Source organism: Psychrobacillus syltrankelensis (genome assembly GCF_055454035.1).
The window spans coordinates 115,344-576,716 of record NZ_CM144227.1; the positions used below are offsets into that span (position 1 = coordinate 115,344).

A 461,373-nucleotide genomic window follows, 5' to 3' on the forward strand; every position below is an offset into this window, starting at 1 on the left:
ATTAAAATTACGTTTCGAACCAAAACCAATTATGCTGTTCAAATATTTTCCCGGCATAACCATATGCAAATATTCCTCGCGGTTGAAGGGTTCTCCTCCGTTATCATTATCGAATAGATATTGTCTAAGCTCTGGACCAGCTTTCTCTAATATATAGCGCATTCGCCCTAAAATCGGATAATTTCGCAGTATTGCATGCTGCTTCTGCTTTCGGTCGTAAAGGTAAAGAAAAATACCAGCAGTAATGGGTACGATAACAAGAAATACAATTAGTAAAGTAGAAGAAATCGAAATAGTTTCAATCCAAGACAAAGCCCTCACTCCTCTTACAAACTTTATAATTATATTACCATTACAAAGGTCCATAAGTCTTGATTATGAAAAACAGAAGGAAAATTTCTCCTTCTGCTTTTCTTAAATATGTTTAATTAAAACTTGAATGAATTGCTCTAAGCCTTCTTTATCTTGCTCGGAGAAACGCTCTTTAATAGGACTGTCTATGTCTAGAACACCAAAAAGTTCTCCATTTCTAACTATAGGAACAACGATTTCTGATTGTGATGCTGCATCGCATGCAATATGTCCTGGAAAAGCGTGTACATCAGGAACGATGACTGTTTCTTTTGTTTTTGCAGCTGTTCCACAAACCCCTTTACCAAGAGGGATTCTTACGCAAGCGGGTAATCCTTGAAATGGACCTAATACTAATTCACCGTCTTCCATTAAATAGAATCCAACCCAATTAATTCGGTCGAAATATTGATTTAATAGTGCGGATGCATTACTTAAGTTTGCGATCGCATTTTTTTCTCCAGTCAATAACGCATCTAATTGCTTCGATAACATGACGTAATTTGCTGTTAAGTCTTCAGAATAAGTTGTTTGAGTAAACATTTTTAAATCTCCATTCTCAATATATTTATTTAGTTCATAATAGAACTGATGTAAATCGCTTACTTGATGGGCATCTGAACCGAACACTAAAGGGATTTCTAATTGTTTTGCCAATAGTATGAATGAAGGAGAAGGATAGCTTTCCAAACAAAACGGTTTGGCAAGACCTGCACTATTTACGTCAAGTTGAAGATGTCGATTTTTTATTTCTTTTAATATGGCGACAATTTCCTTACTATCCTCGACTTTTTCGGATAACGCATGCTGAAATTTATGTACAAGTGTTATATGACCAATTCGTTTTGGTTTAAAGTTTCCTAAATCACTCTTTATTGAATCCATTAGTGTTTTATAATACAATTTATACACGGAGATTGGACTTCCTACTTTTTTTATAAAATCTAAATAAATCTCTTTGGAAAAGTCAATACAAGTGTAGGTATTTTGAAATTGTAAAAAGTGTACGGATAAAATAGAATCGTCCAAATATTTCCCGTAAGTATTTAGAAAAGACCTAGTCTCCTGCTCAAATCCTGAGATAAAGTCTATCTCTAACCCAGTTGAAATAATAATATCTTTTTTATATTGTTTTTTCAAATCATCTAGAGTATTTATATAAGATTCGAGCTTGTTTGTAGCCATTCCGCTATCTTGCATTGGGGTAGGATCGATAAAACTTTTAGGTAATGGTGCATGCTCTGTAAAAGTTATTTCGTGAAATCCATTTTGGATTGCTTTTTCAATATATAATTGAAAAGAATCAAGCGTTCCATGAGGACAGTAAGGTGTATGGATATGACCATCTTTTTTCAAAAAATCAACCTCCACATCTTCGAAATACAAATATTTCAAAGAATTCATTGCTTTTCTATTGTTTTATGGAACAATAACATAAAAAGCATGGTAATATATATAGTAACATTTGAATAAGAACTTTTGATCTTGGAACAGGGGGCTTACGATGAAGTATATCATCCCAGTGATTATTATACTTTTAATCATTGCAATTTTTGCGTTTATAATAAGACGAAAACATAATTCAGAAATTGAACGGTTAGAGCATGAAAAGCATCAAATACAAAACAAACCTATTTTAGAAGAGATGACAAAAGTAAAACAATTGAATATGAATGGTCAAACAGAAGAGATGTTTGAAAGATGGAGAAATACTTGGACGGAAGTAATGGATGTTTTAATGCCTAAAATCGATGTTCTATTGTTTGATTTAGAAGAAAATGTCGATAAATTTCTTTTCGTCAAAGCTTCAAAAGTTGAAAAAGAGATTCAGTCTTTAATTACTACATGTGATGAGAAAATGTCTAGTATTTTAAAGGAACTAGAAGATTTAATTGGCAGTGAAGAGAAAAATCGAATTGAGATGGAACAGTTAAAAGAGCAACATCGTGCTGCAAGAAAAACGGTACTTGCACATCAGCATTCATTTGGAGATGCAGTTCCAGCATTAGAGACGAAATTAGAGTGGTTTATTCCTCATTTTGAAGAATTTGATAAACTGACAGAGACGGGGAACTATTTAAGCGCAAGAGAGATTGTTATTTCTGTTCAAAATGATGGACAAAAGTTTTTTCGTATTTTACATGAAATACCAACAGCGCTTTCAGAAGTTCAACATAAAATTCCAGGAAGTATCCATGAATTAAGAAATGGACAAAAAGAAATGGAAGAGAGCTCATACTACTTGCAACATCTTGAAATGTCTGCAAAATTAGATGCAATTGAGGAAGAATTGACTGAGTTAAAAGCTGAAATTATTGAACTAAATGTAAGTAAAGCAATTACCAGGATAGAAGAAATAAAAGATGAAATAGAATCTTTCTATGATTTATTGGAAAAAGAAGTAATAGCTAAAAAATATGTAGATTTACATAAAGAAAAAACTGCTTATCGTTTAAAAGAAGTTACTTCAGTTACTCGTGCTATTAGTGAAGAAGCAGCATTTGTGCAACAAAGCTACCGATTACCTGAAAAGGAAGCGGAAATTCCACAAAGTTGTTTAAAAGAACTAGAGGTATTGCAGAAGAAATTTGAACTACTTTCCACTCGTGTCGAGGAAGAACAATCTGCTTATTCAAGTTTGCAAGAAGAGCTAAATGAGATATCAGAAGAAATTGATCGTTTATATGATGAGCAAGATCGATTTGCAAATCGATTAAAAAACCTAAGAATTGATGAAAATAAAGCTCGTGCTAAGCTAGATGAATTGAAAAACTTATTACATGAAACAGATCGTATGTTACAGAAAGCGAACATACCAGGTATTCCTGAAGAGATGGATGTTCGTCTAGAAGAAGCAGAAGAACATATTTATGTAGCTATGCAAAGCCTTCAAGAAGTTCCATTAAATATGCTATTGGTGGATAATTATTTATCGCAAGCTGAAGCTTGTATGGAAGAAGTGCATCAAAAAGCGAAGGAAATGCTTGAAAATGTGTTATTAACCGAAAAGATTATCCAGTATGGTAACCGTTATCGAGCAAACCATCCGAATGTTCATATGCGTTTATTAGAAGCTGAAGAGGCGTTTAGACAACTAAGATATGCAAAAGCTCTGGAGGACGCGGCTACTGCGGTAGAAGAGGTTGAGCCAGGTGCTTTAAAAAAGATTGAAGTACTTGTGAAAGAAGATACACTACGTACATAAGAAGATTGACTAAGATTTCCTCGAATGAGTAACGTTTTCAGATAATTTGGAGACATATCTATTTTAGTATTTATGTTGTGTATACAAATGTGAACCACCTCACTAAAATTGTGAAGGTGGTTTTTTTCCGAAAAGGAGTTAATGGAATATGATTTATTTTGATAACAGTTCTACAACGAAAGCACTTAAAGAAATAGTCGATACATTTGTAACGGTAAACGAACAGTATTGGGCAAATCCTTCTTCCATCCATGAGTTCGGACACCAAACAGATGAATTGTTACAATCCGCTAGAAAACAAGTTGCGGATGTATTAAAAACAGTGGATGAAAAAGTATATTTTACTTCAGGAGGGACAGAGTCGAATAATTTAGCTATATTTGGACTAGCTAATAAATACAAGCATCGTGGAAATCATGTCCTTATTTCCGCTATTGAACATCCTTCGATAATCGAAGCTGCTAAAATGCTCCAAAAACAAGGATTTATTGTAGAGTTAATCCCGGTGAATAAAGAAGGCTATATTAAGTTAGAAGAAGTGGATTCGCTTCTTCGTCACGATACAGTGTTAGTGAGTGTAATGCATGTTAATAACGAAACTGGTGCCATTCAGCCTATTAATGATATAGCTTCACTTATAAAATCAAAAAGCCGTGCAGTTTTCCATATGGATGCAGTCCAAAGCTTTGGGAAAATGGTCGTAAACTTTGAGGAACAACATGTGGATGCAATTACTATTTCGTCTCATAAAATTCATGGATTAAAAGGTTCTGGTCTTCTTGCTTTAAAAAGTACGATAGAAATTACACCTATGCTTTTTGGAGGAGGTCAAGAATCGGGAGTACGAAGTGGTACAACACCTGTACCATTAGCGGTATGTACAGCAAAAGCAATAAGAATAGCGAATTCCAATTTAAATACACATATGGAAAGTGTTGCCAAGATGACTGAAGAAGTTACTACTTTTTTAAAAAAATTTTCATCTATAAAAATCATTTCCCCGGAAATAAGAGCTCCCCATATTGTTTCTTTTTCCGTCCGAGGAGTAAAAGGGGAAGTGTTTATTAATGCATTGCAAAAAGAAGATGTAATTGTCTCCACAAGCAGTGCATGTTCATCCAAACAAACACAAACAAGCCATGTGTTAAAAGCAATGCATTTAGAAGATGATTATATCAAAGGTGTTATTCGACTAAGCTTTTCTTATATGAATACACCAGAAGAAGTTCAGCAATTTAAAAGAATATTTACAAAAGTAATGAACGTAATAAAAGGAGATTAAAACAGATGAAATGGGAAAAAATATTAGTTAGATATGGTGAATTATCAACGAAAGGTAAAAATAGAAAAGCATTTATCACACAACTTCGAAATAATATAAAGTTTTCTTTTATTGACTTGCAAAATTTTAAAATGACAGCAGAAAGAGATCGAATGTTTTTAACTTCAAAAGATGATAATGAAATACAACAACTTATTAAGAGATTACCGAAAATATTCGGTATACAATCATTTAGTCCAGTTGCATCATGTTCGCAGGAAATGGATGATATACTAGCAACTGCATTGAAAATTATTGCAAGTTTAGACAACCAAGATAAAACTTTTAGAGTTACAGTAAAAAGAACGGATAAAAGATTTCCTTTAGATACTTACGAACTACAGCGTACAGTTGCAAGTCATGTACTACAACAATTTCCTAGCTTAAAAGTAAAAATGAAAGAGTCGGAAATTGATTTGCGTATTGAGGTATTATCAGATGCTGTCTATATGATGGCTGAAGTTATTCCTGGAGCAGGCGGTATGCCCTTAGGTTCAAATGGTCGTTCCTTATTAATGCTTTCGGGAGGAATTGATAGTCCAGTAGCAGGTTATATGTTATTAAAACGTGGAGTACGTTTAGACGCAATTCATTTCCATAGTCCACCTTTTACAAGTGAACGTTCAAAAGAAAAAGTGATGGATTTAGCTAATCAGTTGAGTCATTTTGGAGCAACTGTGAGACTGCATGTCATTCCATTTACGGATATTCAGCAAAGCATTCAATCACAAATACCAGACAATGTATCAATGACAACTACAAGAAGAATGATGATGAAAATCGCAGATATTGTTAGAGAAGAAATTGGAGCGTTAGGAATTGTTACTGGAGAAAGTTTAGGACAAGTGGCAAGCCAAACACTGGAAAGCTTAACAGCTATTAATGCTGTTACAACTACACCCGTTTTTAGACCTCTAATATCTTTTGATAAACTTGAAATCATTGACATTGCACGAAAAATTGGAACATATGAAACGTCCATATTACCTTTTGAGGATTGTTGCACAATATTTACTTCATCCTGTCCAAAGACGAAGCCTAAGCTCGAAAAAGTGGAATACTATGAAAGCTTTAAAGACTTTGATGAATTAATAAATGATGCAGTAAAAAATAGAGAAGTGTATTCATTCCCAAACAAAAAAATCAATAATTTTGAAAATCTTTTATAAAAAATAACAAAATATACCTCATCCCATTGTGTATGGATTGCTCGAAAACGACCAATCTAATTCCACAAGGAGGTGAAAATCATGTCAAACAATAATAATAACTCAAATCAACTTTTAGTACCAGGGGTAAGACAAGCTATTGATCAAATGAAATATGAAATTGCTCAAGAGTTTGGAGTACAACTTGGAGCTGATGCATCATCGCGTGCCAACGGATCCGTCGGCGGAGAAATTACAAAGCGATTAGTGCAACAAGCCCAATCCCAAATGAGTGGATTCAGCAAATAAGAAAACAAAAAAAATCGGTAGCTTAGGCTGCCGATTTTTCTTTTTAAAAGAAAGTAAAAAATTTGGCGTGCTAGGAATTGAGTATAAACAGTGTTTCTAATGGGCGGACAACTATGACAAAAACGGCAACAATTTCACATCATAATATAAACGCAAGTTTCTATTAAGTGTAACTTGTCTTCTCTATTTCTAGAGGCTTTGGACGAAACATTGGCTACACTATTACCGGTGGATTTTGAGGAGTTGAAAGTGACTGCGTCACTTCCAACTCCTCATTTTTGGTCATCTTGTGGCGGATGTTTGTCCTTCGCCTTCTTGAGATATGTAAAGACACAATGCATGCATTAGGTTTGGTGAATGAGAGAATAAGTCCTTTCCTATTCTTTTAAAAGCGAACGAAGATACAATTTCGTCCTCTCAGCGCTTCTCTATCAAGGGATACTATCTATTTCTTTTTAGTGCTAAGAATATTGGAAGGATTCCGAAGTCTTTGATAATAACAATATAACCCTCCAATAATTTTTTGATTAGAGATATTATTGCCATACTATCGAAAAGAAAAAGTGAATACAAATATTTTACTAAAGGACAGTTTAATGGAAGAAGGATTCTCGATAAAAAGAGTATTTTGTTTGTTATATTGGATCTAAGAGGATAATAACGAAGTATTTACTCCATCCTAAATAAGCACATTAATTCTGTGATTAATGTGCTTATTTAGTTATAGGATGGTGGTAATTTTGAGTTTTATAAAAAAAATCTCTTGTTTGTTAGTTATTTTTTTAGTTTTTGTAAATTTGAATGGTCGTGAAACAATCGCTTCAGATGGTGAAATTACGCTAAAAGAAGCGATTAACATAGGGCTCCATCGAGCGAAAGAATGGAATGTAAACGCAACACTTACAAGAGTAAACAGTGTGGATGAAACGATGGGAGGCTCGAGAGGAGAAACAGGGAAACGTTTTAAATGGACTATGATCTTTATAGTTCCAGGTACAGAGGATTATGTACTAATTGGTATTTTAGAAAAAAAAATTATTGTGTTTGAACCGGATAAGCAATCTCCTGATCCAACAATACCGTACGATGAGATTAAGTTGGATAGCTCTGATGTTCTCCAACTAGCAAAGGATAAATACGGACTAAAACCAGGAAAAGATTGGGCAACAGGATATCATTTTACACTTGATAGTATCGATGGCATGCCCATTCTAACAGTGTTTGGAAATGATCGAGATAGCCGTTTTACTCGAATTTCATTCAATGCCCAAAACGGAGATGTGGTCAGTGCCATTCATAAAGTACCATACGGTGGTGGATTACTATCCAAACGTATGGGCACCGATAACCTAACAAAAAAAGGGATGGCAATTACGGGGATTGTCACTGGAAACAAGAACTTAGTGGTATGGGGAGACAAAAAGCCAACCCAATTCAGTACAAACAAGCAACCTTTTATTGAATGGAGCCATAACAATGGAGAATCATGGACAGAACTCCAAGTTAATAAATATGTAACACACGCGTGGTTTGATAGGAATGATCAATTATATGTAGCTACGGAAAAAGAATTATGGGCAGGTATTACATCAAAAAGTAAAGGAACGAAAATTCTATCATTAGACCACATGATTGAGAACGTAGATTATTCAATCAACAATCATATAGCTGTGCTATCAAATGGAAATGTTTATTATACAACCAATCAAGGGGAGAGTTGGGAACAAGCTATTGTTCCTAAACCATTTAATGTGATTCAAATATCGGATAATGGTGACTTGATAGTACTCACAGAAGAAAGAAATATTTTGCAAAAGACAAATGTTGGGTGGAACGAGATAACCATGCCAAATAGTAATGATAGACCTTATGATATGAAAGTGGTTAATAATAGGCTATTCATTACCACACAAAGTGGAATTTGGACCCGAAATCTTCACGAGGGAAATTGGAGAAAAATTCAAGTTGATGAAATGGTAGTTAGACTAATTAAAAAAGGGGAAAAATTATTCGGAATCACACATAGAGGTGAAGCTATTTATTCCATCAATACTAAAGATGAAAGAAAATCTGAAAAAGTGTTTGATGCTGGGGATACCATCGTTTGGGATGTGGATATCATGGGAGATACGTTATGGATTGCAACCATACCAAATTATTCGTGGGAAGAAATGTCGATTAAGCAGAGACGATAAAAATTTCAAGTGTATATCCATGAAAAAAATATGTTGTGAAACATTTTACTTAAACTAACACATGCTTTTGTGGAAGATCGTTGCGTTCCACTGAAGCTCTTTTTTTTTCTTATTCAACTACTATGAAAATAAATTTCTTCAAGAAAAGAAAAATGGCATGAAAAAGAAGAATGGCACAGATTTGTAGTAATAGATACTGAAACAAAAAAGGTATTTCTTGGAGGATATCATTATCAGCTGTATGATAATCCTTACAAATTAAAAAACTAAACCACCATAGACTTGATGGTTTTTATATTAGTTTCTTACTCAAACAGATCAATTCCTTTGATAGATTATTATGTTATTTTACATAACAACCAATAGTTCTCTTTTTTAAGATGTCAGATATAGCAACATTTTGGATTAAATTAAACTGACTATCTGTTAGTAATGAATGTCTCAGATTGAATTCACCTATCTAGTTGTTGATTTCTCCCCATTTTCCTTTCTTTCAACATTCAAAGTTTATAAGATTCAGGGGTTATATTATTTAAGTTGGTGGAGGTTGAAAAATAGATAACATCTATTGATAAAGAAGTGCTGAGCGGACGAAATTGTATCTTCGTCCGCTTTTAAAAGAATAGGAAAGTATTTTTTCTCTAATTATCCAAACCAAACGCCTCATGTCTTTTTCAAATTCTAAGAGGGCGACGGACAAACATCCGCCACAAGATTAACCGAGGATCGTGAAGTGACGTAGTCACTTCACGATCCATTACTCTAACGGTAATAGTGTAGCCAATGTTTCGCCCAAAGCACTCTGGAAACAGTAAGTACAAGATGCACTTGAGGCGAGCTTGCACTTTTATTTTAATTTCTGAAAGTTATCTTTTCGTGTAAAAATCTGACTATTTGTTTTATAATTAATTATAAGCATAAGGAGGAGTTTAGATGACTAAACATAATTTAATTGCACCAAACAACTATAACTTAGTTAGTGAATTTGAAAAATATAGTACTGATGAAAATAAGATTGCTCTTATTTGGGAGTCGGATAAGGGTGAAAATAAGACTTGTACATACAAAGAGTTAATGCTAAGGGCAAATAAAGTGGCGAATGTATTTACAAAAAAAGGTCTTCAAAAAGGCGATGTCGTATTAATTATGGTTCCTCGCCTAATAGAAGCATATGAAGTTTATATTGGTGCATTAAAAGCGGGCCTTGTTGTTATTCCAAGCTCTGAGATGCTGCGAGCAAAAGATATTGAATATCGTCTTGAGCATAGTGAAGCGAAAGCTGTCATCGCATATGAACCATTTTTGGATCAGTTTGATGGAGTTCAACATATAGATGGGAAATTATTACTAGTAATTGGTGATGGAAAAGGGAAGTGGAACTCACTTACAAATGAAATGGATCAGGAATCCGATCGGTTTCAAACTGTCGCTACACAAAAAGAGGATATGGCATTTTTATCATACACAAGTGGTACTACAGGAAACCCAAAAGGCGTAGTACATACACATGGGTGGGCTTTTGCACATTTGCGTACTTCTGGCCCAAATTGGCTTGGCATTCAAGAAGAAGATTTAGTTTGGGCAACTGCTAGTCCTGGATGGCAAAAGTGGATTTGGAGTCCTTTTCTTGCTACATTAGGGAGTGGCGCAATTGGTTATGTGTATAATGGGAAATTTGAACCGAAAACATATTTAAATAAGATTCAAGAGAAAAAAGTAAATGTGCTATGTTGCACACCAACGGAATATAGAATAATGGCTAAAACGGAAGGATTATCGGAGTATAATATGTCCTCCCTTCATAGTGCTGTATCAGCAGGGGAACCGTTAAACAGAGAAGTTATAGAAACTTTTAATAGATTGTTTAGTTTGGAAGTTAGAGATGGTTATGGTCAAACAGAGAACACGTTGCTTGTCGGCACGATGAAAGGGATGGAAACAAGATTAGGTTCAATGGGTAAACCAACACCAGGAAATAGGGTAGAAATCATTAATGAACTTGGAGAGGCTTGTGTTCCAGGTGAGGTTGGTGATATTGCAGTGCATATAGAGACACCTGCTCTTTTTAAAGAATATTTAAAGGACCCTGAAAGAACTTCTATGCAATTTAGAGGAGATTACTATATTACTGGTGACCAAGCGAAAAAGGATGAAGATGGTTATTTTTGGTTTGAAGGTAGAGGGGACGATATTATAATAAGTTCTGGATACACAATCGGACCATTCGAAGTGGAAGATGCGCTTACAAAACATCCCGCTGTCCAAGAATGTGCAGTAGTTGGAAGTCCTCATGAACTCCGTGGAGCAATTGTAAAAGCATTCGTCGTTTTACGTGATTCATCCATACAAGGTTCAGAGGAATTAGTAAAAGAACTTCAAGAGCATGTTAAATCATTGACTGCTCCCTATAAGTATCCTCGCGAAATACAATTTATCAAAGAATTACCGAAAACAACTTCTGGTAAAATAAGAAGAATTGAACTAAGAGAACAAGAAAAATTGAAAAAATAACAAATATCAAGACACGAAGAACTAAAAATGTTTTTCGTGTTTTTGTATGTTGAAAAGATTTTTTGTTTACTTTAATGAAGTAAAGGACTATAATGATGCTTGTATTTTCTGGCACAAACTAATGGGGTGAAGCTTTGCAAAAAGAAGAGAAACAGGGAATAATTATAGTAGCAATTGCTTATATATTTTGGGGTTTTATGCCGATTTATTGGAAGCTATTGGTGAATGTTTCGAGTGATGAGATACTTTCGAGTCGAGTAATATGGTCATTTATTTTTACATTTTTAGTAGTTATCTTAAGTAGAAAATTTAAAACGTTAATCAGTGATTTAAAGGAACTTTGGAAGAATAAAAAGGCTTTTTGGAGTCTAGTTCTTGCTTCGTACTTAGTAACAGGAAATTGGTTTACTTACATATACGCAGTAAATGCAGGATACATAGTACAATCGAGTTTAGGATATTACATCAACCCACTGATATCAGTACTTCTAGGAATTATATTTTTAAAAGAAAAACTATCTAGGGCACAACAACTTTCGGTAACTATTGCAGCAGCTGGAGTAATTATTCTTACAATATCTTATGGAGAGATTCCATGGATTGCTGTTACTTTAGCTTTAACATTTGCTTTTTATGGTTTGATTAAAAAAAGCCTAACGATAGATCCTTTACGAGGCCTAACATTAGAAACAATGTTTGTTCTTCCTGTAGCCCTTATTTATTTTGTTTATTTACTGATGACTGATCAAGCAGTCTTCTTCCAATCAAATGCTCAAACAATGATTTTGCTAGCATTAACAGGTGTTGCAACCGCAGTTCCACTTGTAATGTTTGCAAAAGGAACGAAAACGATGCCTCTTTATATGTCTGGCTTTATTCAATATTTTGCTCCAACAATTATGCTCCTAGTCGGCATTTTTTTATATGATGAAAAATTTAGCAAAATTGAATTTATATCATTTTCATTTATATGGATAGCATTAATTTTATTTACATTTTCTAAAATTGTGGAAGTAAGAAAACACAGGTAGCTCTCAGTCTACCTGTGTTTTATAAAAAAGATCTCTTTACTTTTTCCCAATAGCTATTATTTTTTAATTTTACTGTTTTTATAACTTGATTACTTAATGCGATAGAGACAGTCTCTACATGTTGAATACTTAATGCTTCGTTGTCGGTGCTCATAGATGGATAGTCATTCCAGTCTTTATGGAGTCTAAGTTCAAGAGTTCTACTGCCACTTAAAATGAAGGGAGAACCCAGTGTTCTATATTCATTATTATTCATGGAAGCAATTTCTGTCACTTGAATACATGGAAGTAATGGGTCTACTATAGCTCCATTAAGCGACTTATTGTAAGCGGAGCTACCAGTCGGAGTTGAAATCACGATTCCGTCTCCTCTAAATGTCTCAAACAGTTTGTGGTCAATTATTATGTCAAATACAAAAGTTTTAATAATATTTGAACGAATGGTGAACTCATTTAAGCAATAAAATTTAGGTTGATGATTGACCGATAATTCGAGCAAAGGGTACTTCCGGACTTCAATTTTATTATGCAATACTGCATCTGCCATTTCATCAATGTCCTCTATTAAAAAGTCACAATACATACTAAGCATGCCTGTGGTTGATATTCCGGCATAGAGACAATCCTGACGAAATCCCGTCTTGCGAACTGCTTGTAAAAATGATCCATCCGAACCAATGCTTACAATTATAGAGGCTTCATTATGGTGTTCAACTACTTGGAAGCCGTACTGTTTTATTACATTCGTTAAAAGATCTTTTTTTTGTAAAGTATCAATGTCATTTTTGGTAAAAAGATATATTGCGTTTTTGAGTGTCATATTCGATTTTCCCTTCAACAGAATTAGAATAGTAAACTTCAAATTATTTATTGCCTAGTTTCAATTTTATATGTATTATATTTATTTTACCATTTCATGAAACGTTTAGGCATTTTTTTCGTATGTTATGAGAGAACAAAAGGAGGAACAACAACATGAATAAGAAACGTTGGTTTGCTATATTAGGAGCATCCATTTTATTGGTCATATCAATCTTTGTAAATACAATATCCACCATGTTTTCTACAGATTGGACGTCTTTAATGGACGAATTTGCATCTATTTCAAATTCTGATTTCTATGAAACTGTATTAGAAGATGGAGATATGGATAGTCGAGTAGCAGTCTTAACAGTGGATGGTACGATTCAGGATACCGGTAGTGCATCCTCTATTTTTGGAACAGAAAGTTACAATCACCAATTCTTTTTGCAACAATTAGATCAGGTGAAACAAGACGATACGGTAAAAGCTATAGTATTACAAGTGAACTCACCTGGTGGCGGGGTAGTTGAATCTGCACAAATATATAAAAAAATTAAAGAGATTCAAGACGATACTTCAAAGCCAATCTATGTTTCTATGGGAAGTATGGCAGCATCAGGGGGTTACTATATTTCGGCACCTGCAGATAAAATATTTGTCAATAAAGAAACGATTACAGGTTCAATCGGTGTTATCATGCATAGCATCAATTATGGAAAATTAGCAGAAAAATATGGAGTAGAGTTTGTAACTATTAAATCTGGTCCTTATAAAGATATCATGAGTCCAACTAGAGAAATGACAGAAGAAGAAAGAAATATGTTACAAGTTATGTTAAATGAATCTTATGAAGATTTTGTTGATATCGTGGCGCAAGGTCGTCATATGAAAGTTGCAGAAGTGAAAAAAGTTGCAGATGGTAGAATTATGAGTGGGCGACAAGCTGTCGCAGCTGGCCTGGCAGATGACGTTGGTTATTTGGAGGATGTTATTCAAGCGATAAAGAAAGATCATAAATTAGAGGATGCTGAAGTAATTGAATACGGCTACTCACAAAGTCTGTCTTCTCTTTTTGCTCTTAAAGCACAGTCTTTCCTAGGGTTAGATATGGAATCCAAACTAATAGGTAAACTTATTGCAGACAATAGTGCACCGCGAATGATGTATTTATATGGTGATAGATAAGGAGGGTAAATGATGAGTGAAATTATACAGACGGAAGAAAATAATGTGCAACCAAATGAATTGAGAAACCAGCAAATAAGCGTACAACCTATTGAGCAATTTGAACTGAAAGCAGCTGGTTTTTGGATTCGTTTTTGGGCATATTTTTCGGATCTATTAATCTTATCCTCTATTGGAATGTTACTTATAAAGCCTATTTTTCGTTTATTTTCTTTGGAAATAAACGACCCTACTTGGTATGCTCCATTTACTTTAATAACATCGATTCTTTTTTACGCCTATTTTGTACTGATGACAAAATTTTTCAATCAAACAATAGGAAAAATGATTTTTGGCATTCGAGTTATATCGAAGGATAATGGAAACCTTACATGGAGTACAATCCTATTTAGGGAATGGATTGGCCGCATAATTTCTGTTATTCCACTTAATCTTCCTTATCTTGTTGTTGCGTTTACAGAGAAAAATCAGGCAATCCATGATATGATCGCAGATACTTTTGTAGTTCATGAAGAAGTTTACGACAAAGTGGAAAAAAATGAATACAATCGTACTGCAATAGCAAAAGAGTTGCAAGAGCAGAACACATTCTAGTAAGATGAAGATAATGAAAAAGGAGGCTACATATTATGGCACAAGTAACATTTAAAAATAATCCTATTACTTTAGTTGGTAGGGAATTGGTAGTTGGAGAGAAAGCCCCAAATTTTACAGTTTTAGCAAACGATTTATCAGCAGTAACACTTCAAGATTCAGCTGGAAAAGTTCGTCTTATTAGTGTAGTCCCTTCCCTAGATACTGGTGTTTGTTCAACACAAACAAATAAATTCAATCAAAGTGCTGCTAGTTTAGGTGAGGATGTAGTAATATTAACAATCTCAGTAGACTTACCTTTTGCTCAAAAACGTTGGTGTGGTGCTAATGCCGCAGATGCAATTCAGACATTATCGGATCATCGTGACCTTTCTTTCGGAGAAGCATACGGAGTGGTGATGAAGGAATTACGTTTATTAGCTCGCTCCATTTTTGTAGTTGATAAAAATGATGTAATTACTTATGTTGAATATGTAAGCGAAGGAACAGATCATCCAGACTACGAAAAAGCTTTAGAAGCTGTTAAAGCATTAACGAACAAATAAAACAATAAAACCCACTCTAATTGAAGAGTGGGTTTTAATTTGAGGGATAATTATGCATACAAATGTGGAGAAAATTTTTACGTTTATTGATCAAGAAAGTAGTTTTATAGAAGAACAGGAGTCTGTGACATATTTGGAAGGCGTTATTTACGCACTTGAATTATGGATAACAGAAAAAAAAGCACCAGTAGTGACAAACCCTGATAACGAGCAAATTAGAAAAGCAGTACAACTTGCTATTCTAAAAGGGATGAAAAAATCAGCACAAGTCAACCATCAAATGACGCCAGATGCAATTGGCTTATTGGTATCTTATTTTGTGAAGAAAATGATGAAAGAAAAAAAAGAGCTTGCAATTTTAGATCCAGCATTAGGAACTGGTAATTTACTCTACACAATAATGAATGCGTTATCTAGTGAAAATCATGCTTTTGGAGTCGAAATAGACGATTTATTAATTCAATTGGCAGCTCAAACAGGTGAGCTATTAAGTTGTGATATTCAATTATTTAGACAGGATGCTTTAAAACCTTTATTAATCGATCCAGTTGACATTGTTGTAAGTGATTTACCCGTAGGATATTATCCAGATGAGGAAACTGCAAGTGAATATTTTCTTCAAGGTGAAGGTGAAATGTCTTATGCGCATCATTTATTTATCGAACAATCGATGAAACATGTAAAACCTGGTGGATACTTATACTTTTTAGTTCCAGACACTATTTTTGAATCAAAACAAGCACCAAACCTTCATAAATTTTTGAAAGGTAATGGCTGGATTCAGGCAGTAATACAGTTCCCACCTAATATCTTCAAAACAAAAGGGCAAGAAAAGAGTTTACTCATACTTCAAAAGATAAGGGAAGATTTAAAAGCACCGAGGGAAGTATTGCTTGCAAAAGTACCAAATATGTCAAATAGGGAATCGATGGAGTTGTTCTTTAAAAAAATTGATATATGGCAAGAAGAAAATTCTAGATGATAGTTGATAGTTGCTCGTCCCTTCTGTGATTAGTACAATTAATGTACTAGTTTCACTTAATCAACCAAAGAACATAAACCGGTTGATTTAAAGTGAAAGGATAGAAGGGGCGTTTTTTTATGGTAAATATTTTAGCGATTAATGCCGGTAGTTCATCTTTAAAATTTCAATTGTTGAAAATGCCAGAAGAAAAGGTTATTGCAAAAGGGATAATAGATAGAATTGGTTTAAGCAATTCTATTTTTACAATGACGACGCAAAACGAACGAATACATTTAAAAGAACAAGTGGAAAATCATACACTAGCCGTAAAACTTTTGATGAATCAGTTAGTTGATAAACGAGTTATAAACTCTTTAAATGATATCCAAGGAGTAGGACATCGTGTAGTTCATGGTGGAGAAGTGTATAGTGATTCGGTGTTAATAACAGAAAAGGTTATGAAAACATTAGAAGAGCTTTCTGAACTTGCCCCATTACATAATCCTGCAAATATTACAGGTATTCGCGAGTTTACAAAAGAATTACCGAATGTTCCAGCAGTAGCTGTTTTTGATACAGCATTTCATCAAACAATGCCAGAAAGTTCGTACTTATATTCCATACCATATGATTATTATGAGAAATATGGAATTCGGAAATATGGTTTTCACGGGACTTCACATAAATATGTTGCTTACCGGGCAGCAGAGTTATTAAACCGACCAATAGAAACGACTAGATTTATATCCTGTCACCTAGGAAATGGAGCAAGTATTGCGGCTATACATCGAGGAAAATCTATTGACACATCCATGGGCTTTACACCTCTGGCTGGAGTAACGATGGGGACAAGATCCGGGAATTTAGATCCTGCTCTAATTCCATACTTAATGGAAAAAACAGAAAAAAGTGCAGAAGAAGTATTAGATATTTTAAATAAAAAATCTGGCATGCTAGGCGTTTCAGGATTTTCAAGTGATCTCCGTGAAATTGTAATAGAAGCATCCAATGGAAATGAACGAGCACAGTTAGCGCTTGATGTATTTGCAAATCGTATCCATAAATATATAGGTTCTTATGCAGCTCGGATGAATGGTGTAGATGCCATAATTTTTACTGCAGGTATTGGAGAAAATAGTGAAGTTATCCGTGAAAAAGTTTTAAGTGGTCTACAATTTATGGGTATTTATTTGGATCATGATCTAAATAAGCTAAACGGTAAAGAAATATTTATTAATTATCCTCATTCTCCGGTAAAAGTAATTGTCATCCCAACGAACGAAGAAATAATGATTGCAAGAGATACAATGAGATTAGCAGGATTATGATTGGGAAAAAGTTGTACTTTCGGATGGTAAGGTAAAGCTCTCGCCTTAGCAGAAGTAGAAGAGTTTTTTATTATGGTTAAAATTTTTTACGAAATGAAGTCACATACACTGATTCTTTTTAAAGATTGAAGTATATGGAACAAAGTGATAGGAGGTCTTGAAAGAGTTAAATACCGCGGATTTCCGTTTCAGGTGGACGCTTTCCGCGGGGTGAGCGATGAACCATCACCGCCGCTACGCGTTCGTTGTGATGTTTCATCTGTCTCACTCATCCCGCTGGAGTCGCCACCTTTCACTTCAATCCATTAAGTTAGTATTTACCTTAGAAAGAGATGCTATTGCTTTTTAAAAAGGATTAAATGTATATATTAAATTAAGTAATTATCCTATACATATTAGTTGATTGGAACGTAGCAAAAACAAGATTTTGCACCATGTAAATAAGAAATACACCCCGAAAAGTTTGGTACTTTCATTTGCTAATCCATATGTCCAGCAGAAATAGAGAAAAAATAGATAGGTTTTAAAGGTAAGGAAGGGGAGAGCTTCCGAAATTGTATCTTCGGAAGCTTATAAAAGAGTAGGGGAGCATTTTTTCTTTCGTTATCAAAACAAAAAGCATTATGGTCACACATATTCCAAGAGAGCGACGGACAAACATCCGCCACAAGATTATCGAAAAATTGGATCGTGAGGTGACGCAGTCACTTCACGATCCAATTCCCACTGTAATAGTGTAGCAAATGTTTTTCTGCGACGAGTAACCGCAGGAGCAAATGTTTCGTTCAAAGCACTCTAGAAATAGTGAAGACAAAATGCACTTAAAGGGCGCTTGCGCTTTTCTTATTCTGAGTTGTTCTATTATTATGTCAGTAGAATTGAAGGAGGTACGAGTTAGTATGAGAAATTATGGCGTATCAATAGTTTTAGAAAATGAAGAGAGTTATGAACTAGAAATTCAAGGTTCTAGTGAGGAAGATGTTTTAAGTAAATTATTTTCCCAAATATCAGGAGTAATAAAAATTAATCCATATGATGATGTTGTCGTTTTTATTAACTTTAATAAGGTATTAAAAATTCAAATTCAACCAATAGCTGAATAACAAAACACTTAATCAACTCATATGGTTATTATTAAGAATTAAAGAAATTCATTAAAAAAGTAGAGCAAGAAGTGACAGACACTTCCTGCTCCAAAATTTTCAAGGTAATAATATAACCGTTTTTTAGTACAAAGTAATTGAATATAGTGAAGACATGATCCTCTTAATTAATCTTCTTTTTCCTCAGTACGAACTACTAAGACGTCACATGAAGATGAACGTACAATGTATTCAGAGACACTTCCTATAAGGAATCGCTCTACCGCATTAAGTCCAGTTGCTCCACAAATGATTAAATCTGCTTCTATTTTTTTAGAAATATCTTTTGAAATCATTGTTTTTGGAGAACCATATTCAACAATTATGTTTACATTATTAACACCACCCGCAATTGCTTCTTTTTTATAGCCTTCTAGTAAATCTTCTGCAAATACTTGAGCTCTTTCGGCGATAGAACGATCATAAGCTTCAATTGCCGCAAATGATCTTGTATCAATAATGTTGATTAAATTTAATGTTGCATTATTTCTTGCAGCAATCGAAACCGATTTTTTATAAGCTAACTCCGCTTCCTTTGAACCATCAACCGCAACTAGAATTTGTTTGTATTTTAATGTCATTTTTAAAACCTCCTATTTCTTATTATATTTATATAATTCGAGATTTATTTCTGTATTCCTTCTATTTTTTTCTATTAAGGGGGTTATTGAGAACTTTTCTCGTAAATTTTTAAATTAATGAAGCATTTTAAATATATAAATGTTAAAATGAAGATGTTTTTATGATTCATTTCATATGGGTCATTTCTTAAAAATATATACATAAGGGGATATGGAAATGCGTATTGGTATACCAAAAGAAACGAAAAATAACGAAAATCGAGTGGCTATGACGCCTGCTGGAGTTGTTACTTTAAAGCATAATAATCATGAAGTAATTATTGAAACAGGTGCAGGACTAGGTTCAAGCTTCACCGATGAAGATTATATTGCTGCAGGTGCAACGATTGTACAAACTGCAGAAGAAGCATGGAACCAAGAGATGGTAATGAAAGTAAAAGAGCCTACTCATGAAGAATATGCGCTTATTCGTGAAGAATCTATTCTTTTCACATATTTACATTTAGCTCCAGAAGAAGCTTTAACAAAGGTGTTACTTGATAAGAAAGTGACAGCAATTGCATATGAAACGGTTCAACTTCCAAATAATTCATTGCCATTGCTAACGCCAATGAGTGAAGTTGCAGGTCGTATGGCAACACAAATAGGTGCACAATATTTAGAACAAATTCATGGAGGAAAAGGTATTCTACTTGGAGGAGTTCCTGGAGTTCCTCGTGCGAAAGTTGCAGTAGTCGGTGGAGGTATCGCTGGTACAAATGCAGCTCGCGTAGCAGTAGGTATGGGTGCAGATGTTACTATTATTGATTTAAACGCTGATCGTCTTCGTCAATTGGAAGATTTATTCGGTGGAAGTGTTCAAACACTTATTTCAAATCCTTTTAATATCGGACATGCAGTGAAGGAGGCAGATTTAGTAGTAGGTGCAGTTCTTATTCCTGGTGCTAAAGCTCCTAAACTTGTATCAGAAGAAATGATTAAATCCATGTCTCCAGGTTCAGTTGTTATTGACATTGCAATTGACCAAGGTGGTATTTTTGAAACTTCTGACCGTATTACTACTCATGACAACCCAACTTATGAAAAACATGGTGTTGTACACTATGCTGTTGCTAATATGCCTGGAGCGGTGCCTAGAACCTCTACAATGGCGCTTACAAATGCAACGGTTCCATATGCTCTACAAATTGCTAACAAAGGATATAGACAAGCTTGCTTGGATAACCTTGCACTACAAAAAGGTATTAACACATTAGCTGGTCACGTTACATTTAAAGCGGTTGCAGAAGCACAAGGTCTTCCTTATGTAGATGTTGCTACACTTTTAAATTAATTAATATATTTTGAACACCCAAAGGTTATTCATCACTTTGGGTGTTCTGTTATTTGAAAACAATAATGGAGTGTATGCAATTGGCTTATTTATTTGTTGGTTTAGCAGGAGCATTAGGAGCTTTAACAAGATTTTTAGTTGGACTTATGCTGTATTCACATTCAATTTTCCCCTTTGCAACACTAATAGTAAATCTAATAGGTTGTTATCTTCTTCCTTTTTTATCTTCATCTGTTTTTTATAAAAGTAAATTCTCACCCAATGTGCAGACAGCTATTACTACAGGTTTTCTAGGTTCTTTTACAACTTTTTCTGCATTTAGTGTAGAAACAGTGAAATTATTGCAGCAAGGGGAAATTATATTTGCTGTTTTATACGTATTGATTAGTGTAGTTGGTGGGATTGTAATGAGTAATCTAGGATGGAAACATGAGGTGACAAGATGACTGCGATTGTTGCTGTAGCCATAGGTGGATTTTTGGGAGCTATCCTCCGATTTTATTTTGCTCAAAAGTGGAATGAAAACGGGGCAAGTAAAATACCTATTGGAACACTATTCGTCAATTTAATTGGTTCTTTTCTATTAGGATTTATAGTAAGTCTTAGTTTAAATGAAATTTATTTATTACTTATAGGTACTGGATTTTTAGGGGCATTTACCACTTTTTCTACTTTAAATAAGGAACTAACAACACTTCAGAAATTTCCTCGAAAATGGATTCTATATTTCACTATTACCTATGCAGGGGGATTATGCTTAGCCTTGCTAGGGTATTCTGTTGGAAAATAAAAAAGCTCCAAATGAAGGGTAACGGGTTCGGTTAAAGGGGAGAAAATTGCAATTCACAGCCAAATTGGCAACCCTTTTAGCACATATATTGACATTAAATTAACATAAAAAATAGCAACTGATTTAGTTCAGTTGCTATTTTTTGGTTCAATAAGCTAAACTTCTTTTGACAGTAGCTTAACTTCAAACGTTTTTAAAAGTTCATTTTGAAACTATTTGTTTATTACAAGTGTTTCCCAACCATCATATTCTCCTTCGACCTAATGGCGACTACATTATGCAGGCTCCTATATGGTTTTTATTTTTACAGTCCACAGTATACATGAATCTGTGGGCTGATGATTTTAGTTGGTGGAACCTGAAAAAAATAGTTAGCATCTATTAATAAAGAAGCGCTGAGCGGACGAAATTGCATCTTCGTCCACCTTTAAAATAATAGGAGAGGATTTATTCTCTCGTTATCCAAACCTTATGTATCTTGTCTCTACCTATTTCAAGAGGGCGACGGAACAACATCTGCCACAAGATTACCGAAAAAGGCTCGTGAAGTGACGCAGTCACTTCACGAGCCAAATTCCTCCGGTAATAGAGTAGCCGATGTTTCGTCCAAAGCACTCTGGGAAAAGTAAAGACCAGATGCACATAAAGGACGCTTGCATTTTGCTTATAAAATAATTAACTCTTTCGGGAACTTTGTAAGAACCTCTACTCCATCTTCGGTAACAACAACGTCATCTTCAATACGCACACCAGTAATGTTAGGGTGGTAAATGCCTGGTTCAATTGTAAATACCATTCCAGTTTCTAGTTTCATATCATTTACACCTGTGATGGAAGGGAATTCGTGTACGGAAATTCCAAGCCCGTGCCCAAGACGATGTGTGAAATATTCACCGTATCCCGCTTCTGTAATAACATCGCGCGCAATTTTATCAAGCTCCATTGCAGTTATGCCTGGTTTCACGGCATTTACAGCGGCTTCTTCGGCACGGCGAACAGTTTCATAAACTTCACGTTTTTCAGCAGAAGGTTCTCCGAAAGCTACTGTGCGTGTTATATCAGAGCAATAACCGTTGTAAATGACACCAAGGTCAAATAATACTAGATCCCCTTTTTGGATTTTGCGATCCCCAGGGTTACCGTGTGGAGATGCCGTTTTGGGGCCACTAAGTACCATTGTGTCGAATGCCATTTGAGAAGCACCTTTTTCTTTCACCGCTAACTCAATTGCATTTAAAATTTCTAACTCTGTTTTTCCTTCTGCAATCTCTTTACATCCAACTTCAACAGCGTAGTCTGCCAGCTCAGCAGCTTTTCGCATATTGACTAGTTCATCTTCTGATTTAATCACACGTAATTCATTAATTTTCTCATCAATTCTTGAAATTTGAACAGAAGGAATTCGTTCTTGAATAGCTTCTTGACGTTCCACAGTCATATGTGATTTTTCAATCGCTAAGGAATTGACTTCACCAATTTTATTGCTAATTGTTTGAACAACAATATCCCAAGCGTTTTGCGTATCTTGATGTCCTACAATGTCACCAGTCCATCCAGCTGCCAATGCATCAGGAACTTCCATTTGTGGACAAATGATAAATGGTGTCGCTTCCTTGAAAATTAAAACACCAAGCAATCGTTCATGCGGGTTACTTCTAAATCCAGTAAAATAAAAAACATTATCTGGAGTTGTTATGAAAGCTGCATCAATATTGCTAGATTGTAAATAGTTCTGAATCTTTTCTACTTGTTTCATCGTGGCACCTCTTTTTTAATTTTATAAGTTAAGGATAACAGAATAAAGGATTTCTAGCATTAACGTTGAATGAAATAAGAGAGAGAAAAACAACTTACAAGGAGTGTATGCATAATGCAAATCAGTTATCATGGGCATTCAGTAGTAAAAATTAAAACAGGGAAATATACGATATTAATTGACCCTTTTATTTCAGGTAACGGATTGACGGATTTAAACGCCTCTAAAGAAAAACCAGATGCTATCTTATTAACGCATGGTCATAATGATCATGTTGGAGACACAATCGATATTGCAAAACAAAGTAATGCAATTGTTGTTGCTCCCTTTGAGCTCGCAGAATATCTAGCAACGCAAGGAATTAATACACATGAAATGGGTTTAGGTGGGGCTTATCAATTTGAATTTGGGAAAGTTAAATACACGCATGCTTTTCATAGCTCTTCATTTGATACCCCTGATATTGGGACTATTTATACTGGAATGCCTGGAGGAATATTGTTTACGGTAGAAGGTAAGACTATTTATCATGCAGGAGATACCGGTCTATTCGGCGACATGAAATTGATTGGTGAACGAAACAATATTGACGTTGCTTTTTTACCTATCGGTGATAATTTTACAATGGGACCTGAAGATGCTGCTTATGCGACAGAACTTTTAAAACCGCGAGTAGTAGTACCAATTCATTACAATACATTTCCGGTCATTCAACAAGACCCAATGCATTTTAAAGAATTAGTAACTACTTCCAAAGTTCAAATTCTAAATGCTGGTGGGATTGTAGAGCTGTAGCTTGCAAAGAATGTGAGATAAATGTGGTACAATAAACGTACAACAATCGTTGGGAAGTGACTACATGACAACAAAACATGAGCAAATATTAGCATATATAGAAAAGCTCCCAGTTGGAGATAAAATATCTGTTAGACAAATTGCTAAAGATCTAACTGTAAGTGAAGGAACAGCATACCGTGCGATAAAAGAAGCAGAAGCAAGAAGACTTGTTAGTACAATTGAACGTGTCGGAACAATCCGAATTGAATTAAAGAAAAAAGAACATTTTGAACGTTTAACATTTGCAGAAGTTGTCAATATAGTAGATGGACAAGTTTTAGGTGGGAAAGCGGGACTATATAAAACGCTAAATAAATTTGTTATTGGTGCTATGCAGGTGGAAGATATGATGCGTTATGTCGAACCTAGTAATTTACTTATTGTTGGAAATCGACTCCAAGTACATGAACATGGTTTGCATGCTGGAGCAGCAGTACTTGTAACGGGTGGGTTTGATGTATCCGATAAAATAAAAAAACTAGCGGATGTTTTAGAGTTACCTGTAATTTCAACAAGCTATGATACATTTACAGTTGCTACAATGATTAATCGTGCAATAGACGATCAACTCATAAAAAAAGACGTTTTGCTTATTGAAGATATATATATTCCTTTAAAGGATACGTCGTTTCTTCATACAACTGATTTTGTTAAGCGCTATCGGGAGTTGAACCAATTAACCACTCACGGTGGATTTCCGGTGGTAGATACATCCAATAAATTAGTAGGCATCGTAACAGCGAGAGACGTTATTGGTAAAGAGAGCCATGAACTGGTTGAGAAAGTGATGACTAAAAATCCTATTGCTATAACGCTGAAAACAAGTGTTGCTTCTGCAAGTCATCGGATGATTTGGGAAGGAATTGACTTGTTACCTGTTGTGAAAGACAACAATATATTAGAAGGTGTTATTAGTAGACAAGATGTACTAAAAGCATTGCAAGCTGCCTCCAGACAACCGCAAAATGGAGAGACAATAGATGATATAGTAAAACAGCAAATAAAACTAATTTCTATGGAGGAATTTATTTTTGAGTTTGTCGTTACCCCTCAAATGACAAATCATTATGGGGCTATGTCTTATGGAGCCTTTTCTATACTTTTGACTGAAACTGGATCTCAAACGTTGAAAATTCGCAAACGTGGAGAAAGCGTAGTTGAAAATATGACTATTTATTATACGAAGCCTATTCAGTTAGAAAGTATTCTTCGTGTAGGAGTTAAGGTGTTAGAGATGAGTCGGAAAGTTGCTAAAATGGATTTAGAGGTATTTAATGACAAGCAACTAGTAGGAAAAGCAATGATAACGTACCAACTGCTAGAACGATAATAAAAATGATGCAGCACTTAAGCTGCATCATTTATTTAAACTTAGTTCTTCTTCGACAAATTGTCCGTAATGCTTGAATACTTTATAATTGTAATACATAAAATAACCGCCAAGTAGGATAAATAAAGCAGAAATTACATATGTAACGGACGAAGGGAAGACAATTAAAAAGTTCAAACCAAAAAATAACAAAAATGCTCCTAAACAAACAGAAGCCTTGGCAGAAAACCATTTTTTTCGAATAGGTAGTGTAGTGCGAAACTGTTTTGTTTTAAAATAAAAATACCACACAAAAGAAACAATAATAGCTAGTATAAATATTCCATTAAGAATCATAATGAACCTCCAATAAAAAAATAAGCTTCCATCATTGTAAAGGGTAATTTGTGAAAATGCGAATAGTAAACTTGAATAAGTGGAGGAAATGAAATGAAAAGACAAATCATTGACACAATCGAAGGTTATAATAAAATAATAATTCATCGACATGTTAGGCCCGATCCAGATGCATATGGATCCCAGATTGGGTTGAAAGAGTTAATTTCGTTTAATTACCCACAAAAAAAAGTATTTGCAACAGGATTTCATGAAAATACACTAGATTTCTTAGCTTATCCTGATACTGTTACTGACGATGATTTTAAAGATGCTTTAATTATTATAACAGATACAGCAAATACGGAAAGAATAGATGATGAGAGATACAAACTCGGTAAAACGCTCATCAAAATAGATCATCATCCGAATGATGATGCTTATGGAGATCTTTTATGGGTGGATACTAACTCAAGCTCTACAAGTGAAATGATTTGTGAATTATTTGATGAAGCGAAGGAATATAAAGGTTGGAAAATGAACGCAAGTATAGCAAGATTACTTTTTGCTGGAATCGTTGGGGACACAGGTAGATTTATGTTCCAAAGTACAACATTGCAAACAATGACGTATGCTGGAGAGTTACTTTCTTATGGATTTGATCGTACGGAGCTTTTTAATGGAATGTATGAAGTAGATAGAAACTTACTCCATTTAAAAGGATATGTATATGAAAACTTTAACATGGATGAAAATGGTGTAGGATTTGTTAAACTGACATCTGAGATTTTAAAGAAATATAATGTAGCTGAATCTGAGGCATCCTTATTAGTAGGCTCACTTGCAGATGTTAGAGGAATGAAATGTTGGGTATTCTTTATTGAAGATACAAAAGAAATTAGAGTACGTCTTCGTTCAAAAGGTCCGATTATTAATGTAATAGCAAAAAAATATGGTGGCGGTGGACATCCGCTTGCTTCAGGAGCTTCTGTGAAAACATGGGAGGAAGCAGACCGTGTAATCGAAGATTTGAAAAAGTTGTAAATTGAGGTGTCGTATATGGAAACAGTATATCCACAAATTGTAACTTCAGCGGATATGCTGAAAAGTACAATTCAATTGGAACAACTTATCCAAAAATTGAAAATGAATAATGCAAAGGCAGCCGCCATTACAAACAGCAGATTGTATGGAATGTTGCCTTTTTGGCATGAATTAAGAAAACATCAAATTCACCCAGTGATTGGACTATCGATTAAGTTAAAATTAGATTCTCAACTATGCTCAATTGTAATTTATTCTAAAAATAATGAGGGGTATGAAAACCTTTTAAAAATATCAAGTAGCTTGGAAACAAGAGGACTTTCTGAACTTCCTAAAAAGTGGATTCAAGCATATAAAAATGGATTGATCGTTGTCTATAAATGTGACAATACCTTTACTGCAGATGCAGTGGTTGAATTAGTTGATATATTTGGTGCGACCAATTTATATGCTGGAATAGAGCGTCCAAATGGGAAAAAACTAGAATTAGAGAAAATGATTATACCTATTGTGGAAAGTCTTTCAATTTCCATTACTGTATTTCATATGAGTCGATACCTAGAGAAAGAACATGCTTTTGCTTTTGAAGTATTAAATGCAATGGATCAATCGGTCAAAATGTCTGATCATAATCGTCTAAAACCTTCCGATGATTCATTCCATGTACTTAGTAGAGAAGAATGGTTCGATTGGTTTTCAGATGTTCCAGAGTGGCTTGAAAACACAAACAAAATGTTAGAAAGTTGTCAGGTTTCATTTGAACAGCCCACGCAATATATGCCGAAGTACCATCTACCACATTCTGTTTCAGCAAAAGATTATTTGCGTGCTCTTTGTGAAGAAGGATTAAAATTCCGGGTGGAAAGTATTACATCTCAGTATATAGAACGTTTAAATTACGAGCTTCAAATCATCAGTCAGATGAATTATGAAGATTACTTTTTAATTGTGCAAGATTTTATGAAATTTTCGAAACAAGCAGGAATCCTAACTGGACCAGGTCGAGGATCTTCTGCAAGTTCACTCGTTGCATATTCACTCTACATAACTGACGTGGACCCTCTTAAATATGGTCTCTTATTTGAACGTTTTTTAAATCCAGAACGTATTACTTTGCCGGATATTGATATTGATTTTGCAGACTCCAAGCGGATGGAAGTAATACAATATGTAGCTGAAAAGTATGGCAAACAATATGTATCCCAAATTATTACGTTTGGCACTCTGTCAGCAAAAGCAGTTGCCCGAGAAGTGGCAAGAGTTTTTGGTTTTGAATCGTCCACACTCGAAGCAATCTCTAATTTTATTCCTTCAAAATTAGGCATTTCACTAAAAGAAGCATATGACCAATCACAAAAATTAAGAGAATTCATCGAAACGGAAGAACTACGTAAGAAATGGTTTCAAGTAGCTCTTGCGTTAGAAGGGTTACCTAGAAATGCTTCCACGCACGCTGCAGGTATCATCCTTTCACCTGTACCCCTCGTGGATGTAGTACCTATCCAAATGGGGCATGATGATATTTTTTTAACGCAATGGCCAATGAAAGAAATTGAACAGATTGGCTTGCTAAAAATGGATTTTTTAGGTTTAAGAAATTTAACCATTATCGAGCGGATTTTAAATCTAATCAACTATAAAAAAGATTCCAAAGTAACCTTAGATGCTATTCCTCTGAATGATGAGCTTACTTTCCAGCTGTTACAAAGAGGAGATACAACAGGTGTATTTCAACTAGAATCTGAAGGAATGCGAAATGCACTAAAACAAATTAAACCGACAAAATTTGAAGACATTGTAGCTGTAAATGCTTTGTATAGACCAGGACCAATGGAAAGTATTCCATTATATGCAAAAAGAAAATTAGGGCTGCAAGCTGTTACTTATGAACATCCAGTACTAGAACCTATTTTGAAAGAAACATATGGTATCATCGTCTATCAAGAGCAAATTATGCAAATCGCTTCTCAAATGGCAGGTTTTACTTTTGGGGAAGCTGACTTACTTAGAAGAGCAGTAAGTAAAAAAAATCGAGAAGTACTTCAAAAAGAAAGAATTCATTTTGTTCAAAAAGCGAAACTTCTTGGGCATACAGAAGAGGCAGCATCTTCTGTATATACATTAATCGTTCGTTTTGCAGATTATGGATTTCCTAAAAGTCATGCTGTAGCATATAGTATTATTTCGTATCAAATGGCTTTCTTAAAAGCAAACTTCCCAGTAGAGTTTTACTGTGCATTATTAAGCACCACAGCGGGCAATCAAGAAAAAATAAATAAGCTTGTAATTGAAATGAAACAAAAAGGTATTACCGTTTTACCTCCATCTATTTATAAAAGCCAACCATTTTTTTCTGTAGAGAATGGTGCTGTAAGATTTGGCTTACATGCGATTAAAGGAGTTTCTCATTCATTTACACAAAAATTGTTGCAGCAAAGAGTGAGTAAATCTAAAAACTGGAATGATATTTTTGATTTTGCTTCTGATTTAACAGCTATCCATTTTAATAGAAAAAATGTTGAACCACTTATTAAAGCTGGTGCAATGGATGAGTTTAAGGAAGAAAGGTCTACTTTACTTGCAACTTTAGATCCTGCAGTGAAATACGCTGAGCTTGTAAGTCCTACAGAAGAAAACGATTTGTTTGGTGGGGATACTACCCATTTTGGAAAATCAAAATATATAAAATCGGAACCATTACCCTTAATGATTAAGCTTCAATTCGAAAAAGAAGTACTAGGTCAATATTTTTCAGAACATCCAACAGTTTCCGTGAAGAAAAATATTCATGAAAAAATAAATAGCATATGGGATTTACAACAGTCCCAAAAAGAATGGAAAGTAAAAATAGTTGGCCTTGTTCAAGAAATAAAAAGAATTCGAACGAAAAAAGGAGAGTCCATGGCATTTGTGAATGTACAAGATGAAACTGGAAGTATATCCGTGACCTTATTTCCCGAAGAGTATGCAAAGTTCAATTTATTATTAGAAGATAATTCGATTATTATGATAGAAGGAAAATTTGAACGTCGCAATGGAAGAACTCAAATAATAACCAAATTAATATTAAATGACTTTGGGAGTCACTAACTCTATTTAAGGAATGTTCAGCCTAGAATATACATTTTAATACAGTACAGATTATAGACTTATTAAAGAGTCTTGATATGCAGTTTTTTACAGGAGTCTCGCTTATGCTTCTTCCAACAATAAAATAGCAACAACTTAAATCAATTTCATAAATAGCTATTTTGATCAATATACCGAACATTCAATCCATATAAGAATAAAATATTGTTTTGCTTAGATTGTTGTTAATTGTAGTGAATGGCGGCGGCTCCAGCGGGAAAAGCGAGAAGTCGAGACCCCGCAGGAGCGAAGCGACGAGGAGGCTCGGCCTCGCCCGCGGAACGCGTCCGCCTGTAACGGAAATCAACGTATCACCTGAAAAGGAAAAGTGAACAAATAGTAAGAAATCGTTAAAAATATTCGCATTATACGTGAGTATTTGAATTCTGAAATTGATTCATTTAATAAGAAAACTTTTTTTTTCAAATTATCTAAAGTCTCAAATGTACATTTTTGTACAGTTTTTTCTTTACGTTTTGACAATTATTTTGTATGCTATTAACTATCAGTGGTCAGACCACTTTGTAATTAATGGAAGAGTGAGGATGTATGAATCCCAAAAATAATTCTAGCAAAAGGTTTTTAGACATTGTTAAACAACTGAGAGAGCTCATTAAGGAAGAAAATGTAGCTGTTGGAGGTAAACTGCCTTCAGAAAGAGAACTAGCAGAACGTATGCAAGTTGGCCGGTCAACAGTGAGAGAAGCACTCAGAAGTTTAGAATTACTTGGTTTAATTGAAACTAGAAGAGGGGAAGGAACATTTCTTTCCGATTTTCGTAAACATCAATTAGTAGAGTTATTATCTACTTTTGTCTTGCAAGAATCTAAGTCAAAAGAAGATGTAAATAAAACAAGAGAAACATTAGAAAAAGAAGCTATCCGAACAATATGTACTTCAGAAAAATTATCAGGACAGTATATTTGGGATGCGTTCCTAAATAAATTGCAAAATGAAGAAGTAATTCGTGAGGACATCATTCGGGAAATTATTATTACATCTGATAATCGCCTTGCATTGAAAATATGGTTTTTGTTAAAACAATTTGCCGGGGAACCTTATAGTAATCCAATGGGAACAGAAGAAAAAGACACGTGGAGAGAATTACTAAGTGGCTTAAAAAATAGAGATGAACAACTTGTAATAACTCAATACAATAAATGGCTTTTGTTAATTCAGTAAGGAAACATTCATTTCCGATGCAATAATTTTTTAGTAACAGGCACCTTGCACTTTTCTAATGAACAGGGGAGATATGTAAATGATACGAGGTATTTTTAGAAATAATCATAAAAAGAAATATGTAGCAATTCCTACGGACAAAGCCAAAAACGATGTGCCGGAAGGAATTATGATGAAATGTCCTGAATGTAGAAAAAACGTATTTACAAAGGACTTAATGAAAAACTTAAAAGTATGCCCATCATGTGATCACCATATGAAAATGACGGCATTTGAGCGAATAGAAATATTCCTAGATGAGAACTCATTTGTTTCCATGGATGATCATCTTCAGACTGTTAACCCATTAAACTTTCCAAGTTACACGGAAAAAGTAAAATCAGATGTGAAGAAGACTGGTTTAAATGAGGCAGTATTAACAGGGGTTGGATCACTAGAAGGACAAAAAGTAGTGGTAGCTGTTATGGATTCACATTTTAGAATGGGTTCCATGGGCTCTGTAGTTGGGGAAAAGATTACTAGAGCGATAGAAAAAGCAACTGAACTTCAAGTACCTTTCATTATATTCACGGCAAGTGGTGGAGCGAGAATGCAGGAAGGGGTATTGTCCCTTATGCAAATGGCAAAAACATCTGTTGCCTTAAAAAGACATAGCGACAAAGGTCAATTATATATATCTATTTTGACTCATCCAACAACTGGTGGGGTCTCTGCTAGCTTTGCTTCAGTTGGGGATATAAATTTAGCAGAGCCGAAAGCGTTAATTGGATTTGCTGGTCGACGAGTTATTGAACAAACAGTTCGAGAAAAACTTCCCGAAGATTTTCAAACGGCAGAGTTTTTATTGGATCATGGTCAATTAGATGCTGTAGTCCACCGAAAAAATATGCGTGAAACAGTATCACTTCTTGTAAAAATGCATGGCCGTAAGGAGGTTACAGCATGGTAAAAACATTACCTTTTGAAGAACCGATTGTACAATTGAAAAAGAAAATTGATGAATTAAGAGAATATACTTCAAATGCAGAAGTAGATTTAACTGCTGAAATTGAGAAGTTAGAAGAACGATTGAAAAAGCTAGAACAAGATATTTATGATAATATGCAGCCATGGGATCGTGTTCAAGTTGCTCGTCATCCAAATCGTCCAACAACTAGAGACTATATTGAACTATTATTTACTGATTTCATTGAACTGCATGGCGACCGATTATACGGAGATGATGCAGCAATTATAGGTGGAATTGCGTTATTAGAAGGAAACCCTGTCACGGTAATTGGACATCAAAGAGGTATAGATACAAAAGAGAACATTAAGCGTAATTTTGGAATGCCTCACCCTGAGGGCTACAGAAAAGCACTACGTTTAATGAAACAAGCAGAAAAATTTAATCGTCCTATTATCTGTTTTATCGATACAAAAGGTGCATATCCAGGAAAAGCAGCAGAAGAACGTGGACAAAGTGAAGCTATTGCTAGAAATTTGGTAGAGATGGCAGGTTTAAAAGTGCCAGTAATTAGTGTAGTTATTGGGGAAGGTGGGAGTGGAGGTGCTCTTGGATTAGGTCTTACTAATCGAATCCAAATGCTCGAAAACTCTACTTATTCGGTTATCTCACCTGAAGGAGCTGCTTCTATTCTTTGGAAAGATTCATCACTTGCAAAACAAGCAGCTGAAGCTATGAAAATTACAGCACCGGACCTAAAAGAAATGCATATTATTGATACTGTTATTAAAGAGGTACATGGCGGTGCACATAGAAATCCTGAAGCACAAGCTACTTATATGAAAGAGGCTCTAATTAATTCACTAAAAGAGCTAAGCAAACTATCCGCGGAAGAATTAATAGAAGACCGTTATACTAAGTTTAATAATATCGGGGTTTTTAGTGAGTAAAATAAGTTTGTTTAGCTGAGTCAGATTGATAATAAAAATTTCAGTTATTCATTTTTCTTGCTTATTTTGTAGGTTTTTTGATATCATCTCAGAACAATCCCTGAAAATAAAGGGGGAAAAATGGTGCCTCTTCTAGAGGAAACATGTTTATAACCTCGCGTTTGTCAAAGAGGGCAATGTCCTTAAAAAGTGAGTGCCTGTTTTCGCCCTTGATTATTCTTATTATTTTTTTAAAAAAAGACTGTAGTCAAACTCATTTTTATTGAGTATGTCAACAGTCTGAAATGCGTCTGTTCAGACGCATTTTTTTTTGGGAGATTTCGTGTTAAGCTTGTTTTATTAAATACATAAGGTGGAGGAGATATTTTTGAAGCGTATAGGCGTTTTAACAAGTGGCGGCGATGCTCCTGGAATGAATGCAGCTATTCGGGCTGTAGTAAGAAAAGCAATCTATGAAGGTTTGGAAGTAGTAGGCATATTTCATGGCTACCAAGGGCTTATTGAAGGGCATATGGAATTACTTACACTCGGATCAGTGGGCGATATTATTCAAAGGGGTGGAACAAAGCTTTTCTCTGCACGTTCCATTGAGTTTCGAACGGAAGAAGGACAGCGTAAAGCAGTTGAACAATTAGAAGCAAATGGAATTGAAGGTTTAGTTATTATTGGAGGGGACGGTTCTTATCGTGGCTCCATGACTTTAACGAAAAATGGTTTCCCTTGTGTTGGTATTCCTGGGACAATAGATAATGATATTCCAGGTACAGATTATACACTTGGTTTTGATACTGCATTAAATACAGTGATTGAATGTATAGACAAAATTAGAGATACAGCAACTTCTCATGATCGCACATTTATTATTGAAGTAATGGGAAGAGATGCTGGTGATTTAGCGTTATGGGCAGGTCTTGCAGGAGGAGCAGAAACGATTATTATTCCAGAAGTAGAATATAATATTGAGGAAATAGTCGATAAGTTAAAGAGTGGTACGGCGCGTGGTAAAAAGCATAGTATCATTGTTGTTGCAGAAGGAGTTATGAGTGGCTCAGAATTTGCTTCTCAACTAATGAAACATGCTAATATTGATACTAGAGTTTCTGTATTAGGGCATATTCAAAGAGGTGGATCGCCAACTGGGCGTGATCGAGTTCTAGCAAGTTTATTCGGTGCAAGAGCAGTCGAAGTATTACTTGCTGGACATGGAGGACGTGCTGTTGGCATACAGAATCATCAAGTGGTAGACTATGATATGAATGAAGCATTTGAAAAGAGCGAAGTTTTTGATTCATTAATGTATCAATTATCAAAAGAGTTATCCATTTAGGAATTAACTTTTATATTGAAAGGACTTGACTATGAGAAAAACTAAAATAGTATGTACAATTGGACCCGCAAGTGAATCGGAGGAAATGCTACAAAAACTAATTGAAACTGGCATGAATGTTGCTCGGTTAAACTTTTCACACGGAAATCACGAAGAACACGCAGCAAGAATTCAAAAAATAAGAGATGTATCAAACAAGGCAGGGAAAATTGTAGGAATACTATTAGATACAAAGGGCCCTGAAATTCGCACACATAAAATGGAAAACGATGCGATAGAGTTAGAATCAGGCCAAACAATTGAAATCTCCATGACGGAAGTATTAGGAAATAATAGCCGTTTTTCCATTACTTATGAGAAATTAATCGAGGACGTGCAAGTAGGTTCAATCATATTACTGGACGACGGATTAATTGAATTAATCGTAACTAAAATTGATACGAACGAAGGGATTATAACAACGTTTGTCCAAAATGCAGGTACTTTAAAAAACAATAAAGGTGTTAATGTTCCAGGAGTATCTGTTCAGTTACCTGGTATAACGGAAAAAGATTCAAAAGATATTTTATTTGGCATTGAGCAAGGTGTAGACTTTATCGCAGCATCATTTGTTCGACGTGCAAAAGATGTCTTGGAAATTAGAGAGTTGCTTGAAAAGAATAATGGATCGCATATTCAAATTATTCCTAAAATAGAAAACCAAGAAGGCGTAGATAATATTGATGAGATTATTCAAGTATCGGATGGTCTTATGGTGGCAAGGGGAGATCTTGGAGTAGAGATACCAGCGGAAGAAGTTCCGTTAGTTCAAAAAAGTCTTATCCAAAAATGTAATGATGCAGGTAAACCGGTAATTACAGCTACCCAAATGCTAGATTCAATGCAGCGAAACCCAAGACCTACTCGTGCTGAAGCTAGTGATGTCGCGAATGCGATATTAGATGGCACAGATGCGATTATGCTATCTGGTGAAACTGCTGCTGGTTTATATCCAGTCGAAGCAGTACAAACAATGGATAAGATCGCAAAAAGAACGGAGAATGCGATAGATTATAGATCTATTGTTACGAAATTAAGTAAAGCTCGTGAAGTAAACTTAACAGATGCTATTGGCCAAGCAGTAGCTCATACTGCGATAAATTTAAAAGTTAAAGCGGTAATTGCCCCAACTGAAAGCGGACATACTGCTAAAATGATTTCTAAATTTAGACCGGGTGTTCCTATTATTGCAGTTACTTCTTCTAGTGTACCTTCTAGAAAGCTAACACTTGTTTGGGGAGTGTACCCAATTGTCGGCAAGAAGGCCCATTCGACGGATGAGGTTTTAGAAGTTGCAGTTGAAGAAAGTATTCTTCATCATTATGTAACACATGGGGACTTAGTAGTTATTACAGCAGGTGTACCAGTTGGAGAAGCAGGTACAACTAACTTGATGAAAGTTCATGTCATTGGTGATATGGTTGCTAAAGGACAAGGTATTGGCAAGCTAACCACTTTTGGAAAAGCAATTGTTGTTAATAATGCACGAGAACTGCTTGGTAAGGACACCTCTGATAGTATCATTGTGACACTTGGTACAGATCGTGAAATGATTCCTGCTATTGAAAAATGTAAAGGCCTTATTACAGAAGAAGGTGGATTAACTAGCCATGCTGCTGTAGTTGGACTTAGTTTAGGTATTCCCGTAATTGTAGGGGTTAACAATGCAACAACTTTAATTAGTAACGGACAAGAACTTACTATTGATGCTGAAAGTGGCGTGATTTACCACGGCAAGGCAAGTATAATTTAACAAAAAGGTATCCTTATTTAAAATTGCCTCACCATAATTGGTGAGGCAATTACCATATATGGAGGGTGAATATAATATATGAAATGGATTATAAGTTTATTTATTGTCGTTCCGGTTATTGAATTATATATTTTACTTTTGTCAGGTAAAACAATCGGAATAGGTTCCACGTTTCTATTAATATTAGCATCAGGAATAATTGGTGCTTACTTAGTAAAAAGACAGGGAATTAAGGCATTTAAAGAAGTTTCAGAGAGTATAAAAAATCACCAAGCACCTGGAGAGGCAGCTATCAATGGGATATGTGTATTTATTGGTTCTGTACTTGTCATTTTTCCAGGCTTTATTTCTGATATTATTGGTCTATTTCTTTTGTTTGGCCCTACTCGAAATCTATTTAAGCCATTTATTTATAAATGGATTCGTAAAAAAATGAAAAAAGGTCAAGTAATTGTTATGAAGTCTTTGTGAAATCTATCCATTTGTTTGCGATTAAATAAATAAATGGACTAAATAATATTCCAATACCTCCAAATATTAAAATGGCTGCCGCGCTTAAAAAGAATACGTGGACAGCCTTTATTTGCATAGAGGAGGACCATAACATGGATTCCACAATATGCCTTGTCAACTGAACAAATACATATAAAAGTAAGATAATGAATCCTACTGTATGCTGATTTAATAAGAAAAAATAAATACTTAGTGGGATCAATATGAGGCCAGTCCCTAAAAAAGGAATGCTATCTACTAAAGAAACTAAAAAGGCATATTTAAAGGGTTGGTGAAATCCTAATACAGTGAAACCAAGAGCAAGAAGAATAAAAGTTAAGAAAAAAAGTTTAAATTCTACCGTAATAAATTTATTCAAAACTCCTGAAGATTTCTTTAATGCTCTTTCCCAAAAAAGCCTCGTTTTTTTCGGGAAGTATACTAAAAACCAAAATCGGTTTTTTAATGATTCATGTAAGGACAAAAACAATCCCATACTAAAAAGAAAAAGTTCAAAAAAATAGGAAGGTAAGTGAGTAATATAAATTAGTAAATCATTCATTAACTTATTCACTATAGTTTGAAATTCCTCTTCGAACAATGAAAATATCGGAAGTCTTTTTAATTCGACTACTGGCAATTTTACAACATAATAATGGATAAGTGGAATTAAATCAATGAGCGTTTGAACGATAAAGAATATTAATAAAAGAAGTCCAGATAAAATAAGAATTTCTGTTAATAGAACACTAAAAAATATTGGGAATTTAAACTTTTTATGAAAGAAATTAGTGATAGGATGTAAAAAATAACCACATAACATTGCTAGTGCTAATGGATAAGCTATAAATAATATTAGTATAATAATTCCAATCGGTATCCATTGCGAGATAATTTCTTTCTTATTTATTTGCAAAGCAATCATTTTCACCCAATCTTTTCAACTATTTGGAAGATAAAACAGTATTATTTAAAAAAGTTTAAGCGTTTTCATTCACAAATTCGCTTAAATTGATTATAATGAGTTTGTAAGCAATGATAGGTACATATCATAAACAGATGTATATTTTTTCATAATTTTTACGTTTAAATATTCATTCTGAACAAGAAGGAGAGATTTATATGACAGCAACTCGTGGTTTAGAAGGAGTTGTAGCAACGCAGTCTGCCATCAGTTCTATTATTGATGACACACTTACATATGTTGGCTATGATATTGATGATTTGGCAGTTAATGCAAGCTTTGAAGAGGTAGTATTTTTACTATGGAATAAACGCCTTCCAAAAGCTGATGAATTAGAAACATTAAAACAACAACTTGCCAATAACATGGCAGTTCCTCAAGAAGTACTTAACCATTTTAAAACCTATCCAATTTCAAAAGTCCACCCTATGTCAGCACTAAGAACTGCTGTTTCTATGCTAGCATTATATGATGATGCTGCAGAAGATATGTCAGATGAGGCAAACTATCTAAAAGCAATTAAACTCCAAGCAAAGCTTTCAACCTTAGTTACAGCGTTTTCTAGAGTTCGTAAAGGACTTGATCCAGTTGCGCCAAAAACAGACCTAGGTTATGCTGCTAACTTTTTGTACATGCTAACTGGAGAACTACCAGAAGCAATTGAAATCGAAGCATTCAATAAAGCTTTAGTACTTCATGCAGATCATGAACTTAATGCATCTACATTTACAGCTCGTGTTTGTGTTGCCACACTTTCAGATATGTATTCAGGTGTAGTAGCCGCTATTGGTGCTCTAAAAGGCCCATTACATGGTGGAGCAAACGAACAAGTAATGAAAATGTTAACTGAAATCGGCTCTGTTGATAATGTAGAATCATTTATTAATGAAAAACTAGAAAACAAAGAAAAAATCATGGGCTTCGGTCATCGTGTTTATAGAAAAGGTGATCCACGAGCAAAACATTTACGTGAGATGTCTAAAAAGTTAACTGCTCTTCGTGGAGAATCAAAATGGTATGATATGTCTGTGAAAATTGAAGAAATCGTTACCGGTCAAAAGAAATTACCGCCAAACGTAGACTTCTATTCAGCGTCTGTGTATCATTCTCTAAACATTGATCATGATTTATTTACACCTATTTTTGCAGTATCTCGTGTATCTGGTTGGACAGCTCATATTTTAGAGCAATACTCAGATAACCGTTTAATTCGTCCACGTGCAGATTATATTGGACCTGGTATGCAAAAATATATTCCTGTTGAAGAAAGATAATAAGGATTTATAATAGATTAGGGCTGAAGCACCAATGTGTTTACGGCCCTATGATTATGATAGTAGGAGGAAATAAAAAATGACAAACAATAAAATTACAGTAGAAAACGGTGTACTTAATGTACCTAACACGGCTATAATTCCTTTCATTGAAGGAGACGGAACAGGTCCTGATATTTGGGCCGCTGCATCACGCGTTTTAGAATCAGCTGTTGAAAAAGCATACAACGGCGAGAAAAAAATTGAGTGGAAAGAAGTTCTTGCAGGTCAAAAAGCATTCGATCAAACTGGCGAATGGTTACCTCAAGAAACGCTTGATGTAATTCAAGAATACTTAATAGCTATTAAAGGACCACTTACTACACCAATCGGTGGTGGTATTCGTTCATTAAACGTTGCATTACGTCAAGAACTAGACCTATATACTTGCCTTCGTCCAGTTCGTTATTTCACTGGAGTACCTTCTCCAGTTAAACGTCCTGAAGATACAGATATGGTTATCTTCCGTGAAAACACAGAAGACATTTATGCTGGTATCGAGTATGCAAAAGGCACTGATAACGCTAAAAAACTAATTGAGTTTTTACAAACTGAATTTGGCGTTAAAAATATTCGCTTCCCAGAAACTTCTGGTATTGGTATCAAGCCGATATCCGAAGAAGGTACGAAACGCTTAGTCCGTGCAGCTCTTAACTATATTATTAAAGAAGGCCGTACTTCATTGACTTTAGTTCATAAAGGAAATATTATGAAGTTCACTGAAGGAGCTTTCAAAACTTGGGGTTATGAAGTTGCTGAACAAGAATTTGGTGATAAAGTATTTACTTGGAACCAATATGATTTAATTAAAGAAGAACAAGGTACAGAAGCAGCTGATAAAGCGCAATCTGATGCAATTGCAGCTGGTAAGATTTTAGTGAAAGATTCAATTGCAGACATCTTCTTACAACAAATCTTAACGCGTCCAAAAGAGTTCGATGTAGTTGCTACAATGAACTTAAATGGAGATTATATTTCTGATGCTTTGGCTGCTCAAGTTGGTGGTATTGGTATTGCTCCAGGAGCAAATATTAACTACGTAACTGGACATGCTATTTTCGAAGCTACTCACGGAACAGCTCCAAAGTATGCTGGCTTAGATAAAGTGAACCCATCTTCAGTAATCCTTTCAGGTGTATTAATGCTTGAACATCTTGGTTGGAACGAAGCAGCAAAACTAATCATGGATTCTATGGAAAAATCGATTGCTTCTAAAGTCGTTACTTATGACTTTGCTCGTCTAATGGATGGAGCTACAGAAGTGAAATGTTCTGAGTTTGCAGATGAATTAATTAAAAATATGTAAAAATTTCTACTAAAGCCCTTCGATTGTGTTTACAGTTGTGAGCAGCTGAATGTAGGTATTTAATAAAAATCATTTAATCACCACTCTACCTAGAGTGGTGATTAAATTTAATTAAGACTGTTTTATGAGAGTGTTTTACTTTTTTTACATTTGAATAAAAGGAGAGTTTCAAAATGACAATGAAACGTAAAAAAATCTCAGTAATCGGTGGCGGATTTACAGGTGCTACAACAGCATTTCTACTTGCGCAAAAAGAACTTGGAGATGTAGTGCTCGTTGACATTCCCCAGGCTGAAAACCCAACTAAAGGTAAAGCATTAGATATGGCTGAAGCTGGACCAGTTCAAGGCTTTGATGCGAATATAATTGGTACTTCAAGCTATGAAGATACAAAAGACTCAGATCTAGTAATTATTACTGCTGGTATTGCACGTAAACCTGGTATGAGCCGTGACGATTTAGTTCAAACAAACCAAAAAGTGATGAAAGCTGTAACTTCTGAGGTCGTTAAAAATTCTCCTAACACAACAATCCTTGTCCTAACTAACCCAGTTGATGCAATGACTTATACAGTTTATAAAGAATCAGGTTTACCAAAAGAACGTGTAATCGGCCAATCAGGTGTTCTTGATACAGCTCGTTTCCGTACGTTCGTAGCTAAGGAACTAAATTTATCTGTAAAGGATGTAACTGGTTTTGTTCTTGGTGGACATGGCGATGACATGGTTCCTTTAGTAAGATATTCTTACGCTGGAGGTATTCCATTAGAAACACTAATCGACTCTGCACGTTTAGCAGAAATCGTTGACCGCACTCGTAAAGGTGGAGCTGAAATAGTTAATCTACTTGGTAATGGCTCTGCTTATTATGCACCAGCCGCGTCATTAGTGGAAATGGCTGAAGCTATTCTTAAAGACCAAAAACGAGTTTTACCATCAATTGCTTACCTAGAAGGCGAATATGGTATGCAAGGCATTTATCTAGGTGTACCAACTGTATTAGGTGCAGGCGGTATCGAAAAAATCATTGAATTAGATTTAACAGAAGAAGAAAAAGCGCTATTGAACAAATCTGCTGATTCAGTTAAAGCAGTAATGAACGTTTTAGCTTAATATAAATAAAATAACCTAGCAGGATAAGACTGCTTAGTTCAATTAAGACTGTAGGCAAACTCGAAAATACGAGTTGTCTACAGTCTTTTTAAAAGATATAAAAGTATATAGATTAACGGCATGCGAAACCAGTGTTCATAGTGCTTTAAAGAATTAAATAATACCGCGGATTTCCGTTTCAGGTGGACGCGTTCCGCGGGGTGAGCGATGAGCCATCACCGCCGCTACGCGTTCGTTGTGATGGCGCATCTGTCTCACTCATCCCGCTGGAGTCGCCACCTTTCACTACAATCATTAAGTAAATAGTACCTAACAAGAAGATTTAGCTCAGCTATCGCAAAGAGGATATAATAAGTTTAAGTAAACGTAGTGATCATGCCATCTTGTAACGTTGTTGAATAAGAGATGCTATAAATGTGAATATAAAAATGTACATTTTTGATTTTATTACTTTCAACAGCAAGATATAATTAATTATTACAACTTGACATGGAGCCTCTACGGGCATGACATTGCCACCAAAAAACCAGCCATATCAAGGAATGTACATAATTAAACAATTATTTTTGTACACGCTTAAATTATCATTTGTACCTGTCATCTATCCCTTACGAAGCAATGATAACTCGCTCAAAACATACTAGTTGATTGGAGCGGAGGCGGCGACTTCTGCGGGAATAGCAGATGTTTTCTGCACCGAAAGCGAAGCGGCAGGTGCATGTGCTGAAGGCCCCGCAGGAACGCGAGAGAGGGAAGGAAGGCTAAAGACGCCTCTTCCCTGAGGCAACGCCTTCATGACCAACATCCTGTTGGCCTAGGAGACTGAAGCCATGCCCGCGAAAAGCGTCCGCAATTGCGGAAATCAGCGGTATTTCAATGGTGAAGAAATTGTACTAATAGAATTACTTATGATTCAAAATTCCTCTGAGAATATTGTAGCTAATGTTTCGTCCAAAGCACTCTGGAATTAGTGAAGACAAGATGCACCTAAAGGGCGCTTGCGCTTTTCTTGTACTTATTGTTAAGATATAAGTAGTCTACTGATTGGAGGATGAAATATTGTTATTAGGGAAAACACGCAAAATGGGTAGAAAGATTGAAGAACTCTCTATTGGCGAAAAATTAACCATTACTGAGAAAATGGAAGACAAAGACTTACTTCTATACTTAGGGTTAACGAATGATAACAATCCATTATATATTCAGCATGATTATGCATCCAAAACAGTTTATGAAAAGCCAATAGTTCCACCTATTATGTTATCTGGGGTTATTACATCCGCCATTTCAAAATATTTACCTGGGCCTGGGTCTCATATAACTAAACAAATATTAACTTTTCCAACTCCAACATATCATTATTCAGTTATTGAGTTCACTTTTGTGGTAAAAGAAATACACATAAATGTAAATTCAGTGATAATAAACATAATCGCACAAAATGAAGATGATCAAATAGTTGTAGAAGGAACTTTCCATGTTTCACCACCACTTCTTGAAGATTAATAATTGTCAGATGTGAAACTGATTTGGAATGGGGGTTTCAAATCAAATTGGAGGCCAAAAAATGAAAAGAGTCTTAGTTGTAGACGATGAGAGTTCGATTGTAACATTATTAAAATATAATCTAGAAGATGCCGGATTTGAAGTAATTACAGCAAGCGATGGACTAGAAGGTTTAAATCTTGCATTAAATAATCATCCCGATGTAATCGTGTTAGATTGGATGTTACCACATATGGACGGTATGGAAATATGTAAAGAGCTGCGCATTAAAAAAATTCAAACACCAATTATAATGCTTACTGCCAAAGACGAAGAATTTGACAAAGTTTTGGGGCTAGAATTAGGTGCAGACGACTATATGACAAAACCATTTAGTCCGCGAGAAGTAACAGCAAGAGTTAAAGCAATGATTCGTCGTTCTGGCATGTCTTCTGATTCTCAAATTCTACCTTCTAAATCTTCCGAAGAATTATATATTTTTGGGCCATTACAAGTATTTCCGGAACGTTTTGAAGTTTTATTAAACAATAACCCTATAGAATTTACACCAAAAGAATTTGAGTTACTAGTTTATTTAATTGAAAATAAAAATAGAGTATTAACTAGAGATCAGTTGTTAAGTGCAGTATGGAATTATGACTTTGCGGGTGATACTCGAATTGTTGATGTTCATATTAGTCACTTAAGAGACAAAATTGAAGAAAATAGTAGGAAACCAATATTTATTAAAACAATTCGTGGACTTGGTTATAAATTTGAGGAGCCTAAGAGTCAATGAAGAAGTTTCAATCTCGAATTTTGCGTACTTATTCTATATTAGTTGGAGTAATATTAGCTGGACTAGGCATTGTTCTTGGACAGCTTTTTCCAGTTTTTGTGGAACACTCAGTAAATAATATAATGTACTCGAAAATTGAAACAGTTTCCAACTATTTAAGCACGACTAAACTTTCAAAAGAAGAACAAAAAAATATTACTCAGATGGTGGCTTCAAACTTAGAAGAGGCTCACGTTCAAAGTGTGCAACATTCAGTATGGTTATTTTTGTTTTTTTCATTATTAGCAGCTTTTCTTTTAGCTATAATTCTTGGAGCACGTATATTTAAAAAATATGCTCAACCAATTGATCATTTAACAGAAACTGCAATGGAACTAGCTCGAGGAAACTATAGGATTAGAGCTTTTGAGGACGATTTTTCTGGTATGTCAAAGTTAAGTAATTCCATAAATATTCTTGCCCGTAATTTGCACGATATTTCTGTCATGCGTGAAACAGAAAAGGAGCGTTTAAAAACGTTAATAGAAAATATGGGTAGCGCATTAATTATGATTGATGGAAATGGAATAGTAACGATTGTAAATCGATCCTTTTTAGAGCAATTACAAATAACATTAGAAAATGTAGATGGTAAACTCTTTCGTAAAATAGGATTGCCTCAAAGCATGGAAGCATTTATTGACAAGCTTTTTTTAACTGAATCTTCGAATAGGGAACAACTACAAATTAAAAGAAACCTTCATACCTATTATATGGATGCATACGGTGCTCCTGTAATTGGGGAACATGGAAGATGGTTAGGGATAGTAGTTGTTATGCACGACATTACAGAACTAATTAAATTAGAACAAATCCGCAAAGATTTTGTTGCGAATGTTTCGCACGAATTAAAAACTCCAGTTACTTCTATAAAAGGGTTTTCGGAGACTTTACTGTTCGGAGCATATAAAAATGAAGAAACTTTGCTTTCTTTTCTAGAAATTATTCATAAAGAAAGCAATCGATTGCAAATGCTTATTAATGATTTGTTGGACTTATCAAAAGTTGAGCAAGTTGGATATGAAGTAACCTTAAACAAGGTGAAACTTAGTGAGATTCTCAATCGTGGTATAGAGATGACTACCCATTTAGTGGAAGAAAAAAACATGAAAATTGATACAAAAGTTGATGAAAATCTCTATGTTTTAGGAGATAAAAATAGGCTCATTCAAATAATGATGAATCTGCTTACAAATGCAATTACCTATTCTCCGAAAAATACAACGATACATGTTAATATATATAAAAACAAAAAGTTTGGGATTTTTCAAATTCGAGACGAAGGTATAGGGATAAGTAAATCAGAAATTAATCGGATATTTGAGCGCTTTTACCGTGTTGATCGAGCTAGAAGTAGAAATTCAGGTGGAACAGGTCTTGGACTTGCCATTGTTAAACATCTAGTGGAAGCACATCACGGATTAATAGAAGTAGAAAGTGAAGTTGGAAAAGGTACTATATTTACTGTATCTATTCCAATTGTTAAAAGTTAACGGAGGTCAATATGAACAATCAACCCTTTATCCCAATCATTATTGGGACAGATATAAATGCATACAATATGGCGATTTCATTCCATGAGGAATATAATATAAAGCCTATTTTAGTGGGGAAAGAAGAAATGTCTTTCACCAAGTGGAGTAATATTATCGAACATGTAGAGATTCACTCTAATCTTTGGGACAAGACGGCATTTGTTTCAGTACTTACACAAGTTGCAGAGAAGTACAAAAAAACTGATAAACAATTATTACTTGTAGGAACAAACGATTTCTATGTAAGACTAATCATTGAAAATGCAGAAGCATTAAATAAAATGTACGCTTTTAACTATATGTCGGAAGAATTAATGAACAATTTACTAGTAAAAGCAAACTTTTATAAATTATGTGAAGAGCATGGAATTGACACACCAAAGACATATTACTATTCATGTTTAAAAAAAGAACCCTTTACTGAAGAAGTTTTGTTTCCGCTAATTATTAAACCAAGTAACGGAGTTCAATATTATAAAAATAAATTTCCAGGACAACAAAAAGTTTACCGAGTAGAAAATCACAAAGAACTAAATGATGTTATTAATCAAGTAAATGCAAGTGGTTACACGGAGGATCTAATCATTCAAGATTATATTCCTGGGGATGACACATATATGTGGGATTCCGTTTTTTATATGAGTTCAAAAGGGAAAGCTCAGTTAAGCACCTTTGCACAAGTAGTTCTGCAGGAACACACAGTTACCGCTATTGGTAATTATACTGCTCTTATTACAAGGTATAATGAAAAAATGATGTTAAAACTTCAAGGGTTCTTGGAAGCAGTAGGTTATGTAGGTTTCGCTAACTTCGATTTAAAATTTGACGAACGTGATGGCAAGTTTAAAGTTTTTGAGGTAAATATTAGACAAGGGCGTTCAAGCTATTATACGACTGCACTTGGACATAATATGGCTCGGTATTTTGTAGACGATGTAATTTATCATAAAGAAAAAGATCTCACAATGTTAAACGAACATTATTTATTTACTGTTGTTCCTAAAATTGTCCTCAAAAAGTTTGTGGATAATAAAGAGATTCAAATGGAAGTAAGACAACTTTTAAAAGAAGGTAAGTGGGGCAATCCTCTGTTTTATAAAAAGGATAAGCATTTCACACGAAAGTTCTTTTTATTAGCAAGACAGTTTAATTATTATAAAAAGTATAAAAATAATAATTGGTAAAGGGAAATTTACATTATTTTCACATTCTATTTACAATCATTTGCTATATTGAAATAGACCCCTTTTCCAAATGATTTACCAAAAAAGCTAGCACTTTGCTAGCTTTTTTATTTTTGAAATTAAATGATAAATGATTGGTTACGCCGTAATACATACATAGAAGTGGAAAGTAAACAGGCAGCTTGCATTTTTCTTGAAGATTAAATTATATAAAATTGGACTACTGAAAATCCTGTATTCATAGTGTTTTAGTAGCACAGTTTTTTTCTTAACACTGAATTGCGCCATCTCACACAAAGTTAACTCTTTATATGGAGAAATGGTTGCTTTCACGATAAAATTGGTTGCTGTCACTGTGGAATTTGTTGCTTTCTCCATACAATTAGTTGCTCTATGACAGTTTTTAACTTTTCTTCTCATAATAATAGACAGTATCTATTTATAAAGAAATCCGGAGCGGACGAAATTGCATCTTCGTCCGCTTTTAAAAGAATAGGAAAGTATTTATTCTCTCATTAACCAAAATAAAATGCATTATGTGTCCAAAGCACCCTGGAAATAGTAAAGACAAAATGAACTTAAAGGACACTTGCGCTTTTCATATTTTTGAAACCAAATGATTGGTTACAACGTAAAAGAGATATACATAGAAAGGGGATATGAAATGAGTACAAAGAGATTGATATCTATTATTGTTATTTTATTCATCGGTATCATTTTATTATCTACTGTATTTACTTCGTGGTATACAGTGGATGAATCAGAACAAGCAATTGTTATTACATTTGGGGAAGCAAGTGATCCAATTACGGAATCAGGTTTGAAATTTAAAATGCCTTGGCCAATTCAACAAGTTAAAAAGCTTTCTAAAGAGACGTTTAGTCTACAATTTGGCTATAAGCAATCGGCAGATGGAGAAATTACTTCTTTTGATAAAGACACAAAAATGATCACTGGAGATGACAATATTGTTCTTACTGATTTAGTTGTTCAGTGGAAAATTACAAATCCAAAAGCGTATTTGTTTAACTCTGAACATCCAGAAGAATTATTACATGATGCAACATCTGCGTCTATTCGCTCGGTAATAGGGAATTCAAAAATAGATGATGCGTTAACTTCTGGAAAAGCCAAAATTGAAGCAGATACAAGTGACTTACTTTCTTCGTTAATACAAAAATATGATATAGGTATAACAGTTTTAACAGTTAAACTACAGGATGTAGAACTTCCAAATGCGGAAGTTCGCTCAGCATTTATGGCAGTTACGGATGCAGAGGAAACGAAAAACACTAAGGTAAACCAAGCAGGAAAATATGAAAACCAAAAAATGAGTGAAGCAATTGGTGAAAAAGATGCGATTATTTCAAATGCACGGGGTTTAAAAATATCCCGTATCGAACACGCTAAAGGTGATGTAGCATTATTTGATAAGCTATACGCTGAATACCAACATAATAAAGAGATTACTAGACAACGACTAATCATGGAAACACTAGATGTCGTATTACCAAACGCTCATATTTATATTATGAATGATGAAAATGGAACGATGAAATATCTCCCTATCCAAACACTGGATAATAAACAATTAATACCGCCTTCAGAGAAAAATTCTAAAACTGAGGAAGGGAATGGTAATAAATGACGGAAAATAAAAACCCTTTTTCTAATTTAGAAAAAAAATTTAAAACAGTTGAAAGTAAGCCAAAAAAAGAAAAAGCACCAATCGATTTTAAAAAGCACTTTAAATCATTTATAGCGATTTTTATTAGTTTTATCATTATAGTAATAGCAATAGCTAATGTGTATGTTGTAAAAGAAGGGGAGTACAAGGTCATTCGTCAATTTGGAGAAATAGTTGGAGAGAAAGACGATCCAGGAATTTATTTGAAAATACCATTTATCCAAAGTGTTACGACTATACCAAAGTATCAAATGAACTATAAACTCTCGGAAAAAGAAATAAATACGAAAGATAAGCGGCGGATTATTATTGACAATTATGCTGTGTGGAGAGTTGTGAACCCGAAAGAAATGATTAAAAGTGCAGGTAGTTTAGTTGGTGCTAGTTCCCGGATGGAAGAGTTCATATATTCTGTGGTTCGTTCAGAACTTGGTCAACTAGAGTATAGTGATATTATTAATGATGAAAATTCATCAAGAGGTAGTTTAAATGATCAAATTACAGCTGAAGTAAATGAACATTTGCTAAGAGATAAATATGGTATTGAAGTAGTGGATGTTCGAATCAAACGTATAGATTTACCAGAAGAAAATGAACAATCCGTTTATAATGAAATGATTTCCGAACGTCAAAAGATAGCTCAAAAGTTCTTATCTACTGGTGATGCGGATAAAAGAAGAATAGAAGCTGAAACAGACCGAAGTGTTAAAGAAATGCTAGCTACTGCACAAAAAGAAGCTTCTATGATTGAAGCGGAGGGGGAAGCAGAGGCAGCGAGGATTTATAACAACTCTTTCTCGAAAGACCCTGAGTTCTATTCACTTTACCGAACACTAGAGTCGTACAAAAAAACAATTGGAGAAGATACGATGATTATCATCCCATCAAATTCTCCATATGCAAAAATTTTATCTGGCTACTTAGAGTAGTATATGAATCGTCATTCCCCTTACTCACGTGGTAAGATATAGGGAATGACGGTTTTATTTTTCTTCATTGTTCAAAACCCTTCGGCGTACTTAAAGGGGGTTCATCGATCTAGCTCTATGGAAAAAAATGTCGCTTTTCAAATTAAAGGAGTGAACTTAATGTCAATCGAAAAAATTCTTTTATTAGATGGAAATAGTCTCGCTTATCGAGCTTTTTTTGCTCTACCTTTATTAACAAATGACCATGGTATACATACGAATGCAGTTTATGGTTTTACGCTCATGCTTCAAAAGATAATGGAGGAGGAAAATCCAACCCATATGCTAGTTGCATTTGATGCTGGTAAAACTACTTTTAGACATTCCACTTTTGGTGAATATAAAGGTGGTAGACAGAAAACTCCACCTGAACTTTCTGAACAATTTCCATATGTTCGAAAGTTAATCGATGCATATGGCATTAAAAGATATGAGTTAGATATGTATGAAGCAGATGATATAATCGGAACACTTTGTAAGCAAGCAGAAAATAGTGGGCAACAAGTAATCGTTGTTTCTGGAGACAAGGATTTAACACAACTTGCTACAGATAATACGACAGTATATATCACTAGAAAAGGTATTACTGATATTGAAAAATATACCCCATCCCATGTCCAAGAAAAATACGGTTTAACACCACTTCAAATCATTGATATGAAAGGGCTTATGGGAGATGCTTCAGATAATATTCCGGGGGTACCTGGCGTTGGTGAGAAGACGGCTATCAAATTATTAAAAGAGCATGGTTCAGTGGAAAATCTTTATCAAGCATTAGATACTGTCAGCGGGGCGAAGTTGAAAGAAAAGCTCACTGCAAATGAAGAACAAGCTAAAATGAGTAAAACACTTGCGACAATTGAAACCAATGCTCCAATTGAAGTAGCTGTTGATGATTTAAAATATATGGGACCAAATATGGATGAAGTAACTGCGATTTGGAAAGAACTTTCCTTTAAAACGCTACTTGGAAAATCAGAGTATGTTTCGGAAGAACAAACAACATCGGATGTGCAATTTGACATTGTGGAAGAAGTGGATGCAGCCATCTTAAAAGATAAAATGGCTGTTCATCTTGAAATGTATGATGAACAATACCATACGTGTGAATTACTAGGAATCGCTCTTTTTGATGGCAAACATTCGTATTTTATACCTGGATCATTAGCATTTCAATCTACTGCTTTTTGTGATTGGTTAAGTAACGAAGAAAAGACAAAGTATTTAGTGGATTCAAAAGCTACTCAAGCGGTTAGTCGTAAACATCAAGTAAATTTACAAGGTGCTGATTTCGATTTACTTCTAGCAGCTTATATCGTTAATCCTTCTATCTCATCGGATGATGTGGCTTCTATGTCGAAAGAGTTTGGTTACTATGATGTGCTGACAGACGAAAATGTGTATGGAAAAGGTGCAAAAAAAGCGACTCCTGAAATGGACAAATTAGCAGAACATGCATGCAGAAAAGCACAAGCTGTATGGAAGCTAAAACCTACATTGGAAGAAAAGTTAGAAGAAAATGAACAATACGCATTATATAAAGAGTTAGAATTACCTCTCGCATCGATTTTAGGAACTATGGAGTCAGATGGTGTGAAAGTAGATGCACAAGTATTAAAAGAAATGGGTATAGATTTAGAGCAAAAATTACGAGCTATTGAAAAAGATATTTATGCGTTAGCTGGTCAAGAATTTAATATTAATTCCCCAAAACAATTAGGCATTATTTTATTTGAAAAAATTGGTTTAACTCCTTTGAAGAAAACAAAAACGGGCTATTCAACAGCAGCAGATGTCCTTGAAAAACTGGAAAGTGAGCATGAAATTATCTCACATATACTAAATTATCGCCAACTAGGGAAGCTTAACTCAACGTATATAGAAGGTTTGATGAAAGAAATTCATGAAGATGACCAAAAAATTCATACGAGATACCAACAAGCTTTAACGTCAACTGGGAGACTAAGTTCGATTAATCCAAACTTGCAAAATATTCCTGTTCGATTGGAAGAAGGTAGAAAAATTAGAAAAGCGTTCGTTCCTTCTCATCCAGATTGGGTAATGTTCGCAGCTGATTATTCACAAATCGAACTAAGAGTCCTAGCACATATGTGCCGCGATGAAAAATTAGTAGAAGCATTTAGTATTGATATGGATATTCATACAAAAACGGCGATGGACGTATTCCATGTTGAAAAAGAAGAAGTGACATCTGATATGCGAAGAGCTGCCAAAGCGGTTAACTTTGGAATTGTTTATGGGATTAGTGACTACGGTCTATCTCAGAACTTAAATATTACTCGCAAAGAAGCAGCGATATTCATTGAAAACTATTTAAACAGTTTTCCAGGTGTAAAAGAATACATGGACGATACAGTTCGAGAAGCAAAGCAAAAAGGGTTTGTAACGACTATTCTAAATAGAAGAAGATACTTGCCTGAAATAACGAGCTCTAATTTTAATCTTCGTAGTTTTGCAGAGCGTACAGCCATGAATACACCTATCCAAGGAAGTGCAGCAGATATTATTAAAAAAGCGATGATTGATATGGCCAAACGTTTAAAAGATGAAAATATGCAAACGAAAATGTTATTGCAAGTCCATGATGAACTGATTTTCGAAGCACCTAAAGAAGAAATTGCTCTACTAGAGAAAATCGTTCCAGAAGTAATGGAAGGTGCGATTAAACTAATCGTCCCATTAAAAGTGGAGTATGCATATGGCTCTTCTTGGTATGAAACGAAGTAAGGAGTTTTTTACATGCCGGAATTACCTGAAGTAGAAGGTTTAGTTCGTTCATTAAAACCAATCGTCACAGATAAAACAATTGAATCAGTGGACGTTTCGGAAACAATAATTGCTTCTAAAGCAAATGGTAAAGAAGCGATATTAAAAGGATTAGATGTAGAAACTTTTCGAAATGCTTTAGTACAAATGACTATTAAAAGTATTGACAGAAGATCTAAATATATATATTTTAATTTAATAAAAGATGGAATTCCGTATTTACTTGTTTCTCATCTCGGTATGTCCGGTGCTTGGTTTTATGTAAGAGGATTGCATGAAATTATAGAGGATAAATTTAAGCGGCATACGCATGTTATTCTACATTTTGTTGGTGGCGACATGCTGGTTTATGCAGATATTCGTCGTTTTGGAGAGTTGCGTTTTATAAAGAGTGAAGAGGATTATCCGCCCTTGTTACTCATGGCACCTGAGCCATTCGATCAAAATGCTTTAGATCATTTTTTAGAAATGAGTATGCTTACTAAATACGAAAATAAGCCTATTAAAGAATTTATTATGGACGGTCAAGTAGTGTCGGGCTGTGGGAACATTTATGCAACAGAGGCATTATTTCGAATGCGAATTCATCCAGGAAGAAAAGTAAAAAGAATTAGTAAAGAACGTAAAATACAATTATTCAATGAAATCGTTATTGTTCTTCTAGATAGTATTGAACAAGGTGGAAGTAGTATTTCTGATTATCGTAAAATTAACGGTGATTCGGGTAATATGCAAAATAGATTACAAATGTATGGGAAAAAGAAGTGCCCTATTTGTGGAAAGCAAACAATGCAGAAAACAATTGGTGGACGAACATCTACTTATTGTGGAACATGTCAGAGGTAGTGGAGGGAACAAATGATTATTGGATTAACAGGAAGTATCGCAAGTGGGAAGAGTACCGTCTCTAAAATGCTTAAAGAGTTAGGGTATCCGATTATTGATGCTGATTTAGTAGCTCGTGTTGTTGTGGAAAAAGGCACAAAAACGCTTGAAACGATTAAAGAAATATTTGGAGAAGAAGTAATCTCTAATGACGGAACTCTGAATCGTGAAAAATTAGGTAATATTATTTTTTCCAGTCCACACGATAGAAAGCAATTGAATGATATAATGCATCCCGCTATTCGAGAAGAGATGTTACGTCAAAAAGATGCCTTATTTCAAGAAGGGTATGACACAATTGTCATGGATATCCCTCTATTGTTCGAAAGCAAACTCCAATCGTATGTAAATAAAATATTAGTCGTCACTGTAACTGAAGAGACACAACTAGAAAGATTAATGGCTCGAAATAATTATTCTTTAGAAGAAGCAAAGGCTCGAATACAATCTCAACTTCCACTTTCTATTAAAGAAAAAGGTGCAGACGCTGTCATTTATAACAACGGAACTTTAGAAAATACGAATGAACAATTAAAGAAAATACTTTCCAATTGGGAAGATGAATAATAAGGAAATAAAAAACTTTTCTGAATTCTAATTTAAGGCTACATGATTGTGAAAATGTGTTATACTATTTCAAGGTTATAAAATATAAAGTATCACATAGTTACAGGAGGATTTTTTTCATGATAGCTTCTATCGCAATAAATGGATTTGGACGTATTGGTAGAATGGTATTCCGCCAAGCAATTGTACAAGAGGACATTAATGTCGTAGCAATTAATGCAAGATACCCATTAGAAACATTAGCTCACTTAATAAAATATGATTCTACTCACGGGACTTTTGCAGGAGAAGTTACCATTGAAGATAATTCTCTTATAGTTAATGGAAAACGAGTTCAAATCGTAAACGATCGAGATCCAGCGAACTTACCTTGGAAAAAATTAAACGTTGATATCGTAATCGAATCAACTGGAAAATTTAATGACGGGGAAAAAGCAGCAGCTCACTTAGAAGCTGGAGCAAAAAAAGTAATTATTACAGCTCCTGCAAAAAATGAAGATGTAACAATTGTTATGGGTGTAAATGATCATCAATTAGATGTTACTAAACATAATATTATTTCAAACGCTAGTTGCACAACTAACTGTCTTGCTCCTGTTGCAAAAGTGTTAAATGACACATTTGGAATAGAAAATGGGCTTATGACAACCGTGCATTCGTATACAAATGATCAAAACAACTTAGATAATCCGCATAAGGACTTACGTCGTGCACGTGCTTGTGCTCAATCTATTATTCCTACTTCTACAGGAGCAGCGAAGGCACTTACAGTTGTTTTACCAGAACTTAAAGGTAAAATGCATGGAATGGCTTTGCGTGTACCAACTCCAAACGTTTCTCTAGTAGATTTAGTGGTAGATTTACAGAAAGATGTTACAGCAGAAGAAGTTAATGCAGCATTTATAAAAGCATCAGAAGGTTCGATGAAGGGTATTCTTGGTTTAACTATGGAGCCTTTAGTATCAATTGATTTCAATACAACTACTAACTCTACGACTATTGATGGTCTAACAACGATGGTAATTGGAAATCGTAAAGTTAAAGTTCTTGCTTGGTATGACAATGAGTGGGGCTATTCAGCTCGCGTACTTGATTTAACTAAAAAAGTGGCTTCAGCTCTTTAATTTATATATCCTCTTTCAACTTTTTTTGAAAGAGGATTTATTATTTGTTGCATAATTTATGAAAACAACATATAATGAGAATCGTGTACTTCACGTACACGGACTACTTAAAGGGTTAGGACCTCTTTGGACTAACTTTCCCCCGTGGTAGTCAACTTTGATTTTTAAAATTTTTATACCAAATTTTATCAAAGGGGGAAACGGACATTGGAAACAATGGGACGTCACATTATTGCAGAACTATGGGAGTGCGATTTCGACAAACTTAACGATATGCCATTTATCGAGCAAACTTTTGTTGATGCTGCTCTAAGATCTGGTGCTGAAATCAGAGAAGTTGCATTTCACAAATTTGCGCCACAAGGTGTAAGTGGAGTCGTTATTATTTCCGAATCGCATTTAACGATTCACAGCTTTCCAGAGCACGGTTATGCGAGCATTGATGTGTATACATGTGGTGATTTAGATCCATCAATTGCAGCTAACTATATTGCAGATGCTCTTAATGCTGGAACACGCGAAACGATTGAAATGCCCCGTGGAATGGGTCCACTAAGTGTACCTAAATCACGTTTGACAGTTCAAGCATAATAGACAATTAGCTAAAATGATGAGCAGAGGAAGAGATTCCTCTGCTTTTTCGATTTTATTGACGAATATTGTTATAATAAGTATACAAATTAACGTTAGGAAATAGGAGAGATTAATATGAGATGCCCATCTTGTCAGTTTAATGGCACAAAGGTTGTCGATTCACGTCCAGTAGATGACAATAAGGCCATTAGAAGAAGAAGAGAATGTGAAGATTGCGGATTCCGATTCACAACATTCGAAAAAGTCGAGGAAACGCCATTAATTGTTGTAAAAAAAGACGGTTCCCGTGAGGAATTTAGTCGTGAAAAAGTATTGCGTGGCCTCATACGTGCTTGCGAAAAAAGGCCAGTTGCGTTAGATCAGTTAGAAAACCTTGTATTTTCGATCGAAAAGGAACTTAGAAGAATGGGGAATTCGGAAGTGAAGTCAGAAGAAGTCGGAGAAAAGGTGATGGACAAACTATCAGAGTTAGATGAAGTTGCCTATGTTCGATTTGCATCTGTATATCGCCAATTTAAAGATATAAATGTTTTTATAGATGAACTAAAGGAAATATTAAAGAAAAACCCGTCTTTATAAGAAAAGCGTAAGCGCCTATGTCTGCCCCGACAGGCACGATCTTCTGCGACGAGCTGTGCGCAGGAGCAAAATGGGGAAAGTGTAGGTCTGCAAAGTTCACCAATCCTGTGGCAAAGCAGACATGACCCGCATCGTGCGGGTCATAGGAGGCAGCTCCTTGAGCCATCACTAACGCTCTTGTTTGCGACGAGCTTGCGCAGGAGCAGCTTTTTCACATTTGACCCCGAGGGACAAGGCGCTGGAGTCTGGACAGATACTAAGTAAAAAGTGTAACTTTCTTATTTTATAAGAAACAAAGGAGAGTAGGATCAATTGTCGATGTTATATAAAGAGCTCCAGCCAGCAGACATGTATATGATTCGGCTGCCATATTCTTTTTCAGATTATGATCGTCAATTATTAACTCTATTCTATCAACCATTAGTTGGGGCAGAAGGAATTAGTTTGTATTTAACATTGTGGGCGGATGGAGAACTAAAAACTAGTGAACAATGGCCGCATTATCAACTGATGAATGTGTTAGGTGTTTCTATCGGAAAGATTTTTCAAGCGCGAATTGCTTTGGAGGCAATAGGTTTACTTCGGACATGGCAAAAGACAGAAGATGATATTCGTTTTTTTTATTATGAACTTTCTGCTCCATTAGATGCAGAATCCTTTTTAAAAGATCCATTATTGTCGATGTTTTTACTTAATAAAATTGGGGAAAACGCATATAAGCAATTGAGAAATCGCTTCATTCAATTATCCAATTGGAATGAAGGATTTAAAGACGTTTCCAGAACTTTCATGGACGTCTATAAACCATCTACTAAAAATAGCCAACAAATTTCTTATGATGATGAATATGAATCCAAAAAAAGAGGAACTTCTCTTCCGTTTTATTATGAAGAATTTGATTTTTCATTATTACAAGAAGGTTTGTCGGAGCAACTAGTACCAAAATCTGCGATGACGATTGAAGCAAAAGAAGTAATAGCAAAGCTTTCATTCTTATATAATCTAAATCCAATTGAAATGCAAAAAGTTGTCATACTTGCTTTAGATGATGATCTTCATCTTACGGAAGCAAGATTAAAAAAGGCGTGCGCCGATTATTATAAACTGACTGTATCGAAAAAGGCACCGATTATCCAAAATGTAACCAAAATTAAAAAAACTATTTCTGAAAATAAAACACCGTTGACAAAAGAAGAAGAACTAATTCATTATTTAGAAACTACTTCACCTGTGTCTGTCTTAAGGGATATCGCTAAAGGGAAAGAGCCTATACTTGCTGATGTTCAATTAGCAAATCATTTAGTTTCGCACTATAATATGCCGGTTGGTGTAGTAAATGTTCTATTGCAATATGTCCTTCTTCGAACAGATATGAAATTAACGAAAAACTATGCAGAAAAAATAGCGTCTCATTGGATGCGTAAAGATGTCAAAACAGCAAAAGAAGCGATGGAGCTTGCAAGAAATGAACATGAACAATATATGAAATGGAAAAATGAAGGTTCGAAGCAGAAAACCTATACTAAAAAACCGACACGAGAAGAGAAAGTACCAGATTGGTTTTACAAAAAAGATGGCGAAACGAAGCAATCCGGGGAATCGACTAATGGAATTCAAAATATTGAAGAAGAACGAAAAAAACTTTTAGCTGAATTAGGCGTCACGGAAAGGTAGGTGCTATTATGGAGAGAATTAATGAGACATTAAAGAGAGTCATAACACCTGAATTTTCTTCCAGACTGGATGAAATGAAACAAGAAGTTTTAGAAAATCCAGATATACAAAAATTTCTTGAAGAAAATGCACTTAATATTTCGAAGCAAGTAGTGGATCGAAGCTTAAGTAAGTTATATGAATATAATTCTCAAACTCATCATTGTGAAGCTTGTCAATCACTTGAATTATGTACTAACTATATGAAAGGCTATGAACCTAGGTTAGTTTTAGACCGCAATCTAATTGATTTGGAATATGTTCGTTGTAAACGTGGAGTAATTGAAGATGAACGAAGGAAAGTAACTTCTATGATTGATAGTATTCATATGCCTAAAGAGGTTATGGAAGCAACTCTAGCTCGAGTTGACTTAGAAGATGGGAGCAGAGTTGTTGCTGTCCGAGCAGCAAAAGATTTTTTAAATGAGTGGGAGCGTACGAATGTACTTCCCGCTAAAGGTCTTTATATAAACGGAAAATTTGGTGTAGGAAAATCCTATTTACTTGGTGCATTAGCCAATGAATTAGCAGCAAGGCATATTCATTCAGTAGTCGTCTATGTTCCTGAATTTTTGCGAGAAATGAAACAGGCAATTCAAGATCAGTCGCTTGCTGAAAAAATAGAACTCGTCAAACGAGCTCCTGTTTTAATGCTCGATGATATAGGTGCTGAAACAATGTCTAGTTGGACAAGAGATGAAATACTGGGAACTATTTTGCACTACCGTATGTCTGAACAGCTTCCTACTTTTTTGACTTCCAATTTTAATTATGATGAATTAGAACATCACTTATCATTCACACAACGGGGGGAAAAAGAGGTAGTAAAAGCCGGACGTATTATGGAAAGGATACGCGCACTTACTACTCCAATTACACTTCAAGGAAAGAACTGGCGAGACAAAAAATAACAACTTGCAAATGATTTTTGAGTGGCGTATAATCGTTCACAGAAGAATAAATAAAATTAAATGCGTAGAAGAGGACAATAATCAGTTTGTACGACTTTTTAGAGAGAGAAGCCAAGGCTGGAAGCTTCTTAAGTATCGGCAATCGATTTACCACCTTGGAGCAGTAGTTGTGAGCTAATCAGCAATTACCGGTGACCGGCCCGTTAGCCGATGCAGAGCTTCGTCTATTTGTCATGTTGGATAGACAGAAGAAGGGTGGAACCACGATTTAACCTCGTCCCTTTTTAGGGATGGGGTTTTTTTATGTATTTTTACCTTATAATCAAAAGAGGAGTGTTCATAATGACAGAAGTTATCAAGTTAAAATTTCCAGACGGAGCAATTAAAGAGTTTCCTATGTCGTCAACGACAGAAGAAATTGCTCAATCTATTAGTCCTGGATTACGTAAAAAAGCACTTGCAGGTAAATTAAGTGGACAGTTAATTGACTTGAAAACTCCAATTACTAAAGATGGGGATATTGCAATTATTACTCCTGAATCCGATGAAGCGTTAGAAATATTACGTCATAGTTCAGCGCATTTACTTGCGCAAGCAGTGAAACGTCTGTTTAAAGACGTAAAACTAGGCATTGGTCCAGTTATTGAAAATGGGTTTTATTATGACATTGATTCGCCAGAGCCAATTACTGCAGATGATTTAGCGCTAATTGAAAAAGAAATGAAAAAAATTATTAATGAAAACATTGAAATTGTAAGACATGATGTATCTCGTCAAGTAGCCTTTGATAAATTTAAAGATGATGAATATAAAGTGGAACTTTTAGAGGCAATACCTGAAGGAGAACAAGTATCTATTTATGAGCAAGGAGAATTTTTCGACCTTTGCCGTGGAGTGCATGTTCCTTCAACTGGTAAATTAAAAGAATTTAAATTATTAAGTATCGCTGGTGCATATTGGCGTGGAAATAGCGACAATAAAATGCTTCAACGTATTTACGGAACTGCATTCTTTAAAAAAGAAGACCTTCAAGCACATTTAAAAATGTTAGAGGAAGCAAAAGAACGTGACCACCGTAAAATCGGGAAAGAATTAGCGTTATTCACTAATTCATTAAAAGTTGGTCAAGGTTTACCTCTATGGTTGCCAAATGGTGCGACAATTCGCCGTGTTATTGAGCGTTATATTGTTGATAAAGAGCTAAAACTTGGATATAAACATGTTTATACACCAGTGCTAGGTTCAAAAGAGCTTTATGAAACATCAGGACACTGGGATCATTATCAAGATTCTATGTTCCCACCGATGGAAATGGATAACGAAACACTAGTATTACGTCCAATGAACTGTCCACACCATATGATGATATTCAAGAACGGAATGCACTCATATCGAAATCTGCCACTTCGTATCGCAGAGCTTGGTACAATGCACCGCTATGAAATGTCAGGGGCAGTTTCAGGTTTACAACGTGTTCGTGGGATGACTTTAAATGATGCTCATTTATTTGTTCGCCCTGATCAAATTAAAGCTGAGTTCCAAAAAGTTGTAGAGTTGATTATTTCTGTTTATAAAGATTTTAATCTAGAAGATTACTCATTCCGTTTGTCATACCGTGACCCACAAAACAAAGAAAAATATTTTGATAACGATGAAATGTGGGAAAAAGCGCAAAGCATGCTAAAAGAAGCAATGGACGAGCTTGGCCTAGATTATTTTGAAGCAGAAGATGAAGCTGCATTTTACGGTCCAAAGCTTGATGTTCAAGTAAAAACTGCTATCGGTAAAGAAGAAACGTTGTCAACTGTACAGCTTGACTTCTTATTGCCTGAGCGTTTTGATTTAACTTATGTTGGTGAAGATGGGAAACCACATCGTCCAGTAGTAATTCACCGCGGAGTTGTTTCTACCATGGAACGATTTGTTGCATTCTTAATCGAAGAATACAAAGGAGCTTTTCCAACATGGTTAGCACCTGTACAAGTAGAAATTATCCCTGTATCAAATGAAGTACATTTCGAATATGCAAGACAAATAGAGGAACAATTAGTGGCTGCCGGCTTCCGTGTAGAAATGGATGACCGTGAAGAGAAACTAGGTTATAAAATTCGTGAAGCACAAATGCACAAGATTCCTTATATGCTAGTTCTTGGTGATAAAGAATTAGAAGCAGGTAATGTAAATGTTCGTAAATATGGAGAACAAAACTCTGAAAGTATTCCATTTGAAGATTTCCTAGTGCGCATTCAAGAAGAAGTACAACATTAATAAATATTGTTGACACAGAATATGTTTCATGGTATAGTTAATAAGGTTATTGAATACAAGTTTGTGGTATAAGAAGAGGCTGCCCGCTTCTCACCTGTTCGACACAGCAAGTTGTTGACTGGTAAGCACACGATCGACTGTAATATGTAGATTTCTACATGTTCTCATATCGGCGGGCAGACATACATCTTATGTCTGCTCGTTTTTTTATTTGATCGAAAACGGCGTAAGTAATTCGTTTCTACGGAATTTATGCCCAAACCATGTATTCGCGACACTATCTGGAGGTGGATTGTTATTAGCAAAGACATGTATGTGAACGACGGCATAAGAGCACGCGAAATTCGAGTTATCGATCAAAATGGCGATCAATTAGGATTGAAAACACGTAATGAAGCACTTGAAATTGCCGGCCGTGTAAATTTGGATCTTGTCCTTGTGGCTCCTCAAGCCAAGCCGCCGGTCGCTCGTATCATGGACTATGGTAAATTCAAATTTGAGCAGCAAAAGAAAGATCGTGAAGTTCGTAAAAATCAAAAGATCATCGTGATGAAAGAGGTTCGCTTGAGCCCAACAATTGATGAACATGATTTCCAAACGAAATTGAAAAACGCGATCAAGTTCCTTGAAAAAGGAGATAAAGTGAAAGCGTCTATTCGTTTTAAAGGTCGTGCCATCACTCATAAAGAGATTGGTCAACGTGTCTTAGATAGATTTGCAGAAGCTTGTACGGAAGTATCCACAATCGAGTCAAAACCGAAAATGGACGGCCGTAGCATGTTCTTGGTACTTGCACCAAAGAACGAAAAACAGTAATAGAGTACAATTGTTTAGGAGGAATTCGACATGCCGAAAATGAAAACTCACCGTGGAGCTGCAAAGCGTTTCAAAAAAACGGGTACAGGAAAATTAAAACATGACCGTGCTTTTGGAAGTCACTTATTCGCTAATAAATCTACTAAAGCTAAACGTAAACTACGTAAAACTAAAGTAGCTTCTTCAGGCGATTACAAACGTATCAAAACTTTACTTACTTACATGAAATAATTAGAAACTTAATCATTCGAAAGAATAGCAGGAGGTAATGAATCATGCCACGCGTAAAAAGCACACCAGTAACAAAGAAGCGTCGTAAAAAAGTATTAAAATTAGCTAAAGGTTATTACGGTTCAAAACATACATTATATAAAGTAGCAAACCAACAGGTTATGAAATCTTTAATGTATGCTTACCGTGACCGTCGCAACAAAAAACGTGAATTCCGTAAACTATGGATCACACGTATCAATGCGGCAGCACGTCTAAACGGACTTTCATACAGCCGTTTAATGCACGGATTAAAATTAGCTGAAATCGAAGTTAACCGTAAAATGTTAGCTGATCTAGCTGTGACTGATGCACAAGCATTTACACAATTAGCGGATGCAGCAAAAAAAGCAATTACTAAATAATAATAGATAAAAAAGCTGATAGACATTCTATCAGCTTTTTTTGTACAAGGAGAATACGATGGAAGAGATAATCCTATTATTTATATTAATCATGTCATTGATTGCTTTTTTTGTTATGGGTTATGATAAGTCTCAAGCAAAAAAACATAAACAAAGAGTTTCAGAGCGAACTTTGTGGATGCTCGCATTGTTCGGCGGAGGTATTGGGGCTTATTTTGGAATGCAATTGTTTCGACATAAAACGAAGCATACCAATTTTCGTGTTGGATTTTTAATGTTAATGATTATTTATGCATTTTTAATTTTTTGGATAGTAAAAGCGAACAATCCTATTAGTGCATAGGATTGTTCGCTTTTTTAAGAGAGAATGCTTATGAATTTTTATGCCGGGAACAGGTTGATTTCCGCTGCAGGCGGACGCTTTCCTGGGGGCAAGCATCAAGCCGCTTCCCTCGCTGCGCTCAGTCCAGGGTCTTGATTTGCTTGCTAATCCCCTAGGAGTCGCCGCCTTCCGCTTCAATCAACAGTCCAAATACTAAAGGCACTATGAATGATCGAAATTTTCTGTGATACTCCGAGCATTGTGAAGAATTTGCTTTTTTAGTTTATCTATTCTTCTTTCATTAATTGTTCAATTGGACTTTTCCAACTAATTTTTGCAGCAGGGTAATTCATTTTAATTTCATTTTGTAAAAAACGAAAATCTTCTTTTGTAAAGCCTTGGAGCTTGGCAGGATCTTTTGTCCATACGAAAATAGATACGACTTCGAATGCTTGATCAGTAGTACCTAAATATTTTTCTCCTTCAAAAATAGCACCTTTATAAGTGATGAAAAAATTTTTGCGGACATTTTTTATATCGTCATAAAAATAATATTGTTCTTTCTCATATGCTTCGTCAAGTTTTCTCTTTGGATCAAACAAATAACGGAGAATTTTGTAAAAAACATATATTATGATGATAATTATGAGCAATCGAAGTAAATGGACCATTTCTAATGTCCTCCTTGTAAAATACATAGTATCTGCTATACGATAATAGAGGTAGTTTGGTTTCAAAATAAATGAATTTTTTGGAGGAAATAATGAATTTAGAAAAACTTTTTACAATGCAACAAGCTTTAGACCAATATATTCAATCAAACAAACAAGTACAGGAAGATGTTTTTATAAAAAAAGGGTTAGCTTTACTTGTAGAGCTATCTGAATTAGCAAATGAAACAAGATGTTTTAAGTTTTGGAGTGAAAAGGGTCCATCTGAACGAAGTGTTATATTGGAAGAGTATGTGGATTCTATTCATTTCATATTGTCACTTGGTATTGAAAAGAATCTTCAGTACTTAACAGAATGGCCGTTAGAGGAAAGAGATGGTGATTTAACTATGCTATTTATATCCACTTCTAATGCAATTCATCAATTTTTATGCGAGCCAACGATGAAAACTTACAAAGAAGTGTGGATTCAATACGGTGCAATTGCAAAACGATTAGATTTTTCAAGTGAAGAGTTAGTGGAAGCATATATTAGCAAAAACGAAAAAAATTATGAACGTCAACGGTCAGGTTATTAACTTAATTTCACTGCTACATGAAATAAATTAAGCCAATAAGTACAACGTTTTCTTACCTATATGGAGAATTAAATAAATATTTTGTAAATGCTTTCATGATACTTTATAATAAAAAGCGAAGAAGATATTTAGGAGGTCGAAATAATGTCAAAACTTGATGAAACATTAACCATGTTAAAAGAGTTAACAGATGCAAAAGCAATTCCTGGAAATGAACGTGAAGCACGTGCGGTTATGGAGAAATACATAGCACCTCATGCGGATAAGATTGAATATGACAATCTAGGAAGCTTAATCGCAGAAAAAGTAGGCGATGCAAACGGTCCGAAAATCATGGTAGCTGGACATCTTGATGAAGTTGGTTTTATGATATCCAAAATTGACGACAAAGGCTTCTTAAGTTTTCAATCAGTAGGTGGCTGGTGGTCACAAGTAATGCTTGCTCAACGAGTAACAATCGTTACTAGAAAAAATGGTACAGTTACTGGAGTTATTGGCTCTAAACCTCCACATATTCTTTCACCTGAAGCACGAAAAAAACCGGTAGATATTAAAGACATGTTTATCGATATCGGTGCATCTTCTAAAGAAGAAGCAATGGAATGGGGAGTATTACCAGGAGATATGGTCGTACCTTATTTCGAATTCACAGTGATGAACAATGAAAAATTACTGCTAGCAAAAGCATGGGATAATCGCATCGGTTGTGCTATTGCGATTGATGTATTAAAAGGATTAAAGGATCAAGAACATCCGAATATTGTTTATGGAGTAGGAAATGTTCAAGAAGAAGTAGGGCTTCGTGGTGCTAAAACTTCTACAGTAAAAGTAAAACCAGATATCGGTTTTGCAGTGGATGTAGGTATTGCTGGTGATACACCTGGAATTACACCAAAAGAATCAACAAGCAAAATCGGAGCTGGACCACAAATTGTTTTATTCGATGCATCGATGGTATCGCATAAAGGATTGCGTGAATTTGTAATTGATGTTGCAGAAGAAAATAAAATTCCTTATCAATTTGAAATGATTCCTGGTGGCGGAACAGATGCAGGTTCTATGCATATTTCATTAAATGGAGTCCCAGCACTAGCAATTGGAATCGCGACTCGCTACATTCACTCACATGCAGGAATATTGCATAGAGACGATTATGAAAATACAGTAAAACTTATTGTAGAAGTAATAAAAAAATTAGACAGTGATACAGTAAATAAAATTACATTTGGTTAATAATTAAGGGTTAAAGTACAAAGGGGAAAGAACAGATGGAGAACCATTTACTCTAATTCCCCTAATATTTCCGAATAAAATTTAGATATTAACTACCTTCTGACAATTATGTTAGGAGGTTTTTTGCATGTCTAAAAAATTAGGCATATTTGATGTAAATGTAAATAATTCACTTATTCAACTATCTAACACGAATAATCAATTTCTTCCTGAGATTAAATCAAGAAATTCGAGAATGGTGATATTGAGTACGTCTATATATCGAGTGGGTATGAGGAACGTCATACATTTTCAAGTACTCATTTAAAAGACCACTGAAGAACTACTAAGAAAATATCTCACTTCTTCCACAATATTAGAATAAATAGAAGGACTTATCCAAATCACCTCGAATAGTAACAAAAAGGTGGTGAGTTATGTTGAAAAAGAAGTATGAAGTAAAATTAACTTTCTATAATGGCATTAGTTACGATTTTGAAACAAACTCAGATGTTCGGATTATTATTACTGAAGAAGAATCCGTTATAAATATAATGCAGATTAAAGAAATGAAGGTAACTGAACGAAAATAGAAGAAAACCACCATCCATTAATATTTTGGATGTGGTTGTTTTTATGTTAACCAATTTATTCAAATTATAATGAGAATCTGTTTCTAAAAATAGAGGTAAATAGAAAAATAAAGAAGGGATATAGGGATATTGGAAGAATAATAAGAGAGGGTAATGAATGGAGGATGATTTAGGCGGAATTTTAGATTCAACTGAAATTATAGAGCGAATTGAGGAGGAAATGAAATGTTTGCTAAATTCTTAAGGATAGCTTTATTAGTAATATTAGCTTTTAGTTTAAACACCATTAATTCAGATAGTGCAAATGCAGCAACGAAAGTCATGTGGGGTAAGACTGAATTAAAACTTGGACAAATAGGGAAGGTTACAATTAACTCTAGAACAGTCTTATATAAGCTTGAAAAGGATAATACTCTAACTAAGGTGCGTGACTTAAAAGCAGGAGAAGAATTCCGTGTGTATAGCTACAAGAGTATGGAAGGTGGATTATATGGAGTAGGTGGAGGAAGCTTTATTTATAAGAGTCCTGTAGTTACATATGAGACTCCATCTAAATCTAAACTAGCTTTACTAGGTGGAGACGACACAAAGATTCCAGTTGTGACATTGCCAACACTTAAGCTCACAATTCCAAAAGGAACACCAGTAGTAGCAAAAGATAAAAAAACTGTTTACAAAGAGAAATTGAATACAGTTGTTAAAACTCAATATAAGAATTATCGAGAGTATGCAGAAGCGATTTACAAGATACAACAAGAAATAGAAAAAGATGAATTCATTGGTATGCATGAACTTCGACAAGAAATACAGGAGTTGTATTATCATTATGGTATAGAAGTTGATGAGATGATATTTACATTTAACGATGGAGTAAGCCTATTAGCATTTGAACGCTCTATAGATTCATATAGTGGAAATTATCCTACCAATAGATCGGCTAGTTTTTATAACAATGAATACTATTTATACCCTGGCATTATAGGAAGTATTTTGAGTGCAGATTTAAATATGTACGATTTTGATCCACTGAAAGGCTCAAATAAATATGATGGGAGCTTTTCTGGAAGGGGTCCTGCATATCAACCAAGTGCTGAATTTAAAGATGAGACAAATAAGAATTTAGGAACATATGAGATAGGTTTTTTAACGAATCACATTAAGAATAAAACTTTGAAGATTTCTAAAAAAGACTTCCCTTGGGCAGACGCTGGTACAGGCACACTTATGATGAGTAGTTTGAATCCTTATAGCGTTGATGAAGTAAAAGAAATTCTTGATATGGAATTTGACTTATCCTATGACAGCAAGATTGCTAGATTAACAATTCATTTTAATAAACCTTCTAAAGAGAAATCTTGGATGTTCAATAATAAGTAATCGAGGGAGCCATTGTGCTCTCTTTTTTATATAGCTGGATGAAAGCATAAAAAGTAATTTATTTAGAGACAGAAAAAGAAAAAACCGTCTATTAAGACGGCTCTAATAGATATATTCAATTAATTACTTTATTTAGCAAGCTGAATCATATAAAAAGTTATAGTTAAAATACCGAAGATTAGTAACATAACAAAAGTGGCTACGTTCAACATTAAATTAATATTAGATTTATTCATTATTTAATCTCCTCCCTGAAAAATAAAAAACTCTCAAAACTATTTGGGTTAGGAGAGTTAGATATATTAATTGAAGGAGAAAAAGCAAAAATCTCAACAATCAATACACCTGTCCATAAAATACCTAACCCGAAAAAGGGGTAGAATATAATATTGGAAGGTCTACTGACTCGTGCTTCATCCTCCTGTTGACCTTACTACGAAACATCGTACGTGGTGGCATTTTCAACAGTCGTCTACACTTACAGTTGAGTTTACAGTTTCGGCATTTACCGAATTCCCTTTTAAACCATAATGGTTCCGAATAAAAATATTTCTTAAGTTTACTATATCAAACGATTAAAAATATATCAATAGAATTTAGAATAGCAACAAATATTAATTAATTTCAATAGCGATAAAACTACAATTTTATTCTATTATTGACACCTCTATAACTGTAGAAGCTGAGCTATTTAAGTATAAGGAGTTAATAATTTTACACAAATAAAAAAGTAATGTCAATATATGCTCGCATTTTTACTACTTGTAAGTTATAAATTAATTTGAAAGGGTGATAACTTGATTATTGTCCGTGAAGGCTCTTTAAGTGAGCCGCTTTCTCATACAAACAATTTGGAAGTTAAACAGAGGGTGAATGGTGCTTTTACAGCATCGTTCACCTGTTTTAATACAAAGAATGATCCTTCATATGACATGCTAAATGAAGAATCAATAGTTCACATTGAAGGATTCGATTTCAAAATAAAACGAATAGAAAAGACCGATTTCAGCAAAGTCATTACGGCAACTAATACTTTCTTTGATCTATCTGATGAAAGACAAGATGATATTTATGGTGGAACTAGAACGTTTAATGAGTTCGCCACATTTATTTTCAAAAATACAGGATGGACATTTATAAGCGATATTACAGGAAGTAGATTAATTGAAAATTTTGGGAGCGCAAATGTCATAATTCTTATTAATGGATTATGCGCAGCTTACGAATGTGAGTATCAAATTTTGAAAAATAATGTTGTTCATTTTACTTCTCAGATTGGTGGGGATTATGATGCTCAATATCGATATAAACATAATGTAGTTGGTGCAAAGCATGTGATTGACACAACTAAAGTGAAGACATCTATAGAAGGTTACGGTGCAGATGGGCTTTATGTTAAGTATGAATCTGCATTAGCGCAAAATCCTAAATTCGGTATAAAGAAAGCTGATCCTATCTATGATGACAGGTTTTCGATAAATGAGAGCCTTGTAGAATATCTAAAATCGAAATTAAATGATGTTCCTGAAGCTCTATTTGAAATGGAAACTGTTGAGTTAACAAACAAAGAACTAGGGGAACGTGTATGGCTTATTTATGAGCCAATGGACATTACATTTCAAACTCGTGTACTAGAGCAAACTCAAACGAATCGTAACGGAGAGCTTGTTACCTCTAAAGTTATTTTAGGAAATATAATGCCTAAATCAGTAGATGATTTATTCATATCTCAAAAAGTAGAAATTGATGAAAATAAAAGACAAACTCGAACAAGGTTTGAACAAACAAACGAGAAAATTCTTCTTGTAGCTGAAAGAGTTGGTGAAGCTGAAGCATCATTTTCCGTTACTGCTGATGAAATACGTAGTGAAGTAAAAGGCGAAGTCAAGAGAATTGATGGAGAAGTTGCAACACAAAAGTCTAGTATCTCTCAACTATCTGGTGAGATTGCAATGAAGGCTGAATCCTCTGTTGTTAATGCGCTTGGTACTCGTGTAAATACAGTAGAATTCAATTTAAACGCTGTTGAGGAATCAATTAGTAGCAAAGTTTCTAAAACCGACTACAACGGAAATACTATTGCTTCTTTGATTAACCAAACGGCTTCAGATGTTTCTATTAGTGCTTCTAAGATCAATTTAACTGGATTCGTTACCATTATAACTCATTAAACATTCCTGGTGCTGTTACTATCAGTGAGGGCAACGTATACGGACAATCTTATACGGTAGGACGTGGCACAGGCTCTACGTTAGTTATGACTGCTATAAACGGCTCTCACTCTATTAAATCAAGTGATGCAAATGGATTCCGAATTGAATCTAATGGAACTGTTTCATTAAAATCAGCTAACAATTTGCCTATCACATTCTTAGGATTCTCTCGTGTGGTTGGGAACTTGAGTGTGGAGCAATATGAAGGAGGCTACCCCTTTGCTTTCAACAAATCACAGTCAAAGCAAAGTAGCAATCAATGGTTCACTAGAAGTTTCATCTATTTTAGTTGGAGGGAAATCTGGTGTGCCAGCAATATTTGGTTAATAAAATAAAGAATGAGGAGGTGAGCTTACATGGCACACGCAGTCCTTGTAGCGAAATATCCAAACAGTCAATTTTGTTCATTTAGGTTCGAAAACTGTGCTCGTCCATACTATGACGGAACACAATACTTCTCACAAACACTTCTACAGGTTGGTCATCTGGTTGGCAAAACACTCCTCCTGTATCTATTAACAATGGATATTCTTCTAACTTTAATATAAGTATGACTCCTGGCTATAGTTACAGTGTTAGAACTCGAATGATGTGGAATGGAGTTTGGTACGAAGGAGAGTCTGGATTTGAACCAATTTATTTTAGTTTAGATTCTCCTGCACCTACTGGTAGCCCCTATGTTACACACTACAGTTCAAGAGGAACAACTATCAACTTACAAATAGAAAACGCATATGGAGCTACTAGCATAGGATTTACACCTTCATGTGGAGGAACTTTCACCAGTACAGTATATGGTACACCTTATATTTACTCGTTATCAGCACCTCAATATGGTACTGAGTATGAGATAGGTAAAAAAGGTTATAACTCTGGTGGAGAATCTAGTAGAACTTATATGTGGGCAACTACAGAGCCCGTAATACCAAGCATAACTAGTGGTGGGAACATTGGTGGAGCTAATACAATCACGGTTAATGTGAATCCAAATGGAAGCTGGACAACGATTGAGGTTAAGATGTGGACTGTAGGAGCAACTTCATTACTGGCAACTAGAACGCAAGGATGGAATGGTGGAGGATCTTTTTCTGTTCAATTCGGATCTATAAGTTCTTCATTAACTCCAAATGCTTCTTATATCTTCAGAGTTAGAGCTAATAAAACATCTTCTAATAGTAATTATCATCCTAATAGTGGTTGGGGTGGATGGCTAACAATTAAAAATGACATGGCTAGACCTGTTAATTGGGATTGGCACACTACAAAAACTAGTGGTCAATTATTTAATTTACCCGCAATTGAATGGAATGTATTTACTGCAAGAATAAATCAATTTAGAACATATAAAGGACTTTCAAGCTATCCGTTCACTAACGCAGTGACTGGTGGCTTATTTTATTTCTACCTTTTTAATGAAGCGAGAGCTGCAATAAATGACATGGCAACAACGGGATTAAGCACTGTAACAAGTGGCGCTACAGTTCTTGCTACCTCGTTAAATATTCTCAGAAATACATTGAATTCTGTAACATAAATAAATTACCAAAAGGAGAACGATATTAATATGAAGAACATCACAATTTATTTGAACAATGGGATGATATTTGATGCAGCAGTTGAGGATTATAATGCTGAGAAATTTTCAAGTAAGATGAATGATCCACAAGTGGCAACAGTGTCAATTGGAGATATAGTTGTAAGTAAACTAGCTATCTTTCTGATTTTACCATCTGAAGTCGTGCCAACAGTATAAGATTTTCACCGACATCAGAAAGGTGGTTTCTCAAAATTTAGTGATAGAGCTATGACGTTAAGTTGTAGCTCTATTTTTTTTGTTAATTTTTTATTCCTTTTATTGAAAATGAAATATATGAGTTAATTAATAAAATTGATTATGAAAAATTGAAATGGAAATAATGGATACTTTTAGTAGAATTGTGTAATATAATAAATCTATCTGAAATTTAAGAGGAGTTACATATCATGAAAAATATAATTGACGACATGCAAGAGATAACTATAGGACATACACATTTATTTAACAAAAATAATCCATTGTTTACTGTAGCTAGACCAAGCATAGGTAAAATAAGTTTGTTATCTGGATATGAAGCTTTGAAGATGTATTTACTAGAACAAAACCCAAATACAATAGATGTGGGGGTTAGAGAATTTCCAATAATTAAAGGTGGTGAGATTATTGGAGAACAAGATGTTTGGGTTATGGAATTAGATTATGATGTTGTGTTCATTTTAAGAAATAATAAGGTAATGAATAGAGGACAGTTCGTTAGTATTTTAAAAAGAACTGGTTTTGCGAATAGTATTTAACAGATTCATAGTTTTAGAGAGTATATGAAATAATAGAAATCATTTAAAGGAAGGTAATTTAATTATGGGAAGAAAAAGAAAACCATTTATAGAGAAGTCAAGTACTCTAATGTTTAATATACAAAATTTCAAAGCAATCGAAATGTTAAACGTTATGGGAGAAGAAATTGAAACCCCAGAACTGGTTTTTGAATATGAAACTATGGAGAAACTGAAAGTTCAAATTGCAAATCTAATTGATAAGTTCATAGAAGAGAATAAGTAAAAGAAATTATTTAAAGAAAAGGGAGAGAGAAAATGATTGATAAACAATGATAGTTTTGAGAAAACTGGTAAAGAGCTAGACCAAATTATTAGAGAAGGGTACTTTGGAGAAGAAACGCTTTCTTTATTAAGTAAGAGAGATGATATTAGTTTATCTGAATACTATTACTTAATTATAAAAGGTTTTATCGATAATTCAGAAGAAGTTGAGTTGCAAGAGGTGGGAAAATATCTAGAAAATTTCTTTTATTTATATGTAGATGGAATAAAAGTTAATGAGGAAGAAGTTGTAAGTATTCTAACCTCATTTTTTAAAGGGAGGGAGGATAACAATGAGTTTGAATTTCATACATCGTATATTGAATATGCCATGGCAAGTCAAAAATATAAACAAGTGTTTAATTCACTTAAAGTTAATCGTGTTTTGAAAACTCACGAGAAAAAAGAACTATGCAATTCATTAGTAAATGCTTATTCAAAAGGTATTGAATATATTAATAAAATTTTAATTGCCTGTATGTCGATAGCATATGTTGCAAAACAAGAAAAATACGATCAGTATTCAATCAACTCCTTAACTCTATATAAGAAGATTAAGCTATTTTCTGAAATGACTAACGGTAAATATCAAACCATTACTGACGGCATTAATAGAAAAATAAGAAACGCTGAATCTCATTTAAATATTGTATATGACACCCATAAAAATACTTATATCATGAAGGAACAGAGAGAAAAAATAATTGAAACTGAAATAAGTTTTTATGAAATGAGTATTGAACATAACAAAATAACAAGGTTAATAGTTGCTTTTGGTTTTTCTATACAGTTATATTATCTCGTTAATACAGACTACAACAAGTATAAAGAGATAACTTCACTTATCTTTAAATAAAAGGATTGTTTGATTAAGGGAGGTGGATCATGTATAGCCCAAGAAGAAGAGAAACTAGTATCGATAACGGACTAATCTATCCAGTTGTTGTTACAGTAATTAAAGTGCTCTTTTATTTAAATATTGTGGAGCTTTTAAAAAAGACAACTGAGTTCTTAACATTTAAATATTACAGGAAAAGACCTGAAGCAACACAAAGAGTAAAAATAAGACGCAATCGTAATATTGCCATTGACCTGTTTGTAATATTAAAATTTATCTTCATAGCTATTATTATTTACATGGATATTTCATCTGGTGTGGTGAAAATAGCGGTTTGGTATTTGCTGATTTCAAATCTATTTACTTATTTCTACTACCATCTTTGGTGTGATGATGTAATACTAGACAGATTTCAAACCATCCATAGAGTAAGAAGAAGATTTGTTAGTTTTTTTATATCATTTATATTTATGGTGCTTTGTTACAGTTATTTCTATTTAACTATGATTCCTGAACATTTTTCTCTAATTGACGTAGGAAGTAATAAGATAGGAGTCTCAGTTTTGAGTGCTATTGGAAATTCTTTTGCTATAGATGTTGAATATTTAAAAAACACCTCAGATATTTCCAAGTTTGTCGAGATGTCACAGACATTGAATACATTTTTATTCTTAACAGTATTACTTTCAACCTCATTACCAAAAGCAAAACAAGAATAGGAGATGCGAGATTATGGCTTATAGAAACAAAGTATATGTATGTGTTGAATATGATAGCGATAAAAATTATTACAATACATTAAAAATGTGGGATAAAAACGATAAATTCGATTTCAAATTTTTTAATGCACATGAGCTTAATACAATTATGCACTTTAGTGGAGAAGAAGCCATAAAAAGAAAACTTAGAGAGAGATTACAAAATACAAAACTAATGATCGTTTTAATAGGTGAAAGAACAAAGTATCATCATAAGTATGTTGGCTGGGAAATCAAACAGGCTCAAAAACTAGATATACCGATTATTGCTGTAAACATAAACAAGAAAAACAGAATTGATAATAATCTGTGTCCTACATCATTGAAAGGGCAAAAGGTGGTACATATACCTTTTAATGAAAAAGCATTTTTTCATGCAACGAGTAATTGGGTAAGTTACTACCATACAACCGCTAAAAAAGAAGATAAGTGCGATTATTACTACTCTGCATTTGATTAAAATTTTAGTTTGACCCCATATAACAGCGAGTCGAAAATAATACATGGATTTCAAGTGAGTAATGGGAGGTTGGAAATGCTGATATCACCTTTTAACACAAATGATGAATTGCAAGATGAATTTACTAGTAAAGATTTTTCGATAATAGAAGAATTTAAGAGTTGGATTCAAGAAGGATCTGACCCGTTAAATGTTGTGGATTGGAATGAATGCATTTCTTCAATGTATGAAGAAATATACTTAGAAAACAAAAAAGAAAACGGGTATTCAAGAGGGTTTGGCTCTAATGTAATACAGACACATTTTATTTTTTATTATTTGTATAAGTTTGTTGAAAACGAAGACAAGGCAATGCAGCATGTCAATTTAGCACTTCAATTTTATAAAAAGAATACTCTGTCGTATCAGTGGGAAAACGTTGTTTATAATGTATTCAGAGAGCTTTATGGACAATCAGCCGAATCTGATTGTGTTTTACCTAACAATAAAAGACCAGATTTAGTAGTAAATCCAACTTACCATGAATTTAAATATCATCCGAGAGGTTCAAGAATTATCAAGGCTGATAAAATAATTGACACCAAAACAAGGGTGTATAGCATTAGAAAAGAGTTATCTTATTATAAAGATCATTGCGATGAATTACAGGTTGTTTATTTAGAAGAAAGTGAAATAAAAGAACACGATAATGTTACATTTATTTCCTCAGAAGAGTTGATAGAAATGGTTTCTTTAAAGCATAACGTAGATAACATAAGAACAATCCAATCTAAAATTAAATTGGAGTATATATTAAGTGAGTTTGATAGAAGAATTGGTATAACAGAAATCGAAAAATCGAGCTGAGATGAAACATTGAATTTATATGAGCTTTTATTTATGGTGATGGGTCTCATAATTATAATTCTGTAGATAATTAAATTAGTTTTGAATAAGGCATTAATACTAAGTCATAACTTAATAGGCTTGTACATATCGGTATTTAAATTTTACTATTATTCACCACTCTCATTCACTTGAGGGTGTTTTTTTATGTCAACATATTGGGAGAAAACAGCTTGTTGGAATTAATTGACACATATTACACTTTGCCGAATAATGAATTATAAATGAAAGGGCGTGTAAGAATGAAAGAAATTATTACCGTTGATACAGAAAATCATGATTCCATAATTGACTCACTGAGTAGATTATTTAGAACAATTCGTGAGAATGTTCATTATTACATCATTATGAATCATATTAAACTTACTAAAGGTAGTTATGATGATATTGATATTGACGATTTCTATGCTTTTATTAAAGAGAATGAAAAGGACGATAATTATTCAGTTTCAACTGATTTTTATGTAACTGCATTTCATCTAGCGAAGCGTATGAAACCAATTTTGCAAAAGGAAACTTTATATAATTTACATAATTAGGTAATTAATGAGACTGATTTGAAACACTTTTTTGAAAATATTGGTATAAAATTTTATCAAGAGAATAACAAGTTATTTTGTTTATTTCAAAACAAAAAAGTAAATTGGCTTGAAGTACGTGATGATGGCACAACTCGAATGATAATCAATAGATTAGAAGGAAGTAGTATTACTGAAGTAGATAAATGTGTGAATGGCATGTTATTTGGTGGGGATATTGAAAAGGAAATGAACATTAATCATCTTACTGTTGCTCCTGAGATAGTTCAAAATATTCTATATGTTCTAAATAAAGGTGATTTTATTAAACAATTTCAAACAAAGTATTTATATAAAATCAAGTTTCGTTTAAATTTCAAAGATCTCATATTTGATGGATTTTCAAAGGTGGATAAAAAAGAAAAATTCGATACGCTAATTAAGATTTTACTTCAATATTCAAGTTATTCTATTACTGGTAATCAATCCTATAGTGACAATTATGTTATTAGGGGTAATGATGAGAACAATGTAGACGCTTCGGATATTTTGGATATGAATTATTAGAAACTTAGAATATAAGAGTGTAGCTTAATAATACGATTAAACTTGATATTAAGTGAATAAATACTGTATAGTCTTAGATAAGAAGATAGTTAAAATCTAAGTTCGGAATTTGTTCTATAACTGTAAAACGTATAAACACAGTTAAACTCTTATTTCACACAGTCTAATTTAATACTACTTACTGTAATTAGGATGCAGGTTCTATGCATATTTCATTAAATGGAGTCCCAGCACTAGCAATTGGAATCGCGACTCGCTACATTCACTCACATGCAGGAATATTGCATAGAGACGATTATGAAAATACAGTAAAACTTATTGTAGAGGTAATAAAAAAATTAGACAGTGAGACCGTAAATAAAATTACATTTGGCTAATAGTAGACGTCTAGAAAGGCTTGTAAAAGTTTTTTCTAGACGTTTTATAGTTTATTTAATTGTATAAAAATTCACTTGATTTTATGTTTATTCATGTATTATAATGGGTAATACATAAATATACGTAAAAAGGAGTTTTTATTAATGAAATTGCTTGAATGGGTTAACTTAAAGGTTGTTGATAGTTTAAAGGGAAAAGATTTATTGACACTATTAGATTACTCAAAAGAGGAAGTCACTGATTTAGTCCATTTAGCAGTTGAGTTAAAAAAGTTAACGAAAGCAGAGAAGTGTCCTCCTTTATTAGAAGGTAAAACATTAGGAATGATATTTGAAAAACATTCCACTCGAACAAGAATATCCTTTGAAGTTGGGATTAAACAACTAGGAGGAAATGGTATGTTTATGCATGCTCGTGATTTACAAATCGGTCGTGGAGAATCTGTTTATGATACAGCACATGTGTTATCTGGCTACTTAGATGGTATTATGATACGTGCAAATTCTCATGATATGGTGAAAGAACTTGCGGAACATGCTAGCATTCCAGTTATTAATGGATTAACGGATTTATTTCACCCTTGCCAAGCATTAGCGGACATTTTAACGATTTATGAGGTGAAAGGAAATACTGCAGGTTTGAAAATAGCTTATATTGGCGATGGCAATAACGTAGCACACTCATTAGTAATTGCAGCAGCATATATGGGTATGCATATAGCTATAGCAACTCCAGTTGGCTATGAAGCAGACGTAGAAATTATTCAAAAAGCACAAGTAATCGCGTTAAAAAACGGAGGCTCGTTATATGTTTCTAATGATCCGTTAGAAGCAGCAGTTAACGCAGACGTTATATATACCGATGTTTGGACCTCAATGGGTCAAGAAGAGGAGTCTGCTAAAAGATTAGGAGACTTTAAAGAATTCCAAATAAATGATGAGCTTGTGGCGAACGCTAAAAATGATTATATGTTTTTACATTGCTTACCTGCACACCGTGAAGAAGAGGTTACAACTTCTGTTATTGATGGACCGAATTCATATATTTTTCAACAAGCTGAAAACCGTTTACATGCACAAAAAGCAGTACTTGCCTCTGTGATGGCTTAATTTAATAAAAATAGCCTGCGAGGACAGGGATTGTCCAACAGTCTATTCGCGATGTCGTTCGTCAAGATGGATGGCTTCATCGCTACATAGGAAGAGTGATTCGGGAGACGCTGAATCACTCTTTATTATATTAATTAGTAAAGTAGGATCGTGCGACCCATAGTATTGTACGAGCGATGTTCAATCTGAAACCGCATCAGTGTATAGTGAAAAATAAAAGTACATAGTACTACAAGTAAATAAGGTGTTGCAAATTTACAGGGAGTGGCGCATGGTAGCCTGTTAGGGTGCAGCGAGCTCTTGTTGTGTCGGTTTCCTACTCATTTTTTATTGTATTATTTACCGGTATTTCAGATACATTAAAGAATAGTGGATAATTTTACCGCTGAATAATACCGTTGGGGGAGAGATACTTTTTGCAAATTTTTGTTTGTATAACTTTAGTTACAATCATTATAGTTTCCATTTCATCATCTATTCTTCGAAAAAAGAATTATCCCAAGTATTGGATACCTACTGTTTTATTAATAGGAATTTCATTTGTATTCGCTGTCGTAAGCTTCTTCACATTGGACGGCTGGGAATCAATGAGTTTTTTCTTTATGTTTATTAGCATTACAATAGGTTCGCTTATTGGCACAGCGATTTCAATGCTTACAAAATTCAAGACGATCTAACATAACAAAAGCAAAACGAGAAAATCGTTTTGCTTTTTTAATACACTCCTGCTCGTGGGTTTTAGACGTTTCAAATAGGTAATTTCTAAAACTCGGTAAAAAATTCGTTCTCATCACACCAATCAAGACACCTTCAATAGCCCATCACTGAATAATATACAAGTAGGGAGAAATGAAGCAAAGTATAAATAACATTAAGTTAATAATAGTTGACATTATGTTAAGTATATATTACATTATGAGTATAATAGTTAACACGTTGGAAGAAGGGTTAAACTTGCTAAAAAATCGAGTAAAAGAATTACGTGCAAGATTCAGCTATACGCAAGGAGAGTTGGGAGAGAAGGCAGGTGTTACAAGACAAACAATCGGATTTATCGAAAAGGGGGAATTTTCTCCGTCAATTACACTTTCTTTAAAGCTTGCCTATATTCTCGAATGTAAAGTGGATGAACTATTTTGGTTGGAAGGGGAGGAATGGAAATGAAAAAAGATTTACGATTGCAGTACCCGCTATGGCAAATGGCATTTGCACTGCTGTTTATGTTATTTGCAATCATTATTACTGGTGTAATATCTAATTTTGCACAGACTAATAGTTCGTTTTCCTATTCTGTGGAGTTAGATGCATTAGAAGATTTCATCATGTTTTTACTGATTCCTGTTTACATCGTGATGGTTATCATATTTGGTAAGAAAATATCTAACTATAACAAAAACAATCCAAGAAATAAATTAACTATTTGGAGTTTAAAACCACCAGAATATATGGAAGATGATGAAGGATGGCAAATGATTACAAGAAAAGCAACCCAAAAGGTATATACTTTCTTTTCATGGTCATTGCCTTTATCCGCAGTTATCCATTTAATATTACCAACATCAAAGCTATTGATCATTTTGAATCTAGTTGTTCTTTCTATGACCCAATATCTTATTTATTATGTAAATATTCGAAAACATACCGGGGAAGAGGAGGAGTAAATAAAAACCATCCGTGAAGAGTAATACTTCTTCACGGATGATTTTTATTGTGCAAATGCAGTTGCTAGTTCATTTAATACGGCATCTTTCTTAGTGTCGTCCGTATTTTTCCACCATTTTTCGAAGAAGACTCCAAGGCCAGGCAGTAAATGTTCTTCTCCTCTTTGAATCGCATCTTCTACTACAGCTCGAATTTCAGATGCATTATTTCCTTTCATATTAGCTGTTATTGCTTCTCGAATTTGAAAATCCATTTTTCATCACTCCTCGAAATTATGTTCCCCAAACTCTCGCAAGCTATACACGAATTTGTTACTATTAAATAAAAAAGGCGGTTACATATAAATGAAACGAATTGAGTCCCAACAAAATGCGCTTGTGAAGCATTGGAAAAAACTATTAAGTGTTCGCAAAGAACGTGATAAAACAGGCGAATTCATTATAGAAGGTTATCATTTAGTTGAAGAAGCGATTAAACAAAAAGAAAATGTGTTAACGATTTTAATAAGTGATACCGCTGAAATTCCAGAGAATTGGGATGTTGTTAATATAGAGATGGTTGAAATAAATGATGTCATTAAAAAAGAACTTGCAGAAACAGAACATTCACAAGGTATATTCGCACACTGTAAGCAACAAACTGTGGATGAACAAGAACAGACAAAATGGAATCGTTTATTATTAATAGATGCAGTTCAAGATCCAGGGAATATTGGCACGATGATTCGTACAGCGGATGCTGCAGGAATTGATGCAGTGATTCTTGGCAAAGGATCAGCCGATGCTTATAATTCAAAAACACTCAGATCTGCACAAGGTTCACATTTTCATATCCCTTTAGTAAAAGGAGATTTACATGCATGGGTAGATCAGTTAAAAGATCGCCATATAGCTGTTTACGGAACTGCGTTTGAAAATTCCACTCCATATAATGAGGTTAAAAAAGACGATGCGTTTGCTTTAATTGTTGGTAATGAAGGAAGTGGCATCAACCCAAAACTGCTAGAAAAAACAGATCAGAACATAATAGTGCCACTTTTAGGACAAGCGGAGTCATTAAATGTAGCTGTTGCAACTGGAATTCTACTGTATGGTCTAACCTTAAAATAAATCTTACTTGAAGAAATATTTAAAACTCCGTATAATAGAATGTAATTTGATAAATAAAAAAAGCTGTCATCGGGAAAAGTATATATGACGATTCGAAAAAAGGGATTTTACACCTAGACTGAAAGTGTAAATAGAGAATGCATATAGAAAGTTCACCCCGCTAGCTGCCACCGGGACCAGCAATTGCTGTAAAGGTGCGCCGGTGTAGAGCCGTTAATCGAATTGAGTGATTGCACGAATTTGTGCAATAATCAGGGTGGTACCGCGAAATTAGTCCTCGTCCCTTTTATAGGGGCGGGGTTTTTATTTTGACTAATTTTAATCATCCAGAAACATGCTGATTAAAATTAGACCTTTAGGCGGATGTCACAAATTTTGTAAAAGGGTTTATCGAGGCGCGCTCAATGCAAAATTTGTACCAATTACGCAAAGGCGAATTTGAATAAGGAGGATGCAAAACATGGAAGCACAACTTCAACAGTTAAAAGAAGAAGCGTTACAAAAGATTGAAGCTTCAGGGAATGTGAAAGAATTAAATGATGTACGTGTTGCTTATTTAGGGAAAAAAGGACCGATTACGGACTTATTAAAAGGAATGGGTAAACTTCCCGCAGAAGAACGCCCGAAAATGGGTGCACTCGTCAATGTCGTGCGTGAAGAGGTAACAGAAGTGTTAGAGGCTCGTATGACGTTACTTCAAGAGCAAGCAATCCAAGAACAATTAGCGAAAGAATCGATTGATGTTACTTTACCAGGTCGCCCTGTGAAAACAGGAAATCATCATCCACTTACACGTGTTGTAGAGGAGATTGAAGACTTATTCATTAGCATGGGCTATGAAATTGCGGAAGGTCCAGAAGTAGAAAAAGATTACTACAATTTCGAAGCTCTAAACTTACCAAAAGGACATCCAGCTCGTGATATGCAGGATTCTTTCTATATTTCGGAAGATATTTTACTACGGACACATACATCACCAGTTCAAGCACGAACAATGGAAGCAAAAGAAGGTAAGCCGATTAAAATTATTTGCCCAGGTAAAGTTTACCGTCGTGATAATGATGACGCGACACATTCACATCAATTTACTCAAATCGAAGGCCTTGTTATTGGTGAAGGTATTCGCATGAGTGATTTAAAAGGGACGCTTTCTGTATTTGCAAAGAAAATGTTCGGTGACGATCGTGAAATTCGTCTTCGCCCAAGCTTTTTCCCATTCACAGAGCCATCTGTTGAAATGGATATTTCTTGCTTCAAATGTGGCGGCAGTGGCTGTAACGTATGTAAGAAAACAGGTTGGATTGAAATTCTAGGTGCTGGAATGGTTCATCCAAACGTACTTGAAATGGCTGGCTATGATTCGAAAAAACTATCTGGATTTGCATTTGGTATGGGTCCAGAACGTATTGCAATGTTGAAATATGGAGTGGAAGATATTCGTCATTTCTATACGAATGATGTGCGTTTCTTATCGCAATTCCACCGATCAGAAGTGTAAGGAGGAAATGACATGTTAGTTTCTACGAAATGGTTAGCAGAATATGTGAATACACAAGGGCTTGATCCAAAAGAGTTGGGTGAAAAAATTACTCGTTCAGGTATTGAAGTTGATGCAGTAATAGATCGTACGCAAGGAATGACGAATGTAGTTGTTGGGTACGTGAAAGAAAAAGTGAAGCATCCAGAAGCAGACAAACTGAATATTTGCCAAGTGGACGTTGGGGAAGAAACAACACAAATTATTTGTGGAGCTCCAAACGTTGCAGCTGGTCAAAAAGTAATTGTTGCTCGTCCAGGAGCAGTACTTCCTGGTGGAATAAAAATCAAAAAAGCAAAACTTCGCGGAGAAGAATCGAACGGAATGATTTGCTCACTTCAAGAGTTAGGGATAGAAGGACGTCTTGTACCTAAAGCATATGCAGAAGGTATTTATGTACTTCCAGAATCAGCGACTCCTGGGGAAAGTGCACTTTCACTACTAGGATTAGAAGATACCATTCTTGAACTTGGCTTAACTCCTAACCGCTCCGATGCACTAAGTATGCTAGGTGTTGCTTATGAAGTTGGAGCTATCTTATCGGAGGATATGAAATATCCAGAAGCAACTTACAGTGAAAGCAGTGAGAAAGCATCAGATTACTTAAATTTACGAGTAGATGCAATCGAAGAAAATCCAATGTATGTAGCGAAAGTTGTGAAAAATGTAGTAGTAAAGGAATCGCCACTTTGGTTACAGCACCGTCTTATGGCTGCAGGTGTTCGTCCACATAATAACGTAGTTGATATTACGAACTATGTGTTAATGGAATACGGCCAACCACTTCATGCGTTCGATTATGATCGATTAGAAACAAAGGAAATTGTCGTTCGTCTTTCAAATGAAGGAGAAAAAATTGTAACACTTGACGATCAAGAACGTACACTTAAATCGAATCATTTAGTAATTACAAATGGTAAAGAGGCAGTTGCAATTGCTGGTGTAATGGGTGGAGCTAATTCAGAAGTTCACGATGGAACAACAACTGTTGTGATTGAGTCTGCATATTTTGCAAGTGGATCCGTTCGTCAAACTTCAAAAGATCATAACTTACGCAGTGATGCGAGTGCTCGTTTTGAAAAAGGTGTAGATCCAAACCGTGTTATTCTAGCTGCGGAGCGTGCGGCAAGTCTTCTTGCTGAGCTTGCAGGTGGAGAAGTTCTAGCTGGTTCTGTTTTAGTAGATGAGTTAGACAAAACTCCTGTTGAAGTAGTTGTATCTCCAGATTTTATTAATAATCGTTTAGGTATGAAAATTTCGTTAGAAGACATGACTTCTATTTTAACAAGATTAAAATTTGAATACCAAGCGGCAAATGGCTATCTGTATATTAAAGCACCAACTCGTCGTCAAGATATTAAAATCCCAGAAGATATTGTCGAAGAAATTGCTCGTATGTACGGGTATGACGAAATTCCAATGACGTTACCAGTCGAAGAATCCAAACCAGGTGGCTTAACGTCTTATCAAGCAAAACGTCGTCAAGTACGTGCGTATTTGGAAGGTGCAGGTCTTTATCAAGCAATTACTTATTCTTTAACGTCAAAAGATTTGTCTCAGAAATTTGCTTTAGAAACTGCTCCAGTAACTGAGTTATTAATGCCGATGAGCGAAGACCGAAGCATCCTTCGACAAAGCTTAATTCCACATTTATTGGAAGCCGTAACATACAATACTGCACGTCAAGCAGATACGGTAGCTCTTTATGAAGTTGGATCTGTTTTCTTAGGAGAAACAGAATCTGGTTTACCTCATGAACAAGAGCATCTAGCTGGGGTAATAGCAGGTAAATGGGTAGAGCATAGCTGGCAAGGAGAGAAAAAAGCAGTTGATTTCTTCGTATTAAAAGGAATCGTTGAAGGTTTAATGGGCTTACTCGGTCTTTCAAAAGAGCTTACTTTTGAAAGAACTGTAGTAGACGGATTACACCCAGGACGCACTGCTTTGATTAAACTTGCTGGAGAAGAAATTGGTCTTATCGGACAATTACACCCATCCGAGCAAAAAGCACGTGATTTGAAAGAAACGTATGTAGTGGAAATGAATTTAGCTAAAGTTTTAAATACAGAAGTGGAGGCATTATATTATGCTCCGGTTTCTAAATTCCCATCTATCACACGTGATATTGCTTTAGTAGTAGACAGTGAAAAAGCAGCTGGTGAACTACAAGCAATTATCCAATTATCAGGCGGAAGATTATTAAAAGGAGTACATCTATTCGACCTATATGAAGGAGAAAAAATGGAACCAGGTAAAAAATCGGTTGCATTCTCCCTAACATACTTCGATCCAGAACGTACACTAACAGATGAAGAAGTAGTAAATGCACATAACAAAGTACTAAAAGCACTTGCAGAACAAGCAGGAGCGGAGTTAAGAGGATAGTTTAAAGGAGCAGCACCAATTACGGTGTTGCTCCTTTTATGTCTATATTTGTGAATTTATAAAAAAGGTGAGTGGATAGAAATATTTCTGATCATATGAAATAAATGTGACCGGATAGAAAAATTTGTGACCGGATAGAAATATTTCTGACCAGATAGAAAAAAATATGACCGGATAAATATATTTCTGACCATATAAAAAATGTGACCGGATAGATAAATTTCTGACCGGATAGAAAAAAATGTGACCGGATAGATAAATTTCTGACCGGATAAAAAAATTGTGACCGGATAAATATAATTCTGACCGGATAGAAAAAATATGACCGGATAAATAAATTTCTGACCAGATAGAAAAAATTGTGACCGGATAGAAAAAAATATGACCGGATAGATAAATTTCTGACCGGATAGAAAAAATATGACCGGATAAATAAATTTCTGACCAGATAAATAAATTTCCGACCGTATAGAAAAAAATATGACCGGATAAATAAATTTCTGACCGGATAGAAAAAATATGACCGTATAAAAATATTTCTGACCGGATAGAAAAAAATATGACCGGATAGAAATATTTCTGACCGGATAGATAAATTTCTGACCGTATAGTAAAAATAAGACCGGATAAATAAATTTCTGACCAGATAGAAAAATTTGTGACCGGATAAATATATTTCCGACCGTATAGAAAAAAATATGACCGTATAAAAATATTTCTGACCGGATAGAAATATTCCTGACTGTGTATTCCTTATCGCCAAGCTGATGCTACCCATTTAATTACATTGAACTATGTTCTTCTTTTACGAATAGTCAATATGATACCAAAAAGTACACCAATAAATGACATAATAGAAATAATGAAATAAAACGAGTGTCCACCTAATTCTTTATAAATATATCCTCCCGCATAAGAGGCGATTATACTTGAAAGTCCAAAAAATAAGAGTGCGAGAACGGTTTGTCCAGTAGCACGCCATTCTTTTGGCATAATTTGATATAAGTATTGAATTGCAGCAGTATAAAAAATAGGGAATGTAAGCATCTGTAATAGTTGTACAAGTGCTAATGCTATAGGGCTTGTTACAAAAGCAGATGCAATGAAACGAATAAAATAGAAGAAAGTAGCAATTGTTATAATCTCAAGTTCTTTTCCTTTTCGAAGCCACCAAAAACTTAAAGCAAAGATTACAATTTCACTTGTAGCAGATAAGAAGAATGTAATTCCTACTAAAGAAGTATCTCCTCCAAGTGCTCTAATATGAATCCCCAAAAACGTATCGTTCATACGTGCGGGTATTGAACAAATAAACACTAGCGCTAGAAACAGGAGCATTTCTTTATTGTTTAATACTTGCTTAAAACCTGCCATTGTCACTGGTTTAGATGAGGCTTGTACTTCGGGCATAAACCAAATAACACCAAACGAAATAAGTCCCAATAAAACAAATAAAATAGATATACTGCTCATACCGAAGTAATCCATTGCGAAACCTACAATTAAAGATAAAACCGCAAAGCCGAGTGCCCCGTATGTTCGAATGGATCCATAGCTGACACGCTCCATTTCAGAAACGGTGAAATTCATGCTTTCTGTCAGTGGATCAAGTGGCATTAAGAAAAAATAAACTAACAGCGCAAAAATAACTAGCAACACAAAACTATTAACATTAAATAAGAAGTAACCAAAAAAGGATGTTAAACAAACGAGTAATAGCATTACCTTACGAATCGTTTTTGTCTTATCACTGATGAATCCCCATAATGGTTGTGCAATTAACGTCACAACGCCACCTGTCCCTACAATTAAACCTATTTCGCTTGCTGATAAACCTTGTTCTCCTAAATAAACAGGAAGAAAAGGAATAAAGATCGCAAGTAAACCAAAAAACAAAAAATTATACCCTTTTAATAATACTTTTACTTTCAAAAAAATTCTCCTTCTTTGATAAAACTGTTCCCGACTATAATTATTGAGGTTAATATCTTTGAATATTGTAACTGATTTGAATGCTAAATGGCTGTATTTTGGTAAAATAACAAAGTTTATTTTATTAATATACAATTTAGAAAAGTAAGTTTGCTATAATTTGTATAATAAATGGAGAATGCTCCATTCAGGAGGAGAATTATTGAAATTTGCAAAAGTGCCTATTGTTTATATGCTTCTAATGTTTTTGGTAGGATGTAACTCTTTAGAATCCAAAACACTACCACAACTTTATAAAGGCCAATTTGTCGATGTTAATCAAATGATTATAAAAGACGGAACTACAGGATCCCAAAAAATTATTTCAGAAAAAGTAGTAATTGATGAATTTCTTCAGAAAATTAAAGATATTCAATTCATTCCGGAAGATAACCATGAACCTAGTAAGGGATATCAATATGCTATTACTTTATTGGAAGGGGAAAAATCATTCCTGTTTACTTTGAATCAAGTTAATAATCATTATTATTATACAGAACCTGATATATACCCTATTGTAGATGGATTTTATAAAAATTTGGATATCCAGCAGGAATAGACAGGGGGATAAGCTTGTTAAAAAAGAGATATGGGGATCGTTCAGATTGGAAAAGAATTATGAAAAGAGAGTATGTTCAATCCTATGTGGAGACAGAAGATTTTACGGGAACTATATCTCGATTAAATATAGTTCAAGTTAAAGAGCCTTTATGGGTTCATTATGACGATAAAAGTATTTGTATAGTTGATAATGGATATACGTGGATGCAGCATTTCCCTGTTCGTGAAAAATATACTCTAACTACAATGTTTGATTCGAATGGCGAAATTGTGCAGTGGTATATAGATATTTGTAATGAAATAGGAATAGAAAATAATGTGCCGTGGTGGGAAGATTTATTTCTTGATATTGTTGTTTTAGCTACAGGTGAAATTATTCTGTTGGATGAGGACGAACTAGAAGAAGCATTAGAAGATGGAAGTATTGATCAAAAGATGTATGATCTGGCTTGGACTGAGGCGAATAGAATTATATTGCTTATTCGAGAACAAAAATTTCCTTTACTACATATTAACACAATTTCGGAGGAGGAATGAACATGCGTAAAGTGGAAGTAGTTTCTTATTCGGATGATTGGAAGGAAAGGTTTAGAGAGGAAGAGAAAAAACTTCAAAAGGTTTTTAGTTCGGAGATTAGAACGATACACCATATTGGAAGTACATCTGTGAATGGTTTAAGTGCAAAACCGATAATTGATATAATGGCTGTTGTTCAGGATATTAATAATATTGATGCTTTTAACGACGCAATGATTGCAATTGGATATGAACCAAAAGGGGAAAATGGGCTACCTGGACGTAGATATTTTCAAAAAGGGGGAGATAATCGGACGCATCATGTCCATATATATGAAGAGAAAAATCCTGGAATCGAACGACATCTCGCGTTTCGAGATTATTTGAAGGTGCATCCAAAAGTTGCAAAAGATTATGGAACATTAAAGGAAGCCTTAGCAAAACAGTTTCCATATGATATGGAAGGGTATATTAACGGAAAAGAACAATTAGCTTCGGAAATTGAAGTAAAAGCAATCCATTGGTATAAAAGTTTGGAAAAAGAAAGAAACTTTCACCGTGCAATTGGTGTTTACGGTATATGTGTACAAAATGGTAAGCTACTTGTAATCAATAAAAACGGTGGCCCTTACATAAATCGTTATGACCTTCCAGGAGGCAGTTTGGAAGATAGAGAAAGTTTAGTAGTTGCCATGAAAAGAGAGTTTTTAGAGGAAACTGGATTTGAGGTCAAAATTATTAAAAATATAGGCATTACCGATTTCATGCTAGCTTCGGATTGGAGAGGTTTGACAGATGTTCATCATATTGCAGTATATTATTTAGTGAAGCAAATAGGTGGAGATTTAATAGTACCGGAACAATTTGAAGGACGGGATTCCCTCGGAGCTGTATGGGTTTCGGAGGAAGAGATTTTCGCTGAAAATGCATCGCCATTAGTATTGAAAGCATTTGAATGGATAAGAACAAGGGACTTAGGTATAGAGGTAAACTACTATCCCAAGTGGAAAGTCAAAAAGGAGTAAATTGATATGTTAATAAATGATGTTACAAAATTGTTAGATATTGATTACCCCATCATTCAAGCTCCCATGGCAGGAGGAATTACTACTTCGAAATTAGTAGCAGCTGTTTCCAATAATGGTGCACTAGGAATGATTGGAGCAGGGTATTTGAATGCTGATCAATTGCGCCAGCAGATACGAGAGGTAAAGCAGTTAACACCTAATAATTTTGGTGTTAATTTATTTGTGCCGAACGAATTTGAGATAAATGAAGATAAAATAGAAATGGTGAATGAACTGTTAAATCATTATTATGAGGAATTAAATATACCTATTGAAAAAGTGAATCTTCCTAACAAGGAGAAGTCTTTTTATTCATATATGGAACAAATACAAGTCATCATAGAAGAAGAGGTACCTATATGTTCTTTTACATTTGGGGTACCAACATTAGATATATTGAAGAATTTAAAACAACACAATATTTTTTCAATTGGAACAGCTACAACTGTGGAAGAGGCGGTTACAATTGAAAGACTTGGAATGGATGCAGTTGTAGTACAAGGAAGTGAAGCTGGAGGGCATAGAGGTAACTTCATAAGTGACCACGAGGAAAGTTTAATCGGTTTGATGTCATTAGTACCACAAGTTGTGAAGAATATAAGCATACCTGTGATTGCAGCTGGCGGCGTAATGGATGGCAAAGGACTAATGGCAGCTTTATGCTTAGGTGCTAAAGCTGTTCAAATGGGCACAGCATTCTTAACCTGTGAAGAGAGTGGAGCACACCCAGTACATAAAGAAGCAATTCTTAACTCGAAGAATGATGAAACGACATTAACTCGTGCATTTTCTGGTAAATGGGCAAGAGGGATTAAAAACAAATTTTTAATGGAAATGAAAGAATACGAAGCTATTTTTCCTGATTTTCCAGTTCAAAATGTGCTAACCCAATCAATTCGGAAAGTTTCTTCTTCCCAAAACAATAAAGAATTTATGTCTCTATGGTCTGGTCAAAATTCAACACTTGCTAGAAAAGAAACTGTAGAAGTGCTTATTAAGCGGGTAGTAGAAGAAGCCAATAGAATAAAAACAACGGTTAGTATATAGAAAACTCACTGTAGACAATGTGTGTCTGCAGTGAGTTAATAATTAAAATTTTAATTGCCTATAAATTAGTGCAAGTGCAATCACACCATTCGGCTCGCATTTTCAATACTCGTTAGATAGCAGCAATATCATATTCATAATAAGGTTCCTCTTGCTCTGTATCATCAAACCACTTCATTCCTTTAAAAGTAAACCCAATCTTTTCTAAAATTTTTAAGGAGCCATTATTTTTAGGGCTTGCAGAAGCAGTAACGAGATGAATTTTCCCGTGGTTTCTAGCTATTTCCAAACATGCTCTTGCAGCTTCCGTTGCATAGCCTTTTCCCCAAGACTTTTTACTAAAATGATAGATTAATTCTACTTCATTCAATGAACTTGTCACATTAAATCCAGCTGAACCAAGAACTTCATTTGTTTCTTTTTCTATTACCGCGTATACCGATAAACTATTAACTTCGTGACATTTTCGATAACCTTTTATAACTTGCAGTAATATCTCATGGGAGGAAGCGCCATCACATAATGCCATTACTTCTTCATCACCCCAAATTTGTTTAGCGTACTCTAAATGATCATCCTCAAAAACGCATAAATACAAACGATCCGTTTCGTATACAATTTCCATACAGTACCTCCTATTTTCAATACATTAATACAGTTCTGTTATCACCTTTAAATTTTTCTACGCTGTTTTTTATCATATATATCTTCATTATTTTATCATTCATAAATTGTTCTGAATATTAATTCTATAATAATATATAAAATTTTATTTAGAATAACAGTAATGAAAACTTTATCTGCACCATAAAGTAGCTAAATTTATAAGTGGTAATAAAATTTTGCTTAATAATTATCCGTTTTTTACAATAAAGCAAAAAATATCTGCGGTTTTAAAAAATGCTACTAGATTATAAAAGATCAGAATTAAGATAATGAGATTTTAAAAATAAATAAAACTATGGATATTAAACACTTTTCACTTACTTAATAATTTATTTTTGTTTTATTTAGAATGTTGGCACGACTCTTGCATTGTAAATTGGTGTAAAACATAATTTCATCTACTTAGGAGGAACTAACAATGACAACACCAGAAATTTTATATTCCGTAAAAGCACAAAGAGGACCTGAGTTACGTTGTAAAGGATGGAGACAAGAGTCGATTCTTCGAATGTTAGAAAATAATATGGAGAATGCAGAAAAACCAGAAGAGCTTGTTATTTACGGTGGTATCGGGAAAGCCGCACGTAACTGGGAATCTTACCATGCAATTGTGAAATCATTAAAAGAATTAGAAGATGACGAAACACTTGTTGTGCAATCTGGTATGCCGGTAGCGATTTTCAAAACACATAAATATGCACCAACCGTTGTCATGGCAACGACAAACATTATGAAAGCAGATTGGCCAACATTCTATGATTTACAAGATAAAAACTTAACGATTTATGCAAACTATACTGCGGCACCTTGGGAATATATCGGTACACAAGGGGTAATCCAAGGAACATTTGAAACACTTTCTGCGATTGCTCGCCTGCACTATAACGATTCACTTGTCGGAAAAATCCTATTAACTGCAGGTGCAGGGGGAATGGGTGGTAACCAAACCCGTGCGATGACGATGCATGGTGGAGTAGCGGTTCTTGTGGATGCAGACGTTAAAATCATCAAGAGAAGAATTGAAAAAGGATTTATCGATGAACTTGCGGGTTCACTAGACGAAGCGATCGCAAAAGCGAAAGAATATGCGGCTGCAGGAAAACCACTTGGTATAGCTGTAGTAGGAAACGCGGCAGATGTATTTGAAGAAGTGCTAGAAAAAGGCTGGTTACCGGATATTTCTACTTCGATGACGCCAGGACATGACCCAATTTCGTACTTACCATCTGGTTATACAGTGGAAGAAGCAGAACATCTTCGCGATACAGACCGTACTTTATATTTGGAAAAAGGGCGCGAAACAATGATTCGTGAATTGAAAGCACTTATTAAATTCATGGATTTAGGTGTTCATTCGTTCGAGTATGGGACAAGTCACCGAAAAGAATGTATCGATGCAGGGATGGACGAAAAAGAAGCGAAGCGTCTTCCAGGTTTCGTAGCGGAATATATCCGTCCATTATTCTGTGAAGGCCGTGGACCATTCCGCTGGATTTGTTTATCTGGAGAAGCGGAAGATTTACGTAAGATAGACGATATGATTTTAGAGAAATTCAGCGACGATCATTTAGTAACACGTTGGATCAAGCTTGCGAAAAAACATATACCAATTGAAGCACTTCCTGCACGTATTTGTTATATGGGATTCGGTCAACGTAAAGCATTTGCATTAGAAGTAAACGATATGATTCGCCGCGGAGAATTAGCTGGACCAGTTGCGTTCTCTCGTGACAATCTTGACTCAGGTTCGATCGTAAATCCAACATTTGAATCCGAAAACATGAAAGACGGTAGTGATCTTATTTCTGACTGGCCGATGCTGAACGGACTATTAAACGCAGTCGGCATGTGTGACCTAATCGCAATCCAAGCGAACTATTCTATGGGGGAAGCGGTTCATACAGGCGTAACAATGGTTGCGGACGGGACAGCGGAATCGGATATGAGACTAGAAGTGGCAATGACTGTGGACTCTGGAATCGGAGTTGTTCGACATGCGCAAGCAGGCTATGAAATTGCACAAGATGTAGCGAACGGTAAAGGGAAGTTAACAGAGGAAAGTATTAAAATTCCATTATGGTGGAAACGGGAAGCAACATTTGGACCGAAAGATCTCCAAAAGGCAGAAGTGAAGGCTTAATATATAAATAGTTTAACAAAAAAACAGCACGGAATTTGATAATAAAATTCCGTGCTGTTTTTTATTTTTAAAAGATAAGAAGTTTTTCTTATACTGTAGGTTTTTCTAAATCATGCTTTTTAATATGATATTGCAGGCTTTGTCTAGTGATGCCAAGTTTTTTTGCAGCCTGCGAAACATTCCAGTCTGACTGCATTAATGTTGTTTCGATTAGTTGCTTTTCCGAACTTTTAAAGATTTTTTTCATTGGTCTTTGCATTTCATTATTTTGTTCCATTGAATCATTAGAATGCACCATAAGTATTTTTCCACGCATATAGGATGGAAGGTGCTCCACTTCAATTTTTTTAGTATTTTCAGGAACCCGAATTATTAAATTTTCTATCAAATGTTCTAACTCACGAATATTTCCAGGCCAAGAATATTGAAGTAAACATTTTTGAAGTGTATTCGAAAGATCTGGAACTGTTTTAGTTAACTTTACTTGAAATGTCTTTAAAAAGTAATCAATAAAAAAGTGTACATCTTCTTTCCGTTCTCTTAGTGGAGGAATGTAAAGACTTGTATGTGCAATTCGGTAAAATAAGTCGAGTCGCATTTTGTTTTCAGCAATTAGTTTTTCTGGTTCTTCGTTGCATGCACTAATAACGGTACACTTCACAGGCGCCACATCATTAGAACCTACTTTTCGAACTAATCGCTCTTGTAAGACACGCATTAATTTTGTTTGTAAAGTAACTGGCATTGAATTTATTTCATCTAAAAAGAGTGTTCCATCTTGAGCATATTCAAACAAGCCAATTTGGTCTGTAGCTCCTGTAAAAGCACCTTTAACAGTTCCGAACAAAGTGCTTTCAAGTAAATTTTCAGGAATTGCAGCACAGTTTATGGCAACAAAAGGTTTATCCGCTCTAGGACTATGATTATGCATACTTTGTGCGAATAATTCTTTACCAGTGCCTGTCTCTCCTACAATTAACGTATCCGCATTATGTATAGAAACATTTTGAGCTTCCTTGATAAGGTCTAAAAGTATAAGACTTTTTCCTTTTATATCATTAAACGTAAAAATTGTTCCGTTCTTTGAATGGGCTTTTTCTTCTCCTTTAATGTTTGCTTGTCTTTTTAGCTCAATTGTTTGATGAAGGCGGTCCTTCAGTTTCGATTCATTCGTACTTAATGAAAATACAGAAATAATTTTTCCGTTTTTTTGTATTGGATATGTACTGTAGTTTACATATTTAGGTATTCCATTAACGGTGGAATGCGCACGATACCTTGAGTAGATTGGCTTTCCTGTCTTAAATGTATGTCGATGCTCAGAATATTGTGGATTGTAATTATATACGGACCATAAATGTTTACCAAGTATATCTTGACTTGATAAGCCCTCCATTTTTTCTTGCGCATCATTATATAAAGTAATTTCTCCTTTAGAGTTGCTCATCATGACACCTTCATCAAGAGATTCAATTATTTTCTCTAAACAATATAATCGCTCATCTCTTAATTTAGATTCTTCCTTAATTTCTTTTAGACATAAAAAAATACATGTATGTTCCTCAGAAAATACTCTAACATCAACAGAAAACTGTTTGTCATTTATATCAAGGAGAAATGTATCATTATTGATAAAATGCTTCTTTTTGTACTCAATTAATTGAATGATGGAATCACCTATTGTCACTTTTATAGGAAGCTCCTCTTTTATGTCATACCAAAGAATTTCATGATCCTCGTTTATAGCTATTACACCATCCACAAAACTTCTAACTAATAATCCGATTGCTGAAACAGTCATAATATGATTTCTCCTTTCCATTATAAAATTATCAATAGTATAGCATAATTCAGAGTATTTAGAAGAGTCTGCATGTAAAATTTATCTGCACCCATTTAGAATGCCTAATAATCAATGTATTTTCATTTTCTAGTAGAGTTTTTAGGTAATTCACTAAATTTATCTGCGGTATTTATAAATTTTTTTGCATGTAAATGGTAAGTAGAAATTATTTAGTGATAGAAAGAAAGCTTTAAAGAGTTAGATATTACCTAAATTATTTCGGATAAATTACTTGTTTTTTATGAATTGAGAAAATTGGCACGACTCTTGCATTATAAAAAGGTGTAAAACATAATTTATTTTTTTTAGGGGGAACTAACAATGACAACACCAGAAATTTTATATTCCGTAAAAGCACAAAGAGGACCTGAGTTACGTTGTAAAGGGTGGAGACAAGAGTCGATTCTTCGAATGTTAGAAAATAATATGGAGAATGCAGAAAAACCAGAAGAGCTTGTTATTTACGGTGGTATCGGGAAAGCCGCACGTAACTGGGAATCTTACCATGCAATTGTGAAATCATTAAAAGAATTAGAAGATGACGAAACACTTGTTGTGCAATCTGGTATGCCGGTAGCGATTTTCAAAACACATAAATATGCACCAACCGTTGTCATGGCAACGACAAACATTATGAAAGCAGATTGGCCAACATTCTATGATTTACAAGATAAAAACTTAACGATTTATGCAAACTATACTGCGGCACCTTGGGAATATATCGGTACACAAGGGGTAATCCAAGGAACATTTGAAACACTTTCTGCGATTGCTCGCCTGCACTATAACGATTCACTTGTCGGAAAAATCCTATTAACTGCAGGTGCAGGGGGAATGGGTGGTAACCAAACCCGTGCGATGACGATGCATGGTGGAGTAGCGGTTCTTGTGGATGCAGACGTTAAAATCATCAAGAGAAGAATTGAAAAAGGATTTATCGATGAACTTGCGGGTTCACTAGACGAAGCGATCGCAAAAGCGAAAGAATATGCGGCTGCAGGAAAACCACTTGGTATAGCTGTAGTAGGAAACGCGGCAGATGTATTTGAAGAAGTGCTAGAAAAAGGCTGGTTACCGGATATTTCTACTTCGATGACGCCAGGACATGACCCAATTTCGTACTTACCATCTGGTTATACAGTGGAAGAAGCAGAACATCTTCGCGATACAGACCGTACTTTATATTTGGAAAAAGGGCGCGAAACAATGATTCGTGAATTGAAAGCGCTTATTAAATTCATGGATTTAGGTGTTCATTCGTTCGAGTATGGGACAAGTCACCGAAAAGAATGTATCGATGCAGGGATGGACGAAAAAGAAGCGAAGCGTCTTCCAGGTTTCGTAGCGGAATATATCCGTCCATTATTCTGTGAAGGCCGTGGACCATTCCGCTGGATTTGTTTATCTGGAGAAGCGGAAGATTTACGTAAGATAGACGATATGATTTTAGAGAAATTCAGCGACGATCATTTAGTAACACGTTGGATCAAGCTTGCGAAAAAACATATACCAATTGAAGCACTTCCTGCACGTATTTGTTATATGGGATTCGGTCAACGTAAAGCATTTGCATTAGAAGTAAACGATATGATTCGCCGCGGAGAATTAGCTGGACCAGTTGCGTTCTCTCGTGACAATCTTGACTCAGGTTCGATCGTGAATCCAACATTTGAATCCGAAAACATGAAAGACGGTAGTGATCTTATTTCTGACTGGCCGATGCTGAACGGACTATTAAACGCAGTCGGCATGTGTGATCTAATCGCAATCCAAGCGAACTATTCTATGGGGGAAGCGGTTCATACAGGCGTAACAATGGTTGCGGATGGGACAGCGGAATCGGATATGAGACTAGAAGTAGCAATGACTGTGGACTCTGGAATCGGAGTAGTTCGACATGCGCAAGCAGGCTATGAAATTGCACAAGATGTAGCGAACGGTAAAGGGAAGTTAACAGAGGAAAGTATTAAAATTCCCTTATGGTGGAAACGAGAAGCTACATTTGGACCGAAAGATCTTAAAGAAAAAGCGAAAGTATAAGGTTGTGTAAAAAAGTTAGGAATCAATATTTTTTTAGATCTTTCCTTACCTTTTCTCTAATCATAAATGTTTAATTTTCTATTCTTGACTAATGGATTTAAAAAATTGACTAAATCTAAGGGGACAATTAAATGAAGAAGAATATATTTCTAACTATTGTTATGATTTTTGCTCTAATCTTAGCAGCTTGTGGTACAAGTGATGCTAGTGCAGGAAAGGGTAATGGTTCAAGTGTAGAAAAGAAAAAACTTAAAGTAGCGACAGAGGCAAACTATGCACCATTTGTCTATTTAGATAAAGGTGAAATAACAGGTTTTGACGCGGACTTCATGAAAGCGGTTGCGAAAGAAGCAGGTTATGACATTGAGTTAGTAAATGTAGGCTGGGACCCTTTGTTTGTAGAAGTTAAAGATAAGCTATCTGACTTAGGGGTATGTGCGATTACTATTAATGATGAGCGAGAACAAACATATGATTTTTCGGTGCCATATTATTTATCAACAAACGAAATTCTAGTTCCTGAAGGTAGTGATATCGAAAGTGCTGCAGATTTAAAAAATAACAAGGTAATAGCTGTTCTTGGTGGCACTACAGGACAAGAAGCAGTTGAAAGTATTCTTGGGAAAAATAATAAAAATATTAAAAAATTCGACAATAATAATCTAGCTATTTTGGAAATGATCAGCGGTGGTGCTGATGCAGTTGTTGCTGATAATGCAGTAGTGGAAGAATATGCAAAAAACAATCCAGATAAAAAGCTAGTAGTTATAAAAGATGAAGAAGGCTTTGAGAAAGAGTTTTACGGAATTATGTTCCCAAAGGGTAGTGAACTTAAAAAGGATTTTGATGTAGCTGTTACAAAGGTATTAGAAAATGGTACGTATGCAAAAATATATGAACAGTGGTTTGGGGCAGAGCCAGACGTTGTTACACTGTTAGATCAACAGAAAAAGAAGTAAAGTGTTCAAAAATTGCGTAACTCCCAAAGAGTAGTTGCGCAATTTTGGTTCTAATGAGGGGGGACATCAATGGATTTTAGACTAGATATTATCGCAGAATATATTCCTTTTTTCCTTAAAGGTACGCTTCTCACAATTGGTTTGTCGATTGTAGGGATACTAATAGGAACTGTTCTAGGTCTATTAATTGGTTTAGGGAAAATGATGCGTAATAAAATCATCTCGTTTATATGTAATTGTTATATTATATTTTTCCGTGGAACACCATTATTCGTCCAAATATTATTAATTCACTTTGGTGTAGTTCCTATGTTAATAGGACATACAAACGGTATAGTGGCTAGTATTATTGCACTTTCCTTGATTGCTGGAGCTTATATATCCGAAATTTTCAGAGCAGGCATTCAGTCAATTGATAAAGGGCAAATGGAAGCGTCCCGGTCACTTGGTATGAATCATGTTCAATCGATGAAAGATGTTATTTTGCCACAAGCATTTAAAAGAATGATTCCCCCTCTAGGGAATGAATTCATCGTGCTTATAAAAGAATCATCACTAGCTGCAATTGTAGCAACTCCTGAGTTAATGTATTACGGTCGTGCGCTAGCGAGCCAATATTACCGTGTATGGGAGCCATATCTAACAGCTGCCCTAATTTATCTCGTGTTAACTACTTCTTTGAGTTTCTTATTAAATCGTCTTGAAAGAAGGTTGGCAACAGAATGATTAAAGTGAAAAATCTGAAAAAATCATTTGGTAATAATGAAGTTTTAAAAGATATTAGTGCATCTATTAAACCAAAGGAAGTAGTGGTGGTAATTGGACCATCAGGATCAGGGAAATCTACTTTTTTAAGATGTTTAAATTTACTTGAGACTATTACTGACGGTCATGTTTCGATAGAAGGAATCGATATTACTGACAAGAAAACAGATATAAATAAAGTAAGAACAGAGGTAGGGATGGTTTTTCAACAATTTAATTTATTTCCACATAAAACTGTAATGGAAAATATAATGCTCGCTCCAATGAGGGTAAGGAAGCTGTCAGCAGAAAAGGCTAAAGAAAGAGGTTTGGAACTTCTTCGTAAAGTGGGGCTTAAGGAGAAAGCGAATGCCTATCCGGATTCTTTATCTGGCGGACAAAAACAGCGAGTTGCTATTGCAAGAGCACTTGCAATGGAGCCTAAAATAATGCTTTTTGATGAGCCAACATCGGCATTGGATCCAGAAATGGTTGGTGAAGTACTAGAAGTGATGAAACAACTAGCTCTTGAGGGGATGACTATGGTAGTTGTAACTCATGAGATGGGTTTTGCGCGCGAAGTTGGTGATCGCGTTTTATTCATGGATGGTGGCTTTATCGTGGAAGAAAATATTCCTAAAGAACTATTTGAGAACCCGCAGCAAGAAAGAACAAAGTCCTTCTTAAGCAAGGTATTATAAAGTCAGCTAAAGCTTGGAGAAATACTTATATTGTCAAGGAGTGAAAATATGAATAATTTTCAAGAATCAGTAGAAGGACAGCAAATTACCATTTGTGAAAATCAAAAGATTTACTCATTCAGAAATTTTTTCAAATTCTTCTGCTTCAGTTCAATTGGAATATTTATGATTTTTATGCCAATTAATATAAACGACAAAAATTCCATACCATTAGACCAACTCGTCATGGCTTAAGAACAGTACTAACGCTCATATTGTTACACCACTTGCATTTTTATTTCTTTAAACTTATGGAAAAAGTTGGTTTGGTAGTGAAAGGAGTTTGTTGAATGAAAACAAAAGTTGATTTAATTATTAGCAATGCGGCTGAAGCAATAACCTGTACAGGTGAAGGCATGGCAGGAATTAACGTACTAAAGGATGTTTGGATCGCAGTTAAAGATGACAAAATCGTTGGAGTAGGTTCAAAAGAGGAAATTAGCAATAATTTTGACTTAAAAGAATCAAAAGTTATTGATGCAACTGGGAAAGTTGTTGCTCCAGGGTTTGTGGATTGTCATACACACCTTGTTTTTAATGGAACGAGAGTAGAGGAGTACGCTGCTAAATTAACTGGAAATGATCCTGAAAAACTAAAAGAGCTTGGAATAACTACAGGACCTAACCGAACAATTGAACTTACACGAGATGCTTCGGAAGAAGATTTATTCCAACAATCGAAGAAACGAATGTTATCCATGCTAAACTACGGGATTACAACAATTGAAAGTAAAAGTGGTTATGGTTTAACAACTGAAAGTGAAATTAAAATTCTAAAAGTGGGTAGAAGATTGGATAAAGAGACTCCAGTGGATGTACTTAATACTTTTTTAGGAGCTCATGGATTTCCAAAAGGAATGTCAAAAAGTGAATACCTTGATGTTATTATCAAAGAAATGATTCCACAAGTTGGTGAGCATAAACTTGCAGAGTTTTGTGACGCTTGGTGCGATGAAGGATATTACACTGCGGAGGAATCCAAGCAAATTTTAGAAACGGCTTTGCAATATGGAATGAAACCCAAATTACATGCAGACGCGTATTCATACATCGGAGGTTCTGACCTGGCAGTAGAAATGAACATGGTTTCTGTAGATCATCTAAATTACACCCCTGAGGATGTTATGGAGAAACTCGCTAAATCAGATGTAACAGGTGTTTTAATGCCAGCACTAGATTTTGCAGTTGGACATAAAAAACCATTTGATGCAAGAAAAATGCTTGATTTAGGGATGAAAATAGCTCTTGCAACTGATCTGTGCCCTGCATGCTATACAGAATCTATGCAATTTGTCATTAACCTAGCATGCAGATTATATAAATTCACAGTAGAAGAAGCAATAAAAGCAGCTACATATGGCGGAGCACAAGCGCTAAATTTAATAGATCGAGGAGTAATACAAGTTGGTAAACTAGCAGACTTACAGATTTGGGATATTCCAACTTATAAACATGTTGCATATGAACTTGGGACAAATATTGTAGAGACGGTTATTAAAGATGGAAAAGTTGTAGTAAGCAGATAAAATATTTCTAAAATAATTGGAGGTTTTGCAATGATACAAAAACAATTTGCTACCGCTGCTGAACAAGTAAATGAAGAACGTTTATTGGAATTATTTCTAGAGCTTGCAAAAATTAATGGACCAAGTTCAAAGGAACAACTAGTAGCGGATTATTTAATTAAAGCGTTAACAGAACTTGGTTTTACTCTTGAATTTGATGAAGCACATAAAAAATTTAATGGTGAAGTAGGTAATTTGATAGCATGGCGAGATGGTACGGATTCATCGATTCCTCCACTGTTCTTCTCTACACATATGGATACAGTACTTCCTACAGAAGGTCTGAAACCAGTAATAAAAGATGGTATTATTTATTCTGATGGGACAACGATTTTAGGTGCAGATGACCGTGCAGCTTTAGCCTCATATTTAGAAGCAATTAGAGCTGTTATTGAAAGTGGTATTCCACATGGTCCAATCGAATTTGTTTTAACTGTGAATGAACAACCAGGACTTGTTGGAGCAACTCATATGGACTATAGCAAAGTAAAGAGTAAGGATGGTTATATATTCGATAGTAGTGGCGATGTAGGTCAAATTATTTTAAAGGGACCATATAGTAGTAGGATTTGGTTAACGGTTGAAGGAAATGCAGCCCATATTGCATTAAATGCAGAGGAAGGGAATAGTGCTTTTCTTATTGCTTCAAAAGGATTGTTAAACATGAACCTTGGAACAATTGATGAGGAGACACTTGCCAATATTGGAATAATCGAAGGTGGAGAGTTAACATCCATTATACCTGGTACTGTTATGGTTGCAGGGGAAGTTCGTAGTTTTTCAAAAGAAAAATTAGAAAAGCAGCTGCAGCATATGGAAGACGCTATGCAAGAAGCAGCAGTGAAAAACGGCGGTAAATTGACAGTCAGAATTGAGAAAAAATATAGTGGTTTCAATATCCCTGAAGATCACATTTTAACAAAAACTGTTGAATCTGCTGCTCATAATATTAAAGTCAATCCGTATTTAACAGAAACACTTGGCGGCGCTGATACGAATGTGTTAAATGAGAACGGATTAACTTGTATTACACTAGGAAATGGTTTCCAAAATATTCATTCTTTTAGAGAATGCTTGAGCGTAGAAAACCTAATAAATACTGGACGACTTACGGCGGGATTAATTGAACAATGGTACAACAATCATAAAAAAGAGTAATTTTATATAGTTGAGTTAATTTCATAAATAGCAATTAATATAAAAAAACGAACAATAATTATTTTATTGAATGGAGCGACATGCGGCGACTCCAGCGGGATGAGTGAGACGTATGAGACATCACAAACGACGCAAAGCGGCGGTGGTGGCTCATCGCTCACCCCGCGGAAAGCGTCCGCCGATAGCGGAAATCATGAATGAAGAGTATTTTATAGATATTCTCACATTTCGCTTTAATATTGTTCGTGTTTTATGCTCTAACTTTGAATAATGAAATTGAGTCAGTTATCTGTTTAATGGAAACCAATAGTTTATAACATACAACATACAGGAGTGGACATACATGACAAATGAAAAATTAGTAGAATTAGATGGTCTTACATTAGACAGACATAAAATCGAAAGTGTTGTTTATGGATCAGCAAAAGTAGTAATTCCAGAAGCAGATTTAATCCGAGTTCGAGCTAGTCGCGAACGAATTGAAAAACAATTAAGAGATGGAAAAGTTATTTACGGAGTTAATACAGGATTTGGAAAATTAAGTGACATTGAAATAGAAAAAGAAGATATTGCTAAATTACAACTAAATTTACTTCGTGCAGATGCAGTTGGCGTAGGTGATCCACTGCCCACTCCAATAGTACGGGCAATGATGACTCTACGCGCAAATGCGCTTGCGAAAGGATTTTCAGGGATAAAGGAAGATACACTTTTATTATTAGTCGAGATGATTAATGAAGGTGTTCATCCAGTAGTTCCGAGTAAAGGGTCAGTTGGAGCTAGCGGCGATTTAGCTCCACTTTCGCATGTTGCAATCGTTTTAATAGGTGAAGGAAAAGCAGAATACAAGGGAGAGATTCTTTCAGGTGGAGAAGCTTTAAAGAGAGCTGGACTAAAACCAGTGACTTTAGAAGCAAAGGAAGGACTTGCATTAATTAATGGAACACAAGCAATGACTGGAGTTGGGGTTGTCGCTATTAATGAGGCAGAGCGTCTTGGTTTAGCGGCAGATATGGCTGCTTGTTTAACAATGGAAGCTCTTCAAGGAATAATTTCTGCATTCGATCCTGAATTATTAGCAGTTCGCCCTCATCCAGAGCTAGAATTCGTTGCTTCTCGAATGAGAAATTGGTTAGAAGGAAGTAAACGGATTACCCATCAAGGAGAAGTTCGAATGCAAGATGCATATTCGATTCGTTGTATTCCACAAGTACACGGGGCTTCTTGGCAAGCATTTAATTATGTAGACGATAGATTAAAAGTTGAAATTAATTCTGCGACAGATAACCCTGTAATATTAGAAAATGGTGAAATTATTTCTGGAGGTCATTTCCATGGTCAGCCGATTGCACTTGCTATGGATTTCTTGAAAGTAGGAGCAGCAGAATGGGCTAATATTTCGGAGCGTCGAACAGAACGACTTGTGAATCCACAGTTAAGTGGCTTATCACCATTTTTAGCGATGGATCCAGGTTTAGAATGTGGCTTGATGGTAGTTCAATATGCGGCTGCAGCACTTGTTTCGGAGAATAAAGTTTTAGCTCATCCAGCAAGTGTTGACTCTATTCCTACTTCGGCTAACCAAGAGGATCATGTAAGTATGGGGACAATTGGATCACGCCAAGCACGAGAAATTATTCATAATAGTGCTCGTGTTATAGCGATTGAACTAATCTGTGCTTCTCAAGCTATTTACTTAGAAAAAGCGGAAAATCAATTAGCTCCAGCTACAAGAAAATACTTAGAAATCGTACGAGGAATTTGTCCTCCATTAGACGGTGACCGAGCGATTTCTGACCAAATGGAAGAACTGGCACAATATATCTTAAGAGCAGACGACTTAAAATAACTCTAAGAAAAAAACCGATTCTAACTGTTTACATAAAAAGGACAGTTAGGATTGGTTTTTTTCATAAAATATAGGAGTTACCCTGAGCGCGTAATGGTGGGCAAATGCATTCTCAATAGGTATGGCAGGGATAATATTCTTGATAATTATAATGATGAATGACTACATTTGGTCAATTTATTGGATATTTGCCTGAAGTATTCACAAATCAACTTTATTAAATCTAATTACAACTAAGGGATTGCGGTAAGAAATCCGTAACCCCTTAGTTCATTGTGTTTTTAGTTTTACAGGATTGTATAACGCTGATTTGTACAACTCAAAGTTAACTCATTACATTGAGAAATGGTTGCTTTGTTCAGGATTTGGTTGCTTTCAGTGTAGAATCTGTAGCTTTCATCTTACAATTAGTCGCTCTATCACAGTTTTTAACTTTTTAGTTGAGCATTCAAGCTTAATACCAGAAATCCATTGGAATCTGAGAGAAGTGTTTAGCGGACGAAATTGTATCTTCGTCCGCCTTTAAAAGAATAGGACAGGATTTATTCTCTCATTATCCAAACCTATTCAAGAGGACGACGGACAAACATAAGCCACAAGATTACCGGAAAAAGAGTATTCCGTTAATAGTAGCTAATGATTCGTTATAGGACGCTTGCGTTTTTCTTGTTTTGAATACCTAACCCTCTTTATGATTTCCTTTTATACACTAATCTCTTTTCGTTGTCTTGCAGGAGGGATATTTAATTCCTCTCGATATTTGCTAATAGTGCGTCTTGCAATTGTTATCCCTTTTTCATCATTGAAGTGATTTGCAATTTGTTGATCAGAAAAAGGCTTACATTTGTTTTCCTTCTTTATTATATTTGCTAAGAGTAATTTAACTTCCGTCTGGGAGATTAAACTTCCATCGTTTGTTTCTAGCTTAGAAGTAAATAACTTACGAAGATCAAAAGACCCTTTAGGTGTTTGAATAACTTTATTCATAGTTGCTCTGCTAACAGTCGACTCATGCATCTCTATCTCACTTGCGACTTCTTTTAAGGTTAAGGGCTTCAGTGAACTGAACCCTTCTCGAAAAAAGCTTTCTTGTTTTTCTATTAAGACTTCAACAATTTTTAAAATGGTCAATCGTCGCTGTTCAATACTACTTAGCAACCATTTATAGTTTGCAAATTGATTGTTAATATATTTAGATGTTTCATCCTTAACATTCATCAAGTCCGAGTACTGATTGTTAAAGTGGATATCTGGTAGATAACTTTCGTTTAAATAATAAATAAGTTTCTCATCTTTAAGCTCCACAACAATGTCAGGAACTAAATACTCTACAGAAAAATCTGAAATACCAAAGGAAGGAGTTGGATTTAATGTTTGAATGAATTTATACATTTCATTTACAGTTGCTAACGAAATTTTCATACAACGAGATATGTCATTCCACTTTCTATTTGCTAATAAGTCTAAATGATTTTCAATAAGTCTTTTAGCTAATTTTTTTTCTGGATAGTTGTATGCTATTTGCAAAAGCAAACATTCCTTCATGTTTCTTGCGCCTAATCCAATAGGTCCAATCTGTTGAAGAAGATGAATCCCTCTCTCTACGATATCTTCATCAAAAGGTTCATAATTGGTTAACTGTAAAAATCCACTATCATCTAGATTGTATATAAGATATTTTACAAGTTGCTGATCTTCTTCCTTTTTGAATAGTAACTTCGCTTGTTTAACTAAGTTATGTCTCATATCAATGTCACTATTTTGTGCATAATCTATTAGTTGTTGGGAGGATCCATTTAATATATTTTTTCCATGTGATCTCTCTGCATACAAAAAATCTTGAGGTTGCTCTTCCAATTCGATCAATGGGTTTTCTAACTCTTGCTCTTTTATGTATTGATAAAGATCGAAAGTGGAGTATTGCAATAATTCAATAGCTTGTTTTAATTGAAAAGTCATTACTAAACTCTGTTCTTGTTTTTGTGTAAGTATGAGTTCCATAGTATTCCTCCTCATGTACTCTTACGTTTATATGAGAACGCTTACATTATTATGTACTTAATTATACTACAATTTTCGACATTTTTTAATATAAATATGAGAATAGTGGGAATTATTTTAATATAAAATTATGTTATATTATTCAAGAAAATTCATTGAGTTCTCTGGCTTCTACTTTTCGCTGAATAGGCGCTTGCTTCTTTCTTAAAAGATAGGGAAGTATATGTATTAATGTGTAGAGAAATCAGTGTTCAAAGTACTTTAAAGAATTAAGTAATACCGCGGAATTCCGTTTCAGGTGGACGCATTCCGCGGGTTGAGCGATGAGGAACGAAGGCTAATAGCACCACATCGTGTGGCAACGCCTTCGTGACCAACATCCTGTTGGCCACCGTCCGGAGTTGCCACCTTTCACTACAATCCATTAAGTGAGTAGTACGTAACAAGAAGATTTAGACCAGTCTATAGCAGAGAAGATAGAATTAGTTTAATGTTTCGTCCAAAGCACTCTTGCATTATAGAAGACAAAATGTACTTAAAGGACGCTTACGTTTTTCTTATAATAGAAGATGCAACTTAAATATGTTTTCATCTTGGAGTGTCTAGATTCTTTTCTTGTTTGCAATTTTAATAGCTTTTTGCGTATTGGCAAAATGCCACTTCGTAATGGATTTTAAAAATGTTTCTCCATGTTTTAAAAGAATTTTTGCAGCAATTTCATCGACTTTTGAGCTAGCTCCTTTCGGAATGGTCGTTTTTGCTATTTCGCTAAGACGGTCCATTTCTTTTAAAAATGCATATCTTGCAATAATGGAAGCAGCTGCGACAGATACATGCAACTGTTCAGCTTTGGTAGAAAACAAGACATTTTCACAGATGATTTCTTTTTCCGTTTTAATATGATTATAGTAAATGCCTCTTTCAGCAAACTGGTCTATTAATATAAATGCAGGTTTTTCCGGTTTCATTTTATTCAACACATGTTTAAGAGCTTGGTTGTGCATAAGGGCTTTTATTTTCCCTTGGGACCAACCTCGACTTTGAATGTCGTTATATTTTTCATTTTTTAAAACGAGCACACTATGAGTTAAAGTAGCCATTAAATCTGGAGCCATTTTCCGCATAACATCATCTGTTAACATTTTTGAATCTTTTACACCAAGTTCTTGTACCCATTCAATTTGTTCTGAACGAACATAACATGCTGCTACTGTTATTGGACCAAAATAATCACCAGTACCCGTTTCATCTGATCCAATGACTGAGTAAGAGGAGAAGTTTGGCGGTAAAGTGTCTCCTTTTGTCGCACTACTAATAGCCTTTTCTATCGGTGCATTGGAGATTCCTCCCCATAAGGAAACTTCACGGGAAGCACCGTTTCCTTGAAACATTACTTTACCAGATTTATATATAGTGATAGCAGTATCGTGGAGTTTTGCAGCAAATAATACTCCAGGTGCAGACCTTTCAACTTTATATTGTGCATAATGAGCTTTCACTTTTTCTATTTCTTTTGGTTGCATTACTATAACTTCGTTTGACATTCCTTCGTTCCTTTCTTCACATCACAATCTATTTCGTGTTATTATTATTAATAGGATTTTCTGGGGGAGGGAGCATCTTTGTCAGAACAACAAAAAACGAAAATATCTGTTGATATATATGGACAGAATTATAAAATGGTAGGTACCGAAACTTCTGGACATATGCGTCTTGTTGCCTCCATGGTAGATGATAAAATGAGAGAAATACATTCTCATAACGGTAAATTAGATATTGCTAAATTGGCAGTATTAACAGCAGTCAATGCAGTAAACGATTACATAAAAGTAAAAGAACAATTAGAACTTCTAGAAGAAGAATTGAAAAAGTTAAAGGACTGAAAAAATGTTAGATATTCTTATATTAATATTACTTGTCGCTGGTTTTATAACTGGCGCAAAACGAGGGTTAGTTGTACAACTCATTCACATGACTGGTTTTATCATCGCGCTCATCGTTTCTTATACTTATTATAAACCACTTGCGGAGAAATTTGTTTTATGGATTCCATTTCCTGCTATAACTACCGGCTCTAAACTTACTATTGCCGTAGAGAGTTTAGACTTAGACCAAACCTTTTATCGTATTATTGCATTTGCGCTGATTTTTATGGTCGTAAAATTTGCACTTCATTTATTAGCGTCGATGTTTGATTTTTTAAAGTATTTGCCTATACTTGGTTTTATAAGCAATATGATAGGAGCAGTTTTAGGTTTTATTGAATTTTATTTCATTATATTTGTTTTACTATACGTTTTTGCAATGTTGCCTATCGATTTTATTCAAAATTTTATATCAAAATCTAGTTTAACGTCTTGGATTCTTAATCACACGCCACTACTTTCAGAGACAGTAAAAAATTGGTGGTATATCTATATTGAAAAATAACTTCTCTCAGTAGAGGGGAGTTTTTTTTCGAATGAAAGGGGTTCTATTGATGGATAAAAAGACTATTATTCGCACATTAGAAAAAATTGCTTTATATATGGAATTACAAGGAGAAAATTCTTTTAAAGTTTCAGCGTTTCGTAGAGCTGCTCAAGTACTAGAATTAGATGCACGTAGTCTTGCTGAAATGGATAATATTCTGTCATTAAAAGGAATTGGGACTGCGACGGGTGCGGTCATAGAAGATTTAATGGATGAAGGTCATTCTTCCTTGTTAATAGAACTTCAAAACACGGTACCTAGTGGACTGCTTCCTATGTTAAAAATACCGGGACTTGGTGGAAAAAAATAGCTAAGCTTTATAAGGAACTACAAATTGACTCGATAGACGCTTTAAAAGAGGCTTGTCTGGCAAAGAAAGTACAAACTTTAGCAGGATTTGCTGCGAAGACAGAAGAGAAAATATTAGCTGAAATTGAAAGCTTCCAATCGAAGCCAGAAAGAACAGCAATTTGGCAGTTAGAACCCATCGTAGAAATGATCGAAAATAAGCTTTTAGATATCTCTATGATCGAAAAGTTTTCTGTAGCGGGTTCTTATAGAAGAGTAAAAGAAGCAAGTAAAGACATAGATTTTATTATTGCGACAGGTTCACCACAAGAAGTCCGAGAAGAGTTATTAAAGGTACTTCCAATTATAAAAGTCATTGCAGCTGGCGACACAAAAGTGTCTATTACTCTGGATGTTGAAAATGAAGTGGATGTAGATTTCCGTTTAGTAGAAGTACATCAATATGCTTCTGCTTTAAACCATTTTACAGGTTCCAAAGATCATAATATTAAAATGAGACAAATCGCAAAAGACCAAGGGAAGAAAATAAGTGAATATGGAGTGGAGTTAGAAGATGGAACCATTCAACATTTTGAGTCTGAATATGAGTTCTATAGCTATTTTGGTTTACCATTTATCCCACCTACTGTACGTGAAGACGGATCAGAATTTACCAAGCTAGATCAATTACCATCACTCGTGACATTAGATGATATAAAAGGCGATTTTCATATGCACACGACTTGGTCAGACGGAGCACATTCCATAGAAGAAATGGTAGAAGCTTGTTTGGCAAAAGGTTATTCGCATATGGTTATCACGGATCATTCTGATTACTTAAAAATAGCAAATGGTCTCTCCAAAGAGCGCTTATTACATCAGATTGAAACAATTCAAGAACTAAATGCTAAGTATACAGATATTGAAATATTTGCTGGTACGGAAATGGATATTCTACCTGATGGTTCGCTTGATTTTGATGATGAAGTTTTAAAACAGTTAGATTTTGTTATTGCTTCCATCCATTCAAGTTTTAGTCAACCGCAAGAAAAAATAATGGAGCGTTTATATAATGCTATAAAAAATCCATATGTACATATGATTGCTCATCCAACAGGAAGAATTATTGAACAACGTGAAGGGTATAATCCGGATGTACCTGAGTTAATAAAGTGGGCAAAGGAATATGGAAAAATTCTAGAGCTAAATGCCAGTCCGTATCGACTGGATTTAAAAACCGAATACTTACGTTTAGCGAAAGAAGCTTCTGTTTCAATTGCAATTAATACAGATGCCCATCATATGGACCAACTTAAATATATGGATGTTGGAATACGTTACGCACAAAAAGCTTGGCTTCACAAAGAAAGCATTGTAAATACGTGGACATTAGAGAAGTTTAAGCAATTTATTAAGAAGTAATTAGGAGGTGCCACATTGATAGCTGAAAGAGCACTGAAAACATTAGAATACTATAAAATAAGGGAAGAAGTTGCGAAGTATTGTACTTCTTCTGTCGGAAAAAATCATATAGATAAACTTGTACCATCTGTAGATTTCGTAGAAGTGACGAAACTTTTAGAAGAGATGGATGAAGGTTTAACAATTCTTCGACTAAGAGGAAATGTTCCAATGGGTGGCATTACAGATATACGACCGCATGCAAAACGAGCGCAGATTGGCGGAATGTTAAGTCCAGTTGAATTAATGGAAACAGCTAGTACAATTAGAGCAAGTAAAATCCTACGTCAGTTTCTTGAGAATGTTGCAGATTCTGAGGACGTTAAAATTCCTCATTTCCTAGAGAAAAAAGAGGCAATACCGATTCTTACCGCACTAGAACATGAAATAAATAATTGTATTGATGAAAATGGAACTGTCTTAGACAGTGCAAGTAGTACCCTACGGTCAATTCGCCAACAACTCAGAATACAGGTAGGTCGAGTCCGTGAAAAGTTAGAAAGCTATACAAGAGGTGCCAATGCATCCAAAATGCTTTCTGATTCTATTGTGACGATTCGTAATGATCGGTATGTAATTCCAGTTAAGTCCGAATACCGAAGCCATTATGGTGGAATCATCCATGATCAATCTTCTTCTGGACAAACTTTATTTATCGAACCATCCGCAGTTGTTCAACTAAATAATGATATACGTGGTCTAAAGGTAAAGGAACAAGAGGAGATTGAACGTATTTTAATTAAACTAACTGGTGAAGTAGAAGTAGTTGGGCATGAAATTTTCTTGTTAGTCGACATTTTAGGGGAAATAGATGTAATTTTAGCAAAGGCGAAGTATGGACAAGCAGAAAAATGCACAATGCCTCAAATTAATAATGATGGATATATCCGTTTAGTGAAAGCAAGACATCCGCTAATTTCAATAGAAACAGCTGTCCCAAATACGATTGAATTTGGGAAAGATATTACTGCAATCGTTATTACTGGTCCTAATACAGGTGGTAAAACGGTCACACTTAAAACAGTAGGATTGTGTACATTAATGGCACAAAGCGGAATTCCAATTCCTGCTTTAGATGGTTCCGAGGTTTCTTTATTTGAAACGGTATTTGCTGATATTGGCGACGAACAATCTATTGAGCAAAGCTTAAGTACATTCTCTTCCCATATGGTTAATATTGTAGATATTTTAAAAAAGTATGACGATAAATCATTAATCTTATTTGATGAGCTTGGAGCAGGAACAGATCCTCAAGAAGGAGCTGCTCTTGCAATCTCCATCTTGGATGCAGTTCACGGTACAGGGGCACGGGTAATGGCAACTACTCATTATCCTGAACTAAAAGCATACGGTTATAATCGTCCGGGTGTTGCGAATGCAAGTGTGGAATTTGATATCGAAACATTAAGTCCAACTTATAAGTTATTAATAGGTGTACCGGGACGTAGTAATGCTTTTGAGATCTCTGAGAGACTTGGACTACCGTCAAATATTATTGTACAAGCACAGTCATTTACAGGAACGGATAGAGGCGAAGTCAATTCGATGATTGCCTCGTTAGAAGAAAGTAGAAGACAAGCTGAGAAAGATGCAGAAGAAACTGAAGATCAGTTAGAGGAAGCGCGCCTAGTAAAAGAAGAACTAGAGCAAAAACTTGCACAATTAGACCAGAAGAAAGAACAATTAGAGCAAAAAGCAAAAGAAAAAGCGAAGAAAATAGTAGAAGATGCTAGACGTGAAGCAGATGAAATTATTCGAGAGTTACGTAAAATGCAAACGAATACACATCAATTTATAAAAGAGCATGAGCTTATAGATGTAAAAAAACGCTTGGATGAAGCATTACCGAATAATCCAGTATTGAAAAAACAAAAGAAACTGAACGAGGTCTCAAAAGAATTGAAAGCTGGAGACGAAGTAAAGGTGTTAAGCTTTGGTCAAAAAGGAACTTTACTGCAAAAGCTATCGAAATCAGAATGGTCTGTTCAAATCGGTATGTTAAAAATGAAATTAGACGAAGCAGACTTAGAATTTATAAAACCGGAAAAACAAAAACAAACAGTATCTGTAAATTCGGTTCGTGGGAGAGATTCTCATGTGAAGTTAGAACTTGATCTTCGTGGTGAGCGGTATGAGGACGCAATTATTCGGACAGAAAAGTATTTAGACGATGCTATACTTTCAAACTATCCTCGCGTATCAATTATTCATGGTAAAGGTACTGGTGTTTTAAGACAAGCGATTCAACAATACCTGAAAAATCATTCTCGCGTTAAAAACTATCGATATGGAGAAGCCGGAGAAGGTGGGCATGGGGTAACTGTTGTTGAATTAAAATAACAGTCGAGTTTTGAAACTTTTTATTTGTTAGAACGTAGAGTAAGAAAAGTTTAAAGGGGTTTTTAGCATGGTACTTTCTAGTTTTTGGTCAAACCCATTAGTAGATTCTGCTGGTTATTTTAGCGTTGTAGTTTTATGTTTAATTGTTTCCATGGTTTTGTTCGAAATTGTTACAAAATACAAAAACTGGGAAGAGATTAAAAAGGGGAATGTTGCAGTAGCAATGGCAACTGGAGGGAAAATTTTCGGTGTCTGTAATATTTTCCGCTATTCTATTGAACAACATAATTCATTATTTGAAATGATAGGTTGGGGACTTTTTGGTTTCACATTACTAATTCTTGCGTATTGGTTATTTGAATTTTTAACGCCAAGTTTTCATGTGGACAAAGAGATTGAAGAAGATAATCGTTCAGTTGGGTTTATTTCTCTTATAATTTCAGTAGGTTTGTCATTTGTCATTGGAGCAAGTATTTCTTAGGAGAGATAACAATGGAAAAATTATCGAAAGTATTAATTGCTGTAGGTATATGTTTTGTACTAGTAGGAATAGTATATTTAGTAATGAATTAAATAATAGTATTTAAAAGAATGAGTGAAATGCTCATTCTTTTTTTGAAGAAAAGTATATGGATTCTCGTCCTTAGAAGCCAGTTCATAGTACTTTTAAAAATCAAATAATACCTCGGATTTCCGTTTCAGGTGGACGCTTTCCGCGGGGTGAGCGATTAGCCTTCACCGCCCGCTACGCGTTCGTTTGTGATGGCTAATCTGTCTCCGAGGAACGAAGGCTAAGAGCGCCACATCGTGTGGCAATGCCTTCGTGACCAACAACCTGTTAGCCTCCGTCCGGAGTCGCCACCTTGCACTACAATCCATTTAGTGAGTAATACTACAGTAAGGAATGTTATTATTCTATAAAAGCTGGTAAAAGGAGTAAATGTATATATCTAATTATCCTATACATGCTAGTTGATTGGATCATAGAGAAAACAACTTTTGCACCATGCAAATTAGTAATACACTTTGCAAAGTTTGGTACTTTCATTTGCTAATCCATCTGACAAGCGGAACTAGAGAAAAAATGGATAGGTTTTAAAGGTAAGAAAGGGGAGCGCTTCCGAAATTGTATCTTCGGAAGCTTTTAAATGAATAGGGGAGCATTTTTTCTCTGATTATCCCAACGAAATGCATTATGTCCACACAAATTTCAAGAGGGCGACGGACAAACACCGCCACAAGATTACCGAAAAAAATGGCTCGTGAAGTGACGCAGCCACTTCACGAGCTAAATTACTAAGGTAATAGTGTAGCCGATGTTTCGTCTAAAGCACTCAGAAAATAGTAAGGATAAGATGAACTTAAAGGACACTTGAGTTTATGTTTTAATAAATTGAATTGTCATTCATTTTTCTTTATAATAAATAATAGGAATATTCATACTATTATAATATAAAGGGGGTTTTTAAAATGATGGAAAAACCATGGCTTTCCAATTATCCACCAGAGATACCACATACGCTCAACTATGAACATATAGCAGTTCAAGAATACTTAACTAGAGCGTATAAAAAGTTTCCTTCCAAAATTGCTATACATTTCATGGGTAAAGATGTAACTTACGAAGAACTGTATGAATCATCGTTGAAATTTGCAAATTACTTACGAACTTTAGGGGTGGAAAAAGGTGACAGGGTAGCAATTATGTTACCGAATTGTCCACAAGGAGTAATAGGTTACTACGGGGCTTTATACGCTGGAGCAATTGTTGTTCAAACAAATCCATTGTATACTGAAAGAGAAATTTCTTATCAAATGAAAGATTCGGGTGCAAAAGTAATTTTAGCATTAGATATCCTTTTTCCAAGAATCTCAAAAGTTTTAAAAGAGACAGAATTAGAGAACATTATCATCACAGGGATAAAAGATTATTTACCTTTTCCAAAAAATAAGTTATATCCTTTCATACAGAAGAAGCAATACGGATTTAGTGTGAAAGTAGAACATAGAGGAATGAATCATTTATTCCCTGAAATAATGAAAGTTGCAAAAGCTGATTCTATTAATCTAACATTTGATTTTGAAGACGATATTGCACTTCTTCAGTACACTGGTGGGACAACAGGATTTCCAAAAGGTGTCATGTTAACACATAAAAATCTAATCTCGAATGCTTCTATGTGTAATGCTTGGCTATACAAATGTAAAGAAGGGGAAGAGAGTTTATTAGGAATTCTACCATTCTTTCATGTATATGGAATGACTACTGTATTAATCTTATCTGTAATGTTAGGAAATAGAATGATATTACTACCTAAGTTTGATGTAGAAACTGCCCTAAAAACGATTGATAAACAAAAACCGACTTTGTTTCCAGGTGCTCCAACTATTTATATTGCAATCTTGAACCATCCAGATGTTCAAAAGTACGATTTATCTTCAATAGTTGCTTGTCTAAGTGGTTCAGCTGCATTACCATTAGAAGTGCAAGAAAAGTTTGAGAAAGTAACTGGTGGTAAATTAGTAGAAGGTTATGGATTAACAGAGACCTCGCCCGTCACTCATTCAAACTTAATCTATAGTAATGAAAGGGTCAAAGGGTCTGTCGGAATACCATGGCCAGATACCGACTCTGCAATTTTTGGAATTGATTCTACCGTCCCATTACCTCCTTTAGAAATAGGAGAAATTGCAGTAAAAGGACCACAAGTAATGAAAGGCTATTGGAACAGACCAGAAGAAACCGAAATGACTATGCGAGACGGATGGTTGCTAACAGGCGATTTGGGGTATATGGATGAAAACGGTTACTTCTTTGTGGTTGATCGTAAAAAAGATATGATTATTGCTGGAGGATATAATATTTATCCTAGAGATGTAGAAGAAGTTCTATATGAACATCCAGCCGTTCAAGAATGTGTAGTTGCAGGAGTTCCAGATCCATATCGTGGTGAAATCGTAAAAGCTTATGTTGTCATAAAAGAAGGGGCAACCATTACAGAAGAAGAATTAAACATATTTTGTCGAGAAAATCTAGCAGCTTTTAAGGTCCCTCGAATCTATGAATTTAGAACAGAACTACCAAAAACAGCAGTAGGAAAAATTTTAAGAAGAACCTTAATAGAAGAAGAAAAAGTAAAATTAAAACAAGCAGTTAACAGTTAAATGATGATTGACATAATAAAAAATTAAATATAATATAAAAATATGAATGAATGATCATTCATATTTTTATTTTGGTGGTGTATTCATTGAAGAAAGATAAACCTAAATATAAGCAAATTATCGACGCTGCAATAATTGTTATAGCGGAAAATGGTTACCATCAATCACAAGTTTCGAAAATAGCAAAGCAAGCTGGCGTAGCTGATGGAACAATCTATTTGTATTTTAAAAACAAAGAAGATATATTAACATCCGTTTTTGAAGAAAAAATGGAGATGTTTGCTGAAAATTTAAATGAAATTGTTAAAGAAGATATTAGTGCATCTATGAAGTTGTTCAAAATGATTGAGAACCATTTTAGTGTTCTTGCTAGCAATCATCATCTAGCTACTGTCACTCAATTAGAGCTACGACAATCGAATTTAGTATTGAGACAAAAAATTAATGCAATCTTAAAAACTTATTTGATTTGGCTAGATGCTATATTAAAAGAGGGTATTGAAAATGGAGAATTTGATAAAACCATCGATATTCGCTTAGCAAGACAGATGGTTTTTGGTACAATTGATGAGACGACTACAAGCTGGGTTATGAATGAGCATAAATATGACTTAGTAGACCTTGCAGGAAAAGTACATCGTCTATTATTAAAAGGAATCAAAGCTTAACAAAGGGGAAGTGAACAGATGGAGTTTTTGTCATGGACTATTGAGGATGGAGTAGCAACTGCTACGATTAATCGTCCGCCAGCAAATGCATTGGCACGAGGGGTTATTTTAGAAATAAATGATATGCTAAATGCTGTTGAAAAAGATGAATCCGTACGAGTTATATTATTGAAAGGTGAAGGAAGATTCTTTTCTGCAGGAGCAGATATTAAAGAATTTACTTCTATTTCTACTGGAGCAGAATTCTCCGAACTATCTGCTAGTGGGCAATCTATTTTCGAAAGATTGGAAACGTTTTCAAAGCCGGTGATAGCTGCAATTCATGGAGCAGCACTAGGCGGCGGACTTGAATTAGCGATGAGCTGTCATATTCGACTTGTTGCTGAAAATGCTAAACTTGGACTTCCGGAATTACAATTAGGATTAATACCTGGTTTTGCAGGGACACAGCGTTTGCCTCGTTATGTTGGTTTAGCAAAAGCAGCTGAAATGCTTTTAACAAGTGATCCTATAAGAGGGATAGATGCAGCCGCATTTGGTCTAGCTAATCATGCATATCCAGAAGAAGAGTTGTTTGAACGTGCGCAGGAACTAGCAAATAAAATTGCGAAGAAGAGCTCGGTTGCTGTTAAGGCAGCACTTGAGATGCTTCAGTTCGTTAAACCTGCCTCGTATCATGACGGAGTTAAAGCAGAAGCGAATGCTTTTGGAACGGTTTTCGTTTCGGAAGACGCTAAAGAAGGAATATCAGCATTTTTAGAGAAAAGAGATCCTGTTTTTAAAGGGAAATAATAATATAATGCATTGGGAGGAATTCTAAATGAATATTTTTGTATTAGTAAAACGTACATTCGATACAGAGGAAAAAATAGTAGTAAGTGGCGGTAAAATCCAAGAAGACGGAGCAGAATTTATCATTAACCCTTATGATGAGTATGCGATTGAAGAAGCAATTCAAGTCCGAGATGCTCATGGTGGAGAAGTAACTGTCTTAACAATGGGCGGTGAAGACGCAGAAAAACAATTACGTACTGCATTAGCAATGGGTGCAGATAAAGCTGTTCTTATAAACACAGAAGATGATTTAGAAGAAATAGATCAATTTACTGCTGCTCAAATCATTTCTGAGTATTTAAAGGATAAAGCTGTTGATTTAATTCTAGCTGGTAACGTTGCGATTGATGGTGGTTCAGGTCAAGTGGGACCACGTGTAGCAGAATTATTAGGTATTAATTATGTAACAACGATTACAAGCCTTGAAATTGATGGAACTAATGTGACGATTAAACGTGATGTAGAAGGAGATACAGAAATTCTAGAAACATCATTACCATTGTTAGTAACTGCTCAACAAGGTTTAAACGAACCACGCTATCCTTCTTTACCTGGAATTATGAAAGCTAAGAAGAAACCTTTAGAAGAAGTAGAACTAGATGACTTAGATATTGATGAAGATGATGTAGAAGCAAAAACAGAAACAATTGAGATTTATTTACCTCCTAAAAAAGAAGCAGGTAAAGTATTAGAAGGAGATTTAGCTGACCAAGTAAAAGAATTAGTTCATTTACTTCATTCAGAAGCAAAAGTGATTTAAATTTTCTTGAGCAGATGTCCCCAGATCAAAAAATGGCGGGATGAATGCCGGGTCGCTATGGCGTAATTGATTCTAATTAAATTTACACTCAAAATGGGAGGAAATTAACATGTCTAAAAAAGTTTTAGTATTAGGAGAAGCACGTGAAGGTGCTTTACGTAATGTTTCATACGAAGCTATTGCTGCTGCAAAACAAATTTCAAGTGGCGGTGAAGTAGTTAGTGTTCTTTTAGGAGATTCAGTGAAGGATTTAGCAGGCGAATTAGGGAAATATGGTGCAGACCGAGTTATCACTGTAGAACATCCACATTTAAAACAATACACTTCTGATGGATACGGACAAGCGCTACTTGCTGTAATTGATCAAGAAAAACCAGAAGCAATTGTATTTGGACATACAGCACTTGGCAAAGACTTATCGCCAAAAGTTGCTAGTAAATTGCAAGTTGGTTTAGTATCCGATGTTACTTCTATTGAAGGTGAAGGTGATGCTGCTATATATATTCGCCCGATTTACTCAGGTAAGGCTTTTGAAAAAGTAAAAGTGAAAGATGGAATGGAATTCATTACAATCCGTCCAAATAATATAGCACCTCTTACAAAAGATGAAAGCAAATCAGCGGATGTAACTTCATTAACTGTTGATATAACAAACCTACGTACAATTATTAAAGAAGTAGTTCGTAAATCATCTGAAGGCGTTGATTTATCAGAAGCAAAAGTAGTAATTGCAGGTGGACGTGGAGTAAAGAGTGAAGAAGGTTTCGAACCATTAAAAGAGCTTGCCAATGTACTTGGTGGGGCAGTAGGGGCATCACGTGGAGCATGTGACGCGGATTACTGTGATTATTCTTTACAAATCGGCCAAACTGGTAAAGTAGTAACACCGGATCTTTATATTGCAGCAGGAATATCAGGTGCTATCCAACATTTGGCGGGAATGTCAAACTCGAAAATAATTGTTGCTATCAATAAAGATCCTGAAGCAAACATCTTTAAAGTAGCTGACTACGGTATTGTTGGAGACTTGTTTGAAGTAATTCCAATGCTTACTGAAGAATTTAAAAAACTTAAAGTAAATGCTTAAAAAGATACTTGGCTCTATTATAAAGAGCTGAGTTCTTTTCTTTCAAGCTAAAATGTAGAAGTAGTTATTTTACTCTGATATAATCAAAACATAGTTAGACTAAGGAGGAATTTAAAATGGCAATTGTTCACGGAACAGATCAAACATTTAATCAAGAAATAGAAGAAGGTTTAGTATTAGTAGATTTTTGGGCAACATGGTGTGGTCCATGTAAAATGATTGCTCCTGTATTAGAAGAAATGGATGCTGAAATGAGCGATAAAGTAAAAATCGTAAAAGTAGATGTAGATGAAAACCAAGCAACTGCAAGTCAATTCGGTATTATGTCTATCCCAACTTTAGTATTATTTAAGGATGGTCAACCAGTAGACAAAGCAGTTGGTTTCCAACCTAAAGAAGCTTTAGTTCAATTCGTAGAGAAAAACGCATAATAATAAACCGGGTCCTAAATGGTGCCCGGTTTTTTTAAAACAGATATGATAGTATATAAATTTTTGGCTTCCATTACCCCTGTGCAAGCTCGTTGCAAAATTAATTTCGCTGCGCTCTGTTCAGGGTCTATCCTCGGCGGAAAAAAATTAAAGATTAAGTAGATACCGAAGATTCTAGAAGGAGTGCACCCTATATCCTAGGTACTATGTTTTCTACTACTACAAACTTGCGCAAGAGCAAAATCTGGACGCAAAATAGGTCAATGCTAATTTGATAATAGGTGATATTATGAATGATTTAATTCAACAAAAATGTGCAATTCTACCGGATCAGCCGGGATGTTATTTAATGAAAGATCGACAAGGAACAATAATTTATGTTGGGAAAGCGAAAATATTAAAAAATCGTGTACGATCTTATTTTACTGGTTCTCACGATGGAAAAACGCAAAGACTTGTACAAGAAATAGCTGACTTCGAATATTTTGTTACTTCGTCTGAGTTAGAAGCATTGATACTTGAACTTCACCTTATAAAAAAACATGATCCGAAGTACAATATCATGCTAAAAGACGATAAAACGTATCCATACATTAAAATTACAGCCGAGAAAAATCCTAAACTTATTATTACTAGACAAGTAAAAAAAGATAAAGGTAAATATTTCGGTCCCTATCCTAATTCTCATGCAGCCCATGAAACGAAAAAACTACTTGATCGATTATATCCTTTACGAAAATGTCAAAAGTTGCCGAAAAAAGTATGTTTATATTATCATATGGGGCAATGCCTAGCTCCTTGTGTGAAACAAATAGAGGATTCCGTTTATACCGAAATAATTCAAGAAATTACTAGCTTTTTAAATGGCGGGCATTTACAGGTTAAAAAAGAGTTAACGGAAAAAATGCATGCAGCGGCTGAAAGCTTAGAATTTGAGCGTGCCAAAGAATATCGAGATCAAATTTCTCATATCGAACTAGTGATGGAAAAGCAAAAAATGACGATGAATGATTTTACAAGTCGCGATGTATTTGGATATTCAGTGGACAAAGGTTGGATGTGTGTCCAAGTTTTTTTCATTCGTCAAGGAAAATTAATCGAACGAGATGTATCTTTATTTCCCATTTATCGGGATCCAGAGGAAGAGTTTCTCACGTTTCTAGGGCAATTTTATGCAAAAGTGGAACATATTAAGCCGAAAGAAATTTTCGTACCAAGTAATACCGACTTACATTTGGCAACGGAACTATTAAAGATGAAAGTAATTATTCCTCAAAAGGGGACAAAAAAGAATTTGGTCGACCTTGCCGAAAAGAATGCAATATTAGCCCTAAAGGAAAAGTTTCATCTTATTGAACGACAAGAAGAAAGAACAATTGGAGCTGTTCAAGAATTAGGGGATCTTATGGGGATTGCTACACCAAACCGGATAGAATCGTTTGATAATTCCCATATTCACGGAACGGATGCAGTTTCGGCTATGGTAGTTTTCGTCGATGGAAAAGCTTATAAAAAAGACTACCGAAAATATAAAACGAAAACTGCTGCTAAACATGATGATTATGGTGCAATGCGTGAGGTAGTTCGAAGAAGATATACCCGTGTTTTAAAGGAAAATTTACCACTGCCAGATTTAATAATAATTGATGGTGGTAAAGGACAGATAGAAGCTGCTAGAGAAATTGTCGAGGATGAACTTGGGTTAGAAATACCTATTGCTGGGCTTGCAAAAGATGGGAAACATCAAACTTCCCAGCTTTTATTTGGGGATCCAATGGATATTATTCCGATGAAACGTACAAGTGAAGCGTTTTATTTATTACAACGAATTCAAGATGAAGTGCATCGTTTTGCGATCACCTTTCATCGTCAACAACGAGGGAAACATACTATTGCATCTTCCTTAGATGGTATTGAAGGTATAGGACCTAAGCGAAAGACGTTATTATTAAAACATTTCGGTTCGCTGAAAAAAATGCAAGTGGCAACTAAAGAGGAATTTATAGACGCTGGACTTCCAGAGAAGTTAGCAGACATTATGGTTAATCATTTTCAGAAAAGTTTATTGTCTTCTGAATAATGTTATGGTATGGTTGAAACAATTTAATATTCACTTAAAAAAGTGAAGATAGAGGTGCGAATTGATAAGAGTACTCAACAGGAGGATGAAAAGAGCCTGTAATCGTTGAGGAAAGGGTCATTTGCCGAAACATAGAAAAGCTTTTCCTTTTCTTATGTTGGTTCTGCATTTAATAAATGTAGAATTGTCAGAATGCAGTATTCTGGAGGGCTATCTCACATGGACAATTTTTTTGACTGTGTATGAGACGATGCTTTTCACATATTGTGAAAAGCATTTTTTTATCTTTAGCTTATCTTTGAAATAAGGGAGAAGATGTTCATGAGCAAAATTGTAATGAAGTTTGGTGGAACGTCGGTTGCAACAACCGAAAAAATTGCAAATATTGCAGATCGGATAAAACGTGAGAAAGAAAAAGGGCATGATATTGTAGTTGTTGTATCCGCTATGGGTAAGACTACAGATGATTTAGTTGGTTTAGCTTATGAATTGTCTGAATCACCAAATAAAAGGGAAATGGATATGCTTCTATCCACAGGAGAGCAAGCAACTATGTCTTTGCTATCAATAAAATTAAACTCAATAGGCATAGATTCTATTTCTTTAACCGGTTGGCAGGCAGGTTTACAGACAGATGAAGTACATAGGAACGCAAAAGTAGTTAAGTTAGAGGCATCTAAAATTTTGAACCTGCTTTCTGATAATAAAGTGGTGGTCGTTGCAGGTTTTCAAGGTGTGTCCGAATATGGAGAAGTTACTACTTTAGGTAGAGGCGGCTCGGATACAACTGCTGTAGCTATTGCTGCTTCTATTGAAGCAGATATTTGTGATATTTATACAGACGTAGATGGTGTATTTACTTCTGACCCTAGGTTTGTTTCAAATGCTAGAAAGTTAACGCAATTAGAGTACGATGAAATGCTTGAATTAGCTAATTTAGGGGCGGGTGTTTTACATCCTAGAGCAGTTGAGTTTGCAAAAAATTATAAGATCCCTTTACGAGTACGTTCAAGCTATAACGAAGAAGAGGGAACCATTTTAAAGGAGGAAGTAGATGTGGAAAATAACTTAGTTGTTCGTGGGGTAGCATTTGAATCTGATATTGTACGTTTAACAATAGAATATGATGTACCATTTAATGGTTCATTAGCATCTATATTTACTACCCTCGCAGCAAATCATATTAATGTGGATATTATTGTTCAATCAATTGTTGATCATGTAAAGCCTGCTGTTTCTTTCTCTATAAAAAAAGAATCGTTAGCGGAAGCGATAACTGTTTTGGAATCCAATAAACAAGTACTAGGATTCACTTTTGCAGATTTTGAAGTCGGGCTTGCAAAAGTGTCTATTGTTGGTTCAGGAATGGTTTCTAATCCTGGTGTTGCAGCACAGATGTTTGATCGCCTAAGAAAAGAGAATATTCCAGTTAAGATGGTAAGCACATCTGAAATAAAAGTCTCAGTTGTCGTACCTCAAAACGACATGATACAAGCAGCAAATGCTCTTCATGATGAGTTCGGATTAGCTATTGTTTAATTTGAAAAGCGTAACAGGAAGTGACTACTTCGCTTCTAGATCCTTTTTTGAAAGAAGTAAATGCATTATTGTCCAGCGGAACCAGTGTTCATAGTACTTTAAAGAATTAAATAAAACTGCGGATTTCCGTTTTAGGTGGACGCTTTCCGCGGGGTGAGCGATGAACCATCACCGCCGCTTGCGCGCTCGTTGTGATGGTTCATCTGTCTCCGAGGAACGAAGGCTAGGAGCGCCACATCGTGTGGCAACACCTTCGTGACCAACATCCTGTTGGCCTCCGTCCGGAGTCGCTACCTTACACTACAATCCATTAAGTGGGTATTACATAACAAGTAGTTCTCAAACTAATGATCATAGGATTTAAATGTCATATAGACTTAGAGAAAAATAGGAAGCATCGATTATTAAAATAGCAAGGTTGCGGACGAAATTGTATCTTCGTCCGCTTTTAAAAGTATAGGAAAGGATTAATTCTTTCATTATCCAAACCTAATGCAACTTGTATCTACAAATTCCAAGAGGGCGACGGGCAAACATTCGCCACATGATGACCGAAAAAATGGATCGTGAAGTGATGAAGTCACTTCACGATCCATTACTCTAACGGTAATAGTGTAGTAAATGTTTTTGTCCAAAGCACCCTGGAAATAGTAAAGACATGATGCACTTAAAGGACGCTGGAGTTTTTCTAAAAAATTTCCTGGAAAATATCTGTAAATTTAGATAGGTGATTTCAAATCCCATTTGATCTGAAACGTAACAATGCCATTTTTCTTTACTTGTTCGTCAAAACATTCCGCCATATATCCACCAATTTTTTGTTGTTGTTCAGCTAAAAAACCAGCTTCTAATCGATGACTTCTACTAATTCCACTTTGTGGCAAATTATACGTTTCTAAAGTATAGTAGGCGGAATCCTTCGATGTTTTTTCTAACTGCAAAGTACCCCAGCCGGCTTCGTGAAAGAAAGTCAAAGCTTCCTCCATGGTATATAGTGGAAACTTCCGGGCGAGATCTTTTCCAGCCCAGTATAAAATATCTTTTTCATGTTTTCCGAGAATAGAAGCAAGAACGTGATCGCGTATCAATTCATATCCAAAGGAAGTTACATGTGAATGTTCCTTTTCATTCAAGTAGCAACCCTTCTTTCTAAAGAAAATGTCATTTGTTCTTGTTTATTTTAGCAGAAAAAATTTCAGTTGGTAAAGGAATACTTTGTGAAAAATTAAACAAATCATTATCGAAAAGTGAAACCTTTCAGATTTTAGAAAAAAATAAAGATGCCTTGACGCTCTAAAATGTTGAGAGTACAATGGATATGTCATAAATACGTAACATGATGATGTGAAAAAGTGATGAATGCTATTATTCTTTTAGGATAGTAATCATCTCAGTCAAATGTAAATCTGAGGGGGGTAACTGTTTTGTCGAAAGATCGCGAATTTTACTGGCGTCGACTGCACTCACTATTAGGAATTATTCCTGTTGGTTTGTTTGTGACGCAACATTTAGTAGTAAACCATTTTGCTACAAGAGGAGCAGAAGCATTTAATGGAGCAACAGATTTTATGGAGAGTCTTCCATTTAAATTAATGTTGGAGATTTTCGTAATATACTTACCATTAATGTTCCATGCTTTTTACGGAATTTACATTGCATTTACTGCAAAAAATAATCCGAAAAACTTCGGAACTCTTCGTAACTATTTATTCATTTTACAACGTTTTACTGGAATTTTTCTTGTTGTATTCATCGCTTGGCATGTATTTGAAACTAGATTCCAAGCTGCAATTGGTGCTAAAGAAGTTAATTTTGATATGATGGCTGATATTTTATCGAATCCATGGATGTTAGGCTTTTACATGGTGGGGATAATTTCTGCTACTTTCCACTTAGCTAACGGAGTTTGGTCATTCTTAGTAAGTTGGGGAATTACTCAATCTGCAAAATCACAACAAGTTGCTACATATATAACGTTATTAATCTTCTTAGCGTTATCTGTAGTAGGTGTACAAGCTCTTCTAGCATTTGTATAAGATGCTAATACTACTATTAACTTAATTCGGCAAATGTTTTAACGCAGCTGAACTACAGTTGATTGAGTAATAATAGCCAGCTTTAATTATTGGCAAAATACATGCAAAATATCTAATGAGGTTCAAGCCTCTGCTAAATAAAGTTAGAGCCTCCGGCGGATGTCGCAGATTTTTATATATAAAAACTGGACGCAAATACGCCAAGGCGAATTTGATATGAGGAGTGAAATTAGCATGGCAAAAAGTAAACTTATTGTTGTCGGCGGTGGATTAGCTGGATTGATGGCAACAATGAAAGCAGCCGAAGACGGCACGCATGTAGACCTATTTTCAATAGTTCCTGTAAAACGCTCCCACTCTGTTTGTGCTCAAGGTGGTATTAACGGAGCTGTTAATACTAAAGGTGAAGGAGATTCACCAGCAGTTCACTTAGATGACACTGTTTATGGTGGAGACTTCTTAGCAAACCAACGTCCTGTAAAGGCAATGACTGATGCGGCACCTGGTATTATTAAGTTATTTGACCGTATGGGTGTTATGTTTAACCGTACACCTGAAGGGTTATTAGATTTCCGTCGATTTGGTGGTACATTAATGCACCGTACAGCTTTTGCTGGTGCAACTACTGGTCAACAATTACTTTACGCTTTAGACGAGCAAGTACGCCGTTATGAAGTAGATGGACTTGTGACGAAATTTGAAGGATGGGAATTCCTTGGAATAATTAAAGATGAAAAAGGTGTTTGTCGCGGTATCAAAGCACAAAACCTTAAAACAATGGAAATCCGTGCATTCCGTGGCGACGCTGTAATTATGGCTACAGGTGGTCCTGGTATAATTTTCGGTAAAACTACAAACTCTATCATTAACACTGGATCGGCAGCTTCTATTGTTTATCAACAAGGTGCGTATTATTCAAATGGTGAATTTATTCAAATTCATCCAACTGCAATTCCTGGTGATGATAAATTACGTCTAATGTCTGAATCTGCTCGAGGTGAGGGTGGACGTATTTGGACATATAAAGACGGTAAACAATGGTATTTCTTGGAAGAAAAATACCCTGCATACGGGAACTTAGTACCACGTGATATCGCAACACGTGAAATCTTTGATGTATGTGTAAACCAAAAATTAGGTATTAACGGAGAGAACATGGTTTATCTAGATCTTTCACATAAAGATCCACATGAACTTGATGTTAAACTTGGTGGTATCATCGAAATTTATGAGAAATTCACTGGTGATGACCCTCATAAAGTACCGATGAAAATCTTCCCAGCAGTTCACTATTCTATGGGCGGATTATGGGTAGACGAAGATCAAATGACGAATATTCCAGGACTTTTTGCTGCAGGTGAATGTGATTATTCTCAACATGGAGCAAACCGTTTAGGGGCAAATTCTTTACTTTCTGCCGTATTTGGTGGTAGTGTAGCAGGTCCAAATGCAGTTAAATATATGAGTGAACTTGATACACATGCTGAAGATATGGACGCTTCAATTTTTGAAGCAGAAGTTAAACTTGAGCAAGAGAAATGGGATCAAACGTTAGCGATGAAAGGTACTGAAAATGCTTACTTACTTCATAAAGAACTAGGTGAGTGGATGACAGATAACGTAACAGTTGTTCGTTATAATGACAAACTTGAAGCTACCGACAAAAAAATCCAAGAATTACTTGAACGATTTGAAAATATTAATATGGACGATACACAACAATGGTCTAACCAAGGTGCATCATTCACTCGTCAATTAAAAAATATGCTTTATTTAGCACGTGTAATTACACTAGGTGCACTTAATCGTAACGAAAGCCGTGGAGCGCATTACAAACCGGAATTCCCAAAACGTAATGATGAAGAATTCTTGAAAACAACAATGGCTAAATTTGATCCAACAACTGGAGCACCTATCTTCCATTATGAAGAAGTAGATATCTCTCTAGTTGCGCCTCGTACTCGTGATTATTCTTCGAAAGGGGAGCATTAATAATGGTTACAGCAACTGAGACAAAAAAAGTAGCATTTGAAATTTTACGTCAAGATACACCTGAATCTACACCATATTGGGAAAAGTTCGAAGTGAACTATCGTCCTAATATGAACGTTATTTCTGCTTTAATGGAAATTCGTCAAAATCCTGTTAATGCAGATGGAAAAGCTACGACTCCTGTAACTTGGGATATGAACTGTTTAGAGGAAGTTTGCGGAGCTTGTTCAATGGTCATTAACGATAAGCCGAGACAATCTTGTTCTGCTCTTGTAGATAAATTGACTCAACCAATTCGTTTAGCACCGATGAAAACATTCCCGGTAGTTCGCGATCTTCAAGTTGATAGAGCTCGTATGTTTGATTCATTGAAAAAGGTAAAAGCTTGGGTTCCAATCGATGGAACTTATGATCTTGGAGAAGGTCCTCGCATGCCTGAACGTAAACGTCAATGGGCATATGAGTTGTCAAAATGTATGACTTGTGGAGTATGTTTGGAAGCTTGTCCTAACGTTAATAGTGGTTCTTCATTTATTGGTCCAGCACCACTTTCACAAGTTCGTTTATTTAATGCACATCCGACTGGTGCTATGAATAAAGACGAACGTTTAAACGCTATTATGGGTGATGGTGGCCTTGCAAACTGTGGTAACGCTCAAAACTGTGTTGTTGCATGTCCTAAAGGTATTCCGTTAACTACTTCCATTGCAGCTTTAAACCGTGATACAACAGTTCAAATGTTCAAAAACTTCTTCGGAAGCGATCACATGGTAGACTAATTAAATAATAGAAAATCTGTGTAGAATATTTATTTCTATGCAGATTTTTTGTTTAAAGAGAAATTATATGGATTACTTTCCTGCGAAAGCCGTGTTCATAGTACTTGAAGGAATAAAGCTGCGGATTTCCGTTTCAGGTGGACGCGTTCCGCAGGGTGAGCGATGAACCATCACCGCCCCTTCAGGTACGGTGTGATGTTTCATCTATCTCACTCATCCTGCTGGAGTCGCCACCTTTCACTACAATCCATTAAGTGAGTTGTGTTCATGTTCTTGAAAGGATTAATAATGCCTGGAATTTCCGTTTCAGGTGGACGCGTTCCGCGGGGTGAGCGATGAACCATCACCGCCCCTTCGGGTACGTTGTGATGTTTCATCTGTCTCCGAGGAACGAAGGCTAAGTGCGCCACATCGTGTGGCAACGCCTTCGTGACCAACATCCTGTTGGCCTCCGTCTGGAGTCGCCACCTTTCACTACAATCTATTAAGTGAGAAGTTCCTAACGAGGAGATTGAAGTCATGTCCGTCGAAAGCGTCCACAGTAGCGGAAAACAACGACACATTCCTATGTTACTCTTCTTGAAAGGACCGGGCGTCTTTTGCCCGGTTTTTCTTATTTTGATACAATAAGTGAAAAGTTCATTTATTGGGAGGTTGTTAGCTTGAAATCTAGTTACATAGAAGATATAAAGAGTTGGGAAAAAGGATTTACTTTTTATTCAGAGGTATGTGTACGTTTTTCAGAAACGGATATGTACGGTCATTTAAATAATACAGTAACTTTTGCATATTTTGAGTATGCACGTATAGAATATTTTAAACATATACAATTAATGAATGACTGGTTGAACCCAAACGGTGAAGAAATTCCAGTTGTAGCTGATTTACAATGTGATTACATGAGGCAAGTCTTTTTCGATGAAAAACTTCGTATCTTTGTAAAAGCCAATTCGGTTGGTTCGTCTTCCGTTGATCTCCACTATATGGCTAAAAATGAAAAAGATGAAATCACATTTACTGGTAGAGGAACAATTGTTCAAATTGATAAAAAGACTGGAAAGGGTTCAAAATGGTCTGATGAAGAAATAAAAAAATTTAAAAAGTAAGCATAACTAGCCGTCACCTACTCTCCCTATACTACATACGTTAGTAGAAGAGTGGATAGGGGGCTATGGCATTGTATGATAGTAATCAGCATCGATCAATACTGACAAACAGGGAACGTCAAATTTTTCAGTTATTAGTAGAAGATCATTCTACGAAAGAAATATCTATTCAGTTATCTATTAGTGAAAAAACAGTGAGAAATCATATTTCTAATACGATACAGAAATTAGGAGTATCGGGTAGGTCGCAAGCAATTGTTGAATTATTACGTTTAGGTGAATTATCATTGAACTAACCTTATCTAGAAACTCTAAGCAATGTTTGTTGTATAAGGTTAGTCATTGTGGTCGGTAGCCGCAGATATTGTAAGTCATGAATTATGTAGTATGCTACATTATCTGATCGGCTAAAGACGTATTTTATGTAGAATCCTTGCCATTTTCCTCAGAACACGTCACAATAATAACTAGTATGTATTGTTTTGAGGAGTGAAGGATCAGATGGCAGACGAAATAAAGAATGTAACTCATAATCATGAAGAGGTTGCATTTTTAGAAAAAGAACTTAGACATATATCCGGTATTATTAAGCAAAAAGGGCGTCAAATGTTACATGCCTATACAATTACTCCCCCACAGTTTGTGGCATTACAATGGCTTTTTGAACATGGAGACATGACAATTGGTGATTTATCAAATAAAATGTATTTAGCTTTCAGTACTACGACAGATTTAATCGATCGTATGGAAAAAAGCACACTTGTTCAAAGGATTAGAGATGAACAAGATCGTCGAGTAGTGCGTATACATTTGTTAAAAGAAGGCGAACGTATTATAGAAGAAGTAATTGCTAAAAGACAACAGTATTTAGAAGACATACTAGATCAATTTAATTCAGACGAAGTAGCAAATCTATCAACATTATTAGGAAAACTACACCAAGAGATGAAAAAGAACTGAGGAATTCAAGTGAAAGCCCCGATTGGCGTTATAGACTCTGGAGTTGGCGGTTTAACGGTCGCAAAAGAAATTATGCGACTTTTACCGAATGAAGAAATTATTTATATAGGTGATACCGCAAGATGTCCATATGGCCCACGTTCTGAGGGAGAAGTACGTAAATTTACTTGGCAGCTGGCTATTGCTCTATCTAAGATGAATGTAAAAATGCTAGTCATAGCTTGTAATACAGCTACTGCAGTAGCACTTAATTCATTGAGTAAAAAAATGCCATTTCCAGTAATTGGCGTTATTTTTCCAGGAGCACGTGCAGCTATGAAAGCTACAAAAAAAAATGAAATCGTAGTGTTAGGTACAAGCGGTACAATAAAAAGTGGAGCTTATGAAATGGCGATAGCATCTTTAAATTCGTCGAGTAAAGTTATTCCACTTGCATGTCCTACTTTTGTGCCTATTGTCGAGAGTAATGAGTATGAAGGTGAATTTGCTCGTGATATGGTTTTTAACACGTTATTACCATTAAAAAACGAACAATTTGACACCGTTATTCTTGGTTGTACACACTATCCTTTATTACAAAAATATATTGAGGAATCAGTTGGACCTCACGTGATAGTACTTTCATCTGCGGAGGAAACAGCCCAAGAAGTATTGGAATACTTAAATTTCCATCACATGCATAATCCGATTGTCGGCTATAAAGAACCAATATTTTATACAACTGGATCTATTCCTATTTTTAAAACAATTGTAGAAAAGTGGTTGGAATTAACGAATGCAGATGTAAGAACCATATCATTCACATAACCCTGTTAGCTTAAGAAGCCTCGAATAACGGGGTTTTCTTTTGCTTATGTGTCAGTTGGAAAAGGAGATATTTATAACAATGAGAACAGATGGTAGAGAAGTAAATCAATTAAGAGAGATTCAGATCGAAACCGATTATTTAATTCATCCGGAAGGCTCCGTTTTAATAACGGTAGGACGAACAAAAGTTATTTGTAATGCAACGATAGAGGACAGAGTACCGCCTTTTCTAAGAGGACAAGGTAAAGGATGGATTACAGCGGAATATTCCATGCTTCCACGAGCTACAGAATCCCGTACACAGCGAGAAGCATCTAAAGGGAAAGTTACAGGTCGCACAATGGAAATTCAGCGTCTAATAGGACGAGCATTGCGTTCTGTAGTGGATTTAGAAAGCATCGGAGAGAAGACCATTTGGATCGACTGCGATGTAATACAAGCAGATGGCGGGACAAGAACTGCAAGTATTACAGGGGCTTTTGTCGCCCTTACAATCGCACTTGGAAAATTATACTTCGAAAAGGGTTTATCAGTATTTCCAGTTCGTGAATATTTAGCTGCAACAAGCGTTGGAATAGTAGAAAATATTGGAGTAGTATTAGATTTAAATTATGAAGAGGATTCTACTGCTTCCGTTGATATGAACATTGTTCAAACGAGCAGTGGAGAATATGTAGAGCTACAAGGGACAGGCGAGGAAGCAACTTTCTCGAAAAGTCAATTATTGGAGTTACTTGAGTACGGGGAAGTTGGTATTCAACAATTAATGGAAGTGCAACGTGCTGCACTTGGTGATTTAGCAGCTAAAATTGGTGACAAAGGACAGGTAACAGAATGAAAAATATAATTATTGCTACTAAGAACAAAGGTAAAGCAAAGGACTTTGAAGCACTATTCGGACCTCACGGATATGAAGTACTAACATTGCATGATGTCGCAAACGATATGGATGTCGAAGAAACAGGCAATACGTTTGAAGAGAATGCATTAATTAAAGCGACAGCCCTTTCTGAGCGCTTACAAACGATGGTGATAGCAGATGATAGTGGTCTTGAAATTGACGCTTTAGACGGTCGCCCAGGTATCTATTCTGCGAGATACGCAGGAGAAGAGAAAAGCGATGAGGCGAATATCGATAAAGTACTTGAAGAGCTTAATGACGTAGAAGATTCGGATAGAACTGCTAGATTCGTCTGTGCTATTGCAGTCGTATCTCCTAACCTTGAACCATTAACGGTAAGAGGTACATGTGAAGGTGTCATAGCAAAAGAAAGAAAAGGGACTAATGGATTCGGATATGATCCGATTTTTTATGTCCCATCTGAAAATAAAATGATGGCAGAGCTATCATCGGATGAAAAAGGAGCGATTTCTCACCGTGGAAACGCGCTTAAAAAATTATCCGAAAATCTTGCCGAGTTATTTTAAATTGCGAAGGTAATCCGATGAAATTATTGATAATGAGTGATACACATAGCGATTTACTAACGATGGAGAATGTTATGCAATATCACCATGATGTGGATGCTGTTATTCATTGCGGTGATAGTGAGCTGGACTATTCTTATTTTGAGGACAAGCAAATCCATGTAGTGAAAGGAAATTGTGATTTTGATGTTTCCTTTCCTAATGAAGTTATTTTTCAAGTGAAAAACGAAACAATCTTTGTAACACATGGTCATTTATATAAAATAAAATCGACGCTTATGCCAATATTTTATCGTGCACAAGAAGTACAAGCGTCCATAGTATGCTTCGGTCATTCACACTTACTCGGTGCTGAAGTAAATAATGGAATTCTTTTTGTGAATCCTGGTAGCTTACATCTGCCTCGGGGAAGAAAAGAAAAAAGCTATGCAATCGTTGAAAAACTGGACAAAAAATGGGGTATATTCTTTTTTTCTGAAGAACACCAATTACTAGAACAAGTTGATTTTGAATTTTAAGCTTAAAATGGGTTATTAATTTGTAAGTAATTTAAAAATATTCTATGTTTTCCTATGCTTACCGCTCGTTTTCCTAGGGAGAAGAATCGAGCCTCCTTGGCCAACACGATGTTGGTCATGAAGGCGTCTCAGGACGAGGCGCCCTAGCCTTCCCGCAGGAGTCGAGCGGATACTTCTTTAAACTACACAAGGTATCATATGAACAAGTACCTTTCCAAATATACTTTTTTCAGTATTCTAGGTATTGGGGTAGGAGTTTGAACTTCTAAAAGTTACAGCTAACGAATATTATTAAATTTATAGAAAAAAATTCGAAATAGCGTTGACTTAAATTGTTTGTCATTATATAATAAATCTTGTCTTTCCTATCTGTGTGGTGGGGGAGTACTTGTCTCAGTAGCTCAGCTGGATAGAGCAACGCCCTTCTAAGGCGTCGGTCGGGAGTTCGAATCTCTCCTGGGACGTTACAGTAACAAATTATAACAAATGAATTAATGTAGAAAACCTTGTAAATGTTGTTACAGCAACGTTTATAAGGTTTTTTATTTTTTCAAAAAAACAAATGATGCAGATAAAACGAAAAGATAATATTACGCTACCACTAGTAGCATGGAATTAAATGCAATGGTAAACATTGCAGCCTTTCTTGAACAAGAACTAGCGGAAGAAGCCGAAGCGAAAAAATTGTGTGACATGTGCAAGACAATCGAAAGTAATCTGATAGTGTGATATCGATTTAACAACCATATAATATGTTACTATAATATATAAAATGTAATTTATGCCGAAAAAGGGGATTTTTTATGAATATAAAGTTCGAATTTAAAGACTTTCCTAGATTAGAAACAGAACGCTTCCTTCTACGAAAAGGAATAGTTGATGATTGCAGAGATATTTTTGTGCTTTATTCTGATGAAAATGTGATTAAGTATCTTCCATTAACATCATTTGATTCAGTTGAGGATGCAATAGATGAATTGAATTGGTATGATAAAATTTTCAAGGAACAGACTGGTTTAAGATGGGTAATCGAAGAAATTAAGACCAATAAAGTGATTGGTACATGTGGTTATTTGAATTATGAAAAAGAACATAGTCGTATAGAAATTGGATATGATTTAAATCCTAAATATTGGGGGAAAGGTGTTATGCAAGAGGCTTTAAGCAGCATAATACATTTTGCCTTTAAGTCAATGGAAATAAATAAAATAGAAGCGAAAATTGAACCGGAAAATAAATCATCTATAAGATTATTGGAAAAATTAAATTTTAGTAAAGAAGGTGTTTTGAGACAACATGAATTTGAGAATGGAAAGTATGTTGATCTTGCCATCTTTTCAATATTGAAAAGTGAATATTAGTAGGTTTTTTATGAAATATAGTATCACTCCCATGAGTTGTAGCTCTTTCACAAAAGTATGCGGCGGTATACTAACTTCATATATTATATAAGGCGCTCACTATTTGTGGGTGTCTTTTTTATTTTCAGGTATAACCTCGGCAATTAGCGAATATTGTCAATGGGATGTGAATTTTAGGAATAATAAAGTTTTATACGCAAAAAAAATAGGTGATATCGGAAAGGCAATGAAAAAAGTCGGTGTGGCATTTGGTAACGCTTCAACTACAAAATTTAATTCGCAACAAGATTTAGTTAACTTAATTGAAAAGTACGATGATGTTTCACTAAGAGAGTTGCAGAAACTCGAAGAACATTTAATGAATTACAAGTAACGAGAGGGTTTTGAAAGGTAGAAAACAGCATTACTAGCAACTTTTAGATTCTAATCTGCTATTTGCGAATCGTTCCCATAAAAAAAGTTATTTAAGGCTTGCAAAAAGTTATTTTTCCATTATAATAATTAAGTAGCTAAATTTGGTCGTTATGAAGATATTGTTCCAATGAAGCTATAATTTCTTTACTCTAAGTCTCAGTAGCTCAGCTGGATAGAGCAACGCCCTTCTAAGGCGTCGGTCGGGAGTTCGAATCTCTCCTGGGACGTTTCAAGGCTCTGATAGATCATTTAGAGTCAACAAAAAAATGCTTCAATTCCTTATTATATAAAGGAATTGAAGCGTTTTTTGTTTTTAGGATTCCGTTGAAATTGTACAGGAGGTATACCTTTTACAAATTTATTTAGCTAACATTCCTCGAGAATTGAATTGTCTTTGATTTCTAGAGCATTCAGATCTTGTTGGGAAATTTATCTTACATTTTTTAATTTGTGATATTATAGTTATAAAAAGGGGTAATTCGATGGGTATCCTTATATTTGTTTCGTTTTCCTTACTTATTTTTGCATTCTGTTTTATCTTAGGATTTATCTATATGTTAAAAGGTAAAAAGGGGAAAAACTTTTTTTAAGAATTATCTAAATTTTCATGCCAGGAACAGTATGATTTCCGATGCAGGCTTGTCTATAGGGTAAGTGGACATAGAGAAAAATAAGTATTATCGATTAATAAGTAGCGAAGCCGCTTACGAAATTGTATCTTCGTCCGCATTTAAAAGAGTAAGACGGGACACTATCTTTCATTATCTAAACCAAAAGCACCTTGCCTTTAAATAATTCAAAAGGGCGACGGACAAACATCCGCCACAAGATGACCGAAAAAAATGGATCGTGAAGTGACGTCACTTCACGATCCATGACTCTAACGGTAAGGATGTAGTTAATGTTTCGGCCAAAGCAATCTGGAATTAGTGAAGACAAGATGTACTTAATGGCCGCTTGCGGTTTTCTAATCTGAAATGCCAGCCATTTTAAGACGTCTTTACCTTCGCTGTTCTCTTCCTTGTAGTAGGCTTTTTCTTCTTAGTTCTATCAAGAGAAGCTTGGAGAGCGGACATTAAATCTGTCACGTTTGAAGGAGTAGTTGGTTGCTTTTCACCCGTTGCAGTTACAATTTGGTTTCCAGTTTTCTTTTCCTCAATTAAATCCATTAATGCGGTTCTGTAGTCATCTGTATATTTCTCGGGATCAAAAGTAGTCGTTAGTTGATCTACTAATAGTAGCGCTGTATCAAGTTCTTTTTGTACAACTATTTGTTCACTCGGTATATTGGGAACATCTGCATTGCTTCTCACTTCATCTGGAAAATGAATAGTTTCCATCACTAGTGTATCTTTATATACTCGAACGACTGCCAATTGCTCTTTGGAGCGGATCATTATTTTGGCTACTCCTATTTTTCCGGAATCGAGCAAAGCTTTTCTCAAAAGTGAGTAGGCTTTTCCTCCACCACTATCCGGAGCCATAAAATAACTACGTTCAAAATAAATAGGATCAATTTCCTCTAATTTCACAAAATCAATTATTTCCACTGCTTTGTCTTCGTTTTCTTTTCTTAATTTCTCCAACTCTTCGTCGTCTAAAATGACAAACTTATTTTTAGAATACTCATATGCTTTTACAATATCTTCGTTCTGCACTTCTTTTTTACAACCTTCACAAACCTTTTGATAACTAATTGGGGTATGACATTCTTTATGCAATTGTCTTAGTTTTATATCTTTATTTTCGGTCGCAGAATGAAGCTTAATCGGAATATTGACTAGACCAAAGCTAATACTTCCTTTCCAAACCGTATGCATATATCTTCACCTTCTTCGTTTTCTTCTTACTATGCAATCTTTTGATGATTTTATGTATTAGTCATGAGAAATAGTCAAAAGCTAGGAAAAAGAGAAAAGAGGATAAAAAATTGAAACCTATGCTTCTAACGGATGCAACAGAAATTCCCATAGGTAAAGACTGGTTATATGAAGCAAAATATGACGGCTTTCGGTGTATATTAGTATGGGAAAACGAACCAATTCTTATTAGCCGAAATGGAAAAAAATTAAATTCAATGTTTCCTGAGATCATTCGATTTTGTCAGGAAATGTATGAACGTATTTCTCCTTTCTTGCCATTAACATTTGATGGGGAGTTGGTTTATTTAAAGAATAATTTCCAAAGTAACTTTTCTACGGTTCAAGTAAGAGGACGAATGAAAAATGAAGATAGTATTAGGAGTCACTCTCAATCTTTTCCGTGCCATTATATTGCATTCGACCTTCTGAAATTTAAAGGAGTAAGTCAAACTAGTGATTCTTTTTCAAAACGAAAGCAACAATTGAATAAGCTCTTTCAAAGAATTAATTTACCTATTTCGATAGATTATGAAGATATTAATCGCATACAGGCAATAAATGTTTTTCAAAATAGTGAAAAATTATGGGACGAGATAGTTGTTAATAACGGAGAAGGGATTATCGCTAAGAGGAAAACGAGTAGTTGGGATAAAGATAAACGCAGTGCTAACTGGTTGAAAATAAAGAACTGGAGATATGTAAGTGTTGTCTTAATAAAATATGATAAAAGCAATAGCTATTTTCATGGTTCCGTATATCATAATGAGCAGCTTTTGGAAGTAGTTACTTTTCGTCATGGTCTTAAAGAAGAGGAGTTAAAAACTTTAATTGCATTATTTCAAGCCAATGGAACAAAAACATCTGAAAATGTGTGGATTCTTGAACCATCCATTTGTGTGGAGATAGCTTGTATAGATTTTGATGGAAAAAGTTTAAGAGAACCAAGTTTTCATGCATTTAATTTTGAAAAAGAGTCGAGTGAATGTTGTTGGAAGCAAATGCAAAAGCAACTTTATCCACTTCCTGAAAAGTTACAAGTAACACATCCTGAAAAACCAGTTTGGCCAGCAACAAATATTTTAAAAGATGATTACTTATATTACTTACAAATTGTCTCTCCTTATCTTCTTCCATTTTTAAGGGATCGACTACTTACCGTCATTCGTTTTCCACATGGAGTACCAGGAGAAAAATTTTACCAAAAAAATTGGTCGGATAATCTCCCTAGTTTTATAACAACAGAGCAAGTAGATGATAACTGTTTTGTTTTATGTAATAATGTGGAATCTTTATTGTGGCTTGGAAACCAACTTGCGTTAGAACTGCACATTCCTTTCCAAACTATCCAAACAAGTAAACCGACCGAAATTGTTTTTGATTTGGATCCACCTTCAGTTAAAGAGTTTTCTTTAGCAGTCGAAGCAGCATTACAAATGAAAGCTATATTTGATCATTTTGAACTACCATCTTTTGTGAAAACCTCTGGCGGTAAAGGAATTCAAATTTATATTCCACTGCCTTTAAATACTTTTTCCTATGAGGACACTCGTGTGTTTACGAAATTTGTTTGTGATTTCTTATGTGAACAAGAACCGCGATGGTTTACTACTGAACGATTAAAAAAGAACCGTAATAATAAACTGTACTTGGACTATGTTCAGCATCATGAAGGGAAAACGATAATTGCACCCTATTCTCCGAGGGGGAATGAGCTAGGATTAATCGCCACTCCGTTAAAATGGGAGGAAGTGTGTGATTCACTTAAGCCAGATTTATTTACAATTCCATCCGTTCTAGATCGTTTAAATAAGCAAGCTAATCCATTTTGTAACTTTCGACAAAAAATAGATGAACAAAAGTTTGCGAATGTCCTTTACCAGTTAAAGAGTTAATTGCATAAATAGCATTTAATTATTAAAACATGAACAAGGTTATTTTATTGATTGGAGCGACAGGCGGCGACTCCAGACGGAGGCCAACAGGATGTTGGTCACGAAGGCGTTGCCACACGATGTGGCGCTCTTAGCCTTCGTTCCTCGGAGACAGATGAGACATCGCAAACGACGCGAATGCGGCGGTGATGGCTCATCGCTCACCCCGCGGAAAGCGTCCGCCGATAGCGGATATCTTGCTTATTTATTAAGAGAATATTATATATGTTTTTACATTTCAACTTTGAGTTATGAAATTGATACAAAGAATAAATAATTAGCGTGCAGAAGTATTTTCCATTGATATAAAACATATGTTTGTATAAAATAAGAACAAACGTTCTTTGTGGAGGGATCAATGTGAAAGAAAGCCTTTTGAAAACCATGCGTTACGGTCAATTAATGGATGTTATGTATTTATCGAGAAGTGGCGAAGTCACGAAACGGCGGATAAAAGTATTGAAGTTACAAGGTGAATCATTTCAAGCATATTGTTTCACACGACATGCAAAACGTACTTTCCTTATTGAAAATATTCTTGCTTGCATTCCTGTCATGAACAGAAAGAAGGATATAATCTAATGACTTTTTTTAATGATCACTTCGATGAAAAACTCGATTTATCTAAAGTCCAAGATAGAGGTTCAAAAAAGTGGGTGGCCATGATGTTACCGGAACACGTTAAACTCATTCGACAATATAACGAAGAATCCAAGAAAGCACCACGTCCACAATTGGATGAATGGGATTTAGAAACAATACAAGAACTAATAGAAATTGCTATGAAAAGAAATGTAGATGTGGAAATGAAAACATGGAAAGACGGTGAATTTTTTTATCGGACGGGTCGGATTACTTGGGTGGATTTAAATCGACGAGTAATTGAAATGGAAGATACCTTTCAATCATTTACATTAACTTTGAGTGAAATAGTTGACGTGACTATATTTGAGTAGAGCAAAGAGAAGTGGAAATAACACTGAGATGTAATTGATATAAAATATGAAAAAATATGTTTAATACAATATATAGTGGGAATATAAATAGCGAGCTTGATTACAAGCTTGATAAAAAATTTGAGGAGGAATTTATAATGGCTAACGAGCAGAACAATCGTAACAGAAACAACAATGGAAACATGACTGTAGAAGAAGCGGGACGTAAAGGCGGAGAAGCTACCTCTAAAAATCATGACCGAGACTTTTACGAAGAAATCGGACGTAAAGGTGGAGAAGCGCGTAGTAATCAGCGGGACAATGGCAGTAATGGCAAAATGAGTAGAGAAGAAGCAGGTCGCAAAGGCGGAGAAGCAAGTAGTAGACATAGTGATAGTGGAAATAACAAGTAACAGTTAAATTAATGAATAACTTTAAAAAAATATGAAAATAGATGTTTAACTTTAAATACCGAGCTTGATTACAAGCATGATAAAAAATAGAGGAGGAATTTATAATGGCTAACGAGCAGAACAATCGTAACAGAAACAACAATGGAAACATGACTGTAGAAGAAGCGGGACGTAAAGGCGGAGAAGCTACCTCTAAAAATCATGACCGAGACTTTTACGAAGAGATTGGACGTAAAGGTGGAGAAGCGACTTCCGAAAACCATGACCGAGACTTTTACGAAGAAATCGGAAGCAAGGGCGGAGAAGCGCGTAGTAATCAGCGCGATAATAACAACAATGGCAAAATGAGTAGAGAAGAAGCGGGTCGTAAAGGCGGCGAAGCGCGTAGTAAACAACGTGATAACGACAATAAGAATTAGAAATTAAATTACTGGATAACTTATTGAAATATGAAAATAGATGTTTCACTTTTTGAGCACTGGAAATATAAATAGCGAGCTTGATTACAAGCTTGATATAAAATTAGAGGAGGAATTTTAATGGCTAACGAACAAAACAATCGCAACAGAAACAAAAATGGAAACATGACTGTAGAAGAAGCGGGACGTAAAGGCGGAGAAGCTACCTCTAAAAATCATGACCGAGACTTTTACGAAGAAATCGGACGTAAAGGTGGAGAAGCGACTTCCGAAAACCATGACCGGGACTTTTACGAAGAGATCGGACGCAAGGGCGGCGAAGCGCGTAGTAGTCAGCACGATAATAACAACAATGGCAAAATGAGTAAAGAAGAAGCGGGACGTAAAGGCGGCGAAGCACGTAGTAAACAACGTGATAACAACTAACGACCAAAAAAATAATGATTTACATTACAAATGAAAATAATTAAAAAGGATGTCCTTTAGTAGATTTCTCGACTAAAGGACATCCTTTTTAGTATGGGTAAAAAAATAGTACATATTGGTTGAATAAAAATTAATATTATTATATATTGAATCAGGTGAAAAATCCTTGCAGATTTTTCATATAGTAGACAAAGAAATCTACTCGTAAAATTATGCTAAAATAGTTTAGCGTATAAGGAGAATACAGAAATATACATGAAAGAAAAATATACAGAGAAGTACATTCACCAGTTGATTAGTTCCACTATGAAAGAGGTAAAGATGGATGTAGAACTTAAGCAAGATTTTTCTGGGGTGAATATGAGTTACAATTTTATTGGAGACTATGTTGGTTTTGACGTCAAGCGTTTATCAGAAGTGATAAATGAAATGCAAACATCGATTTCCATTGAATTGTATATAAAAATAATTACCTTACATGAATTAGGGCATGCTATCGATCGTCGTGCTTTATTAGATACTTTAACAAGAACTTTAGAAATTTTTGATACAAAGCAAAGCCACTCATTATACGAGTTGTATAATGATGTAAATTTACTTGCTATGATTATTGAAGAGCATGAGATGAATATTGTTTTCGAAGAAACTGCTTGGAAAAATGCAGAAAACCTTAACAGAGAATTTCATATTGTCGACGGGGAGAACTTTGAAGCTGTGAGAGCTCATAGCTTATTGACATATAAGAACTTGTATAAACAAGATTTACATCTCTATGAGGAGCTTGTAGCAGAACATAATAATCAAATTGCCTAATACCTTGTTAGTTTTATTTTACACACGATATAAAAATAAACAGCCAGCTGGATTTTATTTTCCTGCTGGCTTTTTTCAGAACTGGCACTTTCTTTTGCTTATCCATATGGCAAGTGGTACCAAAGAAAAAATAGTTAGTATCTTAAGGTAAAGAAGTGAAGAGCTTCCGAAATGATATCTTCGGAAGCTTTCAAAAGAGTAGAAAAGTATTTTTTCACTAATTATCCAAACCAAATGCATCATGTCCTCACAAATACCAAGAGGGCGACGGACAAACATCCGCCACAAGATTACCCCAAAAAATGGCTCGTGAAGTGACGCAGTCACTTCACGAGCCAAAACTTTAATGGTAATAGTGTAGCCAATGATCGTCCAAAGCACTCTAGAAATAATGAAGACAAGATGCACTTAAAGGACACTTTCGTTTTTCTTATTAATACGCATATCGGTGAACAAAATACTTCGTTAATAGTATCATCTTTAAGTCCGAAGCACTTAGAATTAGGGAAGATAGCATGTACTTAAATTTTCCTTACCGAAAAAGTGCAACCATGCTTCAAGGATACCCTCTGCATAATTTTTAGTAGAACGAAAAAGGAGAGGGTGGTCATTTATTTTAACAAGCTCTGGTTGAGCATTCCCTACAATGACTGAAGGGTACCCAAGAGTGAGCATGTCCATATCATTGCCGGAGTCTCCAGCAATTAAAATTTGAGCCTCATTGCTAGCAAAGGTTTGAAGGACATATTTTAAAGCAGCACCTTTACCGCTTTGTTCAGGAAGAATATCCACATCCCGATTAGAGCTAAAAATTAGCTTATGAGGAACTTTCTCTACTATTAATGCATTTTGTAGTTTATTTACTACTTCCTTGTTACGGTGAATAGTAAATGAAATTCGCTTATTATCCGGTAGGGCTTGTCTAACAAGAGTAGGAAACATACTGGAGAGTTGGATAATACGTTCTGGATGCCAATTGTTCTGCATCTTTTTTGTCCAATTTTTATCTTCAGTTAGACTTTCCAATGAATATATTGCAGTTCCTACATCTGTAATAAGAATGTCAGGTTTCGGTAAACCTTCAGAAGAAATGAGAGATAAGGTTGAAGTTAAATGTCTACCTGTAATATATACAAAAGCAACGTCTAGTGAAGTTTCCTTGTAAAATCGTAGCAAGGATTGAAGTGATGACTTATCACCAACTAAAGTACCATCTAAATCAGTTGCCAAGATGTAAGATTTTCTTCTCACCTATGACCCCTCCATATAATACATCCATTCTTTTAGCCAAAGTAGACCAATTGAATTCTCGATTAGCAAAATCAGCGGCACTTTTTCCAAGCTTTTTTGTATAGTTCCGATTAAATAGTACTGTTTTCATTGCTTGTGCTAGATTATTCGCATTTCCTTTTTCAATATGTAATCCTGTAATACGGTTCTTTACAACGTCCTTTAAACCTCCTACTTTGGAGGCAATGACTGGACAACCGCAAGCTTGGGCCTCTGCAGCAACCATACCGAAAGATTCGTAAAAGGATGGTACAACTACAGCTGTAGCGCTATTAAATAATGCAGCAAGCTGCTTTTGAGTTTTAGCGCCAATAAAATCAATTCGTTCTTCAAGTCCACGTATTGCCTCTCTCAAGTTATTATCTTTAGGTAAGCGATAATGGGGATCAACACATTTTGAATCGCCGCCTGCAATAAGAAGTTTTGTGGACGGATCGATATCATACTTTTCTACAAGTAGACGAAAAGCATTTACGAGTGTGTAGATTCCTTTCGTTTTTTGTAATCTTCCTGCAAAAGCAAAATAAGGTTTATTAAATATTTCCTCATTTCTATGATAAGGACGAAAAGCACGATCTACACCAATAGGAATAACTTGTACTGGTGATGGTTTTTCAACAAAGTTATCGATTAGATTTTTTTCGGTATTTGTTGTAGCTACTATAAAATCTGCTGTACTTAAAATCATTTTCTCTGAAAAAAGTCTCACAGGTTCAGAAATTCCAGTTGCTTGTTCTTTCGCAATACCTAATGAATGATTCGTATGAATCCATGGGATTTGATAATCTGTTTTTACAAAGGAACCTAGTAGGCCAGATAACCAATAGTGTGTATGAACAAGATCATATGTTGCTAGTGAAAGAGTGGTTTTCATTTCTTCGTAAAAAGCAGGAAGTAAATTGTAAAGTTCATTTTTAGGGACAAATGATTTTATGCCTGCAGCAATTCTTATAACTCGACAAAAGTTACCGAAGTTTTCTACTGGAGGATCTAGCGGATTACTCCAGTGTGTAATAACATCCACGCTATTACCTTCTTCTTCAAGAGCTAATGCAAGTTGTTTCACATAATTATTTTGCCCACCAGCTTGCTCGCTTCCTAAAGGAGCAAGAGGATCTCCGTGGTCTGAAATGAATAGTATATTCTTATACAAGTTGCTTTTCCCCTTCCATAAGTTTTAATAGACTACTATTCCACGATTTCTGAAAACATAAACATGTTTTGTCCCAGCCAAAAAGGGAAAATAGAAAGAGAAAAGGAGGATAAATGAATGGAATTAAAAAAGAAAAAGAGATTTGAACCTCTACTAACGTTTATCAAAGTTATGGTTGCCTTTTTCCTTTCCCAGTTTTCATCTAAAAAGTTAAAAAAGAAAATCGTTTTAGTAGGGGGAAATCTTGGAGAAAAGTATGAAGATAATGCATCTGTTTTCCACCAATATTTAGTAGAGAATTACATAGAAGATATGGATATTTATTGGATGTATCATCCCGAAACCTCCTATATGAAAGAAAAAAAGATACCAAAAGGGGTTGCCCTGGGGAGTTTTAGGAATTACTTGTTGTTTTTTAAAGCAAATTATACGATTCATGGTCACTCAATTGCCTATGATATTGCTCCATCGATTGACAAATACATATTTTTAAACAGAAAAACAGTAATGATCCATATCAGTCATGGAATTGAGTGCTTTAAAAAGATTTTGATCCAAAAAGAGGATGTTCCACTTCTTGCAAGATGTAATTATTATAATTGCGCATCTGAATACGAAAAAAATATTAAGCTTCATGAATGGGGAATACCTGAAAGTAAACTTATTGTGACGGGGATGGCCCGATTCGATAGATTGCAGTCAAACCTCCCAGCGAAAAAAGTGAAAAATATTCTCGTCATGTTCACTTGGAGGGAATGGCTTTTTGATTTATCTCAAGAAGACTTTTTAGCGAGTAAATATTTTCAGTCGACAGTAAACATCATTCGTGATCGTCGAATGGCGGAACTAATTTCACTTTATAAACTTAATGTCAAAATCGTTTTGCATCCATTTATGAAAAAATTTGAACATTACTTTATGAATATGGAATCTTCCAATGGAAAAGTGGAGTTTTATAGCTTCGATGAAATTTCTATTGGAGATGAGATAATGGAATCCGATATGCTTCTCACAGATTATTCTAGCATATCATGGGATTTTCTTTATATGAACAAGCCAATTATTTTTTATACATTTGATCAAGAGGAATTTTTGAAAATGAGGGGGTCATACTTGGATTTGGATAAAGATTTATATGGCTATAAAGCAAATACGATGGATGAGGTTATAAACTCGATGAAACAAATAATCGTTTATGAGAAACCGAAAAATCCCTCATTTAAAGATGTTTCGAAATTTATAGATTACTATGATACAAATAATTGCGAAAGACTTGCACACCATATTTTTAAATCTAACATTTAAGTTTATACCCTCCTTTTCTCAAAGATAGGAGATTATTTACAATTATTTTGAAGAAAGCATAGGAAAAAAGTACAAAATGATATAGTATATACATATCGATGGTAAAGGTAGGCGAGTAAAATGAAGGAAAAAAATTATGGCCTAAAAAGCAAAGAAAATGTTATTTTCTTTCCAGGTATGATTAATAAACTAATAAATGATGGTTTAGCCTTTGCTGAAGAAAATAACTATGTGGAAGCTGCAAGGTGTTTTGATGAAGCGAAGAAGTATGAGGAACTGGATGATATGATATTGAGTGTATACATACTTACTTTGTTAGAAACAAAACGTCAACAAGAAGCTAAAGAAATTTGTGAGAAATTAATGAAAAAAAAATCTCCTATGCTAGAACAAATTGTTGAACTATATTTAACTATTTTACTTGATTTGAAAGACTACAATGAAATTGATACTGTATTAAATAAGCTACTGGTAGATAAAAGATTTTCGAAGGAAAGGAAAAAAAATTTCCTTCAGTTAAAAGAACTAAGTGGAAAACTAGCGATGGAGCAAGAAAGTCTACTAGAGAAGGATAGTTCTTATACATCTGATATAGAATTGGAAAAATTCGAATTAGATGTATTTACAAAGCTACGATTAGAGGAACAAGAGCAATTATTGCAAGATTCCTTTTTCCAAGATGTAACGGAAGCTATACCGAATATAATTCAAATAGCTGAAAGCAATAAAGTTTATCCCGCAGTTCGGTCACTTGCATTATTAGTCCTTGGAGCAATTGGTGAAACAACTGAGGTATTAATTGAAAAGTTTGGCTTTAAAGAAAAGATCAACCCAGTAATGCCACCAGCACCAAATTCCGTGGATAGAATTGAATCTATAAATAAGTGTGTTCATAAATTTTCGGAAAAGAATCCTTCTGAATTTGAGATGACAATTGGATTAGTTCGTAGTCATGCTTATTCATTGTTCCCGTTCGATTGGACAGGATATAGTGATGAAGAGGTAGCTGAGGGCTATATAAATTATGTAGAGACATTATTAGGAAAAGAAAACGAGCAACCAAATGAATTGTATGATTTCATCAAAATATTGGACGAGTCTACCGCAATAATAGATAATGATTAATGTTGAAAGTCTATTCAACTATGCTATAATATACAAGTTGTCAATATAATTAGTGAAAACCTGTCCTGTTACTTATTTTACAGGCTGCTAAATTATGTAATTTATTTTTGGAGGTAGAATATATGTCAGTGAAATGGGAAAAACAAGAAGGAAATAATGGTCTTTTAACAGTTGAAGTTTCTGCAGATGCAGTAACAAAAGGTTTAGACCAAGCGTTTAAAAAAGTAGTAAAACAAATCAATGTACCAGGTTTCCGTAAAGGGAAAATGCCACGTCCAATGTTTGAAAAAATGTATGGTGTAGAATCTTTATACCAAGATGCTTTAGATTTCATTCTTCCAGACGCTTATGGAGATGCTGTAGAAGAAGCTGGAATTGATCCGGTTGATCGTCCTGAAATCGATATCGTAACAATGGAAAAAGGACAACCACTTGTATTTACTGCAAAAGTTGTTGTAAAACCGGAAGTTACTCTTGGAGATTACAAAGGTTTAGAAGTAACTAAACTACAAACAGAAGTAACAGATGCAGAAATCGAAGAGCAACTTCAAAGTCAACAAGCTCGATTAGCTGAACTTGTAGTAAAAGAAGATGCAATTGTTGAAGGCGATACTGCAATTATTGACTTTGAAGGCTTTGTAGGAGATGAAGCTTTTGAAGGTGGAGCTGGAACAGATTACTCTTTAGAAATCGGTTCTAACACATTTATCCCAGGATTTGAAGAACAGTTAATCGGTTCAAAAACTGGTGAAGAAAAAGACGTAACAGTAACTTTCCCAGAAGAATATCACGCTGCTGAATTAGCTGGTAAAGAAGCTGTATTTAAAGTAACTGTGAAGGAAGTAAAAGGAAAAGAACTTCCTGAATTAAATGATGACTTTGCAAAAGAAGTAGATGCTGAAGTTGAAGGTATCGACGGATTACGTGCAAAACTAAAAGAAGTAACTGCTGAAGAGAAAAAACAATTGGCTGAACAAACTCTTCGTGATGATCTAGTAGAGGCTGCTGCTGAAAATGCAACAATCGATATTCCAGAAGTAATGATCGAGTCCGAAACTGATCGCATGCTACAAGAGTTTGGTCAACGTTTACAACAACAAGGGATGAACTTAGATCTTTACTACCAGTTCTCAGGTCAAAATGAAGAAGCGCTACGTGGACAAATGGCAGAAGATGCTAAAAAACGCGTACAAGTTTCACTAACACTTGAAGCAATTGGCGAAAAAGAAGAAATTCAAGTAACTGAAGAAAATATAAATGCAGAACTTGAAAAAATGGGCGCACAATTTAATATGTCAGCAGAAGATATTAAGAAAGCACTTGGTGGTACTGCTGTACTTGAAAACGACTTACGTTTCCAAAAAACAGTTGACTTCTTAGTAGAAAACGCAAAAATTTCATAATTCGAGTAAAAAGCGTTATAATAAATAGAGCAAGGTACAGTATTATTGTCTGTGCCTTGTTTTATCTATACATAGATTTTCTGACTTTATAAGACATACTTAAACTTATTATTTGATTCCTTCTAAAGAATCTTGTAAGATAATTGCTTGAATAGGGGTGAATATTTTGTTCAAATTTAATGATGAAAAAGGGAACTTAAAATGTTCTTTCTGTGGTAAACCACAAGAACAAGTTCGTAAGTTAGTCGCGGGACCAGGAGTATATATTTGTGATGAATGTATCGACTTGTGTTCTGAGATTGTAGAAGAAGAACTTGGTGTAGAAGAAGAAATAGAATTTAAAGAAGTTCCAAAACCAAAAGAAATACTATCAATACTCGATGATTATGTAATCGGACAAGAGCGAGCAAAAAAATCACTTGCAGTTGCTGTTTATAACCATTACAAGCGAATTAATTCAAATAGCGTTATCGATGAGGTAGAATTATCTAAATCAAACATAGTGTTAATAGGACCAACAGGTAGTGGTAAAACATTACTTGCTCAAACACTTGCACGTATTCTAAATGTTCCTTTTGCAATAGCTGATGCTACATCATTAACTGAAGCAGGTTATGTGGGAGAAGATGTAGAGAATATTCTTTTAAAATTGATTCAGTCAGCGGATTACGATATAGAACGAGCAGAAAAAGGAATTATTTATATCGATGAAATAGATAAAGTAGCACGAAAATCCGAAAACCCTTCCATTACAAGAGATGTTTCAGGTGAAGGTGTTCAACAAGCACTTCTTAAAATATTAGAAGGTACTGTTGCAAGCGTTCCACCTCAAGGAGGACGTAAGCATCCACATCAAGAGTTTATTCAAATCGATACAACGAATATTTTATTTATCGTTGGTGGGGCATTTGATGGGATTGAACAAATTATTAAACGTCGTTTAGGCGAAAAAGTTATCGGATTTGGAGCAAATCCTAATAAAGTAGAGGTTGAGTCGAGTTCAGTACTTTCTCAACTAATACCAGAAGACTTATTAAAATTCGGATTAATTCCTGAATTTATAGGACGTTTACCAGTATTGGCGAGTCTAGAACAATTAGACGTTCAAGCACTTGTGCAAATATTAACCGAACCTAAAAACGCTCTGGCAAAACAATATCAAAAAATGATTGAACTCGATAATGTGAAATTAACTTTCGAAGATGAGGCATTAGTTGAAATAGCGAAACAAGCAATCGAGCGTAAAACGGGTGCTCGTGGACTTCGTTCAATTATTGAGAACATTATGCTGGATGTAATGTTCGAATTGCCTTCAAGAGATGATATTGCGGAATGTGTTGTTACAAAGGAAACAATTACCGAGAAAGCAACGCCTAAGCTTTTGTTAGAAGATGGAACTGAAGTAGAAAAAGATAATGAAAAAACATCGGCTTAATAGCCATTGAAATAAGCTGGCTTCCAATATGCGCTTGCTAAGTGCAATCTAGGATGTCGGCTTTTTCTCCTTATGTAAATGAATGCGCAAATCGTCCACTTAGACCAAGCAAAAGTTTTCCTCCAAAAAGTTCATAAATAGGATGAGAAGATAGTAACTGGTTGGGAAGGTTAGTGTTTAATTAGTGCATAAATCGGACAGAATTAAAGGGAGGTGACTTTCCAAAATGGCGGAAAAAAATAAAACTTATTATCCTGTACTACCACTAAGAGGTCTTCTGGTGTATCCAACAATGGTTTTACATGTGGATGTCGGTAGAGAACGTTCTGTTGCTGCTATAAACGAAGCGATGTTACGTGAAGAAAAAGTGTTTCTTATTGCCCAAAGGGATATGAATTTGGAACATCCAAAGGTAGAAGATTTATACGATGTTGGAATTTTAGCAGATGTCAAACAATTGGTAAAGTTGCCAAATGGAACTTTTCGAGTTTTAGTTGAAGGATTGCAAAGAGCTATTTGGGATGACTACGAAGAAAGAGAAACGTACGATGAAGTTTCAGTGTCTTCCTATATTGAACCAGAAAAAGCAGATCAAGAAGACGAAGCGCTAATGCGAACTTTAATACATAACTTTGAAAAGTATTCAAAGGCATCGAAGAGCGTCTCAGAAGAGACTTATAAGTCGGTTATAGATATTAAAGAACCTGGTAGACTGGCGGATATGGTTGCTTCTCATTTACCCTTAAAAATTTCTGGGAAACAAGAAATTTTAGAAATTATGGATGTAAAAGAGCGTTTAGAAACATTAATAGGCCGTTTGTATAATGAACAAGAAATTATAAACTTGGAAAAGAAAATTAATAACCGTGTAAAGCATGCAATGGAAAGAACGCAAAAAGAATTTTATCTTCGTGAACAAATGAAAGCCATTCAAACAGAGCTTGGCGATAAGGAAGGTAAAACCGGTGAAGTTGCAGAATTGAAGAAAAGAATTGAGGATGCAGGTTTACCAGAAACTACAAAAAATAATGTTTTAAAAGAATTAGATCGTTACGAAAAACTTCCATCTCAAGCGCCTGAAAGTGGCGTCATTCGAAACTATATAGATTGGATTGTCTCAATACCGTGGTCCAAATCAACTGCAGACACACTTAATATTAAAAGATCAGAGCAAATATTAAACCGTGATCACGAAGGCTTGGAGTCGGTGAAAGAAAGAGTTTTAGAATATTTAGCTGTTCGTCAATTGACAAAATCACTTCGTGGACCAATTCTTTGTCTAGCTGGACCTCCTGGGGTAGGGAAAACTTCATTAGCAAAATCGATTGCAGAATCATTAGGACGTAATTTTGTTCGGATTTCACTAGGTGGAGTTCGCGATGAATCAGAAATTCGTGGACACCGTAGAACGTATGTGGGGGCAATGCCCGGACGTATTATTCAGGGGATGAAAAAAGCTGGGACTATAAACCCGTTATTTTTACTAGATGAAATCGATAAAATGTCGAATGATTTTAGAGGAGATCCTTCTGCAGCAATGCTTGAAGTGTTAGACCCGGAGCAAAATAATACATTTAGTGATCATTATATCGAAGAAACATATGATCTATCGAATGTTCTATTTATTGCAACTGCCAACGATCTAAGTACAATTCCAGGTCCACTTCGAGATAGAATGGAAATTATTTCGATAGCCGGTTATACTGAAATAGAAAAGCTTTCGATCGCCAAAAATCATTTATTACCTAAACAAGTAAAAGAACATGGTTTATCGAAAACGCAGCTCCAAGTAAAAGATGAAGCGATTGTTGACGTAATTCGTCACTACACCCGCGAGGCAGGAGTAAGAAGTTTAGAGCGCGTACTTGCGAATATTTGTAGGAAAGCAGCTCTTCAAATTGTTTCTGGCACTAAAAAGCGTGTGACAATCTCATCAAAGAACATAGAAGAAACAATTGGTAAGAAAAAATTTCGTTATGGACAAGCCGAGACAGAAAACCAAATTGGTGTAGCAACTGGACTTGCGTATACTACGGTAGGTGGAGATACTTTACAAATTGAAGTTTCCTTATCTCCTGGTAACGGCAAATTACAGCTAACTGGTAAACTTGGTGATGTTATGAAAGAGTCAGCACAAACAGCGCTGTCATTTGTCCGCTCGAAAGCAGAAAAAATTGGAATTGATCCTAACTTCCACGAAAAATTTGATATTCATATACATGTTCCAGAAGGAGCAGTACCAAAAGACGGACCTTCAGCGGGAATTACAATTGTCACAGCATTAGTTTCAGCTTTATCTAAACGTCCAATTCGACGAGAAGTCGGAATGACGGGAGAAGTGACACTAAGAGGACGAGTATTACCGATTGGTGGTTTGAAAGAAAAAACATTAAGTGCACATCGCGCAGGCTTAACTACAATTATTTGTCCTAAAGATAATGAGCGCGATATTGAAGATATACCAGAGAGTGTTAGAGAGGTCTTAACTTTTAAGCTTGTTTCCGATGCTGAAGAGGTACTTCAAATAGCATTAGAGGAGTGAGAGCATGAAAGTGAATAATGTGGAACTATTAATAAGTGCTGTAAGGCCAGCACAATATCCGGAGGGAGATTTACCTGAGTTTGCCCTAGCAGGCAGATCAAATGTAGGGAAATCTTCTTTTATAAATAAAATGATTGGTCGAAAAAGCATGGCTCGTATTTCATCAAAACCAGGGAAAACTCAAACATTAAATTTTTATAAGTTAGAAGAAGATTTACTTTTTGTAGATGTACCTGGATATGGATATGCGAAAGTTTCTAAGTCAGAACGAGCTGCATGGGGAAAAATGATTGAAACGTACTTTACTTCTCGTTCTATTTTAAAAGCGGTTTTATTAATTGTTGATTTAAGACATCCACCTAGTGCGGATGATTGTATGATGTATGATTTTTTGAAGCATTATAATATTCCGTGTATTGTTATTTCTACCAAAGCAGATAAAATTCCAAAAGGAAAATGGGATAAACACAAGAAAATGGTAAGAGATGAACTACAAATGGATAAGAATGATCCTTTAGTTGTGTTCTCTTCTGAAACCGGTCTTGGTTTTGATGCTGCTTGGGCAGAGATTGAGAGCAGAATGTAATAGTATTTAAAATGAGATTATAACTGATTATTTAGGGAATAATATCCTCTAACTAATCAGTTTTTTCATGCGATCAATTAGTAACTGCCTAGACTCCAACTCATCAAAATCACCGGTAATAGTGTACCAATGTATCGTCCAAAGAATGAGGAATTAGTGAAGACTTAAATGGTGCTTGCGCTTTTCTTAAAAGAAAGTATATGGAATATCGTCCTATTAAAAATACCGTGGATTTCCGTTTCAGGTGGACGCGTTCCGTGGGGTGAGCGATGAGCCAGCACCGTCGCTACGCGTTCGTTGTGATGGCTCATCTGTCTCACTCATCCCACCGAAGTCGCCACCTTTCACTACAATCTATTAAGTGTATATTACCTAACAAGAATATTGAGCTCAACTACAACTTAGAGGATAGAATTAGTTTAAGTAAAAGTAGTATTATGACATCCTGTAATCGTTGTTGAATAAGAAGGCAATATGCTTTGTCGAAATAATGAACTGGTACATTTTTTTGCTTATCCATATGGCAAGCGGAACCAAAGAAAAAATAGATAGTATCTAAAGATAAAGAAGTGAAGAGATTCAGAAATGGTATCTTCGGAAGCTTATATAAGAGTAGGAAAGTATTTTTTCTCTAATTATCCAAACCAAACGCATCATGTTCTCATAAGTTTCAAGAAGGCGACGGATAAACATCCGCCACAAGATTACCGAGAAAATGGATCGTGAAGTGACGCAGTCACTTCACGATCCACAAAAATTCCAACGGTAATAGTGTACCCAATGCTTTGTCCAAAGCACTCTGGAAATAGTAAAGACAAGATGCACTTAAAGGTCACTTGCGTTTTTCTTATGCTCCGCATCAGTAGTGCTGAATTTGAATGGAGTTATTTGAATAATTCGTTTTTTGGAACATTAGTTGGTTTTCTTGTATTGATAAACTTATTTTGTTAAAATTAAATTATAATAATTCTAATTTAGGTGACAGTTATTTCATAGCTTGTTCACAATTGTTTCTTATCGTAAGAAAATGCTATGGTATAATTGGATTATAGAAATGAACGTGAAAGGGAAGGGTGGCATTATTCCATGCATACAATCGTGGTGGGTGTCAATTACCGTACTGCTCCAGTGGAAATTCGAGAAAAGCTTTCATTTGTTGAAACAGAGCTTCCGAATGCAATGCAAGCACTACAAGAACAAAAAAGCATATTAGAAAATGTGATAGTTTCTACTTGTAATCGTACCGAAATTTATGCGACTGTTGATCAGTTACATACAGGCAAATACTATGTTAAGCAGTTCTTAGCAAACTGGTTTGGTATACCATTAGAAGACATCTCCCGCTATTTATTTATTCACGAAGATGACCGAGCGAATAATCATCTTTTCCAAGTAACAGCTGGAATTGATTCGATGGTTCTTGGTGAAACTCAAATATTAGGTCAAGTGAAGAAGAGTTTTCTAAATGGACAAGAGAACGGAACAACAGGAACAGTTTTCAACCAATTATTTAAACAAGCAGTTACATTTGCTAAACGTGCACATGCAGAAACAGCTATTGGTGAAAATGCAGTTTCCGTTTCATATGCAGCAGTGGAACTTGGTAAGAAAATTTTTGGTTCACTAAATCATAAGCATGTAGTGATTATCGGTGCAGGAAAAATGGGCGAGCTTGCAATTCAAAACTTGCATGGCAGTGGAGCAGGTAAAGTGACGGTCATTAACCGTACATTTGAAAAAGCAGAAGCATTAGCCTCTAAATTTGATGGCACTGCAAAACCTATGGATGAACTACAATGCGCTCTATTAGAAGCAGATATATTAATTAGTTCAACTGGATCAACTGATTTCGTGATTGATTATGAGCTAATGCAATTTGTAGAACGTCTGCGTAAAGGAAAACCATTATTTATGGTAGATATTGCAGTACCAAGAGATTTAGATCCTCGAATAGGTGATTTACCGAATGTGTTTCTATACGATATTGATGATTTACAAGGTATCGTAGAAGCAAATCTTGTAGAACGTGAACGTGCAGCTGTTCAAATTCAAGAAATGATTCAAACAGAAATAACTCAATTTAATGACTGGGTTACTACATTAGGAGTTGTACCGATAATTTCGGCACTTAGACAAAAAGCAAATCGTATTCAAGAAGAGACAATGGCTTCAATTGATAACAAGTTGCCTAATTTAACAGAACGTGAGCGAAAAGTGCTTAATAAGCATACAAAGTCAATCATTAATCAGTTGTTAAAAGAGCCGATTTTGCAAGTGAAAGAATTATCGGCAGTGAAAGAATCTGCTGAACAACTTCAATTGTTCCAACAAATATTTGGAATTGAAGAGGATGTAAAGCGAGAAATTACTGTACAAGCAGAAAAAGCAAAAGTTGATATAAAGCAATCATTACTGACATTCCAAAACCTACAAGAAGAAGTATCGTATTAATGAAGTAAAAAAGGAGGCGTTTTTGTATCTGTATGTGTCATAATAGATATAGAAAACGTCTTTTTATGTATTAAAATGCACTATCTTTCTGTACTTCCGCTTTAAATATAAAAAAGGAGCATATTGATGACTGATCTTGCGATGATAAGGCTACACGAGATAATGGTCATTCTCCAATCCGTTAGCCTTGTTTTTTATTTTGTCGATTATCTAAATAAAGACCGTAGTGCGCATCGTATTGCAGTGTTGCTACTTTCCATAGTGTCACTTCTTCAAACGGTTTTTTTAGTAATGTATATTATAGAAACTAAGAGATTCCCGATTTTATCGCTATTTGAAGGAATTTATTTTTATGCTTGGCTTATTATTACTTTATCCATTATATTGCAATTAGTGTTTCGACTTGATTTGCCTGCATTCTTTTTAAATATAATTGGATTTATTTTCATGACGATACATACATTTGCACCAAATCAATTAGAGCAAACGGCAGTTGGTGATGCGCTCCAATCCGAATTATTAGTAATTCATATAATATTCGCGATGTTAGCATATGCAGCCTTTTCTCTTTCTTTCGTTTTTTCATCGTTATATTTAATCTTGTATCGTGTACTAAAAAAGAAAAAGTGGTCTAAGCAATTTTCAAGACTTCCTTCTTTAAAACAGGCAGAAACAGGTATGACCTTAGCAATATTAATTGGAATTCCTCTGTTGTTTGTAAGTTTGGTCCTTGGGTTAGAATGGGCATATGTATCATTAAGTGTATTTTCTATTTTTGACTTTAAAATTGTTAGTTCCCTAGTTTTATTGGTAATCTATATCGTTGTCCTTCTTTTAAGAAAACAAGCAAGGTTTAAAGGAACGAATTATGCATGGATTCACATATATGCATTTTTGTTTGTTTTAATTAATTTTTTATTAATTAGTCCATTATCACAATTTCATCTTTGGTAATAAGAAAGGTAGAGAAATTATGCGTAAAATTATTGTAGGTTCTAGAAGAAGCAAATTAGCTTTAACCCAAACAAATTGGTTCATTCAGCAATTGAAAGATATTGGAGTACCTTTTGAATTTGAAGTAAAAGAAATCGTAACAAAAGGCGATCAAATTTTGGATGTGACATTATCAAAAGTTGGCGGAAAAGGTCTTTTTGTAAAAGAAATTGAACAAGCACTTTATGACAAAGAAATAGATTTTGCTGTACATAGTATGAAGGATATGCCTTCCGTATTACCGCCAGGGCTCGTAATGGGATGTACACCTAAACGTGTAGATGAGCGAGATGCTTTCATCTCAAAAGGACATGTAAAATTTGCTGATCTTCCAAAAGGAGCGGTTATTGGGACGAGTAGTTTAAGAAGAAGCGCACAGCTTTTGTTGTTACGTCCAGATATCGAAATCAAATGGATAAGAGGGAATGTAGATACGAGATTACAGAAGCTTCAAGACGGCGAATATGATGCGATTATACTCGCTGCAGCAGGTTTAAAACGACTTGGATGGAGCGATGAAGTAGTCACTGAATATTTATCAATTGAAGATTGTGTTCCAGCAGTTGGTCAGGGGGCACTTGCAATTGAATGTCGAGAAGAAGACACAGAATTACTTGCAGAGCTGAGAAAATTATCCGATAAAGATACATGGGATGCTGTGCATGCAGAACGTGCATTTTTAGCAGCGATGGACGGCGGCTGTCAAGTGCCGATTGCAGGACATGCAGTAATCAGTGGCGATGGAATTACAATGACTGGTTTAGTTGCAGCTCCTGACGCATCTATTGTGTTTAAAGAAGTAGTGACAAGTAAAGATGCGGAAACAGCCGGAAAAGAAGTGGCACGTTTAGTAACCGAGCAAGGAGCATATGACCTGATTCAAAAAGTAAAGGCAGATTTAAATGTCTAAACAGATGCTTTTGCAAGGTGAGAACGTCATATTTACAGGTATATTAAGGTCTTCAGAGGCTGTAGAACTTACTCTTCAATATGGAGGGAATCCAATAGTTACTCCACTTATTGCAACAAAAGAAATTGTTTCAAAAACAGACATGGAACAATTAAATGCGTGCAAAAATTATGATTGGATAATTTTTACTAGTCAAAGTAGTGTTCACGCTTTTTATTCGAAATTGAAAAAACATGGACTGGACCCTTCATTGTTCAAATCCAAAATTGCAGTGGTAGGTTCTAAAACAGCAAATGCAGCAGAGAAAATAGGTTTAAATGTAACTTTTATGCCAACTACATTTAGTGCAGATGTATTTGTGAAGGAATTTCCTACTGTATCTTCTTCAAATGAAAAATGTATTTTTTTAAAGGGAAGTATTGCAAAAGATACAATTACAAGTGGCTTAGTAAATCATGTAGATGAGTGGATCATTTATGAAACTATGGAAGTGGAAGAGAATATTGAACAAGTAAGAGCGTTTGTTGAAAACGATGGAAATTGTTCTATTATTTTTACAAGTCCATCAACTGTAAATGTCTTTCATCAAAGTATAGGAAAGAAGACAGGGTATAAGGAACTTACAGTATGTGCGATCGGACATATTACAAAAGAACATTTGGAATCTTTAGGTGCTTCTGTTCAAGTAATGCCAGAAGTCTATACATTAACGGAAGTAATCCATAAATTAGTGGACTGGAAAGGGAGAGAGTAATGAAAGAATTATTTTTTCAACGTCATCGTCGATTAAGAAAAACTGCTGGAATTAGAGCAATGGTAAAAGAAACATACTTACATAAAGAAGATTTAATTTATCCAATCTTTGTTGCAGAAGGGGAAAATATTAAAAACGAAGTAGCTTCGATGCCAGGTGTCTACCAATTTTCATTGGATCGTTTAGGAGAAGAAGTAGATGAAGTAGTTGAACTTGGTATTCCTTCAGTAATTCTTTTTGGTCTTCCAAAAGAAAAAGATGCAGTGGGGACACAAGCTTTCCATGATCATGGAATCGTTCAGGAAGGTATTCGCTTAATTAAAGAACGCCATCCACACCTTGTAGTCATCGCTGATACTTGTTTATGTGAATATACAGATCACGGACATTGCGGTGTTGTTGATGCTAACGAACAAATTTTAAATGATCCATCACTAGACTTATTAGCAAAAACTGCCGTTAGCCAAGCGCAAGCAGGGGCGGACATTATTGCACCATCTAATATGATGGATGGATTTGTAACAGCAATACGTCATGGATTAGACGAAGCTGGGTTTGCCGATGTACCAATAATGTCTTATGCAGTAAAATATGCATCAGCATATTACGGCCCATTCCGTGATGCTGCAGACGGTGCTCCTAAATTTGGCGATCGTAAAACATATCAAATGGATTATGCTAACCGTATGGAAGCAATTCGCGAAGCTGCGTCTGATGTGGAAGAAGGAGCAGATTTTTTAATCGTGAAACCAGCTCTTGCATACCTAGATATTATACGAGATGTAAAAAACAACTTCGCTACTCCGATCGTAGCTTATAATGTAAGTGGTGAATATGCAATGGTTAAAGCTGCTGCCGCAAACGGGTGGATTAATGAGAAAGAGATCGTTCTAGAATCTTTAACAGGTATGAAACGTGCTGGTGCAGATATCATTTTGACATATCATGCAAAAGATGTTGCACGTTGGTTGGAGGAGAAATAATGACTAAATCATATGAGTTATCAAAACAAGCATTTACAGAAGCGAAAGAATTAATGCCAGGAGGAGTTAACAGTCCCGTACGTGCATTTAAATCTGTGGATATGGATCCAATTTTCATGGAAAGTGGAAAAGGAGCTATTCTTACTGATATCGATGGCAACGAATATATCGATTATGTTCTATCTTGGGGACCACTTATTTTAGGTCATACTGAACCTAATGTCGTCAAAGCTATTCAACAAGTTGCTGAAACTGGTACAAGCTTTGGAGCGTCTACTTTAATTGAAACCAAACTTGCCAAACTTGTGATGGAACGTGTTCCATCTATTGAAATGGTGCGCATGGTTTCCTCTGGTACCGAAGCGACAATGAGTGCCCTTCGATTAGCTCGAGGCTATACAGGGAAAAATAAAATAGTGAAATTTGAAGGTAGTTACCATGGACATGGTGATAGCTTGCTGATTAAAGCTGGATCTGGTGTCGCTACTCTAGGTTTACCAGATAGCCCTGGTGTTCCAGAATCGATTGCGAAAAATACAATTGCTGTACCGTATAACGATTTAGAAAGCGTTCGCCATGTATTCGAAAACTTCGGTGATGATTTAGCAGCAGTAATTGTAGAACCAGTTGCAGGAAACATGGGAGTTGTTCCTCCAGTGGAAGGATTCTTAGAGGGACTTCGAGAATTGACGAAACAATATGGAACTATTTTAATTTTTGATGAAGTAATGACAGGATTCCGTGTTGGTTATAATAGTGCACAAGGATATTTTGCTATTACACCAGATTTAACTTGCCTCGGAAAAGTAATTGGTGGTGGTTTACCAGTTGGGGCTTTCGGTGGTAAACGTGAAATTATGGAAATGATTGCACCAAGTGGCCCTGTCTATCAAGCGGGAACACTTTCCGGTAATCCACTTGCAATGACCGCAGGATATGAAACACTGACACGTTTAACGGAAGATTCGTATAAGCATTTTATTAAACTTGGTGATTTACTGGAGAAAGGTTTCCGTGAAGCAGCAACTAAATATAATATCCCACACACTGTAAATCGTGCTGGTTCAATGATTGGATTTTTCCTCACAAATGAGGATGTAATTAATTTCGATACTGCTAAAACATCTGATTTAGAACTGTTTGCTAAATATTTCCGTTTAATGGCCGAAGAAGGAGTTTATTTACCTCCTTCTCAATTTGAAGGATTGTTCTTATCAAGTGCTCATACTGAAGAGCATATTGAAAAAACTGTTCAAGCTTTTCATACTGTCTTCGAAAAACTTTCAAAAAAATAAAGAAGGAAAAGTCTCGTATTAATTTATGAGGCTTTTTCATATTCTAAGAAGTTCTAACATAAGTTGTCCTATATGAAGGAGGATGACAAATGGAAGTGAAAGTATGGGATGTAAAAGAACAGTTTCTTTTTCCGAAAAGCTTTGGTGTACCAAAAGAAGTTAAAAAGGTAGAAGTTACCCCACAATATGAGCATAAAGTAACGGCGGACACGATTCAAATAATGGGGATCTATCATATCACATGTCATGTCGAATTCGAAGAAGGAGAACATGCACATCATGCTACAAGTGAGTTTACCCAAATTGAGGATTTAGATGTACAGGGTGAAGTAGGTTATTTTGAATATGCTGTGCCGATGAGTGTGGATATCGCAAAAGATAAAGTAAAAACTGGCAGTTCTCCAACTTTGAATGTTAAACATGTTAATACAAATACAACCGAGCATGCGTCTATTGAAATAGCTTGGTTAGTACGTTGTGAATATGAAGCTCCAGTAGAAAAGAAAATGGAAGTAGTGCAAGAACTAGAGAAAGAAGTAAAAAAAGAAGCTGAACATAAAGTACAACATGAAGTAACGCAGGAATTAAAACAAGAAGAAAAACAAGAAGTTAACCAAGAAATTAAACAAGAAGTTAAACAAACCATTCCGAAAGAAACAGAACATGTAGAAAGCTCATACGTTGTGGAATCGGAGCTTCAATTTATTTTTAATCTAGATGATGGAATGTCAAAATTAACGTTTCCATCAAATAATGTTTCTATAAAACAAAAAACAGAGCAATAACAAAAAAGCAAGTATTACGAAATCCCAACTCGTTGGAATGATTAATACACGTATTGTTTGAAACCCACAAATTGGAGCAATAATTCCTTTGCAGTAAAAACGTGTTATTCGTAACCACACTGGGAGTAATAAAGGGTTATATCCTCTTCTCATCGTACATTCTCCTTTCACGTGAATTAACTTGACGACATAACATAAGATTAGGTACAATATGAACAACTAAATAGTGATGCAAAGATTGGGAAGAGTAAAATGAATTGGTTATCGAAAGAAAGGAAACAATTTGCTGAAATGTTTCTGTTAATCACCGTTTGAAGGTAGCCCAGGAGCAACTTTTGTGAACGATTAGTAGCAAAAGTCGGTTTGAAGCCGTTATCTAATTGAGAGCGTGATGTGATATTTGCATCTGCGAATAAAGGTGGTACCGCGAACAAACTCCTTCGTCCTTTAGTGACGACAGGAGTTTTTTTATATTCTTTTTTAGGAGGAACAAACTATGACAAATGAGACAACAATGCCCACAAAGTACGATCCCCAATCGATCGAAAAAGGTCGATATGAGTGGTGGCTCAAAGGAAAATTCTTTGAAGCTCATCCTGAAAGTGAAAAAGAACCGTATACAATCGTAATTCCCCCACCAAATGTAACCGGGAAATTACATTTAGGTCACGCTTGGGATACTACATTACAAGATATTCTAATACGTATGAAGCGTATGCAAGGATTTGATGCACTTTGGTTACCGGGAATGGACCATGCTGGAATTGCTACACAAGCAAAGGTAGAAGAAAAACTGCGCTCAGAAAATATTACACGTTACGATTTAGGGCGTGAAAAATTTGTAGAAGAAACTTGGAAATGGAAAGAAGAGTATGCTGGGCATATTCGCGAGCAGTGGTCAAAACTTGGTCTTGGCTTAGACTATTCACGTGAACGTTTTACATTAGACGAAGGACTTTCAAATGCTGTTAAAGAAGTGTTTGTAAATCTGTATAACAAAGGGCTAATCTACCGCGGTGAATATATTATTAACTGGGATCCTGCAACCAAAACGGCTATTTCTGATATCGAAGTTATCCATAAAGATGTACAGGGTGCATTCTATCATATGCAGTACCCACTTGCAGATGGTACTGGTTCTATCAATATTGCAACTACTCGACCAGAAACAATGCTTGGAGATACAGCAGTTGCTGTTCATCCAGAAGATGAGCGTTACAAACACCTAATTGGTAAAATGGTTAAACTTCCGATTGTTGACCGTGAAATTCCAATTGTTGCGGATGACTATGTGGATATGGATTTTGGTAGTGGAGCAGTAAAAATTACTCCTGCCCATGATCCGAATGACTTTGAAATTGGGAACCGCCATAATTTACAACGTATTTTAGTAATGAATGAAGACGGTACAATGAATAAAAATGCTGCAGGCTACGAAGGAATGGATCGTTTTGCTTGCCGTAAACAAATCGTTAAAGATTTACAGGACGCTGGTGTTTTATTCAAAATTGAAGAACATCTTCATTCTGTAGGGCATTCCGAGCGTAGTGGAGCAGTAGTAGAACCATATCTTTCTACGCAATGGTTTGTAAAAATGCAGCCACTTGCCAATGAAGCAATTAAATTACAACAAACAGAAGGTAAAGTAAATTTTGTACCTGAACGATTTGAAAAAACTTATTTACAATGGATGGAAAATATTCATGACTGGTGTATTTCTCGTCAACTATGGTGGGGACACCGAATTCCTGCTTGGTACCATAATGAAACTGGAGAAGTGTATGTTGGACATGAAGCGCCAGCGGATGCTGAGAATTGGAAGCAGGATAATGATGTATTAGATACATGGTTCTCTTCTGCATTATGGCCTTTCTCTACACTCGGTTGGCCAGATGCTAATAATGAAGAATTTAAAAAGTACTATCCAACAAATACTCTTGTAACTGGTTATGATATTATATTCTTTTGGGTTTCTCGTATGATTTTCCAAGGTATCGAATTTACTGGGACACGACCATTTGAGGATGTTCTGATTCATGGGTTAGTAAGGGCAGAAGATGGTCGAAAGATGTCGAAATCACTTGGAAATGGTATTGATCCAATGGAAGTGATAGATAAATATGGTGCTGACTCACTTCGTTATTTCTTGAGTACTGGTTCTTCTCCAGGGCAAGATTTACGTTTTTCTACAGAAAAAGTAGAAGCAGTTTGGAATTTTGCCAATAAAATTTGGAATGCGTCTCGTTTTGCATTAATGAATATGGATGGCTTAAAATTTGAAGAAATTAATTTAGATGGTAAAAAGTCCGTTGCAGATGCTTGGATTTTAACCCGATTGAATGAAACAATAGACCAAGTTACGAGACTATCCGAAAAATATGAATTTGGTGAAGTGGGTCGAGCGCTATATAACTTCATTTGGGATGATATTTGTGATTGGTATATTGAGATGTCGAAACTTCCTTTAAATGGCGATGATGAAGAAGCGAAGAAAATGACTCGATCAGTTCTTGCCTATGTATTAGACAATACTATGCGCTTGTTACATCCATTTATGCCTTTCATTACGGAAGAGATTTGGCAGAACCTTCCACATGAAGGGGAGTCTATTACATTAGCAGCTTGGCCGACTGTAAATGAGGCGCTTTCCAATAAAGAAGATGCTGCGAGCATGAAGTTATTGGAGGAAATAATCCGTTCCGTTCGTAATATTAGAGCAGAAGTACAAACACCAATGAGTAAAAAAGTACCGTTGTATATTTCAGCTAAGGATACTCAAACTTTAACAGTACTAGAGGCAAATGCGAAGTATCTAGAGCGCTTCTGCAATCCTGAACCACTTGTGATTGGCCAAGGAATTGTGGCGCCAGAGCAGTCTATGTCAGCAGTTGTTTCAGGGGCAGAATTATTCTTACCACTACAAGGACTTATTGACATTGATGCTGAGAAAGCGCGCTTAGAAAAAGAATTAGAAAAATGGGCAAAAGAAGTGAAGTTAGTTCAAGGGAAATTATCGAATGAACGATTTGTTTCTAAAGCACCAGAAGCAGTAGTAGCCGAAGAACGTGCAAAAGAGCAAGATTATTTAGAGAAACACGCCGCAGTAATGAAACGTTTAGAAGAATTAAAGAATATGTAATATTGGAAATGGAGTTGACTAATAATGTCGACTCCATTTTATTGAGTTATTAATACCTGAAAATGTAATATATTTTCAAAAAAAGGTTAAGGGAGATTAAATCGAGTATAAAAGCAACTAAATTGACCTCGGAAGTAACTAAATACGAAATGGAAGCAACTAGAATAAAGCGAAAGCAACCAATAAAAAAAGCTAGAAGAAAGATGATTATCTTTCCTCTAACTTATTATTAATATAATCCATAATAGGGATCGCAATATCTTTTTTTGTTGTAGCATAGTATGACCTTGCACCTACTGGATCTTCAATTTCATTGAACAACCAACTTCCATCTGGCAGTAAAAGAAAGTCGATTCCTATATAATCGCTTTTTAACGCTTTAGCAATTTTTTGGACATCAGCAAGTTGTTGAGAATTTAAAGTATACGCTTCAACTGAGCCACCTAATGTAAAATTCGACTTAAAGCTATTTTCAGCACCAGTTCGTTTAACTGCTCCAATTACTTTTGAACCTAGCATGAATACTCTAACGTCTATTGCATTTGTTTCGATATATGTTTGAACAATAATCGTTTTTGACGAGTGTATTTCGATGAACGCTTTCGCTTGTTCTTCGGTATTTATTAGCTCTACTTGGGTTCCTCCATATCCATCAACTGTTTTTAACACAACTGGATATTCACGAATATCGGAAAATGTACATATTTTTCGTGTTGGAACGCAAGAAATTCCTAAAAGTTGGACAAGTTGAATTGCCTTCCATTTATCATTTGCGATAACATTAACTTCTGCACGATTAAACATTCGAATATTAAGTTCTTCTAATCTTTTCGATAGCTCCGGATTTCTAGCTCTAAAAAAAACGAAATCAGCATCTGGAATAGTAGAGCATTGATCATCTATTACAGTAAGTGTATGACCGTATCTTTCAGCGGCTATAATTAGCCTATCTATAAAACTTCTATTTCTCTCTATTTCTTTTAACTGGTAAATTAATAAGCCTCTCATATCACAACTGTACCAACCTTGGAAAGTATATAACTAATCATAGCATCTCCTACATTAATACCGGTAACATTAAAAATATTACGTATATGTGCAACGCCATTCACTTCACAAACTAGTGGCTCTTCGTTTTCACCAAACAATAAATCGACACCCGCAAATTCAGCATTTAATGCTTTAGCAGCTAATATAGCAACTTCTTTTTGTCTTTCTGTTAGAATAATAGGGGAAGCGGTTCCTCCATTTGTAATATTCGCACGAAAATCTGTATCAGAATGTCGGTGCATACATGCAACTACTTGTCCTCCGACAACATTTACTCGAATATCACGGCCTCTACTAGACTCAATATACTCCTGAAAAACATACTCTTTTCCATTCAATTCCTCAACTTTATCGAAAAACTGTTTTTTAGTTTCGATTAAATATACTTTCATACCAAATGATCCATGTGCTTCTTTAATAATCAGTGGTAGATGAAGTGTTTCTAATACTTGTTCATAATAACCACTATGCTGAATTGTAAAATTAGAATACACCTTAGGAGCAATAATTGTTTTTGGCATAGGAACATGAGCCTTTGCCAAAGTCATGTATTGCCGTGCTTTATTATCGCAAATTTCTATAACATCTGGATCATTAAAAACAGGAATACCTTCATTTTTCAAAAACTTTGCTAATAATATATCCTTATCTAAAAACACAACAAAGTCAGGTTTTGAGTGTAATCCGTATTGGACGTCCATTAAAAGCTCATAGTTTTTTACTAATATTGCTTCTATTCCTTGATTATTGGCTGCTACTTGAAGGAGGCGAGCTTGATCGATAAATTTTTCATCCGTAAGACTACCGTTGTATACAATCCAACATGTTTGCATAATGATTGACCTCCGCTAATGCGTGATATAATAGTATTCACAAGAAGTTTAGCACGAATTTAATCTAGAAGGAATAGGGTGGAGTAAGTGGAAATAACAAATTTTAATTTATATAAAAAAAAGTGGGAGATAGATAGTGAAACAATTATAAAACCGGGCTTAGAATCTATTCAAAAAGCATTAGATAAACTAGGAAACCCACAAAACAAAAAGCGTGTAATTCATGTGGCAGGAACGAATGGTAAAGGCTCGACCATTGCATTTTTAAGTGCAATAGCAAAAGAACATAGAATAACTTTTGGGACATTTACATCACCATGTATCGTGGATATACATGATCAAATCCAATTAAACGGCCAAAATGTTACATCTGAACAAATTGATAGAGCGTTTCAAAAGATGAAACAAGTTGGACTAAGTGGTATGTTAACAGATTTTGAGTTATTGACAGTAGTAGCTTATTTAGTTTTTGAAGAAGAAGCGTTAGATGTTATTTTCGTTGAAGCGGGTATGGGTGGAAGATTTGATAGTACTAATGTAATGAAAGAATCTATTGCTATTATACCGAGTATCTCGATTGATCATACGAATTTCTTAGGAGACACAATCGAGAAAATAAGTTGGCATAAAGCAGGAGTTTTGAAAGAGAATGGCAAATTAATTATAGGGCGATTTATCGACGAAGCGAGAAATATATTTATCCAGGAAGCGAAAGAAAAAAAGGCTACAATTATTGAATATAAAAAGGATTTTAAAGTAAATAACCATACATATACATATGGTGATATCCAATTTCCACACTTACTGCCAAGCATGATCGGCAATCATCAAATGTCTAATATGGCATTAGCTATAACAGCACTAATAGAAAGTGGGTATATTTTAGAGCAAAATAATATTCTAAAGGCAGTTGCACAAGCAAATTTACCTGGAAGAATGGAGAAGATAGGAGAAAACGTTTATTTTGATGGGGCACACAATAAAGCAAGTATTGATGCATTAGTAGAAACGATAAAAAACTTTTTTCCAAATAAAAGAATACATTTTATAGTAGGAGTTTTAAAAGATAAAGATTATCGGTATATGTTAAGAAAGTTAGAGGAAGTTGGTAGTTCTTTTGAGTTTGTAAATTTTAAACACGAAAGGGCTCTTCTTGCTACGGAATTGTATGAATATAGCGAATCTTGCGAAAAGAGTGTTACTAAAGATGGAGAGAAAATTGATATTATGAAAAATTCAAGTGAACGCATTACTATTATCACGGGTTCTTTGTATTTTATCTCAGAAATTAGAAGAAAAACAGTAAAATAGTATTTGAACTTTTCTTAATATTAAGTGTTACAATTTAAGAATAATAGATAATAAGCTAATAGTAATAGAAAATAATGCTAAGAGGAGATTAATAGTCCTATGAATTATACACAAAAAGCAAAAAAAATAATGGTTTTAATATGGCTATTATGTGTGCCATTGGGTACAGTGCTGTCATTTTTAAATTCACCAACTCATCCCTCGGACTGGGAGCATTATGGTTACTTTTTACTTTTAGCATTATTATCAAGCATATTTCCCTTCTTTATCGCAGGGTCAACAATTGTTTTAGTATTATGGGTTAATTTGGCTATTTTTTTGAATTATGGAATTTTAGCTGAACTTATTTCTATGCAATTGTGTATGTTTCCAATTATTTATCATATGAAGATCAATCGAGAAACGGTATATAAATATTTTTTCAATTCTTTTATGTTTTTTAGTCTTTCTGTTTTATGTGGTTCACTCGTCATGGCCTTAGGTTATGAAATTGGAAATTTAAACTTGAAAGATGTAGTTTTATATGGTTCTATTTATGCGATTTCATATATTTTATTTAACCATGTAATTTTATATATTCGTGAATATGTATGCGGTTTCAATCCGATTCTTTTAACAAAAGATTTTTACTGGGAAGTTTCTTGCTTATTAATGACACTACCATTTGGAATAAGCTTATATCTTTTTGAAAGCTCTATTGGTACCACCGCATTATGGTTATTAGGAATACCATTGATATCAATTACCTTACTCATCCGAATGTATAGTAATTCGGAAAAAGTGAATGCCGATCTGAACAAAGCAAGTGAGTTTGGGTATCAGTTGGCAGAACGAATGACCGGTAAAGAAATTTTGGACATGTTTTTAGAACGTTTATCGAATATGTTTCCATTAGATAGTGGTTATATTGTCGATAATGTGGATGATGAGTTTTTCATTTTACGCGCAATGGAAGATGGTGTGAATAAAGAAATTCAATGCTCGCATGAAGATATTAAAAATAGTCTTGCTGGTATTTGTTTTGAAAAAGGGATACCTGTTTTATATAAAAAACAGTCTGAATGGAATTATATGATGCCACCATTTTTAGCAAATGATATGCAAAGCGTAATGTGTGTACCGATTTATCGTAACCAAAGAATAGAAGGAGTACTGATATTAGCTGCTAGAGAGAAACATGCATTTGAACCTTATCAGTTGAAAATTGTCCATCTATTATGCTCTTATTTTGGGGTATCGCTGGAAAAAGCAAGATATATGAAAGAAGCCGTTGAAAAAAGTGAGATTTGTGAATTGACGAAAATTCATAACTACCGTTATTTGGACAAGCAATTGGAAATGGATATGAAAAAAATAGAGGAAGGTAAGTATCATTCGGTCTCTTTAATCATGCTAGATATCGACAAATTCAAAATGGTAAACGATACGTATGGACACCAAAGTGGAAATTTAATTTTGCAGAAATTCGCAGAGATTATAAATCAAGAAATTGGATCCAGCGGAACAGTTGCTAGATATGGAGGCGAGGAGTTTGTTATTCTTCTCCCAAACTATTCAAAATTACAAGCAATTTCCATAGCAGAACAACTTCGTAGAAAAATAGAGCAAACGCCATTTATTGTCCAATTAGACTTAGATGAAATTTCTCGGGATGAAATTATTTTTATAACTGCTAGTATTGGTGTTGCCTCCGCTCCAGAGGATAGTGAAGAAGGGAAATCATTACTTCGAAACGCCGATCGCGCATTGTACATTGGAGCAAAGCAGGCTGGTAGGAATAGGGTTGCGGAATATGTTAAATAAATGTTATTGTGAATTAAAACCAATTAGATAATGCTAATTGGTTTTTTTTATACTCGAATATGCAACCATAGAAAAAAGGAATGAAAATGATATGAAATTAAATGCTCGCTTAAATACAAAGGGTTTAACTCTTATTGAAATACTAGTATCTATAATTTTAATTACCATAATTATATCTGCTTTTTTTTCATTATTTATACAGTCTGCTAGAACCGGTAAAACTACAGAAGAAGTAGTGGATGCAACCTACATAGCACAAGCTGAGATGGAAAAAATATATGAGATTAGTAGAACTGGAGATTTCAACTATGGTATAGATGAAATAGTAAAGAATTTAAGCTATAAGCAACTTACTTCTACTAATCCAGATCAACATATATTTACAAAAACGATAAATGGATTATATGTACAGTTAAAATTAAAGAGGCATTCTTATCCTAAAATGTCTTACCTAATAATAGAAGTTTTTGAGCAGGAAAATGGGACACGGCCTAGGGCTAAAATGGAAACGATTTTAGAATGGGGGTCATAAATCTTGCGGAAACATTGGAATACTGAAAAAGGTATCACGCTCGTTGAACTTCTTGCAGCTATAGTGCTTGCTAGTATAGTGATGCTGTTAGTTTATAATGTTTTGATGGCGGGTACCAAACAATACAAAAACCAACTCGAAAAAAACAATCAATTAACGGAAATCTCCTATGCTTTAAAAATGATTACAAAAGATATAAGAAAAACAGAAAAACCTAAAATAATTAATAGTAGTCAAATAGAGCTGAATGGTGTTAATTATTCAAAAGATGGTAATACAATTACTAGAAATGGTGTTGTCGTTGCTAGTTCCATTCAACGTTTTCAAGTGACAGGTAATAATATTAAATGGGTTATCGAAATAGAGAGTTCTAATCAAACAGGAATAAAAAAGACTGAAAAAACCGAAATCTATCTAAGAAAAGGGGATGATTAAGTTTGAAGTTAAAAAGTTTAAAAAAAGCCCACCACTTAAATGCAAAAGGGTTTACACTTTTAGGTGTATTGATGGTATTAGTTCTCTTTAGTGTTGTAGGTGGAAGTATACTAATGGTAACTAGTAATAGTTTAAAATTTTCTGGAAATGAACGCACAGATCAATCCACTTTTTATATTGCTGAAGCAGGTATTGTTCTTACTAGAAAAGATATAGAGGATAAATTGCAAAAGGCATACGAAGATGCATACCAAAAAACGAGAGAAGACTATAAAAAAGCACAAGATGAATATTATAGACGCCCTTTAAAAGATCAAACAGGGTTTAAGTTTGATTTTGCAACCACATTAGAAAATTACTATTTAGCAAAGGTAAAAATAGAGTTACCAAAATCATGGATAGTAAAATCTGATAGTAAGGAGTTTAAAGATAGATTCACTTTTGAAAAGAACTACAATGAAGATGATGTTCTAACCGATCAAATTGCAACTGTAACCATTGCTAGAGAAAAGGAAACTAGTGATGCATTTGAATATAAAATAACTTCGGTCGGTACAATCGGCAACAAAGAACGAACCGTTAAACAAAAACTAATCGTCAATTTAAAAGTTGGGAATCTAGGTGACCCTGGAACTCCAGAAACACCGGGAACACCGGGAACTCCAGGACAAGTAGGAGGCCTAGTGGAAGGCTTACCTGAAAATACAGCTATAGTAGTGAAAAATGAAATAAAAATCAAAAGTTCAACTGTTACCGGAAATATTGCGACATTGAAACAAGGTTCTGGAAGTATAGTGGTTGACTGGGGAACTCCTAATATTAGTGGTTCTTTTTATGTACCAAGTGGTTCGGAAAAGAGTGCGTTAAAAAAACCAGCAGAAATGGGATTTTCTACTAAAGTAAATGGGGCAAAGATAGGAACCATACCAAACTTACCTACCTTTCCAGCTCCACCTAATTATAATTCCCTAAGTGACATTATATCCCCTGGGGACGGAACTTCTTCCTTGAAAGTGCAAAATAATAGCTCAATAGGAAATTTGAAGGTATCAGGTAGTCATGTATTAACTTTAGATATTGGAGATACCGATAAAGAACTTGTATTAAATAATTTAGAAATTAGTGGTGCTGCACAGATTGTTATTAAAGGTTCTGGGAAGTTAACTTTACATGTAAAAAATAACTTTTACGTTACAGGAAGCGGTAAATTTAATGTTCTATCATCTAATAAAAACACAGAAATCTTTTACTCAGGAAATGAAGTGTTAGGAAAAAATTTTGGTGGAGGAGCTGAAATATATGCATCTATATATGCCAAAACAGCAAATGTAGATATCTCTTCTAGTACAAAGGTAAATGGAAATATCCTTTCTGGTGGCAACTCATTTATAGTGCGCGGTGAGGGAAATGTTGGTCCTTCTTTATACTTTGCTCCGAATGCACATTTTGAAGTTAGGAACAGCGGAAAAGTCACAGGAACAATTATTGGTAATTCAATTAGTATGGAAGGGGAAGGATTAGTAAAGTTTGGGGAGCCACAATATAATACGTGGGTTCCTGCGATTCCTGGCACTCCAAGTAAGCCTGGAACTCCTCCAACAAAGTCCGACAACCCGAATTTAACAAAAAGAGAGCCTTTGATTGAAATCTAGTCTTGTCATCTTGGAAAGTCTCATTTGTTAACACATAAGATTCCATTCATTCTTCTAGAATGGAATAAAATCTTTGAGTAAAGTGAATATTTCTTGCAAAGTAATGAAATAAATTTTATTTTTGTAAAAAATCTAGTTTTATAGTCTTATTTTTGTTTAGCGAATTTTTATATTAAATATATGATTGTGAAATAAGTCATATACAGTGAAGGGAGCAATATTGTATTATAATTACAATAAACATTATACTCGGATTAAATAAAATAGAAAAAGTTGATCGGAGGATTGATGATGAAAATACTTAAAAAAAGTATTAGTCTAGTATGTTTAATTACTCTCTTTATCTATTTATTGTTATCAGAAAATAATATTGCTTTTTTAACTGTAGACGCCGAATCTGGCGGATCCACTATAGGTGGAGTACAAATAGAAGATTTAGATAAAAAAGAAATAACTAAACGATTGGAAATAGCAGTTGCAAATTGGAAGGAAAACAATGATTTGGAGATTGTCGGTGAAGGAGTACATACGCCTATAGATACTGCATATTTTAATTTTGATGTAGAAGCTTCTGTAAATCAATACTACATTAACTCTCAAAAGCCTTGGTTTGCTTTTTGGAAAAAAGATTCAATTGTACATATACCTCTTCAATTTACAATAGAACCTGCATTAATAGAATTAATCGAAGAAAATTCAAAATTAAATAAAGAAGAGACGCTTGAAAACATTAAGACTCAAGTCGGGCTGTTATCAACAGAACCTATTGACGCTGTATTCGAAGATATATCAGCTTTAGAATCAGAACGTATTGCTTTTGAAGTGGGAGAAGTATCAATTAACACGGTAGGTTTATCGGAAGTTATTACAGCGTTGAATGAACAGGTTATTTCTACAGGTGAGGTCTTTTCTTTTTTAGATAAAACAAAGGATATAAGTAGTTTATATAGCGATGAAACTGCTGATTTTATTTCTTCATTGTTGTACAGCGTTATACTTAAAACTGATTATGAAATTGTGGAACGGTACTCCCAAGGAGTTATTCCATCTTATTTAGAGCCGGGGATAGAAGCAGATATTGACCTAAAATCGAAGAAAGATCTAAAATTTGTGAATAACAATAATCCAGCTGTATTAAAAGTGAGTTTAAAAGATTCTAACTTGTTAGTAGAATTGTATTCTCTTCCAACTGAGACAATAGGTAAGTATGAGGTTCGTAATACTCAAGTCGTTAATCCGAGAACAATCTACCGCTATTCCTCTGACTTAAAACCGGGTGAGGAAAATCTTATTCAAGAAGGAATTCCTGGATTAAGAGTATCCGTTTATCGCATTGTTTCGGATAAGAAAGGACCTTATGAAAAAGAAGAGCTTGTTAGTCAGGACTACTATTCTCCAACTCATCGAATAGTATTAAAATCTTCCTTAACATCTGAAGCTACTTTAACGAAAGATCCTGACCTGGAGGTTGATTTAAATGGAGACGGTTTGTCTGATATGGATGAAAAAGAATCTAATAACAATCCGAACGCGGAAGAAGATACCGAGAATTCATCCTTAAAAGATGATTCAGATAAGTTACCAGAGGGTAGCTATTATGATAAAGCAGGAAATATTATTACTCCGAATAATTAACTATTAAGAAAGGGGGATCTTAGTGAAAACCAATGCACGCAAACTTTTAGGAGATTTACTAGTAGAATCAGGTGTTATAGGAGATGAGCAACTAGAATATGCATTAACCCATAAAAATAAAGAGGAAAAACTAGGGGATTTTTTAATAAGCGAAAACCTAATCACGGAACAGCAACTAATTGAAGTATTAGAGTTTCAACTAGGGATTCCCCATGTAAACTTAAATCAATATTCAATAGACTCGGAACTTATACAATTAGTACCAAAAGAATTGGCAAAGCGAACAAATATTATGCCACTTAGAAAAAATAAAAACAAGCTCTTAATTGCAATGGCTGATCCAATGGATTATTTCGCTATCGAAGAAGTACGTATGGCTACAGGCTGTCAAATTGAGACAAGTATTGCCGCAAAAGATGATTTATATCGTACCATTACTAAATATTATGATTTGCAAGAATCCATGGATCAAGCTTTGATTGACATGACACCTACAGAAATTGAAAATGATAATCAAATTACAGATGAAGATTCACCTATAGTTCGATTAGTGAATCAGATAATTGTAAATGGCGTGGCACAACGTTCGAGTGATATCCATTTTGACCCGCAAGAGACAGAATTGAAGGTTAGGTATCGTATAGATGGTATGCTAAAAACGGAACGTGCATTACCAAAATATATGCAAAATGTGATTTTGGCACGTATTAAAATTATGGGAAATCTCAATATTACTGAAAATAGAATACCACAAGATGGACGTATTAAAATAACGGTAAATATGAAAGCGATAGATATTCGACTTTCTACACTCCCGACAATTTATGGGGAAAAAGTTGTTATGCGTATTCTAGATATGGGGAATGCGTTAAATGATTTAAATAAATTAGGTTTTAATGATAAAAACTTAATGGCTTTTAATAAAATGATCGGACATCCAAATGGAATTGTCTTACTTACAGGGCCAACAGGATCCGGTAAATCTTCTACTCTATATGCAGCTTTAAACAAACTCAATAATGAAAATGTCAATATCATAACAGTGGAAGACCCAGTTGAGTATCAATTGGAAGGTATTAATCAAATTCAAGTACGCGAAGAGGTAGAACTGACTTTTGCAGTTGGTCTCCGGTCCATATTGCGACAAGATCCGGACATTGTAATGGTGGGAGAGATACGAGATTTAGAAACTGCACAAATAGCTGTGAGAGCGTCTTTAACTGGACATTTGGTGTTAAGTACACTTCATACAAATAGTGCGGTAGAGTCTGTTTCGAGATTAAGAGACATGGGTATTGAACCATTTTTGCTATCTTCTTCATTGGTAGGAATAGTGGCCCAGCGTTTAGTAAGAAAAGTATGTAGAGATTGTGGAGAATATAGAGAACCAAATGAACGTGAAAATGAGATTTTCTCTGAACATGGAATGTCAGTGGAAAAGATACAGCGGGGAAAAGGTTGTCCAGCCTGTAATAAGACTGGATATCGCGGAAGAATTGCTATTCACGAAGTATTAATAGTAGATGATTTTGTTAAAAATATTATATTAACAGGAAAAAACCCGTCTCATTTGAGAGATCATATGAAAGATACTGGCTATTTGAGTTTACTAGAAGATGGACTGTTGAAAGTAAGAGAAGGGCTGACGACAACAGAAGAAGTGCTTCGTGTAGCTACAGTTAACTGAGGTGAGTTATATGGAATTCAATATCATTCAATTATTAGAGAAAACCTTTAATGATAAGGCTTCTGATCTTCATCTCACAGTAGGGGTAACGCCAGTTTTTCGTGTAAACGGAAAGCTAAAATCCTATGGTGATTATATATTAAAAGAAACGGATACGAAAAGAATGTTAGAGGAGTTGTTATCTCCTGCAAACATAAACGAGTTTGAATTAAAAGGGGAAATCGATTTTAGTTACGCTTTGCCTGAACTTTGTCGCTTCCGTATCAATGCATATCATCAACAAAACAATGTAGCTATTGCTATAAGAATGATTGAATCCAAAATTCCATCTATTGAAGATTTAGGTATGCCGAATATTCTTTATACACTTGCGGATAAACCGCAAGGGCTTATTTTAGTAACAGGTCCCACAGGTTCTGGGAAATCTACTACCCTAGCTTCTATGATAGATTACATTAATTCGACTACATCCAAGCATATTATTACGTTGGAAGACCCAATCGAATATGTGCATACACATAAAAAGTCTATTATCAATCAAAGAGAAGTGGGCTCCGATACCCAAAGTTTTTCTAATGGACTAAGAGCAGCACTACGACAAGATCCAGATGTGATTCTTGTAGGAGAGATGCGAGATTTGGAAACAATCTCTACAGCAATTACAGCTGCTGAGACAGGGCATTTAGTAATGGCGACTCTTCATACTAGCAGTGCACCTACTACAATTGATCGGATAATTGATGTGTTTCCGCCTCATCAGCAAGGTCAAATAAGAATACAGTTGGCTAATGTTCTGCAAGGAATTGTTTCGCAACGTTTATTTATTAGAAAAGATGATAAAGGTCGTGTCGCTGCAACGGAAATTCTTATGCAAACACCATCTACAGCTAATCTTATTCGCAATGAAAAAGTTCATCAAATTCAGAATGTGATGCAAACGAGTCGAGCTCTTGGTATGCATACATTGGAAACATCTATTCAACAATTAGTTTCAACTGGCAAGATTTCTTTAGATACTGCAAGACCTTATATGAATGTTGGTGACTACTAATGGTGGTCTATAAATATTCAGGGAGAACCTCTAGGGGAACTGTAAAAAAGGGGATTGTGGACGCTACTAATAAACAAATGGCTATTTCTAAATTACGTACCCAAGGCATTAACCCTCGGGAAATTGAAGAGTCCAAGAGTATTCTTCATAAAGAATTGTCTTTAGGTGGTAAAGTGCGTAATCAGGATTTTGTCATATACAGTAGGCAATTTGCCACTCTCATCAGGGCTGGGATATCTATTTTAGAATCTACTAAAATTTTAGCAGAGCAAACTTCTAGTAAACCATTAAAAAAGGGTCTGCAAGCAGTAGAAGAGGATGTTCGATCAGGTCTGTCTTTTTCAGATGCTACTGCTAAAAATCCAAAAGTGTTCCCTGCTTTATTTGTGAATATGATTAGGGCTGGGGAAGCTACCGGTAATCTGGATGATGCTCTAGAACGATTAGCATTCTCTTATGAAAAAGAGTTTAATTTGAAGAAAAAAGTTCAGTCTACTCTGGCTTATCCTGTCGTCTTATTATTTCTGACGATAGTAGTCTCTGTATTTTTGATGCTAACGATTGTACCTCAATTTGTTTCGATGTTTGAAGATATGGGAGCAGAATTACCAACCATCACGAAGGTAGTGATGGGGTTGAGCGAATCACTACAGTCTTCCTGGTATATATACACGATTCTTATCTTAATAGTAGTTATTGTTTTGAACTTTCTATATAAGAAAAATGAACAATTCAATTATTCCATTCATTTATTGCTTCTAAAAGTACCTGTGTTTGGAAAGTTGCTACAAAAGTCTGCAATTGCTAGGATGACTCGAACACTTTCTTCACTTTTCAGCAGTTCAGTGCCTATTTTACAAGCATTAACGATTGTTGAAAAAGTGATAGGAAATCCAGTTGTTGCTAAAGTTGTACGAGAATCACGGACAAGTCTTGAACAAGGGAGTACGCTATCAGCACCGCTTGCAAGAAGCTGGATTTTCCCTCCTTTGGTTACCCAAATGACTTCGATAGGAGAATCCACAGGTTCACTAGATTACATGCTTGAAAAAATAGCAGATTTTTACGAGGATGATGTCGATCGTACGGTTGATACGCTAAAGTCGTTAATAGAACCCCTGATGATTGTTTTTTTGGCTACCATCGTTGGAACAATTGTAATGGCGATAATGATACCAATGTTTAGTATGTATGAACAAATCTAGTTTTCCCCATTTGAAGGAGGTGAAAAATTCATGAACGTAGAAATGAATGAAATTAATGAAACTTCAAATAAAGGAGCCAATAAAATGAAAAAAATGAAACAATTATTAAAAAACCAAAAAGGTTTAACGCTTATTGAACTTTTAGCGGTAATCGTAATACTTGCAATTGTAGCTGCAATTGCAGTTCCAGCAATCGGAAACATTATTGAAAATAGTAAATATAATGCAGTGAAAGCGGATGCTACTAATGTTTTAAGTGCAGCACAGTTATATTATACTGATGGTCCAAAGGATGGAGATCCCAACCCGATTACAGTAGCAAAATTAATTGAATATAACTATTTAGAATCACCTGGTAGTATACCGACCGATGCAACAGTTGCAAAAGCTAGTCCTAGTACTATAACTACTTCAAAGATTCCTTACTCAAATGGGAAAAACGTTACTTTTACTAGTGCAACCCTTAAAATGATTAATGATGATAAACAAAAAGGTAGTGACCCGAACGATAAAACTATTACTAAATAGTAATGTAATAAGCTAGAATTTTGATTTTTTCTACAGCAGCCCACAGCTGCTGTAGTCTGTTAGTTTTATCTTTGAGGAAATGAATACTTCATTTCCTGAACCATAAAACTAAATTACAGCTATACATAGGGGAGAAGAATATGTTTAAAAAGAAACCAAAGCGCTATGTGGCTTTAGATCTAAATGAATATATGGTAAGAGCAATAGTGATGTCTGGAGCTGATATTGAGCAAGCTTCTGTTTATGAGTATCCTTTAAGTATAGACATCTTTGAAGGAGATATATTAGAAGATGAGATGGCGCTTTATGAAACGATGAAAACACTCATACAAGAGTGGGGTATCAAGCGTTATGATGTTCGCTTCTTTGTGCCAGACAGTACAGTTATGATGAAAACGTTTGAACATCCATCCGATGTGACCTCTGCTAAGTTGAAGGGGTATGTGGAGATGGAGTTGGGGCGAACCATTCATTTGCCTTTCTCTCAACCACTTATAGATGTTTATGATTTCAATCCTGGTGATGGGGAGGCGGTTTTGTTTGCTGCACCTTCTGAAGAAGTAAACAAAATAGCTGGCTTATTAGACGATTTACATCTGCATCCAATTACTGCAGATGTAAGATCGTTAGCAACGATTCGCTTTTTAGAGAAGACAATTGGTTTGGAAGAAAAAAAGAGTTATTTAATTACAGAATGGTCCATCTCTGGGGTTTCTATTAGCATTTATACGGGAGGAAAAGTAGAATTTCTTCGCTATCAATCAATTGATACTTTTAAAGAAAAGTGGCAAAGTAAAGACAATAATAATGAGATCAGGTTTATTTATGATGGAGAACTGGAAGAATACCGAACACAATTAATAGATCAAATTGCTGAGATAGATCGAATCCTTAATTTTTATCGTTTCTCTTTATATAAGGGAGAAAGAGCGGTAGACGAGATAATTACTTTAGGGGATTCTCAAGAAATGGACTATATTGCTTCTGAGATGAAGGCGAATTTTGCTACACCAGTTAGATATGTAGATGATTCTCAAGTACAGGTATATCACCCAAATTTAAAATCTAAGCATATTCCACTCATTGGACTTGTATACAGGGAGGCATAAAGATGGTTCCAGAAATAAATTTATTGCCTAAAATGGAACGACAGAAGTCCAATTCTATTTTAATTATTGGTATTGGTTTAATGTTATTTGTCACAATACTTTTGTTTTTGTTAATTCAATATTTTTCTGTGAAAAGGGATATAGAGACCCTTACTGCAGAAGAGACATATTCGGCCGCGGAGAGAGAAGACTTAACACAACTAGTAGATGGTTTAAATATGTCCGGGCAGGATAATCTACAGGCCTCTGTGACTTTTGCTGATCGTGTTTCCAAACCGGTAAGTCCATTGTTAATAGAAGTGAACTCACTGATGGAGGAACATACATATTTACGTCAATATGAATTTATAGAACAAACTATCAAAATCACTTTAGATGTAGAAACGATGCAGAGTTTGTCTATATTCATTGATAAATTATTAAATAGTAATTATTTTGCGGATGTGAAAGTGGAGAGTGTAACGAATTTTGATCTTTCGAACTCTGCTGAGAGTATGGAAAAGAAGTTTGATATTATCCCCCGTTACTCAGCTATATTAAATTTAGATATTGATCCATCCTATTTGGAAAATGGAGGTGTCACTCCATGAACGAATTAGTTAGTAATAAAAAAACAGCTGCTATACTAATTGCTGCTCTTGTGATCGTTTTGTTAGGTGCAGTTTACTATTTTTTGATACTACCTCTAAAAAACGAAAAGGCGTCTAAGGAAATAAATGTAGAGGTTTTACAGGGGGAAGTTGCTGCTTTAAAGGAAGAATATTCTTCTTCTCAATTGCAGGAAGATTCGACAGAGAATACATTCTATTTAAAAACGCAAGTTCCATTGACTCGTGAATTAAATGAACTTATCCGTTCAATGGAAGAAGTGGAATTACTCAGTGATTCTAAAATTGTTTCTGTTGAGTTTAATAATTATGACGGAACGATAGAGGATGCTCAGTTATTACCTAAGACAACCTTGGAAAATGGGGAGACTGAATCACAAAATAATAATGATACAACGGATGAAACGTCTGAAGCATCGCCCGTATCACCTGTCGCTGAAATAGGTCTTCCAGAAAAATTAAAATTAATCACATTTAACATTTCTATTTTGACAAAAAATTATGAACAACTTGTTTTGTTTGTTGAAGAAATAGAGAATTTAAAACGTATCTACCGTGTTGATCAGATTACAATGTTAGCACCAGGAGAGGATCAGTTATTAAACGGGGAAATAGATGATGATATAGCTGCTACAATTCAATTGACCACATTCTATTATGATGAAAAAAATAATGGAGAATTAAAATGACTATTCTTTATACGGTATTATTTTTCTTGTACGGCCTAATTTTCGGTTCCTTCTTCAACGTAGTAGGATTACGAGTGCCGAAAGGAGAGTCTATTGTAAAACCTCCTTCCCATTGCACTGTCTGTGAACGAAATTTGACGATTCTCGATTTAGTGCCGGTATTTTCTTATCTCTTTTTAAAAGGGAAATGCAGAGGTTGTGGAACGAAAATTCATTGGATGTATCCAGTGATGGAGCTTACAACGGGCGTATTATTTGCATTTGCTTTTGTTCAACTTGGGTTTTCAAAGGAATTAATTGTAGCAATCTTATTTATTTCGTTGCTTGTAATTATTACGATATCGGATATCGCTTATATGCTAATACCGGATAAGATTCTTTTATTCTTCGTAATTCCTTTAATTGCAATGAGAATTTTATCGCCTTTAACTCCTTGGTGGGACAGTATTTTAGGAGCGGTAACAGGATTTGGTTTGTTATTTTTAATCGCAGTATTGTCGAAAGGTGGAATGGGTGGCGGAGATATTAAACTATTTTTTGTCATCGGTATTGTGTTAGGTGTTACGGAGACGGTAGTAACCCTCTTTTTGGCGTCTTTCATTGGTGCTATTGTTGGAGTAATTCTTTTGAAAAAAGCTAAGAAAGGACGTAAAACTCCGATACCATTTGGACCTTCAATTGCTGTAGCTGCAATTATTTCTTATTTTTTCGGCAGTATGCTTGTCGATTGGTATGTGAATTTGTTCTTTTAACTCGATAACTTTTGTGGACGAGCCGACATAGGTCTCGTCTTTTTTTATTATCTACATGTTAAGGTTGTGGAAAAAGAGGTGAATTTATGCCAATTAGAAGACGGAATTCGAGAAATAAAGTAATTTTAGCGGGTTTACAAGGCTTAATAATAGGGGTAGTTGGAGTATTACTCTTCGGATTTATTTTAAACTTATCAAATGTAAAAAAAGAAGAAGAGGCAGAACAGGTTGGACAAGTTTCTACACCTCCTAATGCGGAAGGAAAAAAAGATAAAATAGAAGTAAGTGCTGATTTGGCGCTTCCTTTTAAAGCTAAACAATATGGTGTGTTTACAACAAAAGAGAGTGCAATTGCATTTATCAGTGAGCAACCAAGCCTTCAAAAGGCAAGCATTGTCAATGTAAATAATCAATTCTATGTGTGGAGTAAATTGTTTGTTGATGAGGTAAGTACTTCAGATAGTGAAAATCTGCAAACTTTCATTAAACCATTATATATTTCTACAAAGGGTTGTGAAGATCCGAAAATGAAAAAAATTATCAACGTATTACAAGAAGAAAAACTATCAAAAAATTATTTTAATACACTTGCTAAAAAAGAAGAATATCCTGAAGATTTGATGAGTATAGTAGCCGCTATATCAACGTTTTCAGAAGATCCTGCCGTTATTAGATTGCTTGTTTTGACTCATTATTTAGAACAAAATAATTGCTTAAAATTGAATTTTTGATGTAAATATAGGAGTGAAATGAAATTGTAATGTTTTTATACACAATTTCCATTTTTGCTTATCTTTTGTATCCTATTGTAAAGGGGGAATTAAGATGAAACTTATTACAGACAAAAAAATAATTTTAGCAAGTGAGTCACCTAGAAGAAAAGAACTTTTTAGTAGTTTAGGAATTCCTTTCGAAGTACAACCATCCAGTGTAATCGAAGAGTTAGGTGGTCTCTATACTCCAGAGGAGATGGCTATCGGTATTGCGGATCTAAAGGCTTCCACCATTGCCCATAGAAATCCCAATGCCATAGTAATAGCCGCTGATACAACTGTTTGGTTAGGTAGTGAGTTATTATCCAAGCCTAAAAATAATGAGCAAGCCAAAAAGTTTCTAAGATTACTTTCTGGAAAAGTCCATAATGTCATTACAGGTGTTTCTATTTTAGGTCAAGATATTAGTATTGCTTTTGCGGAATCTACTTTAGTGAAATTTTATGAGCTTTCCAATGAGGAAATCGATGCTTATGTCGAAACTGGTGATTCCTTAGATAAAGCAGGAGGGTATGGAATTCAAACGATGGGGGGACTATTCGTTGAAAAAGTTCAAGGAGATTATAATAATGTGGTCGGTCTTCCTATAAGTCGTTTGTATAGAACTCTGCTAAATTTAGGTGTAATAGAATTTGCTAAGGAGAAATCCAAATGACCGTGAATTTGCCACCTTCTTTAATGATTCGTGACGTTCATTTAGCAGATCGTCCTCGTGAAAGATTGATAAGACAAGGTGCTGAAAGCTTGTCCAACCAAGAACTGATTGCTATCTTGCTTCGTACTGGTACGAAGCAAGAGTCTGTTCTTCATCTCGCTAATCGTGTCCTCACCTTTTTTGAACAAATTCAAGAATTAAAAAATGCGACTCTAGAAGAAATGATGTCTGTGAAAGGCATCGGGGAAGCAAAAGCCGTTCACCTTTTAGCTGCGGTTGAACTTGGGAGAAGATTATCCCAGCAACAAACAGATGATAAGTTTACAATTAGATCTCCAAAAGACGCCGCAACTTATTTAATGCCCGATATGACTTCTTTAAAACAAGAACATTTTGTTACGCTTTTTTTAAACGTAAAGAATCAGATACTTCACAAACAAACTATTTTTATCGGATCTCTCAATGCATCCATTGTTCACCCACGAGAAATCTTCCGCGAAGCAGTGAAACGTTCAGCGGCTTCTATAATTTGCGCACATAACCATCCTTCCGGAAATCCCGCACCTTCACCCGAAGATATTGATGTAACCAAACGATTATTAGAAGCAGGACAACTTATGGGGATTGAATTATTAGATCATGTCATCATTGGAGATCATCAATTTATCAGTTTAAAAGAAAAGGGGTACATGTGACACTGTGCATTTTCCGTTCTATCCGTTATAATGTGAGTTATGACTTTAAATTAACATAGAGAAACTTGCGTTTGATGGAAAGGGAGTAAAAAATAGTGTTTGGATTTGGATCAAGAGATGTAGGTATCGATTTAGGAACAGCGAATACGCTGGTTTTTATTAAAGGTAAAGGTATTGTATTAAGAGAACCGTCTGTAGTTGCTAAAAACGTGCAGAATAGAACTATCGTTGCGGTTGGTAATGATGCAAAAAATATGATTGGACGTACACCTGGTTCTATTGTAGCAATTCGTCCAATGAAAGATGGCGTAATCGCTGACTTTGATACAACTTCAGCTATGATAGAATATTATTTAAAAAATGCGATGAAAGCGGCAGGTATGTCATGGAGCAAGCCGAATGTGATGATTTGTGTTCCATTTGGAATTACCTCTGTAGAGCAGCGGGCAGTAATTGACGCTGCAAAACAAGCTGGGGCCCGTGATGCAATAACAATAGAGGAACCATTTGCAGCTGCAATCGGAGCAAATTTACCTGTGTGGGAACCTACTGGTAGTATGGTCGTTGATATAGGTGGAGGTACGACAGAAGTAGCGGTAATTTCACTTGGGGGAATTGTAACGAGTGAATCCGTCCGAGTTGGCGGCGATGCAATGGACCAAGCGATTACTAGCTATGTTCGTAAAAAATATAATTTAACAATTGGTGAACGTACTGCAGAAGCAATTAAAATTGAAATTGGATCTGCAAGAGTAATGGATACGGAAGATCAGATGGATATTCGTGGTAGAGATTTAGTAACTGGCTTGCCAAAAACAATTGAAATCTCTTCTAAAGAAATTGCCAATGCACTTCGTGAATCTATTTCTGCCATTATTGATGGTGTAAAGAAAACACTTGAGCAAACACCTCCCGAATTATCTGCGGATGTAATGGAACGTGGAATTATGCTAACGGGTGGTGGAGCACTTCTTAAGAATTTAGATAAAGTAATTAGTTACCAAACGAATATGCCGGTATTTATTGCAGAAAATCCATTAGATTGTGTAGCTTTCGGAACAGGGAAAGCACTTGATCATATGGAATTATTAAAAAGACAACAAACGAGAAATTAAGGAGTAGTGAGGTATGCCACAGTTTTTTTCAAATAAGCGATTAATATTGCTGCTTGTAGGAATGATATTTCTTGTGGCACTCATCAGCTTTTCGTTACGAGATAGAAATCATGCATCAGTACCTGAACAATTAATTAAAGACGTGGTCGGCTTTGGACAATCCATTTTTTCGAAGCCGACACAGTACGTTACTGGTGTTTTTAATAATGTTGAATCATTACTTAATACATATGATGAAAATAAACGATTAAAAGCTAGATTAGAAGATTATGCTACCTTACAAGCAGATGTGAATGATTTAGAAATAGAAAATAATGAATTACGTAAAATTATAGATAAAAAAGAAAATCTTCGTGCATTTAATCCAATTCAATCTACTGTTATTGCTAGAAATCCAGATCAATGGGAAGAGAAGATTATTATTGATAGAGGAAAAATTCATGGGGTAAAAGTAAATATGGCTGTTATGACTTCGCAAGGTTTAATCGGGAAAGTTATATTAACAACTCCATATACATCTACCGTTGAACTTTTATCAACTCAAAATCCTAATTACCGAGTGTCCGCAGTAATTTCAGACAAAGAAGAAGTTTTTGGACTAATTGAAGGTTATGATGAAAAACGGAAAGAACTGATATTAAAGAGAATTGATTCCGAGTTTGAAGTTAAAAAAGGTCAAAAAGTCACTACTTCTGGTCTAGGTGGAATTTTTCCAAAAGGTATCCTAATCGGTGAAGTTACAGAAGTGACAACAGATGATTACGGCTTGACTAAGCTTGCTTATGTAAAACCAGCTGTTAATTTCTCCATTTTAGACCATGTAATTATATCGCAACGTAATATTGCTCCTGTAGATGGAACAGATGGAAACAATACGGAGAGTGACTTAACTCAAGATGATGGTGATGGATTATGATCCGTTTTTTAGTAATTATCATTTCGGTTCTATTATTTTATATGGAACCGATTTTTGGACTTTTTTCTCCTATTGAGCTTAATAGTGATTTCTATGTTTTAGTGCCACGTTTTTTAATCATATATTTAATATTTGTCGCTATCTACTATGATCGGAAACGTGCAATAATTTATGCAGTGTTTTTTGGACTCTTGTATGATGTGTTTTTCATTGATATTATTGGTTTATATTCTTTTATTTATCCATTAATGTGTTTAGTTGCTAGTTTTATTGTTAAATATGTTCATCAGCATTTACTTGTTGCTACTATTTTGACACTTATTTTAGTGGCGGCAGTAGAGTTATTATTATTTTTGTTTTATACTTTTATTGGTATTAAAAGCATGACTTTTACAGATTTTTTACAACATAATCTCCTTCCAACTATGATTGCTAACTTTATCTTTATCGTGATGTTTGGATGGCTCTTTAAATATATTCTTCTAAATCGATTTAAACAAAAAACATTATTGCTTCAAAAATAATGTTACGTTAAACGGTGGATCTGAGGTGACTTGATTGACAAAAAAGCAGTTAATATCTATTAAAGGAACGAAAGAGGGCCTTGTATTACGCCTAGACGATCAGTGTTCATATGCAGAGCTTTTAGAAGAATTAGCTAAAAAGGTTTCTGACGAGGGTTTTGAAGGTCAAGCTGAGGTTCTTTTACAATTAGGAAATCGATATTGTAATGATGAACAAGCGAAAGAAATTATCAACTGTGTGCAGCAAACTGCACATCTTCGAGTATCAAAAATTCAAAGTGAAGTAATGACAGTCGAAGAATGCAATAAAAGATTGTTAGAAAATCAATCAGAGACTTACGTAGGTATAGTTCGATCTGGACAAGTTATAACCGCTTTAGGTGACTTAGTTGTGATCGGCGATGTTAATCCTAATGGAAGAGTTGTCGCTGGTGGTAATGTATTTGTATTAGGAAGACTAAAAGGAATAGCACATGCTGGTTCTAATGGTAAAAGAGATGCCGTAATTGCAGCATCATGGTTAGAGGCTACTCATTTGATAATTGATAATGTAGTAGAAACAATGACGGATGAGTTAAGTATATTATCCGAGCATCCAGAAATGGAATGCGCATATTTACATACTAATGGATTTATTGCAATTGATCGTTTGCAAGAGCTTCGATTAATAAGACCGAATCTATCGACATTTAAAGGAGGAAGCTAATGTGGGAGAAGCAATCGTAATAACTTCTGGGAAAGGTGGAGTCGGTAAAACGACGACAACTGCAAACCTTGGAACTGCATTGGCTCTTCAAGGTAAAAAAGTTTGTTTAATGGATACTGATATCGGTTTAAGAAACTTAGACGTTGTTCTAGGGCTTGAAAATAGAATCATTTATGATCTTGTAGATGTCATTGAAGGCCGTTGTAAAGTTCATCAAGCATTAGTGAAGGACAAGCGTTTTGAGAATAAATTATTTTTATTACCCGCTGCCCAAACAACCGATAAAAATGCAGTTAATCCAGAGCAAATGAAAGACCTTGTGACCGAGTTAAAAAGGGACTATGATTATGTATTAATTGACTGTCCTGCGGGAATTGAGCAGGGATATAAAAATGCAGTTGCTGGTGCAGACAAGGCAATTGTGGTGACAACTCCTGAAATTTCAGCAGTTCGTGATGCAGATCGTATAATTGGGTTATTGGAGCAGGAGGAAACGATTGATCCACCAAAATTAATTATTAATCGCATACGTCAACATCTTATGAACAAAGGCGAAGCGCTAGATATTAATGAAATTACAACTCATTTATCGATTGATCTATTGGGAATTGTAGCAGATGACGAAAGTGTTATCACATCATCAAATAGAGGTGAACCCGTTGTCATGGATCCATCTAATAGAGCTGCATTAGGGTACCGTAACATTGCCCGTCGTATTTTAGGTGAGTCTGTACCATTAATGTCAATGGACATGCCTAAAAAAGGTGTTATGTCTAAAATCAAATCTATCTTTTCAAAATAAATTCTAGCCGACTACCAAAATATTTGGTAGTCTTTTTTTAAAAAGATAAGAAACTACCATAGCTCACGCAAAATTATATGAAATTGATATACTAGTAATTCAGTGTTTATTTATTCTTAAAGAAGCGCTGAGCGGACGAAATTGCATCTTCGTCCGCTTTTTAAAAGAATAGGAAAGTATCTATTCTCTCATTAACCAAATTTAATGCATTATGTCTCTACCACAAGATTATCAAAAAATGGATCGTGAAGAGCGACGCAGTCACCACGATCCAAAACTTTTATGTTAATAGTGTAGCCAATGTTTTGTCCAAAGCACTCTAGAAATAGACAAGATGCACTTAAAAGGACGCTTGCGCTATTTTTTATTCATGAAATTGCCCCCTATTTCATATATATCTAAGAGGGGGAATGTTATGTTTTCTAAAAAAAAATGGATGTTTGCATTTGTATTCGTAATGCTATTCTTTATGTTGTATAAATTTGAAAATAATGATGTATTATCGACTAGTTATTCCACATCACTTCTAGAACCTCAAAAACCAAGTGACATATACAAGAGAGTAGTTTCTTGGTTCACAAAATCGGAAGATCTCATTAATGTTAGCGCACCTATAACGTCACCTCCTTTAATCGAGTATAAATCGATACAGCCTTTTGAGGATGGTGCAATTTTATCAATTGAAGATTCACAAGATCTGTATGCTTCTGAAAATGGATTGATAATATTTACTGGTTATACTAAAAAAACCGGAAAGACTCTTTCTATCCTGTATGACACTGGAGAAACAGCAACGTTTGGATTTGTTAAAGAGTTTCATCAATTACCATACACAACTATAAATGCAGGAGATGCTTTTGCGTCTGCGGACAATGAGATTCTTTATATTAAAGTAGAAAAGGATAAGAAAACTTTAGACACGAATGAACTAGTCGGATGGCTAGCGGAAACGTATGACCAATAAAATCTTTAAAGTACATCCCATTATGATTCCTTTTTTTTTATTTTTTTATTTATCTGGTGAGATTGCTATTTACTCCATTGTGTTTGGATCTCTATTATTTCATGAATTTGGGCATTTAATAGCAGCAAAGCTGATAGGTATAAGAGTAAATTCATGTACGATTTTACCGTATGGTGGAGAGATAAAGATGGAGCAATTTTCCAGTCGAACAAAAAGACAACAACTTTTAGTTATTTTATTTGGTCCGTTCTTTACTTTTCTATTATTAGTCTTTTTTCATTTTGTCAACTTGCCACAAAAAAATATAATGGTGGTTACGCAGCTAATAATTTTATTCTTAAACTTACTTCCTGTATATCCATTAGACGGGGGACGAGCTTTAATGGTATTTATTCCAGATAAATACGTTGAGGTGATTGTTTTCTCTCTTACCTTTAGCTTTATAATATTCGGTGTGAGTTTGTACTACTTTCCAAAGGCACTCTCTGTAACAATTATCTTCTTATTTTTAGTTTTACAAAATTATTCTTATTGGAGATTTAGAAAGTACAAGCTAGCATTCGATTTTATAACGAAAAATGCTTGACTATATTAATCCAGATGTGATAATATTCTAATGTTAATGTTTGTAGCAGCACCCGTTGCTACAACCGCTCTGAAAAGGTAAAAGTATTCGAGTAATCGAGTCACCTTTTGGAAGGCGAGTCTTAGTCTAAGAGGAGGTGCAAGTATGTACGCAATTATTGAAACTGGTGGTAAACAAATCAAAGTTGAACAAGGGCAAGAAATCTACATTGAAAAATTAGATGCAAATGCTGATGAAGTTGTAACTTTTGACAAAGTTTTATTCGTAGGTGGAGATGATGTTAAAGTTGGTGCTCCATTCGTGGAAGGTGCTAAAGTTACAGCGAAAGTTGTAAAAAACGGCAAAGCTAAAAAAATCATCGTTTTCAAATACAAAGCTAAAAAGAACTACCATAAAAAACAAGGTCATCGTCAACCATACACTAAATTAGTAGTAGAATCTATTAGTTTATAAGATGATTAAAGTGACTGTAACAAAAGATCAATCAGATCTAATTCATTCATTTGAAATGAAAGGACATGCTAATTTTGCGGATTATGGAAATGATTTAGTATGTGCAGGTGCTTCTGCTGTATCATTTGGTGCAGTTAATGCCATCATTGCTCTTACAGAAATTACACCTATTATTAAGCAAAAAGGTGACGGAGGCTATTTATACGTCGAAGTGCCACCAAGCATATCAAATCCAGAAAAAGCTGCTCACATGCAGTTAATTCTTGAAACGATGGTTGTTTCTTTACAAACGATTGAGCAAGAATACGATAAGTATATAAAAATTACCTTCAAAAAGTAGGAGGTGGAACATATGTTAAAATTAAATCTTCAGTTTTTCGCATCCAAAAAGGGAGTAGGTTCGACTCGTAACGGTCGTGACTCTCAATCAAAACGTCTTGGCGCTAAACGTGCTGATGGACAATTTGTATCAGGCGGATCAATCTTATACCGTCAACGCGGTACTAAAATTCATCCGGGTGAAAACGTTGGACGTGGTGGAGATGACACACTTTTTGCGAAAGTTGACGGTGTAGTGCGCTTTGAGCGTTTCGGCCGCGACAAGAAAAAAGTAAGTGTATATCCTGTAGCTCAAGAGGCTTAATCTAAAAACAAAAGGACTGCATTTATGCAGTCCTTTTTCTTTTCTCTTGAAAAGTAAAGAAAATAAAATTTATACATGAGTTTACTTTTAAAGACATCAGCTTCAGTGTTTTTCTTATTTCTCTCAAGAAAAATAAAGCTATACCTGTTATACTTGAGTAAGGACAGCTTAATATGGAGCGTGTATACGATTATGGACTCTAAACAAATATCAATTAATGAAGTGTTGCGTCACACGATGCATGATTTTTTAAATAATCTACATTTGATTCAAATGAATATAGATATGGATAGACTCGAAGAGGCGAAAAATCTGATTCACACATACTCAAATAAATGCACACAATTTTTTGATGTGAATAATACTGGCCTAAATAATACAAATGAATGGCTACAAACATTCAGTATAGCTTACAATAAGATGTCGTTAGATGTACAAACAACTCTTCTTAAAAGAGGAGCAGAACGATATGATATGTCGTTAAAAGAATACTTAGAACGATTCATTAATACTATTTATCCATTGCTTAAAGGTTATCAGGAACAAATATTAAAAGTTCATCTATTGTCAAATGATTTTCTAGAAATTCACGTGGAATTAGTAGGAGAATGGACACCATATAAATGGATTGAAGAATCTTCTTTTAATGGGCTATTGCACGTAGAAAAAGAAATAAACACAGAATCCCGAATTAAATTTAAACTAATTGCAAGTGAGAGATTGGAGTGAAATAAATGTTTGTTGATCACGTAAAAGTGTATGTCAGAGGTGGAGACGGCGGAGATGGAATGGTTGGTTTCCGTCGTGAAAAGTATGTACCACTCGGAGGCCCTGCAGGTGGGGACGGTGGAAATGGTGGAGACGTTATTTTCGTAGTAGATGAGGGTTTACGCACGTTAATGGATTTCCGTTATAAAAGAATTTTTAAAGCGAACCGTGGAGATCACGGTGGAAGTAAGAATATGCACGGAGCAAATGCGGATGATTTATTTGTAAAAGTTCCTCCAGGTACTGTTGTCATGAACGAAGAAACAGGTCAGGTTATAGCTGACTTAGTTGAACATGGTCAAAAGGCTGTTATTGCTAGAGGTGGCCGTGGAGGTCGTGGGAATTCTCGTTTTGCAACCCCAGCCAACCCAGCACCAGAACTGTCAGAAAAAGGTGAACCAGGTTTAGAATTAAATGTTACATTAGAACTTAAAGTCTTAGCAGATGTTGGATTGGTTGGGTTCCCAAGTGTGGGGAAATCGACTTTATTATCCGTTGTATCATCCGCGAAACCCAAGATTGCTCCTTATCATTTCACAACTATTGTTCCTAACTTAGGAATGGTCGAAACAGAAGATCATCGTAGTTTTGCTATGGCTGATTTGCCAGGATTAATCGAAGGTGCACATGAAGGAGTTGGTCTAGGTCATCAATTCTTACGTCATATTGAACGTACACGGGTAATTGTGCATGTAATTGATATGTCTGGGCTTGAAGGACGAGATCCTTATGAAGATTACTTGACGATTAATGAGGAATTAAAACAGTATAATCTACGCTTAACAGAAAGACCTCAACTAATTGTTGCAAATAAAATGGACATGCCTGAATCAGAAGAAAATTTAAAAGTTTTCCGAGAAAAAATTGGCAATGAAGAGAAAATATTCCCAATTTCAGCAATTTCTCGACAAGGGGTACAGGACTTGTTATTTGCGATTGCTGATCTGTTAGAAAACGCACCTGAATATCCATTACAAAATTTAGTTGAAGAAGAAACTGAAACATCTGTTATGTATAAACATGAAGCGAAGAAAGATGATTTCATCATTTCAAGAGACGATGATGGTGCATTTATATTATCAGGTGGAACTGTAGAACGCTTATTTAAGATGACAGACTTCAGTCGTGAAGACTCTATTCGCAGATTCTCAAGACAATTACGTGGTATGGGAATCGATGAAGCACTTCGAGAACGTGGTGCTAAAGATGGAGATACTGTAAGACTATTGGAATTTGAGTTTGAATTTATCGAGTAGGGAAATGAGGAAACCGTATGAAAGATGTGACCCATCAACGCTTTTATTTAGTAAGGGAGGATGTACTTACCGAAGCAATGCAAAAAACTTTGGAAGCTAAGTACCTTCTCCAATCCGGAAAAGTATCCTCTATTTGGGATGCGGTAAAAGAAGTTGATTTATCTCGGAGTGCTTTTTATAAATATCGTGATGCGGTTTTTCCTTTCCATTCGATTGTACAGGAAAGAATTTTGACGGTATTTCTGCAACTTGAAGATAGAGAAGGCACTCTTGCCAGACTTTTACAGCTTGTTGCAGAATCTTCTATAAATATTTTAACCATACATCAAACGATTCCCATTCAGGGGAGAGCAAGCGTTACTTTGTCTTTAGATGTAACTGCAATGACTAAACAGCTTGATGAATTTATCAATGATATGAAGCGACTAGACTTTGTGGAATCTGCCGAAGTAATTAGTTCTGGTGCTTTGTAAGGAGGGTTTCATATGGAAATACAAAAAGTGGCTTATCTTGGACCGGAAGCTTCCTTTACGCATTTAGCAACAAAAGCATTATATAGTAGTGATGTACTTGTACCGTGCCGGACGATACCTGAGTGCATCGAAACTGTCGTAAATGGAAAAGTAGATATTGCAGTAGTTCCCCTAGAAAATGCTTTGGAGGGGACTGTTCCACTGACTATCGATTACTTATTTCATGAAGTAGATCTTTATGTAATTGCGGAAATACAAGCTCCTATTGAGCAGCATCTTATGGTACATCCTAATAATGAGGAAAAATGGGAAGAAATAAAGACTATTTATTCACACCCACATGCTTTGGCACAGTGTCATAAATATTTATATTATCGATTTGGAAAAGTACCTTTGGAACAATCAACTTCAACAGCAGCTGCTGCAAAGTTTGTTTCCGAAAAAGGAGAGTCATGTATTGCAGCAATCGGAAATTATTCCGCTGCAGAAGAATATGGATTATCAATTGTTGAGCATAATATTCATGATTTCCATTTTAATCATACACGTTTCTTTGTTCTTTCAAAAAGAAATCTTTGTTTGCAGAAGACAAGTCATATTGGTCAAGTAAAAACGACTGTTATGATAACCTTACCAAAAGATGATCGTTCAGGAGCTTTACATCAAGTACTTTCCGTTTTTGCTTGGAGACAGCTTAACTTGAGTAAAATTGAATCTCGTCCATTAAAAACAGGCTTAGGGCAATACTTCTTTGTTATCGATATTTTAGAAGACGAGAGAAAACCTATGATGGTTGGAGCTTTAGAAGAGTTAAGGGCTTTAGGATGTGAAGTCAAATCACTTGGCTCTTATAATACATATGAAACCGAAAATGAAGTACCTTTAGACTGATATTCTTTTAAGAGAACGCAATACTTATAAATATACAAAAAGAGGCTGGGACATAACTAGTCTATAAATTAAAAAAAACGTGAATCGGTAACTCGATTTCACGTTGTTTACTTCATTTTTAGAAATACGTCGTCAAGAGTTTACCCTCTTAGCACATATTTCCGCAAGTTTACGGCAATTAAAGAAATCCCGATTTCCTGTTCATCCTTCGATTTTCCACGAGCAGAAATCGAGGGGTGATTTAATTTTGAAGAAGCTCGTTATACATTTGATTTGACTTTTCAATCAGATTTTTATGTAAGAAGCCTTTCTATACTAGTTGTTTGAAGTGAAGGCGGCGACTCCTGGGGGAACAGCACGAGCTGAAAGCCCCGCAGGAGCAAGGCGACGAGGAGATTGAAGCCGTGCCCCCGGAAAGCGCCCGCCGTAACGGAAAACAAATACAGGTAAATTTTAATAGAAGCCCCGAAAACTTTACTGGTCGTAAAATTTTCGGGGCTATTTATTTTGTGGAGAGTTTTGTCCCAACCTCTTTTAAAATAGAAACAGGAAAAAGACACTCGCTTTCCGCGGACGAACCATCAAGCCTCCTCCTTCGATGCGCTTCGTGCGGAGTCTCGCATCTTTTTCCTCTATTTATACTACATTTATAGACGATACCATCTAAAATTCCTTTTGTAATAGCTATAGCTACTGTTTAGCCCCAAGTGCTTGAGATTTTGTAAAGACAAGATATTCTTAAGGAACACTTTCGTTTTTCTATTCCTCAATCAAATATCCTTTTTTTCGAATCGCATCTATTCCTCGATTCAAAGTTTCTTCTTTCGGAGCAGAAAGAAGATGAAGATGGATGCCTGAAGTAAGCTCTAATAAGAATGAAGCCTCTGTTTCTCTTACCTTCTTTAAAAACAATTCGACATCATGGCGATTTGACACCATGATAGATGAAGTGATTTCTCCGTAAACTGGATGTTCTACTGTGACGTTTTCGACTGTTACACCTGCATCAACCAACGTGAGCAATTCATCCTCGGAATCTTTGGATTGATGCCGGCATGCTACTCGTTTTTGGACATACAACATATTTTCTTTGTTAGGCATAAGAATATATCCTTGACTAGTAGAAATGATTGGAATGTTCGTTGCTTTTAATAATGTAATATCGTTTACTATTACTTGACGACTGACATTCGCTAGTTTAGCCAATTCTGTCCCTGTAATAGGTTGTTTTTGTTCTTTTAAAAAAGATAAAATCCATTCTCTTCTTTCTTGACCTTTAAGTTTTTTCAACAAAAATCCCTCCAAACTTGCATAACTGCATACTATCCTTACATAAGTTTAACATGAAGGGACTTACATTGTTTTAAAAACATGTGACCATTTGAAATTGATATACATATTTTAAAGGGAAGGAAGGAGGAAAACTGTGCACATCCATATCGTACAAAAAGGGGATACTCTTTGGAAAATTTCGAGAAGCTATGGCGTTTCCTTTGATGAACTTAAGAAATTAAATGCTCATCTCGCAAATCCGGAGTATATTGTGCCAGGGATGAAGATTTTTATTCCTGAAACGAAAAAAATGGAGTCTTCGAGACATCCATATAGCGAGGAACGCCCAGTTAAAAAAGAAATGGTAAAGAAGGAGGAAGTCAAGATTCAACCACATCATGAAACTACAATGAAACACCAACCTGTTCATACAACTCATCCACACCATCCACACCACACACATCACCCACACCATCCAGTCCATATATCGCATCCAGTTCATGTTCATCCAATTTATAAAGCTCTACCGGCTCATCCAATTCATAAAGCCCTGCCAGTTCAACCTGTTCCAGTTGCTCCACCAGTGCAACAAGCACCACCTGCACCGCCAATCCAACCATACACTATGCCTTATCATATAATGCCAGTACCCGAGTTAGAAATGACTCCATCCCCTCAGGGTTGGAGACTTATTGAATCTACATCAATTCATATAAATATTCACAATGAAGATCATGAAAAAGAAGTAATCAAAGTAACGAATGAGGTTAGTCCTGTAGCACAAGTGCCGCCAATGCCACCAATGCCACCATTACCAACAGCTCCACCATTACCAACAGCTCCACCAGTTCAACCTACCCCAGAATATGTGAGCCCGGCAATGGAAGAGCAGTCTTCTGAATTCGGACCAATGATGCCATTCGAACCAATGTGTCAATGTGAACCAATGTTGCAATATGAACCAATGTGTCAATGTGATCACTGTCAGTCAATGCAACCATTTCCATACATGGAACCTAATATGATGCCATTAATGGAACCTTACGGGGTTAATCCATATACGCATGTATGTTATGTTCCAGTGTATCCATGTCCACCACATCCGTACCATCACTTTTAAAAAGTGAATAATTATATTCGACAAATAAAAAAGAATGTATGGAAATGGGAAAATGAAAATGGTCTTTTTTCTGTAAAAAAGTATTCAACGGTGGAACAAGCAGAAAAAATTCGCTTAATTCACCAAGAACTACAGCAACTTGACAAACCATTTATTTTACCTGTAATGGAATCTGTCCAAGAAGACTTTATCATACAACCTTGGTTTAAAGGAACACATTCGGTTGATTACGGCAGTGAAATAGATCGAAAAGAAGTCTTTTCTTTATTGAAAGAGTTACACGAGACAAATCGAATGATAAAATGGGAAGACAACAACTTGCTTGGGCAGTTTGATTTAATTTCTAAATGGCAAAACCGTTATTTAAAAATGAAAGAGATCTCTTACTTTGTAGAGTATTATATAGGTGTAGATAAAACTAAGCTACTTCTTCAATATGGTGAAATTGCATTGAATAATATAAAATCATTTGGTAATAAAGAAATTACAATATTGCATGGTGATGTTGTACATCACAATTTTTTAACCAACCAAAAAGCATACAAAATGATAGACTTTGATCTTGCTGTAATTGGTCCAAAAGAAATGGAAGACATTTTGTGGATACATCGTGTGCTTCCTGCAATTGACTATGATATTTATTTTTTAATTCATGAGTTTCCTTCTTTAGAAAAGGTAGTTTCTAAACATAAAGAGGCATTGATGTATCCGAATGAATTATATAGAGAATGGCTGTATGCTTATGCATTGCCAATAGATAGAAAGCAAAAGTTTATTGATCAGTTAATTCCATATACAAATAAAGCATTATTGGAATGGCCAAAATTATGTTATAATTTAAGTAAATTATAAGTGAATAAATATAGAGTTGGTCGCTCGTTTAGAGAGCGACCTTCTTTCTTGTTGTCTATACTATTATGCTATAATAGGTCTGTCGATTGTGAGGGATAGAAGATATGTATGATTATATAAAAGGTCAGGTTACGCGCGTTACACCTGAGTATGTTGTTGTTGAACAACAGGGGATTGGTTATCAAATATTTACCCCAAATCCGTTTGCTTTTCATAAAAGCGACGAAATAATTCAAGTATATACACATTTTCATGTAAGAGAAGATATTCAGCAATTAATGGGATTTTTAGATCTTTCCCAAAGAGAGTTGTTTAGAAAGCTTATCCTTGTCTCAGGCATAGGTCCAAAAGGAGCACTAGCTATTTTAACAAGTGGTGAGCCAAATCATGTAATACAAGCAATAGAACGAGAAGACGAATCATTTCTTGTCAAATTTCCTGGTGTTGGTAAAAAAACTGCTCGACAAATGATTCTCGATTTAAAAGGAAAATTAAATGACCTAATAAATATAGAACAATTTAATTTTACAACGGACGAGCCATCCTTATTTGACGAGAGCCAAGAAAATCATGAGTTAGAAGAAGCTATGCTTGCATTAACGGCATTAGGGTATTCTGACCGTGAATTGTCAAAAATTCGTCCGATATTAAAAGGAGACGAATCACTGAAAACAACAGATGATTTCATAAAAAAATCACTTCAAATATTATTTTCTGGTAAATAAGAAAAAACGGGCAAAAAGACGCCCGGTCCTTAAAAAAAGTTGCATAGGTTTGTTAGTTACTTTCTGCTATGGCGGACGCTTTTCGCGGGCATGAATTTAGTCTCTTCGTCACTGCATTCCAATCAACTAGTATATATGGACGAATAATAATTTTTAGTAAGATTGATGACATTTAAATCCTACGAACATTAGATAGAGAACTATATTTTATCAGTATGCACAAAATTCATGTTAGGTACTACTACTCACTTAATGGATTGTAGCGAAAGGCGGCGACTCCAGCGGGATGAGTGAGACAGATGAGCCATTACAAACGACGCGAATGCGGCGGTGATGGCTCATCGCTCACCCCGCGGAAAGCGTCCGCCTATAGCGGAAATAATGCTGATTTATGAAGAGTAGATTATACATATTCATACATTTCATTTTAAAATTGTTCGCGTTGTACTCAAAATTTAATTATGAAATTGATTCACCTAATATTAAAAAAGTTTTCTTATGATATTTGAAAAAAGGAGGTTCTAGAAATGACGGAGCGTGTAATATCGAGTGAAGTTTCTAATTTTGATGAGCCGTTTGAACAATCGCTTCGACCACAATTATTATCGCAATACATTGGACAAGATAAGATTAAACACAATTTAGAGATTTTCATCCAAGCAGCTAAAATGAGAAGTGAAAGTTTAGATCACTGTTTATTGTATGGACCTCCTGGACTTGGTAAAACTACACTTGCGGCTGTAATTGCAAATGAAATGGACGTTCAAATTCGAATGACGAGTGGACCAGCTATTGAACGACCAGGAGATTTGGCGGCAATAGTTAGTTCACTTGAACCTGGTGATGTTTTGTTTATAGATGAAATTCATCGCTTAAATAGATCCATTGAAGAAGTGCTCTATCCCGCAATGGAAGACTTTTGTTTAGATATTGTTGTTGGGAAGGGTCCATCTGCTCGCAGTGTTCGACTTGACTTGCCACCATTTACATTAATTGGTGCGACGACAAGAGCAGGATCATTATCAGCACCACTTAGAGATCGTTTTGGTGTATTATTAAGGCTAGATTATTATGATGAAGAGGCTTTAACATCCATTGTGGTTAGAAGTGCGGAGTTATTTAATGCTTCGATTGATTATGAATCTGCAGGAGAGATTGCAAGGCGTGCAAGGGGAACTCCTCGAATTGCAAATCGATTACTAAAACGTGTAAGGGATTACGCACAAGTTCGAGGTAATGGACATATTTCAATCGATCTAGCTAGAGAGGCATTAGAACTTTTGCAAGTTGACCCAAGAGGTTTGGATCATATTGATCATAAATTAATAACAGCAATGATTGAACGGTTCAGAGGTGGTCCTGTAGGTTTAGACACAATTGCGGCGAGCATTGGGGAAGAATCGACAACGATTGAAGATGTGTATGAACCTTATTTAATGCAAATTGGCTTTATCCAACGATCTCCAAGGGGAAGAATAGTATCCTCACTTGCTTATGAGCATCTAGGATTTCCATTGCCAAATGAAAAAGACAACATGTAAAGGAAGTAAGCTATATGAGAGTAGAAGATTTTGATTTTGATTTACCAGAAGAGTTAATCGCACAAACCCCACTTCTGGACCGGACTAGCAGTAAATTGTTAATTGCGGATTATCCAAAAAATTTATATAAGCATGAAACATTTTCCGCTATTCTAGGTGAATTAAACGAAGGCGATTGTTTAGTCTTAAATGACACGAAAGTAATGCCAGCTCGTTTAATGGGAATAAAAGAAGAGACAGGTGCGCATATAGAGGTTTTATTGCTAACTCAGATTGAAGGGGACCATTGGGAAACGCTAGTGAAACCTGCTAAGCGGGTAAAAGTAGGAACAAAAATTACTTTTGGTAGTGGTTTATTAACAGCAGTATGTACAGAACTGAAAGATCACGGCGGAAGAATATTTAAGTTTGAATACAATGGTTTGTTTTTTGAAGTTTTAGATCAGTTAGGTGAAATGCCATTGCCTCCATATATTCACGAAAAATTGGAAGATAGAGACCGCTATCAAACGGTATATGCAAAAGAACAGGGATCTGCAGCTGCACCAACTGCTGGTCTCCATTTTACTAAGTCACTTTTAGATGAAATAAATGGAAAAGGTGTTAAGATCGCATATGTGACTCTTCATGTAGGACTTGGTACATTCCGACCAGTTAGTGTTGATTCAATCGATGAACACGAAATGCACTCGGAGTTTTACCGTGTTTCAAAAGAAACTGCACAAACGATTAATGAAGTGAAAGAAGCTGGCGGGAAAATTGTTGCAGTGGGAACAACCTCGACAAGAACTTTGGAAACAGTTGCTACCAAGTTTGATGGGAAGATAGAAGAAGATAGCGGATGGACATCAATATTTATTTATCCAGGGTATGATTTTAAATGTATTGATGGGATGATTACTAACTTTCATTTGCCCAAATCTACTCTCGTTATGTTAGTAAGTGCTCTTACCTCTAGAGATTTTATATTAGCAGCATATAAAGAGGCAATAGAAATGCGTTATCGCTTTTTCAGTTTTGGTGATGCAATGTTTATAAAAGGAAGGAACTATTAAATGACAGCAATAACTTATGAACTAATTAAAAAAGATAAACAAACAGGAGCTCGCCTTGGCATCGTTCACACACCACATGGTTCTTTTGAGACGCCTACATTTATGCCAGTTGGAACACAAGCTACTGTGAAAACAATGTCTCCGGAAGAGATTAAAGGAATGGATGCTGGGATTATATTAAGTAATACCTATCACTTATGGCTACGTCCAGGTCATGATATTATTCGCGAAGCAGGTGGACTGCATAAATTTATGAACTGGGATCGTGCCATTTTAACAGATTCCGGTGGATTTCAAGTATTTAGTTTAAGTGACATGCGTAAAATTGAAGAGGAAGGAGTCCATTTCCGCAATCATTTAAATGGGGATAAATTATTTTTAAGTCCTGAAAAATCAATGGAAATTCAAAATGCGTTAGGTTCGGATATTATGATGGCATTTGACGAATGTCCTCCGTACCCAGCAACATTTGAATACATGAAAGCGTCTGTTGAACGTACATCACGCTGGGCAGAACGATGTTTAACAGCACATACAAATACAAGCAATCAAGGCTTATTTGGTATTATCCAAGGGGGAGAATATGAAGAATTGCGTAGACAATCCGCAAAAGATTTAGTATCATTGGATTTTCCGGGTTATGCAATTGGTGGTCTTTCTGTAGGAGAACCAAAAGATGTGATGAATCGAGTACTCGATTTCACGACACCTATGATGCCCGAAAATAAACCACGTTACTTAATGGGTGTTGGATCACCCGACTCATTAATTGATGGTTCTATTCGAGGGGTGGACATGTTTGACTGCGTGCTTCCTACACGAATTGCTCGTAATGGAACATTTTTCACGTCAAAAGGTAGATTAGTTATAAAGGGAGCTGCGTTTGCTCGTGATTTTGGACCAATCGATGAAAAGTGTGATTGTTATACCTGTCAAAATTATTCTAGAGCGTATCTTCGTCATTTGTTCAAAGCAGATGAGACATTTGGATTACGTTTGGCCTCTTTCCATAACCTTCATTTCTTAATGAATTTAATGAAAGACGTACGCCAAGCAATTCGTGATGATCGGTTACTTGATTTTAAGGAAGAGTTTTTTGAAGAGTATGGATATAATAAACCAAATGCAAAAAATTTCTGATTCTTGTATACTATAAATAGATAAAAAGGAGGGGATAAAATACATGGCAAATTTAACAGGCTTATTGCCGATTGTTGCAATGTTCGCAGTGATGTGGTTTTTCATCATACGACCAGCACAAAAACGTCAAAAAAATACGTCACAAATGCAAAATAATCTAAAACGTGGAGACCAAATTATTACAGTTGGTGGCTTACACGGAAAGATAGATGCAGTAGATGATACAACTATTTTTGTAATAGTAGCTGATGGTACTCGTTTGCAGTTTGAACGCGTAGCAGTTGGACGAGTTATCTCGGAGCAATAATAAAAAAGAACTTACTCAGAATTTATGAGTAAGTTTTTTTTTATTGGGAACAGTAACTATGAGGTGATAGGATGAACGATATTCTCATCATTATTATGCGTACTTTTATATTATACTGGTTAATCTTAGTTATCCTTCGTTTAATGGGTAAAAGAGAAGTGGGAGAACTAAGCATATTTGATTTAGTCGTTTTTTTACTGATGGCTGAAGTCGGAGCTTTTGCTTTGGATGATCTTAAAAGCAAGTTTTTACATGCGATATTACCAATGATAATATTATTGGTCATTCAAATGGGTGTATCTTATTTTTCTTTAAAAAATAAAAAATTTCGAGATACAATAGAAGGAAGACCATCAATAATCATGAAAGATGGAATCATCAACGAAAAGGAGATGAGAAAACAACGATATAATTTAGATGATTTATTACAACAGTTAAGAGAACAGCAAATTGGATCTATACAATCTGTTTCTTATGCATTTTTAGAGACCTCTGGACATTTGTCTATCTTTAAAAAAGAAAGTGAACAATTTGTCTTTCCACTTATTATAGATGGAGATATTCAACAAGATCACCTTCAAAGATTTGGTAAAGACGAAAAGTGGTTGAGAGAAGAACTAAAAAAACAGTTAATTGACGATGAAAAAAAGATTTTTTATTGTAGTTATGAAAATGACGAATTATATATTCAACTTAAAACTTCTTTTTAGAGGTACGAAGTATTTGTAGAATAACGTTGACTTCTTTTCTTTTTATTTGTTTAAACAAGACTAATCCAACGGTTAAGTAAAGTAATGTAACTAAACAATCCACTATTAATGAGCGTTCTCCAATAGAGAACAATAATGGCCGTGAAATAATTGTTATTAAGAAAATCACATATGGAAGAGCAAAAAAGGAGAAGCCGATTTGTGCTTCTTTTTTCAGTTTTAACGAAGCAATATGTAAAAATGAAGTGATTAATACTCCAAAACCGATTGCAACGATTGCTCCCTTTTCTTGAATAGAAGCTTGTGAGGCAAGGAAAAATAGTAAAAGTAATTTACCAACTCCACCATAGAGGGAGTTTAAAAATGCAGCTTTGGAATTGTTTAGTGCTTGTAAAATAGAGAACAATGGACTTTGAATATAATAAAAGAAAAAAATAGGTGACAAAATTTTCATATACGTAGTAGCATTTTCAACATGAAACAAAACAGAAACAAGTTCTCCACCGTGTAAATAAAACAATGTCGCAGCATAACAGCCTGTTAATGTAGAGAATTTCAAAGATAGATGAATTCTTTCTTTTAATAATGAATAGTTCCTTCTTGCAAAAGCGTCACTAACTGCTGGGATTAGAACGACAGATAGAGCATAAGGAATAAAAGAAGGAAATAGTAATAATGGTACTAAAACCCCCGAGATAACCCCATAAAGAGTAGTTGCAGCCACACTTGCTATACCAGTTATTGCTAGAGCTTTGATGAAAATAATGGGCTCTAGAAACCATGTGAAAGAACCAAATAATTTACTACCTGAAGAAGGTAGAGCAATAGAAAAAAGTGGAGGAAGTGGATATGCGTTTGAAGCTTTTTTTATAGTTTGCTTCGCTTTCCATTTTACATATTTCCATCTCAAGTAAAGTAAAGACGCAACTTCTCCTAGTAAAGACATTCCCATTGCATAAGCAGCTGCTTCCTTAGGGGTAGCTGAAGTAAGAAGAAGAGGTAGTAAAAAACTAATCAGCAGAATTCGTATTATTTGTTCCAGTAACTGTGAAACTGCCGTCTCCTCAATTCTTGCTATCCCTTGAAAGAATCCTTTTAAGATTCCACCTGCCGCAGCAATTGGTACAATTGCAATACATACATAGAGTGTCATTGTAATGGCATCATTTTTTAATAAATTTTCAGAGATAAATGGTGTAACATAAAGGAAAAAAGGAGTAAAAGCTAGAATAGATACTACAGTAACAATGACAGATGTACGCATGACGGAGAAATAACTCGAAACAGCATTTCTTGTTCTCAATTCAGCAATAATTTTGGACATTGCTATAGGGATTCCTAGCTGAATAAGAGATAAGAAGAAAATGAAAGCGGGATATGCAGTCATATAAATGCCATATGCTTCTTCTCCAGTTAAACGGACAAATTGCATGCGATAAATAAAACCTAAAAATTTCGATAAAAATATGGCAAGCATTAATAAAATAGATCCTCTTAAAAAAGTAGACATATAACACTTCCTTCTCAAATACAGGAACATCGTTTACAATTACAATATGCTTACTACTTGGTACATTATTCTTTAAATGGGGTGTGGTATTTTGAAAATCACTTACGAAGAAATTTATTTACATGTACTACCTGCTTTAGAAAGTAAGAAAAGTGAGTTTGAAGTCTATCAATATAAAACGGTTTCTGAAATGGATATTTGGAATTTTTGTATCACAAAAAAATGGAGAAAGAAAGTTGTGCCAGAAATACCGCTTTATAATATAGTGAATGATATACTATCTATATCACCAGCAGAGTTTATGACGTTTGAACAAATCGAAAACTCGAAAACATCTAACTGGTTCTCAGAGATCAATCAAGAAGAGTTGCAATTATTATTAAATTATAAAAAAGAAGAGCAATGAATTGATTCGCTATTTGACACTAAGCGCATCGTGTTTCATAATAAATATGTTGCGTTTTTTTTGGTTTAGTTATTGTTTAGCTCTAGACAGCATTCAATCGAAGTAAAATGCTAGTTTTATGAAGTGTTCGAGGAATTACCTCCTCATAAACTATCATATATATATCGTATTAGAATGACTTCTATAGCTTTTTTAGGAGGAAATATACATATGAAAACTAGAGGACGCATAATAGCGTTTTTGTTACTCATCGTTATTTTTGCAGGGACAATTAGTCCAACTGTTGCAGGAGTATTAAATAACATTAAACTTGGTTTAGATTTACAAGGTGGATTTGAAGTTCTTTACCAAGTTGAGCCTTTAAAAGAGGGACAAAAAATTACGGATGAAGTTGTAAAAGATACCGCAGCAGCACTAAGTAACCGTATTGATGCTATAGGTGTAAATGAACCAAGCATTCAAATCGAAGGTGGAAATCGTATTCGGGTACAACTTGCTGGTGTAGAAGATCAAAACTCAGCAAGAGAACTTCTTTCTACAGAAGCAAATCTTACTTTCCGTGATTCAGATGATAAAATAATGCTGGATGGAAACGATTTGAAACAAGGTGGAGCAAAAGCTGCTTTTAATCAACAAGGGCAACCTATTGTAACACTTCAATTAAAGGACGCTAACAAATTTGCAGAGGTTACTTCTGATATAGCAGCAAGACCTGCGCCAAACAATGTATTAGTTATATGGTTAGATTATCAAGATGGAGATTCGTACGCTGCGGAGATTTTAAAACCGAAGCCAAAATTTACTTCCGCACCAAGGGTTTCACAAAGAATTAGCTCAGACAGTGTAGAAATTTCAGGTGCATTCACTGTAGAAGAAACAAAAAATTTAGCAGGTATATTGAATGCTGGTGCATTACCTGTTCATTTAAAAGAGATATTTTCTACATCAGTAGGAGCACAATTTGGATCTCAAGCGTTAAGCAGTACGATATTAGCAGGGATTATTGGGGTAGCGGCAATATTTATTTTCATGCTTTTCTATTATCGTATTCCTGGTTTAGTAGCAGTAATTTCGTTAATTGTTTATATTTTCTTGATTCTTGTAGTTTTCGATTGGATTAATGGTGTATTGACTCTTCCAGGTATCGCCGCGATTGTCCTCGGAGTGGGGATGGCAGTAGACGCCAATATTCTGACATATGAGCGAATAAGGGAAGAATTACGAGTTGGTAAATCCGTTAAAAAGGCATTTGATACTGGAGCAAAAGAGGCGTTCACCGCTATTTTTGATGCGAATATTACAACACTTCTAGCTGCAGCAGTGTTATTCTTCTTTGGTACAAGTTCTGTAAAAGGGTTTGCAACATTACTAATTATTAGTATTTTAGTCGTATTTATAACAGCTGTTTGGGCTTCGAGAATATTATTAGGACTACTTGTACACAGTGGTTATTTTGATAATAAACCAGGTTGGTTCGGAATTCCCAAAAAACGAATACATCCACCTGAAGAAGAGGTTGATACGTTAGACTTAACTACAAAATTTGACCGAATAGATTTTGTTCATAATCGCAAAATATTTTATACTTTATCTGTTGTATTAACAGTTGCTGGTATAATTCTGTTGAGTACTATTCACCTAAACTTAGGAATCGACTTCTCAAAAGGTACCCGAGTTGAACTTCAATCAACAGAGTCATTAACGAAAGAGTTTGTAGCAGACAAAATTGATAAAATTGGTTTACCTTCTGAAGATATTGTTCTTTCTGGAGAAAAAAATAATATAGCAGTAATTCGTTATAAACAAGACTTTACTCAAGCAGAAATTAAGACTTTAAAAACTGAAATGACTCAACAGTTCGGGTTAGAGCCAAATGTAAGTAGTGTATCCCCTACGGTAGGGAAAGAGCTTGCGAAAAATGCAATATATGCACTACTTATTGCAGCTCTAGGTATCGTTATTTACGTGGCATTCCGTTTTGAATGGAGAATGGGGTTTGCCTCCATCGTTTCATTACTACATGATGCATTCTTAATGGTATCTATTTTCAGTATTTTACGCTTAGAAGTAGATATTACATTCATAGCAGCTGTATTAACCATTGTTGGTTACTCCATAAATGATACAATCGTAACGTTTGACCGTATACGTGAAAATTTACATCGTAGTAAAAAGATTACATCGGAAGATGAGCTTGCGACAATTGTCAATAAATCTTTAAGACAAACACTAGGTCGTTCTGTAAATACGGTGTTAACTGTTATTTTAGTAACCGTAGCACTTCTAATTTTTGGTGCAGAAGGTATTCGAAACTTCTCACTCGCTTTATTAATTGGTTTAATTGCTGGTACGTATTCTTCTATTTTTATCGCAGCCCAAATTTGGTTTGATTTAAAAGTGAAAGAATTACGTAAAACTGGTGGAATTGAAGTGAAAAAAGAAGAGAAAAAATGGGGTTCTGATGAGCCGGTAGTATAATTTATTTGTAAGGTGGATGGAGCGGGGTATATCATGTATATATTCTGCTCCATTTTTTTATGAAAATTTAGAGGGGTGTTACAATGAAGTTTCAATGGTCATTATTATTTGGTTTATTATTCGCTATAATTATTTCTTTATTTGCTGTTTATAATGTAGGTGCTGTTCCGGTCAATTATGTATTTGGGACATCAGAGTGGCCGCTTATTTTGGTCATTTTAGGATCTGCACTTTTAGGAGCTCTACTGAGTGGTTCTGTTGCAATATACCGCTCATTTGTGCTTTCGCGTAAAGTTAAACATTTAGAGAAAGAGTTGAGAAGTAAAGAGGCTACTATCGGCGCACTTCAAAACGAATTAGTTGCTCAACAAGAAAATCGAATTAGTGAATTTGAGGATTCAGTGATTGTAAAAGATGAAAATACAACGATTTAAATTTTCTTATTTTTCTCTTGCGTACCTTTTGTATACCTGAATCAGATTAAAGTAGATGTTACTAAATAAAAATAGATAGCATCCATTGATAGAGAAGCGCTGAGCGGACGAAATTGTATCTTCGTCCGCTTTTAAATGAGTATGAAACTATTTTCTCTCTAATTATCCAAACCAAACGCATCATGCCTTCACAAATTCCAAGAGGGAGACGGACAAACACTCGCCACAAGATTACCGAAAAAAGTGGATTGAGAAGTGACGCAGTCACTTCTCAATCCACAAAAAATTTACCCGGTAATAGTGTAGCCAATGTTTCGTACAAAGCACTCAGGAATTTGTGAAGACAAGATGAACTTAAAGGTGCGCTTTTCTTATCAAGCTATATACTTCTTGTAGTATAATAAGTATTAAGGAAGTGAAAAAATGATTCAATCTAAGAAAAGATGGAGTATTTCAAGACCAGATGAACAACTCGTTTCCAATTTAGAAAATGAGCTTTCTATACCTCGAGTGTGTGCAAAAGTTTTAGTATCTAGAGGCTTTCAATCAGTACCAGAAGCATCTGATTTTCTACATTTAACGGAAGAAAATATACATAATCCATTTTTACTAAATGGAATGGATCAATTAGTAGAGCGAGTCCATAGAGCGGTCGATCAACAAGAAAAAATTATGGTTTATGGTGACTATGACGCCGACGGAATTACAAGTACTACGGTACTAATGCTGACGTTATTATCTATGGGAGCAGACGTTACTTTTAAAATTCCTAATAGATTTATAGATGGCTATGGACCGAGTGAGCGCTTATTTCAAGAAGCTTTTGATGAGGGAGTTAAACTTATAATTACGGTGGATAATGGGATTTCTGGGATTAAACAAATCCAGTTTGCAAAAGATCTTGGGATGGATGTCATTGTTACAGACCATCATGAACCTGGGGAAGAACTCCCAGTAGCAGATGTTATTATTCATCCTAGTCTCAAGGGAACAACTTATCCATTTTCACATTTAGCTGGAGTTGGAGTGGCATTTAAAGTAGCGCATGCGTTGACTGGAGAAATACCGACCGAGCTATATTATTTAGTTGCCATAGGTACGATTGCAGACTTAGTTTCATTAACCGATGAAAATCGTTATTATGTACAGCAAGGCATAAAACAAATGAAAAGATCAGGTTCAGTAGCAATAGAAGCACTAGCGAAAGTTAGTGGAGTAGAAATTGCATCGATTAGTGAAGAGACAATCGGATTCATGTTCGGACCACGAATAAATGCGATTGGTAGGTTAGGTGAAGCTTCACCTGGAGTAGAATTATTTTTAACAGAAGATCTTACGAATGCTTTATCGATCGCTAACTTGTTGAATGAGAAAAATGTAGAACGTCAAGCAATAGTTAAACAAATTACAGACGAGGCTGTAGAAATAATTGAGAATGAAATTAATTTGGACGGACCAAGTGTGATTGTTGTCGGTAAAAAAGACTGGAATCCTGGAGTGCTAGGAATAGTTGCTTCAAAACTTGTAGAAAAATATTATCGACCGGCAATTGTTTTAGGTATCGATGAAGAAAAACAGATTGTAAAGGGATCTGCTAGAAGTATTGAGGGATTTCATATGTATAAGGAACTTTCAAAAAATAGTGATATCATCCCGCATTTTGGTGGACATCCTATGGCTGCAGGAATGACATTACCACTTGAAAAATTAGAGGAATTAAAAAATAGATTACAAGCTCAGGCGAAAGAATGTTTGAATGAGGATCAGTTAACTCCAATTGTTTTAATTGATGTGCCGCTTGAAATGCATGAAATTACAACAGATGCAATTGAATCATTACAAAAACTTGCTCCATTTGGAATGGACTTTGCAAAACCAATCTATTGTATTGAAGAGGTAGAAGTTGCTTCTGTTCGAAAAATTGGATCAGCGCAAAATCACGTGAAAATGGAACTTAAAAAAGGTTCTAGTAGTCTAGATGCAATTGGTTTTGGACAAGGCGAATTAGCAGATGAGATTTCGCCCACAGCTAAAATTTCATTTATTGGAGATTTACAAGTGAATGAATGGAATGGTCGTAAAAAACCTCAATTAATGATACAAGATACTAAAACTAATGATTGGCAACTGTTTGATATTAGGGGTATTCGTCAAGTAAACCGCTGGCTCCCAATGATCTCTAATGAAAAATGTGTCTTTGTAGCCTTTAATAAAGAAACCATTTCATATTTTGAAACATTGATTCAAGAAAAGGTTTGGCTATTTTCTGATATATTCGAACAACAAATAAAATCGGATTATATAACTCTTTTAGATTTGCCTTCAGATGAATCATTGTTGAAAAAAATACTGGAATACCATGATTGGTCTAGAATTTATGCACATTTCTACTCATCCGATTCTACCTATTTTGAAGGACTTCCTTCAAGAGACCAATTCAAATGGTATTTCTCCTTTTTATCAAAACGAAAATCATTTGCGTTAAAACAACATATCCATGAGCTATCCAAACATACTGGATGGAGTCAAAACACAATTAATTTTATGTCAAAGGTGTTTTTTGAACTAAATTTTGTTAGAATAGACAATGGGATGTTGGTTATAAATGATCATCTGGATAAAACAGATTTATCTGAAGCACCAGCTTATAAACAACGAGCGAAAAAGATAGAACTAGAACAAAAGCTATTATACGCCCCGTATATGGAGCTGAAACAATGGTTTGAAGAGCGAAAAGCAGCAAACCGTTCCTGAGGAGGAGCAAGAATGGATTTAAAGCAATATGTAACAACAGTGGAAGATTGGCCAAAACCAGGTATTAGTTTTAAGGATATTACAACAATTATGGATAATGGTGAGGCATATAAATATGCGACAGACCAGATTGTAGAATATGCGAAAAAGGTACATGCTGATATTATTGTTGGACCAGAAGCGCGAGGATTCATAATAGGTTGTCCAGTTTCGTATGCACTTGGAGTAGGGTTTGCTCCAGTACGGAAAGAAGGCAAACTTCCACGTGAAGTTATTCGTGCAGAATATGGTTTGGAATATGGAAAAGATGTATTAACAATGCATAAGGACGCAGTTAAACCTGGTCAAAAAGTATTAATCGTTGATGATTTACTTGCAACAGGTGGTACAATTGAAGCAACAATTAAACTAGTAGAAGAACTAGGTGGAATTGTAGTTGGTTGTGCTTTCTTAATCGAGTTAACATACCTTGAGGGTAGAAAAAAGCTAAACAATTACGATATTTGTACTTTGATGCAATACTAAAGGTTAACCTTAATACAAAAATGGCGGTAAACTTTGACTGCTTTTAAAACGCTTGACATACTATGTTTGTAGTACGAGGTAGAAGCGAGTAGAACTTTGGTTCATGCGCTGACTCTAAAATACTAACAACGAAGAATGCGAGCGTTTTTCAACAGTCGAAGGGTGGACTTTACAAGTCCATCTTTTTTTTTATACAATATAGCTTATATACTATTCTAGAAATATAACGAAATCAGGTGAATTGCATGGCAAAAGATCAAGTGAAGACAGCAGAAGATGTTTTCGAAACTATCTCCACATATATGAACGGAGAGCATGTTGAATTTGTCAAAAAAGCATATAATTTAGCAGAGCATGCTCATCGAGAACAATTTCGTAATTCTGGTGAACCATATATTTTACATCCGATTCAGGTAGCCGGAATTCTTGCTGATCTTCAAATGGATCCAGAAACAGTTGCTGCTGGTTTTTTGCATGATGTTGTGGAAGATACAGAATATACACGAGAAGATATTGTTCGGGAGTTTAATGAAGAGGTAGCCCTATTAGTAGAAGGTGTAACGAAACTCGGTAAAATTAAATATATGTCTAAAGAAGAACAGCAAGCAGAAAATCATCGTAAAATGTTTATCGCAATGGCACAAGATATTCGAATTATACTAATCAAGCTTGCCGACCGTTTACATAATATGCGTACCCTAAAACATTTGCCTGAAGAAAAACAGCGTCGTATTTCAAATGAAACATTAGAAATATTTGCCCCTCTAGCCCATCGTTTAGGGATATCTGCAGTTAAATGGGAGTTAGAAGATACTGCCCTTCGATATTTAAATCCACAACAATATTATCGCATTGTAAATTTTATGAAGAAAAAACGTACGGAACGTGAGTCTTACTTAACAAATGTCATGAATGATATTCGTAAACAACTTGATGAGATGGAAGTTGATGCGGATATATCGGGAAGACCAAAGCATATTTATAGCATTTATAGAAAAATGGTAGTTCAAAATAAACAATTCAATGAAATATATGATTTACTTGCCATGCGAATAATTGTGAAAAGTATAAAAGATTGTTATGCGGTATTAGGTGTTATTCATACATTATGGAAACCGATGCCAGGTAGATTTAAAGACTATATTGCTATGCCAAAGCAAAATTTATACCAATCACTTCATACAACTGTAATTGGTCCAAACGGTGACCCGTTAGAGGTGCAAATTCGTACAGAAGAAATGCATAATATTGCAGAATACGGGGTTGCAGCGCATTGGGCATATAAAGAAGGTAAAAAAGTTGAAGTGAACAAACAAACCATTGACACAAAATTAACTTGGTTTAGAGAAATTCTTGAATTTCAACAAGAATCGTCGAATGCTGAAGAATTTATGGAGTCGTTGAAGTTCGATTTATTTTCCGATATGGTTTATGTTTTTACACCTAAAGGCGATGTCATTGAACTACCAGCAGGATCTGTTCCCATTGATTTTGCTTATCGTGTTCACTCAGAGGTAGGAAATAAAACAATCGGAGCAAAAGTTAACGGTAAAATGGTACCTCTTGATACAAAATTAAAAACTGGAGACATCATAGAAGTATTAACTTCTAAACAATCATTTGGTCCAAGTCGTGACTGGGTAAAAATTGCTCAATCTTCTCAAGCGAAAAATAAAATAAAGCAATTTTTTAAAAAACAGCTTCGTGATGAGAATGTGATAAAAGGTAAGGAACAAATTGAAAAAGAGATAAGGGCACAAGAATTTGACTTAAAAGAAGTATTAACTGCTGAAAATATTAAAAGAGTTTGCGAAAAATATGCATTTACAGGCGAAGAGGATTTATATGCTGCGGTAGGTTTTAACGGAATTACGGCTCAACAAGTAGTAAATCGCTTAGCAGAAAAAATGCGGAAAAAACGTGATCAAGAAGAAGCATTAGAAAAAATTACAACGGAAATGAAGGCTCCAGTTGTAAGGAAATCTACCGAATCTGGAGTTATTGTAAAGGGCATTGATAATTTGCTTATTCGTCTTTCTAGATGTTGCAGTCCTGTACCAGGAGATAAAATAGTTGGTTTCATTACTAAAGGTAGAGGTGTATCTGTGCATCGTGCGGATTGTCCTAACGTACAAAATGATGAGACCCATTCACGCATTATTGAAGTGGAATGGGAGCAGACAGACACATCAATGAAAAAAGATTATCAAGTTGATATTGAGATATCTGCATTTGACCGAGCTGGATTGTTAAATGAGGTACTACAAGTGGTAAATGAATCGAAGACACATATCGCAGCTGTTAGCGGGAAATCGGAAAATGATATTGCCACTATCCATATGACGATTAAGATTACAAATATTGCCCACTTGCATAAAGTTGCTGATCGGATTAAGCATTTACCAGATGTGTATTCGGTCCAACGAATTATTAATTAAAGGAGTTAACATCATGAAGGTATTACTTCAACGATGCAAAAATGCAACTGTGACAGTTGACGGGAAGGTAACTGGTTCTATCAACCATGGTTATTTATTATTAGTTGGCATTACTGCAACTGATAGTGAGAAAGAGATAAATTATTTAGCTGATAAAATTTCTGGATTACGTTTATTTGAAGATTCGGATGGTAAGATGAATCACTCAATTATCGAAGCTAGCGGTTCCATTCTATCGGTTTCTCAATTCACGTTATACGCAGATACCCGAAAAGGTAGACGTCCAAGTTTCGTCGATGCTGCGCGTCCAGAAATAGCAAAGCCATTATGGGAACTATTTAATAAGAAGTTGCGAGAAAAAGGATTTGTTGTGGAAACAGGCATCTTTGGTGCAATGATGGACGTTACTTTTACAAATGATGGTCCAGTAACAATCATGTTAGAGGCATAAGAAAAGCTCCAGTATCCTCAAATCCAACAGATCTTCAATCTTTTCCAAGTGCTTGAGATTAAACAGTCGTTATAATCTTACTTGGTGAATTTCTAGTCTTTCATGCTGAGTTGCGGAGTCTTCTGATTACGCTGTTCCCTCAGAAGTGTCGCCATTTTTAGTTTCTAGAAATAAGAAAAATAGTGTGAATTGTTGGCGTTCATCTTTTACTCTTTTAGAAGAGTATAAAGATGAAATTAGCTTTTTTCGTAAAGTTGGTGCCTTTCGCGAAAGGTTAGCCATGGTAGTTTCTTTATTAAAGAAAAGCGCAAGCGTCCTTTAAACGAAACATTGCCTATATATACTATTACCGGTGAAATTGGAGGAGTTGGTAGTGACTAAGTCACTTCCAACTCCTCCTTTTCGGTTATCTTATTGTGGATGTTTGTCTACCGCCTATTTGGATTTAGCAGTGCATGGTGTATCTATAGTAATAAATCATGGAACAATTTCAAAAATAGTACCCTGGTTAAAATCAGTTACTTTCATTGAGCCATATACCCCTAAATATAGTCTTGTTTGATCCAGATTCGTTCCCAAACTAACATAATAAGCTGATTGAGAACCAAAATTATAATCGGTTTCTATAATACTAAAATCATTTAGTTTAAAATTCGTACTTACCTTGGTATATGCTAAAACTCCTCTTACCGGAGACTTAGATTCTTTATCCTTGGCAAGATCGGTAAACACAACGCTTCCCATTAAATTGGGGATTCTATTCCCCATATATGGTTGAACTCCTGTAAGTGCAGTTCCTCCAAACTTATCGGTTCGGGGATCCTTATGAAAATAACTTGTTATAGGCTGAATCCGCTTTACTGAAGAAATTATTGCTTCATTGTAATAAGCAATTGTTTTTTGATCGAAAGTTTTATTTGAGGAGCAATCCTTTTTAACCGAAGTAGGAAAAGCACCTTCCCACCCTCGCCAGCCGAAGTTAATAAACCCCTCTGGGTCAGGTTTAGATTTCATTAAAGAAGCTTGAATAAGCTGAGTAACTGGTATTGGTTTATAATGAGCGAATGAAAAAATCGACTCAACCAAATTCTGACCGACATTTCCCGCATATTTGATATACTGATTATAAAACATTTGAAATGAAATGCCTGGTATATTTCGAACCCCTTTGGCAATTACCGTAAGCGTTTCCTGAATAGGTGAGGGAAGTTCATTAAAACGTGTGACTACTGGTGGATTATTGGTAAATGTATTCTTATCTACATCAATTTCAATTATTTTACCGGCAATTTCCATCATATCCTGACTTAAATTAAATGGATCATAGCCCGACCCACCGTCTCCGGTTGTTAAAACAAGGTTTCCAGTTTCAGGTGAAAAATTTAAGCTATTGACACCGTTATGATTAAAAAATGGTCTTCGTAAGTTAAGTAATGTACGTCGTATTTGAGGTTGATCATCATTTTGTAAAATCCATTCTTCAACTGTATCAATATGATCATATTGATTTTCTCTATCGATCCATTTTAGGTTTAAAGTACTTGAATCACACGGGTTAGGCTTAAAAGGTGCTGAAAGAGCACCTGGACCTTGTGTTCCAGCTACTGAATAATGAAGATAAAACAGACCGTTATAATAAAATTCTGGATGAAATGCTAACCCTAGCAATCCTCGTTCATCATATCCATTACTAGAAACACCTGGTTCAGAAACACCAAGTTTTATAATTCGCTGGCGAATATCTAAAAATGTCTTTATAACCCCATTTCCTATGTAAAAGATTTCTCCTATCTGAGTTGCAATAAATAATCTTTCGATTGAGTCACCCGGAAGTATTGCTGTTTTCAATACAGTGGGTAAGTTTATTTTACTTACAATAGGACGTAAACTAACCTTAACTTTTATCAACTAACTTTACACTCCTTCTTATTGATTTCTTTTATAAGAATATGATTAGGAATGTTCTATTAGTATCAAATTAGTGGTAGGAAATTCCGGTAAATATTTCATAATATAAGCATGTATAAAACAATCTATTTGTTAACATCTTTAATATGAATTTCAGTTTGAATTCGTATTTTTTTCGGTTGTCCTTCATAAATAACTTCTAAGGTACTAATTTCTTTTACTTCGTTTTCTTCTTTCATTAAATAACTCCATTATTAGGGATGATAACTTTTTATTACTTGTAAGAATGCCTCTTTAAGTAGGATAGAGGAATTGGATTTACTCTGAATTACCACTCGAAATATCATTGATTTTCTTTCTTTTTTATCAATGATGGGTTTTATGTGAGTTTCTTACGTATCAAAAAATGCTAGAGTAAGAAAGCTTATGTGCTGTAAGAAAAGAAGGAGGAACTCATGAATTGGTTTAGCATTTTATCTCATGAATCATACAAGCTACACCATTACTTTAAAACGTTTTCTTATTCTAAAAAACTCGTATTAACCGCCATTTTTTCTGCACTTGCAGCTATCCTGCAGTCTACCGGAAACTTTCTCCCAGGGATCGGTTATTTAATCAGTCCTTTTGCCACTCTCCCTATCTTGATTTGTACCATAATTTCTATTCCTTTTGGGTTTCAAAGTTACATTTTAACGTTTCTTTTACTTATTTTGATCCAACCTGGCGAATCTTTTGTTTTCCCGTTTACAACAGGGATAGTAGGTTTAGGAATTGGAATAGCTCTTCTTATTTTAAAAAGAAGAATTGGTATCATAGTTTTTACTTCTATATTATTAACGGCTGGAATTTGTTTTCTTCTATATATTGTCCATTTCCCTGTATTAGGACCAATCGCCAGTACATCTCTTTCTATAAAGGTTATCGGATTTATTTACATTTTTTCTTTTATATATAGCTGGGTATGGGGTGAATTAAGCAGGATTATCTTTAAGAAATGGTTTAAATTGATGGGGAAAAAAATAAGTAAACAAGTTTAGTACACATTGCCAGGTATAAGTAATTCGCTCTCTTTGTAAAGGTTTATATAGGTACAATCTTTTTTCAAAATGGACTTTTTAATTAGCCGTAAAATGGTGATTCATTCGATTTTTTATTTAACTTTATATAAAAACCCAACAGTTTGCCCTATAGATAAATATTTCGACGAAGCCTATTCTCTTTCTTATTTGCATAGTTAATTGGAGCGAAAAGTTGCGACGTCAATGGGATTAGCAAGCAAATCAAAATATTCATAAGTCCCCTTGTTTAGTGTTTATTGTTGATTGGAGTGCAGGTGCTCGACTCCTGCGGAAATAGCAGATGTTTTCCTGCACTGAAAGCGAAGCGGCAGGTGCATGAGTCTTGAGACCCCGCAGTAAGCGAAGCGAACGAGGAGGCTTAAGCCATGCCCGCGGAAAGCGAGCGCCGGAACGGAAAGCAACAACTCGTTGAATGGATTGCTATCTTTAATTTGCTTTTTATAGAAATTACTCTTGACTAGAGGTAAGAAGGGTCCGCCTGCAACGGAAATCAACCTGTGCATTCCTGAAAAATTTTAGACTTTTTGTAAAAAAACGTAGGCAAACTCGATTATTTTCAAGTTTGCCTACCGCTTAATTTATTTGTGCATCAAAATAATTTATAATTCCGTTGTAAATTCCATGAGTTGCCTGCTCTCTAAATTGCTCAGTTGTTAATTGGCGTTCTTCTGCTGCATTACTCAAATAACCCAACTCTATTAATATAGCCTTTTGTTTATTTTCTCGAAGAACTAAATAGTTTCCTGCTTGTATTCCACGATCGTTCAGTGAGATCAAATCCCCAAGCCCTTTATGAACATAAGAGGCGAGTTCTTTCTGATAATTATACATGTAATAAGTCGTAAAACCACGAACAGAACTATTCTCAATTGCATCATAATGAAGACTAATAAAAGCATCAGCTGCAACCTGGTGACTAATAGATACGCGTTTTCGAAGATCTACGTAAACATCCGACTCTCTTGTCATAATGACATTTGCACCAGCTGCCTGTAATTTAGAAGATAATAATTCTGCAGTTAAGAGGGTAATATCTTTCTCGTCCGTGCCAAGCGCTCCAGTTGTTCCTCGGTCGTTCCCACCATGTCCAGCGTCAATAACAAGTGTAAGACCTTTTAAAGTGCCTTTTTCTCGCTTTAACACTGGTTCTTCAATATTTGTTGTTACCGAATTGTTTGAAGCAACAACCCAACTAGCTACATAACCAATCGTATTATTTGTTAATTCAATTTTATACCAATCATCTACTTTTTCTAAAACGGTAAATGTTTCACCCGCATCTACACGTTCCACTACATCACTATTTGTATTGTTTTGAGATCTTAAATTAGTTCCGTTATATAGAATCTTAATCGTCTCATTTGAACTGGCTTTTTTTGTTGTAGTTAGCTGTTCTGTAAAGTTGCCATAAAAGCTATACACCCAACCTTTTTTGCCATTTTCTAATTTGATTTTTACCCAATTGTGGTCTTTTTCAAGGACTAGAAATGACTGATTCCTCAATACTTGTCCAATATTTTTCGAAGAAAGATCAGCTTTTGATCGGACATTTAAAACATCCACTGAAACTACAAAAAGTTCCTCACTAGAAGAAGTATCTGTTTTTGGCTCATCTTTAACCACTTGGTCAACAATTGTAACGTATTCGCTATGTACCCAGCCCTTTTGATTATTAAAAGCTATTTCAATCCAATCTCCTTCTGTTTTATATGCAGTAAATTGATTTCCTTCTTGTAATTGACCAATAACTGCAGAAGATAAGGAAGGTTCCGAACGGACATTTAATTTATTTACTTTCGAAATCACTTGTTTATTTGTCAGTTCGATTGTTTTACTTGTTGTATACCAACTAGCAATCCACCCATTAGTACTTCCAAATTTAATTTGAAGCCAGTCTTTTTCTTTCCCTATTACGATAGGCTTGTCATCTTGCCCAACGACACCAATAATATCAAAAGTGAGTCCAGGACCAGAACGTACTTTTAGAGAAGGTACATTTATAGATACTTCATTTTCTTGAGCATACACATGAATGACAGGAATAATTAGTACAATAGATATGATGAAAAGAGTCATTTTCTGCATTAGTTTGTCGATCATTGAATCCCCCCTATCCCTATTGTAAATATTCTGTCATAAAATTTCTACCTTTTGTTTAAAAGGGTTGACTTATTTCTATCATGTCATTAAGATAAAGTATAATTAAAAACTAAAAACAAACCGATGACAGAAAAAGTAGCTGTTAAACCGGATGAAAAGAGAGGGGAAGACGTGGCTGAAATCTTTCCTACATACGAACTCAGTGAACAACATTCAAGAGGTTTTTTGTCGAAAGAGATTTCTTTAGTAGGCAAAAACGGAACTGGCCGTTATCCAGTTAAGAGAGGGTCAATTACTTTTGGCCAACTAGGGTGGAACCGCGGAAGCTATATAAGCTCTCGTCCCTTGCATACGCAAGGGATGAGAGCTTTTTTATTTGCAAAAGAAAGGGGCAATTGCCATGGATATTAAAGTGCCAAGAGGAACTCAAGACATTTTGCCAAGCGAAACAGAGAAGTGGCAGAGAGTTGAAGAATTAATTCGTGAAACATGTCGTATGTATCAATATAAGGAAATACGGACACCAATTTTTGAGCATACCGAATTATTTACAAGAAGTGTAGGAGATACTACTGACATCGTTCAGAAAGAGATGTATACATTCCAAGATCGTGGGGACCGTTCCTTAACACTAAGACCTGAGGGAACAGCTTCAGTAGTTCGTGCTTTTGTGGAACATAAAATGTTCGGTTATGCAGATCAACCAGTAAAATTATTTTATATGGGACCAATGTTCCGCTATGAAAGACAACAAGCGGGAAGATATCGTCAGTTCGTACAATTTGGTATTGAAGCTATTGGAAGTGCGGATCCAGCAATTGATGCTGAGGTAATATCTTTAGCTATGTCTGTTTACCAAAAAGCAGGGCTAAAAAAATTAAAGCTAGTTATCAATTCACTTGGAGATACAGACAGTAGAGTAACTCATAGAGAAGCGTTAGTTAATCACTTTGAACCACATATTGATGAGTTTTGCTCAGATTGTCAAAATCGACTCAAAAAAAATCCGCTTCGAATTTTAGATTGTAAAGTAGATCGTAACAATCCATTAATAGCTTCAGCACCATCTCTAGCAGATTTCTTAAACGAAGAATCTTCAGCGTATTTTGAAAAAGTTAAAGAGTATCTAACCGTTCTAAATATACCATTTGAAGTAGATCCAAATTTAGTCCGTGGACTTGATTATTATAATCATACTGCTTTTGAAATTATGAGTGCTGCAGAAGGATTCGGCGCTATAACAACACTTGCTGGTGGTGGAAGATACAATGGTCTGGTAGAAGAACTTGGTGGACCGGATTCACCAGGTATTGGATTTGCAATGAGTATTGAAAGATTGTTATTAGCTATCGAGGCAGAAAAGAATCAATGGACAAATCTTTCGACATTAGATGCTTATATAATTGGTATGGGCGAAACTGCTAAGAAAAAAGCGGTGGAGCTTACAAATGAACTTCGCCTAAATAACATTGCAGCAGAAATGGACTATTTAGATCGAAAAATAAAAACTCAAATGAAGTCAGCAGATCGTTTAAACGCTAAATATGTGCTTGTTATTGGCGATGATGAGTTAGAAAAGGAATGTGTGATGCTTAAAAATTTATCAACTGGAGAGCAGCAACTTATTCCATGGAACAAATTAATTGAGCAATTGAAAAATAGCATGAAAGCTTGAGCGGAGGAAGAAAAATGAAAAGAACACATACTAGTGGTGAATTGAACGAACAACATATTGGCGAAGTTGTGCAATTAATTGGATGGGTACAGAAAAGAAGAGACTTAGGTGGATTAATATTTGTAGATTTAAGAGATCGGTCTGGACTTGTTCAAGTAGTTTTTAATCCTGAAATTTCAGAAGCAGCTATTCAATTAGCAGAAAAACTACGTAATGAATTCATCATCGAAGTGCACGGAACAGTAGTAGCTCGTGCTGAAAATCAAGTTAACTCAAATATCGCATCTGGTGCAATAGAAGTCCATGCAACAGAAGCTATTATAATTAATGAAGCAAAAACTCCTCCTTTTTCCATTGAGAACAATACGGATGCAGGGGAGGATATCCGTTTAAAATACCGCTATTTGGATTTAAGAAGACCAGTTATGTATGACACATTTAAAATGAGATCAGATATTACAAAAACAGTTAGACGATTCTTGGATGACGAAGGCTTTTTGGAAGTAGAGACACCGATTCTAACAAAATCTACTCCAGAAGGAGCACGTGACTATTTAGTTCCTAGCCGTGTCCACGGAGGGGAATTTTATGCATTACCACAGTCACCACAACTTTTTAAACAAATGCTTATGGTTTCTGGATTTGAAAAATACTACCAAATAGCACGTTGTTTCCGAGATGAGGATTTACGCGCTGACCGTCAGCCAGAATTTACTCAAATTGATATGGAAATGAGTTTTCTATCAATGGATGATATTTTGGAAATGAACGAACGTATGATGAAAAAAATTATGAGAGATGTGAAAGGTATTGATGTAACAATCCCTTTTAATCGCATGAATTATGACGAAGCAATGGATCGATTCGGTTCTGATAAACCAGATGTTCGCTTTGGATTAGAATTAGTTGACCTATCTGAAATCGTGAAAGAAAGTGCATTTAAAGTATTTGCTTCTGCAGTTGAAAACGACGGACAAGTAAAAGCAATCAACGTAAAAGGAGCTGCAGATAACTATTCAAGAAAAGATATTGATGCTCTTGGTGAATTTGCAGGAGTTTATGGAGCGAAAGGCCTCGCGTGGTTAAAAGTAGATGCAGAAGGACTAAAAGGACCTATTGCAAAATTTTTCGAAGGAGAAGCAGCTACAAGCTTAATCGAAAAGTTAGAAGCAACTGCAGGTGACTTATTATTATTTGTAGCCGATAAAAAATCAGTAGTTGCAGATGCCCTTGGTGCACTTAGACTTAAGCTTGGCAAAGAACTAGAATTGATTGATGAAAGCCGATTTGAATTCCTATGGGTTGTGAACTGGCCATTATTTGAATATGATGAAAAAGAAGGACGTTACTATGCAGCACATCATCCATTCACGCGACCATTTGATGAGGATCTTCCATTAATGGAAACAGACCCAAGAAAGGTTCGTGCACAAGCGTATGATTTGGTGTTAAATGGATATGAGCTTGGCGGAGGGTCATTACGTATCTATTCTAGAGAAGTACAAGAAAAAATGTTTGAAGTTCTTGGTTTCTCAGACGAGGAAGCAAAAGCACAATTTGGTTTCTTAATGGAAGCATTTGAATATGGGACACCTCCTCATGGTGGAGTTGCATTTGGTTTAGATCGCTTAGTGATGTTACTTTCAGGGAGAACAAACTTACGTGATACAATTGCTTTCCCAAAAACAGCAAGTGCGAGTTGCTTATTAACACAAGCTCCTAGTTCTGTAGCTACAGCACAACTTGAGGAATTAAGCCTAAATGTAATAGTTCAGAATAGTTAGAAAATACCGCGTTAAAATTATTGAAGTTTATAAAATCGTGTGATATTATACAAGTAATACGAATCCTGATGTGTTCGCAACATGCCAATCAGTTTTGACCGAACAATTTTATCGTTGGGAGTCTAACTTTTATTATAAATGACATGCCCTTCAGTGGGACGCCAGGAGTAATAAAGAGGACACCCACCTGCTACTTGCGGGTTCAAAACGATACGCTTTATTTTGTCGGCACAATTGGGATTCGTCCTAAGTGATTAATAATCCCTCTAGCAAGTTTTGCTGGGGGGTTTTTCATGGAAATAAGAAAACGACTTTTCTACATAATGCTTCCCGGTTATTTGTTAAAGTTAAAGCATAACAAAAAAGCGTAATAGTCGCGGCTTAAATGAAGTCTTTCGTTTTTTTTTAGAATTAATCCGACTAATTTGATATAAATGGAGTGTTTTAATATGTTACATCAATTCTCAAGAAATGAACTTGCTATTGGTACTGAAGGAGTAGAGTTATTAAAAAATACTACGGTTGCTATACTAGGCGTTGGTGGAGTAGGATCTTTTGCAGCAGAAGCATGTGCTAGAAGTGGAGTAGGTCGAATAATTTTAGTTGATAAGGATAATGTAGATATTACAAATATTAATCGTCAATTAGTTGCTTATATTTCCACTATCGGTCGTTCGAAATCGGCAGTAATGAAAGAACGTATTGCAGATATTAATCCCGATTGTGAAGTTATCGATATGCATATGTTTTATACCGAAGAAACGTATGAACAGTTTTTTGCTATGAACATTGACTATGTAATCGATGCTTCAGATACAATTATTTATAAGATACATTTGATGAAGGAATGCTTAAAGCGTGGAATTAAAATAATTTCAAGTATGGGTGCTGCAAACAAAACTGACCCAACTCGTTTCAAAATTGTAGATATCTCTAAAACGCATACTGATCCAATTGCGAAAATAATCCGAACAAAATTACGTAAAGAAGATCGAATTACAAAAGGAATTCCTGTAGTTTTTTCAGATGAAAGCCCAATTATTGTTCGTGAGGATGTTGTTGGAAAAGTAGGGAAACCGGACGCAGCTATTCGAAAAGCAAAAATGCCGCCATCCTCTAATGCATTTGTACCTTCAACTGTAGGTTTAATTTGTGCAAGTTGGGTAATTAATGATATTACACGTGAAATTTCAATAAATCGTGTACAATAATTAGTTGAAATATATTCCTTATACCCTATACTATAATTAATGTAAGAACAATAGTGAACAATTGAGGAGGGATAAATAATGACTGAAATGAACAACCAAGATGCTCCGAAAAAGAAAATGACATTACAAGAAGCAGTAAAACAAAAATTGGAAGAAAAGAAAAATCAAGCTTCCGGTGGAAAAGCTCAAGCTAATGGTCCAGCTACTAATCAAAAAGCCAAAAGTCAAATGACCAAAAAAGTAAGTAACACTCGTCGGAAAATGGGTGTTTAACCTATCAACGCATATAGGTTTCCAATAAAAATTCAGCTAGAAATTTATTTTAGCTGGATTTTTTTATTAGGAGCTGTTCACTCCCTTTGCCTCAATTCCGTGGAACCTAAAAAATAGATTTTACCTATTCATTAAGAAGTGCTTAGCGGACGAAATTGCATCTTCGTCCGCTTTTAAATGTATAGGAGAGGATTTATTCTCTCATTATCCAAACCAAATGCATTATGTCTATACCAATTTCAAGAAGGCGACGGACAAATATCTGCCTCAAGTTTACCGAAAAAAGTGGATGGAGAAGTGACGCAGCCACTTCTCCATCCACAAAACTCCAAACGATAATGTTGTAGCAAATGTTTCGTCCAAAGCACTCTGGAATTGGTGAAGACAAGTTGCACTTAAAGAACGCCTGCGCTTTTCTTAGTTATTTCTCTGTTTTAAACTTTTCTAATCGATTATAAATAGCTGCGAGACGTTTTTCTTCACCAGCTTCAATTGGCTCATAAAACTTTGTTCCGACTAGGTTGTCTGGAAGATAGGTTTGATTTACCCAGCCACCAAATGTGCCAATTTTATGATCATGAGGATAAATATATCCTCCATGCCCAAGTTCTTTTGCTCCGGTATAATGTGTATCTTTTAGATGGCTCGGAATATCACCAGTTTTTCCTTGGTGAATACTTGAAATAGCTACATCTAAAGCGGCATATGCCGAATTCGATTTCTCCGATAAACACATTAATACTACCGCATTCGCGAGTGGTATGCGTGCTTCGGGGAGTCCTAATCTTTCGGCAGCTTGGATTGCAGCAAGTACTTGAGGGCCAACTGAAGGATTTGCGAGACCAATATCTTCATAACTCATGACAAGCAATCTTCTTGAAACAGCAACTAGATCCCCGTTCTCCAATAAATGTGCTAAATAGTAAAGAGCGGCATCTGTATCACTTCCTCGTACAGATTTTTGCAGTGCTGATAGCAGGTTATAAAAATGAGATCCTTTTTTATCCCCAAACACACCCACTCTATCTACAAGACTATTTAATATAGAATCTTCCACTTTCGTCACGCCATTTTCTTCAAAGCTTGCGAATATAGTGGATTCTAATAATGTCAAAGCTTTTCTTGCATCACCATTTGCTGCTTCTGCAATTTTCATTCTTTGTTCATTTGTAATGTCAATTGACATTTTTCCAAGGCCTTTATTTTTATCCTCCAATGCTCTCTTCAAAAGCATATCTACATCATCAGTTGTTAAGCGTTTTAGTTGTTTGATTTCTCCACACCGAGATCGAATAGCCGGGTTAACATCATGAAAAGGATTTTCAGTTGTTGCGCCGATTAATATAATTGAACCGTTTTCTACATGGGGTAATAGTGTATCTTGTTGCAGTTTGTTAAATCGGTGAATTTCATCTAAAAATAAAATGACTTTTCCAGTTAATCTTGCATCAGCAACAACATCTTCTACATCTTTTTTGCCAGCTTTCGTAGCATTTAATGCAACAAAGGGTAGTTTAGTAGTGCCTGCAATTGCGAACGCAAGAGAAGTTTTACCGACTCCTGGATCACCATATAAAAGCATTGAAGGGACGTGCCCATTTTTTATCATTTTATATAAAGCAGTGTTTTTACCAATAACATGCTGTTGTCCTGCTAATTCATCTATTGTTTCGGGTCTCATTCGATATGCTAATGGTTCATTGCTCAAAATGATCTCTCCTTGTTCAAACATCTGTTCCTTAATTATATCGAAGAATAGTGGAAAAGTCATTTTGGAGTCGTCCTATCACTTAAATATGCTATACTAGGGAAAGAATTTTTTTATGTTCGGTGTAATATCCGAACTCGAATACGCGAAGGCGATTTAGATATCTAATGAGGTGGAATAATTGAAGTTTTCAACAAAAGGACGTTACGGGTTAACGATTATGATAGCATTAGGCAAACAGTGTGGAGAGGGACCACTTGCACTTCGTCAAATTGCAGCAGATCATAATTTATCGGAAGCCTACTTAGAACAAATTGTTTCACCGTTACGTAACGCGGGACTTGTTAAAAGCGTTAGAGGTGCATACGGTGGATACATGCTTTCAAGGAAGCCAAATGAAATCACTGCAGGCGATGTCATTCGCGTTCTTGAAGGACCAATTCAAATTGTAGAAGGAATTGAAGAAGAAGAACTTCCACAACGTGAATTATGGATGCGTATTCGAGATGCAGTTAAAAATGTATTAGATACTACAACTATAGAGGATTTAGCGCAACATACAGAAGAAGATTCAGATAATGTTGGATATATGTTTTATATTTAAGGAGCAGTTAGATATGACTAGAATATACTTAGATCATGCAGCTACAACCCCAATGGCAGAAGAAGTCATTAAAACATTGACAGAAGAAATGAACAATGAATATGGAAATGCTTCGAGCATTCACCAAACTGGAAGAAAAGCACGAAAAAAATTAGATGAGGCTAGAAACATACTTGCTGCAAGTATTGGTGCTCATGAAACAGAGATTACTATTACAAGTGGTGGGACAGAAGCAGATAATTTTGCTATCTTTGGGACTGCTAATGCGCGAAAAAATGAAGGTAAACATATAATAACAACACAAATTGAACATCATGCAGTACTTCATGCATGTGAACAATTAGAACGTGAAGGGTTCGATATCACCTATTTACCTGTGAATAGAGAAGGCATAATCGATGTAAATGATTTGAAAAATGCGCTTAGGGAAGATACAATTTTAGTTTCTGTTATGTATGGAAACAATGAGGTCGGTACTATTCAACCGATAAGTGAAATAGGAGAGTTACTAAAAGAACACCCTGCCTATTTTCATACAGATGCGGTACAAGCTTACGGTGGGGCTTATTTAAATGTAAACGATTTACAAGTCGATTTACTCAGCGTGTCTAGCCATAAAATCAATGGTCCAAAAGGAATTGGGTTTTTGTTTCAACGAAAAGGACTTCATTTGAAACCATTATTTTATGGTGGGCAACAAGAAAGAAAAAGACGTGCGGGTACTGAAAATGTGCCGGCAGTAGTTGGCTTTGCAAAAGCAGTTGAGTTGAAACAACAAAATTTAGAAGCAACCATTAATTTCTACAAAGAATTGAGAAATGCTTTTCTCGTTCAGCTGGACAGTAAAGGGGTAGAATTCACAATCAATGGTTCCCAAGACAAAGTTCTTCCGCATGTGATTAACCTTAGTATCCCAAAAACAGATGTGGAGACATTTTTAATACAACTAGACATGGCAGGAATTGATGCGTCCAGTGGTTCAGCTTGTTCGGCTGGATCTATTGATCCTTCCCATGTTTTAGTTGCGATGTATGGTGAAAATACACCAGAGTTACGCAATTCCGTTCGTTTTAGTTTTGGTATAAATAATACAATAGAGCAAGTGATAGAAGCCGCAAATAAAATAAGCAAAATTATTCTAAGTTCATAACGAATAATTGAAATGAGTGAGTACAGTGAAAAAAATAGAAGATACAAGAGTAGTAGTTGGTATGTCCGGTGGGGTGGATTCCTCCGTAGCAGCTTACCTATTAAAAGAACAAGGGTATGACGTCATCGGCATCTTTATGAAAAATTGGGATGATACAGATGAGTTTGGCGTATGTACAGCCACAGAGGATTACGAAGATGTTATTAAAGTATGTAATCAAATCGGAATACCGTATTATGCAGTAAATTTTGAAAAACAATATTGGGATAAAGTTTTTACCTATTTCCTTGAAGAATATAAAGCTGGAAGAACACCAAATCCAGATGTAATGTGTAATAAAGAAATAAAATTTAAAGCATTTTTAGAACATGCACTAGCGCTTGGGGCAGACTTTTTGGCAACTGGCCACTATGCACAAGTGGAAGTAAGAGAAAGTCAAACTAGAATGCTACGCGGTAAAGACGAAAATAAAGATCAAACCTATTTTTTAAACCAATTAAACCAAGAACAATTGGAAAAAGTTATATTTCCTATAGGACATTTAGAAAAGAAAAAAGTTCGTGAAATTGCTTTAGAACAGGGGCTTGCTACAGCCACCAAAAAAGATTCCACAGGAATTTGTTTTATCGGTGAAAGAAATTTTAAGGAGTTTTTAGGGCAATATTTACCTGCGCAACAAGGTGTGATGGAAACAATGGATGGGAAACCAATGGGCAAACATGACGGTCTTATGTACTATACAATAGGTCAACGTCACGGGTTAGGAATTGGTGGATCAGGTGATCCATGGTTTGTCATTGGTAAAGATTTAGATCGAAATGTTTTATTAGTTGGTCAAAATATTAATAATGAAGCCCTTTTCTCCACCAGTTTAACTGCAACTAATTTATCTTTTACAACTACTATTGAGAAGCCAAAAAGCTTTAATTGCACTGCGAAATTCAGATATCGACAAGAAGATGTAGGAGTTCACGTGGAAATAATAGGGGATAATGAAGTATCCGTTACATTTGAAAAACCGGTACGAGCAATCACTCCTGGACAGGCAGTAGTTTTCTATCAAGGGGACGAATGTTTAGGCGGGGCAACGATTGACAAAGTATTCAAGGACGGAGTACAACTGGATTACGTTGGCTAACTGGAGGGATTTATATGAATTACAATGAATTAGGAATAGAAGCTATTCAAGAAGAAAACTATGAAAAAGCCGTTGAACTATTTACTAAAGCTATAGAGGAAAACCCGGAAGAGGCTATAGGGTATATCAATTTCGGTAATTTACTCGCATCAATGAATGAAAATGATCGGGCAGAACGATTTTTTCAAAAAGCGATTACGCTAGACGAGAACGCGGCTACTGCATACTATAGCTTAGCTAATTTGTATTATGATGCAGAACGTTTTGAAGAAGCAGCAAAACTTTATGAAAAAGCCATTTCTAATGGAATTGAAGGCCCAGATGCTTATTTTATGTTAGGGAAAAGCTTTGAAAAAACAGGTCAAATAAAGCTGTCACTTCCGTATTTACAAAGGGCATACGAACTAGATTCCAATGATATTCAAATTAAGCTAACCTACGCAATAGCGCTAGCTAGCTTTGAAATGTTCAAAGAAGCAGAACCAATTTTGAAAGAAATTTTGGAAGAAGAAGCCGAAAACGCGGATGCACACTATAATTTAGGCGTTTTATATGCAGTTTCCACTCCAAATACGGAAGCAGCGCTTTATCATTTGAAACAAGCATTTACTATTCAACCAACCTACGATCAAGCACGGTATGTGCACGATATGATCTCACTACGAAGTTAACTTAATTCAGAAGAAAACATTTGCTAAATTAAGTTAAAGCCTCCGGTTTGATGTTACAGATTTTGTAAGGAGTGAATTGAGATAGCTCAATTCAAAATCTGGACGCACTGTTTTCTGCGACGAGCTTTGCGCAGGAGCAAATACGCCAAGGCGAATTTAATTTACAATTTGGAGGCGGTAGCATGACCAACGAGATGAATAATGAAAAACAATTTATTACGGGTCGTCCTATCGTCTCTATTTTTCATAACCCCCAAAATTTATTTTCCATAATTAAACTAAAAATTAAATCCACCAATACAACCTATATAGAAAAAGAAATAATTGTAACTGGTTATTTCCCCCCTCTCGTATTAGAGGAATCTTATAAATTTACGGGCTTTGTCAAAAATCATCCTAAGTATGGTGTTCAATTTCAAGTGGAGACGTTTCAAAAAGAAGTTCCAGCTACCGAACAAGGAATAGTACTTTATTTATCAAGTGATATGTTCCCTGGAATAGGCAGAAAAACGGCAGAACAAATTGTGAAAAAACTGGGTCAAAATGCAATCAATAGAATTTTAGATGATCCTTCTGCCTTGGACATAATTCCTAAATTGGCAGAAGATAAAAAACAAACATTGAGAGCTGTCTTAGAGCAAAACCTAGGCCTAGAAAAAGTGATGATTCAGTTAAATGAATGGGGGTTCGGCCCACAAATAGCTATGAAAATATACCAAGCTTACCGAGAGGAAACGATTGATATATTGACAAAGAACCCATATCGACTTATCGAGGAAGTGGAAGGTGTGGGCTTTATTCGGGCAGATGAACTGGGCTATAAACTTGGCATTCAAGGAAATCACTCAGATCGTATTAAAGCTGCCATTTTTCACTTATTACAATCCGCGTCATTAAGTGAAGGTCATGTATTTTTATATGCGGAGCAATTACTTGAATCTGTTAAAAGATTATTAGAAAGTGCTCAAAGAGAAGAAATTACTTTCGAAGCGATAACGAAGTGCTGCATCGAGTTAGCTGAGGAAAGCCGAATTGTTGGGGAAGTGAATCGATTTTATATCCCTTCTCTCTATTTTTCTGAAGTAGGGATAAGTTCTAAAATCGAAACGTTACTGAATGAAAATGATACACATCATAAATTTCCCCTTGCTGAGATGAAAAAACATCTTGGGGGAATAGAAGAAAGATTGGGAGTACAATATGCTACAACACAAATTAAAGCGATAGAAACGGCTATAAATGCTAGCATGACCCTTTTAACAGGTGGACCAGGAACTGGGAAAACCACTGTCGTTAGAGGGATTGTTGAATTATATGCGGAACTTCATGGTCTTTCATTAGAGCCAAAAGAGTGGGCAAAAGATAAAAAGCCATTTCCTGTTGTTTTGGCTGCTCCCACGGGTAGAGCAGCAAAACGTCTAAGCGAATCAACTGGGTTGCCGGCAATGACAATCCACCGATTATTAGGATTTAACGGTCAGGAAGATGCTGAATCTGAAGGAAAAGAAATTGAGGGAAAACTAATAATTATTGACGAAACTTCTATGCTTGATACTTGGCTAGGACATCAATTATTAAAAGCCATCCCAAAAGATGCTCAAGTAATCTTTGTTGGCGACCAAGATCAATTACCTCCTGTCGGTCCGGGGCAAGTATTAAAAGACTTATTAGCTTCTAAAAGAATTCCGACTGTTGAATTAATTGATATTTATCGTCAAACAGAAGGTTCATCTATTATTGAACTAGCTCACCAAATGAAAAAAGGGACCGTTCCACTAACCTTGTTAGATAAGACAATGGATCGTTCATTTATTAAAGCTACTACAGAACAAATTCCTAAAGTTGTAGAACAAGTGTTGAAAAGTGCTTTAACAAAAGGGCATTCGATAAGAGATATTCAAGTACTCGCACCTATGTATAGAGGCCCAGCTGGAATAGATGCATTAAATAAAATGATTCAAGAAATGGTTAATCCAAATACAGATGGAAAAAGAAAAGAAATGGTATTTGGAGAAACGATTTATCGCATCGGAGACAAAGTTTTGCAACTTGTCAATCAGCCAGAAAGCAATGTTTTCAATGGAGATATGGGTGAAGTGGTCAGTATTTTCAAAGCTGCCGAAACGGTGGAGAAAAAAGAAATGCTTGTTATTTCATTTGATGGCAATGAAGTGACTTATGAAAAGAATGATTTGAATCAAATCACTTTAGCGTATTGTTGCTCCGTGCATAAATCGCAAGGTAGTGAATTCCAAACTGTCATTATGCCTGTTTCAAGAAGTTATATGAAAATGCTTCGAAGGAACTTATTATATACAGGAATCACAAGAGCAAAAAACTTTTTAATACTATGCGGGGACCCAGAAGTATTTAAGTTCGGAGTAGAGCGTACAGATGATTTGCAAAGACTTACAACGTTAAAAAATCGATTAACTGTAGGTGAAGAAGAGAAGGATGAGTTAGTTGAAACGAACGGAATAGTGGTAGAAGAGGTTATCAGTGAACCAACATTCTTATCTGCAGATAACTACCATAAAATTGATCCTTTAATAGGGATGATTGGTATTTCTCCATACGACTTCTTGGAGATGGATAATTGACATCGGGTCGATTGTTTTTTATAATCAAATGCATAGAGCAAAATGATGACAGAGAAAGTACACTTGTTACCTGAAAAAGAGAAGGATTCCTTGGCTGAAAGAATCTTCAGAATCTAACAAGTTGGAAAGCTACTCTTGAGTGCAGCTAATAACTGCCGTTTAGCCGCGTTAAGGTTACTTGAGAGACACAATGATTATTGTTGTGTAACTAGGGTGGTACCGCGAAAATATAGCTTTCGTCCCTTTTTTAGGGATGAAGGCTTTTTTTATTTTTATTTTACTAGGAGGAAAATTGAATGAAACAATTGACAGGTGCACAAATTAGACAAATGTATTTAGATTTTTTTATAGAAAAAGGACATGCACAAGAACCATCAGCTCCACTTGTACCAATTAATGATCCATCACTATTATGGATTAATAGTGGAGTTGCTACCTTAAAGAAATATTTTGATGGCAGAGTAATTCCTGAAAATCCACGTATTACAAATGCACAAAAGTCTATTCGGACTAATGACATTGAAAATGTAGGGAAGACCGCTAGACATCATACTTTTTTTGAAATGCTTGGAAACTTTTCGATTGGAGATTACTTCAAAAAAGAAGCTATTCATTTTGCTTGGGAATTCCTAACAGATGAAAAGTGGATGGCGTTCGAAGAGGAAAAACTATCGATAACGATTCATCCAGAAGATGAAGAAGCATATACTATTTGGAAGAATGAAATTGGAATTCCGGAAGAACGGATTATTCGATTGGAAGGGAATTTTTGGGATATAGGGGAAGGTCCTAGTGGGCCAAACTCTGAAATATTTTATGATCGAGGAGAATCATATGGTAATGATTTAAATGATCCTGAGCTATATCCAGGAGGGGAAAATGAAAGGTATCTGGAAATTTGGAATTTAGTATTTTCACAATTCAACCATAACCCAGATCACACGTATACCCCACTTCCAAAGCAGAATATTGATACAGGTATGGGATTAGAACGAATGGCTTGTGTTGTTCAAGATGTTCCAACGAATTTTGATACAGATTTATTTATCCCAATTATTTGTCAAACAGAAGAAGTTTCAGGTAAATCATATAATACAGAAGTTGCATATGACGTTGCATTTAAAGTTATTGCAGACCATATCCGTACTGTTGCATTCGCTATTGGAGATGGTGCACTTCCATCAAATGAAGGTAGAGGGTATGTGCTAAGAAGATTGCTTCGTCGTGCTGTTCGTTTTGCAAAACAATTAGGAGTAGACAAGCCATTCCTATATGAATTAGTTCCAGTTGTTGGTGAAATCATGAAGGATTTCTACCCTGAAGTAAAAGAAAAACAAGACTTTATAATGCGAGTAATTAAAACAGAAGAAGAACGTTTTCATGAAACACTTCATGACGGACTAACAATTTTGGAAAAAGTAATAGAGGAACAACGTGCAAAAGGAGAAACCTACATTCCAGGTACGACAACATTTACGCTATATGACACATACGGATTCCCGATTGAACTTACAGAAGAGTATGCAGAAGAAGCAAACATGACTGTCGATCAAGATGGTTTTAAGAAAGAAATGGAAGCTCAGCGTAATCGTGCACGTGCTGCTCGCCAAAATGTAGACTCCATGCAAGTACAGTCTGAGGTTTATAGTAATATTAATGATGAGAGTGAATTTGTTGGATATGATACATTATCGGTTACAACAACAATTACCACTATTATTAAAGGTGAAGCAATTGCTAAATCTGCAAATGAAGGGGAAGAAATTCAACTAATACTTTCTAAAACTCCATTCTATGCAGAAAGTGGTGGTCAAATAGCTGACCATGGAACAATAGAAAATGATACATTTAGAGGATTTGTAAAAGACGTTAAAAAGGCTCCAAATGGGCAAAATTTACACACTGTTATTGTTGAATCTGGCGAAGTAACAACTGGATCAGAAGTTATAGCGAAGGTTGATCGTGTATTACGTGATCAGACGGTGAAAAATCACTCTGCAACACATTTGTTACACCAAGCATTAAAAGACATTTTAGGAGTTCATGTAAACCAGGCCGGTTCTTATGTAGGACCAGACCGCTTACGTTTTGACTTTTCGCATTTTGGACAAGTAACAAAAGAAGAGCTGGAGCAAGTTGAACGAATAGTAAACGAAAAAGTTTGGGAAAATACTCCTGTAGTAACTGGTTATCATAATATAGATGAAGCTAAAAGTATGGGGGCGATGGCCTTATTCGGTGAGAAATATGGAGATATCGTGCGAGTTGTACAAATGGGGCAATTTTCACTTGAATTGTGCGGTGGTGTACATGTAAAAAATACATCTGAAATTGGTTTCTTCAAAATTCTCTCAGAAAGTGGTATTGGAGCTGGAACAAGAAGAATAGAGGCTGTAACAGGCAAAGAAGCATTTGAGGTCGTAAAAGAAGAAGAGCATACATTAATCGAAGCTTCAAACCTTTTGAAATCTCAACCGAAAGATTTAGTAACAAAAGTAGCCCAGACGTTGAACGAACTAAAGAATGCACAAAGAGAGAATGAATCACTTTCTGCTAAAATTGCAAACAATCAAGCTGCGTCTGTTCTGTCTTCTGCTCAAATAATTAACGGAATTACCGTACTATCAGTGAAAGTTGATGCAAAAGATAATAATCAACTACGTCAGATGATGGATGATTTAAAAGAAAAATTAGATAAAGCTGTTATTGTTTTAGGGGCAATTGACGGTGAAAAAGTAATGATTTCTACTGGAGTTACAAAAGATATAGTTGGTGGAAACTATCACGCTGGAAATATCGTAAAACTTGTAGCTGAACAATGTGGAGGAAAAGGCGGAGGAAGACCTGATTTCGCAATGGCTGGGGCAAAAGATGGAAGTAAGTTGGAAGCTGCTTTAAATTCGGTATATGATTATATTAAATCTGTGTAGTTCGAAACATTGTTGTTTTTCTAAAGGAAACTTTTGCAAAGTTGAGTTATAATAGAATTTTAAACAAAGGGTATATTTGATACTATTTCCAATTTCGGTTATACTGTAGATTAGATATGTAAAACTGCCTACTAAAACTGAAAGCGAGGTGCTGATCATGAGTTCATTCGATAAAACGATGAAATTTAACTTCCCAGAAGAGTCTATGGAACAGGAAGTAAAACATGTGATGCTACAAGTTCACTCTGCACTGGAAGAAAAAGGATATAATTCAATTAATCAAATTGTAGGCTATCTACTATCTGGTGATCCAGCTTATATTCCTCGCCATCAAGATGCACGTAATATGATTCGTAAATTAGAACGTGACGAAATTTTGGAAGAATTAGTGAAGTTCTATATTAAAAAAAATAATGAGGCTTAAGCATGCGGATAATGGGTTTAGACGTTGGTTCCAAAACAGTAGGAGTAGCTATTAGTGATGCCCTAGGTTGGACAGCGCAAGGTATTGAAACAATAAAAATTGACGAAGCAAATCTGGAATTTGGTTTTGATCGTATTGATCAACTAGTCAAAGAACATACCGTGACAGAATTTGTTGTTGGTTTACCAAAAAATATGAACAATAGTATAGGTCCACGTGCTGAAGCATCGGAAAATTATGCTAAAATGTTAACCGAAAAATTTCATTTTCCTGTTTCAATGTGGGATGAAAGATTGACAACGATGGCTGCAGAACGTATGTTAATAGATGCAGATGTTAGTCGTAAAAAACGGAAGCAAGTGATTGACAAGATGGCTGCAGTAATGATTTTACAAGGCTATCTGGATAGAAAAAATAGATGAGGTGACGTCAAATGGACCACGGACAAGAAAATATTACAGTTGTAGATGAAAATGGAAATGAACAACTATGTAACGTACTATTCACTTTCGAATCAGAAGAATTTGAAAAGTCATATGTTCTTTATTATCCGATCGGTGCTGAAGAAGATGAAAATGAAGAAATAGAAATTCATGCTTCTTCTTTCAGCCCTAATGAAAATGGTGAAGATGGTGAATTACTTCCAATCGAAACCGATGCTGAGTGGGAAATGATAGAAGAAATGTTGAATACATTTTTGGATGCGGAAGAAGAAGAGGAAGAAGAATAATTTATAATAAAAAAGGATGGAAAGAGGTCTCCTCATTCCTCCTTTTTCTTTTGTATACCCCCTCAAATATACGAGTGCCTTGCGCTTTTCTCGATATCTTGTATAATAAAATGGAATTAAAGGGGGGGAACCCGTGGGAAATGAATCAAAAAAAGAAATTATGTTTGATCGAATGATAAAAAAGAAAAAAGAAGTAAAACTTGTTAGACGAATTGTATTAACTATCTTTTTATTCCTGCTGATTGTTGTAGGAATTAGTGGTTTTATTGGGTATAAGTATGTGAAAAGTTCTTTAGAGCCTTTAGATCCAAAATCTGAAGATATCATTAGTGTTCAAATTCCAATTGGTTCAGGCCTTGACTCAATATCCACAACCCTTGAAAAAAACGGAATTATTAAGAACGCAAAGATTTTTAAATACTATGCTAAATTTAAAAATGAATCGGACTTCCAAGCAGGCGATTACAGTTTAACAAAATCTATGACTTTAGATGAAATTATTAAGAGCTTGAAAAATGGTAAAGTATATCGGAAACCTGTATTCACCATGACTGTTCCAGAGGGATTAACTTTAGAACAAATTGGAGCTGTAGTTGAAAAGAAAACGAGCTACACGGCAGATGAATTTTTTACCCTTGTTACGAATAACGATTTTGTTGATCGAATGATAATCAAATATCCTAATTTATTAACAGAAGAAATTAAAGGGCCAAATGTTCGGTATGCATTAGAAGGTTACTTATTTCCAGCAACGTATCCATTTTATGAAGAAAAACCTTCTTTAGAAGAAATTGTAGAAACAATGTTATCTAATACAGATAAAACAATGTCTACTTATACTGAAATCCTTCAGTCCGAAGATAAATCTGTTCATTGGTTACTGACGTTTGCTTCCTTGTTAGAAGAAGAAGCAACTGCACGGACGGACAGGGCTTTGATTGCTAGTGTGTTCTACAATCGTTTAAAAGCTAAGATGCCTTTACAAACAGATCCAACCGTTTTATATGCACTTGGAAGCCATAAGGAAAGAGTACTCTTTGAAGACTTAGAGGTGGACAATCCTTATAATACTTATAAAATTCAAGGTTTGCCTCCTGGACCAATTGCTAATGCAGGGAAATCGTCAATCGAAGCAGTGTTAGACCCTTCTAAGACAAATTATTTATATTTCCTTGCAGATAAAGAAGGAGAAAATCACTTCTCAAAGACTTATGAAGAACATCTTAAAAACGTAGACAAATATTTGAAATAATTAGTAGCAGGAGAAGGAATAATTTTGAATTCCTCCTCCTGCTATGTTATGACTTATTATGGAACTTTAATTAGAACAAGTTTTACTGTAAATATCTTGCGTCTAAGATTACGCAATGACGTAATGGATTTATTTAAAAAGGGGTAACAGTTATGGAAGTAAAGGAAGATTATTTAAAGAAACTTATAAAACCTCGTTCGGATCTTTTTATTGAAATGGAACAATACGCAAAGGATCACCATGTTCCGATTATGCAATTGTCTGGTATGGAATCATTAATTCATTTACTTTCATTACAAAAGCCTAAATCGATATTAGAACTAGGCACTGCTATCGGATATTCTTCTATGCGGATTGCATCTAAACTAGAAAATACCAGTATTGTTACAATTGAAAGAGATAAAGAAAAAGTAGTAGTTGCTAACAAATTTATTGAACGAGCGAATTTGCAAAAACGTATTCAAGTGATTGAGGGAGATGCTCTAGAAATTTCCGATGACTTGTTTCAGAATATGCACTTTGATGCTATCTTTATTGACGCAGCAAAGGGACAGTATAAAAAGTTTTTCGAAAAGTACGCACCATTATTAAATGATGGTGGCGTTATTTATTGTGATAATTTATTGTTAAATGGGTTATCAGAACTTCCTATGACTGAGGTACCTCGAAGGAAAAGAACCATGGTACGAAACCAACATCAATTTACAGAATGGTTGTTAAATCATTCTGACTATGACACAGCATTTCTACCAGTTGGGGATGGCATGTTAATCAGTATTAAGAGGTGAAAAAATGAAAAAGACGGAACTTTTAGTTACACCTTCTAGTATCAATCATATGAAAGAATTAATTGATGCAGGAGCAGATGCATTTTTAGTAGGTGAGCAGTTTTTTGGATTGCGTCTAGCTGGAGAATTTTCTGTAGAAGATATTGAAGTTGCAACAAAATTAACTAAAGAGCATAATAAAAAAATATATGTAGCTATGAATGCACTTTTTCATAATGACAAAGTAGATCGACTGGCTCCCTATATGCAAAAAATGCAAGAATTTGGTGTAGATGCAATTGTTTTTGGTGATCCTTCTGTCATTATTGCGAGAAGGGAAGCGGCGGTGACTATTCCTCTACACTGGAATACAGAACAAACTGCGACCAATTATTTTACTGCAAACTACTGGGGACAACGTGGTGCATCAAGAGCAGTTTTAGCGAGAGAACTAAGTCTAGATGAAATAATTGAAATTAAGGAAAATTCACAAGTGCAAATCGAAGTTCAGGTACATGGAATGACATGTATTTTTCAATCGAAGCGTGCTTTACTCGGCAATTATTTTTTATTTCAAGATAAAGCGATGGAAATAGAAAATCGATCTAAAAATAAAAATATGTTTTTGCATGATAAAGAGCGCTCGAACAAGTACCCCATTTATGAAGATCAAAATGGCACTCATATCTTTAGTCCAAACGATATGTGCATGATTGATGAATTAGATGATCTTTTAGATGCTGAAATTGATAGTTTAAAAATTGATGGAATTTTACATAACCCGGCATATGTTACTACAATTACGAGTTATTATCGTCAAGCAATCGATGCTTATTATGTTTCTCATTCAGCTTATAAAGAAATAAAAAAAGAACTCTACAAGAAAATTGAAGAAATGCAACCTCCACTAAGACCACTTGATACTGGATTTTTCTTTAAAGAAACAGTGTATTAAGTTGAGTGAGAAATGCTAGGAAACTCGACAATGACTGAATGAAAAGATTAACTTTCTTGTCAGTTAAGAAAGGGAAGGTACCGTGTGACAACAAAAATAGATAAAATAAGTGAGCTAATTGGTGGCAAACGAGTGATTACCAAAAAGCCAGAACTATTAGCTCCAGCAGGGAATTTAGAAAAGTTGAAAGTTGCTGTCCATTATGGTGCAGATGCTGTTTTTATTGGTGGGCAAGAATTTGGTCTTCGATCGAATGCGGGAAATTTTTCAATTGAAGAAATGCGATTAGGAGTGGAATTTGCTAATCGTTATGGAGCAAAAATTTATGTGACGACTAATATATTTGCCCATAATGAAAATATGGATGGCTTGGGAGAATATTTACAAGCTATTGAGTCTGCAGGAGTTACTGGTATCATTGTGGCGGATCCATTAATAATTGAAACATGTCGAAACTCTGCTCCAAAATTAGAAATTCATTTGAGTACACAACAATCCTTATCCAATTGGAAAGCTGTTCAATATTGGAAAGAAGAGGGTTTACATCGTGTAGTGTTAGCACGGGAGACAAGCGGCGATGAAATACAACTAATGAAAGAGAAAGTAGATATTGAAATTGAAACATTTATTCACGGGGCAATGTGCATTGCTTACAGTGGTAGATGTACACTTTCTAATCATATGACTGCTCGTGATTCTAATCGAGGTGGTTGCTGTCAATCATGTCGTTGGGATTATGATTTGTATGAGGAACAAAACGGTGAGGAACAAGCATTATTTGAAGTGAATGACGTTCCGTTTGCAATGAGTCCAAAAGATTTAAAGCTGGTGGAATCCATACCGAGAATGATTGAACTTGGTATTGATTCACTCAAAATCGAGGGTCGCATGAAATCTATTCACTATATTGCGACTGTCGTGAGTGTTTATCGTAAAGTAATTGATGTATACTGTGAAGATCCTGAAAACTTCCAAATGCGAAAAGAATGGTTAGAAGAGCTTGAAAAATGCGCTAATCGTGAAACGGATACAGCATTTTTTGAAGGAGAACCAGGTTTCGAACAACAAATGTATGGGGTACATGATAAAAAACTAGGATTTGATTTTGTAGGTCTTGTACTAGATTATAATGATGAAACCCAAATAGTTACTTTGCAGCAACGTAATTTCTTTAAACCTGGAGATGAAGTTGAATTTTTTGGACCAGAAACAGAAAATGTCCGTTTAATAATGGGAGAAATAATGAATAAAAAAGGACAAGTGCTGGATGCAGCAAGACATCCTTTAGAAATAATACAATTCAAATGTCCGGTGAAATTGTATCCAAATAATATGATGAGAAAAGGGATGAAATAATGTCTAATAGAACCCCTCTTATTATTGGGATTACTGGTGGTTCAGGTTCTGGTAAAACGAGTGTAACGAACGCAATTAGTGAAGTTTTTAAAAACCATTCTGTTGTTGTAATAGAGCAAGATTATTATTATAAAGATCAAAGTCATTTAAAATTTGAAGAGCGATTAAACACAAACTATGATCATCCTCTTGCTTTTGATAATGACTTACTTATAGAGCACATTCATAATTTGTTAAATAATATAGCAGTAGATAAGCCCGTATATGATTATGCACAACATACTCGTTCGACAGAAACAATTAGAATTGAGCCGCAAGATGTAATAATTTTAGAAGGAATTTTAGTTTTAGAAGATGAGCGACTTCGAAATCTGATGGATATAAAATTATTTGTAGACACTGATTCTGATTTACGTATTATTCGCCGTATTTTACGTGATATTAATGAGCGAGGCCGCACGGTGGATTCAGTTGTTGAACAGTACATTAATGTCGTTCGTCCGATGCATAATCAATTTATTGAACCAACCAAGCGATATGCAGATGTTATAATCCCAGAAGGTGGGCAAAATGAGGTTGCAATAGATTTAATGGTTACAAAAATAAAAACTATTCTTGAAACTGACGTTATTGTATAATATGATGATTGTGGATTGACAATTATTTCATGAAATTCATATCATTATAAATCTTAGCATATGAATGTTACATGAAAAGGTTTTAAGTGTGTATTTAAAGGAGTGTATGGGAGTGTCAACAGAGAAACAATATCCAATGACCGTTGCTGGTAAAAAGAAGTTAGAAGATGAATTAGAACTTTTAAAAACGGTTAAACGTAAAGAAGTAGTGGAACGTATTAAAATTGCAAGAAGCTTTGGCGATCTATCGGAGAACTCTGAGTACGATTCTGCTAAAGAAGATCAAGCTTTTGTAGAAGGTAGAATTTCTACAATCGAATCAATGATTCGAAATGCGGTAATTATTGAAGAAGAAGAAAATAATGATGTAGTTTCATTAGGAAAAACGGTAACATTTATTGAAATTCCTGATGGGGACGAAGAATCTTATACAATTGTTGGTTCAGCTGAAGCAGACCCTCTAGAGGGACTTATATCAAATGATTCACCTATTGCAAAAGGTTTACTTGGAAAATCTACTGGAGATAAAGTAAAGATAACTACTCCTGGTGGAGAAATGGATGTTCAAATTATTTCAATATCTTAATTTTGAGAAATAGTAAATGTAATTGTCAGGAAACATAATGATGAGAGCGTTTTCATTTGTTAGGTTTTCTAACTCATTTAGATATTTTTCACTATTTAAAAGGTAAACTTTTTCTTTACCTCTGACTGTAGACAAACTCGATAAAAAATGAGTTTGTCTACAGTCATTTTTTTGAAGATTGAATCAATTTCATAAATAGCATTAAAATACTAAAACACGAACAATACTTAACTTATTGATTGGAGCGACAGGCGGCGACTCCAGCGGGATGAGTGAGACAGATGAGACATCGCAACGACGCGAATGCGGCGGTGATGGCTCATCGCTCACCCCGCGGAAAGCGTCCGCCGATAGCGGAAATTATGCTGTTTTATGAAACGGATATTATACGTTTTCAGCATTTCACTTTAAAATTGTTCGTGTTTTATCTCTAGATTTGAATTGTGAAATTGATTCGATTATGAAAGAATAAAAATTTTATGCCATGAACAAGTTGATTTCCGCTGCAGGCGGACGCTTTACAGGGGGCAAGCATCAAGCCGCTTGGGACCAACACAACGTTGATCCCAAATGCGTAGCCACACGATGTGGCGCTCTTAGACTTTAAACAATTGAATGCTCAGTCTAGGGTCTTGATTTACTTGCTAATCCCCTTGGAGTCGCCACCTTCCGCTCCAATCAACAGGAAAAATTACAAAGACAATATGCTTCGTCGAAATAATGAACTGGCTCTTTCTTTTGCTTATCCATATGGCAAGCGGAACCAGAGAAAAAAATAGAAAGTATCTACCGAAAAAGAAGTGAAGAGCTTCCGAAATTGTATCTTCGGAAGCATTTAAAAGAGTAGGGAAGTATTTTTTCTATAATTAGTCAAACCAAACGCATCATGTCCTCACAAATTTCAAGAGGTCGACAGACAAACACCTGCCGCAAGATTACTCTAACGGTAATGATGTCGCCAATGTTTCGTCCATAGCACTCTGGAAACGGTGATGACAAAATGAACATAAAGGACACTTGCTCTTTTCTTATGAAACAATTTAAACCTACTGTTCGTCTAATAAATTATACAGATTCATTAAGGGGGAAAACTATGTCAAATTATAATCAAAGACCAAATTCCAGATTAAACAAAAAAAATCGTAAGAAAAAAGGAAATACTATCATAAATATTCTAATAGGAGTAGTTTTACTTTTAATTATTATAGTAGTCGTAAATATAGTAACGGATAAAGGTCCGGAAACAGCCAAAGAAGAAAACAAAACAACAAATAAGGAAGAAGTAAAGTCAGAAGAAGTTAATTCTAATACTTCATCAAACGAAGAGAAAGTTACTAATTCAGATGAAGAGAATCCTGTTGAAGAGGAAGTAGCAAAAGAAGACCAAATCACTTCAGATTCTGAAACTTCCACAGATCAAGAAAGTTCACAAGTTATTAATGAACAATCTGATAATCCCAATGTGGAAGAAACTGTAATTGATCCTAATTGGAAGCCAATAGGTACAACCCAAACAGGTGAGCATGTTTCTAACTATGATAGTCACTCTGTTGACTGGGCAGAAAAAATACAAGCGCTATCTTATGGTACTGGACTGGATTCTGAAAATATGTATGTAAAGTTTTTAGGTAACGGAGGAAGCCCACAGAAATCAGTTGGTACAGTTACATCTAAAGATGGTAAGGAAATTTACAGAGTTCAATTAGAGTGGATAGAAGGACAAGGCTGGAAACCTACGAAAAAAGAAAAACTAAAATCACTAGATGGCGCCTCTTGACGAAAGAGGCGTCTTTGACTTATTTTAGAAGGAGTGCTTTTTTCATGATTCAGTAATATTTTAGTGATGCGCTATACCGCAAATATCAAAAATTCTAAGACTGGATGAATGCATTTAGGTATGTCATTTTGGGGTAAAACCCTCTGAATTAATTTAAAGTATAAGGTGATTGTCGCAGATTTTAAATGTGTTTATTTTAAAACCTGGACTTAGTTAAACCAAGGCGTAAGTGATGAAAGGTGGAAGCAACATGAAAATTGCAGTTATTGGAGCTATGGAACAGGAAGTAGAATTATTAAGAGAAGAAATCGAAAATGCGGAGACAACTATTATAGCCAATAGTGAATTTACAGTTGGTACATATAAAAAACATGAGGTCATCTTATTGAAAAGTGGTATTGGAAAAGTAAACGCTGCGATGACGACAACAATATTGTTAAATGAATTTAAACCAGATTATGTGATTAATACGGGTTCTGCGGGTGGGTATGATCCAACTTTAGAAGTCGGAGCTATAGTTATCTCTGATGAAGTTCGTCATCATGATGTGGATGTTACTGCATTTGGGTACGAAATAGGTCAAGTACCATTGCTCCCGGCAGCTTTTAAAGCGAATAACAAATTAATGAAACTTGCTGAAGAGGCAGTACTAGAAATAGGGGGGCATCAATCAGCAACGGGTTTAATTGCTACAGGTGATATTTTTATGCATAACCCAGAGAAGGTGGAAGAAGTTCGTAATAATTTCCCTCTAATGAAAGCGTGTGAAATGGAAGCAGCAGCAGTAGCACAAGTATGTCATCAATTTGATGTGCCTTTTGTAGTAATCCGAGCTTTATCTGATATTGCGGGAAAAGAGTCTTCTATTAGTTTTGATGAATTTTTACCTGTTGCTGCAAAACATTCAACTGAAATTGTTTTGAACGTTTTAGAAAAAATATAATTGCTGAGAAAAGTTTAATTGAAATGAAGATTAACTTATAAAAGTTTTTGTCATGGATGTTCATACTTATGTTATGATGGAATTATATTACCGCTTTCATTATAATTTTTAGGAGGGATATTGTGATTTTTATCATGGCAATGTCTATTTTGATTACTGCAGTATTAGCTTTTATTATGATAGCAGAAACTAGCGAAGATTAATTTTCTAAGCTCTTTTGGTGTTAACATCAAAAGAGTTTTTTTCATGTATATAGGATTGATATAGTTTTACGAGAGCACGCTTCTCAATTCTAGAGACATAACTTCTTGAAATTTTTAATTGCTTCGATATCTCTTTTTGGGTCATTGGTTGATATCCTAAGAGACCGTAGCGGCGTACAATTATTTCTAGTTCACGCTTTTCTAAACTGGATAAATGCTTATATAATCTATTCATATCTTCTTGATCAACTAGTTGTTCATCAGTACTTTTTTCAATTCCTTGTAGCAAATCAGTAATTTCTAAAGAATGTCCATCTTTATCAGTTCCAATCGGTTCATGTAAAGAGACGTCTTTTTGAACTTTTTTTAATGATCTTAAATACATAAGTATTTCATTTTCAATGCATCTAGCTGCATAAGTAGCTAGTTTTGTTTTTTTTGTTGGTGTATAACTATTTACAGCTTTCATCAACCCAATAGTTCCTATTGATATATAATCATCAAGAAGCTCATGTTTAGGATGAAATTTTTTAACTACATGTGCTACTAATCTCATATTTCTTTCTATAAGTTCATCTCTTGCTGTCAAATCACCTGCTAGAAATCGATCAATCATCACCTTCTCTTCTTCAGGTGTTAAAGGCTGATGGAATGCCTGACCTTTCAGATATCCGAGAACAAGCGGAAGTTCTGAGACCATGCTCATAAAGGCAGTAAAGATACCAGAGATTGTGTCCACCTCCATCTATTTATACTTTATTGTATGTCGAATATTGAGGGAATAGAACGTATGAGCACTACCGAGAGCATATAAGAAGTATGGAAAATCAAAGTTTGTGGGAAAAAAAGAAAACAAAAAAAACGACTGATAGTAAAGTCGTTTTAGATTGAAAAAATATTTTAGACTTTTCGGAGGGTAAACGTGCTAATCATTAAGAATGCAAGTAAAATAAACAAGAACATATAGGATACTGATGGGACGTAATTGATAGCAAAATAAGAAAGTGTTAATATAACGCCAGCTACAGTAATTGGAAGACCTGTGAAAAACCCATTAGGTTCTGAAATATTAAATCGAGCAAGTCTAAAACCGCCACAAGCTATATAAATAACAGTGATAATCATTCCAGCAACACTAAAGTCTTTTAATACTAATGCATATAAAAGTAATGCAGGAGCAACTCCAAATGAGATAATGTCGCTCATGGAATCGAGTTGTTTACCTAATTCAGATTCCAAGTGAAACTTCCTAGCAACCATACCATCAAAACGATCTAGTAGACCAGCTACAAATATAAATAACACACTATATGTGTAATGACCATTCATTGTTGCCATAATTGCTGCTCCACCAAAAGCAAGATTAGCAATAGTAATCATGTTAGCTGCCTGTGATTTCAATTTTTTTACGGTATTTGTCATAACGTTTAAATACATTGCAAATCACTCCTTTACAAATATTATCTTTGTTCATTATACTTCGGTTAAGAAAAAATTGTAAGTTATTTTTCATAGGGAGATTAAAATGAGAGAAAAATTATACCAATCAATGATTGAATTAACGAACGGAAAGTGGTCTTCACATGTCATCAAAGGATTTGCAAAGTCCAAATGGAGTAAAAAGATAATACCGTCTTATATTAAATATTTTAATATAACGATTCAAGAATTATCGAAAGATGTCCATGAATTTTCTTCCTTGCATGAATTTTTTGTTCGAAATGTACATCCAGAATCTAGACCTATTGCGAAACAACAGAGTGCGGTTGTAAGTCCAGTGGATGCAAAAGTAGAAAAGTTCGGTGATATAACACCTGACGGAATTTTTCTAGTAAAAGGTAAATCTTATACTTTACATGATATGCTTGGATCTGAAAAACTAGCAAATGAGTATGTAAATGGTAAGTATATTGTTTTATATCTTAGTCCCGCTGAATATCATCGTATCCATGCGCCTTCAGACGGCAAGGTTCTTCGACAATACATTCTAGGAAATAAATCATATCCAGTAAATCAATGGGGTCTCCAGTATGGAAAAAACACTATTAGTGGTAATTATCGTTTACTTACCGAAATAGAAATGCCCAATATGAAAAACTGTTTTTTCATTAAAGTAGGTGCTATGTTTGTTAATTCCATTGAGCTTACAAATACATCAAAAGAATGGTCAAAAGGCGAGGAAGTGGGCTTCTTTTCGTTTGGTTCGACAGTAGTTATGCTTTTTTCAGAGGAAAGCATAGAATTTACTTCCTCTATTAAAGAAGGTCAGTTTATCCAAATGGGTGAGTTAGTAGCAAATATGCTATAATCGTTAGGAAAAGCGAAGCGCAAGCGTCTTGAGATTTGTAAAATTTTACACTTAAATATAAGTACCGAATTGGAGTGTTAGTCGTTGTATCAATTTTTTATACCTAGTGAATTTGTGAGGAGTGTCTTTCACATTACACCTGAACTTTTAAAAGAAAAAGGCATAAAAGGCATTATTACGGACTTAGATAATACATTAGTTGAATGGGATCGTCCTGATGCGACTCCTAAACTAATTGAATGGTTTGCAAACATGAAAGCTGCAGGTATTCAAATAATTATTGTTTCTAATAATAAGGAAATGCGAGTCAAGTCTTTTGCAGATCCCCTAGGAATTCCTTTTATTTATAAAGCAAGAAAACCTTTAGGAAAAGCATTTAGACATGCATTGGAACTTATGTCCGTAAAAAAAGAGGAAGTAGTAGTTATCGGTGATCAACTTTTAACCGATGTTTTTGGTGGGAACAGACAAAAACTACACACGATTCTGGTAATTCCGGTTGCAAAATCGGATGGATTTATTACGAAATTTAACCGTCTAGTAGAACGGAGAATTTTCCGTTATTTGGATAAAAAAGGGCAAGTTACATGGGAGGAAGAAGAGTGACAGAAGCACCAAAGTGTATCGGTTGCGGTACAATAATTCAAACAGAAAATATAGGAGATCCTGGTTATGCACCAGTATCGTCGCTAGAAAAAGATCTTATCATTTGCCAGCGTTGTTTTAGACTAAAAAATTATAATGAACTACAGCCGGTTTCTTTAACGGATGATGACTTTTTACGCATATTAAATGGATTAGGAAAGCAAAAAGGATTAATCGTTAAGATTGTAGATATTTTCGATTTTAATGGAAGTTGGCTACCAGGTTTACACCGTTTTGTCGGTAACAACCCAATTCTTTTAATCGCTAATAAAGCAGATTTACTTCCAAAATCAGTGAAAAAGAATAAAGTGATTAACTGGATGAAGCAAGAAGCGAAAAAATTAGGTCTTTCTCCAATTGACGTACTTTTTGTAAGTGCTCATAAAGGAACAGGGATGCCGGAAGCTATAGAAGCAATCGAACATTATCGAAAAGGAGAAAATGTTTATGTTGTAGGTTGTACAAATGTTGGAAAGTCAACGTTTATCAATCGAATTATTAAACATGCCACTGGAGAGGATGCAGTTATTACAACTTCTCATTTCCCAGGTACAACCCTTGATATGATTGAAATTCCTTTAGATGATACGAAAGCGTTATATGATACACCTGGCATTATCAATCACCATCAAATGGCACATTTCTTAGATCCGTCTGAACTTAAATTCATAACACCAAAAAAAGAAATAAAGCCAAAAGTGTTCCAATTAAATAGCGAACAAACTCTTTTCTTAGGTGGTTTATCTCGTTTTGATTTCATTAAAGGAAAGAGATCTGCATTTACTTGTCATATTGCAAATGATATTCCAATCCATCGTACAAAACTAGACAACGCAGATAACTTATATAAAGAGCATAAAGGAAAGTTATTATCTCCACCATCTGAACAATTTGTGGATTTACTGCCTCCTTTAGTAAGACATGAATTTAAGATAAAGAATCCAAAAACAGACATTGTATTTTCTGGTCTTGGTTGGATTACAGTTCAACATGGAGATGTAATAATTGCTGCACATGCGCCAGCTGGAGTGGAAGTTTCTATTCGTCCATCGCTAATTTAGGAGGGGTTTAATATGAAAAAATGGTTTGCGGTTATTGGTAATCCCATAGCTCACTCCTTATCTCCCTATATGCATGAAACCTGGCTTCAAGAAAATAATATTGATGCTAGCTATATTCCAATCCATGTAGAGAAAGATAATTTAAAGGAAACAGTAGAAGCTCTTAAGCTTTTGGGATGCAGTGGTTGGAATGTTACGGTTCCTTATAAAAATGAAATAATTCCTTACTTAGACGAGATAGACATTTCTGCAGAAGGCATTGGCGCAGTGAATACTGTTGTAAAAACGGAAGATAACCGATTTATTGGGTATAATACGGATGGATTTGGTTTTATTCAATCCCTTGGACCAATTCATACTGACCATCAAATCCTTTTTGTTGGAGCTGGAGGAGCAGCAAGAGGAATTGCACATGCATTAAAGCAATCTGGTTTTACGAATATATCTTTTGCCAATCGAACACAAATAAATGCGAAAAGATTAGTGAATGATCTACAGATTGGACAAGCTGTTTCCTTGGAAGAGGCTGAAAATCGATTGTATGCTTATGATATTATTATTCAAACGACCCCCCAAGGGATGAAAAATCAAGAAAATACGTTGCCAATTAAACTAAATAATATAAAAGAGCATGCAATTGTTGCAGATATTGTATATAATCCTTTAGTTACCCCTTTTTTAAAGGAAGCAGGTAAACACAAAGTTCGAACAGTAAATGGATTAGGAATGCTTGTTCATCAAGGAGCGATCGCTTTTTCTTATTGGAACGGAATAAATCCAAATACAGATAAAATGATGGCACAATTAATGGAACAATTAGGAGGAAGTTATGTTAACAGGTAAACAAAAAAGATTTTTGCGCAGTGAAGCGCATCATTTATCACCAATTTTCCAAGTAGGTAAAGGTGGAGTAAATGATGCAATGATTAAACAAATCGGCGAAGCACTTGAAGTTCGTGAACTGATTAAAATAAGTATTTTACAAAGCTGTGAAGACGAAAAGCACGATGTAGCAGAAGCGCTTGCAAAAGGTACTAAGGCAGAACTAGTGCAGTTAATCGGCTTAACGGTAGTATTATATAAACCATCGAAAAATAATAAAAGAATCGAGCTTCCTAAAGCGAGTCGTGCATGAGTAAAAAAGTAGGGATTTTAGGTGGAACCTTTAATCCACCACATATAGGTCATTTAATTATTGCGAACGAAGTGTTATATGCACGGGATTTGGATGAATTGAGATTTATGCCTAATGCTACTCCCCCTCACAAAAAAGAGGACGAGCATGTTACAAAAGCTCAAAGGCTAAAAATGGTCGAACTAGCAATAAAAGATGTAGATAAGATGGTTGTTGAAACGATTGAATTGGATCGTGGAGGAACATCCTATACCTTTGACACGATGGAATTGTTACAAGCGAGAGAGCCAAATTCAACATTTTATTTTATTATTGGTGGAGATCAGGTCGAATATTTACCTAATTGGTATCGAATAGATGAGCTTCTTAAAAAAGTACAAATTATTGGAATTCCTAGACCAAATACTTCGCTTGAAACTGCATATCCTATTATTAAATTGGAGATCCCTCAAATTGAATTATCTTCAACGCTTGTACGAAATCGACTAAAGAATGGAAAAACAACGAAGTTTCTTATTCCTGAGTTAGTTAGAGATTTCATTCAAAAGGAGAAGTTATATGAAATACGATAATCTTCTAGAACAAATAAAAGACCGTATGCCGCTTAAGCGATTTGAGCATACAAAAGGTGTAGCAACAACAGCTATTCATTTAGCAGAGAAATATGGAGAAGACCAAGAAAAGGCAGAAATTGCTGGAATCCTTCATGATGTTGTGAAATTTGCAAATTATGATTGGCTTAAACAAATGATTATTTCCGAACATTTAGACCCACTCCTTTTATCATTCCATCATGAGTTGTGGCATGGTCCCGTTGGAAGTGTTGTTGCCAAAAAGGAGTTTCATTTCGATGACGAGGACATCCTTCAAGCCATTCGATTTCATACAACTGGAAGAGCGGGGATGTCCAATTTAGAGAAGATTATTTATATTTCAGATATGATAGAACCGAGTCGTAGCTTTCCAGGGATAGATGTGTTAAGAGAGAAAGCGAAAATAGACTTAGGTGAAGCAATGATTAGTTGCGTAACACATAGCATTACATTTTTGATAGAAAAAAAACAACCGGTTTTTCCGGACTCATTTCATTGTTATAATGATCTGATACAAAAGAGAGGAAAAGTGAAGGAATGAATTCTTCAAAATTATTAGAAATAGCTTATAAAGCAGCCGACGATAAACGTGCAGACGATATTGTCGTACTAAATATGCAAGGTGTATCGCTACTTGCGGATTATTTTTTAATCTGTCATGCAAGTTCAGATCGACAAGTGCAAGCCATCGCTAAAGAACTTTCAGAACAAGCAAGTATCGCTGGATATAATGTAAAACGTTTAGAAGGTTTTGATGAGGCAAGATGGATTTTAGTTGATATGGGAGACGTAGTTGCACATATCTTCCATAAAGATGAGCGTTCTTATTATAACTTAGAACGTCTTTGGGGAGATGCACCAATGATCGAAGTAGGATTAGATGCATAATGGCTATGTACGACCAGTTTGCGTTTATATATGATCGATTGATGTCAGATATACCTTATGCAAAATACGCGGAATGGGTGCAAAAAAAAGCACCCGCTTCTGCGGGAAATAAATTAGTTGATATTGGATGCGGTACGGGAGTATTAAGCGTGCAATTTGCAAAGGCGGGTTATGAAGTTATTGGTGTTGATTTATCCGAATCTATGCTAACAGTTGCCCAAAATCGCAGTATGGAAAACCATTTATCCATTTCGTATATTTGCCAATCAATGGCCGAAATGGATGGAATTGAGGAAATGGATATAGCAGTTATTGCTATTGATTCATTAAATTACCTTGAGACACTTCAAGAGGTTGAACAAACCTTTCAACATGTTTTTCATTCTCTAATTGAAGGTGGTCATTTATTTTTTGACGTACACTCACTTTATAAAATGGATGAAATATTTCCAAACGGTCCATTTACATATGAGGATGATCAGGTTGCATATATTTGGAATACGGAGATAGGGGACGAAAGACATTCAATTTATCATGACATTTCTTTTTTTGTGAAAGATGAGAGTGGTTATTATGAACGTTTTGAAGAGTCTCACTATCAGAGGTCATTTCCATTAGAGTCGTATGAAAATCTTTTAAAAAAGATAGGTTTCACCTCCGTATCGGTTTCTACTTCTATTTTTGAGGAAGAGTCAGAAAATGAAGTTGAGAGATTATTTGTCCACGCAATAAAATAGTCCTTTCATTTAAGAGGTAAATTTAGTATAGTTGGTTTAACTCCATATGATTTACCTCTTATCTAGAGAGGATGATATTTCTGGTTTTTTCATTTTTTCAGAAATACAAGAAAAAACTGTTGCTCCCAACGACAGTTACCTTGGGTGTCATTATCTTCATTTATCAATCCCAATTCAATTCAGCCAATCCCACGGCTGATGCAATACAACCAATCCCATTCCATGAAACAATTCAAGAACAAGTAATATCAACTGAATATGAAGAGGACCAAATGCTATTTGTCGAAGTCAAAGGTGCTGTTATGAAACCAGGAGTATATGAACTTTCTTTAGGAGATCGCGTCTTAAAAGCTATAGAACTTGCAGGAGGCTATTTGCCAATAAGTGACAGTAAAACTATTAATCATGCTCAAAAAGTTGAAGATGAGATGGTTATCTACGTACCTATAGAGGGGGAAGAAGTAGAACAGCTTCAAGGTTCAATAACAGAGAATTCCAACCTAGTAAATATAAATATTGCAGATGCAATTCTACTCACAACTTTACCTGGTATTGGCCCCGCAAAAGCAGAGGCGATTATTACTTATCGAAATGATTCGGGTTTATTTAAAGAAACTCACGATCTTATGAAGGTTACTGGAATAGGTAAAAAAACTTACGACAAACTAGAATCTCTTATTACTGTAAAATAAATATTGTGTTATTGACGTTTGAATGGTCAAGCTACTAAACTAAGAGGAGTATTAGTTATGGAGGTAGTTATATGGAGCGTATTACTTGGGACCAATTTTTCATGGCACAAAGCCATTTACTTGCGTTAAGAAGCACTTGTACTCGATTAGCTGTAGGTGCAACAATAGTTCGTGACCGTCGAATTATGGCTGGTGGATACAATGGTTCAATTTCAGGAGGAGACCACTGTATCGATCATGGTTGTTATGTTGTTGATAATCATTGTGTACGTACGGTTCATGCGGAGATGAACGCTCTTTTGCAATGCGCAAAGTATGGTATTTCAGTTAGTGGCGCTGATTTATATGTCACACACTTTCCTTGTTTACCTTGTACAAAATCGATTATTCAAGCAGGAATATCTCGACTTTACTACGCACAAAATTATAAAAATAACGAATATGCCTTGAAATTATTAAGTCAAGCAAATGTTGAGATTATACAAGTGCCTTTTGACGAACGTAAAATTGACTTTTTAAGTGACGAAAAAGTTGCCCTTTATATGGAGTTAATATCAAAACTTCGTGAGAAAGGAGCAAGTATAGAAGAGTTGGAGCCTTATGAAACGAAGGTGACAGAATTATTCGGGTTATAGATTTAACAGGAAACTTAATATATCTAGCCATAACGATAGTCATTGCTGCAATCGCGGCTTATGAATCTGTAAGAGTATTGCTATTAATAGTACTAGTCTGTACTTGGTTAATCTATAAGAGAAAGCATAATATATTAATCCTAATTACTATTTTAATTGGTTTTTTATCCTACTTATATTTCAATATAACAATTCCTCGGCCATCTGAAGAAATTAGTATATCTGAAATTACATGGACTGACGATTATAGAATAAATGGGAGTTTTGTTCGAGGATTTGCAATTGGTAATGATCATAATAAATGGTACGTACAACTAAAAATACAAACAGAAAAAGAAAAAAATGATTTTATTAACATATCCCTTGCTGGAAAGAATTTTCAAGTAACTGCTCATGAAGTCATTAAAGGGCCATTGTCCCATAAATTCGCTTTTAATATGGAAGATTATATAAAAAGTAATGGAGCAGTTGGGCAAGTAGAAGTTGAAAGTTACCAATTTACAGGAGAAGATCGAAGTTTTAAAAGTTATATGGCAAAGAAAAGATTTGAGTTAAAGAGACATATTCAAACAAGTTTTCCATTGTCATTACAGTCTGAAGCTGAAGCATTATTAATAGGCAGTCGTGAACAAATGTCTTCAGATGTGCAAAAAGCATATCAAACTTTAGGAATAACTCATCTTTTTGCAATATCAGGGCTTCATGTGGGCTTAGTAGCACTTCTACTATATGAATTTCTTATTCGTATTCGAATAAGAAGGGAAACAGCAAATTGGTTGTTAATTATTGCACTTCCTCTATATGCACTATTAGCAGGGGGTGCACCCTCAGTTTGGAGATCTGTTTCAGTAACAGAATTAGTATTAGTTAGTATACTAATAAAGAAAAAAATTGCCATAGACGATGCTTTTTCTTTAAGTGTTATTGGTTTTGTCTATTTAAGTCCCTGGGTTATCTATCAGATTGGTTTCCAATTGTCATATTTAGCTGCTTTTTCATTAATTTATTCCTCCATATTTTTAATTAAAAATAGTAATACCACTTATTTAAAACAATCACTTATTATTACTTCAGTGTGTCAACTCATAGTCTATCCTATTTTAATCTTTCAGTTTTATGAAGTTTCCATTTCTTCTTTCCTCGCTAATTTAATTTTTGTACCAATATTCTCATTTATTGTACTGCCCGTTAATATCCTACTTCTTCTATTTACGTTTATATCGACTCCTGTAAGTAAATTACTCTTTTCACTATATGAGCCTCTTCGAAATTTGCTAGGAGAGATTATAACATATTTAGGAAATTTGCCTTTTCAATTATGGAATCCTATGAAGCCTTCTTTTTCATACATTCTTCTTGCCTATTTTGGTGTAATAATATTTTTTATATCTTTGGAGAGAAGAAAAAACATCTTGGTTAGTTTTATATTGCTTATTTTCCCCGCAGTATTGATACAGATTTCGCCTTATCTAGATGGATCAACTAGAATTACTTTTCTAAATGTTGGTCAAGGAGATTGTACTATTATTGAAATGCCATATCGAAAAGAAGTTATCATGATTGATACAGGTGGATTATTAAGATATGAACAAGAAAAGTGGAAAGAAACAAGAGAAATATATGAAGTAGGTAGACAAGTTGTTGTTCCGTTTTTAAAAGGAAAAGGAATTTCAAAAATTGACACATTAGTTATCACTCATGCGGATGCAGACCATATGGAAGGTGCCGAAGAAGTGTTAGAACAAATACGAGTACGAGAGGTTCATATTTCCCCAAATTCACATAAGAAAGAAGTAATGAGCGATTTAATGAAAGAAATAGAGAAACAAAAAATTCTATTATTTGAAAAAAAAGAAGGGGATCAAATAGCTTCTAAATACTTTCATTTAAACTACATTAATCCAACAGACTTGGAATATGAAGGTAATAATGATTCACTGGTCTTATCTATGCGAAATGCTTTTTTTCATGGATTATTTACAGGAGACTTAGAAAAAGAAGGAGAAGAAGAACTGGTTCGAAAGTATTCAAATGAACTTCAACAAATTACATTATTAAAAATAGGTCATCATGGTAGTAAAACTTCGAGTGTACAATCTTTTTTAGAACTTACTCGTCCTAAATTTTCGGTTATTTCAGCAGGATTTAATAATCGCTATGGTCATCCACATGCAGAAGTTGTAGCCCGTCTAAATGCATTAAAGCTCCCTTTTTTACAGACTGGTATAGATGGAACGATTGAAGTAGAGATAACAAAAAAAGGAGAAATACTTGTAAAAGCTCCTTAAAAAAAATGGTTTTGTCTGTTAGACAAAACCATTTTTCCCTTTTTTATCGAGAAACGAACTCAATAATTACTGCAATAGCGAACATAATTGTGAAAAATCCAAAGGAGACACCGAAACCTACGCCTGAGTCGATTGCGTCGTTACGTTTCGACTGTACATTTTGTTCAAACTCATTCATTGTTACCCCTCCTATTTCCACCTAATTATAAAGGATTGCCTAAAAAAAATCTACACACAAACAGTCAATTTTTTGTTGTGTTATAGAATGTCACAAATTATTCACTAATTCTACTGTATAATAATATTAATTATGCTAAACGAGGAGTTTTACCTTATGATATCAGAAAAATGGATGAAAATAGCGAATAATAAAATATCACCCGTGTATTTATTATATGGAACTGAAGCCTATTTTATAGAAGAGACATTAAAAAGATTAAAGAGGAATTTAAATGAAAATGGAGAAGTAGAAGTAATTAATTTTGATTTAGAAGAAAAAAATATAGAAGAAGTTATTTACGAAGCAGATACAATTCCTTTTTTCTCGGATAGAAAACTAGTAGTTGCTAGAAATGCATTCTTTTTAAAGGCTACAGAAAAAGGGAAAGAAAAAGTAGTACATGATTTGAATATTCTTGAACAATGGTTACAAAGCCCTTCTCCAACTGCTATTACTGTCTTTATTGCACCTTATGAGAAACTGGATGAACGAAAAAAAATAACGAAAACGATAAAACAACATTCCGAAGTTATTGAAGCTTCTAGTTTACAGCCACATGATTTGAAAGGTTGGATATTGCACGAAGTTTCTAGTTTTGGAAAAACAATTTCAGAAGAAGCATTAAATACATTGATTGAAGTTCGTGGATCTAATTTAGTCCATTTACAAACAGAACTAATGAAAATAGCCACTTATCTAGGTGAATTAGATGAAATCGATGCTGAAACAGTCAAGTTGCTTCTTGTACGAACATTAGAACAAGATGTATTTACTTTAGGGAATGCCTACCTATCGGGAAATAAAAGCGAAGCAATTGAAATATATCATGATTTATTGAAACGGAAAGAAGATCCTTTAAAGTTGAATGCATTAATAGCAACACAAGTAAGATTAATGATTCAGGTTGGTCACCTAAAGAAAAAAGGTTACCATGCGCAACAAATAGCTACTCAATTAAAGGTACATCCATACCGAGTTAAATTATTATTTGATAATCCAAGTCTACAAAATGATAAAAAATTACTTACAACTTTAAATGATCTTGCAACAGTAGATTTACAATTAAAAACATTGAATATTAATCGAGAGAGAATATTAGAAATGTTTTTAATGAAATAAGAAAAGAGCAGAGAGAGTTTTTTTTAAGCCCAAACCCCGAACTACTAGGTCGCGGACCAACAAGAATTGGTTAAAAAAGGGGAAGCAAATCAGATTTCTGAAGATATGGAAAGTTGTTAGTCAAAAAAGAAAGACTGACCGATAGGTATCGGATCAGTCTTTTTAATTACGCTTTTTTCATTAATTGAGCTTTCTTACGAGTAGCTGCGTTTTTATGAATTAAACCTTTTGAAGCTGCTTTCTCTAATTGTTTGATAGCAGATTTAATAAGATCTTTTGCGTTTTCTTCGTTATTAAGTGCAGCAGTATCAGCTTTTTTTACAGCAGTACGCATAGCTGATTTTGCATGTGCATTTTGAGCATTTAAAGTCTCATTTTGCTTAACACGTTTAATAGCGGATTTAATATTTGGCATACCTTTCACCTCCTAGTAAGGTCTGAGATGATACTTTAATGTGTTGAAAACTGTCTAATACAACAAGCATTATTTTAACAAACGAAAAAACAAATTGCAATATATAAATGCAAAGAATATTTACTTGACACTTAGAACAAACTATTTAAGAGGTGATTTTATGTGGGGACGAACGGATTTATTAGATGAAACGGAAGAAATGGTAAAGCATAGAACTAAAGGTGAAAAAGACGTTTTAAAGGATTCAGAAGGTATAAAGTTTGAAGAAAGTAGGAAAGGCGCAGTTTTAGTAACTTCCATTGAAGTAGACGAACAAGGGGAAAAACAAATAGGAAAGAAAAAAGGGAAATATATAACGTTAACTGATTTGACGGTACACCCCGATGATAATGAAAGCTTTGAAGCATTGAAGAAAATTTTTATTCAAAAGTTAGAAGAGATGCATCAACACTTAACTTTAACAAAATCTTCTAAAGTATTAATAATTGGTCTAGGTAATTCTACTATTACTCCAGATGCAATTGGTCCGAAAGCGATAGAATATTTACAAAGTTCTTCATTATCGCAAAAAGAAGAAAATGTAAAAGTTGTTATGTATGCCCCTGGGGTGACAGGACAAACAGGATTTGAAACAAGTAATTTTATTGAGGCGATAAGCAATGCTTTTGAACCTGACTTAATTATTGTTTTAGATGCACTAGCGGCAAGAAATAGTGAAAGGCTATGTAAAACTATTCAACTTACAAATACAGGAATCCATCCTGGGTCTGGGGTTGGAAATCAAAGAAAAGAAGTATCCGAGGATGTTTACGGAGTACCAGTAACTGCAATTGGGATACCAATGGTAGTGGACGGTCCTGTCCTATACGCGGATGCAATGGAACATGTCATACATTATATTGCATCTAAAATAGAAGAAAAAGGTAGTCCATCCTCTGCTTTAGCTGTAACTCCTATGGTATCGAGCAAAAAACCTACGATTGATAATAAAGTTTTACAACCAATTTTTGGAGAGTGGGTAACTTGGCCAACTGATGAAAAAAGAAAGTTGTTTGAAGAAGTTTTTGTTGGAAAAAATCCAAGTTTATTTGTGACACCAAAAGAAACGGATGCTTGGGTGGAACAATATGCCTATTTATTATCAGATGGAATTGAAACTTGGATTTCTAACCGATAATTGTTTTTTTGTCCACTGGTATAGCGATTGATAAAAAAAACAATCGCTTGATTCCTCAGTGCAAGCTCGTCGCTGAGGAGGGCTTGGCCAAACAAATACTTACTAAATTGTTCTAAAAAAGCTCTTCTCATCATACGATTATTTGAGGAGAGTGGAAATTATGGCTAATTCCCTAAAGAATTTAACGAGCATTTTATTACTATTATTTTTAGCTCCTATTATTATCGCTACTATCCAAACACCTCTTTCAATGCAACAAAAAGCGGAAAATAAAAAAGAGGACACGCCTGTAGTTTATGCGGCCCAATTAGAATCAAAACCGGACATTACAGAAATAATAGAACCTAAAAAAGCGTTCGTATATTTCACGCATGCTCATGAAGCATATAAGCCTATACTTGCTGAAAAAGGTGAAAAAATTGCTGTCTATGACTCTTTAACCAATATTTCTTCTTTTCAAGAGCAAATAGCGGCCCAATTCGCCTTTCATCAAGTTGATACTCAGTTTTTAGAGGAACATAACCCAGAAGTAATGGATAATTATAATACGATTCGCCCATTTGTTCAGAATGCAATTGCACATAGTGATTATGATATTATATTGGATATTCATAGAGACGCACAGAAAGCAAAAGTCACAACTCTTCAAAGTGGTGAAGAAACCTATGCAAAATTTATATTTGTTATTGGTGGAGAGCATGCTAACTACAGATGGAATGAACAATTAGCTCAAAATCTTTCTGACGAACTAAATAAAATAGTTCCTGGAATATCAAGAGGAGTTATTGTTAAATCAGGTAAAGGTGTAGATGGAGTATACAACCAAGATCTTGCTAAAAATTTGTTAGTAGTTGAACTTGGTGGTGTTGATAATACCGAACAAGAGGTAGATCGATCCATTGCAATTTTAGCAAAAGCTGTCTCTAATATGTTCAATCAGAAAATACCATCTTAGGGATTAAGCGATTATCGCTTAATCTCTTTTTATATTTGGACAATGGTTGCTTCTTTTCATTTAGGTGTGTAGAAGCTCGCTTTAGGTGCCTATAGCCAGAGTTTAGGTGGACTTGTATAGGATTTAGGTGCAGATAGAATAAGGTGTCTAAACCTATAGTTTCAAATGAATTCTTTTCTACTAGATTGTCTTAGTATCAGGTTTTTGTTAAGATAAAATTCTGGGGAAAAATAAATATCACAAGAGCAAAAAAACGTAATAACATAAAAAAAGTTAATGGGAGACTATTAAGCGTTACTTAACGGCACTATGTCTGTTATAATTCTTAGTAGTTTAACTTCATTCAGCTGAAGTCTATCACTTCTAATGAATAGCGAGAAGAATGCAAAGTGACAATTTAGAGGGATAACACAGATCCCTATTGGATAAAGTAAATGCCTCTGGTGGATGCCGCAGATTTCCGAGCAAGCTCGATAAAAATCTGGAAAATGCCAAGGCGTATTTGATTTAGGAGTGAACAAGATGAATCATGAACAAAGAATGGACCGACAGAAAAAAATTCGTAATTTTTCTATTATCGCACATATAGACCATGGGAAATCGACATTAGCGGATCGTATTTTAGAAAAAACACAAACATTAACTTCCCGTGAAATGAAAGACCAATTACTCGATTCAATGGATTTGGAACGCGAAAGAGGAATTACCATCAAACTAAATGCTGTACAGTTAACATATACAGCTAAGGATGGAGAAGAGTATATTTTCCACTTAATTGACACGCCTGGACATGTCGATTTTACGTATGAGGTTTCCAGAAGCTTAGCAGCTTGTGAAGGCGCGATCCTAGTTGTCGACGCTGCGCAAGGTATAGAAGCTCAGACACTTGCAAATGTGTACTTAGCTTTAGATAATAATTTAGAAATATTACCTGTTATTAATAAAATAGATTTGCCAGCTGCAGATCCTGAACGTGTTAAAAAAGAGGTAGAAGAAGTCATAGGACTAGATGCATCAGAAGCAGTACATGCTTCTGCAAAAGCAGGTATCGGTATTGAAGAAATTTTAGAACAGATTGTGGAAAAAGTTCCTGCACCGACAGGAGATTCTTCAGCGCCTTTAAAAGCACTTATTTTCGACTCATTATTCGATCCATACAGAGGAGTAATTGTGTACATTCGAGTTATGGAAGGTACGGTTAAACCTGGTGATACGATTAAAATGATGTCTTCTGGAAAGGAATTTGAAGTTGTTGAAACAGGTGTGTTTACCCCGAAAGCAACTATGCGTTCTGAGCTGACTGTTGGGGACGTTGGATTTTTAACCGCATCTATGAAAAATGTAGGTGATTCGAGCGTTGGGGATACTATCACGTTGGCTTCGAACCCTGCAACCGAACCACTTGCTGGATATCGGAAGATGAATCCTATGGTGTTCTGTGGATTATATCCTATTGATAATTCTAAATACGTAGATTTACGTGACGCATTAGAGAAATTGCAACTAAATGATTCTGCCTTGGAGTTTGAACCAGAAACTTCTCAAGCACTTGGATTTGGTTACCGTTGTGGCTTCTTAGGATTACTTCACATGGAAATTATCCAGGAACGTATTGAGCGCGAATTTAAAATCGACTTAATTACTACGGCCCCAAGTGTTATATATGATGTAAAATTAACAAACGGAGAAACCATCAAAGTAGACAACCCATCTATGATGCCAGATGTACAAAAAGTAGATACTATTGAAGAACCGTTTGTGAAAGCCTCTATAATGGTTCCAGAAGATTATGTAGGTTCTGTTATGGAATTATGTCAACGTAAACGTGGTAACTTTATAACGATGGATTACCTGTCCTCTGCTCGTGTAAACATTATTTATGAAATTCCATTATCTGAAATTGTTTATGATTTCTTTGACTCTTTAAAATCAAGTACAAAAGGATATGCATCTTTTGATTATGAATTGATTGGGTATAAAGAATCTAAACTAGTGAAAATGGATATCCTTCTAAATAGTGAAAAAGTAGATGCATTAAGCTTTATCGTCCACAAAGATTTTGCCTATGACCGCGGAAAAATAATTGTTGAGAAATTAAAAGCTCTTATTCCTAGGCAACAGTTTGAAGTTCCAGTTCAAGCAGCGATTGGACAAAAAATTGTGGCTCGTTCTACCATTAAATCAATAGGTAAAAACGTTTTAGCTAAATGTTACGGTGGAGATATTTCACGTAAACGTAAACTTCTTGAAAAGCAAAAAGAAGGTAAAAAACGTATGAAGCAAGTTGGTTCTGTCGAGGTACCACAAGAAGCATTTATGGCTGTTCTTAAAATGGACGAGCCGAATAAGTAAGTGTTTTATCGCTTTTTATATTAACAAGTAATAACATAATATGTTGTTTGCTACCGGCTTGCCACCATAATTTACTTTTGGTGGCAAGCTATTTTATATTAACTTAATTCGTTCTAAAAAAAACCTCATATATTACTGTACTGCAATTTAAGAAGAGCATTTAAAGATATGGAAACAGTATATTCATATTTTATAGTTGCTCTTATTTAGATTTGTTTAGCCACAGTTAAATTGTTTAGCGTTCTATTCAATCCTCTCACTTACCCCTTTTAGCATTCCGAAAACCGAAAAGAAGAAAAACTTTGTACCACTTCTATTGCATGGTTCCCTTTTCTTTGCAATCATTTATTTGGATATTCTTCAACTAAAAACTCAATTAGTAGTAAGAAGAAAATAGTAGCAAATGAGCTACTCTTAACTTTGGAATCAATCTACCATCCAACTAAATGGAGTTCAATGATTTCGACAAGAAATTATTCGGAGAATCAGTGCGAAGCTGTGAATATGAATCTAATGTCTAGTCAAGTCCTAAGAAATAGACAGGTCATAAAAACCTGTCTAATTAGTTCTGAAAGTTGTTAAAAAATAGTTAGCATCCGTAACCGCCACCAGAGCCTAAGAAACTGGCGCCAATAATAATCAACAGAATAAACAGAACGAGAATTAATATGAATTCAGAACCATATCCAGAACCATATCCAGAACCATATCCACCAACAGCATTACCCATACCTATACACCCCCTATGTTCGAATTAATACGTTTTTATATAGTAAAGGATATTTGTAGTTTTAAGGATAGCCACTGGGGCACAGCAGGGTGGGTTGATGTGCCCTTATTTAAGTATCTTATTCATAATTTAAAATGGCGTTAGGCAAGTGGATTTATCATCTGAAATATTCAAAGTAAGAGTTCGTTTCTAGACTGCCGCTTAAGACAGTCAAATAACAAGTTAGTTCTAATTTATCAGAGAACGAAAAAAACAGCCTATTCGGCTGCTTGTTGCACAGGATTTACAAAGTTATCGATTATTGCCCTTTTGAGTACTTTCGGCAATTGCCGAAGAAGCTTTTTTATACTCATTATTAATAGTCGGTGAAGAGTGTTTTACAGGATCTCCATAGGCTGTCTCCGTAGTTGGCTCTTTCTTTTTTTTGCTAGCATTTGCATTTATGTTTTGATGTGTCATTTTGGTCATCCCTTTAACTTTATAATTTCCAATAATGCCTATTATGTTCTGGATTGCGATTTTTATACGCAGACCGAAAAGTTGATTTATTTAAGATAACAAAAAATAGAACCCCCCTTATTATAGCTTGCGGTTCTGTGTGAGAATTTTAAACAAATAAATTACAACTTATACGCTACTGATAAAAGTGTGGAAGAGGAAATGAAGTTAGCAATACCAAGAATTTGTTTTACAAACTAGGCGTTTTTAGTATTAGTCAATCAACTCACTGTAATTGTTTGGACCTATTCATGAGCCTTGTTTGAAAGTAAAACCAATTGGATGATTGTAGATACAGTATGTTTCATTCAAAAACAAAATTAATTTTTCACCACCCTTGCTCTAATAAATATGTGAGAGAAGTAATTAAATGAGCAAATGAATATAAAACGACGTAATGGTTCTAGTTAAAAATAAAACAAAGAAAAGGTATAAATAGGTGCAAGTAGACAAAAAGTAATCAAAAGCTTAGTCATTAAAAGATTGGAATGTGATTTATGAAAAATAAATATCTGTTCTTATTTGTACTACTTTTTTTGGGAATTACGTTCGTGATGGTTAATACAACATCTGCTGACAAGGGTAGACGTTATTACGAACAAACTGGAGAGGTTGTTTGGGAAATCAAAACGGAAGAAAAAGTAGTGGCAATTACATTTGACGATGGCCCACATCCTAAATACACAGCAGACATATTAGACCTTTTAGCGGAGTACAATGCAAAAGCCACCTTTTTTATTGTTGGTGAAAATGCAGAAAAAAATCCTGAGCTTTTACTGCGACAGTACAACGAAGGTCATGAAATTGCTAATCACACCTTTACCCATCCGTTAAAAACAACTTTACCTAAATTAGAGATAGAGATAAAAAAAACAAATGATTTAATTTATAGTATCACAGGCTACCATCCTGAGCTCTTTCGACCTGTTGAAGGACAATATACAGATAGTATGATACAAAGTTTAGTGAAAAATGGATACAAGGTTGTTATGTGGTCTTGGCATATGGATACAGAGGATTGGAAAGATCCCGGTGTTAATCGAATAATAAAAACAGTGTTAGATGGAACAAAACCAGGAAATATAATTTTATTTCACGATGGGGGAGGGAACCGGATTCAGACAGTTAAAGCATTAGAAAAAATATTACCGGAACTTAAAAAACAAGGATATAAATTTGTTACTATAACAGAGCTTATTGACCTAGAAAAAAAAGAAAAATTAAAAATTAAAAAAGAGAAAAAATACGACTAATTTTAAATGAGAAACAAAGCATTAAATTATTTAATTAACCCTGAGCAACTTCAAATAATATTAAGAAAATAAAACACTCATAAAACGTTTTATATCAAAGATTTGCAAGTGATACAAAAAAACGTTAAACTACAATGAGGAAAAGGCTCGAAGCAGGAGACATTTATGCCTGTCCTGAAGATGGACGAGCCGAATAAATAAAAAGGGAGAAGGAGGCATTTTTAGCCTCCTTTTTACTTTATAGAAAGTAGGGAATCATATGGTACGTGGTATATATATCCATATTCCTTTTTGTCATCAAATTTGCAATTATTGTGATTTCAATAAATTTTTCTTTCATAATCAACCAGTGGACGAGTATATTGAGTCATTAGGTAAAGAAATGAAAATGTATAAAGAGCAATTAAACAATGCTTCAATCGAAACTATTTTTATAGGAGGAGGTACACCTACCTCGTTAACCGAAAAGCAATTAGAGCGATTATTTACTCTAATTCATACACATATTCCACTGAATAAAATAATTGAATTTACATCAGAAGCTAATCCTGATGAGCTAACATTTGAAAAGATGAAACTTATGCGCTCTTTTGGTGTAAATAGATTAAGCATGGGAGTTCAAACGTTCGATCAAGAACTTCTAAAAGTACTTGGTAGAACGCATTCGAATGAACATGTGTATTCAGTAATTGAAAATGCTAAAAAGATAGGTTTTCCTTCTATAAGCATGGATTTAATGTATGGATTACCAAACCAAACGATGGAACAGTGGGAGCAATCATTAAAAGAAGCGTTTCGATTAAAAATTCCACATATTTCAGCATATTCATTATTAGTTGAACCAAAAACGGTTTTTTATAACTTAATGTCAAAAGGCAAACTGTCCTTACCAGGAGAAGATTTAGAAGCTGAGATGTATAGTTACTTATTGGATGAGATGCAAAAGCAGGGCTACAATCAATATGAAATAAGTAACTTTTCATTTGAGGCGAAAGAATCCAGACATAACTTACTTTACTGGGATAATGATGAATATTTAGGGCTAGGAGCAGGAGCTCATGGGTATGTAAATAATATTCGATATTCAAATCACGGACCATTAAAAAAGTATATGGATTCATTGGAATCAAATGAAAAACCAATTATGCAACAAAAAGAAGTAACGAACATTGAAAAAATGGAAGAAGAAATGTTTTTGGGATTACGTAAAAACGTAGGAATTTCTTTAAAGAAATTTGAAAATCGTTATGGAAAGACTCTACAAAATGTGTATGGTAATGAATTAGATGAACTTATGCACAAGGAATTAATAATATTGGAAAATGATTTTGTAAAACTTACTCGTCGAGGACGATTTGTAGGAAATGAAGTATTTCAATATTTTCTTAGATAATTAAGATCATATTCGTTGACAGTTTTCTTTAGATTTGATACCTTTTATATGAGTATTAGCACTCTCAATGAACGAGTGCTAACAGAGGTGATAATCATGCTAACTAATCGGCAATTATTAATATTGCAAGTAACGGTAGATGATTTTATTGAAACCGCTCAGCCAGTTGGATCTCGTCAAATTTCGAAAAAGGAGGAAGTACCATATAGTCCTGCTACTATTCGAAATGATATGGCAGATTTAGAAGATATGGGATTCTTAGAAAAAACTCATACTTCGTCTGGGCGTGTCCCTTCGGAAAAAGGATACCGTTATTATGTAGACAATATGTTAACCCCACAACGAATATCAAAAGACGAGATCAAGCAAATTCGATCTGTTTTTGAAGAACGAATGGTGGAGACGGAGCAAGTTATTCGTAAATCAGCAAAAATCTTGTCTGAACTAACGAATTACACCTCCATATTACTAGGAATGGATGTTAAAAAACATCGGGTTAAACGATTTTCTATCGTTCCTCTTACAGATGATACTGCAGTTGCGATTATCGTTACAGATAGTGGACATGTTGAAAATCGAGTGTTTTCAATCCCAGAGTCCTATACTTCATCCGATATTGAACGAATGGTTAATTTGTTAAATGACAGCTTAATAGGGGTTCCTTTGCATGAATTACCTGTAAAGTTGGAGGCTGTAACTCGTTTATTGTTGAAACAGCGAGTAGGACATTTTAATAACCTGTTAAGTTCATTTAATAAATCGATGATGATAGAGCAAGAGGAAAAAGTATACTACGGTGGTAAAATGCAACTTTTAAATCAACCAGAATTTAATGATCTTGAAAAAGCTCGTAGTATTATGTACTTGATGGATCATGTAAGTCAAATCCCTAGTATTTTCCCCGTTGATAAAAAAGGGATAAGAATACGCATTGGTTCAGAAAACAATCATCTTGCTATGGAAGACTGCAGTGTTATTACCGCATCTTATGCTATAGGAGAAGAACAAATGGGTTCAATTGCGATTATAGGTCCTACACGAATGGACTATAAACGTGTTGTTTCTTTGCTTGATGTTATGAGTACCGATTTATCTAGAGAATTATCTAGAATATTAAATGGCCATCATGGATAAGGGAGATGCAAGCATGCCAGAACAAAAAGATGAAATAGTGGAAGAATTAGAAACTGAAGAGTTGAATGAACAATCAGGAGAAACAACTGAAGAATCTGTCGAAGAGACTTTAGAAGTGGATGAACTTGCACTTGTAAAACAAGAATTGGAAGATGAAAAAAATAAGTCCATTCGGTTAAGAGCGGATTTTGAAAATTATAAGCGCCGTGTTCAACTAGACAAAGAAGCAGATTACAAGTACCGTGCTCAAGCTGTCTTAACTGATATCTTACCAGTACTAGACAACTTTGAAAGAGCATTAGCTATTCAACCGACTTCAGAGGAAGCTGCTTCTTTAGTTAAAGGTGTAGAAATGGTTTATCGCACCTTACTTGATGCAGTATCCAAAGAGGGTCTTGAGCAAATTGAATCGGAAGGGGTTCCTTTCGACCCTAATTTCCATCAAGCAGTTATGCAGGAAAAGGACGATTCAAAGGAGCCAGGAATTGTGCTTCAAGAATTACAAAAAGGGTATAAGTTAAAAGATAGAATACTTCGACCTTCAATGGTTAAAGTAAACGAATAGTTCAGGCTGTTGAAAACAAGTTCAAGCTCACAAAATGTGGGAATATTGAACCGTCGTGAACTCAGGTTGTACGACTCAGAAGCGTTTTCAATAAGTATGAGAAGAAGTATTCTACAGAGTAACACTATACTTAGTTATAAATTAGGAGGAAAATTATATGTCTAAAATTATTGGTATTGACTTAGGAACAACAAACTCATGTGTATCTGTATTAGAAGGTGGAGAACCAAAGGTAATTCCAAATCCAGAAGGTAACCGAACAACCCCATCTGTTGTTGCTTTTAAAAATGGAGAAAAACAAGTTGGGGAAGTGGCAAAACGTCAATCCATAACAAACCCAAATACAATTTCTTCTGTTAAACGTTTAATGGGTACAAATGAAAAAGTTAAAGCAGAAGATAAAGATTATACACCACAAGAAGTATCTGCAATGATTCTTCAATACTTAAAAGGATATGCTGAAGAATACCTAGGAGAAAAAGTAACGAAAGCTGTAATTACTGTTCCTGCTTATTTTAACGATGCAGAGCGTCAAGCAACAAAAGACGCTGGACGTATTGCTGGTCTAGAAGTAGAACGTATTATCAATGAACCAACTGCAGCTGCACTTGCATATGGTTTAGATAAAATGGATCATGATGAAAAAATCCTTGTATATGACCTAGGTGGCGGTACATTTGACGTGTCTATATTAGAACTTGGTGATGGCGTATTTGAAGTTCTTGCAACAGCTGGAGATAACCGTCTTGGTGGGGACGACTTTGACCAAGTATTGATGGATTACTTAGTACAAGAATTCAAAAAAGATAATGGTATTGACTTATCACAAGATAAAATGGCTGTTCAACGTCTAAAAGATGCAGCTGAAAAAGCGAAAAAAGATTTATCAGGTGTAACATCAACACAAATTTCACTTCCATTCATTACTGCTGGAGAAGCTGGACCTCTTCACTTAGAAGTTACAATGACTCGTGCGAAATTTGATGATTTAACATCGAACTTAGTAGAGCGCACAATGGTACCAACTCGACAAGCAATGAAAGATGCAGGATTGTCAGCTTCTCAAATCGACAAAGTTATTCTGGTAGGTGGTTCTACTCGTATTCCAGCAGTACAAGAAGCCATTAAAAAAGAAACTGGAAAAGAACCACATAAAGGTGTAAACCCAGATGAAGTTGTAGCTATGGGTGCTGCAGTTCAAGGTGGAGTATTAACTGGAGATGTTAAAGACGTTGTATTACTTGATGTAACACCACTTTCATTGGGAATCGAAACAATGGGTGGCGTATTTACGAAATTAATCGATCGAAATACAACTATTCCAACTTCAAAATCCCAAACATTTTCAACTGCAGCAGATAACCAACCAGCAGTTGACATTCACGTATTACAAGGTGAACGTCCAATGGCAACGGATAATAAAACACTAGGTCGTTTCCAACTTTCGGATATTCCACCAGCACCACGTGGTATTCCACAAATCGAAGTTACATTCGATATTGACAAAAACGGTATCGTAAATGTTAAAGCGAAAGATATGGGAACAGGGAAAGAACAAAATATTACAATTCAATCGAATTCATCCCTTTCTGATGAAGAAATCGAACGTATGGTAAAAGAAGCAGAAGCTAACGCTGAGGCAGATAAAGTTCGTAAAGAAGAAGCTGAAGTGAAAAATGAAGCTGATCAATTAGTATTCATGACAGAAAAAACATTAAAAGACCTTGAAGATAAAGTATCAGAAGATGAGAAAAAATCAGCTGAAGATGCAAAAGAAGAGTTAAAAGCAGCATTAGAAACTGGTAACTTAGAAGAAATTAAAACCAAAAAAGATAAATTAAATGAAATTGTTCAACAGTTAACGATGAAATTGTATGAACAAGCGCAAGCAGAAGCTGCTGCTAATAGCGGTGATGCTGGCTCAAACGATGACGGTGTTGTAGACGCAGAATTTGAAGAAGTTAACGACGATAAAGACAAGTAAGTTTTGGTAGAAAAAGTCAAAGACCGTTTTCGGCTTTGGCTTTTTCAATGTTTTGCTATTAATATTTTGTCCATGTTACAATAAACTTTATGTGTAGGCTATAAGATCGGGAGAGTGAACTATGAATAAACGTGATTACTATGAAGTCCTTGGATTGTCTAAAAGTGCTTCACAGGATGAAATTAAAAAAGCATACCGAAAGCTTTCGAAACAATATCACCCAGATATTAACAAAGCAGCAGATGCAGAAGAGAAATTTAAAGAAATATCAGAAGCATACGAAGTATTAAGTGATGACCAAAAACGAGCGCAATATGACCAATTTGGCCATGCAGGACCTAACCAAGGATTTGGTGGTTTCGGTGGTGGAGATGGCTTCGGCTTTGAAGACATTTTCAGTTCATTTTTCGGAGGTGGCGGTGGATCGCGTAGAAGAGATCCAAATGCACCAAGAAAAGGTGATGACCTTCAATATTCGATGACAATTGAATTTGAGGAAGCAGTATTTGGTAAAGAAAAAGAAATAGAGATTGCAAAAGAAGAAACTTGTGATACGTGTAGTGGAACTGGTGCAAAACCTGGTACACATCCTGAAAAATGTACACATTGTAATGGAGCAGGCCAAGTAAATGTTACACAAGACACACCATTCGGACGCATTCAGACAAAACGTTCATGTAACCACTGTCATGGAACTGGTAAAATTATTAAAGACAAATGTTCTACTTGTCATGGAAGAGGTACTGTTAATAAACGGAAAAAAATTAAAGTTACCATTCCAGCTGGTGTAGATGATGGCCAACAACTTCGCGTAAGTGGTCAAGGGGAGCCAGGGGTAAATGGTGGTCCAGCAGGAGATTTATACATTGTATTCCGAGTTAAAGCAGATCCACGTTTTGAACGCGATGGAGACGATATTTATTATGAATTACCATTAACGTATGCTCAGGCAGCACTAGGGGACGAAATTGAAGTACCTACCGTGCAAGGTAAAGTAAAATTAAAAATACCTGCCGGAACTCAATCTCAGACGAAATTCCGATTAAAAGGAAAAGGTGTTAAAAACGTTCATGGATACGGTGTTGGAGATCAACATGTGATTGTCAAAGTGATTACTCCGAAAAAACTAACGGAAAAACAAAAGCAATTACTTCGTGAATTTGCAGAAATAAGTGGAGATATTCCTGAAGAGCAAGGGAGCTCATTGTTCGATAAGATTAAAAAGACATTAAAAGGTGAATAAAGGAGTTGTGCGCAAGTGAAATGGTCTGAGTTATCTATTCATACAACAAATGAAGCGGTTGACGCGATAAGTAATATTTTGCATGAAGCTGGTGCAAGTGGGGTAGTCATTGAAGATTCGGAAGAGTTAGTAAGAGAAAGAGAAGATAGATTTGGTGAAATTTATAGCTTAAACCCAGATGATTTCCCAGTAGATGGAGTTCGTGTAAAAGCATATTTAGCAGAAACTAGCTTTCTATTAGAAACAGTTGAAGAGATCAAACTTGCGGTTAACAACTTAAAAAACTTTAATATTGATATTGGTCATAATATTGTAACAGTTCAAGAAGTTGACGAAGAAGATTGGGCAACTGCTTGGAAGAAATACTACCATCCAGTTAAAATTTCTAATCGTTTTACTATTGTTCCAACATGGGAAGACTATGAAAGAGTTAGTACAGATGAATTAATAATAGAGCTGGACCCCGGTATGGCATTTGGTACAGGTACACATCCAACAACAGTTATGTGTCTTCAAGCACTAGAAAAAACAGTACAACCAAACTCAAAAGTAATAGATGTAGGAACTGGTTCTGGGGTACTTTCTATTGGTGCAGCAAAACTTGGAGCAACATCAATTCATGCACTCGATTTAGATGAAGTAGCAGTAGCTTCTGCTAAAGAAAATATAGCTTTAAATCATGTTGAACATTTAATAGAAGTGACACATGGTAATTTACTTGATAATGTAAGTGAACAAGCAGATATCGTCATTGCGAATATTTTAGCTGAAATTATAATGACATTTACGGATGAGGCTTTCTCAATTGTAAAGGAAAAAGGATTATTTATAACCTCTGGAATAATTTCTACTAAAAAAGAAGAAGTTAAAAAAGCATTGCAAAAATCAGGCTTTGAAATTGAAGAAGTGATGATGATGGAAGATTGGGTTACAATTATTTCTAGAAAACCGCTTCTATAAGGAGATTATTATGCAACGTTATTTTACGTATGAAAAAATCGATGAGAATAACAAAATAATCATTTCAGGAGAAGACGCGCATCATATGATTCAAGTGATGCGCATGAATCCTGGAGATCAAGTATATTTAGTTGTTGAAAACATAACATATACAACGACAATTGTAGAGGCATCTTCCAAATCTGTATTATTACAGGTGGGGAATAAATCTGAACAGTCAAATGAAATGCCTATAAAAGTGTCCATTGTTTGTGGGCTTCCAAAGGGAGATAAATTAGAGTTAATCACCCAAAAAGCTACTGAACTTGGCATGCACACACTTTACCCATTCGAAGCAAAAAGATCTATTGTTAAATGGGACAAGAAAAAAAACGAAAAAAAGATTGTTCGATTACAAAAAATTGCGAAAGAAGCGGCGGAGCAATCACATCGATCTTTTGTTCCGCACATACATAATCCCATTGTTTTAAATGAACTTATAGAAATTAGTAAATCATACGATGTAAAGTTTGTTGCAGATGAAGAGGACGCAAAACTTGAACAACGCAAGAAATTTGCCGAGCAATTAAAAAAGGTGTATGATAAAAAATCGATACTTATCGTATTTGGTCCAGAAGGTGGATTAGATCGTTCAGAAATAAAAACTTTATTAAACAATGATTTTCAACCGATTTCTCTAGGACCAAGAATTCTACGAACAGAAACAGCACCGTTATATGCGCTTGCTGCAATTTCTTATGAATATGAATGAAAGAGGTGTAAGGTGATGTCATCCGTTGCATTCCATACATTAGGCTGTAAAGTGAATCATTATGAAACTGAAGCAATTTGGCAACTATTTAAAGATAATGGATATGTCAGAACTGATTTTGAAAAACAATCAGATGTATATGTGATAAATACATGTACAGTAACAAATACGGGCGATAAAAAAAGTAGACAAGTCATTCGCCGTGCAATTCGCCAAAATCCGGATGCGGTTATATGTGTAACAGGCTGTTACGCTCAGACCTCACCAGCTGAAATTATGGCTATTCCTGGTGTTGATATTGTAGTTGGAACTCAAGAACGCACAAAAATGCTTGATTATATTGAGCAATATAAAACAGAGCGTAAACCGATTAATGCAGTAGGGAATATTATGAAAAATCGTGTATACGAAGAGTTAGATGTTCCTTCCTTCACGGACCGCACTCGTGCATCTTTAAAGATCCAGGAGGGTTGTAATAACTTCTGTACTTTTTGTATCATCCCATGGGCTCGTGGTCTAATGCGTTCGCGAGATCCTGAAGAGGTTGTCCACCAAGCGCAACAATTAGTTGACGCTGGTTATTTAGAAATCGTTCTAACGGGAATTCATACTGGTGGATATGGTGAAGATTTAAAAGATTATAATTTAGCTCAGCTTTTAAAAGATATTGAATCCAATGTTAAAGGCTTAAAACGACTACGTATTAGCTCAATAGAAGCAAGTCAATTATCGGATGAAGTAATCGATGTTTTAAGAGATTCTAAAATAGTAGTGAGACATCTACATATTCCAATTCAATCCGGTTCAGACACAGTGTTAAAAAGAATGAGAAGAAAATATACTATGGAGTTTTTTGCAAATCGATTAGATCGACTTAGAGAAGCACTTCCTGATTTAGCGATAACTTCAGATGTTATTGTTGGCTTCCCTGGAGAAACCGAAGAAGAATTTATGGAAACATATAATTTTATCCATGATCAACGTTTTTCTGAGCTTCACGTATTCCCTTATTCTAAACGTACAGGTACGCCTGCTGCCAGAATGGAAGACCAAGTTGATGAAGAAGTGAAAAACGAGCGTGTACATCGCTTAATCACATTAAATAATCAATTAGCAGTAGAATATGCTTCTCGTTTTGAAGGAGAAATTTTAGAAATCATTCCTGAGGAAAAATATAAATTAGATTCTAAAATGAATTTAGTTGAAGGTTATACTGATAACTATTTAAAAGTTGTTATTCCTGGTACAGAGGAATTAATCGGAAAACTAGTTCGAGTAAAAATAACTAAATCTGGTTATCCATATAACGAAGGTCAATTTGTTCGAGTTTTAGACCAAGTAGAAGAGTTAGTTTAAAAGAATTAGGAAAGTGCAAGTCCTTTTAAGTGCATCTTGTCTTTACTATTTGCAGAGTACTTTGGACGAAACATTCACTACACTATTACCCTTGGAATTATTTAGCTGGAAGTGACTGCGTCACTTCCAGCTACATTTTTTCGGTAATCTTGTGGCAGATGTTTGTCCGTCGCCCTCTTGGAATTTGTGAGGACATAATGCTTTTTGTTTGGATAATTAGAGAAAGAATGCTTTCCTACTCATTTAAAAGCTTCCGAAGATAACATTTCGGAAGCTCTTCGATTCTTCAATGGTGGATACTACTTATTTTTTTAGTGCCACCGATTATATCTGTTTACTTGCTGTTAAAGGATTTCGCGAGGCGACGAGCTTGCGCAGGAGCAGGGGAAGAGGCTTGATGCTTGCCCGACTTGCAAGCGTCCGCCTGAAACGGAAAACAACCACGATTTCAGGATGGTATGATCACTACGTTTACTGAAACTATGTCTTCTTATTCTTAGCGATATGCTAGGCTAAATCTCTTTGTTAGGTACTACTCACTTCATGGATTTTAGTGAAAGGTGGCGACTCCAGGCGGAGGCCAACAGGATGTTGGTCACGAAGGCGTTGCCACACGATGTGGCGCTCTTAGCCTGCGTTCCTCGGAGACAGATGAGACATCACAACGCGTAAGCGGCGGTGATGGCTCATCGCTCACCCCGCGGAAAGCGTCCACCTGAAACGGAAATCCGCAGTATTATTTCATTCTTTAAAGTACTATGAATCTTTTAGAAAGTCAGTGAATGAATCTCACTGGCTTTTTTTTATTTTTTCTATTATGATGAAGAGGTACGGACAACTTCCGAGAGGGGAATATAAATGACACAAAATATTGCTTCATTAATCGATCATACACTATTAAAACAAAATGCAACGCAAGACCAAATTGAAAAACTATGTGAGGAAGCGAAAAATTATACATTTGCTTCTGTTTGTGTAAATCCAACATGGGTAAAGCTTAGTGCGCAATTACTGAAAGATAGTCCAGTAAAAGTTTGTACTGTAATTGGTTTTCCATTAGGTGCAAGCACTAGTGAAGTAAAAGCATTTGAAACTAAAAATGCGATTGAAAATGGCGCTGAAGAAATTGATATGGTATTAAATGTTGGTGCATTAAAAGATTCCGACTATAATTTTGTTCAAAAAGATATTGAAGCAGTTGTAGAAGCTGCAAAAGGAAAAGCGATTGTAAAGGTAATTTTAGAAACTTGTTTATTAACAAATGAAGAAATTAAAAAAGCAAGTGAATTATCTAAGACAGCTGGGGCTGATTTTGTTAAAACATCTACCGGTTTTTCTACTGGTGGAGCAACAGTTGAGGCTGTTAAACTTATGCGCGAAACTGTAGGTATGGACTTAGGTGTGAAGGCTTCCGGGGGAGTTCGTAGCCTAGAAGATTTACAAGAAATGGTTGATGCAGGGGCTTCAAGAATTGGCGCGAGTTCTGGTGTAGATATTATGCAAGGATTAACGAGTAAATCTGATTATTAATTTAGTATGTAAGTATTGACCAAGTCGTAACTATACGATATAATTTTTTAGAACATAACACATGGTTATGTGCTTGACGTGTGTTCGGAGGGAGGGAAAAAGAGATGTCAAAAACTGTCGTTCGTAAAAACGAATCGCTTGAAGATGCTCTTCGCCGCTTCAAACGTACTGTATCTAAAAGTGGTACAATTCAAGAGGTAAGAAAGCGCGAGTTTTATGAAAAACCAAGCGTAAAACGTAAAAAGAAATCTGAAGCTGCCCGTAAACGTAAATTCTAATTAATTGAAATTTACAAAGCTTCGAAGCTGTGGTTTCTAAAACCCAAGCGTGAAACGTAAAAAGAAATCAAAAGATGCACGTTAACGTATGTGGTATTTTTATCCCAACCATCCCTACGTTCCAAACACGTACTTTATGATTAACATTTACAATTATGTAAACCGAGAAAATTTATTTTCTCGGTTTATTTTTTTTTGAAACTTAATTCCTTTTACACCGTAAAGTATATATACATAAAGAAGGGAGGTTTAGAGATGAAATTTTCTCGGTATATTATTTCTTTTTCTCTATTATTTTTATCATTTATCATGATGGTACCGACAGTGACTTCTGCTGATGCTCCAATAGTATACAAAATACCAATTTATAAAGAAGTAGAAAGAGGATTATATGCTTTTTTAAAAAGATCCATTCATGAAGCAGAAGAAGCAGGCGCTGAAGCAATTATTTTAGAAATCAATACGCCTGGAGGATTTGTAGATTCCGCTGAAAGAATTGTCAATTTACTCGATTCTACATCTATTCGAAAGATCGCGTATATTAACTCGGAAGCGTTATCCGCCGGTGCTTATTTAGCTCTTCATACCGATGAAATTTATATGTCTCCTGGTGGAACAATAGGTGCTGCTGCTGTTATAGAAAGCAACGGAAATACTGCTGACAAAAAAGCAAACAGTGCCTGGAAAGCCAAGATGATTAATGCGGCGGAGTTAACCGGTAAAAATCCAATTTATGCACAAGCAATGGCAGATGAGTCGGTTCATCTACCAGAGTATAGGGCACCAAGCGGTGAATTGTTAACTCTTACATCTTCTGAAGCATTAGAGGTAGGCTATTCAAACGGAACCGTAAGATCTCTAAAAGAACTGCTAGAAGTAACAAATCTTGCTGATACACAAATAGTGAAAACAGAAGAAACTTTCACAGAACTACTGGCAAGATTTATTACTAACCCAATTGTTGTCCCAATATTACTATCTATTGCTAGTCTAGGGTTAATTGTAGAATTGTACTCTCCAGGGTTTGGTGTTGCAGGCACGATGGGCCTAATATCTTTAGTGCTTTTCTTTTTCGGTCATTTGGTAGCTGGTCTTGCTGGTTATGAAACGATTATTATTTTTGTTATCGGAGTTATATTAATAATAGCTGAATTCTACTTGCCGGGTGGAATAAGTGGTATATTAGGAGCAGCGGCTATTATTTTTAGTATAATTTTAGCTGGTGGTAATATTTTGCTAATGTGTATTTCTGTATTAATTGCTTTAACAGTAGCTATAGTGGGAATGGTGATTATTATGAAGTTTTTCGGAAAACAGTTGAAAGTGTTAAACAAGGTAATTTTGTCGGATGCAACAACCACAGAACAAGGGTATGTGTCTAACGAAAATAGGCTAGAGTTAATCGGAAAAATTGCCGTGACGATGACCCCTCTCAGACCTGCCGGAACTATACGTATAAATGACGAACGTATAGATGCGGTTTCGGATGGAAGTTTTGTAGAAAAGGATAAACATGTTATCATTATAAAAGTAGAGGGTTCTCGTATCGTTGTGCGAGAAGTTTCAAAAGGGGAGGAAATAGAATGATTATTAGTGGAGCTACGATTGGTATAATTGTGATCATTGTTTTAGCATTTATTTTGCTATCCGTGTTTTTCACATTTTTTCCAATCGCATTATGGATTTCAGCACTTGCAGCTGGAGTTAAAATTAGTATCTTTACGTTAGTAGGAATGAGATTACGTCGAGTAGTTCCATCACGCATTGTAAATCCACTTATTAAAGCGCATAAGGCAGGGTTGAACGTTGCAATCAATCAATTAGAAAGCCATTATTTAGCTGGTGGTAATGTAGACCGTGTTGTAAATGCTCTAATTGCAGCGCACAGAGCAAATATTGCACTAACATTTGAACGTGCTGCAGCAATTGATCTTGCAGGTCGTGACGTATTAGAAGCAGTACAAATGTCTGTAAATCCTAAAGTAATAGAAACTCCATTTATCGCAGGTGTTGCAATGAATGGGATTGAAGTAAAAGCGAAAGCTCGTATTACCGTTCGTGCCAATATCGATCGTTTAGTCGGTGGTGCTGGTGAAGAGACAATTGTAGCCCGAGTTGGTGAAGGGATAATTAGTACAATCGGTTCTAGTACAAGTCATGAACGAGTACTTGAAAATCCGGATTTAATATCTCAAACTGTATTAGCTAAAGGTTTAGACTCTGGAACTGCATTTGAAATTCTATCGATTGATATTGCGGATGTTGATATAGGTAAAAATATTGGTGCTGAACTGCAAACTGAACAAGCAGAAGCAGATAAGAAAATAGCACAAGCGAAGGCTGAAGAGCGTCGTGCAATGGCTGTTGCTTCCGAGCAAGAGATGAAAGCAAAAGTAGTTGAAATGCGCTCGAAAGTAGTAGAAGCTGAAGCTGAAGTTCCATTAGCTATGGCAGAAGCACTTCGTGAAGGTAACATCGGTGTAATGGATTACATGAACTATAAAAATATTCAAGCTGACACTAGTATGAGGGATTCAATTAGCAAAGTAGGTGGAGACAAACCTTCTACTGAGGAACTAAAAGACTAGTATATAGTGGAAAGGAGGTTTTCTCCTTGGGAAGTAGTATAATATTAATAGTTATTTCGTTAATCGTTAGTACTTTATTGAAGAAGAAAAAACAACCGGAGCAAGCTCCAACTAGAAGAGCTCAGCAAGTGAAGCCTTTTACGGAAAATCCATTTAAAGATCTTAAAGAATTTGCTAGAGACTTTATGGAAGAGCCAAAACAACAATTGGAAAGAAAAACTCCGATTGTTACAAAAACGCCAGTAGTAAGTGAGAAAGTTGTGCGTGAGGTCAGTAGGGATCAAGGGATTCCAAGATCTTCTGGGCGACTGTCAATTCATCAAACAAATAAGCTAGAAAAGAAAGAATATAAACCGACAATCACTCATATTTTACCTAGTTCCCAAGAAGAACTAGTAAGAGCTATTGTATTTTCAGAGATACTTGCACCACCAAAATCGAAAAGATAACTCATGAACACCCCTTTACATGCATAAAGTCATGTAAAGGGGTGTTTTTTTTTGAATAAACTATTTCCACTCCATGCGAGTATTATGATTGAAAATTTTAATGAGATTACATTAGATTACAAAGTTACTATTCATCGTTTGGAAAAAAATAACCTAGTTTGTTCTTACGATGACTTCCTTTTACAAATTGAGGCAGGCACTTTAGAGATAAAATCTCTTTCTATGGAACATCTACGAATAAATGTAGATGAACTTAAGTATTTTAAAATTACAAGGAAGGAAAAATAGTAATGCAACAACTTATACAAGTCAAAGTTCCCATAAAAACTGATCAACACCTATTATTTCAAAGACTATTTTCCGCCAATATTGAAATTTACCAAGTTTATAGTACGCAGCATTACCTTTTTTTCTCTATTCGTAAGAAGGATTTGGCAATTTTTCGAAAAGTGAGAAGATCATTACGAATTACTGTTCGATTAGAAGACAAGAAAAAGAAAGGCATAATCGCTACACACACGGTTTCGATTTTTGGTATAGTATTATTTTTTATAATTCCTGTAATTCTTGCTCAATTTATATGGAGTATTCAAATAGAGTCAGATTCACCTGAAAGTGATATTCTTCTCGCTGAAGAATTGAAGGTTATGAATATTAAAGAAAAGATGCGCACGACTAATTTACCCTCTGAACAAGAAATACGGCAAAAAATATTGTTAAAACACAAAGAATATTCTTGGGTTCATTTTACAAAATCAGGATCTAAATTTACTGTTAGTCCAATGTTAGCACCGATTAAAACAGAGCGGGAGATAAGAAATTTACCCCCAACACATCTAATTGCAAAAAGAAGTGGGGTTATTACTGACTTTGAACTTGTAAAAGGAGTAAGGGCCGTAGAAAAAAATGTCTCAGTTAACAAAGGGGATATATTAGTAAATGGATTTGTTACGCAAGGAGACAAAAGAATTATCACCAGTGCAGAAGGAAAAGTATTTGCTAATTATTGGCTTGAGCTTGAGTTTGAAATTCCCCAAACGGTCAGTTTTATGAAACCAAATGAGCGTAAACTGGTTATTCAGAAAAAAGGAAATAATAAACACAATTATTGGAAGGAGATTTCACTTCCAAGTCCACTTCAAAAGTATTTGGAGGTAGGGTATGTTAGAAATTTGGAGGAAGAGAGATTTTTATTAAATGAGCAATCGATGGAAAAATTAATTCGTCCTTTACTTTATCAAAAAATTTTCAATGAACTTCCAACTGGTACACAAATATTGGAGGATAAAATTTTACAGGTGACTATTCAAAATGATAAAGTAAAGGGGAAAGTATTGTTTTTAGTTAATGAGAATATTGCGATTCCACAAGTTATACCCCAAGGAGACGAAGCATGAGCGAACATACACAATTAGATATTAATTTGCAAAACCCAACGGAAGCAGTAATGCTTTTAGGTATATCAGATAAAAATCTAAAGCTTATTGAAGAGGAACTGAAAGTCCAACTTATTACCAGAGGAGAAACCATTAGGGTTGTTGGTGATGAAAAAAATGTGGAAGAAGCTAGGAAATTAATGGAACAACTTCTCTCGGTCATCCATAAAGGGATTAATATAAACTTACGGGATGTTACTTCCGCTATTGAAATGAGTTTAAATGGAACAATTGAATACTTTTCTGGACTATATGATGAAGAAATCGCAAGAAATACTAAAGGAAAAGCAATTCGCGCTAAAACAATTGGACAAAGAGAATATATACAAGGGATAAGACGTTTTGATTTAGCATTTGGAATTGGACCTGCTGGAACTGGGAAGACATATTTGGCAGTAGTAATGGCAACACAAGCGCTAAAAAATGCCCATGTTAAAAAAATCATTTTAACACGTCCAGCAGTTGAAGCAGGAGAAAGCTTAGGATTTCTACCAGGGGATCTAAAAGAGAAGGTAGACCCATATTTAAGGCCGTTATACGATGCGTTGCATGATGTATTAGGTTTGGAGCAGACAGAGAGACTTATTGAACGTGGTACAATTGAAATTGCCCCACTTGCATATATGAGAGGGAGAACATTAGATGATGCGTTTGTTATTTTAGATGAAGCACAAAATACAACAAAAGCACAAATGAAAATGTTTTTAACCCGTATGGGATTCGGTTCAAAAATGGTAATCACAGGAGATAAAACGCAAATTGATTTACCAAAAGGTGCTGAATCTGGTTTAATCATTGCTGAAAAAATATTAAAAAATGTATCTGGCATTCATTTTCAATATTTAGAACAAGGAGATGTCGTTCGTCATCCACTTGTCGCAAAAATTATACAAGCTTACGAAGAACAGCAGTCTTAAAATAGACTCTTTTCAGACTGTAGGATTTCTCGATATAAGTCGAGTATTCCTACAGTCATTTTTATATTAATAAATAAATCGAGTCCGTTCACCGCTAATGCGAGAGCACTTTAGTTAAGATACCTAATTCATTCCGGTAATGATGTAGCCCAACTTGTCCAGCCCTCGGGAAACGATTGAAAATAGGTTTTTGTACTTAAAGGGTGACTGCGTTTTTCATATGCAAATTTGGAATTATTTTTATATCATTCTAAAAGTAAGGTATAATGGAGTTACCAGTTATAAGGGAGATGAGAGACAAGTGAATTCTATCTTAGTGAAAATGAAAGAATGGCGCAATTATAAACATCTCCCATTAGTTATTATTTTTTTTACTGCTATTATTATGTTTTTCTTATTAATAGGAAATGTAAAAGAAAGTACTTATGATATTAAAGAATATCAATTATCACCTGAAACAATTAGATCCGTCAAAACGATGGAAGATAGTATCAAAACAGAACAAGATCGCGAGAAAGTAGCTTCCGAGATTCAACCATATTATCAATTCCAGGAAGAAACCGCTGATAACCAAGCTGCGATTATTCGCTCTATTTTCGATAGCGTTATTGAAATTAAGAAAGAAGTAATTCCTCCAGAAGAAGGAGAGAATAAAACAAGTCAACTCAATAAATTAAAAAATGAAATGGAAAAGATTGCCGATAATGCTAGCTATGTGTATTTAAGTGATGATGCGTTAACTGCTTTACTAAGTCAAAGCACATCTACTCTAACTACATCTAGTGAAACCCTTATTACCTTTGTGAAAGAAGAGTTAAATGAAAGGATTCGCTTAGAAAATATTCCCGAAAAGAAAAAGGAGTTAGAGGACAAAGTTAGAAAATATTTTAAATATTCTCCTCCATATATGAATGCTCTCGTATCAATAGCTCGTTTTAGTATAGTTGAAACAGAAATCGAAAATAAAGAGTTAACGAAGCAACGTTTAGAACAAGCAAAAGCAAGTGTAGACCCTACAAGAATTTTACAAGGTCAAATCCTAGTTCAAAAAGGCGAAATAATTGATCGTGAAGTTTTTAGACAACTGAAGTTATTAGGAATGCTTACAAATAAATCTTCCTATAAACCTCTGATTGGAGTTGCACTATTTGTATTGTTAACAATGTGGATTTTGTATAGTCAAACAATAAGTGGTAAAAATAATGCAATTGAAAGTTCTAAATCCTTACTGGTAGTCATGTTTAGTTTGTTTGTATCCGTATTAATGATGAATGTTTTACAGTATATTGCCAATAATTTTGATGTAGTCATAGCTTTTATTTTTCCAACAGCAATAGTGTCGATGCTCGTTTACCTTTTAGTTAATGAGAGAATTGCTTTTATAACGACCATTATTATTGCAGCCTATGCTGGTTTTATATTTCAAGAAGGTTATACAAATGTTTTTCAAATGGAAATTTCACTATATATATTATTTGGTGGAATCGCTGGGATTTTTGCATTACAAAGAATGCAGCATAATTCTCAAATTTTTCGTTCAAGTTTAATGGTTTCAACCGTTAATCTAGCGTTTATTTTATTTTATTTATTAATGACAAAAACGACATATGGAATAACTGACTTATTATTTTATATTGGAGCAGCAATCTTATCTGGTGTATTATCTGGAGCCTTAACAATAGGGATACTACCATTTTTTGAATCTGCATTTGGGATTCTCTCCACGATGAAACTAATAGAATTATCAAATCCCAATCATCCGTTACTGAAAAAAATATTAACTGAAACACCTGGAACGTATCATCATAGTGTAATGGTTGCAAATTTAGCGGAAGCGGCTTGCGAGGCAATAGGAGCTAATGGATTACTGGCTAGAGTTAGTTGCTATTATCATGATATTGGGAAAACGAAAAGGCCAGGTTTTTTTATTGAAAACCAAATGAATGGTTATAATCCACATGATAATTTACCTCCAGAAGCAAGTCGTGATATTATTATAGCTCATGCTGTAGATGGAGCGAATATTTTACGCAAACATAAAATGCCGAAAGAAATCGTAGATGTGGCTGAACAACATCATGGGACAAGTTTATTGAAGTTCTTTTATTACAAAGCAAAAGAACAAAAAGAAGATGTGAAGGAAAAAGATTTTAGGTATATGGGTCCAAAACCACAAACGAAAGAAAATGCTATTATTTCGGTAGCGGATAGTATAGAAGCTGCTGTTCGTTCAATGAAAGAACCAAACGCAGAAAAAGTTCATTCATTAATAGAATCAATAGTAAAAGATAAGCTTCAAGACGGACAGTTTGATGAATGCGACTTATCTTTACGAGAAATAAAGACAATGAAAGAGAGCTTCTATACAACTATGAATGGGATTTTTCATTCTCGAATAGAGTATCCTAAATAACAAAAAGGTGGTACAAAGATGCTAGAACTGGATTTAATGGATGAGACTAACACTTTAACTGCAGAAACGATGGAACTTGTTGAAAAGGTATTGCAATTTGCTGCCCAACAACAAGCAATAAAAGATGGAAGTGAAGTTAGTGTAACATTTGTTACAAATGAAGCTATCCAGGATATCAATCGCACGTATCGCAATAAAGATGTTCCTACGGATGTGATATCCTTTGCCATGGAGGAAATGGGTGAAGGAGAAATAGAGATAAAAAATGCTGATATGCCAATGCTTTTGGGAGATATAGTTATCTCAGTAGAACGTGCAAACGAACAAGCTGAATCGTATGCCCACACATTTGAGAGAGAGCTTTGTTTTTTAGCTGTTCACGGATTCCTACATCTACTTGGATATGATCATGGAACGAAAGAGGAGGAACAAGTAATGTTCGGTCTTCAAGAAACAATATTACAAGCTTTTGGTTTGAAACGTGAAGGCCATGGACATTCCTAAGTTTTTAAAGTCCTTTAAATATGCTTCTCACGGCATCATACACGTCATAAAAAGCGAACAAAATTTTCGCTTTCATTTATTAGCAGCAGTCATTGTATTAATAGCAAGTATAATAACTGAATTATCGAGATTTGAGTGGATAATAATAATTATGTTAATAAGTGGCATGTTCATGATAGAATTAGTAAATGCGTCTATAGAACGAGTTGTAGATCTAGCATCACCTGACTATCACAAGCTTGCTCTGCAAGCAAAAGATTTGGCGGCAGGTGCATGTCTCGTGTATGCAATATGTAGTGCTATTGTAGGTTTGATCATATTTATCCCCAAATGGTGGGGAATCTTATTTTAGAGGTGAAAAGGTTGAATAAAAATAATTTAATGGAATCTTCCAAAACAGCAAGAGAGAAAGCATATGTACCTTATTCTAAGTTCCCAGTGGGAGCAGCATTATTAACAACAGATGGGGAAGTAATCCATGGTTGTAATATTGAAAATGCATCTTTTGGTTTAACCAATTGTGCAGAAAGAACAGCCATTTTCAAAGCTGTTTCAGAAGGAAAGAATAAATTTGCTGCAATTGCAGTAGTTGCCGATACAGAAGGTCCTGTATCACCATGTGGTGCTTGCAGACAAGTATTAGCTGAGTTTTGCGATGGCAATATGCCTGTTTACTTAACCAATTTAAAGGGAAATGTATTAGAAACAACTGTTTCAGAACTTCTACCTGGCGCCTTTACAACGGAGGATTTAGACTATGCTTCAAAATAATAAGGGCTTTAAATCAGGTTTTATCTCAATTATAGGTAGACCTAATGTTGGGAAATCTACTTTTTTAAATCGAGTAGTTGGACAAAAAATTGCTATTATGAGTGACAAACCACAAACAACCCGTAACAAAGTACAAGGTGTTTTAACGTTAGAAAAAAGTCAAATGATTTTTATCGACACGCCAGGTATTCATGTACCAAAACATAAGCTTGGGGATTTCATGTTAAAAGTTGCCAAAAATACATTGCGTGAAGTGGATGTAATAATATTTATGGTTAACGCTACAGAACCAAGAGGAAAAATTGATGAATTAATTATGGATATGCTTGAAAATAACGAGACACCTGTTTTTCTTGTCATCAATAAAATAGATCAAATTCACCCAGATGAATTGATTAATGTAATTAACTCGTATAAATCGAAATATGATTTTGCAGAAATCATTCCTATCTCTGCATTACAAGGAAATAATGTAGAGAGATTACTCGAAACAGTTCAAACATATTTGCCAGAAGGTCCTCAATACTATCCAGCAGATCAGGTAACGGACCATCCAGAACGTTTTATCATTTCTGAATTAATTCGAGAAAAAGTGCTCCATTTGACACGCGAGGAAATTCCACATTCAATAGCAGTTATCATTGATAAAATAAAAAAAGAAGAGGATACAGAGAAAGACATGATCCGTGTGATGGCAACCATCGTTGTGGAAAGAGATTCTCAAAAAGGAATTGTAATCGGTAAAAAAGGAGCTTTGTTGAAAGAAGTTGGAACAAGAGCCCGCCAAGATATCGAAATGTTACTTGGTTCAAAAGTTTACTTGGAGTTATGGGTAAAAGTTCAAAAAGACTGGCGCAATAAGTCTGCCCACTTAAAGGATTTCGGTTTCAGAGAAGATGAATATTAAGTAGATCAGAGCTGAGTTTTATACAGACGATATAGAAGGAAGGGAAGGCGATTGCTCCAGAAAATAGAAGGGATAGTCTTACGAGCTTCTTCTTATGGAGAAACGGATAAGATTGTTACGATTTTTTCCAGAGAACTTGGAAAAAGAGCAGCGATGGCTCGTGGAGCAAAAAAACCTACGAGTCGTTTGTCCTCCATTTCACAGCCTTTTACGTATGCCTACTTTTTAGTCCAACAAGGAAGAGGCATGGGGACTCTTCAACAAGGTGAAATCATCGATTCGATGCGGTCTATTCGTGAAGATATATTCACTACTGCCTATGCCAGTTTTATAATGGAACTAGTAGATAAATTAATCGATGATGAGTCTCCAAAGCCTCATTTATTTACAATATTACAACAGGCACTTCAAGCTATTTCAGAAGATTATGATCCAGAAGCGATCAGCCTATTTGTAGAATGGAAGCTATTACCTACAGCAGGGATTTATCCAGTACTACATCAGTGTTCGAATTGTGGTGCAACAGATGGTGAGTTCGCATATTCTTTTTCTCAAATCGGATTTTTATGTCATCGTTGCTTTTCAATAGATCCATATTTGATTAGGCTGACGCCTTCACAAGTAAAACTTATTCGTACTTTTTATACAGTACCAATTGATCAAGTAGGAAAGCTGACTTTAAAAAAAGAAACAAAAGGTTTTATAAAAAAAATTATACGCACTATTTATAGCGAACAAGTTGGTCTCCGTTTAAAATCACAAGGATTTCTTGACCAAATGGAGAAAACCCCTGAATTTTATACACCAAAAGCAGATCCAAGTGTAGAAGAATAACTCTTCTTCCTTGGATCTATTTTCATGGTGTTATCTATCCAGCCTTAGAAACTTCAACCGCTGGTAAAGAGGGGGTATGTGCTCCTAAACAAACAACGTTTGCCCCATGGATAAATGCCCATAGAAATTTTAACCGCCCGTAAAAAGGTGCTATGTGCCCCTAAACGACCACCATTAGAGCTTAGGAGAAGCTAAATAGAAGCTAAATGCCCATAGATACTTTATCCGCCCTAAAAGAGGTACTATGTAGGCATTAAAAATCCCTATCGCCATTAAGCTAACAGAAATAGCGTATGCAAGAGGGTGTCATTGTCTTGGAATCTCCAAATTCAAATAAAAATCCTGAGCAGACTATTGTCTGCTCAGGATTAATTACATTAAAATTGCAAATGACTTTCGATATATGATTTTACATCAGAAATTGGCATTCTTGTTTGTTCCATTGAATCACGGTGACGTACTGTTACTTGATTATCTGTTTCTGAATCGAAATCATATGTGATACAGAATGGAGTACCAATCTCATCTTGGCGACGGTAACGCTTACCAATGGATTGAGATTCATCGTAGTCAACCATAAAGTGTTTGCTTAAGTCTGAGAACAAAGCAGTAGCACCTTCTGATAACTTTTTAGACAAAGGTAAAATTGCTGCCTTTACTGGTGCCAATGCAGGGTGGAAGCGTAATACAGTTCGAGTATCATCGCCATCTAGTTGTTCCTCATCAAACGCTTCACAAAGGAATGCAAGCGTAACACGGTCAGCGCCTAAAGAAGGTTCGATACAATAAGGTACATAACGTTCATTCGTTATTGGATCGATGTAGTTAAAGTCTTCACCGGAATGCTCCATATGTTGTTTTAAGTCAAAGTCTGTTCTATCTGCAATACCCCAAAGCTCTCCCCACCCGAATGGGAATTTATATTCGATATCTGTAGTTGCGTTAGAGTAATGAGAAAGTTCATCTTCCGAATGGTCACGCAAGCGAATGCTATCTTCTGAAACACCTAAGTTTAATAACCACTCTTTACAATAGTTACGCCAGAATTCAAACCATTCCATATCCTCACCAGGTTTACAGAAGAACTCTAATTCCATTTGTTCAAATTCTCTTGTACGGAAAGTGAAGTTACCTGGAGTAATTTCGTTACGGAAACTTTTTCCTACTTGTGCAATTCCGAAGGGCATTTTTTTACGCATGGAACGCTGCACATTTTTGTAGTTTACAAATATCCCTTGTGCTGTTTCAGGGCGTAGAAAAATTTCGTTTGTAGATGCTTCAGTTACACCTTGAAATGTTTTAAACATTAAGTTGAACTGGCGAATTTCTGTGTAATCAAAAGCCCCACATGATGGACATACAACATCGTGTTCTTTCATAATTTCTTCCATTTTTTCGAATGAAAGACCATCAATAACCATTTCGATTCCTTTTTTATCAAGTGCATCTTCGATAATTTTATCAACACGATGACGCGATTTACATTTTTTGCAGTCAATCATTGGATCATTAAAGTTTCCGATATGACCAGAAGCTACCCATGTTTTTGGATTCATTAGTATTGCAGCGTCCAAACCAACATTGTAGGGGGATTCTTGTACAAATTTTTTCCACCAAGCTTTTTTAACATTGTTTTTTAGCTCTACACCAAGGGGACCGTAATCCCAAGTGTTTGCCAGACCACCATAAATTTCAGAACCTGGGAAAACAAATCCTCTTTGTTTTGCTAAACTAACTACATTTTCCATTGTTATCTTCATTTGAAAACCTCCATTTTTTATATGCTTTTAAAAGTGAGCAATAAAAAACTCGTCTCCGGGCCAAATTAGCCCGGGGACGAGTAATATACCCGCGGTTCCACCCCGATTGATTGTAAAAATACAATCCTCTTTAAAAGCATAAGCTCTGAGCTGCCTTTTCCTGTATCGTGGTCTTTCACCAACACCACTCGCTTTTATTTACAGTACTTATTATTCTCTTCAACGCTTTATTATTTGTTGATATTGTAACATGAGCCTGTGTACATAGCAATAATAGGATGAAAAGGTTGGAGTATAAAATTTATTGTGTTTTGAAATAAATTCTTATAAGACGATAGACAATCCTACCCGATATACAGTACCGAGTAAGTAGAATAGTCCACTTCTTCATTTACTAAGTTCCTTTGTTCATCGTATAGTTGGCAAATTGAAGATCAAGTTGCACAGAAACGGTGAATTTGTGCTACAATAATTGGGTATTAAGTATAACACTTTGAGGCGGTGAGTCCGATCGAACTCAACAAACGGCAAAACGAGATTTTGGACATTGTTAAAGGAAACGGCCCCATTACAGGTGAACAAATTGCAGAACGACTTCATTTAACAAGGTCTACGTTAAGACCTGATCTTGCAATTTTAACGATGGCAGGCTTTCTAGATGCACGTCCACGAGTTGGTTATTTCTATTCAGGGAAAAAAACAAGTCAAACTATTTCGGATAATATTGCACAAATGCTTGTAAAAGATTTTCAGTCTATACCAGTTGTTGTAGAAGAAAGCATGACAGTTTATGATGCAATATGCCATATGTTTTTAGAAGATGTAGGATCATTATTTGTAGTCGATAAAAAATCATTATTATCTGGAGTACTTTCTAGGAAGGACTTCTTACGAACAAGCATTGGTAATCAGGACCTAAATAAAATTCCAGTTCATATGATAATGACAAGAATGCCTAATATCACGTACTGTACGAAAGAAGATACAATTATAGATGCTGCAAATAAATTGATGTCTCGACAAATCGACTCATTACCTGTTGTAAAAATGCGAAAAGATGGTTTAGAGGTAGTTGGAAGAATAACGAAGACGAATATCACACGTGCTTTCCTATCATTAGCCGATGATCATGATCTGTGAGGGGGAAAACTATGAAAATGCTTAATCTATTTATCATCTCAGATTCTATTGGAGAAACTGGTGAACTAGTGGCCAAAGCTGCAATAAGTCAATTTAGACCCGGTCTACAACATACAAAATTGAAAAGATTTACACATATTGATTCACTCGACCATATTAAAGAAATTACTGAGCTTGCTAAAGAGCAAGATGCAATTATACTATATACACTTGTTCAAACTAATATGAGGGATGCATTAATACATTACTGTAAACTATATCAATTAGAATCTGTTGATCTAATTGGCCCGGTAATTAATTTACTTGGGAATAATCTAGGTGAAAGACCATTTGAAGAACCTGGATTAGTACGAAAATTAGATGAGGACTATTTCAAGAAAATTGAAGCAATAGAATTTGCAGTGAAATATGATGATGGAAGAGATCCACGGGGTTTACTACAAGCAGACATTGTTCTAGTTGGTGTTTCTAGAACATCCAAAACACCACTATCACAATATTTGGCGAACAAAAGATATAAAGTCGCAAATGTACCACTTGTTCCAGAAGTTGAGCCGCCGGAGGAACTATTTCAAGTGGATCCTGAAAAATGCTTTGGACTTGTTATTACACCAGAAAAGCTTAATTCAATTAGAAAAGAAAGATTAATAGCAATTGGATTAAACGATGATGCTAGTTATGCTAAAATAGAACGGATAAATGATGAAATAAAACACTTTGATAAAATTGTTAAAAAAATAGGTTGCAGAGTGATTGACGTGACGAATAGAGCTGTAGAAGAGACTGCGAATGTAGTAATAAATCACATCTTACAAAAATAATTTCATGAAAAAGAACCGATTCACATTTGTGAAAAGGTTTTTTTGTATTGTGTATCGAATAAAGTAATAGATTAATAAATTGAAATGATTTATAATTATTATTTGTGGAAAAAAGAATATTTTATCTATGAAACTTTTTTTATGAATTATTTTGTCGATTCTTGCAGGAATTTTATTAAGTCTCTCGAATTTAATCAAATAGCAAGTAAAGATGGTGAAATAATGACCAATCGTATAGAAGAAGAACTTATCGAACAAGTTAGAAATAACAACGATATTGTGGATGTAGTTAGTGAATATGTTCAACTAACGAAAAGAGGGAGAAACTATTTCGGTTTATGCCCTTTCCATGGAGAACAAACACCATCGTTTTCAGTTACTCAAGAAAAACAGATTTTCCATTGTTTTGGTTGTGGTGCAGGTGGTAATGTTATTACATTTTTAATGGATATCGAAAATCTTTCATTTCACGATGCTGTCAGTAAGCTTGGAAGTCGAATAGGATTAACGATAGAAGAAAGTTCCTCAAAGAGTTCAGAAGCAAAAACACCCATCTCAAAAGAAGTAACCATTATGAAAAAAGCACATGAATTTGCTTGCGAATATTTTCATCACTTACTTCTTCATACAGAGGAAGGGGAAAATGCATTAAATTACTTAGAGGAAAGAGGGTTTTCAAAAGAAATTATTGAAAAGTACAAAATAGGCTGGTCCCTTCCAAATTGGGATGCACTAACTACCTTATTAGAGCGAAAAGGTATGGATTTAAAGGAAATTGAGAAAACTGGGCTCATTATCCGAAAAGAAAATGAATTGAAGTATTTCGACCGTTTTAGAGGTAGAATAATGTTTCCTGTTTTTGATGAAAGTGGTCATGTTATTGCATTTTCGGGGAGAATCCTTATTAAATCCGAAAATGAAGCAAAATATTTAAATAGTCCAGAATCGCCTATTTTCCAAAAAAGCCAGGTACTTTATAACTTAGATAAAGCTCGATCAGACATTAGAAAGCAACGAAACGTAGTCGTTTTTGAAGGTTTCTTAGATGTTATAGCAGCCACAAAAGCGGGTATAATTAATGGAGTTGCAACAATGGGTACTGCATTGACGTCTCATCATATAATAAAACTTAACAGATTAACATCCAATGTTACGCTTTGTTATGACGGTGATAAGGCTGGTATGGAAGCTGCTAAAAGAGCTGCTACATCCCTTCAAGCTCAAAATATTCAAACGGAAGTAGCAATTATTCCCGATGCTATGGATCCAGATGATTATATTAAAAACTTTGGTGAAGACGCTTTTCGCACTAAAATTATTGAAAAGCCGCACTCCTATTTATCTTTTATGATGATTGTTTCTAAAAGGGACAAGAATTTTAATAATGAAAATGATACTTTGCAGTATATTCAAGAAATATTGGAAATACTGAGTGAAAGGAATTCTTCCGTAGAGCGCGATTTATATATTCGTCAACTTTCACAGGAAACAAATGTTTCAGAAGAAGCAATCTATCAACATTTACGAAAACTTCAAGGGAAAAAAGCAACTCAATCTAAAAGTCAACCTACTTCGTCTCTCCAAATAAATACGGAGATGAGAAAAAAGAAGAGAACATTAACAGCTGATGAAAGAGCAGAAAGAATACTACTTTCCCATATGCTTCACAATGCTCAAGTAATTGATATAGCTCGAAATAATTCTGGGGAACAATGTTTTATAAGAGATGCTTATGAAGCAGCTTATGTTCGATTATCAGGATTTTATGAAGATTATCCAGAAGGAGATTTTCAGCGCTTCTTAGAAGTAATAAACGATGTAGAATTAAAAAAAATAGTTATGGAAGCAGCGCTCTCAGAACGTGATCCAGATCATGAAACAGAGGAAGTCATGGACTGTTTGCGCCATATTAGAAAATACCGGGTTGAGCAACAAATTGAACAAAAGTTAAATGAAGCAAAAGAAGCAGAGAAAATGAGCGATATGATAAAGGCTCTACAATTTGCTCAAGAAGCTATACAGTTAAAAAAATCATTAGCAACTTTTGAGAAATAATCCGGTAGCAAAAGGAGGAATTCTTATGGCGGACAAGTCTGAACGTACAAAAGAAACTGAAGCAGAAATTACATTAGAAGAAGCTAAAAAACAATTAATCGAATTAGGTAAAAAAAATGGTGAGTTGACTTACCATGATATTGCAGAAAAACTTGCACATTTTGAATTAGAGTCTGATCAGATTGAAGAATTCATCGATCATTTAGAAGGAAAAGAAATCGAACTTAGCCGAAAAGATGGGGACGAAGAGGATTTAGATCGTTTGATGAAAGGGAAAGAAGAAACTTTCGATTTAAATGATTTGAGTGTACCACCTGGTGTTAAAATAAATGATCCTGTACGAATGTATTTAAAAGAAATCGGACGTGTTGATTTATTAAAGGCATCGGAAGAAATTGCATTAGCTGAACGAATTGAAAAAGGTGATGAAGAAGCAAGAAAACGTCTAGCGGAAGCAAACCTACGATTAGTTGTAAGTATTGCGAAGCGGTATGTAGGACGCGGTATGCTGTTTTTAGATTTAATTCAGGAAGGTAATATGGGGCTTATTAAAGCTGTTGAAAAATTTGATCATCGTAAGGGATTCAAATTTAGTACGTATGCAACTTGGTGGATTAGACAAGCAATTACACGCGCGATTGCTGACCAAGCGAGAACAATTCGTATTCCAGTTCATATGGTTGAAACAATTAATAAGTTAATCAGAGTTCAACGTCAATTACTTCAAGACTTGGGCCGTGAGCCATCTCCGGAAGAAATTGGAGAAGAAATGGATTTGCCACCTGAAAAGGTAAGAGAAATTTTAAAAATTGCTCAAGAACCAGTTTCTCTTGAAACTCCAATTGGGGAAGAGGACGATTCGCATTTAGGTGACTTTATAGAAGATGCTGATGCACAATCTCCATCGGACCATGCGGCTTATGAACTTTTAAAAGAACAGCTAGAAGACGTTTTGGATACACTTACGGACCGCGAAGAAAATGTATTACGTTTACGGTTTGGTTTAGATGATGGTCGTACAAGAACATTAGAAGAAGTGGGGAAAGTGTTTGGTGTAACGAGAGAACGTATTCGTCAAATCGAAGCGAAAGCACTTCGTAAACTTCGCCATCCTTCTAGAAGTAAACGTCTAAAAGACTTCTTAGAATAAATATAAGGCATCTTTGGATAGGTTTCGGAAATGTCCTAAAAGAGAGGCAGGTAGTGATGTTATTCACTACCTGCCTTTTATATCTGGATATAACCAAAGTCTGTCCAATATCATCTTGAAACGTTTGATAATGGTTTTGTACTTACAGGGTGCTCTTTCGCTTTGAGATGAAAAGGTTAAATTTCGTTGCAAGAGGTCACTTGTACACCGGCAAGACTCTAGCCGCTACTATACTCCTGCGCAAGCTCGTCAAAGAAATTAGTTTCTTTATCCAAACCAAACACATCATGTCCTCACATATTCCAAGAGAGCGACGGACAAACAACCGTCACAAGATTACCGAAAAAAGAGGATCTGGAAGTGACTCAGTTACTTCCAGATCCTCCATAAAAGACTTCGTTAATAGTGTAGCCAATGTTTCGTCCAAAGTACTCTGGAAATAGTAAAGACAAGATGCACTTAAAGGATGCTTGCGTTTTTCTTATTTTCTATCTATATGAAAATGAATGAGAATATAGGCTAACTCGAATTATGATTGAATTTATCTACAACCTGAGGAATCCTAGTTTGAAGGATGTCTTTTTTCTAATTCTCCGAAATGTTATACTAATGACAATTGCCACATGAAACGAGGACGAGTAATGTCACTTCAACGTAAGCAAATAATAGTAAATGAAATAACTTTTTGGAAGCAAAATAAGCTTTTACCCGAACATTATTGTGATTTCTTAATAGCTCTATATGCACAAGGCGAAAGTACAGAAATAGAAGAGAAAGAAAGTTCTTCTAAAGCAATTTTAGCGAAAGATAGAAAAAACAAAATCATCCTTTACACTATACTTGGAGTAGTTACAGCAATATTAATAGCCCTACTTATATTTGTTACTTCATACGTATTCCTTCCAATTATAGTTTCAGGTATAGCAATATTCGCATTTTTATACATAGCTATTAAATTGGCAAAAAACAAATCTATAATGTCACCATTGATAATGGTGTGTTCTGCATTATTATTGTTAGCGATTTCTTTTAAAGTTTGGGAAGCCTATTTTATAAGTTATCCATTGGTATTAATTTGTTTAATCATTGGAAACTGTTTAATTTGGCTATTTTCGGGACTCCTCTTAAAGTTAGCTTATTTTAGTATTTCTGGCATTATCGGTTCAGCATTTATTTTATTTTATTTCTTTCGTTTTTACCTTTGAGGTTACAATTCTTTTATTTTTATAAGTGTTCACAGATTAATATATTGTCTGTTGGTATGTTATATTTATAACTGTGATTTTGCATTCTTTTTAGTATAATAAGAATGTAAGCGTTTTTTTATTTACAAAGGGGATGGAAGAAATGAATTTTGATTTAACACAAGAACAACAAATGATTCGTAAGATGATCCGTGAATTTGCGGATGAGGTTGTAGCTCCAGGTGCTATTGAGCGCGACAAAACAAAAGAATTTCCGAAAGAAATCTTCAAACAGTTAGCTGACATGGGGATGATGGGCCTACCGTTTGCAGAAGAGTATGGAGGAGCAGGTGCTGACACTGTCAGTTTTGCAATTGTGACAGAGGAATTAAGTCGGGCATGTGCTTCGACTGGTATTACATACTCTGCGCATATTTCACTTGGTGGAGCACCACTTAATTTATTTGGAACAGAAGAGCAAAAACAAAAATATTTAGTTCCAATATGTACTGGGGAATCATTCGGTGCATTTGGACTAACAGAACCTAACGCCGGGTCTGATGCAGGAGGTACTCAAACAACTGCAAAAGAAGATGGAAACGACTTTGTAATTAATGGAAATAAGGCGTTTATAACAAATGCCAGCTATGCAAAACATTTGGCGTTAACAGCAATCACCGATGTAAAAGATGGGCAGAAAGAAATCTCTGCTATTATTGTACCTACTGATGCAGAAGGTTTTACAGTTATAGATAATTATGAAAAAATGGGATTAAACGCTTCCAATACAACTGAATTGGTACTAGAAAATGTACGCGTTCCACAAGAAAACTTACTTGGTAAAAGAGGAAATGGTTTTAGACAATTCTTAGTTACGCTTGATGGTGGAAGAATTGGAATTGGTGCTATGGCTGTTGGTATTGCTCAAGCAGCTTTAGATCGTGCACTTAAATATTCGAAAGAAAGAAAACAGTTTGGTAAAACACTTTCTGAATTTCAAATAACTCAATTTAAGTTAGCAGATATGGCTATGAAAATCGAACTTGCTCGAAATATGGTGCATAAAGCTGCTTGGTTAAAGGACCAAGGACGTGCTTTCGGTAAAGAGGCTTCCATGTGTAAATTATACGCTTCGGAAATTGCAATGGAAGTAGCGGATCAGGCGGTTCAAATACATGGTGGTTACGGCTATATGAAAGAATATGAAGTAGAACGTTTTATGAGGGACGCTAAGCTTTTAGAAATAGGAGAAGGAACGTCTGAAGTACAGCGTATGGTTATTGCAAGACATATTGGTTGTTAATCGAATTTATGTCCAAATTGTCACAATACAGGAAAAACCCTCTTTAGGACTTTTCGTTTTCATAAGAATGCAGTACAATATTAGTGTTGACTAATTCTATGTTAGAATGAATGTATCAAGAAGGAGGGTTAAGTATGAAAAAGAATCCAATTATTCCATTTATCTTAATTATGGCATTTGGTATCGGACTAATTTTCTTCTTATCTATTGAAGGTGTAAATAATAAAGAAGAAATAGCAGCTAATGAAGCAGCTAAAAATGGCGGAGAAGAAGTTGCATCTACTGAGGAATTTGATCCTGCTACATTTGCACAAGGAAAATGTATCGCATGTCACGGTGGAAACTTTGAAGGACAAGGTGGAGCACCATCACTAGTAGCTACTAAATTATCTGAAGATGAAATTAAAGGTGTTTTAGCTAATGGTAGAGGTGGAATGCCAGCTGGATTAGTTCCTGCTGAACACATCGACGCTATGGCAGCTTGGGTTAAATCTTTAGGTGAAAAATAATAATTGTAAAAAGACCTCTGATTCTTAAAAAGAATCGAGGTCTTTTTTTATTTTTGCTATAATGTATGATGAGGTGTATAAATTGAATGCAAAAAATTTATCAGAACGTTTGAAACAGGTAGCGTCATTTGTCGAAGAAAATACAATACTTGCGGATATTGGTAGTGACCATGCCTATTTACCGTGTTACTTAGTCCATACTGGGAAAATAACTACATCAATAGCTGGTGAAGTAGTAAAAGGGCCTTATGAGTCTGCCCTCAAACATGTAAAAAGTGAAGGCTTAGAAAAACAAATAGACGTACGTTTTGGTAATGGGTTAGAAGTTATTCGAACAGAAGACCATGTCCAAACGATTACTATAGCAGGTATGGGGGGACCTCTTATTGCCTCTATATTAGAAGCAGGAAAAGAGAAGCTTGAAACAGTAGAAATGTTAATTTTACAGCCTAATATTCATGCTAAAGCAATTCGGGAATGGGCAATAGAAAATAACTGGAATATTTTTGATGAAGCAATATTAGAAGAGCATAATAAAATTTATGAAATTCTTGTTCTTAAAAAAGGAACGATGAACCTTACCAATCAAGAGTTATTACTAGGACCTTATTTGATGAAGTATAAAACGGAAATATTTATCAAAAAATGGACTAATGAAATAAAAGAGTGGCAACGAATAATTGATCAACTAAACAAAATAGCTTTCACTACAGAAGTGGAACAAAAAAAAGCGGAACTAGAACAAAAAATTGCAATTGTGGAGGGAACGTTATAAAAGCATGAAGAAAACAAACGGTCAACAAATTATTTCCTTATTTGAACAATGGGCTCCTAAGTCACTAGCAGTCGAAGGAGATCCAATTGGCCTTCAAATAGGGACATTAAATAAACCGGTTTCCAAAGTACTTGTGACATTGGATGTAAATCAAAAAATAGTAGATGAAGCAATTGAACAACAATGTGAATTAATTATTGCTCACCATCCTCCGATATTTCGGGGATTAAAGAATATGCGAACAGATTTACCGCAAGGAAGTTTAATCGAAAAATTAATCAAACATGATATCGCTGTGTATGCGGCCCATACAAATTTAGACATAGCTGAAGGTGGAGTGAACGATTTACTTGTAAATTGCCTTCAGTTAGAAAATGTGGAAACTTTAGAAAAAACAACAGCCGAGATTCTAATGAAATTAGCGGTTTTCACACCAAAAGATTCCACTGAACGAGTTAGGAATTCTTTAGCAAATGCAGGAGCAGGAAAAATAGGGGGGTATACGAACTGTAGTTTTACTTCTGAAGGGGAGGGTAGATTCAAACCTTCTGAAAATGCAACCCCTTATATTGGGGAAGCAAATAAACTGACTATTGTTGAGGAAGAAAAAATTGAGGTTGTCTTTCCGGAGACGTTTAAAAATCGTATATTGAAAGCTTTATTTTCCGCACATCCATATGAAGAGCCAGCATATGATTTGTTCTATTTGAATATAGAAGTAAATGAAAAAGGGCTTGGGAGAGTGGGAACATTACCAAATTCAATTACTTTATATGAGTATGCACAAATTGTTAAGAACCAATTACAAGTGCCCTTTGTACGTGTTGTGGGGGATTTAGATAGAAAGGTACAAAAGGTTGCGGTATTAGGTGGAGATGGCAATAAGTATATTCAGAGTGCTAAAAGAGCTGGTGCTGATGTATTTATTACTGGAGATTTATATTTCCATACCGCTCAAGATGCAGAAGCTGTTAATCTAGCTGTCATTGATCCTGGGCACCATATAGAACAGATTATGAAAGTAGGAGTTGCGGATTATATGACTGCAGTTTGTGCAGATAGTAAACTGTCAGTGGAATTTATCCCCTCAAAACTTTCAACTGAACCATTTCAACTTATTTAAACAAAGAGTATCATGGCAAAAAAAATAATAAGAGCTGCTTCCGAGGAAGCAGCTCTTTTATTCGTTTATTGGGTAAGGCTCAATACGAGTAACAGGTTTTGGTACCTTAATTTTTGGTAATATTTTCTCTGGAAGTACTCTTTTAGTTCTATCATGTGTAGATGAATCTGTCGGATTATATTGCTCTAAAAACTGAATGACTTCTTTCACGATTGGAGTAGGAGTAGAAGCTCCAGCAGTAACCGCAACGTGTTTTACATTTTCTAGCCACTCCAGTTTGATTTCGGAAATATCACCAACACGATAAGATGGAGTTCCCGCAATTTCTTCGGAAACTTGTGTTAATCTGTTAGAGTTATTACTCATTGGATCCCCTACTACTATTAAAAGATCAGCTTCTCCAGCTTGTTCTGCAACTGCTTCTTGTCTTACTTGCGTAGCAAGACAGATTTCTTTATGAACTTCGATATGAGGGAATTTATCTTCCAACTTTTTCATCATATGCACTACATCCCATTGAGACATCGTAGTTTGATTTGTAACAAGAAGCTTATCCGTTTTTAATATTAAACTATCAATATCTTCTAAAGTTTGCACAAGATGAACCCTATCAGGAGCTACGCCAATAGCTCCTTCTGGTTCTGGATGTCCCTTCTTCCCAATGTAAATAATGTCATAACCTTCAGCTGTTTTTTCTCTTATTAAGTCATGCGTCACCGTAACATCTGGGCAAGTTGCATCTATTGAGACTAAACCTCTTTTACGTGCTAGTTCCTTCACTTCAGGAGAAACGCCATGTGCAGTAAAAATTACTGTGCCTTTATCTACTTTGGAAAGAATATCTAAGCGATTTTCACCATCTAACGTGATGATACCGTCCTTTTCAAATGCATCCGTTACATGTTTATTATGAACTATCATTCCTAATATATAAATTGGTCTAGGAAGAGATATATCTAAAGCTGCGTTACGTGCAATAACCATTGCATCTACAACCCCATAACAATATCCTCTTGGAGAAATTTTTTGTACAAACATTGTGAGAACTCCCTTCAATACGAGCATACTCCTATTATAGCTGAGCTCCTGAATGAATTCAAAACTTTAAAATGGTGGTTGGAATATTCGAGGTAAGGATGCACCGGTTGAAACGGCGGTTGTGGTAGCTTTAGCAACGGAAGGGGCACTTGCTACTGCAGCCCTGGCAGTGGTTGCACCAGTTGCAGCCGTAGCAGCCGTTGCAGCTGTAGCAGCATTAGGTAGTGATTGAAACCCCTTGTAGAGCTTCCAAAGTGCTGGCATGTTTTGGAGCATAGGTGCGTACTGTCTAACCATCGGAGTAATCTGTTGTGCAGTATTTAAAAACTTATCTGCAGTTTGTAAATAGGAAGCTGCCTTACTTGGAGTAGCGGCTTGCTGAAAGCCCCCTTGACTTCCTGCACCTCCGAAAACCCCGGCACCAACTGGCCCTCCACCTCCATGTCCTCCAGCACCTCCTGGTCCTCCGTGTCCTCCTGGTACTCCATGCCCCCCAGCACCTCCGAACCCCTGTGCACCTGTTGGTCCCCCAGGATTTCCTTGTTGTAAACCACCAAAAAGGCGGCCAAAGAAATTGTTCGGTTGAGTTCCCTGTGCATTATGGGGGTGGCCAAACATATTTTGAGAAGGTGAAGGAGTGTTTGCGGATGGAGGTCTATTAAAATTAAAGAACTCATTCATCCTATTTTGAGAAAACGGATAAAAAGACTCATAGCGCATTTTATTCATCTCCTTTCATCAAAGTGAGTCCTTCTATTCTATGCAAATTATACGTTTTATGTACAATCGTGGTACAATAAAGAAATGTGAGGGAGGGACTCAAATGTCCAAATATACAGATTATAACTTTCAGCCTTTTTTACAAAACGCAATCGAGAAATTAGGCTTTCAAGAACCAACGCCGATACAAAAGGAAATAATCCCGTTAGTTTTAAAGGGAAAAAGTGCTATTGGTCAGGCACATACTGGAACAGGAAAAACACATAGTTTTTTGATCCCAATTGTTGAAAAAATAGATGCTAGTAAACAAGAAGTACAAGCAATTATTACATCACCAACAAGAGAGCTTGCAACTCAAATTTATAAAGAGTTGAATAAGCTTGTAGAAGGTACAGAAATACAAACAAAATTGTTTATTGGTGGAACGGACAAAGCACGTTCAATCGAGAAATTGAAAACTCAACCACAAATTGTAGTAGGGACACCAGGACGAATTCGTGATCTAACAGTTGAACAAGCGTTACTTGTGCATACCTCGAACATTCTAGTAGTGGACGAAGCAGATTTAGCATTTGATTTAGGGTTTATAACTGAAATTGATCAATTTGCATCTCGTATGCCTGAACAACTAGAGATGTATGTATTCTCCGCAACTATTCCTGAAAAGTTGCAACCATTTTTGAAGAAATATATGGATTCACCAGTCCATATTAAAATGGGAAGTAAACGCCCAGTTGCAGATGGAATAGAGTTCATTGTTACACCAGTACGTAGTAAATCAAGAAAAAAACGTTTATTAGATGTTATTGAAGGTATTAACCCGTACTTAGCTATTATTTTTGCAAACACGAAGCAACATGCAGATGAAGTGGCTAATTACCTAGAAGGAAATGGAATTAAAGTAGGGGTAGTACACGGAGATATCTCACCAAGAGACCGTAAACGTGTCATGAAGCAAATTCATGACTTAGAGTTCCAATATATTGTAGCTACTGATTTAGCAGCACGTGGAATTGATATTCCAGGTGTAAGTCATGTTATTAACTATGAAATTCCGGATGATTTAGAATTTTTTGTCCACCGTGTCGGAAGGACTGCACGTGCTGGATTAACGGGTACGGCCATTACATTATACGAACCATCAGATGAAGATGCATTGGTACGTCTTGAAAAAATGGGAATTCCTTTAGAGCATAAGGATGTTGTAAAAGGGGAATGGACAGATTTAAAAGAAAGACATGCTCGGAAAAACCGTACAAAAAATGAAAATGAAATTGATGCAATAGCGAAATCATTAGTGCGTAAGCCTAAAAAAGTAAAACCTGGCTATAAACGTAATATGAAATGGGAAATGGATAAAGTTAAGAAAAGAGAACGTCGGATTAAAAACCGTAAGAAATAAGGGGGTATTTCATTGCTTTTAGGATCACATGTTTCAATGAGTGGAAAAGAAATGCTTCTTGCCTCAAGCAAAGAAGCAGCTTCATATGGTGCAAACACATTCATGATTTATACAGGTGCACCTCAGAATACTCGAAGAAAACCAATCGAGGAGTTAAATATTGAGGCTGGCTTGCAACATATGAAAGAAAATGGAATAGCTAATATTGTTGTACATGCTCCATATATTATTAATTTAGGAAACACAACAAAACCAGAAACCTTTGCTCTAGGAGTAGATTTTCTACAAAAGGAAGTAGAACGAACTGCCGCAATTGGTGCAACGCAAATTGTATTACATCCTGGTGCACATGTCGGTGCAGGAGTAGATGCAGGGATTTCGAAAATAGTAGAAGGCTTAAATGAAGTATTAACGCAAGATTATCCTGTACAAATTGCTCTAGAGACAATGGCTGGAAAAGGATCAGAATGTGGGCGCACTTTTGAAGAATTAAGGCAAATTATAGATGGTGTTATTAATAATGATCGATTATCAATTTGCTTAGATACTTGCCATATTCATGACGCTGGATATGATGTTGTGAATGATTTTGATGGTGTATTAAATGAATTCGATAAAATTATTGGAATTGATCGTTTAAAAGTACTCCATATTAATGATAGTAAAAATATCCGTGGAGCGGCAAAAGACCGTCACGAAAATATTGGATTTGGTGAAATTGGGTATGAGGCACTACAGTATATTGTGCATCATCCTCAATTAATGCACATACCCAAAATTTTAGAAACTCCATTTGTTGGAGTAGACGCGAAATCTAAACAAGCACCATATAAAGCGGAAATTGAAATGCTTCGATCGAAAAATTTTTCACCTGAAGCTATTGATTCTTTAAGAAACTAATGAAAGTACCCTCATTTTTCACGTAAAAATGAGGGTGCTTTTTCTTTTAATTGTTGAAATAAGTCAACTGCTCGTTGTTCACCTAAAATGTTAATCAATTTTTGTTGAATGTGCATTGGAACACCTAACAATAACCAAGATATAGAAATTTCTTGAAGAAGTGGATATACTTCTTTTATCTCTTTATCTGATAACTTAATATCAAATGCTTTAATCATTTTTTTAAAATCTTTTATAGAACTTGTTTGTAATTCATGAATAAACCGCGAAATATCCAAACTATCATCCTCTCAAGATAAATTTATTTACACTTTCGTTTTTTTCCTCTATACTTTAACTTTGTAAATCGTAATGATTATTGATTAGAATAGAGGAAAAAAGATGGGGAAAGCCTTAATTCAATTAGAGCATGTTTATTATAAATATGAACAAACTGTGGCATTAAAAAATATTTCGTTAACAATTGAAGAAGGAGATTTTCTAGCAATTATAGGTCCTAATGGATCTGGGAAGTCGACACTATTAAAAATAATACTTGGATTATTGAAGCCGACAAAAGGGAAGGTTTTACTTTTTGAAAAACCTGTACCATTATTTAAAGAGAAGGAACTAATAGGGTATGTTTCTCAAAAATCAAATGCCTTTAATTCTGGATTCCCGGCAACCGTTGAGGAAGTTGTGAAAAGCGGTTTAGTTAAAAAAGTTGGTCTATTTCACTCGTATCCTAAAAATGTAAATTCAAAAGTGAGTGAAGCGCTAACTTCTGTAGGTATGGAAAAGTTTTCAAAAAAAAATATTGGAGATTTATCAGGCGGACAACAACAGCGTGTATTTATCGCTAGAGCATTAGTTAGTAATCCAAAAGTTTTAATATTGGATGAACCGACTGTTGGAGTAGATAGTAAAAATGTTCGCTCATTCTATCATATGTTATCGCATTTAAATCGGGAACATCAAATTACAATTGTCTTAGTAACTCATGATGTGGACGCAGTTTCTAAAAGCATAAGTCATGTCGCTTGTCTTAATCAAACAATTCATTTTCATGGCTTTCAAAAGGAAATGGATTCGATGAGTGATGAACAATTAGAGGCATGGTATGGACATTCTGTTCGGAAAGTGACACATCGAAATGAGGTACAATCATGATTGAATCATTACTTCAGTATCAATTTTTACAAAATGCTTTTATTTCTGGATTAATTATTGGGATTATAGCACCATTACTTGGCGTATTCATAGTTGTTCGTAGGCTTTCGTTAATTGCGGATGCATTAAGCCATGTTACGTTAGCAGGTATTGCAGGTAGTCTATACTTAAGTCAAACAATAGGGGCATTAGCATTATTAAATCCATTATATTTAGGAATAGCAGCTTCCGTTACGGGTTCACTATTTATTGAACGACTTCGTCGAATGTATAAGCATTATGAAGAATTAGCGATCCCAATTATAATGTCCGCAGGATTGGGTTTTAGTGCTATCTTTATATCTTTAGCTGAAGGTTTTAGTTCTGATTTATTTAGTTATTTATTCGGTTCTGTATCAGCTGTGAGTCGCCAAGATTTATGGATAATTATTTGTATTGCCTTAATAGTTATTACATTTCTAACATTTTTCTATAAAGAATTGTTTGTTTTATCTTTTGACGAGGAATATGCAAAGGCATCGGGATTACCAGCAAAGTGGATTCATATATTATTTATGATTGTTACTGCATTAGTTATCGCGGGTTCCATGAGAATCGTCGGTATACTATTAGTTTCGTCACTTATGACATTACCTGTGGCTGCAGCAATGCGAATTGCAAAAGGTTTTAAGCAAGCTATTTTTTTCTCCGTTTTGTTTGGTGAGCTTGCAGTGATTATCGGAATAGTAAGTGCGTATTATATGAATCTAGCTCCTGGTGGAACAATTGTAGTAACGTCAATTATTATCTTACTTCTAACAATTACATTGAAAAAGATGTCAATGAAGGGAGCTGTATCACAATGAATATTGAAAAAGCTTGGAATATGCTGAAAAAAGAAGGTTTTAAAAAAACTGACAAACGGGAACAAATTTTAGAAATTTTTTCGAAGACAGAAAAATATATAACAGCAAGAGATATTTTAGATGTTATGATGGTTGAACATCCAGGGATGAGTTATGATACAATCTATCGTAACTTAAGTACATTTGTTGATCTTGGTATTTTAGAAGAAACGGAGTTAAGTGGAGAAAAACACTTTCGTATGCAATGTGAAATGGACCACCATCATCATCACTTTATTTGTATGTCCTGTGGAAATATTAAAGAAATTAATTTTTGTCCTATGGAAGTTTTGCAAAATGCTATTCCAGCATATCAAATAGATAGTCATAAATTTGAAATATACGGTAAATGTCCAGAATGTCATTAACTAGTCCCGCCAAAGAAATTATTTGGCGGTTTTTTTATATTTACTTATAAAAAGGGTTTCTTAAATTTAACTTGGAAGAAGAGATATAATATATGACCGCCCTTAAACTATTAAATTATAGTCATATTATGAAGAGGAGAAAGGAATTCTCTTTCTACTAAATCTAGTTAAGTAAGAATTATATTGCTTCAACTAGAGAAGAAAGGAGGTATGAAAAATGGCAGAAAAAACTTTTATTAACAATAGTCTTGCAACCTTTCAAATAACTCTTTTTATTCGTGAAGGAGATAACCCAGTTAATCAAGATGGAACTGTTTCTTTTACGCTAAATCCAAGTGAAACAATAACTGTAACTTATGGTAATAGTCTAAACAAATTTCTAAATGGAATACTATTCTTTACTATTTCGGAAGGTGATCTTTACAGTAAAATTCAATTTATTACAATGGAGAGCGAGCTAGATGATCTTCTGAATACAAATGATTCAATTACCTTAACAAAGATAGGAACGGATTATTTGATGACTGGAAGTAATGAAAATCTCGATGCTGTGAATAATGCACAAACTGTAACAGAAATGAGGATTGCTATCGAAAACCCGAGTTTGTGGTTAGATCTTACATCATATAATAGCCTTCCAGACGTACTAAAAGATCAAGTAGCAGGAGAAATATTAAGTAATAGACCAGCGGGTGGATATCTTTTAGTAGCTGGTGTTCAGTTATCACTTGATGCTGCAATAAACGAGATAGTCAATCCAGATAATATTTATGTACTCGTTGGTTCAGTAGGAGGAGATGGTAGTAGAGCAAAACCTTTTGGAACTATTACAGAGGGAATTGCTGCTGTAAATCCGAACGGTGTTGTAAATATATTAAAAGGGATTTATCCAATTACTTCTCAAATTGTCGTGAATACAGCTGGAATTACGTTAAAAGGAGAACTAGGAACAGTACTATTGTTAGAGGCAAATATTATTCCCTTAATGATACTTGCAAATAACACTATAATTGATGGTTTAACGATGACTAGTGATGTCCCATATACAGCTGAATTTATACAAGTGGGAGGAGATGGTACTAGCATAATCAATAATACGATATATGGCCCAGAACAAGCCTTACCAATGTCAACTTGGGTGGTGAATCGCGCTGTGGTGCCTCAAGTAGGAAATACAAGTCTTTTAGTAGAAAATAATACTTTTTATTCTTTACGAACGGGGATCTATATTAATCCAGATGTAACTGGTGCTATTAATAATAATATAGTTTACAATACAAAAGGTGCTTTTTTAGTGGACAGGGCACTTACTACCTTTGTTGGAAATTCATGGGGAAATCCACAAAATGAGGTTGATATCGCATTGTTAGCTGGCACAACTAATGGACCTCCATATAATGATCTAGCGGCATTAAGTGCTGAAAATGATAATGCAACTATCTCTGATCAACGAAATGAATTAATGAAAAGTGTTGAGAATACCGGATCTAAGAATCCTTTTTGGAAAAAGTTTTTTAAAAGATAATTTCTACCATCCTAGATGATCAATTGACTTACTAGAAGTAGATACTTTTCTTTAAATGAAAGTAATTTAGGGGTGTATTTCTATTTTAAAGAGATAAGTATATAAATTCTTGGTCATTAACAGGTGTATTTCCGCATATGCGGACGGCTTTCTAGGGGGCAAGCATCAAGCCGCTTCTGCCAACATGACGTTGGTCCCAAAGACGTTGCTACACGATATGGCGGTCTTAGCCTTTGAACAATTGAATGCTCAGTCCAAGGGCTTGATTTGCTTGCTATTCCCCTAGGAGTCGTCGCCCGCTCCAATCAACAGTGCAATTATCAAAGACCATATGCTTCGTAGAAAAAATGAACTAGTACTTTCCGTTGTTTATCAATAGGGAGAGTGGAACCTGAAAAAAAATAGCATCTATAGGCGCTAAGCTGGCGATGCACAAACATTCGCCACAAGATTACCAAAAAAGTGTAGCCAATGTTTTGTCCCAAAGAACTCTAGAAATATAGAAGACAAGATGCACTTAAAAGGGAAGAAAGTATATGAAATTGGACTACTGAAAATCCTGTATTCATAGTGTTTTAGTAGCACAGTTTTTTTCTTAACACTGATTTGCGCTATCTCACACAAAGTTAACTCTTTATATGTAGAAATGGTTGCTTTCACGATAAAATTGGTTGCTTTCGTCTCGAGATTGGTTGCTGTCACTGTAGAATCTGTAGCTTTCACCTTACAATTAGTCGCTCTATGACAGTTTTTAACTTTTCCCTTCTTTATAAATAGGCAGCATCTATTGATAAAGAAGCGCTGAGCGGACGAAATTGCATCTTCGTCCGTTTTTAAAAGTATAGGAAAGCCTTTATTCTCTCATTAACCAAAATAAATGCACTATTTCTTTGCAAATTCCAAGAGGGCGACGGATAAACATCCACTACAAGATTACCGAGAAAAAGGCTCGTGAAGTGACGCAGTCACTTCACGAGCCAAATTATAGCGGTAATGATGTAGCCAATGTTTCATCCAAAGTACTCTAGAAACGGTGAAGACAAAATACACTTAAAGGACGCTTGCGCTTTTCTTAAGAGAAAGTATATGAAATTGGTATACTAGGAATCCAGTATTCACAACGACTTGAAGGCTTTCAACTAGTGACTCTCTTATGAAGGATCTCCCATATAGATAACGTTTTCCCGGATATAGCGCTCTGGTATTCGCTTTCCGAAGGGCGAGCGACGAGTCTCATACCGCCGCGCTATCTCCTTATGAGTAGTAAAGAGATAGTGATGGAATTCTATAGAACGCTTAAAGCATTAGTTGGCACACTCCAAGATAAAAGCTATTTTGCGATTCTCGTTGCTGACTTTGCAATTGGTATTATCTATCTTGCGAATATGTCTATAAGGATAAGGGGAATGGCAAGCATGTTGCCCATAATTTTTTGCCTAAGGTTCACATCTAATTGGTGTACCAAGCGTTCGCACTTATATTAGTTATTTGGAGAAGCGTCCGCTCGACTCCTGCGGGAAAGCGGAGTAATCGAGACCCCACAGGAGCAGAGCGACGAGGAGGCTCGATACTTCGCCCGCGGAAAGCGAGCGGTAAGCTTCGGAAAACAACTGAGTGGAGACCCTAGAGCTCTTAAAGGGTGCTTGCGCTTTTCTTAACTGTATATTAACTTTTATGCTATTAACGGGTAAATTCCGACAACAGGTTGGCGCTTTTCAGGAGGTTAAGCATATAGCCGCCTCTCGTTATACTAAGTTAAGGCTATTAATGTAGTAGATGTTTGGTCCGAAACAATTTAGAAGAAGTAGTAACAAGTTACAATTAAAGGACGTTCTCCTTTTCTTATTAAATAAAAAACGTGAGGATTAGTCCTCACGTTTTTTGTAATGCGAATTCTTTTTCAATCCACTTATTTGCTTCAATCCAGTTATTTACACGAATAACCCCTTTTGGAGCAGGTTGTTGGTTATATGGGGTATTAAACAATATAACAGGAATATCTAGTTCTTCGTGAATTTCTACTGCATTATCATGTTTATCTTCAAAGAAAGCATGGACACCATATTTTCTAGCAGTTTCAATTTTATTATGTGATCCTATTAATTCGATATGATCATAAAGTAATTCTTGTTCTTTAAACCAATTAAGCGTAACATCCATAACATTTTCACCACGAGCAGAAATGAAAAACAGTTCATATTTTTCTTTCCATGCAGACAAAACAGCATGAGCATCTGGCTGTATCGGGGAAGTTGCATATATGACGGACTCTGTTTTTCTAAACCATTCATAAAATTCTAGTTCGTTAACTGGAAATGCTTTTGTTAAATCATATTCTTTAATATCTTCTAACTGAAGATTGCAGTTAAAAGCACTATTTATATGTGGAAGTAAAGAAGTGGGGGATGTTACAGTCCCATCAATATCTATTCCGAATCGTACATTCGTCATATACTTTACTCCTTACGCTTGTTGTTTTTCTTTTTCTAATTTTTCTAGTTCTTGTTTTGCAAAATATTCTGTTGCAATTTTATCAATTTCAATTTTAAGCTCATCGACCATTGTTTCTTCAGGTACTTTGCGTACTGTTTTACCTTTCATAAATAAGAGCCCTTCACCTCGTGCTCCAGCAATTCCGATATCTGCTTCGCGGGCCTCACCAGGACCATTTACTGCACATCCAAGTACTGCTACTTTAATTGGGGCTTTAATATGCGATATATATTCTTCTATTTCATTTGCAATAGAAATTAGGTCAATTTCAATACGTCCGCATGTTGGACATGAGATAAGTGTTGCTGCATTAGATGATAGACCGAATACTTTTAACAACTCGCGAGCAACTTTAATTTCCTCAACAGGATCTGCACTTAACGAAACACGCATTGTATTTCCAATTCCCATGCTTAGTAAAGTCCCTAGTCCTGCTGCACTTTTAATTGATCCAGCAAATAACGTACCTGATTCTGTAATACCTAAATGAAGTGGGTAGTCAAATGCTTGAGAAGCTTTTGTGTAAGCTTCAATAGCTAAATTTACATCCGATGCTTTCATCGAAACGATAATATTGTGAAAATCTAAGTCTTCAAGAATTTTAATATGGTGCAGGGCACTTTCTACCATACCATCTGCTGTTGGGTAACCATATTTTTCTAATATTTTCTTTTCAAGTGAACCAGCGTTTACACCAATACGTATTGGGATACCTTTTGCTTTTGCAGCATTTACAACTGCTTCTACTTTTTCTTTCCGTCCGATATTACCTGGGTTAATACGAATCTTATCTGCACCTTGCTCAATAGCAATAAGAGCAAGCTTATAATCGAAATGGATATCTACTACAAGCGGGATATTAATACGTTTTTTTATTTCGCCTATTGCATTGGCAGCTCTCTCATCAGGACATGCTACACGTACAATCTGACAACCAGCTTCTTCTAGTCGTAATATTTCCGCAACAGTTGCTTCAACATCATGCGTTTTAGTAGTAGTCATACTTTGGATGAATAGCTCATTGCTTCCACCTATTGTTAAGTCTCCAACTCGAACAGGGCGAGTTTTGGAACGATGAATTATTTCACTCATGTAATTCTCTCCTTCTTGAGGCTTTATGCCATCACTATCATTCATTTTATCAGTCTGAGGAATGAAATTACAAGAAAGAAAGCTCTATCTTTCATTTTTGCAAGCTTCATTCGTGGAGTAGACTGGTAAAAATACTAATTCACCATCTTTTGCCGTTTGATTTATTAAATGCGGATTCAGTTGATAAAAGTCTAAAAGTCTTTTATCATAGGTAATTGTTTCATTAACCGGATACATAGAAAAAAGAGAGGGAAATGTATCACCCGAATGCACCTTTATGGAAATATAATCCATCGTTTCAATGCATTCTTCGGTTGGATAAAACGCAAGAGGAATCGTACCTTCAAACATATCTACTTTAATAATATAAAGTGTGATGAGAATCATAATAGTTGCTAAGAATATTTTCATATAAAAACCCCCTTGTCCTACAATATGCGGAAAAGGAGGAATTATGACTATCGCTTGATTGGATAGTATTTGCATGTAAAAAATAAATATACAAGAGTGATTAGATAAGTGGTAAGTTCGATATATCCACTAGTCAATTGAACAATTGAAAAAACTATAGAGATTATCAATGGTAGGGTGCTTGCAAATAGAGCACTTCTCCACATATGCCGGTATTCACCTTTATGTTTCGAAACAGACAGAAAAATAACCCCAATATAAGCAAAAATGCTAATCCGAATAAAAATAAATAAAGTATTTAGCACAAATAATAATACAAAAGCAGAGGGGTATATCAACCATTTAATGTCCTTAAAGTATTCTATTAAGTCTTCCATATTTGCTTGTTGGATAGATAATCCGTTTATGAATTGAACAAATGAAATAATCGTGATGATTAGTACATAAGTAAATATATATTGCATAACCTTACCGATTGGTACAAGGCGAAATGCCGCAATTTTTTTTGGACTATGTAAACTTGCTTTAAATAACTGAAATAAATTCATCTAATTCACCCCTTCTTCTACATTTTATCATCTGTTAATAGTGGAAAACAAAGTAATTTAGATGATTATGTTAAGAAAATATTAAGAATATCTAGATTCACTTTACAATTCCTTTATAATTTAACCATAATAGAATGTAAAGATATTGTCGAAATAGGAGTTGACCTTCAAAGTGGATCTCAATTGGCAAGAAATGCTGTTCGAATTTTTTGGTGGATTAGGTATATTTTTATTTGCCATTAAATATATGGGAGACGGCTTACAAAAAACCGCCGGAGATAGATTAAGAGATTTACTAGATCGTTATACAACGAATCCTCTAATGGGAGTTGTAGCTGGTATATTATTTACGGTTTTAATCCAATCTAGTGCTGGAACGATTGTAATTGTAATAGGTTTAGTAAGTGCTGGATTTATGACTTTGCGCCAATCTATAGGTGTTATAATGGGTGCAAATATAGGAACTACCATAAAAGCTTTTATTATTGGTTTTGAAATTGGTGATTACGCACTTCCAATTATGGCAATTGGGGCGTTTTTAATCTTTTTTTTCAAAAGAAAAATGGCACATAATGTCGGAGAAGTACTATTCGGATTAGGTGGTTTGTTTTTTGGACTCGAATTAATGATGAAAGGCATGAGTCCTTTACAACATTTATCGTCGTTTACGGAGATGACTTTAAGTGTAAGTAATCATCCACTACTAGGAGTAGTAGCTGGAGTGATTATTACAGTGTTCATACAAAGTTCTAGTGCTTCGGTAGCTATATTACAAGGCTTCTATGCGGAACACTTAATTTCGTTAAAAGGCGCTTTACCAATCTTATTTGGAGACAATATCGGAACGACTATTACTGCTATATTAGCTTCATTGGGTGCAACGGCTAGCGCTAAAAGAGCAGCTACTTCCCATTTACTATTTAATATTGTTGGTACCATTGTGTTTTTAATCTTTTTAACACCATTTTCTTTGTTTATGGAATGGATATCTGGGGTATTTGCACTGGAAAATAAAATGCAAATAGCTTTAGCACACGGAACATTTAATCTGGTGAACGTAATTCTTCAGTTTCCTTTAATAGGTGCATGGGTAGTTTTATTGACGAAGTTGTTGCCTGGGGAAGATTACTCGAGCAAATACAAAACAAAACATTTAGAAGAGGATTTCATAGAAGAATCTCCAACTATTGCAATCGGACAAGCTAAAGAAGAAATTCTACGTATGGGCAATTTTAGTGTTCAGGGATTAGAGAAAACATTTGATTATCTTAGATTTAGAAATAAACAGGAAGCCCAAGAAGCTTATCAAATAGAAGAAGCGATTAATCATTTGGACACAAAAATAATAAACTATTTAGTAAGGATTTCTTCCCAACCATTATCAAGGCAAGATTCGGGTAGACATTTTATGTTAATGACTACGGTAAGAGATATTGAAAGAATAGGCGATCATTTTGAAAATATTATTGAACTAATTGATTATCACGACGAACATCGTTTTCAACTCACTGAGGACGCAATGGAGGACATTTCCAAAATGTTTACGTTAACCATTAATACTGTAAAAAAAAGCATAGAGGCTTTGGATTTAAATAGCGATCAACTTGCGAGAGAGGTTGCGGAACAAGAGAATGTGATTGATCGTATGGAGCGTCAATTTAGAAAAAATCATTTTTTCCGATTGAATGAAGGTTTATGTTCTGGTCATGCAGGTGTAATTTTTGTAGATATGTTGAGTAACTTAGAAAGAATAGGGGATCATGCAGTAAATATTGCAGATGCTGTTTTAGGTAAACGCATATGATAGAAATCATTGGATGGATACTTATAGTTGCTTGCTTTATTATTGCATTTATCGGAACGTTTTATCCAATTATACCTTCAGTAGTCTTTATGATATTAGGTTATATTATTTATGGCTTATTTTTCTCTTTTGCACAATTGAATTGGCTATTCTGGATCATTCAGTTATTATTTGTAGTTCTATTATTTAGTGCAGATATGGCAGCCAATGCATTCGGTGTGAAAAAATTTGGTGGAACAAAAGCTGGTATGTGGGGAAGTTCAATCGGCTTAATAGTAGGTCCTTTTGTTATTCCCGTGGCGGGGATCATAGTTGGACCTTTTCTAGGAGCAATATTAGCCGAGCTAGTTATGACAAGAAAAGGGTTGAAACAAGCGTTTAAATCGGGAATCGGATCTTTAGTTGGTTTCCTTACTTCTTCGTTAGCTAAAATAATTATATTGACGGCTATGTTAGTACTCTTTATTATCTTCGTATAACTTCAGTCAAAAGTATGAGAATAATAATTTTAGTCTTTTTTAATTGAACGTTTTCCGTTAATTTGATACGCTAATAAACGGAAAGAATTTTCTAAAATATTCTTTAGGAGGAAACAAAAATGGCATATGAATTACCAGAATTACCTTATGCGTACGATGCACTTGAACCACATATTGACAAAGAAACGATGAATATTCATCACACAAAACATCACAATACTTACGTTACTAATTTAAACAACGCGGTTGCAGGGAAAGCAGACTTAGAAAACAAATCTGTAGAAGAGTTGATCGCTAACTTAGATACAGTACCTGAAGATATTAAAACCACGGTACGCAACAATGGTGGCGGCCATGCAAACCACTCATTTTTCTGGCAAATCCTATCACCAAACGGTGGCGGGAAACCAACAGGAGAATTAGCAGAAGCAATCGATGCTAAATTCGGTAGTTTTGATGCTTTTAAAGAAGAGTTCGCTAAAGCAGCTACTACTCGTTTTGGTTCCGGTTGGGCATGGTTATCAGTTGCTAATGGAAACCTAGAACTTTCATCTACAGCTAACCAAGATTCACCAATCATGGAAGGTAAAACTCCAATTCTAGGATTAGATGTTTGGGAACACGCTTACTACTTAAACTATCAAAACCGTCGTCCTGACTATATTTCTTCTTTCTGGAATGTAGTAAATTGGGATGAAGTATCAAAAAGATACGCAGCTGCAAAATAAAATAATATTAACTTGTGCAACGAGCTTCGCACAGGAGTAAAATAATTTTATAAAAAAGAAACTTTGCACACACTTTTTCGTCTAAAAGTGTGTGCTTTTTATGTTACACTAACATATAGTGAGATCTATTAATTTTATGCAAATAAAGTTAAAGCCTCCGGTGGATGATACATATGTCTTTTAGGAATTCATCCACCAAACAGTTTGCAAAGTCTTGGTAAAAATAAGCCAGGATGAATTTGATAGAAGTAGGTGATCCCCATGAGAAAAATTCCAAATAAACGTGCACAAAGTGTAAAAGCCAAACAAAGAGCTAATATTACCTTTCGTATGAATATACTTTTCTTTTCTATATTCCTGTTATTTACATTATTAATCTTGCGTCTAGGCTACTTACAAATTGTAAAAGGGGAAGACTATAAAAGAACTCTCGAACGTACGGAAGAAGTTGCAGTAAATACAAGTGTACCAAGAGGGCGTATTTTTGATAGCCAAGGACGAATTCTCGTAGATAATGAGCCACAACGTGCCATTACATATACCAAAATGCAAACAACTAAATCAGAGGAAATGTATAAAACAGCTGAAAAGTTAAGTTTACTGATTGATAAAAATATATCAGCGATTACTAAAAGTGACTTACAAGATTTTTGGCTTAGGAAGTACAAAACCGAAGCATTAAAGTTGGTGTCTGATGAGGAACGTAAAAAAATTGAAACAGATGAAAACCTTTCAGCAAAAGAAAAGAATATTGAAGTGAATCGATTGACAAGAAGTAGAATTCCGGAAGACCAATTACAATCATTTACTCCAGAAGAAAAGGAAGTTATTGCGATTTACCGTGAAATGGTTGCGGGATATGCATTATCACCACAAATTATCAAAGGTGGGGAAGTTTCTAATAAGAAACTTAAAGCTGGTGAGATTTCGGAAGATGTTTCTGTGGAAGAATTTGCACGTGTCTCTGAGAGACTGGGTGATATCGATTTAAAGGGTGTTAATACAACTACCGATTGGCGAAGAATGTATACATCTCCGCTTGCGATATTAGGAACTGCTACGTTACCAAAAGAAGGTATACCAAAAGAACGTCTCGATTATTTCTTATCAAAAGGTTATTCTAGAAATGACCGTGTCGGAAAAAGTTATATTGAACAACAATACGAAGACGTGCTCCAAGGACAAAAAAGTATCGTGAAGAATATTACAGATGGAAAAGGGAGAGTAATAGATACTCAAACAATTGATAAAGGTAAACCAGGGGAAGATTTAGTACTGACTATGGATAGTGAAGTGCAGATTGCTCAAGAAGAAATACTAGAAAGAGAACTTTTAAGATTGAAACAAATTGCTGGAACAAAGTATTTAGATAGAGCATTTTTTATTATGATGAATCCGTATACTGGTGAAGTTCTTTCATTAGTTGGCAAGCAAGTCGTGAATGATCCTGTGACAGGAAAGTTAAAGGTTCGGGACTATGCATATGGTTCGTTTACAACAGCTTATGAAGTAGGATCAACTGTAAAACCCGGAACCTTACTCACTGGTTATCGCGAAAATGCTTTGACTATTGGGGAAAAGAAAATAGATGAACCTATTCGTATAAAAGGTTCAGCGCCGAAGAGTTCGGTATTTAATAGATCTGGGCGAATTCAACTTAGTGATACAGAAGCAATTGAACGTTCTTCCAATGTATATATGTTTAAAACTGCTTATAGTATTGCCGGTCGGACTTATCAACCAAATCAAGGTATTAATTTTGGCCCTGAAGCCTTTCAGAAGATGAGAAATGGGTATGCTCAACTTGGCTTAGGTGTTCGAACAGGGATTGATTTACCAGGTGAAGTGACAGGAGTAGAAGGTGGAACCGAAATGGGGAAATTGCTTGACCTTGCAATTGGTCAATATGATACCTACACTCCTTTACAGCTTGCTCAATTTGCTGCCACTCTAGCAAATGGTGGAAGTCGTATTCAGCCACATGTAGTTAAGGAAATAAGAGAACCATCAGCTGATGGTGAACAACTTGGTAGTGTTTTAAAAGAGTTTACTCCGAATATATTAAACACAATTGATAATTCAAAGGCAGAAATTGATCATATTCGTTCAGCTATGCAACTAGTTTATTACGGAAGTAAAGGTTCAGCACATTCTGCGTTTGGAAACTCTCAATTTAATGGTGCTGGGAAAACAGGAACTGCACAATCATTCTTTTATGATGCCGCGCAAGATAGAAGTTTTAGAACAGTTAATTTAACACATATTGGTTTTGCGCCATTTGATAACCCGGAGATAGCATATGCTCTAGTTATTCCTAGGGCTTCGCTTGAATCTAACTACAAGTCTAGTTTTGCTACACCTATTGCACGTGAGTTAGTAGATGAGTATTTTAAAATTCAGAAAAAAAATGAAGCAAAAAAAGAAAATGAATCAACTACGACTCCTACTATTAAACCTGCTTTTACAAACGATAAAATAGATGAAGAAGAGACACAATCGAAATAATAATTTAATTTTTAACTGACCATCCTAAGGTTATATAAGGATGGTCATTTTTTTGTGAAAATTCTAAAATTATTCAAACCTAACGTACGATGTCTCTACAAAATCCTTGTGGAAAGTGCAATGACAGGCGGACGCTTGTGAGATTCCAAAATAGCATTTTCGGACGCTTTTAAAAGAATAGGAAAGGATTTATTCACTCATTATCCAATCAAAACGCATTATGACTTCATAAATACCAAGAGGGCAACGGACAAACATCCGCCCCAAGATTACCGAAAAAATGGAGCGTGCTTAAAATTTAGATGATTGAGAGAAAAAACATGCGCTAAGGTGGTGCATGTTTTTTAATTTTGGAGACATACTTAATAAAAAGGGTGTGTGCAAATGGCGATAAACAAAGTGTTTGTTTCTGTATTTTCGTATCCTGATGAGTCTCCTTGGGAATTCGAAGTAGTAGCAAATCGAAACAAGTAACTTTTGGAGGCACATTTACCAATAAGATACTATCATTTGGAGAAAGAAAACGATGATTATGATACGAAAATGAAAAAGATATATGCATTGATTCATGAGTTTGGTGATCAAGAATCAAAACCATTTATAGAACAGCTTCTATTCTTATTTTCTATTCACTTCCTATTCAATTTACAAAAGCTTTACAATACGTTCATATCGACTCAACATGCAGCCTTTATAGTAAACATTGTAAGAGAAACAGAAAACATAACTTTAGGGGGATTTACCTGATGAAGAACTGGAAGTACTTATTAATGGCATCAGTGGTAGGATCAGCATTAACACTTGGGGCTTGTGGAAATAATTCAAACACAACTACTGAAGACCCTTCAGCGAAAGAACAATCAACAGACAAAGTAGTTCCTATAGAAGGTAAAGTTGCTGGAGACGGATCAAGTACAGTAGCTCCGATTATGGAAGGTATCGTTGAAGAATATCAAGGTGTACAAGGAAAAGTTCAAGTAACTGTTGGAGTATCTGGTACTGGTGGAGGTTTTGAAAAATTCATCGCAGGATCAACTGATTTCTCTAATGCTTCCCGTCCAATAAAAGATGAAGAAAAAGAAAAACTTGCAGCAGCAGGTATTGACTATACTGAATTCAAAATCGCATACGATGGTTTATCGATTGTTGTGAACAAAGATAACACTTGGGCTGATTCTTTAACTATTGAAGACTTACAAAAAATCTGGGTTGAAGATGGTACCGTGAAGAAATGGTCAGATATTAACCCAGCTTGGCCAAATGAAGAAATAGTATTTTATTCACCAGGTACTGACTCTGGAACACATGATTATTTCAACGAAGTGGTCGTAAAAGATAATGATATGGTTAAATCCGCGACACTTTCTGGAGATCCTAACGTACTTGTACAAGGTGTACAAGGAGATAAAAATGCCATTGGTTATTTCGGATATGCATATTACTTAGCAAATAAAGATACATTGAAAGTTATCAAAATTGATGGTGTAGAACCAACACATGAAACGATTAGAAATGGTGAATACACACCACTATCACGTCCACTATTTGTTTATGCTAAAAATAGTGCTATAAAAGACAATCCAGCAGCTTACGATTTCATTAAATATGCAATTGAAAATTCAGGAGATATGGCTGAAGCAGTTGGTTATGTTCGTCTTCCTGATGAAGAATACGCTAAAGACTTAGCAGATTTAGAAGGTTTGAAGTAATAGGTAAATTGGAAAAGAGAAGATACGAGTAGCAATATTGCTACTCTTTTCTTTCGTTTGGTAAAAGGGGGATTCATCATGGCTCAAAAGGGTTTGACTGATCGACCATCAGTTCAAGAGCTAATCGCTAAATCAAATAGTAAAAAACAAAAAAAAATAATAGAAAAACTTGTTCCAATCTTTTTACTACTAATAGCATCAGTTTCAGTATTAACGACGATTGGAATCGTTTTTACACTTATTTTTGAAACAGGCATGTTCTTCACTAGAGTTCCTATTCTCGATTTCTTATTTGGAACAGAATGGCTTCCTTTTGCAAATAGTACACCATCATTTGGTATACTTCCATTAGTAATGGGGACAGTTAAAGTAACGTTAATTGCAGTGATTGTTGCAGTTCCGTTTGGAATTGCATCAGCCATATTTTTGAGCGAATATGCAAATGAAAATGCTAGGAGAATTATTAAGCCAATTTTAGAAATATTAGCAGGAATTCCAACAATTGTATATGGTTTTTTTGCTTTAACATTTGTAACTCCTTTGTTACAACAGATTATACCAAGCTTGAAGATCTTTAATGCATTAAGTCCAGGTATCGTTGTTGGGATTATGATCTTGCCAATGATTGCATCATTATCTGAAGATGCCATGACATCTGTTCCTCGTTCCATTCGTGAAGGTGCTTTAGCTATGGGATCTACCAAATTAGAAGTTGCAATTAAAGTAGTGTTGCCGGCAGCACTTTCTGGAATAATCGCATCTATAGTTCTTGCAATTTCACGGGCAATTGGTGAAACGATGATTGTTTCATTAGCTGGAGGATCTACTCCTAAGTTTGATTTAAATGTTACAGATTCTATTCAAACAATGACCGCTTATATTGTACAAGTTACTACAGGAGATGCCGGTTATGGAACTACAATCTATTATTCAATTTACTCCATTGGATTTACATTGTTCTTGTTTACATTGTTGATGAACTTTATTGCTCACGTTATTTCGAAAAAGTATCGGGAGGAATATTAAATGAGATATGTTAATCATGAATCGGTAGTAAAAAGAATGAAAGCTAGACTCACAGTAAATCGATTTTTTAAAACCTTATTTTTTATAGCAACATTATTTGCATTAGTAACACTAAGTATTCTTTTTTATAGAATAATCACACAAGGAATTGGTTATTTAACACCTGAATTTTTTCTAAACTTTGGCTCCCGCTTTCCTGCTAAAGCAGGAATAAAAGCGGCTTTGGTTGGTTCGGTTTGGTTAATGGGTGTTGTGGCTCCTGTTTCCTTAATATTAGGTGTAGGTACCGCCATATATTTAGAGGAGTATGCAAAGAAAAACAAACTTAATGATTTTATTCGGATGAATATTTCAAATCTTGCAGGCGTTCCTTCGGTTGTTTTTGGATTGCTTGGTTTGACTATCTTCGTTCGCACATTATCGCTGGGAAATAGTGTATTAGCTGCTGGATTCACAATGAGCTTGATGATACTACCAGTGATAATTGTTGGAGCCCAAGAAGCAATTCGTTCCGTACCGAAAGAAGTTCGGGAAGCTTCATATGGAATGGGTGCAACAAAATGGCAAACGATAACAAGAGTTGTTTTGCCTTCCTCTATTCCAGGAATTTTAACAGGTGCAATTTTGGCACTTTCACGTGCGGTTGGAGAAACGGCTCCATTAGTAGTAATCGGTATACCTGTTATTATTCAGTTTTTACCGGTGAATTTACTAAGCCAGTTTACTGCACTACCGATGCAAATTTACGATTGGGCTAAAAGACCCCAAGCTGAATTCCAACATGTTGCGGCTGCTGGGATTCTAGTATTAATGATTTTCTTGTTGGTAATGAATTCCATCGCTATATTTATTCGAAATAAATTTCAAAAAAGGTACTGAGCTAATTTGCGAATAGGGGGAAAAATCGATGGTACAGTTTTTAGATAAAGAAACATCTGTGAATAAAGACACATCAAATATTGTATATAATACACAACAATTAAATTTATGGTATGGCAATCACCATGCGTTAAAAAACATAGATCTTCAAATTAAAGAAAACGAAGTAACAGCAATTATTGGTCCATCTGGATGTGGTAAATCTACCTATATTAAGACATTAAATCGTATGGTGGAATTAGTTCCGACTGTTAAAACATCTGGAGAAATTTTATATCGTGACCGCAATATTTTTGATGCGGACTATGGAGTAGAAGAATTACGTACGAAAGTGGGGATGGTTTTCCAAAAGCCAAATCCATTTCCAAAGTCAATTTACGACAATATTGCATATGGACCAAGAATTCACGGTATAAAAAACAAGAAAATACTAGATGAAATCGTAGAAAAAAGTTTACGTGGAGCAGCAATTTGGGATGAAGTAAAAGATCGTTTATCAACGAATGCATATAGCCTATCTGGTGGTCAACAACAACGTATTTGTATCGCTCGTTGTCTAGCGATAGAACCTGATGTAATTTTAATGGATGAACCTACATCAGCACTTGACCCAATTTCTACGTTAAAAGTAGAAGAACTTATTCAAGAACTAAAAACGGATTACTCTATTATAATTGTTACGCATAATATGCAACAAGCTGCTCGTATTTCGGACAAAACAGCCTTTTTCTTAAATGGAGAAGTGGTGGAGTTTAATCATACGGATATCATTTTTTCTACACCTAGAGATAAACGCACAGAAGACTATATTTCAGGACGTTTCGGATGATGAAGGAGGTTATTAAAAAATGGTAGGTAGAGAGAGGTTCAACGCGGAATTGCATCAAGTACAGAGCTTAATGCTCGAATTAAGTAATATGGCAATTAATACACTTAATGATTCTATGGATTATTTACTAGCAAATGATATTGAGGGTGCCCTTACAGTTATTAATAATGATATTCATATTAACCGCATGGAAGAAGAAATTAATGACCGGGTTATCCTACTTATTGCCAAACAACAACCCGTAGCTACTGATTTACGTAGATTAATGGTACTTGTAAAAGCAGCTTCGGATATGGAACGTATTGGTGATTATGCTGTGAATATAGCAAAAGAAACAATCAGAATTGGGAAAGATAAGCATATTGCTCCGATCCATTTATTAGATGAGATGCGTGTCAAAACAATTGCGATGTTGAAACAAATTTTAGATGCTTTTATGAAGGAAGACATCGAGGAAGCAAAGAAAATTGCAAAACTAGATGATGAGATTGATGCAATGTATGGGCATGCCATTAAAACACTTCTATCTGTAGGAGTAGAACAACCTGCACAACTTAGTCAAATCACTCAATTGTCATTTGTATGTCGTTATTTGGAAAGATCGGCGGATCATGCTACCAATATGGCCGAGAGAGTCTTATATTTACTAAAAGGAAAGCATTATGAATTAAATAACTAATGGAAAAGGCCACTTCAAAAAATTAATTTGATGTGGCCCTTTCTTATTTTTTCGTGATTTTTTCAGCAATTTGTTTCATCGTCATAGAAGAATCCAATTCATATTCCCCTATCTGAATAAGCCCAGTCAATTTCTGAGCATCAAGATAGTCTTCAAAATCTTGTTTATTCTGAATGATGCCATTGCTTTCTAATGCGGAACTAATATCTTTGGAATTCATGCCGGATTGAACGATTAAAATAGAACTAGTAGTGCTTTTTTGTGCGGGTGATTCTTTTTCTTCCATTTTTCCGTTGACTTCTGTCATCTGTTCCTTTTTTGCATTATCTAAATCTAATTGAAGTTGAGCAAGCTGTTGTTTAACAATTTTCAATTCGGCTTGGGACTTTTCATATGCTTCCCCATCTATAGCTTGGGTAGATATGGATTCATCTGGTTTGGATATATGTTGAATTTGGAATACTGCACCAGCAAGAAATAATCCAATTCCCAATGAGCGAATAGAGCTTCTTTTCATTTATATTCCACCGCCTATAACGGATTTCACTTCATCAATAGTTAAGGAGGATCTTTTGCTTATTTCTCGTAAAGAATAACCTTGTTTATGTAATTCTAATACTTGGCTTTTAATTATTTCATGAATGACCGGTTTTGTTTTTTGTTTTGTTGGTAGAGTAATTTTGGTGGTTTCCATTAATAATTCTTCTTCTACTATTTTTAGTCTTCTTTTTAAAGCACTTGTTTCTTGATATAATGTAAAAGAGAGGTCTTCCATTTCTGTCTCCATTTTTTTGACAGTATCTTTTACGAAAAATGAAACAAGGATTAATATAATACCAATAACCATAATAATGATTGAGTAGTCCATAATATTCACCTCTGTTTAATAACTTCCTCTTATTATACTAACATATTCCAAAAAACTTTGAATAAATTCTTTCCTTAAACTGTGGATTTTATTTCTATATATGCTATAATGGATTAGTCGTATAAATCATGCTCAGATTTTATATTTCATCCTGTAAAAGAGTGGGAGGGACAACCATGCGCGTTAATATTACATTAGCTTGTACAGATTGCGGAGAGCGCAACTATATTTCTAAGAAAAACAAGCGTAACAATCCAGAACGTCTTGAACTTAAAAAATATTGCTCACGTGAAAAGAAATCGACTCTTCATAGAGAAACTAAATAATAACTTAAACCAAAACCAATTTCGGTTTTGGTTTTTTTCTATTAATTTTTGGAGGGAAATGTATGCCAAAAAAAGAACAAAGAGATGAAATGAAACAACAACTCATTAACTTAGATAAATCTTTATATCAAATGTATTCAAGTGAAATTGAACGGCGCTTTCTTATAGATGAAAATGTTTTACGAGCATCCATAATTGGTATTACTATTTCTGACTTCCCAGAAGTTGATACGGAAAATATCATTAGAAATCTATGGGAGATGGGTAAAACAGTTGTAGTGCCAAAATGCGTTCCAAAGGATCGGAAAATGACATTTTATAAAATTGAAAGCTTTGATCAGCTTGAAACTGTTTATATGCATTTACAAGAGCCAAACCCACTTGTCACTACAGCTGTATCCTCAAACGATATAGATTTGCTTGTAGTACCAGGAATTGTTTATGATATACCAGGTTATCGAATTGGTTATGGAGGTGGATATTATGATCGTTATTTATCAGAATATACTGGTCATACAATTTCCTTAGCATTTGATTTTCAGGTGTGTAGTTTAGTGGAGAGAGAAAACTACGACATCCCAGTAGACAAAATTATCACCAATTTAAAAACCATTCCGTGTAAATTACATCGTAATGAGGTAAAATTAGATGAAAACAGTTTATGATATAATGCAACTTTTAAAACGTTTTGGAATATATATATACACGAAAGATCGATTAGCTGACTTGGAAATGATGGAAGATGAAGTGAAAGAATTGTATAAGATGCAATTGATTGATGCAAATGACTTTCAAATTGCGATACTCGTATTAAGAAAAGAACAAAATAACTATAAAAAAAAATGAGCGACGGATTCGTTTCTATCTGTTGCTTTTCTATTTTAAGGGTTGCCATACCTCGAGAAGGATCACTAGCTGGTCAGCTTGAAAGCATCCTCCTATGACGAAAATCAACATTTTTTAAAAAATAATTGAAACTTTTGAGGTTTATAACCGTCTATTAATGGGTATGAGAATTTATGACATGAAAAATTTTAACAGATTACCCTTTCATTTCTGTTGATTTATTGAATAGAAAGGATTAAGATATACTCTGTTACTTTTACTCATAATATAAAGAGTGTATAAAGGGGGGGATGTAGGCATGATGAAGAAAAACTGGCCGACACATTCAATTCTTGTTATTGCTATTGTGGTTACTTGGATTAAAACCTATGTGGTTTATCACACTAGCTTTGATTTGAAAATAGAAAATATGATGCAACAATTTATATTATTTATAAATCCGTTAAGTTTTCTTTTGTTTATTTATGGGCTGTCACTGTTTTTCAAAAGTTCAAAAGCTAGAAATAGATACATTGTTATTACAAGTATCATTCTATCAATAGTGTTATATGTCAATGTTGTTTTTTATCGATTTTTTACGGATTTTATTACAATTCCGGTATTATTCCAAACAAACAACTTTAGTGATTTAGGAACATCCGCTAAATCTAGTATTAATTTAACTGATATTTTCTATTTTACTGATGTAGCAATTATTCTTATTACTTTAAAATGGTTAAAGATAGGTCAAAAAATTTCGATTGTTAAACCAGCTACTAGGAGAGCGTATTTTGTTTTAGCTGCGGCAGTATTGTTTTTAAATCTAGGTTTATCTGAAATAGAAAGACCACAACTTCTTACAAGAAGCTTTGATAGAGAAATGTTAGTGAAAAACCTTGGACCATACAACTATCATTTGTATGATTTATATATTCAGTCGAAGTCGCATGCTCAGCGAGCACTTGCTGATGGTAGTGAGCTAGTAGAAGTAAATAACTATGTTCGTTCAAATCAAGCTGAACCTAATGCGAAAATGTTTGGTCTAGCTGATGGGCGTAACTTAATAGTCATTTCTATGGAATCTTTACAGAACTTTGTTATTAATAACGATATGAATGGTCACGAAATTACTCCGTTTTTGAATTCGTTAACGAAAGACAAAGATACTTTTTATTTTTCTAACTTTTACCATGAAACAGGTTTAGGAAAGACCTCGGATGCGGAATTTCTTGTTGAAAATTCCCTTTTTCCTTTAGGTGGTGGAGCAGTTTTCTTTACTCATAGTGGAAATAAGTTTCACTCAATGGCAGAAAGTTTAAATGAAAAAGGTTATTTCACGAATGTAATGCATCCAAACAATAAAAGTTTTTGGAATAGAGATATGATGTATCATGCTCTTTCTGTTCAGAATTTTTATGATGTTAATAGTTATGATGTTACAGATGATAACTCTGTTGGATGGGGTATGAAAGATATACCTTTCTTCAAACAATCGGTTGATTTAATGGCAGATATGCCGCAACCATTTTATTCTCGTATGATTACTTTAACGAATCATTATCCATTTGATTTAGATGAGGAGGATCAATTTATTCCACCTTACGATTCTAATTCAAAGACTTTAAATAAATATTTTCAGACTGTCCGTTATATGGATGAGGCTTTAAAATCATTCTTTGATGATTTAAAAGAAAAAGGCTTGTACGATAATTCAATTATCGTTATGTACGGCGATCATTATGGAATTTCCGAAAATCATAATGCTGCAATGTCTCAGTACTTAGGCAAAGACATTACGCCTTATGAATCGGCTAAACTTCAACGTGTTCCATTCTTTATCCATATTCCACATAGTGGTGTTGGTAAAGTGATGCCTGAAACTGCAGGACAAATTGATATAAGACCAACGATTTTACATCTATTAGGTGTAGACACTGCGAAAGACATGCAATTAGGAGCGGATTTATTTTCTAAAGATCATGAAGACTTTGCTATTTTCCGAAATGGTGGTTTCGTGACGGATAAATTAGTTTATGCAGGTAATGCTTGTTACGATAATTCTACTGGTACTGAAGTTGATATTGAAAAATGCCAACCGTTTATCGATCGTACTACACAAGAACTAGGTTATTCTGATCAAATTATTAATGGAGATTTACTCCGTTTCTATGATCTGAAAACAGGAAATCTCCTTCTTGATCAAGCAGAAAAAGAGAATAAAAAATAATAAAAACACAGACTAATCTGTGCTCAGGCTGTAGGCAAACTCTTTTAAACGAGTTTGCCTACAGTCATTTTTAATAATGAAATAAAAAAACTCCTACGATTAGCTTACTTGTAGTAGAATTATTTAGCACTCATACATTCGATTTTCGAAAAATTTGAGCAAAGTCAAAAAAATATCCAAAGAAATTTAAATGAAACAATTTAATTTTTCACACGTCTAATACAATATGTGAAGGGGGGAGTCTATTGAAGAAAATTGGAACAATCATTTTGTTAATATTACTTCTTCAAGGTTGTTCAGAAAGTAACAGTGCAGATAATGGACCTGAAGAGACAACGAAAACTGCTGATTCTGCTTTGATCACAGCACCTGCTTCCAATTCTCCCAAAGAGATTCCGTCGATAACATTAACTTCCTCTACTTTTCATAGTGTAATAGGATGGCTATCGAACGACGAAATCCTTTTTATCCTTTTGGAAAAAGGAAAGTGGACCGTTCAATCCTACTCTATCTCGAATGATTCGTGGAAAACTATCTATACTTCTGCTATTCCGATAATTGAAGGATTTATACATCCAAATAAAGAACTTATTTTATTACATACTTCTAACAATTCTTCATCAGCAGAAGTTCAAATTATACATAAGAATGGATACTTAGAACAAAGTCTAACATTTGAATCCGCTGAAATTTATATGGATTGGCATCCTACGAATCCTGATTTAATTGCCTTTACAACCTTTTATGAGGATTGGTCATATAATACATTTGTATACGATGGATCTACTCAAAATTTGCAATCTATTGAAGCTGGAAATCCTTTTGTTAAATGGTACGATGATAAGCAATTAATGCTTTTAGAAGGAACTGATAGCAATTTAGATGGAAATGAATTAATTCTATATTCTTTGGACGATAAAACACTCAAAGATACAGGTATAAATCACTTGGTTGACGTTCAAAATTTAGGAGAAAGTATGCTTTATATTCAGATTAACGAAGATAAGAAGCTATATGATTATCGTTTAGTTAATAAAGAAAGGAAAGACTCTCTCGAATGGACTTCGCCAGCAATTAGTAATTATTCAGAATGGGTTATACCAACTATTTCTATTGTGAAACCAGGTCAAATTATTACAATGAAGGCATTGGAAAGTGGAAACGTAGATGAATCAGGTGATAAAGGTATTATTTCATCCATTTCATTGGAAGGGGAACATGAATGGGGGCAAGTTTTATCTCAGCCCATTTCATGTGCTCCGGACGGTAAAACTTGCCTAGGTGGGTATGAGTTGGAGAATTGGATTCAACTAAATCCTTTGAAAGAAAAAGTTTGGATTCACTTGGATGAATAGAAAAGAGCTGTTGTACAGTTTGTACAACAGCTCTTTCTATTACAATTTAGTGTAAGCTTGGTGGAAAACCTTGATTCAAAATTGTCATGACTGTAAAGAAGCCAAAAACAGCAAATGTACCAAAGTTAAATAGAACTCCTAGCACATTCTTTTCTTTAAAAGCTTGGACAGTGCCGACTACAGCTAAAATTGTAACAAGTCCAAAAATCACCATTAATAAGTTCATGAAAGACACTCCTTTCGACATCAGAAAATGAATGCCGCTTTGCATATTCCTCTTCTATTGTAATTGTATTCGGTAGCTTTGTCGAGTGAAAAAAGTTACGAATAATTGAACAAAGAATAGGAAATCGTTTAATATGATAGAGAGGTGATTAATATTTTAAATATAAGAACTTATCCACTAGGTTTTATTCAAACCAATTGTTACGTTGTATCTAACGCTTCTAAACAATGTTTAATTTTTGATCCAGGAGGAGATGGAGATAAATTAATACATGAACTAAATCGTTTAAATTTAAAGCCGATAGCGATTTTGTTAACACATGCACATTTTGATCACATTGGAGCGGTAGATCAGATACGAGATATGTATAAAATCCCAGTATACATCCATGAGGCTGAGAAAAAGTGGCTGAATGATCCTACTAAAAATGGTTCTAGCAAGTATGCCGAAATTCCATCTATTTCTTGCAAAGAAGCAGATATTATTTTATCGAATGAATCTCAAATAGAAATAGGGGACTTCTCATTCCAAATACTTCATACACCTGGCCATTCACCAGGCAGTTTAACCTTTTACTTTGGTGAAGACGCATTTGCGATTGTAGGAGATACACTTTTTCAAAATAGTATAGGAAGAACAGATTTACCTGGTGGGAATAATGCGGAATTATTAAAATCCATTCATTCCAAGTTATTAACGTTACCGGAAACAACTATAGTATACCCTGGTCATGGAGCATCAACAACTCCTGAAGATGAGATGGAAAAAAATCCATTTATTAATGGATTCTAAAGCAGAAGATGACCGAAAAGACAGTAGTTGGAAGTGAGGTATTCATTTCCAACTACTCAAAATCTACAAGGTAATAGAGTAGCAAATTTTTTTGAGATGAGTAACCGCAGGAGCAAATGTTTCGTCCAAAGCACTCTGGAAACGGTAGGACAGGATGCACTTAAAAGACGTTTGCGTTTTCCTCAAAAGATAAGATAGTATATGAAGTGAGAATACCATGAACCCAGTATTCATGGTATTTTGGATAGATGAAAACAACTATTTCAAGAGAATGTATATGCATCATCGTCCTGCGAAACCAGTGTTCAATGTACTTTAAAGATTTAAATAATACAGCGGATTTACGTTTCAGGTGGACGCGTTCCGCGGGGTGAGCGATTAGCCATCACCGCCGCTAACGCGTTCGTTTGTGATGGCTAATCTGTCTCACTCATCCCGCTGGAGTCGCCACCTTTCACTTCAATCCATTAAGTGAGTATTACCTGAGTAAGAGATGCTTTTGCTTTTTAAAAGCTGGTAAAAGAAATAAATGTAAAATATTTAATTAAGCAATTTATCCTATCATAAAGAAGTGAAGAGCTTCCAAAAAGTATATTCGGAAGCTTAAAAAGAGTAGGAAAGCATTTTTTTCTTATTATCCAAACCAAATGCATCATGTCCTTACAAATTCCAAGAGAGCGATGGACAAACATCCGCCACAGGATTACCGAAAAAAGTATATCTGGAAATGACGCAGTAACTTCCAGATATACAATTCCGATGATAATAGTGTAGTGAATGATCCAAAGCACTCTTGAAACGGTGAGGACAAGATGCACTTAAAGGACATTTGCGCTTTTATCATCAAATGATACAACACAAAAAAGCAGCTCAATTATTGAGCTGCTTTTAAGGTTGAAATTAATGTCCTGCGCCTGGTACGTGAATAAACGTTGTATAGTATGTAAAACCAGCGAAGAAGAACATTAAGTAAGCTCCGAAGATGTACATATACATACGTTCAGAAAGGTTTAAGAAGCCTAAAAGAAGGAAAATTCCTGTATTAGCTAAAAATAGTAAAGAAGCTTCTGTCATATCACCTAAATAAAACATAACTGCAAAAATCCCTGTCCAGAAAGCCATCACTTTAAACATATTGCCCATTTGTAGTCCCTCCTTTTGCAACGACACAAATATTCTCCTATTCATTATAAATGAAAGAGTTCATACATGTAAACCGAATATTGTCTTTCTAATGTTATTACGGCACACATTGTCACAAAAATGTGTATTTTATCAGCTTGTTGATTAACATTTTAGTTGTTAGCTTGCTCTCCATATACTAGAGGTATGCGAAGGTATTTTCAACAATTGAATTTACAACCATTATAGATCTTCTACTTCATATATGCAATTTTTACAATCGCCTGCGTCTTATCAAGGGATAAGAAATTAAATTGCAAATTACGAGAGAATTGATAGAATATTTAATTAAAACTCTTTCTTTCTTTTTCTTTTCCAAGTATACTTGTGTTGTACAAGTTGTAAGCGGTCGCAACTTGTAACTGGGGAAAGGAAAAATGCATGCAACAAATAGAAAATATTGTAGAACAAAAATCCCTTCAATTATTGAAGAAGGCACATCGATTTGGTGCTTCTGATTTGCACATGATTCCAAACGAAGAGAATTATTTATATTACTTTAAGAAAAATTCTCAAATGTTTGAGGCAGGGAAGCTTCCCCTGAACATGGGTGAACGTATTATTTCATACTTCAAGTTTTTATCCTCTCTTGATATCAGCGAAAAAAGAAAGCCACAAAGTGGTTCATTTCAACAGAATTTCAACTCACAAAAATTTTCATTTCGTGTTTCTACATTACCATCTATTTTTGGAAAAGAATCATTAGTAATTCGTCTCCAACAACATGATAATGCCAAACTCTTACATTCTTTATCTTTATTTCATGAAGCTTCCGATAAAATAGTAGAACTTGCAAATTATCGACAAGGATTGATACTTTTTGTTGGTCCTACAGGTTCAGGGAAGTCTACTACGATGTATTCTCTCACAAAATATTGTTCTGAAAATTTGAACAGACATGTTATTTCACTTGAGGATCCCGTTGAAAATAGTCAGTCTCATCTATTGCAAATTCAAGTGAATGAGCGTTCTGGAGTCACTTATGCATCTGGGTTGAAAGCAATTTTACGACATTCACCAGATGTTATTATGATTGGCGAGATACGTGACGAAGATACTGCGAAAGCTGCAATTCAAGCGGCTTTAACTGGCCATCTTGTTGTGTCCACTATTCATGCAAAAGATGCTGTAGGTTCCTTGTTCAGAATGATGGATCTTGGTATTTCTATGGATGAATTGAAACAAACAGTTATTGGTATAGTTACACAAAGACTTGTGACAGTCTCCCTTTCAAAACAACCAGAGTTATCAGCTATTTTTGAAATTATTTCGGATGATTTTCTATCAGAAGCATTTAATTCACTGATGACTGGAAGAGACTTTCAAATACCATATTCTTTAACTCTTTCTTATCAAATCGAGAGAGGGGTCAGAGAAGGTGTTATTCCAAAAAATTAGGGACTACTTTGCCCAAAAAGAGGAATGCATACCGCTAAATGCTCAATCATCTTTTTTGAAAAGATTGAGCGATCTGTTAATAGAAGGTTATACATTTCATGAATCGGTTTCAATGTTATTACCCTTTCATGTGAAAAAATCGGATTTAATCATTCAAAGAGTGATTGATGTGCATAAAAGCGGTTCTGATGTGGCAGAAGTGTTTAAATTGCTTGGTTTTCCTAAACGTTTAATTCTGCCTATTAGCCTGGCAGGTAAACATGGAAATCTCCAAGAAACTGTATCCGTTTTAGGTGTTCAATCAGCTATTTTTGAAAACGCTAGAAAAAGGATGAACACCTTATTAATGTATCCTTTGTTTCTTTTTAGTGTCATTTTTTTGTTGTTTACTGTTTTTCGAATATATTTTCTACCACATATGGAGTCTTTACTAGGTAGTAGAAATTCAATAGCTTCCAAAGGCGCTATTGTCTGGACAAACGTATTACTTCATTTGCCAAATTACTTTCTAATTGGTATTTCTACAATTGTAGTATTAATATTCATAGTTATATTTGGAATGAGTAAAAGGGATATTAAAACACAGCTTAATCTATATGGCAGAATCCCAATCTTTAATAGTTGGTACAATTTATTCTTAACAAGAGTTTTTTCACGAGAGATGGGTGGACTAATAGATAGCGGGATGTCTATCCAACAAGCATTTGATGCACTTGTTTCTCAGGAAGAAAATATGAAACTCCAATATATAGCTAGTCAAATGAAAGACAAGATAGTACACGGAGAATCGTTCTCTCAAGCAGTTATGTTATTAAATTATTTTACACATGATTTCTATCCGTTTGTTAGACATGGAGAAAATAGTGGCTATCTAGGAAGAGAACTTTCCCTTTACAGTGAATTTTTAACCGAAAGAATTGAATCTAAAATATCTAAATACTTAAGTATATTACAACCTACACTTTTTATTATCTTGGCTATTTTTATAATAGGTGCTTATTTAGCTATACTTCTACCAATCTATGAAATGATTAATATTGTATAAAAGGAGAGAATGCAGTATGAAATATTTAAAAAATAGTAAAGGATTTACGCTTGTAGAAATGATGATCGTTTTGTTAATTATTTCCGTTTTAATATTAATTGCTATTCCCAATGTTACCAAACATTCTGCATCTATTGATGACAAAGGTTGTAAAGCATTTGCGAAAATGTTGGAGGGACAGGTTGAAGCATATAAAATTGAAAAGAAAAAGGTTCCAACTTTAGAAGAGTTGGCCAAGGAAGGTTATTTGAAAGGTGATAAAACATGTCCGAATGGCACGGTAGTTAGTATCAATCCTAATAATGGAAGTGTGACTATCGAAGGTGAATTAGCTTCTGGTTCTGATAGTAGTGGTGAATAAATTAAATGAAAAAGGATTTACACTAATCGAGATGCTACTCGTTTTGGCTATTGTTATGACCATAACATCCTCAGTCATTTTCATTGCTACATCCAAGTTTGTGGAAATAGAGGAAAAACGTTTTTTCAGACAATTTCAATTGAATGTCCAAAGTATTCAGGCAGTAGCAATTGCGGAAGAAAAATATACTTATATCAATTTTTCTAATGTTGAATCAAAATATGTTGCAAAATCTGCTAATACCATTTTATTTGAATCAGAGATGCCAGCTGGATACCGGGTATCTACAGAGAGCAACTTAAAAGAGATTGGCTTTCATCCCAACGGATCAGTAAAAGAATTTGGAAACTTAATATTCGAAACAAAGAATGGGAATAAAAAATTAATTTTATATATTGGAAGAGGTAGAATGAATTATGAAGAATAGTAGAGGTTTTTCACTGCCTGAGACAATCGTTTCATTGGCTGTTATCTTACTAGTAGCAACATCATTGCTTCCGTTATTAAGTAATATGACTACAAACCTTGAGGAGAAGAGGAGAAAATACCTTTCTACTGTTGTCATGAATGAAGCAATAAAAATGTATATTACAGAAAACATTTTAGCTGGAGCAATGCATATCGATAAACTAAAATATACTTTTGCAATCGATGAGAAACAAATTTGTGTTAAATACGAAGGGATGCGAGAGGAGATATCTAATTGCGTTTCAATTTCCTATTGAAAGAAAACAAAGAATCCGGATACACTTTAATAGAAGGTATCTTACAACTTTCGGTATTAATGTTGTTTTCTCAATTTTTTGCAATTACAGTTGGATGGCTACATAAGATGGAAGAGAATGTGGCAAATCCAACTGAGATAGAATGGGCTCTTTTCGTACAGGATGTAGAAACTTATTTAAATAATGTAGAAGCAATAATGATACAAAGCGAGGATTTAGGTATACGTTTTCGAAAAAATGGAGAAGAGTTTGATATAGAACTATATGAGAATTTAATTCGGAAACAAAAAAATAGATTAGGACATGAACAGATGTTACTCCATGTAAAATCTATTTTAACAACTCTCGAAAGTAATTCATTGAATTTTGGTGTTGAGTTTATGAATGGGATAAAAAAGGAGCATACATTTTATGTTACATTTCATTCAGAATGAAAAAGGAGTATTACTTCCTGCTGCAATTTTATTGTTGATAATCGTTTGTTTCTCATTATTGGCTATAACAGCTGCATACCAGTCAAAATATCGAACGTATGATTCGTTGGAATTGAACAATATTAATGCTACTATCAAAAGAATAGAAAATTTTAACGAGCGCGAAAAATAATCCTGGTATTTAGTGAGTTGGTGAATCATGTATAAAGTATATCTAGTTGGTTTTATGGGAAGTGGTAAAAGTGCAGTTGGGAGAAGGCTGAGCTATTTATTAAAAATGCCATATTACGATATGGATAAAGAAATTGTAAAAAATGAAAAAAGGACGATACCTGAGATATTTGAGCAAGATGGGGAAGCGTATTTTCGAAAAATCGAAACAAAGTTCCTTCAAAATTTCCGTAATGAATCCTGTATTATTTCAACAGGAGGGGGAGTTGCGATGAATGATGAAAATATCCGAATCATGCGAAAAACTGGTTTAGTCTTATATTTAGATGCAACCTTTAATGATATTTGGATGAGAATAAAAAGTGATAAGAATAGACCAATTGTACAGAGCAGTACGAGAGAAGAGTTAGAGCAATTGTATAATAACCGAAGAAAATCGTATAAAAAATCAGCCCATATTACAATCCTTACAGAAAATCGACCTTTAAGACAAATAACAGAATATGCTGGATATCAAGTAAATAGACTAAAAGGCGAATAATAAATGAATTCAATGACTTAATGTTCGTCTTTTAACTTATTTTAGAAAAACTATTGCGTCTTTATTTGTTCAATGTTAGGATATAGACAAAGCAAGAGAATTATTACAGATATAGCGGATGAGCATACGGGGAGAGAACGCATTCGATGCGTCGCCGAAGGAGCAAGTAATGAATTTTATGAATCTCTCAGGCAAAAGAACTCGTATAGGACGCAACTCTGGAGAGTGCTTTCGTTTTGTTTCGCGCAAAGCCACCAAAGAGGAAAGCCATTTTGGTAAACTTTCAGGTGCCAGGACAGAGAACCCCTGTTTTTATTAAAGGGGTTTTTCTGTCCTTTTTGTGTGGGAAATTATAAAGGGGGAATTTATTTGTCAGAACAGTTGAAACGTACACCTCTATTTGAAGATTATGCAATCTATGGAGGAAAAACAATCGATTTTGGTGGTTGGGAATTACCTGTGCAATTTTCGAGTATTAAAGAAGAACATGAAGCAGTAAGAACAAAAGCAGGATTGTTTGATGTTTCTCATATGGGTGAAATTACTGTATCGGGACCACAAAGTGAAGAGTTTTTACAAAAGGTTATGACAAATGATGTTTCTAAATTAGTAATTGGTCAAGCACAATACACTGCTATGTGTTATAAAGATGGTGGTATAGTAGACGATTTATTAGTATATAAAAAAGATGATAGCGATTACTTACTTGTTGTTAATGCTTCAAACATTGACAAAGACTTTGATTGGATGAAGCAGAATGCTATAGACGGTGTGGAATTAGTAAATAAATCAGATGATTATGGTTTACTAGCTTTACAAGGCCCGCTAGCTCAAAATATTCTACAAAAGTTAACGACAAAAAATCTAGAGGAAATAGGGTTTTTCCGTTTTGCAGATAATATCGAAGTAGCTGGAAAAAAAGTACTTATCTCTCGCACTGGCTATACTGGGGAAGATGGATTTGAAATTTATGCAGCAAGCAATGATGTTTCGGTCTTATGGAGCAGCATCCTTGAAGCTGGAAAAGAAGATGGTTTACTTCCATGTGGACTTGGAGCACGTGATACATTACGTTTTGAAGCTTGCCTTCCTTTATACGGACAAGAATTATCCAAAGACATTTCTCCACTCGAAGCTGGTTTAGGATTCGTAGTAAAACTTAAAAAAGAGCAAGATTTCAATGGTAAATCTGTATTGGCAAATCAAAAAGAAAATGGCACTCCTCGAAAAAGTATTGGAATTGAAATGATTGACAAAGGTATTCCACGTACTGGATATCCAGTATTCGCTGAAGAAAAGCAAATTGGATTTGTAACGACTGGGACACAGTCTCCAACGTTGAAAAAAAATATTGGTCTAGTTTTAATTGACGCAACATTTGCAGAACTTGGTCAAGAGTTAGAAGTTGAAATTAGAAATAAACGCTTGAAAGCTGTAACTGTAGCTACTCCGTTTTATAAACGACAAAAATAATTGCAGAAAGAGGTTGTCCATTGATGAAGCATCGTTATTTACCAATGACTGAACAAGACCAAAAGGAAATGTTAGATGTAATCGGCATTTCTTCCGTTGATGAATTGTTTGCAGATATTCCTGAAAAAGTAAGATTTAAAGGTGAATATAATATTAAGCCTGCTAAAGCGGAGTCTGCATTATTAAAAGAATTAGCAAATTTGGCAGAAAAAAATGCAGATAGCAAAAAATATGCATCATTTCTAGGAGCTGGCGTTTACGATCACTTTAAACCGATAATCGTAGATCATGTTATTTCGAGATCGGAGTTTTACACTGCGTATACTCCTTATCAACCAGAAATCTCTCAAGGAGAACTGCAAGCGATATTTGAATTTCAAACGATGATTTGTGAATTGACGGGTATGGATATTGCAAACTCATCAATGTACGACGGGGGTACTGCTTTAGCAGAAGCCGGTAACTTAGCCGCAGGTCATACTCGTAGAAAAAAACTTTTGATTTCAGATGCTGTCCACCCAGAATATATAGATGTTGTCAAAATGTATGCAAAAGGACAAAATATAAGTGTCGTAACGATACCTGCAAAAGATGGTGTGTCTGATCTTTCAAAATTAGAAGAACTTGTTGACGAAGAGACTGCGGCAGTAATAGTTCAATATCCAAATTTCTTTGGTCAAATTGAAGATTTGGCTAAAGTCGAGCAATTGACACATGAACAAAAAGCGTTATTCATTGTTTCTGCAAACCCTCTTGCATTAGGAGCATTAACTCCTCCAGGCAAATTTGGAGCAGATATTACTGTTGGAGACGCACAACCATTTGGAATTTCAGAAGCATTTGGGGGACCACACTGTGGCTTCTTTGCAGTATCTTCAAAATTAATGCGGAAAGTACCCGGTCGTCTAATAGGAGAAACTATAGATGAAGAAGGTCGTCGTGGATTTGTATTAACTCTACAAGCTCGTGAACAACATATTCGTCGTGATAAAGCAACATCGAACATCTGTTCTAACCAAGCGTTAAATGCACTTGCTGCTTCAGTAGCAATGACTGCTCTAGGTAAAAAAGGTGTAAAAGAAATGGCTATTCAAAACATAACAAAGACACACTATGCAAAACAAGCATTTGAACAAGCAGGTTTTGTTGTACCTTTCCAAGGAAGTCATTTCAATGAAATCGTTGTTAAAGTGAATGGTTCTGTTGCAGATGCCAATAAAGCACTACTAGAAAAAGGCATTATCGGTGGATTCGACTTAGGTCGTGTTAATTCAGATTTGAAAAACCATGTGTTAATCGCTGTTACAGAACAACGTACTAAAGAAGAGATAGATGCACTCGTGCAAGAAATGGGGGCTCTTTATGCATAAAGATAATCAACCACTAATTTTTGAAATTACGAAAGAAGGTCGTGTAGGTTATAACCTACCAGAATTAGATGTACCAGAAGTAAATTTAGCATCTCTTTTACCACAAGGTGTACTTCGTGAGGAAGAAGCGGATTTGCCAGAAGTATCCGAGCTCGATATTATGCGTCACTATACAGCTCTTTCTAATCGTAATCATGGTGTGGATACTGGATTTTATCCACTAGGTTCTTGTACGATGAAATACAATCCAAAGATAAATGAATCTGTAGCACGTTTCCCTGGATTTGCTAATATTCATCCGTTACAAGATGAATCTACTGTACAGGGTGCAATGGAGTTAATGTATGATCTTCAAGAACATTTAATAGAAATAACTGGTATGGATGAGGTGACACTGCAACCGGCAGCTGGTGCCCACGGTGAATGGACAGCTTTAATGATGATTCGTGCTTTCCATGAAGCAAATGGGGATATTCATCGAACTAAAGTAATCGTACCTGATTCAGCGCATGGAACGAACCCAGCATCTGCAACAGTTGCAGGTTTTGAAACTATTACTGTTAAATCAGATGAAAATGGATTAGTAGATTTAGAAGATTTACGTCGCGTTGCTGGTCCAGATACAGCAGCCTTAATGCTTACAAACCCAAATACATTAGGTTTATTTGAAGAAAGTATTTTAGAATTAGCTGAAATCATCCACGGTGTTGGTGGTAAATTGTATTATGATGGAGCTAATTTAAATGCCGTTATGTCAAAAGCCCGACCAGGGGATATGGGATTTGACTGTGTTCACTTAAACTTGCACAAAACATTTACAGGGCCTCACGGTGGTGGTGGTCCAGGTTCAGGACCCGTTGGCGTGAAAGCTGATTTAATCCCATTTTTACCAAGCCCAGTACTTGTAAAAGAGGATGATAAATATGTATTTGATTATAATCGTCCACAAACAATTGGTCGCGTAAAGCCATTCTACGGTAACTTCGGAATTAATGTTCGTGCTTATACTTATATTCGTTCTATGGGTCCAGATGGTCTAAAAGCTGTCACAGAGTATGCTGTATTGAATGCAAACTATATGATGAGACGTCTGGAAGAATTTTTCGATCTTCCTTATAACCGTCATTGTAAGCATGAATTTGTATTAAGTGGTCGTCGTCAGAAGAAATTAGGTGTTCGTACACTAGATATGGCAAAACGATTACTTGACTTCGGTTATCATCCACCAACAATCTACTTTCCACTTAATGTAGAAGAAGGTATGATGATTGAGCCTACAGAAACAGAGTCTAAAGAAACATTAGATGCTTTCTGTGATGCAATGATTCAAATTGCAAAAGAAGTAGAAGAAAATCCAGAAATCGTTCAAAATGCACCACATACGACAGTAATTAATCGTTTAGATGAAACAAAAGCTGCTCGTCATCCGGTATTACGTTATACAAAAGCATAAAATGGAAGTGCGGTCCATAAAATGGATCGCACTTTTTTAGTTGATTGAGAAATTGTTACTACTTAATATTTTTGCAATATGTGAGTTAGTAGGTTTATAAAGCCCAGTTGATAGGCTATATTGCGAGAAAGTGATAAAATATTGCGCGCCCCAAATACATTGCAAGCAGGCCACAGAATATTGCTAGTTTAAAGTCTTATGTTGCTCAAACACTAGTTTCGCCCAAAACACCGAGGAAATAGTGAAGGCAAAAAACACTTAAAAGCCTGCACTTTTCTTATTTATCTTTCCTACTCATTCTGCAGGTGTATACTAAATCAAATAATTATAGTCCACGACTAAAAAAATAAGAGACTCCTGCCAAAGTCATCGATTTTTCTTTTCTTCCTTTCTTTTTTATAAAAAAAAGACTGTAGACAAACTCGCTTCTCAACGAGTTTGTCTACAGTCCTAGTGTCTTCTGTTTATAGAAGTACGCGTATTTATTATTTAGATTTAATCTTCCCAGTCCAAGTTTTGAATCCACCCTGAAGTTGGTTCAAATCAGTACATCCTTTTTTCTTTAAAAACATTGCTGCACGTGCACTTCTTGCGCCACTTTGACAATATAAATATACTGGTTTGTCAGGTCTGACTTCTTTAAAACGTTGTCTCAGTTGTGAAGATGGAATATTTCTTGCTCCAAGAATATGTCCCGCATCAAACTCTTTAGGTTCTCTTACATCGATTAATTGTGCTTTACGATAACCCTCGATAAATTGGTCTTGCGTAAGATTTGTAACGGCTTTTTTTAAACGAAATGCTTGTACACCAGCATAAACTAGTAATACGACAATAACTCCTATAAAAAAGTATAATGTAGTAGGCACAGTCTTTCCCCTTTCTATGTTTCAATACTTATTATAAAAGATTAACTAGATACAATTCAATCTATTTGATAAAATGAATATCGTTGTGAGGAGGAAGAAGTAATGAAAAAGACAAAATGGTATTTTATTAATTCTGGACCTTGTAGTCCATCTTATAATATGGCGTTAGATGAAGCGTTACTTGATTGGCATAGTGAGGGGCTAATTCCACCAGTCATCCGGTTCTACGAATGGAATCCGGCTACATTGTCCATTGGTTATTTTCAGTCTGTAGAAAAAGAAATAGACTTAGAAGCAGTGGAGCGCTTAGGTCTTGGTTTTGTTAGAAGACCTACTGGAGGAAGAGGTGTTCTACATGAACATGAGCTTACTTATAGCGTTATCGTATCGGAGAAGTACCCGGACATGCCTGCAACTGTTACGGAAGCGTACAGGGTTATTAGTGAAGGATTATTAATCGGATTTCAAAAACTAGGTCTAGATGCTTACTTTTCAGTTCCTAACACAGAAGAGCAAAAAATAAATTTAAAGAAACCGAAATCAGCTGTTTGTTTTGATACACCAAGTTGGTATGAACTTGTAGTCGAAGGGAAAAAAGTAGCTGGAAGTGCTCAAACGAGACAAAAAGGTGTTATACTTCAACACGGAGCAATTTTATTAGATTTAGATGAAGATAAGTTGATCCAAACATTTAAATTTTCTTCAAATGAGTTAAGAGATAGGGTTAAAGCGAGTTTGTCGAAAAAAGCAGTCGCTATAAACAAAATTAGTCAAAGTCCTGTAACAATCGACGACTGTAAAATAGCGTTTAAAAATGGATTTGAAGATGCTTTACACATAGAGTTAGTAGAAATTACTTTAAGTGAAGAACAAGAAAAGTATGTGAAAGAGCTGGAACAAAAGCGATATGCAAATGATGAATGGAATTTTAAAAAATAATTATATTTTTTCTAGTTCTTTAGTACATTGACTATTGATACGCTTGGGTTCTTAGACATTCTGTTTATTTGCAAAAAAATACAACATATAGTAACGTAATAAATAACGATACACCATATATGGTATGGTGTATTTTATTTTTTTAATAAAAGGGAGGCAATATGATGGTATTAGCATCTCAGAATAAAAATGCAACCATTAACATTGATCAGTTAAACAAAGACATCGAACAATTTTCACAAGTTCATCCAATTACAGGAGATATGAAAACGACACACAAAGGTGTATCCCGATTAGTAATGATTGACCGATATTCATTCAAGGATACTGAAAAGAAAACGCTAAAAGTTGGAGATTTTGTCGTTCTAACAGTAAAAGCTGATCCCAAATTTCCAGCTCGTGGTTTAGGTTTTATCGTTTCTATTGATGAATCGACAAGAACTGCAGAAGTATTGATCGAAGAGGACTATCGTAGTGCAATAGATGATAGTGACGAGCTTGAAACTGGAATTGTAAAACGTTCTATCAATGTTATTGAAAAACCGTTAGAAGTATTTTATGAACAAATCGCAAAACGTAATGCAACGGGTCTTTCTTCTGTTGAAAAAACGGAAGAAAAGCGTGCTGAGTGGTTCCAAAAGTTCTATGATCAGCTTGTTTCGATGAAATTTATTCCTGCTGGACGAGTATTGTACGGAGCGGGCACTGGAACAGATGTAACCTATTTCAACTGTTACGTAATGCCTTTCGTAGCCGATTCTCGTGAAGGAATTAGCGATCATCGTAAACAAGTAATGGAAATTATGAGCCGTGGTGGTGGAGTTGGTACAAACGGATCAACACTTCGTCCACGAAACACGCTAGCACGTGGAGTTAATGGAAAATCTTCTGGCTCCGTTTCCTGGTTAGATGATATCGCCAAATTAACACATCTTGTTGAACAAGGTGGTTCACGCCGCGGAGCACAAATGATTATGCTTGCTGACTGGCATCCAGATATTGCAGAGTTTATCATTTCAAAAATGCAAAATCCAAGAATTTTACGTTACTTAATCGAAAATACGACTGATGAAACAATTAAACAATTAGCGAAGGACAAGCTTAAATTTAAACCTTTAACAAATCAAGAAGAAGCTATGTACCAAGGAATTGTCAATTATAAAGCTATACCGGGTCTCGGTGGCTTCAGCGATGAAATTATTCGAGACGCAGAAACAAAACTAAGAGATGGAGGAACATATACAGTTCATAATCCTGAATTCTTAACTGGAGCTAATATCTCTGTTACACTGACAGATGATTTCATGAGAGCGGTAGAAGAAGATACAGATTTTGAATTGCGTTTCCCAGCAATTGAAACTTATACTCCAGAACAAATGGCTTTTTATAACAAACATTGGCATGAAGTAGGAGATGTTCGTGAGTGGGAACAGATGGGTTATTCTGTTAGAACATACAGAACAGTTAAAGCGAAAGAGCTTTGGAACTTGATAAATGTTTGTGCAACTTACTCAGCAGAACCTGGAATTTTCTTCATAGATAATGCAAATGAAAAAACAAATGCGAAAGCTTATGGCCAAAAAGTAGTCGCTACGAATCCATGTGGGGAACAGCCGCTTGCACCATATTCGGTCTGTAACTTAGCTGCTGTTAATCTAGCACAATTTGCGAATAAAGAAACTAAGACTGTAAATTTTGAAGCTTTAAAAGAAACTGTAAGCGTTGGTGTGCGCATGCAAGATAACGTAATCGATGCAACACCTTATTTCTTAGAAGAAAATAAAGTACAAGCATTAGGAGAACGCCGTGTAGGATTAGGGGTGATGGGCCTTGCTGATCTTCTCATATATTGTGAAAAAGAGTATGGTTCGGAAGAAGGAAATGTATTAGTTGACGAGGTCTTTAAAACAATTGCGCTTGCTGCATACGAAACATCTGCAGAGCTTGCGAGAGAACGAGGGAGCTTCCCATTCTTAACAGCTGATACAGAAGAAGAAACGCAACGTCTACGAAGAGCATTTACAGAAACAGGCTTTATGCAATCTATGCCAGAAGGAATTCGTAAGTCTATATTAGAAAATGGTATTCGTAACTCTCATTTACTAACAGTTGCTCCTACAGGCTCTACTGGCACCATGGTAGGTGTTTCAACTGGACTTGAACCTTATTATTCCTTCACTTATTACAGAAGTGGACGTTTAGGTAAATTCATTGAAGTAAAGGCAGATATTGTACAAGAATATTTAACTGCAAATGTAACAGCTGAAGAAACAAACCTACCAAATTGGTTTGTAACAGCAATGGAGCTTGCACCTGAAGCACATGCAGACGTTCAGTGTATTATCCAGCGTTGGATTGATAGTTCGATTTCAAAAACTGTGAATGCCCCTCGCGGATACACAGTTGAACAAGTAGAAGGGGTATATGAACGTCTATATCGTGGTGGAGCAAAAGGCGGCACAGTTTACGTTGATGGAAGCCGGGATTCCCAAGTGCTAACGCTGAAAGCTGAAGAAAATACACTTGAAGAACAACCACATGAAGAAAAGATTTTTGAAAAGAGACCGATTGTACTTATAGATACTATTCAAGATTTACGTTCAACCAATGTAACAATTGGATCTGAAGTAGGTAATACATGTCCAGTTTGTCGAAAAGGAACTGTAGAAGAAATGGGTGGCTGTAATACTTGTACTAATTGTAACGCCCAATTAAAATGCGGTTTGTAATATAAAACTTATAAAGCACACATTGAATTTACTACTATTCAATGTGTGTTTTTTTTTAAAAGATAAGAATGTATATGGACAACGTCCTTCGAAACCAGTGGTCATAGTACTTTAAGAATTAAACAATACCAAGGATTTCCGTTTCAGGTGGACGCGTTCAGCGGGGTGAGCGATGAGCCATCACCGCCGCTAACGCGTACGTTCATTATCCAAAAAGAGATTAAAGCTATTCCTAGTATTGGAGGATGGAGGAGAGTGACGGACAGGCTACAGCCATAAGTTAACAAGAGAGGCAGGTTGTGTCGTCAGTCACAACCTGCCTCTTCTATAGCTCAAGACTATCCAAGCCCTTCGGAAACGAGTGGAAATAGATTTTGGAGTTAAAGGGGCGCTTGCGCGTTAATTATATTTTTTTATGACTTTTATATATTTTGTTTAATTATCTTCTCAAAGTATCAAACTGAAGTGAAAAGGAGTAGTGAAAATGAGAGTAAATGGTTTATCGATAAGCACTAGTTTTGTTGCGGCAATCATTAGTTTGGTTTTTTTGAAATTGCTTGAATTATTTAATTTTATTAAATGGAGTCCTATTGGATATGCAGAGAACTTTGACGCCTTGAGTTCAATCAAAGATTATTTAAAATGGGGTATTTTATTTATAGGGCTTTGGTGTTTTTGTATTCTTCTTTATTATATAAGTTTAATCTTTTTAAAAATCCCTGTTTCAATTAGTAGCCTAGTGTTAGGAATTATTTTGGCTATTGTCATGGAATGGATTTTTTTGGATAAAATCTCCGTTTCGAAAACTATTAAACATATATCAATCCCATTCGTATGTGTAGTAGTTATGTTATTAAGGTTTTTAATGGAATCTGCTATCTTTCATGCACAAGATAATCCACTTAGCAAATGAAAATTTACCCAAACCGTTTCCTATGATAAAATAGAGAGTAGATTTAAAACGAAAAGGGGTAAAACAATGAGACTTGAAAAATTACGTGCTGCGTTAGAAGAACACGGGGTGGATGCTTTACTTATTACGAATGGATATAGCAGACGCTATATGACAGGGTTTACAGGGACAGCAGGTGTGGCAATTGTGTCGAAAAAAGACGCAGTATTCATTACAGATTTTCGATATACAGAACAAGCTGCTAGTCAAGTAAAAGACTATCGCATTGTTCAACAATCAAAAACATTGATTGAAGAAATAGCAATTCAAGTAGCTGAATTGGGAATTAAAACACTTGGGTTTGAAAAAGACGATGTCACTTATAGTGGTTATGAAGTATATAAACAAGCTATTAAAGCAGATTTAGTACCTCTATCTGGATTAGTAGAAAAAATTCGCTTGATTAAGACGGAAGAAGAGATTAGTATTATAAAGGCAGCTTGTCGCATTGCTGATCAGGCTTTTGAACATATTGTTACATACATAAAACCAGGTATGACTGAGCTAGATGTGTCAAATGAACTTGAATTTTTCATGCGAAAACTCGGTGCTTCGTCATCTTCTTTTGATACCATCGTTGCTTCTGGTGTAAGATCAGCACTTCCACATGGCGTAGCAACAGACAAAGTCATTGAGGTGGGAGACTTTGTGACACTTGACTTCGGTGCTGTCTATAATGGGTATATCTCGGATACAACTCGTACAGTTGCTGTTGGGGAACCGAGTGATCAATTAAAAGAAATTTATCAAGTCGTTTTAGATTCACAATTACTTGCTTTAGAAAAAATAAAGCCAGGGATGACTGGAAAAGAAGCAGATTCAATTGCACGTGACTATATTGCTTCCAAAGGATATGGTGAAGCTTTTGGTCATTCTTTAGGTCATGGAATTGGACTTGAAGTACATGAAGGACCTGGGTTATCTTCCCGCTCCGATATTACACTAGAACCAGGGATGATTATTACAATTGAACCAGGAATATATTTGCCGAATATTGGTGGGGTTCGAATAGAAGACGATGCGATTGTAACTGAACATGGTCTAGAAAAACTGACGCATTCGACAAAAGAATTACTCATTTTATCTTAAAATTTGGAGGAAAAAGAATGATTTCTGTAAATGATTTTAAAACAGGTTTAACTATAGTAGTAGATGGTGTACTTTACCGCGTGCTTGATTTCCAACACGTAAAACCAGGTAAAGGTGCAGCATTCGTTCGATCAAAACTTAGAAATTTACGAAACGGTTCAGTAAATGAAAAAACATTCCGTGCTGGAGAAAAGGTAGAAAAAGCACAAATTGATAATAGAAAAATGCAATATCTATATGCAAGTGGAGATCAACATGTATTCATGGATACAGATTCTTACGAGCAAATAGAATTAGGGGAAACACAAATCGAGTATGAATTAAAGTTTTTACGCGAAAATATGGAAATCCATGTAATTCAATACCAAGGCGAAACTCTTGGAGTAGAATTACCGAAATCTGTTACATTAGAAGTAATAGAAACTGAACCAGGTATTAAAGGTGATACTTCAGGTGGTGGATCTAAAACGGCAACCGTTGAAACGGGTCTTGTTGTTACAGTACCACTTTTCATCAATGTTGGAGACAAACTAATCATTAACACGGATGAAGGTTCATACGTTTCAAGAGCATAATTTGAAGCTATTAAATTATAAAGTTATTTAAAAAAGAGTCACGTATATGCGTGGCCACTGAAAAATTCCCCAAAGAGATTCCATAGGGAGTATGTGAACGATAAGTTGTTCACATACTCTTTTTTTATTGAGAAACCGTTGATTTCCGTTCCAGGCGGACGCTTTCCGCCGGCATGGCTTCAGCCGCTTCCCTCGCTACGCTCAGTCCAGGGTCTTCAGCTCATGCTATTCCGGCTGGAGTCGCCGCCTTCCACTCCAATCAAATAAGTGTGTCAAAATCAACAATTACATTTATCATAGTCTTGAAATTAAGCGTTGATTATCTCGATGGATTCAAGATATTTTACACTTTTTGTTTTATAATAAAAGTAGCAATGTGTAGGTGATATTCAAATCAAAAGAAGAAGATAAGTTTGAGTTTAATAAAGATGCAGGTATGTTTGTTTGTAAAGAAGGGCACCTCGCTATCTGAAAAGCACGCACTGGTAAAATAGGAACGAACAAAAATCAAAGCCAGACGTATTTTTTTGATATCGAAAAGTGCAAAGTCTGCTCGATGCGAGAGGGATGTTATAAAGAAGGTGCAAAAAGTAAAACGTACTCTGTGACGATTAAATCAACTGAACACATCGAACAAGGACACGAATATGATACAGCATCATCTGCGGGTCTATTTGGCATGGAAATACAAGGTGCTACAGCAATGTTTGCGGTCAATCTCAAGCGAATACTCACATTGTTAAAAGAGAAAGAATAGAAAAGATAAAAAAATAGGCAACTTCTTGTTCAAAATCGAACAAGAAGTTGCCTATTTTTGTTTGAAAAACCGCTACGAATTTTAAAACGTAAGTTTTTCAGTACGCTCGTATATGCGTGGCTCTTTTTCATATTTGTGGACGGACTTTCATATGTTGTTTATATGGAAGGGGGAGGCATTGTGGAACTTCACGATGTACTTCGAGTGGCAGGTATAGGTTTATTAATCGCTATGCTTCATCTGTTTTTTGAATCTACTGGCAAAAAGGAGTTCGCTTTTTTTTTATTTTTTGTTGGCTACATCTATATGACCATCGAATTATTGCGATTATTGAGGGTATTTTTTTATGAAATTTCTTCATTTTTAGAATGGCTTATTATGACGAGTTAACTAATGATTGTGTATATTACTATCATCATCGCATTCTGTTTGTTACAACTAGTAAAAGAAATCTATCCTAAATTACATTCAGTTATTTACACAATCTATATTTTTTTATTTTTAACATACATTTTAATGAACTTTATCATTCCTTATACCACTAATCTCATCACCATTATTCCAACTGCTATACTACCTGTTATAAAATTAATGCTGTTTTCTGTTGTTTTATTATTTGTATCGCAAATAGTCGAAGAACTTTTAATTGAATATGAATATACAAGCCTTGCGATAATCCTTACATTTACAACAAAAGCAATTTTAATAATGATTTGGCTTAGACATATGCAACCATTTTACGATAAATTCTTTTCTATAATGGGATTACTTTCTTGAAGGAATGAATCATATGGACGAAATGATTACCACTATACTTCTGCCAGTAAAAGAAGTTATTCAAACGTTTACTTTTATACTTTTTTTTGCCTTTATATTCCTTTGTTTAGAATGGTTTATTCCAAAGAGTAAGAGACTGTTGAAGTTTCTGTTTATCTATCTCATTTGTTTTTTTTGCCTAGAACCAGCTTTCCGTACTTTAGAGTTGATTCAAACACTTACGAGCAACTTAGTTACATTATTCTTGGGAATGTATCCTTTACTAACAGCAGGAATGGCTCTCTCTGGTGGAGCACTGTTAGTCACCTTGTGGAATCCGGCAGTTCTTTTATTTGCTTCGTTCACTGCCTTTTTAGCAGAGAAAGTATTGATACCATCCATAACTGCAGCTTTTATTTTTGACTTAATTACAAGGATTCATCCAACTACTTCTTTTTCAAAACTTTCCGATTTAATAAGAATGACGTTAGTTGGAACAACTTCGATTATATTGCTACTTTACAGTTTCTTCATTACTGTAAATGGTGTAATAACATGGACAGTAGGAGGGGCGGTAAGTGAATCTGTTAAGCGCTTAATCCAAAATAATATACCATTTGTTGGGTCGCTACTTACGGAAAGCATAAGTACGATGAAAAGCTATTCATCGTCAGCATCAATTATTACAGGGAATGCGCTTCTTTTTTCTGTATTAATATTAGTTTCCATTCCTACCATCCAAACAATATTAATAGCTTTTTTATATAGATTACTAGGAGCGATATTAGAACCTTTTTTAGACTCGGATATAAGTGGGTTATTAGATGATATTGGAAAGAGTCTTTTTGTTTTATCTATTATTTCTGTTTTAGTTGCATTTGCTTTCTTTTTTACAATTATATTGACAATGCTTTTTGCGAAACTTTTAGTGAGCGTGAAAGGATAATTATTATTATTCAAAGAATCCTATATGGAATTTTACTTATTGTTGTCATTGGAGAACTTTTTTCTATTCTATTAGATCAAATAGATAAAGAGAAAACAGGATTCATCGTAAAAATTTCGATAATATTTTGGATTATTTCTAATCTCTTCATATAAATAGATTTAACTGCATAAAGTATTATATCCATAATGAAAAGAAGGGTGACAATTATTACACTTAAACAAAAACCCACTTTTCGTTTTGTTGTTATAGGAGGAACTGTACTTTTCATAAGTCTACTTCTTTCAGGATTTTTCAATTCGAATAATGATAATAAACTAGAATCGACAAAACAAACACTCCAAACACCTGGTGACTTATCATCAGTGCTAGAAAAGATAAAAGGAGTAGGTCGAGTCTCTATATATTTTCATTATTCAGGTAGTTCTGAAGGAAAAACGGAGAGTGATGTATCATTTTTCCAATGGACAAGTGACAGCAAGAGGGACAAGGAGGAACTAGTTGGAATATTAGTAGTTGCGGAAGGAGCGAGCGATAAACATATACAAAGTAAACTATTAATGACAATTTCATCTGTGTTACAAATATCTCCGCATCGAATTGTGATTGAAGAAATGGAATTGGAGGAATGATGATATGAATGTAAAAAAGAGATCCATTTGGTTTTTAACACTAATTAGTTTAATCGCTGTAATTACCGTTTTTTATGTTACAGATCGAACGTCACCATTTGATGGTTTGCAGTTGTTCTCGAGTGACACGGTAGACGATGTAAAATTAGTTGAAACTTCATCTACGAATGAACAATCTTTTGTTTCAAAAAGCAATACATTTGAAGAAATGAGAATGGAAGTACAAGATAAACGTAGCAAATTACATGATCAACTACGATCAAAAGTAGGTAATAATGATTTTACTGCTGAAGAAAAAGATGCTGCGTATGATCAAATTGAGGAATTAGTAAAAATTGATTCAACTGAAGCAATGTTAGAGCTTATTATTAAATCATTAGGTTATGACGACGCGCTTGTAAGAATTGAAGATAATGCCGTACTAATTGACGTAGTTTCGAACGAACAGTCTACACAAAAAGCGTCAGATATTATATATGCTGTAAAACGTGAGTGGCCAAAAGCTTATAAAGTAGAAGTAAAATTTGATGGACAATAATACGAAATGTGGCAAGTAGAGCCATTCTTAAACTGATCTTTTTGTGACGAGCTTGCGCAAGCAGTTGGCGTATGGATCTAGATAGTTACTTAATAGAAAAGTTTATAATTTCCCTTAAAAAAGTGCCATTTAGGTACTTTTTTTTTATTATTTCGGAAGTTTTCATGCATACCTATTTCAAATTATCGTAAAAAAGTCTAAAATGGGTAAGGTAAGTATTAATGATATATACAAAAAGGAGATAGATCAAATGAAAATCCAAGAAATTAGAGAAATAATTAAATTGATTGATCAATCAACATTAGATGAATTTTTATATGAATCTGAAGGAACTAAAATTAAACTAAAAAAGAATGAAAAGAATGTGGTTACAACTAATGTAGCGACATTGGAAAGCTCTACATTAGTAGCGCAACAACCAGTAGTAGAAACGAAACAAGTTCAAGTGAGCGAAGTGCCGAAAGAAGAGACTAAAGAAAAAGCAGAAAAAATGGAAGAAGATAAATCGTTACATAAAATTACTTCACCAATGGTGGGCACTTTCTATCGATCTTCATCACCAGATGCAGCTGCTTATGTTCAAGTAGGAACAAAAGTTTCATCTGAGTCCATTGTGTGTATTGTAGAAGCAATGAAGTTATTTAACGAAATTGAAGCAGAAGTGAATGGTGAAATCGTTGAAATCCTTGTTAAAGATGGACAATTAGTTGAATATGGACAACCTCTGTTCCTTGTAAAGGGCAACTAAGAAAGGAGCTAGGACGATGAAAAAAGTTTTAATAGCAAATCGTGGTGAAATTGCGGTTCGTATCATTCGAGCGTGTAAAGAAATGAACATCGAAACGGTTGCGGTTTATTCAGAAGCAGATCGTGATGCTCTACATGTTCAAATAGCAGACGAAGCATATTGTATAGGACCAAGATTATCTAAGGATTCTTATTTAAATTTCTCAAATATTATTAGTGTTGCAAAGTTAACGGGTTGTGATGGTATTCACCCTGGATATGGTTTTTTAGCAGAAAATGCAAGTTTTGCTGAGTTGTGCGAAGAATGTGCGATTGAATTTATCGGACCATCATCATCAGCAATCTCTAGCATGGGTACAAAAGATGTTGCGAGAGAAACAATGCGCAAAGCTGGGGTTCCTATTGTACCTGGTTCAGTGGGAATTGTTCCAGATGAACAAGAAGGACTAAAAATCGCTCGTGAAATTGGTTTCCCAGTTATTATTAAAGCCACTGCTGGTGGTGGTGGGAAAGGAATTCGTGTTGCACGAGATGAAGAAGAACTAGTAAAAGGAATTCAAATAACGCAAAAAGAAGCTGCAGCAGCTTTTGGAAATCCTGGCGTTTACTTAGAAAAGTTTATTGAAGAGTTTAGACATGTTGAAATTCAGGTATTAGCTGATGGACATGGTAATGCTGTTCATTTAGGTGAACGTGATTGTTCTATCCAGCGTCGAATGCAAAAACTAGTGGAAGAAGCTCCTTCTCCTGCGTTATCAGAAGAGTTACGTTCAGCGATGGGAGATGCGGCTGTAAAAGCTGCACTGGCTGTTAATTATAAGAGTGCAGGAACAGTTGAGTTTATTTTTGACCATATTAATCAAAAATTTTACTTCATGGAAATGAATACACGGATTCAAGTAGAACATCCTGTTACAGAAATGGTAACTGGTATTGATTTGATTCAACAACAATTGAAAATTGCATCAGGCGAAAAACTTGCATTTGAACAAAAAGATATCAAAATAAAAGGTTGGGCAATCGAGTGCCGTATTAATGCAGAAAACCCTGCTAAAAACTTTATGCCATCACCAGGTAAAATTGACATGTATCTAGCTCCTGGAGGTAATGGTGTACGTGTAGATTCTGCTATGTATCCAGGGTATAGTATACCGCCATTCTACGATTCGATGGTTGCAAAGCTGATTACTTTTGGAGATACACGAGAAGAAGCTATTGCGAAGATGAAGCGTGCTTTAGGTGAGTTTGTTATAGATGGTGTTGATACAACCATTTTATTCCATGAAAAATTAATGAATCATGAAGTATTTATTTCCGGAGATTTTGATACGAAATTCCTTGAAAAATACGATTTATTTAATTAATTAAAGGAGTGAAAATATGACAGAAACAAGCGAGCAAAAATTTGTTCAGATGACTCCTGAAGGAAAAGAATATTTAGGAACGATAGAAATAGCTCCTGAAGTAATTACGGTAATTGCTGGAATTGCTACAAATGAAGTAGAAGGTGTTGCGGGCACCCGCGGCAACTTTGCAGCAGGGGTTGTCGAGCGTTTAGGTAAAAAAGTGCATGGTAAGGGAATAAAAACTGAAATAACAAGCGATGGTTTGTTTATCGATGTTTACTGTCTTGTGAAGTATGGTGCTTCTGTACCGAAAGTTGCAACCGAAGTTCAGTCCCAAATCCGCCAAGCAATTGAAAATATGACTAGTTTAGTGCCGAAAGAAGTAAATGTCCATATAACTGGCGTACAATTTGAAGCCACTACAGAATAAGGTAAAAGAGTCATCCTAGAGATGGCTCTTTTTCTTTGTCTAGCTCTTACGCCATCTGTTTAGTGGGTTATTGTCCAAAACACTTAGGAATTTGTGAAGAAAAGATGCACAAGTAAAGGGTATTTCCGCTTTTCTTATCCTGATAAAAGAATGAAAAATATATGCTCACTGTAATCTTTAGCAAAACCATCTCTTCAAATTTGGTTCTTCATCTTTCGTTTTATATAATTATTATAACTTGTTTTTGCAATAACCTTGTAATAGTCAGTACGGCTCTCTATAATAAGAAGGTCTTTATAGTTGATTTCAATACAAATAGTAATATTATTTTTAATATTGATAGCAAGAAATATGTGATGAAGTATTTAAGGAAAATGCTTTAGTAAAAAGGGTTTTGAAATAATATGAAAACACTCGAAATTCCTGTATACTATTGTTTAGATAGTTATATTTAAAGGAGAACTAAATAATGAAACGAAGAATAGCACGAGAATTAGCATTACAAGCCCTGTTTCAATTAGACAGCCATGAAATTTCGATAGAGGAAGCAATTGGTCATGTTACAGACGAAGAGGACGCATTTTTAACACAACTAGTTAGAGGTGTAATTGAAAACAAAGAACAGATCGATGCATCATTGACAGAGAAATTAGAGAATTGGTCTCTAGCTAGGCTACCCAAAATAGAACGTACTGTACTTCGAATAGCGATATATGAATTACTATTTATGGAAGATGCACCTGCAAAAGTAGTTATTAACGAATCGCTAGAGATATGTAAGATCTTCGGAGATGAAAAATCTAGTCGTTTTGTAAATGGTGTATTATCCAAATATACAAATCAATAATGGCCCGTATTGAAGGAGAGTTAATCTTGATAAACAATATTATTGACGGAAAACAAATTGCTGAAAAGGTTACAGAACAAGTTCAAAAAAGAGTCGAAGCTTTGAAAGCGAAAGGTATTACGCCAGGGTTGGCTGTTGTTTTAGTAGGGAATAATGCGGCTTCTCAAACATATGTAAATAATAAAACGAAAACATGCGAAAGACTAGGAATGTTTTCGGTTCTGATTAGATTAGAAGAACAGGTTTCAGAAGAAGAATTACTAAAACAAGTAGAATTATTAAATAATGACGAGAAAATACATGGTATTTTAGTCCAGTTACCATTACCAAAACAAATTGATGAAGATCGTGTAATTGCAGCAATTTCACCTTTAAAAGATGTAGATGGCTTTCATCCTGTAAGTGTTGGGAAGATGATGATTGGTCAACAAACATTTCTTCCTTGCACCCCATTTGGTGTAATGAAATTATTAGAATATAGTGGTGTTGAAATTGCAGGGAAACACGCGGTAATCGTAGGTAGAAGTAATATTGTTGGAAAGCCGATGGGACAGCTATTATTACAAAAAGATGCAACTGTAACATACTGTCATTCAAAAACAAAAGATTTGCAAACTTTTACAAAGCAAGCAGATATTTTGATTGTTGCTATAGGTCGTGCAAAAGTGATTGATGCTAGTTATATTAAAGAAGGTGCAGTTGTCATTGATGTAGGGATGAACCGTGATGAAAACAACAAATTATGCGGAGATGTAGATTTTACTTCTATGAGAGAAGTTGCATCGAAAATTACACCAGTCCCAGGTGGAGTTGGCCCTATGACAATAGCAATGTTAATGGAAAACACTTGCTTATCTGCAGAAAATACATGTAAAAATTAATATGTTAAAAGCTGTTTTTCCACAGAAGAACAGCTTTTAACTTGTTATAGTATTGGAGTGTCATAGATGTCTACACATACTTACTTATCGGTGAAAGCCTTAACCAAATACATAAAAAGAAAGTTCGATGCAGATACGCATTTACGGGATGTGTATGTAAAAGGGGAACTTTCGAATGTGAAGGTCCATTCTAGTGGGCATATTTACTTCACGTTAAAAGATGATGCCGCTCGTCTTACTTCCGTCATGTTTGCTATGCATGCCAAATCATTAAAATTTACTCCTGAAAGTGGGATGAATGTGCTTGTCCGTGGTGACATTAATGTTTTCGAAGCTGCAGGACAGTATCAACTTTATGCTTCCACTATTCAGCCAGATGGAATTGGGGAACTGTTCTTAGCTTTTGAGCAATTAAAAAAGAAACTCGAACAAGAAGGTTTATTTCATCCAAGTCGAAAAAAAGCACTTCCTTCATTTCCTAAAAAGATTGGGATTGTCACCTCTAAAACTGGTGCGGCTATTCGGGATATTCTTACGACGATAGAGCGTCGATACCCAATATGTGAGGTGGTCGTCTTTCCTAGTATCGTACAAGGTCCCCAAGCAGCTCCTTCCATTGTGAATTCGATTGAACAAGCTAATCGATTAGGTACAGTGGATATACTAATTGTTGGCCGTGGTGGTGGTTCTATTGAAGATTTATGGGCATTCAATGAAGAGATAGTAGCTCGTGCAATTGCCAATAGTCATGTGCCTATTATTAGTGCAGTTGGACATGAAACGGATACTACGATTGCGGACTTTGTTTCTGATTTGCGTGCACCAACACCAACCGCAGCTGCTGAGATTGCAGTTCCGAGTAAAGAAAATCTAATGAAAAGTATTCTATCTTATCAAGCGACATGCTTAAATATGGTTTCTAAAAAGCTGAATGATGAAAAGAAAAGATACCAGCGTGCAATCCAATCTCCAGTTCTTGCAACTCCTGAGAAACTATATCGTCCTTTTATAGAGAGATATATAAGAACGGAACAGCAATTACAAAGAGAAATTAATAGCTTAGTTAAAGAAAAAGAACGAAATTTATTACAAATAGAAAAAAGAATGCTTTTATTATCACCGCAAAAGATGATTGATCAACAGTTGAAAATAGTGGACACTTTAACAAATCAATTAACTAAAGTATCACTTTCCACCTATGAAAAGAAACGCCAAAACTTTATAGGCTCAATACGAACACTCGAAGCATTAAATCCATTAAAAATTATGGATCGAGGTTATAGTATTACGTATGTAGATGGAAAAGTGGTAAAATCGGTGGATGAAGTAGTAAAAGGCGACTCCATTTATGTAACACTCCCTGATGGCCAGATTGAAGCGATTGTGCAACATGCAGAAATGAAAGAAAGAAGGGACTAATTTTATGAAAAAAAATGAAATTCCGTTTGATGAAGCGATGCAGCAATTAGAAAATATCGTTCGGCAACTTGAACAAGGCGATGTACCGCTAGAAAATGCAATTGAACTATATCAAAAGGGGATGGAGTTCTCGAAACTTTGCAGTGAAAAATTACAAAGTGCCGAAAAACAACTTGTCTCTTTCATAGGTGAAAATACAGATGAAGCTGGTAGTACAAATGAGTAATATATTACAAACATTTATACAAACAAATCAACCACTTATAGAGCAAAAATTGGATTTATTAATAAAAGAATTAAAAGCACCATCTGAGTTAAAAGAAGCAATGGCATATTCTCTTCAAGCAGGTGGAAAAAGAATACGACCTTTATACACGCTTGCAGTTTTAGAGGAGCTTGAAGTACAAAGTGAGGATGCAATCGTTGTTGCATGTACAATTGAGATGATTCATACTTATTCTCTAATTCATGATGACCTTCCATGCATGGATGATGATGATCTTCGTCGTGGTAAACCAACAAATCATATTGTGTTTGGGGAAGCCCTAGCAGTATTAGCAGGAGATGCATTAGTAACCCTTGCTTTTGGAATTATAGCTCGATTAAATAATCTTAAAGCGGAACAAAAAGTACAACTTATTAACCAATTGAGTTATGCCGCAGGAGCAGAAGGAATGGTTGGAGGCCAGGTATTAGATGTGCTTGGAGAGGGGAAATCCTTGTCTTTATCTGAATTAGAAGAAGTTCACGTAAATAAAACCGGGGCACTTCTTTCATTTAGCATTTTGGCGGGTGGAATTATTGCTAATGCTAAGAATGATATAATGCAAGCTTTAAAAGACTATGCATTTCATATTGGATTAGCATTCCAAATACAAGATGATATTTTAGATATTGAAGGAACATCTGAGGAACTTGGGAAAACAGCTGGTAAGGATGTTTTAAGTGAAAAAAATACATACCCATCTATATTAACTCTAGACGGGGCTAAAGAGCAGTTACAAAAGCAATATAATTTAGCAATAAATGCACTTCAAACCGTTGATTTACAAGAAGGTCTACTTTTAGAAATTGCAAATTATATTACGAAAAGATCTAAATGATAGCGAATAATTTTGTTTTAAGGTAGATTATTGTTATTATATTTACTGAAGTGTCACGAATGAAATCTAATAGAAGGTGTGTGATGGCAATGGATTTAACATCAATTTCTAGCCCATCCTTTTTAAAAAGTTTAGATAATGAACAATTAAAGGAATTAAGTGAAGATATTCGATCGTTTTTAATAGAAAAATTGTCTGTTACGGGTGGACATATCGGACCAAATTTAGGAGTCGTAGAACTAACAATTGCACTTCATCGTGCGTTTAATAGTCCTACAGATAAATTACTTTGGGACGTGGGGCATCAAGCGTATGTGCATAAAATTTTAACTGGTAGAGCAAACCAGTTTGATACTTTAAGACAATATAAAGGTTTATGCGGTTTCCCTAAACGAATTGAAAGTGAACATGATGTGTGGGAAGCAGGTCATAGCTCAACCTCTCTTTCGGCTGCGATGGGAATGGCTACAGCACGAGATCTACAAAAAAAATCGAATTACGTCATACCGATTATTGGAGATGGCGCACTTACAGGTGGAATGGCACTAGAAGCATTAAATCATATAGGACATGAAAAAACAGACATGATTGTCATTTTAAATGATAACGAAATGTCGATAGCTCCAAACGTCGGAGCGCTTCATAATGTGTTAGGAAAATTACGTACACATGGAACATATAACAAAGCGAAAGATGAACTAGAATATTTACTAAAGAAAATCCCTGCAGTAGGAGGGAAATTAGCAAGTACCGCAGAACGTGTGAAGGATAGCTTGAAATACTTACTTGTATCAGGAGTCTTTTTTGAGGAGCTAGGTTTCACTTATTTAGGACCGATAGATGGTCATAGCTTTGAAGCATTAGAAGAAAATCTTAAAAATGCGAAAAAGATGAAAGGTCCAGTCCTTCTTCATGTTATTACGAAAAAAGGTAAAGGATTCAAACCGGCAGAGCAAGATAAAATTGGTACTTGGCATGGAACTGGCCCATATAAAATGGAGACAGGAGATTTTGTAAAGTCTACCACTGTTGCACCATCGTGGAGTGGACTCATTGCAGAAACTGCCAGAAAACTTGCTAGACAAGATAAACGCATTGTTGCGATTACCCCTGCTATGCCAGTTGGTTCAAAACTTGAAGGATTTGCCTCTGAATTTCCGGATCGAATGATTGACGTAGGTATTGCGGAACAACATGCTACTACAATGGCAGCAGGTCTTGCCGCAGATGGTATGAAACCGTTTCTAGTCATTTACTCTACATTTCTTCAGCGTGCATATGATCAAGTTCTTCATGATATTTGCAGACAAAACTTAAATGTTGTTATTGGCATTGATCGTGCAGGATTGGTTGGAGCAGACGGAGAAACACATCAAGGTGTATTTGATATTTCATTTTTGCGTCATTTACCTAATATGGTGATTATGATGCCAAAAGATGAAAATGAAGGACAACATATGGTGAAAACAGCGTTTGAATATTCGGACGGTCCAATCGCCCTTCGTTATCCACGTGGAAACGGATTAGGGGTTCCTATGGACGACGAGTTGAAAACAATTCCAATTGGTACATGGGAAGTTTTACGGGAAGGAACACAAGCTGCCATTTTAACTTTCGGTACAACGATTCCAATGGCTTTAGAAGCTGCAACAAAATTAGAACAAGCAAATATCTCTGTCGAAGTAATAAATGCTCGTTTCATAAAGCCATTAGATGGAGAGATATTGCGTTCGTTACAAAAACGTAATATTCCAATTATTACTTTGGAAGAAAGTATACTTCAGGGTGGATTTGGTAGTGCTGTTTTAGAGTTTTTCAACGAAAACGAATTGCAAGCTAATGTTAAACGCATTGGTATACCAGATGTATTTATAGAACATGGAGATGTAAATCAGTTATTAGATGAAATCAATATTACAAGCGATGAGATCGTGAATGTAGTAGAAAATTCTATTGCTCCTGCTAACAGGTATATCTCGTCATGACAAAAATTCCAAAAGAACGAGTAGACATCCTGTTAGTAGAACAAGGGCTATTTGAAACAAGAGAAAAAGCGAAGCGGGCAATTATGGCCGGACTTATATATAAAAAGGAAGAACGTATAGATAAGCCAGGAGAAAAGATAGAAGTAGATTCACTTTTGACAGTAAAAGGTCAAGTTTTGAAATACGTTAGTAGAGGTGGGCTAAAGCTTGAAAAAGCATTAGAACAATTTGATCTTACAATTCAAAACAAAATCATGTTGGATATCGGATCATCTACAGGTGGTTTTACAGACTGCGGATTACAAAACGGTGTAAAGCATGCATATGCACTCGATGTTGGAAGTAATCAGCTGGCTTGGAAAATTCGTCAAGATCCTCGTGTCACTGTAATGGAAAAAACGAATTTCAGATATGCAACACCTGCTGATTTTAGTGAAGGACTGCCGTCTTTTTCATCAATCGATGTATCCTTTATTTCTTTAAAACTAATTTTTCCAACTTTAAAAACAATTCTAGTTCCAAACGGAGATGTTATTGCACTTGTTAAGCCCCAATTTGAAGCTGGTAAAGATCGTGTTGGTAAAAAAGGGGTTGTACGAGATAAAGCAGTTCATTTGGATGTGTTAAATGAAATTGCAACATTTGCAGAGAGTCAAAACTTCTATATAAAAAATGCTTCATATTCTCCAATTACAGGTGGAGAAGGTAATATAGAGTTTTTATTTCATTTAATAAGTGTTGAAAATGAATTATTAATACCTCATCAAATTGATTTTGTGGCTCTAGTTAATGAAGCACATGCTACATTAAAATAACGCGGCTCCTATATGAGTCGCGTTTTTTCTTGTTACTTTTTAGTTGAAATGATAATGTATTAAGTAATTAGTATAAATATACAATGGGGTGACATAAATGAACAAAGGACAAAGGCATATTAGAATACGTGATATTATTTCTAATAATGAAATAGAAACGCAAGATGACCTAGTTGAATTTTTGAAAAATGCAGGATATAACGTTACTCAAGCTACGGTTTCAAGAGATATTAAAGAATTGCACTTAGTGAAAGTTCCACTTCCTAACGGTAGTTACAAGTATAGCTTACCTGCAGATCAACGTTTTAACCCGACCCAAAAGCTGAGACGAGCATTGACCGATGCTTTTGTTAGTATTGATGGAGCAAGCCATTTTTTAGTTATGAAAACTTTACCAGGAAATGCACATTCAATAGGTTCCTTAATAGATTATTTAGATTGGACAGAAATATTAGGAACAATTTGTGGAGATGACACATGCTTAATATTATGTAGACAAGATTCTGATTGTGAAGTTGTGAAAAAACGTTTACTAGAAATGCTTTAACCTAATTGAGCAAGCGTTATAAGACATTTGTGATTAAGAAAAATACCAAGGTGGATTATAAAGAGGTGAAAGCCGTTGTTAAAAGAGTTATCAATTAAAAACTTTGCTATTATTGATGAGTTAACAGTTGGTTTTGAAGAAGGACTTACAGTTCTAACTGGAGAGACTGGTGCAGGGAAATCTATTATAATTGATGCAGTACATTTGTTATGTGGTGGAAGAGGTTCTCAAGAGTTTATTCGACATGGTGCAAAAAAAGCAGAATTAGAGGGTTTATTTATCATTACTAATCCAAAACATGGAGTTTTTAATAAAATGATAGATGTTGGAATAGAAATTGATGAAGAATCTATTATTTTAAGAAGAGATATTAATGATTCTGGGAAAAGTGTATGTCGTGTAAATGGAAAACTAGTAACAATTGGTATATTACGGGAAATTGGTGCATCTCTTATTGATATCCATGGACAACATGAGAGCCAAGAACTAATGGATGAAAAAGCACATATTCATTTGCTAGACCAGTTTGCAGGAGAAAAAATTAGGCAAGTAAAAGAATCATATAAAGAACTATTCTCTAAATATAAAAAGTGGATTAAAGATTTAGCGATTTTAACGGAAAATGAACAGCAAATTGCCCATAAGATTGATTTGTATACATTTCAAGTAGAAGAAATAAATGATGCAAATTTAGTTATTGGTGAAGAAGAACAACTTCAAGAAGAAAAAAAGAAACTACAGAATTTTCATAAGGTCTATGATAAAATGAGCAGCGCATATGAAGCTATATTATCAGAATCGAAAGGTTTAGATTATATTGGAACTGCCATGGCAGATCTTCAAGATATTTCTGATGTAGATAAAAATATGCTCGAGCTAAGTGAAAATGTTTCATCTGCATTTTATATATTGCAAGATGCGGCATATCAGTTAAAAAGTGAATTAGATGATATGGAATACGATAGTAACCAACTTCAACATGTGGAAGATCGTTTAGCGCTCATTCAAACTTTAAAGCGAAAATATGGTCAGTCAATTGAATCCATTTTAGAATATAAAGAACAAATTTCCAACAGTCTTGAGCAGTTAGTGAATAGAGATGAACAAATTCAAAAAATGTCTGAAAGGATAAGACAAATCGAAAAAGATTTGGAACTTGAAGCACATGATTTAACGGATAAACGAAAAAAAGCAGCGAAACAATTAAGTGAAGCGATAATGGAACAATTACAAGAACTTTATATGGAAAAAGCGGCTTTTTCAGTAATTTTTCATGAGCACTCTAAAATAATTTTTAACGAAAATGGAATGGATGATATTTCGTTTTATATTTCAACAAATGTAGGTGAACCACCAAAGCCTTTAACAAAGATTGCATCTGGTGGTGAGCTATCTAGAATGATGCTTGCATTAAAAAGTATTTTTTCAAAGCACCAAGGAATTACTTCAATTATATTTGATGAAGTTGATACTGGTGTTAGTGGACGAGTAGCACAGGCGATTGCGGAGAAAATCGCTGCGATTGCAACCAACTCGCAAGTGTTATGTATTTCACATTTACCACAAGTAGCCGCAATGGCTGATCAGCATTTAATGATAAAAAAAGAAGTAACTGGAAATCGAACGTACACCATCTTAGAAGAAGTTATAGATGATCGACGAGCGGAGGAATTAAGTAGAATGATGTCAGGAGCTGAAATTACAAGCGTGACCTTACAACATTCTAAAGAGCTGTTAAAATTAGCGAATGAACGAAAAAAAATATTTCGAAATGCTTGAAGACCTTGCTGAATAAGGTCTTCTTTTTTTATCAATTATTTACCTCACATAGAGTTTCTTCTGCAGGATATAGTAATGGTATAGGAGGTGAAATATGAAGCCAAGCTATCGTATATGGTCGCTAATTCCGATACTTTTCTTTACTTTTTTCTTTGCAGTCAGTCCCACTTTTGCACAAAAAACAACTTCCTGGGTAGTCCCATTAGGACAATCCATACAGATTGATCTTCAGTACGGTGCGGTGTTACTTAGTCATGATGTATTACTTACAGACGATTATTGGCTGCGTACAGGTGACTCCATTCAACAAATTGATTCACAAAACGTGACTTCAATGGAAGATATTAAAACCCATGTAAAAGATAAAAAGAAACTCATTGTACATTATGAGCGTAATAAAAAGATGTATACAAAAGAAATTACTTCTGAACAGATACTGAAACTTCTTCCGTTTTTAAAAGATGCTACAGAAGGAATAGGTACCTTAACGTATCTAAATTTAGAAACAAATGAATTTGGTGCGTTAGGTCATCAAATTATCGATCATAATTCAGGATTAACTCCAAGTTTTTCTGAAGGTTCGATTTACTTGTCTTCCATTGAGCAAATAAAGAAAAGTATCCCTGGAAAACCTGGATACAAAATAACATCTCATCAAAATAATACTTCCCCTATTGGTGGAATAAATGAAAATAATGTTTATGGAATTTTTGGGAAGATGGAAGAAAATGCTATAGACAATATTCCTTTGCAAGAAGTAGAAATTGCTGACAAAGAAGCTATAATGACTGGTGAAGCAATTATGCGAACTTCAATCGATGGCGAGAAAGTACAAGATTTTACAATTGAAATCACAACTATTGAAGACCATCTATTTCAATTTACAGTTACAGACAAGATTCTTATTGAAAAGACAGGTGGAATTCTTCAAGGTATGAGTGGCAGTCCGATAATTCAGCAAAATAAACTTATCGGTGTAGTAACGCATATGTACGTAGATAAACCTAAAAATGGAGCAGCACTATCCATAACGGAAATGATGAAAAAAAATCCATGAGGATATAACATATAAGTGTTGAAATAGACTGTAGACAACTCGGTATAAATCGAGGTTGCCTACAGTCTTTTTTTGATTGATTTATCGTCCTGGAAAACGGTGTTCATACTTAAAAAATATTTGGGATTTCCGTTACAGGTGGACAATTTCCGCGGGGTGAGCGATGAGCGATCACCGCCGCCTGCGTTGTTTGTGATTGCTCATCTGTCTCACTGAGGAACAAAGGCTAAGAGCGCCACATCGTGTGGCAACGCCTTCGTGACCAACATCCTGTTGTCCTCCGGCTGAGTCGCCACCTTTCACTACAATCCATTGAGTGAGTAGTACCTAACAAGAATATTTAGCCAAACTATCGTGAGGTTAGAATAAGTTTAAGTAAACGTAGATCATGTCATTCATGTAATTCGAATAAAATGTTGTTGTTCCCTAACAAATGTTCATACGATTTGTAATTATAAATCGTCCCATACATACTAATAGATTGGAGCATAAGCGGTGATTTCTGCGGGAATAGCAGATGTTTTCTGCATCGAAAGCAAGCAGCAGGTGCATGTGCGGAAAGCCCCGCAGGAAAGCAGTGACGAGATGACTGAAGCCATCCCCGCGAAAAGCAACGACATTCATATAATACTCCCTGGTTTTTCATATAAAAATACCTTAAATTAGAAAAAATATACTTTATATTTATGCGATAATAAAAAGTAAGCGACTTCTTCATGCGGGATAACGACTCTTTGTCGTCTTCAATTCAAGGTAATTGTACTTTTTTAGTGTAGCCTTTTTTTAAAACTACATATACAATGAAATAAAGAAAATTCGACAAAGCTGTAGAAATGGTTAACGTTTTGTCGGAATACATAGAAACCGTGTTATTAAAGCCTTATTTTTAACAAAAATAAAGGAAGTCGTCTAAAAATAGCGAATACTATCTAAGTGAAAAAATACAAAAGGTGGATGAGGTTATGGAAAAAATAAAAGTTGTAATTGTAGATGATAACAAAGATTTAATTCGAACAATGGATGCTTATTTTGACAAACATCCGGAAATTGAAGTTATAGGAACTGCAGTAAACGGTAAACTTTGTTTAGAATTACTTGAAACAGTTAGTCCCGACGTTTTACTTTTAGATATCATTATGCCTCATCTAGATGGAATTGCAGTTTTAGACAGTATACAGAAAAACGATCAATTGAATAATCTCCAAGTAATAATGTTAACTGCTTTTGGACAAGAAGATGTGATGAAACAAGCTGCGGAATTAGGCGCTTCTTATTTCATGCTTAAGCCTTTTGAATTTGATCGGTTAGTTACTCAAATAAAACAAGTTGCTGGCAGAAAAGACCGAATCCAAGAAGCTCCATTAAAATCGAACCCTGAAAAAGAAGCTCTGCAAAATAAACGTATAATTGATAACATAATTACAAATGTCATTAAAGAAATTGGTGTACCTGCTCACATTAAAGGTTATTCCTACTTAAGGGAAGCAATACAAATGGTTTATTCTGATATTGAACTACTTGGTTCCATAACAAAAGTTCTGTATCCAGAAATAGCTAAAAAGTTTCAAACTACACCATCACGTGTGGAAAGAGCAATTCGACATGCAATTGAAGTAGCTTGGAACCGAGGAAACTATGAAACAATTTCGAAAATGTTTGGATACACAGTACATCATTTAAAAAGTAAACCTACAAATAGCGAGTTCATTGCGATGATTGCAGATAAAATTCGTATGGAGAACATGGCTAGTTGAAAGTGACATAGCGGTATCACAACTCCTAATGATGTAACAGGGGAACATTTAAAGGCGTATATGAGAAGTCTTTCAAAGCGTTGTAATTATGAAATGTCAACGGCTAATCACAACGAAATGATACACTTTTGTAAAGAAAAACCACCAACCAGTATTGTGGAAGGTGGTTTTTTTAGTTATTTTGCATATAAAGCAGGATGTTCCCAATAATCATCAGCGATTGCAGATAAATTATTAACATTGAATCCCTCGAAATTTTTTTATCCAATGTTACTCTACTCAATGTAACACATAAGACTTCACCATTTTTTGTATTCCCATATTGATCAGTTAATGGTACTTGAACAGCCAATGTTGCTTCTGTAACGTCAGGTTGAGACTTCATTGATTCCATAAAATCGACAGTATTAGTTATGAACTTACGTTTTGCAGATTTTGCAGACCAAAACGTTTCTTCAAATGCTGTCGATTTTAATACTCCATTCTCAAAAGTCGAAGATACTACTGCTTTCTTTTTTTCCTCACTATTAGTACCAAACTTCTTCTTAATAAATTCTGAAGCAATTACATCAGGTGTTTTAATTAATTTTAGAATCCCTTTATTTCAACTCATATACAGTACATCATTTGAAGTATAAACCAACTAGTAGGGAATTTATCGAGATCAATATGGCTAGTTAAGAAGATTAGACCTTAAGTGAACTGAAGTTTATGATTTATGAATCCAGTATAAGTCCATAAACTAGGCATTATTTATCATTGGTAGGTAGTAAGGTCTAATATTTTATTTTGAGTTGTAATGAAATAATAAGTTAATAGTAATAATAAAAAATAATATAAATAGATCAAAAGATTAGATGGTTGGAGAAAAAATATTTCTATTTAAGATAAAAACGTGCGAAGATACTATTTTTGAACGCTTTTTCTATTGTTTCCACCAATTGTTAGAAAAATGAGTATAATAAGAAATAGGAAGGAAGTGTATAAGTCGTGATAATTGAGAAAAATGAAGAAGTAACACTTTCCGAAGAAGAAGGAAGAGTATTTATAACTATTAATAAAGATGGATATAATCTGAAAAAATTTGATGAATTGACTCGTAAATATACCAGATTAAGAGTAACTAATTTTATGGCGTTAAAAAAGGCAGTAGAAAATAAAACAAATGAAGCTATAGAAATTGGTAGTTGGATAGATAGTGTGGAAATAGAAATTAGTGATGACAAGATGCAAGCAGTTGTAACAATTTACGAATCTCAGAGTCATATCCTAGAAAATACAAAAGAAATTCAAGAAACAATTGACCAGTTACTAATTGAAAATAAAATTATTTATGGGCAAACTCCAATTGATTTTCAAAATGTAATACCAGGAAAAGCATACATAGTTGCAAGTGGGCTTCATCCTCAAAAAGGTAAAGATGCAAAAATAACATATTTACAGCAAGCCGAAAAAAAACCCGAAATAAATGTGGATGGAAAAGCTGATTATTTCGATATGAATTTTATCGTAGAAATAAAAGAAGGTTCTTGGCTTGGAGAAAAAATACCGGCACAAGAGGGGATAGTAGGTAGAAATATTCTTGGTGGGGTAGTTCAAGCTGAAAAAGGTGATGATTTACCATTAAAATATGATAATGAATCGGCATATGAAGTAGAGGAAGATGGCAAAACAGTACTTCGATCCAAAACCAATGGAATTATTGGAGAAGTAAACGGTGTACTTGCTGTTCAAAAACATCTGTTAATAAACGGAGATGTCGGTTTGGAAACAGGAAATTTAAAATTTGATGGTTCCATCCAAATAAAAGGTACCGTCATGCCTGGTTATTCAATAATTGCTTCAGGAGATATATCTGTAGAATCAAACGAAGGAGTCAATTCTGCTGAATTGATAAAGTCAACAGAAGGCGACGTATTTATAAAAGGTGGAGTTTTCGGAAAAGATATTACGAAAATAGAAGCATACAAAAATATCTATATTAAACATGCGAATGGCTGTACATTAGAAGCAAAAGAAAATGTATACATTGGATTCTATTCTATGGGATCAACTATTTTCGGAAATGAAATATTTTTGGACGAGCGTAAAGGGAAAATTATCGGTGGTAAAGTAATAGCGATTAATTCTATAACTACCGCCTATACTGGTAATAGTTTAGAAAGAAAGACGGAACTAATTGTCCAAGGAATAGATAGGAAAATATTAACGGAAAGTGTAAAAATTAAAGCAGAAGAAATGTTGAAACTTCAAGATGAGCTAACAAAAATAAATTTTCAAATTAACCAACTAACTCAATTTAAAAGTACTATGTCTAAGCAACAGATTGCTACATATGAACAAACAAAACAAAAATGTCATACAATGGAAAGTGAAGTAAAAGATTTGGATACTGAAATACAAAGAATTCTGAAGCTTCTCCGCACTTCTACTGACTATTTTATTGATATTAAAAAAGAAGCAAATGCTGGCACAGTTATACAAATAGGTAATAAATCAACGACGATATCCAAAGAAACAAAAGGTAAATTTAAGCTTGAAAATGGGGAGTTAAATGTCTAATATTCCAGTTTACGCACATAGAGGTGCTAAGTTTAGAACGGTTGAAAATTCTTTGGAGGCATTTAAAAAAGCAGTAAATCTAGGTGCAAATGGTATCGAGCTTGATTTACAATTATCTGCTGATGGTGTGGCATTTGTCACACACGATATCGATTTTTTTCGCTTGGCGGGAAACAAAAGAAGAATAACTGATATGATGGCCGAAGAAGTTTTGCAATTAAGATTAGGTCATTCCTTTTTTAGGAAATTTTTAGGGAGCAGAGTGTTAACATTTGATGAGTTTTTGGAATTCGCTATTCCAACTGGTATTAAACTAAATGTAGAATTTAAAGAATCTTTTCTTGGGAAAAGTGAAAAAATACGTGAAGTCGTAGAAAAAAGTAGTAGCGTGGAAGATATCCATTTTTCTTCTTTTGAATTTAGTGTCCTTCAAACAATTCATGCAATGAATCGTAATGTTCAAACTGCATTTATAGGGAAAAAGAATACGGATTGGGATTATATTCTTTCCATAAAAGAGTTCGATGCTATCCATTTGAATAAAAAATTCTACGGCTCTGATTTAATGTATTCCATTTGGAATGCAGGTTTCCCTATGCGTTTTTACAATATTAAAGGTAATGAAAATTATCTACCTGATCCGCATGATTCAGTCATTGGTTGGATTACAGATTTCCCAGAAAAAATTTTAAAAATACAAAAAAGACGATGAATAACTATCAAATTAATAGTGAAATGTTCAATATTCATCACTAGATATTGAAAAAGGCTCGTACAGCGACACAATCACTGTACGAGCCTTTTTACTCTAGAAATAGTATATCCAAAGTATTTTCATCGAATAGTTGAGACAAGGTATCTAAAAGACGGTAGTTATTATGTTACTTTTTCTTTTGAAAACGAGGGGCAACTTTTCCGTTTTTTCGATCCCTGTTTAACAAAAATCCTGCAAAAAATCCCAAACCTAATAGTGTGAATAGAACCCCACAAATAAATTGAAACCACAAGGCACCAATAGGTAAGATATGTATCCCGAAAAATGTATCTCTCATTAGTTTTATACCAAATGCTGCGAGAATACCAGGAATCAATAATACAATTAAGGCAGCTAAACGGGCCATAATAATCACTCCTGTTTTAAGTTGCTTCAGGCATCTACAAGTCAAGGTGAAAATACCAAAAAATATTTCATTCGACCATGAGCTTTAGCACTTTTAATAAATTTAATTTTACATGGGAGAATATTATTGTCAACTCATGGAACATGAGTTATGATATATGAGAAGTGCAATAAGTTGCAGAGGGAAAATGGGGGTGTGAATTTTTTTGCAAAACATATTAATCATCGGTGCGGGTAAAGGCGGATATGCACTTTTGAGGCTGTTTGAACAGGCTGATTACCTTCAAGTAAAAGGAATCGTCGATATTGATGAAAATGCTCCTGGAATGCAATATGCAAAAAAGCATAATATTCATACATATACCGATTGGAAACCTCTCTTAAATGGAGATATTCAAATTATAATTGATGTTACAGGAAGTAAAGAAGTATTCTTAGAACTACTTTCGAAACGTCCAATAACTACAGTTTTAATCCCTGGTGAAATTGCAAACTTAATTGTTACATTAGTAGAAGAAAAAAATAAATTTATTCGAATATTAGATAATAAAAAAATGATTCAAGAACTTATCTTTAACTCAATAGAAGAAGGTATGATTGGAATCAATGAAAAAGGCATTGTAAATTTCTTTAATAAAAGTGCTTCTAAAATGACGAAAGTTTCTATAGAAGATGCCATTGGAAGACATGTATATGATGTGATTTCACATAGTGAATTGCCTAGAATCTTTGATTCTGGTCAAATTGAGTTAAATAAAGAACTTATTCTTGAAAGCGGTACCAAAATAGTTACTTCAAGATATCCGATGATTAATGAGCAAGGTAAAAAGATCGGAGCATTTGCAGTCTTTAAAGACATTTCAGAAGTTGTTAGGCTTGCAGAAGAGATAACGGACCTTACGGAAATACAAACAATGCTTGAAGCGATCATACAGTCTAGCGAGGATGCGATATCTGTAGTGGATGAAGAGGGAAAAGGTATTCTCATTAATCCTGCATATTCTCGTATTACTGGTTTAAGCGAAGAAGAAGTTATAGGAAAACCAGCCACTGCTGATATATCTGAAGGTGAAAGTATTCACTTGAAAGTTCTTCAAACACGTAAACCTATTCGAGGTGTAAATATAAGAGTTGGTAAACAGAAAAAAGACGTTATTGTGAATGTCGCTCCAATTATTGTTAACAACCTTCTAAAAGGAAGTGTTGGAGTAATTCACGATATGACGGAAATCCGCTCCTTAATGAAAGAACTCGATCAAGCACGTACTCTTATCCGTAACCTAGAGTTAAATTATTCATTTGAGGATATCTTAGGCGAATCCGAACAAATTCAACTTGCTATTAATCAAGCTAAGCTTGCTGCCAGTGTACCTATAACCGTTCTTCTAAGGGGAGAAGTCGGTTCAGGTAAAGAATTATTCGCACACGCCATACATAGCGCAAGTAATAGAAGACATAATCGATTCTTTCGAGTGAATTGTAGTTCTCAAGAAGAACATCTTTTAGAACGTGAGCTATTTGGGTATGAAGAAGATGGCGTTATCTATTCAGGTTTATTTGATGAAGCAAATAATGGAACTCTTTTCTTAGACGAAGTTGGTGAATTAACAAATAAGACTCAGGCTAAACTCTTAAGAGTACTTCGAGAAAATGCCTTTATAAGAATAGGTGGAACCACATCAATTCCAGTGGATGTTCGTATTATCGCTGCAAGTTATTTTAATCTAGAAAAGTTAATGCGGGAAGGGTTATTCCGAGAGGATTTCTACTTTCAGTTGAATCGTATGCCCATACACGTTCCTTCTCTAAGGGAAAGGAAGCAAGACATTTCTTCCATAGCAGAACATTTATTAGTAAAATTAAATAAGGAATTTGGGCGAAACATTGAAGGTTTCACAAAATCCGCTATGGAAAGCTTAATGCTTTATGATTGGCCAGGGAACATACGAGAGTTGGAGAATATAATTAGCAGAGCAATGATCTTTTTAGAAGCGCAAGATCGAATTGTTGAAGAGCATCATTTGCCAAAATCGATCTTGTCATTTTCGGAAACGGGCTTCAATGAGACACAATTGGGAACGCTTGCTGAACAAATGGATGAGATGGAAAAAAAAGTATTACTAAATGCTCTAAGAGTTTGTGGCGGTAATAAATCTCAAACTGCGAAAAAGTTAAACATTTCACTTCGTACCTTATATTATAAACTTGAGAAATATAATTTAGACTAAAGTGATATTTTGCATGGGGATGCTAAAATTACTTGAAATGTTCAAAGCTTCAATTAAAGGGGTTTCAAACATATAAAGATTGTTAAATTACATGGGGATGTATTTTACGAAAATAACTATTTTCGAAAAAATAAATAATTACTTAACTACTAGGAGGAACTACAGATGGAAATTTTTAAATATATGGAGACTTATGACTACGAGCAATTGGTATTTTGTCAGGACAAAACTTCAGGATTAAAAGCAATTATAGCTATTCATGATACAACATTAGGACCAGCACTTGGTGGAACACGTATGTGGAACTATGCAACTGAAGAAGAGGCAATTGAAGATGCACTTCGTTTGGCTAAAGGAATGACTTATAAAAATGCTGCTGCGGGACTTAACTTAGGTGGCGGTAAAACGGTAATTATTGGTGATCCATTAAAAGATAAAAACGAAGAAATGTTCCGTGCTTTCGGTCGTTTTATTCAAGGTTTAAACGGACGTTATATCACTGCAGAAGATGTTGGTACAACTGTAGCAGATATGGACTTGATACATGAAGAAACAAACTATGTAACAGGTATTTCAGAAGCATTTGGTTCTTCTGGTAATCCTTCTCCAGTGACTGCTTATGGCGTATACGTTGGTATGAAGGCGGCAGCGAAAGAAGCATTTGGATCTGACTCACTTGAGGGTAAAAAAGTTGCAGTTCAAGGTGTAGGAAATGTTGCATTTACTCTTTGTGAGTATCTACATAAAGAAGGTGCAAAACTTATTGTTGCGGATATCAACCAAACTTCTGTTGACCGTGCTGTAAATGCATTCGGAGCTGTTCAAGTTGGAATCGATGAAATCTATTCACAAGACGTTGATATTTTTGCACCATGTGCACTAGGAGCAATTATTAATGACAATACAATCCCACAATTCAAAGCTAAAGTAATTGCAGGATCAGCAAATAACCAACTAAAAGATACAAAACATGGAGATATAATCCATGAAATGGGTATTGCATACGCACCAGATTACGTAATTAACTCAGGTGGCGTAATTAATGTAGCTGACGAATTATATGGTTATAACCACGACCGTGCAATGAACCGTGTCGCAGGAATTTACGATAAAATCGAACGTATTTTTGAAATTTCAAAACGTGACGGTATTCCAACGTATGTTGCAGCAGACCGCTTAGCAGAAGAACGTATTGCTCGTGTTAGCAAATCACGTAGCCAGTTCTTACAAAATGGAAAACATATTATCACAGGACGTTAATACTAAACACAACAATTTCATCAATTAAAAGAATGGCCGTCTTTCTTATGAAGCGGCCTTCTTAGATGAAATAAAAGGGGGATAACACTTTGGCAAAAGAATATGATGTTGTCATATTAGGTGGCGGTACAGGCGGGTACGTAGCTGCTATTCGTTCTGCTCAATTGGGATTGAAAACAGCAATTGTCGAAAAAGGAAAACTTGGCGGGACTTGTTTACATAAAGGATGTATTCCAAGTAAAGCGTTGCTTCGAAGTGCTGAAGTTTATTCTACTACTAAAAATCATGCTGCTGAATTTGGAGTAATAACATCGGAAGTAGCACTTGATTTTAGCCGCGTGCAATCAAGAAAAGAATCGATTGTAAGCCAATTGCATCAAGGTGTTCAAGGCTTGATGAAAAAAGGGAAAATCGATGTTTTTGAAGGTACAGGAAGAATGCTTGGACCATCCATTTTTTCTCCTTCTCCAGGAGGAACAGTTTCAGTTGAAATGAATAATGGTGATGAAAATGAAATGCTCATTCCTAAAAATGTCGTTATTGCTACTGGTTCAAGACCTAGAACTTTACCAGGTTTAACAATAGACGGGACATTTGTTATGAGTTCAGATGAAGCATTAGCAATGACAGAATTACCGAAATCGATATTAATCGTCGGTGGAGGAGTAATTGGAATTGAATGGGCTTCGATGTTAAATGATTTTGGTGTGGAAGTGACCGTTATTGAATATGCGGATCGAATTATTCCTACGGAAGATAAAGATATTTCAAAAGAAATGCAAAAGCTCTTAGCTAAAAAAGGTATAAATTTTGTAACAAGTGCAAAAGTACTTTCTGAAACACTTCAAATAGATAACAATTTAGTAACCATTTCTGCTGAGTTGAATGGAGAGGTAAAATCCTTCACAGCAGAAAAAATGCTTGTTTCAGTAGGTCGTCAAGCAAATGTTGAAGGAATTGGAATAGAAAATACCGATATCGTAATAGAAAAAGGATTTATCCAAGTATCTGATACATTCCAAACGAAGGAATCACATATATATGCAATTGGTGATGTTATTGGAGGGCTTCAACTGGCACATGTTGCAAGTCATGAAGGTATTAATGCAATGGAACATATTGCCGGTAATGATGTTTCACCAATTGACTATAAACTAGTATCACGTTGTATTTATTCAAATCCAGAGGCTTCGAGCGTTGGTATTACAGAACAACAAGCAAAAGAACAAGGGTTTGACGTAAAAGTTGGAAAGTTCTCATTTAAAGCGATAGGTAAAGCACTTGTTTACGGAGAATCAGATGGCTTTGTAAAAATTGTTGCGGATAAAGCGACAAATGATATTTTGGGTGTTCATATGATTGGACCTCATGTTACAGATCTGATTTCTGAGGCAGGTCTAGCTATGGTATTAGATTCAACACCATGGGAAATCGCTCATACAATTCATCCACATCCAACTCTTAGTGAAGTTATGGGAGAAGCAGCATTAGCTGTAGATGGTAAAGCAATTCACATGTAAAAGGAGGCAATGTAAATGATAACAAATCGTCATGAAGAATTAGGCTTAACAAATGAAGATGTCTTAAAAATGTTTGAAACGATGCTTATGGCGCGTCGTATTGATGAGCGTATGTGGTTATTAAACCGTGCTGGAAAAATACCTTTTGTTATTTCATGTCAAGGTCAAGAAGCAGCACAGGTTGGTGCGGCATTTGCACTTGATAATTCAAAAGACTATATCGCACCATATTACCGTGATATGGGTGTTGTTTTACATTTTGGTATGACAGCTAGAGATTTAATGCTATCTGCATTTGCAAAAGCAGAAGATCCAAACTCTGGCGGTCGTCAAATGCCTGGACATTTTGGACAGAAGAAAAATAGAATTCTGACTGGGTCTTCTCCAGTTACAACTCAATTACCACATGCTGTTGGAGTGGCACTTGCTGCGAAAATTGAGAAAAAAGATTTTATTACTTTTGTAACGCTTGGTGAAGGTTCGTCAAACCAAGGAGATTTCCACGAAGGGTTAAACTTTGCTGGAGTTCATAAGTTACCATGTATCACAATGGTTGAAAACAATAACTATGCAATATCTGTTCCATTTGAACGTCAAGTGGCGAGCAAAAGTGTTGCAGACCGTGCATCAAGTTACGGAATGCCTGGTGTGACAGTGGATGGTAAAGATCCAATTGCTGTTTATAAAGTAGTAAAAGAAGCGGCTGATCGTGCTCGTAACGGAGAAGGCCCAAGTTTAATCGAAGCAGTGACTTACCGTCTAACGGCTCACTCTTCAGATGATGATGATAGACAATACCGTACAGCGGAAGATATTGCAGAAGGAAAAGCATTAGATCCGTTAATTACGTTTGCACAGTACTTAAAAGAAACAAATGTATTAACGGATGAATTAGAAAAAGAAATAAATGATCGCATCATGAAAGAAGTAAATGAAGCAACTGATTACGCAGAAGAAGCTCCATATGCTGCTCCGGAAGATGCATTGAAGCATGTTTACGCAGAAAAAGATGGGGGGAACGCATAATGGCAGTAATGTCTTATATCGATGCAATTACACTTGCAATGAAAGAAGAAATGACTCGTGATGAACGCGTTTTTATCCTTGGAGAAGACGTTGGACGCAAAGGTGGAGTATTTAAAGCAACAAATGGCCTATATGATGAATTCGGAGAATACCGTGTGCTAGACACACCTCTTGCTGAATCCGCTATTGCGGGAGTTGGTATTGGTGCTGCGATGTACGGGCTTCGTCCAATCGCAGAAATGCAATTTGCTGACTTCATTATGCCAGCTGTCAACCAAATAATTTCCGAAGCTTCTCGAATTCGTTACCGTTCAAATAACGACTGGACATGTCCAATTGTTATCCGTGCTCCTTTTGGTGGCGGAATTCACGGTGCTTTATATCATTCACAATCTGTAGAAGCAGTTTTTGCAAACCAACCTGGATTGAAAATTGTTATTCCTTCTACTCCATATGATGCAAAAGGGTTATTGAAAGCGGCAATTCGCGATGAAGATCCTGTTATGTTCTTTGAGCACAAACGTGCTTATCGTCTAATTAAAGGGGAAGTTCCGGAAGAGGATTATACAATCGAAATCGGAAAAGCAGATGTAAAACGTGAAGGGGAAGATATTACGGTAATTACGTACGGTCTTGCTGTCCACTTTGCTCTACAAGCAGCAGAACGTCTTGAAAAAGATGGGATTTCCGCTCATATTCTTGATTTACGTACAATCTATCCGTTAGATAAAGAAGCAATTATAGAAGCTGCATCTAAAACAGGTAAAGTACTTCTTGTTACAGAAGATAACAAAGAAGGTAGCATTATTGGAGAGGTTGCAGCAATTATTGCTGAAAACTGCTTATTTGATTTAGATGCACCGATTATGCGACTTGCTGGACCAGACATTCCTGCTATGCCGTATGCACCAACGATGGAAAAATTCTTTATGATTAATCCAGATAAAGTCGAAAAAGCAATGCGCGAGCTTGCTGAATACTAGGAAGGAGGAACTAATATGGCTCTTGAACAAATCAAAATGCCTCAGCTTGGGGAAAGTGTAACTGAAGGTACGATTGAAAAATGGCTAGTGAAACCAGGTGATCATGTCAATAAATACGACGCTCTAGCTGAAGTAAACACAGACAAAGTAACTGCCGAGGTGCCTTCTTCCTTTACTGGAGTTATTAAAGAATTAATTGCAAACGAAGGAGATACCCTTGCAGTCGGTGAAATCGTTTGTACGATTGAAACTGAAGGTGGAGCTAAGGAAGAGGTAGTGGAAGCTGCACCTGAGCAACCAACAGCGGAAACAGTAAAGCCAGCTGAAGTTCAAAAACACTCTACTCCAATTCAACGTGAAAAAGGTGCAAAAGCGCGTTATTCTCCTGCTGTATTAAAACTTTCACAAGAACATGGTATTGATCTTACTTTAGTAAATGGTACTGGCAATGAAGGACGAATTACACGTAAAGATTTACTGAAAATTATTGAAAGCGGAGAAATTCCAGTAGCGGCTCCAGCAGAAACAATTACTGCTCAAGCACCTGCAGCATCTCAAGCTCCAGCAGCCGTTTCTGCACCAAAAGCTGCTACTCCGTCAAATGTGCCAATTGCAGTAGGAGACATCGAAATTCCTGTAACAGGTGTTCGTAAAGCAATTGCTGCAAACATGCTAAGAAGTAAGCATGAAGCACCTCATGCTTGGACTATGATTGAAGTGGATGTAACAAGCTTAGTACAATACCGTGATTCCATTAAAAATGAGTTCAAACAAAAAGAAGGCTTTAATGTAACATATTTTGCGTTCTTCGTAAAAGCTGTTTCTCAAGCTCTAAAGGAATTCCCAATGATGAACTCTATGTGGGCAGGCGATAAGATCGTTCAGAAAAAAGACATTAATATTTCAATCGCAGTTGCTACAGAGGATGCACTTTTCGTTCCTGTTATCAAAAACGCAGATGAAAAAACGATTAAAGGGATCGCTCGTGAGGTAAATGAACTTGCTGCAAAAGTTCGTTCTGGCAAATTAAAATCAGACGAAATGCAAGGTGGCACATTCACTGTAAACAATACTGGTTCATTTGGTTCTGTTCAGTCGATGGGAATCATCAATTACCCACAAGCAGCGATTCTTCAAGTAGAATCAATCGTGAAACGTCCTGTTATTATGGATGGTGGAATGATTGCTGCTCGTGATATGGTAAACTTATGTCTATCATTAGATCACCGTGTACTAGATGGTTTAGTTTGCGGACGCTTCTTAGCACGTGTGAAAGAAATTTTAGAAAACATTACAAAAGAAAATACATCTGTCTATTAATAGATAAAAACGGAGCATTCCTCAATGGGGAGTGCTCCGTTTTTTAGTGTGAAATATAGTTGGAAAAATTTAAATGTAAAATTTCTTCAAGTTCATTTCATTTACATTTTGAAATTGGTTAGTTAGCATTATGTTAAACAAAGATATCTAATCGCAAAATTAAAATATTGAAAGGAAATGAAATATATGAAATTAAGTGTACTAGATCAAGCCCCCATTACGAAAGGAAACAATTCTGCTGGAGCATTAAAAAAAGCGGAAGAATTAGCAATATTAGCGGATGAACTTGGTTATCATCGTATGTGGATGGCAGAACATCATGGAACTGGTGCTTTTGCAAGTTCTGCTCCGGAAGTAACTGCAGCTCATTTAGCAGCAAAAACAAACAAACTACGAATTGGAACCGGTGGTGTTATGATGATGCATTATTCACCACTAAAACTAGCAGAAGTATTCAAAACCCTAAGTGCTTTTTCACCAGGGAGAATCGATTTTGGAGTAGGTCGTGCTCCTGGTGGCGATAATTATGCGATGTATGCACTCTCTGAAGGTCGTCCTCCATTGGTGAATAATATGTATGAAAAATTAGCAATAGCATTAAAGTTATTAAATGACGAAGTGCCAGAAGAAAGTATTTATAACAAAACAATTGCAACTCCGTCTAATGTCACATTACCAGAAGCATGGTTACTCGGATCAACTGGGAACAGCGCAATTCAAGCTGGTAGATTAGGTCTTGGATATTCATTCGCTCAATTTTTTCAAGGAGGAATGACACCTGCAATATTAGATACGTATCGCAAGAACTTTCAGCCTTCTGCATTTATGGCAGAACCTGAAATAAATGTTACATATTTAGTAACGGTTGCCGAAACAAAAGAGGAAGCTGAATTTGAAGCATTACCACAAGACATTGCACGTTTATCACTAATGAAAGGTCAAATTCACCAAATATTGACGCCGGAAGAAGCACAAAATTATCCATTAACAGAAATGGACCGCATGATGATCCAAGAAAACCGAAAAATTCATTTAGTAGGGGCAGCAAAAGATGTTGCAATAATTTTACAAGAAGAACAAGCACATTATGGATTTGATGAAGTAATGATTTGTAGTATTCCACACTCACAAGAAAAAAGATTGAACGTTTACCGACTACTAGCAGAGGAATTATTATAATAGTTAACGAGAAAGTCACGTTCAGAGGAGCGTGGCTTTTTTATTTTTCTAAATTTAATTGACCTTATATGTCATAGCGTGATATAGTCGAGGTGTGACATACTGAATCCATAAAGAGGAAGTGATCCCATTGACAGTTGAAAAGATTATTGCATCCTATATTCCGATGACCGAAACTGCCTTTTATATATTAATATCGCTATCTGAACCAAGACATGGTTATGGAATAATAAAGCATGTAGAAGAAATCACAGAAGGTAGATTAGTTCTTGGATCTGGTACGATTTATGGTACTTTGAAGAAAATGCAACGGGATTACATTGTAAAAGTGTATGCAGATGAACTTCGAAAAACAGTTTATGAGATTTCTGAAATTGGGAAGACATTAATACTTCATGAAATAAGCAGATTGAAGGAACTACATAAAAATGCATTAAAGTATGAGGAGGAATTCGAATGACAAAAAAATGGAGGCCATTTTGGAGTTATGATGTGGAGAAGACAGAATGTTGGTTATCTTCAAATGCAGCAGATGGAAAAGTTTTAGTCGATGTTAAGCTATTTTCACGAATGTTTGTATTTGAAGAAACAGCTGGTAGGCAATTGGAGTATCAAGTCATATTCGATAAATATCAAAATAGCTTACCGAGTGGTTTAGTTGACGCTGGGTGGGAAGATTCTGTAGTAAAAGAAAAATGGAAATTTGTTAGTAATGGTAGAGATACTATTAGAGCTTATCCTTCACGGGAAAGAATAATGAAGAGAAATCGAGTTCATTTACTTCTATTGACAGGTCTATCATTTCTATATGTATTTCAGCTGGTTTCATTTACTATTGCTATGCTTACAACTTTATTTGCACCTGGCCAAGCAAATTTTGTAGCTAGTCCGTTATGGTCTCTTACAATTCTATACTTTATGCAAGTTATTGGAGTTATTATTTTCACCTTATACATGACACGAAAAATGAGAGCATTCGAGCGAAAGTTTTTTAGTAATTCAGTTGATAGAAGTGAATCCTCTACTGAGGGAACGTTTTCAAAATGGAAATTTGGTTGGATGTACGCACCGGATCTATTAGAAAACTGGCTAAGTAACATGGCTGAAGAGGGGAATCATCTTGTTCGAGTAAGTAAAAACTGGTCATTATTTATTTTCAAAAAAGATACACCAAAACTTGTCTCCTATGTGCAAGACTATCAATGGAAGACGGCTCCAGAATATTTCGAAGTCCATAAAAGTGCAGGTTGGAAGCTTAGATTCACATCGACTTCCTGGTTATTCAAGTACACAATTTGGGAAAAAGAATATACATCTGGAGAGATGAAACCACGGTTTACGTATAATTCGACTGAAAAGAAAGCACAAGTGAGAAAGGTAATCATAGCGAGTTCCATATTGGCTAGTTATTTACTGGTTATATGGCTTTTTGCCATAAGGATTCAATTTTTGAACAATCAAGCATTTGACATAAGCCTTATACCAAAAATTATTATTGGACTATTAATTATTTCATCGTTGTCTCCAATCTTCATCATTATACGGACTTTTCTCTTTGCTTTAAGGATGAGAAAGAGTATATAAACACATTAGGTAGTTTTTATAATTCAATCTATTTAGTTTTAATATTTGCAAGCTGATTTATTGATAGAATAAAAAATTAGGCATATTCACAATTGATTTATAGTAATCCTCTTTAGGTAGATTAGTGTTATCAGACCATGCATTTATGGGGTGATACACAACTACATGAAGAGGATTTTTTTATGAAAATACTTTAAGAAAACTATTGCAAATAAAAAACCTTCTCATGAAGCACGTCGTCTAATAAAAAGGAAGGAGGGATAATGTGGAAGAATTAATAAAGGGAGCTCTTGAAATAGAAGATAAGGAAGAACTGATGAATGAGATGATGAGCATATATGGTCAAGATGTTTTAAGACTTGTTTATTCATATGTAAATAATAAAGAGGTAGCGGAGGATCTAACACAAGATATATTTGTGAAATTCTATAAATCCATACATACATTCCAAGGCAAATCCAAGTTAAAAACATGGTTATGGCGTATTGCTATTAACCATTGTAAGGACTTTCTAAAAAGTTGGTATAACAAGCATGTCATCATTGCAGAGGATACGAAAAATTTTAAAACAAACAAAGAAATAGTCGAAGAAGTAGTTATTCAAAAGGAAGTAGATGATGGATTAATTTCTGCATTAATGAAGCTACCTATTAAATATCGTGAAGTGATTTACCTCTTTTACTATGAGGAATTACTAATAAAGGAGATCGCTTCTATTACAGGAGTAGGTACTAGTACAGTTAAAACTAGGCTTAGACGTGCCAAAGAGCTTTTGGAAGAAAGATTGGAGGAGAAGTAATGGAAGATCGTTTAAAAGGCTTAAAAAATTCAATGGATAAAACATCATTTTCTAAGTTGAATTTTACCGAAAAACATCGCAAAGCAATTCAAGAAAGAATGTTAAAAACAGAAAATGAAGAGGCTATCTTAATAGCAACCTTGCAGCTCCTTGTTCATGAAAAAACAGGTTACGAATTAGTAAAGCTTTTACGAGGAAGAGGAATCCGAAAATTTGAAGAAAGTGAAGGGATTGTATACACATTATTACATCAGTTGGAGCAGGATGGTTTCTTACATTCTAGCTGGAACGAGTTAAATGTTAAATATTATCGATTAAATAATAAGGGAACAAAACTATTACGAAAATCGGAAAGGCCTACAATTAAAGCCTTTTCATTCAAAAAATTAGTAGAGGAGTGAAGTCAAAGTGAAAAATAGTAGTCAATCGTATTTAAAAGAAGTACAAAATCAGATCCATTCAAAAGAAGCAAAAGAATTTGTTTCGGCTGAACTTGATTACCATATAACAGAAGTAAAAAAAGAATGGATCAAAAAAGGTTTAAATGTAGAAGAAGCAGAAGAAAAAGCAGTGAATCAGATGGGAAGTCCTATAACACTTGGACAATGGCTAAATAAACTTTATCGGCCGAAAGTAGACTGGTTAACAGTTATATTACTAGTTATCACGTTAGGCTTAAGTTTTTTTCCGATGCTTTCCCTTGGAAATAATTTTAGTGATGATTCGATGAATATGAGATATTATTCATCGCATAAAGTCATATTTGTTATGCTTGGTGGGATTATAGCATTTGGGATGATGATGATTGATTTTCGAAAGTTAGAAAAGCAAGGATGGCTGTGTTACGTAATAGGAATGTTTATACTCTTTGTATTACGATTTTTTCCAACGCATTTTATTAATGGGCTTCCCCTTGTACAAATTGGGCCTTTAACAATTGACAGTTTGATGGCTATCCCATTCTTTTTTCTTGCTTGGGCATCTTTTTTTAACAACAAAAGATTGAAGTTGTGGCATTTGAGCATTTTGTTTATTATCTCTAGTTATTTATTAATTACGATACCTAGTATTTCTACAATCTACATATATGGTGTAATGGTAGTCGTCATGTTTTGTTGGAGTCAATTTAGTCGCAAAACAATTCTTAAAACCTTAGGAATTTCAATTAGTTCATTTTTGATTGTTAGTATTACTCTTTGGCAAAATGCTCATCCGTATCAGAAACACCGACTAATGGTATTTATTAATCCTGAACAGTATCCAGATAGTGGAGGCTATATGATATTGCTCCTAAAAGAACTGCTATCTAAAGCAGGCTGGTTTGGAAATCCAATGAGTAATGTAATTATATCGGAAGCCCATACAAACCTTGTTTTTGCAAGTCTCGCTTCTTACTTTGGTTGGCTGTTTGCAATTGCACTTGTATTAATCCTTTCTATATTTATCGCAAGAATTGTTGTGATTACTCGTAAGATAAATTTCTCATACGGGAAGCTTCTTCTTATCGGTGCGGTAGCGCTTTATACTGTACAACTATTTACTAATATCGCTATGATACTAGGGTTTTTCCCTTTGATTTCTATATCATTGCCGTTTATGAGTTACGGATTGATGCCTACTTTGTTTAATGCATTTTTAATTGGTGTCGTGTTAAGTGTATATCGACGTAAAGATTTAGTTTCGAGGAGCTTTATGGCAAGTGAAGTTCGTATTAAATGAATTCTTTGAAATCTGACCTCTTCTACTAACTGGGGGAGGTTTGCAGTGAATAAAATTATTGTAAGTCTAATGATAGTTGTATGTTCTATCTATTTATCTGGCTGCATGGGTGATGAAACAGAAATGAAGGATTCTAAAAATCCGAATGTAGAAGAGGTTTTACGATTAGATAAGAATGCAAACATTTTTCAGTGGGAAGGATTAATTTATAAAACGGAAATTGACTGGTGGATGAAAATAAAGTCACTAAGAATTAGTCGGAGAAGTTACAGGAATTTCGAACAGTAATAATAATCAGTTCAACGATGGCATGGCAAATAGACTACCAGTAGGTGCAAAAATATACTCTACTAAAGAGCGAGGAGATATATTAATTGTTAAATATGATGGAAAGGCCAAAAAATACTTAGTGCTTGCAGAAGGATAAAGGGAGCGGCTGTCTCCCTTTATGTCGTCATTATATAAGAGAGGGGAATGAGTAAATTTGATATTCAATTATGGTATATTAGTTGAACTGACCTGTAATGTAAAAGCCTGTTGGTCTATATGATTTTTTATCATCATCTCGTTAAGGATCTGCAGTATTTCTTGATATTGATATTCTGAAACTTCCTTTATATTATCTAGGATGATATCAAGTCTAATATCATCTGTAGAATATAGCATGGCTGCAATTGAATAGTCATACCCGACTTTTTCCATTTCACCCCCCACTTGCTCAAAGAATCCTCCATCTGCATAAAGGTACTCTTGAAAATCATTTAATGCTTTCTCTTCCTCAACGGAAATTTGAAATTCTTTTTCCGATCCAGATGTCTGAGGGTACATAAACAAAGCGATGAGCATTAATATAAAAAAAACAACACCACCTAAAAGGTGCTTCCTTTTCCTCATCCCGCTCCTCCTATAGTGTTTTTCCAATCATATGTTTTCCATGTTGAAAGAATAACCATCAGAGACTCTTCAATGCTCTTCACATCTTACTTATTTTTGCAGGAAAAGTAGTGATGAATGCAGAAGTATTGTTTGTAAAAGAAAAGTAGACGAACATGGGGGTATCCGGAGGTTCGCTTAAGTGCTTTTACTGGAAATCAAGCGATAAAATTGTATGAAAAAATGGGCTTTCAAACAAGAATAGTATCTATGAATCTTCTTTTGTAAGATAGAATGACATTAATATTACTACCAATCAAGGAGAATAAAGATGACGTACAATATAGAGATTTTACTGGACATTAACGATGAGTTTTCAACTTTTTTAAACACCAGAATAAAAGAATTTAACAATCAACATTCAGTACATCATAGAAATGCAAGACAAAAAGAGTCTGTACAACCTATAACTATTATTGTTACGGATGAGGATAAAAATTGGATTGGGGGCATAACTGCAGACGTCTACTGGGACTGGGTTGAAATCAATGATTTTTGGTTTAGGGAAGAATTGAGGGGCAAAGGTTTAGGTGGACTTTTACTTGAAAAAACAGAAAAAATCGCCAAAGAAAAGGGAGCGAAGAAGGCACTATTAACTACTTTTGAATTTCAAGCACGTTCCTTTTATGAACGAAAAGGATACAAAGTGGTTGGTGAAATTAAGGATTACCCTCCTGGTAGTAGTTATTATACGATGGTGAAAACGCTAATTGGCGAAAATACATATAAGAACTTGATGTGAAGAAGTAGGGTTAAATACGCTATTTCATATAAGAAAAATGGAGGATGTTATATGATTTTTTATACGGTCACATGTCTATTTTGCAAAAAAGAGTTCAAACTTTACGACAATGATCCACAGTACCAAAAGTTTAAACGCAACATGCAAGGAAAGTTTTCTTGTCCTACCTGTAAAGAACGAATCGAAAGCGATGCAAGGAAAATGAGGTTTTGAGCAATTAGCGATGAAAGATAAATGGTAAGTACTCATTTTATGATATGGAATCAGATAAAGAAGATTTAGAGGGATTTTAACTCCAGACCAGAATAATTAATTTTAACGGTGGCAACTTTTAATCAAAGAGCGATAGAAGTATATAAAAAGATTGGATTTAAAGATATTGAAACTTTTATGCAAGATACAAATGGTAGTACATTTGAGTTTTTAAGAATGGAATTCAATTGTTAATTTCATTTGGTATATTTAAGTAACGAAGTGTCAAGAAATTCGTACTAAGAAGATAGGGGGGGATAAATGCAACAGTTAAAACAAATTATAGAAAAATTAAAGCTGAATGTACTTTCCATTGAAGATGTACCAGATTCTTTTAGCTCAACTGTTTATAAAATAAAGCAAGTTAATCAGCAAATAGTATATCTTAAAATTCCCTATTCTAAAGTGAAATTAGAACGTGAATATGAAGCGATAGAAATATTAAGTGATGAAAAGCTACGCAAATTTCTTCCAAATCCGGATGGACCGAGCTTTATACATATGGATTTTCGTCCAGCGAATATTATTATCCAAAATAATCAAGTGTCAGGTATCATTGATTTTGAAAGTGCCCGCTTTGGTTCGGCAGAAATGGATTTTACAAAAATTAATCGTGATATTTTTATGAAAAATCCAAGAACACTAGAAGCTTATCAAAAAGGTTACAAAACAATTCGTCCGCTAATAGATTTAGATGTCATATTACCATTTTATCGTTTTACCGATGCATTTAATTCATTAGGTTGGTGTAAAAAACGGGGAATAAAAAAGCATCAGCAATTTTTTAATGAAAACTATGTTATTTTAAAATCTATTCTCATGAACGAACAGTAGTTAAATAGAATAGTTGAAATTAGAAAAGCAGAAAGGAGTTGTTCTCTTTGTATGTGCTATTAATAGGACCTATCCTTGCAGTATTATGGTTCCTGAATCTTGTTAGGTTATTAGAAAAGATGAAGGACAATAAAAACTATCACAATCAAAAGTTGCTCGGTGCAGTACTTACATTCTTTCTTGTTTTATCGATTGTGTTGTCTGTAGTATTATGTTTTGATGCTTTTCATTAAACCGTACAATCAATCTATAAATATATGTGTAGGAAGGATATGTAGAAGGAACAGTTGTCAGCATATCAACATGAATTGGACATTGGCTAGAGCAGGTATTGTAAAAAACAAAAAAGTAACTTGTAATACAGCTACTTTCGATCAATATAGTCATGTTTTTAATGATTGTATATACACCGGTACAGACTTTGAGGTGGAACAGGTTTTATCACAGCAAAAGGAATTGCTTTTCTAGAGTTCACCTAGAATCATGCATACAAGTTGGTTTGTTAAAAGACAAAGCTCAGGCAGAATTGGTATTAAGATTTTGTAGGGGACAAAGTGATAAAGAGCTTGAGCTGTTAAGTCGGCTCTTTTGTTAATGTACGAAAGGGGAGTAAGAATAAATGGAAAGAGTAGATGTTGCATATGTTCTTCTGTTTGATGAACTTGAACAGAATGTATTAATGGTAAAAAACAAAGGTACAGGGTCCTCTTACTATACACCTCCAGGTGGGGCAGTTGAAAAGGGAGAAACGCTTATAAAAGCTGCCATACGTGAAGTGAAAGAGGAGACGGGACTAGATGTACAAGTGGATGGTGTTTTCTCTGTGGGGGAAGCATTTTTTGAAGAAAGGGGACACCATGCTATCTTCTTTACTTTTGTCGGAAAAATAATCGGGGGAAAAATAGAAATATCTTTTCCGGAAGAAATTGAGGAAGTAACTTGGATGGATCTAAAACAAGCAGAAAAATATATACATATTTCAAGTGGATTTGAAGGATTAATAATGGACAGAATTACAGTTCCATATATTTTAAGGGAAGTTGAAAAACAGGGGTGATTACTTGAAGTTTATTTTAAATTTAACTACTTCAATTGCATTCGGCTTTATTGGATTTTTAGTTTTTGGCGGAATAATTGCGTTTGTCGGTTATGAAGGAGCATGTATTTTAATTGCAATTATTTTCATTATTTTATTGACAATCATCATTAATCTATTAATTAAAATAAACAATAACATTGAAAAGTTGAATCAGAAATAATACAGTGCTAATGGCACAGGATTCTTAAATAAAAGGGGGCTATTTTGTTGAAAAAAATATTGTTTTTACTTTTATTTACCTCTGTTTTGAATGCCTGTAACCAAATAAATAAATTTTCAAATGAAGTTGATGTCTTGCATTCAAGCGAGCCTACTGTTCAAACGTTATCGCAAGATATGCCCAATGATTTTGGGTTTTCTATTCAATTTGGTGTGGGAAAAAATAATGAAATTAATACATTCCAAAATACAGTGACCAAGGATTTAATATCAGATGGAACGTCAACGGCAAATATAACCTTAACAGATGAAGAAATGCATGAAATTTATGAGAAAATGAAAGAAGTTAATATAGTAGAAACGAAAAAATTTATACCTGAACCTATAGATGGAACAATTTGTATACAAGAACCACACGAAGAAGATGAATGGAAAATTACCATCAACGGAGAAACCATAACTCATTCAGTTTCAGGGGCGTACTGTGAACCTACCAACGATGCAAAGCTACTAATTGAGTTGCGTAATTACGTATTTAGTATAATTAGAAATAAGGAAGAATATTTAGAACTTCCCGAATCTAAAGGTGGATATCAATAGTTATTAAACAAACTGTTGAGTCGCTTTAAGAAGGAGAACGTCTCTTTTATTCAATCAAAGGGGATAGCGGAAGAAGGTATTTCCTTTTTTAAATAAATAGAGTTCGAAGTGATAAGATCAACAAGAATTAGCACCAAGACTTTTGGGAGGGAGAAAGATAAATATTTAGAGTATCTCAGCAGGTATTGCTTTTGCATTAGCAGGTTATAGTCTAATTACTAAAACCTTCGAGTTTATGCCATATATGATATTGGCCTTAGGTGTGTTTATATTGGTAACAGGGACTTTGGAACTGCAAGCTAGACAGAAAAAAAGTGTGATAATTTCTATCCTTGCTGCAGCATTTGCCTTTTTTGTCGCCATTTATACTTTTTAAGCTAACGAAGCTGAAGTCTAGTAGAATAAGGAAGAGAAATTCTCGTTTATAATTAATATGTTGCCATGTATACTCCCTATCAGCAATTTCTAAATGTTTTATAAAATTAAACTGAAAAGACGTTTCAGCCCTTCTATGCTTGATATCATTTTTTAAATGACTATAAAAAATCCTGCGTCTTCCATCAATCTTTTGGGTAAGAATTGAAAAGAAATATATACCTAAACCTTCATGTATCAATAAAAATAGACATTCAATTATGATACTAATTGAATGTCTATTTTAGGTGTTATTTTGATTAATAGTAATTCAAAACTATATGGATAAACTAATTAGCAAAACTATTATTATGGTTTGAATCGAAGTCGAATAATTCGTTGTATTAAAGTCAGTCATACCAACAAGTCAAAATCTCAACTAAACAAAACATAATACTACTGTTGAAATATCGATACAGTGAAGGATGTATATTTGCTTCGAAAGGGTATAATAAATAAACTGGAGCCATTATTTGAAATTGAAGAAAAATAAGATACAAAAGAGATGGTGATACGATGACAAAAAGAGAAGAAATAATAGAAAAAGGATGGAACTTCGATAACAGTTATACCCGTTTACCTGAATTATTTTTTACAAGTCTTGACCTCAATCCTGTACAAGCCCCAAAGTTGGCTATGTTCAATGATAAACTGGCAACTTCTCTAGGGTTGAACATCGAGGCACTACAAAGTGACGATGGTGTAGCGGTATTTGGGGGTAATGAGATACCCGAAGGTGCTTCTCCTCTTGCTCAAGCTTATGCGGGGCATCAATTCGGACATTTTAACATGTTAGGGGACGGAAGGGCTATTTTACTTGGCGAGCAGATTACTCCTCAAGGGGAGCGATTTGATATTCAACTTAAGGGAGCAGGAAGATCACCTTATTCCCGCGGTGGTGATGGTCGAGCAGCACTTGGACCAATGCTACGAGAATATATCATTAGCGAAGCAATGCATGCGCTTGGTATCCCCACCACACGTAGTTTAGCAGTAGTAACAACTGGCGAATCAATAATTCGTGAAACAAACCTGCCTGGTGCAATTTTAACTCGTGTAGCTGCCAGTCATTTACGAGTCGGCACTTTTCAATATGCTGCGCAATGGGGTACACTAGAAGATCTTCGATTATTGGCAGATTATACATTACATCGACATTTTCCTTATGTTAACTCTGCTCCGAATCGATATCTTGCCTTACTACAAGAAGTGATCAAACGTCAAGCGGAGCTAATTGCTAAATGGCAACTAGTTGGTTTTATTCATGGTGTGATGAACACGGATAACATGGCGATTAGTGGAGAAACCATTGATTATGGTCCTTGTGCTTTCATGGATGTCTATGATCCTGCAACGGTATTCAGTTCCATTGACATTCAAGGTCGCTACGCTTATGGAAATCAGCCTAGTATTGCCGGATGGAATCTCGCACGATTTGCTGAGAGCCTATTGCCTTTATTGCATGAAAATGAGGAAGAGGCGCTTAAGCTTGCGCAGGATGCAATTCAAGAATTTCCTGAGCTGTATCATTCCAATTGGTTAGCGGGAATGAGAATAAAAATAGGTTTGTTTAATGAAGAGGCACAAGATGAGGCACTCATAGAAGAACTTCTTGGTTTGATGTTAAAATACCAGGCAGACTACACGAATACTTTCCGTGCATTAACTGTTGATAAACTGGAGGATATGGTTCTGTTTGGCACGAAAGAATTTGCTCAATGGTATGAACAGTGGCAGGCGAGGATAAGTAGACAACAGGAATCAAAAGCAACTGTACAGAAGTTAATGCAAAATAGCAATCCTGCGGTTATACCTCGAAATCATCGAGTGGAAGAAGCGTTAGCTGCTGCAGAGCAGGGAGATTATAATGTAATGGAGCAGCTTCTTCATGTTCTTACAAGACCCTTCGAATACTCTCCTGAACAAGCAGAGTATTGTAAATTGCCTGAGCAATCTAACGGTCCTTACCAAACCTTTTGTGGCACATAAAATAAATGCTTTAAAAAGGCTCAGAATATTGCAAGTAGCAGTCTTATAATGAGCTTGAATAACTTTGGGGCAGTTAATTTCCTACTTTACTCATTTAACTATACTTTAAAAATGGTGTCTTTCTATGTTGGAAAGACACCTCTTAAAGTTGTGCAATTAATCTGTGTTATGTGTGCATTTTACAAGTTACGCGCAACATTTTGTCCGTTACTCGAAATATTATAGGGCGTATTAGCGGTGAAAAATTCGCCATTAGTTAAAATACTTCATTCTCAAAATTACATGTATGGTATAATTTTTGGGTTGTAGTTTTTCATACAGTTTTTTGTAATTATATTATCGTATTCTTAGATGAGGTAGACAGAAGTCAGATTCTCCTTGTACCGATAATTTTATTTGGGGAAAGGAAGAAATCTAATGTTAGAAACATTTTTAGTTAACATCTTATTTTTAATTTTTCCTATACTTCTGATTGTGGTCTTTTTTGACACAAATAAGAAGGATTATGACCATTTGTTTTTCCTCTTCTTTTTCGCAGTTTCGATGTTTTTATGTATGTTATATCCTATAAGATTAGAAATTGGTTTTCTTTTTGATTTGAGATATGTCCCATTTATTATTGTAGCTCTTTATGGAGGCTATAAAGGGGCATTTCCACTTTATCTTATTTTGAACATATACCGCTTAGTTATTGGAGGAGACGGTACGTTTCAATCATTTGCTTTTTCAACAGTAATTTTTACATTATTACCATTAATGACTAAAAGATTTACTGTTTTTAATACAAAAAAACGAATTATCACAGGGGTAATTGCTGCTGTATTGACTATGGTATTTTATTTACTAACTTTATCTTCATTTTTTGAAAAACTAAATGTCGAGTATTGGACTCTAGCTTTATATTCGATAACAACGCATGGAATTGTCATAGCCATTGACTTAATTATGATTGAAAGAATCATTGCTAACTTTAAAAATCGTGAAAACTTTCTCCAAGCGGAACAATTCCATGTCATAAGTGAACTTTCTGCTAGTGTCTCTCATGAAATTCGAAATCCTCTAACCGTAACAAAAGGATTTCTGCAATTATTGAGTGTATCGAAAACTGTCAAGGACGAAGATAAAGTATATTTAGATTACTCTTTAAAAGAATTGATTCGAGCTGAAAATATTTTAAATGATTATTTAGCGTTTGCTAAACCTCAATCAGAGCATATGGTTCAGTCCAATTTTGAAAAAGAGTTTGAATATGTAAAAAATGTATTGTTACCATTTGCCAATCTCAATAATGTTAAAATATCCTATCATTTTTCCAATACTCTCATGAAAAAGTTTGATCAAAACCAGTTAAAACAATGTCTAATCAACATATTGAAAAACGCGATTGAAGCTATGAAGGAAGATGGAGGTAATCTCTCCATCGAGGTAACTGAACAAGGCAAGAATATAGTTATTCGAATACAAGACAACGGTATTGGAATGTCAAAAGAAGAGATCCTTCAATTAGGAAAGCCATATTATTCTAATAAAAAAGAAGGAACCGGTCTTGGTATGATGATGGTATATGGAACGATTGGAAAAATGAAAGGAAGAATTGATGTGCAAAGTAAAAAAGGAGAAGGAACAACCTTTACTATTACGATTCCAACATAACCCATAATCAGCGTGTCTCTTACACTCCTAGTTAATGACAGACAAAATTCCGTTAAAAGATTTCCAAAAAAAATGTAGAGGGAATTAAATGTACCACTTCCTTCTATATTTTTTCATGCGATTAATCGAATGAAAGCTATAATTAGCAACTTACAAGCTTTATAATTACTTTCCTTTAATTATTGGTTTAACCCATAGTTTTGAAAAATCTACATAACCAAAATGTTTAATATTTATATTCATTAAGTCTGCCGAAAAAGGAATTTGGCGTTTAGCGTAATATAATGGGATCATTATAGATTCGCTAATTAAAGCTTCTTCCACCGTTAGATTTAGGGATGTCCATTTTTCAAATGGAGTATAAAGGTATTCCTTAATTAAACTGTTTAACTTTTTGTCCTTTTTTAGAATGTAAGCTAATTTTGAATACCCATTAAGTAGGAAATAAAAGAAAGAAAAGTTTTGATTCATCTCGAACACCTCTCCGTGTATAAAAAGATCAACTTCCTCAGTGTCTGTATTGTTAGAAACTGTGTCCTTAAATGAAACCCATTTAGTAATGATGGGAATTCCTTCTTCTTCCAAGATATCTTTTAACCACATCGATGTATTTTCAGTATAACTCGTCAGCTTTAAAACAAGAGGCTCTGAAAATTTAGGCTTTTTAACCACTGGGATAGTATTGTATTTACTTTCTCGGATGAGACATCCTTGGTGATTCGGTAATTTACGTGGATCTACCTCACTTATATTATGACGGTTCTTTGCAATAATATAATGCAAATAATCACGAACTTCTTTATGTTGTATCGGTGAATTTCTAAAAGAATTCATAATTACTACGCCGAAACCTGAATCACTTTCTACTTGAAAAGTAGGATGAGATTCTACTTGAGCGGATGATCGATAGACAATGTCGAAATCCTGAGGGACTTGTATGAATTCTACAACATCTAATAATGGTCTTTCTCCAAAATATTCCTTAAATGCTACTAATGTAGTTTTATGCTCACTATTTTCTTCTAGATAAAAACAACCTGTGCCTAATATTTTACCATTATTTTCTTTATAAATACTGGCATTCATCGTACCTAGTAATTGTAAACAATAACTACATTCGCTAGAAAAATAGATATCAATTACAAGAGGAGCAGCTACTTCTATTTTTTGGATAGGCTCCCACAATTCTTGATACTGTTTATAGTTGCGTAAGTTATCTAAGCATAAGACCACATCTTCAGCAGTTAGTATAGAACCATCATGGAATTTAATATCTTTTTTTAAATAAATACGAGCTTTTGTGGGGGTAAGGTCCCAGCTATGTGCCAGTTCAGGTAAAACAACTCCTTGTTCATCTACAGTAACTAAACGATTATAAACATTAGCAACCATACTGGCACTATTCACATCTGCAGCTTCTAATGGATGTATGGTCAAAAATGGATATCGTCTTGGAATAACAAGTTTATCATTTGCTGTTTGAACGTAACCAAACTTGGAGCGAAACTTATTCATAAGGCGAAGTCTGCTATCTGACGACCAATCAAATATTAGATACTTACTACTTAATTCTACAGGTTCATCTTCGATCATTTTAGTAACTTGTTCCTCAAAAATAATTTCCACATTTTTTATCCAGTGAAGTTTGGAAACATTCCCCCTTCCCCGACCAGAAGTATATTGTAGCCATCCCTCAGAAGACCATTTTTGTATATAACGCGCAGTTTGTTTCGTACTCAATTGGAGTATTTCTGCTACTTCTTCTTGTTTAATACCACCTGAAGGCACAGAGTTCCATAGTGTCAATAAATGTTTATCCATCTAATGTTCTCCTTATAAATAAGTGGACATAAAAATAAATAATGTCCGTTTTTAAATTTATACGTCTAGTTTAATATACATAAGACAGAGGAGGGACACAACATGAAATGGAAAAAATATCCGCAAAATATTAAAGTTCGTCTTATTACATCTTTTTTTAATCGTGCAGTATCATCTGCAGTAATGCCATTTATGGCCTTATTCTTCTCTCAAGAAATGAATAAGGTTTGGGCAGGACTTTTTCTAGTATTTACTGTGATCATTAGCTTTTTTGTTAACTTGATTGGTGGTTATATTTCGGATCGTTTCCCACGAAAGAAAGTATTGGTATTTACTTCGTTCTTAAGTGCTTTAATGTTTTTATTAATGACAATTAGTTTATTTCCTAAAGAGAATATAATTTGGCTTTTTGCTTTCTCTTATGTTGCATACATTGTAACAAGTAGTCTTGGACGACCAGCAATGCATGCAATAATAATAGACTCCACTACACCTGAAAATAGAAAAGAGGTATATGCACTAGATTATTGGCTTGTGAATTTATCCATGGCTATAGGAGCTGCATTAGGTGGTTTGTTATATGTAAATCATCAAATTGAGCTATTTGCATTACTCACGATTACATCTTTTAGTCTACCAATTGCTTATCGGATTTGGTTAATAGCTGATAATACTAAAAGAATAGAAAAGCAACATCAAAATGTGTTTATGGATTTAATCCAGAATTATAAAGTGGCTTTTCAAGATATACCTTTTGTTAAAGTAGTAGTTGGCTCTATGTTTATCTTTGCTGCGGAATTCTCATTAAATAGTTATATAGGAGTTCGTCTAGCAGAAACATTTAAATCCATAAACATTGGAAACTTTGAAGTAGCAGGGGTTCGCATGTTAAGTATTCTCAATATAGAGAATATGCTTCTTGTTGTTTGTTTTACGTTTTTCATCAATAAAATTACAGACCACTTTAGCAAGAGAAAGGTCTTGTTAGTTGGACTAATTGTATATAGTGTTGGGTATATCACAGTCACTTCGGCGAACATTTGGTACATACTCATTTTGTTTAATTTCATTGCAACAATTGGTGAACTAATTTATTCTCCTGTTCTAAATACGGAGAAAGCAAATATGATTCCAGCTGATAAAAGGGGATCTTACTCTGCATTCTCCAATTTCTCATTTAGCGGAGCTGACCTAATCGCTCGCTCAACAATCATTATTGGTGCATATTTAATTCCTACAATGATGTCTGTATATATAGGGGTCTTATTAATGATTGGAATTTCCCTCTTGTACATAGGTTTATTCCTGAAAAAACCTAACATAAAGAAGATAAAGGAATCGTTAGCTAATTTATAGAATATTAAACTGTACGAGAGTATTATGGAAGATTTTTTAGGGGGATGAAAATGAGTTTAAACATAGCATCGCAAGTTTCAATTGTTAATTCACTTGATAAATTAGATTGGGATGAGCTAGAGCAGCTATTTCTAGATGTTAAATGGGACAGTTTTCCGAAAAATAAGCTGCAAAAAGCGTTTAGTGCAAGTTATTTAGTTTCACTTGCTTATTTAGATGGGAAACTAATTGGTTGTGGCAGGGTTGTTACGGATGGGGTTTTTTATGGTAGCATTTATGATGTAATTGTTCACCCTGATTTTCAAGGTAAGAGTATAGGTAATAAAATAATGACGGATATTTTAACACAATGTAGTGATATTTTCTTTCTCCAACTCACTGCTACACATGGTAAAGAAGGATTTTACGAGAAATTGGGTTTAAGAAAACATAAAACAGCAATGGGGAGATACACGCATCCCGCACCTGCTAAAGATTATTTAGAAGAATTAATTGAAGAAGCTAAATAAAGTTATATTTAAGTAATAATTCTTCAAGTTCAAATTTCCGTAGAAGTTTCGCATTTTTCATTTTATCATTTAGAACAACGATATTGTTAATTGAAGGTGCAAGAGAAATTGCAATTTCTTAGGTTGTTGCTTGGAGAAGCGGCAGCTCGACTTTTCAATCCTTGGAAAGCGAGCTGTTTTTACCGGCAACAATTTTATTTACTTTTTACTTAATTTTTGAATTAAAAGGAGATTGAGAAAATGAAAACTGAAAAAGAGAAAATGCTGAATGGCGAACTTTATATTGCAGCTGACCCTGAATTACTAAAAGATAGAATAAATGCACGAAGGTTAACCAGATTATACAATCAAACTGATGAAACAGAAGAAAATAAAAGAGCTGTAATATTAAAAGAATTGTTCGGTTCAACAGAAAAAAATTTATTTATAGAACCAACATTTCGATGTGATTATGGTTACAACATACATGTTGGGGAGAACTTTTATGCTAATTTCGATTGTGTTTTTTTAGATGTGTGTGAAATTCGTATAGGTGATAACTGCTTTATAGCACCGGGCGTACACATCTATACAGCGACTCATCCACTCAATCCAACTGAACGAATATCCGGTGCAGAATACGGAATACCAGTAAATATTGGTCACAATGTCTGGATTGGTGGAAGAGCAGTCATTAATCCTGGAGTTAAAATAGGTAATAATGTCGTCATCGCCTCCGGTTCCGTAGTTACTAAAGACGTTCCAGATAATGTTGTGGTTGGAGGAAATCCTGCAAAAATAATTAAACAATTAGAAGTAGATTCACTTACTTAAAATACTATATGTAATATAACACTTAAGAGAAAGCCAGTTATGAAAAATGTTAAAAACATCCTTATCGAGACAACGCGTATATTTATCAAAATAAACTCTTTTACACTTGTAACCGCAATCAGTCCAATGGATGTCCCTAAAAGAACACCTTCTGCCCTAATGGTAAGATTTACGTGATGTCCAATCCAAATAAAAGTACTAAAGCAAATCGATAAACTGATGAAACAAAGAAATAACATCATTAGTTTTTTACCTTGGGAGAGGAGTGCTGAAGTAAGCGCAAATCCTTCTGGGACATGGTGTAGAATTGTTGAGGTCGTAATGGAGACAGCGAAAGTAGAATTCCCAAGCAAATTTCCGATAGCCAAGCTTAGTGGGATTGTATGTATGAACAAGGCAAGTGTAAGCAAATAGACGGAATGTTTACGTGATTTAGATGCAAAGAGAAAATTGTTCACAAATACAAGAAAAATGTATCCGATAAGTACCCCGAGAATAATTCCTGAAAATTGGTACATTTTTAATGCAGATGGAATTATATCGAGCGTTAGCAAACCTACTAAAAATCCCCCGCATAATAGTGCCAACCCTTCATTTGAACCATGAAATATTTTTGAAACTAACCATGCAATACCTCCACCTGCACTGACACTAAAGAAAAGAAATCCACCAAGAATGAATGCATTCAACTCAAGCACTCTCCAACCAAAATTATTATGTCTACAAAATATATGCATATTGTTTATAGATATGAGCATGTGTAAAATGAAGATAGTACTTATGATTTAACAAGGGGGAAGCGAAAGCGTTCATATGACTATTCAAAAGATGAAGGAAACGACATTTAAAGAAGCTACGCTTGCAGAATGGGAACAAGTTGCTATTAAATCCTTAAAAGGAAAAACACTTGAGTCTCTTTCGACAAAAACATTAGAAGAAATTATTTTGAAACCGCTTTATTCTATAGCGGATTTAAAGGATATTCCTGCGAATCAAACTAATATTGTTCGCCAATCAAAACAATCTTCTGCTTGGCTTGTAGCGCAAACTGTGACTGGACAAACAAGTCAAGAGATTTTAGCAGACATGAAAGAATCACTAGCAAAAGGAAACGATGTGATCAACTTCAAACTGGATCTAAAGGATAATTGGTCTTCATCGGATATAGAGGAACTGAAAACTATTCTAGAAGGACAAACTGTGTTACTTGATGTATCAAGTAATTCTTCATTTTTACATAATTTAACTGATTTACAAGGAATGATAAAGGGAGCAGGAACACATCATTTCACAAATGCCCGTACTTTTTTCTTAGATGGGTCGCGTATTCATAAAAACGGCGGAGATGCTGTAAGTGAGCTTGCAAGCGTTCTTGTACAAGCGGATGCAATTGTAGCTGCTTCAGATCTTGATCATCTTAGTGAAAAAGGATTTGTTCAATTTTCCGTTGATACGAATTTTTTCATGGAAATTGCTAAAATACGTGCATTTCGCATTCTTTGGAAGGCATTTGGTGAAGCTCATGGGAATTCAGAAATTGCTGCTATACCAGTACACGCTGAAACTTCTTTACGGTCATTCTCAACATTAGATAAGAATGTAAATATTCTTCGAGCAGGTAATAGTGCACTTGCAGCAGTACTTGGAGGGGCTGACAGTGTTACAACTTATCCCCATGATTATTTAACAGGTGCCAATCCAACATCTAAAAGAATCGCTCGAAATATGCAATTAGTTCTAAAAGAAGAAACGCATATTAACCAAGTACTAGATGCATCTGGAGGCTCTTATTATATAGAAACAATAACCAAAGAACTTGTGGAAAAAAGTTGGACATACTTTTTAGAGCTAATGAATGAGAGTACACTAGAAGAAAGAGAATTAAAACTAAATAAACGAGCAGCTCTTAAATGGGAACAGCAACTAACTTCACTTTCTACTCGTAAAAAATCACTTATTGGAACAAATGTATATGCGAATCCAGAAGATAATTTGGAAAATGAATTGATTCCAACAGATTACAAACGGCTTGCAGAGCCATTTGAACAAATGCGTAAATCGTTTAAAGATAATCCACTTAAAACTGCAATTATTCCTTATGGAATACTGAAAGAGTACAAGGCACGTATGGATTTTGTTAGTAGTTATCTAATCGCTTTAGGAATTTCTCCAATAGTTGCTCCTGAAAACTTAAAACCATTTGATCTTCAAAAATGGATCGATGAACAGAGAATAGAATATGTTGTATTTGTTGGGAACGATGAACAAACAGCTGGTTTAGTCCCAGCCTTGTTAAATGAACAATTATCTGTTCCAATGGACGTAGCTGGTAAATTTGATGAATATGAAGATTGGTTAGATGCTGGGCTTTCCGGAAGAATTTTTGCTGGTCAATCCCTACTTGAAAAAGGTAATGCATTATTAGCACTTGCAAAAAAGGAGGATTCTCATGACAACGCCTAATTATTCGAATGTATCCATTGACGATATATTAGAAAAAACAATGAATCCCGGCAAAATGGAAACTTCTACATTTATGACAAATGAAGGAATTGTGTTAAAGCAAATTTATGATGAATCCGATAATAAAAATCTGCAGCATTTAAATGACCTTCCAGGTATAGCACCAAATACGCGGGGACCATATCCAACAATGTATGTGGCAAAACCATGGACTGTTCGTCAATATGCAGGATTTTCTACTGCAGAAGAAAGTAACGCATTCTATAGAAGAAACCTAGCAATGGGCCAAAAAGGGCTATCTGTTGCATTTGACTTAGCAACACATCGTGGCTATGATTCGGATCATGAACGAGTAACTGGGGATGTAGGTAAAGCAGGAGTTGCAATAGATTCAGTAGAAGATATGAAGATTTTATTCGATGGTATTCCACTTGACCAAATGTCTGTATCGATGACGATGAACGGGGCAGTACTTCCAATCTTAGCCTTTTATATCGTGACTGCGGAAGAGCAAGGAGTAACCCCTGACAAACTTTCAGGGACAATTCAAAATGACATTTTGAAAGAATACATGGTTCGTAACACATATATTTACACACCTGAAATGTCGATGAAAATTATTGCTGATATTTTTGCATACACTGCTAAGAATATGCCAAAATTTAACTCTATTTCGATTTCTGGCTATCATATGCAAGAAGCAGGAGCAACTGCAGACATCGAACTTGCCTATACATTAGCGGACGGCTTGGAGTATGTACGTACCGGATTAAAAGCAGGCATTGAAATTGATTCTTTTGCTCCCAGACTTTCATTTTTCTGGGCAATTGGCATGAATTATTTCATGGAAATAGCGAAAATGCGTGCAGCTCGTAGAATTTGGGCACAGATGATGGCTAGTTTTGATCCTAAAAATCCAAAAACATTAGCACTACGAACACATTCGCAAACATCGGGTTGGAGTTTAACGGAACAAGATCCATTTAATAACGTGACAAGAACTTTAGTTGAAGCAAATGCTGCCGCAATGGGACATACACAGTCTCTTCATACGAATGCCTTAGATGAAGCTATTGCACTTCCGACTGATTTTTCCGCTCGTATTGCGCGTAATACGCAATTATTTCTGCAGGAAGAAACGAATATGACGAAAGTAATTGATCCATGGGGTGGTTCGTATTATGTGGAAACATTAACGAACGAACTAATGGAAAAAGCTTGGTCTCTTATAGAAGAAATTGAAGAGCTTGGTGGTATGGCAAAAGCAATCGAAACTGGACTTCCGAAAATGAAAATCGAGGAAGCAGCAGCTAAAAAACAAGCACAAATTGATTCTTCTAAAGAAATTATTATCGGAGTCAATAAATACCGTTTGGATCAAGAAGATCCAATTGATATTTTAAATATTGATAATACGGTTGTACGTAAAAAACAAATGGAACGTTTAGCCCAAGTAAAAGAAAATCGAGATAATAAAGCGGTACAAGAAGCACTTGCGTCATTAACGGAAGCTGCTCGAACAGGCAATGAAAACTTATTAGCAGCAGCTGTAGACGCAGCTAGAAAACGTGCAACGATTGGAGAAATCTCCGATGCAATTGAAGTAGTAGCTGGAAGACATAAGGCGGTGATTCGTTCCGTGAGTGGTGTATATAGTGCAAACTTTAGTGATGCTGAGGAAATTAAAGCAGTTAAACAAATGGCTGAAGACTTCTTTGAAAATGAAGGCAGACGACCTCGTATTTTAATTGCGAAAATGGGTCAAGACGGGCACGATCGTGGTGCAAAAGTAATTGCGACTGCTTTTGCTGATTTAGGCTTTGATGTAGATATTAGTCCTTTATTTCAAACGCCAGCAGAGACAGCGCAGCAAGCTGTAGAAAATGATGTACATGTTGTTGGGGTAAGTTCGCTCGCGGCTGGTCATATGACCTTAGTACCTGCATTACGAGAAGAATTAGCGAAACTGGGTCGTGAAGATATACTTGTAGTCGTTGGTGGAGTAATTCCTGCTCAGGACTATGCTTTCTTACGTGAAAACGGTGCGTCCGCTATTTTTGGACCTGGAACTGTTATTCCGGTTGCTGCACAAAAAGTAATTGAAGAAATATATAGAAGATTGGGTTACGAGGAAGTGGAAGGCTAATGGCTGAAACGGATAAAACAAACCAATCGGCGATGCATGTGATGAATGGGATTAAATCTCAGCATGATGGTATGGGAAAAGCCTCTGTAAAAAAGTTCTCAAAAAAGAAAGCACTAGTTATTGATCAAGATGAATATGTACGTGAAATTCGAAAAGGCTCCAGGCTTCATTTAGCGAAGGCAATTACTTTTATAGAAAGTACAGTCAGTGACCAACAGGCGATTGGCCAACAGTTATTAAAGTCATTATTACAATATACGGGGAACAGTATTCGAATTGGTATAACTGGTGTACCTGGTGCAGGTAAAAGTACTTTTATCGAAGCATTTGGAACAATGTTATGCGACAAAGGCTATAAAGTAGCAGTACTTGCCATTGATCCTAGTTCAAAACTAACAGGTGGAAGTATTCTTGGTGATAAAACTCGAATGGAGGGGCTCGCAAAGCATCCAAATGCTTTTATAAGACCTTCCCCATCCGCAGGTACACTTGGTGGAGTACACAAAAAGTCTAGGGAAACGATGCTTTTATGTGAAGCAGCTAGTTACGATGTTATCTTAGTAGAAACAGTTGGCGTTGGCCAAAGTGAAACGATTGTTCGTGGAATGGTAGATTTCTTTTTACTTCTTGCACTAACTGGTGCAGGTGACGAATTACAAGGTATGAAAAAAGGTATTATGGAACTTGCTGATGCCATAATAGTAAATAAAGCAGATGGGGCAAATGAAAAATTAGCTAAAAAGACAGTCGCAGAATATAAACAAATTCTACACTTTTTAGCACCATCTTCGCCAAACTGGACTACACCTGCTTTGGCAGTGTCTTCTTTATTTAATACTGGTCTAGATATGGTTTGGGAAACAATCCAAGCTTTTAAGAAAGAAATGATTGAAAGTAATGTTTGGCAAAACAGAAGAAAAGAGCAAACTGTGGAGTGGTTCAAATCAATGATAATTGATCGTTTGTATGAAGATTTTTTTTCATCACGAGAAAAGAAACAATCAATGACACAGTTAGAAAGATTAGTGAGGGAAGAGAAAGTAACGGTTTCACAAGCAGTGGAAGAGTTATTTTCCTCGAATTCTAACCAATAATCTGCTAAGATAAAAATAGTTTGGAAAGGAGCGTTTAATTATGAATATGGATTTTAATTTATTGATGAATGATATGGTAATGCAAGCACGTGGAGAGATGGAAGCAAGCGGATACGAACAATTGACTTCTCCTGAAGAAGTGGATAATGCATTTGCTCGTTCAGGAACAACACTAGTAATGATTAACTCCGTTTGTGGATGTGCAGGAGGAATTGCTCGTCCTGCAGCTGCAAATGCGGTTCATTATGATAAAAGACCGGATCATCTTGTAACTGTTTTTGCAGGTCAAGATCAATTAGCAACTCAACAAGCACGTAACCATTTCGGAGATGAGCATTTACCTTCTTCTCCTTCATTTGTATTATTAAAAGATGGTCAAGCAGTAGCAGAAGTAGGGCGTCACGAAATCGAAGGGCATGATCCAATGTCTGTCATTACACATATTCAAGCATTGTTTGAAGAACATTGCGAAGAGATCTAAAGGAAAAAAGATGCCTCAATTGTAGGCATCTTTTTTTGTATCAAATCATGATTGTTGATTATCATGTTTTTCCCAATTAAATGCATTTAGGTTAATGTACATTATTTTTCTGTCTTACTTTAGATACAGTGCATCTTAGTTGACTGCCGGGATTCTTCGCTGCATGGCGGACGCTTTCCGCCGGAGGAGCGATGAACCATCGCCGACGCTACGCGTTCGCCTGCGATGGTTCATCTGTCTCCCTCATCCGGCTGGAGTCGCCGCCCTTCGCTACAATCTAATAGAGCTAGCTAATTAATTAAAAATGATGCATTCAATCAAGTTTTATCTTGCATCTTCTATAGGTTAAAATCCATGATTCGTCTAATGATTGACTGTCTAGTAATTGGTAATGGTGATCATTGGTTGAATGGATATTAGCAACACTATGCATCTGTTCTATTGTACCTTTAGTAATAAGGGAAATACTTTTTATTATTTGGAATAGCCTTTCACAAAATAAAATAGCCAGACGCTTATGCCGAAGCGCGCCGGGCCGCATGAGCCGAAGTCATGAGACCCACTCGTGCGTAGCACGAGTTGGCTCATGCTAGGTGCGGCAAGCGCGAAGGTTCAACGACTCTTGTGTTACGAGCACTATTTCTAAAAAGCGAACTGAAAGGAGTCGTCTTGTTTCATTAAGAAATAAAAACAGCGGAAGCATTTAATTGCCTCCGCTGTTTTACTCTGTATTCGTTTAGATTTCTGGCGCCGACCGTTCAAGTTCAAATGATTATTCTCATCGGAAATTGAGAAACTGCTTATTCAGGATATATCATTTGCTTATCACGGGGATTTGGCGCCTTATGCATTTCTTAATCTTACAGGAAAAAGCTCAATCCAAATAGTAATGAAGACATAACCATGATTAAAACCATTAAATATACGATAATTTTACGAAATTTTTGATTGCCCATGAACTTCTCTCCTTTAACAATTACCTTTATTTTAACAAATTCGAAAAAAAGCACAAGAGGTAGCGATTTTTTTTTGAAATATGTACAATAGAAGATATAGTCTTAATATATGGGGTGTTGGGAAAAATGGAGAAAGTTGATCATATTGGGATAGCAGTAAAAAGTATTGAAAATGCGCTGCCTTATTATATAGAAACTTTAGGGCTAAAACTTATACATATTGAAGAGGTTCCATCTGAAAAAGTTCGTGTTGCCTTTATTGACAGTGGAAATTTGAACTTAGAATTACTTCAACCATTGGATGAAACAAGTACGATTCATTCGTTTATCGAGAAAAAAGGGGAAGGCATTCACCATATTGCTTTCGGAGTGTCTAATATTCAAGAACGATTAAATGAGCTAAAAGTAAAAGGGGTTAGGCTTATTCAAGAAACGCCTAAAGCAGGAGCTCATGGGGCTCAAGTAGCATTTATTCATCCAAAATCATCCGGTGGAGTTTTGTATGAATTATGTGATAAAACAGGGGGAGCGAAGTAAACAGATGGATATTTATGAAAAAATTAATGATCTATACGATCGTAAACGTAAAATAGAATTAGGTGGCGGAGACGCTCGCATTGAAAAGCAGCATGAAAAGGGAAAACTAACTGCAAGAGAGCGTATTGATCTTCTTGTGGACAAAGGGTCATTTGTTGAGTTAAGCCCTTTTATTCAGCACCGTACAGTTGATTTTGGTATGGACAAGCAAGAAGGCCCTGGTGACGGAGTAGTAACTGGGTACGGGAAAGTGAATGGTCGTCCAATTTATTTATTCTCACAAGATTTCACTGTTTTCGGTGGAGCTCTTGGAGAAATGCATGCGTTAAAAATTGCAAACGTTATGGATTTGGCTGCCAAGAATGGAGCTCCGTTTATCGGTTTAAACGATTCGGGTGGTGCTCGTATACAAGAAGGTGTTGTATCATTAGACGGTTACGGTCAAATCTTTTATCGAAATGCTATTTATTCTGGAGTCATTCCTCAAATTTCAGTAATTTTAGGACCATGTGCTGGTGGAGCTGTTTATTCTCCTGCAATTACAGATTTCGTATTTATGACTGACGAAACGAGTCAAATGTTCATCACGGGGCCAAAAGTAATTGAAACGGTCACTGGTGAAAAAATTTCAGCTGAAGACTTAGGTGGATCTAAAGTACATAATACGATTAGTGGTAATGCGCATTTCCGCGGCAAAACGGAAGAAGAAGTTTTGGAGAGTGTACGTTTACTCCTTAGTTATTTACCTCAAAACTTTGAAGAAAAACCCGCAATTGTAGAAGTAGCAAGTGGAAACGATGATCGCCCTGATTTAGCAGATATTGTTCCATTTGAAGCTATTCGTCCTTATGATATTCGTAAGGTAATTGAACAAGTTGTAGACGCCGACTCTTTCTTGGAAGTACAAAAAGAATTTGCTAAGAATATCGTCATTGGATTAGCCCGTATTAAAGGGGAAGTAGTAGGGCTTGTATGCAATCAACCAAAAGTAATGGCTGGTGGACTTGATATCGATTCAAGTGACAAAGCAGCAAGATTTATTCGATTTTGTGATGCCTTTAATATTCCGATTATTACGTTTGAAGATGTTACAGGCTTCTTCCCAGGTATTAAGCAGGAGCATGGTGGAATTATTCGTCATGGAGCAAAGATTTTATTTGCATATTCAGAAGCGACAGTTCCGAAAATGACTGTAATTTTACGTAAAGCATACGGTGGTGCCTATGTTGCGCTAAATTCCAAATCAATTGGCGCGGATGTTGTATTTGCTTGGCCAAATGCAGAAATTGCAGTAATGGGACCTCAAGGAGCAGCGAATATAATTTTTGCGCGTGAGATTGCAAACGGTGATAATCCAGAAAAAGTTCGTGAGGAAAAAATAGAAGAATATCGTGAAAAGTTCGCCAATCCATATGTTGCTGCGTCAATGGGAATGGTGGATGACGTAATCGACCCTCGTGAAACACGTATTAAACTTATTCAAGCATTGGAAATGATGCGAAATAAAAAAGAATCACGTCCTAACAAAAAACATGGAAATATTCCACTATAAAAGGAGTCTGAAAATAAGATGAATCGTTTAATAGAAGAATTTTTTGAACTAGTAAAAATCGACTCGGAAACTAAACATGAACAATTAATCGCTCCAGTTTTAATGAGTAAACTTGAACAATTGGGATTTTCAGTTATTCAAGATGATTCAGCTAAAAAAACAGGACATGGTGCTGGAAACTTAATTGGAACGCTTAATGGGACAAAAACAAATGCAGATTCTATTTACTTTACGGTTCATATGGATACAGTTGTTCCTGGAAAAGGTATTCAGCCTATATTAAAAGAAGATGGGTATATTTATTCGGATGGAACTACCATTTTAGGTGCGGATGATAAGGCGGGAATCGCTGCTCTTTTTGAAGCAATCAGACGATTAAAGGAAGAAAATATAGAGCACGGAGATATTCAAGTAGTTATTACTGCTGGAGAAGAAAGTGGACTTGTTGGTGCGAAAGAATTAGATCCATCCCTACTTACAGTAAAATATGGTTATGCAATTGATAGTGATGGAACAGTTGGTGGCATTGTGACTGCAGCTCCATTCCAATCAAAACTTTGGACAACTATTAAAGGTAGAACAGCACATGCAGGAGTTGCTCCTGAAAAAGGGGTTTCAGCCATTACATTAGCTTCAAAAGCTATTTCAGCGATGAAACTAGGTCGTATTGACACTGAAACTACTGCTAACATTGGACGATTTGAAGGTGGTCAAGCAACAAATATCGTATGTGATGAAGTGCATATATTATCAGAAGCTCGTTCGATTAATAAAGAAAAGTTAGATGCTCAAGTGGCACATATGGTTCAAGTATTTAGTGAAACTGCTGAAAAACATGGCGGTTCTGCTGAAACAGAAACACAGTTAATGTATCCAGGATTCCGCTTTGAAGAAGATCATCAAGTAGTGCAAGTAGCAAAACGAGCAGTTGAAAGTATTGGTCGAACTGCCGATATTAAAATTAGTGGCGGAGGCAGTGATGCAAACGTCATTGCTGGATTCGGAATTCCCACAGTAATTTTGTCTGTTGGTTATGAAGAAATTCATACAACAAACGAGCGCATGCCAGTAGAAGAGCTAGAAAAACTTGCAGATTTACTTGTAGAAATCGTGAAAGTAGCTGCAGAATAATTCAAATAGGGGGTACAATTGATTGTCTAGTGAAAAAGTAGTTGTTTTTCAATGTGGTAACGAAGATTATGCGGTTCCAATCGATCATGTTATTTCTATTGAAAAATTAGAGCATATTAATCCAATACCACATTTGCCAAATTATTTAATAGGCTTGATGAAAATTCGTGGTGAGTTAGTTCCAATAATTGATTTTGAACAAATTTTGTATAATCGAAGAGGTGCTGATATTGAATCAGCACGAATTATCACAATGCACACACAGGATATGTCGATTGGGCTTCTTGTAATTGAAGCAAAAGAAATTTTAGATATTGCATCCGAAGATATTAAGCAAATTGGATTAGTAAACTATACAAAAACGCAATATTTTACAGGAGTTGCAAATTTAGAAAACCGAATGATTACGATTGTGGATCCTTCAATCCTAGTTCGCTCTATTGAAGGTATTAAAGATATTCAGTCATATTTAGAGTCAGTGAAAAAAGAGGAGTTAGCTATGGCTGATAACATAGCTAAATAACAAGTTCGAGGTAGCTTAACTTAGCTACCTTTTTTCCATACGAGAGGGAGATGAAGTTGAAGAGAAAAAACAGAATTATATTTCATTTAGATATGAACAGCTTCTATGCTTCTGTCGAACAAGCACACGATCCCTCTCTAAAAGGAAAACCAATCGCAATTGCAGGAAACCCCAAGGAACGCCGTGGAATTTTAGTTACCTGTTCTTATGAGGCGCGTGCAAAAGGTGTATATACAACTATGTCTGTCTGGGAAGCAAAACGTAAATGTCCAGAAATTATTTTACTCCCTCCAAACTTTGAACGATATCGAATTGCTTCGAAAGCGATGTTTGATATTCTCAGATCTTATACTCAACTCGTGGAACCAGTTTCTATTGATGAAGGTTATATGGATGTAAGTGAACTTGATTTGTCAATAGACGCTATAACATTTGCTGAATCCATTCAACAGAGATTGATTCGTGAACTAGATTTACCAAGCTCTATAGGAATAGCACCGAATAAGTTTTTAGCCAAAACAGCATCCAATATGAAAAAACCAATGGGCATTACCGTATTGAGAAAGCGAGAAGTAGCAGAAAAGTTATGGCCACTTCCTGTTATCGAAATGCATGGTGTAGGGGAAAGTACCGCAAAAAAGCTCTCGGAAATAGATATTAAAACAATCGGAGATTTGGCAAACATTCCATTGGGTATAATGAAGGGGAAGTTAGGGAAAGTAGGAATAAGACTTTCTGAAAGAGCGAACGGAATAGACGAAAGGCCAGTTGATCCTACTTCTATTTTTGATACAAAAAGCGTCGGAAATTCCACTACTTTGCCATATGATGAAACGAATATAAAGGAAATTGAGAAAGTGTTATTACGATTGTCTAAAAAAGTAACTGCTAGACTTGATGCAAAAAATCTTGCGGGACGTTCGATTACCATTCATATTCGTGATGCAAACTGGAAAAATAAAACAAGAAGTAAAACAATCAATAATCGGTTGTTTGAAGAAAAGGAAATATTTCATCTTGCTAAAACATTGTTTCACTCAACTTGGGATGGAGAACCTATTCGTTTACTTGGTGTAACTGTAAATAATGTTCATGATAAAGGTGAGTATGTGGAGCAACTATCCATATTTAATTTTGAAGAACATGCAAAAGAAGAGCCTATATTAAAGCTTGTAGAACAGTTACAAGAAAAATTTGGTGCAGAAAGTATAAAAAGAGGAATCAAAATCAAAAAGAAATCATCATTAGAGTCAAAGACGAGTTTTAGTAAAGATTTTTTAGATGACCATGAAAATAGGTGAGAAAATGCAATTATTATTTTTAGGAACTGGAGCAGGAATGCCGTCTAAAGGGCGAAACACAACTGCAACGGTGTTAAAACTACTAGAGGAAAGAGGAGTGTATTGGCTTTTTGATTGCGGAGAAGCTACTCAACATCAAATTCTTCATACGACATTAAAACCTCGTAAATTAGAAAAAATCTTTATAACACATTTACATGGAGATCATATTTATGGCTTACCAGGATTATTAGGCTCTCGTTCATTTTTAGGAGGAGATGCACCACTAACAATATATGGTCCAAAAGGTATAAAGGCATGGATTGAATTAACGCTTGCTACATCGAGCACATACTTACAATATAAACTAACCATTATAGAAATTGAAGATGGAATAATATTTGAAGATGCTCAATTTATCGTAGAAGCAAAATCGATTGAACATGTAATACCTTGTTTTGGTTTTAAGGTTACGCAGAAACCACTCCAACCACAATTGATAATTGAGAAAACAGACGCATTAGGAGTTCCAAGAGGCCCTCTGTTAAAACAATTAAAAGAAGGTCATGATATTGAACTTCCAGACGGAAGTATAGTTTTAAGTAAAGATGTAACTGGAGAGCCAAAAGATGGCTTCCAAATTGCATTACTAGGTGATACGAAATATTGTGAGAATTCTATTTCGCTTAGTAAAGGCGCAGACATCGTCATACATGAGGCTACTTTCGATAAGGACACTGCTGAATTAGCAGGTTTATATGGTCATTCTACTATTTTAGATGCGGCGAATGTTTGTAAAGAAGCGAATGCAAAACATTTGATCGTTAATCATATAAGTGCAAGATTTTTACCTTTCCATTTAACAGAAATGTTAAATCAAGTGGATCATTTTGATTTCCCAATTTATATTGCAGAAGATTTCGCAGAGTATGATTGGTCAAATGGTACATTAAATAAAATAACTGATTCCGAGCGCTGATACAATCACTCGGAATCTTTATATTTTTTATCTGTAATGACTAAACTTAGTGTTGCGATTGGTCCAATAATCAGGGAAAGTAAGAACCAATTAAGTCCACTTCTATTTTTCCCTTGTGCAATTCCTGCATTAATGAGGGCAAGCGTACCCCAACCTACAAAATAGGAGTTATCCATTATTCGTTCAGTCCTTTCTTATCGATTGGTCTCGGTTTAGGAAAATTGGTCTCGATTAAAGTATTTTGGTCTCGTTCTGCCATTTACTTTAATCTATTCGTACTGTTTTCCTAGCAGTCGCGATTTATTTTGAGCTGCATCAATACAAGCAAAAATAGCCTCTCCTACATTATGTTGTATTAGCTTTTCCAACCCTGCTTCTGTTGTGCCACCAGGACTTGTGACTCTTCTACGCAATTCTTCTGGTTCGAATTCTCCGTTTTTCATCATTTGTGCTGCACCTTCCATCGTCTGAATAAATAATTGGCGGGCATCCGATTTTTCTAAACCATGCTGTATAGCGGCCGCTTCAAATTGCTCTGCAAAGTAATAAAAATAAGCAGGACCACTCCCCGAAAGTGCAGTAACTACATGCAAGTCTTCTTCATTTACGGCTTTAACAGTTCCAATAGACTCTAAGATATCGATTATTAAAAGTTTTTCTTTATCTGTTACAAGTTCATTCCAACTAACAGCCGAAGCACTCAAACCAACAGCAGCAGAAGTATTCGGCATAACCCTCGCAATTGGACGACTCCCTAAATAATTTGTAATCGTTTGTATCGTTACACCAGCTATCACAGAAATTATCGTTGCATCTTTTTTTAAAAAAGGAGCAATGTCTGTCATTGCATCTTTAGCATCTTTTGGTTTCATTGCTAAAAAAACAATATTAGCTTCACATAATGCTTTTTTCTCTTTACAAACAATCTCTACATTATATGCCTTTTTTAATTGTTGAAGCTGTTCCACATCCGACTTATTCATCACATGAATGTTTTCCGGAGAAATTTTCTCCTGCTTTGTTAATCCATGAATAATAGCCTCAGCCATAGCACCGGCACCGACAAATACAATTCTAGTCATATGAATTCCTCCTTTTAAAAATAAAAAAAGCGCTCTCGTCCTATATATCATAAGGACGAAAACGCAATGATTTCCGCGGTACCACCTAAATTTGCCGAAAATATCGGCACAACTTAATCCTTCTTATCGCGAAGGACACGACTATGTTTTCATAGTAGCTCCGAAGTAGGTTCGACATATGAGCGGGAGGTGAAACTTGCAGCGGGTCATTTCACTCTCTAAACTCCATCATATATTTACTGTTCTTCATCTTGGCTTTTATTTTCTGAATTAATGAAATTATAGGACTGTTGTGAGTAAAAGTCAAATTCATTATTAAATGTAGATGAGAAGACTAGGTTAATATCAAATGGAGTTGTTATTAGAAATAAATAGATTGCACGGAAAATGCTCTCCGGATGATCGGGCAAAGCTCTCGCATCAGCAGGAGTTGCTTTCGTATAAGAGTGATGTTCTCTCAGATAGATATAGAATGATTCGGATAAGCGTGTTGCTCCTCCGATGATAGTACTTAGCTCTCGCATCGTCAGAGGTTGCTCTCGTATGAGTGAGTTGTGCTCTCGGAAAGCCAGAGAATGCTCTCGGATAAGTGGATTGCTCTCGTATGACTCGGCAATGCTCTCACAATAGCAGGGATTGCTCTCGTATCGGTGGGTTGAGCTCTCGGATAGCAAGCGAAAGCTCTCGGATAAGCAGGTTGATCTCGTATGACTTGGCATAGCTCTCGCAACAGCAGGGGTTGCTCTCGTATAAGTGGATTGCTCTCGCAATAGCAGGGATTGCTCTCGTATCGGTGAGTAGAGCTCTCGGAGAGCCAGAGAATGCTCTTGTATAAGTGGATTGCTCTCGTATGATTGTGCAATTCTCTCGCAACAGAAGGGGTTGCTCTCGTATCAGAGTGATGTGCTCTCGGATAGCTAGAGATGGTCTAGTATTAGCGGAATGCTCTCGGAAGACTGGGTATTGCTCTAGCATCGGCGGATGTTGCTCTCGTATCGGTGTGTCAGGCTCTCGGATATGCAGATACTGCTCGAGGAAAAGCTTATTACTCGCTTAAGACTGGCATAGCTTTCGCATAGTAGAAGCGTTTGATTAAACTCTATTTCTACTGATACATTAGTGACGTTGCCAATAAAAAAATGTACAATAGAATGAATTACCATTCATTAGAAGGGGAGTTCTTATATGACAATACATAAAATTACTATTCCAACACCATTTGCGGTTGGGGATGTAAATGCATATTTAATTAAAGGTGATGTACTTACATTAGTAGATGTTGGTCCTAAAACAGAAGAAGCGCTTGTTGCTCTTACAGCAGGCATAAAAGAAGCGGGTTACTCACAATCAGATATAGAACAAGTTCTTTTAACACATCACCATCCTGACCATTCTGGATGGGTCGATGCATTTGAACACGCTACAATATTAGGTCATGCATACAATCAACCGTGGCTAACAAGAGATGCTGATTTTTTCCGCTTTCATGATGAATTTTATCTAAAGTGTCTTATGGAGGAAGGAGTACCTGAGAGCTATTTCAATTGGGTTGAAAAAATGAGAAGACCGATTCACTTTATCGGAAACAGACCACTTGAAAAGCCTTTAAAAGATGGTGACATCCTTCCAGGTCATCCCGATTTAACCGTATTGGAAACATTAGGTCATGCTCAAAGTCACCTATCTTTTTGGTCGGAGAAAACAGGAGTTCTAATAGGCGGGGATCATATTCTGGAAAAAATTTCTTCAAATCCACTAATTGAACCACCACTCAATTTAAAGGGCGAGCGTTCAAAATCTATGCTTCAATATAATGCCTCACTTAAACGAATCCAAACTTTACCTGTAGAAAAGATATTTAGTGGGCATGGAAACGAAGTATACAACGTATCTGAGTTAATTAGTAGCAGACTTGAAAAACAGCGAGAACGCGCTTTAAAAGTTTTGGACATGATGAAAGAAGGGGAAAAAACTATTTTTCAGCTAACTCAACAACTTTTTCCAAAAGTATATGAAAAGGAATTAGGTTTAACTCTTTCGGAAACGATAGGACAAATCGATTATCTAATGGATGAAGGCTATATTAATGAACGACGAAACGAGAAAGGTATTTTGTTATATGACCAAGCGTAAGAATATTTTTATCACTGGAGCTACAAGTGGTGTTGGATTACTGCTTGCAAAAAAACTCCACGCAGCTGAGTATGCAATTTGGGCTAGTGGTCGCAATGTTGAAGTTTTGGAGCATCTAGATGGGCTTGGCTTACATACAATACAAGCAGACTTAGCAAAGGAACAGTCTTATGAAGAGTTGTTTCAAATGATGGAAACTCCAGACACAATAGTACTCTGTGCAGGTATTGGTACATTTGCTTATTTATCGGAATTAGAAGTAAAAGATATGACACAAATGATGCATGTAAATGTTATAGCTCCAATGATTCTGACTAAGTATTTTGCTGAGAAAATGAAAGAAAGAGGAAGTGGACATATTATTTTTGTCGCTTCTCAAGCAGGAAAAGTAGCTACACCGAAAGCATCAGTCTATGCAGCCTCTAAGCACGCAATTTTAGGATTCGCAAATAGCGTTCGTATGGAATTAAAAGAGTATGGAATTCAAGTCACAACAATTAATCCTGGACCAATAGATACACCATTCCTTGACCTAGCAGATCTAACCGGCAATTATCGCGACAAACTTAGCAAACATCTCTTATCACCTGAAAAGGTAGTGGAAGCGATCATAAAAACTATTGAACATCCAGTTCGTGAGGTAGATCTTCCTTCATATATGAGTCTAACGAGTAAACTTTATGCAATTTTCCCAAAGACAGTTGAAACACTAGGAAAAGCGTTTTTTAATAAAAAGTAGCATTTCAATTAATTACAGGAGGAATTTTAGATGATTTATCAAGATATTTTAAAATTAGAATTTGCATATTTAGAAACTTTTAGTAGACGAACAGAAACCAATTGGGGTTCACTATTTTGCAATGAAAATCAACCCTCATATTATGATGCAAACCATGCACATATTAGTAGAAAATCTGAATCACCTCAACAATTAATAGATGAAGTAGTTCGTTATTATGAAACTAAAAAAATTATACCGAGATTTTATATATACGATTTAGACAACCAACAAAATCTAATTGCAACTTTAAAGTTAAATAGTTTTGGCTTCGAAGAATTAATTAGTCCAGTTCAACTGTGGGATAAAAAAATTGTAGATATAGAGAATAATAAGGATGTAGTGATTGAAATTGTTACGAAAGATAATTATGAAGAAGCTTTGAACATTGAATGCAGTATAAAAGAGTTCGGTGGTAAAGAAGTTAGAGAAAAAGCGTTTGAACAGGAATTTAATCATCCTAATTTTAAGCACTTTCTACTCCGTTATAATGGTACTGCATGTGCAACTGCTTGTATTTTTAGTTATCACAACCAAGCTCGTATGGAAAGTGTAGCTACTTTAGAAACATTTAGAGGTAGAGGATTAATAGGAGAATTAATACAATATCTCCAAGTTGAAGTTTTAAAAGAAGGGTTAGAAAACCTATGGGTGTTTCCTATCAATGAAAAAATTGAAAAAGTATATCAAAAATATGGATTTAATACTGTAGCAAAATGGAAGATGGGTCATGCATATTTAGGTGGAAAAAGTATTAAAGTAATCCAAGGTTAGAGATTTTATTTGAAGGGGAAATAATATTGGAACTATATAAATTTGATAAACAAGTAGGAAAAAATATTTCACATTTTAACTCGAATTTTATCATGTCTCGAATTGTAAGAACCGAGAAGCCAATACATATTGGTTGTATGTATTTAGAAAACAATGGGGTTGTTGGTTATCATGAAGCTGTTGTACCTCAATTACTTCTTGTAATTGCTGGAGAAGGATGGGTTCGTGGGGAAGATGAATTCAAGGTAAAGGTTAAAGCCGGCGATGCAGTTTTCTGGAAAAAAGGGGAAGGTCATGAAACAACAACTGAAACTGGTTTAACTGCTATTGTGATAGAATCTGAAGAATTAAATCCGTCTGAATTTATGCAAAAAAGAATATTATGATTCAATTTTCGCTTCACATAATAAAACCGATCAGCTTAAACGACTAATCGGTTTTATTTTGTGAGGAATTCAATCTAATTATGATACTTTGTCTTGATACTGATTAAGTAGATGATCTAATTCTTGGCTGATAGAGACGACCACTCGATGGGTGTATCCATGCTTTTTCGCCATTCTGTACATATCTTTCCTCTTGATTCCAATCCGAATCAATAATGCCTTTTGGTTCAAAAAACTTTTCACAAAAACTTCCTCCATATAGTATATTTAGCTTCAATTCTTGAGGATAATTTCTAGTAGGTAGGGAAGCAACTTGTCCATTGTACGACATAAAAAATGCAAAATTTGTCACATTACGTAGGGAATCATAAATTTAATATATTTGTAATAAAAGAATTAAATACTAGTCGAAATATGAAAGAAGAAAAGATATGTTGTATTAGTTGAGTTAATTTCATAAAGTAGCATTTAATTATTAAAACATGAACAATACTTAATTTATTGATTGGAGCGACAGGCGGCGACTCCAGCGGGATGAGTGAGACAGATGAGCCATCGCAAACGACGCGAATGCGGCGGTGAGGGCTCATCGCTCACCCCGCGGAAAGCGTCCGCCTATAGCGGAAATCATGCTGATATATGAAGAGTATATTATACATAATCATACATTTCATTATAATATTGTTCGTGTTTTATGCTTTAAATTTGAATTATGAAATTGATTCAGTTAATTAATCATTGCCATGCTTTTTTTAAAAGCTGAACACCTTGCTGTAATTCATCGATTGATAGATTACTAAAACCAAGTTGAAGCATTGGTTCTTGTGGATGATTACCAATAAAAAAATGTGAAGTAGGATATACTTTAACTCCTTGGTCAATTGCTAATTGTATTAGTCTTTCTTCACTTTCGGTGGAGTGTAATTGAATTAATATATATAATCCAGATTGCGCTCCTATAATGCTAATGGCTTGACCAAAAGCCAAGTGTAAGGAAGAAACGAGCGCGTGCATTTTTCTTTTGTATGTTGCACGCATTTTCCGAATATGTGAATCCCAATGTCCACGTTCCATAAAACGAGCCATCGTCCGTTGATGAATGCTAGAAGCTGTTTGTTCAAAAGTAGCGAATTGTTGATTATACTGATCCAATAGTTCAGAAGGTAATACCATATAACATAACCGAATCGACGGTAAAAAAGCTTTTGAAAACGTACTTATATAAATGACTCGTGCTTCTTGTTGAATCGATAAAAGAGCAGGGATTGGCTGTTGTTGATACCGAAATTCACTGTCATAATCATCTTCAATAATATAGCCATTTTGTGTACGCGCCCATTTTAATAATTTTAGTCGTTCTGCGATAGGTAATGTCACACCTGTTGGAAACTGATGTGATGGGGTAATATACACAAGCTTTGAATCCGTCTGTTCAAGCTGATTTATACATAATCCTTTTTCTTTTACTTCAATAGGATTAATCTGAAATCCATTAAGCTGAAAAACAGCACGAGCACCATCATAGCCTGGGTTCTCGACGGCAATCGAAGAATAATCCCTCTTTAATATAAAGGTTAGGTTCATTAATAGTTGTTGTGTACTACTACCAATCACAATAGAGTCAGCAGAAGTTCGAATACCTCTAGATTGCAATAAATAGCTTGCAATTTTTTCTCGTAGTAACCTATCTCCTTGTTGTTCACCGTACATATATACAATTTCATCCTTCGACACTTCGTTGACACATTGTTTCCAAGCTTTTATAGGAAATGCATGTTGATCAACGGATCCTGCTCGAAAATCCACCGTAATATTACATTCTTCAGATATGTACTTTTCGGTATGCAATGTCGGGGTATGTATATCGACTGACTCGAAAGTTTCAACAAAATAACCTCTTTTTTGCTCACTTCTAATATAACCCTCAGCAAGTAATTGTTCATATGCGACAAGTGTCGTATTTCTACTAACATGTAAAATCTCAGCAAGCTGACGAATTGAAGGAAGTTTAGTGTTAGGCTGGAGTTCTTTATTTTCAATAAGTGATCGAATGGAAAGGTAAATTTGCTTATATTTCGGACTGTTTTCACGTAAATGTATCACTAACTCTTTCATACTGCACCTCTTACTGACATATTGAAATAGTCAAAACTGTATCTTTTTATAATGTCATTTGTTTTTAATACTATATGAAAGGAGTGAAAAAAATGCAAATAAAAATTTTAGAGACAAATGAAGATTGGAAATCCGTATATCCTCTTATTCAACAATTGCGATCCCATTTATCGGAAGAACGGTATTTTGAACTTTTAAAACAAATGCCAACATATCAAGGATGGGTTATTGTGGATGAGACATATAAAGCATTTATTGGTTTTGAAGAACGTCATAACTTTTACAATGAAAAACACTTATTTGTACTTGATTTTGTGACAAATGAAAATGAGAGGTCAAAAGGATATGGAGAAAGACTTATGAATGCTCTTATTACGCACGCAAAAGAATATCGCTTTGCTTATGTTGCTTTAGAATCTGGTCTTGAGAGGTATGATGCACATCGTTTTTATGAAACTAAAATGGGGTTTAGTAAATGGTGCTACTCATTTAGAAAGAAGGTATTGATATGAAAATTGTAAAAGGGAATCTTAAATGTCTAAAGGATCTCATTCCACTATTTAATGGGTATCGTTTGTTTTATGGACAGCCGAGCGATGAAGAAGGTGCAAAAGACTTTTTATTAGCAAGAATTCAAAATGAGGAATCGATTATTTACATTGCATATCTGGACGATAACCCAGTGGGATTTGTTCAGTTATATCCGTTTTTTTCTTCAGTAGGTATGCAGAGAGCATACATCTTAAATGATTTGTTTGTCGACCCATCTTGTCGAAAGAAAGGGGTTGGAAAAGCACTAATGAAACAGGCTTTTCAATTTTGTGAAGAAGAGAAAGTTAGATTTATTACATTACAGACAGCAACTAATAATCATAGTGCAAAATCATTATATGAGCAGATGGGAATGCATATAGATAATGAGTGTGATTATTATATTAAATATTTGAATTAAAAATGTAGGTGAGGAGAAAGGAACTAAGTATAGAAGGTAAAAGATTCTATCTGGTAATAAAAGCAAAAGATCTTATCTTTCCCATAGGTTAGTCTTCCTGTTTCGTATATGAAGGATAGTCCAACTACACTAGTGAGTTCCAAATTCTTTATCGTCATTGCGAGTTATTGGTTCGTTAATAATTTGCATTAAATCAATCAATTAACTTGAAGTTAAAGACCTAAACTGCTGAATGCCAGATTTGACCTTTAAAATCTGGCATTACTTTTTTGTTATTCTTTACTAAAGTCTAAAATTCTTATTAGATTCCCAGAGTTGTCTTGAAAGATAGCGTAACGACCAGGAGGAATATCGATAGGCTCTTTAATGAACTTTATACTGTCTTTATTTTCCTCAAAGTATTGATCTACACTTTCAACTAAAAAAACTGCTCCGGGAGTTAAACCTACTTCATCATTTTCTATCATTAATTGGACTTCTGAGCCTGGCATTTTTAATGCAACAGTATGATCTCCTTCTCTCCATGCTTCTTCAAAACCTAATACATCACGATAAAAAGCAAGTGATTCCTTTAGATTTTCAACTGGATAATCCATAAATACTAATTTCATATACTTTCCTCCAATATTTTTATTTTTTTGATAATTTAATTATGTATGACGTAATCATATTATGTCAAGCGTAATATGTTTACGTGAATTTATGGACATGTTATGATGATTGTATGAAAAATTGGATACCTGTACCAGGCTCAAACAAAGATAAAATTATTAAAGTAGCGCTCGAGGAATTTAGTGTGAAGGGATACAAAGCGGTAAATATTGCAGAGTTAGCTGCAATAGCAGATATGACAACGGGCGCCGTCTATCACCACTTTGGTTCTAAAGCAAAACTGTATGAAATTATAAGGAACGATATGGAACAAAGAATTATAGACAGAATGGAGGGAGCAGCTTCTTTATTTGATCAAGAGAGAGAGGCATTGGAGGCAGCACTTGTTACTGGTTTAAATTTTGCTGTAAAAATGAACCTTTGTAAACTTCTGAGCGATGAAAAACCCTATACTCATCAAGATAAGATAGAGGAGTTTTTAACAAACATGCTAGAAAAAGAAAACCTTCCCCTTGATGTTGTTGTACTTTCTTCGTGGCGTTCTATATTAAAGGCAATTACCGAGGGACAGATAACTCATGAACAGGGAAAAAGTTTACTAAAATGGCTATTTAGAAGTTAAGGAATATGCAAAGGAAACGTCTGAAATCATACTTGAGACATACTATTTATACAACATGTAAGCACCATTTGAGATTATATTTCTCGAATGGTGCTATTTCGTTTGTTCCCTATGTAAAGCATTTTTTCACAATCGCTGAGAGAGATAATTTATGATTTAAAAACAATTAACACACATATTTATACTAGGTATTAATACTAAGTGATATAATATAGTAAAAAAATTATATCATTAGTGAGGTTTTAAGAATGTTAGACACCCAACAAATTCAATCAATTATTAAACACCGCTATCCATTTCTTTTAGTGGATAGAATACTAGAATTAGAGGAAGGAAAACGAGCTGTTGGAAAAAAAAATGTGACAGTGAATGAACAATTTTTTACTGGGCATTTTCCAAATTATCCTGTAATGCCAGGTGTATTAATTGTAGAGGCGCTAGCTCAACTAAGTGGAATAATCATGTTTACTACAGATGGAAACAAGGGTAGACTGGGACTTTTAGCTGGCATAGATAATTGTCGGTTTAAAAAGCAAGTTAAACCAGGAGATCAACTTCGACTGGAAGTAGAGATTACACGTCTAAAAGGACCTATTGGAAAGGAAAAGGTATCGCCACCGTTGATGGAAAGTTAGTTTGTGAAACAGATTTGATATTTGCATTTGGAAAATAACAAAGTCTAAAAACAAAAATTCATTCAAATGTATGAGTTAGTCCCTTAATTTTAAATGATAAAATTAACAAAAAAGGGGGATTGGTTCTATGCAAGCTAAATGGCCGGAAAATATGCAAGTAGCACAAATTAGAGTAGCACGCCCAACTCATCAGTTAAAGGAAATTATCAAATTTTATTGTGAAGGGCTGGGTTTAAAGAAAATTGGATCTTTTACTGGGCATGAAGGCTACGCTGGTGTCATGATTGGCCTTCCAAATGCAAATTATCATTTAGAGTTTACACAGCATGAAGACGGTAGTCCTTGTCCTGCTCCTACTAAAGACAATTTGCTCGTTTTTTATTTACCTAATTTTGAAGAGATTGAAGAGATACAAAATAGATTAGAAGGAATGGGATACAATATAGTATCTCCTGAAAATCCGTATTGGGAAAAGTCGGGTATTACAATTGAAGATCCAGATGGTTGGCGAATAGTGCTAATGAATACAACTGGGATATAATTAAAGTATCCTTTAAAAAGTCCGAATAGAAAGTGGTCATACATGTGTAGTGTGTGAAATCTTTCTTTTCGGATTTTTTATTTGCAACCATTTTCTTCTATAAACGTATTAGAGTGTAGTACATAAGAATAGAGGAGAAAAAAATGAAACTATCATTAATTTTTGATATGGATGGTACGTTATTTCAAACGGACAAAATTTTAGAAATTTCACTTGAAAATACATTTAACTATTTAAGAGAATCAAAACTTTGGGATAAAGAAACCCCAATCGAGAAGTACCGCGAGATTATGGGAGTTTCCTTACCGGTAGTCTGGGAAAACTTATTGCCAAATCAAACGTTGGAAGTTCGGGAACTAGCGAACGAGTTTTTTCATGCCCAATTAATAGCAAATATTAAGAATGGAAAAGGAGCTCTATATCCTCATGTGGAGGAAGTGTTCAGCTATTTAAAAAGTAATAACTATTCAATCTATATTGCTAGTAATGGGCAAATTGAGTATTTGAAGGCGATTGTAGATTACTATGACTTAGCTCAGTGGGTTTCTGAAACATTTAGCATTCAACAAGTTCACACGGATGACAAAGCTGATTTAGTTTCTACTATTATAAAGAAGCATGATATTCAAGAAGGTGCTGTAATAGGGGATAGATTATCAGATATTAACGCAGCTAAAAAGAATGGATTAACTTCTATTGGATGTAGATTTGATTTTTCCCAAGAAGCTGAGCTTTCTCAGGCAGAACTAGTTATTGACGATTTACAAGAGCTAAAAAGGGTTTTCAAGTAATTTTAATATGAAAAGCCGCTTCTAAGTATAAAAGACTGAGCAGATGTGTAAAAAAGAAATCTCCATTCTTTAAATCAAAGATGAGAAAGCAGAGGTAAACCACATGAGCGATTATAAGGAAATCATGAATAAAGTGATACTTTGGGGAGAAAGAGAAGACGATATTCGCGCCATTTTTGTTGTTGGATCAATGGCTAGAAGTGATAAACCTTCAGATGAATGGTCAGATATGGACTTAGTTATTGTATCTTCAGATGTTGAAAAATGGTTGAGAAATGAGGAGTGGATTAGTAATTTTGGAAACCCTCAAATATCTTTTTTAGAGGGAACTCCAGTTGGAAATTTAATAGAAAGACGAGTTATGTTTGATGGAGCAATTAGCGTAGACTTTAATTTTTTGAAATTAGAAATAGCTAAAACATTTTTAAATAGTGAAGAAGTGCAAGGTGTAATTGCGCGTGGAGTCAAAATATTACTAGATAAAGATTCCATTACTGAAATCTTTCATAATACTTCCTACGTGATAAAAAACAAAGAAGTACCTAAGTTTAGTGAATTTAAAAACGATGTAAATGATTTTTGGTTCCATGCAGTTTATGTGGCAAAGAAATTACGCCGCGGAGAGTTATTAGTTGCTAAGTCTAACTGCGATGAATATTTGAAGCGACTGTTGATAATATTTGTAAAGTTGCAATCAAAGATGAAAAATAGAACAAATCGGCAAAGTTGGCATGATGTAAGATTTTTTGAAGAATGGGCAGATAAAGAGGTAGTACATGAATTTCAGGCGATTTATGGAAAATATAATGAGGAAAGTGTTTGGGATGCTTTATTTCACACAATGCAGCTTTATAGAAAAGTTGCCCAACAAATTGCAGTAGAACTAGATTACGAGTATCCAATAATTGCTGATCAAAGTGCTACTAAACTTGTAACTAATTACTACAAAGGAAGAAATAGGTTAATAACAGAGGAGAATTAAAACATGAATTTTCTCATCACAAAAGAGGCAGATAAAGAAGGTAATAAATATATTAATAACGAGTTATATCAATACAATTTGATGCATTTTCCAGAAGATTTAAAAGGTAGATATAAAGAGATAACTCTGTTTCTAAGAGACGAAAATAATGCTGTACGTGGTGGAATAATAGGGGAAGTATGCTGGAATTGGCTAGAGATTCAAATCTTAATTATCGATGAGAATTTACGGAAATCCGGGCTTGGATCAAAACTATTATTAGAAGCCGAAAAAATTGCGCGAGATAGTCAGTGTGACTTCATTAAGCTCGATACACTTAGTTTTCAGGCGTTAGAATTTTATAAAAAACATGGTTATGAAGTATATGGATGCTTGGAAAATGTCGGCAGAGAGCATAAGCATTATTATATGAAGAAGGATCTGAATTAATAAAGAATAACTCTCTTTTACTAGAGAAAAATGGAATGATGTCGATAAGTAAGAAAAACTTTGAAATTACTCTGGATGGCACTGAATAACTGAAATAAAGTGAGTACGGAAATCATAAATAAAAAATACTTATTTAGAAACTCATAGTAGGGTATTCTGCTAAAGAGTATGCATGAAGTTGTGTGCCTTTTTTAATAATTTATGAAGAATGAAAACAAGAGTAGAGTGTGGGATTTTGACGTTCCTCCTCTACTTTTTAACTTTTTGATACCATACTTTAAATAAGTATGGAAATAAAGAAAAAATATGAATTTAGTTTGTAGTTTTAGGGCTTAGTCAGTAAATGCGATTAGATCGAAATGAAGAGCGTGCATTAAAATGGAAGAATCAATACGGCTTTTGTCCAATTATTATCATTACTTTTTGCATAAAATATATGATTCTAGTATGCTAATTGCAGTTAGTGTATATAATTTGACTAAAAGCGCTTGTAATTATATACTAGGTTACGTTATGTAAGTGAAGGTTTGATTAAAACGACAAATAGAAAACAGATGATTCACCTTAGAATGTAAATCTGTTTAAACTATAAGATTGGTGAGAATGAGATGACTATATTAAAAGAAACAATGGATATTTTACAAGATAAAATGAAATTAATTGAAATAACTGCTAATGAGAAATTATGTTTAGTTGGCCCTGTAAAATTGCCAATTAAACAAGGTGATTTTACCGCAACATTTAACTGGTATTCATGGTTAAAAGTCAATGCATCACTTTCTAAAGAAGAGGTTGTTGACTTGCTTGCAAAATCAGATTTAGCTTTTGGACAACAATCATCGGTATTAGTGTTTGGTGACTTTGCACATGAAGATGACGCACTTATTCGTATGCATAGTATTTGTCATACGGGTGATATTTTTGGTAGTCAACGATGTGATTGTGGCTATCAGCTGCACGAATCGATGAAAATGATTGCGAATCATGGTTGCGGAGCAATTTTTTACTTAGCAGACCACGAAGGAAGAGGCATCGGATTATTTTCTAAATCATTAGCTTACCTACTACAAGAAGATGGGTATGACACAGTGGAAGCGAATCATGCACTTGGCTTTGAAGATGATACACGTTCATACGACGATGCGATTCGTGTGTTAGAAGCATTAAGAGATAAACCAGTTACACTAATTACAAATAATCCGAAAAAACTTTCTGCACTAAAGGCTCATGGGTTACTAGCAGTTAATCACGTACCACTATGGGGTGGATTAACGGATACAAATCGTTTCTATTTAGAAACTAAAGTGCAAAAGTCAGGACATATTTTGGAAGAAAAACCGACTATAAACGTCTAAGGAGTGCATGGCGATGAAGAACGACCAAGATTATATGCGCCTTGCCCTTGATTTAGCTGCAAGTGCAAAAGGAAAAACAAACCCGAATCCAATCGTTGGGGCTGTCATAGTAAAAGATGGCGTAATTGTTGGAACAGGGCTACACCGTAAAGCAGGAGAGCCTCACGCAGAAGTGCACGCTTTTAATATGGCAGGTGAGCATGCGAAAGGGGCGACCTTGTACGTTACGTTAGAGCCTTGCTCTCATTACGGAAAAACACCACCATGTGCGAAACTTGTGAAAGAATCAGAAGTATCCCGCGTGGTTGTAGCCATGCAAGACCCAAACCCTGAAGTGGCTGGAAGAGGTATTAGGATGCTACTTGACGCCGGCATTGTAGTAGATGTTGGTGTGCTAGAAGAAGAGGCAAAAAGACTCAACGAACGCTTTGTTCATAATATGATCTCGGAGCGTCCATTTGTCATTTCAAAATTTGCAATGACACTCGATGGCAAGCTTGCGACTTATAATGGTCATTCAAAATGGATAACAGGAGAAAGTGCACGTGCCGATGTTCATCTACTTCGTAACGAAGTAGATGCAATTTTAGTCGGTGTTAAGACAGTATTAGCGGATAACCCATCTTTAACGACTAGGTTGCCAGAAGGCGGAGGGAAAAACCCGACTCGCATTATTTTAGATAGTCAATTACGCACACCACTAGAGGCAAATGTATTACAAACCGACGAAGCAGATACAATCATTGTCACAACTATTGATGCAGATTCAGAACTTGTAAGGCTATATGAAGAAAAAGGTGTTTCTTTTATTTATGTATCACGTGAAGACAATGGATTGAATTTACAAGAAATGCTTGGAAAGTTATTTAAACGTGGAATTACAGATGTACTCGTTGAAGGTGGAGGAGCAGTAAATGCCTCGTTTTTAAGAACTGGATTAATTGATAAGTACCTCATATATATTGCCCCAAAAGTGTTAGGTGGAAGAAATTCGTTAACACCATTTACTGGTGATGATATTGATTCAATGGATGCTGCAATAGATTTGTCATTTGAAGAAATCAAGAAGTTTGGAGAAGATATTCGAATTACAGCGTATCCAAAACAAGGTGATAAAAAGTGAATAATAAAGTAGATGTATGTATTGTAGGAGCGGGACCAGGAGGTGTACTTCTTGCGTATTTACTAGCGAAGAAAAATGTTTCCGTTATACTTCTGGAACGTCAACAGGAAGTAGGAAAAGCATTTCGTGGGGAGCATCTAAACGAAGAAGGCGAAGCAATTCTAAAAGAACATGGTCTTTTTGATGCTATAGAACAATTAGGGTTACTTCGCATGGAACAGCTGGAATATTGGCATGAGGGAATGCCATTTAAGACGGTCTTACCTGATCCAAAAGTAGGGCATCTTGGCATTCATGTACCACAAGCGCATCTGTTAACAGTCTTGTTACAGGCAGCACAGCAATACTCTACATTTAGTTGTATGATGAATACGAAAGTAGTAGAGTTGCTAAAAGATAACTCTGGAAATTTTTGTGGTGTCAAAGCAATAAGTGATGGAGAAGAAATTGTGATTGAAAGCAACATTATTATTGGTGCAGATGGTCGATACTCAACTGTTCGAAAAAAAGCAGATATTGATGTGACAATTCGAAAGCATGGATTCGATTTACTTTGGGCTAGAATACCTGCACCTAAAGAGTGGTCTCCGTCAATTAGAATGGCACTTATTGGTGATAAACAATTATCGCTATTTACACAAGCGAAAGGCTTTATTCAAATTGGTTGGAATATTGAAGAAGGCTCGTATCCTAAGTTACGTAAGCAACCATTTACTCCGTTTATCGAGCAATTGGTTGATGCATTTCCAGAGCTTGAAGAAACCGTTCATCAACATATTCAATCTTGGCAGGATTTTGTCTTATTAGATGTGTACAGTTCTACGAGTGAAAGCTGGGGAAAAGACGGTGTAATATTATTAGGTGATGCGGTGCATACAATGACACCAACAGGGGCTTTCGGATTAAATAGCGCATTAAAAGATGCAGATTTTCTAGCAACCCTCATTGATAAAAATTATGTATCGCAACTCGATTTATTGGATTGTGCAACTAAAAGAAAAAAAGAAGTAGAAAAGATTCAAGCGATTCAAATTGAGAAAGAGCAATCATTTGCGTCCCAATTTGTCGTATTGGCTTAAGGAGTAGAGCTTACGTGAAATTTGGTTTTGATATTGATGATACGTTAATTAATTTAAGAGAACATGCCTTTCATTTATACAATAAAAAATTAAATCAAAATATAGGATTAGAAGTATTTCGAAGTATTAATACAGTCGAAATCCACGAAGCATTCGGACTTGAAAAAGAAGCTGGTAATGCAATGTGGGTTAACTTAATGGAAGAAATATATTTTACAGATTGTCCAGCATTTGAAGGTGCTATTGAAACTTTGCAGCAATTAAAAAAAGACGGACACGAGATATTTTATATAACATCACGTCCCAAAAAGTATTGTACGCAAACGCGCGAATGGATGAAAGCGCAAGGCTTTCCAGTTCAAGATGATCATTTTTTCTGTGGCATGCAAGACGATGAAAAAATTGCGACTATTAAAGAGCTAGAATTAGATTTTTATTTTGACGATAAACCAGCAGTACTTGAAACTCTAATTGAAATTGCGGCGAAAGTTTATATTATGGACCAGTCGTATAATCAACATGTAGATCTACCACGTATGAAGAAGTGGTCTGAGCTAGAAAAAATCATGTCATAAATGTAGACGCATCTTTACACTATTATAGGCGACAGTTAGTAGCCAGATAGTATGAAGATGCTTTTTTTATTGGCTGAAGGAATCATTAATTCTCTATTCAGAACATCATATTGATTTGTGAAGGTTTTTTGTGCTGAGAAGAAGTCGTTGATGTTGAATATGGAAATTGGTGCAAACTAGTTAAAAAGAGATTGCCAACGAAAAAGACGGTTATGTGAAAAACATTGATCGGGACAGGTGTGAACTATTATCGATTCATCTTCGTACAATCAACGAATAATACAAATGTGTTGATTTAGCAGTTAATAAAAAGGGAAGAGACAAAACTAAATCCAAACAAATACACGGGAAAAAAATGGCAATGAATCCTAGTGAAAAGTACCAGTTTCCAAACAATCTATTCAATGGAAACCTGGTACTCCAACAGGGGAATTATTTAATAAATGCAATAGCTCGAACAGGGGAGGCTGTTGCGTTTTTTAGATTTAGTGGAAGTGCCATGAAAGTAAAATGCTTGTTTAAAGGAAGCTGATGTAGATTGACTAAGTTCTCTACAATATAGATAGGGACGCTTAATAGTTTTAAATGTACTTCTCGCCTCATATTGTCGTGGACGTCGATATTGGCCAAATCCAATCCCACACATTTTACTTGTTTTTCTACGAGCCAATCCCCCGCACAAGGTGCAAAGGCATGTTCTTCATAAAATGCCCCTTCTCCCCATGAAAGTTTGCGAGTACGTGTGATTACAATATCATTAGGTTGAACAGTAATACCTTGGCGTTTTTCGGCTTCTTCCAACATTTCATATGTCACAGCTTGAAAAGGTTCTTTAAAATCGGACACATCTAACAATACAGCATCACCATAGGCTTTAGAAAGATCCATATCAGAGGTAGATTCACCATCTCGGATAAAATGTAACGGTGCATCGATATGCGTACCACTATGATCGGACATTTTAAGCATGCGAGACTCAAAACCTTCACAAGGGGCCACATAGCGATGAGCCGAATTTTCGAAAGTAGATTCCTCTGCAATAGCAATTGGTGGATGTGATGTATATGAGCGAAGTCCATCGTAAATTTCTAAAGATAAATCAATTAGTTTCATGTAAATTCCTCCTTACATTTTAATAACAACTTTACCTGTGGCTTTATTTAATGCACTTTCAAATCCTTCAAGGCAATCTTTAAATGATACTGTTTGTGCAATTAGTTTCTGGAAAGGGTACCGAGCATCTGCTGCAAGCGATAATACGGCTTCATAATTTGATTGGGTAATGCCGTAGCTTCCTTTAATACTGATTTCTCCACGAACGATTTGATCCATTGGAACAGAAAAATTAGCAGGATTAATGCCAACTAAGATGAGTTCGCCACCTCGTTTTAAAATGCTAAGTGCTGTATTTGGAATAGCCGGATGACCAGAACAGTCTATAATAGCATCAAAACCTTTGAACTGTTCATTTGGAATATCCTCTGCATTTTCATAAACCTGAGAAACTCCAATGTCTTTAGCGAGCTGAAGACGATCTTTATCAACAGCAGTGCCTAACATAACCACTTGTGAATTACCAGAGCCTACTAAGATAGCTGCTGCACCTAAGCCAATCGGTCCTGGACCAACTACTAAGATTGACTTTTGAGCAAAGTTTTCTATTTTCAGAATAGCGGTATAGCTAACGGCTAAAGCCTCTGAGATTGCAGCGACCTCATCCGTTACTTCATCCAGGATTGGGATTAGATTTTTATTGTCCACAACCATGTAATCTGCCATTCCACCCGGTTCGCGAAAGCCATAACGTAATGCTTCCGTTGGTGTTTTTATATATTTATAATCATCGAAATCACAGCGATTACTATCACCTGCAAGGCAGAATTCACATTTGCCACAGCTTTTATACGGGTTAATGACCATACGCTGTGGAGGGATTTCGCCTTCAGCCACTGCAACAACTTTACCAGTCACCTCATGCCCTAACACTAGAGGATAGGTTACCCAATCATAGCCTCCATGCCCATCATACATATGTAAATCACTGCCACATATTCCAACAGCATTTACCTTCAATAAGCATTGATTGGGCTTTAATTCTGGTATTTCGTAAGTCTCGAATTTTATATCCTTTTGAGCTGATGAAGCTTTTACAAGTACTTTGTTATGCATTTATTTATCCACCTCTTCATCCTGAACTGAAACAGCCCTAATAATATTTAATAATACATCATCTTTATTGGCTAGATATTGTTTTTTGTCTATTGTAGACCAATCATAAAAACCTTCATTTGTCTTCATGCCAAATCGTTTGTTTTCTATTAGTTGTTCATGTATCGATAATGGTTCGATACCATTTTCAAGAGTAGGATAAACGTATTTCACAATAGCCATATGTGTATCAAGCCCATTAATATCTCGCTGTTCAATAGGGCCAGTATTGGCTAGTCGAATACCTAAACTCCATTTAGCTATGAAATCAAGTTCTTCAGGCGAGACAATGCCATTTTGGACAAGAGACATCGCTTCGCGTGATAGAGCACTTTGGAGTCTATTTGCCACAAATCCTTGAATTTCTTTTTTAAGCAGTACTGGCTTTTTATTTATGAATTGAAGAAAGGTCATCGTTTTTTGGATATGATGTTCATCTGTAAAAGCACTTGGAATAACTTCTACCAAAGGAGTGATATGTGCTGGTGAAAAGAAATGTGTGCCGATCACTCGTTCCTTATGTTTTATGTTTTCTGCAATTGAGCTAATTAAATAACTGGATGTGTTTGTACAAAAGGTAGTAGAAGTAGGGAAGTAATTTTCTATGCTTTCGAATAACTGTTGCTTCGCTTGTAAATTCTCCGTAATTGCCTCGATTATAAAATCTACTTCTTTACACTCCTCAATGGATTCTAAAAAGCGTACTTCTTGAAAATTTTTATCTGCCATTAATTCCTGACGACGTGCTGTATAACCTTCGTATAACGATACCTTGATATGAGCTTCTAAAAAATATTTAGCCAGGGCAGTACCCATAAAGCCTCCACCAATTATGCATACATGCTGCAAATGATTCACCTCCTTAATATTTCAGAACAGCTTGAACACCTACTGCATATATACAAATGGTTCTAACATCCTGCAGTACTTCTTCAGTTGCTCCTAATTGAATGGCGTTCGTCTCATGAATTTCTATGCCTTTTGGGTATTGATCACAAATGTTAATTGCGTATAAAAGCAGTTCCTTTAATAGACGAGAAACGACGCCGTCACGAAGGGAGGTAGTACGTAAATTGCTATACTTTAGTAATGTATCTGGAGCAAAATCCACTAAATACTCAATCCATTTCGGAAGCTGCTCAAACTCCGATTGATAATAGCTTACACAATCCTCTTGAGTCGAGAAAGCGGAAATGTTTTGTGGTTCTATTGTAGATTCTGCTTTTCCTGTTAGTTCAATTGCCGTAGAAATTGCATCGATGCCCGATAACCAGGCTGGGATTCCACGAGAAATAATAGCAGCAGATATTAGTTCAGCAATTTCATTGACCGTATTGCCAGCATCAATAGCTACTTCCGTGAAGTGAAGCATAGCCTGTTCCTCACGACGAGCAGCAAATATACCAACTAATAGTAATGACTTGTCTTTTTTTGATAGATGAGAATCCTTTAGTAAAGAATGCATAACGAAACCTCCATTTAAATGAAAAGAGCCGATGTTATGAAAACAAAGGCCCTTTTTTTAGCCTAGGTAAGACCAAGCTAGTGTAGCGACGATATAAACAATTCCTACATAGAACATAATCATTACTAAGAAGCCCATAATATCTTTTAGTTTTAAACGAGATAGTGCTAAAGCTGGTAAAATCCAGAATGGTTGTACTAGATCATTCCAAGCATTCCCAAGCATAACTGACATCGAAGTCTCTCCAAGTGAGGCTCCCAAAGATTTTGCTGCATCAATCATGAAAGGACCTTGTACAGCCCAGTGACCGCCAGCAGATGGTGCAAAGAAATTAATGAAGAATGAACTGATTAATCCCCAGAAAGGTAGTGAATGCTGAGTAGAAATATCAACGAATACTTTTGCAATTGTATCTACTAAGCCAGAAGCGGCCATGATTGCCATAATACCAGCATAGAATGGGAATTGAAGAATAATCCCAGATACAGTTTTGATACCATCTGATAAATGCTCCGTATATTTTGCAGGAGTACCAAGTAAAATAATCCCTACGAATAAGATGAAAAAGTTAAGAATATTTAAGTCTAATGATTTCCCATTAGAAAAATGTATTACCACGTAAATAAGACCTAAAGCACCGATCACATAAGAAAGGATGCGACTATTGTTTAATTTGTTAGCGAATGTATTTTCTTCTTCTAATACATTTATTTTTAATTTTTTCGTGTCTGAGTGTAAAGCAGGGTCAATTTCTTTCACATTTTTTGGGTCCTTCGGATGAAGCATAGCATTGAATAGTGGTAATGTGATCAATAAGAAAATAGCTGTAATAATCATTGGTAAACTAAAAATAGTTTCAGATAAACCGATAATGCCCATGTTCTCTTCTAAGAAGTGCCCAGGTGTTGAGATTAGAATTGGAATAGAAGCGGAAATTCCTAATCCATAAAATGTGAAACCAGAGTATGCAGCTGCAATAATTAATGGATAATGGACACCTTTAACTTTTAATGCTAATTTTTTTGCGATTATTCCACCGATTACTAGTCCGAATCCCCAGTTCAAGTAACTCCCGATTCCACCTACTAGTGTAGCTACAATAATTGCCGTTTTTGGTGCATGTACCATACTAGCAATCTTATTCAAGAAGCGATCAGTAATTGGTGCTGTTGCTAGTACATAACCCATTGCTAAAATGACAGCCATTTGTGTAGTGAAGGCTAAAAGGTTCCAAAAGCCGTCACCCCATGAAGTTGTTAAATTAAGGAATGAAATATCCTCGATTAAAAGTGCTAAAATAAATGTTAAAATTGTTAAACCAATCGCAAATACGAATGGGTCTGGCAAATACTTTTTCATCACAGACGTGAAGAAATTCGTTAATCTTTCCATTATAAAATCCCCCTAAAATTGTTGAATAAGTAACAATAACTCCCATATAAATTTTGTAATTTGAACAAATTAATCTTAACTTGCATGACAATCGCTAATTTTGAGTTTAACTATGCTAAACTATATCTAGTTTAAATTAACGGAGGTTACTATCTATGCAAAAATTAAATACTTTATTGGTGACTGCGTATGCAAAAGCTCCACAAGGTACGGCAATGTATGAAATCTACAAACACGCAGGAATAGTGCTTGAAATTGATAAACAAACACATAAAATAGTAGATGCCGAATTTACTTTCATAACGGAGTTAGCACAAAAATTCTTTAAACGCATGCTATTAAATTTTGACTTTACAACTGACATCAATATTTTAATCGAACGTATTGAAGACCATTACATGGCTCCTTCAAGTGGAGCAGTTATTGTCGCTTTAAAATCTGCACAGAAAAGATATTTAGAAAAAATAGCTAAATGAGCTTACTAAAATAGTTCTTGATATTAAAGCGTTTACATTTGTTCATAAAAGAAAATTCTCCTAAGAGAACTTTCTTCTATTGTACTTGGCAATTCTCAACGATTGTTGTTATGCCAAGTCCACCGGCGATACATAGTGTAACTAACCCATAACGTTTGCCTGTACGCTCTAATTCATGGATAAGCTTCGTCATTAAAATAGCACCAGTTGCCCCAATGGGATGTCCCATTGCGATAGCCCCACCATTAGGATTTACTTTGCTTTGATCTAAGCCTAGTTCTTCGATAACGGCCAGTGATTGGGAAGCGAAGGCTTCATTTAGTTCAATCACATCGATGTCTTCAATGGAAAGGCCAGCTTGTTTTAATGCTTTTCGTGTTGCTGGAACAGGTCCAATACCCATGATAGAAGGGTCTACACCAGCTGCTGCTTGAGCGATGATTTTAACCTTTGGCTGAAGACCTAGCTCTTCGGCTTTTTCTTTTGACATTACTAGAAGGGCTGCGGCTCCGTCATTACGACCACTAGCGTTAGCCGCAGTTACAGATCCACCCTCACGGAAAACAGGCTTTAAAGTAGCTAGTTTTTCTAAAGGTGTTAATCGTGGATGCTCATCTACCTTAAATATTTCCGTTGTCTTGCGTGTTTTAATCTCATACGGGACAATTTGCTTTTCAAAGTATCCATTTTGTATAGCATTTTCAGTGCGTAATTGACTTTGATAGGCAAATGCATCCTGAGCTTCACGAGAAATGGAGTATTTTTCGGCTAGGTTTTCAGCTGTTTCGCCCATTGTTTTTAGACCATATGATTCTGGCTGAGAGCCGGGTTGACTTTCTGTATTTGGATCTAATATTTGGCTATTACCTACATTTAGCCCGTACCTTGCATTGCGAATATAGTAGGGGGCTGTACTCATTGATTCTGTACCGCCTGCAATAATAACATCGCTTAATCCAAGTGCAATCTGCTGTGCAGCATTATTAATAGATTGTAAGCCAGAACCACATTGACGATGCACCGTGTAACCGGGCACTTCAAGCGGTATATCTGCACGTAATGAAGCAAGGCGAGCAACATTAGACTGATCAGCACTTTGTTTTGCTTGACCTAAAATAACTTCATCCATTTCATTAGGGTCAATTTGAGTGCGAGCGAGTAGTTCTTTTATAACAGCTGCGCCTAAGTAATCAGCAGTCTGATTCATGAGTGAGCCGCCGAGCTTTCCAATTGCAGTACGAACGCTCTCTACAATCACTACTTCTTTCATGGTTATTCCTCCTTATTTCAATGCATGGATAAATGTAGCTTCAGTATTAGCTTCTACTGTTTCTAAATCGACCCCAGGCATTAATTCAACTAAATGTAATTGACCTTCGATGTATTTAAAAACCGCTAAATCCGTAATAATGGTATCTACACTACGTGTGGAGGTAATAGGGTAATTACATTCCTTCAAAATTTTACTTTTTCCATCCTTTGATGTATGGGTCATCGTTACAATGACCTTGCGAGCACCGACTAGTAAATCCATAGCACCGCCTACACCGATAATGTTTTTTCCTGGTACAGCCCAGTTAGCGATACGTGCATTTTCATCTACTTGAAGAACCCCTAGAATTGCTACGTCCACGTGACCACCGCGAATCATTGCGAAGGATGCTGCGCTATCAAAATAAGAGGCACCAATAGCTTCTCCAACTGCAAATTTGCCTGCATTCACGATATTTGGATCAATATCTTCTTCATTTACATCCTCGACACCAAGCATTCCATTTTCAGTGTGGAAGAAAACATGGTTATGCTCAACATAGTTGGCCACAAGTGTTGGAATTCCAATGCCTAAGTTAACAATTTGTCCTTGCTCTAATTCTTGAGCAGCACGCTTGGCGATAGTTTCTTGAATTGGATTAGCCATGTACGATGACACCTTCCTTTGTCAAAATCTTTTTCGCTAAGATGATGCGATCAACGAACAGGTGGGGTGTAGCGATTTCATCACTTTTTAGTTCGCCAACTTCAACAATTTCATCCACTTCGACAATAACTGTTTTAGCAGCGGTTGCCATAAGAGGGTTGAAGTTGCGGGCTGTTTTGTAATACACAAGATTTCCTAATGTGTCAGCTTGATAAGCACGAATAATAGCTACATCTGCCTGTAACGCCTCTTCAAGTACATACTCCTCGCCATTAAACACTTTGGTTTCTTTACCCTTGGATAAATCAGTGCCATAAGACGTTTTCGTATAATACCCTGCAATCCCTGCGCCACCTGCTCGAATGGATTCTGCTAATGTACCTTGTGGCAATAGTTCAATTTCGATTTCACCACGCTGGAAGGCATCACCTACGTCCCGATTTCCAGTGAAATAAGAGCCTACCGCTTTTTTTACTTTCCTTTGTTCTAGTAATTTCCCTAAGCCTTTACCTTGCTCACCAAGGTTATTACTAATAATCGTTAAATCCTTTACATCTAGTTCTACTAAAGTATCAATTAGTGTTAAAGGACCACCTACAAGACCAAAGCCACCGACCATAATTGTTTGACCAGTTTGGACACAATTTAGTGCCTCTTTAGCCGAGTTATAAATTTTCATATTTTTTCACTCCGTTATTTTTGGATAAGTGCGTCACTAATTTCAAACCAGGAAGGGATACCAGCTGTTAAAAGACAAATGTATCCAAGTTCAGCTAAGCGGGGCTCATCTACTCCTTTTTCACGAGTTTTTTTAGCCCAGTAATCTGTTTCTGTATTTTTTAAAACAGTCGTGTAAATGCCTGTCATTAAAATGTATTTCATTTGTTCATCCACTACGTTTGATGCTAGTAATTTATCAGTTAAAGCGTTTTCATTTCCTGACACAAAAAGAGAAAGGAGCTGTTCATAGTAAGCTTTACCATCATCAGTTGAAGCGAATTGTGCATAATAACGTACAATATCTGTAGCTGTTGAATCGTGTGAAATTTTCTCAGATTGGGTGCCAGTTAGTTCAAGTGCATATTCAAAGGATTGAAGACCAATTTGTAATGCTTTTTCTCCACCGTAGTTATAGGCTACAAGTAAATACTCAACTAATTCTTCAAGCGAAGCACCACCATCAATTGTACCTTTTGTGTGATAAACCATGCTTCGTGCATAATGTCGAGCAGAGTTAATACCAACTAGTAAAATATCTTTTTCTTTTACCGAAAGTACTCCTTCAGCCATTGCTGCACCACGTAATGCAGTGTAATGATCTAGCATTGCCGGATTGTAATCATGCATTTTTTGAACCCAACCTGGTACATCATCGTAAACTTTTTTAAAGTAATCTAATCCAGTTGACATATCATATTCGCTCCTTTTTAAATAATAAAAAGGCCACACTACGCCCATAAACACATAACATAAGTGTCATTTGAGAGTAATGAGGCCAACAGTCAAGTGGGGAAAAACAAAGAAAGATCATTTCTCTGTTGCCACCTGATAGGCTTTAAAATTATGATTAACTAATTATTCACATAAAATCCGACAAATTTCAACCTTTTTTTATAATTTTTTTACAAAATCCTTTATTGTAGGGTTTACATCGCTACGTTCCTCGAAAACAAGTGTATAGTGATTACTATCAGTTGTAATTTTATGGATATTTTTTGCGTATTGCTGTGTTTCTATATACGATTCAGCTAAAAATAAAGCTGGCATAGCACCGATACCACCGGTTGAATGTACTAGTAACACTGGACATTCTACCCCAGCAAACACTTCAGCTGGTTTGTAATCATAGAAGCTTTGGAAGTCTTGGCGAATTTTAGTTTCATCCGATTTATTCTCCCAATGACCATCCACTTCTGCTATCTCATAGCGACCAACACTTTCCATATGATCATCCCAAACTACTCCAAGATTGCTATAGATTTTTTTGATTTCTTCCAAATAGGCTTCCGCAGTATCGTAATGTTTACTAATCCGGCCAAGAGAAGGCTCCACAATTTGTCGTTGATGATCTGTGCAGTTGGCAGCACCATCAAGTAAAATAACACCTTTCACGTCCTTGCGTTTACTAGCGACATTTGCCATAATGAATCCACCCATTGAGTAGCCCATTAAAATTGGATTCTGAATGTTTAATGCATCGATTAACGCAATGATATCTTGCGTATGTTGCTCGATACCTGTATTCTCCGGAGCAGCGGAACTTGAGCCACGACCTCGTAAGTCGACAGAAATAAATCGATAATCGTCCTTAAGTAATTCAGCAAAATAATGTAGTTGTTTATTATTTCCTGTTAAGCCATGAACAGCGATAATGACACCTTTTGATCCTTCGTAGTCAGCGTAAGCAAGTGTGCCGCCGTTGACTTCAATTGAACGATACTCCATATGTATCCTCCTTCTGTTTAAAGTCTAAAGTAATTTGTACACCAACTTTCCCACAATGTCAAAATATATTTTTTGTGGTATCAGGTTCCAAAATAAATTAAATTCAACGAGAACCTGGCACCATTCACTATTGAACCATGCTCTTTATATTCAACTAACAGTGGTTCTAGTTGAGGATCAATGAGCTATTTAGACAGCTCTTTTTCTTATTCATATAACGAGGCAAATTAGTTAAATGAAGAGAATTATACATTTGTAAAACCAGTTGTTTTTTTACTATATGAATCAATTTCATAATTCAAATTTAGAGCATAAAATCAGAGGATAGGTTTTATCTAAAATAAAAATTTATAATTTCAGTAACAAGCTGTTTAACATTTGGGACATGTCTAATATGTTAAACGGCTTATTTAATTATTTACCAAACCACTAGTTAAGACTAAAATGATGCGCTAATCGCCAGACATAAAAAGCTATGAGTTGGGAATTTTAATCATTGAAACATTTGAGAGGAGTTTTACACATTGGAAAAAATAACATTAGGCAATTTTTTATGCCGTTGTCTAAGCCAGGCAGGTATTAAAGAGGTTTTTGGTGTAGCTGGAGATTACAACTTTACCATTTTGGATGAATTTGAGAAGCATCCAGAGATTACCTTTATAGGCAATAGGAATGAATTAAATGCCGGTTATTCCGCCGATGCATATGCGCGTTTGAAAGGAATCGCCGCACTAGTTACTACGTTCGGAGTTGGCGAACTCAGTGCCTGTAACGCTTTTGCAGGATCAAATAGCGAAAGTGTCCCTGTTGTTCATATCGTGGGTGCGCCACCAACTCCTTCCCAAAAAGGACATAAGTTTATGCACCACTCTCTGATGGATGGAAATTTCCAGACGTTTCAACAGGTATATGAACCAATTTCCGCCTATACAACCTCCGTTACATTGGAAAACGCATCGGACGAAATCCCGAAAGCCTTAAATATCGCGCAAACAAAAAAGAAGCCTGTATATATAATGATTGCAAATGATTTACTGTCTAAGGAAATAGCAGTCAGCACTGCGGAAATGACGACCGCAGTTACTAGCAAAACGTCTATACAGCAGGCGGTAGCACATGCCAAACAACTTCTAAATCAAAGTAATAATACAGTCCTGCTAGCAGATGTTAAGGTAATGCGTTTTCATCTAGAGAAGCTAGTGCAACAATTGGTTGAAACAATGAATATACCTGTTGCGTCTACTGTTTACGGAAAAGGTTCGTTTGATGAAACACATCCCAATTATATCGGCGTTTACGCAGGGAGTTGTGGAGAGCAATCTGTACAAAATACAGTAGAAAATGCACAATGTGTAATTGCGGTTGGGTTGGTTTGGGCTGATACCAATACGGCAAACTTTACGGCCAAAATGGAATTTACGAAGACGATTCAAATTCAGCCTAACAGCGTAGTAATAGGGGAAGCAATGTATCAGAATATATTGGCAACTGATATGATAAACTCGCTTATGCAATTGAATGCCAAACAAAGTAGCCCGGTCAACCAAGCCATATTTACTTATAGCCAGACACTGGGACAGCCTAACGACGCATTGGTGGCAGCAAACTATTATCCAATGTTTCAACAGTTTATCAAGGACAACGATGTGATTGTTGTGGAAACTGGTACCTTGCAAAACGGGTTTTCACAGGTCAGGCTGCGAAAAAATGTAACGTATGTCACACAAGGTGGCTGGCAATCTATTGGATACGCCACCCCTGCAGCTTTTGGTGCCTGTGTCGCAGCACCAGACCGGAGAGTTCTGCTATTTACGGGAGACGGTTCCCTCCAGGTGACCGCACAGGAAATCAGTACTATGTTGGAACACAATTACAAGCCAATCCTCTTTATATTAAACAATGGACAATATGTTGTTGAAAAGTATCTAAACGTAAACACCTTGAACCAGAAATACAATGTCATTCCCAAATGGGATTATACCAAACTGCCAGCTGCATTTGGCGGGGACGCTTATACTGCTACCGTGAAGACCGTTGAAGAGTTGGATCGAGCAATGAAACAAGCGGAAACGGAATGTCATAACCGGCTGTGCATCATTGAGATCATCCCAGGAAACCCCTTGGATGCGCCGCAGTATTTGGTGGAATCAAGAAAAATACTTGAATCGAAGAAAATGAACCAATAACCTAGGTAAAGGAAGATTAGGTAATTTGTCGAAAAAACTTAGGATTTTCTGTGAAATTTAGGGGAAAAGAAGTAGCTATCTTCAAAAAATTTAATGGTTTAAAGTATAGAGCATTTCTTTGAATAAGAAATGCTTTTTATTTTTGCTTAAAACAAAAACCTACAATAAAAATGTTACTCAAATTAATAAAAATTTATTGTAAAACGATAAATTATGTATTAAAATCAAAATCAGAATAAATGAGTGAGGTGCTTTTTTATGGAAAAAGTAACAACGTTGTTTTTAAAAATAGCTGTTATTTTTTTAGGAGTCCCAGTTCTTGCTCTGTGCATCTTATTGGTGCCGGAGATGGCAAATCTTGCAGCAAAATTGCTTCCAGAGTTTGCTTTTATAAAATATCTCGTTTTCATCGCTTTTGATGCATCGGCGATACCTTTTTACTTTGCTTTGTATCAGGCTTTCAAACTCTTACGCTATATTGACAATAATAAAGCTTTCTCCGACTTATCTGTAAAAGCTTTAAAGAAAATCAAATACTGTGCCAACACAATCAGTATTTTGCATGTGCTAGTTTGGCCGCTCTTCTATATCTTTGCGGAAATAGACGACGCACCAGGAGTTATCTTAGTCGGATTGGTTGTTCCTTTTGCTTCGATGGTTATCGCAGTCTTTGCGGCTGTTCTCCAAAAACTTTTACAAGAAGCAATTAATATCAAATCAGAAAATGATTTAACGGTCTGAGGTGAATAACAATGGCAATTATTATCAATATTGATGTGATGTTAGCAAAAAGGAAAATGAGCGTAACAGAACTTTCGGAGAAGGTTGGAATAACAATGGCAAACCTTTCTATATTGAAAAATGGAAAGGCAAAAGCGGTTCGATTATCCACTTTAGAAGCAATTTGTAAAGCTTTAGAATGTCAGCCTGGAGATATTTTAGAATACAAAAGTGACGAAGACAGTTAAACATTGTGGAGGAAACTTAATATAACAATTATTAGGGGAGGTATAACTATGGACATTAACAATTTAATTATTGAAAATATTGCTAACCATCATGAGCTGGAGAGATTGTATAGAAAAGACCCGAAAGCTTTTAAAAAGTCATTCTCACAAGCATGGGAACAAAATCCTGATTCTCAGGTTCTTGGTGTATGGTATGAAAGATTGCATTTCAAGGAGACGGCAAATTCAGAAAAATCTTCCTTGCTTCAAAAAGGTTTCATATTCATGGGCATTTTAGCCATTCTAGCAGGAATAAGCACCAGGATCATTTTCCATTTTGTCGAACAGGAAGCAATTGCTCCAATTAATCTGGCTTTTGGTATAATTCCCTTTATTGCTACCTATTTTGTTTACAATAATACTCCGAAAAAAAGTGTTATTTATTTTCTTGCAGCGTTGTTTCTAATTTCCGGGTTTTATCTTAATATGCTGCCATTAAATTATAAAGACAGTATTTTCCTTGCTTATTTACACCTTCCCATATTCTTATGGGTATTGGTAGGGCTTGCTTTTACAGGAAATGAATATTCAAAAGGCAGTACAAGATTAGCCTATATTAAATTTAATTTGGAATATTGTATTCTCTATGCCAGCATGGCAGTTAGCGGAATGGTACTAGCAGCATTAACCATGCAGTTATTTAGCTTTGTTGGCTTGGATATAGAAGACTTCTATTTTAGTAATGTCGTTTTATTTGGTGCTGCCGCTCTCGCTATTGTGGCTGTATACCTGGTATCAATGAATCTTAAACTTGCTAAGAATATTACACCATATTTAGCTAAAATTTTTAGTCCTCTTGTTCTGGTCACATTGTTGGTCTATCTTATAACGGTTATATGGGTCGGAAAAAATCCATTCTTGGACCGCAATTTCCTGATAGCCTTCAACGGAATACTCCTTGGTGTATTGGCCGTTACCATATTTTCCATTATCGAGAGCGACTCAGAAGAGAAAAAGAATATTTCAGATTATATAAATTTTGCCTTAATTGTTCTTGCTCTTATCATTGACAGTGTAGCTTTGTCAGCCATATTGTTCAGACTTTCTTCTTATGGGATTACGCCTAATAGACTTGCTGTTTTAGGAGTAAACGTACTTATATGGGCAAATCTAATTTGGATTATGCTCTCCTATATGCGTTTTCTACAAAACAAATCCGGACCATCAACTATCCAAGATGCCGTTACTAAGTATTTGCCGGTCTACGGACTTTGGGCAGCTTTCGTTACATTTACTTTTCCTATAATTTTTAATTAGAAAGGCTCTGTTAATGTAACGAAAAGCCAAACTTCTATAACAAATAAAATCCTTAGGCCGATATTATGCAGCTTTTTATACAGAGTTGCATAGTTTTGGTTTATTTTCATTACTAAAGTTAAAAAGAGGGTATTCAAAATGTCCAGTTTCATAATTTAAGTTGCTTGCTTATAGATTGATAAATACTCATTTTGTTTAAATTTTCAGCACTGTAAGATGTATAAAATACAAAAATAGAAAACACTTCACCTTTAAAAGGAGAGAGGACTTATCTATTACTGATGAGTTCTTTCTCTTTTTTCTATTAATGTTTGTCATAAATGAACAACAAATCTATTTTAATTCTCGGAAAAATTTTTCTGATGCACGAATATACGAAAATGAATCGTATTATGTATGAAAGGAGGGTGGTTATGAAAACGTTCGCCGGCTTACGTGTTCATGAGATTGTTCAAACTTTTAGCGACACCTTAATACGAATTGCTGTGCATCAGACAAAAAATATGTCTGAGGCGGAGGATATTGTTCAAGAGGTCTATATGACACTTATGAGACAGAAAAAGCCCTTCGATAATGAAGTACATTTAAAGGCTTGGCTCATCAAAGTGACTTTTAATAAATGCAAGGATTACTTTAAGTCTTCACGCTTCAAGAAGACGGTACCAATAACAGAAGAGATGACGTTTATTGCAAAAGAGGACCAGTTTGTTCTCCCTGAGATTTTTGAGTTAGATCACCAAGAGAGAGCAATTGTTTACTTACATTATTACGAAGGCTACACTACTGCAGAAATTGCAAATCTATTAGAGATGAAAATAAACACGGTAGGTTCAAAACTGAGAAGGGTACGAATAAAGTTAAAAATTATTTTAGAAGAAGGGAGTTAAGTATGATGAATGCTTATAAGAAAGTGATGAGGCAGATTCATGCTTCCGAAGAATTTAAGAGCAAAATGCTTAAAGAGATGATTGAATATAAACAAGAAAAGAGGGTTAATATGAAAAATATAAGATTATTGGTTGGAAGTTTAGTAGCTTGTACTGTAATTGCTGTAGTTGCTATAACAAATTCAAACAACGATTCAGCGTTAGATTTGACGGAAAGAATTGTGGTGGATAATTCAGGTCCTGCTACAAGTGTAATGCTAAATATCGAAGGAATCATAACAGAAGTTGGAAAAGATGGACTGAGCTTTACGTTGGATAACGGAATGAAAGTAGTGGTTACAGATGAAACAAAATTGGGGATAGATGGTCCAACTGCACCTCCTAAGGAAGAACAGTTATTTGAGCCTACATTTAGAGTGGGCAATTTAATAGGCGGTTTTACGGAAGTTACGTCCGCAGATCCAGTTATTGCAGAAGTAATTTATACTAACTGGAACTTTGAGAATCCTATTCGATAAGGTTCTGTTAAATTTAATATTTTTATACAAAATAAGTAACCTTGGACCGTTCAGATTGAAATAAATGGAATCCTTATTAGCTTTAAGTTTATTTGATAAAATAATGAGAACCACCTAGAACGTTGGTAATACAACGATTTAGGTGGCTTTGCAATTTACCAAACTTTTATTTTGGAATGTTTTATAGTATATCCATTTTGATAATCCGCACCAATCAACAAAAGTTAACATAAAATTGACTCTATAAATGTACAATTTTTACTTGTATAAGGATGTATATATATTTTATTTCTTTCAACAACAAGTCTTATATAGAAACATCCAAATCTCCATGCATATGAAATGTACATGAGAAAGTTCCGGACTATATAAAATATTAATCTATGGTAAAATATACTATAAATATAAAAAATTAAATGATTGGAGAATGAATAAATGAAATCTATCATAATGAAAGCAGGCTTTTTAACTTGCATAATACTTCTGATTTGGACTTATGAAGAAGCTTCCGCTGAATCAACATTTATCTCTAAATGTTCATCATATGGTGAAATTAAGCCAAATCAAAATCCCACTTTTCAGCATATGAACTGCTTACTTACGAATGCGGCTTTAGAAGCAAAAATCCCTCCGGAAGTTGTAAAAGCTGTGGCTTCAAAAGAAAATGGGGCTTGGAAACAATTTGATGAGAATGGCCAACCTATAATCTCAAAAGACAAAGGGATCGGTCTTATGCAAATTACCAATCAACCAAACTATGATCAAGAGAAATTGAAATACGATATCTACTACAATATTCAATCTGGCCTTGAAATACTTAGTAGCATGTATCGTCGTACAGATTTGCCTAAAATAAAAGGGTCTGGACGAGAAATAATCGAAAATTGGTACTTTCCCGTCATGGCTTATAACGGTACAAAGCCTAGTAACAGTCCTCTTTATCAGTCAAGTGGATTAAAGAATTTAGATGCCTATCAAGAAAAAGTTTTTGCTTTTATAGAAAAAGATAGTTACATAAACGATACAAAATTAGGGCAGTTTCCCTTTAATGGAGTTGACTTTGAATATGATCCTAACAGTAGTGAAAATATTATATTCAGAACCATGGAATATACATTAACGGATCAAATGCATACTTCAGCATATCACTTTCAAAAAGGAGACAAAGTATTATTAACAAAAGACACTGTAAAGCTAAGGTCACAACCAAGTACTTCTTCAGTTGCAAAATCTCTATCAAAGAATACTACCTTAATTATAGATGGTAATTTCTTGTTTGATCAGTCTGTGACAAGTATAAACCAATTTGTATGGTATCCAGTTAAAACGGAAGATCATAAGGTAGTAGGTTATATTTCCTCTGCTTACATTACGAATAAGTTGGCTGTACCCACTGTAATAAAAGTTATGTGGGGAAAAACAGAACTAAAATTAGGGCAAATAGGTAAAGTTACTATTCTATCCAATACGAATTTAGTAAAAATGGATAGTAACGGTTCATTGACTACTGTCCGTACTTTGAAAAAAGGCGAAGAATACCGAGTCTATAGTTATAATAGTAATCATGGCGGTTTATATGGTGTGGGTGGGGGAAGTTACATTCAGAAGTCCTCAAATATAAAATACGAAACACCATCTAAAAGCAAGTTAGCATTACTTGCACAATAACCAAAATACCAGCAGATAATCTAACTTCAGGAGACTTGAATACTGGATTTGCAAATTACCTGATATGAAAATTGTCTATCCAAACGGTTGAATATTCACCTGTACTGTTCTAATTGGAAAGATGAATTATAGGACGATTATATGGGAATAAATACTATTTTTGCATAGGGAAAGGCAATTCAAACCATTGTAAAAGCAACTATTAAAAATGTTGAAATACAAAAAAAAATTAAGAAAGTCCTACTCACTTAATTGTGGGTAGGGCTTTATTATTTTACATGAAAGTCAATTCCGCGTTAGTTTAAATTTGCACCAACAACCCTAACTATTAAGTTCTTCAATACATGATAAATTACCTATTCAATAACATAATCTTTTCATAATCTATAAATATCATTAGGAAAGGAGTGAGTATATTATGTATGGTTGTGGTGAATATTCATATGGTGGGTACAGTAACAACGGGTCGACCTTCGTATTGATTGTAGTATTGTTTATCTTATTAATTATTGTCGGAGCAACTCTTATGAGATACTAAACAAAAATGAAGTAGATTATTTGAATTAATCGAGATAGCTTTGACAACATCGCTTTTTAGTCGTAGGGCAATTTATTTGTCTATTTTATCAACGATTTTAGAGAGATTATTAATTAAGAAGGTAAAAATAATATCTATACTATCTCATTAAGTATCTTCTCTTCTAAAAAAACGACCTTCTCCTAAATGAGCTGGTCGTTTTTTAGTGTAAAGAAATAGTAATATAACCGCATTTATCGCGCAATTTCTATTTCTTCCGCAATTGCATTTGAACCAACAACTTTTATACCAAAACAATAATGAAATAAAAAACACATGCTAAATATACTATGGACTGCGAATTATGAAAGTTTATGCTGCTGTGGAAAGGTTACATTCCAATTCACGTTTAGTAGCAATATATAAAATTTTAATTGACAATCATTATCATTTAAAATAGAATAATAAATGGATAAGCGATATTGAAAATCGTTATCAATTAAACTAATATAGCTTAGGAGTTAGCTTATGGGCAAAAATCTATTATTCAAGATTTCAATCCTTCTATTAATATTTGGATTCGTTTTACATACACCTGCATTAGCAACTGGAAATACAAGTGAAGATATAAAGAAAGCTGAGGAATCAATTGATAAAGCGATTGATCTTGCTTCGAAAGGGGATCTTCTAGAAGCAAAAAAAGCTTATGATGAATTTAATAAAACCTGGCGAGAGATTGAGGAAGGGATCAAGGCTGATTCAGTTGGTGCATATCGAGATATTGAATCGAATATGGGAAAGGTAGTTTATGCCTTTACTATAAAAAAAGAGGACCAAGTTTTAGTGGCTCTACAGGGTTTAAAAGATGTAAATGAAAAAGTAGCTAACGGAGGGTATCCAAAAGATTCTGGTTTTAAGAAAGAAGACATTTCTTTAGATGATTTTATTCTAATTCTTCAACAAACCAAAAAAGAAATAAGTGAAAAAAATCAAGGTCTTGCTATTGAGAACATTAAAAGTGCTAGTAATAGCTGGTTAAGTGTAGAGGGAATCGTTGTTGCGCAATCAGCTTCAGTTTATAATGATTCAGAAAGAGACTTGGTAACAGTTCAAGCAATGCTTTCGGCCAATCCTCCTGAATATGAGCAGGCTAATAAGGTTATTAATAATATGGTAGAATATCTAACTCCATTAGCTAACAAATCTGAATACACGTATTGGGATGCAGCTATGATTCTCATTCGTGAAGGTTTAGAAGCATTACTTGTTGTAATTGCTCTTATGTCCTTCGTAAACAAATCAGGCGAGACAAGAGGAAAAGGATGGATTTGGTCTGGAGTACTTGGAGGCTTGGGAGTTAGTATAATTCTTGCTCTCATTGTTAAGTTTGTGATTTCATCAGGTGCATTTGGTAATAATAATGCTCTAATTGCTGGATGGACTGGGGTATTTGCAGCTGTAATGTTATTATATATGAGTTATTGGCTTCATAGTCAATCGAATATCGCGGATTGGAATCGCTATATTCGTGAAAAAAGCCAAACAGCATTAACAACTGGAAAGCTCGTTTCTTTAGGTGTTCTAGCCTTTCTAGCAGTATTTCGTGAAGGAACAGAAACGGTCTTGTTCTATATTGGTATGGCAAGTCAAATAAAGTTACAATCACTTTTGTTAGGCTTTCTAATAGGTGCAGTAATACTTGGAATTTTAGCCTATTTGATGATATTTGTTGGGTTGAAATTACCACTTCGACCATTCTTCATGGTCTCTAGTGTGATTGTTTTTTACCTTTGTGTTAAATTTACTGGTATGGGTATACATAGCTTGCAATTAGCTGGATTAATTCCAACTACTAATGCTCCAAATATACCAAGTTTAAATTTTTTCGCTCTATATCCTTCATGGGAAAGCACTATACCTCAAGTGATTTTAGTAATAGGGGCAGTAAGTATCATTTTATTTAAACAAATTAAAGTAAAAAAAGTGATTTCAACAAACAATAATAGTTAAAAAGAGAGTAGGAATTGAATATGAAAAAGGTAACATCAAAGTTTTTAACAATAGCTCTTGGAAGTCTATTATTATTAGCAGGATGTGGTTCCAATAATAGTAAGGTTTCTGAAGGTGTCAATAAAATGTTAGATACTACTAATCAATTGTCAAAAGCAATTAATAATGGAGACCAAGAAAAGGTGAAAGAAGTTGGTCCAAAATTAGAAGATCAATGGAAAACATTTGAAGATGATGTAAAAAAAGATAATAAGGATCTTTATGATAAAATTGAAAACTATCTTGACCCAACGATTGCAGGAACAGAAGCTTCTGAACTTGATAAAGACGCATTAAAAACATTGAATGATCAACTTACTAATGCATTGGAAGAATTAGCTGACAAAACAAAATAAATTTAAATCTAAAAAAGTCGAATCCCTTTAACCAAAGAGGGAATCGACTTTTTTTAAAACAACTATAAAGGTTTCTCTAGTTTAAGAAAACGAATCACGAGGGTAAATCAAGTTTATAGGTTATGTAATGATTCCATCTTCTATTCATTAAAATTTTTCTTTCATAAAAAAGTTCATTAATAATTTCGCAAAGTCTTGTACCGAATATAATTAACACTTTGGATTATTTTAATAAATGTAATGTACCACAATGACGTGCGCCAAGTTTTATTCACCTACAACCATGTTCAATAAAAGAACAACATAGTTGTAGGTGAAAGGATTTGATTTTGAATTAGTAATATTGTGTGAAGTAGAGGTACTAATCGGATTCTATCTTAATTTTATATTAAAAATAGAGTTGTGATAAAGAAGAAAGGAAAAAATTCTCTTCTAAAGCGATTTCGTATAAACATTCCTCTTCCTGGGACTATCCCATCTATCATTCCGATCTGTCTTCTACCCATTCTATCTCTCATCATAACCCGACGGCCCATATTTCTCATAACAAACGGTTCCATAATATCACCCCTTTCTGAAGTTCGAGTATTCTTTGAATTCATTCTAAACAATTCCAACATATTGTTCTCATATCTTTCTCCAAGCAAATTATTGATAATAATGGGCAGATTGCTTGAACCTGCCCATTATCCTTATTATTCGTGGTGGTAATACTTAATGGAGTGAAAAATATTAAATATTATTCACCACATAGAGATTAGTAACTACTCATAAAAGAAGCACCTACGATGATAAGGAGAATAAACAATACGACAATCAATGCAAAGCTTGAATTCATTTTACTGCCACCGCTATAGTTTCCATTATATAATTCTTCACTCATATATTTTCACCTCCTACATTAAGATTAAGGATTACTAGAATACATCCTTAAAAATATGTTATGTCAAAAATATAAATGAACTTGGACTAACGTGATAAGTTTCACTTTCTTAGCATTAATTTCGCAAAATATTAAAATACCCTCAATGTTCAAAACTCAAATTTTACGTAAAAAAAGTCTTTAAAAAGAGATAAAATCAGGTGATAGCCCATTTAGATCTATGTAGTTCTTCCATATATTTTGGAATGTTGATTAATAATAAAGTAGTATGGAGTTGCTTCTTGTAACATAGAAGTAGCTTTTTCACTTTCAAAAAATTCACGGAAAATTCAATGATTCCAGCAAATTATTTAGGAAGAGTAGTCGGATGTCCTGGAGAGTCAGTCATGATCAAGTATGGTCACGTATATATAAATAATAAAAAATTAGATACTTTTTATGGAGAGGCAACAATTACTGGAGCTACAGAAGAGGAGTATTTCGAAAAAGCAGATCTAAGCCAAGTAGAGGATATTGATTGGGTGAAAAGTTACTTTAAAACAGATCTAAATCCCATTAAAGTAGAAGAGGGCACGATTTTTGTATTAGTTGATCAGTGGTGGAGGGGGACAGACAGCAAAGATTTCGGTTTGTTACCAGTCGAAAGAATACATGGAAAGGTATTGGGTTATTCGAGATAAAGAAAAGGACTTCAAATGTGAAGTCCTTTCAGACTGTTGACAAACGCTCGCATTCTTCGTTGCTTGCACTTCGTTGTAAGCTCATGAACTTTAGTTCTATTCGCTTCCGCCTCGTGCTAGCGCGCCTCGACTGACAAGCGTTTTCAAGACAGTCTGAAGAGATACCAATCAAAAATGACTTTGTCTACAACCTAAAAGGACTTCAAATGTGAAGTCCTTTGCTAATTAAAGGCAAGCTTTTTTTGTACAATCCTTTTGAAGAATTATCTCTTTTTCTTCTTTCCAAGTTCTTTCGTAGCAGCTTTATTTTTATCAACTATTTTTTCAAACTCAACATATACATGAAATATATTTTCTTCCAATTTCTCAACATTAATCACTTTGCATTTTCGACCTTTTATTTTTATTTCCTCATCAATAGTAGGAATTCGCCGCAAAGCTTGATTTAACACTCGAGTTTTATTTTCAAAAAAGTGAATGGCATACATCTTCTTATCCCCCTTATTCTTTAAAACTAGTTTCTAAAAGATAGAATCTACATATTTTATGATTAGAACGGAGATTTAGAACATAGTAATAAATAATATGTGGATTAGTAATGTGATTGTAATAGTTATGATAAATTCAATAAGTAGTAAGCATCCGTCAGTTATATTCTTGAACAAATGGAAGAGAAAAAAGCGTTATGATAATATGAAAAATATACGAAACTAATAGGTTTTATCAAAGGTTAAGGGAACTAGTTGAAGATGTATGTTTGGAGGAGTTAGTAATGGAACAAATTAATGAAATTGTAGCAGAACGGAGAACGTATACATCTTATAGCGAAAATCACATTCATTCATATGGCCAGTTAATCTTACCTATTGAAGGAAAACTTTCTATAGAGGCGCGCTCAACGGAACTTTTACTAGACCCTGAAACAATATTATTCATTCCACCTGATTGCGATCACACATTTCATTCAGATGTAAGAAACGAGTTTATAATACTAGATATCCCAACTTTTATGTTTACAGGTAGCGAATTACAGAATAGAGTAATCTCCTATCAAGTTAATAACAAATGGAGAAGTATTCGATATCTAATTTTGAATGAAATAGAACAACAATCTTTAAATGGTTCTGCTCTAAAAGAGCTCTATCCCTATATTTCTCGACATCTATTCCATGAACAACAATCTAAATCTATTATGTACATTCATGAACATTATGACAAAAATATTACTGTGCAAGAGCTAGCATCAATTGAAAACTACAACCGTTCCTATTATTCGGAATGGTTTCTTAAAGAAACCGGTAAATCACCTTCTGCATATATACAGGAAGTACGTATAAATAAAGCAAAAGAATTACTTTGCAATACAAATTTACCGATTTTACATATTGCTATTCAAGTAGGCTTTGAACATCAATCGTCATTAACACGAATATTTCAAAAATATGAGGAAATAACACCAAGCCAATTTCGAATGAAAAATATGAGAATCTAGAAAAAAATGTTCAAAAATTTTTAGTGAATACCCACATACGATATTTAGATAAAAACATCTGATTTTCGGAAAAAACGCTCATCTAATTTATGTGAAAATTAGATAATAGCTTGGTATAATGCCTAAGTTTAAGATCTTTAGCAAGGAGCGGAAGTATGAAAACAGTAATAGCATTATTTTTCACATTCTTATGGTCATCTGCAGCAATAGCAACAAAGTTTGGATTGTATTCTACTACTCCTATGGTATTGGCTACCACTCGATTCTTAATCGCGGGAATTTTGCTTTTTCTTTATGTTTATTTGATTAATAGAAAATATCCTTGGCCGAAGTTGCAGGACTGGCGAGGGCTAATTGTTTTAGGGCTATTGAACACAACACTTTATTTAGGTGCAACCTTCTGGGCATTGAACTATGTATCCGCTGGTATATTTAATTTGTTTGTTACAACAAATCCTTTTATCGTTGCTATTCTTTCTTACCTTTGGCTAAAAAGAAAAGTTTCTTTAAAAGAGTGGTTGGGAATGATTGTTGCTTCTATTGGATTACTAATAGCCACTTGGCCCTCTTTAACAAGCAATGAAGTAAAAGGAATTGGATTGCTTATTTTAGGACTAGGAATGGTTTCAATGTCACTTGGAAGTGTTTATTTTAAAAAATCCAATTTAAGTCTTCCGAATATTGTCATTAATACATGGCAAGTGTTGATTGGCGGAGTTGTTTTAATCCCAATTACTTATATCCTCGAAAAAGATAGTTATTTTATAAAAATGGATTATTATCTAATTGGGTCGTTAATTTGGTTAGTGTTTATTATTTCAATCGTTACGATGTTACTATGGTTTTACTTGTTGAAACAGGATGCAGTAAGGGCTAATAACTGGTTATTTATGACACCAGTTTTTGGGTATTTATTAGCTGCAATTTTTCTAAATGAAACAATTACAAAATATGATTTTATAGCAACCATATTCGTTATAACTGGGTTATTACTTTCTGGTAATTTAGCAATTTTCACAAAAAAGTCCATAAAATAAAGCAGTAGAAGAAAACCAAATTGTTTTCACAATTTATCGAGAAGTATTAGGTTTAACGAATAGAGTGTTAAAGTTAAGGTTAATGACCTACAATCAATGAATAAATAAATGGAGAAAAAATTTTGTAAGAAGAAAGTATTGAAGAAATTGGTTCTATCTTTTCTGTTTTTGATTACACTAAATGTAAGTGAGTGTGAATCGAGGCGAAGGGAAATTGACGAAAAAATGGGGTATTAGAGCTCTAGTACTATTTGGAATGTATGCATTAGCGATGTATTTTTATATCTTTCATAGTGATAGTGGTGGTATACCAGCAGCTTTTAAAGGAACAGTTGCAGATCCGTCCGTTTTTATGTCGGAGCGTGAATTGTATCTAAGTGAGGAATATTCAAAAATTAGGAATTTCCTTTTCTTTGTAGTAACTCCGTTTGAATGGCTTGTTTATTTATTTATACTGATTACGGGGCTATCTCTAGCATTTGAAAGATGGTTACCTTTGCAAAAGAAATGGGTAATATTTCAAAATGCAATTTATGTATTTTTATTATCGTTAATTACGTTTATCGCTTTATTTCCATTAAACTATTACCAATATTTTTTGAGTAAATATTACGAAATCAGTACCCAAAGCTTTAACTCTTGGATGCGAGATAATGTCATAGAATTTTGGGTTAATTTTGGAATAACTTTCTTTATTGTGACTTTTCTATATTGGCTTATGAATAAAAGTATAAAGAAGTGGTGGCTTAGTGCCTGGTTATTGATGATACCTTTCTCCATATTTCTTCTATTTATTAAACCAGTAGTAATCGACCCTTTATATAATGATTTCTATCCGCTAACAAATAAAGAATTAGAGACCAAAATTATCTCTCTTGCTGAACAAGCAGATATTCCAACTGAGCATGTATATGAAGTAAATATGGCGGAAAAGACAAATGCGTTAAACGCTTATGTTACGGGTATTGGGAGCAATGCCAGAATAGTGTTGTGGGATACGACTTTAAACCGCTTGTCAGAAAATGAAATTCTCTTCATTATGGCACACGAAATGGGGCATTATGTGGAGAAACATATATACTTCGGAATCGCAAGCTATCTCATAACTTTACTTGTTGGTCTCTGGTTAATAGGGAAACTAATGCCTTGGATCATCGCTCATTTTGGACATATATTAAAAATTAAACGAATAAATGCTATTCATTCGCTGCCTTTATTTTTACTTATTTCTTCTATCTTATTATTTGTTTCAAGTCCACTGTCAAATTACTTTTCTAGATATCAAGAAAATAGAGCGGATCTTTATGCAATAGGTTTAGTGGCTGACCCAGATGCAGCTGTCAGCACTTTTCAAGAACTTACAAAGGCAGGATTAAGTGAAGTGAACCCTCCAGTACTCGTAAAATGGTTTCGGTATTCCCATCCTCCAATGCTAGAAAGAATAAATAAAGTAGCAAAGGAAATTGGAAAAGTTGAGTGAGGAAATATCTGAGAGTGAATGTATGATAATAACTGATTGAATTTTGCGAATAGGCTAATAATAGTTTGACAGTTAAATAACCTTATGCTATTTTTACTGTAATATCTTAGAAGGGATGATGAGTGACCAATGTTAAACTAATTCTATTTATTGTAAAAATGTATACACATTTACATGCAAAATAGGATTAGTCTGCTCATTTATCATATTTCGAAGAACCTTATACATTCAAAATAGGTGTATTTGTTATGCATAAATGATTACTTATAACGACTGATCCTTCCAAATAAAAGGGAGGATTTTTTTGTTTCCTCTCATTAGAGGTGTTTTGAATGACAGGGAATATTCTAATTACAAATATGACATTTAAATACGCATCGATGATCCAACCGATTTTTAAAAATGTAAATTTAAACATTAATGAAAATTGGAAATTAGGGATTGTTGGCAGGAATGGTCGAGGAAAAACAACTTTTTTAAAAATCCTTTTAAACCAGCTTGATTTTGATGGATCTATAGATTCAACATTAGATTTTAAATACTTCCCATCATATCCGGACATTCATGAAGATTTAACCGCTTTAAGTGTGTTACTAAAACAAAACCCACATATTAATATTTGGCAAATTGAGCGTGAGTTAGCCTATATGGATTTATCGCCTAACATACTAGATAAAAAATTTAGTGTATTAAGTGGTGGGGAACAAACAAAACTCTTGCTAATTGAGCTATTTTTGAATGAAAATTCATTTCCTTTAATTGATGAACCGACAAATAATTTAGATTTACATGGCAGAAAAATCGTTGGACAATACTTAAAAAAGAAAAAGGGATTTATTGTTATTAGCCATGATGAGTCATTTTTAAATAAATTTGTTGATCATGTTTTAGCAATTAATAAAGAATCGATTAACTTGATCAAAGGAAATGTGGATACGTGGAAATACGAAAAAGAAAATACTGATTTGCTTTCTGAAGAAAAGAATGCCGAACTAAAATCGGAAATTAAACGTCTTAATGATGTTTCAAGACAAGTGAGCACTTGGGGGATAAAAAAAGAGAATAGTACAAGAGATGCATCAGCAAGGCGATCAGCTGCTAAACAAATGAAAAGAGCGAAAGCAATCAAAAAAAGAACAAACGCAATGATTGAAGAAAAGGAAAGTCTTATTAATAATATCGAAAATGTATTTGAACTTAAAATGAATGTTAAACAACCAAGAAAACAAGTTTTGTTCTTTCGTGATTTTTCAATTTTAAGAGAGGGTGTCCCCCTTTTTAAGCCTATCAACTTAGACGTATATCCAACTGAAAGATTCTTTATTGAGGGGAAAAACGGAGTCGGTAAATCTACTCTATTAAATTTTATACTTGGAACAGAACAGTTAGAATCGATCGGTGAGTATCGAATAATATTGAGTCAAAAAAATCAAGAAGATATAGATTATTCCTCATTCCTTAATCGATTAACTACTAAAGAAGAAAAAGAAGAATACTGGTATCTATTATATCTATTAGGTATTCAACGTTCTAGTTTCTCGGGTAATTCAAAACAATATTTTTATCTTGTTTATAGATTAGCAGATAAATCGAGGAATTTATTAATAAGTACTCCAAATTGTTAATATAACTGACTAGAGTTATTGCTTAGGTATAAAAATAAGAAAAGTCGATTCCTTTAAACTCAGGGAAACGACTTTTTTTGCTGTTTGCAAGCTTCGAATTTTATTATTTACGTGCTAATGGAGTTGTTTTCTTAAATAAGGATTATTTTAGGTAAACTGGACAATCTAAACCTAAACATTACTTTTGGGGCGATGACATTGAACAAAAATGTTCCTCTTCTATTGGTTTTATTTTACATGTTATTTGTGTGTTGAATTATGGAAAAGTAAATGCAAATCTAAACTATACACCACCTTCTTTTGAGGAGAAGTTCACTGAAATTGGATATAAATCTGTAAAAGAGGCGGTTAAGGAGTTTGAAATATGAATGATTCCCTAGAAAATGTTTGTTAATAAAGATTTAACTGAAAATATTTATAAAATTGAATTCCTACATTAAAAAATAAATTGAATTTAAAAGACAAAGAGTATACACTTCAAGATGATCTCAAAGCCATATACTTTGAAGACCAACTATTCAACTTTTTTGTCTTTGAAAAAAATAATTTACAATATATTCTCGGATTTCATAAAAAGGTATCTAAAACAGAAACACCTGACACACTAGTTCGGATAGCTAATTCAGTAAAATACTATTAGGTTCCTTGGTCAAATTCGAACTTTTTTATTTCGTGACCACAAAATTATGTTACAGTTAGAAAGTATATTTTAAAAGTGAGTAGGCGATCAAACATGATTGAGGTAAAAACATCTCCAATAAGTGGTGGAGAATTCAATAGAGGGGTATTTGCTAAATGTGATTTCAAAAAAGGTGAGCTTTTACATGAAGCACCTGTTATTTCTTATCCGAATGAAGAGCATCAATACATTGAGCAAACCATACTCGGGGATTATGCTTTTGAGTTTGGGATAGGTCAATCTGCTATTCTTCTTGGTTACGGAATGTTGTTTAATCATTCGTATGAACCTAATGCAACGTATGAGATTAATTTTAAAAATCGTACATTTGACTTCTATGCTTTCAAAGATATAAAATCTGGAGAAGAAATTCTAATCAATTATAATGGCGACGTTGATGACAAAGATCAACTGTGGTTTAATGAGGAATAAATGATTTAGACGCGATTTGACGAATCTTTTCAGAATAATTATTTTAGAACTGTAGAAAAATTATTTTTAAAACATCATAAGTAACCATCTATCAAGTGTCTGATAGATGGTTATTGTGTTTATAGAAACAAAATGAACAGAGCTATTTCATAATATAGTTGCATTATCGATTTTGTTGGTTATTTTGTTGTGCGTTTTACGTTTAGTTTGATTCAAATCTTGATCTCCAGCAAATTCTTCACGATTATTGTTTTTTGAATTAGGTTCTTTCTTCTTAAAGTTTGGTTTTGTTTTCTTTGCCATGATATCGTCACCTCCTAGAGTTTAATGTGCTCAGAATAGAAGGTGTTATTCAAAATGATTAAGGAATCAACACCATTTCGGTTATATTTATGAATGGTAACAGTGAAACAGATTATTTAATCAATAAAATAATTAAATTTAATAACTTTCAATTTCAAATTAAGGTTATGAAAGGTTGTTTTTATACAAACTATTAAGTTTCCAATCAGGAGCTACTATTTAATAAAGGAATTATTACTTTTTCTGTTATTGTACCCTTCTGCTTTTGCAGAGGAACACAATGAGAGAGGGGACAAGTTAGTCAAGTGCTTATTTTGATTTGATCTAGCTTGCTTCATTATTCTTAGACAGCATTTGTATCACCTCAAGCATTGGTATATCTATAAAAAAAATAGACTGAAGGCAAACCTGATTTTCGGCGAGCTTGTCTACAGTCTGATAGCCACCTGTAGGTGACTTTCTCTATATCTGTACTTTTATTAGAAGTGAATCATAAAATATATACATCTTTCCATTTGACGTATATTTTATAGAGTAGGCAAGTTTATTGCGGTTTCAATATTTTGTAGACTTAATTCGGTTTGCTTGTCACGATCCCATGCATGATACCAGCCTTTTTCCATCATATAATTTGAAATTATTTCATGCATATTAAGAGATTCCTCTAAATGATGAGTGAGAATGGCTTTAATCTCTGGTGTTTCTGACTCAGTAACGGCCATGGCATAATTTCTGATGCCGCTTTTAGCTGAATTCAGTAGATCCATTGCTACAACTTGGTCAGTCAGAGCGTCCATGCCAGTTATATTTTTAATTATCGGATACATGTTCTTTCATCTCCTAATTAGGCTTTGCTTTAGATAGGATGGAAGCAAATTCCTGTAATTGTCTAGTGGAAGTATCAACGTCTTGTTGCAAAATATTTTTTAGTTCTTCATCTGATACTAAACCTTTCATTGTTTTGGACTTAGTTAAACAAAGGGTTTTAAATGCGGTTATTTCTTGTACTTCAAGGACTTCATGTAATGCGTAATCCACTATACAAACCTCCTTTATTTAGGGTTTCAGAACGACCTTAATACAATTATCCGTCCTTCTGTCAAAGATTTCATAGCCTCGCTTAGCTTCACTCAATGGAAGTACATGACTTACTACATCACTTGGATCGATTTTACCTGTAGAAACTAACTCAAACATATATGGCATATAGTGAATAACCGGAGCTTGTCCTGAGCGAATATTCACATTCCGTTGGAAAATATCCCCTAGTGGGAAACCGTTATACCTTCCTCCATATACACCAGTAACTTGAATGGTTCCACCCTTTCTAACCGATTGGGAAGCAATGACAAATGCACTCATGGTTCCACCGTGAAGCTTTAATCCGCTTGCAAGGAACTCTAAGTCGCTCATTTTTCCATCCATGCCCACTGCGTCAATGACAACGTCAGCTCCACCCTTAGTCATTTCCAAAAGATGCATTCCGACATTTTCGTATTGCTCAATATTTACGATTTCTACGTTGTTTGTACGTTTGGCATGCTGCAAGCGGTAATCAATGAAATCAACAGCTATTACTCGCTTTGCCCCTTTTAGCCAACAAAACTTTTGTGCAAAAAGGCCGACTGGACCGCAACCAAGAACAATTACAGTATCCCCGTTTTTAACACCCGCATTGTCCACACTCCAGTAACCAGTAGTCATGGCATCGGCGATAACACTTAATTTTTCATCAGGTTCTTCACAAGTTTCAGGAATTTTAAAGTGGGTGAAGTTAGCAAATGGCACTCGTAAATATTCGGCTTGTCCCCCAGGGTAGCCGCCGGTAGTACCTGAGTAGCCGAAATAAGCTCCCATTTCTCCATTATCATTGGAATTATCACATTGGCTCTCAAGGTGGTTTTTACAATAGACACATTCACCGCAGGCAATATTAAAAGGAATAATGACTCTGTCTCCCTTTTTTACCTTTGTAACACCGGGTCCGACCTCTTCTACGATCCCCATTGGTTCATGTCCTATTACATAATCCTCTTGCAAATTAGGAATCATTCCATGGATTAAATGCAAATCAGATCCACAAATTGCTGTGCTTGTTACTTTAATAATCATGTCATCTGGTTTTTCAATCCGAGGATCTGGAACTTCTTTGACTTCAACATTTTTGATGCCTTGATACGTTACTGCCTTCATCTAAACAACCTCCTAAGTTATTGTTCATCTGGTGTACGATCAAACATACCTTTTCTATTCGTTTCACCTGGGAACAATTTCATGTTGCCGATCATTATAGTATTTTTGGCAGATAGTTGATCGAGTTGATACTGTTCATTCAATTCATAAGGATGAAACCATTTTTTCTTAATCATCAGTTCTGTTATTTCGTGATGCAAAGCAATCCCTTGAGATAGTTGTCTTCGTAAAAGTGCTCTAAGAATAGGTGATGCGGTTTCGGTTAAGGCAACGGCTGTATTCCGCACACCTTCTTTTGCACGAAGCAGAAAATCCATAGCAAATGTTGTATCTGCTAGCTCTGGTACGTTCATTGAGTTTCGCGGGTCTAAGTGATCATTATTCAACGTGGCTTACCTACCTTTCAATTAACAATTGGAGTTGGACGATTTTGAGGGACAGGAGCTTGAAAGGGTGCAAGTTCATATATCTCCTGTAACTCTATAAGAGCTTGTATAGATTGTTCAACATCTTTTTGCATTAAAGCCTTCAGTTCTTGATCAAATACCAGCCCTTGCATTAACTTTGACTTCGCTAAACAGAGAGTTTTAAAGTTGATCGCTTCATGTAAATCCAGCGATTCATGAGGTGCTAATTTTTCCATCCAAGTTTAACCTCCTTTTCTATAGAACAATGATTATTATTCCAATAAATATTTTATTTATACAGAGATGTTTTTCGTAAATGGAACTGGGACGCAGTTGAGAAAGCCGCCAAAGAAATGTGAAGTAATGACAAAAACCTCGAGAAATGTTCCTAAGGTTCAGACTGTAGACAAAAAGCATTTCAAATGGTGACAGTGAATGTGCCTTATAGTTTTTTCGAGATTTTTGTTTTTCCTAAAATTGTTATTAAGTCCCAAAAGGCACTCGAATTTCTACATTCATAGTGCCTTTTATCCAAAGCCTGAAGACCTATTCAGAAACTGAATCGGGTCTTATTTAATTCTGACTGAAAATCTTAATGGGGACACTTGAGTTGTATGTGTACAGGAATAATCCTCATGTAACGTTTTAACGCAAATAACCCACTTTAATGGCAATGCTCAAATACATTGATATATACGGGTTTTGAGCATATTTGTTTAAGTTTCAAAGTAAGAAAGATTAACGTAGAACGTAGGTGGAATCCATTCAAAGGATAAACAACATGTGAATGACAAGCAATTATCATAAAAGGAACATTAGCAAAAAATTTATCAAAAATTATGCACTAAAAAATTTTTTCATCATATATAGATGATATCTGGTTTGATGAGGAGGATATCATGCAACCTATATTACCTATGGAAAATTATTTTGGGCAGTTTGAACTGGTGCATGCTTTTTATGGGGCTATGCCAACAGGTGTCAGCGTTTCCGAAACCGGTCGTATCTTTGTTTGCTTTCCGAAATGGGGAGACGACGTTCAATTTACTGTGGCGGAAATTGTTGAGGGTGAATTGCAGCCTTATCCCAGTTTAGAAACTAATTTGGTTAATACTAGGAATATTACGATGTCTTTCGTAAGTGTCCAAAGTATCGTTGCTGATGGAAGAGGAACACTTTGGGTACTAGACACGGGGGCACCAAATTTTTCTGAACCTATTCAAGGGGGAGCAAAATTAGTTGCTGTTGATTTAAGCACGAATACAATAAGGAGAGTATATACCTTTACAGAAGATGTTGTCTTGCCAACAACTTATTTGAATGATGTCCGTTTGGATTTTCGGATTGGAAGAGCAGGCTATGCATATATAACGGATTCTTCTTCCAGAGGGCCAGGGGGCATTATCGTCGCAGATTTAGAAAATGGGAACGCGTTTAGACGGTTAAATGGGGCAATATCAACTTCACCTGATCCCTATTTTTTACCGAAAGTAGAAGGTGAAATTTTGATGAATCGAAACCCGGACGGCTCGACTTTCCCATTTAGATTGGCTTCCGATAGTTTAGCAATTTCTCCTGATGGAAAGGCTTTATTTTATGCTCCGCTAACCAGCCGTCAGCTGTTCTCAATCTCAACAGAAGCCCTAAGAGATAGAAGGATACAGGACATTAATTTATCCCAATATGTGCAGTATTGGGGAGAAAAAGGCGCGTCTGATGGAATGATCACCGGCTCAAAAGGAACCGTTTATGCGGGAGACTATGAAAACAACAGTATCCGGAAGATATTGCCGAATGGCGTAATGGAAACCATCGCACATGACCCGAGAATTTTATGGCCGGATACTTTTTCGATTGGCCCCGATCAATACTTATATGTCATAGTGAATCAATTACATCGGCAGGCGAGATTTCATTATGGAAGAGACCTGCGGGAAAAACCATACAGTTTACTTCGTATGAGAATTGATGAATTCCCTGCTCCTACCTTTTCATAAAAGTTTTAAACGAAGGTAGCTATCCCTCATCAGGGAGCTGCCTTTTTTGTCAGATAAAATAACAAACAGGTACCTGTGCAAGAATCAATTTTATGGTAAAATGTATAGAATATTTTGGTAGTTAGTTTGGGGGGAGTTATAAGTGGATTTCGTTCTTTGGATTGTTGGTATATTTATTCTGTATATAGTAATTTCAGCAGCCGTCAAGGATGGTATTAACAAATCTGTGATTGGTCAATTTATCGAAAAGAATTATGGGGTTAAAGAAGCGAAAAAATTATTTCTTGATAGTGATTTGGATAATGACAAATAAATCGCTTCTTCAACAACCATGAAAATGAATTTTTTCAAGACAAGAAAAATGACAATACTAGAAAGAACCCTTGCATAAATGAGGAGAGCGTACATTAATAAGTCTATTGATTTCGGTGGACTATTGTCTCCTCTAACCATTTTCATTCTCTCTGGTGCAGCACTATTTTGTGTTGCATGGATGGCTAAAGGGTGCTTTACTTTGAAGGTCCCTGAGCTGGTAAAACGGCTCTTTTTCTTATTCAACAAAAGAAGCAGGATAGTTAAATTGGTTAATCAAACTTACCGATGGAAAAATCGAAATTTTCGGCGAAGATTTAATCAAGATTCAAAAAGAGATTTTAAGAAGTATTGGGTCAATGGTTGAAGTGCCAAGATTTTATGAAAACTTACAGCGAAAGTAAATCTACTAATTAATGCTAATTAAAGAAGCGTTAGAGATTGTAGGGCTACAATATGAAACGAAAAAGGTAGAAGGTAAATATTCTTTGGGAATGAAGCAATGATTAGGGATCCATATTGTATTCATTTTGTGAGTTGTTTAATAGTTGGAAGCCTTATAGATGTGAATAAAATAAGTTGTTTTTTGGAAAAGTTTCAGAGTTATATATTGAATTTCTTTATTGAACGAACGAGTGCATTATTGAAAGATCAATGAGCTGAATAGGCGGCATTTTTTTCTTTTTCAACTAAAGAAGGTTAGTTCAAGAAGGTATCCATTCTAAAGTTTTTTTATCCATCATTACATATTAGAGGAGTGCACTTATTTGAAAAAAGTGATTTTAATATTGCTATGTTGGAGTTTCGCTGGTTGTGCAGGGTTGGCTGACTATGAAATCAATTTAGATAATGGATATCGTATAGACCGTTTATCAGTCCATGTAATTGCAATTTACGGAGATGAACCTATTAAATCAGATGATGAAACATTTTATAATTATTTATATGTTCCAGCTAAGGTGTCAGATGTATGGTGGAACGAGGAATATATAGTCGCTAAACAAATCGTATTAGTAGCTGATGAAAGAGGTTATGAACAACCACCTGAAAAACCTTCTCTGGAAGATTTTCAATATTGGTTAATCGATGTGCACAATCATAAAGTTTTGGGTCCGTTAGATGAAAAAGAATTAGAAAATGAAACAGATAAATTGGGGTTAACCGAGAAAATATCCTTAACACCAATTGAAAAATTAAAATAGAAGGAACTGGACATTATTATTATAATCTTAAACTACAGGTGCAATTTAGATGAATTAGCAGTTTTTTTTGCGATTGTATTGAATAAGTTAATATATCTAAATTTTTGAACAAAAAGGGTGCTTTACTTCAAGAGTTGATTAATGAAGATTTGCACCCACTAATACTTTCTGTATGCGATTTGGTGTCGAATTCCGTTCTTCAATAATACTTCGACGGTATCGAACTAGTCTTACTTAGTTTTGTTATTCCCCCCTTCGAAATTTCAATTGTTAAATCACCCACCCAATTTTCACTTTCACCATACTAACTATTGACTTGGACGACTTTAAATTTTGGAAGTGCTTTAAACAAGACCATTCTTCGATGGTCTATTTTTATGTCCAAAAACATCAAGTAGATTTCATAAATCCATTGTGAAAATTTACAATTAAACTAACACAGCATATTTAGTGGAATAAGAAGGTTTTTTTGGAATGGTGTTGAATAAGTTAAAACATGTAAACTTTTGAACAAAAGTGAAGGCGTTCCAAGGGTGCTTAACTTTCGGCTGGGACAGGCACTTTTATATTGAACTAACAAGAAGGTTTGTTGAACATGAAGTTGGAGGGATAAGGTGCTAGAATGGTTTGGTTCCGCAGCAATTTGTATTAATGAGGACAAAGAAGTTTAAATGGTAAAAAGCAGCTGCTGCTACGGAAAGTCAGTAATTCAGGCGATTAATATGCCCGTGTCTGTAATGGAAACTAAAAAAGTACCCGAGCAATTAATGGTTAAAAGGTTAAATGAAATTACTGAAGGCAAGTTTATAAGTTAAGTTTCTTAAACATGAGCCTTGAAATATAGCAATATAGACAAACACCCACTTTGGGTGAAAATGAAGTCAGATGGAGGAGATACTAATTATGAATCATAATGAAGTTGCTGAAATATACGAAGCTTATTTAAGTCCACTAGTATCAGAGTTGTACGAGTTGGAAGGCTATGAAACAAGTCTAATTAATGCTCATGCCGGAGGGCGGAATGTCGTTTATAACTATGAGAAAGAGGGCGCTAGTGCAAAAATACTCAGAATCGCTTATTTAAATGACAGGAGCCGAGAGGATTTGTTGGGCGAAGTTGAATATATCCAATATTTATTTGAGCATGGCGGTAGTGTCTCGAATGTGATCAGCTCCCGGAAGGGGAATCTACTGGAAGAGTTCACTCATAATAATCTCACCTTTTTTGTCTGCCTGTTCGAAAAGGCTAGGGGAAAAATGCTTGTAGAAAATCATTATCAGTATCGCGAAGGAGTTCCTATTACGGAATACTATTATAACTGCGGTAAAGTTCTCGGGAAGCTGCACCAATTGTCGAAAGGCTATGCTCCTGTTCATCGCCGGTATAGTTTCTTTGATAAATACAATGTCGAGTATATCGATAATCTGATACCGGGTACGTTACCACTGCTTAAGGAGAAGATGGTAGAGCTTCTTAAAGACTTAGAAGGATTGGACAAGAACTCTGAGTCTTTCGGTATGGTACATTTTGATTTTAGTGATGGTAATTATATGATTGACTTTGATACGGGACAAATCACTGTATTTGATTTCGATAATTCATGTTTCTGTTGGTATATGTATGACTTGGCAAATCTCTGGACACTCGGAATGGGATGGATACAATTTGAGCCAGACGCAGGTAAACGAAAAAACTTTATGGAAGATTATTTCAGAACAGTACTTGAAGGATACACATCTGAGACCAAAATCGAAGATTCGATGTTGAATAATTTGTCTTTATTTATCCAAATTACCCTCATGGAAAATATTATAGATGCAGTCGAGGTCATGCGGAACAACGGTGAAGAGCTGAAGTGCGATGAGGAGTTGTCATATAGCATAAAATGCCTCGAAGAAGATATCCCGTATAAGGGATTTTTCCATGAAGTTTTCTCGTGCGAAGAACCTTTCGAGTGTGAGGAACGAAATATTTAATCCACAAATTTCCGAAGATGACGACGGTGTATTGTCATCCCTTACTAGGGACACATTTACTACACGTGGAGGTAGGGATAATAAATGGAAACAAAACTATTAAGGATAGCAGAATTAGCTAAATCTGAACCAAGAATGAAATTTACATCGCTTGCACATTTACTAAATAAGCAATCTCTAGTTCAATGCCATCATGAATTACCTAATAAGAAGTCAATTGGGATAGTTCAAATCATCTTGAGTTATCTAACAAGAAGCAACTGGGATTAATGGCACAACTAAAGAGCAATACAGTGAAACACTAGAGGAAAATATAGAGGATTTAGTAAGTAGGCTAAAAAGTAAAAGTTATCATCCTGTTCCAGTAAGGAGAATGTATATATCTACCAAGGAAGAGAGGTTCCCTTCTACTCGACTAGTTAAATAAGTATAAAAAAAGAAGGTGTCAATATGGAGAAAATATTGCGAAACTATAAAAAAAGAGGAATCATAATTGTAGCTTTATTGCTTATTATTGTGGGGATCATTTCCTTTGATAGCAGGACTTATTCCGCATCAGATGTATTAGGGGAATATGCTGATTTAAATGCAGAAAAACCATTTGTAAGCATTGCAAGTATCGATGTAGAAACAGAGGATATATTCACATCAATTGAAATTCCAAAAGAAACACAACAGGAACTTATAGGTGCCTTTAAAAATGCTAAATTTAAAAGCGTAACAGATATTTCAAGTGATTACGATTACCGAATAAATATAACATTTAATACAGGATATGCAATGTATGTTGATTCAGATAAAAAATTACTTTGTATCATTGATACGCATGATCAAACGAACGAATACTATACAATCGCAAATGATAGTAATTTCTTCAAGATTTTAAAATCCACGAAAAAAAATAGTAAGACTTAAAGAATTACCTTTAATTATATCGGTCTAGGAGATCGGTTCATTTAATTAAATTAGTTAGTAGTATATATAATGAGAAGTTTCGATGAAGAGGAGGAAAAATTTGAAGGGTATAATATTAATTTTATTAGGAATCTCTTTAGTCATGATAAATTGTACTCCTAAAAATTAAATTTCTGAGAAAGTCGATACTTCGGTTTCGATTCAAACTGAAGACAGCATTCTTGTTACTCCAATGATAGACAGGCAATATGATTTTACGTACCTTGAAGAATTGTCAGATGAAAAATTAGAAACCTACAAAATTTTTTACTTAATGGAAGCATCAATCATTTAAGTGATTTTACACCAGAAGAAATTGTTTTGGTCTATATGAACCTAGTATTTGAACACCAAATCGATAAACTCTATATTCTAACTTATAATGGTGGTGAATTACCTTCTGTAGATGTATTCATTGGAGAATATCCGAAAAACTTTACATCGGAATTAGAGATGGATTATTTGATGTTTAGACATTACGATGATATATCCATGAACACAGCAAGTAATGAAGATTTAGCAATTGTACAGTTGGAAATAGTCTTTGGAAATAGTAAATATATTAAAACATACCCATTAATACAGGAAGATGGAATTTGGAAGGCAGCCATTTACCAGAAATCAGAGGCCTGAGTATCAAACATTCATCAACTAATGGGTGATAGAGTTGAAGTTAATTGACTTGAACGAAGCAGGTTAGTTTAAGTAATATTGTTGTATGTATTATTTATTCTCTAGTAAACTTTTCAATGGGAAAAAATAGTATAATTAAAAAGTTTGAAGATTAATTGATATACTTATTAGATATTAGTTGTTAGAGGAGGCGTTCATTATGACAAGTAAAAGAATTTATATTATTAATGACTACAAGGGGATAACGACTAATTAACAAAGTTGTTTAGCGTTTCCCCAATTTTGAAAGGGGAAAATTATGAGTACAGAAAATGTGAAAATTGTAGAATTAAATGCAGAAAACTGGTACGAATGTTGTGAAATAAATGTATCAACAGAACAAAAAAAATACATGGAGCCTAATGCCATATCAATAGCTCAGTCAAAGTTTGAGCCTACATTAAAGCCATATGCTATTTATGCTGAAGATAAAATAGTTGGCTTTTTGATGTACAATTCTGTTCAAGAAGAACTTGATGGTTATTGGATATATAGAATAATGGTGGATAATGAACACCAAGGCAAGGGGATAGGCAAAGCTGCCACTAAGTTAATGATTTCAGAAATGGGTAAATTACCGAATGCGAAAAAAATTGTTGTAGGTTATCATCCTGAAAATTTGGGAGCACATAATTTATACTCTAGTTTGGGATTTACTGATAATGGTGATAGGTTCGGTAAGGAAATGGCAGTTATAAAAAATGTAACCAAGTGATAGTTAGTTAAAAGAGAAGCCATTCTTGGTATTTTCTTATTGTGCTAACAGGTGCTTCTGATAAGATCACTGGTTTTTTTATCTAATTTCACTAACACTGCAGTTTAGTTGAATAAGAAAAGAATTAAATTTAGTTATCGCAAGAAAAAGAATATGTAAGAAGGTATGTGAACACTGTTGTTTACATACCTTTTTCAGTTGGAAGGTATTTCGATGTAATGTATTGAAAATATCTTTTATACAACTAAGGGTAGGCTTCTGCAATTAGATTACGAAACCCTTGAAAAGTAAAATAAGTTGTTGAGAGTCTATACATAATATACTTTTTTAATTTTACAAAAGAAATTTGGTGTTTCTTGTAACGAATATCGGTTTCATTCTATATATAAGTATCGTGACAGTAGAAGGAGGCATCTAGTGAAGGATTTAAGTGATATCTATAAATCCTATGCAAATGAAGTAAAACGTTTTCTTTTTTGTTTAACATCAAGTGAGGATTTAGCAGAAGAATTAACCCAGGAAACATTTTATCAAGCTGTCAAATCAATTCATAGTTACAATGGTGAATGCAAAATTTCTGTCTGGCTATGTCAAATTGCCAAGCATAGCTATTATGATTATTTAAAAAAGGCAAAACATCGAAATCATACGAGTATTGATTATTTAGCGCAAACAGGTATAGATATACGTTCAAATGAAGATTTACCTGATATTTCATTGATGAAAGAGAGTACATTACGTGCAATTCATCAAGAAATTCGACTATTAAAGGAGCCGTATGCTGAAATCTTTTTACTTCGAACAACGCTGGATTTAAGTTTTAAAGAAATAGGTGACATCTTTGAGAAAAGTGAAAATTGGGCGAGGGTTACATATTATCGTGCAAAATGCAAATTAACGGAAAGGGTGAATTTGGATGGACTGTAATATTATAAAGGATTTATTACCATCCTATATAGATGGTATTTGTAGCGAAGAAACAGTTGTCGCAGTCGAAGAACATATCGAGCATTGCCAAGGGTGCGAAGATACTATGCAAAAGATGAAGCAACCAACAGTACAAACAGTCGATACAAATGTGGAAGCTGCAAAGGAACCGTTTAAACGCATCAACAAAAAGCGACGTTTGCAAGTGATCATAGCTATCGTGCTGAGCTTTATGATTTGTATAATCGGTTATCAAGTCGTGCAAAATGTAGGGATTGTTAATCAATTATTTTCCCCAAAAGTCATGGCAGTTGCAGAAATAAAGGATGACATGGAAGAGTGGCAAAGTATTAGCTTCTCTTCTGATTTAATTATT

The 461,373-nt window shown here is 35.1% G+C and carries 453 protein-coding genes, 2 tRNA genes, 1 other RNA gene, 9 pseudogenes, 3 riboswitches and 6 other annotated features (2 of these 474 running past the window's edge); of the genes and pseudogenes, 390 read left to right on the forward strand and 75 right to left on the reverse strand.

What is annotated here, in order from left to right:
• From ACTSKG_RS00600 to hisJ, 3 genes and pseudogenes are all read right to left on the reverse strand, one after another.
• Nucleotides 1-312, reverse strand: partial view of an FMN-binding glutamate synthase family protein gene (locus ACTSKG_RS00600; protein ID WP_464756233.1) — the 5' portion only. Its footprint begins 1,248 nt before the window's first position; 312 of the gene's 1,560 nt are visible here — the first part of the coding sequence; its start codon is at nucleotides 310-312; its stop codon lies off the left edge, out of view.
• A 102-nt stretch (nucleotides 313-414) separates the two neighbouring features.
• Entirely contained in the window at nucleotides 415-894 is a 480-nt protein-coding gene (locus tag ACTSKG_RS00605) for a GAF domain-containing protein (protein WP_464757935.1), read from the reverse strand.
• Nucleotides 895-933: 39 nt separating this feature from the next.
• A pseudogene (gene hisJ, locus ACTSKG_RS00610) lies at nucleotides 934-1,707 on the reverse strand (histidinol-phosphatase HisJ); the annotation flags it as partial.
• 148 nt (nucleotides 1,708-1,855) lie between these two features.
• Between hisJ and ezrA the strand changes: the two are divergent.
• From ezrA to rarD, 7 genes are all read left to right on the forward strand, one after another.
• Nucleotides 1,856-3,556 carry a septation ring formation regulator EzrA gene (gene ezrA / locus ACTSKG_RS00615; protein ID WP_464756234.1) on the forward strand — a complete coding sequence of 567 codons (1,701 nt, stop codon included), beginning with the start codon at nucleotides 1,856-1,858 and terminating at the stop codon, nucleotides 3,554-3,556.
• 148 nt (nucleotides 3,557-3,704) lie between these two features.
• Nucleotides 3,705-4,838, forward strand: a complete 1,134-nt coding sequence (locus ACTSKG_RS00620) for a cysteine desulfurase family protein (RefSeq protein ID WP_464756235.1) — start codon at nucleotides 3,705-3,707, stop codon at nucleotides 4,836-4,838.
• Nucleotides 4,839-4,843: 5 nt separating this feature from the next.
• Nucleotides 4,844-6,046, forward strand: a complete 1,203-nt coding sequence (thiI, locus tag ACTSKG_RS00625) for a tRNA uracil 4-sulfurtransferase ThiI (RefSeq protein ID WP_464756236.1) — start codon at nucleotides 4,844-4,846, stop codon at nucleotides 6,044-6,046.
• A 78-nt stretch (nucleotides 6,047-6,124) separates the two neighbouring features.
• Nucleotides 6,125-6,334 carry a small, acid-soluble spore protein, alpha/beta type gene (locus ACTSKG_RS00630; protein WP_464757936.1) on the forward strand — a complete coding sequence of 70 codons (210 nt, stop codon included), beginning with the start codon at nucleotides 6,125-6,127 and terminating at the stop codon, nucleotides 6,332-6,334.
• Between the two features lie 740 nt (nucleotides 6,335-7,074).
• On the forward strand, nucleotides 7,075-8,529 hold the full coding sequence (locus tag ACTSKG_RS00635; RefSeq protein ID WP_464756237.1) for a WD40/YVTN/BNR-like repeat-containing protein: 1,455 nt from the start codon (nucleotides 7,075-7,077) through the stop codon (nucleotides 8,527-8,529).
• A 933-nt stretch (nucleotides 8,530-9,462) separates the two neighbouring features.
• Entirely contained in the window at nucleotides 9,463-11,040 is a 1,578-nt protein-coding gene (gene mbcS / locus ACTSKG_RS00640; protein ID WP_464756238.1) for an acyl-CoA synthetase MbcS, read from the forward strand.
• A gap of 134 nt (nucleotides 11,041-11,174) precedes the next feature.
• Nucleotides 11,175-12,071, forward strand: coding sequence for an EamA family transporter RarD (gene rarD / locus ACTSKG_RS00645; protein WP_464756239.1), 897 nt, complete (start codon nucleotides 11,175-11,177; stop codon nucleotides 12,069-12,071).
• A gap of 19 nt (nucleotides 12,072-12,090) precedes the next feature.
• Here the strand turns inward: rarD and ACTSKG_RS00650 are convergent, their stop codons facing one another.
• Nucleotides 12,091-12,891 carry an NAD kinase gene (locus ACTSKG_RS00650; protein WP_464756240.1) on the reverse strand — a complete coding sequence of 267 codons (801 nt, stop codon included), beginning with the start codon at nucleotides 12,889-12,891 and terminating at the stop codon, nucleotides 12,091-12,093.
• A 155-nt stretch (nucleotides 12,892-13,046) separates the two neighbouring features.
• Here ACTSKG_RS00650 and sppA point away from each other — a divergent pair, with 155 nt between their 5' ends.
• From sppA to ACTSKG_RS00680, 6 genes are all read left to right on the forward strand, one after another.
• Complete coding sequence (gene sppA / locus ACTSKG_RS00655; RefSeq protein ID WP_464756241.1) at nucleotides 13,047-14,060, forward strand: signal peptide peptidase SppA; 1,014 nt, start codon at nucleotides 13,047-13,049, stop codon at nucleotides 14,058-14,060.
• A 12-nt stretch (nucleotides 14,061-14,072) separates the two neighbouring features.
• On the forward strand, nucleotides 14,073-14,654 hold the full coding sequence (locus ACTSKG_RS00660; RefSeq protein WP_464756242.1) for an RDD family protein: 582 nt from the start codon (nucleotides 14,073-14,075) through the stop codon (nucleotides 14,652-14,654).
• Nucleotides 14,655-14,689: 35 nt separating this feature from the next.
• Nucleotides 14,690-15,199 (forward strand): thiol peroxidase, encoded by a 510-nt coding sequence (gene tpx, locus ACTSKG_RS00665; RefSeq protein WP_464756243.1) that lies wholly within the window; start codon nucleotides 14,690-14,692, stop codon nucleotides 15,197-15,199.
• A gap of 52 nt (nucleotides 15,200-15,251) precedes the next feature.
• Nucleotides 15,252-16,181, forward strand: a complete 930-nt coding sequence (locus tag ACTSKG_RS00670; protein WP_464756244.1) for a class I SAM-dependent methyltransferase — start codon at nucleotides 15,252-15,254, stop codon at nucleotides 16,179-16,181.
• A gap of 119 nt (nucleotides 16,182-16,300) precedes the next feature.
• Nucleotides 16,301-17,491 carry an acetate kinase gene (locus tag ACTSKG_RS00675; RefSeq protein WP_464756245.1) on the forward strand — a complete coding sequence of 397 codons (1,191 nt, stop codon included), beginning with the start codon at nucleotides 16,301-16,303 and terminating at the stop codon, nucleotides 17,489-17,491.
• Nucleotides 17,492-18,390: 899 nt separating this feature from the next.
• The gene (locus ACTSKG_RS00680) at nucleotides 18,391-18,594 is read left to right on the forward strand and encodes a hypothetical protein (RefSeq protein WP_464756246.1); all 204 of its coding nucleotides are present in this window, start codon (nucleotides 18,391-18,393) and stop codon (nucleotides 18,592-18,594) included.
• A 167-nt stretch (nucleotides 18,595-18,761) separates the two neighbouring features.
• On the opposite strand, the gene ACTSKG_RS00685 is transcribed toward ACTSKG_RS00680, so the two are convergent.
• On the reverse strand, nucleotides 18,762-19,214 hold the full coding sequence (locus ACTSKG_RS00685; protein ID WP_464756247.1) for a universal stress protein: 453 nt from the start codon (nucleotides 19,212-19,214) through the stop codon (nucleotides 18,762-18,764).
• Nucleotides 19,215-19,431: 217 nt separating this feature from the next.
• Here ACTSKG_RS00685 and ald point away from each other — a divergent pair, with 217 nt between their 5' ends.
• The 3 genes from ald to ACTSKG_RS00700 all read left to right on the forward strand — a co-directional run bounded on the left by ald (nucleotide 19,432) and on the right by ACTSKG_RS00700 (nucleotide 21,337).
• Nucleotides 19,432-20,547: an alanine dehydrogenase gene (gene ald / locus ACTSKG_RS00690; protein ID WP_464756248.1), complete on the forward strand. Its 1,116-nt coding sequence runs from the start codon at nucleotides 19,432-19,434 to the stop codon at nucleotides 20,545-20,547.
• Nucleotides 20,548-20,627: 80 nt separating this feature from the next.
• Nucleotides 20,628-20,993, forward strand: coding sequence for a fluoride efflux transporter CrcB (gene crcB / locus ACTSKG_RS00695; RefSeq protein WP_464756249.1), 366 nt, complete (start codon nucleotides 20,628-20,630; stop codon nucleotides 20,991-20,993).
• Nucleotides 20,990-21,337, forward strand: coding sequence for a fluoride efflux transporter FluC (locus tag ACTSKG_RS00700; protein ID WP_464756250.1), 348 nt, complete (start codon nucleotides 20,990-20,992; stop codon nucleotides 21,335-21,337). The genes crcB and ACTSKG_RS00700 overlap by 4 nt, the downstream gene beginning before the upstream one ends.
• Nucleotides 21,338-22,001: 664 nt before the next feature.
• Here the strand turns inward: ACTSKG_RS00700 and ACTSKG_RS00705 are convergent.
• On the reverse strand, nucleotides 22,002-23,093 hold the full coding sequence (locus ACTSKG_RS00705; RefSeq protein WP_464756251.1) for a M24 family metallopeptidase: 1,092 nt from the start codon (nucleotides 23,091-23,093) through the stop codon (nucleotides 22,002-22,004).
• Nucleotides 23,094-23,207: 114 nt separating this feature from the next.
• Between ACTSKG_RS00705 and ACTSKG_RS00710 the strand changes: the two genes are divergently transcribed.
• Nucleotides 23,208-23,888 (forward strand): metal-dependent hydrolase, encoded by a 681-nt coding sequence (locus ACTSKG_RS00710; protein ID WP_464756252.1) that lies wholly within the window; start codon nucleotides 23,208-23,210, stop codon nucleotides 23,886-23,888.
• Nucleotides 23,889-23,952: 64 nt separating this feature from the next.
• Complete coding sequence (locus tag ACTSKG_RS00715; protein WP_464756253.1) at nucleotides 23,953-25,260, forward strand: DRTGG domain-containing protein; 1,308 nt, start codon at nucleotides 23,953-23,955, stop codon at nucleotides 25,258-25,260.
• 27 nt (nucleotides 25,261-25,287) lie between these two features.
• Here ACTSKG_RS00715 and ACTSKG_RS00720 read toward each other — a convergent pair whose 3' ends face one another.
• On the reverse strand, nucleotides 25,288-25,596 hold the full coding sequence (locus tag ACTSKG_RS00720; protein ID WP_464756254.1) for a YtpI family protein: 309 nt from the start codon (nucleotides 25,594-25,596) through the stop codon (nucleotides 25,288-25,290).
• A gap of 93 nt (nucleotides 25,597-25,689) precedes the next feature.
• On the opposite strand from ACTSKG_RS00720, the gene ACTSKG_RS00725 reads away from it, so the two are divergent.
• The 8 genes from ACTSKG_RS00725 to ACTSKG_RS00760 all read left to right on the forward strand — a co-directional run bounded on the left by ACTSKG_RS00725 (nucleotide 25,690) and on the right by ACTSKG_RS00760 (nucleotide 36,416).
• Nucleotides 25,690-26,619: a DHH family phosphoesterase gene (locus ACTSKG_RS00725; RefSeq protein WP_464756255.1), complete on the forward strand. Its 930-nt coding sequence runs from the start codon at nucleotides 25,690-25,692 to the stop codon at nucleotides 26,617-26,619.
• Between the two features lie 15 nt (nucleotides 26,620-26,634).
• Complete coding sequence (gene dnaE, locus ACTSKG_RS00730; protein WP_464756256.1) at nucleotides 26,635-29,709, forward strand: DNA polymerase III subunit alpha; 3,075 nt, start codon at nucleotides 26,635-26,637, stop codon at nucleotides 29,707-29,709.
• 588 nt (nucleotides 29,710-30,297) lie between these two features.
• Entirely contained in the window at nucleotides 30,298-30,930 is a 633-nt protein-coding gene (locus tag ACTSKG_RS00735; protein WP_464756257.1) for a FadR/GntR family transcriptional regulator, read from the forward strand.
• Between the two features lie 79 nt (nucleotides 30,931-31,009).
• Complete coding sequence (gene accD / locus ACTSKG_RS00740; RefSeq protein WP_464756258.1) at nucleotides 31,010-31,879, forward strand: acetyl-CoA carboxylase, carboxyltransferase subunit beta; 870 nt, start codon at nucleotides 31,010-31,012, stop codon at nucleotides 31,877-31,879.
• Nucleotides 31,873-32,826, forward strand: a complete 954-nt coding sequence (gene accA / locus ACTSKG_RS00745; protein ID WP_464756259.1) for an acetyl-CoA carboxylase carboxyl transferase subunit alpha — start codon at nucleotides 31,873-31,875, stop codon at nucleotides 32,824-32,826. The genes accD and accA overlap by 7 nt, the downstream gene beginning before the upstream one ends.
• 367 nt (nucleotides 32,827-33,193) lie before the next feature.
• Complete coding sequence (gene pfkA / locus ACTSKG_RS00750) at nucleotides 33,194-34,153, forward strand: 6-phosphofructokinase (RefSeq protein ID WP_464756260.1); 960 nt, start codon at nucleotides 33,194-33,196, stop codon at nucleotides 34,151-34,153.
• Nucleotides 34,154-34,184: 31 nt separating this feature from the next.
• On the forward strand, nucleotides 34,185-35,945 hold the full coding sequence (gene pyk, locus ACTSKG_RS00755) for a pyruvate kinase (protein WP_464756261.1): 1,761 nt from the start codon (nucleotides 34,185-34,187) through the stop codon (nucleotides 35,943-35,945).
• A 78-nt stretch (nucleotides 35,946-36,023) separates the two neighbouring features.
• Nucleotides 36,024-36,416 carry an FxsA family protein gene (locus tag ACTSKG_RS00760; RefSeq protein ID WP_464756262.1) on the forward strand — a complete coding sequence of 131 codons (393 nt, stop codon included), beginning with the start codon at nucleotides 36,024-36,026 and terminating at the stop codon, nucleotides 36,414-36,416.
• On the opposite strand, the gene ACTSKG_RS00765 is transcribed toward ACTSKG_RS00760, so the two are convergent.
• Complete coding sequence (locus tag ACTSKG_RS00765; protein WP_464756263.1) at nucleotides 36,400-37,362, reverse strand: AI-2E family transporter; 963 nt, start codon at nucleotides 37,360-37,362, stop codon at nucleotides 36,400-36,402. The two genes, ACTSKG_RS00760 and ACTSKG_RS00765, sit on opposite strands and share 17 nt — an antisense overlap.
• 197 nt (nucleotides 37,363-37,559) lie before the next feature.
• Here ACTSKG_RS00765 and citZ point away from each other — a divergent pair, with 197 nt between their 5' ends.
• The 22 genes from citZ to ACTSKG_RS00875 all read left to right on the forward strand — a co-directional run bounded on the left by citZ (nucleotide 37,560) and on the right by ACTSKG_RS00875 (nucleotide 62,051).
• Complete coding sequence (gene citZ, locus ACTSKG_RS00770) at nucleotides 37,560-38,675, forward strand: citrate synthase (protein WP_464756264.1); 1,116 nt, start codon at nucleotides 37,560-37,562, stop codon at nucleotides 38,673-38,675.
• Between the two features lie 79 nt (nucleotides 38,676-38,754).
• Entirely contained in the window at nucleotides 38,755-40,020 is a 1,266-nt protein-coding gene (icd, locus tag ACTSKG_RS00775; protein ID WP_464756265.1) for an NADP-dependent isocitrate dehydrogenase, read from the forward strand.
• A 173-nt stretch (nucleotides 40,021-40,193) separates the two neighbouring features.
• Complete coding sequence (mdh, locus tag ACTSKG_RS00780) at nucleotides 40,194-41,132, forward strand: malate dehydrogenase (protein ID WP_464756266.1); 939 nt, start codon at nucleotides 40,194-40,196, stop codon at nucleotides 41,130-41,132.
• Between the two features lie 1,059 nt (nucleotides 41,133-42,191).
• On the forward strand, nucleotides 42,192-42,638 hold the full coding sequence (locus ACTSKG_RS00785) for a hotdog family protein (protein WP_464756267.1): 447 nt from the start codon (nucleotides 42,192-42,194) through the stop codon (nucleotides 42,636-42,638).
• Between the two features lie 61 nt (nucleotides 42,639-42,699).
• The gene (locus tag ACTSKG_RS00790) at nucleotides 42,700-43,416 is read left to right on the forward strand and encodes a response regulator transcription factor (protein ID WP_464756268.1); all 717 of its coding nucleotides are present in this window, start codon (nucleotides 42,700-42,702) and stop codon (nucleotides 43,414-43,416) included.
• Nucleotides 43,413-44,948, forward strand: coding sequence for a two-component system histidine kinase PnpS (gene pnpS / locus ACTSKG_RS00795; protein ID WP_464756269.1), 1,536 nt, complete (start codon nucleotides 43,413-43,415; stop codon nucleotides 44,946-44,948). Before ACTSKG_RS00790 ends, pnpS begins: the two co-directional genes overlap by 4 nt.
• 11 nt (nucleotides 44,949-44,959) lie before the next feature.
• Nucleotides 44,960-46,174 carry a carboxylate--amine ligase gene (locus ACTSKG_RS00800; RefSeq protein ID WP_464756270.1) on the forward strand — a complete coding sequence of 405 codons (1,215 nt, stop codon included), beginning with the start codon at nucleotides 44,960-44,962 and terminating at the stop codon, nucleotides 46,172-46,174.
• Nucleotides 46,175-46,838: 664 nt separating this feature from the next.
• The gene (gene hflK / locus ACTSKG_RS00805; RefSeq protein WP_464756271.1) at nucleotides 46,839-47,822 is read left to right on the forward strand and encodes an FtsH protease activity modulator HflK; all 984 of its coding nucleotides are present in this window, start codon (nucleotides 46,839-46,841) and stop codon (nucleotides 47,820-47,822) included.
• The gene (hflC, locus tag ACTSKG_RS00810) at nucleotides 47,819-48,790 is read left to right on the forward strand and encodes a protease modulator HflC (protein WP_464756272.1); all 972 of its coding nucleotides are present in this window, start codon (nucleotides 47,819-47,821) and stop codon (nucleotides 48,788-48,790) included. Before hflK ends, hflC begins: the two co-directional genes overlap by 4 nt.
• Before the next feature lie 159 nt (nucleotides 48,791-48,949).
• Nucleotides 48,950-51,577, forward strand: a complete 2,628-nt coding sequence (gene polA, locus ACTSKG_RS00815) for a DNA polymerase I (RefSeq protein WP_464756273.1) — start codon at nucleotides 48,950-48,952, stop codon at nucleotides 51,575-51,577.
• Between the two features lie 12 nt (nucleotides 51,578-51,589).
• A complete protein-coding gene (gene mutM / locus ACTSKG_RS00820; RefSeq protein ID WP_464756274.1) occupies nucleotides 51,590-52,462 on the forward strand; it encodes a bifunctional DNA-formamidopyrimidine glycosylase/DNA-(apurinic or apyrimidinic site) lyase in 873 nt (290 codons plus the stop codon).
• Nucleotides 52,463-52,474: 12 nt separating this feature from the next.
• On the forward strand, nucleotides 52,475-53,068 hold the full coding sequence (gene coaE / locus ACTSKG_RS00825; protein ID WP_464756275.1) for a dephospho-CoA kinase: 594 nt from the start codon (nucleotides 52,475-52,477) through the stop codon (nucleotides 53,066-53,068).
• 119 nt (nucleotides 53,069-53,187) lie between these two features.
• Nucleotides 53,188-54,192, forward strand: a complete 1,005-nt coding sequence (locus tag ACTSKG_RS00830) for a glyceraldehyde-3-phosphate dehydrogenase (RefSeq protein WP_464756276.1) — start codon at nucleotides 53,188-53,190, stop codon at nucleotides 54,190-54,192.
• Nucleotides 54,193-54,399: 207 nt separating this feature from the next.
• Entirely contained in the window at nucleotides 54,400-54,783 is a 384-nt protein-coding gene (gene speD / locus ACTSKG_RS00835; protein WP_387585321.1) for an adenosylmethionine decarboxylase, read from the forward strand.
• A gap of 117 nt (nucleotides 54,784-54,900) precedes the next feature.
• Nucleotides 54,901-55,365, forward strand: a complete 465-nt coding sequence (gene nrdR, locus ACTSKG_RS00840) for a transcriptional regulator NrdR (protein WP_387585320.1) — start codon at nucleotides 54,901-54,903, stop codon at nucleotides 55,363-55,365.
• A 318-nt stretch (nucleotides 55,366-55,683) separates the two neighbouring features.
• Nucleotides 55,684-57,039, forward strand: a complete 1,356-nt coding sequence (locus tag ACTSKG_RS00845; protein WP_464757938.1) for a replication initiation and membrane attachment family protein — start codon at nucleotides 55,684-55,686, stop codon at nucleotides 57,037-57,039.
• A gap of 8 nt (nucleotides 57,040-57,047) precedes the next feature.
• Complete coding sequence (dnaI, locus tag ACTSKG_RS00850; RefSeq protein WP_464756277.1) at nucleotides 57,048-57,989, forward strand: primosomal protein DnaI; 942 nt, start codon at nucleotides 57,048-57,050, stop codon at nucleotides 57,987-57,989.
• A 342-nt stretch (nucleotides 57,990-58,331) separates the two neighbouring features.
• Complete coding sequence (thrS, locus tag ACTSKG_RS00855; protein ID WP_464756278.1) at nucleotides 58,332-60,257, forward strand: threonine--tRNA ligase; 1,926 nt, start codon at nucleotides 58,332-58,334, stop codon at nucleotides 60,255-60,257.
• Between the two features lie 252 nt (nucleotides 60,258-60,509).
• On the forward strand, nucleotides 60,510-61,073 hold the full coding sequence (gene infC / locus ACTSKG_RS00860) for a translation initiation factor IF-3 (RefSeq protein WP_387585314.1): 564 nt from the start codon (nucleotides 60,510-60,512) through the stop codon (nucleotides 61,071-61,073).
• 30 nt (nucleotides 61,074-61,103) lie between these two features.
• Nucleotides 61,104-61,304 carry a 50S ribosomal protein L35 gene (rpmI, locus tag ACTSKG_RS00865; RefSeq protein WP_053588661.1) on the forward strand — a complete coding sequence of 67 codons (201 nt, stop codon included), beginning with the start codon at nucleotides 61,104-61,106 and terminating at the stop codon, nucleotides 61,302-61,304.
• 44 nt (nucleotides 61,305-61,348) lie between these two features.
• Entirely contained in the window at nucleotides 61,349-61,708 is a 360-nt protein-coding gene (gene rplT, locus ACTSKG_RS00870; protein ID WP_464756279.1) for a 50S ribosomal protein L20, read from the forward strand.
• A 58-nt stretch (nucleotides 61,709-61,766) separates the two neighbouring features.
• Entirely contained in the window at nucleotides 61,767-62,051 is a 285-nt protein-coding gene (locus ACTSKG_RS00875; RefSeq protein WP_464756280.1) for a DUF1294 domain-containing protein, read from the forward strand.
• Between the two features lie 266 nt (nucleotides 62,052-62,317).
• On the opposite strand, the gene ACTSKG_RS00880 is transcribed toward ACTSKG_RS00875, so the two are convergent.
• Entirely contained in the window at nucleotides 62,318-62,701 is a 384-nt protein-coding gene (locus tag ACTSKG_RS00880) for a sigma-w pathway protein ysdB (protein WP_464756281.1), read from the reverse strand.
• A gap of 92 nt (nucleotides 62,702-62,793) precedes the next feature.
• Here ACTSKG_RS00880 and ACTSKG_RS00885 point away from each other — a divergent pair, with 92 nt between their 5' ends.
• From ACTSKG_RS00885 to ACTSKG_RS00990, 22 genes and pseudogenes are all read left to right on the forward strand, one after another.
• Nucleotides 62,794-63,279, forward strand: coding sequence for a dUTP diphosphatase (locus tag ACTSKG_RS00885; protein ID WP_464756282.1), 486 nt, complete (start codon nucleotides 62,794-62,796; stop codon nucleotides 63,277-63,279).
• A 144-nt stretch (nucleotides 63,280-63,423) separates the two neighbouring features.
• A complete protein-coding gene (locus ACTSKG_RS00890; RefSeq protein ID WP_464756283.1) occupies nucleotides 63,424-64,512 on the forward strand; it encodes a M42 family metallopeptidase in 1,089 nt (362 codons plus the stop codon).
• 127 nt (nucleotides 64,513-64,639) lie between these two features.
• Entirely contained in the window at nucleotides 64,640-64,819 is a 180-nt protein-coding gene (locus ACTSKG_RS00895) for a hypothetical protein (RefSeq protein ID WP_464756284.1), read from the forward strand.
• 109 nt (nucleotides 64,820-64,928) lie between these two features.
• On the forward strand, nucleotides 64,929-65,084 hold the full coding sequence (locus tag ACTSKG_RS00900; protein ID WP_464756285.1) for a hypothetical protein: 156 nt from the start codon (nucleotides 64,929-64,931) through the stop codon (nucleotides 65,082-65,084).
• Between the two features lie 225 nt (nucleotides 65,085-65,309).
• Nucleotides 65,310-66,461 (forward strand): hypothetical protein, encoded by a 1,152-nt coding sequence (locus ACTSKG_RS00905; protein WP_464756286.1) that lies wholly within the window; start codon nucleotides 65,310-65,312, stop codon nucleotides 66,459-66,461.
• 374 nt (nucleotides 66,462-66,835) lie between these two features.
• Nucleotides 66,836-67,017: riboswitch (cobalamin riboswitch) on the reverse strand.
• 241 nt (nucleotides 67,018-67,258) lie between these two features.
• Nucleotides 67,259-68,632, forward strand: coding sequence for a phage tail spike protein (locus ACTSKG_RS00910; protein WP_464756287.1), 1,374 nt, complete (start codon nucleotides 67,259-67,261; stop codon nucleotides 68,630-68,632).
• A 398-nt stretch (nucleotides 68,633-69,030) separates the two neighbouring features.
• Complete coding sequence (locus ACTSKG_RS00915; protein WP_464756288.1) at nucleotides 69,031-69,222, forward strand: hypothetical protein; 192 nt, start codon at nucleotides 69,031-69,033, stop codon at nucleotides 69,220-69,222.
• A 38-nt stretch (nucleotides 69,223-69,260) separates the two neighbouring features.
• Complete coding sequence (locus ACTSKG_RS00920) at nucleotides 69,261-70,208, forward strand: hypothetical protein (RefSeq protein ID WP_464756289.1); 948 nt, start codon at nucleotides 69,261-69,263, stop codon at nucleotides 70,206-70,208.
• Between the two features lie 30 nt (nucleotides 70,209-70,238).
• A complete protein-coding gene (locus ACTSKG_RS00925) occupies nucleotides 70,239-70,427 on the forward strand; it encodes a hypothetical protein (protein WP_464756290.1) in 189 nt (62 codons plus the stop codon).
• Between the two features lie 230 nt (nucleotides 70,428-70,657).
• The gene (locus ACTSKG_RS00930; RefSeq protein ID WP_464756291.1) at nucleotides 70,658-71,005 is read left to right on the forward strand and encodes a hypothetical protein; all 348 of its coding nucleotides are present in this window, start codon (nucleotides 70,658-70,660) and stop codon (nucleotides 71,003-71,005) included.
• 64 nt (nucleotides 71,006-71,069) lie between these two features.
• Entirely contained in the window at nucleotides 71,070-71,270 is a 201-nt protein-coding gene (locus tag ACTSKG_RS00935; RefSeq protein WP_464756292.1) for a hypothetical protein, read from the forward strand.
• A gap of 36 nt (nucleotides 71,271-71,306) precedes the next feature.
• Entirely contained in the window at nucleotides 71,307-72,164 is an 858-nt protein-coding gene (locus ACTSKG_RS00940) for a hypothetical protein (protein ID WP_464756293.1), read from the forward strand.
• Nucleotides 72,165-72,193: 29 nt separating this feature from the next.
• Nucleotides 72,194-72,865, forward strand: a complete 672-nt coding sequence (locus ACTSKG_RS00945; RefSeq protein WP_464756294.1) for a hypothetical protein — start codon at nucleotides 72,194-72,196, stop codon at nucleotides 72,863-72,865.
• A gap of 13 nt (nucleotides 72,866-72,878) precedes the next feature.
• Nucleotides 72,879-73,364, forward strand: coding sequence for a TIR domain-containing protein (locus tag ACTSKG_RS00950; RefSeq protein WP_464756295.1), 486 nt, complete (start codon nucleotides 72,879-72,881; stop codon nucleotides 73,362-73,364).
• A 75-nt stretch (nucleotides 73,365-73,439) separates the two neighbouring features.
• The gene (locus ACTSKG_RS00955) at nucleotides 73,440-74,210 is read left to right on the forward strand and encodes a hypothetical protein (protein ID WP_464756296.1); all 771 of its coding nucleotides are present in this window, start codon (nucleotides 73,440-73,442) and stop codon (nucleotides 74,208-74,210) included.
• Between the two features lie 281 nt (nucleotides 74,211-74,491).
• Nucleotides 74,492-74,788 (forward strand): hypothetical protein, encoded by a 297-nt coding sequence (locus ACTSKG_RS00960; protein ID WP_464756297.1) that lies wholly within the window; start codon nucleotides 74,492-74,494, stop codon nucleotides 74,786-74,788.
• A 138-nt stretch (nucleotides 74,789-74,926) separates the two neighbouring features.
• Nucleotides 74,927-75,334: a hypothetical protein gene (locus tag ACTSKG_RS00965; protein WP_464756298.1), complete on the forward strand. Its 408-nt coding sequence runs from the start codon at nucleotides 74,927-74,929 to the stop codon at nucleotides 75,332-75,334.
• 191 nt (nucleotides 75,335-75,525) lie between these two features.
• Nucleotides 75,526-75,711 (forward strand): annotated as a pseudogene (locus ACTSKG_RS00970) (peptidase M28); the annotation flags it as partial.
• A 144-nt stretch (nucleotides 75,712-75,855) separates the two neighbouring features.
• Complete coding sequence (gene argF, locus ACTSKG_RS00975; RefSeq protein ID WP_464756299.1) at nucleotides 75,856-76,821, forward strand: ornithine carbamoyltransferase; 966 nt, start codon at nucleotides 75,856-75,858, stop codon at nucleotides 76,819-76,821.
• Between the two features lie 416 nt (nucleotides 76,822-77,237).
• On the forward strand, nucleotides 77,238-77,498 hold the full coding sequence (locus ACTSKG_RS00980; RefSeq protein ID WP_464756300.1) for a YesK family protein: 261 nt from the start codon (nucleotides 77,238-77,240) through the stop codon (nucleotides 77,496-77,498).
• Between the two features lie 277 nt (nucleotides 77,499-77,775).
• Complete coding sequence (locus ACTSKG_RS00985; RefSeq protein WP_391202455.1) at nucleotides 77,776-77,985, forward strand: helix-turn-helix transcriptional regulator; 210 nt, start codon at nucleotides 77,776-77,778, stop codon at nucleotides 77,983-77,985.
• The gene (locus ACTSKG_RS00990; protein WP_464756301.1) at nucleotides 77,982-78,482 is read left to right on the forward strand and encodes a hypothetical protein; all 501 of its coding nucleotides are present in this window, start codon (nucleotides 77,982-77,984) and stop codon (nucleotides 78,480-78,482) included. Before ACTSKG_RS00985 ends, ACTSKG_RS00990 begins: the two co-directional genes overlap by 4 nt.
• Before the next feature lie 44 nt (nucleotides 78,483-78,526).
• On the opposite strand, the gene sspI is transcribed toward ACTSKG_RS00990, so the two are convergent.
• Nucleotides 78,527-78,736, reverse strand: coding sequence for a small acid-soluble spore protein SspI (gene sspI, locus ACTSKG_RS00995; protein ID WP_464756302.1), 210 nt, complete (start codon nucleotides 78,734-78,736; stop codon nucleotides 78,527-78,529).
• Nucleotides 78,737-78,827: 91 nt separating this feature from the next.
• Between sspI and ACTSKG_RS01000 the strand changes: the two genes are divergently transcribed.
• The 3 genes from ACTSKG_RS01000 to pheT all read left to right on the forward strand — a co-directional run bounded on the left by ACTSKG_RS01000 (nucleotide 78,828) and on the right by pheT (nucleotide 83,514).
• Nucleotides 78,828-79,592: a TrmH family RNA methyltransferase gene (locus tag ACTSKG_RS01000; RefSeq protein ID WP_464756303.1), complete on the forward strand. Its 765-nt coding sequence runs from the start codon at nucleotides 78,828-78,830 to the stop codon at nucleotides 79,590-79,592.
• A 56-nt stretch (nucleotides 79,593-79,648) separates the two neighbouring features.
• Nucleotides 79,649-79,880: a binding site (T-box leader), on the forward strand.
• Nucleotides 79,881-80,052: 172 nt separating this feature from the next.
• Entirely contained in the window at nucleotides 80,053-81,090 is a 1,038-nt protein-coding gene (pheS, locus tag ACTSKG_RS01005; protein ID WP_464756304.1) for a phenylalanine--tRNA ligase subunit alpha, read from the forward strand.
• A 12-nt stretch (nucleotides 81,091-81,102) separates the two neighbouring features.
• Nucleotides 81,103-83,514 (forward strand): phenylalanine--tRNA ligase subunit beta, encoded by a 2,412-nt coding sequence (pheT, locus tag ACTSKG_RS01010; RefSeq protein ID WP_464756305.1) that lies wholly within the window; start codon nucleotides 81,103-81,105, stop codon nucleotides 83,512-83,514.
• Nucleotides 83,515-84,306: 792 nt separating this feature from the next.
• On the opposite strand, the gene ACTSKG_RS01015 is transcribed toward pheT, so the two are convergent.
• Nucleotides 84,307-85,446 carry an MFS transporter gene (locus ACTSKG_RS01015; RefSeq protein ID WP_464756306.1) on the reverse strand — a complete coding sequence of 380 codons (1,140 nt, stop codon included), beginning with the start codon at nucleotides 85,444-85,446 and terminating at the stop codon, nucleotides 84,307-84,309.
• Between the two features lie 202 nt (nucleotides 85,447-85,648).
• Here ACTSKG_RS01015 and ACTSKG_RS01020 point away from each other — a divergent pair, with 202 nt between their 5' ends.
• From ACTSKG_RS01020 to ACTSKG_RS01040, 5 genes and pseudogenes are all read left to right on the forward strand, one after another.
• Complete coding sequence (locus ACTSKG_RS01020; RefSeq protein WP_464756307.1) at nucleotides 85,649-86,044, forward strand: hypothetical protein; 396 nt, start codon at nucleotides 85,649-85,651, stop codon at nucleotides 86,042-86,044.
• Nucleotides 86,045-86,058: 14 nt separating this feature from the next.
• On the forward strand, nucleotides 86,059-86,583 hold the full coding sequence (locus ACTSKG_RS01025; RefSeq protein WP_464756308.1) for a ribonuclease FAU-1 family protein: 525 nt from the start codon (nucleotides 86,059-86,061) through the stop codon (nucleotides 86,581-86,583).
• Between the two features lie 2 nt (nucleotides 86,584-86,585).
• Nucleotides 86,586-87,056 (forward strand): annotated as a pseudogene (locus ACTSKG_RS01030) (GrpB family protein); the annotation flags it as partial.
• A gap of 39 nt (nucleotides 87,057-87,095) precedes the next feature.
• Nucleotides 87,096-87,587: an NUDIX hydrolase gene (locus ACTSKG_RS01035; protein ID WP_464757939.1), complete on the forward strand. Its 492-nt coding sequence runs from the start codon at nucleotides 87,096-87,098 to the stop codon at nucleotides 87,585-87,587.
• A 6-nt stretch (nucleotides 87,588-87,593) separates the two neighbouring features.
• The gene (locus ACTSKG_RS01040) at nucleotides 87,594-88,676 is read left to right on the forward strand and encodes an NAD(P)H-dependent flavin oxidoreductase (RefSeq protein WP_464756309.1); all 1,083 of its coding nucleotides are present in this window, start codon (nucleotides 87,594-87,596) and stop codon (nucleotides 88,674-88,676) included.
• A 112-nt stretch (nucleotides 88,677-88,788) separates the two neighbouring features.
• Here the strand turns inward: ACTSKG_RS01040 and ACTSKG_RS01045 are convergent, their stop codons facing one another.
• Nucleotides 88,789-89,301, reverse strand: coding sequence for a GNAT family N-acetyltransferase (locus ACTSKG_RS01045; RefSeq protein ID WP_464756310.1), 513 nt, complete (start codon nucleotides 89,299-89,301; stop codon nucleotides 88,789-88,791).
• A 459-nt stretch (nucleotides 89,302-89,760) separates the two neighbouring features.
• On the opposite strand from ACTSKG_RS01045, the gene hutU (ACTSKG_RS01050) reads away from it, so the two are divergent.
• Nucleotides 89,761-91,482, forward strand: coding sequence for a urocanate hydratase (gene hutU / locus ACTSKG_RS01050; RefSeq protein WP_464756311.1), 1,722 nt, complete (start codon nucleotides 89,761-89,763; stop codon nucleotides 91,480-91,482).
• 88 nt (nucleotides 91,483-91,570) lie between these two features.
• On the opposite strand, the gene ACTSKG_RS01055 is transcribed toward hutU (ACTSKG_RS01050), so the two are convergent.
• A complete protein-coding gene (locus tag ACTSKG_RS01055; RefSeq protein ID WP_464756312.1) occupies nucleotides 91,571-93,283 on the reverse strand; it encodes a sigma-54 interaction domain-containing protein in 1,713 nt (570 codons plus the stop codon).
• Between the two features lie 363 nt (nucleotides 93,284-93,646).
• Between ACTSKG_RS01055 and hutU (ACTSKG_RS01060) the strand changes: the two genes are divergently transcribed.
• The 7 genes from hutU (ACTSKG_RS01060) to hutH all read left to right on the forward strand — a co-directional run bounded on the left by hutU (ACTSKG_RS01060) (nucleotide 93,647) and on the right by hutH (nucleotide 102,380).
• On the forward strand, nucleotides 93,647-95,365 hold the full coding sequence (gene hutU / locus ACTSKG_RS01060) for a urocanate hydratase (RefSeq protein ID WP_464756313.1): 1,719 nt from the start codon (nucleotides 93,647-93,649) through the stop codon (nucleotides 95,363-95,365).
• 131 nt (nucleotides 95,366-95,496) lie between these two features.
• Nucleotides 95,497-96,324 carry a basic amino acid ABC transporter substrate-binding protein gene (locus ACTSKG_RS01065; protein WP_464756314.1) on the forward strand — a complete coding sequence of 276 codons (828 nt, stop codon included), beginning with the start codon at nucleotides 95,497-95,499 and terminating at the stop codon, nucleotides 96,322-96,324.
• Nucleotides 96,325-96,393: 69 nt separating this feature from the next.
• On the forward strand, nucleotides 96,394-97,050 hold the full coding sequence (locus ACTSKG_RS01070) for an amino acid ABC transporter permease (RefSeq protein WP_464756315.1): 657 nt from the start codon (nucleotides 96,394-96,396) through the stop codon (nucleotides 97,048-97,050).
• A complete protein-coding gene (locus tag ACTSKG_RS01075) occupies nucleotides 97,047-97,769 on the forward strand; it encodes an amino acid ABC transporter ATP-binding protein (protein WP_464756316.1) in 723 nt (240 codons plus the stop codon). The genes ACTSKG_RS01070 and ACTSKG_RS01075 overlap by 4 nt, the downstream gene beginning before the upstream one ends.
• A 329-nt stretch (nucleotides 97,770-98,098) precedes the next feature.
• Nucleotides 98,099-99,334 (forward strand): imidazolonepropionase, encoded by a 1,236-nt coding sequence (gene hutI, locus ACTSKG_RS01080; RefSeq protein WP_464756317.1) that lies wholly within the window; start codon nucleotides 98,099-98,101, stop codon nucleotides 99,332-99,334.
• A gap of 30 nt (nucleotides 99,335-99,364) precedes the next feature.
• Entirely contained in the window at nucleotides 99,365-100,531 is a 1,167-nt protein-coding gene (locus ACTSKG_RS01085) for a M20/M25/M40 family metallo-hydrolase (RefSeq protein WP_464756318.1), read from the forward strand.
• 343 nt (nucleotides 100,532-100,874) lie between these two features.
• The gene (gene hutH / locus ACTSKG_RS01090; RefSeq protein ID WP_464756319.1) at nucleotides 100,875-102,380 is read left to right on the forward strand and encodes a histidine ammonia-lyase; all 1,506 of its coding nucleotides are present in this window, start codon (nucleotides 100,875-100,877) and stop codon (nucleotides 102,378-102,380) included.
• A 702-nt stretch (nucleotides 102,381-103,082) separates the two neighbouring features.
• Here the strand turns inward: hutH and rpoN are convergent.
• Nucleotides 103,083-104,381, reverse strand: coding sequence for an RNA polymerase factor sigma-54 (gene rpoN, locus ACTSKG_RS01095; protein WP_464756321.1), 1,299 nt, complete (start codon nucleotides 104,379-104,381; stop codon nucleotides 103,083-103,085).
• A gap of 602 nt (nucleotides 104,382-104,983) precedes the next feature.
• Nucleotides 104,984-105,925 (reverse strand): ribonuclease HIII, encoded by a 942-nt coding sequence (gene rnhC, locus ACTSKG_RS01100; RefSeq protein WP_464756322.1) that lies wholly within the window; start codon nucleotides 105,923-105,925, stop codon nucleotides 104,984-104,986.
• Nucleotides 105,926-106,003: 78 nt separating this feature from the next.
• Between rnhC and zapA the strand changes: the two genes are divergently transcribed.
• The 13 genes and pseudogenes from zapA (at nucleotide 106,004) to ACTSKG_RS01165 (ending at nucleotide 121,506) form a co-directional block, all read left to right on the forward strand.
• Nucleotides 106,004-106,264: a cell division protein ZapA gene (gene zapA / locus ACTSKG_RS01105; protein WP_464756323.1), complete on the forward strand. Its 261-nt coding sequence runs from the start codon at nucleotides 106,004-106,006 to the stop codon at nucleotides 106,262-106,264.
• Between the two features lie 4 nt (nucleotides 106,265-106,268).
• Nucleotides 106,269-106,811: a CvpA family protein gene (locus ACTSKG_RS01110; RefSeq protein WP_464756324.1), complete on the forward strand. Its 543-nt coding sequence runs from the start codon at nucleotides 106,269-106,271 to the stop codon at nucleotides 106,809-106,811.
• A gap of 49 nt (nucleotides 106,812-106,860) precedes the next feature.
• Nucleotides 106,861-108,563, forward strand: a pseudogene (gene polX / locus ACTSKG_RS01115) (DNA polymerase/3'-5' exonuclease PolX).
• A 15-nt stretch (nucleotides 108,564-108,578) separates the two neighbouring features.
• Nucleotides 108,579-110,942: an endonuclease MutS2 gene (locus ACTSKG_RS01120; RefSeq protein WP_464756325.1), complete on the forward strand. Its 2,364-nt coding sequence runs from the start codon at nucleotides 108,579-108,581 to the stop codon at nucleotides 110,940-110,942.
• Nucleotides 110,943-111,009: 67 nt separating this feature from the next.
• Entirely contained in the window at nucleotides 111,010-111,423 is a 414-nt protein-coding gene (locus ACTSKG_RS01125) for a DUF350 domain-containing protein (protein ID WP_387585252.1), read from the forward strand.
• 989 nt (nucleotides 111,424-112,412) lie between these two features.
• Nucleotides 112,413-114,107: a long-chain-fatty-acid--CoA ligase gene (locus ACTSKG_RS01130; protein ID WP_464756326.1), complete on the forward strand. Its 1,695-nt coding sequence runs from the start codon at nucleotides 112,413-112,415 to the stop codon at nucleotides 114,105-114,107.
• 86 nt (nucleotides 114,108-114,193) lie between these two features.
• Nucleotides 114,194-114,775, forward strand: a complete 582-nt coding sequence (locus ACTSKG_RS01135; protein ID WP_464756327.1) for a TetR/AcrR family transcriptional regulator — start codon at nucleotides 114,194-114,196, stop codon at nucleotides 114,773-114,775.
• Nucleotides 114,776-114,793: 18 nt separating this feature from the next.
• The gene (locus ACTSKG_RS01140) at nucleotides 114,794-115,567 is read left to right on the forward strand and encodes an enoyl-CoA hydratase (protein ID WP_464756328.1); all 774 of its coding nucleotides are present in this window, start codon (nucleotides 114,794-114,796) and stop codon (nucleotides 115,565-115,567) included.
• 28 nt (nucleotides 115,568-115,595) lie between these two features.
• Nucleotides 115,596-116,369, forward strand: coding sequence for an electron transfer flavoprotein subunit beta/FixA family protein (locus ACTSKG_RS01145; RefSeq protein ID WP_464756329.1), 774 nt, complete (start codon nucleotides 115,596-115,598; stop codon nucleotides 116,367-116,369).
• Between the two features lie 109 nt (nucleotides 116,370-116,478).
• Nucleotides 116,479-117,456 (forward strand): electron transfer flavoprotein subunit alpha/FixB family protein, encoded by a 978-nt coding sequence (locus ACTSKG_RS01150; protein ID WP_464756330.1) that lies wholly within the window; start codon nucleotides 116,479-116,481, stop codon nucleotides 117,454-117,456.
• Nucleotides 117,457-117,572: 116 nt separating this feature from the next.
• Nucleotides 117,573-117,887, forward strand: coding sequence for a thioredoxin (trxA, locus tag ACTSKG_RS01155; RefSeq protein WP_464756331.1), 315 nt, complete (start codon nucleotides 117,573-117,575; stop codon nucleotides 117,885-117,887).
• Nucleotides 117,888-118,176: 289 nt separating this feature from the next.
• Nucleotides 118,177-119,967 (forward strand): excinuclease ABC subunit UvrC, encoded by a 1,791-nt coding sequence (gene uvrC, locus ACTSKG_RS01160; RefSeq protein WP_464756332.1) that lies wholly within the window; start codon nucleotides 118,177-118,179, stop codon nucleotides 119,965-119,967.
• A 41-nt stretch (nucleotides 119,968-120,008) separates the two neighbouring features.
• A riboswitch (Lysine riboswitch) is annotated at nucleotides 120,009-120,188 on the forward strand.
• Between the two features lie 100 nt (nucleotides 120,189-120,288).
• Nucleotides 120,289-121,506: an aspartate kinase gene (locus tag ACTSKG_RS01165; protein ID WP_464756333.1), complete on the forward strand. Its 1,218-nt coding sequence runs from the start codon at nucleotides 120,289-120,291 to the stop codon at nucleotides 121,504-121,506.
• A 719-nt stretch (nucleotides 121,507-122,225) separates the two neighbouring features.
• Here ACTSKG_RS01165 and ACTSKG_RS01170 read toward each other — a convergent pair.
• Complete coding sequence (locus tag ACTSKG_RS01170) at nucleotides 122,226-122,639, reverse strand: YslB family protein (RefSeq protein ID WP_464756334.1); 414 nt, start codon at nucleotides 122,637-122,639, stop codon at nucleotides 122,226-122,228.
• A 291-nt stretch (nucleotides 122,640-122,930) separates the two neighbouring features.
• On the opposite strand from ACTSKG_RS01170, the gene ACTSKG_RS01175 reads away from it, so the two are divergent.
• The 14 genes from ACTSKG_RS01175 (at nucleotide 122,931) to ACTSKG_RS01240 (ending at nucleotide 133,134) form a co-directional block, all read left to right on the forward strand.
• A complete protein-coding gene (locus ACTSKG_RS01175; protein ID WP_464756335.1) occupies nucleotides 122,931-123,542 on the forward strand; it encodes a succinate dehydrogenase cytochrome b558 subunit in 612 nt (203 codons plus the stop codon).
• A gap of 234 nt (nucleotides 123,543-123,776) precedes the next feature.
• On the forward strand, nucleotides 123,777-125,534 hold the full coding sequence (gene sdhA, locus ACTSKG_RS01180; RefSeq protein WP_464756336.1) for a succinate dehydrogenase flavoprotein subunit: 1,758 nt from the start codon (nucleotides 123,777-123,779) through the stop codon (nucleotides 125,532-125,534).
• Nucleotides 125,535-125,536: 2 nt separating this feature from the next.
• Nucleotides 125,537-126,313, forward strand: coding sequence for a succinate dehydrogenase iron-sulfur subunit (gene sdhB, locus ACTSKG_RS01185; protein ID WP_464756337.1), 777 nt, complete (start codon nucleotides 125,537-125,539; stop codon nucleotides 126,311-126,313).
• 662 nt (nucleotides 126,314-126,975) lie between these two features.
• Nucleotides 126,976-127,419 carry an acyl-CoA thioesterase gene (locus tag ACTSKG_RS01190; RefSeq protein ID WP_464756338.1) on the forward strand — a complete coding sequence of 148 codons (444 nt, stop codon included), beginning with the start codon at nucleotides 126,976-126,978 and terminating at the stop codon, nucleotides 127,417-127,419.
• A gap of 65 nt (nucleotides 127,420-127,484) precedes the next feature.
• Entirely contained in the window at nucleotides 127,485-127,715 is a 231-nt protein-coding gene (locus ACTSKG_RS01195) for a helix-turn-helix domain-containing protein (RefSeq protein ID WP_151700519.1), read from the forward strand.
• 205 nt (nucleotides 127,716-127,920) lie between these two features.
• On the forward strand, nucleotides 127,921-128,379 hold the full coding sequence (locus tag ACTSKG_RS01200; RefSeq protein WP_464756339.1) for a MarR family winged helix-turn-helix transcriptional regulator: 459 nt from the start codon (nucleotides 127,921-127,923) through the stop codon (nucleotides 128,377-128,379).
• Nucleotides 128,380-128,388: 9 nt separating this feature from the next.
• Nucleotides 128,389-129,186 carry a glutamate racemase gene (gene racE / locus ACTSKG_RS01205; RefSeq protein ID WP_464756340.1) on the forward strand — a complete coding sequence of 266 codons (798 nt, stop codon included), beginning with the start codon at nucleotides 128,389-128,391 and terminating at the stop codon, nucleotides 129,184-129,186.
• 79 nt (nucleotides 129,187-129,265) lie between these two features.
• Nucleotides 129,266-130,024: a ribonuclease PH gene (rph, locus tag ACTSKG_RS01210; protein ID WP_464756341.1), complete on the forward strand. Its 759-nt coding sequence runs from the start codon at nucleotides 129,266-129,268 to the stop codon at nucleotides 130,022-130,024.
• The gene (locus ACTSKG_RS01215) at nucleotides 130,021-130,614 is read left to right on the forward strand and encodes an XTP/dITP diphosphatase (RefSeq protein WP_464756342.1); all 594 of its coding nucleotides are present in this window, start codon (nucleotides 130,021-130,023) and stop codon (nucleotides 130,612-130,614) included. The genes rph and ACTSKG_RS01215 overlap by 4 nt, the downstream gene beginning before the upstream one ends.
• A 17-nt stretch (nucleotides 130,615-130,631) precedes the next feature.
• Nucleotides 130,632-131,132: a metallophosphoesterase family protein gene (locus ACTSKG_RS01220; RefSeq protein WP_464756343.1), complete on the forward strand. Its 501-nt coding sequence runs from the start codon at nucleotides 130,632-130,634 to the stop codon at nucleotides 131,130-131,132.
• A 390-nt stretch (nucleotides 131,133-131,522) separates the two neighbouring features.
• Nucleotides 131,523-131,596, forward strand: a tRNA-Arg gene (locus ACTSKG_RS01225).
• Between the two features lie 339 nt (nucleotides 131,597-131,935).
• Nucleotides 131,936-132,493, forward strand: a complete 558-nt coding sequence (locus ACTSKG_RS01230; protein ID WP_464756344.1) for a GNAT family N-acetyltransferase — start codon at nucleotides 131,936-131,938, stop codon at nucleotides 132,491-132,493.
• 103 nt (nucleotides 132,494-132,596) lie between these two features.
• The gene (locus ACTSKG_RS01235; protein ID WP_464756345.1) at nucleotides 132,597-132,866 is read left to right on the forward strand and encodes a hypothetical protein; all 270 of its coding nucleotides are present in this window, start codon (nucleotides 132,597-132,599) and stop codon (nucleotides 132,864-132,866) included.
• A gap of 194 nt (nucleotides 132,867-133,060) precedes the next feature.
• A tRNA-Arg gene (locus ACTSKG_RS01240) sits at nucleotides 133,061-133,134 on the forward strand.
• A 762-nt stretch (nucleotides 133,135-133,896) separates the two neighbouring features.
• Here the strand turns inward: ACTSKG_RS01240 and ku are convergent.
• Nucleotides 133,897-134,727: a non-homologous end joining protein Ku gene (gene ku, locus ACTSKG_RS01245; protein WP_464756346.1), complete on the reverse strand. Its 831-nt coding sequence runs from the start codon at nucleotides 134,725-134,727 to the stop codon at nucleotides 133,897-133,899.
• A gap of 110 nt (nucleotides 134,728-134,837) precedes the next feature.
• On the opposite strand from ku, the gene ACTSKG_RS01250 reads away from it, so the two are divergent.
• The 7 genes from ACTSKG_RS01250 (at nucleotide 134,838) to ACTSKG_RS01280 (ending at nucleotide 139,706) form a co-directional block, all read left to right on the forward strand.
• Nucleotides 134,838-136,661, forward strand: a complete 1,824-nt coding sequence (locus tag ACTSKG_RS01250; protein ID WP_464756347.1) for a DNA ligase D — start codon at nucleotides 134,838-134,840, stop codon at nucleotides 136,659-136,661.
• Nucleotides 136,662-137,060: 399 nt separating this feature from the next.
• Nucleotides 137,061-137,282, forward strand: a complete 222-nt coding sequence (locus ACTSKG_RS01255; RefSeq protein ID WP_387585217.1) for a transcriptional regulator — start codon at nucleotides 137,061-137,063, stop codon at nucleotides 137,280-137,282.
• Complete coding sequence (locus ACTSKG_RS01260) at nucleotides 137,282-137,656, forward strand: YolD-like family protein (protein ID WP_464756348.1); 375 nt, start codon at nucleotides 137,282-137,284, stop codon at nucleotides 137,654-137,656. Before ACTSKG_RS01255 ends, ACTSKG_RS01260 begins: the two co-directional genes overlap by 1 nt.
• A 137-nt stretch (nucleotides 137,657-137,793) precedes the next feature.
• Nucleotides 137,794-138,048, forward strand: coding sequence for a KGG domain-containing protein (locus ACTSKG_RS01265; protein ID WP_464756349.1), 255 nt, complete (start codon nucleotides 137,794-137,796; stop codon nucleotides 138,046-138,048).
• A gap of 104 nt (nucleotides 138,049-138,152) precedes the next feature.
• A complete protein-coding gene (locus ACTSKG_RS01270) occupies nucleotides 138,153-138,467 on the forward strand; it encodes a KGG domain-containing protein (protein ID WP_464756350.1) in 315 nt (104 codons plus the stop codon).
• Nucleotides 138,468-138,587: 120 nt separating this feature from the next.
• Complete coding sequence (locus ACTSKG_RS01275; RefSeq protein ID WP_464756351.1) at nucleotides 138,588-138,893, forward strand: KGG domain-containing protein; 306 nt, start codon at nucleotides 138,588-138,590, stop codon at nucleotides 138,891-138,893.
• Between the two features lie 321 nt (nucleotides 138,894-139,214).
• On the forward strand, nucleotides 139,215-139,706 hold the full coding sequence (locus ACTSKG_RS01280; protein WP_464756352.1) for an integrase: 492 nt from the start codon (nucleotides 139,215-139,217) through the stop codon (nucleotides 139,704-139,706).
• 501 nt (nucleotides 139,707-140,207) lie between these two features.
• Here ACTSKG_RS01280 and ACTSKG_RS01285 read toward each other — a convergent pair.
• Both ACTSKG_RS01285 and ACTSKG_RS01290 read right to left on the reverse strand, forming a co-directional pair.
• Entirely contained in the window at nucleotides 140,208-140,957 is a 750-nt protein-coding gene (locus tag ACTSKG_RS01285; RefSeq protein ID WP_464756353.1) for an HAD-IIB family hydrolase, read from the reverse strand.
• Nucleotides 140,926-142,149: a glycosyltransferase gene (locus ACTSKG_RS01290; protein WP_464756354.1), complete on the reverse strand. Its 1,224-nt coding sequence runs from the start codon at nucleotides 142,147-142,149 to the stop codon at nucleotides 140,926-140,928. Before ACTSKG_RS01290 ends, ACTSKG_RS01285 begins: the two co-directional genes overlap by 32 nt.
• A 117-nt stretch (nucleotides 142,150-142,266) precedes the next feature.
• Between ACTSKG_RS01290 and ACTSKG_RS01295 the strand changes: the two genes are divergently transcribed.
• The 14 genes from ACTSKG_RS01295 to ACTSKG_RS01360 all read left to right on the forward strand — a co-directional run bounded on the left by ACTSKG_RS01295 (nucleotide 142,267) and on the right by ACTSKG_RS01360 (nucleotide 161,855).
• Complete coding sequence (locus tag ACTSKG_RS01295) at nucleotides 142,267-143,454, forward strand: CDP-glycerol glycerophosphotransferase family protein (protein WP_464756355.1); 1,188 nt, start codon at nucleotides 142,267-142,269, stop codon at nucleotides 143,452-143,454.
• 120 nt (nucleotides 143,455-143,574) lie between these two features.
• A complete protein-coding gene (locus tag ACTSKG_RS01300) occupies nucleotides 143,575-144,579 on the forward strand; it encodes a hypothetical protein (RefSeq protein WP_464756356.1) in 1,005 nt (334 codons plus the stop codon).
• Nucleotides 144,580-144,701: 122 nt separating this feature from the next.
• Nucleotides 144,702-145,982 (forward strand): trigger factor, encoded by a 1,281-nt coding sequence (gene tig, locus ACTSKG_RS01305; RefSeq protein WP_464756357.1) that lies wholly within the window; start codon nucleotides 144,702-144,704, stop codon nucleotides 145,980-145,982.
• 166 nt (nucleotides 145,983-146,148) lie between these two features.
• A complete protein-coding gene (gene clpX, locus ACTSKG_RS01310) occupies nucleotides 146,149-147,417 on the forward strand; it encodes an ATP-dependent protease ATP-binding subunit ClpX (protein WP_464756358.1) in 1,269 nt (422 codons plus the stop codon).
• Nucleotides 147,418-147,643: 226 nt separating this feature from the next.
• The gene (lon, locus tag ACTSKG_RS01315) at nucleotides 147,644-149,959 is read left to right on the forward strand and encodes an endopeptidase La (protein WP_464756359.1); all 2,316 of its coding nucleotides are present in this window, start codon (nucleotides 147,644-147,646) and stop codon (nucleotides 149,957-149,959) included.
• A gap of 4 nt (nucleotides 149,960-149,963) precedes the next feature.
• Nucleotides 149,964-150,545, forward strand: coding sequence for a ribosome biogenesis GTP-binding protein YihA/YsxC (gene yihA / locus ACTSKG_RS01320; RefSeq protein WP_464756360.1), 582 nt, complete (start codon nucleotides 149,964-149,966; stop codon nucleotides 150,543-150,545).
• A 1,086-nt stretch (nucleotides 150,546-151,631) separates the two neighbouring features.
• The gene (gene hemA / locus ACTSKG_RS01325) at nucleotides 151,632-152,996 is read left to right on the forward strand and encodes a glutamyl-tRNA reductase (RefSeq protein ID WP_464756361.1); all 1,365 of its coding nucleotides are present in this window, start codon (nucleotides 151,632-151,634) and stop codon (nucleotides 152,994-152,996) included.
• 126 nt (nucleotides 152,997-153,122) lie between these two features.
• The gene (locus ACTSKG_RS01330; RefSeq protein WP_464756362.1) at nucleotides 153,123-153,950 is read left to right on the forward strand and encodes a cytochrome c biogenesis protein; all 828 of its coding nucleotides are present in this window, start codon (nucleotides 153,123-153,125) and stop codon (nucleotides 153,948-153,950) included.
• Between the two features lie 19 nt (nucleotides 153,951-153,969).
• Nucleotides 153,970-154,899: a hydroxymethylbilane synthase gene (gene hemC, locus ACTSKG_RS01335; RefSeq protein ID WP_464756363.1), complete on the forward strand. Its 930-nt coding sequence runs from the start codon at nucleotides 153,970-153,972 to the stop codon at nucleotides 154,897-154,899.
• Entirely contained in the window at nucleotides 154,892-155,653 is a 762-nt protein-coding gene (locus tag ACTSKG_RS01340; protein ID WP_464756364.1) for a uroporphyrinogen-III synthase, read from the forward strand. Before hemC ends, ACTSKG_RS01340 begins: the two co-directional genes overlap by 8 nt.
• The gene (gene hemB / locus ACTSKG_RS01345) at nucleotides 155,653-156,636 is read left to right on the forward strand and encodes a porphobilinogen synthase (RefSeq protein WP_464756365.1); all 984 of its coding nucleotides are present in this window, start codon (nucleotides 155,653-155,655) and stop codon (nucleotides 156,634-156,636) included. The genes ACTSKG_RS01340 and hemB overlap by 1 nt, the downstream gene beginning before the upstream one ends.
• The gene (hemL, locus tag ACTSKG_RS01350) at nucleotides 156,636-157,931 is read left to right on the forward strand and encodes a glutamate-1-semialdehyde 2,1-aminomutase (protein ID WP_464756366.1); all 1,296 of its coding nucleotides are present in this window, start codon (nucleotides 156,636-156,638) and stop codon (nucleotides 157,929-157,931) included. The genes hemB and hemL overlap by 1 nt, the downstream gene beginning before the upstream one ends.
• An 89-nt stretch (nucleotides 157,932-158,020) precedes the next feature.
• A complete protein-coding gene (locus ACTSKG_RS01355) occupies nucleotides 158,021-158,716 on the forward strand; it encodes a hypothetical protein (protein WP_464756367.1) in 696 nt (231 codons plus the stop codon).
• Nucleotides 158,717-158,941: 225 nt separating this feature from the next.
• Nucleotides 158,942-159,167: a binding site (T-box leader), on the forward strand.
• A gap of 45 nt (nucleotides 159,168-159,212) precedes the next feature.
• Nucleotides 159,213-161,855 (forward strand): valine--tRNA ligase, encoded by a 2,643-nt coding sequence (locus tag ACTSKG_RS01360; protein WP_464756368.1) that lies wholly within the window; start codon nucleotides 159,213-159,215, stop codon nucleotides 161,853-161,855.
• 207 nt (nucleotides 161,856-162,062) lie between these two features.
• Here ACTSKG_RS01360 and ACTSKG_RS01365 read toward each other — a convergent pair whose 3' ends face one another.
• Both ACTSKG_RS01365 and ACTSKG_RS01370 read right to left on the reverse strand, forming a co-directional pair.
• Nucleotides 162,063-162,863 (reverse strand): ATP-grasp domain-containing protein, encoded by an 801-nt coding sequence (locus ACTSKG_RS01365; RefSeq protein ID WP_464756369.1) that lies wholly within the window; start codon nucleotides 162,861-162,863, stop codon nucleotides 162,063-162,065.
• Nucleotides 162,860-163,738: an ATP-grasp domain-containing protein gene (locus ACTSKG_RS01370; RefSeq protein WP_464756370.1), complete on the reverse strand. Its 879-nt coding sequence runs from the start codon at nucleotides 163,736-163,738 to the stop codon at nucleotides 162,860-162,862. The genes ACTSKG_RS01365 and ACTSKG_RS01370 overlap by 4 nt, the downstream gene beginning before the upstream one ends.
• 87 nt (nucleotides 163,739-163,825) lie before the next feature.
• Between ACTSKG_RS01370 and ACTSKG_RS01375 the strand changes: the two genes are divergently transcribed.
• The 31 genes from ACTSKG_RS01375 to pheA all read left to right on the forward strand — a co-directional run bounded on the left by ACTSKG_RS01375 (nucleotide 163,826) and on the right by pheA (nucleotide 190,955).
• A complete protein-coding gene (locus ACTSKG_RS01375) occupies nucleotides 163,826-165,049 on the forward strand; it encodes a bifunctional folylpolyglutamate synthase/dihydrofolate synthase (protein WP_464756371.1) in 1,224 nt (407 codons plus the stop codon).
• Between the two features lie 99 nt (nucleotides 165,050-165,148).
• Complete coding sequence (locus ACTSKG_RS01380) at nucleotides 165,149-166,852, forward strand: sensor domain-containing diguanylate cyclase (protein WP_464756372.1); 1,704 nt, start codon at nucleotides 165,149-165,151, stop codon at nucleotides 166,850-166,852.
• 91 nt (nucleotides 166,853-166,943) lie between these two features.
• The gene (locus tag ACTSKG_RS01385; protein WP_464756373.1) at nucleotides 166,944-167,384 is read left to right on the forward strand and encodes a prepilin-type N-terminal cleavage/methylation domain-containing protein; all 441 of its coding nucleotides are present in this window, start codon (nucleotides 166,944-166,946) and stop codon (nucleotides 167,382-167,384) included.
• Between the two features lie 3 nt (nucleotides 167,385-167,387).
• On the forward strand, nucleotides 167,388-167,819 hold the full coding sequence (locus ACTSKG_RS01390) for a PilW family protein (protein WP_464756374.1): 432 nt from the start codon (nucleotides 167,388-167,390) through the stop codon (nucleotides 167,817-167,819).
• A gap of 2 nt (nucleotides 167,820-167,821) precedes the next feature.
• Nucleotides 167,822-169,471 carry a DUF7305 domain-containing protein gene (locus ACTSKG_RS01395; protein WP_464756375.1) on the forward strand — a complete coding sequence of 550 codons (1,650 nt, stop codon included), beginning with the start codon at nucleotides 167,822-167,824 and terminating at the stop codon, nucleotides 169,469-169,471.
• 291 nt (nucleotides 169,472-169,762) lie between these two features.
• The gene (locus ACTSKG_RS01400; RefSeq protein WP_464756376.1) at nucleotides 169,763-171,106 is read left to right on the forward strand and encodes a VanW family protein; all 1,344 of its coding nucleotides are present in this window, start codon (nucleotides 169,763-169,765) and stop codon (nucleotides 171,104-171,106) included.
• Between the two features lie 22 nt (nucleotides 171,107-171,128).
• The gene (locus ACTSKG_RS01405) at nucleotides 171,129-172,793 is read left to right on the forward strand and encodes a GspE/PulE family protein (protein ID WP_464756377.1); all 1,665 of its coding nucleotides are present in this window, start codon (nucleotides 171,129-171,131) and stop codon (nucleotides 172,791-172,793) included.
• Between the two features lie 10 nt (nucleotides 172,794-172,803).
• Nucleotides 172,804-173,844 carry a type IV pilus twitching motility protein PilT gene (locus ACTSKG_RS01410; protein WP_464756378.1) on the forward strand — a complete coding sequence of 347 codons (1,041 nt, stop codon included), beginning with the start codon at nucleotides 172,804-172,806 and terminating at the stop codon, nucleotides 173,842-173,844.
• Complete coding sequence (locus ACTSKG_RS01415) at nucleotides 173,844-175,049, forward strand: type II secretion system F family protein (protein ID WP_464756379.1); 1,206 nt, start codon at nucleotides 173,844-173,846, stop codon at nucleotides 175,047-175,049. The genes ACTSKG_RS01410 and ACTSKG_RS01415 overlap by 1 nt, the downstream gene beginning before the upstream one ends.
• 30 nt (nucleotides 175,050-175,079) lie before the next feature.
• Entirely contained in the window at nucleotides 175,080-175,577 is a 498-nt protein-coding gene (locus ACTSKG_RS01420; protein ID WP_464756381.1) for a prepilin-type N-terminal cleavage/methylation domain-containing protein, read from the forward strand.
• 140 nt (nucleotides 175,578-175,717) lie between these two features.
• A complete protein-coding gene (pilM, locus tag ACTSKG_RS01425; RefSeq protein ID WP_464756382.1) occupies nucleotides 175,718-176,686 on the forward strand; it encodes a type IV pilus biogenesis protein PilM in 969 nt (322 codons plus the stop codon).
• A 2-nt stretch (nucleotides 176,687-176,688) separates the two neighbouring features.
• Complete coding sequence (locus tag ACTSKG_RS01430) at nucleotides 176,689-177,276, forward strand: hypothetical protein (protein ID WP_464756383.1); 588 nt, start codon at nucleotides 176,689-176,691, stop codon at nucleotides 177,274-177,276.
• Nucleotides 177,273-177,983, forward strand: coding sequence for a hypothetical protein (locus ACTSKG_RS01435; RefSeq protein ID WP_464756384.1), 711 nt, complete (start codon nucleotides 177,273-177,275; stop codon nucleotides 177,981-177,983). Before ACTSKG_RS01430 ends, ACTSKG_RS01435 begins: the two co-directional genes overlap by 4 nt.
• The gene (locus tag ACTSKG_RS01440) at nucleotides 177,980-178,735 is read left to right on the forward strand and encodes a prepilin peptidase (RefSeq protein ID WP_464756385.1); all 756 of its coding nucleotides are present in this window, start codon (nucleotides 177,980-177,982) and stop codon (nucleotides 178,733-178,735) included. The genes ACTSKG_RS01435 and ACTSKG_RS01440 overlap by 4 nt, the downstream gene beginning before the upstream one ends.
• 86 nt (nucleotides 178,736-178,821) lie before the next feature.
• Nucleotides 178,822-179,466, forward strand: a complete 645-nt coding sequence (locus ACTSKG_RS01445; protein ID WP_464756386.1) for a hypothetical protein — start codon at nucleotides 178,822-178,824, stop codon at nucleotides 179,464-179,466.
• A 94-nt stretch (nucleotides 179,467-179,560) separates the two neighbouring features.
• Nucleotides 179,561-180,163, forward strand: coding sequence for a Maf family protein (locus tag ACTSKG_RS01450; RefSeq protein ID WP_464756387.1), 603 nt, complete (start codon nucleotides 179,561-179,563; stop codon nucleotides 180,161-180,163).
• Nucleotides 180,160-180,858, forward strand: a complete 699-nt coding sequence (gene radC / locus ACTSKG_RS01455; RefSeq protein WP_464756388.1) for a RadC family protein — start codon at nucleotides 180,160-180,162, stop codon at nucleotides 180,856-180,858. Before ACTSKG_RS01450 ends, radC begins: the two co-directional genes overlap by 4 nt.
• Before the next feature lie 95 nt (nucleotides 180,859-180,953).
• Complete coding sequence (locus ACTSKG_RS01460) at nucleotides 180,954-181,973, forward strand: rod shape-determining protein (RefSeq protein ID WP_464756389.1); 1,020 nt, start codon at nucleotides 180,954-180,956, stop codon at nucleotides 181,971-181,973.
• A gap of 13 nt (nucleotides 181,974-181,986) precedes the next feature.
• The gene (gene mreC, locus ACTSKG_RS01465; protein WP_464756390.1) at nucleotides 181,987-182,889 is read left to right on the forward strand and encodes a rod shape-determining protein MreC; all 903 of its coding nucleotides are present in this window, start codon (nucleotides 181,987-181,989) and stop codon (nucleotides 182,887-182,889) included.
• Nucleotides 182,886-183,413, forward strand: coding sequence for a rod shape-determining protein MreD (mreD, locus tag ACTSKG_RS01470; protein WP_464756391.1), 528 nt, complete (start codon nucleotides 182,886-182,888; stop codon nucleotides 183,411-183,413). The genes mreC and mreD overlap by 4 nt, the downstream gene beginning before the upstream one ends.
• Nucleotides 183,414-183,447: 34 nt before the next feature.
• Nucleotides 183,448-184,119: a septum site-determining protein MinC gene (minC, locus tag ACTSKG_RS01475; protein WP_464756392.1), complete on the forward strand. Its 672-nt coding sequence runs from the start codon at nucleotides 183,448-183,450 to the stop codon at nucleotides 184,117-184,119.
• A gap of 1 nt (nucleotide 184,120) precedes the next feature.
• Nucleotides 184,121-184,921 carry a septum site-determining protein MinD gene (gene minD, locus ACTSKG_RS01480; RefSeq protein ID WP_464756393.1) on the forward strand — a complete coding sequence of 267 codons (801 nt, stop codon included), beginning with the start codon at nucleotides 184,121-184,123 and terminating at the stop codon, nucleotides 184,919-184,921.
• A 415-nt stretch (nucleotides 184,922-185,336) separates the two neighbouring features.
• Nucleotides 185,337-185,885 (forward strand): hypothetical protein, encoded by a 549-nt coding sequence (locus ACTSKG_RS01485; protein ID WP_464756394.1) that lies wholly within the window; start codon nucleotides 185,337-185,339, stop codon nucleotides 185,883-185,885.
• Nucleotides 185,875-186,471, forward strand: coding sequence for a site-2 protease family protein (locus tag ACTSKG_RS01490; protein WP_464756395.1), 597 nt, complete (start codon nucleotides 185,875-185,877; stop codon nucleotides 186,469-186,471). The genes ACTSKG_RS01485 and ACTSKG_RS01490 overlap by 11 nt, the downstream gene beginning before the upstream one ends.
• 52 nt (nucleotides 186,472-186,523) lie before the next feature.
• Nucleotides 186,524-186,603, forward strand: a sequence feature (ribosomal protein L21 leader region).
• A 12-nt stretch (nucleotides 186,604-186,615) separates the two neighbouring features.
• Nucleotides 186,616-186,924: a 50S ribosomal protein L21 gene (gene rplU, locus ACTSKG_RS01495; RefSeq protein ID WP_464756396.1), complete on the forward strand. Its 309-nt coding sequence runs from the start codon at nucleotides 186,616-186,618 to the stop codon at nucleotides 186,922-186,924.
• A 1-nt stretch (nucleotide 186,925) separates the two neighbouring features.
• Nucleotides 186,926-187,264, forward strand: a complete 339-nt coding sequence (locus tag ACTSKG_RS01500; protein WP_464756397.1) for a ribosomal-processing cysteine protease Prp — start codon at nucleotides 186,926-186,928, stop codon at nucleotides 187,262-187,264.
• 12 nt (nucleotides 187,265-187,276) lie between these two features.
• Nucleotides 187,277-187,567, forward strand: a complete 291-nt coding sequence (gene rpmA / locus ACTSKG_RS01505) for a 50S ribosomal protein L27 (RefSeq protein WP_090564003.1) — start codon at nucleotides 187,277-187,279, stop codon at nucleotides 187,565-187,567.
• A 192-nt stretch (nucleotides 187,568-187,759) separates the two neighbouring features.
• Entirely contained in the window at nucleotides 187,760-188,296 is a 537-nt protein-coding gene (locus ACTSKG_RS01510) for a Spo0B domain-containing protein (RefSeq protein WP_464756398.1), read from the forward strand.
• 5 nt (nucleotides 188,297-188,301) lie between these two features.
• A complete protein-coding gene (obgE, locus tag ACTSKG_RS01515) occupies nucleotides 188,302-189,591 on the forward strand; it encodes a GTPase ObgE (RefSeq protein WP_464756399.1) in 1,290 nt (429 codons plus the stop codon).
• A gap of 17 nt (nucleotides 189,592-189,608) precedes the next feature.
• Complete coding sequence (locus tag ACTSKG_RS01520; protein WP_464756400.1) at nucleotides 189,609-190,064, forward strand: ACT domain-containing protein; 456 nt, start codon at nucleotides 189,609-189,611, stop codon at nucleotides 190,062-190,064.
• Between the two features lie 12 nt (nucleotides 190,065-190,076).
• The gene (pheA, locus tag ACTSKG_RS01525) at nucleotides 190,077-190,955 is read left to right on the forward strand and encodes a prephenate dehydratase (RefSeq protein WP_464756401.1); all 879 of its coding nucleotides are present in this window, start codon (nucleotides 190,077-190,079) and stop codon (nucleotides 190,953-190,955) included.
• A gap of 759 nt (nucleotides 190,956-191,714) precedes the next feature.
• Here the strand turns inward: pheA and ACTSKG_RS01530 are convergent.
• Entirely contained in the window at nucleotides 191,715-192,245 is a 531-nt protein-coding gene (locus ACTSKG_RS01530; protein ID WP_464756402.1) for a 3H domain-containing protein, read from the reverse strand.
• Nucleotides 192,246-192,381: 136 nt separating this feature from the next.
• Between ACTSKG_RS01530 and safA the strand changes: the two genes are divergently transcribed.
• The 8 genes from safA to ACTSKG_RS01570 all read left to right on the forward strand — a co-directional run bounded on the left by safA (nucleotide 192,382) and on the right by ACTSKG_RS01570 (nucleotide 199,677).
• Complete coding sequence (safA, locus tag ACTSKG_RS01535) at nucleotides 192,382-193,347, forward strand: SafA/ExsA family spore coat assembly protein (protein WP_464756404.1); 966 nt, start codon at nucleotides 192,382-192,384, stop codon at nucleotides 193,345-193,347.
• A gap of 3 nt (nucleotides 193,348-193,350) precedes the next feature.
• The gene (locus ACTSKG_RS01540; protein ID WP_464756405.1) at nucleotides 193,351-194,199 is read left to right on the forward strand and encodes a phosphotransferase; all 849 of its coding nucleotides are present in this window, start codon (nucleotides 193,351-193,353) and stop codon (nucleotides 194,197-194,199) included.
• 104 nt (nucleotides 194,200-194,303) lie between these two features.
• Nucleotides 194,304-194,924: a Holliday junction branch migration protein RuvA gene (gene ruvA, locus ACTSKG_RS01545; protein ID WP_464756406.1), complete on the forward strand. Its 621-nt coding sequence runs from the start codon at nucleotides 194,304-194,306 to the stop codon at nucleotides 194,922-194,924.
• Nucleotides 194,925-195,451: 527 nt separating this feature from the next.
• Nucleotides 195,452-196,465, forward strand: coding sequence for a Holliday junction branch migration DNA helicase RuvB (gene ruvB, locus ACTSKG_RS01550; RefSeq protein WP_464756407.1), 1,014 nt, complete (start codon nucleotides 195,452-195,454; stop codon nucleotides 196,463-196,465).
• A 14-nt stretch (nucleotides 196,466-196,479) separates the two neighbouring features.
• On the forward strand, nucleotides 196,480-197,520 hold the full coding sequence (queA, locus tag ACTSKG_RS01555) for a tRNA preQ1(34) S-adenosylmethionine ribosyltransferase-isomerase QueA (protein ID WP_464756408.1): 1,041 nt from the start codon (nucleotides 196,480-196,482) through the stop codon (nucleotides 197,518-197,520).
• Entirely contained in the window at nucleotides 197,521-198,660 is a 1,140-nt protein-coding gene (gene tgt / locus ACTSKG_RS01560) for a tRNA guanosine(34) transglycosylase Tgt (RefSeq protein ID WP_464756409.1), read from the forward strand.
• A 43-nt stretch (nucleotides 198,661-198,703) separates the two neighbouring features.
• Entirely contained in the window at nucleotides 198,704-198,967 is a 264-nt protein-coding gene (gene yajC, locus ACTSKG_RS01565; RefSeq protein WP_464756410.1) for a preprotein translocase subunit YajC, read from the forward strand.
• Between the two features lie 71 nt (nucleotides 198,968-199,038).
• Nucleotides 199,039-199,677: a DUF421 domain-containing protein gene (locus tag ACTSKG_RS01570; RefSeq protein WP_464756411.1), complete on the forward strand. Its 639-nt coding sequence runs from the start codon at nucleotides 199,039-199,041 to the stop codon at nucleotides 199,675-199,677.
• On the opposite strand, the gene ACTSKG_RS01575 is transcribed toward ACTSKG_RS01570, so the two are convergent.
• Nucleotides 199,661-201,187, reverse strand: coding sequence for a putative polysaccharide biosynthesis protein (locus ACTSKG_RS01575; protein ID WP_464756412.1), 1,527 nt, complete (start codon nucleotides 201,185-201,187; stop codon nucleotides 199,661-199,663). The two genes, ACTSKG_RS01570 and ACTSKG_RS01575, sit on opposite strands and share 17 nt — an antisense overlap.
• Before the next feature lie 91 nt (nucleotides 201,188-201,278).
• On the opposite strand from ACTSKG_RS01575, the gene ACTSKG_RS01580 reads away from it, so the two are divergent.
• The 7 genes from ACTSKG_RS01580 (at nucleotide 201,279) to dtd (ending at nucleotide 210,673) form a co-directional block, all read left to right on the forward strand.
• Entirely contained in the window at nucleotides 201,279-201,593 is a 315-nt protein-coding gene (locus ACTSKG_RS01580) for a post-transcriptional regulator (protein ID WP_464756413.1), read from the forward strand.
• A gap of 210 nt (nucleotides 201,594-201,803) precedes the next feature.
• The gene (secDF, locus tag ACTSKG_RS01585) at nucleotides 201,804-204,071 is read left to right on the forward strand and encodes a protein translocase subunit SecDF (RefSeq protein WP_464756414.1); all 2,268 of its coding nucleotides are present in this window, start codon (nucleotides 201,804-201,806) and stop codon (nucleotides 204,069-204,071) included.
• Between the two features lie 83 nt (nucleotides 204,072-204,154).
• Entirely contained in the window at nucleotides 204,155-204,505 is a 351-nt protein-coding gene (locus tag ACTSKG_RS01590) for a LapA family protein (RefSeq protein ID WP_464756415.1), read from the forward strand.
• A gap of 423 nt (nucleotides 204,506-204,928) precedes the next feature.
• The gene (recJ, locus tag ACTSKG_RS01595) at nucleotides 204,929-207,259 is read left to right on the forward strand and encodes a single-stranded-DNA-specific exonuclease RecJ (RefSeq protein ID WP_464756416.1); all 2,331 of its coding nucleotides are present in this window, start codon (nucleotides 204,929-204,931) and stop codon (nucleotides 207,257-207,259) included.
• A gap of 12 nt (nucleotides 207,260-207,271) precedes the next feature.
• Nucleotides 207,272-207,784, forward strand: a complete 513-nt coding sequence (locus tag ACTSKG_RS01600) for an adenine phosphoribosyltransferase (RefSeq protein ID WP_387583936.1) — start codon at nucleotides 207,272-207,274, stop codon at nucleotides 207,782-207,784.
• A 245-nt stretch (nucleotides 207,785-208,029) separates the two neighbouring features.
• On the forward strand, nucleotides 208,030-210,222 hold the full coding sequence (locus ACTSKG_RS01605; protein ID WP_464756417.1) for a RelA/SpoT family protein: 2,193 nt from the start codon (nucleotides 208,030-208,032) through the stop codon (nucleotides 210,220-210,222).
• Between the two features lie 13 nt (nucleotides 210,223-210,235).
• The gene (dtd, locus tag ACTSKG_RS01610; RefSeq protein WP_464756418.1) at nucleotides 210,236-210,673 is read left to right on the forward strand and encodes a D-aminoacyl-tRNA deacylase; all 438 of its coding nucleotides are present in this window, start codon (nucleotides 210,236-210,238) and stop codon (nucleotides 210,671-210,673) included.
• 477 nt (nucleotides 210,674-211,150) lie between these two features.
• On the opposite strand, the gene ACTSKG_RS01615 is transcribed toward dtd, so the two are convergent.
• Nucleotides 211,151-212,581, reverse strand: coding sequence for a PQQ-dependent sugar dehydrogenase (locus ACTSKG_RS01615; RefSeq protein WP_464756419.1), 1,431 nt, complete (start codon nucleotides 212,579-212,581; stop codon nucleotides 211,151-211,153).
• A gap of 455 nt (nucleotides 212,582-213,036) precedes the next feature.
• Here ACTSKG_RS01615 and ACTSKG_RS01620 point away from each other — a divergent pair, with 455 nt between their 5' ends.
• Nucleotides 213,037-213,618: a hypothetical protein gene (locus tag ACTSKG_RS01620; protein ID WP_464756420.1), complete on the forward strand. Its 582-nt coding sequence runs from the start codon at nucleotides 213,037-213,039 to the stop codon at nucleotides 213,616-213,618.
• Between the two features lie 615 nt (nucleotides 213,619-214,233).
• On the opposite strand, the gene ACTSKG_RS01625 is transcribed toward ACTSKG_RS01620, so the two are convergent.
• A complete protein-coding gene (locus tag ACTSKG_RS01625; protein WP_464756421.1) occupies nucleotides 214,234-215,760 on the reverse strand; it encodes an SH3 domain-containing protein in 1,527 nt (508 codons plus the stop codon).
• 114 nt (nucleotides 215,761-215,874) lie between these two features.
• Nucleotides 215,875-216,109: a binding site (T-box leader), on the forward strand.
• A 51-nt stretch (nucleotides 216,110-216,160) separates the two neighbouring features.
• Between ACTSKG_RS01625 and hisS the strand changes: the two genes are divergently transcribed.
• The 5 genes from hisS to ACTSKG_RS01650 all read left to right on the forward strand — a co-directional run bounded on the left by hisS (nucleotide 216,161) and on the right by ACTSKG_RS01650 (nucleotide 220,703).
• Nucleotides 216,161-217,435, forward strand: a complete 1,275-nt coding sequence (hisS, locus tag ACTSKG_RS01630) for a histidine--tRNA ligase (RefSeq protein ID WP_464756422.1) — start codon at nucleotides 216,161-216,163, stop codon at nucleotides 217,433-217,435.
• A gap of 14 nt (nucleotides 217,436-217,449) precedes the next feature.
• A complete protein-coding gene (gene aspS, locus ACTSKG_RS01635; protein ID WP_464756423.1) occupies nucleotides 217,450-219,219 on the forward strand; it encodes an aspartate--tRNA ligase in 1,770 nt (589 codons plus the stop codon).
• 59 nt (nucleotides 219,220-219,278) lie between these two features.
• Nucleotides 219,279-219,464: non-coding RNA, 6S RNA (ssrS, locus tag ACTSKG_RS01640), on the forward strand.
• 204 nt (nucleotides 219,465-219,668) lie between these two features.
• Nucleotides 219,669-220,430, forward strand: a complete 762-nt coding sequence (locus tag ACTSKG_RS01645; RefSeq protein ID WP_464756424.1) for a tRNA threonylcarbamoyladenosine dehydratase — start codon at nucleotides 219,669-219,671, stop codon at nucleotides 220,428-220,430.
• Between the two features lie 78 nt (nucleotides 220,431-220,508).
• Nucleotides 220,509-220,703, forward strand: coding sequence for a hypothetical protein (locus ACTSKG_RS01650; RefSeq protein ID WP_464756425.1), 195 nt, complete (start codon nucleotides 220,509-220,511; stop codon nucleotides 220,701-220,703).
• 421 nt (nucleotides 220,704-221,124) lie between these two features.
• Here the strand turns inward: ACTSKG_RS01650 and ACTSKG_RS01655 are convergent, their stop codons facing one another.
• Nucleotides 221,125-222,411, reverse strand: coding sequence for a replication-associated recombination protein A (locus tag ACTSKG_RS01655; RefSeq protein ID WP_464757940.1), 1,287 nt, complete (start codon nucleotides 222,409-222,411; stop codon nucleotides 221,125-221,127).
• A gap of 181 nt (nucleotides 222,412-222,592) precedes the next feature.
• On the opposite strand from ACTSKG_RS01655, the gene cymR reads away from it, so the two are divergent.
• The 17 genes from cymR to mtnN all read left to right on the forward strand — a co-directional run bounded on the left by cymR (nucleotide 222,593) and on the right by mtnN (nucleotide 240,932).
• On the forward strand, nucleotides 222,593-223,015 hold the full coding sequence (gene cymR / locus ACTSKG_RS01660) for a cysteine metabolism transcriptional regulator CymR (protein WP_464756426.1): 423 nt from the start codon (nucleotides 222,593-222,595) through the stop codon (nucleotides 223,013-223,015).
• Nucleotides 223,016-223,028: 13 nt separating this feature from the next.
• Entirely contained in the window at nucleotides 223,029-224,165 is a 1,137-nt protein-coding gene (locus ACTSKG_RS01665) for a cysteine desulfurase family protein (protein WP_464756427.1), read from the forward strand.
• A gap of 25 nt (nucleotides 224,166-224,190) precedes the next feature.
• Complete coding sequence (gene mnmA / locus ACTSKG_RS01670) at nucleotides 224,191-225,303, forward strand: tRNA 2-thiouridine(34) synthase MnmA (protein WP_464756428.1); 1,113 nt, start codon at nucleotides 224,191-224,193, stop codon at nucleotides 225,301-225,303.
• Between the two features lie 14 nt (nucleotides 225,304-225,317).
• On the forward strand, nucleotides 225,318-225,974 hold the full coding sequence (locus ACTSKG_RS01675; protein WP_464756429.1) for a tetratricopeptide repeat protein: 657 nt from the start codon (nucleotides 225,318-225,320) through the stop codon (nucleotides 225,972-225,974).
• 182 nt (nucleotides 225,975-226,156) lie between these two features.
• Nucleotides 226,157-228,574, forward strand: coding sequence for an SF1B family DNA helicase RecD2 (gene recD2, locus ACTSKG_RS01680; protein ID WP_464756430.1), 2,418 nt, complete (start codon nucleotides 226,157-226,159; stop codon nucleotides 228,572-228,574).
• Between the two features lie 36 nt (nucleotides 228,575-228,610).
• Nucleotides 228,611-228,821, forward strand: a binding site (T-box leader).
• Nucleotides 228,822-228,870: 49 nt separating this feature from the next.
• Entirely contained in the window at nucleotides 228,871-231,504 is a 2,634-nt protein-coding gene (gene alaS / locus ACTSKG_RS01685) for an alanine--tRNA ligase (protein WP_464756431.1), read from the forward strand.
• Nucleotides 231,505-231,661: 157 nt separating this feature from the next.
• Nucleotides 231,662-231,928, forward strand: a complete 267-nt coding sequence (locus tag ACTSKG_RS01690) for an IreB family regulatory phosphoprotein (RefSeq protein ID WP_053588802.1) — start codon at nucleotides 231,662-231,664, stop codon at nucleotides 231,926-231,928.
• Nucleotides 231,929-231,930: 2 nt separating this feature from the next.
• A complete protein-coding gene (ruvX, locus tag ACTSKG_RS01695) occupies nucleotides 231,931-232,350 on the forward strand; it encodes a Holliday junction resolvase RuvX (RefSeq protein ID WP_464756432.1) in 420 nt (139 codons plus the stop codon).
• An 11-nt stretch (nucleotides 232,351-232,361) separates the two neighbouring features.
• Complete coding sequence (locus tag ACTSKG_RS01700; RefSeq protein ID WP_387583965.1) at nucleotides 232,362-232,658, forward strand: DUF1292 domain-containing protein; 297 nt, start codon at nucleotides 232,362-232,364, stop codon at nucleotides 232,656-232,658.
• A 133-nt stretch (nucleotides 232,659-232,791) separates the two neighbouring features.
• Nucleotides 232,792-233,910 (forward strand): endolytic transglycosylase MltG, encoded by a 1,119-nt coding sequence (gene mltG / locus ACTSKG_RS01705; RefSeq protein WP_464756433.1) that lies wholly within the window; start codon nucleotides 232,792-232,794, stop codon nucleotides 233,908-233,910.
• A gap of 152 nt (nucleotides 233,911-234,062) precedes the next feature.
• On the forward strand, nucleotides 234,063-234,698 hold the full coding sequence (locus ACTSKG_RS01710) for an O-methyltransferase (protein ID WP_464756434.1): 636 nt from the start codon (nucleotides 234,063-234,065) through the stop codon (nucleotides 234,696-234,698).
• Nucleotides 234,699-234,702: 4 nt separating this feature from the next.
• Nucleotides 234,703-235,632 (forward strand): peptidase U32 family protein, encoded by a 930-nt coding sequence (locus tag ACTSKG_RS01715; protein ID WP_464756435.1) that lies wholly within the window; start codon nucleotides 234,703-234,705, stop codon nucleotides 235,630-235,632.
• An 84-nt stretch (nucleotides 235,633-235,716) separates the two neighbouring features.
• The gene (locus tag ACTSKG_RS01720; protein ID WP_464756436.1) at nucleotides 235,717-236,988 is read left to right on the forward strand and encodes a peptidase U32 family protein; all 1,272 of its coding nucleotides are present in this window, start codon (nucleotides 235,717-235,719) and stop codon (nucleotides 236,986-236,988) included.
• The gene (gene udk, locus ACTSKG_RS01725; RefSeq protein ID WP_464756437.1) at nucleotides 236,988-237,626 is read left to right on the forward strand and encodes a uridine kinase; all 639 of its coding nucleotides are present in this window, start codon (nucleotides 236,988-236,990) and stop codon (nucleotides 237,624-237,626) included. Before ACTSKG_RS01720 ends, udk begins: the two co-directional genes overlap by 1 nt.
• A gap of 112 nt (nucleotides 237,627-237,738) precedes the next feature.
• Complete coding sequence (greA, locus tag ACTSKG_RS01730; protein ID WP_387583976.1) at nucleotides 237,739-238,212, forward strand: transcription elongation factor GreA; 474 nt, start codon at nucleotides 237,739-237,741, stop codon at nucleotides 238,210-238,212.
• A gap of 1,093 nt (nucleotides 238,213-239,305) precedes the next feature.
• Nucleotides 239,306-239,989: a YrrS family protein gene (locus ACTSKG_RS01735; RefSeq protein ID WP_464756438.1), complete on the forward strand. Its 684-nt coding sequence runs from the start codon at nucleotides 239,306-239,308 to the stop codon at nucleotides 239,987-239,989.
• Between the two features lie 250 nt (nucleotides 239,990-240,239).
• A complete protein-coding gene (gene mtnN / locus ACTSKG_RS01740) occupies nucleotides 240,240-240,932 on the forward strand; it encodes a 5'-methylthioadenosine/S-adenosylhomocysteine nucleosidase (protein ID WP_464756439.1) in 693 nt (230 codons plus the stop codon).
• Between the two features lie 207 nt (nucleotides 240,933-241,139).
• Here mtnN and sigK read toward each other — a convergent pair whose 3' ends face one another.
• Both sigK and pssA read right to left on the reverse strand, forming a co-directional pair.
• Nucleotides 241,140-241,865 (reverse strand): RNA polymerase sporulation sigma factor SigK, encoded by a 726-nt coding sequence (gene sigK / locus ACTSKG_RS01745; protein WP_464757941.1) that lies wholly within the window; start codon nucleotides 241,863-241,865, stop codon nucleotides 241,140-241,142.
• A 170-nt stretch (nucleotides 241,866-242,035) separates the two neighbouring features.
• The gene (gene pssA, locus ACTSKG_RS01750; protein WP_464756440.1) at nucleotides 242,036-242,572 is read right to left on the reverse strand and encodes a CDP-diacylglycerol--serine O-phosphatidyltransferase; all 537 of its coding nucleotides are present in this window, start codon (nucleotides 242,570-242,572) and stop codon (nucleotides 242,036-242,038) included.
• Between the two features lie 88 nt (nucleotides 242,573-242,660).
• Between pssA and ACTSKG_RS01755 the strand changes: the two genes are divergently transcribed.
• The 12 genes from ACTSKG_RS01755 (at nucleotide 242,661) to ACTSKG_RS01810 (ending at nucleotide 252,117) form a co-directional block, all read left to right on the forward strand.
• A complete protein-coding gene (locus ACTSKG_RS01755; RefSeq protein WP_464756441.1) occupies nucleotides 242,661-243,443 on the forward strand; it encodes a phosphatidylserine decarboxylase in 783 nt (260 codons plus the stop codon).
• A gap of 84 nt (nucleotides 243,444-243,527) precedes the next feature.
• On the forward strand, nucleotides 243,528-244,049 hold the full coding sequence (locus ACTSKG_RS01760; protein WP_464756442.1) for a YqeG family HAD IIIA-type phosphatase: 522 nt from the start codon (nucleotides 243,528-243,530) through the stop codon (nucleotides 244,047-244,049).
• Nucleotides 244,046-245,149 (forward strand): ribosome biogenesis GTPase YqeH, encoded by a 1,104-nt coding sequence (yqeH, locus tag ACTSKG_RS01765; protein ID WP_464756443.1) that lies wholly within the window; start codon nucleotides 244,046-244,048, stop codon nucleotides 245,147-245,149. Before ACTSKG_RS01760 ends, yqeH begins: the two co-directional genes overlap by 4 nt.
• Nucleotides 245,150-245,161: 12 nt before the next feature.
• Nucleotides 245,162-245,992, forward strand: coding sequence for a shikimate dehydrogenase (gene aroE / locus ACTSKG_RS01770; RefSeq protein ID WP_464756444.1), 831 nt, complete (start codon nucleotides 245,162-245,164; stop codon nucleotides 245,990-245,992).
• Nucleotides 245,979-246,284 carry a ribosome assembly RNA-binding protein YhbY gene (gene yhbY / locus ACTSKG_RS01775; RefSeq protein ID WP_464756445.1) on the forward strand — a complete coding sequence of 102 codons (306 nt, stop codon included), beginning with the start codon at nucleotides 245,979-245,981 and terminating at the stop codon, nucleotides 246,282-246,284. The genes aroE and yhbY overlap by 14 nt, the downstream gene beginning before the upstream one ends.
• Nucleotides 246,281-246,856 (forward strand): nicotinate-nucleotide adenylyltransferase, encoded by a 576-nt coding sequence (locus tag ACTSKG_RS01780; protein WP_464756446.1) that lies wholly within the window; start codon nucleotides 246,281-246,283, stop codon nucleotides 246,854-246,856. The genes yhbY and ACTSKG_RS01780 overlap by 4 nt, the downstream gene beginning before the upstream one ends.
• On the forward strand, nucleotides 246,843-247,418 hold the full coding sequence (gene yqeK, locus ACTSKG_RS01785) for a bis(5'-nucleosyl)-tetraphosphatase (symmetrical) YqeK (protein ID WP_464756447.1): 576 nt from the start codon (nucleotides 246,843-246,845) through the stop codon (nucleotides 247,416-247,418). Before ACTSKG_RS01780 ends, yqeK begins: the two co-directional genes overlap by 14 nt.
• The gene (gene rsfS, locus ACTSKG_RS01790) at nucleotides 247,415-247,765 is read left to right on the forward strand and encodes a ribosome silencing factor (RefSeq protein WP_464756448.1); all 351 of its coding nucleotides are present in this window, start codon (nucleotides 247,415-247,417) and stop codon (nucleotides 247,763-247,765) included. Before yqeK ends, rsfS begins: the two co-directional genes overlap by 4 nt.
• On the forward strand, nucleotides 247,765-248,502 hold the full coding sequence (locus tag ACTSKG_RS01795; protein WP_464756449.1) for a class I SAM-dependent DNA methyltransferase: 738 nt from the start codon (nucleotides 247,765-247,767) through the stop codon (nucleotides 248,500-248,502). Before rsfS ends, ACTSKG_RS01795 begins: the two co-directional genes overlap by 1 nt.
• Before the next feature lie 71 nt (nucleotides 248,503-248,573).
• The gene (locus ACTSKG_RS01800; protein ID WP_464756450.1) at nucleotides 248,574-249,194 is read left to right on the forward strand and encodes a helix-hairpin-helix domain-containing protein; all 621 of its coding nucleotides are present in this window, start codon (nucleotides 248,574-248,576) and stop codon (nucleotides 249,192-249,194) included.
• A 71-nt stretch (nucleotides 249,195-249,265) separates the two neighbouring features.
• Nucleotides 249,266-249,829 carry a ComE operon protein 2 gene (locus ACTSKG_RS01805; RefSeq protein ID WP_464756451.1) on the forward strand — a complete coding sequence of 188 codons (564 nt, stop codon included), beginning with the start codon at nucleotides 249,266-249,268 and terminating at the stop codon, nucleotides 249,827-249,829.
• A 77-nt stretch (nucleotides 249,830-249,906) separates the two neighbouring features.
• Complete coding sequence (locus ACTSKG_RS01810; protein ID WP_464756452.1) at nucleotides 249,907-252,117, forward strand: DNA internalization-related competence protein ComEC/Rec2; 2,211 nt, start codon at nucleotides 249,907-249,909, stop codon at nucleotides 252,115-252,117.
• A 43-nt stretch (nucleotides 252,118-252,160) separates the two neighbouring features.
• Here the strand turns inward: ACTSKG_RS01810 and ACTSKG_RS01815 are convergent, their stop codons facing one another.
• Entirely contained in the window at nucleotides 252,161-252,295 is a 135-nt protein-coding gene (locus ACTSKG_RS01815; RefSeq protein ID WP_151700408.1) for a YqzM family protein, read from the reverse strand.
• A 156-nt stretch (nucleotides 252,296-252,451) separates the two neighbouring features.
• On the opposite strand from ACTSKG_RS01815, the gene holA reads away from it, so the two are divergent.
• The gene (holA, locus tag ACTSKG_RS01820) at nucleotides 252,452-253,456 is read left to right on the forward strand and encodes a DNA polymerase III subunit delta (protein WP_464756453.1); all 1,005 of its coding nucleotides are present in this window, start codon (nucleotides 252,452-252,454) and stop codon (nucleotides 253,454-253,456) included.
• A 166-nt stretch (nucleotides 253,457-253,622) separates the two neighbouring features.
• Here holA and rpsT read toward each other — a convergent pair whose 3' ends face one another.
• Nucleotides 253,623-253,871 (reverse strand): 30S ribosomal protein S20, encoded by a 249-nt coding sequence (rpsT, locus tag ACTSKG_RS01825; protein ID WP_464756454.1) that lies wholly within the window; start codon nucleotides 253,869-253,871, stop codon nucleotides 253,623-253,625.
• 160 nt (nucleotides 253,872-254,031) lie between these two features.
• Between rpsT and gpr the strand changes: the two genes are divergently transcribed.
• The 3 genes from gpr to lepA all read left to right on the forward strand — a co-directional run bounded on the left by gpr (nucleotide 254,032) and on the right by lepA (nucleotide 258,355).
• Nucleotides 254,032-255,048: a GPR endopeptidase gene (gpr, locus tag ACTSKG_RS01830; protein ID WP_464756455.1), complete on the forward strand. Its 1,017-nt coding sequence runs from the start codon at nucleotides 254,032-254,034 to the stop codon at nucleotides 255,046-255,048.
• 160 nt (nucleotides 255,049-255,208) lie between these two features.
• A complete protein-coding gene (gene spoIIP / locus ACTSKG_RS01835; protein WP_464756456.1) occupies nucleotides 255,209-256,003 on the forward strand; it encodes a stage II sporulation protein P in 795 nt (264 codons plus the stop codon).
• A gap of 522 nt (nucleotides 256,004-256,525) precedes the next feature.
• Nucleotides 256,526-258,355 (forward strand): translation elongation factor 4, encoded by a 1,830-nt coding sequence (lepA, locus tag ACTSKG_RS01840; protein WP_464756457.1) that lies wholly within the window; start codon nucleotides 256,526-256,528, stop codon nucleotides 258,353-258,355.
• A gap of 589 nt (nucleotides 258,356-258,944) precedes the next feature.
• Here lepA and ACTSKG_RS01845 read toward each other — a convergent pair.
• The gene (locus ACTSKG_RS01845; protein WP_464756458.1) at nucleotides 258,945-259,085 is read right to left on the reverse strand and encodes a YjcZ family sporulation protein; all 141 of its coding nucleotides are present in this window, start codon (nucleotides 259,083-259,085) and stop codon (nucleotides 258,945-258,947) included.
• A 291-nt stretch (nucleotides 259,086-259,376) separates the two neighbouring features.
• Nucleotides 259,377-259,544 carry a hypothetical protein gene (locus tag ACTSKG_RS01850; RefSeq protein WP_464756459.1) on the reverse strand — a complete coding sequence of 56 codons (168 nt, stop codon included), beginning with the start codon at nucleotides 259,542-259,544 and terminating at the stop codon, nucleotides 259,377-259,379.
• A 536-nt stretch (nucleotides 259,545-260,080) separates the two neighbouring features.
• On the opposite strand from ACTSKG_RS01850, the gene ACTSKG_RS01855 reads away from it, so the two are divergent.
• From ACTSKG_RS01855 to recO, 23 genes are all read left to right on the forward strand, one after another.
• Nucleotides 260,081-260,836, forward strand: a complete 756-nt coding sequence (locus ACTSKG_RS01855) for a polysaccharide deacetylase family protein (protein WP_464756460.1) — start codon at nucleotides 260,081-260,083, stop codon at nucleotides 260,834-260,836.
• Nucleotides 260,837-261,095: 259 nt separating this feature from the next.
• Nucleotides 261,096-262,229, forward strand: a complete 1,134-nt coding sequence (gene hemW / locus ACTSKG_RS01860) for a radical SAM family heme chaperone HemW (protein ID WP_464756461.1) — start codon at nucleotides 261,096-261,098, stop codon at nucleotides 262,227-262,229.
• Nucleotides 262,230-262,325: 96 nt separating this feature from the next.
• The gene (hrcA, locus tag ACTSKG_RS01865) at nucleotides 262,326-263,363 is read left to right on the forward strand and encodes a heat-inducible transcriptional repressor HrcA (RefSeq protein WP_464756462.1); all 1,038 of its coding nucleotides are present in this window, start codon (nucleotides 262,326-262,328) and stop codon (nucleotides 263,361-263,363) included.
• Between the two features lie 13 nt (nucleotides 263,364-263,376).
• The gene (gene grpE / locus ACTSKG_RS01870; RefSeq protein WP_464756463.1) at nucleotides 263,377-263,928 is read left to right on the forward strand and encodes a nucleotide exchange factor GrpE; all 552 of its coding nucleotides are present in this window, start codon (nucleotides 263,377-263,379) and stop codon (nucleotides 263,926-263,928) included.
• Nucleotides 263,929-264,085: 157 nt separating this feature from the next.
• The gene (dnaK, locus tag ACTSKG_RS01875; RefSeq protein WP_464756464.1) at nucleotides 264,086-265,912 is read left to right on the forward strand and encodes a molecular chaperone DnaK; all 1,827 of its coding nucleotides are present in this window, start codon (nucleotides 264,086-264,088) and stop codon (nucleotides 265,910-265,912) included.
• A gap of 121 nt (nucleotides 265,913-266,033) precedes the next feature.
• Entirely contained in the window at nucleotides 266,034-267,155 is a 1,122-nt protein-coding gene (gene dnaJ, locus ACTSKG_RS01880; protein ID WP_464756465.1) for a molecular chaperone DnaJ, read from the forward strand.
• Between the two features lie 15 nt (nucleotides 267,156-267,170).
• Nucleotides 267,171-268,115, forward strand: coding sequence for a 50S ribosomal protein L11 methyltransferase (prmA, locus tag ACTSKG_RS01885; RefSeq protein ID WP_464756466.1), 945 nt, complete (start codon nucleotides 267,171-267,173; stop codon nucleotides 268,113-268,115).
• A 10-nt stretch (nucleotides 268,116-268,125) separates the two neighbouring features.
• Complete coding sequence (locus tag ACTSKG_RS01890) at nucleotides 268,126-268,866, forward strand: 16S rRNA (uracil(1498)-N(3))-methyltransferase (RefSeq protein WP_464756467.1); 741 nt, start codon at nucleotides 268,126-268,128, stop codon at nucleotides 268,864-268,866.
• Nucleotides 268,867-268,881: 15 nt separating this feature from the next.
• A complete protein-coding gene (mtaB, locus tag ACTSKG_RS01895; RefSeq protein WP_464756468.1) occupies nucleotides 268,882-270,222 on the forward strand; it encodes a tRNA (N(6)-L-threonylcarbamoyladenosine(37)-C(2))-methylthiotransferase MtaB in 1,341 nt (446 codons plus the stop codon).
• Nucleotides 270,223-271,080: 858 nt separating this feature from the next.
• A complete protein-coding gene (deoC, locus tag ACTSKG_RS01900; protein WP_464756469.1) occupies nucleotides 271,081-271,752 on the forward strand; it encodes a deoxyribose-phosphate aldolase in 672 nt (223 codons plus the stop codon).
• A 104-nt stretch (nucleotides 271,753-271,856) separates the two neighbouring features.
• Nucleotides 271,857-272,030, forward strand: a complete 174-nt coding sequence (rpsU, locus tag ACTSKG_RS01905) for a 30S ribosomal protein S21 (protein ID WP_016426884.1) — start codon at nucleotides 271,857-271,859, stop codon at nucleotides 272,028-272,030.
• Nucleotides 272,031-272,285: 255 nt separating this feature from the next.
• The gene (locus tag ACTSKG_RS01910; protein WP_464756470.1) at nucleotides 272,286-273,617 is read left to right on the forward strand and encodes an NfeD family protein; all 1,332 of its coding nucleotides are present in this window, start codon (nucleotides 272,286-272,288) and stop codon (nucleotides 273,615-273,617) included.
• A complete protein-coding gene (gene floA, locus ACTSKG_RS01915; protein WP_464756471.1) occupies nucleotides 273,614-274,618 on the forward strand; it encodes a flotillin-like protein FloA in 1,005 nt (334 codons plus the stop codon). Before ACTSKG_RS01910 ends, floA begins: the two co-directional genes overlap by 4 nt.
• A gap of 26 nt (nucleotides 274,619-274,644) precedes the next feature.
• Nucleotides 274,645-275,067, forward strand: a complete 423-nt coding sequence (locus tag ACTSKG_RS01920) for a hypothetical protein (RefSeq protein WP_464756472.1) — start codon at nucleotides 274,645-274,647, stop codon at nucleotides 275,065-275,067.
• 51 nt (nucleotides 275,068-275,118) lie between these two features.
• Nucleotides 275,119-275,355: a hypothetical protein gene (locus tag ACTSKG_RS01925; protein WP_464756473.1), complete on the forward strand. Its 237-nt coding sequence runs from the start codon at nucleotides 275,119-275,121 to the stop codon at nucleotides 275,353-275,355.
• 2 nt (nucleotides 275,356-275,357) lie between these two features.
• The gene (locus ACTSKG_RS01930) at nucleotides 275,358-276,464 is read left to right on the forward strand and encodes a sporulation protein YqfD (protein WP_464756474.1); all 1,107 of its coding nucleotides are present in this window, start codon (nucleotides 275,358-275,360) and stop codon (nucleotides 276,462-276,464) included.
• A complete protein-coding gene (locus ACTSKG_RS01935) occupies nucleotides 276,461-277,420 on the forward strand; it encodes a PhoH family protein (RefSeq protein ID WP_464756475.1) in 960 nt (319 codons plus the stop codon). Before ACTSKG_RS01930 ends, ACTSKG_RS01935 begins: the two co-directional genes overlap by 4 nt.
• A gap of 301 nt (nucleotides 277,421-277,721) precedes the next feature.
• Nucleotides 277,722-279,833 carry an HD family phosphohydrolase gene (locus tag ACTSKG_RS01940; RefSeq protein ID WP_464756476.1) on the forward strand — a complete coding sequence of 704 codons (2,112 nt, stop codon included), beginning with the start codon at nucleotides 277,722-277,724 and terminating at the stop codon, nucleotides 279,831-279,833.
• Nucleotides 279,834-279,851: 18 nt separating this feature from the next.
• On the forward strand, nucleotides 279,852-280,337 hold the full coding sequence (gene ybeY, locus ACTSKG_RS01945; protein ID WP_464756477.1) for an rRNA maturation RNase YbeY: 486 nt from the start codon (nucleotides 279,852-279,854) through the stop codon (nucleotides 280,335-280,337).
• Nucleotides 280,324-280,689, forward strand: coding sequence for a diacylglycerol kinase family protein (locus ACTSKG_RS01950; protein WP_464756478.1), 366 nt, complete (start codon nucleotides 280,324-280,326; stop codon nucleotides 280,687-280,689). The genes ybeY and ACTSKG_RS01950 overlap by 14 nt, the downstream gene beginning before the upstream one ends.
• Nucleotides 280,690-280,700: 11 nt before the next feature.
• Complete coding sequence (locus ACTSKG_RS01955) at nucleotides 280,701-281,108, forward strand: cytidine deaminase (protein ID WP_464756479.1); 408 nt, start codon at nucleotides 280,701-280,703, stop codon at nucleotides 281,106-281,108.
• A complete protein-coding gene (era, locus tag ACTSKG_RS01960; protein ID WP_464756480.1) occupies nucleotides 281,095-282,015 on the forward strand; it encodes a GTPase Era in 921 nt (306 codons plus the stop codon). Before ACTSKG_RS01955 ends, era begins: the two co-directional genes overlap by 14 nt.
• 51 nt (nucleotides 282,016-282,066) lie before the next feature.
• Complete coding sequence (recO, locus tag ACTSKG_RS01965) at nucleotides 282,067-282,849, forward strand: DNA repair protein RecO (RefSeq protein WP_464756481.1); 783 nt, start codon at nucleotides 282,067-282,069, stop codon at nucleotides 282,847-282,849.
• Between the two features lie 377 nt (nucleotides 282,850-283,226).
• Here the strand turns inward: recO and ACTSKG_RS01970 are convergent, their stop codons facing one another.
• The gene (locus tag ACTSKG_RS01970; protein WP_464756482.1) at nucleotides 283,227-284,609 is read right to left on the reverse strand and encodes a glycine--tRNA ligase; all 1,383 of its coding nucleotides are present in this window, start codon (nucleotides 284,607-284,609) and stop codon (nucleotides 283,227-283,229) included.
• Nucleotides 284,610-285,110: 501 nt separating this feature from the next.
• On the opposite strand from ACTSKG_RS01970, the gene ACTSKG_RS01975 reads away from it, so the two are divergent.
• The 9 genes from ACTSKG_RS01975 (at nucleotide 285,111) to ACTSKG_RS02015 (ending at nucleotide 294,669) form a co-directional block, all read left to right on the forward strand.
• A complete protein-coding gene (locus ACTSKG_RS01975) occupies nucleotides 285,111-285,749 on the forward strand; it encodes a helix-turn-helix transcriptional regulator (RefSeq protein ID WP_464756483.1) in 639 nt (212 codons plus the stop codon).
• Nucleotides 285,750-285,760: 11 nt separating this feature from the next.
• Complete coding sequence (locus ACTSKG_RS01980; protein ID WP_464756484.1) at nucleotides 285,761-286,570, forward strand: pyruvate, water dikinase regulatory protein; 810 nt, start codon at nucleotides 285,761-285,763, stop codon at nucleotides 286,568-286,570.
• Nucleotides 286,571-286,792: 222 nt separating this feature from the next.
• Nucleotides 286,793-288,625, forward strand: coding sequence for a DNA primase (gene dnaG, locus ACTSKG_RS01985; RefSeq protein WP_464756485.1), 1,833 nt, complete (start codon nucleotides 286,793-286,795; stop codon nucleotides 288,623-288,625).
• A gap of 25 nt (nucleotides 288,626-288,650) precedes the next feature.
• The gene (gene rpoD / locus ACTSKG_RS01990) at nucleotides 288,651-289,775 is read left to right on the forward strand and encodes an RNA polymerase sigma factor RpoD (protein ID WP_387584043.1); all 1,125 of its coding nucleotides are present in this window, start codon (nucleotides 288,651-288,653) and stop codon (nucleotides 289,773-289,775) included.
• 641 nt (nucleotides 289,776-290,416) lie between these two features.
• The gene (locus tag ACTSKG_RS01995) at nucleotides 290,417-290,980 is read left to right on the forward strand and encodes a hypothetical protein (RefSeq protein ID WP_464756486.1); all 564 of its coding nucleotides are present in this window, start codon (nucleotides 290,417-290,419) and stop codon (nucleotides 290,978-290,980) included.
• Between the two features lie 142 nt (nucleotides 290,981-291,122).
• A complete protein-coding gene (locus ACTSKG_RS02000; protein WP_464756487.1) occupies nucleotides 291,123-292,262 on the forward strand; it encodes an acyl-CoA dehydrogenase family protein in 1,140 nt (379 codons plus the stop codon).
• A 134-nt stretch (nucleotides 292,263-292,396) separates the two neighbouring features.
• Nucleotides 292,397-292,771: a cytochrome c550 gene (cccA, locus tag ACTSKG_RS02005; RefSeq protein ID WP_464756488.1), complete on the forward strand. Its 375-nt coding sequence runs from the start codon at nucleotides 292,397-292,399 to the stop codon at nucleotides 292,769-292,771.
• Between the two features lie 82 nt (nucleotides 292,772-292,853).
• Nucleotides 292,854-293,546 (forward strand): tRNA (adenine(22)-N(1))-methyltransferase, encoded by a 693-nt coding sequence (locus tag ACTSKG_RS02010; protein WP_464756489.1) that lies wholly within the window; start codon nucleotides 292,854-292,856, stop codon nucleotides 293,544-293,546.
• Nucleotides 293,547-293,550: 4 nt separating this feature from the next.
• On the forward strand, nucleotides 293,551-294,669 hold the full coding sequence (locus tag ACTSKG_RS02015) for a Nif3-like dinuclear metal center hexameric protein (RefSeq protein ID WP_464756490.1): 1,119 nt from the start codon (nucleotides 293,551-293,553) through the stop codon (nucleotides 294,667-294,669).
• 57 nt (nucleotides 294,670-294,726) lie between these two features.
• On the opposite strand, the gene ACTSKG_RS02020 is transcribed toward ACTSKG_RS02015, so the two are convergent.
• Both ACTSKG_RS02020 and vrrA read right to left on the reverse strand, forming a co-directional pair.
• Nucleotides 294,727-295,707: a 4-hydroxy-3-methylbut-2-enyl diphosphate reductase gene (locus ACTSKG_RS02020; protein WP_464756491.1), complete on the reverse strand. Its 981-nt coding sequence runs from the start codon at nucleotides 295,705-295,707 to the stop codon at nucleotides 294,727-294,729.
• Between the two features lie 66 nt (nucleotides 295,708-295,773).
• Nucleotides 295,774-296,427: a VrrA/YqfQ family protein gene (gene vrrA, locus ACTSKG_RS02025; RefSeq protein ID WP_464756492.1), complete on the reverse strand. Its 654-nt coding sequence runs from the start codon at nucleotides 296,425-296,427 to the stop codon at nucleotides 295,774-295,776.
• A 103-nt stretch (nucleotides 296,428-296,530) separates the two neighbouring features.
• Here vrrA and ACTSKG_RS02030 point away from each other — a divergent pair, with 103 nt between their 5' ends.
• Together ACTSKG_RS02030 and ACTSKG_RS02035 are read left to right on the forward strand one after the other, a co-directional pair.
• A complete protein-coding gene (locus ACTSKG_RS02030; protein WP_464756493.1) occupies nucleotides 296,531-297,829 on the forward strand; it encodes a DEAD/DEAH box helicase in 1,299 nt (432 codons plus the stop codon).
• A 12-nt stretch (nucleotides 297,830-297,841) separates the two neighbouring features.
• Complete coding sequence (locus tag ACTSKG_RS02035; RefSeq protein ID WP_464756494.1) at nucleotides 297,842-298,729, forward strand: deoxyribonuclease IV; 888 nt, start codon at nucleotides 297,842-297,844, stop codon at nucleotides 298,727-298,729.
• Between the two features lie 11 nt (nucleotides 298,730-298,740).
• Here ACTSKG_RS02035 and ACTSKG_RS02040 read toward each other — a convergent pair whose 3' ends face one another.
• The gene (locus ACTSKG_RS02040) at nucleotides 298,741-299,007 is read right to left on the reverse strand and encodes a hypothetical protein (protein WP_464756495.1); all 267 of its coding nucleotides are present in this window, start codon (nucleotides 299,005-299,007) and stop codon (nucleotides 298,741-298,743) included.
• 103 nt (nucleotides 299,008-299,110) lie between these two features.
• Here ACTSKG_RS02040 and ACTSKG_RS02045 point away from each other — a divergent pair, with 103 nt between their 5' ends.
• The 4 genes from ACTSKG_RS02045 (at nucleotide 299,111) to ACTSKG_RS02060 (ending at nucleotide 302,655) form a co-directional block, all read left to right on the forward strand.
• Entirely contained in the window at nucleotides 299,111-299,878 is a 768-nt protein-coding gene (locus ACTSKG_RS02045; protein WP_464756496.1) for a metal ABC transporter ATP-binding protein, read from the forward strand.
• Nucleotides 299,875-300,723, forward strand: a complete 849-nt coding sequence (locus ACTSKG_RS02050; RefSeq protein WP_464756497.1) for a metal ABC transporter permease — start codon at nucleotides 299,875-299,877, stop codon at nucleotides 300,721-300,723. Before ACTSKG_RS02045 ends, ACTSKG_RS02050 begins: the two co-directional genes overlap by 4 nt.
• Nucleotides 300,720-301,130: a Fur family transcriptional regulator gene (locus ACTSKG_RS02055; protein WP_464756498.1), complete on the forward strand. Its 411-nt coding sequence runs from the start codon at nucleotides 300,720-300,722 to the stop codon at nucleotides 301,128-301,130. Before ACTSKG_RS02050 ends, ACTSKG_RS02055 begins: the two co-directional genes overlap by 4 nt.
• 217 nt (nucleotides 301,131-301,347) lie before the next feature.
• Nucleotides 301,348-302,655: a right-handed parallel beta-helix repeat-containing protein gene (locus tag ACTSKG_RS02060; RefSeq protein WP_464756499.1), complete on the forward strand. Its 1,308-nt coding sequence runs from the start codon at nucleotides 301,348-301,350 to the stop codon at nucleotides 302,653-302,655.
• 1,872 nt (nucleotides 302,656-304,527) lie between these two features.
• Here the strand turns inward: ACTSKG_RS02060 and ACTSKG_RS02065 are convergent.
• The 4 genes from ACTSKG_RS02065 to ACTSKG_RS02080 all read right to left on the reverse strand — a co-directional run bounded on the left by ACTSKG_RS02065 (nucleotide 304,528) and on the right by ACTSKG_RS02080 (nucleotide 307,199).
• A complete protein-coding gene (locus ACTSKG_RS02065; protein WP_464756500.1) occupies nucleotides 304,528-305,106 on the reverse strand; it encodes a hypothetical protein in 579 nt (192 codons plus the stop codon).
• Between the two features lie 12 nt (nucleotides 305,107-305,118).
• Nucleotides 305,119-306,240 carry a flavodoxin-dependent (E)-4-hydroxy-3-methylbut-2-enyl-diphosphate synthase gene (gene ispG, locus ACTSKG_RS02070; RefSeq protein ID WP_464756501.1) on the reverse strand — a complete coding sequence of 374 codons (1,122 nt, stop codon included), beginning with the start codon at nucleotides 306,238-306,240 and terminating at the stop codon, nucleotides 305,119-305,121.
• A gap of 84 nt (nucleotides 306,241-306,324) precedes the next feature.
• The gene (locus ACTSKG_RS02075; RefSeq protein ID WP_464756502.1) at nucleotides 306,325-306,651 is read right to left on the reverse strand and encodes a hypothetical protein; all 327 of its coding nucleotides are present in this window, start codon (nucleotides 306,649-306,651) and stop codon (nucleotides 306,325-306,327) included.
• A 47-nt stretch (nucleotides 306,652-306,698) separates the two neighbouring features.
• The gene (locus ACTSKG_RS02080) at nucleotides 306,699-307,199 is read right to left on the reverse strand and encodes a DUF1189 family protein (RefSeq protein WP_464756503.1); all 501 of its coding nucleotides are present in this window, start codon (nucleotides 307,197-307,199) and stop codon (nucleotides 306,699-306,701) included.
• Between the two features lie 172 nt (nucleotides 307,200-307,371).
• Here ACTSKG_RS02080 and ACTSKG_RS02085 point away from each other — a divergent pair, with 172 nt between their 5' ends.
• The 10 genes from ACTSKG_RS02085 (at nucleotide 307,372) to phoU (ending at nucleotide 317,837) form a co-directional block, all read left to right on the forward strand.
• Nucleotides 307,372-309,003, forward strand: a complete 1,632-nt coding sequence (locus ACTSKG_RS02085) for a Na/Pi cotransporter family protein (RefSeq protein WP_464756504.1) — start codon at nucleotides 307,372-307,374, stop codon at nucleotides 309,001-309,003.
• The gene (locus ACTSKG_RS02090; RefSeq protein ID WP_464757942.1) at nucleotides 309,003-309,482 is read left to right on the forward strand and encodes a DUF456 domain-containing protein; all 480 of its coding nucleotides are present in this window, start codon (nucleotides 309,003-309,005) and stop codon (nucleotides 309,480-309,482) included. Before ACTSKG_RS02085 ends, ACTSKG_RS02090 begins: the two co-directional genes overlap by 1 nt.
• Nucleotides 309,483-309,601: 119 nt before the next feature.
• The gene (locus tag ACTSKG_RS02095) at nucleotides 309,602-310,210 is read left to right on the forward strand and encodes a superoxide dismutase (RefSeq protein WP_464756505.1); all 609 of its coding nucleotides are present in this window, start codon (nucleotides 309,602-309,604) and stop codon (nucleotides 310,208-310,210) included.
• A gap of 261 nt (nucleotides 310,211-310,471) precedes the next feature.
• Nucleotides 310,472-312,715, forward strand: coding sequence for a peptidoglycan D,D-transpeptidase FtsI family protein (locus tag ACTSKG_RS02100; RefSeq protein WP_464756506.1), 2,244 nt, complete (start codon nucleotides 310,472-310,474; stop codon nucleotides 312,713-312,715).
• A 510-nt stretch (nucleotides 312,716-313,225) separates the two neighbouring features.
• Nucleotides 313,226-313,462, forward strand: a complete 237-nt coding sequence (locus ACTSKG_RS02105) for a hypothetical protein (RefSeq protein ID WP_464756507.1) — start codon at nucleotides 313,226-313,228, stop codon at nucleotides 313,460-313,462.
• Nucleotides 313,462-314,424, forward strand: a complete 963-nt coding sequence (locus tag ACTSKG_RS02110; RefSeq protein ID WP_464756508.1) for a PstS family phosphate ABC transporter substrate-binding protein — start codon at nucleotides 313,462-313,464, stop codon at nucleotides 314,422-314,424. Before ACTSKG_RS02105 ends, ACTSKG_RS02110 begins: the two co-directional genes overlap by 1 nt.
• A gap of 78 nt (nucleotides 314,425-314,502) precedes the next feature.
• Nucleotides 314,503-315,450: a phosphate ABC transporter permease subunit PstC gene (gene pstC, locus ACTSKG_RS02115; protein ID WP_464756509.1), complete on the forward strand. Its 948-nt coding sequence runs from the start codon at nucleotides 314,503-314,505 to the stop codon at nucleotides 315,448-315,450.
• Complete coding sequence (pstA, locus tag ACTSKG_RS02120) at nucleotides 315,451-316,329, forward strand: phosphate ABC transporter permease PstA (protein WP_464756510.1); 879 nt, start codon at nucleotides 315,451-315,453, stop codon at nucleotides 316,327-316,329.
• 28 nt (nucleotides 316,330-316,357) lie between these two features.
• Nucleotides 316,358-317,158 carry a phosphate ABC transporter ATP-binding protein PstB gene (gene pstB, locus ACTSKG_RS02125; RefSeq protein ID WP_464756511.1) on the forward strand — a complete coding sequence of 267 codons (801 nt, stop codon included), beginning with the start codon at nucleotides 316,358-316,360 and terminating at the stop codon, nucleotides 317,156-317,158.
• A gap of 19 nt (nucleotides 317,159-317,177) precedes the next feature.
• Nucleotides 317,178-317,837 carry a phosphate signaling complex protein PhoU gene (phoU, locus tag ACTSKG_RS02130; RefSeq protein WP_464756512.1) on the forward strand — a complete coding sequence of 220 codons (660 nt, stop codon included), beginning with the start codon at nucleotides 317,178-317,180 and terminating at the stop codon, nucleotides 317,835-317,837.
• A gap of 43 nt (nucleotides 317,838-317,880) precedes the next feature.
• Here the strand turns inward: phoU and ACTSKG_RS02135 are convergent, their stop codons facing one another.
• Both ACTSKG_RS02135 and ACTSKG_RS02140 read right to left on the reverse strand, forming a co-directional pair.
• Nucleotides 317,881-318,354, reverse strand: a complete 474-nt coding sequence (locus ACTSKG_RS02135; RefSeq protein ID WP_464756513.1) for a hypothetical protein — start codon at nucleotides 318,352-318,354, stop codon at nucleotides 317,881-317,883.
• Complete coding sequence (locus tag ACTSKG_RS02140) at nucleotides 318,355-318,705, reverse strand: hypothetical protein (RefSeq protein WP_464756514.1); 351 nt, start codon at nucleotides 318,703-318,705, stop codon at nucleotides 318,355-318,357.
• 176 nt (nucleotides 318,706-318,881) lie between these two features.
• On the opposite strand from ACTSKG_RS02140, the gene rpmG reads away from it, so the two are divergent.
• The 5 genes from rpmG (at nucleotide 318,882) to ACTSKG_RS02165 (ending at nucleotide 323,438) form a co-directional block, all read left to right on the forward strand.
• Nucleotides 318,882-319,031 carry a 50S ribosomal protein L33 gene (rpmG, locus tag ACTSKG_RS02145; protein WP_093265860.1) on the forward strand — a complete coding sequence of 50 codons (150 nt, stop codon included), beginning with the start codon at nucleotides 318,882-318,884 and terminating at the stop codon, nucleotides 319,029-319,031.
• A gap of 62 nt (nucleotides 319,032-319,093) precedes the next feature.
• Nucleotides 319,094-319,696: a 5-formyltetrahydrofolate cyclo-ligase gene (locus tag ACTSKG_RS02150; protein WP_464756515.1), complete on the forward strand. Its 603-nt coding sequence runs from the start codon at nucleotides 319,094-319,096 to the stop codon at nucleotides 319,694-319,696.
• Nucleotides 319,680-319,877, forward strand: a complete 198-nt coding sequence (locus ACTSKG_RS02155) for a YqgQ family protein (protein ID WP_464756516.1) — start codon at nucleotides 319,680-319,682, stop codon at nucleotides 319,875-319,877. Before ACTSKG_RS02150 ends, ACTSKG_RS02155 begins: the two co-directional genes overlap by 17 nt.
• A gap of 298 nt (nucleotides 319,878-320,175) precedes the next feature.
• Nucleotides 320,176-322,083, forward strand: coding sequence for an LTA synthase family protein (locus ACTSKG_RS02160; RefSeq protein WP_464756517.1), 1,908 nt, complete (start codon nucleotides 320,176-320,178; stop codon nucleotides 322,081-322,083).
• Between the two features lie 245 nt (nucleotides 322,084-322,328).
• Entirely contained in the window at nucleotides 322,329-323,438 is a 1,110-nt protein-coding gene (locus tag ACTSKG_RS02165; RefSeq protein WP_464756518.1) for a YqgU-like beta propeller domain-containing protein, read from the forward strand.
• A gap of 46 nt (nucleotides 323,439-323,484) precedes the next feature.
• Here the strand turns inward: ACTSKG_RS02165 and ACTSKG_RS02170 are convergent, their stop codons facing one another.
• On the reverse strand, nucleotides 323,485-323,664 hold the full coding sequence (locus ACTSKG_RS02170; protein ID WP_464756519.1) for a DUF2759 domain-containing protein: 180 nt from the start codon (nucleotides 323,662-323,664) through the stop codon (nucleotides 323,485-323,487).
• A 153-nt stretch (nucleotides 323,665-323,817) separates the two neighbouring features.
• Between ACTSKG_RS02170 and ACTSKG_RS02175 the strand changes: the two genes are divergently transcribed.
• The gene (locus ACTSKG_RS02175) at nucleotides 323,818-324,456 is read left to right on the forward strand and encodes an MBL fold metallo-hydrolase (RefSeq protein ID WP_464757943.1); all 639 of its coding nucleotides are present in this window, start codon (nucleotides 323,818-323,820) and stop codon (nucleotides 324,454-324,456) included.
• 900 nt (nucleotides 324,457-325,356) lie between these two features.
• On the opposite strand, the gene ACTSKG_RS02180 is transcribed toward ACTSKG_RS02175, so the two are convergent.
• Nucleotides 325,357-325,599, reverse strand: coding sequence for a DUF2626 domain-containing protein (locus ACTSKG_RS02180; RefSeq protein WP_464756520.1), 243 nt, complete (start codon nucleotides 325,597-325,599; stop codon nucleotides 325,357-325,359).
• A 420-nt stretch (nucleotides 325,600-326,019) separates the two neighbouring features.
• Between ACTSKG_RS02180 and comGA the strand changes: the two genes are divergently transcribed.
• The 11 genes from comGA to gcvPB all read left to right on the forward strand — a co-directional run bounded on the left by comGA (nucleotide 326,020) and on the right by gcvPB (nucleotide 334,609).
• Nucleotides 326,020-327,036, forward strand: coding sequence for a competence type IV pilus ATPase ComGA (comGA, locus tag ACTSKG_RS02185; protein WP_464756521.1), 1,017 nt, complete (start codon nucleotides 326,020-326,022; stop codon nucleotides 327,034-327,036).
• On the forward strand, nucleotides 327,017-328,081 hold the full coding sequence (gene comGB / locus ACTSKG_RS02190) for a competence type IV pilus assembly protein ComGB (RefSeq protein WP_464756522.1): 1,065 nt from the start codon (nucleotides 327,017-327,019) through the stop codon (nucleotides 328,079-328,081). Before comGA ends, comGB begins: the two co-directional genes overlap by 20 nt.
• 16 nt (nucleotides 328,082-328,097) lie before the next feature.
• Nucleotides 328,098-328,442: a competence type IV pilus major pilin ComGC gene (gene comGC, locus ACTSKG_RS02195; protein WP_464756523.1), complete on the forward strand. Its 345-nt coding sequence runs from the start codon at nucleotides 328,098-328,100 to the stop codon at nucleotides 328,440-328,442.
• Nucleotides 328,435-328,869: a competence type IV pilus minor pilin ComGD gene (gene comGD / locus ACTSKG_RS02200; RefSeq protein WP_464756524.1), complete on the forward strand. Its 435-nt coding sequence runs from the start codon at nucleotides 328,435-328,437 to the stop codon at nucleotides 328,867-328,869. The genes comGC and comGD overlap by 8 nt, the downstream gene beginning before the upstream one ends.
• The gene (locus ACTSKG_RS02205) at nucleotides 328,859-329,167 is read left to right on the forward strand and encodes a prepilin-type N-terminal cleavage/methylation domain-containing protein (RefSeq protein WP_464756525.1); all 309 of its coding nucleotides are present in this window, start codon (nucleotides 328,859-328,861) and stop codon (nucleotides 329,165-329,167) included. The genes comGD and ACTSKG_RS02205 overlap by 11 nt, the downstream gene beginning before the upstream one ends.
• Complete coding sequence (gene comGF, locus ACTSKG_RS02210) at nucleotides 329,146-329,601, forward strand: competence type IV pilus minor pilin ComGF (protein WP_464756526.1); 456 nt, start codon at nucleotides 329,146-329,148, stop codon at nucleotides 329,599-329,601. The genes ACTSKG_RS02205 and comGF overlap by 22 nt, the downstream gene beginning before the upstream one ends.
• The gene (locus tag ACTSKG_RS02215) at nucleotides 329,579-329,773 is read left to right on the forward strand and encodes a hypothetical protein (protein ID WP_464756527.1); all 195 of its coding nucleotides are present in this window, start codon (nucleotides 329,579-329,581) and stop codon (nucleotides 329,771-329,773) included. The genes comGF and ACTSKG_RS02215 overlap by 23 nt, the downstream gene beginning before the upstream one ends.
• A gap of 27 nt (nucleotides 329,774-329,800) precedes the next feature.
• Nucleotides 329,801-330,313 (forward strand): shikimate kinase, encoded by a 513-nt coding sequence (locus ACTSKG_RS02220; RefSeq protein WP_464756528.1) that lies wholly within the window; start codon nucleotides 329,801-329,803, stop codon nucleotides 330,311-330,313.
• Between the two features lie 118 nt (nucleotides 330,314-330,431).
• Nucleotides 330,432-330,526, forward strand: a riboswitch (glycine riboswitch).
• Between the two features lie 156 nt (nucleotides 330,527-330,682).
• Nucleotides 330,683-331,786 (forward strand): glycine cleavage system aminomethyltransferase GcvT, encoded by a 1,104-nt coding sequence (gene gcvT, locus ACTSKG_RS02225; protein WP_464756529.1) that lies wholly within the window; start codon nucleotides 330,683-330,685, stop codon nucleotides 331,784-331,786.
• A gap of 23 nt (nucleotides 331,787-331,809) precedes the next feature.
• Complete coding sequence (gcvPA, locus tag ACTSKG_RS02230; protein WP_464756530.1) at nucleotides 331,810-333,156, forward strand: aminomethyl-transferring glycine dehydrogenase subunit GcvPA; 1,347 nt, start codon at nucleotides 331,810-331,812, stop codon at nucleotides 333,154-333,156.
• Entirely contained in the window at nucleotides 333,149-334,609 is a 1,461-nt protein-coding gene (gene gcvPB / locus ACTSKG_RS02235; RefSeq protein ID WP_464756531.1) for an aminomethyl-transferring glycine dehydrogenase subunit GcvPB, read from the forward strand. The genes gcvPA and gcvPB overlap by 8 nt, the downstream gene beginning before the upstream one ends.
• Nucleotides 334,610-335,094: 485 nt before the next feature.
• On the opposite strand, the gene ACTSKG_RS02240 is transcribed toward gcvPB, so the two are convergent.
• Complete coding sequence (locus tag ACTSKG_RS02240; RefSeq protein WP_387584322.1) at nucleotides 335,095-335,454, reverse strand: rhodanese-like domain-containing protein; 360 nt, start codon at nucleotides 335,452-335,454, stop codon at nucleotides 335,095-335,097.
• A gap of 126 nt (nucleotides 335,455-335,580) precedes the next feature.
• Between ACTSKG_RS02240 and ACTSKG_RS02245 the strand changes: the two genes are divergently transcribed.
• The 28 genes and pseudogenes from ACTSKG_RS02245 to ACTSKG_RS02380 all read left to right on the forward strand — a co-directional run bounded on the left by ACTSKG_RS02245 (nucleotide 335,581) and on the right by ACTSKG_RS02380 (nucleotide 363,375).
• Nucleotides 335,581-336,417 (forward strand): lipoate--protein ligase family protein, encoded by an 837-nt coding sequence (locus tag ACTSKG_RS02245; protein ID WP_464756532.1) that lies wholly within the window; start codon nucleotides 335,581-335,583, stop codon nucleotides 336,415-336,417.
• A 164-nt stretch (nucleotides 336,418-336,581) separates the two neighbouring features.
• Nucleotides 336,582-339,146 carry a vitamin B12-dependent ribonucleotide reductase gene (locus ACTSKG_RS02250; RefSeq protein ID WP_464756533.1) on the forward strand — a complete coding sequence of 855 codons (2,565 nt, stop codon included), beginning with the start codon at nucleotides 336,582-336,584 and terminating at the stop codon, nucleotides 339,144-339,146.
• 484 nt (nucleotides 339,147-339,630) lie between these two features.
• Nucleotides 339,631-340,059 carry a hypothetical protein gene (locus tag ACTSKG_RS02255; protein WP_464756534.1) on the forward strand — a complete coding sequence of 143 codons (429 nt, stop codon included), beginning with the start codon at nucleotides 339,631-339,633 and terminating at the stop codon, nucleotides 340,057-340,059.
• 66 nt (nucleotides 340,060-340,125) lie between these two features.
• The gene (locus tag ACTSKG_RS02260; protein WP_464756535.1) at nucleotides 340,126-341,187 is read left to right on the forward strand and encodes a M24 family metallopeptidase; all 1,062 of its coding nucleotides are present in this window, start codon (nucleotides 340,126-340,128) and stop codon (nucleotides 341,185-341,187) included.
• 17 nt (nucleotides 341,188-341,204) lie between these two features.
• On the forward strand, nucleotides 341,205-341,762 hold the full coding sequence (efp, locus tag ACTSKG_RS02265; RefSeq protein ID WP_464756536.1) for an elongation factor P: 558 nt from the start codon (nucleotides 341,205-341,207) through the stop codon (nucleotides 341,760-341,762).
• A 397-nt stretch (nucleotides 341,763-342,159) separates the two neighbouring features.
• Nucleotides 342,160-342,519 (forward strand): annotated as a pseudogene (locus ACTSKG_RS02270) (IS5/IS1182 family transposase); the annotation flags it as partial.
• A gap of 180 nt (nucleotides 342,520-342,699) precedes the next feature.
• Nucleotides 342,700-342,909 carry a SpoIIIAC/SpoIIIAD family protein gene (locus ACTSKG_RS02275; RefSeq protein ID WP_464756537.1) on the forward strand — a complete coding sequence of 70 codons (210 nt, stop codon included), beginning with the start codon at nucleotides 342,700-342,702 and terminating at the stop codon, nucleotides 342,907-342,909.
• Between the two features lie 3 nt (nucleotides 342,910-342,912).
• Complete coding sequence (locus ACTSKG_RS02280) at nucleotides 342,913-343,296, forward strand: hypothetical protein (protein ID WP_464756538.1); 384 nt, start codon at nucleotides 342,913-342,915, stop codon at nucleotides 343,294-343,296.
• A 13-nt stretch (nucleotides 343,297-343,309) separates the two neighbouring features.
• Nucleotides 343,310-344,221, forward strand: coding sequence for a stage III sporulation protein AE (locus ACTSKG_RS02285; RefSeq protein WP_464756539.1), 912 nt, complete (start codon nucleotides 343,310-343,312; stop codon nucleotides 344,219-344,221).
• Between the two features lie 200 nt (nucleotides 344,222-344,421).
• The gene (locus tag ACTSKG_RS02290; protein WP_464756540.1) at nucleotides 344,422-344,853 is read left to right on the forward strand and encodes a hypothetical protein; all 432 of its coding nucleotides are present in this window, start codon (nucleotides 344,422-344,424) and stop codon (nucleotides 344,851-344,853) included.
• A 4-nt stretch (nucleotides 344,854-344,857) separates the two neighbouring features.
• On the forward strand, nucleotides 344,858-345,391 hold the full coding sequence (locus ACTSKG_RS02295) for a SpoIIIAH-like family protein (protein ID WP_464756541.1): 534 nt from the start codon (nucleotides 344,858-344,860) through the stop codon (nucleotides 345,389-345,391).
• Between the two features lie 250 nt (nucleotides 345,392-345,641).
• Nucleotides 345,642-346,139 carry an acetyl-CoA carboxylase biotin carboxyl carrier protein gene (gene accB / locus ACTSKG_RS02300; protein WP_464756542.1) on the forward strand — a complete coding sequence of 166 codons (498 nt, stop codon included), beginning with the start codon at nucleotides 345,642-345,644 and terminating at the stop codon, nucleotides 346,137-346,139.
• 16 nt (nucleotides 346,140-346,155) lie between these two features.
• Entirely contained in the window at nucleotides 346,156-347,502 is a 1,347-nt protein-coding gene (accC, locus tag ACTSKG_RS02305) for an acetyl-CoA carboxylase biotin carboxylase subunit (protein WP_464756543.1), read from the forward strand.
• Nucleotides 347,503-347,518: 16 nt separating this feature from the next.
• Nucleotides 347,519-347,914 carry an Asp23/Gls24 family envelope stress response protein gene (locus ACTSKG_RS02310; RefSeq protein ID WP_464756544.1) on the forward strand — a complete coding sequence of 132 codons (396 nt, stop codon included), beginning with the start codon at nucleotides 347,519-347,521 and terminating at the stop codon, nucleotides 347,912-347,914.
• Between the two features lie 469 nt (nucleotides 347,915-348,383).
• Entirely contained in the window at nucleotides 348,384-348,761 is a 378-nt protein-coding gene (gene nusB / locus ACTSKG_RS02315; RefSeq protein WP_464756545.1) for a transcription antitermination factor NusB, read from the forward strand.
• Between the two features lie 26 nt (nucleotides 348,762-348,787).
• Nucleotides 348,788-349,642: a bifunctional methylenetetrahydrofolate dehydrogenase/methenyltetrahydrofolate cyclohydrolase FolD gene (folD, locus tag ACTSKG_RS02320; protein ID WP_464756546.1), complete on the forward strand. Its 855-nt coding sequence runs from the start codon at nucleotides 348,788-348,790 to the stop codon at nucleotides 349,640-349,642.
• A 66-nt stretch (nucleotides 349,643-349,708) separates the two neighbouring features.
• The gene (xseA, locus tag ACTSKG_RS02325) at nucleotides 349,709-351,061 is read left to right on the forward strand and encodes an exodeoxyribonuclease VII large subunit (RefSeq protein WP_464756547.1); all 1,353 of its coding nucleotides are present in this window, start codon (nucleotides 349,709-349,711) and stop codon (nucleotides 351,059-351,061) included.
• A gap of 4 nt (nucleotides 351,062-351,065) precedes the next feature.
• Nucleotides 351,066-351,287: an exodeoxyribonuclease VII small subunit gene (gene xseB / locus ACTSKG_RS02330; RefSeq protein WP_464756548.1), complete on the forward strand. Its 222-nt coding sequence runs from the start codon at nucleotides 351,066-351,068 to the stop codon at nucleotides 351,285-351,287.
• Entirely contained in the window at nucleotides 351,280-352,164 is an 885-nt protein-coding gene (locus ACTSKG_RS02335) for a polyprenyl synthetase family protein (protein ID WP_464757944.1), read from the forward strand. Before xseB ends, ACTSKG_RS02335 begins: the two co-directional genes overlap by 8 nt.
• 89 nt (nucleotides 352,165-352,253) lie before the next feature.
• Nucleotides 352,254-354,149 (forward strand): 1-deoxy-D-xylulose-5-phosphate synthase, encoded by a 1,896-nt coding sequence (gene dxs / locus ACTSKG_RS02340; RefSeq protein WP_464757945.1) that lies wholly within the window; start codon nucleotides 352,254-352,256, stop codon nucleotides 354,147-354,149.
• Nucleotides 354,146-354,964 (forward strand): TlyA family RNA methyltransferase, encoded by an 819-nt coding sequence (locus ACTSKG_RS02345; protein WP_464756549.1) that lies wholly within the window; start codon nucleotides 354,146-354,148, stop codon nucleotides 354,962-354,964. Before dxs ends, ACTSKG_RS02345 begins: the two co-directional genes overlap by 4 nt.
• A gap of 97 nt (nucleotides 354,965-355,061) precedes the next feature.
• Nucleotides 355,062-355,511 carry a transcriptional regulator AhrC/ArgR gene (gene ahrC, locus ACTSKG_RS02350; RefSeq protein ID WP_464756550.1) on the forward strand — a complete coding sequence of 150 codons (450 nt, stop codon included), beginning with the start codon at nucleotides 355,062-355,064 and terminating at the stop codon, nucleotides 355,509-355,511.
• 75 nt (nucleotides 355,512-355,586) lie between these two features.
• Nucleotides 355,587-357,290, forward strand: a complete 1,704-nt coding sequence (gene recN / locus ACTSKG_RS02355; protein WP_464756551.1) for a DNA repair protein RecN — start codon at nucleotides 355,587-355,589, stop codon at nucleotides 357,288-357,290.
• A gap of 94 nt (nucleotides 357,291-357,384) precedes the next feature.
• On the forward strand, nucleotides 357,385-358,347 hold the full coding sequence (locus ACTSKG_RS02360; protein ID WP_464756552.1) for a SpoIVB peptidase S55 domain-containing protein: 963 nt from the start codon (nucleotides 357,385-357,387) through the stop codon (nucleotides 358,345-358,347).
• A 962-nt stretch (nucleotides 358,348-359,309) separates the two neighbouring features.
• Entirely contained in the window at nucleotides 359,310-360,101 is a 792-nt protein-coding gene (gene spo0A / locus ACTSKG_RS02365) for a sporulation transcription factor Spo0A (protein WP_464756553.1), read from the forward strand.
• Between the two features lie 413 nt (nucleotides 360,102-360,514).
• Nucleotides 360,515-360,739 (forward strand): hypothetical protein, encoded by a 225-nt coding sequence (locus ACTSKG_RS02370; RefSeq protein ID WP_464756554.1) that lies wholly within the window; start codon nucleotides 360,515-360,517, stop codon nucleotides 360,737-360,739.
• Nucleotides 360,740-361,091: 352 nt separating this feature from the next.
• A complete protein-coding gene (locus ACTSKG_RS02375; protein ID WP_464756555.1) occupies nucleotides 361,092-362,663 on the forward strand; it encodes a DUF342 domain-containing protein in 1,572 nt (523 codons plus the stop codon).
• Entirely contained in the window at nucleotides 362,656-363,375 is a 720-nt protein-coding gene (locus ACTSKG_RS02380; RefSeq protein ID WP_464756556.1) for a glycerophosphodiester phosphodiesterase, read from the forward strand. The genes ACTSKG_RS02375 and ACTSKG_RS02380 overlap by 8 nt, the downstream gene beginning before the upstream one ends.
• A gap of 169 nt (nucleotides 363,376-363,544) precedes the next feature.
• Here the strand turns inward: ACTSKG_RS02380 and ACTSKG_RS02385 are convergent, their stop codons facing one another.
• The gene (locus tag ACTSKG_RS02385) at nucleotides 363,545-363,784 is read right to left on the reverse strand and encodes a DUF2627 domain-containing protein (protein WP_387584166.1); all 240 of its coding nucleotides are present in this window, start codon (nucleotides 363,782-363,784) and stop codon (nucleotides 363,545-363,547) included.
• Between the two features lie 205 nt (nucleotides 363,785-363,989).
• Between ACTSKG_RS02385 and ACTSKG_RS02390 the strand changes: the two genes are divergently transcribed.
• The 13 genes from ACTSKG_RS02390 (at nucleotide 363,990) to ACTSKG_RS02450 (ending at nucleotide 377,689) form a co-directional block, all read left to right on the forward strand.
• A complete protein-coding gene (locus tag ACTSKG_RS02390; protein WP_464756557.1) occupies nucleotides 363,990-366,011 on the forward strand; it encodes a sigma-54 interaction domain-containing protein in 2,022 nt (673 codons plus the stop codon).
• Nucleotides 366,012-366,176: 165 nt separating this feature from the next.
• Nucleotides 366,177-367,271 carry a Leu/Phe/Val dehydrogenase gene (locus tag ACTSKG_RS02395; RefSeq protein WP_464756558.1) on the forward strand — a complete coding sequence of 365 codons (1,095 nt, stop codon included), beginning with the start codon at nucleotides 366,177-366,179 and terminating at the stop codon, nucleotides 367,269-367,271.
• Nucleotides 367,272-367,360: 89 nt separating this feature from the next.
• Entirely contained in the window at nucleotides 367,361-368,791 is a 1,431-nt protein-coding gene (gene lpdA, locus ACTSKG_RS02400) for a dihydrolipoyl dehydrogenase (protein ID WP_464756559.1), read from the forward strand.
• A gap of 15 nt (nucleotides 368,792-368,806) precedes the next feature.
• On the forward strand, nucleotides 368,807-369,817 hold the full coding sequence (locus ACTSKG_RS02405) for a thiamine pyrophosphate-dependent dehydrogenase E1 component subunit alpha (protein WP_464756560.1): 1,011 nt from the start codon (nucleotides 368,807-368,809) through the stop codon (nucleotides 369,815-369,817).
• Entirely contained in the window at nucleotides 369,817-370,800 is a 984-nt protein-coding gene (locus tag ACTSKG_RS02410; protein ID WP_464756561.1) for an alpha-ketoacid dehydrogenase subunit beta, read from the forward strand. Before ACTSKG_RS02405 ends, ACTSKG_RS02410 begins: the two co-directional genes overlap by 1 nt.
• Nucleotides 370,801-370,815: 15 nt before the next feature.
• Nucleotides 370,816-372,120: a dihydrolipoamide acetyltransferase family protein gene (locus tag ACTSKG_RS02415; protein ID WP_464756562.1), complete on the forward strand. Its 1,305-nt coding sequence runs from the start codon at nucleotides 370,816-370,818 to the stop codon at nucleotides 372,118-372,120.
• A 186-nt stretch (nucleotides 372,121-372,306) separates the two neighbouring features.
• Nucleotides 372,307-373,299: an LLM class flavin-dependent oxidoreductase gene (locus tag ACTSKG_RS02420; RefSeq protein ID WP_464756563.1), complete on the forward strand. Its 993-nt coding sequence runs from the start codon at nucleotides 372,307-372,309 to the stop codon at nucleotides 373,297-373,299.
• Between the two features lie 130 nt (nucleotides 373,300-373,429).
• Entirely contained in the window at nucleotides 373,430-373,759 is a 330-nt protein-coding gene (locus ACTSKG_RS02425) for a PadR family transcriptional regulator (protein WP_464756564.1), read from the forward strand.
• On the forward strand, nucleotides 373,756-374,883 hold the full coding sequence (locus ACTSKG_RS02430; RefSeq protein WP_464756565.1) for a DUF2812 domain-containing protein: 1,128 nt from the start codon (nucleotides 373,756-373,758) through the stop codon (nucleotides 374,881-374,883). Before ACTSKG_RS02425 ends, ACTSKG_RS02430 begins: the two co-directional genes overlap by 4 nt.
• A gap of 265 nt (nucleotides 374,884-375,148) precedes the next feature.
• Nucleotides 375,149-375,682, forward strand: coding sequence for a sigma-70 family RNA polymerase sigma factor (locus ACTSKG_RS02435; RefSeq protein WP_464756566.1), 534 nt, complete (start codon nucleotides 375,149-375,151; stop codon nucleotides 375,680-375,682).
• Nucleotides 375,682-376,083 carry a PadR family transcriptional regulator gene (locus tag ACTSKG_RS02440; protein ID WP_464756567.1) on the forward strand — a complete coding sequence of 134 codons (402 nt, stop codon included), beginning with the start codon at nucleotides 375,682-375,684 and terminating at the stop codon, nucleotides 376,081-376,083. The genes ACTSKG_RS02435 and ACTSKG_RS02440 overlap by 1 nt, the downstream gene beginning before the upstream one ends.
• A 7-nt stretch (nucleotides 376,084-376,090) precedes the next feature.
• The gene (locus ACTSKG_RS02445) at nucleotides 376,091-377,401 is read left to right on the forward strand and encodes an FtsW/RodA/SpoVE family cell cycle protein (protein ID WP_464756568.1); all 1,311 of its coding nucleotides are present in this window, start codon (nucleotides 376,091-376,093) and stop codon (nucleotides 377,399-377,401) included.
• Nucleotides 377,402-377,446: 45 nt separating this feature from the next.
• Nucleotides 377,447-377,689, forward strand: a complete 243-nt coding sequence (locus tag ACTSKG_RS02450) for a hypothetical protein (RefSeq protein ID WP_464756569.1) — start codon at nucleotides 377,447-377,449, stop codon at nucleotides 377,687-377,689.
• Between the two features lie 207 nt (nucleotides 377,690-377,896).
• On the opposite strand, the gene ACTSKG_RS02455 is transcribed toward ACTSKG_RS02450, so the two are convergent.
• Nucleotides 377,897-378,295 (reverse strand): hypothetical protein, encoded by a 399-nt coding sequence (locus ACTSKG_RS02455; protein ID WP_464756570.1) that lies wholly within the window; start codon nucleotides 378,293-378,295, stop codon nucleotides 377,897-377,899.
• A 310-nt stretch (nucleotides 378,296-378,605) separates the two neighbouring features.
• On the opposite strand from ACTSKG_RS02455, the gene ACTSKG_RS02460 reads away from it, so the two are divergent.
• The 9 genes and pseudogenes from ACTSKG_RS02460 (at nucleotide 378,606) to ACTSKG_RS02500 (ending at nucleotide 386,076) form a co-directional block, all read left to right on the forward strand.
• Nucleotides 378,606-379,076 (forward strand): GNAT family N-acetyltransferase, encoded by a 471-nt coding sequence (locus tag ACTSKG_RS02460; RefSeq protein WP_464756571.1) that lies wholly within the window; start codon nucleotides 378,606-378,608, stop codon nucleotides 379,074-379,076.
• Nucleotides 379,077-379,385: 309 nt separating this feature from the next.
• Nucleotides 379,386-379,523, forward strand: a pseudogene (locus tag ACTSKG_RS02465) (GNAT family N-acetyltransferase); the annotation flags it as partial.
• A gap of 66 nt (nucleotides 379,524-379,589) precedes the next feature.
• Nucleotides 379,590-380,162, forward strand: coding sequence for a phosphotransferase family protein (locus tag ACTSKG_RS02470; RefSeq protein ID WP_464756572.1), 573 nt, complete (start codon nucleotides 379,590-379,592; stop codon nucleotides 380,160-380,162).
• Nucleotides 380,163-380,215: 53 nt separating this feature from the next.
• Nucleotides 380,216-380,395 (forward strand): hypothetical protein, encoded by a 180-nt coding sequence (locus ACTSKG_RS02475; RefSeq protein ID WP_464757946.1) that lies wholly within the window; start codon nucleotides 380,216-380,218, stop codon nucleotides 380,393-380,395.
• Nucleotides 380,396-380,781: 386 nt separating this feature from the next.
• The gene (locus ACTSKG_RS02480) at nucleotides 380,782-381,219 is read left to right on the forward strand and encodes an NUDIX hydrolase (RefSeq protein WP_464756573.1); all 438 of its coding nucleotides are present in this window, start codon (nucleotides 380,782-380,784) and stop codon (nucleotides 381,217-381,219) included.
• Nucleotides 381,220-381,223: 4 nt separating this feature from the next.
• Nucleotides 381,224-381,421 (forward strand): hypothetical protein, encoded by a 198-nt coding sequence (locus tag ACTSKG_RS02485; protein ID WP_464756574.1) that lies wholly within the window; start codon nucleotides 381,224-381,226, stop codon nucleotides 381,419-381,421.
• A 47-nt stretch (nucleotides 381,422-381,468) separates the two neighbouring features.
• Nucleotides 381,469-382,020: a hypothetical protein gene (locus ACTSKG_RS02490; RefSeq protein ID WP_464756575.1), complete on the forward strand. Its 552-nt coding sequence runs from the start codon at nucleotides 381,469-381,471 to the stop codon at nucleotides 382,018-382,020.
• Nucleotides 382,021-382,950: 930 nt separating this feature from the next.
• A complete protein-coding gene (locus tag ACTSKG_RS02495; RefSeq protein ID WP_464756576.1) occupies nucleotides 382,951-384,423 on the forward strand; it encodes a protein adenylyltransferase SelO in 1,473 nt (490 codons plus the stop codon).
• Nucleotides 384,424-384,840: 417 nt separating this feature from the next.
• Nucleotides 384,841-386,076, forward strand: a complete 1,236-nt coding sequence (locus tag ACTSKG_RS02500; protein WP_464756577.1) for an ATP-binding protein — start codon at nucleotides 384,841-384,843, stop codon at nucleotides 386,074-386,076.
• 165 nt (nucleotides 386,077-386,241) lie between these two features.
• Here the strand turns inward: ACTSKG_RS02500 and ACTSKG_RS02505 are convergent, their stop codons facing one another.
• Nucleotides 386,242-387,897, reverse strand: a complete 1,656-nt coding sequence (locus ACTSKG_RS02505) for an ABC transporter substrate-binding protein (RefSeq protein WP_464756578.1) — start codon at nucleotides 387,895-387,897, stop codon at nucleotides 386,242-386,244.
• A gap of 102 nt (nucleotides 387,898-387,999) precedes the next feature.
• Between ACTSKG_RS02505 and ACTSKG_RS02510 the strand changes: the two genes are divergently transcribed.
• The 3 genes from ACTSKG_RS02510 (at nucleotide 388,000) to ACTSKG_RS02520 (ending at nucleotide 390,575) form a co-directional block, all read left to right on the forward strand.
• On the forward strand, nucleotides 388,000-389,253 hold the full coding sequence (locus tag ACTSKG_RS02510) for an MDR family MFS transporter (protein WP_464756579.1): 1,254 nt from the start codon (nucleotides 388,000-388,002) through the stop codon (nucleotides 389,251-389,253).
• 50 nt (nucleotides 389,254-389,303) lie between these two features.
• Nucleotides 389,304-389,762 (forward strand): GNAT family N-acetyltransferase, encoded by a 459-nt coding sequence (locus ACTSKG_RS02515; protein ID WP_464756580.1) that lies wholly within the window; start codon nucleotides 389,304-389,306, stop codon nucleotides 389,760-389,762.
• 240 nt (nucleotides 389,763-390,002) lie between these two features.
• On the forward strand, nucleotides 390,003-390,575 hold the full coding sequence (locus ACTSKG_RS02520; protein ID WP_464756581.1) for a maltose acetyltransferase domain-containing protein: 573 nt from the start codon (nucleotides 390,003-390,005) through the stop codon (nucleotides 390,573-390,575).
• On the opposite strand, the gene ACTSKG_RS02525 is transcribed toward ACTSKG_RS02520, so the two are convergent.
• Nucleotides 390,572-391,273, reverse strand: coding sequence for a ZIP family metal transporter (locus ACTSKG_RS02525; RefSeq protein ID WP_464756582.1), 702 nt, complete (start codon nucleotides 391,271-391,273; stop codon nucleotides 390,572-390,574). The genes ACTSKG_RS02520 and ACTSKG_RS02525 overlap by 4 nt on opposite strands.
• Before the next feature lie 115 nt (nucleotides 391,274-391,388).
• Between ACTSKG_RS02525 and ACTSKG_RS02530 the strand changes: the two genes are divergently transcribed.
• Genes ACTSKG_RS02530 through ACTSKG_RS02545 form a run of 4 tightly spaced genes read left to right on the forward strand, consistent with a single transcriptional unit; the run spans nucleotide 391,389 to nucleotide 396,759 of the window.
• The gene (locus ACTSKG_RS02530; protein ID WP_464756583.1) at nucleotides 391,389-393,038 is read left to right on the forward strand and encodes a methylmalonyl-CoA mutase family protein; all 1,650 of its coding nucleotides are present in this window, start codon (nucleotides 391,389-391,391) and stop codon (nucleotides 393,036-393,038) included.
• A gap of 40 nt (nucleotides 393,039-393,078) precedes the next feature.
• Nucleotides 393,079-395,184, forward strand: a complete 2,106-nt coding sequence (gene scpA, locus ACTSKG_RS02535) for a methylmalonyl-CoA mutase (protein WP_464757947.1) — start codon at nucleotides 393,079-393,081, stop codon at nucleotides 395,182-395,184.
• A complete protein-coding gene (gene meaB / locus ACTSKG_RS02540; RefSeq protein ID WP_464756584.1) occupies nucleotides 395,184-396,278 on the forward strand; it encodes a methylmalonyl Co-A mutase-associated GTPase MeaB in 1,095 nt (364 codons plus the stop codon). The genes scpA and meaB overlap by 1 nt, the downstream gene beginning before the upstream one ends.
• A 40-nt stretch (nucleotides 396,279-396,318) precedes the next feature.
• Nucleotides 396,319-396,759 carry a BrxA/BrxB family bacilliredoxin gene (locus ACTSKG_RS02545; protein ID WP_464756585.1) on the forward strand — a complete coding sequence of 147 codons (441 nt, stop codon included), beginning with the start codon at nucleotides 396,319-396,321 and terminating at the stop codon, nucleotides 396,757-396,759.
• An 860-nt stretch (nucleotides 396,760-397,619) separates the two neighbouring features.
• Here the strand turns inward: ACTSKG_RS02545 and prli42 are convergent.
• Nucleotides 397,620-397,715 carry a stressosome-associated protein Prli42 gene (gene prli42 / locus ACTSKG_RS02550; protein ID WP_464756586.1) on the reverse strand — a complete coding sequence of 32 codons (96 nt, stop codon included), beginning with the start codon at nucleotides 397,713-397,715 and terminating at the stop codon, nucleotides 397,620-397,622.
• 126 nt (nucleotides 397,716-397,841) lie between these two features.
• On the opposite strand from prli42, the gene mce reads away from it, so the two are divergent.
• The 6 genes from mce to rnz are packed head-to-tail and all read left to right on the forward strand — an operon-like array spanning nucleotide 397,842 to nucleotide 403,717.
• Entirely contained in the window at nucleotides 397,842-398,252 is a 411-nt protein-coding gene (gene mce, locus ACTSKG_RS02555; protein WP_464756587.1) for a methylmalonyl-CoA epimerase, read from the forward strand.
• Between the two features lie 4 nt (nucleotides 398,253-398,256).
• Nucleotides 398,257-399,804, forward strand: a complete 1,548-nt coding sequence (locus tag ACTSKG_RS02560) for an acyl-CoA carboxylase subunit beta (protein ID WP_464757948.1) — start codon at nucleotides 398,257-398,259, stop codon at nucleotides 399,802-399,804.
• Nucleotides 399,805-399,822: 18 nt separating this feature from the next.
• Nucleotides 399,823-400,935, forward strand: coding sequence for a M20/M25/M40 family metallo-hydrolase (locus tag ACTSKG_RS02565; RefSeq protein WP_464756588.1), 1,113 nt, complete (start codon nucleotides 399,823-399,825; stop codon nucleotides 400,933-400,935).
• Nucleotides 400,936-400,957: 22 nt separating this feature from the next.
• On the forward strand, nucleotides 400,958-401,458 hold the full coding sequence (locus ACTSKG_RS02570) for a chemotaxis protein CheW (protein ID WP_464756589.1): 501 nt from the start codon (nucleotides 400,958-400,960) through the stop codon (nucleotides 401,456-401,458).
• A 50-nt stretch (nucleotides 401,459-401,508) separates the two neighbouring features.
• On the forward strand, nucleotides 401,509-402,759 hold the full coding sequence (locus ACTSKG_RS02575) for a DNA polymerase IV (protein WP_464756590.1): 1,251 nt from the start codon (nucleotides 401,509-401,511) through the stop codon (nucleotides 402,757-402,759).
• 4 nt (nucleotides 402,760-402,763) lie between these two features.
• A complete protein-coding gene (gene rnz, locus ACTSKG_RS02580) occupies nucleotides 402,764-403,717 on the forward strand; it encodes a ribonuclease Z (protein ID WP_464756591.1) in 954 nt (317 codons plus the stop codon).
• Nucleotides 403,718-403,722: 5 nt separating this feature from the next.
• Here rnz and ACTSKG_RS02585 read toward each other — a convergent pair whose 3' ends face one another.
• The 3 genes from ACTSKG_RS02585 to ACTSKG_RS02595 all read right to left on the reverse strand — a co-directional run bounded on the left by ACTSKG_RS02585 (nucleotide 403,723) and on the right by ACTSKG_RS02595 (nucleotide 405,323).
• Nucleotides 403,723-403,893 carry a hypothetical protein gene (locus tag ACTSKG_RS02585; protein WP_464756592.1) on the reverse strand — a complete coding sequence of 57 codons (171 nt, stop codon included), beginning with the start codon at nucleotides 403,891-403,893 and terminating at the stop codon, nucleotides 403,723-403,725.
• Nucleotides 403,894-403,986: 93 nt separating this feature from the next.
• Complete coding sequence (gene proC / locus ACTSKG_RS02590; protein ID WP_464756593.1) at nucleotides 403,987-404,799, reverse strand: pyrroline-5-carboxylate reductase; 813 nt, start codon at nucleotides 404,797-404,799, stop codon at nucleotides 403,987-403,989.
• Between the two features lie 48 nt (nucleotides 404,800-404,847).
• Nucleotides 404,848-405,061, reverse strand: a binding site (T-box leader).
• Nucleotides 405,036-405,323: a hypothetical protein gene (locus ACTSKG_RS02595; RefSeq protein WP_464756594.1), complete on the reverse strand. Its 288-nt coding sequence runs from the start codon at nucleotides 405,321-405,323 to the stop codon at nucleotides 405,036-405,038. (Overlaps the previous feature by 26 nt.)
• Nucleotides 405,324-405,984: 661 nt before the next feature.
• On the opposite strand from ACTSKG_RS02595, the gene ACTSKG_RS02600 reads away from it, so the two are divergent.
• The 4 genes from ACTSKG_RS02600 to ACTSKG_RS02615 are packed head-to-tail and all read left to right on the forward strand — an operon-like array spanning nucleotide 405,985 to nucleotide 408,870.
• Nucleotides 405,985-406,932 carry an MBL fold metallo-hydrolase gene (locus ACTSKG_RS02600; protein ID WP_464756595.1) on the forward strand — a complete coding sequence of 316 codons (948 nt, stop codon included), beginning with the start codon at nucleotides 405,985-405,987 and terminating at the stop codon, nucleotides 406,930-406,932.
• The gene (locus tag ACTSKG_RS02605) at nucleotides 406,919-407,671 is read left to right on the forward strand and encodes an SDR family NAD(P)-dependent oxidoreductase (RefSeq protein WP_464756596.1); all 753 of its coding nucleotides are present in this window, start codon (nucleotides 406,919-406,921) and stop codon (nucleotides 407,669-407,671) included. The genes ACTSKG_RS02600 and ACTSKG_RS02605 overlap by 14 nt, the downstream gene beginning before the upstream one ends.
• Before the next feature lie 30 nt (nucleotides 407,672-407,701).
• Nucleotides 407,702-408,484: a GNAT family N-acetyltransferase gene (locus ACTSKG_RS02610; protein WP_464756597.1), complete on the forward strand. Its 783-nt coding sequence runs from the start codon at nucleotides 407,702-407,704 to the stop codon at nucleotides 408,482-408,484.
• Between the two features lie 26 nt (nucleotides 408,485-408,510).
• Nucleotides 408,511-408,870: a cupin gene (locus ACTSKG_RS02615; protein WP_464756598.1), complete on the forward strand. Its 360-nt coding sequence runs from the start codon at nucleotides 408,511-408,513 to the stop codon at nucleotides 408,868-408,870.
• A gap of 78 nt (nucleotides 408,871-408,948) precedes the next feature.
• On the opposite strand, the gene ACTSKG_RS02620 is transcribed toward ACTSKG_RS02615, so the two are convergent.
• Both ACTSKG_RS02620 and pdxR read right to left on the reverse strand, forming a co-directional pair.
• Nucleotides 408,949-409,128, reverse strand: coding sequence for an aspartyl-phosphate phosphatase Spo0E family protein (locus ACTSKG_RS02620; protein WP_464756599.1), 180 nt, complete (start codon nucleotides 409,126-409,128; stop codon nucleotides 408,949-408,951).
• 477 nt (nucleotides 409,129-409,605) lie between these two features.
• On the reverse strand, nucleotides 409,606-410,985 hold the full coding sequence (gene pdxR / locus ACTSKG_RS02625) for a MocR-like pyridoxine biosynthesis transcription factor PdxR (RefSeq protein ID WP_464756600.1): 1,380 nt from the start codon (nucleotides 410,983-410,985) through the stop codon (nucleotides 409,606-409,608).
• 92 nt (nucleotides 410,986-411,077) lie between these two features.
• Between pdxR and ACTSKG_RS02630 the strand changes: the two genes are divergently transcribed.
• Both ACTSKG_RS02630 and ACTSKG_RS02635 read left to right on the forward strand, forming a co-directional pair.
• The gene (locus ACTSKG_RS02630) at nucleotides 411,078-411,497 is read left to right on the forward strand and encodes a GNAT family N-acetyltransferase (protein ID WP_464756601.1); all 420 of its coding nucleotides are present in this window, start codon (nucleotides 411,078-411,080) and stop codon (nucleotides 411,495-411,497) included.
• Nucleotides 411,494-411,937, forward strand: coding sequence for a GNAT family N-acetyltransferase (locus tag ACTSKG_RS02635; RefSeq protein ID WP_464756602.1), 444 nt, complete (start codon nucleotides 411,494-411,496; stop codon nucleotides 411,935-411,937). Before ACTSKG_RS02630 ends, ACTSKG_RS02635 begins: the two co-directional genes overlap by 4 nt.
• A gap of 272 nt (nucleotides 411,938-412,209) precedes the next feature.
• Here ACTSKG_RS02635 and ACTSKG_RS02640 read toward each other — a convergent pair whose 3' ends face one another.
• Nucleotides 412,210-412,548: a VOC family protein gene (locus ACTSKG_RS02640; protein WP_464756603.1), complete on the reverse strand. Its 339-nt coding sequence runs from the start codon at nucleotides 412,546-412,548 to the stop codon at nucleotides 412,210-412,212.
• A 113-nt stretch (nucleotides 412,549-412,661) separates the two neighbouring features.
• Here ACTSKG_RS02640 and ACTSKG_RS02645 point away from each other — a divergent pair, with 113 nt between their 5' ends.
• The 10 genes and pseudogenes from ACTSKG_RS02645 to ACTSKG_RS02690 all read left to right on the forward strand — a co-directional run bounded on the left by ACTSKG_RS02645 (nucleotide 412,662) and on the right by ACTSKG_RS02690 (nucleotide 420,681).
• The gene (locus tag ACTSKG_RS02645) at nucleotides 412,662-413,171 is read left to right on the forward strand and encodes a TetR/AcrR family transcriptional regulator (protein ID WP_464756604.1); all 510 of its coding nucleotides are present in this window, start codon (nucleotides 412,662-412,664) and stop codon (nucleotides 413,169-413,171) included.
• Between the two features lie 248 nt (nucleotides 413,172-413,419).
• Nucleotides 413,420-413,844, forward strand: a pseudogene (gene fabZ / locus ACTSKG_RS02650) (3-hydroxyacyl-ACP dehydratase FabZ).
• 89 nt (nucleotides 413,845-413,933) lie between these two features.
• The gene (locus tag ACTSKG_RS02655; protein WP_464756605.1) at nucleotides 413,934-414,347 is read left to right on the forward strand and encodes a VOC family protein; all 414 of its coding nucleotides are present in this window, start codon (nucleotides 413,934-413,936) and stop codon (nucleotides 414,345-414,347) included.
• A gap of 143 nt (nucleotides 414,348-414,490) precedes the next feature.
• Nucleotides 414,491-415,138: an HAD hydrolase-like protein gene (locus ACTSKG_RS02660; protein WP_464756606.1), complete on the forward strand. Its 648-nt coding sequence runs from the start codon at nucleotides 414,491-414,493 to the stop codon at nucleotides 415,136-415,138.
• 103 nt (nucleotides 415,139-415,241) lie between these two features.
• Nucleotides 415,242-416,120: an aminoglycoside 6-adenylyltransferase gene (locus ACTSKG_RS02665; RefSeq protein WP_464756607.1), complete on the forward strand. Its 879-nt coding sequence runs from the start codon at nucleotides 415,242-415,244 to the stop codon at nucleotides 416,118-416,120.
• A gap of 3 nt (nucleotides 416,121-416,123) precedes the next feature.
• Nucleotides 416,124-416,549, forward strand: a complete 426-nt coding sequence (locus ACTSKG_RS02670) for a GNAT family N-acetyltransferase (protein ID WP_464756608.1) — start codon at nucleotides 416,124-416,126, stop codon at nucleotides 416,547-416,549.
• 608 nt (nucleotides 416,550-417,157) lie between these two features.
• Complete coding sequence (locus ACTSKG_RS02675) at nucleotides 417,158-417,904, forward strand: GTP cyclohydrolase II (RefSeq protein WP_464756609.1); 747 nt, start codon at nucleotides 417,158-417,160, stop codon at nucleotides 417,902-417,904.
• 13 nt (nucleotides 417,905-417,917) lie between these two features.
• Nucleotides 417,918-419,027, forward strand: a complete 1,110-nt coding sequence (gene ribD, locus ACTSKG_RS02680; RefSeq protein ID WP_464756610.1) for a bifunctional diaminohydroxyphosphoribosylaminopyrimidine deaminase/5-amino-6-(5-phosphoribosylamino)uracil reductase RibD — start codon at nucleotides 417,918-417,920, stop codon at nucleotides 419,025-419,027.
• Complete coding sequence (locus ACTSKG_RS02685; protein ID WP_464756611.1) at nucleotides 419,024-420,106, forward strand: FAD-dependent monooxygenase; 1,083 nt, start codon at nucleotides 419,024-419,026, stop codon at nucleotides 420,104-420,106. The genes ribD and ACTSKG_RS02685 overlap by 4 nt, the downstream gene beginning before the upstream one ends.
• Nucleotides 420,107-420,120: 14 nt before the next feature.
• On the forward strand, nucleotides 420,121-420,681 hold the full coding sequence (locus ACTSKG_RS02690) for a 5' nucleotidase, NT5C type (RefSeq protein WP_464756612.1): 561 nt from the start codon (nucleotides 420,121-420,123) through the stop codon (nucleotides 420,679-420,681).
• Between the two features lie 432 nt (nucleotides 420,682-421,113).
• On the opposite strand, the gene ACTSKG_RS02695 is transcribed toward ACTSKG_RS02690, so the two are convergent.
• The 5 genes from ACTSKG_RS02695 to ACTSKG_RS02715 are packed head-to-tail and all read right to left on the reverse strand — an operon-like array spanning nucleotide 421,114 to nucleotide 425,746.
• Nucleotides 421,114-421,794 (reverse strand): cyclase family protein, encoded by a 681-nt coding sequence (locus tag ACTSKG_RS02695; RefSeq protein WP_464756613.1) that lies wholly within the window; start codon nucleotides 421,792-421,794, stop codon nucleotides 421,114-421,116.
• Between the two features lie 12 nt (nucleotides 421,795-421,806).
• Nucleotides 421,807-422,850, reverse strand: a complete 1,044-nt coding sequence (locus tag ACTSKG_RS02700) for a zinc-dependent alcohol dehydrogenase (RefSeq protein ID WP_464756614.1) — start codon at nucleotides 422,848-422,850, stop codon at nucleotides 421,807-421,809.
• Complete coding sequence (locus ACTSKG_RS02705; protein WP_464756615.1) at nucleotides 422,851-423,738, reverse strand: 3-hydroxyacyl-CoA dehydrogenase NAD-binding domain-containing protein; 888 nt, start codon at nucleotides 423,736-423,738, stop codon at nucleotides 422,851-422,853.
• Nucleotides 423,739-423,751: 13 nt separating this feature from the next.
• The gene (locus ACTSKG_RS02710; protein WP_464756616.1) at nucleotides 423,752-424,354 is read right to left on the reverse strand and encodes a carboxymuconolactone decarboxylase family protein; all 603 of its coding nucleotides are present in this window, start codon (nucleotides 424,352-424,354) and stop codon (nucleotides 423,752-423,754) included.
• Between the two features lie 57 nt (nucleotides 424,355-424,411).
• Nucleotides 424,412-425,746: a short-chain fatty acid transporter gene (locus ACTSKG_RS02715; RefSeq protein ID WP_464756617.1), complete on the reverse strand. Its 1,335-nt coding sequence runs from the start codon at nucleotides 425,744-425,746 to the stop codon at nucleotides 424,412-424,414.
• Nucleotides 425,747-425,901: 155 nt separating this feature from the next.
• Here ACTSKG_RS02715 and ACTSKG_RS02720 point away from each other — a divergent pair, with 155 nt between their 5' ends.
• Nucleotides 425,902-426,222 carry a DUF3870 domain-containing protein gene (locus tag ACTSKG_RS02720; protein WP_464756618.1) on the forward strand — a complete coding sequence of 107 codons (321 nt, stop codon included), beginning with the start codon at nucleotides 425,902-425,904 and terminating at the stop codon, nucleotides 426,220-426,222.
• 76 nt (nucleotides 426,223-426,298) lie between these two features.
• Here the strand turns inward: ACTSKG_RS02720 and ACTSKG_RS02725 are convergent, their stop codons facing one another.
• The 5 genes from ACTSKG_RS02725 to ACTSKG_RS02745 form a co-directional block, all read right to left on the reverse strand.
• A complete protein-coding gene (locus tag ACTSKG_RS02725; protein ID WP_464756619.1) occupies nucleotides 426,299-427,492 on the reverse strand; it encodes a thiolase family protein in 1,194 nt (397 codons plus the stop codon).
• 12 nt (nucleotides 427,493-427,504) lie between these two features.
• A complete protein-coding gene (locus ACTSKG_RS02730) occupies nucleotides 427,505-428,140 on the reverse strand; it encodes a 3-oxoacid CoA-transferase subunit B (protein ID WP_464756620.1) in 636 nt (211 codons plus the stop codon).
• Complete coding sequence (locus ACTSKG_RS02735; RefSeq protein WP_464756621.1) at nucleotides 428,133-428,819, reverse strand: CoA transferase subunit A; 687 nt, start codon at nucleotides 428,817-428,819, stop codon at nucleotides 428,133-428,135. The genes ACTSKG_RS02730 and ACTSKG_RS02735 overlap by 8 nt, the downstream gene beginning before the upstream one ends.
• Before the next feature lie 14 nt (nucleotides 428,820-428,833).
• On the reverse strand, nucleotides 428,834-429,550 hold the full coding sequence (locus ACTSKG_RS02740) for a carboxymuconolactone decarboxylase family protein (protein ID WP_464756622.1): 717 nt from the start codon (nucleotides 429,548-429,550) through the stop codon (nucleotides 428,834-428,836).
• Between the two features lie 201 nt (nucleotides 429,551-429,751).
• Nucleotides 429,752-430,585 (reverse strand): alpha/beta fold hydrolase, encoded by an 834-nt coding sequence (locus ACTSKG_RS02745; RefSeq protein WP_464756623.1) that lies wholly within the window; start codon nucleotides 430,583-430,585, stop codon nucleotides 429,752-429,754.
• A gap of 524 nt (nucleotides 430,586-431,109) precedes the next feature.
• Between ACTSKG_RS02745 and ACTSKG_RS02750 the strand changes: the two genes are divergently transcribed.
• The 10 genes from ACTSKG_RS02750 (at nucleotide 431,110) to ACTSKG_RS02795 (ending at nucleotide 441,030) form a co-directional block, all read left to right on the forward strand.
• Nucleotides 431,110-432,771 carry an alpha-keto acid decarboxylase family protein gene (locus ACTSKG_RS02750; protein ID WP_464756624.1) on the forward strand — a complete coding sequence of 554 codons (1,662 nt, stop codon included), beginning with the start codon at nucleotides 431,110-431,112 and terminating at the stop codon, nucleotides 432,769-432,771.
• A 258-nt stretch (nucleotides 432,772-433,029) separates the two neighbouring features.
• Complete coding sequence (locus tag ACTSKG_RS02755; RefSeq protein ID WP_464756625.1) at nucleotides 433,030-433,512, forward strand: DUF2975 domain-containing protein; 483 nt, start codon at nucleotides 433,030-433,032, stop codon at nucleotides 433,510-433,512.
• A gap of 11 nt (nucleotides 433,513-433,523) precedes the next feature.
• Entirely contained in the window at nucleotides 433,524-433,739 is a 216-nt protein-coding gene (locus tag ACTSKG_RS02760; protein WP_078408826.1) for a helix-turn-helix domain-containing protein, read from the forward strand.
• A gap of 48 nt (nucleotides 433,740-433,787) precedes the next feature.
• Nucleotides 433,788-435,035, forward strand: coding sequence for a DUF4153 domain-containing protein (locus ACTSKG_RS02765; RefSeq protein WP_464756626.1), 1,248 nt, complete (start codon nucleotides 433,788-433,790; stop codon nucleotides 435,033-435,035).
• A gap of 413 nt (nucleotides 435,036-435,448) precedes the next feature.
• A complete protein-coding gene (locus tag ACTSKG_RS02770) occupies nucleotides 435,449-435,922 on the forward strand; it encodes an RNA polymerase sigma factor (RefSeq protein ID WP_464756627.1) in 474 nt (157 codons plus the stop codon).
• Nucleotides 435,923-435,927: 5 nt separating this feature from the next.
• Nucleotides 435,928-436,440 carry a hypothetical protein gene (locus tag ACTSKG_RS02775; protein ID WP_464756628.1) on the forward strand — a complete coding sequence of 171 codons (513 nt, stop codon included), beginning with the start codon at nucleotides 435,928-435,930 and terminating at the stop codon, nucleotides 436,438-436,440.
• A gap of 435 nt (nucleotides 436,441-436,875) precedes the next feature.
• Nucleotides 436,876-438,108 (forward strand): transglycosylase SLT domain-containing protein, encoded by a 1,233-nt coding sequence (locus ACTSKG_RS02780; RefSeq protein ID WP_464756629.1) that lies wholly within the window; start codon nucleotides 436,876-436,878, stop codon nucleotides 438,106-438,108.
• A 418-nt stretch (nucleotides 438,109-438,526) separates the two neighbouring features.
• Nucleotides 438,527-438,646 carry a YjcZ family sporulation protein gene (locus ACTSKG_RS02785; RefSeq protein ID WP_464756630.1) on the forward strand — a complete coding sequence of 40 codons (120 nt, stop codon included), beginning with the start codon at nucleotides 438,527-438,529 and terminating at the stop codon, nucleotides 438,644-438,646.
• Nucleotides 438,647-439,153: 507 nt separating this feature from the next.
• A complete protein-coding gene (locus ACTSKG_RS02790) occupies nucleotides 439,154-440,635 on the forward strand; it encodes an FTR1 family iron permease (RefSeq protein ID WP_464756631.1) in 1,482 nt (493 codons plus the stop codon).
• A 20-nt stretch (nucleotides 440,636-440,655) separates the two neighbouring features.
• Nucleotides 440,656-441,030 (forward strand): hypothetical protein, encoded by a 375-nt coding sequence (locus tag ACTSKG_RS02795; protein WP_464756632.1) that lies wholly within the window; start codon nucleotides 440,656-440,658, stop codon nucleotides 441,028-441,030.
• 383 nt (nucleotides 441,031-441,413) lie between these two features.
• Here the strand turns inward: ACTSKG_RS02795 and ACTSKG_RS02800 are convergent, their stop codons facing one another.
• Both ACTSKG_RS02800 and ACTSKG_RS02805 read right to left on the reverse strand, forming a co-directional pair.
• Entirely contained in the window at nucleotides 441,414-441,590 is a 177-nt protein-coding gene (locus tag ACTSKG_RS02800) for a hypothetical protein (protein ID WP_464756633.1), read from the reverse strand.
• Between the two features lie 197 nt (nucleotides 441,591-441,787).
• Nucleotides 441,788-441,913, reverse strand: coding sequence for a YjcZ family sporulation protein (locus tag ACTSKG_RS02805; RefSeq protein WP_464756634.1), 126 nt, complete (start codon nucleotides 441,911-441,913; stop codon nucleotides 441,788-441,790).
• Between the two features lie 314 nt (nucleotides 441,914-442,227).
• Between ACTSKG_RS02805 and lepB the strand changes: the two are divergent.
• A pseudogene (gene lepB, locus ACTSKG_RS02810) lies at nucleotides 442,228-442,593 on the forward strand (signal peptidase I); the annotation flags it as partial.
• A 263-nt stretch (nucleotides 442,594-442,856) separates the two neighbouring features.
• Here the strand turns inward: lepB and ACTSKG_RS02815 are convergent.
• Nucleotides 442,857-443,081 carry a hypothetical protein gene (locus ACTSKG_RS02815; RefSeq protein ID WP_464756635.1) on the reverse strand — a complete coding sequence of 75 codons (225 nt, stop codon included), beginning with the start codon at nucleotides 443,079-443,081 and terminating at the stop codon, nucleotides 442,857-442,859.
• Nucleotides 443,082-443,365: 284 nt separating this feature from the next.
• On the opposite strand from ACTSKG_RS02815, the gene ACTSKG_RS02820 reads away from it, so the two are divergent.
• The 5 genes from ACTSKG_RS02820 (at nucleotide 443,366) to ACTSKG_RS02840 (ending at nucleotide 449,338) form a co-directional block, all read left to right on the forward strand.
• Nucleotides 443,366-444,085, forward strand: coding sequence for a helix-turn-helix transcriptional regulator (locus tag ACTSKG_RS02820; protein WP_464756636.1), 720 nt, complete (start codon nucleotides 443,366-443,368; stop codon nucleotides 444,083-444,085).
• A gap of 155 nt (nucleotides 444,086-444,240) precedes the next feature.
• Entirely contained in the window at nucleotides 444,241-445,122 is an 882-nt protein-coding gene (locus tag ACTSKG_RS02825) for a DMT family transporter (RefSeq protein ID WP_464756637.1), read from the forward strand.
• A 214-nt stretch (nucleotides 445,123-445,336) separates the two neighbouring features.
• A complete protein-coding gene (locus ACTSKG_RS02830; RefSeq protein ID WP_464756638.1) occupies nucleotides 445,337-446,602 on the forward strand; it encodes a M48 family metallopeptidase in 1,266 nt (421 codons plus the stop codon).
• 332 nt (nucleotides 446,603-446,934) lie between these two features.
• Nucleotides 446,935-448,227: an ATP-binding cassette domain-containing protein gene (locus ACTSKG_RS02835; RefSeq protein ID WP_464756639.1), complete on the forward strand. Its 1,293-nt coding sequence runs from the start codon at nucleotides 446,935-446,937 to the stop codon at nucleotides 448,225-448,227.
• 733 nt (nucleotides 448,228-448,960) lie between these two features.
• The gene (locus ACTSKG_RS02840; protein WP_464756640.1) at nucleotides 448,961-449,338 is read left to right on the forward strand and encodes an SET domain-containing protein; all 378 of its coding nucleotides are present in this window, start codon (nucleotides 448,961-448,963) and stop codon (nucleotides 449,336-449,338) included.
• Between the two features lie 147 nt (nucleotides 449,339-449,485).
• Here ACTSKG_RS02840 and ACTSKG_RS02845 read toward each other — a convergent pair whose 3' ends face one another.
• The 6 genes from ACTSKG_RS02845 to ACTSKG_RS02870 all read right to left on the reverse strand — a co-directional run bounded on the left by ACTSKG_RS02845 (nucleotide 449,486) and on the right by ACTSKG_RS02870 (nucleotide 452,477).
• A complete protein-coding gene (locus ACTSKG_RS02845; RefSeq protein ID WP_464756641.1) occupies nucleotides 449,486-449,641 on the reverse strand; it encodes a hypothetical protein in 156 nt (51 codons plus the stop codon).
• A gap of 527 nt (nucleotides 449,642-450,168) precedes the next feature.
• Nucleotides 450,169-450,468, reverse strand: coding sequence for a spore coat protein (locus ACTSKG_RS02850; RefSeq protein WP_464756642.1), 300 nt, complete (start codon nucleotides 450,466-450,468; stop codon nucleotides 450,169-450,171).
• Nucleotides 450,469-450,481: 13 nt separating this feature from the next.
• The gene (locus ACTSKG_RS02855) at nucleotides 450,482-450,679 is read right to left on the reverse strand and encodes a hypothetical protein (protein WP_464756643.1); all 198 of its coding nucleotides are present in this window, start codon (nucleotides 450,677-450,679) and stop codon (nucleotides 450,482-450,484) included.
• Between the two features lie 18 nt (nucleotides 450,680-450,697).
• Nucleotides 450,698-451,834 carry a zinc-dependent alcohol dehydrogenase gene (locus ACTSKG_RS02860; protein ID WP_464756644.1) on the reverse strand — a complete coding sequence of 379 codons (1,137 nt, stop codon included), beginning with the start codon at nucleotides 451,832-451,834 and terminating at the stop codon, nucleotides 450,698-450,700.
• Between the two features lie 17 nt (nucleotides 451,835-451,851).
• The gene (locus tag ACTSKG_RS02865; RefSeq protein WP_464756645.1) at nucleotides 451,852-452,220 is read right to left on the reverse strand and encodes a spore coat protein; all 369 of its coding nucleotides are present in this window, start codon (nucleotides 452,218-452,220) and stop codon (nucleotides 451,852-451,854) included.
• A 17-nt stretch (nucleotides 452,221-452,237) separates the two neighbouring features.
• Entirely contained in the window at nucleotides 452,238-452,477 is a 240-nt protein-coding gene (locus ACTSKG_RS02870; RefSeq protein ID WP_464756646.1) for a spore gernimation protein GerQ, read from the reverse strand.
• A gap of 663 nt (nucleotides 452,478-453,140) precedes the next feature.
• Here ACTSKG_RS02870 and ACTSKG_RS02875 point away from each other — a divergent pair.
• The 10 genes and pseudogenes from ACTSKG_RS02875 to ACTSKG_RS02920 form a co-directional block, all read left to right on the forward strand.
• Complete coding sequence (locus tag ACTSKG_RS02875) at nucleotides 453,141-454,238, forward strand: L-dopachrome tautomerase-related protein (RefSeq protein WP_464756647.1); 1,098 nt, start codon at nucleotides 453,141-453,143, stop codon at nucleotides 454,236-454,238.
• A gap of 142 nt (nucleotides 454,239-454,380) precedes the next feature.
• On the forward strand, nucleotides 454,381-454,551 hold the full coding sequence (locus tag ACTSKG_RS02880) for a hypothetical protein (RefSeq protein WP_464756648.1): 171 nt from the start codon (nucleotides 454,381-454,383) through the stop codon (nucleotides 454,549-454,551).
• Between the two features lie 271 nt (nucleotides 454,552-454,822).
• Nucleotides 454,823-455,053 (forward strand): annotated as a pseudogene (locus ACTSKG_RS02885) (P-loop NTPase family protein); the annotation flags it as partial.
• 273 nt (nucleotides 455,054-455,326) lie between these two features.
• Nucleotides 455,327-455,752, forward strand: a complete 426-nt coding sequence (locus ACTSKG_RS02890) for a DUF3997 domain-containing protein (protein WP_464757949.1) — start codon at nucleotides 455,327-455,329, stop codon at nucleotides 455,750-455,752.
• A 903-nt stretch (nucleotides 455,753-456,655) separates the two neighbouring features.
• On the forward strand, nucleotides 456,656-457,729 hold the full coding sequence (locus tag ACTSKG_RS02895) for a phosphotransferase enzyme family protein (protein ID WP_464756649.1): 1,074 nt from the start codon (nucleotides 456,656-456,658) through the stop codon (nucleotides 457,727-457,729).
• A 450-nt stretch (nucleotides 457,730-458,179) separates the two neighbouring features.
• Nucleotides 458,180-458,644, forward strand: coding sequence for a hypothetical protein (locus ACTSKG_RS02900; RefSeq protein WP_464756650.1), 465 nt, complete (start codon nucleotides 458,180-458,182; stop codon nucleotides 458,642-458,644).
• A 360-nt stretch (nucleotides 458,645-459,004) separates the two neighbouring features.
• Nucleotides 459,005-459,316: a hypothetical protein gene (locus tag ACTSKG_RS02905; RefSeq protein WP_464756651.1), complete on the forward strand. Its 312-nt coding sequence runs from the start codon at nucleotides 459,005-459,007 to the stop codon at nucleotides 459,314-459,316.
• A 298-nt stretch (nucleotides 459,317-459,614) separates the two neighbouring features.
• Nucleotides 459,615-460,070, forward strand: a complete 456-nt coding sequence (locus ACTSKG_RS02910) for a GNAT family N-acetyltransferase (RefSeq protein WP_464756652.1) — start codon at nucleotides 459,615-459,617, stop codon at nucleotides 460,068-460,070.
• A 417-nt stretch (nucleotides 460,071-460,487) separates the two neighbouring features.
• Nucleotides 460,488-460,997, forward strand: a complete 510-nt coding sequence (locus tag ACTSKG_RS02915) for an RNA polymerase sigma factor (RefSeq protein WP_464756653.1) — start codon at nucleotides 460,488-460,490, stop codon at nucleotides 460,995-460,997.
• Nucleotides 460,987-461,373, forward strand: the 5' portion of a protein-coding gene (locus ACTSKG_RS02920; RefSeq protein ID WP_464756654.1) for a zf-HC2 domain-containing protein. The gene runs 234 nt beyond the window's last position; the window shows 387 of its 621 coding nt (coding positions 1-387); it begins with the start codon at nucleotides 460,987-460,989; its stop codon lies off the right edge, out of view. The genes ACTSKG_RS02915 and ACTSKG_RS02920 overlap by 11 nt, the downstream gene beginning before the upstream one ends.

What these genes read in the sequence shown, in the direction of transcription:
- ACTSKG_RS00605 (WP_464757935.1), bottom strand. Translation starts at nt 894, where the DNA reads ATGTTTACTCAAACAACTTATTCTGAAGACTTAACAGCAAATTACGTC.
- ezrA (WP_464756234.1), top strand. Translation starts at nt 1,856, where the DNA reads ATGAAGTATATCATCCCAGTGATTATTATACTTTTAATCATTGCAATT.
- ACTSKG_RS00620 (WP_464756235.1), top strand. Translation starts at nt 3,705, where the DNA reads ATGATTTATTTTGATAACAGTTCTACAACGAAAGCACTTAAAGAAATA.
- thiI (WP_464756236.1), top strand. Translation starts at nt 4,844, where the DNA reads ATGAAATGGGAAAAAATATTAGTTAGATATGGTGAATTATCAACGAAA.
- mbcS (WP_464756238.1), top strand. Translation starts at nt 9,463, where the DNA reads ATGACTAAACATAATTTAATTGCACCAAACAACTATAACTTAGTTAGT.
- ACTSKG_RS00650 (WP_464756240.1), bottom strand. Translation starts at nt 12,891, where the DNA reads ATGACACTCAAAAACGCAATATATCTTTTTACCAAAAATGACATTGAT.
- sppA (WP_464756241.1), top strand. Translation starts at nt 13,047, where the DNA reads ATGAATAAGAAACGTTGGTTTGCTATATTAGGAGCATCCATTTTATTG.
- ACTSKG_RS00660 (WP_464756242.1), top strand. Translation starts at nt 14,073, where the DNA reads ATGAGTGAAATTATACAGACGGAAGAAAATAATGTGCAACCAAATGAA.
- tpx (WP_464756243.1), top strand. Translation starts at nt 14,690, where the DNA reads ATGGCACAAGTAACATTTAAAAATAATCCTATTACTTTAGTTGGTAGG.
- ACTSKG_RS00670 (WP_464756244.1), top strand. Translation starts at nt 15,252, where the DNA reads ATGCATACAAATGTGGAGAAAATTTTTACGTTTATTGATCAAGAAAGT.
- ACTSKG_RS00675 (WP_464756245.1), top strand. Translation starts at nt 16,301, where the DNA reads ATGGTAAATATTTTAGCGATTAATGCCGGTAGTTCATCTTTAAAATTT.
- ACTSKG_RS00680 (WP_464756246.1), top strand. Translation starts at nt 18,391, where the DNA reads ATGAGAAATTATGGCGTATCAATAGTTTTAGAAAATGAAGAGAGTTAT.
- ACTSKG_RS00685 (WP_464756247.1), bottom strand. Translation starts at nt 19,214, where the DNA reads ATGACATTAAAATACAAACAAATTCTAGTTGCGGTTGATGGTTCAAAG.
- ald (WP_464756248.1), top strand. Translation starts at nt 19,432, where the DNA reads ATGCGTATTGGTATACCAAAAGAAACGAAAAATAACGAAAATCGAGTG.
- ACTSKG_RS00700 (WP_464756250.1), top strand. Translation starts at nt 20,990, where the DNA reads ATGACTGCGATTGTTGCTGTAGCCATAGGTGGATTTTTGGGAGCTATC.
- ACTSKG_RS00705 (WP_464756251.1), bottom strand. Translation starts at nt 23,093, where the DNA reads ATGAAACAAGTAGAAAAGATTCAGAACTATTTACAATCTAGCAATATT.
- ACTSKG_RS00710 (WP_464756252.1), top strand. Translation starts at nt 23,208, where the DNA reads ATGCAAATCAGTTATCATGGGCATTCAGTAGTAAAAATTAAAACAGGG.
- ACTSKG_RS00715 (WP_464756253.1), top strand. Translation starts at nt 23,953, where the DNA reads ATGACAACAAAACATGAGCAAATATTAGCATATATAGAAAAGCTCCCA.
- ACTSKG_RS00720 (WP_464756254.1), bottom strand. Translation starts at nt 25,596, where the DNA reads ATGATTCTTAATGGAATATTTATACTAGCTATTATTGTTTCTTTTGTG.
- ACTSKG_RS00725 (WP_464756255.1), top strand. Translation starts at nt 25,690, where the DNA reads ATGAAAAGACAAATCATTGACACAATCGAAGGTTATAATAAAATAATA.
- dnaE (WP_464756256.1), top strand. Translation starts at nt 26,635, where the DNA reads ATGGAAACAGTATATCCACAAATTGTAACTTCAGCGGATATGCTGAAA.
- ACTSKG_RS00735 (WP_464756257.1), top strand. Translation starts at nt 30,298, where the DNA reads ATGAATCCCAAAAATAATTCTAGCAAAAGGTTTTTAGACATTGTTAAA.
- accD (WP_464756258.1), top strand. Translation starts at nt 31,010, where the DNA reads ATGATACGAGGTATTTTTAGAAATAATCATAAAAAGAAATATGTAGCA.
- accA (WP_464756259.1), top strand. Translation starts at nt 31,873, where the DNA reads ATGGTAAAAACATTACCTTTTGAAGAACCGATTGTACAATTGAAAAAG.
- pyk (WP_464756261.1), top strand. Translation starts at nt 34,185, where the DNA reads ATGAGAAAAACTAAAATAGTATGTACAATTGGACCCGCAAGTGAATCG.
- ACTSKG_RS00760 (WP_464756262.1), top strand. Translation starts at nt 36,024, where the DNA reads ATGAAATGGATTATAAGTTTATTTATTGTCGTTCCGGTTATTGAATTA.
- ACTSKG_RS00765 (WP_464756263.1), bottom strand. Translation starts at nt 37,362, where the DNA reads ATGATTGCTTTGCAAATAAATAAGAAAGAAATTATCTCGCAATGGATA.
- citZ (WP_464756264.1), top strand. Translation starts at nt 37,560, where the DNA reads ATGACAGCAACTCGTGGTTTAGAAGGAGTTGTAGCAACGCAGTCTGCC.
- icd (WP_464756265.1), top strand. Translation starts at nt 38,755, where the DNA reads ATGACAAACAATAAAATTACAGTAGAAAACGGTGTACTTAATGTACCT.
- mdh (WP_464756266.1), top strand. Translation starts at nt 40,194, where the DNA reads ATGACAATGAAACGTAAAAAAATCTCAGTAATCGGTGGCGGATTTACA.
- ACTSKG_RS00790 (WP_464756268.1), top strand. Translation starts at nt 42,700, where the DNA reads ATGAAAAGAGTCTTAGTTGTAGACGATGAGAGTTCGATTGTAACATTA.
- pnpS (WP_464756269.1), top strand. Translation starts at nt 43,413, where the DNA reads ATGAAGAAGTTTCAATCTCGAATTTTGCGTACTTATTCTATATTAGTT.
- ACTSKG_RS00800 (WP_464756270.1), top strand. Translation starts at nt 44,960, where the DNA reads ATGAACAATCAACCCTTTATCCCAATCATTATTGGGACAGATATAAAT.
- hflK (WP_464756271.1), top strand. Translation starts at nt 46,839, where the DNA reads ATGAGTACAAAGAGATTGATATCTATTATTGTTATTTTATTCATCGGT.
- hflC (WP_464756272.1), top strand. Translation starts at nt 47,819, where the DNA reads ATGACGGAAAATAAAAACCCTTTTTCTAATTTAGAAAAAAAATTTAAA.
- polA (WP_464756273.1), top strand. Translation starts at nt 48,950, where the DNA reads ATGTCAATCGAAAAAATTCTTTTATTAGATGGAAATAGTCTCGCTTAT.
- mutM (WP_464756274.1), top strand. Translation starts at nt 51,590, where the DNA reads ATGCCGGAATTACCTGAAGTAGAAGGTTTAGTTCGTTCATTAAAACCA.
- coaE (WP_464756275.1), top strand. Translation starts at nt 52,475, where the DNA reads ATGATTATTGGATTAACAGGAAGTATCGCAAGTGGGAAGAGTACCGTC.
- ACTSKG_RS00830 (WP_464756276.1), top strand. Translation starts at nt 53,188, where the DNA reads ATGATAGCTTCTATCGCAATAAATGGATTTGGACGTATTGGTAGAATG.
- nrdR (WP_387585320.1), top strand. Translation starts at nt 54,901, where the DNA reads ATGAGATGCCCATCTTGTCAGTTTAATGGCACAAAGGTTGTCGATTCA.
- ACTSKG_RS00845 (WP_464757938.1), top strand. Translation starts at nt 55,684, where the DNA reads ATGTTATATAAAGAGCTCCAGCCAGCAGACATGTATATGATTCGGCTG.
- dnaI (WP_464756277.1), top strand. Translation starts at nt 57,048, where the DNA reads ATGGAGAGAATTAATGAGACATTAAAGAGAGTCATAACACCTGAATTT.
- thrS (WP_464756278.1), top strand. Translation starts at nt 58,332, where the DNA reads ATGACAGAAGTTATCAAGTTAAAATTTCCAGACGGAGCAATTAAAGAG.
- infC (WP_387585314.1), top strand. Translation starts at nt 60,510, where the DNA reads ATGCCCAAACCATGTATTCGCGACACTATCTGGAGGTGGATTGTTATT.
- rpmI (WP_053588661.1), top strand. Translation starts at nt 61,104, where the DNA reads ATGCCGAAAATGAAAACTCACCGTGGAGCTGCAAAGCGTTTCAAAAAA.
- rplT (WP_464756279.1), top strand. Translation starts at nt 61,349, where the DNA reads ATGCCACGCGTAAAAAGCACACCAGTAACAAAGAAGCGTCGTAAAAAA.
- ACTSKG_RS00875 (WP_464756280.1), top strand. Translation starts at nt 61,767, where the DNA reads ATGGAAGAGATAATCCTATTATTTATATTAATCATGTCATTGATTGCT.
- ACTSKG_RS00880 (WP_464756281.1), bottom strand. Translation starts at nt 62,701, where the DNA reads ATGGTCCATTTACTTCGATTGCTCATAATTATCATCATAATATATGTT.
- ACTSKG_RS00885 (WP_464756282.1), top strand. Translation starts at nt 62,794, where the DNA reads ATGAATTTAGAAAAACTTTTTACAATGCAACAAGCTTTAGACCAATAT.
- ACTSKG_RS00890 (WP_464756283.1), top strand. Translation starts at nt 63,424, where the DNA reads ATGTCAAAACTTGATGAAACATTAACCATGTTAAAAGAGTTAACAGAT.
- ACTSKG_RS00895 (WP_464756284.1), top strand. Translation starts at nt 64,640, where the DNA reads ATGTCTAAAAAATTAGGCATATTTGATGTAAATGTAAATAATTCACTT.
- ACTSKG_RS00900 (WP_464756285.1), top strand. Translation starts at nt 64,929, where the DNA reads ATGTTGAAAAAGAAGTATGAAGTAAAATTAACTTTCTATAATGGCATT.
- ACTSKG_RS00905 (WP_464756286.1), top strand. Translation starts at nt 65,310, where the DNA reads ATGTTTGCTAAATTCTTAAGGATAGCTTTATTAGTAATATTAGCTTTT.
- ACTSKG_RS00915 (WP_464756288.1), top strand. Translation starts at nt 69,031, where the DNA reads ATGGCACACGCAGTCCTTGTAGCGAAATATCCAAACAGTCAATTTTGT.
- ACTSKG_RS00920 (WP_464756289.1), top strand. Translation starts at nt 69,261, where the DNA reads ATGATGTGGAATGGAGTTTGGTACGAAGGAGAGTCTGGATTTGAACCA.
- ACTSKG_RS00925 (WP_464756290.1), top strand. Translation starts at nt 70,239, where the DNA reads ATGAAGAACATCACAATTTATTTGAACAATGGGATGATATTTGATGCA.
- ACTSKG_RS00930 (WP_464756291.1), top strand. Translation starts at nt 70,658, where the DNA reads ATGAAAAATATAATTGACGACATGCAAGAGATAACTATAGGACATACA.
- ACTSKG_RS00935 (WP_464756292.1), top strand. Translation starts at nt 71,070, where the DNA reads ATGGGAAGAAAAAGAAAACCATTTATAGAGAAGTCAAGTACTCTAATG.
- ACTSKG_RS00945 (WP_464756294.1), top strand. Translation starts at nt 72,194, where the DNA reads ATGTATAGCCCAAGAAGAAGAGAAACTAGTATCGATAACGGACTAATC.
- ACTSKG_RS00950 (WP_464756295.1), top strand. Translation starts at nt 72,879, where the DNA reads ATGGCTTATAGAAACAAAGTATATGTATGTGTTGAATATGATAGCGAT.
- ACTSKG_RS00955 (WP_464756296.1), top strand. Translation starts at nt 73,440, where the DNA reads ATGCTGATATCACCTTTTAACACAAATGATGAATTGCAAGATGAATTT.
- ACTSKG_RS00960 (WP_464756297.1), top strand. Translation starts at nt 74,492, where the DNA reads ATGAAAGAAATTATTACCGTTGATACAGAAAATCATGATTCCATAATT.
- ACTSKG_RS00965 (WP_464756298.1), top strand. Translation starts at nt 74,927, where the DNA reads ATGATAATCAATAGATTAGAAGGAAGTAGTATTACTGAAGTAGATAAA.
- argF (WP_464756299.1), top strand. Translation starts at nt 75,856, where the DNA reads ATGAAATTGCTTGAATGGGTTAACTTAAAGGTTGTTGATAGTTTAAAG.
- ACTSKG_RS00990 (WP_464756301.1), top strand. Translation starts at nt 77,982, where the DNA reads ATGAAAAAAGATTTACGATTGCAGTACCCGCTATGGCAAATGGCATTT.
- sspI (WP_464756302.1), bottom strand. Translation starts at nt 78,736, where the DNA reads ATGGATTTTCAAATTCGAGAAGCAATAACAGCTAATATGAAAGGAAAT.
- ACTSKG_RS01000 (WP_464756303.1), top strand. Translation starts at nt 78,828, where the DNA reads ATGAAACGAATTGAGTCCCAACAAAATGCGCTTGTGAAGCATTGGAAA.
- pheS (WP_464756304.1), top strand. Translation starts at nt 80,053, where the DNA reads ATGGAAGCACAACTTCAACAGTTAAAAGAAGAAGCGTTACAAAAGATT.
- pheT (WP_464756305.1), top strand. Translation starts at nt 81,103, where the DNA reads ATGTTAGTTTCTACGAAATGGTTAGCAGAATATGTGAATACACAAGGG.
- ACTSKG_RS01040 (WP_464756309.1), top strand. Translation starts at nt 87,594, where the DNA reads ATGTTAATAAATGATGTTACAAAATTGTTAGATATTGATTACCCCATC.
- ACTSKG_RS01045 (WP_464756310.1), bottom strand. Translation starts at nt 89,301, where the DNA reads ATGGAAATTGTATACGAAACGGATCGTTTGTATTTATGCGTTTTTGAG.
- hutU (WP_464756311.1), top strand. Translation starts at nt 89,761, where the DNA reads ATGACAACACCAGAAATTTTATATTCCGTAAAAGCACAAAGAGGACCT.
- ACTSKG_RS01055 (WP_464756312.1), bottom strand. Translation starts at nt 93,283, where the DNA reads ATGACTGTTTCAGCAATCGGATTATTAGTTAGAAGTTTTGTGGATGGT.
- hutU (WP_464756313.1), top strand. Translation starts at nt 93,647, where the DNA reads ATGACAACACCAGAAATTTTATATTCCGTAAAAGCACAAAGAGGACCT.
- ACTSKG_RS01065 (WP_464756314.1), top strand. Translation starts at nt 95,497, where the DNA reads ATGAAGAAGAATATATTTCTAACTATTGTTATGATTTTTGCTCTAATC.
- ACTSKG_RS01070 (WP_464756315.1), top strand. Translation starts at nt 96,394, where the DNA reads ATGGATTTTAGACTAGATATTATCGCAGAATATATTCCTTTTTTCCTT.
- ACTSKG_RS01075 (WP_464756316.1), top strand. Translation starts at nt 97,047, where the DNA reads ATGATTAAAGTGAAAAATCTGAAAAAATCATTTGGTAATAATGAAGTT.
- hutI (WP_464756317.1), top strand. Translation starts at nt 98,099, where the DNA reads ATGAAAACAAAAGTTGATTTAATTATTAGCAATGCGGCTGAAGCAATA.
- ACTSKG_RS01085 (WP_464756318.1), top strand. Translation starts at nt 99,365, where the DNA reads ATGATACAAAAACAATTTGCTACCGCTGCTGAACAAGTAAATGAAGAA.
- hutH (WP_464756319.1), top strand. Translation starts at nt 100,875, where the DNA reads ATGACAAATGAAAAATTAGTAGAATTAGATGGTCTTACATTAGACAGA.
- rpoN (WP_464756321.1), bottom strand. Translation starts at nt 104,381, where the DNA reads ATGGAACTCATACTTACACAAAAACAAGAACAGAGTTTAGTAATGACT.
- rnhC (WP_464756322.1), bottom strand. Translation starts at nt 105,925, where the DNA reads ATGTCAAACGAAGTTATAGTAATGCAACCAAAAGAAATAGAAAAAGTG.
- ACTSKG_RS01110 (WP_464756324.1), top strand. Translation starts at nt 106,269, where the DNA reads ATGTTAGATATTCTTATATTAATATTACTTGTCGCTGGTTTTATAACT.
- ACTSKG_RS01125 (WP_387585252.1), top strand. Translation starts at nt 111,010, where the DNA reads ATGGTACTTTCTAGTTTTTGGTCAAACCCATTAGTAGATTCTGCTGGT.
- ACTSKG_RS01130 (WP_464756326.1), top strand. Translation starts at nt 112,413, where the DNA reads ATGATGGAAAAACCATGGCTTTCCAATTATCCACCAGAGATACCACAT.
- ACTSKG_RS01140 (WP_464756328.1), top strand. Translation starts at nt 114,794, where the DNA reads ATGGAGTTTTTGTCATGGACTATTGAGGATGGAGTAGCAACTGCTACG.
- ACTSKG_RS01145 (WP_464756329.1), top strand. Translation starts at nt 115,596, where the DNA reads ATGAATATTTTTGTATTAGTAAAACGTACATTCGATACAGAGGAAAAA.
- ACTSKG_RS01150 (WP_464756330.1), top strand. Translation starts at nt 116,479, where the DNA reads ATGTCTAAAAAAGTTTTAGTATTAGGAGAAGCACGTGAAGGTGCTTTA.
- trxA (WP_464756331.1), top strand. Translation starts at nt 117,573, where the DNA reads ATGGCAATTGTTCACGGAACAGATCAAACATTTAATCAAGAAATAGAA.
- uvrC (WP_464756332.1), top strand. Translation starts at nt 118,177, where the DNA reads ATGAATGATTTAATTCAACAAAAATGTGCAATTCTACCGGATCAGCCG.
- ACTSKG_RS01165 (WP_464756333.1), top strand. Translation starts at nt 120,289, where the DNA reads ATGAGCAAAATTGTAATGAAGTTTGGTGGAACGTCGGTTGCAACAACC.
- sdhA (WP_464756336.1), top strand. Translation starts at nt 123,777, where the DNA reads ATGGCAAAAAGTAAACTTATTGTTGTCGGCGGTGGATTAGCTGGATTG.
- sdhB (WP_464756337.1), top strand. Translation starts at nt 125,537, where the DNA reads ATGGTTACAGCAACTGAGACAAAAAAAGTAGCATTTGAAATTTTACGT.
- ACTSKG_RS01195 (WP_151700519.1), top strand. Translation starts at nt 127,485, where the DNA reads ATGGCATTGTATGATAGTAATCAGCATCGATCAATACTGACAAACAGG.
- ACTSKG_RS01200 (WP_464756339.1), top strand. Translation starts at nt 127,921, where the DNA reads ATGGCAGACGAAATAAAGAATGTAACTCATAATCATGAAGAGGTTGCA.
- rph (WP_464756341.1), top strand. Translation starts at nt 129,266, where the DNA reads ATGAGAACAGATGGTAGAGAAGTAAATCAATTAAGAGAGATTCAGATC.
- ACTSKG_RS01215 (WP_464756342.1), top strand. Translation starts at nt 130,021, where the DNA reads ATGAAAAATATAATTATTGCTACTAAGAACAAAGGTAAAGCAAAGGAC.
- ACTSKG_RS01220 (WP_464756343.1), top strand. Translation starts at nt 130,632, where the DNA reads ATGAAATTATTGATAATGAGTGATACACATAGCGATTTACTAACGATG.
- ACTSKG_RS01230 (WP_464756344.1), top strand. Translation starts at nt 131,936, where the DNA reads ATGAATATAAAGTTCGAATTTAAAGACTTTCCTAGATTAGAAACAGAA.
- ku (WP_464756346.1), bottom strand. Translation starts at nt 134,727, where the DNA reads ATGCATACGGTTTGGAAAGGAAGTATTAGCTTTGGTCTAGTCAATATT.
- ACTSKG_RS01260 (WP_464756348.1), top strand. Translation starts at nt 137,282, where the DNA reads ATGACTTTTTTTAATGATCACTTCGATGAAAAACTCGATTTATCTAAA.
- ACTSKG_RS01265 (WP_464756349.1), top strand. Translation starts at nt 137,794, where the DNA reads ATGGCTAACGAGCAGAACAATCGTAACAGAAACAACAATGGAAACATG.
- ACTSKG_RS01270 (WP_464756350.1), top strand. Translation starts at nt 138,153, where the DNA reads ATGGCTAACGAGCAGAACAATCGTAACAGAAACAACAATGGAAACATG.
- ACTSKG_RS01275 (WP_464756351.1), top strand. Translation starts at nt 138,588, where the DNA reads ATGGCTAACGAACAAAACAATCGCAACAGAAACAAAAATGGAAACATG.
- ACTSKG_RS01280 (WP_464756352.1), top strand. Translation starts at nt 139,215, where the DNA reads ATGGATGTAGAACTTAAGCAAGATTTTTCTGGGGTGAATATGAGTTAC.
- ACTSKG_RS01295 (WP_464756355.1), top strand. Translation starts at nt 142,267, where the DNA reads ATGGAATTAAAAAAGAAAAAGAGATTTGAACCTCTACTAACGTTTATC.
- ACTSKG_RS01300 (WP_464756356.1), top strand. Translation starts at nt 143,575, where the DNA reads ATGAAGGAAAAAAATTATGGCCTAAAAAGCAAAGAAAATGTTATTTTC.
- tig (WP_464756357.1), top strand. Translation starts at nt 144,702, where the DNA reads ATGTCAGTGAAATGGGAAAAACAAGAAGGAAATAATGGTCTTTTAACA.
- lon (WP_464756359.1), top strand. Translation starts at nt 147,644, where the DNA reads ATGGCGGAAAAAAATAAAACTTATTATCCTGTACTACCACTAAGAGGT.
- yihA (WP_464756360.1), top strand. Translation starts at nt 149,964, where the DNA reads ATGAAAGTGAATAATGTGGAACTATTAATAAGTGCTGTAAGGCCAGCA.
- hemA (WP_464756361.1), top strand. Translation starts at nt 151,632, where the DNA reads ATGCATACAATCGTGGTGGGTGTCAATTACCGTACTGCTCCAGTGGAA.
- ACTSKG_RS01330 (WP_464756362.1), top strand. Translation starts at nt 153,123, where the DNA reads ATGACTGATCTTGCGATGATAAGGCTACACGAGATAATGGTCATTCTC.
- hemC (WP_464756363.1), top strand. Translation starts at nt 153,970, where the DNA reads ATGCGTAAAATTATTGTAGGTTCTAGAAGAAGCAAATTAGCTTTAACC.
- ACTSKG_RS01340 (WP_464756364.1), top strand. Translation starts at nt 154,892, where the DNA reads ATGTCTAAACAGATGCTTTTGCAAGGTGAGAACGTCATATTTACAGGT.
- hemB (WP_464756365.1), top strand. Translation starts at nt 155,653, where the DNA reads ATGAAAGAATTATTTTTTCAACGTCATCGTCGATTAAGAAAAACTGCT.
- hemL (WP_464756366.1), top strand. Translation starts at nt 156,636, where the DNA reads ATGACTAAATCATATGAGTTATCAAAACAAGCATTTACAGAAGCGAAA.
- ACTSKG_RS01355 (WP_464756367.1), top strand. Translation starts at nt 158,021, where the DNA reads ATGGAAGTGAAAGTATGGGATGTAAAAGAACAGTTTCTTTTTCCGAAA.
- ACTSKG_RS01360 (WP_464756368.1), top strand. Translation starts at nt 159,213, where the DNA reads ATGACAAATGAGACAACAATGCCCACAAAGTACGATCCCCAATCGATC.
- ACTSKG_RS01365 (WP_464756369.1), bottom strand. Translation starts at nt 162,863, where the DNA reads ATGAGAGGCTTATTAATTTACCAGTTAAAAGAAATAGAGAGAAATAGA.
- ACTSKG_RS01370 (WP_464756370.1), bottom strand. Translation starts at nt 163,738, where the DNA reads ATGCAAACATGTTGGATTGTATACAACGGTAGTCTTACGGATGAAAAA.
- ACTSKG_RS01380 (WP_464756372.1), top strand. Translation starts at nt 165,149, where the DNA reads ATGAATTATACACAAAAAGCAAAAAAAATAATGGTTTTAATATGGCTA.
- ACTSKG_RS01385 (WP_464756373.1), top strand. Translation starts at nt 166,944, where the DNA reads ATGAAATTAAATGCTCGCTTAAATACAAAGGGTTTAACTCTTATTGAA.
- ACTSKG_RS01400 (WP_464756376.1), top strand. Translation starts at nt 169,763, where the DNA reads ATGAAAATACTTAAAAAAAGTATTAGTCTAGTATGTTTAATTACTCTC.
- ACTSKG_RS01410 (WP_464756378.1), top strand. Translation starts at nt 172,804, where the DNA reads ATGGAATTCAATATCATTCAATTATTAGAGAAAACCTTTAATGATAAG.
- ACTSKG_RS01415 (WP_464756379.1), top strand. Translation starts at nt 173,844, where the DNA reads ATGGTGGTCTATAAATATTCAGGGAGAACCTCTAGGGGAACTGTAAAA.
- ACTSKG_RS01420 (WP_464756381.1), top strand. Translation starts at nt 175,080, where the DNA reads ATGAACGTAGAAATGAATGAAATTAATGAAACTTCAAATAAAGGAGCC.
- pilM (WP_464756382.1), top strand. Translation starts at nt 175,718, where the DNA reads ATGTTTAAAAAGAAACCAAAGCGCTATGTGGCTTTAGATCTAAATGAA.
- ACTSKG_RS01430 (WP_464756383.1), top strand. Translation starts at nt 176,689, where the DNA reads ATGGTTCCAGAAATAAATTTATTGCCTAAAATGGAACGACAGAAGTCC.
- ACTSKG_RS01435 (WP_464756384.1), top strand. Translation starts at nt 177,273, where the DNA reads ATGAACGAATTAGTTAGTAATAAAAAAACAGCTGCTATACTAATTGCT.
- ACTSKG_RS01440 (WP_464756385.1), top strand. Translation starts at nt 177,980, where the DNA reads ATGACTATTCTTTATACGGTATTATTTTTCTTGTACGGCCTAATTTTC.
- ACTSKG_RS01445 (WP_464756386.1), top strand. Translation starts at nt 178,822, where the DNA reads ATGCCAATTAGAAGACGGAATTCGAGAAATAAAGTAATTTTAGCGGGT.
- ACTSKG_RS01450 (WP_464756387.1), top strand. Translation starts at nt 179,561, where the DNA reads ATGAAACTTATTACAGACAAAAAAATAATTTTAGCAAGTGAGTCACCT.
- radC (WP_464756388.1), top strand. Translation starts at nt 180,160, where the DNA reads ATGACCGTGAATTTGCCACCTTCTTTAATGATTCGTGACGTTCATTTA.
- mreC (WP_464756390.1), top strand. Translation starts at nt 181,987, where the DNA reads ATGCCACAGTTTTTTTCAAATAAGCGATTAATATTGCTGCTTGTAGGA.
- mreD (WP_464756391.1), top strand. Translation starts at nt 182,886, where the DNA reads ATGATCCGTTTTTTAGTAATTATCATTTCGGTTCTATTATTTTATATG.
- ACTSKG_RS01485 (WP_464756394.1), top strand. Translation starts at nt 185,337, where the DNA reads ATGTTTTCTAAAAAAAAATGGATGTTTGCATTTGTATTCGTAATGCTA.
- ACTSKG_RS01490 (WP_464756395.1), top strand. Translation starts at nt 185,875, where the DNA reads ATGACCAATAAAATCTTTAAAGTACATCCCATTATGATTCCTTTTTTT.
- rplU (WP_464756396.1), top strand. Translation starts at nt 186,616, where the DNA reads ATGTACGCAATTATTGAAACTGGTGGTAAACAAATCAAAGTTGAACAA.
- ACTSKG_RS01500 (WP_464756397.1), top strand. Translation starts at nt 186,926, where the DNA reads ATGATTAAAGTGACTGTAACAAAAGATCAATCAGATCTAATTCATTCA.
- rpmA (WP_090564003.1), top strand. Translation starts at nt 187,277, where the DNA reads ATGTTAAAATTAAATCTTCAGTTTTTCGCATCCAAAAAGGGAGTAGGT.
- ACTSKG_RS01510 (WP_464756398.1), top strand. Translation starts at nt 187,760, where the DNA reads ATGGACTCTAAACAAATATCAATTAATGAAGTGTTGCGTCACACGATG.
- obgE (WP_464756399.1), top strand. Translation starts at nt 188,302, where the DNA reads ATGTTTGTTGATCACGTAAAAGTGTATGTCAGAGGTGGAGACGGCGGA.
- ACTSKG_RS01520 (WP_464756400.1), top strand. Translation starts at nt 189,609, where the DNA reads ATGAAAGATGTGACCCATCAACGCTTTTATTTAGTAAGGGAGGATGTA.
- pheA (WP_464756401.1), top strand. Translation starts at nt 190,077, where the DNA reads ATGGAAATACAAAAAGTGGCTTATCTTGGACCGGAAGCTTCCTTTACG.
- ruvA (WP_464756406.1), top strand. Translation starts at nt 194,304, where the DNA reads ATGTATGATTATATAAAAGGTCAGGTTACGCGCGTTACACCTGAGTAT.
- ruvB (WP_464756407.1), top strand. Translation starts at nt 195,452, where the DNA reads ATGACGGAGCGTGTAATATCGAGTGAAGTTTCTAATTTTGATGAGCCG.
- queA (WP_464756408.1), top strand. Translation starts at nt 196,480, where the DNA reads ATGAGAGTAGAAGATTTTGATTTTGATTTACCAGAAGAGTTAATCGCA.
- tgt (WP_464756409.1), top strand. Translation starts at nt 197,521, where the DNA reads ATGACAGCAATAACTTATGAACTAATTAAAAAAGATAAACAAACAGGA.
- yajC (WP_464756410.1), top strand. Translation starts at nt 198,704, where the DNA reads ATGGCAAATTTAACAGGCTTATTGCCGATTGTTGCAATGTTCGCAGTG.
- ACTSKG_RS01570 (WP_464756411.1), top strand. Translation starts at nt 199,039, where the DNA reads ATGAACGATATTCTCATCATTATTATGCGTACTTTTATATTATACTGG.
- ACTSKG_RS01575 (WP_464756412.1), bottom strand. Translation starts at nt 201,187, where the DNA reads ATGTCTACTTTTTTAAGAGGATCTATTTTATTAATGCTTGCCATATTT.
- secDF (WP_464756414.1), top strand. Translation starts at nt 201,804, where the DNA reads ATGAAAACTAGAGGACGCATAATAGCGTTTTTGTTACTCATCGTTATT.
- ACTSKG_RS01590 (WP_464756415.1), top strand. Translation starts at nt 204,155, where the DNA reads ATGAAGTTTCAATGGTCATTATTATTTGGTTTATTATTCGCTATAATT.
- recJ (WP_464756416.1), top strand. Translation starts at nt 204,929, where the DNA reads ATGATTCAATCTAAGAAAAGATGGAGTATTTCAAGACCAGATGAACAA.
- ACTSKG_RS01600 (WP_387583936.1), top strand. Translation starts at nt 207,272, where the DNA reads ATGGATTTAAAGCAATATGTAACAACAGTGGAAGATTGGCCAAAACCA.
- ACTSKG_RS01605 (WP_464756417.1), top strand. Translation starts at nt 208,030, where the DNA reads ATGGCAAAAGATCAAGTGAAGACAGCAGAAGATGTTTTCGAAACTATC.
- dtd (WP_464756418.1), top strand. Translation starts at nt 210,236, where the DNA reads ATGAAGGTATTACTTCAACGATGCAAAAATGCAACTGTGACAGTTGAC.
- ACTSKG_RS01620 (WP_464756420.1), top strand. Translation starts at nt 213,037, where the DNA reads ATGAATTGGTTTAGCATTTTATCTCATGAATCATACAAGCTACACCAT.
- ACTSKG_RS01625 (WP_464756421.1), bottom strand. Translation starts at nt 215,760, where the DNA reads ATGATCGACAAACTAATGCAGAAAATGACTCTTTTCATCATATCTATT.
- hisS (WP_464756422.1), top strand. Translation starts at nt 216,161, where the DNA reads ATGGATATTAAAGTGCCAAGAGGAACTCAAGACATTTTGCCAAGCGAA.
- aspS (WP_464756423.1), top strand. Translation starts at nt 217,450, where the DNA reads ATGAAAAGAACACATACTAGTGGTGAATTGAACGAACAACATATTGGC.
- ACTSKG_RS01645 (WP_464756424.1), top strand. Translation starts at nt 219,669, where the DNA reads ATGTTACATCAATTCTCAAGAAATGAACTTGCTATTGGTACTGAAGGA.
- ACTSKG_RS01650 (WP_464756425.1), top strand. Translation starts at nt 220,509, where the DNA reads ATGACTGAAATGAACAACCAAGATGCTCCGAAAAAGAAAATGACATTA.
- ACTSKG_RS01665 (WP_464756427.1), top strand. Translation starts at nt 223,029, where the DNA reads ATGACTAGAATATACTTAGATCATGCAGCTACAACCCCAATGGCAGAA.
- ACTSKG_RS01675 (WP_464756429.1), top strand. Translation starts at nt 225,318, where the DNA reads ATGAATTACAATGAATTAGGAATAGAAGCTATTCAAGAAGAAAACTAT.
- recD2 (WP_464756430.1), top strand. Translation starts at nt 226,157, where the DNA reads ATGACCAACGAGATGAATAATGAAAAACAATTTATTACGGGTCGTCCT.
- alaS (WP_464756431.1), top strand. Translation starts at nt 228,871, where the DNA reads ATGAAACAATTGACAGGTGCACAAATTAGACAAATGTATTTAGATTTT.
- ACTSKG_RS01690 (WP_053588802.1), top strand. Translation starts at nt 231,662, where the DNA reads ATGAGTTCATTCGATAAAACGATGAAATTTAACTTCCCAGAAGAGTCT.
- ruvX (WP_464756432.1), top strand. Translation starts at nt 231,931, where the DNA reads ATGCGGATAATGGGTTTAGACGTTGGTTCCAAAACAGTAGGAGTAGCT.
- ACTSKG_RS01700 (WP_387583965.1), top strand. Translation starts at nt 232,362, where the DNA reads ATGGACCACGGACAAGAAAATATTACAGTTGTAGATGAAAATGGAAAT.
- ACTSKG_RS01710 (WP_464756434.1), top strand. Translation starts at nt 234,063, where the DNA reads ATGGAAGTAAAGGAAGATTATTTAAAGAAACTTATAAAACCTCGTTCG.
- ACTSKG_RS01715 (WP_464756435.1), top strand. Translation starts at nt 234,703, where the DNA reads ATGAAAAAGACGGAACTTTTAGTTACACCTTCTAGTATCAATCATATG.
- udk (WP_464756437.1), top strand. Translation starts at nt 236,988, where the DNA reads ATGTCTAATAGAACCCCTCTTATTATTGGGATTACTGGTGGTTCAGGT.
- ACTSKG_RS01735 (WP_464756438.1), top strand. Translation starts at nt 239,306, where the DNA reads ATGTCAAATTATAATCAAAGACCAAATTCCAGATTAAACAAAAAAAAT.
- mtnN (WP_464756439.1), top strand. Translation starts at nt 240,240, where the DNA reads ATGAAAATTGCAGTTATTGGAGCTATGGAACAGGAAGTAGAATTATTA.
- pssA (WP_464756440.1), bottom strand. Translation starts at nt 242,572, where the DNA reads ATGTATTTAAACGTTATGACAAATACCGTAAAAAAATTGAAATCACAG.
- ACTSKG_RS01755 (WP_464756441.1), top strand. Translation starts at nt 242,661, where the DNA reads ATGAGAGAAAAATTATACCAATCAATGATTGAATTAACGAACGGAAAG.
- aroE (WP_464756444.1), top strand. Translation starts at nt 245,162, where the DNA reads ATGAAAAAATGGTTTGCGGTTATTGGTAATCCCATAGCTCACTCCTTA.
- yhbY (WP_464756445.1), top strand. Translation starts at nt 245,979, where the DNA reads ATGTTAACAGGTAAACAAAAAAGATTTTTGCGCAGTGAAGCGCATCAT.
- ACTSKG_RS01780 (WP_464756446.1), top strand. Translation starts at nt 246,281, where the DNA reads ATGAGTAAAAAAGTAGGGATTTTAGGTGGAACCTTTAATCCACCACAT.
- yqeK (WP_464756447.1), top strand. Translation starts at nt 246,843, where the DNA reads ATGAAATACGATAATCTTCTAGAACAAATAAAAGACCGTATGCCGCTT.
- rsfS (WP_464756448.1), top strand. Translation starts at nt 247,415, where the DNA reads ATGAATTCTTCAAAATTATTAGAAATAGCTTATAAAGCAGCCGACGAT.
- ACTSKG_RS01795 (WP_464756449.1), top strand. Translation starts at nt 247,765, where the DNA reads ATGGCTATGTACGACCAGTTTGCGTTTATATATGATCGATTGATGTCA.
- ACTSKG_RS01800 (WP_464756450.1), top strand. Translation starts at nt 248,574, where the DNA reads ATGATATTTCTGGTTTTTTCATTTTTTCAGAAATACAAGAAAAAACTG.
- ACTSKG_RS01805 (WP_464756451.1), top strand. Translation starts at nt 249,266, where the DNA reads ATGGAGCGTATTACTTGGGACCAATTTTTCATGGCACAAAGCCATTTA.
- ACTSKG_RS01815 (WP_151700408.1), bottom strand. Translation starts at nt 252,295, where the DNA reads ATGAATGAGTTTGAACAAAATGTACAGTCGAAACGTAACGACGCAATC.
- holA (WP_464756453.1), top strand. Translation starts at nt 252,452, where the DNA reads ATGATATCAGAAAAATGGATGAAAATAGCGAATAATAAAATATCACCC.
- rpsT (WP_464756454.1), bottom strand. Translation starts at nt 253,871, where the DNA reads ATGCCAAATATTAAATCCGCTATTAAACGTGTTAAGCAAAATGAGACT.
- gpr (WP_464756455.1), top strand. Translation starts at nt 254,032, where the DNA reads ATGTGGGGACGAACGGATTTATTAGATGAAACGGAAGAAATGGTAAAG.
- spoIIP (WP_464756456.1), top strand. Translation starts at nt 255,209, where the DNA reads ATGGCTAATTCCCTAAAGAATTTAACGAGCATTTTATTACTATTATTT.
- lepA (WP_464756457.1), top strand. Translation starts at nt 256,526, where the DNA reads ATGAATCATGAACAAAGAATGGACCGACAGAAAAAAATTCGTAATTTT.
- ACTSKG_RS01845 (WP_464756458.1), bottom strand. Translation starts at nt 259,085, where the DNA reads ATGGGTAATGCTGTTGGTGGATATGGTTCTGGATATGGTTCTGGATAT.
- ACTSKG_RS01850 (WP_464756459.1), bottom strand. Translation starts at nt 259,544, where the DNA reads ATGACACATCAAAACATAAATGCAAATGCTAGCAAAAAAAAGAAAGAG.
- ACTSKG_RS01855 (WP_464756460.1), top strand. Translation starts at nt 260,081, where the DNA reads ATGAAAAATAAATATCTGTTCTTATTTGTACTACTTTTTTTGGGAATT.
- hemW (WP_464756461.1), top strand. Translation starts at nt 261,096, where the DNA reads ATGGTACGTGGTATATATATCCATATTCCTTTTTGTCATCAAATTTGC.
- hrcA (WP_464756462.1), top strand. Translation starts at nt 262,326, where the DNA reads ATGCTAACTAATCGGCAATTATTAATATTGCAAGTAACGGTAGATGAT.
- grpE (WP_464756463.1), top strand. Translation starts at nt 263,377, where the DNA reads ATGCCAGAACAAAAAGATGAAATAGTGGAAGAATTAGAAACTGAAGAG.
- dnaK (WP_464756464.1), top strand. Translation starts at nt 264,086, where the DNA reads ATGTCTAAAATTATTGGTATTGACTTAGGAACAACAAACTCATGTGTA.
- dnaJ (WP_464756465.1), top strand. Translation starts at nt 266,034, where the DNA reads ATGAATAAACGTGATTACTATGAAGTCCTTGGATTGTCTAAAAGTGCT.
- ACTSKG_RS01890 (WP_464756467.1), top strand. Translation starts at nt 268,126, where the DNA reads ATGCAACGTTATTTTACGTATGAAAAAATCGATGAGAATAACAAAATA.
- mtaB (WP_464756468.1), top strand. Translation starts at nt 268,882, where the DNA reads ATGTCATCCGTTGCATTCCATACATTAGGCTGTAAAGTGAATCATTAT.
- deoC (WP_464756469.1), top strand. Translation starts at nt 271,081, where the DNA reads ATGACACAAAATATTGCTTCATTAATCGATCATACACTATTAAAACAA.
- rpsU (WP_016426884.1), top strand. Translation starts at nt 271,857, where the DNA reads ATGTCAAAAACTGTCGTTCGTAAAAACGAATCGCTTGAAGATGCTCTT.
- ACTSKG_RS01910 (WP_464756470.1), top strand. Translation starts at nt 272,286, where the DNA reads ATGAAATTTTCTCGGTATATTATTTCTTTTTCTCTATTATTTTTATCA.
- floA (WP_464756471.1), top strand. Translation starts at nt 273,614, where the DNA reads ATGATTATTAGTGGAGCTACGATTGGTATAATTGTGATCATTGTTTTA.
- ACTSKG_RS01930 (WP_464756474.1), top strand. Translation starts at nt 275,358, where the DNA reads ATGCAACAACTTATACAAGTCAAAGTTCCCATAAAAACTGATCAACAC.
- ACTSKG_RS01935 (WP_464756475.1), top strand. Translation starts at nt 276,461, where the DNA reads ATGAGCGAACATACACAATTAGATATTAATTTGCAAAACCCAACGGAA.
- ybeY (WP_464756477.1), top strand. Translation starts at nt 279,852, where the DNA reads ATGCTAGAACTGGATTTAATGGATGAGACTAACACTTTAACTGCAGAA.
- ACTSKG_RS01950 (WP_464756478.1), top strand. Translation starts at nt 280,324, where the DNA reads ATGGACATTCCTAAGTTTTTAAAGTCCTTTAAATATGCTTCTCACGGC.
- era (WP_464756480.1), top strand. Translation starts at nt 281,095, where the DNA reads ATGCTTCAAAATAATAAGGGCTTTAAATCAGGTTTTATCTCAATTATA.
- ACTSKG_RS01970 (WP_464756482.1), bottom strand. Translation starts at nt 284,609, where the DNA reads ATGAAGATAACAATGGAAAATGTAGTTAGTTTAGCAAAACAAAGAGGA.
- ACTSKG_RS01980 (WP_464756484.1), top strand. Translation starts at nt 285,761, where the DNA reads ATGAAAATGCTTAATCTATTTATCATCTCAGATTCTATTGGAGAAACT.
- dnaG (WP_464756485.1), top strand. Translation starts at nt 286,793, where the DNA reads ATGACCAATCGTATAGAAGAAGAACTTATCGAACAAGTTAGAAATAAC.
- rpoD (WP_387584043.1), top strand. Translation starts at nt 288,651, where the DNA reads ATGGCGGACAAGTCTGAACGTACAAAAGAAACTGAAGCAGAAATTACA.
- ACTSKG_RS01995 (WP_464756486.1), top strand. Translation starts at nt 290,417, where the DNA reads ATGTCACTTCAACGTAAGCAAATAATAGTAAATGAAATAACTTTTTGG.
- ACTSKG_RS02000 (WP_464756487.1), top strand. Translation starts at nt 291,123, where the DNA reads ATGAATTTTGATTTAACACAAGAACAACAAATGATTCGTAAGATGATC.
- cccA (WP_464756488.1), top strand. Translation starts at nt 292,397, where the DNA reads ATGAAAAAGAATCCAATTATTCCATTTATCTTAATTATGGCATTTGGT.
- ACTSKG_RS02015 (WP_464756490.1), top strand. Translation starts at nt 293,551, where the DNA reads ATGAAGAAAACAAACGGTCAACAAATTATTTCCTTATTTGAACAATGG.
- ACTSKG_RS02020 (WP_464756491.1), bottom strand. Translation starts at nt 295,707, where the DNA reads ATGTTTGTACAAAAAATTTCTCCAAGAGGATATTGTTATGGGGTTGTA.
- vrrA (WP_464756492.1), bottom strand. Translation starts at nt 296,427, where the DNA reads ATGCGCTATGAGTCTTTTTATCCGTTTTCTCAAAATAGGATGAATGAG.
- ACTSKG_RS02030 (WP_464756493.1), top strand. Translation starts at nt 296,531, where the DNA reads ATGTCCAAATATACAGATTATAACTTTCAGCCTTTTTTACAAAACGCA.
- ACTSKG_RS02045 (WP_464756496.1), top strand. Translation starts at nt 299,111, where the DNA reads ATGGGGAAAGCCTTAATTCAATTAGAGCATGTTTATTATAAATATGAA.
- ACTSKG_RS02050 (WP_464756497.1), top strand. Translation starts at nt 299,875, where the DNA reads ATGATTGAATCATTACTTCAGTATCAATTTTTACAAAATGCTTTTATT.
- ACTSKG_RS02055 (WP_464756498.1), top strand. Translation starts at nt 300,720, where the DNA reads ATGAATATTGAAAAAGCTTGGAATATGCTGAAAAAAGAAGGTTTTAAA.
- ACTSKG_RS02060 (WP_464756499.1), top strand. Translation starts at nt 301,348, where the DNA reads ATGGCAGAAAAAACTTTTATTAACAATAGTCTTGCAACCTTTCAAATA.
- ACTSKG_RS02065 (WP_464756500.1), bottom strand. Translation starts at nt 305,106, where the DNA reads ATGACGAATGTACGATTCGGAATAGATATTGATGGGACTGTAACATCC.
- ispG (WP_464756501.1), bottom strand. Translation starts at nt 306,240, where the DNA reads ATGAGTGAAATAATTCATCGTTCCAAAACTCGCCCTGTTCGAGTTGGA.
- ACTSKG_RS02075 (WP_464756502.1), bottom strand. Translation starts at nt 306,651, where the DNA reads ATGAAAATATTCTTAGCAACTATTATGATTCTCATCACACTTTATATT.
- ACTSKG_RS02080 (WP_464756503.1), bottom strand. Translation starts at nt 307,199, where the DNA reads ATGAATTTATTTCAGTTATTTAAAGCAAGTTTACATAGTCCAAAAAAA.
- ACTSKG_RS02095 (WP_464756505.1), top strand. Translation starts at nt 309,602, where the DNA reads ATGGCATATGAATTACCAGAATTACCTTATGCGTACGATGCACTTGAA.
- ACTSKG_RS02100 (WP_464756506.1), top strand. Translation starts at nt 310,472, where the DNA reads ATGAGAAAAATTCCAAATAAACGTGCACAAAGTGTAAAAGCCAAACAA.
- ACTSKG_RS02110 (WP_464756508.1), top strand. Translation starts at nt 313,462, where the DNA reads ATGAAGAACTGGAAGTACTTATTAATGGCATCAGTGGTAGGATCAGCA.
- pstC (WP_464756509.1), top strand. Translation starts at nt 314,503, where the DNA reads ATGGCTCAAAAGGGTTTGACTGATCGACCATCAGTTCAAGAGCTAATC.
- pstA (WP_464756510.1), top strand. Translation starts at nt 315,451, where the DNA reads ATGAGATATGTTAATCATGAATCGGTAGTAAAAAGAATGAAAGCTAGA.
- pstB (WP_464756511.1), top strand. Translation starts at nt 316,358, where the DNA reads ATGGTACAGTTTTTAGATAAAGAAACATCTGTGAATAAAGACACATCA.
- phoU (WP_464756512.1), top strand. Translation starts at nt 317,178, where the DNA reads ATGGTAGGTAGAGAGAGGTTCAACGCGGAATTGCATCAAGTACAGAGC.
- ACTSKG_RS02135 (WP_464756513.1), bottom strand. Translation starts at nt 318,354, where the DNA reads ATGAAAAGAAGCTCTATTCGCTCATTGGGAATTGGATTATTTCTTGCT.
- ACTSKG_RS02140 (WP_464756514.1), bottom strand. Translation starts at nt 318,705, where the DNA reads ATGGACTACTCAATCATTATTATGGTTATTGGTATTATATTAATCCTT.
- rpmG (WP_093265860.1), top strand. Translation starts at nt 318,882, where the DNA reads ATGCGCGTTAATATTACATTAGCTTGTACAGATTGCGGAGAGCGCAAC.
- ACTSKG_RS02150 (WP_464756515.1), top strand. Translation starts at nt 319,094, where the DNA reads ATGCCAAAAAAAGAACAAAGAGATGAAATGAAACAACAACTCATTAAC.
- ACTSKG_RS02155 (WP_464756516.1), top strand. Translation starts at nt 319,680, where the DNA reads ATGAAAACAGTTTATGATATAATGCAACTTTTAAAACGTTTTGGAATA.
- ACTSKG_RS02160 (WP_464756517.1), top strand. Translation starts at nt 320,176, where the DNA reads ATGATGAAGAAAAACTGGCCGACACATTCAATTCTTGTTATTGCTATT.
- ACTSKG_RS02170 (WP_464756519.1), bottom strand. Translation starts at nt 323,664, where the DNA reads ATGAACTTATTAATGGTGATTTTTGGACTTGTTACAATTTTAGCTGTA.
- ACTSKG_RS02180 (WP_464756520.1), bottom strand. Translation starts at nt 325,599, where the DNA reads ATGGGCAATATGTTTAAAGTGATGGCTTTCTGGACAGGGATTTTTGCA.
- comGA (WP_464756521.1), top strand. Translation starts at nt 326,020, where the DNA reads ATGCAACAAATAGAAAATATTGTAGAACAAAAATCCCTTCAATTATTG.
- comGC (WP_464756523.1), top strand. Translation starts at nt 328,098, where the DNA reads ATGAAATATTTAAAAAATAGTAAAGGATTTACGCTTGTAGAAATGATG.
- ACTSKG_RS02205 (WP_464756525.1), top strand. Translation starts at nt 328,859, where the DNA reads ATGAAGAATAGTAGAGGTTTTTCACTGCCTGAGACAATCGTTTCATTG.
- ACTSKG_RS02215 (WP_464756527.1), top strand. Translation starts at nt 329,579, where the DNA reads ATGTTACATTTCATTCAGAATGAAAAAGGAGTATTACTTCCTGCTGCA.
- ACTSKG_RS02220 (WP_464756528.1), top strand. Translation starts at nt 329,801, where the DNA reads ATGTATAAAGTATATCTAGTTGGTTTTATGGGAAGTGGTAAAAGTGCA.
- gcvPA (WP_464756530.1), top strand. Translation starts at nt 331,810, where the DNA reads ATGAAGCATCGTTATTTACCAATGACTGAACAAGACCAAAAGGAAATG.
- gcvPB (WP_464756531.1), top strand. Translation starts at nt 333,149, where the DNA reads ATGCATAAAGATAATCAACCACTAATTTTTGAAATTACGAAAGAAGGT.
- ACTSKG_RS02245 (WP_464756532.1), top strand. Translation starts at nt 335,581, where the DNA reads ATGAAAAAGACAAAATGGTATTTTATTAATTCTGGACCTTGTAGTCCA.
- ACTSKG_RS02250 (WP_464756533.1), top strand. Translation starts at nt 336,582, where the DNA reads ATGGTATTAGCATCTCAGAATAAAAATGCAACCATTAACATTGATCAG.
- ACTSKG_RS02255 (WP_464756534.1), top strand. Translation starts at nt 339,631, where the DNA reads ATGAGAGTAAATGGTTTATCGATAAGCACTAGTTTTGTTGCGGCAATC.
- ACTSKG_RS02260 (WP_464756535.1), top strand. Translation starts at nt 340,126, where the DNA reads ATGAGACTTGAAAAATTACGTGCTGCGTTAGAAGAACACGGGGTGGAT.
- efp (WP_464756536.1), top strand. Translation starts at nt 341,205, where the DNA reads ATGATTTCTGTAAATGATTTTAAAACAGGTTTAACTATAGTAGTAGAT.
- ACTSKG_RS02280 (WP_464756538.1), top strand. Translation starts at nt 342,913, where the DNA reads ATGATTGTGTATATTACTATCATCATCGCATTCTGTTTGTTACAACTA.
- ACTSKG_RS02285 (WP_464756539.1), top strand. Translation starts at nt 343,310, where the DNA reads ATGGACGAAATGATTACCACTATACTTCTGCCAGTAAAAGAAGTTATT.
- ACTSKG_RS02295 (WP_464756541.1), top strand. Translation starts at nt 344,858, where the DNA reads ATGAATGTAAAAAAGAGATCCATTTGGTTTTTAACACTAATTAGTTTA.
- accB (WP_464756542.1), top strand. Translation starts at nt 345,642, where the DNA reads ATGAAAATCCAAGAAATTAGAGAAATAATTAAATTGATTGATCAATCA.
- accC (WP_464756543.1), top strand. Translation starts at nt 346,156, where the DNA reads ATGAAAAAAGTTTTAATAGCAAATCGTGGTGAAATTGCGGTTCGTATC.
- ACTSKG_RS02310 (WP_464756544.1), top strand. Translation starts at nt 347,519, where the DNA reads ATGACAGAAACAAGCGAGCAAAAATTTGTTCAGATGACTCCTGAAGGA.
- nusB (WP_464756545.1), top strand. Translation starts at nt 348,384, where the DNA reads ATGAAACGAAGAATAGCACGAGAATTAGCATTACAAGCCCTGTTTCAA.
- xseA (WP_464756547.1), top strand. Translation starts at nt 349,709, where the DNA reads ATGTCTACACATACTTACTTATCGGTGAAAGCCTTAACCAAATACATA.
- xseB (WP_464756548.1), top strand. Translation starts at nt 351,066, where the DNA reads ATGAAAAAAAATGAAATTCCGTTTGATGAAGCGATGCAGCAATTAGAA.
- ACTSKG_RS02335 (WP_464757944.1), top strand. Translation starts at nt 351,280, where the DNA reads ATGAGTAATATATTACAAACATTTATACAAACAAATCAACCACTTATA.
- dxs (WP_464757945.1), top strand. Translation starts at nt 352,254, where the DNA reads ATGGATTTAACATCAATTTCTAGCCCATCCTTTTTAAAAAGTTTAGAT.
- ACTSKG_RS02345 (WP_464756549.1), top strand. Translation starts at nt 354,146, where the DNA reads ATGACAAAAATTCCAAAAGAACGAGTAGACATCCTGTTAGTAGAACAA.
- ahrC (WP_464756550.1), top strand. Translation starts at nt 355,062, where the DNA reads ATGAACAAAGGACAAAGGCATATTAGAATACGTGATATTATTTCTAAT.
- ACTSKG_RS02360 (WP_464756552.1), top strand. Translation starts at nt 357,385, where the DNA reads ATGAAGCCAAGCTATCGTATATGGTCGCTAATTCCGATACTTTTCTTT.
- spo0A (WP_464756553.1), top strand. Translation starts at nt 359,310, where the DNA reads ATGGAAAAAATAAAAGTTGTAATTGTAGATGATAACAAAGATTTAATT.
- ACTSKG_RS02370 (WP_464756554.1), top strand. Translation starts at nt 360,515, where the DNA reads ATGAACTTACGTTTTGCAGATTTTGCAGACCAAAACGTTTCTTCAAAT.
- ACTSKG_RS02380 (WP_464756556.1), top strand. Translation starts at nt 362,656, where the DNA reads ATGTCTAATATTCCAGTTTACGCACATAGAGGTGCTAAGTTTAGAACG.
- ACTSKG_RS02385 (WP_387584166.1), bottom strand. Translation starts at nt 363,784, where the DNA reads ATGGCCCGTTTAGCTGCCTTAATTGTATTATTGATTCCTGGTATTCTC.
- ACTSKG_RS02395 (WP_464756558.1), top strand. Translation starts at nt 366,177, where the DNA reads ATGGAAATTTTTAAATATATGGAGACTTATGACTACGAGCAATTGGTA.
- ACTSKG_RS02405 (WP_464756560.1), top strand. Translation starts at nt 368,807, where the DNA reads ATGATAACAAATCGTCATGAAGAATTAGGCTTAACAAATGAAGATGTC.
- ACTSKG_RS02410 (WP_464756561.1), top strand. Translation starts at nt 369,817, where the DNA reads ATGGCAGTAATGTCTTATATCGATGCAATTACACTTGCAATGAAAGAA.
- ACTSKG_RS02415 (WP_464756562.1), top strand. Translation starts at nt 370,816, where the DNA reads ATGGCTCTTGAACAAATCAAAATGCCTCAGCTTGGGGAAAGTGTAACT.
- ACTSKG_RS02420 (WP_464756563.1), top strand. Translation starts at nt 372,307, where the DNA reads ATGAAATTAAGTGTACTAGATCAAGCCCCCATTACGAAAGGAAACAAT.
- ACTSKG_RS02430 (WP_464756565.1), top strand. Translation starts at nt 373,756, where the DNA reads ATGACAAAAAAATGGAGGCCATTTTGGAGTTATGATGTGGAGAAGACA.
- ACTSKG_RS02440 (WP_464756567.1), top strand. Translation starts at nt 375,682, where the DNA reads ATGGAAGATCGTTTAAAAGGCTTAAAAAATTCAATGGATAAAACATCA.
- ACTSKG_RS02455 (WP_464756570.1), bottom strand. Translation starts at nt 378,295, where the DNA reads ATGAGGAAAAGGAAGCACCTTTTAGGTGGTGTTGTTTTTTTTATATTA.
- ACTSKG_RS02460 (WP_464756571.1), top strand. Translation starts at nt 378,606, where the DNA reads ATGACGTACAATATAGAGATTTTACTGGACATTAACGATGAGTTTTCA.
- ACTSKG_RS02470 (WP_464756572.1), top strand. Translation starts at nt 379,590, where the DNA reads ATGCAACAGTTAAAACAAATTATAGAAAAATTAAAGCTGAATGTACTT.
- ACTSKG_RS02480 (WP_464756573.1), top strand. Translation starts at nt 380,782, where the DNA reads ATGGAAAGAGTAGATGTTGCATATGTTCTTCTGTTTGATGAACTTGAA.
- ACTSKG_RS02495 (WP_464756576.1), top strand. Translation starts at nt 382,951, where the DNA reads ATGACAAAAAGAGAAGAAATAATAGAAAAAGGATGGAACTTCGATAAC.
- ACTSKG_RS02500 (WP_464756577.1), top strand. Translation starts at nt 384,841, where the DNA reads ATGTTAGAAACATTTTTAGTTAACATCTTATTTTTAATTTTTCCTATA.
- ACTSKG_RS02505 (WP_464756578.1), bottom strand. Translation starts at nt 387,897, where the DNA reads ATGGATAAACATTTATTGACACTATGGAACTCTGTGCCTTCAGGTGGT.
- ACTSKG_RS02510 (WP_464756579.1), top strand. Translation starts at nt 388,000, where the DNA reads ATGAAATGGAAAAAATATCCGCAAAATATTAAAGTTCGTCTTATTACA.
- ACTSKG_RS02515 (WP_464756580.1), top strand. Translation starts at nt 389,304, where the DNA reads ATGAGTTTAAACATAGCATCGCAAGTTTCAATTGTTAATTCACTTGAT.
- ACTSKG_RS02520 (WP_464756581.1), top strand. Translation starts at nt 390,003, where the DNA reads ATGAAAACTGAAAAAGAGAAAATGCTGAATGGCGAACTTTATATTGCA.
- ACTSKG_RS02530 (WP_464756583.1), top strand. Translation starts at nt 391,389, where the DNA reads ATGACTATTCAAAAGATGAAGGAAACGACATTTAAAGAAGCTACGCTT.
- scpA (WP_464757947.1), top strand. Translation starts at nt 393,079, where the DNA reads ATGAATCCCGGCAAAATGGAAACTTCTACATTTATGACAAATGAAGGA.
- meaB (WP_464756584.1), top strand. Translation starts at nt 395,184, where the DNA reads ATGGCTGAAACGGATAAAACAAACCAATCGGCGATGCATGTGATGAAT.
- ACTSKG_RS02545 (WP_464756585.1), top strand. Translation starts at nt 396,319, where the DNA reads ATGAATATGGATTTTAATTTATTGATGAATGATATGGTAATGCAAGCA.
- prli42 (WP_464756586.1), bottom strand. Translation starts at nt 397,715, where the DNA reads ATGGGCAATCAAAAATTTCGTAAAATTATCGTATATTTAATGGTTTTA.
- mce (WP_464756587.1), top strand. Translation starts at nt 397,842, where the DNA reads ATGGAGAAAGTTGATCATATTGGGATAGCAGTAAAAAGTATTGAAAAT.
- ACTSKG_RS02560 (WP_464757948.1), top strand. Translation starts at nt 398,257, where the DNA reads ATGGATATTTATGAAAAAATTAATGATCTATACGATCGTAAACGTAAA.
- ACTSKG_RS02565 (WP_464756588.1), top strand. Translation starts at nt 399,823, where the DNA reads ATGAATCGTTTAATAGAAGAATTTTTTGAACTAGTAAAAATCGACTCG.
- ACTSKG_RS02575 (WP_464756590.1), top strand. Translation starts at nt 401,509, where the DNA reads ATGAAGTTGAAGAGAAAAAACAGAATTATATTTCATTTAGATATGAAC.
- rnz (WP_464756591.1), top strand. Translation starts at nt 402,764, where the DNA reads ATGCAATTATTATTTTTAGGAACTGGAGCAGGAATGCCGTCTAAAGGG.
- ACTSKG_RS02585 (WP_464756592.1), bottom strand. Translation starts at nt 403,893, where the DNA reads ATGGATAACTCCTATTTTGTAGGTTGGGGTACGCTTGCCCTCATTAAT.
- proC (WP_464756593.1), bottom strand. Translation starts at nt 404,799, where the DNA reads ATGACTAGAATTGTATTTGTCGGTGCCGGTGCTATGGCTGAGGCTATT.
- ACTSKG_RS02595 (WP_464756594.1), bottom strand. Translation starts at nt 405,323, where the DNA reads ATGCGAGAGCTAAGTACTATCATCGGAGGAGCAACACGCTTATCCGAA.
- ACTSKG_RS02600 (WP_464756595.1), top strand. Translation starts at nt 405,985, where the DNA reads ATGACAATACATAAAATTACTATTCCAACACCATTTGCGGTTGGGGAT.
- ACTSKG_RS02605 (WP_464756596.1), top strand. Translation starts at nt 406,919, where the DNA reads ATGACCAAGCGTAAGAATATTTTTATCACTGGAGCTACAAGTGGTGTT.
- ACTSKG_RS02610 (WP_464756597.1), top strand. Translation starts at nt 407,702, where the DNA reads ATGATTTATCAAGATATTTTAAAATTAGAATTTGCATATTTAGAAACT.
- ACTSKG_RS02620 (WP_464756599.1), bottom strand. Translation starts at nt 409,128, where the DNA reads ATGGAGGAAGTTTTTGTGAAAAGTTTTTTGAACCAAAAGGCATTATTG.
- pdxR (WP_464756600.1), bottom strand. Translation starts at nt 410,985, where the DNA reads ATGAAAGAGTTAGTGATACATTTACGTGAAAACAGTCCGAAATATAAG.
- ACTSKG_RS02630 (WP_464756601.1), top strand. Translation starts at nt 411,078, where the DNA reads ATGCAAATAAAAATTTTAGAGACAAATGAAGATTGGAAATCCGTATAT.
- ACTSKG_RS02635 (WP_464756602.1), top strand. Translation starts at nt 411,494, where the DNA reads ATGAAAATTGTAAAAGGGAATCTTAAATGTCTAAAGGATCTCATTCCA.
- ACTSKG_RS02640 (WP_464756603.1), bottom strand. Translation starts at nt 412,548, where the DNA reads ATGAAATTAGTATTTATGGATTATCCAGTTGAAAATCTAAAGGAATCA.
- ACTSKG_RS02645 (WP_464756604.1), top strand. Translation starts at nt 412,662, where the DNA reads ATGAAAAATTGGATACCTGTACCAGGCTCAAACAAAGATAAAATTATT.
- ACTSKG_RS02655 (WP_464756605.1), top strand. Translation starts at nt 413,934, where the DNA reads ATGCAAGCTAAATGGCCGGAAAATATGCAAGTAGCACAAATTAGAGTA.
- ACTSKG_RS02660 (WP_464756606.1), top strand. Translation starts at nt 414,491, where the DNA reads ATGAAACTATCATTAATTTTTGATATGGATGGTACGTTATTTCAAACG.
- ACTSKG_RS02665 (WP_464756607.1), top strand. Translation starts at nt 415,242, where the DNA reads ATGAGCGATTATAAGGAAATCATGAATAAAGTGATACTTTGGGGAGAA.
- ACTSKG_RS02670 (WP_464756608.1), top strand. Translation starts at nt 416,124, where the DNA reads ATGAATTTTCTCATCACAAAAGAGGCAGATAAAGAAGGTAATAAATAT.
- ACTSKG_RS02675 (WP_464756609.1), top strand. Translation starts at nt 417,158, where the DNA reads ATGACTATATTAAAAGAAACAATGGATATTTTACAAGATAAAATGAAA.
- ribD (WP_464756610.1), top strand. Translation starts at nt 417,918, where the DNA reads ATGAAGAACGACCAAGATTATATGCGCCTTGCCCTTGATTTAGCTGCA.
- ACTSKG_RS02695 (WP_464756613.1), bottom strand. Translation starts at nt 421,794, where the DNA reads ATGAAACTAATTGATTTATCTTTAGAAATTTACGATGGACTTCGCTCA.
- ACTSKG_RS02700 (WP_464756614.1), bottom strand. Translation starts at nt 422,850, where the DNA reads ATGCATAACAAAGTACTTGTAAAAGCTTCATCAGCTCAAAAGGATATA.
- ACTSKG_RS02710 (WP_464756616.1), bottom strand. Translation starts at nt 424,354, where the DNA reads ATGCATTCTTTACTAAAGGATTCTCATCTATCAAAAAAAGACAAGTCA.
- ACTSKG_RS02715 (WP_464756617.1), bottom strand. Translation starts at nt 425,746, where the DNA reads ATGGAAAGATTAACGAATTTCTTCACGTCTGTGATGAAAAAGTATTTG.
- ACTSKG_RS02720 (WP_464756618.1), top strand. Translation starts at nt 425,902, where the DNA reads ATGCAAAAATTAAATACTTTATTGGTGACTGCGTATGCAAAAGCTCCA.
- ACTSKG_RS02725 (WP_464756619.1), bottom strand. Translation starts at nt 427,492, where the DNA reads ATGAAAGAAGTAGTGATTGTAGAGAGCGTTCGTACTGCAATTGGAAAG.
- ACTSKG_RS02730 (WP_464756620.1), bottom strand. Translation starts at nt 428,140, where the DNA reads ATGGCTAATCCAATTCAAGAAACTATCGCCAAGCGTGCTGCTCAAGAA.
- ACTSKG_RS02735 (WP_464756621.1), bottom strand. Translation starts at nt 428,819, where the DNA reads ATGAAAATTTATAACTCGGCTAAAGAGGCACTAAATTGTGTCCAAACT.
- ACTSKG_RS02740 (WP_464756622.1), bottom strand. Translation starts at nt 429,550, where the DNA reads ATGTCAACTGGATTAGATTACTTTAAAAAAGTTTACGATGATGTACCA.
- ACTSKG_RS02745 (WP_464756623.1), bottom strand. Translation starts at nt 430,585, where the DNA reads ATGGAGTATCGTTCAATTGAAGTCAACGGCGGCACACTTGCTTACGCT.
- ACTSKG_RS02755 (WP_464756625.1), top strand. Translation starts at nt 433,030, where the DNA reads ATGGAAAAAGTAACAACGTTGTTTTTAAAAATAGCTGTTATTTTTTTA.
- ACTSKG_RS02760 (WP_078408826.1), top strand. Translation starts at nt 433,524, where the DNA reads ATGGCAATTATTATCAATATTGATGTGATGTTAGCAAAAAGGAAAATG.
- ACTSKG_RS02765 (WP_464756626.1), top strand. Translation starts at nt 433,788, where the DNA reads ATGGACATTAACAATTTAATTATTGAAAATATTGCTAACCATCATGAG.
- ACTSKG_RS02770 (WP_464756627.1), top strand. Translation starts at nt 435,449, where the DNA reads ATGAAAACGTTCGCCGGCTTACGTGTTCATGAGATTGTTCAAACTTTT.
- ACTSKG_RS02775 (WP_464756628.1), top strand. Translation starts at nt 435,928, where the DNA reads ATGAATGCTTATAAGAAAGTGATGAGGCAGATTCATGCTTCCGAAGAA.
- ACTSKG_RS02780 (WP_464756629.1), top strand. Translation starts at nt 436,876, where the DNA reads ATGAAATCTATCATAATGAAAGCAGGCTTTTTAACTTGCATAATACTT.
- ACTSKG_RS02785 (WP_464756630.1), top strand. Translation starts at nt 438,527, where the DNA reads ATGTATGGTTGTGGTGAATATTCATATGGTGGGTACAGTAACAACGGG.
- ACTSKG_RS02790 (WP_464756631.1), top strand. Translation starts at nt 439,154, where the DNA reads ATGGGCAAAAATCTATTATTCAAGATTTCAATCCTTCTATTAATATTT.
- ACTSKG_RS02795 (WP_464756632.1), top strand. Translation starts at nt 440,656, where the DNA reads ATGAAAAAGGTAACATCAAAGTTTTTAACAATAGCTCTTGGAAGTCTA.
- ACTSKG_RS02800 (WP_464756633.1), bottom strand. Translation starts at nt 441,590, where the DNA reads ATGGAACCGTTTGTTATGAGAAATATGGGCCGTCGGGTTATGATGAGA.
- ACTSKG_RS02805 (WP_464756634.1), bottom strand. Translation starts at nt 441,913, where the DNA reads ATGAGTGAAGAATTATATAATGGAAACTATAGCGGTGGCAGTAAAATG.
- ACTSKG_RS02815 (WP_464756635.1), bottom strand. Translation starts at nt 443,081, where the DNA reads ATGTATGCCATTCACTTTTTTGAAAATAAAACTCGAGTGTTAAATCAA.
- ACTSKG_RS02820 (WP_464756636.1), top strand. Translation starts at nt 443,366, where the DNA reads ATGGAACAAATTAATGAAATTGTAGCAGAACGGAGAACGTATACATCT.
- ACTSKG_RS02825 (WP_464756637.1), top strand. Translation starts at nt 444,241, where the DNA reads ATGAAAACAGTAATAGCATTATTTTTCACATTCTTATGGTCATCTGCA.
- ACTSKG_RS02835 (WP_464756639.1), top strand. Translation starts at nt 446,935, where the DNA reads ATGACAGGGAATATTCTAATTACAAATATGACATTTAAATACGCATCG.
- ACTSKG_RS02840 (WP_464756640.1), top strand. Translation starts at nt 448,961, where the DNA reads ATGATTGAGGTAAAAACATCTCCAATAAGTGGTGGAGAATTCAATAGA.
- ACTSKG_RS02845 (WP_464756641.1), bottom strand. Translation starts at nt 449,641, where the DNA reads ATGGCAAAGAAAACAAAACCAAACTTTAAGAAGAAAGAACCTAATTCA.
- ACTSKG_RS02850 (WP_464756642.1), bottom strand. Translation starts at nt 450,468, where the DNA reads ATGTATCCGATAATTAAAAATATAACTGGCATGGACGCTCTGACTGAC.
- ACTSKG_RS02860 (WP_464756644.1), bottom strand. Translation starts at nt 451,834, where the DNA reads ATGAAGGCAGTAACGTATCAAGGCATCAAAAATGTTGAAGTCAAAGAA.
- ACTSKG_RS02870 (WP_464756646.1), bottom strand. Translation starts at nt 452,477, where the DNA reads ATGGAAAAATTAGCACCTCATGAATCGCTGGATTTACATGAAGCGATC.
- ACTSKG_RS02875 (WP_464756647.1), top strand. Translation starts at nt 453,141, where the DNA reads ATGCAACCTATATTACCTATGGAAAATTATTTTGGGCAGTTTGAACTG.
- ACTSKG_RS02895 (WP_464756649.1), top strand. Translation starts at nt 456,656, where the DNA reads ATGAATCATAATGAAGTTGCTGAAATATACGAAGCTTATTTAAGTCCA.
- ACTSKG_RS02900 (WP_464756650.1), top strand. Translation starts at nt 458,180, where the DNA reads ATGGAGAAAATATTGCGAAACTATAAAAAAAGAGGAATCATAATTGTA.
- ACTSKG_RS02910 (WP_464756652.1), top strand. Translation starts at nt 459,615, where the DNA reads ATGAGTACAGAAAATGTGAAAATTGTAGAATTAAATGCAGAAAACTGG.